The following is a 461,373-nucleotide window of genomic DNA, read 5'->3' as shown; positions in this document are numbered from 1 at the left end:
ATCCAATTGCCTTCGGGGTCGAGGCGATCATCGACGAGTTGCTATGCACCGAACCCTCACGGCCCGCCACGATCGCTTCCTACTGACCAAGCCGTTCCGCATCTCGCGCGGCGTGAAGACCGAGGCCGATGTGGTCACGGTCTCGCTCCGCACCGGGGATCTGGAAGGGAAGGGCGAGGGGGTTCCCTATGCCCGTTATGGCGAGAGCGTCGAAAGCGCGCTCGAAGCAATCGAGGGTGTGCGTTCCGCAATCGAAGCCGGTGTCGGGCGCGAGGAGTTGCTGTCGCTGCTCCCGCCGGGCGCTGCCCGCAACGCCATCGACTGTGCGCTCTGGGACCTGGAAGCACGCCAGGCCGGCAAGAGCGTGGCCGAACTGCTCGGCGCGCCCGAGCCGGGGCCGCTCGCCAGCGCGCTGACCATCGTGATCGACACGCCGATGATGATGGGCGCCGCCGCGCGCCATGTCGCGAACGCGCCTTTGCTCAAGGTGAAGGTCGATGGCCGCCTGCCCGATGCGCAGATCCGCGCCGTCCGCGCCGCCGCGCCGAATGCGAAGCTGATCGTCGATCCCAATGAGAGCTGGGACGCCCGGCTGGTCGAGGCGATGCAGCCTTTGCTCGCCGAACTGCGCGTCGACCTGCTCGAGCAGCCGGTCTCCGCCGAGATCGACGAATGCCTGGAGAGCTTCAAGCCGCTGGTGCCGATCGCCGCGGACGAGTCGATCCACACCACCGAGGAGCTGGACGTCGTCGCGCGCCGCTATCAGGTGGTGAACATCAAGCTCGACAAGGCGGGCGGCCTCACCGAGGCACTTCGCTTGGCACATGCCACGCGCGAGCGCGGGCTCGGGCTGATGACGGGCTGCATGGTCAGTTCGTCGTTGTCGATCGCCGCCGCGCTGCACATTGCCCGCATGTCCGACTTCGCCGACCTTGACGGTCCGATCTGGCTCGCCAAGGATCGCCTTGGCGGGGTCGAGGACAAGAACGGCACGCTCTATCCGCCCATCCGGGGATTTTGGGGAACACCATGAAAATCGCGCTGCTGCTCGGGATTTCCGCCCTCTCGCTGGGCGCCGCAACGCCCGCGGCCCCGCAGAAGGTGGATCTGCTGATCCGCGGCGGCACGATTTACACGGGGTCTGACGCGCCCTTCATCGGCGATGTCGCGATCCGCGGCGACCATATCGTCTCGGTGAGCAAGCACGCCAATGTCACCGCCACGCGGGTGATCGATGCCAAGGGCATGATCGTCGCGCCGGGCTTCATCGATCCGCACACGCATATGGGCGGCGCGCTCGCCTCGGCGGACCCGGCCAAGCGGCTGATCCCGGCCTTCCTGATGCAGGGCGTCACCACGGCGTTCATCGGCAATGACGGCGGCGGCGATCCGAACCTCGACAAGGTGCTCGGCAGCGCGGCGACCAAGCCGGTCGGCATCAACTATGCCGCCTATGTCGGCTTCGGCGCGGTGCGCGAGAAAGTGGTGGGCGAGGATAATCGCGCGCCCACCGCCGACGAGATGGTCAAGATGAAGGGCCTCGTCGCCGACGCGATGTGCCACGGCGCGATCGGCCTCTCCACCGGCCTGTTCTACGCGCCGCAGAGCTTTGCCAAGACCGAGGAAGTGATCGAGCTCGCCAAGGAAGCGGGCAAGCGCGGTGGCACTTATGACAGCCATATCCGCGACGAGAGCAGCTACACAGTCGGCCTGGCGGCGGCGATCGAGGAAGCGATCCGCATCGGCCGCGAGGGCGGGCTGCCGGCGCATATCAGCCATATCAAGGCGCTCGGCGTCGATGTGCAGGGCGATGCCCCCAAGATCATCGCAATGATCGAGGCGGCGCGCGCCCGCGGCGAGAAGGTGACCGCTAACCAATATCCCTGGTCGGCATCGGGCACGAGCCTGGTCGCGTCGCTGGTGCCGCTCTGGGCGCAGGATGGCGGCCGTCCGGCTTTGCTCAAGCGCTTCGACGATCCCTCGCTCACGCAGAAGATGCACGAGGGCATGGTCGAGAACCTCCGCAAGCGCGGCGGGGCGGACAAGCTGCTGATCGTCGAGGGCAAGTATAAGAACCGCTATCTCGATGCCGTCGCCAAGGAGATGAACCTGTCGGCCGTCGATGCAGCGATCGCCGTGATCCGCATCGGCGATCCGGGCACGGTATCGTTCAACCAGAGCGAGGCCGATATCGGCGCGTTCATGAAGCAGCCTTGGGTGATGACGGGATCGGACGCCTCGGGTGGCCATCCGCGCGTCTATGGCACCTTCGCGCGCAAATACGACAAATACGTCAAGACGGACCATGTCATCACGCTGCGCGAATTCATCGAGCGCAGCTCGGCGCTGACCGCGGACACGTTCGGGCTCACGGGCCGCGGCCATCTGCGCAGCGGCGCCTTCGCCGATATCGTGGTGTTCGATCCGAAGACCTACGCGTCGCGCGCCACCTATGAGGCGCCGACCGAATATGCCGCCGGCGTGCAGACCGTCGTGGTCAACGGCGTGGTCGCGGTCGACAAGGGCGCGATGACCGGCAAGGCCGCCGGGCGCGCGCTGCCGCACAAGCCGACCCCGGGCAGCTGCAAGTGAGCTGGTGGTTCGGCACGGCGCTGTGGAAGCGTGTGCTTGCCTTCCTCGTGCTCGGCGTGATCTTCGCGCTGGTGGCGCCGGGGCAGGCGCATTGGGTGCAGTTCATCGGCGACCTGTTCGTCCGCGCGATCCGCATGCTGGTCGCGCCGATCGTGCTCGTGACGATCGCATCGGGCATCACCACGCTCGCCGATCCCAAGCGGCTCGGCAGCCTGGGTGGCCGCACGATCGGCATGTTCGCGCTGACCACCTTCATCGCCGTCTCGATCGGCATGGTGGTCGCGGCGATCGTCCAGCCCGGTATCGGCGCGCCGCTCGGCACGGCGGAGGCGCATGCGCTGGGCACGCCGGTCACGCCCTATGAGCAGCTGATCAACATCATCCCGACCAACATCTTCGATGCGCTGGCCAAGGGCGACATGCTCGCGCTGATCTTCACCTCGATCCTGATCGGCTGCGGCACGGTAGTGGCGGGGGAGGCGGGCAAGCCGTTCGCGAACCTTCTCCAGTCGACCTCCGCGGTGCTGCTGCGCGTCGTCGGGCTGGTGATGGAAGTGACTCCGTTCGGCGTGTTCGCGCTGATCGCCAATGCCGTGGCGGCGAACGGTGCGGCGGTGTTCGTCCATGTCGGCTGGCTGGCGCTGGCGGTGGTGCTCGGCTCGCTGCTCCAGATGCTGGTGGTGCACAGCCTGTTGCTGCGCTTCGTCGCGCGCCTGCCGCTGCTGCCCTTCTTCCGCGGCATCATCGATGCGCTGGCGGTTGCCTTCTCGACGGCCTCGAGCGGCGCGACGCTGCCGGTGGCGATGCGCGTCTCCGAGCAGAATCTCGGCATCGGCCGTTCGGTCTTCTCGACGGTGCTGCCGCTTGGCGCGAGCATCGGCAAGGACGGCACGGCGATGTATGTCGGGCTGCTGAGCATGTTCGCGTTGCAGGCCTTCGGCGTGCATCTGACGCCGACGGTCTATGCGACGGTGCTGCTGACCGGTGCGCTGGCGGCGTTCGGCACGGCGCCGGTGCCCTCGGCGTCGCTGTTCATGCTGGCGGCGGTGCTGAGCGCGGTCGGCGTATCGCCCGAGCAGACGGCGTTGGTGGTGGGCTTCGTGCTGCCGTTCGACCGGCTGCTCGACATGACCCGCACGGTGCCGAGCGCTTCGGCAAACCTGACGGTGGCCACGCTGGTGGCGCGCTGGGAAGGCGAGCTGGACGAGGAAGTCTACCGCGCGGCGGATATGGCGTAGTTTCTTCCCCTCCCTGACAAGGGAGGGGCTAGGGGTGGGTTGCCATCAACAAAGGCTATCGTCTGTGGAGGCCCACCCACCCCCGACCCCTCCCTTCCAGGGAGGGGACCTAGTTGCCTAACGAAACTTCGCGCCCCGCAACCCAGACCCGCTTCACAGCATAGAGATCCCGGAACGTCACATCCGGCGTCCCGCCGGTCAGCACCAGGTCGGCGCGCATGCCCTTGCGGATGACGCCCTCGGTCTTCTTCCGCCCCATGATGTCCGCGCTCGTCTTCGTGCCCGCCTCGATCGCCTCTGCAGGCGTGAAGCCCAGCTCGGTCAGGATCCGCATCTCGCGCAGCGCGCCGAAGCCCGGATAGACGCCCTCGATCCCGGTATCGGTGCCCACGCCGACGCGGATCTTCGCCGCCTTCAGCAGCCGGATATTCTCGCGCATCAACTCCCAGCGCTTGCTGTCATAGGGTGCCACCGCCTCGCCCTTGGCCAGCCGCGCCGCCTCGCGGTCGCGCTGCTCGGGGGAGAGCAGGGCGAGTTCCTCGGGCGCCAGCACGCGCGTCTCGAGCGGCTCGAAGGTCGCCAGCGTGGCGACATAGGCCATGTGGTGCTTCTTCATCAGGCCGATCAGCTCGGCATCGACCAGCGCATCGCCCACGCCGTGCGCCAGCGCGTCCACCCCCGCACGCGCGGCGATCTTGGCGCCTTCCAGCGTCACCGTATGCGTCATCACCTTGATGCCGGCGTGGTGCGCGTCCTTCACGATCGCCGCGAGGGTCGGCTCGTCCATGCTCGGCCGGTCGGGCCGCGCAGGGTCGCCATAGCGCCAGCCATCGGCGAACACCTTGATCATGTCAGGCTTGAAGACGAGCGCCTTGGCCATCGCGGCGTGCGCTTCGTCGGGGTTGGTCACCTGATAGGTGATCGCCTGGGTGAACTTGCTTTCGGTCCCATGCCCGCCGGGCACGCCTAGCCGGATCGCCAGCGTGAGACGCGGCGTGTCGGCCTGGAAGGCGCGGATGCCCGCCATCATCTCGCCCGAGACCGAGAACTCGTTGATGCTGGTCACGCCCGCCCGCAGATAGGGCAGGTAGAAGCGGTGTAGCGCGCCAGCGTCGGCAAAGGCCTCACGCGAGGTGTGGATGTGCAAATCGTGCAGCCCGGGGATCAGCGTGAGCCCGGTCGCGTCGATCACGTCGGTACCCTCGGGCACGCGCAGCTTCTTGCCGACACGGGCGATCTTGCCGTCCTCGATCAGCACGTCGGTCAGCTTCGCCGCCTTGCCGGTGCCATCGAACACCCGCGCGCCATGGATCAGCGTCGCGCGCTCCTGCGCCTGGGCCGCGTTCGCGCCGGCCAGTGCGGCAATTCCCATCAACCACCTCATTTCAGATGCCCGTCGAAGAACGCGGTGGCGCGGCGATAGGCCGCAAGCCAGTCGGTGTAGCGGAAGAATTCGTGGCGCTCATTGGGGAATACCAGCTCCTCGAAGGGGATGCGCCGTGCCGAAAGCTCGCGGGCGAGCAGCAGCGACTGGCCGAAATCGACATTGCGGTCGTCATCGCCGTGGATCAGCAGCACCGGCGAGCGCCACTTGTCGATCGACCCCATTGGCGAGCTGTCCCACTGCTTCTGGCGCACTGCCAGCTGCAGTTCGGGCGCGATATTGTTGTCGACATTCTTGAGCATCGTGTGGACGCCGTGGAAGTCGGCGCCGGCCTTGAACAGGTCGCTGTTGCGGGCAAGCGCGAGCGCGGTGAGGTAGCCGCCCCAGCTGCCGCCCCAGATACCGATCTTCTCCGGAGCGACGTCCTTCTGCGCCGCCAGCCAGCGCCCGCCGGCCAGCACGTCACGATATTCGGAGGCGCCGTCACGCGCGATGTTCGGCGCCTCGCGGAACGCCTGCCCATAGCCGGTGCCGCTGCGGTAATTGACCGAGAGCACGCTATAGCCATGCGCCGCCAGCGCCTGGTTCATGATGTAGGCGTTGGAATAATATTGCGAAGGGTGGAAGCCGAGCAGCATCTGCCGGCGCGGCCCGCCATGGACGAAGATCAGCGCCGGGCGCGGCCCCTTGCCCTTGCCGCGGAACAGCTGGGCGTGGACAGTCACGCCGTCCTCGGCCTGATAGGTCACGGCCTCGGGCTCGATCGCGCCCTTGAGTTCGGCCGCATCACTGAGCGGAGACAGTCCCTTGGCGACCACCGGATGCCCGGGATGGCTGGCATCGGTCGCGATGCCCGCGAGCAGTCCGCCCGCAAACAGCGGCAGGCTCTCGCTGCCCTTGCCGTTGGTGATCCGCTTGGCCGCGCCGCCGCTTGCCGGCACCTGCCACAAATGGCGCCGGTCGGTCTCGTCGGCATTGGCGGCGAAGGTGAGGACATCGTCGGCGCCGAGCACGAAGGTCTCGACCTCGAACTTGCCCGGTGTCAGCTCCTTCGGCTCGCCGCCCTTGTCGGCGTCGATCGCGTAGACTTGGAGGAATCCGCTGCGCTCCCAGGGGAAGAGAAGCTTGCCCTGCTTGCTCCAGTAGAGATTGTGCTGGCGCGTGCCGGCATAGCGGCCGCCCATGCCCTGCGGCGCGGTCCACACCGTGTGCGCCTTGCCCGTAGCCGTATCGGCGACGCGGATCGACCAATAGGGCCCGCCGTCCGGCGCCGCGCCCGCGGGCGGGTCGCGATACTGGATATAGGCGATCTGGCTGGCGTCGGGCGATAGGGCGGGCTCGGCGGAGTAGCCGAGAGCCGGCTCCATGTACGTCAGCTTGGGCGCATCGACGTCGAGGAACGCGACAAAGGCATGATCGTCGCGATTGTCGACGAAGGTCAGCCGCTTGCCGTCGGGCGTCCATTTGAGGTCGGTGGCTTCGCCTGCGAACGAAGCGATCCGCGCCGGCTTACCGCTCTGCCACAGCCAGATCTCGCCGCGCCGGGTGAAGGCGATCCGGGTGCCGTCGGGCGAGAATACAGGCAGGTGTCCGTCGCCGATCGGCGTGGGATCTACGCCGTTATCACCGACGACGAACACCTGCTGGCCCGGCGGATACGCTGCCGAGGCCGTATTCGGGATCCGTCCGTCCGGGAACTCGTCGTCCCCGCCGCGGACAAAGGCCAGGCGCTTGCCGTCGGGGCTCAGCGCCAGGTCGTAGAGCATCATGCCGTCGTCCTCGGCATAATGCGTGAGCTGCCGGGCCTTCTGGCCCGCATCCGCCACCCACAGGTTGCGCGCGCCCGCCCGGTTCTCGACCCAGGCAAAGCGCTGCACATCCCGCGCGCCCGCCATCTGGCTCACCACCGGCAGCGCCAGAGCCGCCGCCAGATCATCGGTTTGCGCAAGCGCAGGCGTGGCCAAAGCCAGCGCCAGCGAACATCCCAGCTTCAAAGCAGTACGGACTATCATAGGACGAAACTGCAGGGGGGACGTGTCCGGAACAATGCTGACATGCGCGTCGGTTATGCCCCGGCGAGTCCTCAGAATGATCGCGGCTTTGCACCTTTGGCGGCGATGGTTAGGCTCGGGGCATGAAGCATATCGTCCTAGCGCTCGCCCTTACCGTCGCCATGCCGGCCCTGGCCCAGGCTCAGGCGCAGTCGCTCGACCAGCGCATCGCCGCCAAGCTGGCGGAGGCGCCCACCGGCACCCGCTTCGGGCTGGTGGTGACCGATCCGAACGGCAGGGAGATCGTCGCGATCAACCCGGACGGCCGCTTCATCCCGGCCTCGAACACCAAGATCTACACCACTGCCGCGGCGTTCGCGTACCTGCCCGACATCAACCAGCCCGACACCGCCGGCGGAGCCGCGGTGCGCATGGAAGGCGACGACGTCGTGCTGGTGGGGCGGGGCGATGCGCGCCTGTCGAGCGCGGACGATTGCACTGTCGATTGTCTCGCCACCCTGGCCGATGCGATCGCCGCGAAGACGAAGCGCGTTCGCAACGTGATCGGCGACGATATGATCTACCCCGATCAGCATTGGGGACCGGGGATGAGCTGGAACAACATTCCCAGCTCCTCGGGCACCGGCGCCTCGGCGCTGACCCTCGACGACAATGAGCTGAAGCTGGCGGTCTCGCCTGCGAAGGTGGGCGAGGCGGCCAAGATCGAGCTCTGGCCCTATTTCACGATCGACAACCAGGCGAAGACCGTGCCCGGCGACGGTACCGAACTCGGCTGGACGCGCGATCCCAACGGCAAGCTGCTCCACATCACCGGCACGATCGGCGCCGACGCCAAGCCGCGGACCTGGAAGCTCGGCATCGACGACCCGGCCGACTATTCCGCCTGGCGCCTGAAGGTATTGCTCGAAGCGCGCGGCGTGAAGGTGAAGGGTGCGGTCCAGGTCCGCCATCGCCCGCTTACGCCGCAGGACGACCCCGAATATCGCGTGAAGAACAACGTCGCAGTGACGCCAGCCGCGCCGAGCGGTCCGGTGCTTGCCCAACTGACCCCGCCGCCATTCGCCGAGGACCTCAAGCACATCAACAAGGTCAGCCAGAACCTGCATGCGGAGCTGACCCTGCGCCGCGTCGCGCTGTTCCAGGGCGGCAGCGGCTCGATCGCGGACGGCGTGGCGAAGGTCGAGAAGATGCTCACCGCCGCGGGCCTGCCGCGCACTGCCTGGGACTTCTCCGACGGTTCGGGCATGTCGAGCTACAACCGCGTCGCGCCGCGCGGCACGGTGGCGCTTCTGCGCTGGGTCGCGGTCCAGCCCTGGGGCGCGCAGTTCCGCGACACGCTGCCGATCGGCGGGGTCGACGGCACGCTGGCCCGCCGCTTCAAGGGCACGCCGCTCGAGGGCAAGGTCTTCGCCAAGACCGGGACGCTCAACCAGACCAACGCGGTGGCGGGCTATCTCACCGCTGCCAGCGGCAAGACGCTCACCTTTGCCTTCTACGCCAATGACGTGCCCGGCGATGTCAGCGCGACCAAGTATATGGACGATGTGCTGAACATGGTGGCGGCGGGGAACTGAGCCGAGATTTCCCTCTCCCGCGAAAGCGGGAGAGGGAATGAAGGTTATTTTGCCTTCGCGGCGTAGTCCTCGACCTGCTTGAGCACGCGCAGCACGTTGCCGCTCCAGATCTTCTCGATGTCGCCGTCCGAATAGCCTTCCTTGCGCAGCCGCGCGGTGACCTTGGGCAGCGCAGTGATGTCTTCCATCCCGCGCACGCCGCCGCCGCCGTCCCAGTCGGCGCCGATGCCGACATGGTCGACGCCCATCACGGCGATGCAGTGGAGCAGGCTCTTCATGAACAGCTCGAAATCGGCACCCTGATAGGGGTTGGTCGCATCGGCCTTGGCCTTGTCGGCGATGAGCTTCTTCTGCTCGGCATCCGAAAGCGCATGCCAATTGTCCTGGCGATCGGAGATCTTGTTGCGCTCGGCATTATGGTCGCCCTCGACCAGATAGACGCTGTTGACCTGCAGCACGCCGCCCGCCTTGGCGAGCTTGCGCATCCGCTCGTCGTCGAGGTTGCGCGGGTGGTTGAAGATCGCCTTGGGGCCCGAGTGCGAAGCGATGAACGGCGTCTTCGACAGCGCCAGCACCTGGTCGAACACGTCGTCCGACGAGTGGCTGACGTCGATGATCATGCCCAGCCGGTTCATCTCGGCCACCCATTGCTTGCCGAGCGGGGAGAGGCCGTTCCATTTGGGCTTGTCGGTGGCGCTGTCGCCGAACTGGTTGTTGCGGAAATGGATCGGCCCGGCGAGGCGCACGCCCTGGTCATAATACCATTTGAGCAGCGTCAGATCCTCGCCCAGCGGATAGCTGTTCTCGATCGACTGGAAGACGATGCGCTTGCCGGCCTTGTTGATCCGGTAGGCGTCCTCGGGCGTGGTCGCGAACTCCATCTTGTCGGGGTTCGCCGCCACGACGCGCTGGATCCACATCTCGCGGGTAAGTGCCCCGTCGCGCGCCTTGGCATAGCCTTCGGGGGTCAGTGGGCCCTGCGAGGTGTAGACGGCGAAGAAGCCGCCATCGAGCCCGCCCTGCTCCATGCGCGGCAGGTCGATCTGGCTCTTGTCGAAGTCGCGGTCGTGCCACTCGTCGAACTTCCAGCCGGGATGCTCGAACAGCTCGGGCGTGTCGATATGCGTGTCGAGCACCAGCATCTGCTGATGCGCCAGCCGGTCGGCGGGGGAGGGGGTGTCGCTATCGGGTCCCGCAAGGGCGATGGCGAGGGCAAGCAACGAGATCATTTAGGCCTCCCAGGCAGTGATGACGGCATCCCCCGTCGCGGGGCGCAGCACGAAGATGCCGCTGTCGAAATGGCGCGTCGGATGGACGCGGTTGGTGAGCAAAGTCCAGGCGAGGCCGCGCTCGAAATCAATCCACAGCCCGGTGCCGGTGAAGCCCGTGTGCCCGATCGTCTCGTCGGAGCAGGCCTGCCCGCCCGACCAGCCGGCGAACTTGCGCTCCCAGCCGCAGGTGCGGTGCGAATATTGCGGGGTGCGGATCGCCGCGAGCATGGCGTCGGAGAAGCTGCCGGTCAGCACCCCCTCGGCGAAGTCGAGCACGCCGGCGACGGTGCCGAACAGCCCGGCATGGCCCGTCTGCCCGCCCATCGCGCGGCAATTCTCGTCATGCACCTCGCCCTTGAGCACGCGGTTCTGCCACATGCAGCGCTCGGTCGCGACGGCCGGGCCGGGAGGCGGGCCGTAGCTCAGCCCTTCGCCCAGCGGCCATTCGCCCAGCGGCTTGCCCGTGATTCGCTCGATCGCGATGCCGAGCAGCAGGAAGTTGATGTCCGAATAGACCGGCTCGGGGATGTGTTTCCATTCGCGCTGGAGCACGAAGGCGCGCAGCCGATCGGGATCGTCGCCATAGGTGTAGATCGGTTCGACCGCGGGAAAGAGCGTGCGGTGCGCCAGGCAGTCACGGAAGGTGAGGGTACGCTCATAGGCGCCCGCCACGTCATACTGGCGCAGGTCCGGGATCGCCGTGGTCAGCGGCGCGTCGAGGTCGATCCGCCCCTCGTCGGCCAGCTTCAGGATCATTGTGGTCGTCGCCACCACCTTGGAAACCGAGGCGAGGTCGAACCAGTGGTCGAGCGTCAGCGGCTCGGGTTCGGGGACAAGTGCGGCCATGCCGATATGCGTTACCCAGCGCCGCCCGTCCGCTGCGACCACGCCGAGCGTGGCGCCCGGAATGCGCCCGGATGCCACGGCCTCGGCGGCAGGTGCGAAAGCTGCCTCGATCATGCGGTGGCCCCGGCCGGGGTATCATCGGGCTTGGGCCTGGCGCCGACGATGAAGGGCAGGAAGATCAGCGCGCCCAGGCTCATCGCCCCGGCCATGAGGAAGAAGCCGTCATAGCCGATCGCCTTCTGGAACACGCCCGACAGCCCGGCGAGAAGGCGGGGGATCAGGAAGGCGAGGCCCGAAAACAGCGCATATTGCGCGCTCGGGAAGCGCGGATTGACCAGCAACGAGAGGTAGACGACGAACACCGCGCCTTCAAAGCCATGCCCGAACTGGTCGAGCGCCATGGCGAGGTAGAGGTCGAAATCGCCCGCGGTCACCTGGAGCCCGAACAGCGAGAACCAAATTGGCCCACCCGGTGCCTGATGCGCCAGCCAGGCGAAGATCCAGTTCGACAGTGCGGACATGATCCCGCCGATCACCAGTGCCCAGCCCATCGGCGCCTTGGCTGCCAGGATGCCGCCCATCGTCACGCCCAGAATACCCGCGACCAGCGCGACATAGGCGTCGGCGGCGGCGATCGACTTTAGGCTGTAGCCGAGCGCGTTGAACAGCGGATGCGACAGCGTGTTCGCCATCACGTCGCCGGTGCGATAGACCGAGACGAACAGCAGGATCGGGATCACCACGATCCCATAACGCCACGCCACATCGACATAGGGGCCGACCGCTGCCGAGCGGCGTAGCGGGGCGTCCCAGGGCAGTTTCCTGAGCCAAGGCACGGCGACGCCGAGCAGGATGAAGGGCAGCAGGCAGACGCCGAACACCCAATAGCTCGCCACGCCGGGGTTGCTGATCCCGACCGAGCCGATGGCCGCGAGCAGCACCCAGCCGACCGCGCCGACCGCGACGATGCTCGCCACGATCGCGCCGAGGCTGGCGAGCGTGCCGGTGAGCAATGCGGCCATCCGTCCGCTGGCGTCCGCATGCCCGGGCCGGAGCGCGGCGAGGACGGGGAAGGGCAGGAAGGCCAGCACCGCGACTGCCAGATAGGCGATCGTCCAGTCGAACTTGTCGGCGAGGAAGATCGCTCCGCCGCTGGCGATCACCATCGAGGTGCGATAGCCCCATTGGTTCGCGGCGACGAGCGGGCCCTGCTCGTCGGCATGCGGCGCCAGCTCGACGCGCCAGCCATCGGCGGCGATCTCGAGCGTGCTGGTCCAGAAGGCGAGCAGCACCGCGAACAGCGCGGTCAGCGGCAGGCTGGTATCCTTCGCAGTGAAAGCCATGCCGAGCGCGGAGGCGAAGATCGCGAGCTGCGAGAGCATGATCCAGCCGGGGCGCTTGCCCCAGAAGCGGCCGAAGCCGGGGACGTCGTACTTCTCGAGCAGCGGCGCCCAGGCAAACTTGATCGTCGACATCAACGACACCCAGGCGAAGAAGCCGATGATGACGATGTCGACGCCATGCTTGGCCAGGCGGAGCGAGAGCGTGGCGCTGAACAGATAAAAGGGCAGGCCGGCGGCAAAGCCCAGGAGCAGGTACAGGCCCATCCGCCCCGCGCCCGGGCGAAGCGCCGCCGCAGCTGGAATCGGGGCGTCAGTCACGCGGCATCGGCCCGTCGGAATTCGGCATTTTGGCTCCCCTGATCCTGGTTTCCCTAGTGCTCGGCCGGGGCGCGGACGCAGTCAATGGCAGTGCTAGCGAGCTTGTGTTGCAGCTGTGTCACGCTTTCACGCACAATCGTCTCATTTGATGCCATCGGGTTATGGTTTGGGGAACAGAAACTATGGCGCGGCGCAACATTCTTGGTACCTAATGTCCTCTCACCGCGCGGGAAATGCGGTTTCAGGGGGTAATACAACATGATCGAAGCGAGGGCTTTCAGAAGGATTCTCGTCTCGGGTGTTGCGTTCGCAGCCATGGCAAGCGCCATGCCGGCTTGGGCGCAGACCACGGGCACGCAGGACACCACCCAGGAGGCTGCGACGCCGACGGGGGCAGTTCCGACCACCAGCGCGGATGAGACCGAGGGCAAGCAGAGCAAGGGTAACGAGATCGTCGTCACCGGCTCGCGCATCAAGCAGGATCCGAACAATTCGGCGCTGCCGCTCCAGATCATCACGCAGCAGGAAATCACGCGGAACGGCATCAGCAGCCCTGAGCAGCTGATGATGTTCCTGACCTCGAGCGGCTCGGGCGCGGACAACCTCGCTTCGAACTCGGACGTCGTGACCGGCGCCCAGCGCGGCACCAACGGCCTGTCCGCCGCCAATCTGCGCGGCCAGGGCGCGGGCGCCACGCTCGTGCTGCTCAACGGCCGCCGCGTCGCTGCGCACGGCCTTTCGGGCTCCGCGGTCGACGTCAACCAGATCCCGTTCGCGGCGATCGAGCGCGTCGAAGTCCTCAAGGACGGCGCCTCGGCGATCTACGGCACCGACGCGGTCGGCGGCGTGATCAACTTCATCACCAAGAAGGACTTCCAGGGGATCAGCCTCAACGGCTTCACCGACACTACCGAGCAGGGCGGTGGCAACATCTACCGCATCGGCGGCGTCGCGGGCTATGGCGACCTCGACGAGGACGGTTTCAACGTGATGGGCGCGGTCGCCTATAGCTGGAACCAGATCCTGCGCGGCTCGGACCGCGATTTCGTCAACGGCAACCAGCCCCGCCGCGGCCTTTCGGTCGATACGCGCGGCACGCCGATCGCGACTGCGTTCAACATCGGTGCGAACACCCAGCCGGGCAGCATCACTGCGGGCGGCACGCTGCTCACCGGCCTGACGCTCACGCTGCCGAACGGCGCCAATGGCGCTTCGGGCGGCATCAACATCCTCGACCTGCCGGGCGGCGCAGGCTGCGGCTCGATCGACGGCGGCATGGCCTATGACGAGCAGCTGTGGAACACGCCCAGCGCGCAATATGCTTGCTCGTGGGACACGGGCCGCGCCGCGGTGATCCAGCAGCCGATCCAGACGCTGACCTATTATACCAAGGCAACGTGGCGGATCGCCGGCGACCACCAGGTCGCGTTCGAAGTCACCGGTTCGGATGCGGATTCGGCGAAGAGCTTCTCGAACGCGCAGCTCACCGCGAACACCACCAACCTGCCGATCGCCTATCCGCTGAATGCGGCGACGACCGCGCAGTACAACACGGTGTTCAATTCGATCCGCTCGGCCTTCGACGTCGCGTCGAACCCGAACCGCACTGCGCAGATCGCGGCGCTCAATGCGCGCTACGGCCAGCCGATCTCCTATCGCTGGCGCTGCATTCCCTGCGGCCCGCGTGAGTATCGCACCAACACCAACACGTTCCGTGCGGCGCTGAGCGCCGAGGGTCCGCTGTGGACCGGGTGGGACTATCGCGCCGGCGCGTCCTATGCACGCAGCGAGAGCTCGTCGGTGCTCGGCAGCGGCTATTACTATCGCGGCACGCTCGCCAACGGTGCCTATGATCCGAACGCACCGGCGGTTGCCGGGGTCGGCCTGATCAATGGCCAGCAGGCCCGCGGCCTGGTCGGCGTGATGAACTCGGGCCTGATCAACCCGTTCAGCGAGGTCCAGACCGCAGCCGGCCTCGCCGCGCTCGATTCCGCCTCGGCTTACGGCGCGACGCTCTATGGCGGCCGCTATGAAGTGAAGCAGGCGGATGCCTCGATCTCGGGTCCGCTGTTCGGGATCTGGGGCGGCGACGTCCAGCTCGCGGCCGGCGTCGACTATCGTCGCGAAACCTATGAGTTCAACGGCTCGGCCGCCGCTGCGGCGGCTGCACCGGTGATCTTCCTGGCGGCGTTCGACAACGTCAACGCGCTCACCCCCAAGACCCGCGACGTGAAGGCGGCCTATGCCGAATTGCTCGTGCCGCTGTTCAAGGGCTTCGAGCTGACGCTGGCGGGCCGTATCGACGATTACACCGGCTTCGGCAGCACCAAGAACCCGAAGATCGCGTTCAAGTACCGTCCGATCAACGAGCTGATGTTCCGCGGCTCGTACAACACCAGCTTCCGCGTGCCGACGTTCAACCAGATCTATAACGGCATCACGGAATCGCCCTATGCCGGTTCGGACATCGCCGATCCGGTGGCTTGCCCGGGCGGCGTGCCGACCAGCAACTTCGGCAGCGGCCAGCCTTGCGCGCAGATCCGTCCGAACATCTGGACGGGTGGCACCGCAGGCCTGCGTCCGGAAACGGCGAAGCAGTTCAGCGCCGGTGTCGTGTTCCAGCCGATCACGGGCATGAGCCTGTCGGCCGACTGGTGGTCGATCGCGGTCGACAACACGATCCAGCTGCTCACGCTGCGTCAGCTCATCGACAATGCGTCGCTGTTCTCGGATCGCTTCCTGCGCGATCCGGTCACCAACACGGTGGGCGTGATCGACGATCGCTGGATCAATGCCGGTTCGCGCCGCACCCAGGGCATCGAGTTCTCGTATCGTGACAGCTTCGAGGCGCTCGGTGGGCGTTTCTCGAGCGGTCTCGACGGCACGCTGCTGCTCAAGAAGCGCGAGAAGCTCACCCCCACTTCGGCCTATGGCCCGAGCCTGATCGGCGTGTTCAGCTATGCCGGCGATCTCGGCATCAAGTGGAAGCACAACGCGTTCATCAGCTGGTCGAACGACGACTGGTCGTTCTCGTTCAGCCAGATCTTCCGCCAGGGCTTCAAGAACGGCGCCCTGCCGGGCATCGCGGCAGGCACCGTCACCCGGCCCGACTATAACAAGCGGACCGACGACTATATCGTCTACAACGCCTCGATCAGCTTCGTCGGCCTCGCGCCGGGCTACAAGCTGACCATGGGCGTGCGGAACATCTTCAACACCGATCCGCCCTTCACCATCACCTATGACGGCAACTCGGGTGCCGGCAGCTCGTGGGACCCGCGCGTCGCGGATCCGCGTGGCCGCTCGTTCACCGTCGCTGCCGAGGTCAAGTTCTGATCCCCGGATAACCGGTGATTTTGGGAAGGCCGGGGCCCATCGCCCCGGCCTTTTCTTTTTGTCCGAACCATCGAAGGTATTCCGATGCTCGCTTTCCTCCTCGCCGCCGCCGATCCCCAGCCGGCAATCGTCCAGCCGGTCGCGAGCGTCCGGGTCGCCTTTGATCGCGCAGGCGAGGTTTCGATCACCGCTAGCGGCCTGGCCGACATCGCCGCGAAGCGCGCGATCAGCCCGGACGATCCGGTGCGCATCGCCTCGATCTCCAAGCTGGTCGTCGCGATCGGCGTGCTGCGGCTGGTCGAGCAGGGGAAGCTCGATCTTGATGCCGATGTGTCGCGCTATCTCGGCTGGACGCTGCGCAACCCGGCCTTCCCGGACGCGAAGATCACGCTGCGCCTGCTGCTCTCGCACCGCTCGAGCCTCACCGACCGGGTCGATTATGTCCTGCCGCTCGATGCCGACATGCGCGCGGTGCTCCGGGATCCCAAGGCCTGGGACGCCCAGCACGCGCCCGGCAGCTGGTGGGCCTATACCAACTTCAACTTCCCGGTGATCGCCGCAGTGATGGAGCGCGCCACCGGCGAGCGCTTCGACAAGCTGATGGACCGGCTCGTGCTCAAGCCGATGAAGCTCGACGCCTGCTATAATTGGGCGAGCTGCAAACCGGGGACCGCCGCACGCGCCGTGGTCCAGTACCGCGAGAACAAGCCGACCAAGGACGACAACCACGGCGCACCACCAGCATGCCCGGTCAGCCCGGCCAGGGACGGCAGCTGCGATCTCTCGGTCTGGCGTGCCGGCGCCAATGGCGCGATCTTCGCGCCGCAGGGCGGGTTGCGCATCTCCGGGCGCGGCCTCGCGCGCGTCGGCCGGATGTTCCTGGGCAACGGCACGCTCGACGGCGTCCGCATCCTGCGCCCGACCTCGGTAAAGCTGATGGAGACGCCGCTCTGGACCTATGACGGCAAGAATGGCGATGTCGGCGGCGACATCTCGGTGCAGACGCCCACCGGCGGCATGACCTGCAGCTATGGCCTCGCGGTCGTTTTCCAGGCAACGCCGACCAAGGGCTGCCGCGACGATCCGTTCGGCGACGGCAAGCGCCGCTTCGGCCATTCGGGCGACGCCTATGGCCTCAAGGCCGGGCTGTGGATCGACAAGGCGAGCGGCACCGGCGTCGCCTATTTCGCCAGCGACGTCCCCGATGGACCCGGCGCGCGATCGGCCTATACGCCGACCGAAGAGAAACTCGCCCGCGGAGACTAGGCTTGCGCCACGACGCCAATCTGACGACCGATCGCCCGACCTTCGTCACCCATCTCGAATGCTCGATGACGGGCGAGCGTTATGAGGCGGACCAGCTCCACGGCCTCTCGCGCGTCGGCCGCCCGCTGCTCGTGCGCTATGATCTGGAGGGCGCCAGCGCCGCGCTCCCCCGCGACGCGCTCACCCGCCGCCCGGCGGACCTGTGGAAATATCGCGAGCTGCTGCCCGTCCGCCAGACGCAAAACATCGTCAGCCTGGGCGAGATCGCCACGCCGATCATCCCGCTCGATGCGCTCGCCCGCGAGGTCGGCGCGAAGCATCTCTGGGTGAAGGACGAGGGGCGCCTGCCCACCGGCTCGTTCAAGGCGCGCGGGCTGGTCATGGCGATCGCGATGGCCAAGGAGCTGGGCGTCACCACGATCGCGATGCCGACCAACGGCAATGCGGGCGCCGCCGCGGCCGCCTATGCCAGCCGGGTCGGTATCGAGTCGGTGATCTTCTGCCCGGCTGATACTCCCGAAGTGAATGTCCGCGAGATCGCCGCGCAGGGCGCGCGCGTCTACCGGGTCAACGGCCTGATCGACGATTGCGGCAAGCTGGTGGGGCAGGGGGCGAAGGAGCGTGGCTGGTTCGACCTCTCGACGCTCAAGGAGCCGTACCGGATCGAAGGCAAGAAGACGATGGGCCTCGAGCTTGCCGAGCAGCTCGACTGGGAGCTGCCCGATGCGATCTTCTACCCGACCGGCGGCGGCACCGGGCTGATCGGCATGTGGAAGGCGTTTGCCGAGATGGAAGCGCTCGGCTGGATCGGTTCGAAGCGCCCGAAGATGATCGCGGTACAGGCCGAGGGTTGCGCGCCGATGGTCCGCGCCTTCTGGGCGGGCGAGCGCCACGCGACCCGCTGGGAAGACGCCCACACGATCGCGATGGGCATCCGCGTGCCCCAGGCGGTCGGCGACTTCCTGATCCTCGATGCCGTGCGCGAAAGCGGCGGCGTGGCGATGGCGGTGAGCGACGAAGCCATTGCCCGGGCAGTCGACGATGCCGCGCGCAAGGACGGGCTGCTGCTCTGTCCCGAAGGCGGCGCGACGCTGGCCGCGTGGCGCAAGGCGCTGGCGGAAGGGCTGGTCGGCCCCGACGAAAAGGTCGTGCTGTTCAACTGCGCGACCGGGCTGAAATACCCGCTTGCCGATCAGTCGACGACGCTCGACAAGAACGAGCCGATCGATTTCGCCGCGCTGTAGGCCGTCAAACTCCGAAACGTAACCGACCAGCGGCTTGCATCCATCGGGGCGATGCTGTGCTCCCAGTCGTGCCGCGCCGCGCCGGACAGATGATAGGCCCCGCGCGGCGCCAGCGGCACCTCCGCCCGGTCGAACTTCCCGTCCGGCCTTCGCTTGCGCAGCCGTAGTGTCGCGGGGGCGCCCAGCGACACGCCGACGACATGCTCGAACACCGGCCGGTCGCGGTGCCAGCCGATCCCGGCGCCCGGATCGTAGCGGATCACCAGCGCCTGAACGAGCTGCGCCGCCGCCAGCCCGGCGAACGTCGCGGCCTGTTCACGCAGCGGCAGCAGCCAGTCTGGGATCGCTTCGGTCTCGGCAAAGCTTGAATCGGTGAAGTCGTAGCGCCAGCCGAAGCTGCGCGTCAGCCGCTTGCCCAACCATTGCTGAAAGCGAAACGGCGCCAGTCCCGCCGCGTCGATTGCCCGAATCAGATCGGCCTCTTGCGCTGGGGTGACGATATTCTCGACCTGTTCGATTCCGGACACTGGTACGCCGCTGAAAAGATCTGGAAACAACAAGGACATTAATCGGATATGGGGTTCAGAAATCTGCAATTCCAGACCAAAAATACCTGCAAATTCGGTGTAATTTCCTTAGTTTTTCCCGCGAGATAGCGGTTGCAAGTGCCGTTTGGGGGCCCTAGCTGTTCGCCCCGTGAAGAACGAAATGATTGCAGTAGTAGATCGCGCCTCGGCGTTCCTGAAGGCGCTATCGGGTCGAAGCCGTTTCCTGTTGCTGTGCCACCTTCTCGATGGCGAGAAGTCGGTAGGCGAGCTTGCGCGCCTTACGGGCGCACGGGATACCGCCGTGTCGCAGCAGCTTGCGCTGCTTCGCCGCGAAGGGATGGTCGCCGCGCGCCGCGATGGCCAGATGATCTTCTATTCGCTCGCCAGCGACGAGGCCCGCCAGATGCTCGTGGCGATGCACAGCCTGTTCTGCGCCACCGAAGTGGCTCAGGAAGAGCCCGTCCCGGCATAAAGCCGCTCGACATCCTCCTTGCGCGCCAGTTCGGTCGCGGGAGTCATCAACGTCGCCGCCCCTGCGGCGATGCCATAGCGCAGGGCATCCTCGATCCCCTTGCCCTCGGCTGAGGCAAGGGTGATCGCCGCCACCATCGAATCGCCGGCACCCACCGTGCCCTTGGCCTCGACCGGGATGGCGGCAACCCGCAATTCCTTGCCGTCGCCGACCAGCAGCGCCCCGCGCTCGGCGAGCGACACCACCACGATCTCGGCAAAGCCGCGCTGCTGCAGCGTCCCCGCCGCTGCCATCTCATCGTCTTCGCTTTTGATCTCGCGGCCGAGCAGGTCGGCCACTTCGCGCAGGCTCGGCTTGATCAGCCAGGCGCCCGCGCCTTCGCACGCCGCCAGCGCCGGGCCCGAGGTGTCGATCACCAGTTTCACGCCCTGCTCGGCGCAGCGCGCGCCGATCCGCTTGAAGATCGCCGGGTCGCAGCCCGGCGGCAGGCTGCCGCTCACCACGATATGGGTGACATCCGCCACGCCGAACAGCGCATCGAGCAGCGCGGCAATCTCGTCCTCGCTCAGCTCCGGTCCGGGCAGCACGAAGCGATACTGGTCGCCCGGCCGGCCCTCATCCACCGTGAAGCTCTCGCGCGTCGCGCCTGCGATCGGTACCGGCAGGATCACGATCTTCTGCTCCTCGAGCAGATCGACGATCATCGCACCCGCCGGCCCGCCGCTCGGAAATACCGCGGTCGCCTCGCCGCCCAGATGCGTCACCACGCGCGCAACATTGATCCCGCCGCCGCCCGGGTCGTAGCGCGGGGTGGAGCATCGAAGCTTGTGCTGAGGCCGCACCTTCTCGGTGCAGGTGGTCACGTCGAGCGCCGGATTGAGCGTCAGCGTGGCGATCGCCATCAGATCGCGCGATCCAGCGCGGCGCGCGCGGCGGCGACGATCAGTTCCTGCGGCCGATTGGCGCGCACGCGGTGCCAGTGGATCTCGCCCACCGAGCGCCGCGACTGCTCGCGCACCACGCTCTCGGTCGCGTCGGACGCGTCGTTCGCGCGCGCATTCACCCGCGCGATCCGGTCACGTTCGGGCGCTTCGAGCCAGATGCCGGTAAAGGCGGCGCGGTAGCGGTCGGCAATCGCCTCGGCCACGTCGCGCTCGCTGCGCGCCATGAACACCGCGTCGAGGATCACGCTGTTGCCGCAGGCAAGGTGATCGTCGGCGGATTCGAACAGGGCCTCATAGGTCTCGTCGTCATTGCGACGGGTATAATGCCTGGGCGGCAGCCGGGTTTCCGGCGTCACCCCGGCCAGCCGCTTGCGGAACACATCCGAGTGCAGCACCCGCGCACCGGGCAGCCGCCCGATCCGGCTGCCCAGCAGCCGCGACAGCGTCGATTTGCCGGTGCCTGAAAGTCCGCCGATCACCACCAGCCGCGGCCTGGACGGGGCGAGCAGGCTGTCCGCAAGCTCCGCCTCGCCATCGGCACGCAGCGACAAAAAGAGCGGCAGCAGCGCCCAGCCGGTCGCGCCCTGCGGCGCCACGTCGAGATAGCGGTTGGCGATCGTGTTGGCTTCGCCCGCCATGCCGGCGCGCATTACCTCGATCAGCGTGCGAGCGAGATCGTGGAGCACATCGACCGGCTCGCCCATCACCGCACGGATCCGCCCGGCGGCGATCCGGCGGGCGATCGAGTCAGTGTGATATGCCAGCTCGGCACGCTGCGCGTCGGTGGTGGCGCTCAGCGCCAGCGTCTTGCGGAATACCGTGCCATCGCCCTTGGGCGCAGCGGCGTGACCTGCGGCGATACGGTCGGCAAGGGCGTGCAGCTGGACGGTATCGAGATCGCCGGCAAGCAGCGCCTCGAAGTCCGGTTCCTGCGCTGCGGCCAGCGCCGCCATCGTTCCACCCCCGTTATCAGGTTCGTCGAATCAGCCCCTAGCACGAGTTTTCTGAACGATCTTGAACAAGATCGACCTATCGCACCGGCGCACCCGCAAAGGCATCCCGGATCACTCCATAGAGTGCCTTTGGCTGGTAGTCGTCATTATAGGGCGTGGCGCGCTGGTGGGTCTTGTCCTTGCGCGGCTTGTAGCCGTTGAGCCAGGTGAAGCGATCGCTCATCCCCCAAGCCAGCACGTCGCGGAGCTGCGGGTAGGAGAACATGATCTCCAGATAGGCCGCGGCATAGTTGGCGACGATGCCGTCGCGCAGCTTCGCATCGGTCGGCAGCAGATGGTCGTCGACGTCGAACTCGGTGACCGCCAGCTTGTAGCCCATCGCCACCGCGCTATCGAGGAAGCTCCGCCAGGGCTTCTCCTGCTTGCTCACCAGCGCGCCTACCGTGCCGCCATCGGTCAGCCCGATATGCGATTGCACGCCGAGCGTGTCGCAGGGGATGCCGCGCTTGCGGAACCCCTCGAGCAGCTTGAGGACGCCATAGCGATGCCCCTCATTGCCCGGCTCCCAGCTCATATAGTCGTTATAGGTCAGCTCGACGCCCGGGGCATGCTCGCGCGCGGTGTGATAGGCGAAGTCGAGCATCGCCTCGGTCCCGCCGAACGCCTTGGACAGCGACGAAGTGCGCAGCGCGCCCGTGCCTTCCTCCACTGTCTCGTTGACGACGTCGAAGCTGACGATCCGCTTGCCGTAGAGCTTGCACAAGGTGCGGATATGGGTGCCCAGGATGCGCTCGGCTTCCTTGGCCGGGCTGGCGCCGAAGTCATAGTCGTTCAGCCATTTCGGGAAGTACTGCGTCTTGTGCCACAGCAAGGTGTGACCGCGCATCGCCATGCCGCTCGCTTCGGCGAAATCGAGCATGTCGGAGAAATGGTCGAGGTTGAAGGTCTTGGCGTCGGGCCGGAGCGCCTGCCATTTGAACTCGTTCTCGGGCACCAGGATGCCGCAGTCGCGCTTGAGCAACTCGGCATATTTTGGATTGGCGAACGAACCGCGGTCTGCGCCCGGCGGGCTCCACGAGAAGCAGGAGCCGAAGCGCATGCCCTTGGACTTGGCGACGGCGTTGAGGCCCTCGGCAGCCTGCGCGATTGCGGGGAAGGGCAGGGCCAGCGCCGCGCCGGCACCCAGCAACCCACGGCGTGTCAGTTCAATCATCGAGCCTCTCCCGCTCACCAGTTGGACAGCGTTCCATCTTCAAGCCGTGCGACGGGGAGATAGGCGCGCTTATATTCGTATTTCGCGGCCCGTTCCTCGTCGATCTCCACGCCGAGCCCCGGGGCATCGCCCGGGTGCATCATCCCGTCCTTGAAGCTGTAGGCGTGGGGGAAGACCGCGTCGGTCTTCGCCGTGTGCGGCATCAGCTCCTGGATGCCGAAATTGGGCACCGACAGGCCGAAATGGAGCGCTGCGGCCATGCATACCGGCGACAGGTCGGTCGCGCCGTGGCAGCCGGTGCGCACCTGATAGAGGTCCGCAAACGCCGCGATCCGGCGCAGATGCGTGATCCCGCCCGCATGGACCACAGTGGCGCGGACATAGTCGATCAGCTGTTCCTCGATCAGCTGCTTGGTGTCCCAGATCGTGTTGAAGATCTCGCCCACCGCCAGCGGCGTGGTGGTCTTCTCGCGAATCAGGCGGAAACCGGCCTGGTTCTCGCTCGGCGTCGCGTCCTCCATCCAGAACAGCCGATAGGGCTCGAGCTCCTTGCCGAGCCGGGCGGCCTCGATCGGGGTCAGCCGGTGGTGGACATCGTGGAGCAGGTGCACGTCCCAGCCGAGCACCTCGCGCGCCTTCTCGAACAGCGGCGCCACCGAGCGGAGGTACTTCTCGGTCGACCACAGGCTCTCGGTCGGCAGCGCGCCGTCGGCCGGCTCGTAGCGCTGGCCCGGCTTGGCCACGCCATAGGTGGATTTCAGCCCCGGCACGCCCGCCTGGAGCCGCACGGCCTTGTAGCCCTCCTCCACATGGCGGACGGCTTCCTCGATCGTCTCCTCGATCGTCGCGCCATTGGCGTGGCCATAGACCATGCATCCGTCGCGGCTCGCCCCACCGAGCAGCTGATAGAGGGGCAGCCCGGCCAGCTTCGCCTTGATGTCCCACAGCGCCATGTCGACCGCGGCGATCGCGCACATCGTCACCGGGCCGCGCCGCCAGTACGCGCCCTTGTAGAGATACTGCCAGATGTCCTCGATCCGGTGCGCATCGCGCCCAATCAGGCAGGGGATGACATGATCCTCGAGATAGCTAGCCACCGCCAGCTCGCGTCCGTTCAGCGTCGCGTCGCCGATTCCGGTCACGCCGTCTGCCGTCTCGATCTTGAGCGTCACGAAATTGCGGTCGGGGCAGGTGACGATCACGCGCGCGGATATGATCTCGGCCATGTCGCCTGTGCTTCCCCTTCCTGAGCCGGCGCATCGCTTCCGCGCGCCTATGTGCTTGGTAGCGCTACCATTGTTGACCTGTTACAAGCTTGTCAACGGCGGCTTTTGACCGCTGAGCGATGGGAAGAGCGATGCTTCGGAAATTGCTGGCTATTTTGTCTGCGTTTTTGTGTTTCGGCCTTGCGAATCAAGGCCATGCCGAAGACGGATATGACCTCTGGTTGCGGTATCAGCCGCTCGAATCCGGCGCGAAGGCGCGATACCAGCCGCTGATCACCCATCTCGTGGCGCCCAATTCGCGCCCTACGATCCGCGCCGCGACCGACGAGCTGCAGCGCGGCTTCAAGGGCATGTTCGGCCATGCGCTCGTCCAGCGCGAGACGGTGATGGGCAATGGCTCGGTGCTCGTCACCCGCGCCGATTCCCCGAACCTCAAGGGCCTCGACCTCCCGTTCGCGAAGCTCGGCGAGGAAGGCTATCTGATCCGGAGTGCCACGATCGCGGGCCACCGCGTCACGATCATCGCAGGCAATAGCGACGTCGGCGCGCTTTATGGCGTGTTCCGCTTCCTCAAGCTGCTCCAGACCGGCCAGCCGATCGACAATCTCGACATCACCGACGCGCCCAAGCTCAAGATCCGCGTCCTCAACCATTGGGACAATCTCGATCGCTATGTCGAGCGTGGCTATGCCGGCCAGTCGCTGTGGGATTGGCAGAAGCTGCCGCTCTACAAGGACCCGCGCTACATCGATTATGCCCGCGCCAATGCCTCGCTCGGCATCAACGGCACGGTGCTGACCAACGTCAACGCCAAGGCCGACGTGCTCCAGCCCGAATACATCGCCAAGGTGAAGGCGCTGGCGGAAGTGTTCCGCCCCTATGGCATCAAGGTCTATCTGACCGCGCGCTTCTCCGCTCCGCTCGATATCGGCGGGCTCAAGACCGCCGATCCGCTCGATCCGGCGGTGCGCGCCTGGTGGAAGGCGCGGGTCGACGCGATCTATGCCGAGATCCCCGATTTCGGCGGGTTCCTGGTCAAGGCGAACTCCGAAGGCCAGCCCGGCCCGGCCGACTATCATCGCACCCATGCCGAGGGGGCCAACATGCTCGCCGACGCGCTCGCCCCGCATCACGGCGTCGTGATGTGGCGCGCCTTCGTCTATGCCGCGGAGAATGCCGAGGACCGGCACAAACAGGCCTATAGCGAGTTCCAGCCGCTCGACGGCAAGTTCCGCGACAATGTCCTCGTCCAGGTCAAGAACGGCGCGATCGACTTCCAGCCGCGCGAGCCCTTCCATCCGCTGTTCGGCGCGATGCCCAAGACGCCGCTGATGATGGAATTCCAGATCACCAAGGAATATCTCGGCTTCGCCACGCACCTCGCCTATCTCGGCACGATGTGGGAGGAGGCGCTGCAGAGCGACACCTTCCGTCCCGCCAGGGGCAGCACGGTCGCGAAGGGGATCGAGACCCCGGTCGAGCCGGGCGCTGCCACCGGCATGGCCGGCGTCGCCAATATCGGCAGCGACCGCAACTGGTCAGGCTCGCAGTTCGACCAGGCAAACTGGTACGCATTCGGCCGCTTCGCCTGGGATCCCGATGCCAGGGCCGCGGATATCGCGCGCGACTGGGCGCGGCTGACCTGGGGCAATGATCCCGCCACCGTCGATACCGTGGTCCGCATGATGATGGGCTCGCGCGAGGCGGTGGTCGATTACATGACCCCGCTCGGCCTCACCCACCAGATGGCGACCGGCCACCACTACGGCCCCGGCCCGTGGATTGCCGACCTCCAGCGCCCCGAATGGAACCCGGTCTATTACAACAAGGCCGCGCCCGACGGCATCGGCTTCGATCGCACCGCCAAGGGCAGCGACGCGCTCTCGCAATATGCCCCTCAGGTCGCAGAGAACTGGGGCAGTCTGGCGACCGTGCCCGACGCGCTGCTGCTGTGGTTCCACCACGTGCCTTGGGACTATCGGATGAAGTCCGGGCGGACTTTGTGGGATGAGCTCGTCATCCACTACGATGCTGGCGTCGATCACGTCCGCACCATGCAGGCCGATTGGGCAGGGCTGCGCGGCAAGGTCGACGCCGAGCGCTGGGCTCAGGTGCGCGATTTCCTGAGCATCCAGCTGGAGGAGGCGATCTGGTGGCGCGATGCCTCGATCGCGTACTTCCAGTCGATCTCGAAGCGTCCGCTGCCCGAGGGACACAAGCCGCCGGCGCACGACCTGGAGTATTACAAGGCGATCACCACCCCCTACGCGCCGGGGCAGGTGCACTGACCTTGGAACTCCCCTCCCTGGAAGGGAGGGGGCGGGGTGGGTAGGCTTCCGCAGCTTCTCAGCTCGAGGATGGCAACCCACCCCTAGCCCCTCCCTAGTCAGAGAGGGGAACTCGCAGGCTCAAGGCCGCGCCAGTCCCCGCGCGAGATACTGCTTGATATACTGCCGCAGCTGCGGCGTCGGCGCGCCCAGCACGCTGCGGTGCTCGGGCGGCATATGCGCCGCCGGGTCGCCGTGCCGCTGGAAGACGAAGGTGTCGAAATATTCCGCCCAGGCCTCGCGCCGTTCGGGCGGCAAATGGCTGATCGTCAGGATCGCGTGGACCATCGCGTCGAACCGCGCATCCTGGTCGGGCGAGTCCGTCCACCAGAAATTGACCAGCAGGTTGAACGGCGACAGCGCCTCGACGTGATGCCACCACAGCGCCGGGATATAGACCGCGTCGCCCGGCTCCAGCTCGACCACCAGCGCCGCGTCCAGCGCGTCGCGGAAGCGCGGGAAGCGCTCGAAATCGGGCGCGGCCATGTCGACCATGCTCAGCGGCTGGCCCGCCACCGTGTGATCGAGCGGGCCGATATAGAGGTTGGCGGTCTGCTCGGGCGGGAACAGCGTGAAGCGCCGCCGCCCGGCCGCCACGCAGGCGATATTGTCCGACGCGTCGAAATGCGTGCTGATGCTGGTCGCGTTGCCGATCCAGATCCGCGGCTCGGCGCCCATACCGAACAGGGCGGGCAGCTGGTTGGCCCCGGCGAACCCGGGCAGCGCCTGCGCCGTCTCCACGGCACCGGCATAGACCGCCGGCACTTCGTCCTTGTCCTTCAGCCCCAGCACATAGCGCAGCAGGTCGGCGAAGCGTCCCTTGCGCCGCTCGAAATTGAAACCGCGCATGTCGTCGGAATAGAAGAAGCGTCCGTTGATCGTCGGCGGGCCGATGAACGCCTCGGCCGTCGCGCCGCGATCGAAGCCGAGCAGATAATCGCACGCCGCCTCGTCCGACTGCGCCGCCGCCTGCACCAGCGGCCAGTCACCCGCCACGTCGCGCAGCACCGCCGGGGCATAGCCCTGGACGAGGTCACGCAGCCCCTCGGCAGCGAGCGGCCCTTCGATTTCACGGATCCCCGCCTGTGCCATGCTTCCTCAGCTTCCAGGAACTGCTAGGGTCATATCCGGAGGGTTGGTGTCCGGGGCATGTCTGTGTTGTCGCACGATTTTTCGCTGAATGCGCGCCCCGCCGCGCGGCTTTCGCGCCTCGGGCGGGAAGGGGAGCCGTTGTTCTGTCTCGACGGCCTGATGCAGCGCCCTCAGGCATTGGTCGACTATGCTGCCACCCAGGCCGAATTTGCGCCCGTCCATGGCCCGGCAGGCGGCTATCCCGGCGTCCGTGCTCCCGCGCCGCTCGACTATGTCGAGGCCGTGGTCCGCGCGCTTGATCCGGTGGTGCGCGACGCCTTCGCGCTCGGCGCGGTCCGACTGGGACGAGCGGAGTGCAATTTCTCGATGGTTACGCTGGCGCCGGGCGATCTCGTCCCGTCGCAGCGCGCACCCCATATCGATACCAGCGATCCGCTGCACTTCGCGTTCCTGCATTATCTGTGCGGCCCCGAGCAGGGCGGCACTGCCTTTTACCGCCATCGGGCTACCGGCTTCGAGGCGATCACGCCCGAGCGGGCTGCCGCCTACGAAGCCGCCCGCGCCGTCGAGCCCGATCCTGCGCCCGGCTATATCCATGGCGATACCCCCGAGTTCGAGCAGATCGGCGCCGCCGATGCCGCGTTCGACCGGCTGCTCGTCTATCGCAGCCGCCAGCTCCATTCCGGGCTGCCGACCGGCGCGCTCGCGCCCGACCCGCGCCGCGGCCGGCTCACCGCCAACATCTTCCTCAGCTACCGCCCCGCCTGAACAAAAAAATTGGCGCCGCCGACGGGGAGTCGGCAGCGCCAGGCAGGGTGTGTTGCAAATCAGAAGTTGAAGCGTGCGATCGCGGCGAAGCGGCGGTCATTCATGTACCAGCCGCGCGGCACTTCGATGTTGCCGCCTCCGATCTTCGAGATCACCGCAGTGGTGCGGGTAATCTCGTTGGTCAGGTTCGAGCCCTGGATGCCGAGCTTGATCTGCGGGGTCACCGCAAAGAAGATCGACGCATCGAGCTGGCCGGTCGCCTTGTTGATGATCGGATCGAACGGCGTGATCACGTCGCGGACGGTGAGCACGAAGTCCGAGCGCCACGAGTAGCTGGCGCGCAGCGAGATCGGGCCATAGTCGAAGAACGGCGTGATGTTCACCGTGTGCTTCGAAAGCCCCTGCAGCGGCAGCGTCGAGGTGTCGACGGTCGAGACACGGCCCGCAGCCACGTCCGGATCTGTCTCCGACAGCGTCGACTGCGGCACGCCCGAGCTGTCGACGAAGGTGTAGTTCGCCTGCAGGCCCAGGCCCTTCAGCGGCCCCGGCAGGAAGTCGAAGGTCTGCTGATAGGCAACTTCGAAGCCCTTGATCTTGCCCTTTTCGGTGGCGTTGATCGGGGTGGTGATGACGATCGGGTAGGTCTGGCCATTGTTGGTCAGATCCACGCGACGGGTGTCGTTGGTCACCACGCCGTCGAGCACCTTGTAGAAGGCCGAGACAGTGAACGAGCCGACCCGCGAGAAATACCATTCCGCCGTAAGGTCGAAGTTATCGGCCTTGGTCGGCATCAGGGTCGGGTTGCCCGCGGTGGTGACGCCCTGGAAGCGGAAGCTGTTCGGGATCAGCGTGCCGCTGGCATCCGTGTTCTGCACCACCGACAGGTTCGCCTGGGTGTAGTTGCGGATGAAGCCGGTCTGCGGCGGCGCCACGCCCTTGAAGTATGCGGCGCGGAACTGCAGGCCGCCGCCGACCTCGAGCTTGAAGTTCACGCTCGGGAGCCAATAGTCATAGTCGAGCTTGGTGCTCACCGGAGTCAGCGCGCCGTTGACGAAGGCACGTGCGTTGTTCCGGTCCGTGATGCTGAACGAGCAGAACGGCGACAGCGTCGCGGGCGGCACCACCGGCGTTGAGCAGGTGGCATCGGTCGGGAACGCAGTCGTGTTGGTAAACGAGTTATAGCCGTCCGACTGGCGCTTGGTCCGGGTATAGCGCACGCCGACATTGCCGGTGAGGTGCAGCCCGCCAAGATGCGTGTCGATCTTGGTCATCAGATAGGCGGCGTAGTTGCGCTCGCGGATCGGGTTGATCTCGTCGGGAAGGAACGGCGTGCCGGCAACCACGCCGCAGCGCTGGGCCAGCGGGTTCCAGCCCGCGTTGATCGTCCGGCTGCCGCAAGTGGTCGTGCCCTGCCACTCGCTCGCGATAGAGCTCGCATAGAGTGCCATCTGCGCATAATCGCCGACGGTGTCGCCGTTGTAGTAAAGGCGGCCCTGGCCACCCAGCGGGTTGGTTACCTGGCCCCGGAAGAAATTGTCGAAATAATAGGCCGAGTTGGAGTTGGTCACCGCGCCATCGGTACGGCTGGCATTGTTGCCGTTCACCGGCGTCGTCAGCCAGATCGGGCCGTTATTGCCCCACTGCTCCGAAAGCACGCCCCAATTGTAGCGCGAGAAGCGCGAGACCTGGTCGCGATCGGCATAGCGCACGCCGCCCTGGATCGACTTGAGGAAGCTGCCCTCGGGCAACGCATAGTCGAGGTCGAGGCGGAAGGCGTCGGAATTGCCGTCGCTCTGCTCGACGTGATCCATCGCTGCGCGCGGGAAGGTGTTGTACGGATCGGTGAAGCTGTTGTGGCCTGCGCCGTAATAGCTCGGGTTCATCGAGCCGCCCACGGCCTGCGCCGTGTTGCAGTCATAGGTGGTGCCCGGCGGGTTCTGCGAATTGGCCGAGGGGCCGTTGCAGACCTGCGGCGGCAGGAAGGCGACCGTCGGGAAGTCCGAACCGTTCAGCTTGATCGAAGCATTCTGGTAGGTCGAGTTCCACAGCGTGTTGTCGAGCAGGTGCGTCGTCGACTTCACATGCTGATAGTCGAAGGTCACGCCCAGCCGCTCGCTGGCATTCCACTTCAGGTTGAAGCCGTAATCGTCGGTGACGAGCCGCTGCTCCTGGTCGCGGCGGATGTTGTTCGACTGCAGGCCCAGCATCGGCGTGCGCGCGGCACCCGTATTCTGGTCGCCACGCCAGCCGGTCGGGCCGGTGATCGTGCCGCTGGCGAACATGCCGTCGCTGTCGAAGTTGAGCGTCGTGCCCGCGGCTGCACGGCTGTCGCCGTTGGACGAGACGTTGTCGGTCGCGATTTCGATCGTCCGCTCGGTCCAGGCCTGGCGCGCGTCGGAGCGCAAGAACTGGGCGACAGCCTCGACCGACCCGTCATTGCTGCGGAACTGCGCGGCGGCGGCATAGCCATAGCGCTCGCGGTTGAATTCTTGACGGCCCATCACGGCGCCGCGCGGGAAATAGACCTGCTTGCTGACGGTCGCGCCGGTGCCGTTGTCGACGACGTCGCCGTCCGAATAGAGGTTGCGGATGCGGAAGCTCGAGACCTGGAAACGGTCCGACTGGCTCTTGAGCTGCGAATAGGAGAAATTGCCGAGCAGGCCGAATTCGCCGATCCCGGTCTCCCAGCGATCGCTGATCATCAGCGAGCCGGTCGGCGTCCACTTCTTCTCGAAGTCGCCATAATTCGCCTCGAGCGAGCCCGCGACCACCAGGCCCTTCTTGTTGTCGAACGGCTTGCGCGTGCGCAGATTGACCACGCCGGCGATGCCGCCTTCGATCCGGTCGGCCGAGGGCGACTTGAACACGTCGACGCCGCCCATCATTTCCGAAGGCACGTCGGCGAAGCTCAGCGCGCGGCCGTTATTGGCGGTGAACGCCTCGCGGCCGTTGAACTCCGAGCGGACATAGGTGAGGCCGCGCACGACCACGCCCGAACCTTCTACCGAGAAGTGGTCGGGATCGACGCCGGCGGCGAAGCGGTTGATCGACACGCCCGGGATACGCTGCAGCGTCTCGGTGACCGAGCGGTCGGGAAGGGCGCCGATGTCCTCGGCGGTCACCGAGTCGACGATCACGTCCGAATTCTTCTTGAGCGTCTGGGCGCTCTGCAGCGACTGGCGATAGCCCTGGACGACGATCGTGTCTTCCGGAGTCTGCGCGTCAGCGGCGGGCGGTGTCTGGGTATCCTGCGCCCAGGCGGGCGCCGCGATCGAAAGGCAGGCAAGTGCCGCCGCGGACACACCGGCACGCAACGCTCCCGTACGGAACCTCGCATTCTTGCCGACATGCTGAATAGAATCGTGCTTGCGCATCGAGCTGTCCCCTCCCTTGTTAGCGCTACCATATTACGGCGCGTTTCTTATTTGTGTCATACCTAATGTAGGAGTTATCGAAAGATCAAGCCGTCTTGTTGCGCTTGCATGAAAAGCGCGGATTTGTGGCGTTTTCGCAACGGTTTCGCTGCATTGCGGCAGGATTTTTGCACCTGCGAAACGGCCATTTCGCCCTCGAATCACCCCCTGTTCCGATTGACGGTTTCACGACGGGAGCGCTAACATTCGGCTCGGAGAGGGGCATCGCAGACATGCTGGTAAAGCGCGTACTCGTGGTCGGCGGGGGCACGGCGGGGTGGATGGCCGCTGCGGCGCTGGCGCATAAGTTCGCCGGCACGAATCTGGCGATCACCCTGGTCGAATCGGCCGAGATCGGCACGGTCGGCGTCGGCGAGGCGACGATTCCGCACATCCGCCATTTCAACGCGACGCTCGGCATCGACGAGGCGGAGTTCCTCGCCGCGACCAAAGGCACCTACAAGCTCGGCATCGAGTTCGCCGATTGGGGCCGGATCGGCGATTCCTATGTCCATCCCTTTGCCGAGTTCGGCGCGCCGATCGACGGTGTGCCCTTCCACCAGCAATGGCTCGCGGCCCAAGGGGCGGGGGCGTTCGAGGACTATTCGCTCCCCATCCAGGCCGCCCGGCGCGGCCGTTTCCGCCGGCCCGAGGGCGATCCCTACAACTATGCCTATCAGTTCGATGCCGGCCTCTACGCCAAATTCCTGCGCAACTACGCCGAAGCGCGCGGCGTCGTCCGGCGCGAGGGCAGGATCCTCGATGTCGCGCTCGACAGCGAGAGCGGCTTCGTCCGCTCGGTCACGCTGGAAAGCGGCGAGAGCATCGAAGCCGAGCTGTTCCTCGATTGCTCGGGCTTTCGCGGCCTGATCATCGAGCAGGCGCTCAAGGCCGGCTATGAGGAGTGGACGCACTGGCTGCCCTGCGACCGCGCCATCGCCATCCCCTGCGCCAATACCGGCCCGCTCGCGCCTTACACTCGCACCGCCGCGCAGGAGGCGGGCTGGATCTGGCGCATCCCGCTCCAGCATCGCACCGGCAACGGCCATGTCTATTCGAGCGGTTTCCTCAGCGACGAGGCCGCGCTGGAAACCCTGCTCGCCCAGCTCCCCGGCGCGCCGCTCGCCGATCCCAACAAGCTCCGCTTCGTCACCGGCAAGCGCAAGCAGCAATGGGTGGGCAACACGATCGCGATCGGCCTCGCCTCGGGCTTTCTCGAGCCGCTTGAATCGACCAGCATCCATCTGATCCAGGTCGCGATCGGCCGGCTGCTCGATCTTTTCCCGACACAGGACTGGGATCCGCTCGACGCGCAGGAGTTCAACCGGCTGATGGCGCTCGATTATGAGCGCGTCCGCGACTTCCTGATCCTCCATTATCACTGCCAGGAGCGCGACGATTCGGACTTCTGGCGGCACTGCCGAGCGATGACCTTGCCCGACTCACTGGAAACCAAGCTGGCACTTTTCCGTGAGCGTGGGGTCGTGATGCAATATCGCGAAGGTACGTTCCTGGAACCAAGCTGGCTCGCTGTCTATCTCGGCCAGCACGTCATTCCACGCCATGCCGACCCGCGCGCAGGCGGAGAGGGCGTGGCGCAGGCGATGGCCGCGATGCGCGCCGAGATCGCTGCCCTTGCCGAGGCGATGCCCTCGCACGAAGCCGCACTCGGAGTGGCCGCATGATCCGCAGCATCGGCATTGTCGGCGGCGGTGTCGCCGGCTGGATGGCGGCGCTGGCGCTCGTCCGTGCGCTGCCACACGTCCGGATCGACCTGATCGAGACCGAAGGCCCCGATTGGAGCCTCGGCCCGTTCGGCCCGGCCGAGGCCAGCCTGCCCGATTTCCCGTTCTGGCTCGCCGATCACGGCGTCGACGAGAGCGCGCTCCTGCGCGCTGCCCGGGGCAGCTTCTCGCTCGGCACGGCCTTTTCAGGCTGGGCGGGGGCGGAGGCCGACTGGTTCCTGCCCTTCGGCACGATCGGTGCGCCGCTCGGCACCACCGCCTTCCACCAGCTCGCCGCCCGGATCCGCGCCGCCGGCCATGATCTGCGCCTGGCGGACTTCTCGCTCGCCGCAATCGTCGCCGCCTCGGGCCGCTTCGTCCGTCCGAGCGAGGACCCGCGCTCGATCCTGTCCAGCTTTGGCTATGGCCTCCACTTCGACCGCGCCGGCCTCGCCGACACGCTGCGGGCTGCCAGCGGCATCACCCCCATCGGCAGTTTCCGCGCCTTCGCCGACGACGCCGTTGCGCTGCAGGACGGCAGCCAGGTCACCGCCGATCTCTGGCTCGATTGTTCCGGCCCCGCTGCGCTGCTCGCCGGAACCACCGGTTGGGAAAGCTGGGTGCAGTGGCTCCCGTGCGACCGTGCCGTCGAAAACTGGAACCCCGCCGAGGGCGTCCCGCCGCCCTATAGCCATGCCGGCGCCTTCGAAGCCGGCTGGCAGCGCACCGTGCCGCTGGTCGGCGGGCAGGGTGGCACCTTGCTGTATGCCTCGCAGCATCTCCCCGAGCAGCCCGGCGCCATCCCGATCGCCCAGGGCCGCCGCACCCAGGCCTGGACCGGCAAGGTCATCGCGCTCGGTGCCACTGCCACGCTGATCGAGCCGCTCCACGGCTGGAACCTCGCGCTGCTCCAGAATGCGCTCGCCCGGCTGCTCACGCTGCTCCCCGCCACCCCGAATGGCCCCGAGCCCGCCGAATATAACCGCCTCACCGCCGAGGAAGCCGACCGTGTCCGCGACTTCGCCATCCTCCACTACAAGACCAACGGCCGCGCCGGCGAACCGCTCTGGGATTCCGCCCGCGCGATGCCCGTCCCCGAGACCCTCCGGCACAAGCTGGACCTGTACCAGAGCCGCGGCCGCATCCCGCTTTATGACGAGGAGCTGTTCGAGGCCGATGACTGGATCGCCGTACTCGATGGCCAGGGCATCCGCCCGCGCCGTCACGACGCGCTCGCCGACGCGATCCCCGAACCGGCGATCCTCCAGCACGCCGAGCGCATCCGTGCGCTGATCCTCGACGCCGTCCGCGCGATGCCGCATCACGGTGCCACGCTCCGCGCCGAAGGAATGATCGCATGACTGCCCCCGCGCCGATCCGCAGCATCGTCATTGTCGGTGGCGGCACCGCGGGCTGGATGGCCGCCGCCGCGCTCACCCGGCTGATCCCGACCGGCGTCTCGGTCACTTTGGTGGAATCGGAGGAGATCGGCACCGTCGGCGTCGGCGAGGCGACGATCCCGCCGATCCGCAACTTCAACGGCCTGCTCGGTCTCGACGAGAATGACTTCCTCGCGAAGACGCAGGGCACGATCAAGCTTGGCATCGAGTTTCTCGACTGGACGCAGGAAGGTCACCGCTACGTCCATCCGTTCGGCGAGTTCGGCTTCGATATCGAGGGGGTGAAGTTCCACCAGATCTGGCGGAAACTCCACGCCGAGGGCCGCGCCCGCGAGATCGAGGACTATAATGTCTGCGCGCTCGCGATGCGCGAAGGCCGCTACCAGCCCCCGGTCGCCGACCCCGGCTCGATCCTGTCGCGCATGGCCTATGCCTATCAATTCGACGCCTCGCTCTACGCCAAATATCTGCGCGCCTATGCCGAGCAGCGCGGCGTCGTCCGGGTTGAGGGCAAGGTCCAGCATGTCCCGCTGCGCGCCGCGGACGGTTTCATCGAAGCGGTGGTGCTCGAGGGCGACCGCCGCATCCCCGGCGAGCTGTTCCTCGACTGCACCGGCTTCCGCGCGCTGCTGATCGAGCAGGCGCTTCGCACCGGCTGGGAAAGCTGGGCGTACTGGCTGCAATGCGACCGCGCCGTCGCCGTGCCCACCGCCAGCCCGGGCCCGGAGATCACGCCCTTCACCCGCTCGACCGCGCACCGTGCCGGCTGGCAATGGCGCATCCCGCTCCAGCACCGCGTCGGCAACGGCCATGTCTATTGCAGTGCCGATATCTCCGACGACGAGGCCCGCGAGACGTTGCTGGCAAACCTCGACGGCGCGCCGCTCCGCGATCCTTTTATCCTCAAGTTCGAGGCCGGCAGGCGCAAGCGTGCCTGGGAGAAGAATTGCGTCGCGTTCGGCCTTTCCTCGGGCTTCGTCGAGCCGCTCGAATCGACCAGCATCCATCTCGTCCAGTCGGGCATCCACAAGCTGATGGCGCTGCTCCCCGACACCGGCTTCTCGGCGGTCGAGCGCGACGAATATAACCGCCTGGCCGACCTCCAGATGGAGCAGGTCCGCGACTTCATCATCCTCCACTACCACGCCAACCAGCGCCGCGACGGCGATCTGTGGCGCCGGATGCGCGAGATGGCGATCCCGGCCAGCCTCGAGCGCAAGCTCGCGCTGTTCCGGAACCGCGGCCGCTTCTTCCGCTATGAAGACGAGCTGTTCGCCGAATCGAGCTGGATCGCAGTGCTGCTGGGGCAGGGGATCATGCCCGCCGGCTGGGACCCGCTCGCCGACGGCCTCGACGAAGACAAGCTCGCGACCAGCCTCTCGCGCATCCACGAGATGTTCGCCCGCGCCGCCCAGGCGATGCCCCGCCACGAAGACTGGCTCGCCCGCAACGCGCCCGCAAGGAACGACACATGACCGACACCACTGACCGGCGCATCCGCTCCATCCTGATCGTCGGCGGCGGCACCGCCGGCTGGATGACCGCGGCCACGCTCGCCCGCATCCTCGGCCCCGACTACACGAAGATCACGCTGGTGGAGTCCGACGAGATTGGCATCATCGGCGTCGGCGAGGCGACCATCCCCCAGATGGCGACCTTCAACCGCATGCTCGGGCTCGACGAAGACCAGTTCATGCGCGAGACCAAGGGCAGCTTCAAGCTCGGCATCGAATTCCACAATTGGGGGCGGATCGGTCACCGCTATTTCCACCCGTTCGGCGGCTATGGCCTTGATATGAAAGGCGTGTCCTTTCACGCTTACTATCTCCGCCTGCGCCAGCTGGGCGAGGCGCCCGACATCGACGCATGGTCGCTCCAGGCGATGGCGGCGCGCGAGAACAAGTTCATGCGCTCGGTCGATGCCGGCAATTCACCGCTCAGTGACATCGCTTATGCCTTCCATTTCGACGCCGGCCTCTATGCCAAATTCCTGCGCGGCTATGCCGAGGCGCGCGGCGTCACCCGGCGCGAGGGCAAGATCACCGACGTCAAGCTGCGCGGCGAGGATGGCTTCGTCCAGTCGGTGACGATGCAGGACGGCAGCGAGATCGAGGCGGATCTGTTCATCGATTGCTCGGGCTTTCGCGGCCTGATCATCGAGCAGGCGCTCAAGTCGGGCTATACCGACTGGTCGCAATACCTGCCCTGCAACCGCGCCATCGCCGTGCCCTGCGCGAGCGTCGAGGAGTGGACGCCCTATACCCGCTCCACTGCCCACAGCGCCGGCTGGCAGTGGCGCATCCCGCTCCAGCATCGGATCGGCAACGGCCATGTCTTCTCCTCGGACTATATGTCCGATGACGAGGCCACTGCGATCCTGATGGCCAACCTCGACGGCGAACCGCTCGCCGACCCGCGCACCGTCCCGTTCAAGACCGGCCACCGCAACCGCATGTGGGTGAAGAACTGCGTCGCGATGGGCCTGTCGGGCGGCTTCCTCGAGCCGCTGGAGTCCACCTCGATCTGGCTGATCCAGTCGGGCCTGTCGCGCTTCCTGACGATGTTCCCCGACCGCGACTTCAACCAGGCCGACACCGATCGCTACAACCGGATCATGCAGACCGATTACGAGGAGATCCGCGACTTCCTCGTCCTCCATTACCACGCCACCGAACGCACCGATTCCCCCTTCTGGAATTATTGCCGCACGATGGAGATTCCCGAGCGGCTCGCCGAGAAGATGCGCGTGTTCAGGAGCCACGGCCGCGCCTTCCGCGAGAATGAGGAGCTGTTCAACGACACCAGCTGGTTCGCAGTGATGCTCGGCCAGCTTATGGAGCCGGCCTCGCACGATCCGGTCGCCGATGTGATGCCGCTCGACGAGACCCGCGACCGGCTCGCCCATATCCGCGAGGCGATCGCCAATTCGGCCGATTACATGCCCAAACACCGCGACTTCATCCGGGACCATTGCGCAGCATGAAAAGCCTCCTGACCGCCGCCGCGCTGCTCCTCGCCGCGCCCGCCGCCGCCCAGCCGGTCGCGACCTTCCCCTGGTTCAGCTACAGCGGCAAGGACGCCACCGACACCGTCCCCGCAAAGCCCGGCGACTATCGCAACCCGATCCTCAAGGGCTTCTACCCGGACCCCAGCGTCACCCGCGTCGGCAATGACTTCTACCTTGTGACCTCCACCTTCAGCTGGTTCCCCGGCATCCCGGTCTTCCACAGCCGCGATCTCGTCCACTGGACGCAGATCGGCAACGCGATCGACCGGCCCGGCATGCTTGACTTCAAGAAACTCGCGCTGTCGCGCGGCGTGTTCGCGCCCTCGATCCAGGCGAAGGACGGGGTCTTCTATATCCTCAACACCTGCGTCGACTGCGGCGACAATTTCCTGCTCACCGCGAAGAATCCCGCCGGCCCATGGAGCGACCCGGTCTGGCTGCCCGATCTCAAGGGCGGCATCGATCCGTCGATGTTCTTCGACGACGATGGCCGGACCTGGGTGGTCAATAACGGCCCGCCCGAGGGCAAGACGCTCTACCCGGGCCACCGCGCGATCTGGGTGCAGGAATTCGACCGCAAGACGCTCAGGACCTTCGGCCCGCGCAAGGTGCTGGTCGACGGCGGCATCGACCCCTCGACCAAGCCGATCTGGATCGAGGGGCCGCATATCTTCAAGAAGGACGGCTGGTATTATCTCAGTTGCGCCGAGGGCGGCACTGCGGAGGGCCATAGCCAGGTGATCCTGCGCTCCAGATCGGTCACCGGCCCCTATGTCGCCTGGGAGGGCAACCCGATCCTCACCCAGCGCGACTTGCCACGCGACCGGGCGAACCCGATCACTTCCGCCGGTCACGCCCAGCTCGTCACCACGCCGGACGGCAAATGGTGGGCGACCTTCCTCGCCGTGCGGCCGTACGAGGGCGACTTCTACACCACCGGCCGCGAGACCTTCCTGCTGTCGGTCAGCTGGAAGGACGGCTGGCCGAAAATTCTCCCCGCCGCCACGCCGATCCCCTGGACCCACGCGCGCCCGGCGCTGCCGCAGGGCAGGGCGCCGCTCCCCACCTCGGGCGCCTTCACGATCCGCGACGATTTCCGCGGCAAGCTGCCGTCCTATTGGATGATGCTCCGCAACCCGCGCGAGACCTGGTACCAGACCGGCGCCACCGGCCTCTCGCTCACTGCGCGGCCCGTCGGTCTGGGGGACAGCGCCAACCCCAGCTTCCTCGCCCGCCGCCAGCAGCACACCAATGCCGTTGCCGAAACCATCGTGAAGTTCGCCCCCGAAAAGCAGGGCGACCGCGCCGGCCTCGTCGTCCTCCAGAACGACTATTACTGGTTCTTGCTCGGCGTCCGGCGCGTCGGCGGCAAAAACCTCCTCGTCGTCGACCAACGCGAGGGCGCCGCCACCCCGGATCTCGGCAAGACTCTGTTCACCGCGCCCGCGCCTGCCGGCCCGGTCCGCCTGCGCATCGCGGTGCAGGGCCGCAGCTATGCCTTCAGCTACGCCGCACCGGGCGCGAAGCCGGTATGGAAGCATCTCGGCGCGGTACAGACCGACGGCCTCACCACCAAGGTCGCCGGCGGCTTTGTCGGCTCGGTCTTCGGCCTGTTCGCCGGGGCAGGGGAGTGAGCACCGCGCTGCTGGCGCTTACGCTCGCTGCCGCCGCGCCGGACGGGCCTTCGATCGACCTCAACCAGCTCGGCTTCCAGCCCGACGATCCCAAGACCGCGCTTGTCGAGGGCGATACGCCGGTGGTGTGGCAGCTTGTCGACGCGAAGGGCCGCATCCTCGCGACCGGGCCGACCAGCGCGCTCGGTGCCGACGCCGCGTCGGGCATGCACCTCCAGCGCATCGCGTTCGGCGGGTTCCGCACCCCGGGCAAGGGCTATCGCCTGGTCGCAGGGACGCGCACCAGCGCTCCCTTCGACATCCGCCCCAATCTCTACGTCCCGCTCGCCCGCGACGCGCTCGCCTTCTTCTACCACCAGCGCGCCGGAGTACCGATCGAGGCGCGCTTCGTTGGCGCCCGATGGGCACGTCCCGCCGGCCACGCGCACGAAGTCGCCAAATGCTTCACCGGCCTGGACGAGCGGCAAATCCCGTGGAGCGGCTGCCCCTATAGCCTCGACGTCACCGGCGGCTGGTATGACGCCGGCGACCACGGCAAGTACGTCGTCAATGGCGGCATCGCGCTGTGGACGCTGCTCAACGCCTATGAGCGCCGCCCCGCGGCGATCCCGCGCGGCGCGAACGGCGCCCCCGGCCTGCTCGACGAAGCGCGCACCGAGATGGAGTTCCTGCTCCGCATGCAGGTGCCCGAGGGCACGACGCTCTCGCTCCCCTCCGGCCCGTTCAAGTCGCTTGCCCAGAGCGCGGGCTGGCGCTCGGACCCGGCGGACTTCGCCTCCGTCGATGCCTCGGGCATGGCGCATCAGAAGGTCGCCGACCGCGCCTGGACCGCGCTGCCCACGCCGCCGCAGGGCGACACGCAGGAACGGCTGCTCTACCCGCCGACCACCGCCGCCACGCTCAACCTCGCTGCCACTGCCGCGCAGTGTGCTCGCATCTGGAAGGGGATCGACGACGCGTTCGCCGCGCGCTGCCTCGCCGCCGCCGAGCGCGCCTTCGCCGCCGCCCGGCGCAACCCGCAAATCTACGCCACCAACAGCTTCACCGGCTCGGGAGGCTATGGCGACGAGACGCTGTCGGATGAATTCTACTGGGCCGCGGCCGAGCTCTACGTCACCACCGGCAAGTCCGAATATCACCAGGCGGTGACAGCCTCGCCACACTTCCGCGTGCCCGCCGGCGAGCCCGGCTGGCCCCAGACCGCCACGCTCGGCACGATCACGCTGGCAACGCGCCCCTCTGGCCTGCCCGAAGCGGAGGTGAAACGCCTGCGCGCCCTGCTCACCGCCGCCGCCGATCGCTTCCTCGCCGACGAGGGCAGCAACGGCTACCGGGTCCCGCTGACCCAATACACTTGGGGCTCGAACGGCGCGCTGCTCAACCGCGCGATGGTGCTCGGCGTCGCCGGGGACCTCACGCGCGATCCCAAATACCGGGCAGGGGTGCTCGACGCGATCGACTATGTCCTCGGCCGCAACCCCAATCATGTCTCCTATGTCAGCGGCTATGGCGCGGTCTCGATGCGGAACCCGCATCACCGCTTCTGGGCACCGTCGCTCGATCCAAAGCTACCGGGACCGCCGCCGGGCGTGCTCTCGGGCGGCGCGAACTCGACGTCGATGGCCGATCCGGTCTCGCTGAAGATGGCCGGCAAATGCGCCCCCCAGCGCTGCTGGGCGGACGACGTCCACGCCTACGCACTCAACGAAGTCGCGATCAACTGGAACGCCCCGCTGGTGTGGGTGAGCGCGTGGTTGGCTGATTGAAAATCCTCCCTCGCGCAGCGGGGGAGGGGGACCACCGGCGCAGCCGGTGGTGGAGGGGGCGTGGCCGCAAGGACGTCACCCGCGGATAAACCCCCTCCGTCGCGCTGCGCGCGCCACCTCCCCCGCTGCGCGAGGGAGGATTTTCTGAACCTCACTCCACCGTCAGCGTAGCACTCTTCAGATCCACCGAGTTCGGCCCCGCCGAGATCGTGAACGTCCCCGGCTCGACGACGCGCTTCATCTCGACATTCCACAGCGACAGGTCCGCCGGGGTCAGCTCGAAGCTCACTGTCTTCTTCTCGCCCGGCTGCAGGGTCACCCGCTGGAAGCGCTTGAGCTCGATCACCGGCCGCGTCACGCTCGCCTCGTCGTCATGGACATAGAGCTGGACGACCTCGTCGCCGGCGCGCTTTCCGGTGTTGGTCACATCGACATTGACCTTCACCTTGCCCGCTACCCCGATCGTCGCCGAACCCAGCACCGGCTTGCCCACTTCGAACGACGTGTACGAAAGCCCAAAGCCGAACGGGTAGAGCGGGCTGGTATCGCCGAACAGGTATCCGCGGCGCGCCGAGGGCTTCTTGTTGTAGTAGATCGGCAGCTGGCCGACATTGCGCGCCACCGACACCGGCAGCTTGCCGCCCGGGTTGAACCGCCCGAACACGACATCGGCCAGCGCATTGCCGGTCTGCTCGCCCAGATACCAGCCCTCGATCAGCGCCGGCGCCTTGTCCGCCAGATAATTGACTGCATAGGGCCGCCCGTTGAGCAGGATCACCACCACCGGCTTGCCGAGCGCAAAGATCTCCTTCGCCAGCTGGTCCTGCGGCCCGGGCAGGTCGAGGCTCTCGCTGTCGCCCAGGTGATTGTCGGCCCAGGCCTCGCGGCTCAGCGCCTCGTTGCCGCCCAGCACCATCACGATGACATCGGCATCCTTCGCCGCCGCCACGGCGTCGGCACGGAGCCTGTCGTTGGTCGCCGGGTCGGCGAGCTTGACTTCGTCCTGCGCCCAGACGCGGCCTTCGGTCAGCCGCACGCCTTCCGAGAAATCGACCTGGAACTTGCCCTTGCCCTCGGCCTGCATCGCCTCGAGCACCGAGACGGCGTGGTTCGGCACGTCCGAATAGCCGCCGATCGGCGTGTCCTTGGCGTGGGTGCCGATCACCATCATCCGCTTGATGCCGGTCGCGTCGAGCGGGAGCAGCCCGTTCGAATTCTTGAGCAGCACCACGCTCTCGCGCGCCGCCTGGCGGGCCAGTGCGATTGCCTCAGGCGTGTTGGTCTTCTTCGCCGCGGTCTTCACATCGGCATAGGGGTTCTCGAACAGTCCGCCTTCGAACTTCATCTCGAGCACGCGGCGCACTGCATTGTCGATCTGGCCCTGGCTCACCTTGCCCTCGCGGACGAGCTCGATCAGGAAGTTGAAGCCTTCGCCGTCCGGCGTCTCGACATCCACGCCCGCGTCGATCGCGCGTGCGCCGGCCTCCTTGGCGGTCTTGAACATGTGGTGGCGGCTGACGAGCTCCTTGATCGCGAAATAGTCGCTGACCACTGCGCCCTTGAAGCCCCATTCGCCGCGCAGCACGTCGTGGAGCAGCCATTTATTGGCATGGCTCGGGATCCCGTCGATCTCGTTATAGCTTGCCATCACCGCGCGCACTGGCAGCTGGGTCACTGCCTTTTCAAACGGTGGGAAGAAATCCTCGCGCAGCGTCCGCTCGCCGAGCGAGGCGGGGCCGACATTGGTGCCGTTCTCCGGCTGGCCATGCCCGGTCATGTGCTTGAGCGTGACGAACACCTTGTCCTTGGCCAGCGGCAGCGTGGTGCCCTGGAAGCCGCGGATCGCCGCCAGGCCCATTTCGGAGACGAGATAGGGGTCTTCGCCATAGGTTTCCTCGATACGGCCCCAGCGCGGATCGCGCGCGACATCGACCACCGGCGCCAGCACCAGATTGGCACCGCGGGCGCGCGCCTCGGAAGCCGCGACCGAGAAGACCTTCTCGAGCAGGCCCGGATCCCAGCTGGAAGCCAGCGCGATCGACTGCGGGAAGCTCGTCGCCCCCGGCGCGACCAGCCCGTGCAGCGCTTCCTCGTGCATGATCATCGGGATCCCCAGCCGGGTTCCCTCCATCGCCCATTTCTGCGCGGCGTTGATATAGGTCGCGGTGTCGACGGCGTTGCGGTTGGCCGAAAGATCGGCGCCGGCATTGGCGGTGCCCGCGTCCACGCCCTTGCGGTCCGACGGGCGCGAGATCATGCCCAGGCCGTTGGGGAAGGCCTTGCTTGCCTTGGCGGGGTCGAAGTCACCGGCCGGTGTCTGGATGCTGCCCTTATTCAGCCAGATCGCGACGAGCTGGCTCACCTTCTCCTCAAGCGTCATCCGCCCGAGCAGATCCTCGACGCGCGCATCGACGCTCTGGCTCGCGTCCTTGTAGAGCGGCCCGTTCACCTTGGCGCCCGCCTTTGCGCTCTGCGCCTCGGCGGGAACGGCAAGAACCGGCGTCAGCGCCGTGGCGGCGATGGCAAGCGCGGCGATGCGGCGGAAGTTGCGCAAAGATCCTCTCCTTCGGATTCGCGGCGCGTCGGGCGCCGTCGTTTCTGTTAGCGCTATCACTATCAATGCGAAGCCGTTCCGGTCAACCGGCGGAAGCAAGCTGCCATGCCGATTGCATTTACCGTAATCGCAGCATATCCCCGAAACGATGAGCAGACCCAGCCGTAGAAGCCGTGGCACGGTCACCGTACAGGATGTCGCGCGCGCCGCTGGTGTGTCCGCGATGACGGTGTCTCGCGTGGTAAATGGCGGATCCAATGTTAGGGAAACAACCCGCCAGGCGGTCCTCGAGGCGATCGCCAAGCTCAATTACTCGCCCAACAGCGCGGCGCGCAGCCTGGCGGCTGGAGAGGCGACCCAGATCGGGCTGCTCTATTCGAACCCGTCCGCGGCCTATCTCTCGCAATTCCTGATCGGCGCACTCGCGGCGGCACGGCGTGCCGGCTGCCACCTTGTGCTGGAGGCCTGTGAAGGCGAGCGCGCGGACGAGCAGGCCGAGGCGACCCGCCAGTTCGCCGCGACCAGCGTCGAGGGCGTGATCCTGCCGCCGCCGCTCTCCGAAGCCGCGCCCGTCCGCGCCGAGCTCGAGACTGCGGGCATCCCCTGGGTGTCGGTCGCGATGGGCCTGCCGCCCGAGCGCAGCCTCAACGTCCGTATCGACGATGCTGCTGCGGCGGCGGCGATGACGCGGCACCTGATCGATCTCGGCCACCGCAATATCGGCTTCATCCGCGGCAACCCGAACCAGACCAGCTCCGCCGAGCGCCACCGCGGCTTTGTCGAGGCGATCGAGGCCGCCGGGCTCGACGTGAAGGCGATGCCGGTCGAGCAGGGCTATTTCACTTTCCGCTCGGGCATCGTCGCCGCCGAGCGGCTGCTCGACCGCGAGACCATGCCTACGGCGATCTTCGCCTCGAACGACGACATGGCCGCCGCTGCCGTCGGCGTGGCGCACCGCCGCGGGCTGCACGTGCCGCAGGACATCAGCATCGTCGGCTTCGACGATACCTCGCTCGCCACCACCATGTGGCCCGAGCTCACCACCGTCCGCCAGCCGATCGCCGCGATGGCCGAGAGCGCGCTCACCTTGCTGCTCGCCCGCCTGCGCGCCCACCGTGCGGGCACGTCGGACAAGCTCGAGGAGCAGGTGCTCGATCACGAGCTGATCCTGCGCGAATCCTCGGGCCCGCCGGGTGCTGCGGCACCTAAGGTCTCGGCCGGCAAGAAGAGCTGGCGCTAATTCCCGTTCCCGCCCGGAAGGGAGGGGAGCATGGTCGATATCCCTGGCACGGGCACTTGCTTTTCCCCGCGAACCGGGCAAGTTACCGCTAACAATGCCGCCCGAACCGGGGCGCTATGGAGGGGAACGAGATGAACGATACGGCGCAGAAGGCCAATTACGGCCTGATCGGCGCCATCGTCGCGGTGGCGACGATCGGCGGCCTGCTTTTCGGCTATGACAGTGGCGCGGTGAACGGCACGCAGGACGGCTTGAAGGCCGCCTTCGCGCTCGATGCCAACGGCCTGGGCTTCACCGTCGGCTCGCTGCTGATCGGCTGCGTCTTCGGCGCCTTCTTCGCCGGCACGCTCGCCGATTCGATGGGCCGCCGCAACGTGATGCGCCTCGCCGCGCTGCTCTTCCTCGGCGGCGCGCTCGTCCAGGGCATGGCGCACGACCACACCATCTTCGTCATCGCCCGCATCATCGGCGGCATGGCGGTCGGCGCGGCCTCGGTGCTGTCGCCCGCCTATATCTCCGAAGTCGCTCCCGCGAACATTCGCGGCCGGATGACGACGGTGCAGCAGATCATGATCATCACCGGCCTCACCGCCGCGTTCGTGGTCAATTACTATGTCGCCCGCGCCGCCGGCGCTTCGACCAACCTGCTCGGCGGGATAGAGGCGTGGCGCTGGATGTACCTGATGCAGGCGCTCCCGGCCGCGGTGTTCCTCGTCGCGCTGTTCTTCATCCCGGAGAGCCCGCGCTACCTCGTCGCCAAGAAGCGTAATCCCGAAGCGCTGAAGGTCCTCACCAGCCTGTTCGGCGCGACCGACGGCGCGCTCAAGCTCGCCGAGATCCAGGCGAGCTTCAGCACCGACCACCGTCCGCGCCTGTCGGACATCTTCGCGCCCGGCGGCTTTCTCGGCATCCGTGCGATCGTCTGGGCCGGCCTCCTGCTGGCGGTGTTCCAGCAGCTCGTCGGCATCAACGTGATCTTCTATTACGGTGCGACATTGTGGCAGCTCGCCGGCTTCACCGAGAATGACGCGCTGCTGATCAACATCGTCTCGGGCGCGGTCTCGATCGCGGCCTGCTTCATCACCATTGCGGTGATCGACAAGATCGGCCGCAAGCCGCTGCTGCTGATCGGCTCGGCGGGCATGGCGATCACGCTGTTCGCGATGGTCTATGCCTTCAGCCAGGGCGCGCTGGTCGACGGCAAGCTCACCTTGTCGCCGCAGCTCGGCATGATCGCCGTGGTCGCCGCGAACCTCTATGTGATCTTCTTCAACGTCAGCTGGGGCCCGGTGATGTGGGTGATGCTCGGCGAGATGTTCCCCAACCAGATCCGCGGCTCTGCACTGGCCGTCTGCGGCTTCGCGCAATGGGGTGCCAACTACATCATCGCCCAGACCTTCCCGGCGATGGCGGCGTGGAGCCTCACCGGCGCCTACACCTTCTACGGCGTCTGCGCGGTGATCAGCTTCTTCCTGGTCCAGAAGTTCATCCACGAGACCAAGGGCAAGGAACTGGAGGCGATGGAGGGCTGACCTCCCAATTCCTCCCCCAGCTCGCTGGGGGAGGGGGACCGCGCCCGTAGGGCGTGGTGGAGGGGACGCCGACAATGTCGGCGTCCCGCCGTCACCCCTCCACCATTCGCTTTGCGAATGGTCCCCCTCCCCGAGACGAGCTCGGGGAGGAATTTGTTTGGAGCTTGTTTCGAATGACCCGCACGCCCGTCCGTCCGTTCCGCTCGCGCGAATGGTTCGCCGCGCCCGGCCGCGCCGACATGGCCGCGCTCTATCTCGAGCGCTTCATGAACTACGGCATCACGCCCGACGAGCTGACCAGCGGCAAGCCGATCATCGGCATCGCGCAGTCGGGATCGGACATCGCGCCGTGCAACCGCATCCACCTCGAGACGGTCAAGCGCGCCCGCGCCGGCATCCTCGCGGCGGGCGGCATCCCGATGGAGTTTCCGCTCCACCCGATCTTCGAGAATTGCCGTCGCCCCACCGCGGCGCTCGACCGCAACCTCGCCTATCTCGGCCTGGTCGAGATCCTCAACGGCTATCCGATCGACGCCGTCATCCTCACCACCGGCTGCGACAAGACCACGCCAAGCTCGCTGATGGCCGCCTCCACCGTCGACATCCCGGCGATCGTCCTCTCGGGCGGCCCGATGCTCGACGGCTGGCACGAAGGCGAACTGGTCGGCAGCGGCACCGTCATTTGGCGCAGCCGCCGCAAGATGGCCGCCGGCGAGATCGACGAGGCCGAGTTCCTCAAGCGCGCGATGGAAAGCGCGCCCTCATCGGGCCATTGCAACACGATGGGCACCGCCTCGACGATGAACAGCATCGCCGAGGGCCTGGGCATGTCGCTCCCCGGCTGCGCGATGATCCCGGCGCCCTACCGCGAGCGCGGCCAGATGGCGTTCGAGACCGGCAAGCGCATCGTCGAGATGGCGTATGAAGATCTGCGCCCCTCGAACATCCTGACGCGCGAGAGTTTTCTCAACGCGATCAAGCTGCTGACCGCGATCGGCGGCTCGACCAACGCCCAGCCGCATCTCGACGCGATGGCCCGCCACGCCGGCATCGAGATCACCCCTGACGACTGGCGCACCGGCTACGACCTACCTTTGGTAGTCAACATGCAGCCCGCCGGCGAATTTCTCTCCGAGCGCTTCCACCGCGCCGGCGGCATCCCCGCGGTGCTCAGCGAAATGCTCGCCAACGGCGCGCTCGACGGCTCAGTGCTGACCTGCACCGGCAAGACCCTCGCCGAGAACATCGCCGACAGCCATGTGTCGGACCGCGCGGTGATCTTCACCTGGGACCAGCCGCTCAAGCAGAAGGCCGGCTTCCTCGTCCTGTCGGGCAACCTCTTCGATATGGCGATCATGAAGACCAGCGTGATCTCCGAGGATTTCCGCGCCCGCTATTTGTCACGCCCCGGTGACGAAGGCGTGTTCGAGGGCCGCGCGATCGTGTTCGACGGCTCGGACGACTATCACCACAACATCAACGATCCCGCACTCAACATCGACGCCAATTGCATCCTGGTGATCCGCGGCTCGGGCCCGATCGGCTGGCCCGGCTCGGCCGAGGTGGTCAACATGCAGCCGCCCGATCACCTGATCCAGCAGGGCATCATGTCGCTGCCGACGCTTGGCGACGGCCGCCAGTCGGGCACGTCGGACAGCCCCTCGATCCTCAACGCCTCGCCCGAGAGCGCGGCGGGCGGGGGCCTGGCGTGGCTGCGCACCGGCGACACGATCCGCATCGACCTGAACGCCGGCACCTGCAACGCACTGGTGGAAGCGGACGAGATCGCCCGCCGCAAGACCGAACCGGCCCCGCCGATTCCGGCGAGCAACACCCCCTGGGAAGAGCTCTACCGCGAGAAGGTCGGCCAGCTGGGCGAGGGCGGGGTGCTCGATTTCGCGCTGAAGTATCGCAAGACCAGCGAGAAGGTGCCCCGGCACAATCACTGAAATCCCTTCTCCCATTGGGAGAAGGGAGGGGCCCGCCCGCGAAGCGGGTGGGAAGGATGAGGGCAGGCGCGCCTCAGGCCGAAAGGCCCGTTGAGGCGCTGCCCTCACCCAACCCTCTCCCAAAGGGAGAGGGCTTCAGGCCGCCCGGCTCAACCCCAGAGCCGCCGTCTCCGTATCATACCAGTCATCGATCATCGCGCTGATCCGCTGCAGCGCCGACGGCACATAGTGATGCGCGTGGATCAGCTCGTCCGGCGCCAGCACCTCGGCCAGCTCGACCAGCGTGAACACGCCCGGGAACTTCGCCGCCACGCCGCGCCAATAATGGTTGAGCACCGGGTGCCACACCCGGCTGCGCTCGGGCACGCAGCCCTTGTGCAGCTCGTACATCTTCAGCCCCAGCCCCTCGGGCGGCAGGAACAGCAGCACCTTGTGGCCGCCGCGCACCGCCATGTCGACGAACATATCCGCGCATTCGAGGAACAGCGCATGGTCGATCTCGCGCGAGAATTTCTCCCAGCGCCAGTCGATATAATCGGTCGCCGCCGTGTAGACCAAGTGGCGCGGGAAGGCCTGCTCGCGGTACGCGCCGCACTTCATCTGCGGCAGGCTGAACAGCCGCGGCGCATTGTCGAAGTCTGTCACCGCCTGGTGACGGCTATAGTGGAAGAACGCGCCCGACTGGCAATCCGCCATGATGCGCAGGTCGACCTTGCTCCAGTCGCGCGGCGCTTCCTCGGCGAGCACGCGCGCGCGAACATCGGCGTCCGCATAGGACAATATCGTGATCGCCCGCGAGGATTGCGGCGGCAGCGGCTTGCGGAAGGCCGGGCTCGCATGCAGCGGATAGCCGCGCTCGGCGAGCTCGCGGATCATCGCATCTTCCACGCCCATGTGCATGATCCGGCACGAAAAGGCGAAATGCTCGAGCGTCTGGGTGCGGAAGGCGTACACCGCCACGCCGACCAGCCCGTAATAGCCATATTTGTCCCACACAAAGGCGCAGAGCACTTCATAATGGTCGATGTTCTGGATCTTGTCGCGGATCGTGCCCGGCTCGATCCGGCTCTGGGTATAGTTGAGCTGGTTGGAGCGGTTGACCAGCTCCTCGATCCGCTCGGCGAATTCGAGATTGTCCATCCGGTTGGTGAAGGTCGCGTGGATGCCGCTCTGCACCAGGAACGCCTCGTCGCTCAGCTGGTCGGCCGCGCGCTCCGCCACCTTGGTCTCGAGCAGGCGATAGTCCGCCACCCGGCTCTTCTCGACATGGGCATTCTCGGCAAGCAGCCGTTCGAGCAGCGCGTCGCATTCGCCCGAGGTCGCGTCGACCACGCTGATCCCCGGAACCGCATCGGCGACTTCGTGCAGATTGTGCGGATTGTCGTCGATGAACAGCACATTCTCGGGCCGAAGCTGCATGTCGGCGATCATCTGCCGGATCACTGCGCCCTTGGGCACAAAGGCGATGCGCGGGAAGACGAACGCGTCCCACAGTCCAAAGCCTTCCAGCGCCTCGCGCGCCTTGGCCAGTTCGTTCTTCGAGCAGATCGCCGAAACCACGCCGTGCCGGTTGAACGCGCGCACGAATGTCGCGCGCTTCTCGATCAGCACCGGCGCATCGCCATCGGCGAGCGTGCCGTGCCACAGCGTGTCGTCCAGGTCCCAGACGATCAGCTTGGGCTTAAACGCCCCCGTCTTGTCCGCCGCCGGCGCGAAATGCGCGGCGATCCGCGCTGCGGGCGGGCCGTAGAAGCCCTCCGCGCGGCCGGGCCGCGCCTGGTCGAGGAACACCGCCACCGCGTCGCGCTGCCCGCTCGCGCCCGCCAGGATCGCGATGCAGAAGGCCATGGCGTCGTCGAGTTCGGCCGGTGTCTCCAGCGCGCCCTCGGGCAGTGCCGTCACCAGCAGGTCGAGCGCCTGCTGCGCCAGCGCCGCCGGGCAACTGCTCAGCGCGTCCAGCACCTTGTCGGTCTCGCCTGCCTCCAGCGTATCGACCAGCACGCGCAGCATGCCGGCGAGCACCAGCTGTCCGCGCGTGCCCGGCCAGAAGTCCGCATGGCGCTCGGCGAACAGCAGGAGATGGGGCAGCAGCGTCGCGTCGTCGCGCAGCACCAGCTCTTCCGCCAGGTCGCCAAATTCCTGCTCGCTCAGATCGGTCCCGATCCACAGGCGCATATCTTGCTGCACGTCCATCCCCCGAAAACGTTCGGGGCACCATGGCAGCGGCAGGGTTAACGCCGCGTAAGCCATGCCAGGCGGGCTTTTCGCCGGGCGGGGCGGGGGCCATATGCCGGCAATGGCTCACCCGCTCGACAATCCCGCCTGGTCCGCGCTCACCACCAGCCAGGCGCATCTCGCGCGGGGAGGGGCGCTCGCGCTGCGCTATGACGGTGATCATGCGATCTTCGCCGCCTCGGCGAGCCACGATCCCGCGCCGCTGGCGGCACTGGGCGCGCTGGTCGCCGCGTCCGGGGCGGCGATCGTCGCGGAGAAGACGCCGCTGCCTATGGTGCCCCGAACCGTCATCCACAAACACCGCATGGCGGTGCAGATGGTCGCCGAAGCTCCAGCGCCGCCCGATCCCGATTTCACCTTTCTCGACCTCGGCGACGCCGATGCGGCCGAGATGCTCGCGCTCGCCACGCTTACCGAGCCCGGACCGTTCTTCCGGGGCACGCACCGGATGGGCCGCTTCATCGGCATCCGGCACGAGGGGCGGCTGATCGCAATGGCCGGTGAACGGATGCGTACACCTGGCTATGCCGAAGTGAGCGGCGTCTGCACGCACCCCGATTTCCGCGGGGCTGGCCTCGCCGGCAAGCTGATGCGGGTCGTCGCCGGGCGCATGGTCGCGCAGGGCGAGATGCCCTTCCTGCACGCTTATGCGGACAATGCCTCCGCAATCGCGCTCTATGAACGGCTCGGCTATCGCTGGCGGGCCGACATCAACATCACCGTACTGGCGCCGGCGGGTTGACCGTCCGGCGGCGCTGTCACTCTGCGGTGACTTGGGCCGCGTGCCCGATGTCGATCAGCGCGGCGAGCACTTCGCGGGCGTGCAGCACCTTCTCGTCGCCCATGCGTGCCGCCAGCTCGGCGTCGATAGCTGCACGCGCCGCCATCTGCGTGTCGGCGGCGGCGCGGCCGCGCTCGGTGAGAGTCACGGTCAGACGGCGCCGGTCTTCGGCATCGACTTGCCGGTCGAGATAGCCGCGCAGCACCAGCGCATCGACCAGCTGGCCTGCCGCCTGCTTGCTCACCCGTAGCTCGCGGATGATCTGGCTGAGCGGCGCTTCGCCGAGCGCCAGCGCGCCGATCACATACAGGCCGTTGCCGGGAATATCGTCATAGCCGCGCTCGGCCAGCGCCGCGCGCATGCCCGCGCCATAGGTGTGACGGGCGTGTCGCAGCAGCGCGGGCAGGGCGACCTGGAGCAGAGGAGAGTCTTGGTTCATGCGGATCCCTTTACTGTCCAAAAACAGGATAGTCAATCATATTGACTATATCGCGCTGTCCTACAAGCCCCGATTCTGCTAGGCAGGGAACGGCTCTTTGAACGGTCTGGAACTCGGATGCGGAGGCGCTTTGGTGTCTTCCGGACGAGGAGGCGCGCATTAATACCCCTGCGCAAACATCCACGGTCAAAGTGTCCACTCTTGCACCCATAAAGTGTCCGAACCGCTCTCCCAGTTGCGGAGCACAGGGGTTCAGCGCTATCGTGGGCCCCGGGCAAAACTCGCCAACTTCGGCGTTCAGTGCGTCCACTTGAGCAAGCAGAATATCACCACATGGTGACATTCTTGACGTCACCAGTGAGTGACATGCTGTTCTCCCTGTCACCGACCGGTGATAAAATGCCTGTTCCTCGCTTTTCCCTCAGGCTAGGGAAGGGGCATGGAAAGCGAAGCCAAGGGCCGCAATCGCGCACGCACCCAGGAGACGATCCTCGCCGCGGCACGCCAGCTGCTGGCCGAGCAGGGCTTTCCCGCCTGGGGCGTCAACGCGATCGCCCGCGCTGCGGGTTGCGACAAGCAATTGATTTACCGCTATTTTGGTGGCGTGGATGGCCTTGCCGCGGCGATCGGGGAGGAGATGACCGCCTGGCTCGATACCGCGCTGGCGCCGCGCCCCGATGCCCCGTCCTCGGCCAGCTATGCCGATCTGATGGCCCGGCTGGCCACCGAATATCTCGAGGCGCTTCGCGCCAATCGCCTCGCCCAGCGCATCCTCGCCTGGGAAGTCGCCGAGGATGCGCCCCTGCCCCAGAGCTTCGCCACCGCGCGGGACAAGGCGATCACCGCCTGGATCCACCGCGAGCGCGGCAATCTGATGCCGCGTGAGGGCGTCGACGGCACCGCCGCCAACGCGGTGCTGATCGCGGGGGTCCAGCATCTCGTTCTGGCCGGCGCCGCCAGCGGCCGCTTCTCCGGGCTCCGCCTCAACAGCGACCGCGCCTGGGAGCGCATCCGCACCGCGGTGGAGGCGATCGCGCTGGCCGCGTACCGCTAGCAGCCCTCGCGGATCAGCGTCCCCGCCACCCCGGGCACCGAGACGGTGAACCGGAACAGGTCGCCTGCGGTCGGGTTTTCCGCCTTTTCCTCGGGGGAGAGATGCTTGTTGGCGGTGGTGGCATAGACCGTCTTCAGGTCCGGCCCGCCAAAGGCGATCTTGGTGATCGCGTCGACAGGGAAGGGCACGGCCTCGAGCAGGTCACCGCCCGGTGAATAACGCCGCACCGCCGATCCCTTGTAGAGCCCCACCCACAAGCATCCCTCGGCATCCACCGTCGGCCCGTCGGGATAGCCCTCTTCGTTGGGGATGCGGGCGAACACGCGCCGGTTGGTCAGCGCGCCGTCCTCGCCCAGGTCGCAGGCGTAGATCAGGCCGCCTAGCGTATCGATATGGTAGAGCGTCGCGCCGTCGGGGCTCACTGCGGGACCATTGGTGATCGAGCAGGGCGGGCTCGAGGCGCGGCAGCTGCCGTCCCCGGCCAGCCGGTAGATCGCGCCGCTGTCATCGGCCTCGCTATCATCCATCGTGCCCAGCCACAGCCGGCCGGCGGGGTCTACGGTGCTGTCGTTGAGCCGGTTGCCGGGCAGATGCGGCTCGGGATCGACCAGCGGCGTGAAGCTGCCGTCCTCGGGGTCGAAGCGCGCCAGCCCGGTCTGCAGCCCCGCAATAAACCCGCCGCGCTCCGCCGGCAGCACGAAGCCGACCTGCGCCGGCGCGTCCCAGCTGCGCTTGTCGCCGCGCGCCGGATCATAGCGGAAGACCTTGTGGGTCTTGATGCAGACGAACCACAGGGCCGCGTCGCGCGCCACCCAGACGGGGCCCTCGAGCAAAGGCGCGGCGAGCGACCAGACGCTTTCCGGCGCCGAGGTCACCACGCCCATGGCTCAGCGCCAGCCTGCGTCGACGAAATACTCATGGCCGGTGATCAGCCGGGCATCGTCCGACGCGAGGAACAGCGCCATCGCCGCGATGTCGTCGGGCACCAGCCGGCCCTTCAGGCACTGGGCATTGACGATCTCGGCCTCGCCCTCGGGCGTGTACCATTTCATCTGGCGTGGGGTCTTCACATTGCCCGGCACGATGCAGACCGAGCGGATATTGTCCCCGCCCAGGTCGCGCGCCAGGCTGCGGGTCAGCCCCTCGATGCCGGCCTTGGCGGTCTGGTAGAGGATCAGCCCCTCCAGCGCGAGGTGCCACGAGATCGAGCCCATGTTGATGATCACCCCGGCGCCCTTGGCCTTCATCCCCGGGATCACCGCCTGAGCGCAGAAGAACAAATGCTTCAGGTTCACGCCGATGCGGTTTTCCCAATAGTCTTCCGTCACTTCCTCGATGGTGTGGCGGTCGTCATTGGCGGCGTTGTTGATCAGGATATCGAACGCGCCGAAATCCTCGATCAGCTTGGCAATCTTGGCCTTGGCGCTGCCGATGTCGGTCAGGTCGCAATGCTCATAGACCGGCGGCTGCGCCGCACCCGACAGGCTCTGGACCAGCGCCTGCGAATCCGCGTCGACAATGTCGAAAAACGTCACGTCGGCGCCCTGGCGGACAAAGCCCTCGACCAGCCCGGCGCCGATGCCCGAGCCACCGCCGGTGATCAGCACGCGCTTGCCCTTCAGGCTGGGATAGACCGCGCGCTGATCGCGAGTGAGCGGCACGTGCATGGGATCAGCTTCCGACATGAGAATGGAGTACCTTGGAATAGCGTTTAATTTGTCCGAGTAAATGACTCACAGCAGGCCGCGGCCCGCCAGGTTGCGCATCAGCTCGCGAATGCCGAAGGTCCAGGGCGCGGCGGCCTTGGAGGTGGTAACCCGGTTGACCAGCGCGCCGAGCTTCGGGCTCGAGATGCGCACCACGTCGCCATCCTTGTGGGTGAAGCCGCGGCCGGGGTGGTCGCGGTCCTGGATGGGGGCGAAGAGCGTGCCGAGGAACAGCGCGAAACCGTCCGGATATTGATGCTCGCTGAGCGTCTGGCGAACCAATTCGGTTGGATCGCGGCTGATCTGGCTCATCTTGTTCGCGCCTTCGAGCCGGTAGCCCTCGGGCCCCTCGATGACGAGGTCGATCTGCGCCGAGCGCACATCGTCCATCGTGAAGCCGGCGTCGAACAGGCGGATGAACGGTCCCAGCCCGGTCGAGGCGTTATTGTCCTTCGCCTTGCCGAGCAGCAGCGCGCTGCGGCCCTCGAAATCGCGCAGATTGACGTCGTTGCCCAGCGTAGCGCCGCGCGGCGTGCCGTTCTTGTCGACGATCAGCACCACCTCGGGCTCGGGATTGTTCCAGTCGCTGTCCGAGCGCACGCCGATGTCCGCGCCCCAGCCGACGGCCGAGAGCACCGGCGCCTTGGTGAACACCTCGGCATCGGGGCCGATCGCGACCTCGAGATATTGCGACCACATGCCCGCCTCGATCAGCGCCGCCTTGAGGTTCGCCGCCTCGGGCGTGCCGGGGACGACCGAGCGGATGCCCGAGCCGACCTTGGCCTCCAGGTCGCCGCGGATCTCCGACGCCTTGTCGGCATCGCCGCGCGCGCGCTCCTCGATCACCCGCTCGATCGCGGAGAGTGCGAAGGTCACGCCGCAGGCCTTGACGCATTGCAGGTCAATCGGGGCGAGCAGGGTGGGGCCGTTATCGCTACCAATATCGGTCACGGCGCCAATGTCCGTGCCCGCGGCGCTCGCCGGATCGGCAAGGTCGAGCAGGTCCGAGACCGTGGGCGCCGTTGCCGAAACGTCGTAGATCCGCCCACCGCGCATGATCACGGGGCTGGGCCCCGCATCCGTCAGGACCCGGCCAACCAGAACAGCTTCAGCAAAATCGACAGGCAGCATTTCTGCCGGAGACGCTTTCAAAATCCTCTCGCCCCAAATCTTGTGCTTTTGATAGCGCTACCATGCGGCGACGCAGGGGCGGCTGTCAAGCCAGTCGCGCCGCTTTGAGACTATTGGGTAACCGCTTCCAAATGCGCGATGATATCGCCGACGATCTCGGCGGGCGGGCGCATCGCGCCCTCGGCGCTGGCATGGACGATCTGCCACGGCCCGAGCAGGTTCGCCGCCACGATCGACTCGTAATTGCCGCGCACCCGCTGCTGCAGCGCCACGTCCGCTTCATATTCGTCGAAGCTCTTGGCGGTGTAGCTGCGCTCGGCCTTCTGCAGGATCAGCGCGCGGGCCAGCTCCCATGGCGTGTTCAGATAGATCGACAGGGCGGGTGCGGGCAATGCGAACTGCCCGGTCTCGAGCGCCAGGATCCATTCCATCAGCGCGCGGCTTTCCTCGGCCGGCACACGCGCGCCCTGATAGGCCATGTTCGATGCGACATAGCGGTCGAAGATCAGCACGTCATGAGCGTCCACCGCGGCGAGGATCTGGTCGCGCCATTCGAACCGGTCGAGCGCATAGAGCGTCGCGGCGGCGTGCGGGGTAACCGGCACCGGCATGTCGCCGGCCAGATAGCGGCCGATCGTCACCCCCGCCACGGTCTCGCCATAGCGCGGGAAGCCGATCACGGTGGCGGTCTTGCCCGCGGCCTGCAGCGTTTCGCAGAGCAGGCGCGATGTGGTGTTCTTGCCGACGCCGTCGGCGCCTTCGATCGCGACGATGATCCCCATGGTTCAGCGCCCTAGCAAGGTGGCGCGATCAGAGGAAGACGGCGGAGACGATCGCGGCCAGGCTCGCCGGATCGCAATCGTCGAGCGCCACTTCCATGTCGGGATTGACGCTGTAGCCGATCATCCGCCCGTCGCGGCTCGAGGCGACCGAGAGCAGCCGCCAGTCCTCGCCTTCGCGTAGCGCCGCAAGGCCGCCGGGCATCGGCAGCCGGTCCGGGTCGGCGACCACGGTCGACTGCGCAGGCAGGCCGCCGCCCAGTGTCGCACGGCTCACTTTCAGGCCAAAGGCGCGCGGCCCGGCGATATGCGGCGCCTCGACGGTCTCGCCGGTCGGCTGGTGGCCGATCAGCCCGTTGGGGCGCGGCGCGCCATAGACCGGAAGCAGGTGCAATGCGGCCACCGGGCCGCTCGCCGGCAGCGGGAGCACCGCGCGGGCGGATATTGGCTGGGCCGGCTCGGCTTCCAGCGCCGCGGCAAGCTCGGCGATCTTTTCGCGGGTGCGCGCATGGCGCGCTTCGGGATTGGCAATGCCGGCCAGGAAGCTCGTCAGTTGCCCGGCGGCATGGCGCTGCTCCACGTCGCGGCGCAGTGCGGCCTCGTCCGCCACGCCGAACAGCGCGAACAGTGAATCGCGGACCGCCGAATTCCAGCGGGAGAAAGGCTTTTGCGCATTCTCGACGCGCGACAGATTGACCGGGGGCAGGCCGAAGTCGCGCTCGATCGCGGCGATGGTAAGCGCGGGATCGAGCGTGCGGCGGGCGCGCAGCGCGGCACCGAGCAGCACCGCGAACCGCTCTTCGGTCAGGTCGATCTCGGCGCCGTCGCTGAACGGGAGGGCCCAGACAGCGATGTCAAAATCGGGCGCGTCGATATCGAGCAGCAGATCGGCAGGTGCGATCCCAAGCGCCGCCGCGATCCGGCGCAGCTCATCCGGCCGCGCGACGACTTCGCCGCGCTCGATCTTGGATAGACGAATATAAGGTATCTCGGGGATATTCGCAGAAAGGCGGAGCAGTTTGGCAAAACCATGCCGTTGCCGCTGGTCGCGGACATGGTTCGGAAACACTATTGCACGATAGAAATCGATCATGGGTTCGCCTGCAGTCCCGGACCGCATCTTACCCTTGCCGTTCGCGCTTGCCATCCCGGTCCCCTCGTCTTGACCGGGCATCTTGAAGCAATTCAAGGATAATACAAGGTAAACGACATTCCGTTAGTGGAATGTCCTACCCGATTTGGCGCCCGTCAGCAGACCGCAAGATGCGATCGGATCCAGGTCGAGGATCATTGCCAGCGTGCTTTCGCCCGTCGCGTGGCGCAACAGCCAGCCTGCGGCCGAAGGTGCCGGATGATCTGGCGCAAAGGCCACGCCGGTACCGTCGGTTACTACGCCCAGTGCCTCGGGCGGGCTGGGCCAGCGGCCCGCGAGATAATCGAGCAGCGCCGCAGCTGCTTCCTGCATCGCGCCTTCGTCACTGTCTGCGGGGCAGAAAGCCTCGGGCGTCGCCGAGATGGTCGCAATGCGCTTGAAGTCGCGCTGGCGCCACCAGAGCAGGTGGATCTGGCCGTCCGTCGTCGCTTCCAGGCCCAGGATCAGGTCACTTCCGGCCGGCAGCAACGGCTGCGCCAGGCGGGCGACATCCTGCGCCAGTGCGGTCAGGTGGCGATTGGGGCGCGGCAGCGAGCCATGCGGCTCCTTGGCGTCGCGCCAGTCGAAATTGCTCTGCATCGGTTCCTCCATCCCTCTATGGAGAATTATAGGATGTGTTGCGTGCTGCGGGGCAGCCCGATGCGATCAGTGGAGCGAAGCGCTCGACGGCGCCGGTGCGATGGCGAGCTGGATCGCCTCGACACGCTCGGTCGGCTGGGCGGGCACGCCGATGCTCGGGGTCAGCGTCGCCGGATCGACAGCGCGGACGCTGGCGAGGCGGTTGTGCGGCAGGCTGGCGTCCGGCAGCAGCGAAGTGCGTGCAGGGGCCGGCTGGCGGCGCTTGGGCGCGCCCGGCTGGCCATATTCGGCCATCACGGCAAAGCGCGGATCCTTGGCGGCGATCTCGGCGATCGCCTTGGCGGCGCGCTTGGTGATCTGGCGAACGCGCTCCTTGGTCACGCCGGTCTCGTTCGACAGGTCGTCGAGCGTGGCGGTCTGGAACACGCGGCGCTCGACGATCTCGCGGTCGCGGCTCAGCTTGGCCTCGAGCTTCTCCAGCTCGGCGGGATCGATGCCGTGCGTGGCGGTGCGCAGACGCGGACCATCGGCGCGGCGCAGCGCGGCTTCGGCGCGCTTGGGGCGGGGGCGGCGGCGCAGCGCCTCGACACCGACCTTGCGGAGCTGGTCGACATAGGCGTCGATGAGCTGCGAGACGGCGCCTTCGGCGAGATAGTCGGAAGCCGCGGCTTCGGTGCGGAGAACGGCGTCTTCGTCCTCGATCATCGCCTCGGGCGAGATCTCATCGCCGTCGGGCGAGGTGGCAAGGGCGGAGAGCGAAACGGTGGTGGCCTCGACCTTCTTCGCCGACGGGCGCTGATCGGTCATCAGGCGGAAGCGCAGGCTCTGCAGCTCGCCGCGGATCTGCCAGTTCACGAAAGTGGTGAACTGCGCCTTGGCGGGATCATAGGCTTCGATCGCGCGGTGCACGGCGATGGCGCAGCACTGCTCGGCATCTTCCCAATGGGCGACCAGGCCGTACTGGCGGACGAAGTGGCGGATGCGCGGGGCGATCAACTTGAGGATCTGGGCGAAGGCACGATCGACATAGACGCGCTGACGGTTGGTCTGCGGTGCGTCCTTGGGCGTATTCTCGATAACTGTAGCGACTGCGGCTTCGAGTGCGATCGTGATCTTCGACATGTTCTATCCCCTGTAGTCAGGCAGCCCTGGCCGCCGTTCACAGGTGCAACATGGTCTCTAATCCTTTAACAGATCCCTTAAAATCCTATATGTACTCCTACCAATGGTACATTTCCGCAACGAACGAGGTTCGTGCGTAAAATACGGAAAATATGCGTTTTTCTGAGGGTTTCGGCAGTGCAAAACCGTCACCGCCATCATTATAGGATAAAATAATTTAGCCGGCGAATTGTGCGGGACGGATTCGACGATCGATGAATCCGAGCAGCCACTGGCGGTGCGCCTGGGTCGCATTGCCCGCCGCGGCGATTCGCTGATCGGCCGCGCCGCTGCCGATTTGTGCCGCGAGCAGCATGCGCGCGCGGCCCGGCTCGATCCCGCCGGCCAGGAACTTCTTGGCATCGCCGACGCCGAGGTGATGCGAGAGATAGGCCGACTTGGCCAGCGTCTCGGCATCGGTATTCACGCGGATGCCCGATTGCTCGAGCCGCGTCAGGTTCATCTTGGCGAGATCGGCGACGCCCAGGATCGAAGCCTGGCCGTCATAGCGCAGCGCCAGCAGCTCGCTGCGTGCGCCCGCCTGCACCTTGCCGCGCCCATCCAGCCAGCCGCGCTGGGATGCGACCTGGTTGAGCCAGGTGCCCGACGTCTCGGCGAGCTGCTCCCAGGTGCCGCTCAGGAACTGGCCGAGGCCCGCAGCACTCGAGCGCGGATTGCGCGACATGGTATTCCAGCTGCCGTCATGCCCCTTGGCCGCCTCGGCATCGACGATCGCGGCAAGCGCGGTCGCCGGGATGCCGGTGCGGCTCTCGGCCATGGCGAGGGCAGGGGCGAAGCGGGTATTGGCGCCGAGCGCCAGCCCGGAGACGACCGTGCCCCGCGCGGCCGAGACCGTCGCCTGGGTGCCGATCGATGCGCCCATTGCGCGGCTGCGCTCCTCGGCGACATCGCCGATCGCACCCTTCAGATCCTCGATGCAGTCGAGCGAGAAGCTTGCCGGCGCGGCCGCCTTCTGGTGGCAGGAACAGGCACAGCCGCAATTGCAGCCCTGCACCGCGCCCGCGCCATTCTGGCCGCCGAGCAGCTGGAGCAGCGAGTCACTGGCCAGGCCGTTCTGGCCCAGGCCGTCGGTCTTCTTGTCGCTATTGTCGCCATCGCCGAGCGCGGCGCGCCACAAGCGGCTCTGCAGCTCGCTCTGCGCGGCGGAATAAATCACCTTGGCGCGGTTGGCGGGGCTCAGCTGGGCGAGGTCGGAGGCGCGCGGGATCATGCGTCACGCTCCCCGGCGCGGCGCGCACGGACCAGCTTGGCCGCGGCGATGTCATCGATCTGCGCCTGTTCGGCGGTGGCGGCGACACGTTCGGCTTCGTCCTTGAAACGGTCGGCGGCGCCTTCGATCGCGCGCATCGTGCCATAGGCCTCGACGGCCTTGCCGCGCAAATGGGTGAGCCGCATCTGGGCGAGCTGCGCCTGATGGTCGAGCCGGGCGCGCTCCGCCTTCATGCGCAGCGTCCAGGCATCGCTGGCGATCGGCACGGTGGCGGCAAGTGCGCGCTCTTCGCGCATGCGGAGGTCATGCGCCTCGGTCTGGTGGGAGATCGTGGTGATCGTGGTGATCGTCTCGCTGATCGACACCTTCACGGTATCGACCTCGCGGCGCTGGACACGCAGCGCGGTATCGAACGGCGTCATTCCGGCGCCTCCAGCCCGAGCGACACGAGCTCGGCCATTGCGGCGAACGCGGCCTCGGCATGGCCCTGGTCGTTCTTGCCCTGGTTGAGCATCTTCTCGATCTCGGGGGCGAGCGCTACGGCGCGGTCGACTTCGGGCGACGAGCCGGCCTTGTAGGCGCCCAGCCGGACCATCTCTTCCATGTCGGAATAAGTGGAGAGCAGCTTGCGCGCGGCGATGCGCGTCTCGTTCTGCGCATCGTCCATGCAATGCGGCAGCGTGCGCGAGACCGACTTGAGGATGTCGATCGCCGGATAGCGGCCGCGCTCGGCGATCGCGCGGCGCATCACGACGTGGCCGTCGAGGATGCCGCGGACGGCATCGGCGACCGGCTCGTTATGATCGTCGCCGTCCACCAGCACGGTGAACAGGCCGGTGATGTTGCCCTTGCCGGGCGCGCCGGGACCGGCACGCTCGAGCAGACGGGGCAGCTCGGCGAACACAGTGGGGGTATAGCCCTTGGTCGCCGGCGGCTCGCCCGAGGCGAGGCCGATCTCGCGCTGCGCCATGGCGAAGCGGGTGACCGAGTCCATCAGGCAGAGCACGTTGAGGCCCTGGTCGCGGAAATGCTCGGCGACGGCGAGGGTGGTCCAGGCCGCCTGGCGGCGCATCAGCGCGGGCTCGTCCGAGGTCGCGACGACGACGACCGAGCGGGCCATGCCCTCGGGTCCCAGATCGTCCTCGATGAATTCCTGCACTTCGCGGCCACGCTCGCCGATCAGGCCGATGACGGCGACGTCGCACTGGGTCCAGCGCGCGAGCATCGAGAGCAGCACCGACTTGCCGACGCCCGAGCCCGCGAACAGGCCGAGGCGCTGGCCGCGGCACAGCGGCACGAACATGTCGAGCGTGCGCACGCCGGTCTCGATCCGCTCGCCCACGCGCGAGCGGTTGGCGGCAGCCGGGGGCGGCGCCTTGATCGGCTGCGGGTCTGCGCCGTTGGGAAGGGGGCCAAGCCCGTCCACCGGACGGCCGAGCCCGTCGACCATGCGGCCGAGCCAGGCCTTGGAGGGGCGGACGCTGAACTGGCCGGCACCGAGATCGGCACGCGCGCCAAGGCCAACGCCCTGCGGATCGACAAAAGGCAGGCACAAGGCGACCTCACGGTCGAGCGCGGTCACTTCGGCCTGGACGATGCCATTGGGCGAAGTGATCTCGATGCGGCTGCCGATCTGCGCGGCGCCGGCGAGCCCTTCCACTTCGATCAGCGCGCCGCGCACGGCAACGACACGACCAAAGCGGCGATCGGGAGTCATCTCCCGGATCGCACGGGCTGCGCTGGCGAGCGTCTGCATCGTTGGAGCCTCAGGCCGCCTGCTGGGCGACGACGGCGTCCTCGAACGCGATCACTTCGCGTGCGCTGGCGAGTGCCTTGTAATATTCGCCCTGGGCGATCTCGCTGGCGAAGCGGATGCAGGCCGACTTGGCGTCCTGCGTGCCGAACGCGTCGACCAGCCCGCCGACCAGCCCGACCACGGTGTCGTGATGGCTGTCGCGGCTGGCCGGGTCGATATAGGCGAGCATGGCGGCGAAATAGAGCTGGCGAGCAGGCGTGGTCGCTTCCTCGGGGCGCATGATCTCGCGCCCGCGCAGGATGGACACCTTATTCTCTACGGCGATCTGGGTGCGGCCCACCGCGCGGATCACCGCGCCGTTGACGATTGCCTTCTCGCCATCGCGAAGCGTGATGCGGAGCATTGGGAAACAGCCTTTCGTTCGTTTGGCTGTATTATAGGAAGCATTTCGGGGGGCTGGCGCAGCACCCGGCAATTTTTGCCCAGCACATCTTATTTCGCCCTTTGTTGGGCGCTTTCGCCGCCTTCATCCTACAATTGAGGCGTGGGCCCGTGCGCGTTTCGCGGGCATCGAGGGAGTATACGTCTTGAGCCTCTATTCCGCTCTCTATGCCGGCGTGTCCGGTCTTAGCGCGCAGTCGGCCGCGATGGCGACGGTCGCCGATAACATCACCAACATCAACACGGTCGGCTACAAGGGCGTCGAAGCCCAGTTCCGCACGATGGTGACGGACGGCCGCGCGAAGAGCAATTATTCGGCAGGTGGCGTCAACGCCGCGCCGGTCACCATGATTTCGAAGCAGGGCCTGATCCAGGCCTCGGCCAGCACCACCGATCTCGCGATCGACGGCGGCGGCTTCTTCGTCACCCGCTCCACGTCCGATTCCTCGGGCGACGTTGCCTATACCCGCGCGGGCTCGTTCCGCCCGGATGAGGAAGGCTTCCTCAAGAATGCCGGCGGCCTGTATCTCTATGGCTGGCGCCTCGACGCCACCGGCAACTACACCAACACCGGCAACGTCAACGGCCTCGAGCCGGTTCGCGTCAGCGACCTGATCGGCACCGCCTCGCCGACGACGCGCATCCAGGCGCGTGCCAACCTCCAGTCGACCACGGCGGCCTATACCGGCACCTATAATGTCGGCGATCTCGCCACCGGCACCGTCGCCAACCAGTTCGAGCGTTCGTTCGACGTCTATGACTCGCAGGGCGGCGCGCACCGCGTCACCATGGCCTTCGTCAAGACCGGCCCGAACGAGTGGCAGGGCGAGACCTTCGCCACCCCGGCCAGCGACGTGACCGCCGCCAACGGCGTGCTCGCCAGCGGCACGGTCAAGTTCAACCCGGACGGCAGTCTCGATCGCGCGGGTTCGAGCCCGTCCTTCTTCAATCCGATCACCCCGGCCTGGACCAACAATGCCGCCTCGGTTCCGATCAACCTGTCGATCGGCAGCGACGACGGCATCGACGGCATCACCCAGTTCGGCACCGAGAGCTCGCTGATCTCGTCGAACGTCGATGGCGGCATGCTCGGCAACCTGTCGTCGATCGACATCAGCAAGACCGGCACGGTCAGCGCGATCTTCGACGATGGCACCACCCGCGCGGTGTTCCAGCTGCCGATCGCGACCTTCCAGAATCCGGATGGTCTCACCCGCGTTTCGGGCAACAGCTACATCTCCAGCAAGCAGTCGGGCGGCGTCACGCTGAACGTCCCGGGCTCGCTGGGCGCCGGCAACCTCACCTCGAGCGCGCTCGAGGCCTCGACGGTCGATCTGGCGGGTGAGTTCACCAACATGATCCGTTTCCAGCGCGCCTACAGCGCGTCGTCGAAGATCATCACGACCGTCGACGACATGTTGCGCGAAGTCAGCGACCTCAAGCGCTAACTCTAGCTGAAAACAGGAACCATGGGCCTCAGTGACATTCTCGGTACCGCGGTTTCCGGCCTGACAGCAGCTCAGGCCGGTCTCCGCGCCGTTTCCAACAACATCGCGAATGTCGGCGTTGCCGGCTACGCCCGTGAGAAGGTGAACCTTTCCACGAGCGTGGTCGGCGGCAAGGTCAGCGGCGTGACGGTCGGCGAGCCGACCCGCGTCGCGGATCGCTTCCTGGAGTCCACCGTCTACACCCGCTCGGGCGATTATGGCCGGTCGGAAGTGACGTCCAACTACATGGATCGCCTTCAGGCGCTGCTCGGGCAGCCGGGCGCCTCGTCGGGCCTGCCGGCGCGCCTCGATCAGGTCACGGCCTCTGCCGTGGCGATGACCGGGTCGCAGGCGTCCACCCAGACGGTGGCGCAGTTCACTGCCGATGTGCAGGACGCGATCGATTCGATGCAGCAGATGGACAATGACGTCGGTCAACTGCGCTCCGATGTGGAATCGGAGGTCGGCTATTCGGTCGACAAGATCAACACGCTGCTCCAGCGCATCAACGATCTGAACGGCACCGTCGCCCAGGCGACCGGCCTCGGCCGCAGCGCCGGCGGCGCCGCCGATCAGCGGATGAGCGCGATCGAGGAGCTGAGCGGGCTGATGCAGATCACCGTCCGCGATCAGCCGGACGGCCGCGTCTCGATCGAGAGCGCGAACGGCCAGGTGCTGCTCGACAAGCGCCTGCGCCAGCTTTCCTATCCCACCAGCGGCGCGGGCTCGCAGCCCACTTATCCCGCGATCGAGATCCGCTTCGCCCAGCCCGATGCGGCGACCGGCGACCAGATCGACTCCGCCTCGATCGGCGGCAAGCTCGGCGGCCTGCTCGATCTGCGCGATCGCGCGCTGCCGGCTTTCTCCGAGCAGCTCGGCACGCTGTTCACCGGCCTGTCCACGGCGCTGAACTCGGTGTCGAACGCCGGCAGCACGGTGCCGCCGCCCGCCACGCTCAGCGGCCACAATAGCGGTCTGGTCGGCAGCGACCGGCTGGGCTTCACCGGCGCGGCAACCTTCGCGGTCACCAAGGCCGACGGCACGCTCGTCGCCAGTACCAAGATCGATTTCGATGCGCTGGGCCCCAGCGCGACGATCGACGACATGGTCAATGCGATCAACGCCGGCCTGGGTGGCGCTGGCACTGCCAGCTTCACCAACGGCGCGCTCAGCATCACCGCCAGCGGCGCCGGCAACGGTATCGCGATCGGCCAGGACGCAACCAAGCCGAGCGCGCGCGCCGGGATGGGCGTCTCGCAATTCTTCGGTCTCAACGACCTCGTCCGCAGCGATAGCAGTTCGCTGGTCCCCTCGGGTTTCGCAACGAGCGACCCTCATGGCTTTGCTGCGGGCGAGACCGCGCAGATCGTGCTGCGCGACAGTTCGGGCCGGGCGCTGACCAGTTATACGCTGTCCCCGGCTCCGGGCGGGACGTTCGGCGACATCGTCAACGATCTCAACGGCAGCCCGCTCTCCAATTTCGGCACCTTCTCGATGGACGATGCCGGGCGACTGCGCTTCGCGCCGACCGCGAACGTCGCCGGCGCGACGCTGTCGATCCCGTCGGACTCGACGGATCGCCTGGGTACCGGCCGCGGCTTCACGCAGCTGATGAGCCTCACCGGCGCATCGAGCGGCCTCGGCGCCGCGCAGGTGCGGCCGGACGTGCTGGCGGACCCGTCCAAGCTCGGCCTCGCCCAGCTGCAGGACGTCGCGGTCGGCGCGAAGGCGCTCGGCGCGGGTGACACGCGCGGCGCGACTGCGTTCGTGAACAAGCTCGGCACTGCGATCGACCTCGGCAAGGACGGCAAGTCCACCGTCGAGGCGTTCGCCAGCAATCTGATGGGCAAGATCGGCCTCAGCGCCAACCAGGCCCAGGGTCAGCTCGCCGATGCCTCGGCGCGGCGTGACGATGCGATCAACCGCCGCGACAGCTTCGCGGGCGTCAACATCGACGAGGAACTCTCGCAGATGGTCGTGCTGCAGAACAGCTATTCGGCCGCCGCGCGCGTGATCAGTACGGCAAACGACATGTACGACACGCTCCTGAACATGATGCACTGATAGAAGAAGAGGGAAAGACCAATGACCCGCGTTGCCACCATTCCGCTTCAGCGCACCATGTCCGATGCGATCCAGCGTTCGCAGGAAAAGCTCGCGCTCACCCAGACCCAGCTGGCGACCGGCAAGAAGGCCAACACCTTCGCCGATCTCGGCACCGAGTCCGTGCGCAATCTCTCGGCGCATTCGCTGCTCGCCCGCCAGGAAGCGCAGTCGACCGTTTCGAAGCGCGTCGGCACCACGCTGACGCTGTACCAGGCGAACATGGAAGGCATCGAGGACGCGACCTCGGATCTGCGTACCAGCCTGATGAACGCGGTCGGCACGGGCGACACTGCGGGTCTGCAGGAAGCGATCCAGACTGCGTTCGACCAGTTCCGTACTTCGCTCAACGCTTCGGAAGGCGGCACGCCGCTGTTCGGCGGCAGCCAGACCGATCAGTCGCCCTTCTCGGTCGACACGCTCGCCCAGGCCGCCAGCACGCCCGGCACCGCCGCTTTCCATAACGACACGGTGCGCGCCAATGCGCGCGTGGCCGACGGCGTGGACGTGAGCTACGGCATCGGCGCGAGCGAGATCGGCGCGAGCCTCTACGAGGCATTCCGCACGCTCGGCGCCGGCGGCGACATCGGCGCCAAGGCGACCGACGCGCAGCTCGACGCGATCAAGAAGGCGGTGTCGCAGCTCGATACCGGCCTCGGCGACCTGCGTGCGGTCAACGCCGAGAACGGCCGCAAGCAGAACCAGGTCGAAACGCTCACCAGCCGCGGCGAAGATCGCGCGTTGGTGCTCAAGGGCGTGATCCAGGACAATGAGGATGCCGATCTCGGCCAGGTCGCGATCGACTTGTCGCAGCAGAAGAGCGTGCTCGAGGCGAGCTACTCGGTGTTCGCCCAGCTCTCGGGCCTGAACCTGACTAACTATCTGAAGTAAGAGGATTTTCCCGGTTCGCACCGGGGAAGCTCTTGCAATGTAGGACTTTGCATGTTTGGCTCGAGCGGTCGGGAGTTCGCCTCCCGGCCGCTCTTTCTTTGTGTTGGAAAAATAGGATCCCGCGCACGCAAGCATGTTGCGCGATCCGGCGCGTTTCCCCGAAACGCGTGGAATTACACGCCCGCGCGATGCGCTATTAGCGCGACCTTTGTGAACTTCCAGCGCCAGCGCCGAGTCGCGCTGTTGGACGGTGTCAGCCGCCCGCGTCGAGCAGGTCGCCGATTGCGCCCGCCGGGCTCGCCTCGGGGATCGCGGCGATCGCGGCGTCGAGCTTGGCCGGGTCGATCTTGTCGATGCTCGCGGTCAGCATGTCGAACGCGCTGGCGGTCGGCAGGCCCTTGAACGCACCGGCATAGCGGGCGTGGAGCCCGCGCAGCTTGTCCTCGCGGTTGATCATCGCCAGCGCCACGGCATAGCGCAGCACCGCGGCTTGTTGCGGCGCGCCGAGGCTCTTGGCCGGCGGCAGGCTGGCCTCGCTCTCGGTGACGAAGCTGCCCCAATCCTGGGTGCGCCAATGGATCTCCGCACGCACGGCGGTGCCGTCGGGAACGCCATCCAGCGCCGCCGCGGCGGCATCGTCTTTGCCCAACCGGTGGAGCGCTACGGCTTCCATCCGCTTGCGGTCCCAGCGCATCTGGTCGCTATAGCTTGGCTGTTCGGTGGTCTGCAGCGCGGTCAGCGCCAAATCCGGGCGGCCGGCGAGGATCTGGAGCATCGCCACGCGCACCGAAAGCGGGCCCTGCGCCACGTCCTGCGCGCGCTGGGTCAGCTGATAGCTGAGCAGTTCGGCGGCGCGGGCATATAGCCCCGCGGCCTGGAGCCGGTCGGCCAGGCGATTGGCGAGCACATCGCCGTCGCCGCCCGACGGGGCCAGTTCGCGATAATCCCAATAGAGCCCGGCGGCCTCGGCGAGCGGCACCTTGCTCTCCGGCGCCAGCACCGCGGTCAGCGATTGCTGCAACTCGGCGAGCATCGGCCCGGCCTGGGCGCCCAGCTTGAAATAGCGCAGCAGCGTGGCGCCGCTCTTCAGCTCGGCGCGCAGGTCCTGCTGGTCCTTGGCGAGGCCATATTCGATCGTCAGCGCGCGCTGCTCGATCGGGCCGCCGCGCCAGCCGAAGCGCAGGCCGTCGAGCTGCTTGATCGCGTCGACCGGGTTGGTCGAATGGCCGTCGATGCCGACCTGGATCAGGCCCAGCCGCGCCGCCGCCCTTGTTTCCGCGTCGCCGCCCAGCGTCGCGCGCTCGAAGCGCAGGCGTGCGCCGGCCATGTCCTTCTGGGCAAGCAGCGCGCGGCCGCGCAGCACATTGGCGTCGGGATTCTGGTCGCTGAACAGGCCGAGCCATTGCAGCGCCGGCTGGGGCTGGCCGACATCGATCGCAGCGCCGGCGGCGGCGATCATGAAGGGCACGCGGTCGCGCGGGGCGCGGGCGTTGATGGCGATACGGGCGCAGTTGATCTGGCCGACAGCCTCTGGCGCGGCACCCGAATGGGCGAGCGCGCGCATCCGCCAGGCACAGGCCTCGGGATTGCTGGCCAGCTCGGGCGCGGAGAGCGATTCCACTGCCTCGGCATCGCGGCCGAGCAGGGTCAGCGCCGCGCCGCGCGCCAGCTGATAGGGGGCGACCAGCGCCAAGTCCTTGTCGCCGAGCCGCATGACTTCGAGCACGCCCAGCGCCTCGGCGCCGCGCTCGGAGGCGATCAGGCCCTTGGCATAATTCCAGCGGACGAGCTGGCGCCTGTCGGGGGTGGCGGTGGCGAGCTGGTGCCACGCCTCGGTGCCGGTGATCCCGCTCCAGCCGGTGCCGTCGGTGATCGACGGCATCTGGGCGAGCTCGGCCGCAAAGCGGGGCAGGGCGGCGCTCGGGATGGTCGCCGCGGGAACCGCGGGCGCGGCCGGCTTGGCGGCGTCGTGCGGAGCGGGCGCAGGGGCGGTCGCGGTGGTCGCGCCGGCGGCGAGGATGAGGAACAGGCTGCGCATCAGCCGAGCCCGAACGGGCGGACAAAGGCGATCACCACGCCGCCGCCGATACAGGCGAGCAGGAACAGGATCGCCGCCATCATCGGCAGCGCGGGCTTGGCGGCGGCAGGCGCGGGCGCCGGCCGCTTGATCGCCGCCTGCGGATCGTTCTCGATAACGGACCGCACATTGCCCGCATCCGAGACCACACGCATTTTTCCGGGGCGCTGATCGTAGCTCAACTTCTCACCTGCTCGCTGATTCCATTCTATTATAGAGGGATGGGCGCGCACACGGCGTGTGCTGCACCGATATCGGAGAACGGATTTTGCGACGCGAAACGCTAGCTGCGCTGGGCCTTGCGGCATTGCCGCTGCCGGGTGGTGGTGCGCTTGCCTCGGGCGGCGGTGCCGGCGCGGGCGAGGGCCTGCATCTCGTCTCGATGGACGAAGTCACCGTGCCGATCATCGACAGTGACCGCGTGAACGGCGCGCTTACCTTCAAGCTGGTGATCGATGCCGGCTCGCAGGAGACCGCGACCAAGGTCACCGGCGAGATGCCGGTACTGCGCTCGGCGACGATCGCGGCAGGCCTCGAGTTCGCCCGTCTCAATGCCTCGGCGCTGCGGGCAGTCGACGCCCAGCGCCTCGATCACGACCTCACCGCCGCGCTCAAGGCCGCCGAGCCGGGCCTGGTGCGCGTGTTGATCGTCGAGGTCGAAGCGCGAACCGGCTGATCGTTCGCTGACAATCCGGACAAGAAAAAGCCCATCCCGGCGCGGTGCCGGGATGGGCTTTTCTTTGTCTCTAAGCGCTTAGCGCCGTGCGGCGCCTGCCGGTGCGGCCGGCGCGCGGCCTGCTGTCTGCGGCTGGGCCTGCGGCTTGGCACCGCGTCGCGCCATCGCCATGCTCAGCGTCGCGGCGCCCTTGGGGGTCATCGCGGCCATGATCATCGCGGTCGAGCGCTCGCGCATGCGCTGCGCCACCTTCATCTGCACTTCCATGTCGAGTTGCTCAAAGACCACCGCAGCGGCCTTGGGTTTCATCGCCTGGTAGATGCGGGCCAGTTCGTCGAACTGCGAGTCCGCCGAGCTAGGAGCGCCGGGAGCGCCGGCCGGGCCGCCCGCTACCTGCTGCTGCGCCTCATCCTGCTTCTTGCGCGCCTCGACATCGGCGGCGAGCCGCGCGGAGGCCGCCTTGGCCGCCTGTTCGCGCAGGTCGAGACCGCGCTTGCGGCGCGCGGCGGCGGCGTCGCGGTCGTTCATGTCCTGCGTGATCGCATTGCCCAGCCGCGTGGTGTTCGGGCTGTTGTCCTGCGCACCGGTCGCGATCGTCGCGGCATTGGCGACCGCCGCGAGCCCGGCGACGCCGGCGGTGAGGAGGAGAAGGGTGGGGCGGGCCATGTTACGCGGCTTCCGCCATTGCGGCGACGGCCTCGGCGATCGCTTCGGCTTCCGCCGTGTCCGCCGCTTCGACTTCTGCCGTGCCGCGCTGGGCATTGGCCATGCTCACCGCATTGACGATCCGCTCGGCGGCGGAATCGGCGATGCCGGTCATCAGGCTCAGCTCATCGCGCAGCTCGCGAGCGCGCTCGACCAGCTGGGCATGGCGGGCGCAATCGGTGCCGAGCGTGTGCTTCATGTCCGAAAGCACGGCGCGGGCCTGGACGGTGGCAATCTGCAGCGCCTCGACCACCTGGGTCAGCGCGCCGTCCTTGACGGTGCGCAGGCTCTTCATCATCCGAACGCTCTGCACGAGCACGGCCATGCACAGGATGATCGTCAGCACATTGGCGAGTAGCGCGATGCTCATTGCTTCACCTTCTTGTCGGAGGAAACGTCGTTGACCAGGCGCACGGCAACCTTGCCGCTGCGCTGGCCGATCTGGCCCTGGGCGAGCTTCACGCCGCCACAGGCAATATCGAGGGGGTCGTCGGGGCTCTTGTGGAGCGCGATCGTCTGGCCGACCTCGAGGCTCTGCAGCTCGGCGATCGACATCGGCTTCTCGCCGAGCAGCACGCTCATCGAGACGTTGGTCTTGCGCACCTCGGCGGCCATATGCGCCTCCCAGATGCTGTCGCGGCCGCTCTTCTCGCCCATGAAGCGCTGGAGCAGCTTGTCGCGCACCGGCTCGAGCGTGGCGTACGGGAACACCAAAGTGAACCGTCCGCCGCGCCCGTCCATGTCCACCCGGAAGGTGGCGGTGGCGCAGATGTTGGAGACGCCGGCGATCGCGGCGAAGCGCGGATTGGTCTCGATGCGCTCGAGGTTCATCGTCACCGGTTCGATTGGCTCGAAGGCTTCCGAAAAGTCGGAAAGCGCCAGGCTCAGCATGCGCGAGACCAGGCCGGTCTCGATCGTGGTGAAGGCGCGGCCGTCGATCACCATCGTCGAGCCGCCGCCACCGCGGCCGCCGAGCAGCGCGTCGACGACCGAGTAGATCAGGCTGGAATCGACGGTGACCAGGCCGTAGCTCTCCCACTCCTCGATCTTGAACACGCCGACCATCGCGGGAAGCGCGACGCGGTTCATGAACTCGCCGAAGCGGGTGGAGGTCACTTCCTCCAGACTGACGTCGACGCCGTCCGAAGTGAGATTGCGCATCGAGCTCGCGAACGAGCGGACGACGCGGTCGCACACCACTTCGAGCATCGGCAGACGCTCATGGCTGATGACCTTGGATTCGATGACGGCGCGCAGGCCCTTCTTGCCCACTGTGGGCCCGAAGTCGCCGAACAGCGCGTCAATGTCCGCCTGGTCGAAATTCGCCGCGCCGCCCAGATCGATGGCGGCCGGCGGATCCGGCAGGTCGAAATCTTCGAGATCGATCATTGCTGGACCAGGTCCTGAATCAGAATGTCCTTCACCTGGCCGTCGCCGAGCGTGGCCGTGGCGCGCACCATCATCTCTTCCTTGATCCGGAAGACGGCAGCCGAACCGGCCAGATCCTCGGGGCGCAGCTCACGCAGGAAGGGCTGGAAGCTGTCGAGCAGCAGCGGCAGCTTCTCCTTCATCGTGTCCGGGGCGATGCCGTCCGCGGGCACGATCATGAAGTGCAGCTTCAGGAAGCGCGCCTGGCCGTCGGGCGAGCGCAGGTTCACCATGAACGCGGGCACGTCGACATAGGCGTCCTTGCCGGCCGCGGCTTCGCCGCCGCTGTCGCCATGGCCGCCCTCGGCGGCCTTTTCTTCGGTCTTGGCATGGCCGCTATCTGCCGTCTCGGCCTTGGCGCTGCCGCCAGAGAGCATGAAGGCAGCACCGCCGCCGCCGCCGAGCAGGACAACGCCTGCGGCCGCGCCGATGATGATGAGCTTCTTCTTCGACTTGGGCTTGGCGGCCTTCGCAGCCTCCGCGCCCTCCTCGATGATTTCCGGAGACGACATTCCCTGGTGACCTTCCGAAATCCTGCACGCCGACACCGCGTCGGTGCATTTCATTCTATTATAGGATCAGCGCCCGGCAATTGTTGCCTAGTGCGAACTTTTTGAGGGACGTCCGGTGGACATTTCTTCCTATGTGCTGCTCAGCCAGGAAACGGCGCTCCGTCGTCGCATGGACGTGGCGGCGAATAACCTGGCCAACATGAACACGGTTGGCTTCAAGCGCGAGCAGCCGGTCTTCCGCGAATATGTGGAGAAGACCGATTCCGCGGTGAAGCCGGCGAACAAGACGTCGTTCGTGCTCGATTACGGCGCGGTGCATGATTTCAGCCAGGGGGCCTTCCAGCCCACCGGCAATGCGCTCGACGTGATGATCGAGGGCAACGGCTATCTGTCGGTGCAGGCGCCCGACGGCTCGACTGCCTATACGCGCTCGGGCCAGCTCAAGATGCTGCCTACCGGCGAGCTCGCCACCTCGAGCGGCAACAAGGTGCTGGGTGAGGGCGGCAAGCCGATCACGATCCCGCCCGAAGCCGCGAACCAGATCGAAATCGGCAAGGACGGCACGATCAACGGCCCGGGCGGCCCGTTCGGCCGCCTCACCGTCACCGAGTTCAACGAAGCCACCGTCGATCCGCGCGGCGACGGCCTGTTCAACGGCACCGGCGGCCGCGAACTGCCCGCGGGCGAGACGCATCTCCAGACCGGCGGCATCGAAGGCTCCAACGTCAATGCGATCCAGGAGACCACCGACATGGTGGAGATCCTGCGCGCCTATCAGACCAGCCAGAACCTCTCCCAGAGCATGAACGACATGCGCAAGTCGGCGATCGACCGGCTGAGCAAGGTCGGCTGAACCCACACGAGCACAAGGAACTAGTCCATGCGTACGCTTTCTATCGCCGCGACGGGCATGCTCGCGCAGCAGACCAACGTCGATGTCATCTCGAACAACATCGCCAACATGAACACCACGGGCTTCAAGCGCCAGCGCGCCGAGTTCCAGGACCTTCTCTACGAGCAGGTCGTGCGTCCCGGTTCGTCGACCAGCCAGCAGACGCAGAGCCCGACCGGCATCCAGATCGGCTCGGGCGTGAAGACCGGCGCGATCTACCGGATCAACGAGCAGGGCACCGCCCAGCAGACCGACAACCAGTATGACCTGGCGATCCAGGGCCATGGCTATTTCCAGATCACCATGCCCGACGGCACCACCGGCTATACCCGCGATGGTTCGTTCGGCGTCTCGGACCAGGGCGAACTGGTCAATGCAGACGGTTTCCCGGTCCAGCCGGGCATCACCGTGCCGCAGAACGCCGTGAGCGTCACTGTCTCGAAGACCGGCCAGGTCGATGTTGTCCTCTCGGGCAACCCGACCCCGCAGACGCTCGGCCAGCTCCAGCTCGCGACCTTCGTCAACGAAGGCGGTCTGGAGGCCAAGGGCGGCAATCTGTTCCTCGAGACCTCGGCCTCGGGCGCCCCGATCGTCGGCGCGCCGGGCGATCCCGGCGTCGGCACGCTGATGCAGGGCTTCGTCGAGGCCTCGAACGTCAATCCGGTCGCTGAGATCACCGCGCTGATCACCGCGCAGCGCGCCTATGAGATGAACAGCCGCGTCGTGAAGACCGCCGACGAGATGCTGGCCACCACCAGCCAGCTGCACTGATGATGAGCCTGCTCAGCTTCGCCCTGCTCGCTTTGGGTTCGCCCGAAGAGGTGCCGGTCGCCGTGCTCGGCCATGCCGTGCAGAAGGGCGATCGCATCGAGGCGGGCGACTTCGCGGTCGAGCAGCGTCCCGCTGCCGCCGCGCGGGGAGCACTTACCGTCGACCAGGCTTCCGGCATGGAAGCCGTGCGCAACCTGGCCGCCGGGACGGTGGTGCGCCAGAGCGATCTGATGCGCCCCCAGATGGTGCGCCGCGGGGAGCCGGTGACGATCCGTATCGTCAGCGGTTCGCTGATCATCACCGCTGCGGGCCGCGCGCTCGGCGGCGGATCGAAGGGCGAGGCCGTACGCGTCGTCGCCAATGCCACCAACCGCACGCTCGACGGGGTCGTCGAGGCCTCCGGCACCGTGCGTATCGTCACGCCTTGAAGCTTTGAGGGAAAGTAGCATGCGTAAGATCATTCTCGCGGTGGCCATCTGCGCCACGCTTTCGGGTTGCGGCGCGGCCGGCCGGCTGAAGGCCGTCGGCAAGGCGCCCAAGCTTTCGGAGATCCAGCCGATCGACGCGCCGGAGATCGAGCCGTCGCTCGCCATGCCGGCGGATCGCAGCGGCCGTGTCAGCACCGCCGCCACGGTTGCCCAGCAGCAGCAGAGCGGCAGCGCTTCGCTGTTCCGCACCGGCGCCGGCGCACTGTTCCGCGATCAGCGCGCGAACAAGACCGGCGACATTCTGACGATCAAGATCAAGATCGCCGACAAGGCCGATCTCGGCAACAATACCTCGCGCACCCGCGGCGGCACCGAGACCGGCGGCCTGGGCGGCCTGCTCGGCATCAGCCCGGTGAAGAAGCTGCTCGGCGCCGATGCCTCGGCCGCGCTCGAGACCAATTCGGGCTCGAAATACGCCGGCGGTGGCAGCACCGCGCGCTCGGAGACGATCAACATGACGATGGCCGCCATCGTCACCCAGGTGATGCCCAACGGCAATCTGATGATCCGCGGCCGCCAGGAAGTGCGCGTCAATTTCGAGATGCGCGAGCTGATCGTCACCGGCATCATCCGTCCCGAGGACATTGCCCGCGACAATTCGATCAGCCACTCGCAGATCGCCGAGGCGCGCGTGATCTATGGCGGCAAGGGCCAGCTCACCGACGCGCAGCAGGCGCGCTGGGGCCAGCAGATTTACGACGCGCTCTTCCCCTTCTGAGCCCGTCTCCAGACCAAAGAGGATCGCCTCGCAGCCCGTGCTGCGGGGCGATTTTCTTTTGGAGAAACCCGCAGGAGATCGCCCGCTAAGCGCTTGAAATCGCTGGGCCGATCTGGGGCTCTAAACCTCTTAACGCCTCGCTAACCAACTAAATTCGCGGGGTAATTTGGGTCATCCTATAAGTTTTCCCACAATGGATATGCGGGACATACCGATCATGTTCCCGTCGTGAACCGGCGTCTCCGGTTCGGGTCGCAGAAGCGACCTTTGATCCAAGAAGGATTTTTACAATGGCATTTTCGGTTAACACCAACGTCGGTGCGATGGCGGCTCTCCAGAGCCTCAACGACACGAACAAGGGCCTGTCGCAGGTTCAGAGCCGCATCAACACCGGCCTGAAGGTTGCGTCGACCAAGGACGATTCGGCTTCGTACACGATTGCTCAGGGCCTGCGTGGCGACATGGGCGGCCTCGCAGCCGTTTCTTCGTCGCTGAGCCGCGCCAAGAGCGTGACCGATGTGGCGGTGGCTGGTGCCGAGCAGATCTCGGACGTCGTGAACCAGATGAAGGCAAAGGCCTACCAGGCTGCTGACGCCGGCATCGACACGCCGACCCGTGACGCGCTCAACAGCGACTTCGTTGCGCTGCGCGACCAGATCACCACGATCGTGAACTCGTCTGACTTCAACGGCACCAACCTGCTGAAGGCTTCGGGCGGCGGCACCGTCACTGCTCTGCAGTCGCTCAAGGATTCGAACACCGGTTCGACGACTTGGGATCCGGACTCGCTGAGCGTTGCCAACCAGGGTCTCGACCTTGGCGGCACGACCGTGACGATCGCGGCTTCGGGCAACATTAGCAGCCAGGCCTCGGCTCAGGCGATGATCGACACGATCACCACCACCCAGGCGAACCTGAAGACCACGCTGAGCACGCTGGGCGCTGCCTCGCGCAAGATCGACGCACAGTCGACCTTCACGAGCAAGCTCTCGGACGTGATCGAAGGCGGCATCGGCAACCTCGTCGACGCCGACCTGGCGAAGGAATCTGCAAAGCTGCAGGCCCTTCAGGTCAAGCAGCAGCTGGGCGTGCAGGCTCTGTCGATCGCCAACCAGGCGCCGTCGACCATCACGTCGCTGTTCCGTTAAGGCCAGACTTTTCCCTGGAGTCTATGGCCCTGACGAAAGGGGGTCGGGACGCAAGTCCCGGCCCCTTTTTTTGTTCTCAATCCGTCGGTTTCGGCGGGTTCGCGCGTCTACCTTGGTTGACGCCTCTATAATGATCCTAAGAGGAGAATAGGTCTTGTTTCCCAGGATCAGAGAAATCACCGATGCGTTCGGCGGCCGCCTTCAGGTGAGCGTCGAGGAGCATCCGTCGGGCGCGCTGGTGGTGCTGGAGCGCCCCGACATGACGGACCGGCCCCGGATCATGCTCGACGGCTACGGCGTCGACGTGCTGTCGGGCTATATCATGTCGGCGCGCCTCGCGGTGCCGCATGACCTGCCGGACGAACATATCGACGGCGTCTTCGCCACGCGTTTCCGCCTGGGCCTCGATCCCTGCGCGGCGCTGGCGCTGCATCAGCCGGGCGCATCGACGCTCGATATCCCGGCGCCGTTCTGGGATCGGCTCTATGCGGAATTGTGCCTCGTCGCCGCCCATGCCCGCGAGCTGGGCCGGCGTGCGGAAGCGCGGGTCCATTGACTCCGCAAAACCACATACGGGCTTGCCCGTACTACGCCGAAGGCCGTGTTTGCGGCATCTAGGCTCAAATTCCACACGAACGGGTCAGGGGTGACAAATGGGCGTGAGTGAAATGGCGTTCGGTACAGGGGCTTCCAGTTACAGCGTATCGCTGACCTTGTCGGTCACCGATGCGCGCGCATTGTGGTCGGCAGCTGCCGATCGCGCGCTTGCAGCGCCGGGCATGACGCTCGCCGATGTGCTCGACACGATCGGCCCGCGCGAGGATCCCTCGATCGCCGATTGCATCGCGATGCTCACCGGTCCGGCCGCGATCGCCGGCTGCGCGATCGAGGCGTTCGACATTGTCGAGAATGACCTCGATCTGGTGCCGGGGCAGATCATCCAGCTGGCCAGCCATCCGGTCCTGCGCGCCGCGCACGCCTGATCTTCCAGTCAAGGTAACAAGAAACAGGGTCGTTCGCGGCCCTGTTTTTTTGTGCGCGCTGAAGGGGCGTACGCTGCCTGCGGCCTGCACCCGCTATCCTGTCTCAGAAAGCCTCCAGGCAGCTCCGGGGAGCCCTGGGCGCCACTTGCTTATGGGCGCCTGGCAATGACCGCCTGGCGCTCCCGGATGTCGCGCGCACAAAAAAAGGCGGCCCGGTGGAGGAGAACCGGGCCGCCCAATTTAAGCAGAAAGGAAAACAGGGCGCCTAGGCGCCAGCCGAGAGACGAGCGGGTCGCGAGGGGATTGATACGCCCGCCCGCCTCTCTTCTCTTAATATAGAAGGGAGGAGAGGGGGCCCCAAACCAGGTCCCCTCAGGAATTCCCCTAGTTCAGGCGCCGCTGCCGATGCGGGTGAGCTGGCCGGCGTCGAACTGGTTGCCGTTCACGGTCACCAGGATCTTGCCATTGTCGAGCTGCACGTCGCTCACCGTGCCGATGCTGCGCACGCTGCTGGTCAGCTCGGTGCCCGAGCTGTCGAGCGCCTGGATCGAGAGCGAATATTTGCCCGCGGCCATCTGGCGGCCGCTCGAGGTTTCGCCGTCCCAGCCGAGCGTGCCGGTCGAACCGGTCACGGCGACGGTACGCGTGTCGACGACCTTGCCCGAGGCATCCTTGATCGTCGCGACCACGGTGGTGGCATCGCGCGGGGTGGTCCAGTTCCACTGCGCCGGCACCGCGTCGGTCAGGCCGGCGATGTTCGAATCGGCTTCCACCGCATGGCCGATCAGCGACGATGCCTGGGTCAGGTTCTGCGTGCCGAGCGTCGACAGGATGTCCTTGAGCGTCGAGGTCTGCGACATCGACTGCTCGACCTGCGAATATTGCACCAGCTGCTGGGTGTACTGGGTCGTATCCATCGGGCTCAGCGGGTCCTGGTTCTGCATCTGCGTGGTCAGCAGCTTCAGGAACATCGTGAAATCGGCGTTGAGGCCGGTGCTGTTGGCGGTCGCCGTGCTGTTGGTGGCAGCCGTGTTGGTCGTGTTGTTGACGGTAGTCATCGTGGTTGCTCCTAGGCGAGGAGGTCGACCTGGCCGTCACCGCGGATCTCGCGATAGGCTTCGGTCACATCGGGTTCGTCATTGCCGGCGAAGTGATTGCCGGCGGAATTCTGGCTCTGCTGCTGCTGCCCCTGCGCGCCGCCGCCTTCGCTGCGGCTTTCGAAGCGGAAGCTCTGCGCGTCGGCGCGGATGCCTGCCTGGTCGAGCGCGCGGCCGAGATCGGGCGCATCCTGGCGCAGCATGTCGAGCGCGTGGGCGCTGTCCGCGCGCACCGTGGCACGCAGCGTGCCGGCGTCATCGAAGGAGAGGGTGACCTCCACCTTGCCGAGGTTATCCGGGCTCAGGCGTACGCGGAGGGTATCGTCGCCGGCCTCAACCTTGCGCGCGATCTCCACGCCCATCTGCTGGCCGAGATGGCCGGGCCGTGCCGCGATCACCGGCTCCGCTACGGCGATGGACGCGGTTGCCGGGGTACGGCTGGTCTCGGTCGTGGCGTGGGCCGGTGCGGCATGCGCATCCGGGCGCAGCGTGAAGGCCGGGGCCTGGCCGCGCTCGTCGGAGGCCGCGTTGTCGTTCTTGTCGCCCGCCTTGCCGGCAACCGCCGACACCGCCGCATGCGCCTTCTCGCCGCCGGCCGCGGGCTGAGTGCTGGCTGGCTCGGCGCGGCCGGCCTCGGCCTTGCGCGCGTTACTGCTCACTTCGCCGATCTGACGGGTGGGCGAGGGCTGGGGCTTGACCGCGAGTTCGGGCCGCACCGGCGCCTGCGCCACGGCAGCGGCGACAATCTCGGCCGGCACCGGCTGCGCGTTCGCGCTCACGGCGGGATCGGCGGGGAGTTCCTCGGCAACATCATCGGCAAGGCGCGGGCCGCGCTTCACCGGCGTCGGGGTCTTGGGCTCCTCGAAGGGCTGCTCCACCGGCGCTTCGGCTACCGGAGCCTCCGGCGCCGGATCGGCGAGCAGGTCGAGACCTGCATTGGGCTTGGCATCGGGCGCCGGCTTGGCGGGCTTGCCCTGGACGATCGGCTCGCCCTGCGCCTGCGGCACCATGGCGGGATCCTCGGGAAGCGTCGGCGCGGCGGCAGCGGGATCGGCGACAATCGGCTGCGCATCGGGCTCGGTCACGATCGGCGCGGCCACGGCCGGCGTCACGCCGGCAGGCGTCACGGCTGGGGTTGCCAGCGGCGCGGCTGTAGTGAGCAGCTGCGCCATCGACAGGTTCGGCGTCGCGGCGGGTACCGCGGGCGCGGAAGCATCATTGGCGGCCAGCGGCGGCGTCATGCCCGCGCCAGCCGGCGTGTTCGGCGCGCCGAGCAGCAGCCCGAAGGCCTGGCCCAGGCTGTCGCCGGTTGCGGCGGCGGCGGTGTTGGCGCTGCCTGCGCCGAGAAGACCCGCGAAGCCGAGGTTGTTTATCTGCATTCAGGCGCCTCATGGGCGGGCGTCGAGGCCCGCATTATTCCTTATAGGACGGTCGCGACCAGTCGGGTCAGGACGTCAGCCGATTGTGCCGAGCGCGCGGATGCGGGCGCGGGCGTGGATCTCGTTCTGCGAGAGGACCACCGTCGCCGGGCGCACGCGCTCGATGATCGAGCGGACGAACGGGCGGATCGCCGGGCTGGTCAGCATGCACGGGATCTCGCCGTCTTGCGCCAGCCGGTCATAGGTCTCGCGAACATGCGCGATGAACTTGTGCAGCGAGCTCGGCGCCATCGCGAGCTGGCGGTCGTCGCCCTGACCCAGGATGCTCTCGGCGAACTCCTGGTCCCATTCGGGCGACAGCGTGACCACCGGGATCGCCTCGCCGCGGACCTGCGACGCGCTGATCTGGCGGGCCAGGCGCGAGCGGACATGCTCGGTCATCTGGGTCAGGTTGCTGGTCAGCGGCGCCGCTTCGGCAATGCCCTCCAGGATCGTCGGCACGTCGCGGATCGAGATGCCTTCGCTCAGCAGGTTCTGCAGGATGCGCTGCACGCTCGAGATCGAGACCTTGCTCGGGACGATGTCGGCGACGAGCTTCTCGGAGTCCTTATGGACTTCGGTCAGCAGCTTCTGCGTCTCCGAATAGGAAAGCAGGTCGGCGATGTTTTCCTTTACCAGCTCGGTAAGGTGGGTGGTGATGATCGTGCCGCACTCGACAACGGTCAGGCCGCGGAAGCCCGCCTCGTCGCGCAGCTCGCGATCAATCCACAAAGCGGGGAGGCCGAACACCGGCTCCTTGGTCGGCTCGCCGGGCAGGCCGGCGGGGCCGCCGCCCGGATTGATCATGAGCAGCTTGTCGACCCGGATCTCGCCGCGCGCCGCCTCGGTCTCCTTGATCGTGATGACATATTCGCTGGGCTTGAGGCCCATATTATCGATGATCCGGACCGACGGGAGCACGAAGCCGAAATCGGTCGCCATCTGGCGGCGCAGCGCGCGGACCTGGTCGTCGAGGCGCGGTTCGCGCTGCTCGTCGTTGATCATCGGCAGCAGCGCATAGCCGATCTCGATGCGCACAGCGTCGATCGCCAGCGTCTGCGAGATCGGCTGCTCGACGATCGCCTCGGCAGCGGTCTGCTGTGCGGCGACTGCCTTTTCGAGCGCGGCCTTGGAAGCGGCGTTCTTGCTCATCTTCCAGGCGGCAAAGCCCGATGCGACCGAGAAGATCGCGAAGGGGATGAACGGCAGGCCCGGCATGAGCGCCAGCGCGCCCATCAGGAACGAGACCATGCCGAAGGCCTTGGGGTAGCGGCCTAGCTGGTCGCCCAGCGCGGTGCCGGTCTTGCCCTTCACGCCGCCCTTGGAGACGAGCAGGCCCGCCGCGATCGAGATGATCAGCGCCGGGATCTGGCTGACCAGGCCGTCGCCCGCGGTCAGCACGGTATAGGTGTGGAACGCCTCGCCGATCGGCACGCCGTGCGAGACGACGCCGATGGTCAGGCCGACGACGATGTTGACCGCGGTGATCAGCAGGCCGGCGACCGCGTCGCCCTTCACGAACTTCGAGGCACCGTCCATCGCACCGTAAAAGCCGCTCTCGGCTTCCACTTCGGCACGGCGCTCCTTGGCCTGGTCCTCGTTGATCATGCCGGCGGACAGGTCGGCGTCGATCGCCATCTGCTTGCCGGGCATCGAGTCGAGGCTGAAGCGCGCCGCGACTTCGGCGATGCGCCCGGCGCCCTTGGTGATGACGACGAAGTTGATGACTATCAGGATGATGAAGATGGTCAGGCCGATGATGACCTCGCCGCCCATCAGGAACTCGCCGAACGCGCCGATCACCCCACCGGCGGCGTTGTGCCCCTCATGCCCATGGGTGAGGATCAGGCGGGTGGAGGCAAGGTTCAGGCCGAGCCGCAGCATCGTCGCGACGAGCAGGATCGTCGGGAAGGCGCTCAGCTCGAGCGGCTTCTCGATGAACAGCGACGTCATCAGGATCATCACCGAGACGGTGATCGACAGCGCCAGGCCGAGATCGAGCAGCCAGCCTGGGATCGGCAGGATCAGCATCGCGATGATCGCGACCACGCCGCCCGCGAGCGCGATGTCGCGGTTGAGGCCGAACTTGTTCAGGAAGTTGAGGATCGCGGGAGGCATCAGGGGCGAGCTTTCCAAACGGCCTTGGCAGGTGCCGGGTCCGACTGACGGAGCGTGAAACGGTGGCAGAGCGCCGCGTGCGGCATGCTCTCAGGCAGCTCCGCCTCGCTCTGCGGCAGGCGCAGGCGCTGCAGCGCAAAGAGCGGACGCGGGCTCATGCGGCGGGCGGCACGGCGATGCCGCCCTCGATGAAGGTGCGCAGCTTGTTGCGCATCGTGCGCACCGAGATGCCCAGGATGCTCGAAGCCGAAGTGCGGTTGCCGTGGCAGCGCTCCAGCGTGCCGAGGATCAGCTCGCGCTCCACCTCTTCCACCGTGCGCCCGATCAGGCTGTTCACTTCGATCCGCCCGTCGGCCGTCGGCAGCTGCACCAGCGCCTCGAGCGGCGAACCGTCCGAACGGGTCAGGTCCTCGGCCTCGATCTTCGCGCCATGCGCTAGCAGCGTGGCGCGGTGGATGCATTCCTTCAGCTCGCGGATATTGCCCGGCCAGCCATAGGCGCGCAGCACTGCGATGGCGTCGTCGGCGAGCGGGCGGGCGGGAAGCCCATCCGCCTGGGCGAACTGCGCGATGAACAGATGCGCGAGCGCAGCGATGTCGTCGCCATGCTCGGCGAGCGGCGGCACCTCGATGCGCGCGAGGCTCAGGCGCACCAGCAGGTCCTCGCGGAAGCTGCCGGCTTCCACTGCCAGCTCCAGGTCCATGCTGGTCGACGCGATCAGCCGCGCCTCGAACGCCACGCTCTCGTCGCCACCGAGGCGCTTGAAGCGCTTCTCGATCAGCGCGGCGAGCAGCCGTGCCTGGGTCGCGGGGGCAAGCGCACCCACTTCGCGCAGGAAGATCGTGCCGCCACGGGCGCTTTCCAGCCGCCCGACGCGGCGCGCGGCAGCGCCCGGAAAGGCGCCGGCCTCGTGCCCGAACAGTTCCGATTCAAGGACGTCCGCGCCAACGCCGGCGCATTCGACCGAGACGATCGGATCCGGCCGGCCCGAGAGCCGGTGGATCTCACGCGCCATCATTTCCTTGCCGGTCCCCTTGCCGCCGGTGACGAGCACCGGGGCGCCGCTCGGCGCCACTGCGGCGGCCAGCGCCATGGCGCGGTCGAGCACAGGGTTGCCGCCGATGCGCACCTGCGACTGGCGCTCGACCACCGAAGCGATGGCCGCCGCGATCAGCTCGCGCTGCGGGGGCAGGGGCACATAGTCCCGCGCGCCGGCACGGATCGCCGCCACCGCGCGCTCGGCCGGGGCGGAAATGCCGCAGGCGAGCACGGGGACGACGAAACGCTCGCTGCGCAGGTCACCAAGGAAACCCGCCACGTCTTCGAGCACGTCGATCATCACCAGGTCGGCGCCGTGCGCGCGCAGTGTCTCCAGCGCGGCGCCCGGCGTATCGGCCATGGTGACCTCCGCGCCTGCGCTCTGCGCCAGCTCCGCCGCGCGGCGGAACTCGCTGCCCGGGGCGCCGATCAAGAGCATCCGGATGGGGCCCATGATCAATGCTCGGCCCGCACGATCTCGGTGAGCGTTACGCCCAGCGCATTGTCGATCAGGACGACTTCGCCACGGGCGATCAGCCGGTCGTTGACGAAGATGTCCACCGGCTCGCCGACGCGGCGGTCGAGCTCGACCACGGTGCCCGAGCCGAGCTGGAGCAGCTCGCCGATCGGCATGCGGGCACGGCCCAGCACTGCCTGGACCTTCACCGGCACGTCGTGCACAGCTTCCAGGCCTTCGGAGCCGCCATGCAGCGTGTCATGGCCGGTATGGAGGTCGAAATCCTCGAACACGGGCGCGGGCTGGTCGGCCGCGGTGTCGGTCGGGATGATGTCGTGCGGTTCGATGTCCATGGTCATGGTCCTATGCGTTCATCCACTGGCGGATCACCGAGGCCGCCTCGGGCGGGCTCGCGGAGATCGCATCCCCGATGCGCTTGAGCGCGGAGAGCTTGATGCGGCCGTCGACCTGGGCGAGCGCGATCTCCTGATCGAGCTGCGGCACGTCGGGCGTCATGTTTTCGAGCTGGGCCATCGCCTCCACGTCGCCGTCCGCGGCGCGCTCGGCGAGCGCGAGCATCTCGGGCGAATGGGCGGGGGCGAGCTGCGCCGGCGCCTCGGCCATCGCCTCGACGGGCGAGGGCTTGGGCTTGAGCATGCGGAGCGCCACCAGGCCGACCACGCCGATCACCACCAGCTGGAGCAGGCCCCAGATCCGGTCCATCGGCAGCGACGACAGGAAGGTCGTCGTGGCGTCGGCCGGCGCGTCACCGGTGTTGAACTTCATGCTCTCGACGACGACGCTGTCGCCGCGCTGGGTGTCGGCGCCGACGGCGTTCTCGACAAGGCGCTGGAGGCGGTCGATCTGCGGCTGGGCCAGGCCCTTGTCGCCGCCATCGACCATCACTGCGACGCTCAGGCGCGTCACCTTGCCCGGCGTGCGGATCGTGACGGTCTTGGTCGAGCTGTTGTCGTAGGTCGTGTCTTCCGACGTCTGGTTGCTGCCCGACTGGCGCGAAGTGCCCGGGGCGTTGTTCGCACCCATCTGGGCAGCGGGCAGCTGGTTGCCGACCGAGGCAGTCTGCGCACCGGGATCGGTCTCGCGGTTCTGCTCGCCGGTTTCCACGCTCACCTGGCGCGAAATCACCTGCTTGTCGGGATCGAAGACGTTCGATTCTTCGCGTGCCTGGTCGCGGTCGATCTGCGCCGAGACTTCGGCGCGGACCTTGCCCTGGCCGACGATCGGCTCGAGCAGCGATTCAATCTCGTCGCGCAGCTTGCCTTCGACTGCCTGCTGGCGCTCGTCGGCGTCGCCGGCGCTGGCCGTGCTGGGGTCGCCGGCCCGGGCGAGCAGCGCGCCGGTCTGGTCGACGACCGAGACCGAGTCAGGCGAAAGCTCCGGGACCGAGGAGGAGACGAGGTAGCGGATCGAGGCGACGGTCTCGCTCGGGATGCGGCCGCGCGTCTTCACGGTCACCGCGGCGGTGGCCTTGCGGCTCTCCTCGGCGAACATGGCGCGTTCCGGCATCACGATGTGGACGCGGGCGCCCGTGACGTTCTGGATGGTCTGGATCGACTTGGCGAGCTCGCCTTCGATGGCGCGCGTCTCGTTCATCTTGGCGCGGCTGGCGGAGACGCCGAAGGGCTGCTCCTCGTCGAGCACCTCATAACCGATCTTGCCGCCCAGCTTCTCGCCGGCCAGACTCATGCGGAGTTCCGCGAGCTTGTCCTGCGGCGCCATGACCGAGGTGCCGTCTGCCGAGAGCTGAAACTCGACATTCTGCGCCTTGAGCTTCTCGGTGATCGCCGCCGCGGCCGAAGGGTCGAGGTCGGTGTAGAGGAACCCCATGGTGGAGTTCGAGCCACGCGTGGCGACGAAGGCGAGAGCCGCGAGCAGCGCAAGCGCCACGCCTCCCATCAACATCAGCCGCTTGGGGCCGATCTGGCCCACCAGGTTTTTGATCGCTTCCAATGTCGCCCCGTTCGATGGAACTGGCGGGGCGAGGATGCCCCTTGCGATCATTATAGAGGGGTGGGGAGGGCGGCAGTTTTTGCCGGGGGAAATTTTTGCCTAGTGCGTTGCCGGAGCACGCTTTCCCCTGAATCGTCATCCCCGCGAAGGCGGGATCCAGAGCCAAGCAGCGTGTCGCTTGGTACCCTGGATCCCCGCCTTCGCGGGGATGACGGATATTCGGTTGGGAGCTCAGGCCGCCTTCAGCAGCGTCTCCAGCTCGTCGACCACGGCCTTGCGGCGCGCTTCGGCGTCGAGCGCCAGTCCGCCTTCTTCCCAGCCGATCCGCGCATCGCCGACGGCGATGGTATCGTCGGGGACGACGGTGAGGTTGAGCTTGCGGCGGTCACGCGACTGACGGTCGGCGAGGCGCGCCTCGATATCCTCGATCAGGTCTGGGTTCACCCGCACCTGCAGCTCGGTGCCGCGCGCGACCTGGCCGAGCACGCGCCCAATCGCCTCGTCGATCGCGACGCCCGGCGCCACTTCGAGCGCGCGGCCGGCGATCAGCTCGGCGGCGGCAAGCGCGACTTCGGTCGCCTCGCCGGTCACCCGCTCGGAAACCTGGCCGAACTGCGCGTCGATGCCTTCAATGCCCGCCTGCAGCGCGTCGACCGCGCTCAGCAGCGCGACTTCCCGCTCGGAGCGCGCCTGGGCAAGCCCGGTCTCATAGCCCTGCGCCCGGGCCAGCGCGAGCGCCGACTCCTGCTCGTTGCGCAGCAGCGCCAGCTCGGCGCGCAGTGCGGCGACTTCGAGCGAGGCATCCACGCCCATCGGCGCGCCGCGTGTCGGCGGCACCTGGAAGACGCGGTCGAAGCCGAAGCGCTCGACATGGGCGTGCATGCTCATTCGCCGTGCTCCTTAAATGATCATCGCGTCGTCGGACTTGGGGTCGACGAGCAGGATCTCGCCGCGGTCCGCCAGGTCCTTCGCCAAACGCACCAGCGCCGACTGTGCCTCTTCGCAATCGCGCGCACGCACCGGGCCCATGCCCGCCATGTCCTCGCGCAGCAGCTTGGCGGCGCGCTCGGTCATCGCCCCGAAGAACAGGCTCTTCAGGCTCTCCGGCGCACCCTTCAGCGCCAGCGCCATCTGGCGCTTGTCGGCGCTGCGGACGATCGCGGCGATCGCGGTCGGCAGCAGATTGCCCAGATCCTCGAAGGTGAACATCAGCGCGCGGATCCGCTCGGCGCTTTCCGGCGCCTTGTTGTCGAGCGCGTTGAGCATCGCTTCCTCGGTCGAGCGGTCGAGCGAGTTGAACAGCTCGGCCATCGCCTCGTGCGGATCGCGCTTCTGCGAGCGCGACAAATTGGTCATGAACTCGGCCTTGAGCGTCTGCTCGACCTGGTTGATCACGTCCTTCTGCACCGTCTCCATGCGCAGCATGCGCATCACCACGTCGACCGAGAAGTCGCGCGGCAGTTCGGCGATCACGCGCGCCGAATGGTCGGGGCGCAGCTTGGAGAGGATCACCGCCACGGTCTGCGGATATTCGTGCTTCAGCGCGCCGGCGAGCACGGTCTCGCTGACGTTGGACAGCTTGTCCCACATCGTACGGCCCGAAGGACCACGGATGTCCTCCATGATCTCCTTGACCTTGTCGCTCGGCAGGATGCCGGCGAGCAGGCGCTCGGTGGTCTCGTAGCTGCCGTGCATCGACGACATCGACGCGATTTCGCCGGTGAACTGGACGAGCAGATGCTCGACCACCTGCGCGGGCACGCGGCCCAGGCCGGCGATGGTCGAGGACAGTTCCTTCACTTCGTCGGTGGAAAGCTGTTCCCAGATCGGGCCGCCATGTTCCTTGCCCAGCGCAAGCATCAGGGCAGCAGCCCGCTGCGAGCCGTTGAAGCGCTTGAGTTCGGGCGGTTCGGCAATCGGCGCCATTAAGGTCATTTTTTTCGTTTCCCTCGCGAAAAAATTGCGCCCGCACACGAGGGTGGGGGCGGCTTTCCCTCTATTATAGGAACACGGAAAGCAGGTGCGGATCGCTATGACGAATTTATCGGGCAGTCTGATCGGGTTAAGTATTCTGACGGGGTCGAGTTCGACGATGACCTCGGCGGTCTCGGCGATCGCCTATGACAGCAAGGCCGTTCGCACCGCCAAGGCGGCGTTCACCACCGCGGCCACGGTCGCGCCGTGGAAGAGCGGCGACCCGCTGCCGGTCAATTCCAGCCAGGTCGCCTCGATCACCGCGCTGCGCACGATCATCGACAAGTCGGTCACCGATGCGAACGGCACTTATCTGCCCGCCGATATCCAGACGAGCTTCACCACCTACAAGGCGCTCGACAAGCTGCGCGTGCTCGCCGAGACGGCGGCAGACAAGACCACGTCGGATGCCCAGCGCGCCACACTCCAGAAGACCTTCCTCAAGGGCCTGAGCGATCTTCAGTCCTACATGTCCACGGCGCCGTCGGACCTCGTCCGCCTCGCTTATGGCAAGCCGTCCTCCTCGGCCACGTCGAGCAAGCTTGTCGCCACCGATGTCTACGAGACCGAGGGCAAGGGCCTGGTCAAGACGCGCGCTGATGCGATCCCCGGTCTCACCGGCACCGAGCAATTCTCGGTCACGCTGAGCAAGCCCGGCGTTTCCGCGCAGACGGTCTCGGTCGATCTGTCGCAGGGCACGCAGCCGCCCACGCTCGATTCCGTCGCCGCGCAGCTCAACGCCGCGATCGCCTCGATCCCCAATCTCAAGACCGATGGCACGCCGCAGCTCGATACCAACGGCAATGTCGTGCCGCGCTGGAAGTCGACCTTCAAGGTCGTCAACGAGGGCGGGAAATGGGGCTTCACCCTGTCGAACCCGACGGGCATCGAACAGGTCACGCTCGACCAGACCAACGCCAAGGATGCGCTGGTCGTCGCCACCGGCCAGACCGCGCTGGATTCACCCAGCTCGACCCAGCTCTTCCGCCTCGATGATCCCACCGGCGCCAACAACCGCGTCTCGATGGGGACGATCCAGGCGCTCGACCGGATCGCCACCGCACAGAACGTGCTGGCCGGCAAGACCACCACGGTCACCACCACTTCGACCGATCTCGACGGCAAGGTCACCACCAACAAGACCAGTACGAGCAACGTCTACGCCAACACCGACGCCGCCTCGGTCGTCACCGATGCGCAGGGCAACAGCTACGTCGTCGGCACGACCAAGGGCGACCTTGGCGTCAATTTGTCGGACGGGGACAACAACCTGTTCCTCACCAAGGTGGACGGCGCGGGCAATGTCGTGTGGCAGCGCAGCCTGGGCGCCACCGGTTCCTCTACCGGCGCGGCGGTCAGCCTTGCACCCGATGGCAGCATCGTCGTCGCGGGCACCGTCACCGGCAGCTTTGGCGGCGCCTCCACCGATGGCGACATGGTCGTCGCGAAATATGCGGCGAACGGCGACGAGAAATTCTCCACCGTCGTCCGTTCGATCAGCGTCACGCCCGATGTCGCCAAGTCGGTGGCAGTCGGCAATGACGGTTCGATCTATGTCGGCGGCCGGATCGGCGCCGGCAATGACGGCTTCATCGCCCGTATCGACGGCACCACCGGCAAGCTCGCCGAGCGCGCCACGGTAGCGGGCGCCGGCGTCGACAGCGTCAATGCGCTCGCGGTCGACAATGACGGCAACGTCCTCGCGCTGGTCTCGCATGACGGCAATGCTCAGCTGCAGAAGCTCCAGGGTAATTCGCTTGCCACGTCGCTCGGCAGCATCAGCCTCGGCACTGCGGACGCCCGCGTGATCGCCGTCGCCGATGACGGCACGATTGCAGTCGGCGGCGCCACCTCGGCGGCGATTTCGGGTGCTCAGGTCAATACGACCAGCGGCGCGCGCGACGGCTTCGTCACGCGCATCGATGCGAACCTGTCGAGTGCCAGCACCACCTATGTCGGCTCCGACAAGGACGACCAGATCGACAGCATCGCCTTCATGGGCGACGAGCTCTATGTCGGCGGCCGCACCACGGGCGACCTCGCGGCCCCGCGCCGCGGCTCGACCGACGGCTTCGTCTCGCGGCTCGATGCCGCCACCGGCGCGATCGAGAACACCACGCAGTTCGGCCAGTCGCTCCAGCGCACCGAGCCGGTCCGCATCTCGGCCGATACCGGCGGCGCCAGCGCGGTCTCCGCGCTCGGCTTCGGCCGCGGCACGATCAACGCCGTCGCCTCGAACAAGGTCACGACGCAGACCGCGCTGAAGGCGGGCGACTATTTCTCGTTCAAGGCCGATGACGGCAGCACGCGCAAGCTCACCATTCTTGCAGACGATACGCTTCAGTCGATCGCCACCCGGATGCAGGGCATGCTCGGCGCGTCCAAGGCCACTGTCACCGCCACGGCGGTCGACGGCGTCCAGCAGCTGCGCATCACGATGAAGTCGGGCCACAAGCTCGATCTCCTCGCCGGCACCGGCGAGAATGATGCGCTGGCCAAGCTCGGCATGGCGCCGCAGCGGATCTCCAGCCCCGCGCCGGTCTCGAGCAACGCGCCCAAGGTCCGCCCGGGCGGCAATTACGGCCTCGACCTGGGCGAGGGGCTCAGCCTGCTCACTGCGGACGGCGCCAAGGCTTCGCTCTCCAAGATCAAGGACGCGATCTCGATGTCGCAGACTGCCTATCGCTCGCTCTATTGGGACGATGGCAAGACCAACCTGATCAACGGCAGCAAGACCAACTCGGCGACCGGCACCGAAAGCACGACGATCGTCAACGCGCAGCTCGCCAACTACCAGGCGGCGCTCGATCGCCTCAACAGCTCCACCCCCAGCAGCTACGGGTTCTGACCATGGACATGCCCCCGATCCTTTCCGGCATCCGCCGCCAGATGGAGACGCTCTCCGATCGGCAGCGCGTCATCTCGCAGAACATCGCCAACAGCGAGACGCCCGGCTTCAAGGCGCGCACCGTTGAGGACGCCGATTTCTCGGATCTCGTCGGCAGCAGCGCCGGCATTTCGATCGCCCGGCCGCAGGTCCAGCTGACCGCCGGCATGAAGGGCCTGGGCGCGATCCAGCCGGCCGGCGCCGGCATCGTGCTCGACAAGGACATCAGCGAGACCAAGCCCGACGGCAACAACGTCACGCTCGAAGACCAGCTGCTCAAGCTCGGGCAGACCCAGGCCGATTTCACCGCGATGACCAACCTCTACCGCAAGCAGCTCAACATGCTGAAAACCGCTGTGGGGAAGGGTGGCTAAGCCTCTCGCTTCACGCTGGAAAACGAAAAGGCCCGCGAGCGATCGCGGGCCTTTTCGTGTCCTTCATTCCAGCTCTCTATTCCGTCATCCCGGCCTTGTGCCGGGATCCACTGCGCGGCACGTGCTGCGCTATCGCCTCGTGTCCGAAGCCAGCCTCCCGGTGGGGCCCGCACAAGGTCGGGGTGACGGTCGCGGAATGCGTCGCATGCTTGCAATGTAGGATTTCGTCTGATGTGGTCGAGCGGCCGGACTCATCGCCCGACCGCTCTTTGACCCGTAGGAAATGTAGGACGCGTGCCCGTCAGTGCCCGCGCAACAAAGCTGCAAAAGCGCTCACCCGGCGGAAGCCATAGGTGTCAGGACTTTTGTGACTTTCCGCGTCGCGGTCGGCCATGTGCTGTAGGACGACGTCCAAGCCGCACTTGGCGTGTACTTCGCGTACTTTGGCGCCGCTTACAGTCGCTGGTTCAGCGAGATCGGCGCCGGGGCGTCCATCCCCGCCAGGCCGCCGCATGCGGCATAGGTGGTGCTGCGGCTGCCGGTCAGGCGCTGCGCCTCGGCGGCGATCGCGCCCATCATGTCGGCCGAAAGCTCGATCTGACGCTTGAGGATGTCGGCATTGACCGTCGAGGCATCGCGCAGGCAGCGGCTGGCTTCGGCGAGCGCTTCGCGGGCCTCGGGATCGAGCTTTTCGGCCCAGTCGTCGGGCGCCTCGCGCTTCATCCGCGCCACTTCGGCCTCGATCCGGCCGGTGAGGCGCAGCTTGACTGCTGCCATTTCGGGAAGCTCGGGGAAGAACGGCACGCGGGCGAGCTTCTCGCTCTCCTCTTCCATGATCTGCGTGAGGGACACCATCGCGTCGATGAGCTGCGCGGTCATAGTTACTTGTTACCCTGCTGAAGCTTGATGATCTGGTCGAGCACCATCGGCGCCAGGCCGATGCCGCCGCGGTCGGCGATCGAATTGCCGAGCTTTTCCGCGAGGATCCCGCGGAACATGTCCTCGCCATTGCCCCCGTTGAAGTTCTCGCCCTGGTCGACGGTCGACATCATCATCGAGGTCATCTGGCCGAGGAACACTGCCTCGAAATTCTTCGCGGTCGCCTTGTTCTTGGCGTCCATCTTCGGATTGACGGCGGGCGCCTGGACCTGCGGCCCGGTGGGGGAAGTCACGTCGCGCATCACTGTACCTCAATGTCTGCCTGGAGGGCGCCGGCGCTCTTGATCGCCTGAAGGATGGTGATCAGGTCACGCGGCGAGACGCCCAGCGTGTTGAGCCCGCTCACCAGCGTCTGCAGGCTCGCGCCGTCGACCATCGCCAGGCTGGCGCCGTTGCCGTCATTGACCTGCACATTGGTGCGCGGCACCACCGTGGTCTGGCCGTTGGAGAGCGGCGCGGGCTGCGAGACCTGCGGGCTTTCGGTGACGGTGATGGTCAGGCCGCCCTGGGCGATCGCCACGGGCGTGACCCGCACATCGGCGTTCATCACCACGGTGCCCGAGGCTTCGTTGATCACGACGCGCGCCGGCTGGTCGACCTTGATCGAGAGCTCGCCGATGCGCGTGACCAGGTCGATCACGTTGCCGACGAAATTCTGCCCCGGGGTCAGCTGCACGGTCGCGGGATCGAGCACGGTGGCGCTGCCCGGGTATTTGGCGTTGATCGCCGCGGCGATGCGGTCGGCCGTGGCGAAGTCGGGGTTCTTGAGCGCGAGCTTCAGGCTCGTCGCCGAAAGCAGCGAATAGGGGACCTCGCGCTCGATGATCGCACCGCCGGCGATGCGCGCCGAAGTGGTCACACCGCGGCTCACGCTGGCGGCGGCACCCTGGCCCTTGAAGCCGGAGACGGCGACATTGCCCTGGGCGACCGCATAGATCTCGCCGTCCAGGCCACGCAGCGACGAGACGATCAGCGTCCCGCCCTGCAGGCTCGAAGCGTCGCCCAGCGCCGAGACCTGGACGTCGATCCGCGAGCCGTTGCGCGCGAACGGGCCCATCGTCGCGGTGATCGAGACGGCAGCAACGTTCTGCGTCTTCATCTCGGTACCGCGGATGTTGACGCCCATGCGTTCGAGCATGGCCTGCATCGATTCCTCGGTGAACGGTGTGTTGCGCAGGCGGTCGCCCGTGCCGGCGAGGCCGACGACGAGGCCATAGCCCACGAGCTGGTTGTCGCGCACGTTCTCGACGTTCACGACATCCTTGATGCGCGTCTGGGCCATAGCGGCCGGGGCGGCGACGCCCAGGCTCAGGAGCAGGGCGATCAGGGGAGCGGCAAAGCGCAGCATAAACCCTCTGGAAGTGGAAAATTTCCGATATTTCTCTTATAGGATAGAGGTAGGCAAAAAGTGCCTGAGGATAAGAATTCGTGCGGATCGAGAACCTGCAAGCGCCTCTGCTGCGTAGCCTGATGGCCGCGCTGCCCAAGGTCGCGTCCAGCTTCTCGGTGGCCGAGGGCGAAGCCCCGGCCGCACGTGCGCCGCATCCGGGTACCAATGCCGCGCAGCCGCTCAATCCCTCGGTCGCGATGCTCGTCACGCTCGCCGCCGCCGATCCCGCGATCGAGCGCCGCCGCAAGCAGTCGATCGACGCGCAGCGCGGCATCGACCAGCTCGACAGCCTGCACCGCGAGCTCGTCGCCGGCGTGGTCAGCCCCGCGCGGCTCGAGGCGATCGTCGAATGGTCGGAGAGCTTCGAGGCGTCGGACGACCCCACGCTCGCCGCCATCCTGGCCGATATCGACGTGCGTGTCCGAGTCGAGCTCGCCAAGCTGGATATGCAGGCCTGATCAGGGGCTTGGATTTCCGCTACGGCATCTGCGGCTTTTCAGTTTCAAAAACGAACGTAATTGCATACCGGTTCTTTGGAACCTAGGGAGGCGATACCGGTTTCGCGTTCGAAAGACGCGAGCATCGGCCCCGCCATGACCCGCCGGCAGAGCGCGGCATGGAGACCCCTCGAGGAGAGTATGCGTATGTTGGCTTTGCTGATGGCACTGGCTTTCGCCGCCCCGGCACCCCAATCTTCTGACACCGTGGTGGGCCGGTGGAAGACCCCTGTGAAGAACGGCATCGTCGAGATCGCGCGCTGCGGCACGTCGATCTGCGGCAAGGTGGTCACTTCGGACGGCCTGCGCGCCAATCCGAACCTCAACGATGCGAACAACAGCAACACGGCGTTGCGCAGCCGCAAGATTGCCGGCCTACAGATCCTGTCGGGCTTCAGCTGGCAGAGCGGTGGCTGGTATGGCGGCAAGATCTACAATGCCGAGGACGGCAAGACGTACAGCGCCGAGATCACCATGTCGGGCAACGACAAGCTCAACCTGCGCGGCTGCGTGTTCAAGCCGTTCTGCCGCACCCAGATCTGGACGCGCGTCCGCTAAGCCCACGCGCGCCTCTCAATACCCCCCGTTTCAGTACCGCGTACAAGGAAGTGTAAAATGTCCCCGTTCAAGTACACGCTTGCCGCTGGCAGTGCGCTGATCGCGCTCGTCGGCTTCACCCAGACCGCCAATGCCCAGGCCTTCTACCTCCAGGAACAGTCCGCCCGCGGCGCCGGCCGGGCCTTCTCCGGCGAAGCGGCCGACACCGGCTCGGCGTCGATCTGGTGGAACCCGGCCTCGATCGGCGGCCTCGACAGCGGCGATGCGACGATCGGCGTCTCGGCGATCCTGCCCAGCGGCGAAGTCGCCGACAACGGCACGCTGATCGTCCGTCCGGGCCAGGCTCCGGCACCGGTCGGCGGCAACGGCGTCACCCGCAACCCGATCAACAACGGCGTGCTCCCCTCGGGCGCCATCGCCGTGCCGCTCAACGATCGCATCGCACTCGGCCTGTCGATTACCTCGCCGTTCAGCTTCACCACCGACTATCCGGCGGACAGCTGGGCCCGCTACAGCGCCGACAAGACCAAGCTGCGCACGATCGACATCCAGCCGAGCATCGGTGTGGCGGTCACGGACTGGCTGCGCGTCGGCGCCGGCCTCAATGTCGAGTACACCGATGCCAGCTTCGGCAACGCGCTGCCCAACCTCGCAGCCGCGCTGCCGGACGGGCATCAGGAGCTGAAGGGCAATGGCTGGGACTTCGGCTGGACCGCGGGCGTGCAGCTGCACAGCAACCGCTTCACTCTGGGCCTCAGCTACAAGTCGGCGATCGAGCATACGCTGAAGGGTGACCTGGCGATCACCGGCCTGGTCGGTCCGCTCGCCACGTCGAACATGAACCTCTCGGGCATCGAGGCGAAGTTCTACACGCCGTCGCAGGCGATCGCCGGCGCCCGTTTCGCGGCGACCGACAAGCTGACCCTCAACGCCCAGGTCATTCGCTATGGCTGGGACAAGTTCGACGCGATCAGGCTCGGCGCGCCGCTCAACCAGGCGATCCCGGAGAATTATCGCACCAGCTGGAGCTATGCCGGCGGCGTCGACTATGCCGTGTCGCCCAAGGTGACGCTGCGTGCCGGCGTCCAGCGCGCGATCACGCCGACGCAGGACGGCGAGCGTGATGCCCGCGTGCCCGATTCCAACCGCTGGAACTTCGGCCTGGGCGGCAGCCTGAACGCGAGCAAGAAGCTCAGCTTCGACCTGGCCGCCAACTATGTCAGCTTCGCCGATGCGACGATCGACCGCGTGACCGCGGCCTATGTCGGCACCGCGGCGCAGACGCCGATCCTCACCGACGGCGAACTGCGCAATGCGCATGCCGTGGTGCTCTCGGCAGGTGCCCGTCTGAAGTTCTAGAAGTTTCTGAGGGATCGCGGGGAAGCGGCGCTCAGCGCTTCTTCCCTGCGATCTTCAGGACGTAGCTGATGACTTCGGCCACTGCTGCGTAATGCTCCACCGGGATCGGATGATCGATCTCGGCACTGGCATAGAGCGCACGGGCCAGCGGGCGGTTCTCGACCAGCGGGATGCCGTTCTCGCCCGCGATCTCCCTGATCTTGAGCGCGATCGCGTCGACCCCCTTCGCTACCACCACCGGCGCAGCCATCGCGCCATGATCATATTGCAGCGCGACCGCATAATGGGTCGGGTTGGTGATCACCACGCTGGCCTTGGGCACATTCTGCATCATGCGGCTGCGCGAGCGCTGCATCTGGAGCTGGCGGATCTTCGCCTTGATGTGCGGATCGCCTTCGCTGTTCTTGTGCTCGTCCTTGATCTCCTGGAGGCTCATCCGCATCCGCTTCAGGAACGAACGGCGCTGCCAGACAAAGTCGAACAAGGCGAGCGCGCCGACCAGCATCGCGATCGGGCGCAGCATCGAATAGACGATGCCGTGCGTCGCGGCGCCGACCTGTTGCAGGTCTGCGCCGACCATGGAATCGAGCGTGGCGGCATGGGGCCATGCCAGATATGCCGCCACGCTGCCGACCAGGCAGAGCTTGGTGAGCGTCTTGGCGAACTCGACCATCGCCTGCTTGCCGAACATGCGCTTGGCGCCGCTCACGGGATTGAGCTTCGACCATTTCGGCTTCACCCGGTTCCAACTGAGCATCGGGCGCCCCTGCAGGATGCCGCCGAGCAGCGCGATGCCGAACAACGTGCCCAGGATCGGCAGCATGGCGGTGGCAAAGGCGCTCATCACGCCGGTCGCGAAGCCCTCGGCGCCCTGCGGCTCCATCCGGAAATCGTCGGCGCTGCCCCATAGCCGCACGAACAGATTGCCCATCAGCTGCATCGTATAGGTGCCCAGGCCGCCCATCACGACGAGCATGCCGATGAACATCGCGGCCTGCTTCATCTCGGGTGCCATCGGCACGTCGCCCTTCTCGCGGGCGTCCTCCAGCTTCTTGTCTGTTGGGTCGTGTGTCTTGTCGTCCTGGTCCGTATCGCCCGACATCACCAGCCTCCCTGCATCGCATCGCCCATGGCGGTCGCGAAATAGGTGAGCATGGTGCCGAGCGTGGCGGCGGCCAGGCTGATGCCGAGCAACAGGTTGAGCGGCTGGGCGACGAAGAACACCTGGATCGCCGGCGCGACGCGGGCCGAAAGGCCGAGCGCGACGTTGAAGACGATCCCGTAGATGAGCAAAGGCGCGGACAGGCTGAGACCCAGCGTCATCGAGCGCGTGATCGCCTCGACAGCGAGCATCGCGAAGTCATGCGCGGGCGGCATGCCGCCGATCGGGAAGGTCTGGTAGCTGTGCACCACCGCGCCCAGCCACAAATGATGGACCTGCATCCCCATGCACACCAGGGCAGCAGCCATGGTGACGAATTTGGAGAGCAAAGGCGCGCTGCTGCTCTGGGCGGGATCGAAGATCACCGCGGAGGAGAGGCCGACCTGGGTCGAGATCACCGATCCGGCCATCGAAACCGCGAAGAACAGGATCTTGACGATCATGCCCATGGCGAGCCCGGTCATCAGTTCGGTGACGAGCACCATCGGCAGCATCGCGCCACCCTCGACCGCGGCGCGGGCAGGGGCGCCGACCAGCGCATAGATCGCCGCCGACATCGCGAAGCTGATCATCAGCCGGATGCGGCCGGGGATCGCGTCTTCACCGAACACGGGCAACAGCATGAGCACGGCGCCGACGCGGGCGAAGACGATGAAGAAGGCGGAGACCTGCAGCGTCAGATCGGCGGGCAGATCAATCATCCGCCGGTCACGATCAGGCTGCTGACCTTCATCATGAAGTCATTGAGCGCCGCGCCCATGGTGGGCAGCATCAACAGCAGCACCAGCCCCATTGCCAGCAGCTTGGGGACGAAGGTGAGCGTCGATTCCTGGATCTGGGTCAGCGCCTGGAGCAGACCGATGACGGTGCCCACGATCAGCGAGGTCAGCAACAGCGGACCCGCGACGGTGAGCACCAGCATCAGCGCGCTCTGCGCCAGCGCCATGACCTGCGACGGCAGCATCGCGGTTAGATCTGCATCCGCATGATGTCGGTATAGGCGTTGACCACCCGGTCACGCACGGCGACCATCGTGTCGAGCGCGGTCTCGGCCGCGCCGATCGCGGTGACGACGTCGATCAGGTCGCCCTTGCCGGCAACCTGCATCGCCGATGCCTTTTCGGCGGTGCGCATCTGGTCGGCGGTGCCGGTGACCATGTTCTCGACCATCGCGCCGAAGCCGCCGGCGCTGCCGCCGTCCTTGATCGGGTCGGTCTTGCTGTTGGCGCCGCCAATGCCTGCGACGCGGCCATAGGCCGACATCGCATCGAGTGCTCCGATGGACATTCCCTGTATCCTTGTTTTGGAGTTTTACTTGAGGAGATCGATGGTGCGCATCGTCAGGCTCTTGGCGGCCTCGATGGCATTGAGATTGGCTTCGTAGCTGCGCTGCGCCGCCTTCATGTCGGCCGTTTCAATCAGGCCGTTGACGTTGGGCTTGAGGACATAGCCGTCCTTGTCCGCGGCCGGGTGGCCGGGCTGATAGACCTTCAGGAAGTCGGACTTGTCGTTCTCGATCGCCTTGACCTTCACGCCGACGCCGCCGGTCTGGCGGTCCATCTCGGCGGAGAAGCTGGCCACGCGGCGGCGATAGGGATTGCCGCCCGGGGTGTCGGCAACCGAGTCCTGGTTCGCCAGATTCTCCGCGATCACGCGCATGCGCAGCGACTGCGCGCGCAGGCCCGAAGCGGAGATGCCGAGCGAAGTCTTGAGGTCCATTGTCGTTCTTCCCGAGAGGCCCGAGGGCCGTTTCCTCCATTGTAGGCAAAAATTGCCGGGGTCGGTGCCGGACGCGGAAAAAAGGTTCCTATAACTAATCCAGAAAGGAACACGCATGTCGGTGCTCGAAGGAATTATGGTCGATCTCTCGATCGTGCTGGGGTCGGCCAATGTGCCGATCCGGCAGGTCCTGCAGATGAGCCGTGGGGCGATGATCCCCCTCGAAAGCAGCCAGGACGATCCCTCGCTCGTCTATGTAAATGACGAGCTGGTCGCCAAGGGCGTGGTTCTGGTCGACGGCGAAGTGATGTCGCTGGAGATCACCGAACTCGTGAAGAAGCAGCGCCACTGATGGATATTCTGTCGATGCTGCGCACTTTGGGTGCGCTCGGGATCGTGCTCGGCATGCTGGCCGGCGCGCTGTGGTTCGTGAAGCGCTATGACGTGAAGCTGCCCGGCCGCGTGACCAGCTCGCGCCGCAAGCGGATCGAGATCGTCGAGCGGCTGTCGGTCGATGCCAAGCGCTCGGTCGCACTGATCCGCCGCGACGGCATGGAGCATCTCGTGATGTTCGGCCCCGAAGGCCAGTCGACGATCGAGACCGGCATCGCCGCGCCGATCGCGGCCGAGCCCGAGCCGGTCGCCGAGCCGGCGCCCGCTGCCAACCTCGCCGAGGACTTGGCTGCGCTGAAGGGCAATTTCGCCAAGCTGGTCGATCTCAAGAAGGTCGAGCTGCCCAAGCTCCCCGAACTCTCCAAGCTGATCGAGCTGCCCAAGTCGCTCGATCTGCCCAAGCGCCCGTCCACCAATCGCCGCGCCACCACGGTCGTCGCCGCCTGTGCCATCCCGGCGCAGCGCCCGGCCAAGCGCGTCCGCGAGCAGCGCAACACCACGCGGTGGAACCGCGCAGCGGTTCGGGCCGCGCTCGATGCGTAAGCTTCTTGCGGTGCTGGTCACCGCGTTGATCCTCTTGCCGGCTGAGGCCTATGCCCAGTCGAAGGGGACGACGATCAACATCGGTGGGGCGACCGGCCCGGATGGCGCGCTTTCGGGCAAGGCCATCCAACTGGTGCTGATGCTGACGGTGCTCAGCCTCGCGCCGGGCCTGCTGATGACCGTCACCAGCTTCACCCGCATGGTAGTGGCGCTCTCGCTGCTGCGCACCGGCATCGGCGCGCAGGGTGTGCCGCCCAACCCGGTGATCATCAGCCTGGCGCTGTTCCTCAGCTTCTTCGTCATGGCCCCCACCTTCAACAAGGCGTGGGAGCAGGGCGTCGATCCCTATACCAAGGGCAAGATCACCGAGCAGGTCGCCTTCGAGCGCACTGCCGAGCCCTTCAAGAAATTCATGCTCGGTCAGGTGCGCGACAGCGACCTCAAGCTGTTCGCCGATCTGGGCAACACCAGGATCCAGAGCCGAGCCGAGACGCCGCTCACCACGCTGGCGCCGGCCTTCATGATCTCGGAGCTGCGCCGCGCCTTCGAGATCGGCTTCCTGCTGCTGCTGCCGTTCCTGGTGATCGACCTGGCGGTGTCCGCGGTCTTGATGGCGATGGGCATGATGATGCTCCCGCCACCTACGATATCCCTGCCGATGAAGATCATCTTCTTCGTGCTGGTGGATGGCTGGGCGCTGGTCGCCGGGTCGCTGGTCAAGAGCTTCGCCACATAAGGCAAAGCGGCCAGGTGTTCAGGGAAGAGGGGCGGGTGCCGGGGGGCGCTCGCCCCTTTTGCTTGGGGGCCGGTTCCCGCGCGGCCTTAGCGTCCGTGGAGTGCTGCCAGTGCGATGCCGGCAAGGTTCTGCGTGCGCTTTAGATAGCGGATCCGCAATCGGCCCGCAGGCCGCGGTAACGAGCGAAAAACCTCCATGTGGCGGACGCAGGAAGGCGGGCAACGGACTTGGCCGTTCGCTTGGGCAATCACTGCTAGCGCGTCCCCGAGCAGCACCGCGTCGACCAGGCCGTGGCGATAGGCGTGGCGCATCGCCGCGATAAGCGCCAGCCACTCGGCATCCATCGCCGTGCCTGGCCCGAGGTCGCGCTGGATATAGCTCTGGCCGCGGACCACGAGCGCCAGTTCCATGCCGATCGGCGCCGGGCGGCAACCGCCGTCGAAGAACAGCTTCATGCGATGCGCCATTCGCCAATCGGCAGATCCGCAAGCGACCAGTCTCCGATGCTCCACCGCACGAGCCGCAGCGTCGGAAGGCCCACGGCCGCCGTCATGCGGCGAACCTGGCGGTTGCGCCCTTCGCGGATGGTCAGCTTCAACCAGCGATCGGGAATATTCGCGCGGTAGCGGATCGGCGGATCGCGCGGCCACAGGGCAGGGGCGTCGATCTGCTCGGCCAACGCCGGCAGGGTCGGGCCGTCCTTCAGCATGACGCCGGTCCGCAGCAGGCCCAGCGCGGCCTCATCGGGCTCGCCTTCGACCTGGACGAAATAGGTCTTTGGCAGCTTGAACTTCGGATCGGCGATCCGTGCCTGCAGCCTGCCGTCATCGGTGAGCAGCAACAGTCCCTCGCTATCGCGATCCAGCCTGCCGGCCGGATAGATGCCCGGCATCTCGATGAGGTCCGACAAGGTGGCGCGTGCCGTTTCCGTGCCGCGATCGGTGAACTGACTCAGCACGCCATAGGGCTTGTTGAGCAGGATGAGCCGCGCCATGCCGTGCTCCTTGGGAAGGCCTCGTCCTCACGACAAAGCGAAATCAGCAATGCGCGGCGTTCTGATCATTCAGCGCCCGATCTGCAAGGCACCAACAAAAAAGGCGCCCGTGCCGCAGCACGAGCGCCTTTTCGTGTCTCGTCGAACCGGTCAGCCGCGCGCGTGAGGGCTGTCCAGCCAGGTCGAGAGCTCGAGATAGGAGAAGGGGTCGTGGAACGCGACGCCGGTATATTCCTCATGGCTCCAGCGCGTGGTGCAGCGGCGCGGCGCCAGGCCGGGGATCATCAGGATCACTTCGGTGTCGGCGCGCAGCGTGCGCTGCAGGCGAAGGCAGGCGCCGCCCTGTGAGAGGTCGGCCAGCACCACGTCGATCGAGCGGCCATAGGAGCTGATCCGTGCCGGGATTTCGGCGACGAAGCGCGGCGAACGCGGGCGCGGTGCCGCGGTGGCAGCGACTGCCTGCGGCTTGCCGAGGATGGCCTCGACATCGATCGGCCCGTCGAAGCGCACGCCGGCGCGGCGGCCCTGGGTCCAGGCGATCGTACCGGTCAGCTGCGCGCCGCCGCGGGTCTCCACGGTGATATGCATCCCGGGTAGCAGCGATGCGACGGTGTCGATCTGCATGCCCATTTCGGAGATGTTGCGAACACGGCAGAGCTGGCCGGGATTGCCCTCATGGCTCAGCTTGGCGACGAGCAGCGTGGCGACCGCGCGCGGCGCACGCTCGACCCACTCTTCGCGGTCCTCGAAAGCACTTGCGGGGGTGAGTTCCACGATGTCCTCAGCGTAATTGCGTATCCTATGTATTTTATAGAACCGACGACGCTCTGAGCGGGTCCGGGATCTGCAAAATACGTATTTTACGCAGGGGTCGCCTGGGTGATCGCCACCTTGCGCACCACGCCGGGGCCGAACGCCTCGGGCGCCGCGCTCTCGACGACCTTGCGGAACTGGTCGAGGCCGGGGAGCATCCCGTCCGGGCCTGCCGCCATCGGCGTCTTGAAGGTGCGCATGTTGATCGCGTGGAGCAGCAGCGGCAGCCGCTTGGTCACTTCGCCCGACTTGTCCTCGGCCACTTCGAGATTGAACTGGAACTGGACATAGCCGGTCAGCCGCCCATCGGCGGTGACCAGCGGCGCGAGCAGCTTGTCGACGGGCACGAAGACCAGCGTCTTGTCCTCGGCTTCCGCCTTGGCTTCGGCGTGCGCGGGGCGGGGGCCGAGGATCACCAGCGTGGCGAGCGCGGCGCCGCCGCCCAGGCCGAGCCCGGCGAGCAATACGATGACCGAGAACAGGATCTTCTTCATGGCGCTATACTCAGAACTTGAAGCTGCTGTCGGTCGGCAGCGACGAGGCTTCCGCCTTCAATACGATGGTGATGCGGCGGTTCTCGGGGCGGTCGGGCTGGTCGGGATAGACCGGACGGGTGCCGCCCATGCCGATGATCTGCGCGAAACGGTCCGGCGTCATGCCCGAGGCGATCATCGCCTGGCGCGCGGCAAGCGCGCGCTGGCTCGACAATTGCCAGTTGGCATCGCTCTGGCCGCCGCCGCCCGAGGCGTCGGTATGGCCCTCGATCGCGATCTGCCCGCCCGACTGGGCAAGCTTGGCCGCGGCCTTGGCGAGCAGCGCCCTGGCGAAGGGATTGAGCTCGGCGGTGTTGGCGCGGAACATCGACTGTTTGTCGGTGTCCATCAGCGTGATCCGCATGCCCGAGGGATCGGGCTCGATCGCGATGTTCTTGCGTGCCTGGTCCTGCGGCACGGCGTCGAGCGCGATGCGCAGCTCGCTGGCCAGCACCCGCATCGACGTGTCGGGAACCTCGGCGGTGCCGCCGCGCGCCGCGCCGTTGGTTGCGGCCTGGGTCGTCGGCGTGCCGTTGGCGCGGCTGCTGTCGTTCGACGAGCGGCGCGCCTGGCCGCCGGCACCCTCAGACGTGCCCATTACGGGCGTCGAAGGGGCGGTGTCGGAAATGGTCGGCGAGAAATAGGCGGCAAGGCCCTTCAGCCGTTGCTTGTCGGGATTGGCGATCAGCCAGAGCAGCATGAAGAACGCCATCATCGCGGTCACGAAGTCGGCATATGCGACTTTCCACGCGCCGCCATGATGGCCGCCCGCGACCTTCTTGACGCGCTTGATGATGATCGGACGATCATTCGGAATCGAAGCCATGCCACTTACCCCCGATGGTTTCGTTCATCGACAGCGCGTCGCGCAGCCGTTCCTGCACCTCGGCGAGGCGGACGTGGTTGACGGCGCTCAGCGAGTCCTCACCACCGGCGATCCGCTCGAGCAGGTTTGCGCACTCGTCGGTGTGCTGGATCAGATAGTCGAACGACTGGAGCTGTTCGATATGGACCTGCGCGAACTGTTCGTCGGCGACGAGCACCTCCGCCAGTCGCTCGAGCATGTCGCGCATCTCGCGCAGCTCGCTGGCGATCACGCTGTGGAGCGCGCCCGCATAGGGGTCGTAGCCGGGCAACGGCTCGGCCAGATAAGGCTGGGCGGGCACGGGCATGCACGACATCAGAAAAGCTCCAGGTCTCCGCCGGCGGGCGGCAGGTTGACAGGGACGGGGGGGCGATCGGGGACGCGGTCCGCCACCTTGGTGCAGCGGCTCTTGCCCTCGTGGGGCAGGAACTCGACCTTGCGCGCCGAAGTGCCTCCGAGATCGGCGTGGGCGACCTCGATGCCTTCGTCGGCCATGAAGCGGCGCGCGAACGACGCATTGGCCGTCCCGATGCCGCCCAGGCCGGAAACAATGTTCCCGCCGCCGTACAGATGGGCCTTCAGCCGGGTGCGCATCGCGCCCCGCGCCATCAGCCCATTGATCAGAAGCTCCATGGCATGGACGCCATAGCGCTGCATGTCTCCGGCCGCTACGCGCTGGTCCGCGCCCGGTTCGCCAAGGAGGAAGTGGTTCATCCCACCCACCTTGGCGACGGGGTCGTAGAGACATGCGGCGACGCAGCTACCGAGCAGCGTCGAAACGACGACGCCCGGCTCGGCGACGATCGCATTCTCGCCCTGGACGATCGAGACGCGGCGCATCAGGTCAGCTCGCCGAAGACGCGCTCGATCTTTTCCTTCAGCGCCGCCGGTGCGAAGGGCTTCACGACATAGTTGTTCACGCCGAGGGCCGCGGCCTTCTGCACGATCTCCTTGTCCGACGAGCCGGTGAGCATGATGAACACCGTCTTGCCGATCACTGCGTCGGTGCGGACTGCTTCCAGGAATTGGAGGCCGTCCATCTCGGGCATGTTATAGTCGGAGATGATCAGGTGGACACGGTCGCTCTTGACCGCCGCGAGCGCCTCGGGCGCACTCGGCTTGTCGCGTACGTCCTTGAAACCCAGGTCCTGCAGTGCGCGACGGATCATCGCGCGCATGCTGGTCTGGTCGTCCACGACCATCACCTTGATTGCTGCAGCAGCAGGCATCAGACGCTCCCAACTTTCTCTCGGCATGCCTTGAGGATCTCTCCCGGCATGCCCGACAATCCAACTTCATGTTCCACCGCACCCAGCTCCTTTGCCGAGCGCGGCATTCCCCAGACCACGCAGGTTTCCCTGCTCTGGCCCAGCGTACGGGCACCGGCCTGGCGCATGGCCAGCAGGCCCTGCGCACCGTCCGAACCCATGCCGGTCATGATCACGCCCACCGCGGCGGCGCCAAGCGGCGCGACCGAGCGGAACAGCATGTCCACCGAGGGGCGGTGGCCGGAAACCGGGTCGCCCTCGCGCAGCTTGATCCGGCCGCGAACGCCACCCTGGAGCTCCATGTGCGTGGAGCCCCCAGGAGCAATATAGACGGTTCCCGGCAGCACCGGCGCGCCATCCGTAGCTTCCACAACCTGGACACGGCATTCGCCGTTCAGTCGCTCTGCGAAGCTGCGCGTGAATGCGGCAGGCATATGCTGCACGATGAGCACCGGCGGGCAGTTTTCCGGCAGCGCCGGCAGCAGCGAGAACAGCGCCTCGACGCCGCCCGTGGACGAACCGATCGCAATGATCCGCTCGCCGACCGCACCCGCCGCCAGGCTGGGCTGGGCCGGCAGGCGCTGCGGGCCGGCACGGGCCACCGAACGGGCGGCGGCCTTCACCTTCTCGCAGAGCAAGGCCGCGTCGCGCTCGATATCCTCGGGCGTGCCGCTGGGCTTGGTGACATAATCGACCGCGCCGAGGCGGAGCGCCTCGATCGTCACTTCCGCGCCGCGGGCGGTCAGCGTCGAGCACATCACCACCGGCATCGGCCGGAGGCGCATGATACGCTCGAGGAACGACAGTCCGTCCATCCCCGGCATCTCGACGTCGAGCGTCAGCACGTCGGGGTTGAGCGTCTTGATCATTTCCCGCGCCGCGAACGGCTCGGGTGCGGCGCCGACGACTTCGATCCCGGGATCGCCCGAAAGCATGCGCTTCAGGGTTGCCCGCATCGAGGCGCTGTCATCGACGATCAGCGTGCGTACCGGTGCCATCAGTGCACCTCCGGCTTCTGGTAAATGGTGTGGCCGCACGAGCGCATGTTGCGCGCCGCAGGGCCGATGAGCCGCTCGGAATGACCGATATACAAATGCGAACCCGGTGCGAGCTGATTGACGAAACCCGCCTCCAGCTCTTCCTTCGCGGGGTCCCCGAAATAGATCATCACGTTGCGGCAGAAGATCACGTCATACTGCGCCTTGAGCGGCCAGGGCTCGAACAGGTTGAGCACCTTGGCCGTCACCAGCGCCCGCGCCTCTTCCGCCACCTGGAAGCCGCCCTGCACGGGCTTCATCCAGGTCGAGCGATAAGGCTCGGGAACGCCTTGCGCGATATTGTCCGCGTAGAAGCCGCGCTTGACGGCTTCCACCACATGCGGCGCGATGTCGGTCGCGAGCAGGCGGACATCGGCATTGCGCAGCCAGGTCGCGGACGTGCGGTCCGGCCCCAGCAGGCACATGGCGATCGTATAGACCTCCTCGCCCGACGAGCATCCCGCCGACCAGATCCGGATCGGGCCCTGCTTGCGCTTGAGCACCGGGAGCACATGCTCGCGGAAATGGTCGAAATGATGCGGCTCGCGGAAGAAATGCGTGTGGTTCGTGGTCAGCGCCACCACCATCGCATGGCGTTCCACCGGGTCCTTCTGCACGAGCGCGACATATTCCGAGAAACGGCTCAGGCCGTGCTCGCGCAGCCGGCGCCCAAGGCGCGACTGGACAAGCGTGGTCTTCGCCTCGCTCAGCGCGATGCGCGCATCTTCGTGCATGATGGCGGCGATGGCGGCGAAGTCACGGGGCGTCAGCTCCGCGTTCGCAGCCGCCATGCCAACCCCGACGCCGGCAGGCGCCAGGGCGCCCCCGGCGGCGGTCACGCTGCGAGATCCAGGTGCTTGGTCAGGCTCAGCGCGTCGAGATCGAGCAGCAGCACCATCGTGCCGTTCTCGTCCTTGGTGCCGTCCTTGTGGCGCGTCGAGATGCGCACCAGGCCACCGATCACCGTCGGCTCGATCGTCTCGACCTCGGGGGCCGGCTGGATCTCGGTCTCGCCGATTGCGACGATGTCGTTGACTTCGTCGACCAGGAAGCCGGCCTGCTTGCCCGCGATGTTGACCACCAGCACGCACGAGCGGGCGTGGATCGCGCTCGGCTCCCAGCCCAGGCGCTCGGCCAGGCCGACCACCGGGATCACGTTGCCGCGCAGGTTGGTCACACCCTTGATGAATCCCGGAACATTGGGCAGCGGGGTGGGGTCTTCCCATTCGCGGATTTCGATCAGCGCGCGCATATCAATCCCGAAGGTTTGCTGAGCGAGCGAGAAGGTGACGATCTTGCGATCCGCCACGGTGTCATTGGTGGTCGTCATGCTGCCAGTCCTTTCGGGTTATAGCGGGTGGTCGAGGCGACGAGCGCTTCGATATCGAGGATGAGTGCGATCGAGCCGTCACCAAGGATGGTGGCGCCGCCCAGGCCGCGGATCGGGTGCAGGTTCTGGTCGAGGCTCTTGATCACCACTTCGCGGCGGTCATCGATGGTATCGACAACCAGGCCGACCTTGCCCGAGCCTTCGCTCTCGACGATCACCACCAGCGAGTCCTCGACAGCGCGGTCATCGTTCAGCCCGAAGATCTCGGTTGCGCGCTTCACCGGCACATATTCGCCGCGCATGTCGATGACTTCGCAGTCCGGCGCCGTGCGCTTCACCTGGCCCGGCTCGGGCTGCACGGTCTCGAGCACATGCGCGAGCGGCAGGACGAAGCGCTGGCCGGCGAGGCGGACGATCATGCCGTCCAGGATCGCCAGCGTGAGCGGCAGGATCATCGTGAAGCTGGTGCCTTCGCCCGGCACCGAGTGGATCTCCACGCGGCCGCCGAGTGCCTCGACGTTCGAGCGGACCACGTCCATGCCCACGCCGCGGCCCGAGATGTTCGAGATCACGTCAGCGGTCGAGAAGCCCGGCGCGCAGATCAGCTGGTCGATCTCTTCGTTCGACAGCTGCGCGTCGGCGCTGATGATGCCCTTTTCGATCGCCTTGCCGCGAACCTTCTCGCGGTTGATGCCGCGGCCATTGTCCTGCACGCGCACGAAGATGCGGGCGCCGCGCTGCTCGGCCGAAAGCTTGATCGTGCCCTCGGGGCTCTTGCCGGCGGCAATGCGCTCCTCGGTGCTCTCCAGGCCATGGTCGGCGGCGTTGCGGATCATGTGGGTCAGCGGATCGCCGATCTTCTCGATCACGCCCTTGTCGACTTCGGTGGTCTCACCGATCGTCTCGAGGTTGATGATCTTGCCGGTCTCGACCGAGAGGTCGCGCAGCATGCGCGGCACGCGGCTGAAGGCCTGCTTGATCGGCTGCGCGCGCAGCGACATCACATTGTCCTGGATCTGGCGCGTCAGGCGAGCGAGCTCGGGAAGCTCAACGCGCTGGCGGTCGGCCGGCGAGAGCCGGTCGGCCAGGATCGAGTTGCGGATCACCAGCTCGCCGACCAGGTTGAGCAGCAGGTCGAGCTTGCCCAGGTCCACGCGGATCGTCTGCTGCGCATCGCCATTGCCCGACTTCGGGGCGATGGCGGGCGTCTCGACGCTGCCGATCGGCGGCGAAGCGGCGGCGATCTGCTCTACCACGCGCTGCATCTCGGCGGCGAAATCCTCGACGCCGGCAGTCACCGGCACGAAGCCGAAATCATCGGCCGCGGGCGCGGCAGCAGCGGCGGGCGCTTCCACCAAGATCTCGGCAAACGGCGCGGCGGCAGGCGCAGGAACCGAGGTCACGTCGCGGCGGACTTCGACGAGCGAATCCGGTGCGACGAAATCGAAGCAATCGGTGATGTCGATCTCGGCCAGTTCGCCCGGCAGGCGCAGCGTCCAGGTGAAATAGGCGTCCTCGGGATCGAGGTCACGCAGCGACGGCACCGTCGAGGTATCGACGTTGACGATCTCGGCGCCCAGGCCTTCCAGCTCGCGGATGATCAGCAGCGGCTCGCCGGCATTGGCCAGCGCGGCGCGCGACGGCTTGAACACGACGGTCCACATCGCGTCCTCGGCAGCCGGGGCTGCGGGCGCGTCGAAATCGTCGAGCGAGACGGCCATCGGCACAAAGCCGAACTCGTCCGCGTCATCGACTGCGGGCGCCGGGGTCTCCGCCGCCGCCGGAGGGACGGCAGCGGCAGAGTTGCCTGCGGGCGCGGCATCATCCGCGCCCTTGTTGGCGAGCACCTTCTCCAGTGCGTCGAGTGCGGCCTGGTCGGCCGGGCGCGGGGCCAGGCCCTTGGCGGCTTCGACGTGATCCGAGAGCACGTCGAACGCGCTCAGCATCACCTTGACCACGCCGGGGCTGGGCGGGATCTTGCCCCCGCGGATCTCGTCGAGGACATTCTCGAACTTGTGCGCGAAAGCCGTCAGGTCGGCATGGCCGAACGCGCCGGCGCCACCCTTGATCGAGTGAACCGCGCGGAACACGCCGGCGATCACATCGGCCGAGATGTCGCCCGCCTGCATGGCCGAAAGGCCTTGCTCGGCAGTCGTCAGACCTTCGGTGCACTCTTCGAAGAAGATTGCCTGGATATCGTCGAATTCGTCGCTCACGGGCACACGCGGCGGATCGCCGCCCCCAGCTTCGTGGCTTCGAAGGGCTTGGTGATCCAGCCGGTTGCACCGGCCGAGCGGGCACGGGCCTTCTTCTCGTCCGAGAATTCGGTCGAGAGCACCAGGATCGGCGTGCCGCGGAACTCGCCCAGCGCACGCACTGCCTCGATCAGCTCGAAGCCGTCCATCTTGGGCATGTTGATGTCGGTGATCAGCAGATCGGGCTTCACCTCATGCATGCGCTCGAGGCCGTGCTCGCCGTCATTGGCGCTTTCGATGCGAAAGCCCTGCGCGGTCAGCGACGTCTTGAGCAGCATACGCATGCTGGCCGAGTCATCGACGGTAAGGATCAACTTGCTCACAGAACGTCTCCGGTCTCGAGGCCGATCGCGGCGGCCAGCTGGCAGCGGTTCACGCGATCGACGAATGCAGGGCTAGGGTTGGCGATGCGGAATTCCTGGCCGCCGCTCGCAGCTTCGGCGCGCGCGGCGACGAGGAGCTGGAGCACGGCCTGGCCGACGCTTTCGACGGATGACGCATCGATCTCGATCGCGTCATCATGATCCGCGGCGAGCACGAGGCGCACACGCAGATCTTCGGCCGTGACGGTGGTGCCATGGGCGGGGAGACGCAGTGCGCGCTCCTCGGCATCAGGCAGCTGCTGGGACTGGTCCATTCTTGGCCTCGTCAAGTGCGGTTTCAAGTTGCTGGAAGGTCGGCGAATAGGCCGACGGCGTCATGCGGCGGGCGATCTCGATCGCGACCTGAACCGGCTGGTTCTGGGCGTAGGCGACGATCGCCGTCTTCACGATCTGGAACGGCTTGTGGTCGGCATCGATGGTCTCGAGCAGCTTCGAGGCGAGCGGGCCCACCACGCAGTAGCTCAGGAGAACGCCCATGAAGGTGCCGACGAGCGCGCCACCGATCATCGCGCCGAGGATCTCGGTCGGCTGGTCGATCGAGCCCATCGTCTTGATGACGCCGAGAACCGCGGCGACGATGCCGATTGCAGGCAGGCCGTCGGCCATGATCTGGAGGGCGTGCTGCGGGCCGGCCTCTTCGTGGTGATGCTTCTCGATGTCCGCGTCCATCGCGGCCTCGATCTGATGCGGGTCCTCGAAGTTGACCGTCATCATGCGCAGATAGTCGCAGATGAACTCGATCAGGTGGTGGTCCTTGAGCAGGCGCGGATAGGGCGTGAAGAGGCTGCTGTCTTCCGGCTTGTCCAGATGCGGCTCGAGCGCGGTGGCACCACCCTTTTTGAAGGTGGAGAGCACCGTGAACATCAGCGTGAGCAGGTCCTTATAGTCCTGCGCCTTCCACTTGCCGCCCTTGAACGAGCGCATGATGCCCTTGCCGGCCGCCTTCACGGTCGCCATCGAGTTCGACACGATGAACGCGCCGATCGAGGCTCCGCCGATGGCCATCAGCTCGTGCGGCAGCGCATGGGCAATGATCTCGAACTTGCCGCCCGAGATCATGAAGCTGCCGAACACGCAGACCAGAATGATAATGAATCCGATGCCGTTCAGCATGGTGCTTCGCCCGATGTCTCAGTTGTTTCCAGAATTATAGGAAGGATTTGGCGGCGCGGGGTTGCCAGGCCGCCAAATCGCTCAAGCTGCCGCACGGTCCTGCCAGTCGATGACGGCAAGATAGTTCTGGAGGCGGTTGGCCTCGAGCGCGGCGAGCAGCTTGTTGTTATGCCAGGGCACGATCATCTCGGCCAAGGCAGGCGCCCAAGGCGCCGAGCTGTCGAACAGCACGCCAAGCCCGAACACTGCCGGGACATGCGCCCAGGCGAGCGGACGCGCTTCGGTGCCGGCTTCCGCGCGGAAGTCCTCGATCGCGGTCAGCACGCCGTTGCGCGGGCCGCCTTCGTGCAGCGCCCAGGCGAAATGCCCGCCGCCGCGGAAGCCGCGATTTTCGCGCCAGCCCGGATCGCCCGGCACCACGCCGGCGTCATAGCTGTACGCGTGACGATGCTCGGCCGGAATGCGCTCGGGCGCATAGTAGAAATCGCGGCGAGCGCAGGGCCAGGATACGTCGTGCATGATCGCGAGGAAGTGCTTGCCGTCGCGCTGGCAGAGCGCGTCGGCGATGCGCAGCTCGTTGTGCACGGTGTAGTAATTATGGTCGCCGTCGATCACCCAGGCGTCGACGTCGTTCAGCCCCGGCATCGCGTCGAGGCTCGGCTCCGCGATGTGGCGCACTTCGGGCGTCTGGCCGGCCCAGGCCACGAACTCGGGCTTGGGGCAGGGGTCGATGCTGGTCAGGCTGCCGTCCATCGCGCGGGCATAGGCGGCGAGCTGCTGGGACATGCCGCCGAACTCGGCGCCGACCTCGGCGATGTTGCGCGCGCCGGCGATGTGCAGGCTCTGGAGGATCAGGTCGGAGAATTCCGACATCGAATGGATCAGCAGGGTCATGCGACGGCTCCGGCGAAGATGGCTTTGGCGGCGGGTGCGGGCGCGACGGCCTCGCGCGGCGCGATCGGGCGGAAGACGAGCGCGAGCATCATCGGCCGGTCCCCCTGGCGCGGCGGCGGCGGGACCATCATGAAGGCGAACTCGTTCTCGCAGCGGAAGAGGTGCGGGGCGACCTGGTCCATGCCTTCGAGCGAGGGCAGCGCCTCGACTTCGCCGGTGCCCGGGCGGATCTTGTCGCTCAGGAAGGTGTCGACGGGCATGAACACCGCGCTTTCCACCTGCACCCAGTCATAGAGCTGGCCGAACTGCACGCCCACCGAGAAGCGGCTGTCGCCGATCGGGATCGGCGCCAGATAATAGCCGTCATGCGTCGGCGTGGCGGTGACGTTGCCGGTCGAAACCTGGTTGCCGTCGGCCACGATCAGCGGCAGCGAAATCGAGTTGTCGACGAAGTCCTGGTACTTGAGCGGCAGCGCGAAGCGGCGATGCGCGAGCAGGCTGAGCTTGAGCGACAGGCCCTCGCCATGCAGCTCGGCGGGCAGATACATCCGCTCCGAGCCCTTCATGTAGAACAGGCCGCGCTGGCGCAGGCCCTTCTTGGCGATGCCGGCGTCGAACAGCGAGACGGTGTTGTCCACGCCCAGGTTGATGTCATGTTCGAACTCGGCGAGCACGTTGAGCTCGGCTTCGAGCGGCACGTACATCAGCCGGCCGAGCACGCCCGCGGCGCCGCGGCGCCACATCACGCTCTGGTGCGGCGGTTCGGCCGCGCGGATCGTCACGGTGCCTTCGTCGCGCACGAAGCGCAGGCAGCCGGCCTGCACCCGGTCGCGCACATCGGACTGGCGCGACTTGATCGAGTTGCCGCGGCGGATCGAGGTGCCGTCCTTTTCGTAATCGACCACCGAGCCCTGCGCGGCGGTGCAGAGCTGCTCGAGCACGGCGACGTTGGCGCAGAGCGCTTCGAGCGCGGCGCAGTCATAATCGTCGTGGCCGATAAAGCCCTTCTTATCGAAGCCGCTGCGCGACTGTTCGCGCAGCAGCAGATAGCGGCCGGCGACCTTCACGCCGAGCTTGCTGGCGAGCAGGCCGTCGACATCGTTCTGGACCGAGCCGTTATAGCCCAGGTCGACCAGCATCAGCGTGTCGCCCGGTGCCGGGTTCACGGTCTTGCGGACATGCGCGATCAGCCGCTCGGCGAATGCGCGCGAGGCCTGGTTTATGCGGCGCATGCGCTGCGGCTCCTGCACCGCCTTCAGGAAGGCGACCGGACGGCCAAGATCCTTGACGAACTTGGCGGCCTCGGGCGCCGGCAGCAGGAGCTGCTTGGCCACGGCGTTCAGGTCGCTCAGGATCTCGCGCTGGAGATAGCGGTTCACCGCCTCGGGATCGCGGAGCGACGCGGCGGTGCCGGTGAAACGGCTGATTTCCACGGCATGGCCGCTGCCGCCGCGTGCCTCATGCACGCGCTGGGGCAGATAGCCGTCGCGCATCAGGAACACGGCATGGACCGTACCGCCATTCGCGGCCTGCAGTGCCTTGGCCTCCTCGACCAGCCAGCGGTCGAAGCCGGCGAACAGCGGGCCGAGCGTGGTGTAGCCCAGCATTTCGGCGCTACCCTCGACCTGCGGCTCGAACGCGGCGATCGTCGCGCGGTGCGGCTGGTGGGTGAGGGCGGTGCCCGCCTCGGTACCGTGGAAGATCGAACTGATCGCGCTCTCCAGGCGGATGCGCTGCTGGCTGGCTTCGGTGAACTGCACCAGGTGTAGCGTGTTGACGCCGAAGGGGGCGACGCCGTCGACGTCCGCCTTCTTGTTGTCGCCGATGTGCAGGATCTTGTCGGGCGAAAGCTTCAGCGCCTTGAGCACCGGCTCGTACAGCCCCTCGCTCTTCGCCTTGCCATAGTGCGACGAGCAGAAGATGCGGCCGATCAGCCCGGCGACTTCCTCGCCGGCGGCGGCAGCGATAAGGCCGCGCAGCTGCTTCTCGTCCAGATAGGTGTCGGAAACGATGATCGTCTCGATGCCCTTGGCCTTGGCGGCGCGCATCAGCTCGACGGTGGGCTTGAAGGCGAAGCAGTGGCGCGCTTCGGCGTCGAGCTCGTCCTGCACCGCGGCGGCACGCTCGGCGGCGCTCGCATTGGGCATCAGCTCGGCATAAATCTCGTCGATATGGACTTCGTCGCGGCGGTGGCGAACCGCGGCGCTGCTGCGCGCGGTCTGCTCGGCCCAGGCACGCTGCAGGAGGTTGGCCTCGCCCAGCGCGTTGAACAGGTCGACGGGCGCGTGGACGTCGCGCCACAGCAAAGTGTCGAAACAGTCGAGCGAAAGCAGGGTCACGCCCGGATAGGCGTCGAGCGCCGAGGGCAGCGCGTGCGGAAGGATCGCGTTGGTCAATGATTTTCCCCGGATGCGCGCCCGCATTTCAGGTGGACGCAGTAATCTTATAGGATGTTCGTGCCCGGAGCGGTCGCAATCGTCCTAGAATGAAGGGTCAAGCATATGGAGCCAGCATGACCCTTACTGCCTATCAGGCGGCCCGTGCCCGGGCCGAAACGCCGCGCTCGGCGGAGCTCAGACTCTTGAGCGAGATCACCGGCGAGATGATGGAAGCGGAAGAGCGCGGACTGAAGGGCGCGCTGCTGATGCCGTCGCTGCACCGCAATCGCCAGATGTGGCACGCCTTCCACCAGGACTGCAACGATCCCAATAACGGCCTGCCGCGGGATCTTCGCGCGCAGATCGTCTCGCTCGCGCTGTGGATCGATCGCTTCACCAGCGACGTGATCGCCGGCCGCGAGCGTATCCGCGAGCTGATCGACGTGAACCGCTCGATCATGGAAGGCCTGCGCGCACCGCAGCAGCGCGTCGCAGCCTGACCCTTCTCAGAGCCGACAGAAAAGGGCGCCCGGCGAAAGCCGCGGCGCCCTTTTTCTTGACCTCTGCATGGCCTGGCTGGTGCAGGCGATCGCACGCCTAACCAAAAAAAAGGGCGCCCCAGCCGAAGCCGGAGCGCCCATAAGCTCGAGCGGTGCCTCGCTCAGAAACTTAGAAGGAAGCCCAATCCTCGCCCCCGGCGCCGGCAGCTGCCAACGGCAGTGCCTTTACCGGCGAGACATAGGCGACTGCCTTCTCGACGGCTTTGGCCACCCGCGCCGCCGGACGCAATGCCGGTCGCACCGAATTGGTGCCAACCGTGAAACGGCCCGCCTGTTCCGAAAGCGCGCTGACTTCGGTGTTTAGGTTGCGCGCGGCCGCCGAGGTCTCTTCGACCATCGCAGCATTCTGCTGGGTCGACTGGTCCATCGTGCCGATCGCAGTGCTGATCTGCGTGATCGCAGTCGACTGGGCCGCATTGTCGGTCGCCATCTCGGCGAGCAGCGTGTGCACTTCGCCCACGTCGCTCGAGATGTTGGCGAGCGCGCCATCGACCTTCTCGACCATCTCCACTGCCGCGACGATGTCGGTCTGGGTGGCGGTCAGCTGGTCGCGCGCGCGGCCGGCCTCTTCCTCGGCGCGCATCGCGAGCGCCGAGACGAGATCGGCGACCACGGCAAAGCCGCGGCCCGCTTCACCGGCACGGCCGGCTTCGACGGCTGCGTTCATTGCGAGCACGCGGGTCTGGAATGCGATCTTGTCGAGGCCCTCGATGACCGAGTCGATGCCCTTGGCGCTGTCCGCGACGCGGGTCATTGCCTGCACGGCCTCATCGGCGATCGCGCGGCCGCCCGAGACGGTGCTGATCGCGCCGTCCGCACGCTCCACGGTGCGGCCTGCCGAGCTGGCCATTGCGCGCAGGCGCTGATCCATCTGGGCAACCGCCGCCGACGTCTCCTCCAGGCTCGCCGCATTCGCTTCGGTGCGACGGGCGAGGTCTTCCGATGCCTGGGCGATCTCGCTCGAGCCGGTGTGGATCGTCGAGGTCGATTCCATCACTGATCCGATCAGCGTGCGCAGGCTGGTCAGCGCTTCGTTATAATTGCTCTTGAGCGCTGCATAATCGGCCGGGAATTCGCGGTCGATCGATGCGGTCAGGTCGCCCTTGGCGACTTCGCCCAGATTCTCGCCAAGCGTATCGACGACCATCTTCTGCTCGGCATCGGCAATCGCCTTGGCTGCCGCGGCGACTTCCTGCGCCTGGGCGGTGTCGCGGAACACGAGCACGGTCTTGGCCATCGAGCCCAGCTCGTCGCCGCGATCGGTGCCGGGCACCTCGACGCGGTTGTTGCCGTCGGCGAGCGTGCGCATCGTGTCCTGCAGGCGTGCGAGCGGCAGCGTGATGCCCGAGCGCGAGACGAAGTAGCTGATCGCCATTGCCGCCAGGATCGAGAGCACGCTGACAGTCAGCATCGTATAGGTGGTGGTGTCGCTGCTCTTGCCGAGCTCGTCCGACTGGGTACGGCCATCGGCGACAATCTGGTCGTTGAACTTGACCATCACGGTCGCAAGGTCGCTGACCTGCGGATCCATCTGGGCGAGCAGCGCCTTGGCGCCGGCATCGTCATTGTTCTGGCCGAGCGCGATCGCGCGCGCAGCAAGCGCATGGATCTTGGCAAACCGGGCGCGGAAGTCGTCGAGCTGGGGCTTGAGTGAGGGCTGGAGCCTCTCGGCATTATCGAGCAGCTTCTGGCCCGCCTTGTAGTTGTCGAGCTCGACGTCGTCGGCATCCTGCGCGATCTTCGAAGCGCCGTCATAGGCAAGCGCGCGATAGCCGGCATAGGCCATGTCCGATGCGCGGCGATTGGCACGGGCCAGCTCGGTCGCCACCGGCATGTGGTTCTCGACCAGATCCGAATAGTTTGAATCGATGCGCTGGAGCTCCTTCGAGCCGAACAGCGACATGGAAAGCCCCACCGCCGCGACAATGGCGACGAGCGCCAGGATCTTGGTCGGAATCTTGAACTTGGCAAGCATCTGCAAATATCCCTGTTGCAGTAGCGGGCCCTCCGAAGGAGAGCCCGCTGCGTTCATTGCTTCGATGGCAGAAGCCGCATCAGAACGACGTCCAATCGTCGTCGCTGCTGGCGGTCGCTACCGGCTTGGTGAGGGGGAGGGCTTTTACCGGCGACACGTAATTGCCGCTGGGTTTCTTGGCCGCGGGCCGGACCGGCCGCGACGGAGTCGGCGTCGGGGCCTGGCGCATTGCGGGGCGAGCCACCGCATTGCCCACGGTGAAGCGGCCGGCCTGATCGGACAGCGAGCTTACTTCGGTGCTCAGGTTGCGCGCGGCAGCCGAGGTTTCCTCGACCATCGCGGCATTCTGCTGGGTCGACTGGTCCATCGTGCCGATCGCGCTGCTGATCTGGGTGATCGCAGTCGACTGGGCGGCATTGTCGGTCGCCATCTCGGCGAGCAGGGTGTGAACCTCGCTCACGTCGCTCGAGATGTTGGCCAGCGCGCCGTCGACCTTCTCGACCATCTCCACCGCCGCGACGATGTCGGTCTGGGTGGCGGTCAGCTGGTCGCGCGCACGGCCGGCTTCCTCTTCTGCCCGCATCGCGAGGGCGCTGACCAGGTCGGCGACGACCGCGAAGCCACGGCCCGCTTCGCCGGCACGGCCGGCTTCGACGGCGGCGTTCATCGCGAGAACGCGGGTCTGGAACGCGATCTTGTCGAGGCCTTCGATGACGCTGTCGATGCCCTTGGCGCTGTCCGCAACGCGGGTCATCGCCTGCACGGCTTCGTCGGCGATCGAGCGGCCGCCGGAAACCGTCGAGATCGCGCCATCGGCACGCTCTACGGTGCGGCCTGCCGAAGCGGCCATCGCGCGCAGGCGCTCGTCCATTTGCGCCACGGCGGCGGAGGTTTCCTCCAGGCTTGCGGCATTGGCTTCGGTGCGGCGCGCCAGGTCTTCCGAAGCGGAAGCGATCTCGTTTGAGCCGGTGTGGATCGCCGCGGTCGATTCCATCACCGAGCTGATCAGCGTGCGCAGGCTGGTCACGGCCTCGTTGAAGTTGGTCTTCAGCTCGGCATAGGCAGCCGGATAGGCGGCGGTGATCTCGGCGGTCAAGTCGCCATGGCTCAGCGCCTGCAGCGTCTCGCGCAGCGTCGCCATCACTTCGCGCAGCTCGGCGGCGGAGCGGGCATCGGCTTCGGCGCGCGACTTGGCGCCCAGGCGGAACTGCTCGACGGCATTGGCGATCTTGCCCAGCTCGTCCTCGCGGTCGCGGCTCGGCACTTCGGCCTCGCCGCCCTTGGCGAGCACGGTGGTCGCTTCGGTCAGCTTGGCCATCGGCTGTGCGACGGTGCGGTTGATGATCAGCCAGATCGCGCCCAGGCCGGCAAAGGCGATGGCCGAGAGCAGCAGCGTCATCACGAACGCGAAGGTCGACTGGCTCTGGCCATATTCATTGTCCTTGGCCGAGCGGTCGCGCGTCTTGGTGAGCAGGTCGTCGGCGGCTTCGATCGCGTCGTGCGACTTTTCCTTGCCGACACCCTTGATCGCGGCGAGTGCGCCGGCCTGGTCGGCCTTGTCGTGCAGGTCGAAGATCGTCTTGTTGGCGTCGATCAGCGACGTCGCCTTGGCACGCAGGTCGTCCACGCTGCTGCTGAAATCGGTGCCCGCCACCTTGCTGTACGCATCGATGTCGGCAAGCAGCTTGGCTTCGCCCTTGGCGCGGCGCTCGACCAGGCTGGCCGTGTCCTTCTCGCTGGCGGCGTTATAATAGCTGTAGACGATGATGCGCAGCTCGCGGATGTCCGCCAGGATGTCGGTAAGGCCCGAAAGGCCGGTGATGCCGTTCTCGACGTGACGCTTGGCAACGCCGCTCAGGGTCTGGTTCGAAGCATAGCCATTGACGCCCAGGCCAAGCACCAGCGCACCCAGCAGGGCGAAGGCGACGAGGAGCTTCTTGGCAAGCGGCCAGCTGTTGACGATCCTGAGCATATTGCAGTTCCACTAGAAGGGCGCCCCACCGGGCACGGACATATCCCCATTATAGGACTGGCCGGTCTGCAAGCTGCGGAACTACGTAGTTCGCCGAGGTCTATGGAGAGGACGGAAGGCCCTGAAGACAGGGCAAAACTCCGCAATCTGCAGATCGTCCTATAATTCCGGAGTAACCAATTTCCGGAGTGTTCCGTGGCTTCTGCTCGCATCCGTCTCGCCTGTTCGGCGATCCTGCCTTTCGTCGTCGCCAGCCCGGCCTTTGCCCAGGACAAGGTCAAGCTGAGCATCAATGGCAGCGTGCGTGCCCGTGCCGAGACGATCACCGGCCAGTTCCGCCCGAACACGCCCGAGAGCGACAGCTTCCTGTCGTTCCGCACCGACGTGGCGGCCAAGCTCGACATCGGCGCCGTCACCTTCGGCGGCGAAGTGATCGACGCGCGCGGCTATGGCGAGAGCGACAAGAGCTCGGTGCGCACCAGCGAGATCAACGACATCGAGCCCGCCCAGCTCTATGTGGCGGTTCGCCCGGTGAAGGGCGTGCAGCTCACCGCGGGCAAGTTCTCGATGGACATCGGCGCCAGCCGCCTCGTCGGCCGCACCGACTTCCCCAACGGCGTGCCGACCTATCTCGGCGCCAAGCTCGAGGCGTTGGCGAAGAACAAGAACGCGCTGATCCTGTTCTGGACGCGCCCCTTCACCGCGCTGCCCGATACGCCCGCGGACATCTACGACAACAAGGTCCAATTGGATCGCGCCACAGAGAATATCGAATTCTTCGGCGGCAACGCCACACTCGCCAGGCTGTTCGGCAAGACCTCGCTCGAGACCTATGGCTATCGCCTGATCGAGCATGACCGCACCACGCACCCGACGCGCAATCGCCGCCTGGTCACTTTCGGCGCGCGCCTGCGCCGGGCGCCTGCCAAGGGCGCGGTCGACTATGAAGTCGAAGCAGCGCTCCAGCGCGGCCTTGCGCGGGCCACGACATCGGTCAGCGACGTGCGCGACCTCAAGGTCCGCGCCGGTTTCGTCCATGCCGAGGCAGGGCGCACCTTCACCAGCAAATGGGCGCCGCGCGTCTCGGCCATGTTCGATTATGCGAGCGGCGAGACGAAGAACCCCAACACCTATACCCGCTTCGACACGCTCTATGGCGCCCGCCGCGCCGATTTCGGCCCGCTTTCGCTCTACGGCCCGCTCGGCCGCGCGAATATCGTGTCGCCGGGGGTGCGCTTCGAAGCCAAGCCCTCGAAGCGCCTCGACCTGATGGCCTCGGTGCGCGGTGCCTGGCTCGCCTCGGCGATCGACAGCTTCGCCTCGACCAGCGTGACCGACAAGACCGGCAAGTCGGGCAGCTATGGCGGCACCCAGTTCGAGCTGCGCGCACGCCGCTGGCTGGTGCCGCAGAAGCTCAAGCTCGAGCTCGGCGCCGCCTATCTCGCCAAAGGCGGCTTCCTCAAGGATGCACCCAATTCGCCGCATACCGCCGACACCAAGTTCGGCCACGCCGACCTGTCGTTCGCCTTCTGATTTCCGCCTGCGGGCGGTGCCTTAGGTAGAAGACACGGATGGGACACATTCTGGAAACCGCATAAATTACGACATCCGAGAGCAGAAAGTTCCGGGGTCGCAAATTCAGGAGGGCTCATGAGCCCGACGGTTCCAATGCTGGTCCTCGTGGCGCGGGAAGCGGGTCTCCGCAGCGCGCTCGTCGCGCGCCTGTCGATGGCGGGCGGCGATATCGTCACGGTCGACAATCTCGACGATCCACGGGTCGATCGCTGGCTCGCCCATGCGCCGGTACTGATCATCGATGAAGGGGCGCTGGCGGCCCGGGCCGGTGGCGAGGCTGCGCTGCGAGCGGATCCGCGCTGGCGGGCGATCGCCGTGATCGGCGGCTATGCGGAAGAGGGCGGGGTGCCACGGATCGCCTCCGCGGATGCGGCGGCGATCCTCGAGGCGATGTTGCCCGAATGGGGCTATCCCGAACGCTGAGCAGCCTCAGTTCTTCGGGAACATCCCCGCGGCAAAGGCGATGCGCAACGCTTCGGACAGGCTGCGCACTTCCAGTTTCTCCATCAGGTTCGCGCGGTAGATTTCCACCGTGCGCGGGCTGATATCCAGTTCATAGGCGATGATCTTGTTCGAGCGGCCCTCGATCAGACCCTTGAGCACGTCGCGTTCGCGCGGCGAGAGCTTGCCGATTTTGGTCTCGGCAACGTTGACCCGGCTCGCCGCCTCATTGCCCTCCTCGAGCCGCGAGAAGGCGAGGTCGATCGCCGTCATCAGGAACTCGGCTTCATAGGGCTTTTCGATGAAGTCGAGCGCGCCCGCCTTCATCGCCTGCACCGCCAGGCCGACATTGCCCTGGCCGGTAAGGATGATCGACACGAACCGCGGATCGTTCGACACCGAGTTCAGCACGTCCAGGCCGGTCGATCCCGGCATGTGGAAATCGAGCAGTAGCACGCCCGGATCGAGATCCGGCAGCGATTCGAGGAACATATCTCCCGAGCGGAATGCCCGGATCACTAGATCGGAACGTAGGGACAGCAGGCTGTGCAGCGATGCGCGGACGGCGTCGTCGTCGTCCACGATATAGATTGTTTTCGTCATCTACTCTCCACCCTGTTCGCTGGTGGGTAGCGTGAACCGGAACACCGCGCCACCCTCTGGCCGGTTTTCCGCGCTTAGGGTCCCACCATGCGCATCGATGATACGCTTGCTGATGGAAAGTCCAATACCCATTCCACCCCCTTGGCTCTTCGTTGTGGTGAAGCGAGAAAAGAGTTGGTCGAGCATTGGTTCCGGAATCCCGGGTCCGCTATCTGCGATTTCTATTGCGACCATGTCGTCGCTCGACTTGCATGAACTTACGGTGATCCGCCGATCGTCGCCGCCCTGCTGACGAAGAACATCTATAGAGTTGCGCAAAAGATTGACCACAACTTGCTGCACCTGCACACGGTCTGCGAATACGCAGGGTATTTCAGGGTCGAGATCGTAGGTCAGCCTTATATTGAACTGACTGGTTCCTATAAGCACCAGATCGGCGGCATCCCGAATAGTCGGTCCAAGCGGCGTCACGCGCATGTCTACATCGCCGCGCATGGTGAAACTGCGCAAACGGCGGATGATTTCGCCCGCGCGCAGCGTCTGTTCATTGGCCATGCGCAGCATCTCGGCCACGCGCTCGAAGTCCTCGCCCTTGTCGAGCAGCATCCGCGCGGCGGCGAGGAAATTCGAGGTCGCCGCGAGGGGCTGGTTGAGCTCGTGCGCCATGTCCGCGGCCAGTTCGCTCATCGCCGACTGGCGCCCGACATGGGCGATCTCGGCATTGAGCTCGCTCAGCCGCTCCTCGGCCTCGAACTGTTCGGTCAGATCGCGCGCGAAAAGCGTGAACAGCAGATGCCCGTCGACTTGGGCCACGCCCGCGCGCACTTCCATTGGGAAGCGGGCGCCGGCGCGGGTCAGTCCGGTGGCGGCGATGCTCTCGCCGCGCTCGAGCGGCTGCCCGGTCTTGAGGAAGCTGGAAAGCCGGGTCTCGGCGTCCTCGTCCGCCGGATAAGGCGTCAGCATCGAGACGTGATGGCCGAGCACTTCGTGCGCGCGGTAGTCCCACAGTGCTTCGGCTGCGGCGCTGAACACGCGGATCGTGCCTTCCTCGTCGACCGCCAGCATCGCCTCGGGCACCGTCTCGATGATCGAGCGGAGCTGGGCCTCGCGGCGGCGCAGCGCGGCTTCGCGTTCCTCGCGCTCGGTGATGTCCAGCATCGCGCCGACCGCGCGGATCAGATTGCCTTCATTGTCGTAGATCGCGCGCGACGAGCCTTCCACCGCGCGCACCGAGCCGTTGGGTTCGATGAAATGGTAGCGGAAGCTGAAGCGCGGCGCGCGGTCGGCCACGGCCTGCTCGATCGCGTCGATCACGGAATCGACGTCCTCGGGCTGGATCTGGCCGCGCCAGCTGTCGAAATCGGTGATCGTCCCCGGGATCAGGCCCAGCCGCTCCTCGGCGCCCGGCGCCCATTCGATCCGGCCCGACGCCACGTCCCATTCGAACACGCCCACTTCGTGCGTCGCAGTGGCAATGGCGAAGCGCTCCTGGCTCTCGCGCAGCGCGGTCACGGCGCGAGCCCGGTCGGAGACATCGGTCATCTTGTGGATGATCACCGGATCGCGCCCCGCGATCTCCACGCGGTGGATGCGCTCGAGGATCGCGATCTCGCGCCCGTCGCGCGCCGTTTCGATCATCTCCTGCGTCTCGCCCTGAGGGCGGCGGGGAAGGATGGTCTCGGCGCTTTCGCAGCGCGAGCGCAGCAACGCATATTTGTTCTGCCCGCGCGCCTCGGCGGCACTCCAGCCGAACAATTTCGCCGCGCCGTCGGACCAATGGACGATCCGCCCGTCCGGTGCAGTCAGCGCCATCGTTGTGACGTCGATCGCCTCGCTCAGCTCGATCTGCGCCGATTGCTCGCGCGCGACGCGGCTGACCGCCCAATAGGCGATCGTGCCGACCACCAGCACATTGCCGAGCACCGTTAGTAGCTGCACCGGTACGGCGGAGAAGAGCAGCCTGCGCGCCAGCACCAGCTCGAGTAGCGCGGGCAGCACCGGCAGGATCAGCGCGGCGGGGATCAGGATGCGGAGCACGCGGCGGTTGCCGGGGTCGCGCAGCAGCTCGCGCATCCAGCTGAACCCGCTGTTCCAGGCGATCGCCGAGAGCGCGAGCGAGATCGAGATCAGCGCGCCGGGAATCGAAGTAGTGAGCAGCGGCACCGCGGGATCGTTGCCGGGGCGCGAGAACAGGATCACGATCACCGCCGCACCGGCCAGACCAAGTGCCACCGTCGCGGCCAGGCTCCGCATCTCCTTGGCGAGCAGGTCGTGCATGCTCTGGCTGAGCGCGGCCAGCCCCAGCACCAGGAACGCCGCCGCAGGATTCACCCCCGTGCGCCCCGGTGTCGGGAAGGCATAGCTGGTAAGCTCGCTCGGAAAGAGCAGGGTATCGAGGTCGAGATCGGTGCCGGACCATCGCTCGAACAGCGAGACTGCGGCGATCGCGAAAGGTACCGCAAGCGCGGCGATCGCCAGTTGGCGCCGCCCGGCGAACGACGCGAGAAAGCCGAGCGAAAGGCCGATATAGCCGAGCGTCGTCCAGGGCCAGATCGGATATTGAGAGAAGCCAAAGCCCCGCAACGCGGGTAGCCCGAGCAGCCAGCCCAGGAACGCCGCAACGCTGCAAGCGAGCCCAAAGGCGGCGAGCGCAACGGCGACTCGTCGATTCACCGGCGCCGCAACTGCGGACGGCCTGGCAGGGTCAATCGCGACGCGCAACGATGCACCTTCCCCTTCCGGCGACTGTCAATAACACCAATCAACCTCAAGAGAAAATGGGGATAGTCCAGAGTGGTTCAGTCTTTTTTCGAAGTTCACCATCTTACCGGGCCTTGCCAAGTTACCGGCACCTGCGCGATCAGGATTGTTACGCAGTGGGAGTGACTCATTTGATCCGGACGTTGATGATGCTGGGGGCCCTTGCGGGGCTCGCTGCCTGTGACACGAGCGGCAGCCGTGCGCAGAGCGCCTCTTCCGATCCGGCGCCCGCCGCGAGCGGTCCGGGCAAGGGCAAGGGCTATAGCCACGATCCCTATCCCTCCACCTATCATGCCTATCCCGGCGCCCCGACGCTGCTGACCAATGTCACCGTGTTCGATGGCGAGGGCGGGCGGGTTGATAATGGCCAGGTGCTGTTCCGTGACGGCAAGATTGTCGCCGTCGGCCAGAATCTCGACGCAGGCGACGCCACGGTGATCGACGGCAAGGGCAAGTACGTCACCCCCGGCGTGATCGACATCCACAGCCATCTCGGCGACTATCCTTCGCCCGGCGTGCAGGCCAATTCGGACGGCAACGAGATGACCGGTCCGGTCACCGCCGATGTCTGGGCCGAGCACAGTGTCTGGCCGCAGGACCCCGGCTTCGGCCGAGCGCTCGCCAATGGCGGCGTCACCACGCTTCAGATCCTTCCCGGCTCGGCGAACCTGATGGGTGGCCGCTCGGTGGTGGTGAAGAACGTCTATGCCCGCACGATGCAGGCGATGAAGTTCCCCGGCGCGCCCTATGGCCTCAAAATGGCGTGCGGCGAGAACCCCAAGCGCGTCTATGGTTCGAAGGGCCGAATGCCCTCGACCCGCATGGGCAATATCGCGGTCGATCGCGCCACCTGGGCGCGCGCCGTCGAATATAAGCGCCGTTGGGATCGCTATGAGGAAAAGGGCGGCGAGCCCCCCTCGCGCGACCTGGCGATGGACACGCTGCGCGGTGTGCTCGAGGGCGAGATCCTCGTCCAGAACCACTGCTATCGCGCTGACGAGATGGCCATCGTCATGGATATGGCCAAGGAGTTCGGCTACCACGTCTCGGCCTTCCACCACGCGGTGGAAGCCTACAAGATCGCCGACCTGCTCAAGGCGAACAACACCTGCGCCGCGGTCTGGGCCGATTGGTACGGCTTCAAGATGGAAGCCTATGACGCAGTGCCCGAGAACCTCGCCATCCTCGACAAGGAAGGCGCCTGCGCGATGATCCACTCGGACGACGCCAACGGCATCCAGCGCCTCAACCAGGAAGTCGCCAAGGCACGCGCTTCGGGCATCAAGGCCGGCATGAACATCAGCGAGGAACATGCCTGGACCTGGCTGGCGATCAACCCGGCCAAGGCGCTGGGAATCGCCGACAAGACCGGCAGCCTCAAGGCCGGCAAGATGGCCGATGTCGTGCTGTGGAACGGCAACCCGTTCAGCGTCTACACCCGCCCCGAGATGGTCTGGGTCGATGGCGCGCTGATGTACGATGCCAAGGATCCCAAGCGCCGCCCGGTTTCCGATTTCGAGCTCGGCCAGCCGGGCGAGGGGGATGTGAAGTGATGACGAAGAAGCTCCTCCTCGGCGCCACCGCCGCACTCGCTTTCGCTTTCCCCGCCGCCGCGCAGACCGTGGCGATCACCAATGCCAAGCTCGTCGTCGGTGACGGCGGCCAGCCGGTCGAGGGAGGCACCGTCGTGATCCGTGACGGCAAGGTCGTCGCCGCCGGTCCGGGCGTTGCCGTCCCGGCGGGCGTTCGCGTCATCGATGCGGGTGGCAAATGGGTCTCGCCCGGCATCTTCGCCGGCTTCACCCGCATGGGCATTGTCGAAGTCGACGGCGTTGATGAGACCAATGACAGCGGCGCCAGCAGCGCGCCTTTCCACGCCGCGATTGATGTCGCTCCGGCGGTGAACCCCAAGTCGAGCCCTATCGCGATCAACCGCGCCGAGGGCATCACCCGCGCCGTCGTCGCGCCGGACAATCGCGGCTCGATCTTCGCCGGCCAGGGCGCGATCATCGATCTGGGCGCGGACATGGACGCGGTCAGCAAGCCGCGCGCCTTCCAGTATATGGAATGGGGCGAGAATGGCGCGCGTGCCGCGGGCGGCAGCCGCGCGGCGGCCTATGCCACGCTGAAGAACACGCTGTTCGAAGTCCGCGACTATATCCGTGCGCCGGGCAGCTATACCGATCGCGGCAAGGATGCCTTCCTCACCCGCGCCGATGCCGAGGCATTGGTGCCGGTGGTGCAGGGCCACATGCCGCTGCTCGTCCATGTCGAGCGTGCGTCGGACATCCTGGTGCTCCTGCAGCTCAAGAAGGAGATGCCAGGCCTCAAGATGGTGTTCGTCGGCGCGACCGAGGGCTGGACCGTCGCCCCGCAGATCGCCGCGGCCGGCGTGCCAGTGATCGCCACTGCGCTTGCCGACTTGCCCGAGAGCTTCGAGCAGCTCGCCGCCAGCCAGTCCAATGTCGGCCGGATGACGGCGGCGGGCGTCCTTGTCGCGGTCGGCACGCTCAACCAGGACGAGGCGCGCCAGGCTCGCTGGGAGAAGCAGTACGCCGGCAACCTCGTGGCGCTCACCAGGGTGCCCGGTGCGACCGGCCTCGATTGGGGCGCGGCTTTTGCGGCGATCAGTTCGAAGCCGGCCGAGGCGCTTGGCCTGGGCGCCGAGTTCGGCTCGCTTAAGCCCGGCCGCCGCGGCGACGTGGTGATCTGGGACGGCGATCCGCTCGAGATCGGTACCTCGGTGGTCAGTGTGTTTATCGACGGGGTCGAGCAGCCGCTCGACAGCCGCTGGACCCGTCTCAAGCAGCGTTATCTCGATCCGAAGGAAGGCGCATTGCCCAAGGCGTATCAGCGCTAGGAACTCTTGGTTACGGTCCCGCATTGATTGCGGGATCAAAAAAGGGGACGCGACATGTTGAGGAACATCATCGTGCCGGCACTTGCCGCGCTGGCGCTTGCCGGCTGCGGCGGGAGCGAAGGCAATATCACCGCCAACGACGCGGTGCAGGCCGAGCCGCTCAACGCCGCGGACATGGACAATGCGGCGGACCAGACCAACTACAGCGCCGCGGTACTGGCCCAGAACGACGCGCAACGCGGCGCGACCTTCATCCGCGCGCTGCAGGACGCGCCGCTCCCCTGCGACCATGTCGATAAGTCGGTCCGCATCGCCGATCAGGACGGCGTGCCGACCTGGCGCGTCACCTGCAAGGGCGGCACCAACTATATGATCGGCATCCCGCCCAACGGTGTGGCGAAGATCCTTAGCCGCACCGATCGCTAAGGCGGTTCAGGCACCGTTTCCAATCGACTGTAGCCCGCCGTATCCCTAGGGTGCGGCGGCACAGTCTGGATACGAGCGTTGATCACCCAATCTCCCGGGTCCGAAGCCGTCCGCCTCCTGCTGGTGGAGGATGACGAGCCGCTCCGCACCCTGCTCACCGATCAGCTCGAAACGCGCGAATATGAAGTGCGCTCGGTCGCCGATGGCCGGGCCGCGATCGGTGCGGTCGGCACCACGCCGTTCGACGTGATCGTCCTCGATCGGATGCTGCCATTCGTCGACGGCGTCGATGTGCTGCGCTGGCTGCGCGATCAGGAGGTGAAGACGCCGGTGATCCTGCTCACGGCGCTTGGCCGCTTGCCTGAGCGGGTCGAGGGGCTCGAGGCGGGGGCCGACGATTATGTCGTGAAACCCTTCGAGATCGACGAGCTTCATGCCCGCATCCGCGCGGTGCTTCGCCGACGCGATGCCGCCAGCACTGACAGCGCCACGGTCACCGCCGGCGATGTCACGGTCAGCGTCGCGCGCCACCGCGTCACCCGCGCCGGCCAGCCGATCGAGATGCACAAGACCGAGATCAAGCTGCTCGCCGAGCTGGTCCGCGACGCCGGCACCGTGCTCACCCGGCCGCTGCTGCTCGAGCGCGTCTGGGGCTATGATTTCGTGCCGACCACCAACATCGTCGATGCGCACATCCGCCGCCTGCGCCAGCGGCTCGAAATGCCCGGGCTCCCCGATCCGATCGTGACGGTGCGAGGCGTCGGCTACATGTTCCGCGGCTGAGGCGCGTGGCGCCGTTCCGCTCGCTCCGGGCGCTCGCCTTTGCCTTCATCGCCGCGATCTCGCTGGCGACCCTGCTCACCTTCGGCGCGGTCTATTTCGCACTGCTCGGTGCGATCGACCGGCAGGTGGACAAGCGCCTCGCCGGTGAATCCGCCGAACTGCTCCAGGACAATCCGGACGTCGTCCTGCTCGCGCTGCGGATCACGGCTGAGAGCCATCGGCGCGATAGCGGCGATATCGGCTTCCTGCTCGTCGATGCACGCGGGCGGCGGCTGGCGGGCAATATCGCGCCGAGCGCGCCGATCCCGCTCGGCATCTCGACGCTCGATCGCGGCGCCGGCATCCTCGGCCTGACTCGCGGCCGCGCATTGGTGGAACGCCTGCCCGATGGCTCGATCTTCACCCTCGCGGCGGAAAGCGAGCCGATCGATCATCACGATACGCAGCGCGTTCTGATCCTCGCGCTCGGCTTTGGCGCGATTCTGCTGCTGGTCGTGCTCGGCATCCTCGCGCTCAGCCTGTCGATCCGCCGCAATATCGAGGCAGTGCGCGCCGCCGCCGAGGCGATCGTCGAGGGCGACCTGCGCGCCCGCGTACCGGTCGCCGCGCCGGGCACTGCCTTTGGCCGCCAGGCCGGCGCATTCAACCGGATGCTCGACCGGATCGAGGCGCTGATGGCCAGCCTCGCCCAAGTCTCGAACGATGTTGCGCACGATCTGCGCACGCCGCTCGCCCGTCTCCACGGCCGGCTGGCCCTGCTCGCTGAGCAGCCCGGCGCTGCGCCCGCGCTGCACGATGCCGCGGCGGAGAGCGAGGACCTCCTCGCCATGTTCGCCGCGATACTGCGCATCGCCGAGATCGAGGGCGGCGACCGCCGCGCGATGTTCGTCCCGCTCGATCTCGGCGCGCTCGTCACCGATGTCACGGAATCGCTGGAAGTGATGGTCGAGGATAGCGGCCGGACGCTCCGTCTCGGCACCCTCGCGCCCGCGCCGGTCGACGGCGATGCAAGGCTGCTCACCCAGCTGCTGGTCAATCTGATCGAGAATGCGGTCAACCACACGCCGCCGGGTGCGATGATCACCGTCGCGGTCGCAGCGCAGGCCGGCAGGGCAATGCTCACCGTCACCGACAACGGCCCCGGCATCCCCGAGCCCGACCGCGCCCGCGCGCTACGCCGCTTCGGTCGCCTCGATGCCAGCCGCGGCAGTCCGGGCCACGGACTGGGCTTGCCGCTCGTCCAGGCGATCGCCTGGCTCCACCACGGCACCCTCGAGCTTGCCGACGCTGCTCCGGGACTTGCCGCGCGGATCAGCCTGCCGTTGGCGCCCTAAAAACGGAAACGGCCCGGATGGGATACCATCCGGGCCGTTCCGCAATTGGGTGTCAGGGTCAGAACTTGACGCTGACCTCGCCACCGATCGTGCGCGGCGGGTTGAAGTTGGCATAGTCGCCGAGGATGCCGCCATAGTTGGACGACACCAGCGCGCCGTTGGCGCCATAGTTGAGCACCGGCGACGAGTTCGCGTTCGAGCGGCGGTAGATATAGGTGTGGTCGAGCAGGTTGCGCGACCAGACCGAGAGCGTCACCGAGCTGCCGTTGCTCATCGCGATGTCGGCGAGCGCGATGCGGCCGTTCACGACGAAGCTCGGGTCGGTCTTGGTCGGCTCGAGCTGGAAGCTATACTGGCTGCTCGCATAGTTGGCGTCGAGGTGGACGCGCACATTGGCGCCGCCCGCGACGGGGACCGGCAGCACATAGTCGATCGCGCCCGATGCCGCGTTGTTCGGCGTGTACACGATGTAGAGCTGCTGCGGCAGGCCGCCGGTCAGCGGATTCACTGCCGAAGGCGCCTTCCAATAAGTATAGGCATAAGAGGCCGAGAGCGTCAGCTCGCGGGTCGGCTTCAGCGTCAGGTCGGCTTCGACGCCGCGGATCTTGGTGTCCCCGGCATTCTGCGTCTGCTCGATATGGCTGCCGTTGGTCGGGCTGGTCGCCGCCGTATCGAACAGGTCGAAGTCGAACTGCGTGTTGCTGCGGTTCATGATGTAGCCGGCCAGGTTCAGGCGGGCGCGGTGGTCGAGGAAATCCATCTTCGCACCGATTTCATACGACTTCACCGATTCCGGCGCGAATGCGTTGAATGCCTGCGAACGGTCGTTGGCCCCGCCGGCGCGGAAGCCGGTCGAGTATTTGGCGTAGAAGTGGATGTCCTGCGACGCGTCATAGGCGACGTTGAACATCGGATCGAAGCGGCTGATGCTGTTCTCGAACGTGAACGGCTGCACGACGTTGTTGACGACGTAGAGGCTGCCATGGCGCTTGTCGTTGGTGAAGCGGCCACCGGCGGTGAAGTGCAGCCCGGTGCCTTCGGGCGAGAAGGTCAGGTTGCCGAACGCCGAATAGTTATGGTCCCAGGCCTTGCTGGCGCGGGTGATGAACTGGCAGCTGTTCGCGAACTGCGGGACGGTGCCGGCCAGCGTGTTCACGCACGACGAATTATAGGGCTGGTAGCCCGAGTTCGCGCTGGTCACCGTGCCCGAGACGATCGGGCTGCGGATGCTGTAGGCGGTGCCGTCCGCGTTCCACAAATTGCTGAGCGGGGTCGCGGCATATTCGGTGGCGTGCTCGGTGAAGTAATAGGCGCCGACGACGAAATCGAACTGGTCGAAGCTGCCGACAGCCTGGAGCTCCTGGCTGAACTGGTGCTGGTCGAGGAACGACAGGCTGTAGCGGCTGAAGTTGGTGTTCGGCGCGAAGGTGCTGCGCTCCGGACCGCCCGAATTGTCCCACTGGTCGGTGCTGACGCCGCGCCATGCGGTGATCGAGCGCAGCTCGATGCCCGGTGCGACCTTGTACTTCAGGTTCGCGCTCGCGCCGTGCGTGATGTCGACGCTCGACTGCTGCGGCACGCCGACATCGGCGACATCCTGGCGGTCGGAATGGACGCCGACCAGCGGTGCGCGCGGCGCGACGCAGGGGAGGCGGCCGGCTGCTGCCTGCGCCACGGTAATCGTGCCGCCGCATGCCGTGGCGGTGCCCGGCAGGTACAGCGTGGTGCCGACCGTGCCGCCTGCCGGCGTGTAGCTGCCGACGACATAGTTGTTCGGGTTGAAGTTGATCAGCTGGCTATACTGGGGCGTATTGTCATCCTTGGCATAGTCATAGGAGAAGTCGGCGGTCAGGCCGTCGACCGGGGTCCAGCGCGCGGCGACGCGGCCGCCCTTGCGGTCGTAATAGTTCCAGCCGGTCGATCCCGCGAGCGGGTCCTTCACGGTCGGATCCTGGTGCTGGTAGACGCCGTCGAACTTCAGCGCGATGTTGGCGAAGGCGGGCAGGTCGATATGCGCTTCGGCATTGCGGCTGCCGAAATTGCCGGCGCCGGCAGTGACGCGGCCGTCGAACACGCCGGTCGGTGCCTTGGTCACCAGGCTCAGCGCGCCGCCTTCGGTGTTGCGGCCGAACAGCGTGCCCTGCGGACCCTTGAGCACTTCGATGCGCTCGATGTCGAACAGCGCGGCGTTGAGGCCCTGCGTCTTACCGAGCGCGACGCCGTCGATATAGACGCCGACGCCGCCGTCGCGGGCGGTCTGGTTCTGGTCATAGGGCACGATGCCGCGGATGCCGATGGTCAGCGCCGACTGGCGTGCCTCGAAGGTCGCGACGCGCAGCGAGGGGACTGCGCCGTCGGCCAGGTTGAACAGGCTCTGGACATGGCGGTCCTCAAGCGACCCGCTGCTCAGCACCGAGATCGAGATCGGCGTTTCCTGCAGATTGGTCTCGCGGCGCTGCGCGGTGACCACGATGTCGGCGATGCCGTCGGTATCGGCCGACTGATCGGCGGCCTGCGCCGTGGTCGGTGCGTCGGCAGCGGCGACCTGGTCCTGGGCGAGCGCCGGCGTGGCCGCCAGCGCGAGCAGCGTCGTGCCCGCCAGCAGCGACAAACGGAAGCGCGAAAGATTTGGCATAAGGTGTAACCCCCAAGTCAGGTCCATTCCTGATCGAAGGCGCCCTACGCAGAGTCGGCGGCAGTAATATTACACTAATAGTAACACTATACTAGTTGTCGTTTCATTTTCGTTTCATAAATGGGATTATTCGCGAAAAATCCAAGACCATATTTATAATTATAGTAGCGTTGACGTCGAGGTAATCAAAAAATTCGCACTAGGGCGAAGGCTCAATTTTATTACTTGCAGGGAAAATTCGGAAAATTCCCTTTTGTCGTTTCAATATTTATTATTCCACCCAAACAAAAAGGGAGGCCCCACCGGGAGCCTCCCTCTCAGTTCAGCTGATTGCAACGATCAGAGGCCGACCAGGCCGCCGTCATTCTTGGTGATCACCACCACCGCCGAGCGCGGGCGGATCGTGGCGCCGGCGGTGCCGGTGGCCTGGCTGTCCGGCCAGTGGCTCGAAGGCGCCGCCGGGGTGCCGTTCTCGCCCGGGTGCTGGATGCCGACGAACAGCGTGCGGCCGTCCGGCGTCGAGTCCACACCGGTGATCTCGCACTCGAGCGGGCCGACCAGGAAGCGCTTGAGCGTCGCCGCGGTCGGAGCCGCACCCACACGGGTTGCCTGGGTCGACGTGACCGCGGCAGCGCTGCTGTTAGTGATCGTGCGCGCGCCGCCGTCGCCGACGGTACCCGGCATCGCCGCCAGCATCATGCAGTTGGTCACGTCGGTGAAGGCGCTGTCGTCGGTCTGGAACCACAGCAGCGGCTTCACCTGGCCGGCCGCGTTGCTTGCGCGACTGAAGTACAGGCCGTCCGGGCTCGAAAAGTCCTGGTCGGCGGTCAGGCCCGAGACGTTGATGTTGGTCGCGTCCAGGTCCGAACCCGAACCGAACAGGTAGATGTCCCAGGTGAAGGCCGTGGCGTCGGTCGTGCCACCCGTCTCCTTGAGGCGGATGATGTGGCCGTTGCGGTTGCCGCGATCGGGCTTGGGCGGATCGACATAGACGCGCGGGTTGGCGGCATCGGTGCGGCGCTGGCTGGCGGTCGGCGTGTCGGTGCTGACGACGCGGTTCGCGTTGTTGGTGAGCGTCAGATAGACGTCGCCGGTCACCGGGTTCACCGCAGTCCATTCCGGACGGTCCATCGGGGTCGCCCCGGCGGCGTCGGCGGCAAGGCGCGGATTGACCAGCACGTCGACCTGGTTGGCGAAGGCATAGGGCGCATAGCTTGCGTCGATGCCGTTGCTGCCGAAGGTCAGCGCCTTCCAGGCGCCCGTGCCGTCGGCGTTGAACACCGCGACGTAGAGCGTGCCGGCGTCCAAATACTTGTCGCCGATCGACAGGCGATCGGTGGCGTCCGCATCGGCGGCGACCCAGGCGGTGTTCGAGACGAACTTGTAGAGATACTCGTTCACCGCGTCGTCGCCCATGTACCAGGCCGGCTTCTTGCCGACGACGAACGCGCCCGGCCAGCAGCCCTCATGGCCCATGCGGCCCAGCGCGGTGCGCTTACGCGGCGCCTTGGTCTTGTCGTACGGGTCGATCTCGACAACCCAGCCGAACAGGTTCGGCTCGTTGCGGAAATCGTCGGTCGCGGTGGCACCCGTGACGCGCGCGTCCCAGCGGCGGAACAGCGTGTTGCTGGCATCGGCAGGAACGACGGTCGACCAGCCGTAATTGCCGTTGCCGGTCACGCCGTAGCGGGTCAGCGCGGTCAGCTCCTTGGCGGTCCGGCCGGCGACATCGGTAGTGGCGCGGCGGAAATAGCCGGCCCAATTCTCTTCGCAGGTCAGCGCCGTGCCCCAGGGCGTGGTGCCGTTGGCGCAGTTGTTGATCGTGCCGCGGGCCGTGGTGCCGTCGGTCGAGAAGGCGGTCTTCAGGAAGTCCGAGCCCTTCACCGGCCCGTTGAACACCATCGGCGTGCTCGGGGTCAGGCGGCGGTTGAAGGCCGAAGTGGCATTCACGGCCCAGGCGCGGCCGGCACCTTCGCTGACTTCGGTCACCGAGACGCCGTGGCACTCGATTTCCTTGATCGCTTCGCTCTCGGGGCGAACGCCCGCGGTCGCGCCGGCGACGTGGAGATACTGCTGGTTGATGTTCTCGTGGTTCTGCACGATCAGGCCGCGGGTCGAGCTGGTCGCGTCACGCGCGCCGGCGGCATTCAGGCCATACCAATAGAGCGCGTCGCCATGGTCGCCGATGCGGCCGGCGAAGTTGGTGTCGGTGCCGTCATTCTTGTAGGCGGCGACGCCCGGCAGGATCGGATCACCGGTGCGGTTGATCACCGTCACGGTGTAGCCGGCGGGCACGCTCACGACGTCGAGCTTGTTCTTGGCGATCGCGGTGAAGCCGAGCACGGCGGGGCTCACCACGATGTCGACCTTCGAGATCGACGACGGGCCCGAGCTGTTGGCGGCCGCGAGCTGGAAGCTCAGCGTGGTGGCGGCGCTCACCGAAGGCGCGATGAAGCTGGCGGTCAGCGTGTCGGCGCCGGTCAGCGTGACGGTCGGGCCGGCGACCTGGGTCCAGGCATAGGCCGAGGCACTGCCGGTGCCGGTGAGCGTGACCGGCTTGCCCGAGGTGGTGGCGCCGTTGGTGCCGGCGCTGACCGTCGGGCCGGTGCCGTTGTCGTCGAAATTGCTGTCGCAGGCCGCAAGGACCGAGCTGCCCATGGTCGCGGCAACGATCGCCGCGCCGCCGCGCTGCAGCGTGTCGCGGCGCGAGTAGCGCTGCTCGATCAGCGAGCCGAGCGTCGGGCCGCTATTGTGGATGTTCGTGTCGACGTCGCCATCGGTATAGCCGATGCCGGTCTCGGTCAGGTTGGTCATGGAAAATCCCCAAGCAGCCGAGTCACTGGCGACCCGGTTGGCTGGTCATTTGGAAGGCCCAGATGACGTGGACATGCGATTGTCGTTTCGCGCGCGTGACTTTTCTGTTGCCACTTGATGACGCTTGGCTTGAGGGTGTCGCTGCGCTTAAGCATGCGCCCGATGGATGCCGGCAAACCCGACCCCAAGGCCTCGCCGCCTGACAGCCTGTCCCACCGGCTCTCGGCCAAGCTGGACGGCCTGCGCCTGCCCGTAGGAAGCTGGGGCACCGCTGCTGCCTTGGGCGCGCTGATCGCTGCCGGGCCGCTGCTCACCCTGGTCGGTGCCAACCTGCTCGCGAAACATGAAAAGCGCGCGACCCTTCAGTTACAGAACCAGATCGCCCCGCGCCTCGAAGCCGAAGAGACTGCGCGCGCTGCCCGCACCGCGCTTGCCAATGCGGCCGGCCGCGCCTCCCCAGGCGAAGTGCTCGAGCTGCTCGCCGGGGTGCTGCCCGCAGAGGCTTCGCTTACCCGGATCGAGCGCACCACCGACGGCGGGCTCGAACTCGACGTCGCCGGAGGGGATCCCGATGGCCTGCGTGCCGCAATCCGCCGCGCGCCCGAATTCGCCGGCATGCGCAACACCAGCCAGCGCCGCACCGATGCGGCGATGATCGTCTCCATGCGCGAGGATGCGCGATGAAGCTGCCGCCGCTCGTAGTCGGTGGGATCGCCGGGCTTGTCCTTGCGGTGCTGCTTGCGCCCTTCACCGGCGCTGCATGGGGCGACCTCACCCGCTTCCGCGCCGAACATGCCGTTCTTGCGGCCGAGGCAGCGCGACCGGCAGCGCCGCCGCCCTTGCTCGCACCCGGCCTTGCGCTTGGCGTGGCGGATCCGGCGGCCGGGCGGGCGGCGATCATGCTGCGCACCCGCGCGCTGGCCCAGGCCGGCGGCGTGCTGGTCGAGGAGATGAGCGCAGCCCCGTCGCCCGCCGGCGTCGTCGCACTCCGCATTCGCGTCTCCGGTGCGGAGAAAGCCGTTGTCGCGTTTGCCGACGCGCTGGAGCGCGGCAGGCCGCTGATGCGCATGCGCAGCTGGCGGATCGAGCCGATCCCAGGCGGGGGCGTGCGGCTGATCGGCGAGGTAGTTGCGGCATGGCAGTGAAGCTTCGCCCCGAATGGACCGCGCTCGCGGTGGTCGGCGCGCTCGCCGTCGCGATGCCGCTCGTCCTGCTGCTCCCGGGCAAGGCCGGCAAGGCCCCGCCACCCGCGCCGCTGCCCGCGCCGATCGGGGCAGGGACGATGCCCGTACTCGCCCGCGCTTATGAACGCCCGATGTTCGGCACCGCCGAACCCGCCGAGGCACCCTCCGACGCTCCCCAGCTGGTCGGCATCGTCGGCCGCCTCAATGTCGATGCGGTGGCCCTGGTAAAGGGCAGCGACGGCACCACGCGCACGCTCAGGGTAGGCGAGAGCGCGGATGGTTGGAGCCTCGCCAGCCTGGCGATCGACGCAGCCTTCTTCACGCGCGGCGGGGAGCGGGTCCGCGTGCCGCTGCCGATCGAGCCGAGCGGAGCCGAGACGCCCCCGGCTCAATAAATCCCGTCAATCTCCACTGTCAGCCGCGGCGTTGGCGGGGCGAGCAGCAGGCTGCCGCGCTTGATGTTCTGGATCTCGTCCGCGCGCAGCCGATTGTAGCGGTCCTTCGATGCCGCCGCCGCATCGGCGCCGTCGCGCAGGATCGTCGGCTTGAGGAAGATGAACAAAGTCCGCTTCTGGTGCTGCTCGCGCCGGCTCTTGAACAGCTCGCCGACGATCGGGATGTCGCCCAGGATCGGCACCTGCTGGCGCGTGTCGGTATAGTCGTCCGCGGTCAGCCCGCCGAGCACGATCGTCTGGCCATTGTCGGCGAGCACCGTGGTGGTGATCGCGCGGCGATTGGTGACGAGGTCCGAAGCGGCCTGGGTCTGCGCGGTGGCGATCGACGAGGCTTCCTGGTTGACCTGCAGCCGGATCGTATCGCCGGCATTGACGCGCGGCAAGACGCGCAGCGTAATGCCAACGTCCTTGCGCTCGATCGTCGTATAGGGGTTCACCGTCGTCGAGTTGGTCAGGATCGAGCCCGTCAGGAACGGCACATTCTGGCCTGAGACGAACTCGCCCGCGACATTGTCGAGCACGGTGATCTGCGGGGTGGAGAGCAGGTTCGCGCGGGTCGAAGTGCCCAGCGCCTGCACCAGGATCGAGAAATCGTCACCGATCGCGATATTGGCGTTGAGCCCGTTGCCGAGCACCGAGCCCACCGGCACGCCCAGCGCCTTGAGGATCGTGCCCAGCGACGCGCCCGACTGGTCGAACGAGGTCGCCGCGCCCTTCACCTGGTTGAGCACCGCGCCGCTGGTGCCGATCTGCACGCCCAGCTGCTCGGCATCGTCGCCGGTGATCTCGGCGATCGCAGCCTCGATCAGCACCTGCGGGCGGCGCACGTCGAGATCGGTGATCAGCGGTTCGATCGAGGCGATCGCGGCAGAGGTGCCGCGGACCACCACGGCGTTCAGCTCCGGCGCCGGCTGCACGGTCAGCTCGGGGGTCGAGAAGCCCTTGGGCGTCGGCGTCTGCACATTCTGCATCACCGTGCCGCTGGTATTGGCGCTCTGCATCGCGCTGCCCACACCGCCGCTGGTCGAGGCCGCGCTGTTCGACAGTGCTGACAGGTTGTTGCCGCTGCCCGAGCTCAATCGCGCGAAGGGATTGGAGGCGCTGTTGCTCAGGCTGTTCGCCACCGCATTGTCGCTGCTGTCGCCCTGGCCGAGCACGCCGCGCAGCACGTCGGTCACCGTCTCGGCATCGGCATAGTTCAGGCGGAACATCCGCGTGATCGGCGTCGCGCCGCCCGGCTGGTCGAGCGAGATCAGCATCTTGCGCGCCTCGGCGACCGAAGCCGGCGTGCCGCGCACGATCACTGTGTTGCTGCGCGCATCGGCCGCCACGCGGGTGCCTTCGCCGAGCACCGCCTGGAGCGACTGCGCCACGTCGGTTGCGTTGCCGTTTTTCAGCGCGAGGGTGAAGAAGGTCGCGCCGCTACCACCGTCGAGCTGGCGGGCGATCGCCTCTACCCGGCGGACATTGTCGGCATAGTCGGTGATCACCACCGCATTGGGCGTGCTCAGCGGCTCGACGCTGCCGAAGGTCGCGACCAGCGGGCGCACCACGCGCGCGACGTCCGCCGCCGGCACGTTCTGGAGGCGGACCATCCGCGTCACCAGCTCCTGGCCCGAAGCGCCGCGGCTCGGAATGCCGCCGTCGCGCACTGCGTTGGCCGCCGGCACGATCCGCCAGGCCCGGCCCGAACGCACCGCCGAGAAGCCGTTCGCGCGCAGCACCGACTGGAACAGCTCCCACACGCCCGAAGGCGACAGCGGCGTCGACGAGGTGACCGTCACCACGCCCTTCACCGCGGGATCGAGGATCAGCGTGCGCCCGGTGATCCGCGAGATCTGGTCGGCAACGTCGGAAATCTCGACGCCACGCATGTTGACCACCACGTCGCCGGTGCCGGCGTCCTGCGGGGCAGGGGCGGCAGGCGCCGTCTGAGCGATGGCGACCGTATCCAGGGCGATCCCGGCGAGCGCGAGGGCAGCGATGGCGGAGCGAATCTTCACAGGGGGCACTTTCTAGCGAAGCGGCACGGTAAGCGTCATTCGCTTCCCGTCGCGCAGGATCTGGATCTGGGCGGAGCCGCTCGCCTGGGCAGCCGCGAAGGCGCCCTGGGCTGCGGCGGGATCGGCTAGCGACGTGCCGTTGAGCGACTGGATCACGTCGCCCGCCACCATGCCGGGCGGGCCATTTTCGCCGATCCGGTAGCCGACGCCGTTGATGCGGCTGGCATCGAAGCGCTGGAGGATACCGGCTACCGCGGCCTGGGGCGGCGCTGACGGTGCGGTGCTGGCCGGCGGCGGACCGCCGGCGGGTGCGGCCCCCGGCACCAGCGGTGCGGGCCCGGCGGCAGGCTGGCCCGAAGCGGCGGCCTGGCGCTGCTCGGGCGTCATCGTCGGATCGGGGAAGGCGAGGAATTCGTTGCGCCCGCCATTGGCCAGGATCACCCGGTCGCGCAGGATCGACTGGACGGTCGCGCCGTTGATGTTGTCGCCGATCTTATATGCCTTGGCCGGCTGGCCGCTGATCGAGATGAAGGCAGTCGAAAGCTCGGCAGGGCTCGCAGCGATAACGCCCTTCAGCTCGAAGGGCAGGCTGGTCGCCTGGCCGGCTTCGGATACCGAAGGCTTGCCGAACGGAGCCAGCGCCACCGCTGCCCCGATGTCGGGCGCCAACGCCGGGCCGGTGCTGCCCGAAGGCACGGTGATCGCGCCGGTGCCGGCATGGCCGGCGATCCGCCAGGTGAGGCCGGCAAGCGCGATCGCCACCGAGACGACGACGGCGCCGGTGAACAGGTCGAGCCCGATGCGCGCCTGGCGCGGCGTGAGAGTGAGGGCAGCCATTACAGCTTCCGTCCGTCCACGAAGCCGTCGAGCGATGCAAGCGCGCTCTTCTCCTGCCCGGCGAACACCTCGACGCGGACGCGCTGGATCTCGGGGTCGTCGGTTCCCCGCCGATCGACCGCGACCCGCCATTGCCGGCCCATCATCTCCACCTGATCACTCCCCGGCGCACCCGCTTCCAGCTCTGCGAGCCGGTTCTCCGCGACCCACATGGCCGTAGTGCGGCGCTCCATCGCCCGGGTCGAATCGATATGCGCCTCGACCGCGCGCATCAGCCCGACGGTGGCGATAGCGAGCACGGCAAGCGCGACGAGTGCTTCGATAAGGGAGAAGCCGGCGTCGGCTGCACCGTCATCCGGCGAAGTGGCTGCTCCCCGGCGAAAGCCGGGGATCAGCTCTGCGGGAAGGGCGGGGCGCAGGCTCACAGCTTCAGCACCACCGCCGGAAACGCCCGCACGGTCATCCCGTCATACACCACGGTCCAGCGCTTCTGCCCGCTCTCGATCACTGCCTGCATCGGCCGCCCGGCGCCGTCGACGCCCAGCACGACCGGCGGCTTCACGCTCAGCGTCATCACCATGCCGCCGGGCAGCTGGTGGAAGCCGAACGCGTCGTCGGTCCTGGGCACGGTCTTGCCGTCGCGGCTCATCATCGCGAAGCCATAGCCGTCCTTGCGCACGGTGAAGGCGATCGTCCGGTCGCCGAGCATCGCGTCATCGGCGGCGGCCTGCAGCCGGGTCGCCAGCCGGCGCGCCTCGGTTTCCACGCTGGGGGCACGCGTCACCGATCCCATGCCGAGCGCCACCGCGCCCGCCATCACCGCGATGATGACCAGCACGATCATCATCTCGATCAGCGTCATGCCCTCTTCGGAGGGGCGACGTGCAATGGTGCCGGTCCCCCCCAAGCGAATCATCCCTTGCCGTCGATATCGGCGTCCACGCCTTCGCCGCCGACCTTGCCGTCCTTGCCGAGCGAGCGAATCGTGTAGCTGCCGCCCTGGTTGGTATATTCATACGGCTTGCCCCAGCCATCCTCGGCGGGCGACGACAGATAGCCGCCCTGCGGGAAGGTCTGCGGCAGCGGCGGCGTCGTGGTCTTCTCGTTCAGCGCCTTCAGGCCCTGCTCGGTGCTCGGATAATCGCCATTGTCGATGCGGTACATCGTCAGCGCGGTCTTGATCGTCGCGATGTTGCTCTTGGTGGCGACGGCCTTGGCCTCGTCAGGCCGGCCCATCACGTTCGCGGCGACAAGCCCCGCCACGATCGCGATGATCACCAGCACGATCATCATCTCGATCAGCGTAAGACCGGCCTCGCCATCGGGAACGGCGTGCTTGCGATTGGGCACCTGAGGTGCAATGTCATGGAACTGTTTCAAAACTATGCGCATCCCCGCCCCATGCGTCCTGCCCATGAAGCAAATGTGACAATGAGCCCTAACACCATGGGTGCGTCCGACCCCACCGAGCCGCCCGCCGCAGGCGTGTGGACGCTGGCGAACGATCGCCTGATCATAACCGTGCGGGACTGGCCCGCAACCATTCTCGTCCCCACCGGACAGGTGCGGCTGCTCGCAGTCGATCTGCCGTTGCCCAGCCACGCCAAAAGGCTGGCGGCTCTGCCCTTCGCGATCGAGGATCGCATCGCCGAGTCGGTCGATTCGGTGCACCTCGCACTTGGCGAGGCGATCGCGCCGGGCCGCTATCTGGTCGGCATCGTCCGCCACGAGGTGATGGCGCGCTGGATCGCGCAGGCCGAGGAGGCCGGCATCGGCCAGGCCGCGATGGTCCCCGATGTGCTGACCCTCCCGCGCCCGGCCGAGGGCTGGGCAGTGTCGCAAATGAGCGGCCGCGCCGCGGTGCGCGATGCCGAGGGCATGGGCTTCGAAGTCCCCGCGCCGCTGCTTCGTCCGGCCTGGGAAGCCGCAGGCAAGCCGCCGGTCACCAGCTATGGCGAGACGCTGCCCGACGACATGCAGCGCCAGGCCGGCGCGCTAGATCCCGTCGCCTTCGGTCCCGCCGCCAGTGCCGCGGTCGCGGCGCTCAACCTGCGCCAGGGTGCCTATGCGGTGCGCAAGGTCGGCGGCTCACCCTTGTGGCGCAAATTCGCCTGGGTCGCCGCGCTGGGCGTCGCAGCGCACATCGTCATCTCGGTCGGCGACACGGTGATGCTGCGCAGCATCGCCGATCGTCGCGAGGCAGAAACGCGCGCCGCCGCCGCGCTCGCTGCACCCGGCGTCGCGCTGGGTGACGACATGGCGAGCACAGTCACCGGCTTGCTGCCGAGCGGTGGTGGCGCGCAGGTGCCGCAGCTTTTCCTGCCGCTCGTCACCCGCGTGTCGGGTGCGCTCGGCCCGCTTTCGGGCGCATTAGTCGTCCGCGCGATGACTTTTGAGGGCCGGATGCTCACGCTCGATCTCGATCCCAACACCGACGCAACGCTCACCTCGCGCATCGAAGCCGCGCTCAAGGGCGCCGGGGTAGGGGCCCAGGTCGTCCGCTCGCCCGAGGGCGCGATCCGTATTACGGCGAACGCAGCATGAGACTGATACTCGCCAGGATGCCGGCGCTCGACGCCGCTTTGATCCGCTTCGATGCGTGGTGGTCGGGGCTCAGCCGCCGCGAGCGCTTCATGGTCGGCGGCCTTGCGCTGTTCCTCGCCGCGCTGGTGCTGGTCTACGGCGTGGTGAAGCCGCTCCAGTCCGCCCGCGCATCGGCGCTGCAGGACATCCGTACCTATGAGACGCTCACTGCGCGCATCCGCGCTGCAGGCACGCTCAGCGCCAATCAGCCCCAGCGCCGCCAGGGTTCGCCGGCGGACGTGATCACCGGATCGGCGCCGTCATTCGGCCTCACCACCACGGTCGCGCCGCTCCCCGGCGGTGCCCGCGCCACGGTCGCCGATGGCAGCTATGATTCGGTACTCGCCTGGCTCGCCGATCTCTCGGCGACCAGCAGCCTCCGCATCCAGCGCGTCGACATCCAGCGCACTGCAACGCCCGGCCGCGTCAGCGCAGTCGTGGATTTCGGCGCATGAACGAGATGCTGATCCTCACCGAAGAGAGCCCCGCGTCGCTCCCCTACAGCTTCGCCCGCCGCAACGGCGTGCTGCTGCGCGTCACCGACGCCGGGCTCGAGTGCGTCCACAAGGCCGGCGCCGCGCTCGACGGCCTGCTCGAGGTCCAACGCCTTGCCCCTGCCGCGCGCTTCGTCACCGTGCCCGATGAAGCGTTCGAGGCCGCGCTCAGTGCTGCCTATTCGGGCGCCGGTGCCGCCGCCGATATCGACCTTGGCGACATGGATCTCGCCGCGCTCGCCGACAGCGCCGCGAGCGTCGACGACCTGCTCGACACCCGCGACGATGCCCCCGTCATCCGCCTGATCAACGCGCTCCTCCTCGAAGCCGTGCGCGAAGGCGCGTCGGACGTGCATATCGAGACGCAGGAAAAGCGCCTCGTCGTCCGTTTCCGCATCGACGGCGTGCTGCGCGACATGATCGAGCCGCCGCGCGCGCTCGCGCCTTTGCTCGTCAGCCGCATCAAGGTGATGGCCAAGCTCGACATCGCCGAGCGCCGCATCCCGCAGGATGGCCGCGTCACCCTCCGTATCGGCGGGCATGACGTCGACGCCCGCGTCTCGACCATCCCCACCCAGCATGGCGAGCGCGTCGTGATGCGCCTGCTCGAAAAGGGTTCGCTCCGCCTCGACATGGAAGTGCTCGGCATGAGCGAGCGCGATCGCGGCGTGTTCACCCGCCTGCTTGAGCGCCCGCACGGCATGCTGCTCGTCACCGGCCCGACCGGCTCGGGCAAGACCACCACGCTCTACGCCGCGCTCCACAAGCTCAACGACCGCAAGCGCAACATCATGACGGTGGAAGATCCCATCGAATATGAGCTGGCGGGCATCGGCCAGACCCAGGTCAATGCGCGCACCGACATGACCTTCGCCCGCGGCCTCCGCGCGATCCTGCGCCAGGACCCCGACGTGATCATGGTCGGCGAGATTCGCGACCAGGAGACCGCACAGGTCGCCGTTCGCTCGTCGATGACCGGCCATTTCGTGCTCTCGACGCTGCACACCAACAGCGCGGTCGGCTCGGTTACCCGCCTGATCGACATGGGCGTCGAGCGCTACCTCCTCGCCCCGATGGTCGTCGGCCTCTGCGCCCAGCGCCTCGTCCGCAAGCTTTGCCAGAATTGTGCGCAGCAGGATGAGGCGACCGAAGCCGATTCGCTCCTCCTCGGCGGCGCGCTCAAGCCCGGCAAGAAGATCTGGCGCGCAGTCGGCTGCGACGAGTGTCACGGCGAGGGCTATCGGGGGAGGGCAGGCCTCTACGAGGTCGTTGCGGTCGACGAGAAGTTCCAGAAGCTGATCCATGACGGCGCTTCCGAAGCCGATCTCGAAGCGCATGCCCGCAAGGAAAATCCCAGCCTGCTCGACGACGGCCTCGCCAAGGTGAAGGCCGGCGTGACGACCGTGGAAGAAGTCGCCCGCGTGGTGAGGGACGAGGGCTGATGCCCGCTTACGCGTACCGCGCCGCCGACAAGGCCGGTGCATCGAAGAAGGGCATTATCGAAGCCTCCAGCCCGTCCGCCGCCCGCGCGTTGCTGCGCGAGCAGGCGCTGCTGCCGCTGTCGGTCGAAATCGCCGCCGAGAAGGGCGCCAGCTTCGGCAGCATCCAGCTCCCGCGTTTCCGCCGCGCCGGCCTGTCGTCTAAGGCGCTCGCCACCGTCACCCGCCAGATCGCCACGCTCGTCGGCTCGGACATCGCGATCGAGGAAGCGCTCCGCCTCGTCGCCACCCAGTCCGAGCACGCCCCGACCAGTTCGCTCCTGCTCGACGTCCGCGCCGCGATCCTCGACGGTCGCAGCTTCGCCGCAGCATTGGCGCAGCATCCGCGCGCCTTTCCCGAATTCTACCGCGCCTCGGTCGCCGCCGGCGAAGCCTCGGGCCGGCTGCCCGACGTGCTCAACCACCTCGCCGAGTTTGTCGAGAACCGCCAGGCCAATGGCCAGAAGCTGCAACTGGCGCTGATGTACCCGGCGCTGCTCGCGCTCGTCTCGTTCGGCATGATGGCGCTGCTGCTCGTCTATATCGTGCCCGACATCGTGAAGGTGTTCGTCTCGCGCGGCGCCGATCTGCCGCTCCTCACCCGCCTGCTGATCGCGCTGAGCTGGTTCCTCCAGAATTTCGGGCTCTATCTGCTGCTCGGCATCGCCGTAGCGGCGCTGGTCCTGGGCCGCTGGGCGCGTGTCCCCGCCAACCGCCTGCGCATCGACCGCTTCTTCTCGGAAAAGCGCCCGTTCCGGCGTTTCAGTCGACAATTGAGCGCCGCCCGCTTCGCCGGCAGCCTCGCCACGTTGGTCGGCAGCGCCGTCCCGCTCGTCGACGCGCTCCACGCCGCGGCTGCTGTCACGCCCAATCTCTGGGTCCGCGAAAAGGCGCTCGGCGTCGCCACCCGGGTCCGCGAGGGCATCAGCCTGCGCGCCGCGATGAGCGAGGCGGGGGTCTTCCCCTCGATGCTCGTCGCGATCGTCGCTTCGGGCGAAAGCTCGGGCCGCCTCGCCCCGGCACTCGACCGCGCCTCGCATGAGCTTCAGCGCGAGCTTGACGCGATCGTCGGCACGCTTGTCGCCCTGGTCGAGCCGATGGTGCTGCTGGTGATGGGCGGGCTGGTGCTGATGATGGTGCTGGCGATCCTGCTGCCGATCATCAACCTCAACAATCTCGTCGGGCTCTAAGCCTCACATCTGTCCCTGGATCCGTGCCCCCGCCGGCAACCCGACGAATGGCAGCACCGCCGCCCCGTCCGGCGTCATCGAGATGTCGAGCGATCCGTCCTCGCCCAGCACCGCGGTCAGCAGCGTCTTCATCCGCTGCGCCGAGGGCGCCACCCGGATCGTCGTGCGGTCGCCGACATGCTCGGCGGTGATCAGCAGGGCAGGGACCGCCACCGGCCCGCCGCTGTTCTTCGCGCGACAGCTGCCGGGATCGGTGGTGACCTTGCCGTCCGCCATCCGCGCGCCGCCGCCGGTCGCGACGCGCTGCATCTCGACCTGCAACGCCAGATTGCAGGTAAAGGGCAGGCTCGGCTGAAGCGCGCGCAGCAGGCTCGCATCCGCCGACCCGCTGACATGGTCGAGCACCGTCCGCCCGCCGATATGACGCAGCATCTGCCCGCCCAGATCGGTGTTCGGCCCCGTCGCCTTCCAGTCCCCGGCAAAGGCCAGGCTCGTCAGCGAGCGCAAGGGCGCCATCTTCCAGGAGAACGAAGCCCCGCCGGCGACACCGACTTCGCCGTTCCACACCGTCCCCGCCACGCCGGTGCGCCAAGTGCCGTTGGGAAAGATCACGCTCGCCGGCATCGTTACCAGCAAGGCGAGCAGATACGCCCCTATGCCGAGCAGGACGAAGAGGATAATAGAGCGCCGTGCCCCGCTTCCCTCACCAAGAGTCGGCAATGGATCGACGGACCCTGCTGAAGTCACTGCAATCAGGCCTGGTCGCGTCAGCGGCATCGGTCGTGCTTCCCTCTGTCGTGTTCGCAGCGGACAAGAAGAAGGACAAGCGCCCGATCGCCCTGCTGCTGCCGCTCACGGGCCCGCGAGCGCGGCTGGGGCTTAGCATGCGGCAGGCCGCGTTGCTCGCGGAAAACAGCGCCCTCGTCCAGAGTTTCGACACGACCGGCACCGCCACCGGTGCGGCCGCTGCCGCTGCCCAGGCTCTCAAGATCAAGCCCGCGCTGATCCTGGGCCCGCTCGGCTACGAGGAAGTCCCCGCCGTCTCGAGCAGCGTCGCCGGCCGCGTGCCCGTCATCGCGTTCAGCAACGACAGCGTGCTGCGTGCGCCGAACACCTGGATCTTCGGGATCACCGCCGGCCAGGTCACCACCGCGATCCTCCGCTATGCCCGCACCCGCGGCGTCAAATCGGTCGCGATGATCGACGATGGCTCGCCGTGGAGCGCCGCCGCCGCGCTCGCCGCCGGCAAGAGCGAGGCCGAACTCGGCATCGCGCTCAACATCCTCCAGGTGAAGCCCGGCCAGCCGCTGCCCAATCCAGGCGAGGCGCCCGACGCGGTACTGCTCCCCGGCTCGGGCGAGACCGCCCTCGCCGCCGCCCGCGCGCTCAAGGACACCGGCGTCCAGCTGCTCGGCACTTTCCAGGGGCTCGACAACCGCCCGGCCGCGCTCGCCGCGCTCGAGGGCGCCTGGCTCGCCAGCCCGGACCCGAACGCCTTCGGTACCTTCGCCAGCGCCTTCCAGGCTCGCAACGGCGGCGAGCCCGGCACGATCGCCGCTTTGGCCTATGACGCTGCCGGCATCGCCAATGCGCTGCGCGCCGACAACCGCCTGAATGTCGAGGGGCTGATGGACGCCAAGGGCTTCCACGGCGTCACCGGCCCGGTTCGCTTCCGCACCGACGGCTCGGTCGCCCGCGACTTCGCGATCGTCGTCGCCGGCCAGACCGGCTACACGCCCGTGGCGGTGAGCTCGGGGTCGTGACTTCGCGCCCCGAAGCCGGCGAAAGCGGCTTCACCCTGATCGAGCTGATGATCTCGCTCGGCCTGTTCGCGCTGATCGCAGTCGCCGGCCTCACCCTGGTCGACGGCATCATCAAGGTGCAGGGCCGCACCGAGAAGCGGCTCGATCGCCTCGCCGATCTCCAGCGCGCGATGTTCGTCGTCTCGAGCGACGTCGACCAGATCTCGCGCGGCCGCGTCTCGGGCGGGGGCGAGAAGCTCAATTTCACGCGCGCTGCGCCCGGTTTCGGCGGACCCGCGGTGCCGCTCCAATATTCGGTCGCCAACGGCAATCTCGTGCGCGGATCGGGGCCGATGGTGCAGACCGTGATCGGCGGCGTCGCCAATGTCCGCTGGCGCTTTTTCGACGGTGCCGCCTGGGCCGATCGCTGGCCGATGAAGGAAGCCGACGCCGATCGCTGGCCGCGCGCTATTGCGATAGAGTTGCAGGCCGCCGGCCCCGGCGGCAACCCCGGCGCGCTGCGCCGCGTGGTGCCGCTGCCCGACCAGGCGGAGTATCCGAAGGAATGAAACGGGTCCGCGAAACCGAGGCGGGGATGATCCTCGTCAACGTGCTGATGTTCGTCGCGATCGCGTCCGGACTCGTGCTATTGCTAATCAATCGCGAAGAATTGGCGCTCGATCGCGCGCTGCGAACGCGCGAGGCGGCGCGTGCCCTGGCGGTCGTCCGCGGCGGCGAGCTCTCCGCCGTCGTCGCGCTCCGCCGCGACATGGTCACCGCGCCCAACGAGGACAATCGCACCGAGCCCTGGGCCAAGGTGGCGGAGAACGCCACCCCGATCCAGGGCGGCAGCTTCGACCTTGCGATCGCCGATGCCGAGGGCCGCTTCAACCTCAATTCGCTGCGCGCGGGCGATGCCGGCGCGGTCGTGCTGTTCCAGACGATCGCCAAGGATGTCGGCCTCGAGCCCGAGGATGTGGTCAAGGCCGTCACCTATATCCGCCTCTACGGCCCGCTCACCGATGTCCGCCCGATCCGCCTCGCCGGCTTCGATCCCGAAGCGGCTGCCCGGATGGAACGGCTGGTGACTGCGCTGCCCGGCACCACGTCAATCAACTTGAACGCCGCCGACCCCGAGATGCTGCGCGTCCTGTTCCGCGACCCGCTCGCCGCCAGCCGCCTCGCCGAGATCCGCCAACGCAACGGCAAGCTCACGCTCAAGGACCTCTCGGACCTCAACCTGTCTATGCCCTGGGGCACCAGCTTCCGCTCGGGCACCTTCTGGGTCCGCACCCGGGCGACGATCGGCACCACCAGCCAGCAGGCCGCGGTGCTGATCCAGCGCGTGCTGCGCCCGGACGGCAAGGTCGCGGTGGGAGTTGTGGAGAGGTGGCGGGGGGCGAGCGTGCCGCCCGAGGCGCCGGGGTTCGTGTCTGGGCGGTAGGATTTGCCGCATTGCGCCGTAAAGTTGGACGTTTCGCGCGAACCTGGATGGAACCAGCTGCAGCCGTTCATTCGGCTGGCGCCAATTATTAAGTAGAGGCTGTTGTGGACTCTAACCGTGAGAATGATCACCAAGGATGACGCAACTGCGGTCCGTAGACCCCAGGGCTCGGCGGGAGGGGGAATATGCAGGTTTATCTGCTTGGTGCTGGCGCTTCAAAAGCGTTCGACGAAAGCCCGACAGCGCAGCGAATGCCAATCGCTCGCGATTTCTTCGACACTTTCGATAAGCTGACGCTTTCCGCAAACCCCTGGGTTTTGATTGAAGGGCTGGTTGGATACATTGAAAAGAAACATGGTCGCGGCAACGCCTATGCGTATTTGCGCTCGGGCATAGACATCGAAGATCTACACTCCGAAATTGAGGAAGCACGCGATCGCGGATTGGCGAGCGGCGATCCAGCGGAATGGTATCTGCCATATCGCGCCTACAATGAACTGGTTTTTCTGTTTTCGGCCGTGTTGAACGATATTCAAAACGGGCCAGTCTCGAAGGCGCATTTTAATTTGATCACGGAACTCGCGCCCGGCGACGTCATAATCACATTCAATTGGGACACGCTCTTGGACCGTGCTTTGGCCAGCGCGACGCCGTGGCGTCCTGACTGGGGATACGGCGTTGCTCCTCATTCTGTATTCGATGATGGTTGGCGGGCGGTCCAGCCTGACAACGACGCGAGAGGAAATCGCCTTATAAAGCTGCACGGCTCTACGAACTGGATCACCGGCTATTCCGTCACCGATGGACAGGGCGTCTTGGTACCGAGTCAAGATCTTGATCCTGGAGCGTTTGCAGTGTTTGAGCAGGCAACAAAGCCTTATCCGTGCTTTGCCGGCCGCTACATGCCGGGCTACGAGCCCTATTCATTCGGATATTACCCGCCGAATCTCGATGTGCCCGGTCGTGGCGCACCTGAGGGGCATGTAATTGTGGCGATGAGGCCGAAAGTGCCTTGGCGGTTGGAGGGCACTGCTCCGGACGGAGGTCTGCCTTCCATGCCCCTCATCATTCCTCCGGTCCGGAACAAGGCTTATACGTTTTTCGGCGAACTGTTCGGCACGCTGTGGAAACAAGCCGAAGATGCGCTGGCCGAAGCGGACAAAATCACGATTATAGGCTATTCTTTCCCTCGCACAGATGTCCAAAGCGACCAGCTATTCAGACGCGCATTTGCCCGTCGCACGTCGATGCCCCGTATTGACATTGTCGATCCTGCCCCAGCTTCGGTGTCGAACAAGATGACAGCTGATCTCGGCATGCGCGACGATCATCTACATGTTGTGGAAGGGTATTTCTCTGCTGACTTCGATTTTTCGGTATTGGCCTGATCGCACGCTTATAAAACGAAATATCACCATCTCGCCGCGGTAAATCAGGGCTATCTTAGTATTCGACGGCTGCTGTGCATCGCAGATATAGTGATCGTTCGGCAAACAGCCCAATATCGCGCCTCGCGAACGTCCTTACAGCAAAATCCGAAACAGCGCCCCGCCGCCGGGCGCATCGCTGATCGCGATGCTCCCGCCATGCGCCACCACGATCTGCCGCGCCAGGTTCAGCCCCACGCCGGTGCCCGTCGCGCGGGTGGTGAAAAAGGGCAGGAACACATCCTGCCGCAGCCCCTCGGGCACGCCCGGGCCATTGTCCTCGACTTCGATCACCAGCGTCTCGCGCTCGGCGAACAGCCTGAGCGCCAGCGTCGGTGCGCGCTCCTGGCCGGTCATCGCCTGGGCGGCGTTCTGCAGCAGGTTGATCAGCACCTGGGCGAGCAGGTCCGGGTCGGCGTCGATCGAGAGCCGGGCAGGGCGCACGTCGATCGCCAGCGGCAGATCGGGCTGGCGTGCGGCGAAGATGCGGCCAAGCTCCTCGGCCCAGGGTCCCGCGGCAAAGGCCTGGCGCTGGATGTCGGGGGTGTGCGCCACTGCGCGATAGGCCTCGATGAAATGCCCAAGCCCATGCGCGCGGCGGGCCAGCGTGGTCACTGCCGCGCGGGCATCGCCGATGCGGGGGTTGGCGGTGAGCTCGGGATCGTCGAGCAGGTCCGCCGCGGTTGCCGCGAGCGAAGTGACCGGCGTCAGCGAATTGAGGATCTCATGCGTCAGCACGCGCACCAGGTCGGTCTGGGCCGCCATCTCCACGGCGTCGAGCGTGCCCTGGATCGGCTGCACCGTCACGGCACGGATGCTGCGGCCGAGCCGCTCGAGCGTGCCCGAGCGGACCAGCACGCGCTGCGTCCGCCCCTCGATCGCCAGCAGCAATATCTCCTCGGCCGCGTCGCCTCCCGCCAGTCTTTTGGCCAAGGTGGCGCCATAGACGGCATAGTCCTCGGCCCTTGTGCCGCGCGCGTCGCGGAACAGCCGGCGCGCGGCCTTGTTGGCCGGGGCCACCGCACCCGCGCCATCGACGGTGAGCAACGCCACCGGCATGTCATCGACCAGCGCCTCGAGGAAGCGCATCTCGGCGGCGGTGGCGGCCTGGCGTACGCGCAGCCGGTCCATCGCGCCGTCCAGCGCGCCGCCCAGTTCCTCGAACCCGCCGCCGGTCGCGCCGCCGAACCGCGCCGAGGTGTCGTCGAAGCGCAGCGCCTCGATGAAGCGGGCGACGGCGACATTGGTGCGCGAGACGTGCCACCACAGGCCCCAGATCGCGCCGGCGACGAGCAGCATCGCGACGATCCGTGCCGCGCCCAGCCCGGGCGTCACAAAGGCGAGCGCGACGGCGCCCAGCGCGACGGCCACTGCGGCGATCCAGGCGATCAGCCCCAGCGTGAAGCGCCGGTCAAAGCCCATGCTTCTCCATCCGGCGATAGAGCGCCGCGCGCGACAACCCAAGTTCGTTGGCGGCGAGCGAGATATTATAGCCGTGCTTCTTCAGCGCTTCCTCGACCAGCCGGCGCTCGACCCGCTCGAGGTTGAGGTCGTCGAGCACCGCCGGGGCGGGCGAGGGGGGCACCACCGCGGCGGGGGCGATGCGCGGCATCGCGCGGACCAGCGAGAAGTCCTCGGGCTCCAGCGCATCCTCGCGCGCCAGGATCACCGCGCGCTCGAGCGCATGGCGCAGCGCGCGGACATTGCCCGGCCAGTCATGCTCGAGCAGCAGCATCCGCGCCGCCGGGCTCAGCGCCGGCACCGGGCGGCCATAGCGCTTGGCATAGTGCTGGAGATAATGCTCGATCAGTTGCGGCACGTCTTCGCGGCGTTCGCGCAGCGGGGGCAGGTCGATCTCGACCGTGTTGAGGCGGAACAGCAGATCCTGGCGGAAATGCCCCTCGTCGCGCAGTTTCTCGGGGGGCAGATTGGTCGCGGCGATCACGCGGATGTTGACCGGCACCGGCTTGTTCGCCCCCACCGGCGTCACTTGGCGCTGCTCGAGCACGGTGAGCAATTTGGGCTGGAGCCGCAGGGGAAGATTGCCGATTTCGTCGAGGAACAGCGTGCCCCCGTCCGCCGCCTGGATCCGGCCCACCCGGTCGGTCCGCGCATCGGTGAACGCGCCCTTCACATGGCCGAACAGCTCTGAATCGATCAGGTCCTCGCTGATCGCGCCCAGGTCGACGGTCAGCATCACCTGGTCCGCGCGCAGCGATTGCCGGTGGAGCTCGCGCGCGACCAGCTCCTTGCCCGTGCCATTCTCGCCGAGGACCAGGACGTTGGCGTCGGTCGGTGCCGCGCGGGCAATCAGCGAGTGCACGCGTGCCATCGCCGGCGAGCCCCCGAGCAAGGGCGACGCGCTCCCCTGCGGTGCCGAAACCGGCGCCACGCCCTTGCCGCCCACCGCCTTGCGCGAGCGCCGCAGCGACGCCGCGGTCCGCACCGTCGCCAGCAATTTCTCGTTCGACCAGGGCTTGGAGACGAAGTCCGTCGCCCCGCGCTTCATCGCCGACACCGCGACCTGCACCCCGCCATGCGCAGTGATCATCACCACCACCATCTCGGGATCGAGCGCGAGCAGCTTGTCGAGCCAGGCTAGTCCCTCGGAGGCATCGGTCGCCCCCCGCGCGAAGTTCGCATCGAGCAGCACCACGTCGGGCGTCCGCGCCTGGATCAGCGGCAGCGCCTCCTCGGGGCCGCGCACCGCCTCGACGTCGCGGAACAGCCGCCGCAGCAGCAGCCGCGACGCCATCAATATGTCTTCGTCGTCGTCGATCACGACGCAGAATTCGAATTCCGGATCGCTCATGCTGCCCACTCCCGTACATCCACTGTGCGGAAGCGAACAATCAATTTGCGTGCCAAGCCGGCCCTTGCCCGTCGATTTCATCTGGCACGCGTCGTGCTGGTCTTCGTGCAGCGGCGATGGTGCCGGCGGAGGACGAAGGTGCAGCGGCAATCGCGCAAGACCGGCAAGGGAAAGCTTCTCGCGGCACTCGCCGCGGCTGTGATTCTCCTCGCAATCCTGCCGCACGGCCGCTTCGCCCTCGACCTCCGCATGGGCGCGAACGGCGCGCGCGCCGCGTTCGAGCTCGGCCTGATTTCGTTTCGGATAGCGTTCGATTCCGGACGCTCCTGTCCGGAATCGAACAGTTGCCGGAGCACGATCCTGTGAGCCGCCGCTGGGAAACCCGGCTGGCACGGCTGTTGCTCTGCTTAGGGGCAAAGGAATTTGGGGCATGACGATCTTGCGGATGCAGAAGGATAGCGGGCCGGTCTCGGGCGGCGGCATGGACCAGGTCGTCGAGACGCGCCGGCTGTCGACCCGGGTGAAGATCGCGCTCGGCGTCGCCGCGGCATTGGTCGCCGCGCTCGCCATCTGGTGGTTCGCTCCCAGCGGCGCCAGCCAGACCGTCGGCATGGACCGGCTGACCATCTCGAGCGTCACGCGCGGCACCTTCGACGATTTCATGCCGCTGCGTGCTCGCGTTACCCCGTTGCTCACCGTCTATATTGACGCAGTCGAGGGCGGCCGGGTCGAGAAGATGCTGGTCGAGGACGGCGCCACCGTCGCCGCCGGCCAGCCGATCGCCTTGCTCTCCAACGCCGAGCTCCAGCTCTCCACGCTTGCCCGCCAGACCGAGGTCGAGCAGCAGATCAACAACATGCGCAGCCAGGAGCTGTCGCTCGCCCAGACCCAGCTCGCCAACGAACGCGCCGTGCTCGCCGCCGAGACCGCGTTCGAAAAGACCCGCCGCCAGTACGACCGCGAAAAGCCGCTCGCCGACAAGGGCTTCGTCTCGGGCAAGCAGTTCGCCGATACCCAGGCCGATTACGAGCTCAGCCAGCGCAACCTGGCGGCCCTCAAGCGCAGCCAGAGCACCGACGCGCGCCTCCAGGGCAGCCAGCTCACCCAGCAGCAACAGGCGGCCAGGTCGATGCAGTCGGGCCTCGCCATCGCCCGCGCCAATCTCGATGCGCTCCAGCTCCGCGCGCCCGTCGCCGGCCAGCTTTCGGGCTTCTCGGTCCAGGTCGGCCAGTCGCTCGGCCGCGGCGAGCGCGTCGGCCAGATCGACAGCCCCGGCCGCAACAAGCTGATTGCCGGCGTCGACGAATTCTATCTCGGCCGTGTGCAGATCGGCCAGAAGGCCTCGCTCGACTGGTCGGGCAAGCGCTATGGCGCCAAGGTCACCAAGATCTACCCGCAGGTGCAGAACGGCCAGTTCCAGGTCGATCTCCAGTTCACCGATGGCGAGCCGCCCCAGCTCCAGCGCGGCCAGACGATGCAGGCGCGCCTGACGCTCGGCGATCCGGCGCCCGCTTTGCTGATCCCCAACGGCGCCTTCTACAACGATACCGGCGGCGCCTGGGTATTCGTGGTCAGCGCCTCGGGCGGCGTCGCCGAGAAGCGCAATGTCCGCCTCGGCCGCCGCAACACCGATTTCATCGAAGTGCTCGAGGGCCTCGAGCCCGGCGAGCGGGTGATCACCTCGCCATATACCGGCCTTACCGACAAGACGCGCCTGGACCTCACCAAGTGATAGAAAAGAAAGGGAATCCGATGCTGCAGATGCGCGAACTCTCCAAGGTCTACCGCACCGACACGGTGCAGACGACGGCGCTCGACGCGATCGATCTCGACATCGCCGAGGGCGAGTTCGTGGCGATCATGGGCCCCTCGGGCTGCGGCAAGTCGACCCTGCTCAACATGATCGGGATGCTCGATAGCCCGTCCTCGGGCAGCTACATGTTCAACGGCAAGGAAGTCGCCGGTCTCTCGGAGAGCAAGCTTGCCGAGGTCCGCAAGGAAAGCATCGGCTTCATCTTCCAGAGCTTCAACCTGGTCGACGAGCTCACCGTGCGCGACAATGTCGAGCTGGCGCTGCTCTACCACAATGTCCCCGCCGCCGAGCGCAAGCGCCGCGTCGACGAAGTGATGGATCGCACCGGCATCGCCCACCGCGCCAAGCACCGGCCCAGCCAGCTCTCGGGCGGCCAGCAGCAGCGCGTCGCCGTCGCCCGCGCGCTCGTCGCCAGCCCCAAGCTGATCCTCGCCGACGAGCCGACCGGCAATCTCGACACCCAGCACGGCGAGGAAGTGATGCACATGCTGCAGACGCTCAACGCCGAGGGCTCGACGATCGTCATGGTCACCCACTCGCCCGCGCACGCGGATTACGCCGGCCGCATCGTCAACATGCTCGACGGCCGCGTCCTCCACGAGCGCCGCCGCGCGGCCTGAAGGCAGGGAAGGGGAGAAAGCCCATGTGGCGCAATTACGTGACCGTAGGCCTCAGGGCCCTGGCGAAGAACAAGGTCTACGCCTTCATCAACATCTTCGGGCTGGCGATCGGCCTCGCGGCCTGCCTGCTGATCCTGCTCTACGTCCAGTATGAGCGCAGCTACGACAATTGGCTGCCCGAGGGTACGCGCACCTATCAGTTCCAGGTCACCTACAAGAGCAAGTCCACCGGCGAGGGCTATCAGAACCAGGGTTCGCCCTATGTCGCCAAGGCGGCGCTGCTCAAGGATTTCCCGCAGATCGAAAGCGCCGTCTATATGGGTGGGCCGCCGTTGACCCTGCTCAAGGATGGCAATGCGACCCTGATCGACGACGGCCGGCTGGTCGACGGCGCCTTTCTCGACACGATAGCGCTGCCGATGGCCCGCGGCGGCAAGAACGCGCTCTCGCGCCCCGGCACCGTGGTGATGAGCGAGCAGCAGGCGGTGAAGACCTTCGGCACCACCGACGTCGTCGGCCGCACCCTCAGCCTGCTCACCCTCGGCAAGAAGGCCGATTACACCGTCACCGGTGTGTTCAGGGATATTCCGAAGAACTCGCATCTCACCGGGCAGATGTTCGCCCGTGCCGACTTCCCGTCGATGTTCCCCGAGGACAATGGCTATCTCACCAGCTGGGGTTGGACCTCGGGCTGGGTCTATGTGAAGCTGCGCCCCGGCACCGATGTCGCGGTGCTCAATTCCCAGATGGAAGCGTGGAAGAAGCGCAACATCGCGGACGAGACCTTCAACGGCAAGGCCGTCAATGTCGGCGACGAACGTACCTTCGAGCTGAAGGCGGCGCCCGAGATACATCTCGGCAAGGCGACCGGCTCCAGCATGTCCGACAGCAACGACACCCAGACGATCCTCACCTTCGCGGTGATCGCGCTGCTGATCCTCGCAATGGCCTGCATCAACTTCACCAATCTGGCGACGGCGCGTGCCAGCCAGCGCGCCCGCGAAGTGGCGCTGCGCAAGGTGCTCGGCGCCACGCGCCGCCAGCTGATGATCCAGTTCATCGGCGAATCAGTCCTGCTCGCCACCATTGCGATGTTGCTGGCGCTGGCGGTGGTCGAGATCGTGCTGCCCTGGTTCTCCAGCTTCCTCCAGGCCGATATCAAGCTGCACTATTTCGGCAGCGACGGCCTGTTCCTGCCGATGATCGGCCTTGTGCTGCTCGTTGGCGCGGCGGGCGGCCTCTATCCGGCCGTCTACCTCTCGCGCTTCCAGCCGGCGCGCGTGCTCAAGGCGAACAAGTCCGCCGCCGATTCCGAAGGTTCGGGCCGGCTGCGCAGCGCGCTCGTCGTGATCCAGTTCGCGGTTTCGATCGGCCTGATCATCTGCACCGCAGTGATCTATGCGCAGAATGTCTACGCGCGCTCGCTCGACCCGGGCTACAAGCGCGCCGGGCTGATCCAGCTCGCCGGTATCGGCTCCCGGGCGCTCGAGCCCCAGGCCGATGCGCTCACTCGCGCGATTGCCACGGTGCCGGGCGTCGAATCCGCCGGCCGTACCCAGATCGGCGTCGTCACCGGCCAGACCTCGTCCACTTCGGTGGTCGTCCCCGGCCGTCCGGAACCGGTGGATATCGGGGTCTACGGCGTCGATGCCGGCTTCTTCCCCACCATGGGCATCCGCACGGTCGCCGGCCGCGTGTTCGACGAACGTCCGGCCGATGACATGACCACGCCGTTCCCCGAGGTCCCGGAGGCCGAGCGGGCTTTGGTCGCTCGGGGCGGCCATGTCGTGATCAACGAAGCGGGAGCGAAGCGCATGGGCTTCAAGACCGCGCAGGAAGCGGTCGGCAAGACCATCCGCTACGGCGTGAAGGACGAATATGGGGGGATGATGGACCTCACCATCATCGGCGTCGTCGCCGATACGCGCTTCCGCACGGTGAAGACCCCGATCGAGCCGACCACCTTCCTGCTCGACAAGCATAATGTCGGCTGGCTGGTCGCCCGCTTCCACGGCGATCCGCGTGCCGTCCGCGCCGGGATCGAGCAGGTCTGGCACCGCTTCGCTCCCGACGTGCCCTTCGATGCGACCTTTGCCGACGACGTCATCGCCAAGGCCTATGAGCGGCTCGATGCGCGCGGGCAGATGTTCGGCATGTTCGCCCTCCTCGCGGTGATCATCGGCTGTCTCGGCCTGTTCGGCCTCGCCGCCTTCACGGCGGAACGGCGGACCAAGGAGATCGGCATCCGCAAGGTGCTTGGCGCGCGGACCACCGACATCACCCGGCTGCTCGTCTGGCAATTCACCCGGCCGGTGGTGATCGCCAACATCATCGCCTGGCCGATCGCCTGGTGGCTGATGCGCGAGTTCCTCAACACCTTCGACGCGCGCATCGCGCTCACCCCGGTGCCGTTCATCGGCGCGGGCCTGCTCGCGCTGGCCATCGCGGTGCTCACCATCGGCGCCCACGCCTTCCGCGTCGCGCGCACCAATCCGGTTCATGCCCTGCGCTACGAGTAGGCGCGTCAGTTCAGGGTTATGGCGGCGGGCGAGGGGGCAACTCCTCGCCCGCTTTGCTTTGGACAATTCCTCCCCCAGCTTGCTGGGGGAGGGGGACCGCCCGCGCAGCGGGTGGTGGAGGGGCCGCCGCAACACGGCGATGACTCGCCGAGCCCCTCCACCCCGCGACTGCGTCGCGCGGTCCCCCTCCCCGAGACAAGCTCGGGGAGGAACTTTCCATCCCTTCGTCACCCCGGCGAAAGCCGGGGCCCAGGGTTACGCATCCTCACCGCTTGTGACTCTGGATCCCCGCCTGCGCGGGGATGACGGAATGCGGTGAATGAAGGGGGATGGACGGAAATCAGCGGTCCGCTATCCTCCCCGCAAATCCAAAATCGGAGGGGACATGATTCGTATCGCAAAGATCGCCCTGCTGGCAGCAGTAGCGATGACACCGGTGGCATATGCGGCGGTCGAAGTGATCGGCCAGATGAGCCCCGCCGAACCAATCACCAAGGCACGGATCGGGGCGCTGCCCGTCGGGCAGCAGCGCGCCTGGAATGTCTATCTCGATCGCTCGACCGCGCTGATGGCCGCCGACAAGGCCGCGCTCGCCGCCGAGCGCCAGGGCCTGGCCGAGATCCCCGCGCCGCCGCCGTCGGGCAAGTCGGGCGGCAGCGGCATGGCCGCCAATCTCGCCGCCGCCTTCTACGCCACGCCTGAGGCGCGCAAGGTCGCCGACAATATCGTCAGCTTCCAGACGCCCGCCGGCGGCTGGGGCAAGAATGTCGATCGCGACGGGCCGGCGCGCGTGAAGGGCCAGCACTACGTCCCCGTCGAGCATCTCCCCGCCAATGCGCGGACCGGCGATGACGAGGAATGGGCCTATGTCGGCACGATCGACAACAATGCGACCACCTCCGAGCTGCGCTTCCTCGCCCGCGTCCAGTCGATGGCGCCGGGGGCGGAGGGCGACGTCTATCGCGCCGCCTTCCTCAAGGGCGTGCGCTACCTTTTGAATGCGCAGTTTCCGAATGGCGGCTGGCCGCAAATCTATCCGCTCCAGGGCGGCTATCACGACGCGCTCACCTTCAACGACGACGCGCTCTCCTCGGTGGTGAGCGTGCTCGCCGACGTCGCGCGCCGGCAGAACGACTATGGCTTCGTACCCGAACCGCTCGCAGCGGAAGCGAAAGCTGCCTGCAACCGCGCGATCCAGCTGATTTTGAAGACCCAGGTCGTCGTCGACGGCAAGCGCACGGTGTGGGGCCAGCAGCACGACGCCCTGACGCTGGCGCCGGCGGGGGCTCGAAACTTCGAACCGGCCGCTCTGTCCTCGGATGAGAGCGCCGACCTGTTGATCTTCCTGATGAAGCAGGCGGGGCGCTCGCCGTCGGTCGAAGCGGCGATCGGCGATGGCGCCGCCTGGCTCAAGGCGCATGCGGTCTACGGCGTCGCTTTCGAGAAGGGCACCGACGGCCGCAAGCTCGTCCCCAAGCCCGGCGCCGGCCCGATCTGGTCGCGCTACTATGACATCAAGACCGGCAAGCCGATCTTCGGCGACCGCGACCGCAGCATCCACACCGATGTCAACGAGCTGAGCCAGGAGCGCCGCAACGGCTATAGCTGGTACAATAACGGTCCGGCCAAGGCGCTGGCGACTTATGACAAATGGGTGGCGCAGAAATAGGCTGCGCAAACATCCGCGGCCAAAGTGTCCGCAAGTGCTCGCTTCCGCTCTCGCGGCGGCGTTCCACTTGCGGCGCCGCGAACCGGGCTACCCCGTCAACTTGGCAAACTTAGGTGTCCAAACTAGTTCGCTGACTCCAGCGTCTCGCTGGCCCTGAGCCAGGTCGCCTCGGCCTTCTCCAGCTGCGCCTCGACCTCGCCGCGGCGCTTCATCAGCTCGCTCATCGAAAGGGCCTTTAGGGCAGGCGAGGCGACCCCACCCAGCGCCCCATCGACCTCGGCCAAGACCTTCTGAACCTTGGCGATTTCCGCCTCGGCGTCCTTCACTGCCTTGCGCAGCCCGGCCGAAGCCTCGCGCGCCTGGGCAGCGGCGCGGCGCTCTTCCTTCTTGTCCACCGGCGCGGCCGGGGCAGCGCCCGCGGGCTCCTTCCCCGAGATGACGAAGGCGGCATATTCCTCGATCGTCCCGTCGAACTCGCGGGCGGTACCGCCATCGACCAGGAACAGCCGGTCGGCGACCAGCTCGAGCATATGCCGGTCATGGCTGACCAGCACCACCGCCCCCTTGAACTCGGCCAGCGCCTGGACCAGCGCCTCTCGGGTATCGACGTCCAAGTGGTTGGTCGGCTCGTCGAGGATGAGGAGGTGTGGGGCGTTATGGGTGACCAGCGCCAGCGCCAGCCGCGCCCGCTCGCCGCCCGACAATTTCCCGACCTTTGTCAGTGCCTTGTCGCCCGAAAAGCCGAAGCGCCCGAGCTGCGAACGCACCTGCACCGGCGTCGCGCCGCTCTTCATCACCCGGCCCATCGTCTCGATCGGCGTGGCGTCGGGGTCGAGCTCCTCGACCTGATACTGGGTGAAATAGCCGACCGTCAGCTTGGTGGCGGTGGTCATCTCGCCGTCCATGATCGGCAGCTCGCCGGCCATCATCCGGGCCAGCGTGGTCTTGCCGTTGCCGTTGCGGCCGAGCAGCGCGATGCGGTCGTCCGGGTCGAGCCGCAGCCCGAGCCGCGACAGGATCGGCTTGCCCGGCTCATAGCCCACCGAGGCATGATCGAGCGTCAGCAGCGGCGGGCGCAGGCCCACCGGGCTGGGGAAGTCGAAGCGCATGCTGGGGTCCTCGGACACCGCCGCGATCGGCTGCATCCGCTCCAGCGCCTTGACGCGGCTCTGCGCCTGCTTGGCCTTGCTCGCCTTGGCCCGCCAGCGATCGACGAACGCCTGCAGTTTCTCGCGCTCGGCCACCTGCTTCTCGCGCGCCGCCGCCTGCTGGGCGAGCCGCTCGGCCCGCTGCCGCTCGAACGCGTCATAGCCGCCGACATAGAGTGTGGTCTGGCCGCGATCGAGGTGGAGGATATGGTCGGCGACATTGTTGAGCAGGTCGCGCTCGTGGCTGATCAGCAGGATCGTGCCCCGATAGGCGCGCAGGAACCCCTCGAGCCACATCACCGCCTCGAGATCGAGGTGGTTCGAAGGCTCGTCGAGCAACAGGATGTCGGGGTTGAGGAACAGCAGCGAGGCGAGCGCCACGCGCATCCGCCAGCCCCCCGAGAAGCTGTCCATCGGCCGCGCCTGCATCGCCTCGTCAAAGCCCAGGCCCTTCAGAATGCGCCCGGCGCGGGCAGGGGCCTCATAGGCGTCGATCTGGTCGAGCCGCTCATAGATGTGGCCCAGACGATCGGGGTCGTCCTGCGTCTCGGCCTCGAGCAGCAGCGCGGCGCGCTCGGTATCGGCCTCGAGCACGGTGTCGAAGGCGCTGACCGGGCCGCCGGGAGCGTCCTGCCGCAGATAGCCGAAGCGGGCCTGGCGCGGGATGTCGACCGAACCATTGTCGGTCTCGATCATCCCGGCGATTGCCTTCATCAGCGTCGACTTGCCGGCGCCGTTGCGGCCGATGAAGCCGACTCGGGCACGCGGTGGGATCGCGGCGCTGGCGTTCTCGATGATCGCGCGGCCGCCAAGCCGGATGGTGATGTCACGGAAGGAAAGCATGCGCGGGCGCCTAGCAGCAGCGGCGGCAACGCGAAAGCGGCGCGATCCCGATTGCCGCTCACAATGTGGAATTCAATCCCTCTGCCTATGCGGCAGCCGACCGCGACAGTCTCCGATTGCGGACAGGCGGCCATGCAAGCGACAGCTTTTCCACACTTTTCGCTTTCACCAAAAGGTGAAGTACAATTTGCACTTGCCACCGCAGGGGCTCGCCGCTAGGCGGCCTCCTCTGCAATGTGTCGGCGGGAAGTGGCGCAGTCTGGTAGCGCACTGGTCTCGGGGTCCAGGGGTCGCAGGTTCGAATCCTGTCTTCCCGACCATTGCAGCATTTTAGGTAGCAATCGTACTAGCTTGCCGCCCATCTGCATCGATGCGGCATGGCAACGCGAACTTCTAATCTGAATCCGCGCACCCGCTGAATCAGCTTTTCCGCGCGCCCAACATCGCATCGACCGAAACGAACTTCTCGCGGGGTGCGCCGATGCGCGCCGCAGCGATCTCCGCGGCGTCGATCTTCTGCCAGTCGCGGAAGGTCACCACGTCGACCCCGCGCCCTTCGAGCAGCGCATCGAGCCCCGGGCGGCCGGGTTTGCCCGAGCCTTCGCCCAGATCCTCAGCGATCTTCTCGGCAATGGCGAATCCGTCGGGCCGGTTTGTCCCGATCGTCCCCGTCGGCCCGCGCCGCGCCCAGCCCACCGCATAGAGACCCGGCAGCACCCGCCCGTCGAGATTGGCGAATCGCCCGGCCTTGTCGTCATAGGGCACGCCCTCGATCGGCGGGGTGCGATAGCCGATGCAGCTCACCACCAGGCTGGCGGGAATCGCATAGGTCTCGCCGGTGCCGTGCGAACTGCCGTCAAAGCCCAGCGCCGTGCGCTCGACGATCACGCGCTCCACCTTGCCTTCGCCCTCGATTCGCACCGGCATCGCGAAGAAATCGAAGACCACGCGGATCGGCTTTTCGGGCATCCCCTGCGCAAAGCGGCGCAGATGCCCGACCGACTTGCGCTGGCCGGGATCGAGTATGCTGTCGTCCTCCACCGGCGGAAAGTCAGACGGATCGACCACCGGCATCGCGCGGCTGAGCTCCCCCAGTTCGCCCAGCTCCTTGGGCGTCATCGCGATCTGGTGCGGCCCGCGCCGGCCGAGCAGCGTGATCGTGTGGACATGCGAGCCGTGCAGCGCGTCGAGCGCGTGGTTGACGAGGTCCGATCCCTCGAACTCCTCCTCCGCCTTGGCGAGCACCCGGGCGACGTCGAGCGCGACATTGCCATTGCCGATCACCACCGCGGGACCGTCGAGCGGGGGGTGGAGGTCGGCATAGTCGGGATGGCCATTATACCAGCCGACGAACGCCGCCGATCCGACCACGCCGGGCAGGCCGCCGCCGGGAATGTCGAGCTTGCGGTCATGTGGCGCGCCGGTCGCGAGCACCACAGCGTCATAGAGGGTGCGCAACTCGTCGATCGAGACGTCCTTGCCCAAAGTGACATTGCCGACGAAGCGGACATTGTCGGTCAGTGCCACCGCCTCGTAGCGCCGCGAGACCCCCTTGATCGACTGGTGATCGGGCGCCACGCCCGTGCGGATCAGCCCGAAGGGCACGGGCAGCCGATCGATGATATCGACCCGCACGCCGTCACCGAACACCTTCTGGCAGGCCTCGGCAGTATAATAGCCGGCCGGACCTGAACCGATCACCGCGACATGACGCATGGGCCTCTCCTCCCGTGATCCAAGCGGCCAGCGTAGCGGCACGGGCGGGGAGGGCAACCCTCTCGACGGGCGCTGCCGATTGTTGCTAGGCGGTAACGGTGAGCCCAATCGAAGCGACCGCCAGCCTGCTTGGCCTGATCAACGTTTTCCTGGTCGTTCGCCGCAGCATCTGGAACTACCCGTTCGCGCTGGCGATGGTCTCGCTCTACGCGTGGATATTCTTCCACGAGAAGCTCTACAGCGACGCGCTGCTCCAGCTCTTCTTCTTCGTGGTCAATCTCTATGGCTGGTGGAATTGGACGCGATCCCGGGCAGCTAGCGGCGAAGTCGTGGTGGAGACGCTCGGCCCGCGCGAGCGCGCCATTTGGGCTGCCATCGCCGTCTGTGTGATCGCACTATGGGGCTACACGATGCACCGGCTCACCGATGCGGCCTATCCCTGGTGGGACGGCAGCATCGCGGTGCTCAGCATTGCCGCGCAGATCCTTCAGTCGCGTCGCAACTGGGAGAGCTGGGTGCTGTGGATCGCCGTCGATCTGCTCGCCATTCCTTTGTTCGCCGTAAAGGAATTATGGCTTACGGCGGGTCTGTACGGCGTGTTCCTGGTCCTGTCGGCATGGGGCCTGCGCGATTGGTTGAAGGCACGGAAATGAAGCTGCGCTCCATCTGTCTCCACGGCCCCGAGAGCACGGGCAAGTCCACCCTGGCACCGCGAATCGCCGAATATCTCGGCGGTGAGGTCGTCGACGAATATGGCCGCGAATATGCCGAGGCGCGCGGCATCGATTTCACGATGCAGGACCTGCTCGAGATCGCCAAGACGCACGATGCCGGCATGCGCACGATGATCGCGGCGGGATTCAAGCCGCTCGTGCTCGACACCGATCCACTGATGACCGCCGTCTGGGCCGACATGCTGTTCGGCTACCGCGATCCCTGGTTCGACCAGTGGCAGGGCACGGCCGACTTCTATCTGCTGTTCGACATCAACATGCCCTGGCGCGCCGATGGCACGCGCATGTTCGGCACCCCCGAGCTGCGCCAGAAATTCTTCGATCTCTCCCGCGCGGAGTTGAAGCGGCGCGGGGTGCGCTGGGCCCTGGTTTCGGGCGACGGCGAGGAGCGCTATGCCAACGCCATCGCGGCGATCGAGGCCGTCCAGGCGGATTGACGCGCGACTTGTCCACAGCTTGATGCTGCAGGTGCGAAAAATTCCGCAATCCTGTCACAAGCTGTACACAATCAGACCCTAACGGCGCCTCCGAAGGGGGCTGCAAAAGCCTTCGAAAACAAGAATGCCCGGTGTGAGAGCGGCGCGATTCCGAAGGTGGAGTCGCGGCTGTTTGCGCGCGCCGGGCACGCAGCAGGGAAGACCAAGATGAAGATTCAGAAGACGGCCCTCTTCCTGGGCGCCGCGTTCAGCGCGCTCATGATCGGCGGCACTGCGCAAGCGCAGGACACCTCGACCAACACCACTACCGCGAACGACGGTCCCGAGACCGAGATCGTCGTTACCGCAGAGCGTCGCCCCGAAACGCTGCAGAACACCCCGGTCTCGGTCGGCGTGATCGGCGGCCAGGACGCGCGTGACTTCACTGCCGCCGGCGACGACACGCTGCTCGCGCTGTCGGGCAAGGTCCCGAGCTTCTATGCCGAGACGACCACCGGCCGCATCTTCCCGCGCTTCTACATCCGCGGCCTGGGCAATATCGACTTCTACCTGGGCGCCTCGCAGCCCGTGTCGATCATTCAGGACGACGTTGTCCTCGAGCATGTCGTGCTCAAGTCGAACCCGGTCTATGACCTCGATCACGTCGAAGTGCTGCGCGGCCCGCAGGGCTCGCTGTTCGGCCGCAACACCACCGCCGGCATCGTCAAGTTCGACACCGTCCGCCCGTCGCTCGACGGCTTCGATGCGCGCGGCCAGCTGAGCTATGGCAGCTACAACAGCATCAACCTCGACGCCGGCATCGGCGGTCCGATCGCCGACAATGTCGCGATCCGTGTCTCGGGCCTGTTCCAGCACCGCGACGACTATGTCGACAACACCTATTCCGGCGCCAGCGCCGACGGCACCAAGACCCCGCGCAAGAACGCGATGGGCGGTTTCGACGAGCGCGACGCGCGCATCCAGCTGCTGGTCAAGCCGACCGAGGACTGGACCTCGCTCTTCTCGGCGCATGTCCGCAACTATAACGGCACCTCGACCCTGTTCCTCCGCCAGGCGCTGAAGAAGGGCTCGAACGACGTCAGCAACGTCTCGCGCACTACGGTCCGCTTCGACGAGGCGATGGACAATCCGCAGGACTATGACACCTACGGCATGTCGTGGAACAACGCGTTCGACTTCGGCCCGGTCACGTTGACCTCGATCACCGCCTACGAGACCTCGTCGGGCTATAGCCGCGGCGACACCGACGGCGGCGCGGCAGCGGACTTCCCGGTCGGCGGCGTGGCCAACGGCTTCGGCCAGTCGATGGGCCGTCTGGCCGATCTCGACCAGTGGACTCAGGAACTCCGCCTCTCGAGCAACGGTGACGGTGCCTTCAAGTGGCAGGTCGGCGGCATGTACTTCGACAGCCGCGACATCACCGAGTTCTACCAGCGCGCGTGGTTCCTGAACGGCACTGCCCGCAACCCCAACAACTGGGTGCGGCTGCACGACGTCAACACCAGCTGGGCGCTGTTCGGCCAGGCCAGCTACCAGGTGACCCCGAAGTTCCGCCTCACCGCCGGCGTGCGCGTGACCGAGGACACCAAGACCACCGATCTGCTGAAGACCGCTGACACTGCGCTCGGCGCGGTAACCTATCCGGGCCGCCGCCACGTTCGCCTGTCGGACACGCAGCCGAGCTGGGACGTGAGCGCACTCTATGAAGTGAGCAACGACCTGAGCCTCTACGCCCGTGTCGCCCGCGGCTTCCGCGGCCCGACCATCCAGGGCCGCTCGGCGGTATTCAACTCGGACTTCACCACGGCGAATTCGGAGACGATCCTGTCGTATGAGGCCGGCCTCAAGTCGAGCCTGTTCGACAACAAGGTCCGCTTCAACCTGACCGGCTTCTATTACAATGTCGACGACATCCAGCTGAACGGCAACGACGCGAACGGCAACGGCGTGCTGTTCAACGCCGACAAGGCCCAGGCCTATGGTGTCGAAGCCGAACTGAACATTCACCCGGTGCGCAACCTGGCGCTCTCGTTCGGTGCCAGCTGGCTCCACACCGAGATCAAGGACAAGCGCGTCTATGCCCAGGCATGTGCGCTGAACGGCGTGCTCGTCTGCACGGTCAACGATCCGATGGTGACCCGCACCGTGTTCGGCGCCCCGGCCTATTTCGCGCAGATCGACGGCAACCCGCTGCCGAACGCGCCGGAATATAACCTCAACGCCACGGCGCGGTACGACGTGCCCGTCAGCGACAGCGGCAAGGTGTTCATCGCCACCGACTGGAACCTGCAGGGCTACACCAACTACGTGCTCTACAAGACCGACGAGTTCTACTCGAACGGCAACTTCGAAGGCGGTCTGAAGATCGGCTACACCGGCGGCAACGGCCGTTGGGAAGTCGCGGCCTTCGCCCGCAACATCACGAACGAGAAGAACCTCAAGGGCGTGATCGAAAACTATATGGCCGCCGTGCTCAACGAGCCGCGTGTCATCGGCGTGTCGTTGACCGGCCGGACCCGCTAAGCAACCCTCGCTTACCGGCCAGTCAGCCGGGCCCGGTGGATTGCAACCCCACCGGGCCCGTCCCCTTCTGAAAGGCAAGCGCGTCGGCCGTGGCCGCGCCGCTTGCCGTATTGTCGAAGATTATCCAGCTCTCTTCGGCTTCTGTCGCGCGAATGCGTGACAACCAGCGCGCCCGCGCTTCCTCGTCATAGCTTGACCAATAGATGCGCGGGCTACCGTGCAGCCGGAAATAGGCGAGGGCCGGCCATCCGCCGGGTCGTGCCGCCTCCGGCACCGGCGCAGGGTCGGCAGCGACGCGGGTAACGTGGTGTTCGATCAGCAAGGCTTCGACTTCGGACGTGAACCAGCTCGGATGGCGCGGCTCCAGCGCGACGGCGCCCCCGACGATTGCGTTCAGCTCCGCGAAGAAGCGATCCGCCAGCGCGGCATCGAAGGCGAATTTGGGCGGCAACTGTACCAGTACCGGCCCGCGCTTCTTGCCCAGCCCGCCGATCTCCTCGGCAAAGCGCGTGAGCAGCGGCTCGCAATCGACAAACCGCGCCTCATGCGTGATCGCCTTGGGCAGCTTGACGGCGAAGCGGAAACCCTCGGGCACGCTTGCGGCCCAGCGTTCATAGGTCGCGCGGCGATGGGGACGGTAGAAGCTTGAATTGATCTCGGTGGCGTTCAGGCAGCCGGCGTAGCGCGCGAGATTGCTCGCACCCGGCGGGAAGCGATCGCGCACGTCGCGCGGCAGGGCCCAGGCTGCGGTGCCGATGCGGAAGATCATGGCGGTGCAATCCGCCGGGGCGCCTGGGGTTCCTGAAGGGAAGGGGCGGGCGCACGCGGCGCCCGCCCCGGGTTCGCTTAGTTCGAAGGGGCCAGCTTGGTGTTCAGCACCCAGCCGACATTGTCGTTCTCGTCGGCAACTTCCCACCATAGGCCGTTCTTGTTGCCTGTCGGATAGACGATGCCGCCCACCGGGATGGTGCGGATGATCTTGCCGGTGGCGGCCGGCGCGCTGCGCATCGCGACAGGGGCCTGTGCGGTGAAGGTCTTCATCGGCGCCGCCTGCGCGGTGCCGGCATCGCCCGGGCGGACCAGGCCCAGCTCGTCGACCATCTTGGAATAGGCCTGGATGAAGGACAGCGTCACGATCTTGCCGATGTCGGTATTCTCATAGCCGCCACCGACTGCGCCCGCGGCGCCGCCGAAGAAGCCCAGGCCGCCAGCGGCGCCGAATGAGATGTCGTTCTTCGCCGCATAGCCGTCCTGCACCGAGATCGTCTCGGTGGTGCGGACATTGGTGAGCGAGAGCACCGTGTTCGCCTCGAGCTTGCGTGACTTGATACCGCCGCCGATCGCCGCGCCGGTACGGCCGCCGAGCAGACCGCCAATCGCGCCGCCGACATTGCTGCCGCTCGAATTGCTGTTCGCGCCCGCCACTTCGGCGACGAGGACATAGTCGGCTGCCTTGATCTGGCCCTGGCCGACATTGGAGCCGCGCTGCATACCCAGGCCGCCGCCAATGTCACGCTCGCGGGCCGCTGCCTGAAGACCGGTACCGCGATCGACGATGTTGAAGCAGCCCGAGCGCTGGACGAGCACGCGCAGCAGCTTGGCTGGCGGGGCGAGCTGATACTGGGTCCAGCCGCGGGGATCGTCGCCATCGACGATCGAGAGCGTGCCGAGTTTGCGCGTGCAGTGCGGCACGTCATTGGCAGCGGCATCCTGCAGCTTCTGGCCCGAGCTCGGCTTAGCCTGCCTCTGGGCATAGGCCTGGCCGGAACCGAGCAGCGCGGCCGAAGCCATCAGAGTCTTTACGAGCAACGCGGTCTTCGAGGTCATGTTCCCCCTCTCTTTTTGGAACCGCGGCCCGGATAGCGGCAAAAGCGCTCCACGGGAATTGCGCAGGGCGCAACTGGGGATGTTTCGAGCGCTTTGGCTTTCGCGTGCAAGCTGCTAACGGGCGCGGATTATGGCGACCGAACTTTCCAAGATCCGCAATTTCTCGATCATCGCGCACATCGACCACGGCAAGTCGACCCTGGCCGACCGGCTGATCCAGCGCACCGGCGGGCTCACCGATCGCGAGATGTCCGCGCAGGTGCTCGACAATATGGACATCGAGAAGGAGCGTGGCATCACCATCAAGGCGCAGACCGTGCGCCTCGAGTGGAAGGGCCATGTCCTCAACCTGATGGACACGCCGGGGCATGTCGACTTCGCCTATGAGGTGAGCCGCAGCCTCGCCGCCTGCGAAGGCGCGCTGCTCGTCGTCGATGCGGCGCAGGGCGTCGAAGCGCAGACGCTCGCCAATGTCTACCAGTCGATCGAGCATGACCATGAGATCATCCCGGTCATCAACAAGATCGATCTCCCCTCGGCCGAACCCGAAAAGGTGCGCCACGAGATCGAGGAGATCATCGGCATCGACGCCTCCAACGCCGTGCTTGCCTCGGCCAAGTCGGGCATCGGCATCGACGAGATCCTCGACGCCGTCGTCGAGCGCATCCCGGCGCCCAAGGGCGATGCCGACGCGCCGCTGAAGGCGATGCTGGTCGACAGCTGGTACGACCCCTATCTCGGCGTCGTCATCCTGGTCCGCGTCATCGACGGGACGATCAGGAAGGGCCAGCAGATCAAGTTCATGGCCGCGGGCACCACCCACCTGATCGACCGCGTCGGCGCGTTCACGCCCAAGATCGAGCAGCTGCCCGACCTGGGCCCGGGCGAGATCGGCTTCATCACCGCGCAGATCAAGGAAGTCGCGCAGGCCCGCGTCGGCGACACGCTGACCGACGCGAAGCGGCCCGCGCTCGAGGCGCTGCCGGGCTTCAAGGAAGTCCAGTCGGTGGTGTTCTGCGGCCTGTTCCCGGTCGATGCCAACGACTTCGAGAAGCTGCGCGAGAGCATCTCGAAGCTGCGCCTCAACGACGCCAGCTTCTCGTTCGAGATGGAAACGTCGGCGGCGCTGGGCTTCGGCTTCCGCTGCGGCTTCCTCGGCCTGTTGCACCTGGAGATCATCCAGGAGCGGCTGATGCGCGAATATGATCTCGATCTCATCACCACCGCGCCGTCGGTGGTCTATCAGATCGAGCTGACGCATGGCGGCGGGCATATCGAGCTGCACAACCCGGCCGACATGCCCGATCCGAACAAGATCGAGAGCATCGCCGAACCCTGGATCCAGGCCGTGATCTATGTGCCGGACGAGTATCTCGGCTCGGTCTTGAAGCTGTGCCAGGACCGGCGCGGCATCCAGAAGAACCTGACCTATGTCGGCGGCCGGGCGCAGGCGACCTATGAACTGCCGCTCAATGAGGTCGTCTTCGATTTCTACGACCGGCTGAAGTCGCTGTCCAAGGGCTATGCCAGCTTCGACTATGAGCAGATCGGCTATCGCGACGGCGATCTGGTCAAGATGGGCATCCTCGTCAACGAGGAGCCGGTCGATGCGCTCAGCATGATCGTCCACCGCTCGACCGCCGAGGTGCGCGGCCGCGGCATGGTCGAGCGGCTGAAGGAACTCATCCCGCGCCACCTGTTCAAGATCCCGATCCAGGCGGCGATCGGCGGCAAGGTGATTGCCCGCGAGACGATCAGCGCGATGCGCAAGGACGTGACTGCCAAATGCTATGGCGGCGACGCCACCCGCAAGCGCAAGCTGCTGGACAAGCAGAAGAAGGGCAAGGCGAAGATGCGCGAGTACGGCTCGGTGTCGATCCCGCAGGAGGCGTTTATCGCTGCGCTCAGGATGGGCGAGGAATAGGGCGGGTTAGCGCTTCAGCTTAGGTGGTTCAGGCGACGTGGATGATACGTCGTTTGTGGACTTGTCTTGGGATAGGCCGTAGACTCGAATGCTGTTAGCCAAAGACAACTGAGCTTCTACGTAGTAGAAGAATGTAGCATTGAAAGCGAAACAATGTCAAAGTCGCTTTCCACCGCGTCACGGTCAATGAGCCCCTAAGTGAGATAACGACAGCGTCGCGCGAATAACGGCATCTGACCAATTGATAATGACTGTCGAGAAGATCTCTCGATGGCGTAGTTTCATAGCAATGCACTTGGCCTAGGATAGGCTAACTTAGAATCGCACAAGTTTCGGGGGATGCGTGTGGCGCAAAACACTGAAAAGCCCAGCTATGTTCGAACGCAAGTCATAGAAAAAACCATCCGAACTGACAGTCAGCTAGGTGCCGCAGTCACCAACAATGTCGGCTTGGTACTCTCTAGCGCAGCATGGCCCATTGCCATGGTTGTAATAGCGCATCTTTTCCGGTTGGAATTGACGGCTATGCTCGCACGCGTGCGAAGCTTCAAAGCGCTAGGCGTCGAAGCGTCACTGGACGCTTTCATACAGGAGAACTTATCGCCGGTACCGGTAGAAGATGTTGCAGAACCGGCTGATGAGGCAGTAGCACCGCTCCAAGCACTTTCGCCGCTAGAGGCGATTATTACGTCTTGGCTGGAGGTCGAGAAGGCGCTTGATGTGGTCGTGGGACGCCTCTCTTCGTCTGGCGCCAAGTCGTCCATTCGGTCACGCTTGGACTCTCTTACTCGCCACCCCAACGCACCGACGGCACTCCAAGATCGCATCGCGGAACTTTGGAATATCCGAAATCGGCTAATCAATAATCCGTCGGTAATGATTTCCGAAGATTCAACTCGTTTATATCAAGAGAACGCAAATCGGGCCGTTAAGGAATTAGCCAACCTAGTCTCTATTTAGCCCCCCGACGGTGCCCCACAGCGGGTCATTAGATGCCCTAAGTTCGTTGAGGATTTCGTGCATGCGGCCGGCCTGTGATCGGACGGGTGTATATACCGTGCCTTCATCGCCCTTGAATGTGCCCAATATGTCCTCTCGAACCAGAAGATTTAGAATCTTGCTTGCCATTTTGCTTGATGCGCCACTTCCAAATCCGCGAAGCAATGCATCTTCCTTTCTGCCCGTACCTTTCTGGAAGAATATTTTCTTAATGATCGCCACCAAGATTTCGTGAGCCATGTCTAGGCCAGCAACGCGTATCTTGGACACCGTTTGAACAGAATCAAACTCATCAACGGAGTCAAGTTTCGCCCAAGAGGGTAATCCCTCAAAAGAAGAAACGCCCGCTACACTCCCTGCAGATGACGATAAAATTGAAACTGATGTCGGCGCATGACTCGGTAAAACTAGTTGCTCGATCACGCTTTCACTAATGGTAAGCTTACTAGCTTCGGATAGTTCAAAATTTATATTTCCGAATACGGCGCCCTTGATATGCACCCCGCCAAAGTCGATCTTGGGTGATCCCGTATGGAGAAATGAGGAAGCCAAGTCCGCCGCCAGTACGGCGTTTAGCGCCGTTGATGCGCGGGTCATGAGCGACATGAAGGCATCAGCGCGTCGTGCAACGTGTAGCGCGAGCACTCGCTGGCCTAAGACCCCCAGCGGATTGATCCATTGCTCATCGAGGGCCCGTGAGCGCACCGCCTCCGAAACCTGAGGAAGGCGCGCGATATCGCGCGCCCGCAGTCCGTCGAGAATATACATATCAACGAATTGCCGGTCGGTTGACTCTGCTCCAATCCGCCCGAGGCTCGGAAGTCGTTGGAGCATCACGGAGGCATCTTCGGTCGGCGGCTGGCCCACGGCAGTCTCGAATGCCATCTGCAAATCGCGAAGACTAAACGGACCTACGGTCATCTGCTTGTTACGGCTCTGGCGAGCCAACTCGATGTAAACGGCGAGGATGATATCTGGATCAAAAGAGTCGTTAATACGAGAATCTCTTTTACAAACAACTTTGATAAAATATTCCCAGAATTCTGCCTCGTGGCTTTGCTCGCTGAACATTCGCCCAATATCATCGGATTCCAGCTGTGCGATCGTTTGGCAAATTAGGGGGCGCCGAGGTAGCCAATTTGGCAAAGCAACATGAATTTGCGCCGCTTCGAAGTAATCTTCCATTTGTTCAACAGTAAATTCTTCATCCACGTGAAGAAGTAATAGATTTGTTTGATTAAGCCCCAGTGCCGCTACCATCTCTTCAAACGAAGAGAAATAGTGCTCCCGTCCGGCTATCAGGCAACCGCGCCCGCTATTGGCGACGATATCGCGAACCCCCTGTAGGGCGACCGCTCGGAGGGCTCTGAGCTTATCCTCGTCAGCACTCCAAGCTTGCGATCCCATTTCATCGAAGCCGTCGAGCAGGAATGTGCCAGAGTGACGTCTAAATACCCTGACTGCCTGACTTTCGATTTCGTCAAGAGAAAGCCTCGTTATATGCCGCCTGAGAATCTCTTCGCCAGTCTGCATGCCCCAACATTCCCTAAGATTAACTGCGAACGGAAATGCTAGAGTGTCGCCCCAACGTCTAGCTAATTCTGAGTATACTTCTGCGATGCAACGACTTTTTCCACTTCCGTATTCTCCGAGGAGGACAACAATTTTTCCAGAGAGAATTTGATCTGCAATTTCAGAAGCCTTATAGGATTTTCCAAAATCTCTATTTTTGTACTGGACTGGAACATATGCAATTCTATCAATTTCACCGGTTTGCGGATCGACGGCGCTCCCAAACGGCGCAGCCTGTCGAGCTCGAAAATACTTATCATATTCAATAAGCATTGCCGCAAAGCTGCTTACTGAAAGAACAAGCACGCCACCAGTTTCAGCGATGGCCACTAATTGTGATGAGGCATTGCCACGCACCACGACGAGCGCTTTGAAGTAGCGTCCTGATGCCAAAATCTCCTTTCGAAGCGCTACCATCTTGCTGATGATTGGCTCCAAGGTAGTCTTATTGGCGTCTTTGGCGCATGCGGCGCCTATAACGTAATCTGGTCCCTGCTCAGCATACGCGTCGAGGTCGATGTGCTTAAAAGACTTCGGTTCCATACTCACGCCAAAGACGCGAGATCCGATGTCACGGACCTGATCTGCGAAGCTGTCCCAAACTAGCGTCATATTGCCCCCTAACGATCGCAGCGTAGGTGGCCCAGACCGTCAACGCAAGGAAGTCAGGAGCGCATACGATGTGCGCTTGTCGAGAGCTTGGCGCCTTTCCAGCTCCGCTGCTTGAGCAATAACGTCTGAAAGTGGCCTCAAGCAAACCAACCGGACGAGCCCCAATATTGATGCTGGCTACGTTTTCCTTGCGCCAGGAGCGCATTGCCGCTGCATCCGCCGCCATTGTGTGCCTAAGGCTAGCCTTTCCCCGCCGCAGCCTCACTACGAAAACACTTAATCTCAGCACTTATATTATACTAGCCGACGGCATCACCCGCGCCCCTCCTTCCACGCCTTCCATCCCTCCTCGGTAGCCGCCGCCTCCCACTCCGCCTGCACCTCGGCGATCCGGCGCTCGCAGTCGCGTTTCGCCTTGCCGCGTTCCAACAGTGTGGGTCCGCCCTCTGACCAGTCGGCAGGCGCGGTGTCGCCCAGCGGCACGGCCGGGCGTAGCGGTTCGCCGGTCCGCTCCCAGATTGCGCGGCGGGTGTCGTCGAGCCAGCGGCTGGTACTGCTTGCCCAGCGCTCGGGCTTGTCGCGGGCGCGGACGACATTGGTCCAGGCCTCGATCAGCTGCATGCCGCGACCACCGCAATCGAGGATCAGCTCGATATGGGTGAGCTGGCGCAGCGTATAGTCGGCGGCGACGACCTCGCCGGCGAGGCGGTGCTGGCGCTCGGCCTGGACCTTGAAGATGTAGCGCTTGAGGACCTCGTCGAGCCAGGCCTGGTCCTCCTTGCTCTCGCCCGGCGGGGCGGCGGCGTCCGCCGCCTCGGCCTCGGCGCGCTCGCGGCAGACGGGGCAGTTCTCGGCGGCCTCGCGCGCGACGGTGTCTGGGTGGCGGGTGCCGCGCGGGAGCGGCGTCGGGTCGTAGCGGGCGGGGAGATGGTGCTTGAGCAGGAACATCAGCAGCCGGTCATTATACCAGCGCTTCTCGCCGCATTGCTCGCCCTTGTAGTAGATCGGGATGGGCACGCCGTCGAACGCACGTTCGAGCGCGACATCGACCAGCGCCTGGACGCCGTGATCGAGCGCGGCGGTCCAGGCGGCGCGGAACTCCTCGGCGCCGGGCTGGCGGCGCAGATAATAGGCGCCCTCGGGGCTCATGTTGATACGCCTGGCCGCGTGCTTGACCGAGCCGGTGTCGGCAAGCGCGTCGATAAAGGCGCGCTGGCGCTCGGCGGTCCAGCCGTCGACGCGGTATTTGCGGGGGACCGGCGTAAACTCCGGCACGATCGGTTTGCTCGGGACTCGGTTTTGCATACAGTCAGGAATGAACCAAATAGGTTCGTGTAGGAAAGCGGTATCTGCACCGCTTTGCAGGTTTGCGAACCCGGATGGGCCTGGCCGGGAGGTGGTTTTGTCGCGGGACTGTCATCGCGCCGTCGCACTGCGTTTATAGACGGCCGGCTCCGGCGAAGAAGGGGATCCCATGTTGCTTGCCACGCTGATGCTGCTCCAGACCGTGCCTGCCGCGCAGGACGTGCCGACCGCGCAGGTGCAGGCGATGGGCGAGACGGTGGCGGTGGCGAGCCTCGAGGATGCGGCGGACGATCCCGCGATCTGGCGCAACCCGCGCGATCCTGCGGCCAGCCTGATCGTCGCGACCGACAAGAAGGCCGGGCTCAACGTCTATGACCTGTCGGGCAAGCTGCGCTCGTCGCTGGCGGCGGGGCGGGTGAACAATGTCGACCTGCGCGCCTGGGGCGGGCAGGTGATCGTCGCGGCGAGCGACCGCAACGACAAGGCGAATGCGAAGCTGGCGCTCTATGCGCTCGATACCCGGGCGGCGGCGCTCCGCGAGATCGGGCGCTTCGATGCGGGGGCGGGCGAGGCGTACGGCCTGTGCATGTATGCGCCGCGCGGCGGCCGGCTCCATGCGTTCGTCGTCAAGAAGGACGGCACGATTGTGCAGATGGAGATCCTGCGCGAGGGCGGGGCGATCAAGGCGGACCGGGTGCGGACGATGAAGCTCGCCAGCCAGTCGGAAGGCTGTGTGGCGGACGACCGGACGGGCGCGCTGTTCGTCGGCGAGGAGGATGTCGGCGTGTGGCGCTTCGGGGCGAACCCGCGCGATGCCGTCGCCGGTGAGAAGGTGATCGCGGCGGACGGGCAGCGTCTCGTGGCGGATGTCGAAGGCGTGGCGATTGCGGCGGAGGGCGCGCGCGGCGGCTATCTGGTCGTGTCGAGCCAGGGCGACAGCGCCTATGGGCTGTGGCGGCTGCGCGACATGGCCTATGCCGGGCGCTTCCGGATCACCGCGGGTACGTTCGGCGCGACGAACGAGACCGACGGCATCGAAGTCTCCACCGCGGGCTTCGGGCCTAGGCTGCAGGGCGGGCTGATGCTGGCGCAGGACGGCGACAACGCGCCGGCCGCGCAGAATTTCAAGCTGGTCCGCTGGGCCGATGTCCGCAAGGCGCTTGGTCTGAAGTGAGGGCCTTGCCTCGCTGGCTGGCGGGTGTCAGGCAGGGGGCATGACAGACAGGCGGATCGACCGGCGCGCGGTGCTGGCGGGGATGGGCGTCGCGGTACTGGCCCCGCGGCTGGCGCTTGCGGCGGCGCGGGCGCCCCTGGTGCTGGCGGCGGCGAGCCTGCAGGAATCGATGACGGCGGCGGCGAGCGCCTGGGCGGGCAAGGGGCATGCCCGGCCGGTCTGCTCGTTCGCGGCGAGCTCGGCGCTGGCGCGGCAGATCGCGGCGGGCGCGGCGGCGGATCTGTTCGTCTCGGCCGACGAACCGTGGATGGATGATATCGCGAAGCGCGGGCTGATCGTGCCGGGCACGCGGGCCTCGTTCCTGGGCAACCGGCTGGTGGTGGTGCGGCCCAGGGGCGCGCGGGGCGATGCCGGGCCGCGGGTGCCGCTCGCCCGGCTGCTCGGCGGGGGAGCGCTGGCGCTGGCCGATCCGGATGCGGTGCCGGCGGGGAAATATGCCCGGGCCTCGCTGCAGAAGCTGGGAGCATGGGACGCGGTGTCCCCACGGGTGGTGCGCGGCGAGAGCGTGCGCGCGGCGCTGGCGTTTGTCGAGCGCGGGGCGGCGCCGTTCGGGATCGTCTATGCCACCGATGCGCGCGCCTCGGCGCTGGTCGAAGTGGTGCGGGTGCTGCCGGACGACAGCCATCCGCCGATCCGTTATCCGCTTGCGCGCCTCAAAACCGCGAGCAGCCCCGACGCCGAGCCCTTCCGCCGCTTCCTGCTGAGCGGCGAGGGCAGGGCGATCTTCAGGCGCTTCGGCTTCCTGCCGCTGTGACGCCCGAGCTCTGGGGCATCATCTGGCTGTCGCTCAAGGTGGGCGGGGTGGCGGTGCTGGCGTGCCTGCCGGTGGCGTTTGCGCTGGCCTGGCTGCTGGCGCGAGGGCGGTTTCCGGGGAAATTGCTGCTCGACGGGATCGTGCATTTGCCCCTCGTCGTGCCGCCGGTGGTGACCGGGTGGCTGCTGCTGCTCGCCTTTGCACCGGGCGGGCCGATCGGGAGCTGGCTGGAGAGCTGGTTCGGCGTATCGGTGCTGTTCCGCTGGACGGGCGCGGCGATTGCGAGCGCGGTGATGGCGTTGCCGCTGATGGTGCGCGCGATGCGGCTGTCGATCGAGGCGGTCGACCAGCGGCTCGAGCAGGCGGCGGCGACGCTGGGGGCGGGGCGCTGGCGGGTGTTCGCGAGCGTGACGCTGCCGCTCAGCCTGCCGGGGATCCTCGCCGGGCTGGTGCTCGGCTTCGCGCGGGCGCTGGGCGAGTTCGGGGCGACGATCACCTTTGTCTCCAACGTGCCCGGCGAGACGCAGACGCTGCCGCTCGCCATCTATGCCGCGTTGCAGACGCCGGGCGGCGAGGGGCAGGTGCTGCGGCTGGCGGGCATTTCGGTGCTGTTGTCGCTCGGCGCGCTGCTCGCCTCTGAACTGATCGCCCGGCGCGCGGGCAGGGGGCTGCATGTCCTTTGACCTCGACCTGAGCAAACGGCTGGGGGAGGCTGAGATCGCCTGCCGGATCGAGGCGGGCGCAGGACTCACCGTGCTGTTCGGACCCTCGGGGGCGGGCAAGACGACGATCCTCAACATGGTCGCCGGGCTGGTCGAGCCCAACGCCGGGCATGCCCGGGTGCGCGGCGAGACGTTGTTCGAGGCGGCGGCGGGGATCGACCTGCCCGTGGCCGAGCGGCGCGCGGGCTATGTCTTCCAGGAGCCGCGATTGTTTCCCCACCTCAGGGTACGCGCCAACCTGCTTTATGGCTGGCGTGAAGGCGGGCTCGACGTCGACGAGACGATCGCGCTGCTCGGTATCGCGCATCTGCTTGATCGCTGGCCGCGCACGCTGTCGGGCGGCGAAGCGCGGCGGGTGGCGATCGGGCGGGCCTTGCTCTCAAACCCGCGCTTCCTGCTGCTCGACGAGCCGCTGTCCTCGCTCGACCGGGCGAGGCGCGAGGAAATCATGGCGTTGATCGAGCGGCTGCGCGACACGATGCAGCTGCCGATCCTGATGGTGACGCACGACCGCGAGGAAGCGGCGCGGCTCGGCACGCGGATCGTGGAGATCTAGGCTTCGAGCTGCGGTTCGTAGAGGCGGAAGGCCACGCCTTCGCTGCGCTTGGCGGCATACAGCGCCAGATCGGCGCGGCGAGTAAGCTCGGTGGGCGCCAGCTTCTCGGCGCGCGACAGGGCGATGCCGATGCCGGTGCCGACATGGAGCGTGCGCCCGTCGACGAAGACCGGCCGGGCGATGCTGCTCGCGAGCCGGCCGGCGATCGCCTTCGCGATCTCCGGATCGGCCAGGCCCGGCGCGATCACCGCGAATTCGTCGCCGCCCAGCCGCGCGGCGGTGTCGCCCTCGCGCACCGCGCCGGCGATACGATCGGCGATCACTCGCAGCAGCGCATCGCCGGTGGCGTGGCCATGCGTGTCGTTGATCGCCTTGAAGCCGTTGAGATCGAGCATCAGCACTGCGTGGAGACCGCTCGGCGCCAGGTCGCCCAGCGCCTCGTCGAATGCGCGGCGATTGGGCATGCCGGTGAGTGGGTCGTGAAAGCCGAGGTCGCGGGCGTCGCGTTCGGCGCGCAGGCGCTTGGTGCGTTCGCGCAGCCGGCCGCGATGCTGGTTCAGCCCGAAGCCGAACAGCATCAGGATCAGTGTGGAGCCATAGAGCAGGAACTCGTCGAGCTCGATCCGCATCCGGCGCCCAGCGATCGTGCCGCCTTCGTCCTGGAACAGGTCGAGCGCGAAGATGCCGTACAGGCCGGCAAGCGCGGCGAGCACGACAAGGGCCAGCCCCCGATTGAACAGCAGCGCGCGAATCCCGGCATCCATAAGCGGGATTTTGCGGTGACCCAGGTTAATTCCGAGTGGAAGCGGCGCTCAGTAGAGATGCAAGGGCGCGGTTCATCGGCGCGTCGATCCCATGCTTCGCGCCGAGGCGAACGATCACCATGTTGCGGGCATCGACTTCGGTCAGCCGGCCGGCGGCGAAGTCGGCGTGGAGCGAGTTGACCGATTGCGGGTGCGCCCGCTTCGTCCATTCGACGACCTTGTCGGCAAGGCCATCCTTCAGGTCGGCGCCCTCGGCCCGGCCCACTGCGATGCATTCGCGCACCAGCGCGCGCATCACCTCGGCGACAGGCGCGTCATTGGCGACTTCGGCCGGGCGCATCGTGAGCGCGCTGACGATGCCCGAGCAGTTGATCGCAAGCTTGCGCCAGGCGGCGGTGACGAAATCGGGGGTGGTCTGCGCATCGATCGAGCTATCGGCGAACAGCGCGACGAATGCCTCGCCGGCATCGCCCTCGGGCACATGGATGGTGCCGTTGCGGCGCTGGACGATGCGTCCGGGCGCGTTGCGTTCGACGGGCAGGTCGATGATCACCGGCACGGTCCGCTGCGCGGGCACCTGCGGGAAGCGATCGCGCTGCTCGACGCCGTTCTGGATCACCGCGAGCCGGGTGGAGGGGCCCATCAGCCCGGGCAGCCAGGCGGCCGCGCCAGCGCAGTCATAGGTCTTGGTGGTGCAGAGCACCCAATCGACTTCGCTGGCCGCGGCAGGATCGGTGAGGATAAGCGGGGTGGCGCGAATCAGCCCCTCGGGCGTTTCGACTTCGAGGTCATCGAGGGGCGAGCGCGCGCAGACGGTGACGTTGTGGCTCTGGGCGAGCCAGGCGGCGAGGGTGCCGCCGATGGCACCCGCACCGATCACCGCGATCCGGACCATCAGATGCCGCCCAGATAGTCCATCTTGCCGACCGGCGCGCCCTTGTGGCGCAGGATCGCGTAGGCGGCGGTGATGTGGAAATAGAAGTTCGGCAGCGCGAAGGTGGTGACGTAGGGCAGGCCCTTGAAGTGGAAGCTGCGATTGGGCGTCTTCACTTCGATATCGGCGTCTTCGCGGCCGTCGACCGCTTCACGCGGGACCGAGTTGAGGAACGCGACGGTCGCGGCGATGCGCGCCTGCAACTCGTCGAAGCTGGTTTCGGTATCCGCCATCGCCGGGGCTTCGATCTGGCCGAGCCGCGCCATCGCGAACTTGGCGCCATCGCTGACGCGCTGGATCTGCCCGACGAGCGGGGCCATGTCCTCGGCCAGCCGCGCGCTAAGCAGTTCTTCGTGCGCAATGCCCTGTTCGTCAGCCCAGGCGCGTGCCTTGTCGAGGAACGCGGACAGCGCCTTGAAGCCGCGCAGGAAGACGGGGACCGTGAGGTCGTAGAGTTCTGTTGCCATGCGCGCGGAGATAGTGGGGGCGGGACGGCTGCGCAACGGTACAAAGCTCCTCCCTCTCTCCTCCGGGGAGAGGGCCGGGGAGAGGGGCCTATCGATGGTGGGCCGCACAGCCCCTCTCCCGGCTTCCCCCGGCTTTCGCCGGGGTCGCCACCCTCTCCCCGGAGGGGAGAGGGAGACAGGCTGGATCAGAACGCGGCGCGCAGGGTGAACTGGACGAGCGGGCCGGAATGCTCGCGCTCGATTTCATATTCGTCGAGGTCGCCGGCGGCGCGGTTCTCAAGGATCTCCTCGAGCGAGTCGCCGTCATATTTGCGGAAGTCCTCATACTTCACGCGGTCGAGCAGGTTCTGGGCCGAGACGCGCAGCACGATGTGCTTGCCGATGCGCTTCTCGATAAAGGCTTCGAGGTCCGGATCGTAGCGCAGCTCCACCGTCTCGTCATAGTTCGACTCAAGCGACTTGGAGCGGCCCGAGATCGTCGCGCCGAAGCTGACGTCCGCCGCCTTCACCGTCTGGATGAAGCCGACATTGTAGACATGGTGCGGCTGGGCATTGAAGCGGCGCTTCTCGCCGGTGAACGGGTCGGTCGTCCGGCTGTCGAGATAGGTATAGTTGGCGAAAATGCCGGTGTCGGGAAGCCCCAAGAAGGTCAGCGGCGCCGACAGGTCGAACTCGACGCCCCAGGCCTGGCCGTCACCGATATTCTGCGGACGGAAATCCTGGCCCGGGCCGTTGTCGCGGATCGCGACGAGTTCGATCAGGTCGCTGATGTCGCGGTAGAAGAAGTTCACCCCGGCGATGCCGCTGCGGCCGAGGCGGCGCTCATAGCCGACATCGACGCCCCAGGCGCTCTGGTTCCGGAGGTCCGGATTGCCGGTGGTGGTGTCGTCGTCGCCCGGCGTCTCGTCATATTCGATCGGCGACAGCAGATCATAGTCCGGGCGGCGGATCGTACGGGCGACCGAGGCGCGGAACTGGTCGGCGCCGCTGGGTGCCCAGCGCACGCTCAGCGAGGGGTTGAGGATGCCGTTGTTGAACCCGCCCGAAGCGGTGGTCGCAGTCACCTTGCGGTCGACGATCTCGTAGCGGGCGCCGCCGTCGATCGTGAGCGACGAGCCCAGATCATAGGTGAGGCGGACATAGGGCGAATAGCGGTTCTCGCGGATACGGAAGATGTCGGTGAGGATGCCGTCGTTCAGGCCGTCGCGGGTCTTGAACAGGAAGTCCGAGCCGATCTTCAGCTTGAACGCGCCGCCGTCATAGCTGCCCGAGAGCGTGCCGCTGAACTCGCTGTCCTTGATGTGGAGCTCTTCCTCCTCGTCGAGGTCGAGATCGCTATAGTCGTTCTCATTGTCGCCCTCGAACGTGGTGGTCCTGGTGTTCTCGCGATACTGGTTCCAGCCGCCGGCAAGTCCCAGCTCGACGCTGTCGCTCAGCGGCAGCTTCGCATCGGCGGTGACCGCATAGGTCTGCTGCTTGATGCGCTCCTGCTGCACTTCGACGCCGTCGAAATCCAGGTCCGCGTCTTCGAGCGTGACCGACTGCTCGTCTTCGTCACGATGCGTGTCGACGAAGAAGCCGTTGAGGCGCAGGCGGCCGCCATCGCCGAACCGCGTGGTGATTTCGGCGCTGCCCGACAGGTCGCTGCCGTCGCGCGTGTCGCTCTGGGCCTCGAAGTCACTGAACTCGGGATCGGTGACGTATTTGCTGGTGTTCGGATCGCCGGGGAAGCGCTTGTCGCTGGTCACCGGCTCGTCGCCGAAGCGGTACGAGACCTTCGCCTTGGGGTTACGGCGCTTCTGATAGTTGAGCGCGACCCAGTAGTCGGTGCTCTCGCTGAGCTTGCCGGCAAAGGCGGCGGCGGCCGAGGGGCGGATCACGCCGTCGCGGGTGTTGAGCAGCGCGCCGACCTTGCCGAAGCCGCCCTTGAAGCTGGTCGCTTCCTTGGTGACGACGTTGAGCGTGCCGGCGACGCCGTCGCTCGGCTGGTCGGGGCGGGGCGCGCGGACGATCTCGATGCGCTCGACCAGCTCGGCCGGGATACGATCGACGAAGAAGCTGCCATCGGCCTCGCCGCCGGGCGCGCGGCGGCCGTTGATCAGCACGTTGGTGAAGCCGCCGGGCAGGCCGCGGAACTGGACCTGGTCATATTCGAGCACGTCCGACGTGAAGGTCGCGCCGGGGACGCGCTTCAGCATCTCGCCGACCGAGATCGGCTCGAACTTCTGGAAATATTCGAGGTCGTAGGACAGCACCGGGTTCGGATCGGCGGTGCGGTTGCGGAAGAAGATCTGGCCGGTGACCAGGATCTCGTTCGCGCGCTGCTCCTCGGCGGGGGCATCGGCCTCGGTCGTGGGCCGGGCGGTATCCTGGGCCTGGGCGGTGCCGGCCGCCAGCGTGGACGCGAGCACAGCCAAAGCGGCGCCGCCAAGTAAGCGCGAAATGTTCATGTCGATCTTCCCCTTTACCAAGGGGCGACCCGCCCCCGCTCTCAGCAGGGGCTCAACAGGACCAACATGAACGGTACACGGCGGTACGGCGTCACCGTCGTTACACTAATGTTTCTTTTGTGAGACTGCAGCATCCGCGCAACATTTTGTTGCGCGGATGTGTCCGATCAGTGGACCGTGCTGGCTTCGAGTGCCCGACGGGCCGGGGCAGGGGCGCGGCCGTTCGGCGCCGCGATGGTGAAGCTGGCGGCGCTGTTGGCGAGCGTCTCGACTTCCTGGGTGAGGTTGCGCGCGGCGGCGGAGGTTTCCTCGACCATGGCGGCATTCTGCTGGGTGCCACGGTCCATGTCGCCGATCGCCTCGCTGACCTGGCTGATCGCGTGGCTCTGCGCGTTGTTGTCCTCGGCCATGGTGCCGATCAGGGCATGGACCTGGCCGACATCGCCGGAGATATCGGCGAGCGCGCCGTCGACCTTCATCACGGCCTCGACCGCGGTGACAACTTCGGCCTGGGTCTGGGTGAGCTGGTCGCGGGCGCGGCCGGCTTCTTCCTCGGCGCGCATCGCGAGCGCCGAGACGAGGTCGGCGACGACCGCGAAGCCGCGGCCCGCTTCGCCGGCACGGCCGGCTTCGACCGCGGCGTTCATCGCCAGAACGCGGGTCTGGAAGGCGATCTTGTCGAGGCCCTCGATGACGCTGTCGATGCCCTTGGCGGACTCGCTGACGCGGCCCATCGCCTGGACCGCCTCATCGGCAACCGCGCGGCCATTGCCGACGACTGCGATCGCGCCGTCGGCGCGCGACAGCGTCTCGCTGGCGGAAAGCGCGATCGACTTGAGGCGGTGATCGATGGCGTTCACCGCGGCGTTGGTCTCTTCAAGCGTCGCGGCGTTGCGCTCGGTGCGCTGGGCGAGGTCCTCGGAGGCCGAGGCGATCTCGTTGGCGCCGGTGCGGATATTCTCGGTGCCGGTGACGACATTGCCGATCAGCGCGCGCAGGCCCTGCGCGGCGTCGTTGAAGCTGCGCTTGAGCGCGGCGAAGGGGCCGGTCAGTTCGGCAGTGACTTCGATGCTGAGGTCGCCGCGCGCCATCGCGTCGAGGCTGGTGCCGATCGTGTCGACGATCAGGCGGGTCTGGGTTTCCTTGGCGGCCTCGGCGGCCTTGAGCTTGTCGCGGAACGCGTCGATTGCCTGCGCCATGCCGCCAAGCTCGTCCTCGCGGGCGGTGTGCGGCACGGAAACCGAGAGGTCGCCGCCGTCGAGCGCGCGCATCGTGCCGGCGAGATCGAGCAGCGGCTGGACCAGGAGGCGCTTGGCGGTGCGGGCGAGCAGCAGCGCCGCGCCCATGCCGGCGAGCAGCGTGATCGTCAGGATGATCATCGCGATCATGCCCATCGTCGCGGCGCTCGAGGCGACCTGCTTGGCATGCGCCTCGATCGCTTCCGACGCTGCTTCCATCGACGTTTCGAGCGCGTGGAACTGCTGCATGAAGGCGGGAAGCTGCGCGTGCGCGGCGTTCGCATCGGCGCCGGCGGCGTCGACGATCTGCTGCGCGGCGGCGGCATAGGCGTCGACCGGCGCCTTGAGCTTGCTGGTGGCGGCGACGATGCTGGCATCGCCCTGGAAGGCCGCGTCGGTCTCGATGTTCTTCGAAAGCGTGGCGAGGTGCGACTTGAGGTCGTCAAGCACTTCCTGGCGATTGCCGCCGACCAGGCCGTTGAGCACGTCGGCGCGAACCGCGTCGTGCATCATGTCGGCTTCCATGTGATTCTGGAGAAGGCCGGCCGCCGCGGTCTGCTCGGCGATCGCGCTGTTCTGCTTCATCGCGACGAACAGGCCGGTGCCGCCCGAAACGGCGGTAATTCCGATCAGGATCGCGGCCGCCTGCGTGGTGGCCTTGTTGAGCGAGGTGATCTTCACAAGCATCTCCGAACGGAATGCCCGCGGCATCCTTCTTCAGCCCAATTATAGGTCGTCCGAACCGAAGCTGGTCCGGACCCTCTATTATTGTTGCTCGGGGATGAAGGTTTTGGGGCTGACGAAATGCGTTCGATATTATGCGGGGGCCTGCCGGCTCTGGGACTGTTCTTTTGCGCGGCTTCGGCGCAGGCGCAGGAGGCACAGGAGCCCGCGCTCGATCTCGCCGCGACCTATCGTGTCGACCTGTCGGGCGTGGCCGCGGACGGCCGCCGGATGCGCAGCTTCGGGCTCGACGACCTGAACGTCGAGGCGAATGGCGACCTCGACCAGCTGGTCGGCTGGAAGGGCGCGAGCTTCCATATCGACGTGCTCAACAATCTGGGCGACCGACCCAACGACGTGGCTGCCACGCTGCAGGGCATCGACAATATCGAAGTCGCCGCACCCAAGCTGCGCCTCTTCGAGATCTGGGTGGAGCAGAAGCTGGGCAAGGGCACCACGCTGCGCGCCGGCCTCTACGACCTCAACAGCGAATTCTATTCGAGCGACGCCTCGGGCCTGCTGATCGCCCCGGCGTTCGGCGTGGGCTCCGAGATCGCCGCGACCGGACCCAACGGCCCCTCGATCTTCCCGACCACCGCGCTGGCGGTACGGCTCGACCAGCGCTTCGGCGGCGTCGGCTTTGCGCGGGTCGCGGTGCTCAACGCCACCGCGGGTGCGCTCGGCGATGAGCATGGATCGGCACTCGACTTCCATCACGGCGTATTGCTGATCGGCGAGGCGGGCGTGGAGAAGGACGGCGACAAGTTCGCGCTCGGTGCCTGGGGCTATTCCCAGCGCCAGGACGACCTCACGCAGGTGGATGGCGCCGGCGACCCGGTCCGCCGCGACGCGCGCGGCGCCTATGTGATCGCGCAAAAGGCGCTGGGCGACCCGGACCGTCCCTTCGCGACCAGCCTGTTCGTCCGCGCCGGCATCTCCGAAGGCAAGACCACGCCGTACAAGGGCGGCTGGCAGGGCGGCCTGTTGCTGACGCACCTCGTCCCCGGACGCGACGACAGCCAGTTCTCGTTCGGCGTGAACCAGGCCTATCTCTCGGAAGGCTATCGCGATCTGCTGCGCGGCGACGGCGTACACACCGCCGCGACCGAGAATGCGATCGAGCTGACCTATTCGGACAAGCTCACCAAGTTCCTGACCTTGCAGCCGGATCTGCAGATGATCTGGAACCGTGGCGGCGATGCGGATGCGCAGCGCGTCACCGTGGCGACCTTGCGTGCGACGCTGGAGTTCTGACGGTCGGGAGCGCTTCGATTACTGTAAATCGAAGCGCAAACCGCTGATACGGAACGGTAAAGTTCGATTGAACCGTTCAGGATATATATTGTCCTGACGTGGCATAACACTTGGCTATGCCTGACCTTCATCTTCGTTGCATTTGGCGCATATTGCAAATTGACCTTGGTGTATTGCGTCAATAGATCACCGCCCTTCGGTTTTTGAGGGATAGGAAGATGCCCGTTACGTTCGCGCCGGAAGCAATTTCGGCAATGGTGCCGCGCAAGCTGCGCGAGATGCACAATCATCATTTCGATTCGACCGTGTGGAACGACCTGGTCTTCCGCGACGACGATGTGGTGGTCGCTACCTATGGCAAGTCGGGCACGACCTGGACGCAGCAGATTGTCGGCCAGCTGATCTTCGGCGGCGATCCCGATATATCGATCGCCGAAGTCTCGCCCTGGGTCGATCTGCGCGTGCCGCCGGCGCTGATGAAGCTCGCCGCGCTCGAGGCGCAGACGCATCGCCGCGTGATGAAGACGCACCTACCGGTCGACGCGCTGCGTTTCAGCCCCGAGGCCAAGTATCTCTATGTCGCGCGCGACGGCCGCGACGTGGCGTGGAGCCTGCACAACCATCATTTCAACGCGACCGATGCCTGGTTCGCGGCGCTCAACGATACGCCGGGCCGCGTTGGCCCGCCGATCGGGCCCGCCAACCCCGACATTGCCGAATATTTCCGCGAATGGCTCGAGGCCGATGGCGCGCCGTTCTGGCCGTTCTGGGAGAATGTCCGCACCTGGTGGGCGATCCGCGACCTGCCCAATGTCCACCTCGTCCATTTTGAGGCGCTGAAGCGCGACATGCCCGGCGAGATCCGCAAGATCGCCGACTTCCTCGACATCGACGTGGCGCCCGAAGCCTGGCCGCAGATCCTGGAGCATTGCAGCTTCGACTGGATGAAGGCCAATGCCGCCAAGGCCGCGCCGCTGGGCGGCGTGTTCTGGGATGGCGGCGCCGAGACCTTCATCAACAAGGGCACCAATGGCCGCTGGCGCGATGTGCTCAGCCGCGCCGACGTGGTGGTCTATGAGGCGATGGCCGAGGCCGAACTCGGCCCCGAATGCGCCGCATGGCTTGCAAGCGGCGTGGCGGCGTAACGGCCACCCGCTTGCAGATCGAGGTCCATGCGCCGAAGTAGGGCGCATGGACCTCGATGCTTTGCTCGCCCATTATTTCGACACCGACGAGCCGGAAGCGCTCGATGCCGCCACGCGTGAGCGCGGTGAGGAGCGGCTGCGCATCGATTTCGGCGTGGAGCAGGAGCCCTCGCGCAAATTCGCGCTCTGGGTGGTGATGGAAGGGCTCGGCATCGCGCCCTTGCCCGCCGAGGCCTTCGAGAAGGAGCCGGCGCTCAAGGCAGCCGCCGAGCATTATCTCGACGCGGCCTGGAAGCTCGAGCGGGACTAGCCCGCCTTACCGCGCGCTCGGCGCGCCGGGCTGCGCGAACAGCGCCTGCGCGGCGCGCTTCTCGGGCGTTTCGTCGGCACCATAGAGCAACGGATAGACGACCTGGCGCGCGAGATCGGCATGGTTCTGCCGGACGAGCTCCTGCGCCATGTACAGCCGCGGCGCCGGGGCCGCAGGCACCGCGCGGATCGCGAGCGCCAGCCCGCGCATGGCGCTGTCGGGCACGCGTTCGCCGGCGCGGGTGAAGCTCTGGAAATAGGCGATCAGCGGCTGTGGTGCCTCGCCATCGAGCTGGATCGCACGCTCCAGCACCTTGCGCGCGGCGGCGAGCGTGGCGGCGCGATCGGGGGCGGGGCCGGCGACTGCCTGGCCGGTGAGCGCCACGCCCTTCCAGGTAAGCGCGCGGACATCGTCGGGCGTCTTTTCGAGCAGGCGTTCGGCAAGCGCCAGGCAGGTATCGGAATGGCCGCCGCGGCACTCGGCCTCGGTCTGCACCAGCATCGCCTCGGGCTCATAGGGCAGCGCCGCCAGCCTGGTGCGGAGCTGGTCGAGCCAGGTTTCGGCGGGACTGGCGCCGTCGGCGGGGAAGGGCGCCAGACGCGCGCCGAGCTGAAGCCGCGCCTCGATCATCGCCGCGCCGGTTACCGACAGGCGCGAGATCAGCGGCGCTTCCTCGCGCGCCGGCGGCTTGGCGGTGCGCGCGAAATACATGGCGCTGGTGCGATAGGCGGTCAGGTCCGACTTGAGCTTGCGCAGGTCACCGAAGGCCTGCGCCGCCTCCGGCATCGGCGTGCCGCGCCCGATCGCGATCAGATAGGTGCGGAACTGCTTGCTGCGCTCGGCCTTCAGGTTCGAGAACAGGAAATAATGGGCGACCAGCCAGGCCTGGTAGGGGTTCCACTCGGGCTTCGAGGCGTCGAGATAATTGCCGGTTACCACGTCCGCCACGTCGATCGGGCGATAGGAGCGGAAGAACTCGCGATAGCCCAAGGGAGGGCGGGCATAATCGACCGCACCATCGTCACGCACCACCAGCGTCGAGAAGATCGCGCCGACCCCGTCGACATACCAGCGCGGGAAGACCTCGGTCGTGTGGGTGCGCAGGAAATGCTGCGCGAACGCCGAGTAGACTACCGCCTCCCACGAGCGGACGAGCGGCTGGTGGAAGACCGAGACATCGGTGCATTGCTGCGCGCCTTCGGCCAGCGCTTCCGCGCAATCGATGTCGTCGGCGCGCTTGGTGTTCAGGTCGAGAAGCTGCGACTTGCGGGCGATCGCGATCACATCGCCATCCTCGCGCGGATCATAATAACGCTGCTCGGCGAAGCTGCCGGTATAGGGGCCTTCGAGCCCGCGCAGATTCTGCAGGCCGAGCCGGGTCGAGAAGCCGCGGTCGCCGAACAACGTCACCTGGAGCTTCACCGTCGGGTCGCTTCGCGCATTGCCGCGATAGATGCGCGACATCAGGCTGTGGAGCTTTTCGAGATTGGTGGTGACCCGGCGGAGGTCGGCTTCGCTGCCGTCGCTATAGACGATCAGATGCGCGGTTTCGGCGCGCTTCCAATCGCTCTTCTGCTCGTCGGCCTTGCCCTTCACGACGATATTGTCGGACGGGGGCTGGACCTGCGCCCGGGCGAATGCGGGGGCGAGCAGGCAGAGCAACACAGCACAGTAGCGGCCGATCGGCATGACACTGTTCCTGGAGTTCGAGCGCGGAACTTAGGCTTGTCGCACTTTCGGTCGAAAATCGCGACGGATCAACAGTATCTGCGTTCGCACGGGCAGATGACGATCGCGTGAAATCTAGGCGCCGCAGCCTTCCGCCCGGCCGAGCAGGAAGCGCCGCTCGGCTTCGTTGCGGGTGAGCGAGGCGGCGCGCTCGAACTCGGCCTTCGCCTCTGGCAGCCGGCCGGCGCGGTAGAGGAAATCGCCGCGGGCGGCGGGGAGCGGCGCATAGTTGCGCAGCATTACGGCTTCGCCGAGTGCGTCGGCGATGGCGAGGCCGGCTTCGGGCCCGAACGCCATGCAATAGGCGACTGCGCGGTTGAGATCGATGACGGGGGAGGGGAGGATCTCGCGCAGCCGGTCATAAAGGCCGGCGATGCGGGGCCAGTCGGTATCCTCGGCGGTCAATGCGCGGGCATGGCAGGCGGCGAGTGCGGCCTGGAGCGCATAGGGGCCGTCGGCGCCGCCGAGCGCCTCGGCGCGGTGCAGCGCCGCGAGGCCGCGGGTGATCATGCCCCGGTCCCAGCGCGCGCGGTTCTGCTCGGTCAGCGGCACGAACGAACCATCGGGCGCGGTGCGGGCGGCGAGGCGCGAGGACTGGATCTCCATCAGCGCGAGCAGGCCGTGGACTTCGCTTTCCTGCGGCGCGAGCCCGGCGAGGATGCGTCCGAGCCGCCGCGCCTCGTCGCACAGCGCCGGGCGGACCAGGTCCTCGCCCGCCGTGGCGGCATAGCCTTCGTTGAAGATCAGATAGACCACCTCGAGCACCGAGGCGAGGCGTGCCGCGCGCTCGGGGCCGCGGGGGACTTCAAAGGCGAGGCCGGCAGCGCCGATCGCCTTTTTGCCGCGGACGATGCGCTGGGCGATCGTCGGCTCGCTGGTCAGGAAGGCGCGGGCGATCTCGTCGGTGGTCAGCCCGCCGATCAGCCGCAGTGTCAGCGCCGCGCGCGCATCGGGCGAGAGGATGGGGTGGCAGGCAGTGAAGATCAGGGCGAGCAGCTCGTCGCCGACATCGTCGTCCATTGCGGCCTCCAGCTCTTCGACGCTGGTATCGCGCACGCTTTCGAGGTCGCGGCCGATCTCCTGATGCTTGCGTGCGGCCATCTTGTCGCGGCGCAGACCATCGATTGCGCGGCGCTTGGCGGCGGCCATCAGCCAGGCGCCGGGATTGTCGGGCACGCCGCTGCCCGGCCACTGCGCGAGCGCGATCACCAGCGCGTCCTGCGCCAGCTCCTCGGCGCGCCCGACATCGCGCAGCATTCGGGAGAGCCCGGCGATCAGCCGGGGCTGCTCGATCCGGAACACCGTCTCGATCGTGCGCTGGGTTTCGCTCGCCGCCACGCCGCCTGTGTTACCCGCTATGCGCGGTTCGACAAGCGGCGGGCGGCGACCGATGCGGGCTCAGCGGCCTTCGGTCTCGGCGCGCAGCCGGGCCTCGCGCTCGGCGATCTCCGGGGTGAGGATCTCGGCGAAATCGGCCATCTCGAAATGCGGGCGGATCTCGATCTCGCTGGGCCCGAACATCGGGTTGGGGCAGCGCTTCACCCACTCGACCGCCTCGTCCATGTCCTTGACGTTCCAGATCCAATAGCCGGCGACGAGCTCGCGGGTCTCGGCGAACGGGCCGTCGATCACGGTGCGGCTGGGGCCGTCGAACGCGACGCGCTTGCCGGCGGAGCTGGGCTTGAGCCCGTCACCGGCTTCCATGATGCCGGCCTTCACCAGCTCCTCGTTGAACTTCATCATCGCGCCGAGCAGCTCGGTGGTGGGCATCACGCCCTTCTCGCTGTCCTCGGTCGCCTTCACGAATACCATCACGCGCATCGTTCTTCTCCTCGAGTCACTCGAAGCCTTCTTGCCTCGCATCCTGACGACGAACGGGGATCAGGGGAATCGACAGGGCACGAAAATTATTTTGCGGCGGGCGCCTCAATCCTTGCACACCTGCACCAATGCCATCCGCATCGGTTCGCCGCCGAAGCCGGGAAAGACCTGGTTCTCGACCACGATATTGCGGCAGGGCTGGCCCCGCCGGTTGAGGATTGCCTTCTTGCCGGTGCGCGGCGGGGCCTTGGCCGTCTGTGCCGCGCCGCGGGTCGCGGGGCAGGCGCCCTGGGCGACGAGCTGCTTGTAGACTGCGCCCTCCTGCGCTTTGGCCCAGGCGTCTGCACTCGCCTTGCCCTGGGTCTTGTGGCGCGAGACATAGCCATCGATCAGCCGGCGCTTCTGTGGCTCGGGCAAGGAGTCGATCGAGCATTGCCCGGTCTTTTGCACAGGCTGCGCGGGCGTGGCCTCGACGGGCGGAACGGGCCCGAGGATAAGCAGGGCAGTCGGCAGGTGTCGCAGCACATTTCTCTCCAGCAATGCCGCCGCCCCGCGCGCATTCTCGCCAGAGCGATGTGACAGAGGCAATCGCCGTGGCCCCGGATGGCCGCGCAAACCGCCCGGCTCACCTCGCCCAAAAGAAAACCGCCGCCCGGTTGCCCGGACGGCGGTGTTTCTGGTCAGCGCTGGAAGCGTCTGACGACGCGGATCACTCCGCTTCGTTCAGATACTCGCCGGCGTCCGCATCGGTGCCGTGGCCGCTCGGGACGACCGAAGCGAGCGGGTCGCTGCCGGTGCCTTCGGCGTCGCGGGTCGAGCGGGCATGCTCGGCCTCACGCTCTTCGGCGGCCGAGTTCGGCGCCACCAGTGCGTTCTGCAGCGCACGCTGCTGAACGCGCAGGGCGGCGTCGCGGCTCGTCGCGGCGACACGCAGGCGGTTCATGCCCGCGCCGGTACCGGCGGGGATGAGACGGCCGACGATCACGTTCTCCTTGAGGCCGATCAGCGTGTCCTGCTTGCCCTGGACAGCCGCCTCGGTGAGGACGCGGGTGGTCTCCTGGAACGACGCCGCCGAGATGAAGCTGCGGGTCTGCAGCGACGCCTTGGTGATGCCGAGCAGGATCGGCTTGCCGGCTGCGGGCAGCTGGCCCTTTTCGAGCTTCTCGTTGACTTCGTCCATCTCCGAGCGATCGAGCTGCTCGCCCACCAGCAGGGTAGTGTCGCCGCTCTCGATGATCTCGACCTTCTGCAGCATCTGGCGAACGATCACCTCGATGTGCTTGTCGTTGATCTTCACGCCCTGAAGTCGATAGACTTCCTGGATTTCCGAAACGAGATATTCCGCGAGCGGCTCGATGCCGAGCACTTCGAGGATGTCGTGCGGATCGGGGCTGCCGCCGATCAGGTTGTCGCCACGCTTGACGTAGTCGCCTTCCTGAACGTCGATCACCTTCGACTTCGGCACCAGATACTCCACGACCTCGCCGCCGTCCTCGGGCATGATCCCGATCTTGCGCTTGGCCTTGTAGTCCTTGCCGAACACGACGCGGCCCGAGACCTTCGCGATGATCGCGTTTTCCTTGGGCTTGCGCGCTTCGAACAGCTCGGCGACGCGCGGCAGACCGCCGGTGATGTCGCGGGTCTTGGCAGACTCGCGGGCAACACGGGCAAGCACGTCACCGGCCTGCACCGTTGCACCGTCCTCGACCGAGAGCACTGCGCCGGCGGCCAGCATGTAGCGGGCAGCCTCGCCAGCGGCATCGCCGGTCAGGGTCAGGCGGGGACGCAGATCCTCCTTCGACTTGCTGGCGACGCGGTACTCGGTGACGACGCGCTGGGCGATGCCCGTCGCTTCGTCGGTCTGCTCGGTGAGCGTCTTGCCCTCGATCAGGTCCTGGTACTTCACGACACCGCCGGTTTCCGTGATCACCGGCATGGTGAACGGATCCCACTCGGCCATGCGGTCACCCTTGGTGACGATATGGCCATCGTCGAACAGCACGTACGCGCCGTACGGGATCTTGTGCACGGCGAGCTCGCGCCCATCCATGTCCACGATCGCGATTTCGCTCGAACGGCTGAGCACCACGCGACGACCGCGCTGGTCCTCGATGATGCGCAGATCGCGGAACTCGATCGTGCCGTCGACCGGCGCTTCGAGGTTCGACTGCTCGTTGAGCTGCGCCGCGCCGCCGATGTGGAAGGTACGCATCGTCAGCTGCGTGCCCGGCTCACCGATCGACTGCGCCGCGATGACGCCGACGGCTTCGCCGATGTTCACCGGGGTACCGCGGGCGAGGTCACGCCCGTAACACTTGCCGCAGACACCGATCTTGGCTTCGCAGACCAGCGGCGAACGGATCTTCATGCCCGGGATGTTGAGCGCTTCGATCTTCGCAACCGCCGCCTCGTCGAGCAGCGTGCCCGTCGGGATGACGACCTCGCCGGTCTTGACGTCGACCACGTCTTCCGCGGTCGTACGACCGAGAATACGCTCGCCGAGCGACGCGATGGTCGAGCCGCCCTGCACGATCGCGCGCATTTCCAGCGCCCGCTCGGTGCCGCAGTCCAGCTCCATGATCACGCAATCCTGCGACACGTCGACCAGACGGCGGGTCAGGTAACCCGAGTTCGCCGTCTTGAGCGCCGTATCCGCGAGGCCCTTACGGGCGCCGTGGGTGGAGTTGAAGTATTCAAGGACGGTCAGGCCTTCCTTGAAGTTCGAGATGATCGGCGTCTCGATGATCTCGCCCGACGGCTTGGCCATCAGGCCGCGCATGCCGGCAAGCTGCTTGATCTGCGCCTGCGAACCACGCGCACCCGAGTGGGCCATCATGTAGATCGAGTTGATCGGCTTCTCGCGACCCTTGTTCGGGCCGTCCTCGTAGCGCTTCACAGCCTTGATCTCGTCCATCATGGCGCCCGCCACCTGGTCGCCGCAACGGCTCCAGGCGTCGATCACCTTGTTGTACTTCTCCTGCTGCGTGATCAGACCGTCCTGATACTGCTGCTCGTAGTCCTTCACGAGCGCACGGGTCTCGTCGACCAGGCCAACCTTGGCGTCCGGGATGATCATGTCGTCCTTGCCGAACGAGATGCCCGCCTTGAACGCGTGCCGGAAGCCGAGCGCCATGATCGCGTCGGCGAACAGCACGGTCTCCTTCTGGCCGGTGTGACGATAGACCTCGTCGATCACGTCGCCCACGTCCTTCTTGGTGAGGAGGCGGTTGACGGTCTCGAACGGCACGCGGTGCGACTTGGGCAGCGTTTCGCCCAGCAGCATGCGGCCCGGGGTCGTCTCGTAGCGCTTGAGGTAAGGATTGCCCTCCTCATCGGTCTGCGGGACGCGGCTGATCACCTTGGTGTGCAGGGTGACGGCGCCGGCCTCGAGAGCCTGGTGCACTTCGGCCATGTCGCCGAGCAGCATGCCCTCGCCGGGCTCGCCTTCCTTGAGCATCGACAGATAGTAGAGACCCAGCACCATGTCCTGCGACGGAACGATGATCGGCTTGCCGTTCGCGGGGCTCAGGATGTTGTTGGTCGACATCATCAGGACGCGCGCTTCCAGCTGGGCCTCGAGGCTCAGCGGAACGTGGACGGCCATCTGGTCACCGTCGAAGTCGGCGTTGAAGGCCGAGCAGACCAGCGGGTGCAGCTGGATAGCCTTGCCCTCGATCAGCACGGGCTCGAACGCCTGGATGCCGAGACGGTGAAGCGTCGGCGCGCGGTTCAGCAGAACCGGGTGCTCGCGGATCACTTCGTCCAGGATGTCCCAGACTTCCTTGCGCTCCTTCTCGACCCACTTCTTTGCCTGCTTGAGGGTCATCGAGAGACCCTTGGCATCGAGACGGGCGTAGATGAACGGCTTGAACAGCTCGAGCGCCATCTTCTTCGGCAGGCCGCACTGGTGCAGCTTGAGCTCCGGACCGGTCACGATGACCGAGCGGCCCGAATAGTCGACGCGCTTGCCGAGCAGGTTCTGACGGAAGCGGCCCTGCTTGCCCTTGAGCATGTCGGACAGCGACTTCAGCGGACGCTTGTTGGCGCCCGTGATCGTGCGGCCGCGGCGGCCGTTGTCGAACAGCGCGTCAACGGCTTCCTGCAGCATGCGCTTTTCGTTGCGGACGATGATGTCCGGCGCACGCAGCTCCATCAGGCGCTTGAGGCGGTTGTTACGGTTGATCACGCGGCGATACAGATCGTTGAGATCCGAGGTCGCGAAGCGGCCGCCGTCCAGCGGCACCAGCGGGCGCAGCTCGGGCGGGATGACCGGAACGACGTCGAGGATCATCCACTCGGGGCGGTTGCCCGAATCGATGAAGCTCTCGACGACCTTCAGGCGCTTGATGATCTTCTTGGGCTTCAGCTCGGACTTGGTGACTGCCAGTTCTTCCAGCAGTTCCTTCCGCTCGCCTTCCAGGTCGAGATCCATGAGCATGATCTTGACCGCTTCGGCGCCGATGCCGGCCGAGAACGCGTCCTCTCCATATTCATCCTGCGCGTCGAGCAGTTCGTCCTCGGTGAGGAGCTGGAACTTCTCGAGCGGGGTGAGGCCCGGCTCGGTGACGATGTAGGACTCGAAGTACAGCACGCGCTCGAGCTGCTTGAGCTGCATGTCGAGCAGCAGGCCGATGCGCGACGGCAGGCTCTTCAGGAACCAGATGTGCGCGACCGGGGCGGCCAGCTCGATATGGCCCATGCGCTCGCGGCGGACCTTCGAGACGGTAACCTCGACGCCGCACTTCTCGCAGACGATGCCCTTGTACTTCATGCGCTTGTACTTGCCGCACAGGCACTCGTAATCCTTGATCGGACCGAAGATGCGCGCGCAGAACAGGCCGTCACGCTCAGGCTTGAACGTGCGGTAGTTGATCGTCTCGGGCTTCTTGATCTCGCCGAAGGACCAGCTGCGGATACGGTCCGGCGACGCGATCCCGATCTGGATCTGGTCGAAGGTTTCCGGCTTGGCGAGCGGGTTCGCGAAGTTGGTAAGTTCGTTCATATTCTTTCGTCCCTCAGGAGGGTCAAATCTTCTGGGCGGGGAGGGGAGGACGCTGCCCGGAGACAGCGCCCGATCCCGTTATTCCGCCGCCTCGGCCAGCTTGTTGCCGTCCTCGTCCACTTCATCGATGGACTTGAGTTCGACGTTGAGGCCCAGCGAGCGCATTTCCTTGACGAGCACGTTGAAGCTCTCGGGGATGCCGGCCTCGAAGGTGTCGTCGCCCTTGACGATCGCTTCGTAGACCTTGGTGCGGCCGACCACGTCGTCCGACTTCACCGTCAGCATCTCCTGCAGCGTGTAGGCAGCGCCGTACGCCTGCAGTGCCCAGACCTCCATTTCGCCGAAGCGCTGGCCGCCGAACTGCGCCTTACCGCCCAGCGGCTGCTGGGTGACGAGGCTGTACGGTCCGATCGAACGCGCGTGGATCTTGTCGTCCACAAGGTGGTGGAGCTTCAGCATGTAGATGATGCCCACGGTGACCTTGCGGTCGAACGTGTCGCCCGTGCGGCCGTCGAACAGGGTCGACTGGCCCGACGTGTCGAGGCCTGCCAGCGAGAGCATGTCCGAAACATCGGCCTCGCGCGCACCGTCGAACACCGGAGTGCCCATCGGAATGCCCGTGCGGACGTTGTGGATCAGCTCCTGCACCTGCTCGGGGCTGCGTGCCTCGATCTCGGCGGCATAGTGATCGCCATAGACTTCCTTGAGCCGGTCCTTGACGGCGCTCGGCATGTCGCCGGCAACCGCGTCCGGATTGGCCTCGCGCCAGTCCTGCAACGCCGTCGCGACCTGCATGCCCAGGTTACGGGCAGCCCAGCCAAGATGCGTCTCGAAGATCTGACCGACGTTCATGCGCGAAGGCACGCCGAGCGGGTTCAGCACCAGGTCGACAGGCGTACCGTCCTCGAGGAACGGCATGTCTTCCTGCGGCAGGATCCGCGAGATGACGCCCTTGTTGCCGTGACGGCCGGCCATCTTGTCGCCCGGCTGCAGCTTGCGCTTCACCGCGACGAAGACCTTGACCATCTTGAGCACGCCCGGCGGCAGCTCGTCGCCACGCTCGAGCTTCTCGCGGCGGTCCTCGAACTTCTCCTTGATGCGCTTCACGGCCTCGTCATACTGGCCCTTCACCGCTTCGAGGTCGCCCTGGACCTTGTCGTCCTGAACGGCGAACTTCCACCATTCGTGACGATCCACGCTGTCCAGCGTGTCCGCGTCGATCGCAGCGCCCTTCTTCAGGCCCTTCGGCGTCGCGGTCGCGACCTGGCCGAGCAGCATTTCCTTCAGGCGCGACCAGGTCGCGCGGTTCAGGATGTTGCGCTCGTCGTCGCTGTCCTTCTTCAGGCGCTCGATTTCCTCGCGCTCGATGGCCAGCGCGCGCTCGTCCTTGTCGATGCCGTGACGATTGAAGACGCGCACGTCGACGATCGTGCCCGACACGCCCGGGGGCAGACGGAGCGAGGTGTCGCGGACGTCCGAAGCCTTCTCGCCGAAGATGGCGCGGAGGAGCTTCTCTTCCGGCGTCATCGGGCTTTCGCCCTTCGGGGTGATCTTGCCGACCAGGATGTCGCCCGGCTCGACCTCGGCGCCGATGTACACGATGCCGGCCTCGTCGAGGTTGCGCAGCGCTTCTTCACCGACGTTCGGGATGTCGCGGGTGATGTCCTCCGGCCCGAGCTTGGTGTCGCGGGCCATCACTTCGAACTCGTCGATGTGGATCGACGTGAACACGTCGTCCTTCACGATGCGCTCGGAGATCAGGATCGAGTCCTCGTAGTTGTAGCCGTTCCAGGGCATGAACGCGACGAGCGCGTTACGGCCGAGGGCGAGCTCACCGAAGTCGGTCGAAGGACCGTCGGCGATGATGTCGCCGGCGTTCACGATCTCGCCCACCTTCACCAGCGGACGCTGGTTGATGCAGGTCGACTGGTTCGAGCGCTCGAACTTCATCAGCGTGTAGATGTCCACGCCGCTCTCTTCCGCCGAGACCTCACCGGTCGCGCGGATGACGATGCGGGTGGCATCGACCTGGTCGACGATGCCGGCGCGCTTGGCGCCGATCGCCGCACCCGAATCGCGGGCGACGGTCTCTTCCATGCCGGTGCCGACGAAGGGCGCTTCCGCCTTCACCAGCGGCACGGCCTGGCGCTGCATGTTCGAGCCCATCAGTGCGCGGTTCGCGTCATCGTTTTCCAGGAACGGAATGAGCGATGCTGCGACCGACACGAGCTGCTTCGGCGAGACGTCCATCAGCGTGATGGTCTCGGGGAGCGCCATCAGGAATTCGCCGGCCTGGCGGGCCGAGACGAGCTCCTCGGTGAAGCGATGCTCGCCATCGACTTCGGCCGAAGCCTGGGCGATCGTGTGCTTCGCTTCTTCCATTGCCGACAGATAGACGACCTCGTTGGTCACCTGGCCGTTGTTCACCTTGCGGTACGGCGTCTCGATGAAGCCGTACTTGTTGACGCGCGAGAAGCTCGCCAGCGAGTTGATCAGACCGATGTTCGGGCCTTCCGGCGTCTCGATCGGGCAGATACGGCCATAGTGGGTCGGGTGAACGTCGCGGACTTCGAAGCCTGCACGCTCACGCGTGAGGCCGCCCGGTCCGAGCGCCGAGACGCGACGCTTGTGCGTCACTTCGGAGAGCGGATTGGTCTGATCCATGAACTGCGAGAGCTGCGACGAGCCGAAGAACTCGCGAACCGCGGCAACCGCCGGCTTCGCGTTGATCAGGTCGTTCGGCATGACGGTCGACACGTCGACCGAGCTCATGCGCTCCTTCACGGCGCGCTCCATGCGGAGCAGGCCGACGCGGTACTGGTTCTCGAGCAGCTCGCCCACCGAACGGACGCGGCGGTTACCGAGATTGTCGATGTCGTCGACTTCGCCCTTGCCGTCCTTCAGGTCGACCAGGGTCTTGACCACGGCGAGGATGTCCTCGGTGCGCAGCGTCGTGACGGTGTCCTCGGCGTCGAGGTCGAGGCGCATGTTGAGCTTCACGCGGCCGACGGCCGAGAGGTCATAGCGCTCCGGATCGAAGAACAGGCCGGCGAACAGCGACTCTGCCGTCTCGAGCGTCGGCGGTTCGCCGGGGCGCATGACGCGGTAGATGTCGGCCAGCGCCTGCTGACGCTCCTCGGCCTTGTCGGCGGCGAGGGTGTTGCGGATCCACGGGCCCGTCGAGATGTGGTCGATGTCGAGCAGCTCGAGGCGGTCGATGCCCGCCTTGTCGAGCAGTTCGAGATTCTCGGCCGAAACTTCGTCGCCGGCTTCGATATAGATCTGGCCGGTGGCTTCGTTGATCAGGTCGAACGCGCTGTAGCGGCCGAAGACTTCCTCGGTCGGGATCAGCAGGGTTTCGAGACCGTCCTTCTGCGCCTTGTTGGCGGCGCGCGGGCTGATCTTCTGGCCCGCCGGGAAGATCACTTCACCCGACTTGGAATCGACGATGTCGAACGCCGGCTTGGCGCCGCGCCAGTTGGTCGGGTCGAACGGAATCTGCCAGCCGTTCGGGCCGCGGACGAAGGTCACGCGGTTGTAGAAATAGTTGAGGATGTCCTCGCTGTTCAGGCCGAGGGCATAAAGCAGCGTCGTCACCGGGAGCTTGCGCTTGCGGTCGATACGAACGTTGACGATGTCCTTGGCGTCGAACTCGAAGTCCAGCCACGAGCCGCGATACGGGATCACGCGCGCGGCGAAGAGATACTTGCCCGAAGCATGCGTCTTGCCGCGGTCATGGTCGAACAGCACGCCCGGCGAACGGTGCATCTGCGACACGATCACGCGCTCGGTGCCGTTGATGAAGAAGGTGCCGTTGCCCGTCATCAGGGGCATGTCGCCCATGTAGACGTCCTGCTCCTTGATATCGAGGACCGAACGGGCTTCGGTATCGGGATCCACCTCGAACACGATGAGGCGCAGCGTAACGCGCATCGGGGCCGCATAGGTGATGCCGCGCTGCCGGCACTCTTCCACGTCGAACTTCGGATTCTCGAGCTCGTAGTTCACGAAGTCGAGTTCGGCGGTGCCGGCGAAATCGCGGATCGGGAAGACCGAGCGCAGGGTCTTCTCGAGGCCCGAGATATAGCCGATCGAGGGATCGCTCCGCAGGAACTGTTCGTAGGATTCGCGCTGAACCTCGATCAGGTTCGGCATCTGCACCACTTCGTGGATGTCGCCGAACACCTTGCGGATGCGGCGCTTGAACGTGCCGCCTTCGATCGCTTTGGTTGCCATGGTTTGTTTTTTGCCTCGTCAGCCGTGATTTCGGTGCCCCTGATCCGGGGCCGGGACGTGCGTAAGACGCGGAAAAAGCCGCGAGAATCCCTATTCGGGTTCCTGCAGCTCCTAGCGTCTTATGAGACCGCAACTCCAATTCGATCGATGCGCTGCGCGACGACGCATCATTTCCCGGAGCCGTGGTGGAGGGCGGGATATAGGTAGCGTGTTGGATTCTGTCAAACCGGTGCAAGCTTGCATTGGTGCGCGGCCGCCGCCGCGCTAGCCTGCGGGCGAAACAGCGCGAGGGAAGCGATGCCCAATAGCTACAAGACGCCGGGTGTCTATGTCGAGGAGATCCCCGCGCGCGTACCCGGCATCGCCGGCGTGCCCACGGCGCTGCCTGCATTCATCGGCTACACCGAGTTTGCGGCGGAGGGTGCCTATCGCCAGCCCGTGCCGATCGCCTCGCCCGCGGAATATGCGGCACAATTCGGGGGCGCGGCACCCGAGGGTTCGGCCTTCAACCTCGCCGTCCAGATCGGGCTCTTCTATGCCAATGGCGGCGGGGCGTGCCTGGTCTTCTCCGCCGGAAGCTACTGGGAGGGGCAGGCGCCCGATGCGCCCGCCCAGCCCGCCACCGACTGGCAGCTTGCCACGCCCGATGCCGGTCCGCTGATCGCCGCGCTGGCGATGGCCGGGGAGACGTCCGGGGTCACGATGCTGGTGATGCCCGAGGCGTGCCTGCTCGCATCACCCGAATATGCGCGCGTCATCCAGGCGTTGCTGCAACAGGCGGGCACGCTGCAGGACCGGGTTGCGATCCTCGATCTACCGGGCTGCACAACCGCGACGGACTTTGCGGGGCTCCAGAAGGGCAGGGCCGATCTCGTCGCCGCCGTCATGCCGTTAGCGCAGTTCGCCAGCTATGGCGCGGCCTATGCACCGGCACTCAAGCTGCTCGATGCGAATACGCCGCCCGGCGAATTCCTCACCCCGCCCAGCGGCGCGATCGCGGGGATATGGGCGCGGAGCGATGCCACGCAGGGCGTGTGGCAGGCGCCTGCCAATATCGCCGTCACGGGCGTGGCCGACCTGGCCTATCTGATGCACGATGATGAGCAGGGCGTGTTCAACGTGCCGGCGGACGGCGTAGCGGTCGATATCATCCGCGCCTTTGTCGGCCGCGGCCTGCTGGTCTGGGGTGCCCGCACGCTCGACGGCAACAGCGAGGACTTTCGCTACGTCCCCGTCCGTCGCACGGTCACCTATGTGGAGCAGTCAGTGAAGGCGGGGTTGCAGGCGGTCGTCTTCGAGCCCAACGCGCCCGCCACCTGGGGCTGGGCGAAGGCGATGGTCGAGGATTTCCTGACCGGCCTGTGGCGCCAGGGCGGGTTGCAGGGAGCGGTGCCGGGCGATGCCTTTTCCGTATCATGCGGGATGGGCAGCACGATGACCTCCCAGGATGTGATCAACGGCCTGTTGCGCGTCCAGATCAGGATGGCGCTGGTGCGGCCGGCCGAGTTCATGATCCTAATAATCGAGCAAACAATGATGCAGCCGAGCAGCCAGGAAGCACCGCTCATCGCCTGAACGCCGAATTAACAACGTTAACTCGTCGTTTCCGTCCAACCGTTCACCGCAGTTTCGAGCCTCCTCCGCGACGAATCCCGGGTTCCATTCATTGAACCTGCGACATGAAGGAGAGACCCGTAATGCGTACCACCCGTGCCGCGCTGTTTATCGGCGCCGCGATATTGTCCACGCCTGCCTTTGCGCAGGACGCCCCCCAGCAGGTTACCCCGCCGCCGATCATGACGACGCCGGCACCCGCGCCTGCGCCGGCTGCCCAGCCGCAGGTCGTGATCCAGCCTTCGGCCCCGGTGGTCCAGTCGGTGCCGTCGGTCGAGGAGCAACAGCGCGGCACCGCCGCGGCTGACGCGCCGGCTCCGGCCGCCCGCCGCGCACCCGCCGCCCGCGCTACGACGACGCGGACTACCACGACGACCACCCGCGCCGCGCCTGCGCCCGCGCGCCAGGCTGCCCCGGCGCCGGCACCCGTTGCCGACACCCCCACGGCGCCGCCGTCCTCGCCCGTGCCGGTGCAGGACGCCGCGCCCGCGCCGGTAGCTGCCCCGGTCGACACCACGCCGGCACCCGAGCCCGCGCCCGTCGCGGTCGACAGCTCGACCACGACGACCAGCAGCAGCCCGGTCCTCTGGCCGTGGTTGCTCGGTGGCCTTGCGCTGGTGATTGCCGGCCTCGCGGTGTTCCTGCTCTCGCGCCGTCGCCGCAATGACGAAGCCGTCACCACCGAGCCGGCCTATGCCGAGCCGGTCTATGTCGCGCCGGTCGCCGCTGCGCCGGTCGTCGAGCCAGTCGTTGCTCCGGTCAGCGAGCGTATCGATCCGCGCGCAGTTCCGCCCGCGATCACGCCGGAAGTGGTTCCGGTCGCCGAGCAGGTCGAGGAGGCCGAGATCGCCGAAGCGCGCAAGGATGACCTTGCCGGTGTTGCCGACGCGGTCGCCCCGGTCTCGCATCGCCCGTGGATCGAGCTTGGCCTGCGCCCGGTGAGCGCCGGCACCAGCGAGGAAGAGGCGATGGTCGATTTCGAGCTGACCGTCGGCAATTCGGGTGACACCGAGGCGCGCAACGTCCGCATCTCGAGCTTCATGCTCGCCGATGAGGCCGAGGGCACCGAGATGGATCGCCTGCTGACCGAGCATCGCAGCGACACGATCGTGCCGCCGGTGTCGATCGAGCCGGGTGACGGCACCCGCGTCGACGCGCACCTCGCGGTGCCGAAGGGCGAGCTTGGCCGTACCTTCAATCCGGTCGTTGTCGCAGAGGCTCGCTACACGCTGCCGGACGGCAGCGAGGCGCGCACCTCGGCGGCGTTCCGGATCGGCCGCCCGGCCTATGAAGGTGGCATCGGCGCGATCGGTTCGTCGCGCCCGCACGTGGTCGATGATCTCGCCGCCGAACTCTATGGCCAGCCCGAGCACGCCTAAACTCTGACATATCGGGGACACAGGAGCCCGCTCTTTCCGGAAGGGAGGGGCGGGCTCTTTTCTTGCGCATGGTTTTGGGCCTACGACACGCCATTCCTCAGGGAGACAAGATCAAATGAACAAGAAGTCGCTGCTCGCACTCGCCGCCGGGACGGCCATCCTCGCCACTGCCGCTGCGCAGGCCCAGGAAAGTCCCAACACCACCCAGGCGCCGGCCGCGTTCAACGACATTCCGCCCAACTTCGACCCGCCCGCGCTGCCCGCGGACTATATCAAGCGCGAAGTGATGATCCCGATGCGTGACGGGGTGAAGCTCTACACCGTCTTCATCATCCCCAAGGGCGCCAAGAACGCGCCGATCCTGTTCACCCGCACGCCCTATAACGCCGCCGGCCGCGTCGTCCGCACCGAGAGCGGCAAGATGATCAACACGCTGCCCGAGGGCGATGAGGTGTTCGTCAAGGCGGGCTATATCCGCGCGTTCCAGGACATTCGCGGCAAGTACAAGTCGGAGGGTGACTACGTCATCACCCGCCCGCCGGTCGGTCCGCTCAACCCGACCAAGGTCGATCACACCACCGACGCCTATGACTCGATCGAGTGGATGACGAAGAACATGCCAGAGTCGAACGGCAAGGTCGGCATGCTGGGCTCGAGCTATGAAGGCTTCACCGTCGTCATGGCGCTGCTCAATCCGCACCCGGCGCTCAAGGTCGCCGCGCCGGAGAGCCCGATGATCGACGGCTGGATGGGCGACGACTGGTTCCACAACGGCGCGTTCCGCCTGGCGAACATCGGCTGGATCGGCGCGCAGACCGGCTACAAGGGCAATGGCAAGGCGCCGCCGCGCCCCGACTGGGACGATTATGACACGTTCCGCAAGGTCGGTTCGGCCGGCGATTGGGCGAAGAAGTTTGGCTATGACCAGCTGCCTGCCTGGAACAAGATGAGCCAGCATGTCGCCTATGACGAGTTCTGGCAGCTCCAGGCGCTCGACAAGCTGATCGCCAAGAACCCGTCGAACGTGCCGACGCTCTGGGAGCAGGGCATCTGGGATCACGAGGACATGTACGGCGCGATCCACAGCTGGGAGGCGATGCAGAAGACGTCTTCTGCCGACAAGAACTTCCTGCTGATGGGGCCGTGGCGCCATTCGGGCTTCAACTATAACGGCTCGACGCTGGGCGTGCTCAACTTCGAGGGCGACACCGCGCTCCAGGCACGCCGCGACATCCTGCTGCCGTTCTTCAACGCCTATCTGAAGGACGGTGCGCCGCCCTTCACCCCCGCCAAGGCGAGCTTCTACAACACCGGCGAGAACCGCTGGGACTATCTGAGCAAGTGGCCGCTCGCCTGCGACGATGGCTGCGGCACCAAGATGACGCCGATCTACCTCAAGCCGACCGAGGGGCTCAGCTTCGACAAGCCCGGCGCAGGCTCGGATTCCTATGTCTCGGATCCCGCCAAGCCCGTGCCGCATCTGCCGCGCCCGGTGAACTTCCAGGACGGCCGCTGGTCGACCTATCTTGTCACCGACCAGCGCTTCGTCGACGGCCGACCCGACGTGATGACCTATATGACCGATCCGCTCACCGCGCCGGTCCGCGTCTCGGGCGCGCCGATGGCGGACATCTTCGCCAAGACGACGGGCACTGACGGCGACTTCGTGGTCAAGGTGATCGACGTCTATCCGGACGACTATGTCACCAAGAAGGAGATGGGCGGGTTCCAGCTGCCGATCAGCCTCGACATCTTCCGCGGCCGTTATCGCAACAGCTTCTCGAACCCGACGGCGATCCCGGCGAACAAGGTCCAGGAATACAAGTTCCGCCTGCCGAGCGTGAACCACGTTTTCCAGCCGGGGCACCGGATCATGGTGCAGGTCCAGTCGAGCCTGTTCCCGGTCTATGACCGCAACCCGCAGAAGTTCGTGCCGAACATCTTCTTCGCCAAGCCCGAGGATTACCAGAAGGCGACGGTGACGCTGATGTATGGTGGTGCGAATTCGAGCAGCGTGCTGCTGCCGGTGGTGCCGCTCGATCAGTCGGCGGCCCAGGAGAAGTAATTGCACGATTCCGGGGCGTTATGCGCTTGCGTAACGCCCCGGACACATCCGATTGAAACAAGCTATGCGGCGACGGCCTGACTGGCCGCACCGCGAAGGGGGATCGGATGATGTTGAAGCGTGTGCTGTTTGTCCTGGCCGGGGCCGGCCTGGTTGCGCCGGCCTTCGCGATCGGTCCGGGGGACAAGCCGGTCGAGACGATCAAGCGCAGCGAGAAATGGGTCGTCGATTATGATCGCGACGGCTGTCACCTCTTCTCGGTCTTTGGCGATGGCAAGGCCAAGGTGATCGCGCGCTTCAGCCGCTACGAGCCGACCGACCGCTTCGAATTTTCGCTCTATGGCGACCGCTACAAATCTTCCTTCGCCAATGTGAGCGGTAAGCTCGATTTCGGGCTGGGCAAGGCGGGCCATGTCGACGGCTTCCACGGCAATGCCGGCACGCTGGAGGCGATGTTCCTCTCGGGTACCCGGCTCGATGGCTGGGAAAGCAAGTCGCGCGACGAAAAGGCTCCGGACGTTACGCCGGAGCAGGAAGCCAGGGTGACCGGCGTCACGGTCGATCTGGAGGGCTGGCGCCCGCTCCATCTGGAATTCGGTTCGCTGGCCAAGCCGATGACGTTGCTGCGGCACTGCACGGAGACGCTGGTCAAGAGCTGGGGGTTTGATCCGGAGCAGCAGGCAGCCGCGCAGCGGCGCGCGAAGCCGGCCAACGCGCCGCAGAACTGGCTGAACCCCAATGACTATCCGGGCGGCGCGTTGGCCGGCGGGCACAATGGCGTGGTGCAGTTCCGGCTCGACGTCGATGAGGAAGGCAAGATCACCGGCTGCTACGTGCTGGCGCGCACCAGCCCCGATGACTTTGCTGACCTGACCTGCCGCATGGTCTCGCGCCGTGGCCGGTTCGATCCTGCGCTGGACGCCACCGGCAAACCGATGCGCTCCTATTTCGTCCAGAAGGTGAGCTGGAAGATCCGCTGAGCAGCCCCTTGCGCAGGGCTGGCTTTAGCGTGTTAATCTCTCAATACAGTTCCCGAGTCCCAGGGGGTCCAGAACGATGAAGAAATTGAGCCTCGCGCTTGCCCTGGCGGCGACCGCGCTTCCAGCACTCGCGCACGCCCAGGCCGGTGCGCCCGCCGCGGCGAGCAAGCTGAACGTCGACACGCAATATTTCACGCTCGCCAACGGCCTGCGCGTCGTCCTCGCCAGGGACACGATCGCGCCGACGGTGACGATCGGCGTTTATTACGGCATCGGCTTCCGCGTAGAGCCCAAGGACCGTACCGGCTTCGCCCATCTGTTCGAGCATCTGATGTTTCAGGGATCGAAGCACGCGCCCAAGGGCGTGTTCGACACGACGATCACCAATTCGGGCGGCGTCAACAACGGCTCGACCCGCTTCGACTTCACCAACTATTATGAGATCCTGCCCTCGGGCGCGCTCGAGCGGATGCTGTGGCTCGAGGCCGATCGCATGGCCAATCCGGTGATCGACGATGTCGTGCTGAAGAATCAGCAGGGCGTGGTCGGCAACGAGATCAAGGTCAACGTCCTCAACCAGCCCTACAGCACCTGGCCGTGGATCGACCTGCCGATGCTGGCCAACACCAACTGGTACAACAGCCACAATTTCTACGGCGAGCTGACCGAGGTCGAGGCGGCGACGGTGCCCGACGCCAAGAGCTTTTCCGAGGCGTTCTATCGCCCGTCCAACGCGGTGCTCGTGATCGCCGGCGACCTGGATTACGCCGCTACCCGCGCGATGGTGGAGAAGTATTTCGCGCCGCTCGCCAAGAAGCCCGCAGTGGCACAGCCGGACATCTCCGAGGCGCGCCAGGAGGCCGAGAAGTTCAAGAGCCGCGTCGATGCGCTTGCCCCCAAGCCGGGCTATGCCGCCGGTTACCACGTCCCCGATCGGGGCACACCCGAATGGTACGCGATGGGGCTGATCGACCAGATCCTGCTCCAGGGCGACGACAGCCGGCTGTTCAAGAAGCTGGTTTCCGACACCGGCATCGCCGGCGAGCTGTCGGGTGGGATCAACGGCGATCTCGGCAACATGTTCAACTATCGCGGGCCGATGCTGTGGAGCTTCAGCTTCACGCACGACACCACGCACTCGACCGCCCAGATCACCAAGGCGGTCGACGAGGTGATCGAGGAGCTGCGGACGACGCCGGTCAGCGCGGCCGAGCTGCAACGCGCCCGCACCAAGATGCGCTCGGACCTCTACGGCACTATCGATGGGGGAGGGCGGGTCGGCCTGATCGACCTGCTCGCCGTCTACGCGCTGTTTGACAATGATCCCGGCACAGTGAACCGGATCGAGGAGGGCTTCGCCAAGGTGACGCCCGCGCTGATCCAGAAGACCGCCCAAGAATATCTCCGCAAGACCAATCGCTCGGTCTACGTCGTCGAGCCGGGCGCCCAGCCCAAGGGAGGCAAGTGATGAAGCGCGCGCTCTTCGCATTCGCGGCGATGCTCGCCGCCACGCCGGCGCTGGCCCAGGACAATTTCCCGCCCGCGCCGCCGATCAGCGATCCCAAGCCGTTCAAGCTGCCGGCGACCGAGACCTATACGCTGCCCAACGGGCTGCAGGTTACGCTGATCCCCTATGGCGTCGCCCCCAAGACGGTAGTGTCGCTTCGCGTCCGTGCCGGCGCGGTCAATGAAGGCGATGCGGTGTGGCTTTCCGAAGTCACCGGCGCGCTGATGAAGGAAGGCGCGGCGGGCAAGACCGCCGCCGATCTCGCCGCCGCCGCGGCGGGGATGGGCGGGCAGCTCAATGTCAGCGCAGGGATGCAGACCACCCAGGTCAGCACCAATGTGCTCTCCGAATATGCCCCCGCCGCGATCCAGCTGATCAGCGACGTGGCGATCCGGCCGACGCTGCCGGCCAGCGAGCTGGCCCGGGTAAAGGCCAATCTCGGCCGCCAGCTCTCGGTCTCGCTGTCGGAACCCGGCACGCTGGCCGATGTCGCGCTGGGCCGCGCTATTTATGGCGCGAACCATCCCTATGGCCGGCTCATCCCGAGCGCCGCGCAGCTCCAGGGCTATACGATCGACCAGGTGAAGGCATTCCATTCCGGCCAGTTCGGCGCGAAACGCGCGCATCTCTACATCGCGGGGCGTTTCGATGCGGCTGCGGTGAAGGCGGCGATCGACAAGGCCTTTGCCGGCTGGTCGGCGGGTCCCGATCCTATCACGCTGCAAAGCCCGCACCAGGCTGGTCCGCGGATCCTCCTGATCGACCGTCCCGGCGCGCCGCAGACCACGCTGCGCCTGAGCTTCGACGCCAATCGCGCCGGCAGCGACGCGGACATCCCGCAGCGTGTCACCAACGCGCTGCTCGGCGGCGCCTTCAGCTCGCGCATCACGCGCAACATCCGCGAAGACAAGGGCTATACCTATTCGCCCTATTCCGACGTCGATTTCACCCCCGAACAGGCGCTGTGGACTTTCCAGGCGGATGTGACCACCGAGCATACCGGTGACTCGCTGCACGAGGTGTTCAACGAGATTCGCCGCATGCAGACCGAGGCGGTGTCCGCCGACGAGAACAAGGGCATCCGCACTTATCTGGCCGGGCTGTTCGCGATCCAGAACTCCACCTCGAACGCAGTGGTCGGTACGCTGGCGACGCGCGACCTGCTCGGCCTGCCGGGCGACTGGACCGAGCGCTATGTGCCTGCGGTGCTGGCGGTGACGCCCGAGCAGATGATGGCCTCGGCCAATGCCGGTTATCCGATCGGCAAGCTCACTTTGGTGGTAGTCGGCGATCTCAAGACGGTCGTCCCGCAGCTCAAGGCACAGCCCGAGCTGGCGAATATCCCGGCGACGACGGTGACGGTGCCGTGATCGCCCGCTGAACAACGGAAACTGGAAAGGCCGGGCGCGACCCCGGCCTTTTCTTTATGGCCGCGCGCCCAGGATCGTCCGCTTCAGGTCCGCATAGATCCGGTCATTGCCGAGCCCGCTCGGATGATCGCCGTCGAGGAACAGCGGCTGGCCGCCGGGCAGCGCCTCGCAGGTCTGGCCGGGGCAGAGGATCGGCAGCGGGTCCCACAGGATCATCGCCTTCTGGCTCGCGACCAGCCCGCTCATCGCACGCATCACATGGCGGCGGCGCTCGAGCATCTTCTCGCGCGGGATCGTCAGCCCCTGGCAGATCGGGTTGGTGCGATTGAACCAGTCGGCGCAGCGGAAGGTGGGACTGGGGAAGATGGGCTTGGGCGCCTCCAGCACCAGCCGCGCGCCCTTCGCCGCGAGCCGGCCGGCGATCCGCTGCGCCTCGGTGAAGCTCTCCTGGCTGACGGCGTCGTCATGCGGGCCGATCAGGTCACGGTCATTGTCGAACTGGTTGGCGAGACGCGTGACGCGCAGCCCGGGCAGGAACACGACGTCGCCGGGCTTCGAACGGGCGGCGACGTCCTGCTCGATACCCGAATACCAGTCGGCGCAGCGCGGGCGCGATGCGTGGGTCTCGATCAGCTTGAAATAGGGGCAGCTGGCGCGGAAATAGAGGCGGACGGTCGCCCCGGTCTCCGCCGCCAACCGCTGGAGTGCGGGGGTATAGGCGAGGCCGTGCGAGTCCGCCGGTACGAACAGGGTAAAGCTGTCGGGTTTGGTGCAGCGCGGGGTCCACACGGTGACCTTGCCGTGCGCCAGCCGCTCTTCGGCGGAAGTCGGCGCGCAGCCGGTCAGCTCGATCGGCAGCGGGCGATCCGGTTCGGCATACCAGGCGAAGCGATCGCGGGTGACGCTCAGCGTGATCCGGTCATGCGCGGCGATCAGGCCCTGGCCGGCGAGCGCCGCCACCAGCACCCCGGCAATCGCCGCCGTCACCACTCGCCCGCGCGGCCAGCCCTTGAGGCCCGAACGCAGCGGCCTCTCCACGAGGAAATAGGAGAAGATCGCCAGCGTAACTGCGATCGCCAGCGCGGCAAGTTGGAGCTTCAGCGTGTGGAGTCCGGTCGTCCAGCGGAACAGCACGAACACCGGCCAGTGCCAGAGGTACAGCGAATAGGAGAGCAGGCCGACCGCCACGATCGGGCGGCTGCCCAGCATACGCGGCGCAGTGCCGCCGAGGATCGCCATGATGACGAGCGCAGTGCCCGCCACCGGGAGCAGTGCGCCGGGGAAGGGGAAGAACGGGCCCTCGGGCAGGGCGAAGCCGGCGGCGATCAGCAGCGCGCCCAGTGGGGCGAGCCAGCTTTTGCCCGCTGCCCAGGGCTGCCAGCGCTCGCGGGTGAGGCAGAGCAGCATGCCCGCGCCCAGTTCCCAGAAGCGGGGGAAGATCAGGTAGAAGGCGAATTTCTGGGCGACGAAGCCGAGCACCGCGCAGAGCAGCAGCGAAAGGCCCGAGAGGATCGCCACCAGCCGGACCGCCTTGGCGCCCGACTGCAGGCGGTGGTGCCACCACAGGATGAACGGGAAGAAGAGGTAGAACTGCTCTTCGACGCCCAGCGACCATGTGTGGGTGAATGGGTTGTATGCCGCCTGCGGGCCGAAATAGCTGTCGGTGTCGGTAGCCAGCACGACGTTGCTCAGGCCGAAAAAGGCGAAGCGGCCGACCTGGGCGAGGCTGTTGCTCAGCCAGGCATCGGGGATGAAGAGCTGCGCGGCGAGCAGCGTCGCCAGCAGCATCGTGATCAGCGCCGGCATGATCCGCATCAGCCGGCGGGCGTAGAAATAGCTGGCGAGCTGCCTGAGGCTGGTGAATTCGCGGCCGACCAGCGATCCGGTCACCACATAGCCCGAGATGACGAAGAAGATGTCCACTCCGGTGAAGCCGCCGGGGAGGCTCCACGGCCAGAGGTGGAAGAGGATCACCGATATGACGGCGATCGCGCGCAGCCCGTCGATCGCCGGAATATAGCCGGAGCGCTGCCCCGTTGGTTCGCTTGTCACATCGCCTCCCCAGATTGCCTGCGTCTAGGGGACGGCGCGAGCGGGGACAATCCGCCCTCGACATGCGGCGAACGGCGCGCAATGTGCAGCCGCCGTTCATCTTCACAAGGCCAGGAATCAGGTGTGAACGCAGGGAGGCTCAGGACTGTTTGGCTAGGTGGCATCGCCGCAGCGACGCTCGTCGCGCCGACCGCGCATGCCCAGGACGTGCCGGCCCCGAGCCCGACGCCTGCGCCGATCATCGTGCCGCGCGCACCCGCCCAGCAGCAGCTTCCCGGCGTGATTCCCGAACGGTTCAGCATCGCGCCGACGCCGAGCCCGACCCCTGCGCCGGTGCCCTCTCCGACCCCCACGGCCAGCGCCGCTGTACCCGTGCCGCAGCGCCAAGTGCCCGCCGCGCGCCCGGCTCCCGTGCCCCGCGAAGCCACACCCGTCAGCGCCACACCCACGCCGGCACAGACACCGGCCCCATCGCCCGCCGCCGTACTGCTCGCCACACCCACGCCGCTGGCGAGCGCTTCGCCGCAACCGGTCGCGACCGTGGCACCGGTGTCGCAGCCGGAAGCCGCCACGCCGCCCTGGCTCTGGGCCGCGGCTGGGGCGGGCGGTACGGCGCTGCTCGGGCTTGGCGGCTGGCTTTTGTTCAATCGCCGCCGTCGTGAAGAGGACGCGGAAGAAGAAGTCTTCGAAGCCGAACCGGTCGCCGCATCGCCGCCGCCTCCGGTTCGGGTCCAGCCTCCGCCGGGCCTCTCACCAGTGGCGCCCGCCGCGCCGGTGCCCGCTCCGGTTCCAATTAACGGCGACCCCTTCGAACTGGTGCTCAATCCACACCGGGTGATCTACGCCGAGAAGGAAGTGCTGCTCGAGTTCGAGCTGCTGGTCGGCAACGCCACCGGCGCCCCGGCGGAGAATATCCGTATCGCCTTCGCTGCGATGAGCGCGCATGCGCAGCAGGATGCAGTGATCGCCGGCTTCCATGGCGGCCCGCCCGGCGAGCCTGGCGGCGCGCCGTTCGACCTGGCCCCGGGTGCGGGCGGGCGGATGCCCGTGCGGCTCGCCATCCCGCATTCGGGCATCCAGGTGGTGCAGGTTGGCGGGCGGCCGATGTTCGTGCCGATCGTGCTGATCGACCTGCGCTGGCGCGGTGGCCTCAGCGTGCGGCGCTTCGGCATGGACTTCATGCTGGGCACGGTGGGGCAGGGCGACAAGCTCGGCCCGCTCTGGCTCGACCGCCCGGCGCCGACGGGACCGCTGGCGGCGCACCGCTATTTCGCCAGGCAGGTGGCGGCGGCCTGACGCCGTCCAACACCGCGCGCCGCGGCGACTCGCCAAAGTACACGAAGTACAGGCTGAGAGTGGTTTTTGCCGGCGCCTGGCTTGACTCTCTTCGGGGAAGCGCCGCGCGTCTCGCAAGATTCTTGCGCGGACGGGATCCTATTTTTCCAACAAAATGAAAGAGCGGCGGGCGTTAGGCCCACACCGCAAGCCAAGCAGGCGAAATCCTACATTGCAAGCACGGCCGGTTCGTTCGCCGTCAGCCCAAAAGAAAAGGGCGGCCCGTTGCCGGACCGCCCTGATCTTTTAGCTGAGAAGCTAAGAAGCTTACTTGACCTCGACGGTCGCGCCAGCTTCTTCGAGCTGCTTCTTGATCTTCTCGGCCTCGTCCTTGTTCACGCCTTCCTTGACGGCCTTCGGAGCCGACTCAACCAGGGTCTTGGCTTCGGTCAGGCCCAGGCCGGTGATGGCGCGGACTTCCTTGATGACGTTGATCTTCTTGCCACCGTCGCCGGTGAGGATCACGTCGAACTCGGTCTGCTCTTCAGCAGCCGGGGCAGCGGCGCCACCGCCAGCAGCCGGAGCGGCAGCAACGGCAGCGGCGGCCGAGACGCCCCACTTCTCTTCGAGCAGCTTCGAGAGCTCAGCGGCCTCGAGGACGGTCAGTTCGCTCAGCTGGTCAACCAGCGCGTTCAGGTCAGCCATGATATACTCCAATAAAATCAGATGGTTCAGGAAAAATAGGTGCCGAAAACCGCCTTAGGCGGCTTCCTTCTCCGCATATGCCGAAAGCACGCGTGCGAGCTGGGCCGCCGGTGCCTGCGTGATCGTCGCGATCTTGGTTGCCGGAGCAACCAGCAGACCCACGAGCTTTGCACGCAGTTCGTCGAGCGACGGCAGCGAGGCGAGTGCCTTGATGCCTTCCGCGTCGAGAAGCTGCTTGCCCATTGCGCCGCCGACGATTTCGAGCTTGTCGTTCGTCTTGGCGAAATCGATCGCAACCTTGGCCGCAGCCACGGGGTCGATCGAAGTGGCGAGCGCCGTCGGACCCGTGAGCAGGTCCGCGATCACCGAATAATCGGTGTCCTTAGCGGCGATCTTGGCAAGCTTGTTCTTCGAGACGCGATAGCTCGCGCCGGCTTCACGCATCTTGTTGCGGAGGTCCGTCGACTGCTTGACGGTCATCCCGAGATTGCGGGTGATAACCACCACGCCAACCTCGCCAAAGGTGCGGTTCAGCTCGGCAACGGCGTCGGCCTTCTGGGAACGATCCATGCCGGTCTCCTCGTTATGAGCGTCTCCCTTGCGGGAAATGCCCGGTTACAAAATGTCCGAGGGGATGGATCGTCGCGCCCAGATCCCTGGGCATGACCCGAGCGCTCCGCTGAGCAGAGCCGCCGGTAAAAATCTGTCCCCGTCTAGGCGAGAAATCAAGCAGGGCATATTCCCTGCACTCGCTGTCTCGGACGGTCTCCTCCCGAAGGAGGAAGGCGCGCCAATAGCGATTCTTGTGGATAAGTCAATCGCGCGGCGAGGCTCGCCCTGTGTGTCGCAATCCCGTCACGGATGTTTCCCGAACGTGTCGCGGAAGTGGAACAGGACTGCCGCATCCCCCGCCTAGGCGCCGTTGCTGCGGCGCAACGAAGCCGCGATTCCCAGGGGGGTATAATGACCGTTCGCCACGCGCTTCGCGCCACCGTTTGTGCTGCAGCTCTTTCCTTCGCCGCGATGGCCGCGCCGGCCCATGCGCAGGACCAGGCAGCGCCCGCCGAGGACGCGAGCGCACCCGCCGCCGACGACACGATCCTCGTCACTGCGAAGCAGACCCGCTCGGCCACTGCGATCCCGGCGAGCGAGATCCAGAAGATCCTGCCGGGCGTTTCGCCGCTCAAGGCGATCCAGACGCTGCCGGGCGTGCTCTACATCACTGCCGATCCCTGGGGTAACAACGAGCAGAACGCCCAGATCTTCATCCACGGCTTCGCCGGCAACCAGCTCGGCTACACGATGGACGGCATCCCGCTGGGCGACCAGAGCTACGGCAATTACAACGGCCTTTCGCCGCAGCGCGCGGTGATCTCGGAGAATGTCGGCCGTGTCGTCGTGGCGACGGGCGCCGGCGATCTCGCCACCGCGTCGAACAGCAATCTGGGCGGCACGGTCGAGACCTATTCGTCCGACCCCAGCCAGGTGTTCGGCCTCACCACCAACCAGACGCTGGGCAGCTACAACACCTCGCGCACCTTCCTGCGCCTCGACACCGGCAATTTCGGCGGCGGCACCAATGCCGGCTATGTCTCGGTGGCGCGCCAGAAGGCGAAGGCCTGGGACTTCAACGGCTGGCAGAGCGGCTGGCAGGCAAACGGCAAGTTCGTCCATGACGACAGCGTCGGCAAGCTGACCCTGTTCCTCGACTATAACGACATGAAGCAGCCGAACGAGGACGCCACCACCTTCTTCAAGCCCTCGGCCGGCGGCACCGCCACTGCCGTTCAGCTCTATACGCCCTATACCAAGCCGTTCTTCTACAACGACTTCACCGGCTACCGCAGCTATATCAACGCGCTGGGCAACTCGCCTGCGGCCGCCGGCGGCAATTATCGCAACTATTATTCGGACGCGCAGCGCACCGACTGGCTCACCTATGCGCGCTACGACGCGCATATCGCCGACAACATCACGCTGTCGAACACCGTCTATTTCCACCATAACGACGGTGTCGGCGTCGTCGCCGGCCCGCTGGGCCAGTCGATCACGACTGCGCAGCCCTATCTCGATCCGAACTATGCGACGCTGCCGACCAACTGCCGCTTCGCCACCAACGGCAACGGCGTGCGCCCCGCCGCCTGCACCGCGCTGACCGACGCCCAGGCGGCGTCGCGCGGCGCTGCGCTGGTCGCGGCTACGGGCGGATCGGGCATGATCACCCGCACCACCGAATATCGCATCGACCGCAGCGGCGCGATAACCGCGCTGAACCTCGACCTGGGCAACCACAAGATCGAACTCGGCGGCTGGTTCGAGCACAACAGCACGACCCAGTGGCGCCGCTGGTATGCGGTTCCCGCCAGCGATCCTTCGCTGAGCACGCCGTATATCCGCCCGCTCGACGTGATGCAGCCGCTGTTCACCCAGTATCAGGGCGAAGCGCGGATCAACGAGCTGCAGCTGCACGTGCAGGACACCTGGCAGGTGTTCGAGCCGCTGCTCGTCCAGTTCGGCTTCAAGACCAGCGCGCAATGGGCCGATGGCCGCTTCCCGGTACAGCCCAGGCTGGGCTCGCTCTCGGGCCTGACCGGTGGCCTGCCCGAGGGCAAGATCAACACGCTCAAGTGGTTCCTGCCGGCCGTCGGCGCGACCTATGACTTCAACGGCCATGAGAACGTCTATTTCAACGTCCAGAAGAACCTGCGCCAGTATCAGGCATATCTGGCCGGTGGTGGCGGCCCGTGGTTCACGGGCAGCCAGGCAGCGTTCAACGCCTTTGCCACCGACGGCAAGCCGGAGAGCAGCTGGACCTATGAAGCCGGCCTGCGCAGCCACCGCAATTTCGGCGGCAATGTCGGGTTCGATGCGCAGATAAACTATTATCATGTCGACTTCAGCGATCGTCTGCTGGCGATCTCGACCAACCCGGGCGGCATCGCGGGCGGCCAGATCGCCGGCGGCACCTCGATCCTGGTGAACGTGGGTGACGTGAAGACCAACGGCGTCGATGCTGCCTTCACGCTGCGCTTCGGCCGCACCTTCTCCTTCTACAATGCCACCTCGTACAATCTCTCCAAGTACCAGAGCGATTATACCTCGGCGGCAACCGGCATCGGCGGCGCCACCAACACCTGCATCGGCGGCTATCTGGTCGTCGGCGGTGTCGTCCCGACCTGCGGCAAGCAGCTGCCGGGCACGCCGAAGTGGATGAACAAGACGGTCGCGACCTTCAATGTCGGCCCGGTCGAGGCGCAGCTGGTCGGCGACTATGTCGGCAAGCGCTATTCGACCTTCACCAACGATGCGAGCGTCGGCTCCTATTTCCTCGCCGCGCTGAGCGTCGGCGTGGACCTGCCGGCGGAAGCGATCGGCATGAAGAAGGCCAAGCTCAGCCTGAACGTCACCAATCTGGGCGACATCAAGGGCGTGTCGACGCTCTCGGTCGGCTCGGCGACGAACAGCTACTCGGCCTATCCGATCCCGCCGCGCCAGTGGTTCGTCACCTATTCGGCGCAGTTCTGATCGTCGACTGAAACAGGAAAGGGTCGGGAGGTTCTGCCTCCCGGCCCTTTCTATTTGGGCAGCGAGGCCAGCACCATTCGCGCCTCGGCTGCTTCGGGCGTTTCATAGGCGCCGTTCGCCACGGGGATGAGCGCCTGGCGCGCCGCCTCGCCGCTGCCGCGCTTCGCCAGCGCCTCGCCCAGCATCAGCCGGGGAGCGGGGGAGGCGGGTACGAGGTCGCGTGCCTTCATCAGCCCCTCGATCGCGACGTCCGGGGGCGTCTCGCCGGCATCGGAGAAGCTGCGATAATAGGCGATCAGCGGCAGCGGGCTTTCGCTGTTGGCGCGATTGGCGCGGGCGATCGTCACCCGCGCGGCCTTGAGCTTCGCGGCGCGCTGGCCGACGGGGGCGGCGATGGCAGTCTCGGTCTGCGCGGTGCCTTGCCAGGCGAGCGCGTCGCTGTTGCCGGGGGCGAGGGCGAGCGCCCGGTCCGCCGCGCCCGCGCACGCGCTGCCATTGCCGCTGCGGCATTCGGCTTCGGCGAGCAGCAGCTGCGCGTCGAGGTTCGCCGGATAGCGCGCGGCGTCGCGGCGCAGGTCCTTCAGCCAGTCGTCGCGCCGTGCGATCGCGGCCTGGCGCAGCTTTTCGAGCTTCGCGTCGTCGCTGGCCGGCGGCACCGCGACGCGCGCGCCCAGTTCCAGCCGGCCCTTGACGAACGCCGCCTCGCCTTCGCTCAGCCGGCGCACGATCGGTTCGGCCGCGCGGTCGGCGGGGTAGGACATCTGCTCATAGGGCATCTTGGCGCGGTCATAGGCGATCAACTCGCTCTGGAGCTTGGCGAGGTCGCCGAACGCCGCCGCGGCCTGCTCCATCGATCCGCCCGCCGCGATCGTGGCGAGATAGGCATGGAGCTGGCCTTTGCGCTCGTTGGAGAAGAACAGCATGTGGGTGAGCGCCCAGGCATGGAAGGGCGTCCAGCGCGCGCTGGTCTTGCGGTCGTTCAGGTACCGGCCGGTGAGGATGTCCGCGACCGGCATGCGCGCATATTTGTCGAGGACCTTGCGATAGCCATCGGGCGCGCGGCCATATTCGATCCGGGCATCGCCCTCGACCGCGAGCGTTGCGAACATCTCGCCAAAGCCGTCGACATACCAGCGCGGATAGGCGTGGGGGAAATTGGTGAGCAGGAAGTGGCGGGCATAGCCGGCATAGATCCGGCCCTCCGCCGACAGCGGCACCGCGACTTCGTTGACCGAAAGCGCCATCGGGTCGTCACGGCCGAACCGCGCGACCGATCCGGCATAGCTGGCGGAGAGCGTGGCGGCGAGGCCGGGGTTCTCCGGCGAAGCGCCGGGCGTGTCGGGCGTGGCCGGCGCGGTTGCGCGGACCAGATCGGGCAGGATGTTGGCCAGCGACTGGCCCCGTTCGAGCGTCACCTTCTGATCGAAGCGACTCGCGGCGAACACCGCGCCGTCCTCGCGCGGGTCGTAATAGGCCGGGGCGGGGAAGGCGCTGACATAGGGGCCGGGAGAATAGCGCAGGTTCCGGAGGTCCATCGCGTCGAACTCGGCACCCTCGCCGACAAGCGTGACGCGCAGCTTCACCGTCTGATCGGGCTGGTCGACCCGGTTGAGCAGCACCGAGAGCAGGAAATGCAGCCGCTCGAGATTGTGCGCGATCCGCGTCAGGTCCTTTTCGCCGCCGTCGCTGATCACCATGACATGATCGGTCTCGGCCTGGCGCCAGTTGCTGGGCTTGTCGCGCTGGCCCTGGACGACGATCGCGGCGTCCTGGTCGGGGTTCGCCACTTGCGCATCGGCGAGCGCCGGGAAGGCGATCAGGGCAAGTGTCAAAATCACGCGCTGGGCCCGCATAATCGCCTCTCCCGCTTATCTCTCAATGCGCTACTATGCGCGTGAAAACGGGGGGAAGGAAGCGGGGGGCATGCTGGTTCGGCGATGTCCGGAATCGCGCTCGACGCGGCAAGGAAGGGCAGTGCCGCCTCGGATGCGCGCGTGCCCGTCGCTGATCGATTTTTCTCATCGCAAACCGGAGGCAAAAGCGCGGGTAAATCACACCGACTCGGTTGGATTCGCGCGGTTGTTGTCTAAAAGCATTCCTCGATGGTGACCGGGACAATCGAGCAGCTGACGGCGCGCGAGCGCGACTGCCTGCGCCTTGTGGGGCGTGGCATGTCGTCGAAGGAGATTGCGCTCGCCCTCGGCCTGTCCCCGCTCACCGTCGATGGGTACCTCAAGGAAGCCGTGCGTACGCTGGGCGCGTCGGGCCGACGCGAGGCTGCACGCGTCCTCGCGTCGCACGAGGAGCTCTCTCCCGCGGAGCAAATCGCCGCCCCCCAAAATTTGGGGGCCGAGCCGCCAGACCTTGCCGAAACGGTGCTTTCGGGAGTTCCATTGCCACCGAAACGGTCCCAAGCCGAACCGCGTTTTCGGGTCCCGTTTCTGAGGCAAGGAAAGCAAATCAATGATCTGGACCCGCTCAACCGCCTGATATGGATCATTGGCCTCGCGCTGCTCATGCTGATCGCGGTGGCCAACTTCCTGAACGGCCTGGGCGCGCTCTGGCGCATTACCAGCTAACCTCGGTCTCTTTCGAAAACCAACCCGAACCCCGTCGCAGCCTTCGCTGCGCGAAGGAGGACCCATGCCTTCTGCCAAGAAGATCGCTTCCGTGCGCATTGCCCGTTCGCTCCAGCCCGCGGAGCTCGCGGTCAACCAGGCCGCGCTCAAGGTGCTGGCGATGGGCACCGCCGTGCTCACCGCGCGCGCTGACGGCACCTTCCATCCGCTCGAGGCGCAGGACGCCATCGACTATGTCGGCGCCGCCACAGCCAAGATGTTCGGCGCGCTTTCGGACATCAAGAAGGCGCATGGCGAGCTGCGCAGTGCCGGCATCCGCCACCAGGTGATCGGCGAAGGCGATGTCTACGACACGCCCGGCCACGGCGTCGATTCTCCGGCGACCGGCCTGAAGATTGCAGTCGCAGCATGAGGAGGGCGTTGACTTGGAGCAGCTTCACTGGTGCGATCATGTCGCATGAACAAGCTCATCTATCTGGCCCTGTTGGTGGGCTGCTGCCTCTACGCTCTGGCGCGGGGGGGCACGCCGGAACGCGCAGCCGTGGGGATATTGGTCTCCGCCGTCGCTGCGAGCATCCTCATGCCGTCCACCGGCGCGCATCGCTTCTACCAGCTGGAAGTAGGGCTGCTCACGATCGATACCTGCCTGTTCCTGGCGATGACCACGCTGGCACTGAAGGCGCAGCGCTATTGGCCGATGTGGCTGGCCGCGGTGAAGTTCAACACCGTGGTCACGCATCTGCTGATCCTGTCGCCAACCTTGCCACCCTGGTCCTACGCCATCGCCAACGCGGCCTGGAGCTATCCCAGCCCGTTGCTGATCGCGATCGGCGCCATACGGCACCGGCAGCGGCTGCGGCGGTACGGAGCGGATCCGGCCTGGTCCTGATCCTGAACGGGGAGACGGATCATGGCTGAGGCAGACAACTCGCTATACCGTCTCCGCGAACGTCCGGTCATCCCGGGCCGGGCCGCGACGGGCGGCTCGGGCTTCACCGGCACGGCCACCGACCTGGTGGAGAGCTTCTACCGCGCCCGCAGGCTTCGCGACGATGCCTTTGGCGGTATCGCGAACCAGTTCCGCGAGCCGACCTGGGACATTCTGCTCGATCTCTATCTGGCGGCCGCGAAGGGACGCCCGGTATCGGTGAGCAGTGCCTGTATCGGCAGCGGCGCGCCGCAGACCACGGCGATCCGCCACCTGGCGCTGCTCGAGAATGCCGGGCTGGTGGTTCGCACGCCAAACCCGATGGACAATCGTGCTGGCATCGTGACGCTCACCGAAGACGCGATCCGCCGGGTCGATGACTGGGCGCGGCGGGTGCGCAGCGTGTGGAAGGCGGATACCGCGCTTCCGGGCGACCCGGTGCTCTGAGCGGCTTGATAAGAGGGGGAAGGGGCCGGGGGCGATGCTCCCGGCCTTTTTCGCGTCAGGCTTCCGCCCGGGCCTCCGAAGGCGTCATGCCGAAGCGGTGGCGGAAGCAGCGGTTGAAGTAGGAGATGTCGCCGAAGCCGCCCTCGAAGGCGATCGTGGCGATCGCGCGGTCGCGCCATGCGGGGTCGGTCAGGCGCGCGCGTGCCTGATCGAGCCGCACCCCCAGCACGAAATCGGCGAAGCTGCCGCCCTCTGCTGCGAACAGCTTGCGCAGATAGACCGGTGAGATGCCTTGCCGCGCCGCCGCCCAGCCGATCGAGAGCTCTGGCCGCCAGGCGTTGCGGCGGATATCGGCCCTGACCAGCGCCAGCCGCGCCGCACCCGCCGATGCACGCCTGCCGGGATCGGGCAGGGCACCCAGCGTCAGCGCCGCCAGATCGCAGATATGGTCGGCAATCGCCGCGCCGAGTCCGCCACCCGGCGGCAGCTGCTCGACCAGCCGGGTATAGCGGGTCAGCAGCGCCAGTGCGGGCGTGGCGGCGGGCAGGGCGCGGGCCAGCCGGTCGTGCACATCGGGCAGGCGTTCGGCCAGTTCGGCACCGGGCAGGCGGATGTTGAGGAAGTCCACGCCCTCGGGGTGGATGCTGCGGCCCAGCTCGGCGCTGTGCAGCAGCGCGGCATCGCCCGGCGCGAGCTCCGCCAGGCGCCCGCATTGCTCGACCGCGCCGTGCCGGCCGCCATGGACGATCAGCAACAGCGTATCGCCGCCGGCAAGGTCGCTGGTCTTGGCGAACACCGCGCCGGTGGTGCTGCCGCGGACGAATGCCACCCGTTCGAGCGCGTGCGCGCGGAAGCTGCACGCGAACGGCGCGTCGCCGACGGGATCGAGCGCAACGTTCAATATCTCGCGTCCGTACAGCGCGCGCCACGCCTCGGTGCGCACCGGGGCTGGCAAAGCGTCGGTCGTGAATTGCAGCGGCGGAGTCATGTAGCCATGGTTATCGCAAAGTATCGCTGAGTCCAACTGTCCGGAAGCGGACAGTCCAAGACGAGCATATCGACAGCGGTTATAGTTCCATTCGATGTTGTCATTGCCAATGCGGGTAATCCAGTTTCGGTAGATACTTTATATCTGCGCGGAACGTTTTCGCCACTGGAACTTGTCCTGATCGCCATCTTTCGACTTGTTCGATGGGGTGCGAAGTTATTTCGGCAACATTAGAGGGGTTGTTGTCGTGAAACACTACATCATCGAAAGACAAATTCCGGGGATCGGCGCGTTCTCCAAAGAACAGCTGCGTGAAGCTGCAGTTATTTCCAATGCCGCGCTGGACAAATTGTCCGGCCGTGCGCGCTGGCTGCAGTCGTTCGTCTGCTCCGACCGGACCTTTTGCAGCTATCTCGCCGAAAGCACCGATGCGATCCGCGACCATGCCCGGCTCTCCGGCTTTCCGGCCACGCAGATCTTCGAAGTCGCGGCCGTGATCGGGCCCGAGACGGCGAGCGGCTGAGGCGATGAACGATCTTAGTAACGCGCCCGAGGGGCGCCGCGTACTCGACGTGACCATTGTGATGCTGGACGACGGCCTGTCGTCCACCGCTGTAATGCCTACCGAGATTTTCCATTCCGCCGGCAGCCTGTGGAACGCGCTGCACGACGAACCCGCCTATCCGGCGTTCCGTGTGTGCACGGTCTCGCTGCAGGGTGCGACGGTGCGAACCCCCTATGGTTTCGGGATGATCCCGGCGGCGTCGGTCGAGAGTATCGAGCGCAGCGACATCGTGATCGTGCCCACATCGGGCCTCGATCTCGATCTCAAGCTGGTCGAGAACAGCGCATTGCTGCCCTGGCTGCGCCGCCAGCATGCTTCGGGCGCCTATATCGTCGGCGTGTGCATGGGCGCGGCCTATCTCGCGGCGGCCGGGCTGCTCGACGGGCGGCTGGCGACCACGCACTGGGCGGCATGCGGCGAGATGGCGACGCGCTTTCCCAAGGTGCATTGGCATCCCGAGCTGTTCATGACCGAGGACCAGCGCATCCTGTGCAGCGGCGGGGTAGGGGCGTCGATCGATATCAGCCTCTATCTGGTCGAGAAATTCTGCGGGCACGACATCGCGGTGCAGACCGCCAAGGCGCTGCTGCTGCCGATGCCGCGGCTGATGCAGTCGGGCTATGCGGTGCTGCCGGTGTCGCGTGCGCATGACGATCCCCAGATCCGTGCGATCGAGGCGTGGCTGCAGGAGAATTTTCGCAAGGACGTGTCGATCCAGCAGCTCGCCGAGCGCGTGCACATGGGCGCACGCACCTTCGTCCGGCGCTTCAAGTCGGCGACTGGGCGACTGCCCGCGGCTTATGTCCAGGCGCTGCGGATCGAGGCGGCCAAGACGATGCTCGAGCATGAGGATGCCTCGGTCACGGTGATCGCCGAGGCGGTGGGCTATCTCGATCTCGGTTTCTTCCGGGCGCTGTTCAAGCGGATCACCGGCATGACGCCGGGCCAGTATCGCGCCGAATTCTCGCCGATCAGCGTGCGCGGCCATGCGCCGCCAGAGCTGCACCTCATTGCGGGCGAGGCGCTCGTCGGCCGCTGCTGAGGCCGGATTCTCGCACCAACCAGATCAAGGGCGGGTCGCGCCCCCGCGCGCCGATATGCGCGCTCTAGCTACGGAGTATCATCATGTATCGTTTTGCGTTGTTCGTGCCGCTGGCGATTGGCCTCGCGTCACCCGCCGCCGGTCAGTCCTATGACGATGTGCCGGCGGTCAGCCATATCGTCTCGTTCCGCGATCTCGACCTCACCACCACGTCGGGGACGCAGGAGCTCGACCGGCGCGTCCAGGCCGCTGCGCGCTTCGTCTGTCGCACGCCGACGACGAGCCCGCTGATCCCCTTCATGTACGCGCGACGCTGCGTCGACGGTGCGCTGCGCGATGCCCAGCCGCGCGTCGCCAATGCAGTCGATCTCGCGCGGCGTAATCTGTTGCGCGCCAGCGCCATCGAGGTTGCCGCGCAGTAGCGGCGACAGGCGATCCCTCGCCAAACAAAAGGGGCCGGGAGGATTGCAACCCTCCCGGCCCCGAATTGTGTTCAGCGATGACGCTGGATCAGACGGTCGCGACTTCCGCGACGTCGACCTTCACGCCCGGGCCCATCGACGAGCTGAGGGCGACCTTCTTGAGGTACTTGCCCTTGGCGCCCGACGGCTTGGCCTTGACCACTGCGTCGACCAGCGCGTCGAAGTTCGCGCGCAGGTCTTCCGCCGGGAACGACGCCTTGCCGATGCCCGAATGGATGATGCCGGCCTTCTCGACGCGGTACTCGACCTGACCGCCCTTGGCAGCCTTGACGGCCTCGGCGACGTTCATGGTCACGGTGCCCAGCTTCGGGTTTGGCATCAGGCCCTTCGGACCCAGCACCTTACCGAGGCGACCGACGAGGCCCATCATGTCCGGGGTCGCGATGCAGCGATCGAAGTCGATCTTGCCGCCCTGGACGATCTCGAGCAGGTCCTCGGCGCCAACGACGTCCGCACCGGCTTCGCGCGCCTCATCGGCCTTCGCGCCCTTGGCGAACACGCCGACGCGCACGGTCTTGCCGGTGCCCTTCGGGAGCGTGACGACGCCGCGGACCATCTGGTCAGCGTGACGCGGATCGACGCCCAGGTTCAGCGCGACTTCGACGGTCTCGTCGAACTTCGAGGTGGCGTTGGCCTTCACCAGCGCGATTGCCTCGTCGACGCCGTGCAGCTTCTCGCTGTCGATCGACCAGGTCTTCTGCTTCTTGGTCAGCTTTGCCATGTCCTTAGCCCTCCACAACCTGGAGGCCCATCGCGCGGGCCGAGCCCTCGATGATGCGGGTGGCCGCCTCGATATCGTTAGCGTTGAGATCCTTCATCTTGATCTGCGCGATTTCGCTCAGCTTCGAGCGCGCGATCTTTCCGGCGGAAACCTTGCCCGGCTCCTTCGAGCCCGACTTCAGGTTTGCGGCCTTCTTGATGAGGTAGGTCGCCGGCGGCGTCTTGGTCTCGAACGAGAACGAACGGTCCGCATAGACGGTGATGACGGTGGGGAGGGGCGTGCCCTTCTCAACGTCGCCGGTCGAGGCGTTGAACGCCTTGCAGAATTCCATGATGTTCACGCCGCGCTGACCCAGAGCCGGGCCGATCGGCGGCGACGGGTTTGCAGAGCCGGCCGGCACCTGCAGCTTGATATAGCCGGTAATCTTCTTTGCCATGTCACTCTCTTTCGTGGGACCTTCGCGCGAGGCTGGGGTCCCGGATCAAGTCGAGCGGTAAAGCGGCCGTGCGAACACGACCTCCCGCGGATTTCCGTAGCTGTTGCTTTGGAAGGGCGCGCGCTTAGCGCAAACTGCGTTGCAGTGCAAATGCTTCCGCGGGAACCCTGGGAAAACCGTGTCCAGGACGTTTCATTAACTTTTGTTAATGACGCCTAACTGTCATTTCAACACCGCAACGGGCGGCCTCCATCCCAGGGGGGACCACCGATATGCGCACCGCCAAGATCCGCTTCCTCGCACGTCCGGCGCTTGCCGCGCTGGCGCTGGGCATCGCCGTTCCCGCCTTTGCGCAGGACCAGACCGCGCCTGCCGCGGAAGACGCGCCGCAGGATATCGTCGTCACCGGCCAGCGCGCCGCCCAGCGTGCCGCCGCCGCCGAGAAGCGCGACGCCGACAATACGATCGAGACGCTGCACGCCAACGACGTGGGCAAGCTGCCCGACCAGAATGTCGCTGAGGCGATCAAGCGCCTGCCGGGCCTGTCGGTCGCGAACGACCAAGGCGAGGGCCGCTATGTCATCATCCGCGGCGTCGATCCCAACCTGATCAACGTGGTGCTGAACGGCCAGACGCTGCCAGCGCCTGAGCCTTCGGGCCGCCAGGTCAAGCTCGACGATCTTCCCTCGGGCATGATCCAGTCGGTCACCGTCAGCAAGTCGCTGCTCGCCAGCCAGGATGCCAATGCCGTCGGTGGCGAGGTCAACATCAAGACCAAGACCGGCTTCGACAGCAAGGAGCCCTTCTTCCTCGACGCGCGCGGCGCGATCGGTCGCTACGACATGAACCACAAGTCGCCCTGGGAAGCCGATGCCACGATCGGCGGGCATTCGGGCGATTTCGGCGGGGTCGTCTCGGTCAACTATTCGCGCCGCCCGATCGAGTCCGAGAACTATCAGGGCTCGGCGGCCTATAACGCCGTCGGCACGCCCGACGGCAACGGCCTGCGCGACTATAACCTGATCCGCACCCGCCTGGGCGTGGTCGGCAATTTCGACTGGCATGCGAGCGACGGCGTCAAGCTGTACCTGCGCACCAGCTATTCGAAGTTCCAGGACCACGAGACGCGCGACCAGAACCGCCTGGCGATCACCACTTTCACGCCCGGCGCGCTCAAGGCGACCGGCACGATCCTGGTTCGTCACCGCGAGGAAGACGACAATACCAAGTCGGTCACGCTGGGCGGCGAGTTCGACATCGGCGCCGGCAAGCTCGAAGCCTCGGGCGGCTGGACCAAGGCGGTCAAGATCGATCCGATCCGCAGCGAATTCACCTTCGGCACCGCCAAGGGCGCGCTGTTCGCCACCTTCGACAACAGCACCTATCCCTATACGCTGTCGCCGAGCGGCACCTCGGCCGGGGCGTTCGATGATCCCAGCCAGTTCAAGCTGACCAAGTTCAACTACGAGACCCGCCAGGCCGCCGAGAATCTGTGGCAGGGCCGCGCCGACTACACGCTGCCGATCGCGCTGGGCGACGACAGTTCGATCAAGGTCGGCTTCAAATATCTCGACCGCCAGAAGACCAACAACCAGGACAAGCGCGACTACAAGAACGGCGCGACCGCCTGGGCGATGACCAACGTCGCCTATGCCGCTGACCCGAACTTCTATGACGGCCTGTTCCACTTCGGCCAGCGGATCGATTATTCGGCGGCGCTCGCCTATTTCAACGCGAACCCGACGGTCACCGCGATCGACAATGCCGGCACGCTCGCCGACACGCTGTCGAGCGACTACAAGGTCAGCGAGACCATCGTCTCGGGCTATGCGATGGCGACACTGCGGTTCGGCGGGCTGACCGTGATCCCGGGCGTCCGCGTCGAGCACACCCGCGATCGCACCGCGGCCAAGGTCGTCCATACCGGTTCGACGCTGGCCGACGGCTACAACAGCTTCGGCGAGAATAGCTACACCGACTTCTTCCCGGGGCTGAACGCCAAGTTCGAGGCGGCGCACAACCTGTTCCTGCGCGGCGCGGTGACCACTTCGATCGGTCGCCCCAATTATCCGGATCTCGCGCCCTATGTCGTGGTCGATGACGGCGCCGCGCCGCCGGCGATCTCGCTCGGCAACCCGGACCTGAAGCCCTATCGCGCCGTGAATTACGATGCGTCGCTGGAATATTATCCGACGCCGGACAGCCTGTTCGTCGCCGGCTTCTTCCACAAGAACATCGACAATCCGATCTACAAGACGGGCAACATCGTGACCGGCGCCACCTATGCCGGCGTGACCTATGCCGGCGCCAACGTGACCAAGCCGATCAACGTCGACAGCGAGGAACTGACCGGCGTCGAGTTCAACCTCCAGACGCAGTTCACCTTCCTGCCGGGCGCACTGAGCGGCTTCGGCGTGTCGGCGAACTACACCCATGTCTGGGGCCACGCGGTCGGCCTGCCGGGCCGCGTGGGCAATCTGCCGCTCGGCTTCCAGTCGAACGACATCGGCAACGTCCAGCTCTTCTACGAGAAGTACGGCCTCGCTGCGCGCCTCGCGTTCAACTACCGTTCGGCCTATCTCGATACGCTGGCGAGCGGTGCCGCGACCGACCAATATACCGATGCCAATGGCCAGCTCGACCTGCACATCAGCTACCAGATCATGCCCGAGGTCACGGTGTTCGGCGATGCGGTCAACATGACCAACGCGCCGTGGCGCCGCTATATCGGGACCAAGCCGTTCCTGGTCGAGCGTGAGCAGTACGGCGCGCTGCTGCGCGGTGGTGTGCAGCTGCACTTCTAGAGCTGAAGAGGACAGGGCGATGCGCATGGGCAACCGGTTCCGCAATTTGCTGGGCGGCGTCGCCCTTGCGCTCGCTTTGTCCGCCAACGGGCCGGCACCCGCCGGCGACGCGCCGCCGCCGGGGCTGAGCGTCGACCGCGTCGTGCTGCTGATGCGGCACGGCGTGCGCCCGCCGACCAAGGCGGTACCGATGCCCGCCGGCACTGCTGTCGATCCCTGGCCGAGCTGGCCGGTCCCGCCGGGCTGGCTCACCCCGCACGGCGCCGAGGCGATCGGCCGGCTGGGGAGCTGGGATGGCGCGCGCCTGCGTCGCCTGGGGGTGTTGCCCGCCACTGGTTGCCCCGAGGCGGGCGCGGTGACCGTGATCGCCGACAGCGACCAGCGGACCATCGCCACTGCCGATGCCTGGCTCGCCGCGCTCGCGCCGGGCTGCGCGATCTCCAATCGCCACCGGCCGCAGGACGAACCCGATCCGATCTTCTCGGCGATCGAGCAGGGGCAGGGCGGCTATGATCCCCGCAAGGCCGATGCGGCAGTCGCCGCGGCTGTCGGCCCGGGCGGTATCGCCGCGGTCGAGACGCGGCACCGCGCGCTGCTGACTCTGCTCGACAAGATTCTGTGTGGCGCCGCCAAGTCGGGCTGCGGCGTCTCAGCCGAACCTTCGAGCATTGGCCCGGCTACCGCCGGCAAGCGCCCCAAGCTCGGCGGCGCGCTCGATCGCGCCTCGACTGCATCGCAGATTCTGCTGCTCGAATATGCCGAAGGCAAGCCGATGGCCGAGGTTGGCTGGGGCCGCGCGACGCCGCATGACATCGCCGCGCTCTCCGCCTTTCATGCGCTCGAATTCCGCCTGCTCGCCCGGCCGCCGCATGTTGCCGCCGCCAATCTCGCCGGCATCGCGCCGATCCTGCGCGAGGGGCTGACCGGCAAGGCGGTTGTCACGCTCGTCTCGGGCCACGACACCAATGTCGCCAATCTCGGCGGACTGCTCGACGTGCATTGGCAGGTGCCGGGCATCGCCACCGACGATCCCGCCCCCGGCGGTGCGATCGTGCTCGAGCGGCTGCGCGACGCCAAGGGCGGGCTCTATGTTCGTGCGCTCTACCGTGCCCAGACGCTCGACCAGATCCGCAGCGCCGCGCCGCTCGGGCCCGAGGCGCCCTATCGCGCGGTGCTGGCGATCCCGGGCTGCAACGCGCGCGGGGTTGTCGGCCTGTGCACGCTCGCCCAGTTCGAGGCGAAGCTGACGCCCGCGCTGCACTGAACCCTTTCCGAGCAATCGGGTCTTGCCAATAGGCCCGGCGCGGCACAGTCTGCCCTCACCGGCGGCACGAGCATCAGCTCCCATGAGACTGCCGGGGCAATCCAGGAGGCGCCTGGAGAAGATGCCATGTTCAAGCATAACCGTACCGTCGCACTCGCTGCGACCGGCCTGATCCTCGCCACTGCCGGCGTTGCCTGGGCCTATACCACCGATACCGACTCCCACGGCACGATCACCAACATCAGCGGCGGCAAGCGCTTCGTCATTCAGCAGCGCACCGACAGCGTGCCCGGCCGTGCCGAGCTGCGCGGCACGTCCAGCACCACCGGCGCCTCGGCGAGCGGGCGGTTCAAGCTGGTGAGCGGCGGCAAATATGTGAGCGTGATGCAGGTGCTCAATGTCGTTGCTGCGGGCTCGACCTCGGGCCCTTCCGAGCCGATTACCCAGCTCGCGGTGCGGCCCAAATCGGGCGGCAATTACGAGTTTTACGTCGTGCAGGGTAGCCAGGTCTGCAGCGGCGCGCCGACGGTGGTGGTGGGCAGTTCCTATGACGTCAGCGTATCGGTGAGCACCGGCCAGAGCCCGGAATACCGGATCAACGGCACGATCTGCAAAAAGTCGAACCCGGACGGGGACAAGGCCGGCACGGTGTTCGACGGCAGCCTCAAGAGCGGGCGTTATTTCTACCCGAAGATGGGCGCCTACAATACGAGCAGCAACCAGTCGAACAGCGGCGGCGGGTCGACAATCGAGTGGACAGAGATTTCGATCTGAGAAAGGGGGGCGGGTTAGTGCCCGCCCCCCATATCCGTCGGCATCGGCATCATGTTGGTGTTAAGATGGTACATCACCCAGATCGACCCGCCGATCGTGAGCACCACGATCACGGTGGTGAACAGGAAGGCGAGCAGCGTCCATCCGCCCTCGGACCGCGTGTCGAGGTGCAGGAAGAACAGCACATGGACAATGATCTGGACGATCGCGAAGGCGAAGATGATCGCCGCGGTCCAGCCAGGCGAGAGCGTGGGACCGCTCATCACCAGCCAGAACGGGATTACCGTCAGGATGATCGCCAGGACGGAGCCGATGCGGTGGCCATTGCCGTGCGCATGGGCGGTGGGTGTGTCGCGCGGGGTGCTCAACGGATCACTCCAAACAGATAGACGAAGGTGAAGACGCCGATCCAGATGATGTCCAGGAAGTGCCAGAACATCGACAGGCAGATCAGCCGCCGTTTGGTCGCGGGGATCAGGCCGTGCTGGCCGATCTGGACCAGCATGACGACCAGCCAGATCAGGCCGACGGTCACATGGGCGCCGTGGGTACCGACCAGCGTGAAGAAGGCTGACAGGAAGGCGCTGCGGTCCGGCCCGGCATTCTCGGCGATCAGGTGCGCGAACTCGTAGAGCTCGATCCCGATGAAGCCGGCGCCGAGCAGCCCGGTGATCGCCAGCCAGAAGCGGACCGCGCCGACCCGGCCCGCCTCCATGTGCGGCATCGCTTCGCCGAAGGTGATTGAGGAAGCGAGCAGCAGCCCGGTGTTGAGCGCGACGAGCTTCAGGTCGAATATCTCGCGCGGCACTGGGCCACCGGCAAAGGCCATGCTCACCACGCCGAACATGGCGAAGAGCGAGGCGAAGATGAGCGCGTCGCTCATCAGGTAGATCCAGAAGCCCAGGATCGTCGGGCCGCTGGCACCATGATCGTGATGCTCCTCCTCTTCGGCGAGATACCAGGTCGGGCTGGCCTGCGGGTCTAGTGCGTGGTCGGTCATGTCAGGCCCCCTGTGCAAGCAGCTGCGTGCGCTTGTCCTCGGTTTGGGCGACTTCCGCGGCGGGAATGTAGGTGTCGCGCTTGAAGTTGAAGCTGTGGGCGATCGCCACCACGAACAGGCCGATGAAGCTGACCGCGGCGAGCCACCAGATGTACCAGACCATGGCGAAGCCCATCACCAGCGCCAGTGCCGACAGGATCACGCCCGCGCCGGTGTTCTTCGGCATGTGGATCGGGCGGAAGCCGGTGGTCGGGCGCTCATAGCCGCGTGCCTTCATGTCGTACCAGGCATCGAGGTCGTGGATGACGGGCGTGAAGGCGTAGTTGTACGCAGGCGGCGGCGACGAGGTCGACCATTCGAGTGTGCGACCCTCCCAGGGATCGCCAGTCGTGTCCTTGAGCTGGTCGCGCTTCAGCCAGCCGACCAGGATGCTCATCACGAAGCCGAGGATGCCGACCAGGATGATCACCGCGCCGATCGCCGCGATCACGAAGTAAGGCTGGATCGAGGGATCGTCGAAATGGTTCACGCGGCGCGTGGTGCCCATCAGGCCGACGATGTAGATCGGCGTCCAGGCGATCCAGTAGCCGGCAACCCAGCCCCAGAAGGCGACCTTGCCCCAGAATTCGTCGAGCTTGAAGCCGAACGCCTTGGGGAACCAGTAGACCATCGCCGCGAACAGGCCGAACACCACGCCGCCGATGATCGTGTTGTGGAAGTGCGCCACCAGGAACAGCGAGTTGTGCAGCACGAAGTCGGCCGGCGGGATGGCGAGCAGCACGCCGGTCATGCCACCCACGGTGAAGGTGATCATGAAGGCGAGCACCCACATCATCGGCAGCTCGAAGCGGATGTTGCCGCGGTACATCGTGAACAGCCAGTTGAAGATCTTCGCGCCCGTGGGGATCGAGATCACCATCGTGGCGATGCCGAAGAAGCTGTTGACCGTCGGCCCCGCGCCCATCGTGAAGAAGTGGTGCAGCCAGACGAGGTAGCTGAGGATGGTGATGACGACCGTCGCGTAGACCATCGACGAATAGCCGAACAGGCGCTTGCCGGTGAAGGTCTGGGTGATCTCGGAATAGATGCCGAAGGCCGGGAGGACGAGGACATAGACCTCGGGATGGCCCCAGATCCACACCATGTTCCAATACATCATCGGCGCGCCGCCGAGCTCGTTGGTGAAGAAGTGCGTGCCGGCATAGCGATCGAGCAGCAGCAGGAAGAACGCTGCGGTCAGCGCCGGGAAGATGGCGATGGCGAGGATGTTCGAGCAGAGCGCGGTCCAGCAGAACACCGGCATCTTCATCATCGTCATGCCCGGCGCACGCATCTTGATGATCGTGGCGACCATGTTGATCGCCGATAATGTCGTGCCGACGCCGGCTATCTGCAGCGACCATAGATAATAGTCGACGCCTGTGTCGGGGCTGTAGGCCAGCCCCGCCAGCGGCGCGTAGGACAGCCAGCCGGTCCGCGCGAACTCGCCGACGAACAGCGAGATCATCGTCAGCACTGCGCCCGCCACCGTCAGCCAGAAGCTGAGATTGTTGAGGAACGGGAAGGCCACGTCGCGCGCGCCGATCTGGAGCGGCATCACGAAGTTGATGATGCCGACGACGAGCGGGATCGCGACGAAGAAGATCATGATCGTCCCGTGCGCGGTGAAGATCTGGTCATAATGGTGCGCCGGCAGGTATCCGGGGTTGCTCCCGAACGCGATCGCCTGCTGCGCGCGCATCATCAGCGCATCGGAGAAGCCGCGCAGCAGCATCACGATGCCCAGGATGATGTACATGATGCCGATCTTCTTGTGATCGACGCTGGTGAACCACTCGGTCCAGAGATAGCCCCACAGCTTGTACTTGGTCACCACGCCGACCAGGCCGAGGCCGAGCAGCGAGACGACGATGAAGGTGCCGAGCAGGATCGGCTCGTGGAACGGGAAGGACTCCCAGCTCAGGCGTCCGAACACCGTCTTGATCAATGTGTCACTCATGGCGGTTCCGTTGCGCTCAGGCCCGGGCGGCGCGCGGGGCGCCGGGGAGGGGAAGGGGGTTCAGGGCGGACATGTCCCGGTTGGCCGGGTCACCGGGCTTGTGCGGCCCGGGTGGATGTCCGTCCTTCGGCCGGGTCACGTTCGGACCGCTTCCCTTGTCGTTCGGTGCCTTTTCGAGCGCGGGAGTGGGTGTGCCGCCCATCGGCATCGGCGCGGGCAGGTGCTGGGCGGGCTTGCCGGCGGCGCGGAGCATGTCGCCCCGCATCACGTCGACCATGCAGGGCTGGCCGGGCTCGACGCACTGGTTGACGATCTTGTCGAACAGGCCCGGCTGGACCGCAGAGAAGCGCATCACCGGCACTTTCTCACTCGGCTTGGCAAGCGCGACATAAGCGTTGGTGTCGAGCTTGCCGCCGGCCTTTGCGACCGCGACCCATTTGTCGAAGTCTGTCTTGCTCACGCCGCGCAGCTTGAAGCGGTTATCCGAATGGCCGCGTCCGGTATAGTTTCCGGAGAAGCCCCAGCTGTCGCCAGGCTGGTTGAGCACGGCGTTCAGCTCCGACTTCATCGTCGGCATCGCGTAGATCATGCCGGCCAGCGTGGGGGCGTAGAAGGTGTTGAACTGGTCAGTCGAGGTGATCGAGAAATGCACCGGCATATCGACCGGCAGCGCCAGTTCATTGACCGTGGCGATGCCCAGATCCGGGTAGATGAACAGCCACTTCCAATCCATGCCCACGGCCTGCACTTCGAGTGGCCTCGTCCCCGCCGGCACCGGCTTGCCCGGCGCGATGCGCTCGAGCGGGCGGAAGGGATCGAGCAGATGGGTGCTCGTCCAGGTCACCGCGCTCAGCGCAATGATAATCAATAGCGGGCAGGTCCAGATGATCAGCTCGAGCGTGGTCGAGTGATCGAAGGTCGGATCATAGACCTTGTTCGGGTTGCTGCGCCGGTATTTCCAGGCGAACCACACGGTCAGCGCCAGCACCGGCACGATGATCAGCAGCATCACCCCGGTTGAGAACAGGATGAGGTCGCGCTGCTGCACCGCGATGTCGCCGGTGGGGTTCATCACCACCATATCGCAGCCGCCCAGCAAAGTGGGCAGGGTGAGGGGGATCAGGCATGAAGCCCGGCGAAGTCGCTTGGATCCTGGTATCCGCATGCGCGCCAGCTATCGCTCCTTTGCTCGGCTGCCTTTGACCGGAATCAAAGGACAGCCAGTGGCTTCAGGCTAGTGAACTAAAGGATGAGCTGCACCGTTACGAAGGCGTATATATGATGCGCAAACCCGAGCGTATAGTTGTGAGCGATGGAGAGGGAGACCGCGCATGGTTACCACGCTGAGCACTACGACCTCCACGCAGCTCGAGCGCGACGCACGCCTGATCAACGCGCGCGGCCACGAAGTTCGCCCCTCCGATATCGCCGTCGGCGTCATCATCGGGCGCGCCTCGGAGTTCTTCGATTTCTTCGTCTATGCGATCGCCTCGGTCCTTGTCTTCCCGGCGGTGATATTTCCCTATGTAGATGCGCTGACCGGCACGCTCTATTCCTTCGCGATCTTCGCGCTGGCGTTCGTCTCGCGACCGATCGGCGCGCTGCTCTTCATCTGGTTCGATCGCAATTACGGGCGCGGGGTGAAGCTGACGATCGCGATGTTCCTGCTCGGCGGATCGACCGCGGCGATGGCGTTCCTGCCCGGCTATACCCAGATCGGCGGCGTCGCCGTGGCGCTGCTTGCGCTGTTCCGTCTTGGTCAGGGCTTCGCGCAGGGCGGCACCTGGGACGGGCTGCCGTCGCTGCTCTCGCTCAACGCGCCGACGTCGAAGCGCGGCTTCTATGCGATGATCCCCCAGCTCGGCGCCCCGATCGGCCTGTTCGTGGCGAGTGCGGTGTTCGCCTTCCTCCTCTCCACGCTCAGCCCCGCCGATTTTCTCGACTGGGGCTGGCGCTATCCGTTCTTCGTCGCCTTTGTGATCAACGTCGTCGCGCTGTTCGCCCGGCTGCGGCTGATCTCGACCCCCGAGTTTGAGCGGCTCTATGAAACGCAGGAGCTTCAGCCGACGCCGCTTCCCGAGCTGCTGCGCGAGGAGGGGCGCACCGTCGTCCTCGGCGCCTTCGCCCCGCTCGCCAGCTTTGCGCTGTTCCACCTCGTCACCGTGTTTCCGCTGTCCTGGGTGGTGCTGAAGGGCGAGCCGGCAGCGCATTTCCTGATGATCGAACTGGTCGGTGCGGTCGTGGGCCTGCTCGCGGTGATCTGCTCGGGCTATATCGCCGACCGGATCGGCCGCCGCACCCTGCTTGGCGTGTCCGCCGCGTTCATCGGGGCCTATAGCGGCTTTGCCCCCCAGCTGCTCGGCACCGGATCGACCGGCGAATGGGTGTACATGATCCTCGGCTTCATCCTGCTCGGCCTTTCATTCGGCCAGAGCTCGGGCGCGGTGAACAGCAGCTTCTCGGCCAAGCGGCGCTACACCGGCGCGGGCACCACCGCGACCGCATCGTGGTTCATCGGCGCCGGCTTTGCTCCGCTCGCGGCGCTGTTCCTGGCGAGCCAGTTTGGGCTGCTCGCGGTGGGCGCGTACCTGCTCTCGGGCGCGGTCTGCACATTGGCGGCGCTGGGGATCAACCGCGAGCTGGGCCGCAAGGAAAGCTGATCAGGAAGCGCGGCCTATCGCCGCGCGAACCAGATCACGTGCTTCGCGCCCTTGCCATTGCTGCGCGCCCGCACGGTGACTTCGTCCACCGCGAACCCGGCTTCGTCGAGCCGCCGGGCAAAGGCCTTGTCGGGCGCGGCGGACCACACCGCCAGCACGCCGCCCGGCGCCAGCGCGGCGCGGGCCGCCTGCAGGCCGCGCGTCGAATAGAGCCTGTCGTTGCCGAGGCGGGTCAGTCCGTCCGGGCCATTGTCGACGTCGAGCAGGATCGCGTCATAGCCAGTGCGGGTGCGGTTGATCTCCGCGCCGACGTCACCGATCATCACGTCTACGCGCGGATCGTCGAGGCAGCCGGCGGCGAGCTCGGCCATCGGGCCGCGCGCCCAGTCGATGATCTGCGGCACGAGTTCGGCGACCACCACCTGCGCATCGGCCGGCAGCACGGCCAGCGCGGCGCGCAACGTGAAGCCCATGCCATAGCCGCCGATCAGTATCTGCGGCGCCTTCTTATCGGCGATGCGCTCGATGCTCATCGTCGCCAGTGCTTCCTCGGAACCGCTCATCCGGCTGTTCATCAGCTCGTTGCGGTCGAGTACGATCATGAAGTCCGCACCGCGGCGGAACAGCCGCAGCTCGTCGCCGCCGGGCACCTGGGCGATGTCGATCAGTTCGCGCGGCACCATGGCCGGTCTCCCGAAAAGCAAAGGGCCGAAGCTTGCGCCCCGGCCCCTGGCATAGTTGCTGCCGTCGCCGGCCTTACTTGATGCGCTCGACGTCCTCGAAGCCCAGCTCCAGCGGAGTCGCGCGGCCGAAGATCGAGATCGAGACCTTGACGCGGCTCTTGTCGTAATCGAGCTCCTCGACCACGCCCGAGAAGGTCGCGAAGTTGCCGCTGGTGACCTTGACGGTGTCGCCGATGTCGTAATCGACCTTGACCTTCGTCTTGGGCGCGGCGGTGGCGGCCTCGTCCTTGGTGTTCAGGATGCGCGCGGCCTCGGCTTCGCTGATCGGCTGCGGCTTGCCCGACGAACCGAGGAAGCCCGTCACCTTCGGCGTGTTCTTCACCAGGTGGTAGACGTCGTCGTTCATCTCGAGCTTGGCGAGGACATAGCCCGGGAAGAACTTCCGCTCGGACTGGATCTTCTTGCCGCGGCGAACCTCGGTAACGGTCTCGGTCGGCACCTCGACGGCTTCGACCAGGCGGTCGAGGCCCATGCGGGTGGCGTCGGCCAGAATCTGGTCGCGGACCTTGCCCTCGAAGCCCGAATAGGCGTGGATGATGTACCAGCGCGCCATGCGTTCGTTCTTTCCCTTTGGTTCTTGCGTTCGGCTTACTGCGCCAGGCGCAGCAGCGAGTTCACGATGAAGTCGAAAACGGCGTCGATGCCGAGGAAGAACACGCCGAGCAGCGAGGTCATGATCATCACCATAACGCCGGTCATGATCGTCTCGCGGCGCGACGGCCACACGATCTTGCGCGCTTCGGTCTGCACCTGCTTCACGAATTCGGTCGGACTGGTCTTTGCCACTGGGGCCATCCTCGCTTCAAAGTTCGCCGGCTTCGGGGCATGGGTCCGCTGCCCGGTCCTTCTGAAAGGAACCGGTGCTTTCCCACCCACGCTGTCGGATTGGGTGCTGTATCTAGCGACTTGCTTTGCAGGGCGCAAGCGCGTGTGCAGGGGAAAAGAAACCGCCGCTCAGAAGAGGGCGACGGCGACGAAACCGAGCACGATCAGGCCGAGAAACGCCCAAGCGAACAGGTCGAGCCGCTTCTCGATGAACTCCTGCACCGGCGCGCCGTAGCGCTTGAGCAGCGCGGCGACGATGAAGAAGCGCGCGCCGCGGGTGATGCAGCACAGCAGCACGAACAGCGGGAAGTTGAAGCTGGCGGCGCCGCTGGCGATGGTCACCAGCTTGAACGGGATCGGCGTCAGCCCCTTCAGCAGGATGATCCAGGTGCCGTATTCGCTCTGATAGGCGTGGATCGCATCGGCGAGCTTGGCTTCCAGATGATAGGTGTGGACGATCCACTCGCCCACCGTCTGCATCAGCCCATAGCCGATATAATAGCCGAGCATCGCGCCCAGCACCGAGGCGATCGTGCAGACCAGGGCAATGCGGAAGGCCTGTTCGCGCCGCGCAATCACCATCGGGATCAGCATTGCATCGGGCGGGATCGGGAAGAAGCTGCTCTCCGCGAAGGAAACCAGGCCGAGCAGCCAGATCGCGTGGCGGTGATGCGCCATGCGCAGCACCCAATCGTACAAGGGACGGAACATCGGGGCCGGGCAACTTTCGATGCGGGGAAGGTGCCCGTTCTTTATGGCTGGGCCCGGGACTTGTCCATCTGGCGTTGCGGTCGGCTTCAGGCGACCTGGACCAACGGCGTCCGCTTCGGTGTAGCCAAAGTGCGCGCGATCATCACCGCGGGGGAGCGGGCATCACGAAGCGTCTCCTCGGCCGAACGGCCCAGCAGCCTGGCCGCCTCCGCCAGGCCCAGGACGACCGCCACGATCTCGCGCGCGATCCGGTGCGGATCGCTCCCGTCCTCCCGCAACCGCCGCGCGTAGAGATAGGTGGCGAACCGGTCATACAGCGGATCGACGAGCATATGGTCGAAGGCGGCCCGCAGCACGGGACGGTCAGTATCGTGGCGCACCAGCGCGAGCTGCACTTCGGCGAAGCGAGGACTGGTGAACAGGCTCAGAAGATCGCGCACATAGCGGTCCAGCGCGAGGTCGAGCGGGCGCTCGGCGGGGATCGCGGGCGGCAGCTGTGCGCTGAGCTCCTCCAATGCCCATTTGATCGAGCCGGCGAACAGGTCGTCGACATTCGCAAAATGGTTGTAGATCGTCCGGCGGGTCAGTCCGGTTTCGCCAGCAATGTCCTCGAAGGTGACGCCGGCTACCCCGTGGCGCGAGAACAGCACCAGGCCGGCGCGCAGGATCGCCGTCCGATTGTCCCTGCGGCTCCGCTGGGCGGGCGCCTGCGGATGACTATTCCCGACAACGTACATTGCTGCCCCCTCCTCAACGCTGGAAGGTGCCCTTTGCGCGCCGAACGCCACAATGCTGCGCGGCTGCGACAAAAGCCGCCCGCGCCGCGATCGGACCGGATTGCACGCCATTGTGAAGGAACGGCGCGTGCAATGCGGGGCGGCATCTTCTCTAAGCGGCGGCCGGAGGATGCGATGCGACTGCTGGCGGCTTGGGAGCTTGGCCTCGGCTATGGGCATGTCGCCACGCTTGCGCCGGTCTGCCGCGCGCTGCGCGGGCATGGGCACCGGCTGACCCTAGCGGCGCGAACGCCCGCCACTGCCAGGCTCCTGGAGCACGACTCCTTCGATGCGATCGTCCGGAGCCCGCGCTATACCGGCCGGGTCCCGGCCGGCGAGACGCTCACCTACGGCCAAGTCATCGCGGCGGGTGGGCTGGTCGACACCGCGCAGACGATTGCGCTCATCGGGCAATGGTTGCGCCTGTTCGAGCGGATCGGGCCGGACGCGCTGATCGCCGAACATGCGCCGATGTCCTTGCTCGCGGCGCATGTCGCCGGGCTGCCGGCAGTCAGGCTGGGCTCCGGCTTCGTCGCGCCGAGCGCACGCAGCGCGGGCGCCAGCCTGCTGCCCTGGGCCGCGCATTCCGAAGCGGCGCTCGCGGCGGCGCAGCGTCCCGCCGATCGGATCGTTCGCGAGGTCTGTCGCCACTATGGCGTGCCGCTGCTGGGCGGCCTGTCCGAATTGCTCATGCAGGCGCCACTGCATTCGCTCGCCTGGGCCGAGCTCGACCATTATGGGCCCGGCGCGAGCGGCTTTTATTACGGGCCGCTGGTCGGAATCGCAGCCGACGCCCGGCCTGAATGGCCGAAAGGCGACGGGCCGCGTGCGCTTGTCTACCTGCCGTTCGATCGGCCGGGGAGCCTGGTGGTGGCACGCGCGCTGGCCGCGCTGCGCTGGCCGGTGCTGTGGCACTCCGCGAGCGCGCCCGCGATCGAGCTGCCCGCCACGATCCGCTACAGCCCTGAACCGATCGATCTCGGCACGACAGGTCGCGAAGCAGCGATCTATGTCGGCCGTGGCGGCTATGGCGGGTCGGCCGCCATGCTCGGCACCGGCGTGCCGCAGCTATTGCTGCCCGACACGCTGGAATCGCTTCTGCTCACCTATCGCCTGTCGCTGGCCGGGGTTGCGCATTCCCAGGCCGCATCGGCCGGTGTGCAGGCGGTTGGCGAGGCGCTCTGCCGCGTGGCCCGAAGCGACGCGATCCGCGAGCGCGCTGCGGCGGTCGCCGGGCGCTACGCCGACTATTCCGTCGCCGCGATGACCGATCTGGTCACCCAGGACATGACGATCGCGATGCGTGGCTGAGAAACTGCACACCGCCGTGCAATTGCATTGCGGTGTGAAACTAAACGGTTGGAGCTGCCGCGCGAAAATCGACATCTGCCCGGGCTGTTCATGCTGGCGCGCACCCGTGCTGGCCCCCTTCGACATTCGGAGCAGCATCATGTCGCGTACCGCTTTCCCCACCCGCATTCCCGTACTTCCCGGCGCCCGGCGCCGCAGCGCGCTGTTCGTCAGCGCGGCGACGCTTGCCATCGCGCTCTCCTCGACGGCGGCGCGGGCGCAGTGCGCGGGCGACACGCAGGTGCTTTGCGCAGGCCAGTCCGATCCCTTCGTGATGACCGTGCCGAACGGCACCGTCACCGTTCAGCCGGGCGCGACCGTCGGCAGCCAGACGACGGCGGATGCGGCGCTTCGCTTCGATGTGAGCGGTAAGCTGATCGTCAACGGCAGCGCGCTCTCGCAGGGGGCGGCGGTGCAGCTGGCCGATACGGCCTCCCTCGACGTCCGGATCGGCCGCGCGGGCACGCTCTCGGGTGCCAACGCGCTGCGCCAGAGCGACGACCAGGGCAATTATATCCGCCTGGAGAATAGCGGTCTGGTGCGCGGCACCGATGGCGCGGCGGTGCGCGCACGCTCCGCCTCGCTGGAGCTTTCCAATCGCGCAGGCGGCCGGATCGAAGGCGGGGTGGACGTCTATGATGTTTACGGCACCAACAACGGCACGATCGAAGCGGGCGACGCCTCGGCGATCCGTGCCATTAATGTCGACCTCGATAACCGCGGTACGGTCGCAAACAATTCGGCAACCGAAGCGACGATCAGCACCGAATCCGGCGAGATCGAGAATAGCGGCGTGATCGAGGCTCGGGGCACCGCGCCCGCGATCGCGGCGGATTATCTTGCCCTCAAGAACAATGCCGGCGGCGTGATCCGCAGTGCGGGCGACGTCGCCATCCAGGTGGCGGGAACCGCGCGCATCGAGAATGCCGGCCAGATCGTCGGCGACGTCCGGTCCGACGAATATTTCGACAGCTTCTACCAGCGTGCGGGCGGCAGCGTCACCGGCACCGTCTCGCTTGGCGGCGGCGACGACCAGTTCTGGCGCGAAGGCGGTGCGACCGGCTTCGCGGCCCTGCCCACCGGCGGGGTCGATGGGGGTGAAGGCGTCGACACCTATGGCGTGCGCATGACGGGTTCGGGGGCGATTGCCTTCGATCCGCTGCCGAGCGGCTTCGAGCGCTACGGGATCGATCTGTGCGGCTGCGACCTGAACGTAACGATTTCCGCGGGAAGCCTCACCGGGGGCCTCGACGTCACCGGGCCGGGCATTGTCACGAACCTCGCCGACTTCACGTACAGCGGATACCAGCCGGGGCTCAGCCTCGATTCCTACAGCGAGTATAGCGACCGCTCGGGGCCGCTGACCTTCGTCAATCGCGGCACGCTGAACTTCACCGGCGTCACCGATCCGGAAGCCGGATCTCCGCTCGCGATGATCGAGGCGGACGACTTCTTAACCCGCTTCACCAACGATACGGACGGCACGATCAATTTCTCCGGGGACGCCTATAGCGGCATCAACACGCGCGGCATCGGCTTTGCCGAGGGCGAATATGGCTTCGCCAATCGCGGCGCGATCCACGCCGAAGGCAATGTCTCCTTCGCCGTCTATGCGCAGGGTTCGGCCTACAACAGCGGCACGATCCGGAACGACAGCGCCGGCGGATATGCGGTGAGCCTGGAAGGGCCCTATGCGAGCTTCGTCAACGACACGGGCGGCGAGCTTCGCGGCGAAAGCGCGGTCGACATGGCCTATGGCGCAAGCCTGACCAACCGCGGCTCGATCGTCGGCACCGGCGAGAACGCAGCGATCACCGGCTACAGCAACCAGTATACGGGCAATCTCAAGCTCATCAACGAAGGCGAGATCCGCGGTGAGCAGGGCGTTGCCGTCGATCTATACACGGTCGCGCCTTCCGGCGCCCTGGTGGCGAACAAGGGCAGTATCGTCGGCGACGTTCTTCTCCGCGGCACCGGCAACGACACGGTGTGGCTGGCCGAGGGGAGCGCGATCCAGGGCAATCTGTCCACCGGCGATGGCGACGACAAGCTGGTCGTCGATCTTGGCCGCCTGAAGCAGGACGGTACGGTCGATACCAGCGGCCTCGTCTCGGGCACGCTCGACATGGGGGCGGGCAACAATGTGCTCCAGGCACGCGCCGGCAGCAGCCAGACCTTCTCGGTGCTCCAGGACCCGGTGACCGGCTTCTCGGGCGGCACGGTCTATGAGGCGGCGGGCGCAGATACGGTGCTGACGCTCCAGGGGCCGCTCGACGCGGACGGGGAGGGTCATCAGAGCTATGACGGCCTGATCCGCCTTACCGGCGATGGCCGGATCGTGCTCGACATGCCGTTCAACAATGCCGGCTATGCGCGGCCGTCAATCCTCGTCGAGCGGAGCTCGACCGCGGACCTCTTCGGCGACAACAGCCAGGGCCTCGACCTGGTGATCGGCGCCACCGTGAGCGGCGGCACCACCGGGATCGCGGTCGATGCCACCTATGCCCGCCGCCTCGAACTGATGGCGCAGAAGGGCGGCATCGGCTTCACCGGCGGCGTCGGCCTGAAGACCGGCTACGGCACCGAAGTGGTGCTCTCGAACAGCACCGAGATCCGCAAGAGCGGCTCGGCGAAGGGCACGCTGCTGGTCGCAAACGGCAGCACGATCTTCAACCGCACCGGCCTGCGCGAGGACTCGAAGACCGCGACCGCAGACAATGTCTCCACCGCCGTCGACATGACCGACAGCACGCTCAATAACGAGCGCGGCAACCTCGGCACCGGGCGCATCACCGTGCTCGGCACCGGCGTCCGCATGGACAATTCGGTCGTCAACAATACCGGCGACATCATCAGCGCTTATGGCAATGCGATCGAGACGACCGGCTATGGCGTCAACCGCATCATCAACAACAAGAACGGCCTGATCCAGGGCCACCGCGACGGTAGCGTCGTCGGTACCGCCGGCGCCGCAATCGTCGGCGGCGACAGCAATGACATCGTCGAGAATGCCGGCACGATCACCGGTCACGTCCTGCTCGGCGGTGGCAACGACCTCTATGTCGCCAATGGCGGCAAAGTCACCGGCAACCTCGACATGGGCGATGGCGACGACACCGTGCTCACTCGCAACGGCTCCACGATCGACGTGAGCGGCACGGTGACCGGCGGCGACGGCGCCGATGCGATCGGTCGCTCATTCACTGCCAGCGGCACCTTCGATCTCGCCACCAACACGCTCGGCAACAGCTTCGAGATGCATGGCGTCGAGGCGAGCGGGGCGACCACCGAAGTCACCGTCACTTCGGCCACGACCCAGACTGCCGCGCTGCGCATCCTCGGTGACGGCAAGGTCACCAACAACGCCAGCTTCGATATCGCCGACAAGGACGACGGCGTCTCGGCTGCAATCGACGCGAGTGATCCGCGCGGCGAGGCGAACCTCCAGCTGGTGAACAACGGCACGATCAACAGCGCGCTGTACGGCGTGACCTCGTCGAACGGACTGGCGAGCTTCATCAACACCGCCGCGATCAATGCGCGCAACACCGGCGTGTACATCGATCGCTACGGCATCGGCGCCTTCACGATGACCAACAGCGGCGCAATCACCTCGACCGAGGGTCGCGGTCTCTTCGTCGCCGCCGAGAGCTTCGGCGACGATTCGAGCCTGGCGGCGCCGGGCAACAGCATCGAGGTTTCGAATAGCGGCTCGATCAGCTCGGGCGTTGCCGGCGACGACGCCGTCAGCCTCTACAGCGAATATGGCGGCGTGAAGTTCGGCAACAGCGGGACGATCTCGGCGGCATCCAACTATGCCTCCGGCGCGCGCGTGGCCGGCAACACCTTCGACGTGACCAACAGCGGTACGATCCGGTCGGATGGCAAGGGCGGCACCGGCCTGCTGCTCACTGCGTTCGGCGGCCTGGGCGAAGAGGATTGTGTCGATCCGACCCCCGTGCTGGTCGGCACGCTGGCCAACACCGGCAAGATCACCGCGAACGGCGGCGGCAGCAATGCCGGTTCCGCTCCCGACGTCGCCACCGGCGTGTTCGCGGCGCTGCGCGGCGACTATGGCATCGTTCGCATGAACAACGCCGCGGGCGGCTCGATCGAGGCGACCGGCGGCCTGTCCACCGCGCTGATGGTCGCGGGCCTCGATGATGAGGGCTATGGGAGCACCAGCGTCGATGCGGCGCTGCGCTTCTTCGAGCTCGACAATCTCGGCACGATCCGCGGTGGAGCGGACACCGTGATGCAGGGCGATAGCAACTTCGACGCGAGTGGCGTCGATCTCAACGCGCCGGAAACCGCCGAGGGGGCGGATAGCTATGCCGTTGCGGGTGGCATCCAGACGATCAACACCACCGACAAGATCCGCAATCTCGCCGGCGGCACGATCATCGGCAATGTCGACCTGGCCGACGGCAATGACGTGTTCGAGAATTACGGAACGCTCCAGGGTGACCTGCGCCTCGGAGAGGGCGATGACACCTTCGTCTACGCCGCATCGGGGACGTTCACCGGCACTGCCTATGGCGGCACCGGGAATGACACGCTGCTCGTCGATGTGAACGGCGGCGGCACAGTCGACTTCGACCAGTTCCGCCAGTTCGAGACGCTGAGCCAGCGCGGCACGGGCTCGATCACGATCCGCGGCACCACCGATCTCGACACGCTCAGCATGGCGGGCTCGAACGTCACCGTCGCCGCGGGCACGCGTTTCCAGACCCAGGGCGCGACCGCGCTGACTGGCTCGGACGCGGCGGAAGCGGTCAACGTCTCGGGCACGATCGGCGGCGGCCTGGCGATGGGCGGCGGCAACGACACCGTGACGCTCAATGCAGGCGGCGTGGTCGAGGGCAGCATCGATCTGGGCGCGGGCAATGATCGCCTCGTCCTTGCCGGCGGTACTGCCACCGGGCTGGTCGACGGCGGCGACGGCATCGACACCGTGGCCTTCGAGATCACCCAGGACACCAGCAACCTGCCCAACGTCACCAATTTCGAGTCGCTCGACGTCTCGGGCAATGCCCGGCTGACGATCGGGATGAACCAGGACTTCGATACGGTGACGCTGCGCAACGGCGCCGACCTGACGCTCAACGAAGGCACGGGCAACCACCATATCGGCAACATCATCGGCGACGACAGCGCGCAGTCGGTGATCCTCAACACCGCGCTCACCGGCGGCGTGTCGCTGGGCGGCGGCGATGACTCGCTGACGATGAGCCTTGTCGGCACGCTTTCGGGCGCGCTCGACGGCGGTGCGGGCAACGATGTGCTCAACCTCAACCTGACGGGTGACTCGAAGATCGCCGGCGGCATCGCCAGCTTCGAGACGATCAACGTCGCCGGGGGCTCGACGCTGACGCTGGGTAGCACGATCGCCGCCGACCAGACGCTCAACTTCGACGAGCATGACAACAAGCTGATCGTCGAAGGCGGCTCGATCCTGGGGACGGTCAATGGCGGTGCCGGGCACGATGTGCTCGAATTCACCACGCTCGCCGAGCAGACCGCGACCCTGGCGACTGCCAAGATCCTCAACTTCGAGGACATCCTGGCGAACGGTGCGGGCACGCTTGCGATCAGCGGCAACGGGACCTTCCAGACTATCTCGGTTGAGCAGGGCAACCTCACGGTTGCGGCGGGGAGCACGGTGACGGCGACCGAGACCAATTTCGGTGCGGCGAACAACGTGCTCACGCTGGCCAGCGGCGCAACGCTGAGCGGCGCGATCGATGGCGGCGACGGCACCGATCGCCTGGTGCTCAACCAGGCGGCCGACACGGTCCGCAAGCTGAGCAGCGTCAACGCCACAGGCTTCGAGCAGCTCGAATCGGGCGATGCCGGCGAGTTGCTCGTCGACCGTGATGCGAGCTTCGACGTGGTCGATCTGTTCGGCGCCAAGCTGACGGTCGCGGCGGGCTCGACGCTCACCGTCCCGACGCTTGCGGGCAATGACGGTGCCAACACTCTCAACGTGCAGGGCACGCTGGCGGGCAATGTGGCGCTCGGCGCGGGCGATGACCGCCTGACGCTCGGCCATAGCGGCGCGATCACCGGCACCGCGAGCGGCGGGACCGGCTATGACACGCTCGAGTTCAACACCCAGGGCACCTATGCCGCGCCGACCGCGTGGAACGGGCAGGGCTATAGCGAGTTCGAGGCGTTCAACGTCGCCGGCGGCGTCATCTCGCTCACCGGCAATGTCAGCTACGACACGATCTCGGTCACCGGTGGCCGCCTGATCGGCCAGGCGGGCACGACGATCACCTCGGCCAAGACGCTGGTCGTCAGCCATGGCGCGACCTTCGGCACCGCGGGCACGGTCAACGCCAATATCGAAGTGCGCGGCACGCTGTCGCCGGGCGCCTCGCCGGGTACGATGACGGTCAACGGCAATGTGCTCTTCACCAACGGGTCCAACCTGTTGCTGGAAATGGCGCCGACGGGCAGCGACCGCCTGAACATCTCCGGCGCGATGACCATCCAGAACGGCGCGACGCTGGACATCACCGGCATGCTCCAGTCGACCCCGGGCGGCGCGCTCGATCTGGTCGTGGCGCAGGGCGGCATCACCGGTGGCTTCACCACGATCAACAAGTCGAACACGGTGTTCGGCTTCGTGGCGACCCGCGGCAACAAGATCCAGCTGGTCGGTGAATTCCAGAACGACTCGGGCTTCGGCACTAACGTCCAGGATTCGATCCGCTACGCCAATGTCGTGCTGGGCGGTGGCCAGATGGTGCAGGCCTTCACCGGTGCGCTGCCGGCGCTGGTCGACACCAACGGCGCCTCGCGCGCTGCCGGCTTCGCCCAGCTCAGCCCTGAGGCCTTCGCGGCCGCGGAGCAGGCGAGCATCGATACCGGCCTGGCCGTGGTCGATGCGGTGCGCACCCTCGAGCGGAGCAACAAGGGCCAGGTCGGGTTCTATGGCTTTGCCCAGGGCCTGTACCAGGAGGGTGCGCTGAATGGGAATGTTGGCACCGGTGCGCATGACCTGCGTAGCGACAGCCGCGGCCTGCTCGGCGGCTTTGGCTATGGTATGTCGGAAAATGCCCGGGTGACTGCCTTTGTCGGCAACCTCTCGACCAACCAGACCGTGGAAGGGCTGGGCGCCAGCACCAAGCTGGATGGCATGCAGGTCGGCGTCACTGCCAGCGGTGAATCCGGCGCCTTCGCGATCCGCGGCATGCTCGCCTATGATCTGTCGCGGGCCAAGACGCGGCGTGCGCTGCCGGGCGGCACTGCCACCTCGCGCTACGACCTGGGCGGCCTGCTTGCCGATGTCTCGGCCGACTATCAGGTCTCGCTGGGCGCACTGCGCATCGCACCGCGCGTTGGTCTCACCTTCGTCCAGGGCCGCCGCGAGCAGGCGGCCGAGAAGGGCTCGGACTTCGCGCTGGCTACGCTGGCGCACAAGAGCGATGCCCTGTTCGGTGATGCGTCGCTGGCAGTGAGCTATGATCTGGGCGGGGTCACCCCTTGGGTCGAGGCCGGCGTTCGCCACCAGATCGGCGGCGACAATGGCCTGGCCTATGCCTATTTCGCCGGCGTGGCGGACAAGGGCACGGTGATCGCCCAGGGTGCCGAGCGCGGCGACACGATGGCGCACCTTGCGCTGGGCGTGACGGCGCCGCTCTCCAAGAGCGTCCGCCTGAACGTCAGCTACTCGGGCGAATATGGCGCGGGCGTCGGCAACAAGTTCGGCGACACTACCCGCCACAGCGTGAATGCTGGCCTTTCGGTAGCGTTCTGATCCTTCCTGACAGGGGGAGGGCGGGCCGGTCCGGGGTATCATGCCCCGGGGCCGGCCCGTCTGTTTTCGTCGCGGCGAAGTCGGGATTCGTCGAAAGCTGCGTGCATCCTACCGCTCCAGCGGCCTTCGCTGCGAACCGTGGTGCCTGGCCCGTTCCTGCCGTGTGATGCGCCGTTCTAGATGATCGTCACCCAGGCAAACTCTGTTATGTTCGCAAACATGCACGACATTCTTCCGCCTGGCATGAAACCCCGCGATCTGTGGATCGCGGCGGGGCTGACGATGTTCCTGTGGCTGGTCGCGCTGGTGCTGTGGTCGGCACAGGACATAGCGTCGGGGGAACCCTTCCCGGCAGCCTATCGGATCCTGCTGACCCAGACGCTGGTCGGCGGGCTGCTGCTGTCGACGGTTCTGGTCGGCATCATCTGGCTGTGCCGGCGGGCGCCGCGGCGGTGGCGCGTGCCGTTGCTCGTGGTCGCGGCGCTGGCGATCGCGCTGCTCCATGGCGGGATCGATGCCTATCAGGTCCGCGATTATGCGATGGCGGTGGCGCACAAGTCTCCGCCGCTGTCGGAGATCTTCTATCGCGGCCTGATGCCCTTCGTGTTCATCTATGGCTTCTACGCGACGGCCTGGGGCCTGACGCTGAGCGACATGGCGATGCGCGAGACGCAGCGCCGGCTGGCCGAGGCGAACGAGGCGGCACACCAGGCGCAGCTCGCGGCGCTGCGCTTCCAGCTCAACCCGCATTTCCTGTTCAACACGCTCAACGCGATCTCGTCGCTCATCGTCACGCGGCGCAACGCCGAGGCCGAGCATGTGACGATGAAGCTTGCCGACTTCCTGCGCCTGTCCCTCGAGACCGATCCGCAGGAAGAGATCACGCTCGATGAGGAACTGGCCAACGCCCAATCCTATCTCGACATCGAGTCCGCCCGTTTCGGCGAGCGGCTCCATGTCGAGTTCGACTGTCCGGCAGCGCTTCTTGACGCGATGGTGCCCAGCTTCCTGCTTCAGCCGCTGGTCGAAAATGCCGTCAAATATGCTGTCGCGCCGGCGCGCGAGCGCGTGACGCTGGCACTGCGTGCGCGGGCGATCGGCAGCTTGCTGGAGCTGGTGGTGCAGGACGATGGGCGCCACGCGCTGGGCTCGAAGCCGGCGGGGCTCGGCGTCGGCCTGGTGAATGTCCGGAAGCGTTTGGCCGCCTTTTACGGCGAGCTTGGAGATATTGATGCGCGTGCGACCGAGAGGGGTTTTCTGGTGCGACTGACATTGCCGTTGCGTATGGTGCCGGTGCGGCGGGCGGCGGAATGATGCGTATCCTGCTGGTGGACGACGAGCCGCTCGCGCTCGAACGGCTCGGCTTTGCGCTGAAGGCCATCCCCGATGTCGAGATCGTCGGCACGGCGAGCGACGGGCTTCAGGCGCGCGAGTTGATCGCTACGCTGAAGCCGGATCTCGCAATCCTGGATATCCAGATGCCGGGGCTTTCCGGCATCGACCTGGCGCAGTCGCTGGCCGACAGCCCGAAGGCGCCCGAGATCATGTTCGTCACGGCCTTCAACCGCTTCGCGCTTGATGCCTTCAGCGTCGAGGCCGTCGATTATCTGCTCAAGCCGGTAAGCTTCGACCGGCTGCGGATCGGCATCGAGCGGGTTCGCCGGCGGATGCGGATGCTCGACGCGGAGGGTCGGGCGGCGGAGCTGGCCACGATCGTGACCGAGCTGCGGGCCGATGGCGCGGCAGAGGCGCAGCCCGCACGCGGCGCCTATGACAGCGGCATCTGGGTTCCCGGGCGTCAGGGCTCCGTACGCGTGCCGATCGATACGATCGACCGGATCGAGGCGGCGCGCGACTATGTCCTGCTCAACACGCCCTTCAAATGCTACATCATGCGCGCCAAGATGAGCGAGATTGAGCAGCGGATCGATCCCGCCCTGCTTATCCGCGTGCACCGCTCCCACATGGTGCGCATCGCCGCCGTTTCCGGGGTCGAGCGGCCGGGCAAGGGCATGTTGCGGCTGTTGCTCAACGACGGCACCCGGCTTCAGGTCGGTCCCAATTATCAGGACCAGGTCGTCGAGCGCCTGGGCCTGTAGGTCCGTCGCAGCGGAAACCTTTCCGGTCGCAGGAGACTTAGCCCGTCCTTCGGGCGAGCGCAGCATTGGCCATGCTTAGACATCACGCCATCTTCGCCGCAGCAACGTTCGCGCTGCTCTTCCCCTCCAGCTTTGCCCATGCGCAATCGGGCGCCGATCCGTTTGCCAGCCTGGTCGCTGCCGAACGCGACTTTGCCGCGGATGCGCAGCGCATCGGCATCACGGGTGCGTTTCGCGCGCACGCCGCTAGCGACAGCGTGCTGCTTACGCCCGAGCCCGTGGCGGCCCCGGAGCGGCTTGCGAAGCAGCGCGACACACCGGGCCTGACGCTCGAATGGCATCCCAGCGTCGCCGGCATCGCGCGGTCGCACGACCTTGGATTTACCACCGGACCTTATCGGATGGTGGATGGTGGCCGGGTGCTCGCCGGACAGTTTCTCACCATCTGGTCGCGCGGTGCGGATGGGCGCTGGCGCTGGTTCCTCGACCACGGGCTGCCCCCGCAGGCCGCCGAAGGCGCGGCATCCCTTCCGACGCAGGTCATCCGCCTAGCCGATGCCGCGCAGGCGAAGCCGGAGGGGGAAGTGGGACAAAGCCTGGAGCTGGCGGAGCAGGCGCTCAACGCAGGTTATCTCGAGAAGGGCGTGGCGGCGCTGCTGCCGGTCCTCGCCGAGGACGGCTATCTCCTGCGCACCCATGTCGGCTCGATCGCAAAGCCCGACGCAGCACGTCTCGCGCCCGATACGCGGCGCTTCGCCAGAGCGGAACAGCTGGGGACGCGTATTTCGGGCGCGGGCGATCTGGCTGCCAGCTACGGCCGGCTGGTCCCAGCTACCGGGGCGCCGGCTTATTATGTGCGCGTCTGGCGTCGCGACGGCGTGACCTGGCAGTTGCTGATCGACGAACTCGTCTGATTGGCGGGTTTGTCTCGTGGGCGGCGGGCTTCGTCGTCCCCGTCGAACCAGGATCGTGCTTCGTCGCTATCGGCGCGCCGGGAATGCGCTGTGGCGGCAAGAGGGCGTTGCAACACGGTTCACTTCCGGCTTGATCCCTCGACTCGGAAGTGACGGACGGTCTCGTTCGACGCGAGACCGTCCGCTCCCCTTCCGGCGCACGCGCCGACCTCGAAAAGCGACAGGCGTCCGGCGTCCCTTCATTGGCGCCTGGCGTATGCCCTTGCGCCCCAAGGGTGTCGCGCGTGGCACGGCAGCCTCTTACCCGGCGGCCGTGCCACAAATTCCTGCGGGCTCTAATATTCCACAATGCTTGCGCCCTCGGTCGCGCCCTTGCTCGATCGAGGGGCGGCCTTTGTCGCGCATCGGTCCGTTCCGATCGAATCCGCGTGGAAGAGGTCGGATGCGCGACCCATTCCGAGGACGTTTCCGGCGGCGCGTCCGCCTTTCTCGGAAGGAATTTCAATGCCCCGAATTGCCCGCGTCGCCGGTGCGATGCTTCTTGCCGCGATGCCTGCTCCGCTCCAGGCGCAGGAGGCGCCCGCCGATGCCATGGCGGCTGCCCAGGCGCAGGTGAGCGCCGCCCGCGAGGCAGATGCCCCGGCACCCGAAGCGGCGCCCGCCTGCAAGCCCAAGAAGAAAGGCTTCGGTCTGGGCAGCATCCTCAAGGCGGCGAGCAGGACCGGCCTGACAAACATGGTCGGCGGCGGGCTGGTTGGCGGTTATGGCGGCGCGATCGCCGGCACGGCGATCAACACCGGCGTAAGCGTCGCTGAATCGAGCAAGGCAACGTCCAAGCCGGCAGCGGACGGCTGCTGATGCGCGCCGGCCCGATCCGCGCGCTCCTCTTTGCGCTGGTGGCGCTCCTCTTCGTCACCCCATCGCGCGCTGCGCCGGATCGGGTCGATGCGATCGTGCGCCGGCAGATGGCGTTGAACGCCATCCCCGGCGCCGCAGTTGCAGTCGTCGAGCATGGCCGGATCGTGAAGATCGCCACCTATGGCATGGCCAATCTCGAATGGGCCGCGCCGGTCGGCCGGGATACCCGCTTCCAGCTGGCCTCTGTGACCAAGATGTTCACTGGCGTGCTGCTGATGCGGCTGGTGGAGCAGGGGGAGGTTGGTCTCGACGATCCGCTGACACGCTGGTTTCCCGACGCGCCGCAAAGCTGGGCGGGCATCACCGTGCGCCAGCTCGCCAACCATAGCTCCGGCCTCGCCGAGCAATGGGGTGCGGCCCGAGACGTGACGGTGGACGGGATCGTCGCAAAGGCAATGGCCACGCCGCTTGCCTATGCGCCGGGCAGCGAGGCACGCTATGGCTTCACCGATTTCACCGTGCTGCGGGCGATCCTCGAAAAGGCGGGCGGCAGGCCGCTGCCGCAGCTTCTGCGAGAGGAGCTCCTCGCGCCGCTCGGCATGACGTCGACCGGTTTCGCGATGGCCACCGATGACGGTTCGGTGCGCGTTGGCGAGGTGCTTCCGCATCGCGCCTCAGTATATGGCCTGCGCGACGGCCGGCTCGCCACCAGCGACTTCTTCTTCGCCCCCCAGGGCTATGGCGCGGGCGGTCTCTATGCCTCGATCGAGGATCTCGCCCGCTTCTTCGTGGCGATGGACACGGGACGGGTGCTCCGTCCGGAGAGCATTCGCGCGCTCGAGACGCCCGGCGCGCTGGCGGGCGGGAAACAGTCGTCATTCGGCTTGGGCTGGATCGTGGGTTCGTACCGCGGCGCCACCACCGCAGGCCATAGCGGCGGGCCGGCTCTTGCCGATATCGTCAGGGTCGAGGCGCGGCAGCTCACCGTGATCGTGCTTACCAATCAGCAGCTGCTGCACCCGCTGCTCGCCGAGGCGATCCTCGACACCTATCTTCCCGCGCCGCCGCGCATGCCCGGGATCGCGGACGACCGCCCGATGATCGCTTCGAATATCCGTACCGCGATGACGAGCGCAGTCGCCGATCACGATCCTGTCGCGGTCTTCGCCCCTGCGGGCAAGGATGCCGCCGCGAGCCTGTTCTCGCCCTTCACCCGCGCGATGCTGCGCGGAGTCGGTCCGTTGGGCGCGGTCGAGCTGATCGACGTCCTTGCCAATGGCCAGCGGCGCTACCGCCTCGATTTCGCGTACAAGACGATGATCTGGATCTGCGCGGCGGATACCGATGCCAGGCTGACGGCCTTGCGCCCGGACTAGCCCGCTACAGCGGCAATCTTCGTCGCACCGCCCTCCATTTTGGTCGCGAAACGCAGGCGTATTGGCGGCGCGACACACAGTTTTCGCTCGCACCCGTTCCGAAGACGGGCGCGGCGCGGCGAGCGCCACGGGTATCGCCTTCGGTCGCCGCTCCTCCGGGAGCGACCGAATCCCAGCGATGGGCATGCCTCACGAACGCTCGCCGCGCGCAACGCGGAATGACCAGCCGACCGGGACACAGGGAGCCCGAAAGATCGGCGATCCGCCAACCAAAGGGCAGATAATGACGACACGAAACACGCTATTCACCCGCCTGTTGCGCGGCTCCACGGCGCTTTGCGGTGCGGTGCCGGCCGGGCTGATCCTCCTCGCGGCACCCGCCCATGCACAGGATGCTGCCGGGCAGGCAGTGCCGGAGGCTGCAACGCCTGCGCCCGACGTGCAGGCAGAGGAAACGGGCGACTCGATCGTCGTCACCGGCTCGCTGTTCCGCCGGGCCAATTCGGAAACGCCTTCGCCGGTCACCGTGCTTTCGGCCGACACGCTCGAGCAGCGCGGCATGAACACCGTCGCCGAAGCGCTGCAGCGCATCTCGGCCGGCAACGCCGGCACGATCACCCAGGGCTGGAACAGCGGCAACAATTTCGCGGCAGGCGCGAACGCCGTCGCGCTGCGCGGCCTTACCGTGCAGGCGACGCTGACGATGTTCGACGGCCTGCGCATGGCGCCGTATCCGCTCGCGGACGACGGCCAACGCAACTTCGTCGATCTGAACACGATTCCGAACGCGATCATCGACCGTATCGACGTACTGCGCGACGGCGCTTCGTCGACCTATGGCGCCGACGCGGTCGCCGGCGTGATCAACGTGATCACCAAGAAGGAGATCAAGGGCCTGCACGCCAATTTCTCCGCCGGCATCTCGCAGCAAGGCGACGCCGGCGAGCAGCGCGCGGACCTGACCTGGGGCTTTGGCGACCTGAGCGAGCAAGGTTTCAACTTCTACATCAGCGGCGAATATCTGAAGCAGGACGCACTGTGGGCGCGCGATCGCGGCTATCCGTTCAACACGACCGACTGGAGCCGGATCTGCAACGCCAGCGGCGCCTGCCTGCCCAATCTCAACTCGAACGGCGTCAGCCCGGATGGCTCGGCCAATGCCTTTTTCGGCGTCCCCGGTGTCACCGCAGTGCGTCCGGTCAATACGGCCGGCGCAGCGATCGGTGACGGCCGTTTCTCGTATCTGAACTCGGCGCTCGGCTGCGGCCGCTGGAGCCGCACGCAGCTGACCGCTGCACAGCTCGATCCCGCACAGGGCGGCTCGGGCGCTGCGCCCGCCGATGGCAGCGTCTGCGAGGCGAACCTTACCGGCGCCTATGGAATGCTCCAGCCCGACGTCGAGCGTTTCGGCATTTCGACGCGCTTCACCGCCAATATCGGTGAATCGCATCAGTTCTACGCGCAGGGCAATTTCTACCAGACCGACACCTTCGCCTCCGGAGCACCGCGCGTCTTCTACGAGCGGCCTTCCGCGCCGCGCAGCGGGGCGGTCGTCTACAACGTCATCGCGCCGGTCTATGTCTGTCCGACGGGCGTCGGCACGCTGAACGGCCTCAACACCGGCTGCACCGCGGCCAATGGCACGCTCAATCCCTACAACCCCTATGCCGCGTCGGGCCGCACGGCGCAGTTGCAGTTCGGGCCGGATCGGCCGACCACGGACGAGACTTCGGCACGCGCGATGCGCGGCGTGATCGGCCTCAGCGGGCAGGTCTTCGGTGACTGGGACTATTCGGCAAGCTTCGCCGCGTCGCGTGTCGAGCTGAAGCGCGCGCAGAACGGCTATCCGATCCCGCAGCGGATCATGGACCTCGTGGCCCGCGGTACGTTCAACTTTGCCAATCCGGCCGCCAATTCCCAGGCGACCTGGGATTATCTCATGCCGACCGCCAATACGCTGTCGGTCTCGAACCTGTGGCAGGCCACGGGCAACGTGTCGCATGCGCTGTTCGAGCTGCCGGGCGGTCCGCTCAACGTCGCAGCCGGCCTCGCCTATCGCCACGAGTCGATCGACGCGCCCAGCGCCAATCCGCAGAACGATGCCCATCCCTATGACCGCTACTACAGCGTCAACGCCGTGGGCACGTCGGGCGCGCGCAACGTCTTCTCGGCGTTCGGCGAGATCGATGCGCCGATCGTCAAGCAGCTCGAGCTGAACCTGTCCGGCCGCTACGACTCCTACTCGACCGGCCAGAAGAACTTCTCGCCCAAGGTGGGCGCCAAGTTCACGCCGATCCCGCAGGTTGCCTTCCGCGGCACCTGGTCGAAGGGTTTCCGCATCCCGAGCTTCAACGAAGCCTTCGGCCTGCCGACCACCGGCTTTGTCTCGAACGGCGGCGGCACCTTCTGCACGACCTACGCGACGTTCTGCGCGGCGCACGGCAACAACGCCTATGCCTCGCAGCCCTTCTCGGTCGGCCTCACCAATGTCGGCAATCCGGAGCTCAAGCCGGAGCGCTCGGAGAACATCACGCTCGGCCTGATCTTCGAGCCGATCCGAAATGTCAGCTTCACCGTGGACCTGTGGCGGATCCGCGTGCGCGACCAGATCGTCGGCGTGACCAACACCGGGCCGGTGATCGACGCCTATTATCGCAACAACGGCGTGGTCAACATTCCCGGCTTCACCGTCACGCAGGGCACGCCCGACCAGGCGAACCCAAACGCGCTGCCGCATCTCGGCACGATCCAGGCGTCCTATGCCAATGCCAATGAGCAGCTGGTCCAGGGCATCGATTTCGGTGTCAGTGCGAAGATCAAGGTGGCCGGCGGACTCCGCCTGATCAGCTCGTTCGACGCGTCGTATCTCGACCAGAACCACCTGACCAACATCGATCCGATCACCGGTGAGGCCGCGGAGCCGCTGCGCTACGAGGGTACGCTCAGCCCGTGCAACATCACCTCCTGTTCGGGTTCGCCGCGCTGGCGCGCCAGCTGGCAGAACACGCTCGAGTTCGGCGGCACCACCGTCACTGCCACGGCCTATTACACCAGCGGCTACAAGGTTGCGGAGCTGGACATCAATGCCGCCACGCCGGACGATTGCAGCCATGCATTCGCCTATGACGACGGCACCGCCTATCAGTGTCGTTCCAAGGCGGTCTGGAACCTGGACCTCACCGCATCGCACAAGATCAACGACCAGTTCTCGGTCTATGTGAACGCGCTGAACGTCCTGAACATCAAGCCGCCATTCGATCCGGATGCGGCCTATGGTCTCTACGGCTTCAACCCGGCATGGGCCGGTCCGAACATCACGGGCCGCTATTTCCGCGTCGGCGCGAAGATCGACTTCTAGCCTTTTTGAGGTGAGACGAACGGGAGCGGCCGTACGCCGCTCCCGTTTTTCATGCGCCGCCTGCGCAGTGGAAATCGATGGTCGCCAGAGCCTGGTCGCGCCGCTAAGCCGGTCGTGAAATCGCAGGCGAGAAATCGATTCCATGACTGTATCCGATGCCCCTTCGCAGCGCGTGCGCTCGGTCGTCATCCTGGGCGGCGGAACTGCCGGGTGGATGACCGCGACGGCGCTGGCCCGCCAGTTCGGGCGAACGCTGAACATCACGCTGCTCGAGTCCGAGGAGATTGGCATCGTCGGCGTCGGCGAGGCGACGATCCCGACAATCCACTGGTTCAACCAGCTGATCGGGCTCGACGAGGGTGCGTTCCTTCGCGAAACCAAGGCGAGCTTCAAGCTGGGCATCGAATTCGTCGACTGGGTGCGCCCCGGCCACCGCTATTTCCACCCGTTCGGCGATTATGGCGTGCGCTTCCAGGGCGTCGCCTTCCACCACCGCTGGGCCAAGGCGCGGGCGGAAGGGCTCGACCTGCCGCTGTCCGCTTTCTCGCTGGCCGCGGAGCTGGCAGGGCAGGGGCGCTTCGCCATGCCGACGGGCGATGCGCGCTCGATTCTGTCGACGCTGGGCTACGCCTATCATTTCGACGCAAGCCTCTATGCACGACATCTGCGCGGTATCGCCGAGGCGGCCGGGGTCACCCGCGTCGAGGGCAAGCTCCAGGACGTTGAGCGAGATTCCGAGACTGGGCTGGTCACCGCGCTCACCACCCAGCGCGGCGATCGGCTTGAAGGTGAGCTGTTCATCGATTGCTCGGGCTTCCGCGCGCTGCTGATCGATGGAGTGATGCAGAGTCCGTTCGAGGACTGGTCGCACTGGCTGCCCTGTGACCGTGCGGTGGCGGTGCCGTGCGAGCGGCTCGACGAAACGACGCCCTTCACCCGCTCCACCGCGCGCCCGGCAGGCTGGCAATGGCGCATCCCGCTCCAGCACCGGATCGGCAATGGCCATGTCTTCGACAGCCGCTTCATGAGCGAGGACGAAGCGACCGGTATCCTGATGTCCAATCTCGACGGCGAGGCGTTGGCCGAGCCGCGGATGCTGCGCTTCAAGGCGGGCACGCGGCGCAAGGCGTGGGTGGGCAATGTCGTGGCGCTCGGCCTGTCCTCGGGCTTCCTCGAGCCGCTGGAATCGACCTCGATCCATCTGATCCAGAGCGGCATCGCCAAGCTGCTGACGCTGTTTCCCGATCGCGACATGGATCCGATGCTGGCCGAGCGGTACAACGCGTTGCTGGGTGCCGACATGGACAATATCAAGGACTTCCTGATCCTCCATTACCACGCCAATCCCGGCCGTACCGAGCCCTTCTGGGTCGAGCGCCGCGAGATGGCGCTGCCCGAGAGCCTCGTGGCGCGCGAGGAACAATATCGCCGCTCGGGCCGGCTGATGCTGGGCAGCGAGGAGCTGTTCCGCGACGCGAGCTGGCTGGCGGTACTCAACGGCCAGGACATCGTGGCGCAGGACTATAACCCGCTCGCCGATGTGCTCGACAGTGCGGCGAACACCGCGCAGGTCCGCCAGGTCGCCGAAGTCATCCAGCGCGCCGCGCCGACGCTGCCGCTGCACGACGCGGCGCTGGCGGCGGCGATGGCCGGGTGACCAAGCCCGACATCGTCGCGCGGCGGATCGGCACCGAAGGGCAGCCGATCGCGATCGTCGATGGCTTCCATCCCGATCCGGATGCGCTGCGTGCGGCGGCGCTGGCGGCGGCGTTCGAGCCGGGGCGGCATCACTATCCGGGTATCCGCGCGCCGCTGCCGGCGGACTATTTCGCCAAGGTGCGGCCGGCGCTGGTGCCGGTGTTGCGCGAGGTGCTTGGGGTGGCGGGTGTCCAGCTGCTCGACGCGAGCTTCTCTATCGTGACCACGCTGCCGGGCGAGCTGGGCGTCGAGCAACGCCTGCCGCATATCGATGCCGTGCAGCCGGGGCGGATCGCGCTGGTCCACTACCTCTCGGAAGGGGACGGAACCGCGTTCTTCCGGCACCGCGCCACCGGCTTCGAGACGATCGATGCAGCGCGCTCGGCGGAGTATCTCGCCACGCTCAATGCCGAGCTACGCGCCGAACCGCCGGACGCGGCTTATCCGTTTGGCGATAGCCCGCTGTTCGAGCGGATCGCGCATGTCGAGGCGCGGTATAATCGCGCGGTGATTTACCGCAGCGCGCTGCTCCACAGCGGAGCAATTCCGCCGGGAGCGGTGCTGGATAGCGATCCGGCGACGGGGCGACTGACGGTCACCGCCTTCCTGTCTGCCACCTAAAAATTGCCCGCCATCCCGGGGAGGATGACGGGCAGGTGGGGTGTTTGATCGAGGCTCAGCGCTTCTTCGCGGGAGCCTTGGGCGGCTGGACGGCGAGATAGACGGTGCTCCACAGCTGGGCGGCGTTGGACTCGTCGACGTCCGCCTTGCCGGCGCCGAAGGCGACGACCTTGTAGCGGCCATTCTCATAGGCCCAGGACCAGAGCTCCGAGCTCTGCGTCGCCCGGGTGGCCTGGATCGCTCGCCAGAGCTTGCTCTGGGCATCCTTCAGCACTGCGCGGGTGGCGGGGGGCAGGTCGGTGCGGGCGAGCTGGCGCTCGAGGCCGGCGGCGAACAGCGCCTGCTGCCACGACCACACCACGGCACCGTGATAGGCGCCCGGGGTGAAGCGGTCCTGCACCTCAGTGCTGGCCAGCGCCGGGTTGGCGACGAGCAGGCCGATATCGGTCATCAGGCCTGCCGGGAAGGGCCGGGCGAGCGCGCCGACATAGGTCTGGAGGTCGGCCGGATCGGGATGGCCGAACAGGAGGGAAAAGCCCTCGTCCGAGTTGAGGATCGGCACCGGCTTGCCGTGATCGTCGAGCGCGATCGCGTGGTAGCGCAGTGCCTGACCCTTGAGTGCGGCCAGCGCAGGCCCGGCGGGGACGCTGACACGGGCGGCATAGTCGCGGACCTGGGCGGCGGCCTCGGGGCCGGGGGTCTCGACCGCGAACAGGCCGGGGGCCTGGCTGCGCCAAATGGCGGCCATGGCATGGGCGCGGGCAAGGGCAGTGCGGTCCTTCGGAGTCAGATAGGCGTCGAGCAGCCCGGCGCGCATCAGCTTGTCGGCGGCTTCCAGCGCGGCGGGGACCAAAACTGCATTCACATCATAGGGATAGCGGCCGCGGCCGAGCCCTTCCTCGCTGTCGCGCCACTGGCCGGTCAGGCGGCCCTTGTGGATCGCGACGAGGTTGCTCCAGCGCGGGTCCTCGGCGAATGGACGCACTTGATCGATAACGTAGCGAAGGTTGCGCACCAGGAGGGTTCCGGCCGGCTCGGTACCACCCGGATTCGCTTCGCTGTGAACCCTTTTGGCCAGGAAAGTTTGCGCCGCCGCCCGCGTCGCCGGGCCGAGCAGATAGTCGGCGGAGACGGGACCGAGCATGTAATCGTCATCGATCATACCGTAATCGAGCGTCGCGGCGGCACCGCCGGACTGCTTGTGCTGGGCATGGTCGATCAGCGCGAATTCGGAGAGCCCCTCCTCGTGCGCGACTTCGCCGCCGGGGTTGAGCCGGGCAAGCACCGCGCCGAGCCCGGCCTCGACCGCCGCGCCCTTGAGCGCGGGCATCAGCAGGCGGACCGACATCAGCGTGTCACGGCCGAAATAGGTATCGAAGCGCCACGAGCCGGCCAGGAATTTCTCCCGGTAGCTGAGGAAAGCGAGCGCGTTACGCGCGGCAGGATCGGTGGCTGCTTTGGTATTGAGCAGCTCCGCCTTGCTGAGGCCGGTCAGTGGCGTATCGCCGGTCGCCGCAACGATCCGCAGCCGGATGCGTCCATTCGCGCCCGCGACGATCTCGCCATTCTCGATCCGGCCGCCCAGCACCTGGATCTCCAGGCGGTAGCCCGGCGCGCCGTCGACGCGGTCGCGGGCATAGAGGATGCGGTTGCCCTCGATGCGGACGGGCGCCGTCACTTCGGCCGGGAAGCGGCCGACCGACTGGTAGTCGCGCAGGAAGCGGACATTGGAGAGCACGGCCTGCTTGGGCGCGAGCCGGGCGGCGTCGATCGTCGCGATGCTCTCGATGCCATGAAGCGGACGGCCCTTGCCATCGGCCAGCGTGACCGGACGCGGGGCCTGATCGAGCCGCCACGTCGCAGCGCGGGCGAGCGGCTGGAACCACAGGCCGACGCCGCTGTTGCCGGCCGGGAAAGCGACGAGGATGCGCGGATCGCTGCCGTTGCGCAGCAGCAGATGCGCCGCGACCTTGCCGTCGCGCACGAAGGCGTTGAGATTCTGTCCCTCGGTCAGGCTGTAGGCCAGCTCGGGCGCCTTCGCCGCGCGCTTCTGCGCCAGCGCCGCCGTGCTCGTGCCCGCGAGCAGCAGCCCGCCCGCCAGCAGCAACCGCATCGAACCTCGCATCCGTCTCTCCTCTTGTCTTCCGGATATGGAAAGGCGCGGCGAACCTTTCAGTTGCCGCGCCCCCATCTTGCAACCCTTGCGGGCTATCAGAACTTGAACGTGACCGAACCACCATAGGTCGCGCCGACGATGCCGCGGGCGTAGAAATAGCCGTCGGTGATCGCCTGCGTCTGGCCTTGGCGGGGGTTACCCTCGGTGAGGCCGATGACGTTGAAGATATTGTCCGCGTTCACGCTCACCTGCAGCTGCTTGCTGAGGTTGAACGAGGCGCCCACGCTGGTCACGCCGTAGCTCGGCAGGGCCACGCCGTTGCCGGCGTCGGCGTAGATCTTGCCGATATACTTGTAGCGGCCATAGATCTCACCGAGACCGTTCGGCAGCTTGTAGCTCGGCGTGATCGTGAACAGGCGCGCCGGGGTACGTTCCGGACGATTGCCTTCGAAGCCATTCTGGTTGGCGCCGTTGATCGCCAGATTGACCAGCTTCGGATCCTGGAACACGCCCTGGAAGTCGATCGAGAAGGCGTTGATCGGACGGAAGTTCAGGTCGAGCTCGACACCGTTGGTGCGCAGATCGGCATTGATGTTGCTCTGCACCGACGGGTTCACCGGATCGGCGAAATTGTAGTTCTGGTTCTTGAAGTTGGTGCGGAACACCGTCGCCGAGCCCGAGAACATGCGGCCCATCTGCGCGCGGACGCCGGCTTCGTACAGCTCGATGCCGGTGATGGCATCGACGTTGTTCATCTGGAAGCCGTTGGCATAGCGGGCATAGACCGAGAAGTTCGGCGTGATCAGGTAGTTCGCGCCGACGGTGTAGGCCACCGCCTTCTTCTTCGCCTTGCGCACGGTGTAGGTGCCGTCCCAGGTCGAGCCGACCGTGGTCAGCACGCCCGCGGTGCCAGGCTGGACCGCCTGGTTCACCGCTGCCTGGTTGCCGTCCCATGCCGTGGCATTGTCCTGCTCCCAGCGCACGCCGCCGTCGATGTGCAGATCGCCGATCGAGAACTCGTCGTTCACATAGAGCGACAGGCTGTCATCCTGGCGGCTGCGGATGCCCGCGCCCCAGTCACCATAGGAGACCAGGCCGTTGTCCGACAGCGTGCCGATGACGCCGTTGGTCGCGTTGAGCGCCACGATGTCATAGACGTCGCTGTTGGTGCGGACGTCGTTGACCACGCTGGCGGTCGCCGACTGGTCCTGGTCGCGCTTGGTCTTGTAGTACATCACGCCGGCGGTCAGCGAGTTCTTGAAGTTGCCGCTCTCGAAGTTCCAGCGGCCGCCAACGTTGAAGCCCAGGTCATAGGCGTCGATGGCGTCGTGGTTGAGCGTGGTGCGCTGCAGGAAGCTATTGCCGTTCAGCGCATTGAGCAGCGCGGTCTGGTTCGATCCGATGATCTGGCCGGTGCGCAGGTTCTTGATGCCGAAGCGCACGGTGGTGGGGAAGGCGGCCTGGCCGGCGGTCAGCAGATCGTTGATCGGCGAGGTCGCACCCGGGGTGAGATAATTGACCGCGCTCGTCAGACCTGCATTGCCGGTGCCCGAACCCGGGAACAGGCCGTTGAAGTCGTACGAATAGTCGAGATAGCGGCCATGGCCGAACAGCGTGACCGAGTCCGAGATGGGCTTCTCGAAGTCGAGACGCGCCTGCCAGGTCTTCGAGACGATGCCGTCGTCATAGTTGAATTCGCGAGTGCCGCTCGAATGCGCGAAGGTCGAGACCGGCACGGCGATGTTCGAGAAGGCGCGGCCGCCGACATTGCCGAACTGGGTGTCGAGGCTGGGAACGCTGCCCGGCTTGCCGTCGGTGAACTTGTACGGCTGGTCGGCATAATAGGCGTTCTTCATGTCGCCGCCCTTGCCCGACAGGCGGATATAGCCGCCATCGTCGAACTTGTACTCGAGCGTGCCCTTGAGGCGCCAGCCGGCATAGTCGTTGGTGTTCTTGCGAACGCCCGGGCTCGACTGGATATAGCCGCCGACGCTGAAGGCCAGCTTGTCGGTGATCGGCTGCGAGTAATAGCCGTCGGCGCGCTTCAGGCCGTAGTTGTAGCCGGTGAAGCGGACCGCACCCTCGGGACGCTCATGGTTCACGGCCTTCGAGATGAAGTTGATCGTCGCGCCCGCGCCGTTGACGGTGAGCACGCCCGACGAACCGCCCTTGACCGCTTCGAGGCGATCGATGGTCAGGTCCTGGTCGAAGAAGAAGTCGGCGCCGCCGCCGCCGTAGAGGATCGGCATGCCGTCCTCTTCGAGCTGGACGAAGCGCTGGCCGCCGCCCTGAAGGCCCCGGACCGAATAGTTGTTGGAAACCGCGCCGGCGGTCGCCTCGACGAAGATGCCCGGGACCATCTCGAGCAGGTCGGCGGTCGAGCGCGGGGCCTTCTGGTCGATCAGTTCGCGGTTGGCGAGCGTGATGTCGGCCGAGGCAGTGATCAGCGGACGATTGGGCGTGGTCTGGCCGGTGACGATGATCTGGCCTTCGTCGGCGGCATCATCCTGCGCGGCGGGGGTGGCCGCGTCGGTGGTGGCCGTCTGGGCCTGGGCGGCGAGCGGCAGCATGGCGGCACTGGCCAACAGCGCGGCGCGAACGCCCGCGCGAACGGAAAGCAACATATATCCTCCCCAACCGAGTTATCGCCGGACTGTCCGGCGGGTTGATCCCGCTCGATTAGTCACGACGCCCACATAATGAAATCGTTTTCTGCAACTGTCACGAACAATTTGCCAGCCAGTGGTGCGCTGGTGCAACAGGTCCGGATTCCAACGGCTTTCGGCGGCCTTCGTTGCAAGGGTTCGTCACGCGGGAGAGAGGTTTTGACACAGAAAAGCGCGCGCGGCGGGGCCGGGATGCGAATCGGCCGGCGCGCCTTGCTGGCCGGATCGGCGCAGGCCGCGCTGCTCGGCTTGCTGCCCGTGGCGGCGCGGGCGTCGTCGGCGCGGATCGACGGGCTGATCGCCCGGATGACGATCGCCGAGAAGGCAGGCCAGCTCAGCTGCTTCAACGACGAGATCCGCCCGGTCGGCGCGGTGTTCAACCCCGTGGTCGATCCGCGCGGGGCCGATGCGATGCTCGCCGATATTCGTGCGGGCCGGGTGGGGATGTTGTTCAACGGATATGGCGTGGCGGGCGCGCGGCGGGCACAGGCGGCGGCGCTCAAGAGCCGGCTCGGCATCCCGCTCGTCTTCGCGGCCGATGTGATCCATGGCTGCCGGACGATCTTCCCGATCCCGCTCGCCGAGGCGGCGGCGTTCGATCCCGAACTCTCCGAGCGCGCGGCGCGGGCGGTGGCGGAGGAAGCGAGCGCGGGCGGGCTGCACTGGACCTTCGCGCCGGTGGTCGATGTCGCGCGCGACCAGCGCTGGGGGCGGGTGGCCGAGGGGGCGGGCGAGGATGTGCTGCTCAACCGCCAGCTTGCCGCGGCGCGCGTGCGGGGTTTCCAGGGGGCGGATCTGCGCAGGGCGGACAGCCTGCTCGCCACGCCCAAGCATTTCGCCGGCTATTCGGCGGTGCGCGGCGGGATGGAATATGCCGCGGTCGACATGAGCGTGGCCGAGTTGCGCGAGACCTATCTGCCGCCGTTCGCGGCCGGGTTCGGCGCGGGGGCAGGGGCGACGATCGCCTCGTTCACCGACTTCAACGGCGTGCCGGCGACCGCCAATCGCTGGTTGCTTACCGACGTGCTGCGCGGCGAACTGGGCTTCGCCGGCGTCTGCGTCTCGGACTATGACGCCGATCGCGAGCTGATCGCGCACGGCGTGGCGAGCGACGAGGCGGATGCGGCGCGGCTGGCGATGCTGGCGGGCGTCGATGTCTCGATGCAGAGCGGCTTCTACAACAAATACCTCCCGGGGCTGGTCGAGAGCGGCAAGGTGCCGATGGCGCGGGTCGATGAGGCGGTGCGGCGGGTGCTGGCGCTGAAGGAAGCGCTGGGGCTGTTCGACGATCCGTTCCGCTCGCTCGATGCGGGTGCGGAGAAGAGGCGGACGGCGACGCCGGCGATCAGGGCGGTGGCGCGCGAGGTGGCGACGCGGTCGATCGTGTTGCTGCGCAACGAGGGCGACCTGTTGCCGCTGCCGCGCAAGGGCAAGCGGATCGCGCTGATCGGGCCGTTCGGGGCGGACAAGGCGAACCTAAATGGGCCGTGGTCGTTCGCCGGCGATGCGAAGGACGGCATCGATCTGGCTACCGGTATCCGGGCATTGCTTGATGCGCCGCTGGTGGTCGAGGCGGGGAGCGGGGTGCACGAGCCGCTGGCCGGCGGGATCACGCGGGCGGTGGCGGCGGCCAAGGGCGCCGATGTCGTGCTGCTGGCGATCGGTGAGGCGGGCGACATGTCGGGGGAGGGCAATAGCCGCGCTGAGATCACAGTGCCGGCGGCGCAGCAGGCGTTGGCCGAGGCGGTGGCGGCGACGGGCACGCCGGTGGTGGTGCTGCTCAAGAGCGGACGGGCGCTCGCGCTGGAAGGCGCGGTGCGCGAGGCGCCGGCTCTGCTGTGCACCTGGTTCCTCGGCGAGCAGACCGGGGCGGCGGTGGCGGATGTGCTGTTCGGGGTGCGCGAACCGACCGGGCGCCTGCCGGTCAGCTTCCCGCTCGCCACTGGGCAGCAGCCCTGGTCCTATGACCGGCGGAGCACCGGGCGGCCTGCGCCGAACAGCGACCCGATGGAGCCCGGCCGCAGCCATTGGCGCGATGCGCCGGACCGGGCGCTGTTCCCGTTCGGCAGCGGGCAGGGGTATACGCGCTTCGCGCTCGCCGAGCTGCACGTGCCGGCGCGCGTGACGCAGGGCCAGGCGGTGGAGGTCCGGGTGGTGGTGACCAATGCCGGGGCGCGGCGGGGCGAGGCGTTTGTCCGCGCCGATATCCATGACCGCGTCGCCAGCCGGACGCGGCCGGTGCGGCAGATGAAGGCCTATGCGCGTGTCCCCCTCGATCCAGGTGAGCGGAGGGTGGTGACGCTCGCCATTCCCTATGCCGAGCTGGCACTGGTCGCCGCCGATGGGCAGTGGCGGGTTGAACCGGGGGCGTTCGACCTTTGGGTGGGTGCGGGAGACGAGGAACTCCACAGCCAATTCGAGGCGGCCTGACGCGGGCGTTGAAATGCATTGCATGATCTGCTTGGCTCGTGCGCGACAGAGACGGAGAGGATCGACATGAAGCGCGCAGCCTGGGCGGTACCCGCCCTGATCACCAGCTACGCCCTGCTCGGGCTGCTGATGAACAGCGTCGGCACGGTGATCCTCCAGTCGATCGCGCATTATGGCGTGACCAAGCCGCAGGCGGCGACGCTCGAGGCGTGCAAGGACCTGTCGGTCGTGGTCGCTTCCTTCCTGTTCGCGACCAATTTGCCGCGCTTCGGCTTCCGGCGGGCCCAGATCGGGGTGATGCTCGCGGTCGCGGCGGGGGCGGTGGCGATCAGCTTCGCGAACAGCTTCTGGGCGATGCAGATCTTCTTCGTGCTGGTCGGCCTGTGCTTCGGCATCGCCAAGGTGGCGACCTATAGCTCGATCGGGCTCGTGCGGCCCGATCCGGCGCGGCACGCCAGCCTGACCTCGCTGATCGAAGGCGTGTTCATGGTCGGCATCCTCGCCGGGATCTGGCTGTTCGGCTGGTTCATCGGGCAGGACGCGACGGGGCAGGGCTGGCTCGGCGTCTACCGGGTGATCGCCGTGCTGGCGGTGCTCGCAGCGGTGCTGTGGTGGTTCGCTGATCTCGACGAGGGCGCCGCAAAGCCGGTGGAGGGGCCGAGCGGCTATCGCGACGCGCTGGCGCTGCTCGTGCTGCCTTCGACCATCGCCTTCCTCACCGCGATCTTCCTCTATGTGCTGATCGAGCAGGGCGTCGGCACCTGGCTGCCGACCTTCAACAACCAGGTGCTGCATCTGCCCGGCGCGATGAGCGTGCAGGCGTCGAGCATCTTCGTCGCCGCGCTGGCGGTGGGGCGGCTGAGCGCGAGCGGACTGGTCGCGCGGCTCGGCTGGCTCAAGCTGCTGCTCGGCTGCCTGGCGCTGATCGCGGCGCTGGTGCTGCTGACGCTGCCGACGACGCAGGGCCTGAAGCCGCGCGCCGACATGGGCTGGTTCGACGCGCCGATCGCCGCATACATCTTCCCGCTGATCGGCGTGTTCATGGCGCCGATTTACCCGATCGTCTCGTCGGTAGTGCTGAGCGCGCTGCCGCGCGAGCGCCACGCCGCGATGGTCGGGCTGATGGTGATCTTCTCGGCACTGGGCGGCACGATCGGATCGTTCATCACCGGCTTCACCTTCGACCGCTTCTCCGGCCAGACCGCCTTCTACCTGGTGCTGGTGCCGCTGGCGCTGATCGCGCTGGCGCTGGTTCGGCTGGAGAAGTTGACGCGCACGGCCTGAGAAGATGGTTCCCCGGAGAAGGCCGGGCCTGGCAAGCGGCCCGATACTGGGCCTTCGCCGGGGAACTAAGGTCCGTCATCCCGGGATGTAGGGGGAAGGATGACGGGAGGGAGCGGTCAGGCCGAGTAATCGGCAAGCTCGAAATCGGCGATTGCCGGGATGATCCAGTCGGCATCGGGCAGCGCGGCACGGGTGCCGACGCCCAGCGCCTTCATGCCCGCCGCATGGATCGCCTCGACCCCGGCCGGGGCATCCTCGACACCCAGCATCTCGTGCGGAGCCGCGCCGAGGGCGTCGGCAGCGGCGAGGAAGATGTCGGGCGCGGGCTTGCCGGCGGCGAGACTGGCGGGATCGATGATCGTGTCGAACAGATCAGCCACCTGCATCCGCGCGATCAAAAGCGGCGCGTTGCGGCTGGCGGAGGCAAGCGCGATGCCGAGACCGGCGGCGCGGCACTGGTCGAGCGCCTCGCTGGCGCCGGGGAACAGGTCCTCGGGGCCGAAATGGGCGATTTCCTCGAGATACCAGGCGTTCTTCTGCGTTGCGAGGCGGATACGCTCGGCCTCATCAAAGCCGCGCCGGTCGCCGAGGATCAGTGCGAGGCTGCCCATGCGGTCGACGCCCTTGAGCGCCTCATTGGCATGTTCGTCGAACGCGATGCCCAGCGTGTCGGCGAGCTTCTTCCAGGCGCGGTAATGTGCGCGCGCCGTGTCGGTCAGCACGCCGTCGAGATCGAAGGCGACGCCCTTCAGCATCCCGCCAATGCCCCGGTCCAGCTCTCGCCGGTAGCGAGGGCGATCTCGCTGTCGTGATGGCCGATCACGATGTCGGGGCCCGAGACGACGCGGTAGGTGACCTGCTCGCCCACCACTTCGACGCGCACCAATGTGCCGCGCCAGCTGAGGCCGAAGCTGTAGCCGGCCCAGGATGCCGGGCAGGTCGGGCGGAAGCGGAGCGCGGGGCCATAGGGACGGAAACCCGCGAAGCCCCAGACCAGTGCCAGCCAGGAGCCGGCGAGCGCCGCCATATGGACGCCATGGCCGGTATTGCCGTGGCGATCGTCCACATCGACCAGGCTGGTCTCGGCGAAGAAGTCCAGCGCCTGCGCTTGATGCCCGACCTCGTTCGCGAGGATCGCGAAGGTCGAGGCGGACAAAGTGGAATCATGCGTGGTGATCGGCTCGTAATGGTCGAACACGCGGCGCTTGCGCTCGAGCGAGATCTCCTCGCCGCCCAGCACCATGGCGAGCACCAGATCGGCCTGTTTCGAGACCTGATGCCGGTACAGCGTCATCGGGTGATAGTGGAGCAGCAGCGGGAATTCGGCGGCGGGGGTGCCGGCCACGTCCCAGCGCGGCTTGCTCAGGAAGCTGGCGTCCTGCGCATCGATGTCGCGCGCGGCGTCATAGGGCAGGTGCATCGCATCGGCGGCGCGGGCGAAGTCGGCGAGCTCGCCTTCCTCCAGCGTCATCTCGGCGGCGAGCCAGCCCCAGGCTTCGGCATCGATCTCGGCGACGCGCGCGGCGGCCGATACCGCGAGGCGCAAATGCTTCTGCGCCATCCGGTTGGTGTACCAATTATCGTCGATCAGCGCGGTATATTCGTCAGGGCCGGTGACGCCGCGCAAGTGGAAGCTGCCGTCCGCCCAGTCGCCGAGCGCGAGCCAGATCCGCGCGGTCTCGACCAGCATGCGTGCGCCGTGCTCGACCAGGAAAGCCTCATCGCCGGTCGCATCGACATAGGCACCGATCGCAAAGGCGATGGCCGCGTTGATATGGTACTGCGCCGATCCGCTGGGATAATGCGCCGAGCATTCGCGGCCCTCGATCGTGCGCCAGGCGTAGAGCGCGCCCTTTTTGTGATCGAGCGCGCGGGCATTGGCGAAGGCGGCCTCAAGCGTGTTCGCGCGGTAGACGAGCATCGAGCGGGCGATCTCGGGCGCGAGCACCGAAAGCACCGGCAGCATGAACACCTCGGTGTCCCAGAAATAATGGCCCTCATAGCCTTCGCCGGTCAGGCCCTTGGCGGCGGCGCTCGACTGGCCGTCGCGCCCGGCCGAAGCGAAGAGGTGGAATAGGTTGGCGCGCAGCGTCGCGGCGAGGCGCGGCTCGCCGGCGATGCCGAGGTCGGCGGCGGCCCAGAAGCGCGCCAACAGCGCGGCCTGCGCCTGGGCGGCAGCGTCGAAGCCCTGCGACAGCGCCGTGTCGGCAAGCGCCGTGGCCTGGCCGGTCAGCGTATCCGCGCTGTTGCGGCCGGCGGCGAAGCCGGTGGTGACGAGCAGCCAGCCATCTTCCTCGCGGCTGCGCTGCACGGCGGCGACACCGATGCCGCTGCCGGGCAGGCGCTCGACGACGATGTCGTCCTCCGCCTGCTCGGTCTCGAAGCCGCGCGAGGCGAGGTTCACGCCGATGCGGGGATCGTCGGACTGGGTGGCGCCGCTCGGGGCGGGGGCGAGGCGGGGGTGGAGCGTGACGCTGCCTTCGCCGTCGATCTCGGCACGCAGGCGGCGGATCAGCAAGGTGCTGCCGTCGAGCGGCACGATCCGCTCGGTGCGGATGCGGAGCAGCCGGCCGTCGGGGAACGACCAGCGCGTCTCGCGGCGGAGCATGCCGGCGCGCAGGTCGAGCGTGCGGCGCGTCGCCGGGCGGAGCTTCGTGAAATCGATTGCTTCGCCGTCGAGCCGCACCTCCAGGCCCAGCGCCTCAGCCACCGGCACGCGGGAATCGCTGCGGGTCGCGAAGCCCTTCAGCTTCTCGTGATAATGGATCGGGGCCTGCTCATAGGCATGGGCGAGGAACGTCGAGGCCTCGGCACGCTCCTCCAGCGCGCCGCGCACCCCGATCGCGCCGTTGGAGAGTGCGAGAATCGTCGCGGCCCAGCCTTCGCGTGCCGAGTCGTCGCCGATCACATCCAGCGACCAACCGTCCTCCGCGAAGAGCACACCATCTTCCGCGCCGTTCAATACTCGAGCCAACACCCGCTCCCCAACACTTATGGGAATCGCGATACAGGCTCTTTGATATCGTTTTCAAGGATAAAGGATCACGCGCCGATTACCGGACATCAGTGCTGGCGACTGCCTTTGGGAGGACACGCCTTTCTCAATCCCCGTCACCCCGGCCCTGTGCCGGGGTCCACCGGGAGGCAAACCAAGGTCAAGAAACTCGAATTCAGTCGTCGCGGCGTGGTGGACCCCGGCACAAGGCCGGGGTGACGATTGAGGATCAGGGATCAGGTATCCCGAACAACGATCTCGGTGGGCAAGGTAGTCGAGCGCGCGCGGCCGCCATCGACCTGCTGCATCAACTTCTCGACGAGCAGTGCGCCGGCGACATCGGTCTTCTGGTTGATCGTAGTGATCGCCGGGCTGAAATGGGCGGCGGGCGGGATGTTATTGTACCCGACCAGCGCATAGTCGCGCGGGGCGGTGAGGCCGCGTTCCTTGAACGATCCGATCACCGCCATGGCGGCGGTATCGGAAAAGGCGAACACTGCATCGGGCTGGCGGCCGGCGGCGAGATAGGCGGCGACCGTGTCGGCAGTGGCGTGGAATGCCATCGAGGCGATCGGCAGGAAGTCGACCGTCACATCGTCATGGTCCTTGGCGACGGCGCAGAGCCCCTCGTAGCGCAGGCGCAGCTCCTCGTGGCGAATGTCGCCGACGAACAGCCAGTGCTTGCGCTTGCGGGCGAGAAAGTGGCGGCCGGCGAGCTCGCCACCGAGGAAATTGTCGCTGCCGATCGAGCAATAGCCGGCATCGGGCGCGACGGCACCCCAGACGACCAGGGGCACATCGCTGCGGCCGAGTTCGCGCAGCATCGTGTCGCGGGTGCCCTGGCCGAGCACGATGAACCCGTCGGCACCGCGCGCCTGGTAGAAATCGCGGAACGCGCGGACATCCTCGAGCCCCGGCGGGGAGAGCAGCAGGTCCTGGTTGCGGATCGACAGTGCCTCGGACACGCCGGCAAGCAGCTCGAAGACGAAGGGATCGCCGATCGCGCCGTGCCGGTGCGACCCGAAATCGAGCATCACTGCCACGGTGTTGGTGCGGGTATGGCGGAGCTTGGCGGCGTTGCGGTTGACCGCATAGCCATGCGCCTGGGCGACGGCCATCACCCGCTCGCGCGTCTCTTCCGTCACCAGCGGGCTGCCGTTGAGCACGCGCGAGACGGTCGGCGTCGAAACCTGCGCCAGCCGGGCGATGTCCTGCATCGTCAGCCGGCCTCCGCTCTTGCGCCCCTGTTCGCCCTTGGCTGCCACTTTCTTGGTCATCGCCGCCACTATGGCGCGGAAGCGGTGGGGATCAACTGCCGAAGGGGAAAAGCGCGGGCAGGAACGGGGTTACGGCCTGAAAAACCTGCCGTGGCGCGGATCTAGGAGGCGGCGCGCGGCTTCAGCCACAGCGACATCAGCGCCACCGGCAGCGTCGCCGCGCCGGTCATGCCGATCACCTCGGCCACGCTGAAACCCTTGCCGAGCAGCACCGTCGCGATCAGCACCACCGGCACCATCACCACCGAGTTCATGATGTTGTTGGCCGCGATCACCCGGGAGCGGGCAGCTGGCGGGCTCTTGGCGAGCAGGATCGCGTAGAGCGGTACCACGAACATGCCGCCGGCCATTGCGAGGCCGGCCAGGTCGACCAGGATGCGCCAGCTGCCGGGAGAGGCCATGAATTCGGCGATGCCGGCATGGCGGTGCAGCACGACGAAGCCGCTGCTCGCCAGCCACAGGTCGATCAGGAAGCCGCCCATCGCCAGCGCCGATATCGGCACGAAACGCGCCGAGGCGTGGCCGCCGAGCAGCCGGTTGACCAGCATCGATCCGGCCGCGATCGCGACGGAGAAGATGATCAGGAAGAATGTCACCACGCGCTCGCTGCCACCCAGCGTCCCCGAGACGAGCGGGAGCAGCTCGGACGAGACCACTGCGCCGGCCGCGAAGAACCAGCTGATCCCGAGGATCGCGATCCAGCCCTCGCGCGTGTCGTGCGCGGTGCGCAGCACCTGCCAGGTGCTGACAAACGGGTTGCGCGTGACCGGCACGCGGGCGACCGGTGGGGCAGGCGGCACCGCGAGGCTGGCGAGCAGGCCGAGCACCGCGAGCAGCGTGCAGGCGAGCCCCGCCTGCCACGGCGTGACCAGTCCGGCGAGCAGCTGCCCGCCCAGGATCGCGAGGAAGGTGCCGCCCTCGATCAGTCCGGTGCCGCCGAGCAGTTCGTCCGGCGCGAGATGCTGCGGCATGATCGAATATTTGACCGGCCCGAAGATCGTCGAATGGCAGCCCATGCAGAACAGCGCGCCGAGCAGCAGCGGGATCGACTGGAGCCAAAGTCCGGCGAGGCCGAGCAGCATGAAGCCGATCTCGGCGAGCTTCACCCAGCGGATCAGCCGCGCCTTGTCGATCCCGTCGGCGAGCTCGCCGCCGAGCGCCGAGAACAGGAAATAGGGGAGGATGAAGATGCCGGTGGCGATCGTCGCGAGCATCGCCGCCCTGGCCGGTGCGTCGGCGTAGAGCGTGTAGCTGGCGAGGAACAGCATCGCATATTTGAGCGCGGTGTCGTTGAACGCGCCGAGGAACTGCACGACGAAAAGCGGGCCGAAGCGGCGCTTGCCGAGCAGCGACAGATCAGGTGCGGACATCGAGATCCCGATTCAATGCTGCGCTCCCATCTGGAGCAAGCGTATACGCGAAGTTCGAAGTCTCCCACAGGCTATTGCAGGAAAGGCGAAAAATCGCGCTGGGCGCCGGGAAGGTCGCTTGCGGTGTTGATGTTCCGGAGCGCCAGATGCGCGTCCTCGACGAAGGCGGCGTCGGCGGCATGCAGCCAGCTTCGGATCGACCGCGCGCCGCTTGCGAGATGACGATCGAGCGCCGGGGCGAGCGCGGTCGGCCAGAGCCCGATCGTCCATTGCGTCCGCAACACGGCGCAGCGCGCGCCGGCCAGCAGCGGCAGCGCCTTGGATAGCGGATGCACGTCGAGCGGCGCGCAGAGCACCGCGTCGAAGCCGGATTTTCGGGCAAGGTGGAGCGCGGCGTTCAGCCCGGTAAGCGGGCCGCCCCCGCCCAGGGGACGGTCCGGGATCCAGTCGAGTTCGCGCCAGGGACGCCCGCAACTGACGACGCTGCCGGCGTGCGCGGCCAGCGCCGAGACGGCGTGATCGATCAGCCCGATACCGTCGATCGTCGCAAGTGCCTTGTCGCTGCCGAAGCGCGTCGACTGCCCCCCCGCGAGGACCGCGCCGAGGATCCGCATCAGAAGCGCAGCAGCTCGACCGGGGTACCCGCCGGCATCGCCGAAGCGTGCGCGGGAATGCGCACGAGCGCGTCGGCGCGCGCGAGCATCGACTGGTCGGACGCCGCCTGGCGGGCGAGCAACCGCACGCCGTCGTCGAGCCATTCGGCGCAGAGGAACGCTTCGCGGTCGCCCGCTGCCGGAATGTCCTCGCTGAGCGCGGCGCGTTGCCAGGGCAGCGCGGCACCCACGCCGCGCCCGCCGAGCGCAGTCAGCAACGGCGCGAGGAACAGCCGCGCGACGGTCATCGCCGCGGTGGGGTTGCCGGGCAGGCCGAGCACCAGCTTCGTCCCGATGCTGCCGAACCAGACCGGCTTGCCCGGCTTGATCGCGACATCGGCAAAGCCGGGAGCGAGGCCGAGCGGGGCCAGCGCCGCCTTGGCGAAGTCGCGGTCGCCCCGGGAGGCGCCGCCGCACAGGACGAGGACATCCGCGGTCTCGAGCGCGTCTTCGGCGGCGGTGGTGAGAAGCGCGGGATCGTCGCGCACCAGCGCCGCGCCCATCGGGGCCGCTCCCCATTGGCGCGCCATCAGGAGGACCGCCTCGGACAGGCTGTCGGGCACACCACCGGCCGCGCGCGCCGAGCCCGGGGCTACCAGCTCGTCGCCGGTCGCGATCACGCGCACGCGGGGCCGTCGCCAGACGGTCAAGCGATCGGCATCGGCCGCCGCGGCGACGACCAATGCGCGCGGATCGAGCAGCTTGCCGGCGGGAAGCAGCGCGCTGCCCGCCATCGTATCGGAACCGCGTGTGCGGACATGCGGCTTGGCGGGGAGGGGGCCGTCGAGCAGGATCGCGTCGTCGTGCGTGGTCACCAGCTCGCGCATCAGCACGCGGTCGGCGCCGGCGGGCATCGGCGCGCCGGTCATGATGCGCACGGCCTGGCCTTTGCCGAGCGTGCCGGCCCAGGACGCACCGGGATAGGCGGCGGCGATCACGGCGAAGCTGCGCAGCCCCTCGGCGAGGTCGGCCTCGCGCACGGCAAAGCCGTCCATCGCCGCCAGATCGCGCGCGGGAATGTCGATCGCTGCATGGACCGGCTCGGCCAGCACGCGCCGCCCGGCCTTGGCGAGCCGGACGCTCTCGGTGCCGAGCGGCCTGGCGATCGCCGCGAGGATCGCGAGCGCCGCATCGAAGTCCAGCGTCGCGGCGCAGGGCGCGGGGACATGCTTCACCGGCAACGCTCCGCCAGCGCAGCGACGGTTTGGCGGGAACCGCTCGCCACTGCGTCGCCGACCAGGATGAGTGTCGGCTTTCCCTCGGCGAGCGCGTTTGCGGCGATCGGCAGCAGGTCGAGCCTTGTGTGGAGCAGTTGCTCGCCCGGCAGGCTAATATCGGCAGCGACCAGCACCGGGGTCGCGCCGTTCAGCCCGGCGGCGATCAGCTGGCGGCTGATCTCGCCCGCGGCGCTGCGGCCCATATAGAAGGCGGTGGTGCAGCCGGGATCGGCGAGCGCCGCCCAGTCGAGCGTGAGCGGCTCGCCGGCGCGCAGATGCGCAGTGACAAACTGGACGCGGCGAGCCAGTCCGCGCAGCGACAGCGAGATGCCGGCGGAAGCGGCGGCGGCGCTGGCGGCAGTGATGCCGGGGCAGATATGCGTGCGGATGCCGGCCGCGCCGAGCGCGGCGATCTCCTCCGTCGAACGCCCGAACATCGACGGATCGCCGCCCTTGAGCCGCACCACGCGCTCACCGTCCAGCGCGGCTTCGACAAGCAGCGCGTTGATCGCGTTCTGGTCCTTCGAATGCCGGCCGGAACGCTTGCCCACAGGCACGCGGCGCGCGCTCTCGGGGATCAGCGCCAGCACACCGGGGCCGACCAGCGCGTCATGGAACACCACGCTCGCGGCCTGCAGCAGCCGCTCGGCCTTGCGCGTGAGCAGGTCCGGATCGCCGGGACCGGCACCGATCAGCCAGACCTCGCCGGGGCGTATGACCTCATCCATTGGCGGCACTCCTGTTTTCCTCGAGGATCCGGCGGATCGACGGGCGGCACGATCCGCAGTTCGTCCCCGCCGACAGCGCTGCGCCGACCGCCTCGACGCTGGTGAGGCGCTGGCTGCCGATCGCGGCGACGATGGTCTTCAGCCCGACATCGAAGCACAGGCAGATGATCGGCCCGCGATCCTCGCGCGCGCCCGGCGGCGCGCCGGCGAGCAATGCGGCATTGGCGGCCTGGCCAAGCTGTTCGATCAACCAGTCGCGTTTCGGCAGCATGCCGCGCTCGGTGCGGAACAGCGCGGCGACCAGCCGGCCTTCGCGCATCACCGCCACCCGGTGCGAGCCGCGCGCGCGGTCGAAGCTCTCGACCCGGTCGCCGCGCGGCAGGCTGGACTCGATCGCGCGCGCGTCGCCGTCGCCGGCCAATTCGTAAAGTGTGCCGCCGGGCACCGAGACGCGCGTCGCCCACAGGCAATCGGGGCGTTCCATCGCCTCGGTGGTGATCAGGAAGCCGCGCCACGCGGGCGCAACCGCCTCGATCTTCGCAGGCGTCGATTTGAAACCCGGCTGGCCCGAATGCGGATCGACCAGCGGCCGGGGGAGCAGGCCTGTGCGGCCGCCGGTCGACTGGCGGTCGGTCCAGTGGATCGGCGTGAAGATCTCGCCGCGACGCTGGCCGGTGCTGTGAGTGACGCGGAACAGGCTCGCGCCCTGCGGCGTGGAAACGCGGGCGAGGCCGCCATCCTCGAGCCCATAAGCCGCGGCGTCCTCGGGATGGACCTCGACCAAAGGCTCCTCGCGGTGGCGCGAGAGCTTGGGGCTGAGCCCGGTGCGGGTCATCGTGTGCCACTGGTCGCGATAGCGGCCGGTGTTGAGCGTCAGAGGCCAATTGGCGAGCGGGGCGGGCAGCGGCATCTGCACCACCGGCACCAGCCGCGCGCGGCCATCGGGGGTCGGGAAGCGGCCATCGGCAAAGGCGTCGCCGCCCCAGCGGAAGGGCGGCATCGCATCGTAATCGGCATTGCCGATCGCGACCTTGTCGCCGAGGTCGAACAGGCGGGCACCGTCATTCTGATAGGCGGAGAGGCGGGCGTGTTCACGGAAGATGTCGGCGGGGCGGACATAAGCGAAATCGCCGGGCCAGCCCATGCGGCGCCCGGCTTCCTTGACGATCCACCAGTCGGGCCGCGCCTCGCCCGGCGCCTCGAAGATCGGGCGCTGACGGCTGACCCGCCGCTCCGAATTGGTGACGGTGCCGTCCTTCTCACCCCAGCCGGTGGCGGGCAGGCGGACATGGGCGAAGGGCGTGCAGTCGGTCTCGGCGATCACGTCGGAGATCACGACGAAAGGACAGCGCGCCAATGCTTCGCGCACCGCGCCGGCATCGGGCATCGAGACGGCAGGGTTGGTGGCCATGATCCACAGCGCCTTGATCCGGCCTTCGCCCATCGCGCGGAACAGGTCGACTGCCTTGAGCCCCGGCTTCTGCGCGATCGCGGGCGAGGCCCAGAAGCGCTGGACGCGGGCGCGGTTCTCGGGCGCGAAATCCATGTGCGACGCGAGGCTGGAGGCGAGCCCGCCGACTTCGCGCCCGCCCATGGCATTGGGCTGGCCGGTGATCGAGAAGGGCGCCGCGCCGGGCTTGCCGATCCGGCCGGTTGCGAGGTGGACATTGGTGATCGCGTTGACCTGGTCGGTGCCGCGGATCGACTGGTTGATGCCCTGGCTGAACAGCGTGACGGTGCGCGGGTTCTGCGCAAACAGATCGTAGAAGCGCCTGAGGTCGGCAGCCGGCACTTCGCATGTCCGCGCTACCGACCACAGGTCGCTTCCCTCTCCAACCTGGTCCCAGAAATTGTCGGGCACATTCACGCTCGCGGCGAGATAGGCCTCGTCGACCAGCCCGGCCTCGCGGCAATGCGCGAGCAGCCCATTCATCAGCGCGACGTCGCTGCCCGGGCGGATGGCGAGGTGGAGGTCGGCGCCTTCGCAGGTCTCGGTGCGGCGCGGATCGATGACGACCAGCTTCGCCCCGGCATCGCAGCGCGCGCGGATGCGCTGATAGACGATCGGATGGCACCAGGCAGTGTTCGATCCGACCAGGATGATCAGGTCTGCGGCGTCGAGATCGTCATAGCTCGCCGGCACCACGTCCTCGCCGAACGCGCGGACATGGCCGGCCACTGCGCTCGACATGCAGAGCCGCGAATTGGTGTCGATATTGCCCGAGCCGATGAACCCCTTCATCAGCTTGTTGGCGACGTAATAATCCTCGGTCAGCAACTGGCCCGAGACGTAGAAGGCGACGCTGTCCGGCCCATGCTCGGCGATCGCCTGTTTGAAGCGCTTCGCCACCAGGTCGAGCGCCTTGTCCCAGCTCGCCCGGCGCTTGCCGATCATCGGATGGAGCAGCCGCCCTTCGAGTCCCACCGTCTCGCCTAGATGCGTGCCCTTCGAGCAGAGCCGCCCGCGATTGGCGGGGTGTTCGGCATCGCCCTTGATCTCGACCGAACGCGCGCCGGTGCGCGTCGCGACGATCCCGCAGCCGACGCCGCAATAGGCGCAGGTGGTGCGGGTCGCGGTCATCTCAGGCAGCCGCCGCGAGCGCGCCGGCGCGGCAGATCAGCACGCGGCCGCCGCTGATTTTCACCGGGATCACCGGGGTGCAGCCCTTGTCGCCGCCCTGTGCTTCGCCCGTCGCCAGCGCGATGTTCCAATTGTGCAGCGGGCAGGCGACGCTGTGACCATGGACGATGCCCTGGCTGAGCGGACCGCCCTTGTGCGGGCAGCGATTGACCAGCGCGAACACCTTGTCGTCACCGGTGCGGAACACCGCGATCTCCTCGCCGCCGTCGACGGGGATGGTGCGGCTGCCGCGCACCGGGATTTCCTGCAGCCAGCCGATATCGAGCCACTCGCCGATCATGCGATTTCCTCCTCGCGGATGGGATTGAAGGCAGCCATGTGGGCATGCTGCTCGCGGGCCTGGCCGGCGGCGCGCTCGGCCCAGGGATCGTCCTGGCTGAAGCTCTGCGAATGCCAGAAGCGCGCGGCGAGCGTGTCGCGGTTCTCCGCATCCTCGACGATGCGGTCCTTCAGATATTGCAGCCCGATCCGCTCGATCCACGGCGCGGTGCGCTCGAGATAGCGCGCTTCCTCGCGGTAGAGCTGGACGAAGGCGGCGGCGTAGTGGATCGCCTCTTCCTCGGTCGTCACCTTCACCAGCAGGTCGGTCGCGCGGACATGGATGCCGCCATTGCCGCCGACATGGAGTTCGTACCCAGAGTCGACGCAGACCACGCCGAAATCCTTGATCGTTGCCTCGGCGCAGTTCCGCGGGCAGCCGGACACCGCCATCTTGAACTTGTGCGGCATCCACGAACCCCAGAAGCCGCGCTCCAGCTTCACGCCGAGGCCGGTGGAGTCCTGCGTGCCGAAGCGGCACCATTCGGAGCCGACACAGGTCTTCACCGTGCGCAGCGCCTTGCCGTATGCGTGGCCCGATACCATCCCGGCGGCATTGAGATCGGCCCAGACCGCGGGCAGATCCTCCTTTTTGATCCCGAAGATGTCGAGCCGCTGCCCGCCGGTGACCTTGACCATCGGCGCGTCGTATTTCTCGACGACATCGGCGATCGCGCGCAGTTCCTGCGGGCTGGTGATCCCGCCCCACATTCGCGGGACAACCGAATAAGTGCCGTCCTTCTGGATGTTGGCGTGCATCCGCTCGTTGACGAAGCGGCTCTGCTGGTCGTCCTGATACTCGCCGGGCAGCGCGCAGAGCAGGTAGTAATTGAGCGCGGGACGGCAGGAGGAGCAGCCATCGGGCGTGGCCCAGTGCAGCTTCTGCATCACCTCGGGGATCGAGCGCATGGCCTGCGCGACGATCTCGCGGCGGACATCGTCATGGCCGAAGCTGGTGCATTTGCACATCGTCTTCGGGCCCGCCTGGACCGCATCGCCGAGCGTGACTGCGAGCAGGGTCTCGACCAGCCCGGTGCACGAGCCGCAACTCGCCGAAGCCTTGCAGCCGGCGCGCACCGCGTCGAGGCTCGCCGCCCCCTTGGCGATGCAGGCGACGACCTGGCCCTTGGACACGCCGTTGCAGCCGCAGATCTCGGCATCGTCCGAGAGCGCCGCAACGGCCGCCTTAGGGTCCGCTTGCCCCCCTCCCTGGGCATAGGCCTGGCCGAAGATCAGCAGGTCGCGAAGGCTGGAAATGTCCTCCTGCTTCTTGAGCAGGTCGAAATACCAGCTGCCATCGGCGGTATCGCCATAGAGTACCGCGCCGACCAGCCGGTCGTCCTTGATCACCACGCGCTTGTAGACCCCGCGGCTGGCGTCGCGCAGCACGATGTCCTCGGCGCCGTCGCCGCCCGAGAAGTCCCCGGCCGAGAACAGGTCGATCCCCGAGACCTTGAGCTTGGTCGAGGTGACCGAGCCGCGATAGCCGGTGGGCGCCTCGACCAGCCCGTCGGCGAGTGCGCGGCACATCTCCCAGAGCGGCGCGACCAGGCCATAGACATTGCCGTCATGCTCGACGCATTCGCCGACCGCGAGCACGTCCGGATCGCTGGTCACCATATGGTCGTCGACCTGGATGCCGCGGCCGACCGCGAGCCCGGCTTCGCGTGCCAGCGCGGTCGACGGGCGGATGCCGACCGCCATCACCACCAGGCTGGCCGGGATCACCCGCCCGTCCTTGAGCTTCACGCCCTCGACATGATCGGTGCCGACGATCTCGGCGGTGTCGGCGCCGGTGAGGATCGTCTGGCCGCGCGATTCGAGTTCGGACTTGAGCAGCCAGCCCGCGGCCTCGTCGAGCTGGCGCTCCATCAGCGTCTGCATCAGGTGGATCACGGTGACCTTCATGCCGCGCAGCGTGAGCCCGTGCGCCGCCTCGAGCCCGAGCAGGCCGCCGCCGATCACCACTGCGTCGCCGCCGCTTGCGGCAGCTGCCAGCATCGCATCGACATCCTTCATGTCGCGGAAGCTGATCACCCCAGGCAGGTCCTTGCCCGGCACCGGGATGATGAAGGGATCGGAGCCCGTGGCGATCAGCAGCTTGTCATAGGAGACCGTCCGGCCGCTGCGCGCAGTGACGGTGCGGGCTTCGCGATCCACGGCCGCGACCGCATCGCCGGCGACGAGCTCGATGCCATTGCCGTCATACCAGTCGCGCGGGTTGATCACGATCTCGTCGAAGCTCTTCTCGCCGGCGAGCACGGGGGAGAGCATGATCCGGTTGTAGTTCACATGCGGCTCGGCGCCGAAGATCGTTACCCGGTAGCGGTTTGGATCGCGGGCGAGCAGCTCCTCGATGGCGCGGCAGCCGGCCATGCCGTTGCCGATCACCACCAGATGCGGGCGGTCGATATGGTGGGTCATGCGGGGATACTCACAGGCTGAAATCGAGCTGGAGCCACAGCTTGCGCGTGTCGGTCGCGAAGCTGGCGGCGCGGTAGTCGGCATATTTGATCGTGGCAGCGAGCTGCCTGGCCGGCTTGAAGCCAAGCTGCAGGTCCCATTCGCTGCCGTAGCGGCGGGTGTTCCGGTCGCTGTCGAAGCGGTGCCAGGTCGCCTGCAGAGTCAACGGCGGCGCCTTGCCCAGCGCCAGCGCATAGCTGCCGCCTGCGTACAGATCGCGAATGCCGTCCGCGGGGGTGGTCAGGAACTTGTCCGCCCAGCCCTGGAACTTGTGCAGCGTGGCGAGCGGGGTCTGGAAGCTGGTGCCGCTATCCGAGCCCAGCACTTCATAGCCGCCGTTCAACCCAAAGGCCTTGAGCTGGAGCTGGCCCTCGGCGAGCCAGTAATCGGCGGCATAGTTGCTCGGATTGTCGCGCCAGTTCGACTGGCGGGCATAGCTGGCGGTGAGCGAGAGCTTGGCCGGGCCGACCGGCAGCGCAGTGGCGGTGCGCAGGCCATAGGTCTGGCTGGAGAATTGCCGGCGGCCGGGGGCGTCCTGATCGACCAGATAGGCAAAGCCCTTGGCCGAAACCGGGCCCAGCTTCACCACGGCACCGGCGAAGACATTGTCGCCGCCGATCCGGGCGATCGGGCTTTCGACGCCATAGATGGTACGCGCCGCCCAGGCGTAGGTCAGGTCGATCGCCACCGGCCCAAGCGCCTTGCTCTCCACGCGCACCGCATCGAATGTCTGCTCGTTCTGCCGCCAGCCGACATTGCCGACGAAGCGCTGGTCGTCGAGCAGGATGCGCTGGCGCCCGGCGGTGAACAGCGTGTTCTTCAGCCCGCGATACTGGAGCTGGAGCCGGTTGATCTCGACATTCTCGGGATCGGCGACGGTAGGATAGCCGGTGCGCCCATTGACCGAACTATTGTAGCGCTCGACCAGCGCGAGCGTGCCCTCGCTCTCGGCGAGCAGCGCGAAATCGCCTTGCTTGAGCTCGAACCCGGCGCGCAGGCGCAGCGTGAGCGCGTCGGCGTCGTTCGCGAAGCCGCGCTGATCGACGCCTTCATAGCGCAGCCGCGCGTCGATGATCGGCTTCATCTCCTGCGCCATCGCCGGGGTGGCGGCGATGGCGAGGGGGAAGAGGAGCGCGGCGCGCATCAGATCCGGACGCCGGCAGCGGCGGCGGTCCAGCGCGCGCGCCACTTGCCCTTGACCAGGCTGAGCGCGGTAAGCGCGGCCAGCGCGAGCAGTGCGAAGATCAGGAAGCCCGGGCCGAAGCTGCCGGTCATCTGCCGTGCAAGGCCGAGCGACGAGGCGAGGTAGAAGCCGCCGACGCCGCCGGCCATGCCGACCAGCCCGGTCAGGATGCCGATTTCCTTGCCGAAGCGTTGCGGGACGAGCTGGAACACCGCGCCATTGCCGGTGCCGAGCGCAAGCATCGCGATGACGAACAGGGTGAGGGCGAGGGGGAGGCTGGCGGGGGAGGTGCTGACGCCGAGCAGCGCGAGCGCCGCGACGACATAGACCGCGGTCAGTGCCGTGACGCCGCCGACCCGGTCCGCCAGCGCGCCGCCGAGCGGGCGGACCAGCGACCCGGCGAACACGCAGGCCGCGGTGCAATAGCCGGCGGTGATCGTGCTCAGCGCGAACTGGTCGGTGAAATAGATGGTGAGCGAGGAGGCGAGGCCAGAAAAGCCGCCAAAGGTGACGCCGTAGAACAGCATCAGCCACCAGGCGTCGGCGGTGCGCAGCGGCGTGAGATAGGCGGCGATCGGCTTCGGCGCGGGCTGGTTGGGCGCGTCCTTGGCGAGGATCGTATAGACCACGAGCACGATCGCGAGCGGGATGCAGGCGAGGCCGAGCACGGCGTTCCAGCCGAACGCCTTGGCCAGCGCAGGAGCGAACAGTGCCGCCAGCACGGTGCCCGAATTGCCCATGCCGGCAATGCCCATCGCCTTGCCCTGATGCTCGGGCGGATACCAGCGGCTCGCGAGCGGCAGCGCCACGGCGAAGCTCGCCCCGGCAAAGCCGAGCACGCCGCCGAGCGCGAGCGTGCCGGCAAAGCTGTGCACGCCCAGCCACCAGGCGGTGAGCAGCCCGCCGATTACCACGAGTTGTCCGATCACACCGGTGCGCTTCGGGCCGATCCGGTCGGCGAGCAGCCCGACGAACAGCCGCAGCACCGCGCCGGCCAGCGTTGGCGTCGCGACCATCAGGCCCTTTTGCGCGGGGCTGAGTCCGATGTCCCTGGCGATCTCGGGCGCGAGCGGGCCGAGCAGCACCCAGACCATGAAGGCGAGGTCGAAATAGAGGAAGGCAGCGACCAGCGTCGGCGTGTGGCCGCTGCTCCAGAATGCCGACTTCGCCTTGCGCGCCGGGAGGGAGTCGACGTCGGAGCCCCCGCCAATCGCCTCGAAGCCCTCGCGCATCAGTTCCGCGACCTTCATTGCCACTGCCTTCCCCGTGCCGAAGGCACGAAAAAAGCCGCTGCCGATCTCCCGCGAGGCGGGGATCGGACAGCGGCTTTGCTGAATTCCGGTGGATGCCCGCGCCTACGTCGCCGCGAACCTCCGATATGCGTCACCCGGCCATTCGGGCGACTCGTCAAAGCTGACGCGAGTTGCGTCTCTTCGCAAGTGCAAAAATTTCAGATCGATTGCAGCGCGTGCAGATAGCCGGAAATATCCTGCGGATCGAAAGACTTGCCATCGAAGAACCGATCGGGCGCTAGCGTCAGATTGCCCTGGTGTGACGCAGCTGCGAGCGGATTGGCCAGCGCACCCTCCACTTTCATGCTCGCGCCGGGCATCGCCACGCCGTGCCCGGCAAGCGCCGCGCGGTAGAGATCGGAGCGGAACACCCCTGCCGCCGCGCGCTCTGCCTCGGCACTCGGATCGACCATCCCCCAGCGCACGAACTGCGAGTAGATCCACAGCGCCTGGCTGCGCCACGGGAAGTTCGCCGCACCGCGGTGGAAGACCGTGAAATCTGGCAGATCGACGACATCGCCACCCCGCGTCAGCGGCATCCGCCCCGCAAGCGCCTGAAGGATCAGCTCGGCAGGCTGGCCGACATGGTCGGGCCGGGCGAGCAGTGCCGCTAGCTCGGCATGATTGGCCGGATCGTCGCACCAGGCGGCTGCGCGATCGAGCGCGCGCAGCAGCCGGCCGAGCTGCTCGCCATTGGCCTCGGCCCAATCGGCGCGCGTTGCGAGCACCTTCTCCACGCCGCGCTGCCAGATGTTCACGCCCGCCGCCGCGATCTCGCCGATCCCCTCGGCCACCGCAACGCTGCTCCACGGCTCGCCGGCGATGAAGCCGTCGATCTCGCCAAGCCGGAGTGCCTGGACCATCAGCGAGGGCGGCAGCACCCTGAGCGTCACGTCGCGGTCCGGGTTCACGCCCGCATAAGCGAGCCAGTAGCGCAGCATCAGCGCATGGCTCGAGAAGCGGTGGACGATGCCGATCACCGGCTTGCGGCGATGCAGCCCGATCGCATTGGCGAAGTCATGCGCGGTCGCCACCGGATCCTCGACGCGCCTGCGCGGATCGGGATCGAGCGCGGCGGCGAGTTCGGACGATAATGTCAGCGCGTTGCCATTGTCGTTGAGCTTGAAAGGCGCGGCGATCGGGCAGGGGGCCTGGCTCAACCCGAGCGTCACCGCCACCGCGAGCGGCGCCAGCATATGTGCGCACTGGACCTGGCCATAGACCAGCCGGTCGCGCACCGTCGCCCAGCTCGTGTCGCGCACCAAAGTGAGCGCGATGTCCTCGGCCTCGGCAAAGCCGCGTTCCCTGGCGACGATCAGCGGGGCGCTGTCGGTGAGCGGGAGGAAGGCGATCGAAAGCGGCGTCATCGCCCGTCTCCAAACAGGTCGGCGGCAGTTATCAGGGCCTCGGCGACTTCGACGATCCGCCGTCCCTGCTTCATCGCGGTGGTGCGCAGCAGCGCATAGGCTTCGGGCTCGGCAAGGCCGCGGCTTTGCATCAGGATCGCCTTGGCGCGGTCGAGCGTCTTGCGCTCGGCAAGCTCGGTGCGCGCGGCGTCGAGCTCGGTTTGCAGCTTGGAGAATGCGTTGAACCGGCGGATCGCGAGCTCGAGCACCGGCTTTACGCGTTCCTTGCGCAACCCGTCGACGACATAGGCCGAGACGCCCGCATCGATCGCCGCGCCGATCATGCCTTCATCCGACTGATCGACGAACATCGCGATCGGCCGCGCCAGCGCCCGGCTGACCGTGAGCATCTCTTCCAGCGAATCGCGATTGGCATTGCCCAGGTTCATCAGCACCACATCGGGCGCCATCCGCTCGAGCCGCGCGACAAAAGCGCCGTGCGGGGGCACGACTTCGATCTCCTCGAAGCCCGCTTCGCGCAATCCTTCCTCGAGGATCGTCGCGCGCAAGCCGCTGTCGTCGATAATGGCAATGCGCAACGCCGGTCCCCAGGTCTACGCGCACGAGGCTATCGGTCCTGCCTCACAGGTCAACGCCTGACGAGCTTTCTCACGGCGAGGTTGAAATTTCTCCGACAAGTAAATGCGATTAAAGGAAATACCTCCCGGAGCCGGGTATTCCTGGCCGCCAAGGCATTGGTGCTCGTGCAGTTTCGCGGAGGAACGGACGCGATCCAGTTGGGGCGGTTGATTGAACAAGATGCGGGCAGAAAAGAAATCATAGTTGTGCGGCGCGGGAGGGCGCAGCTAGCTGGGGACGATCCGAATGGGGCGGGGGTTGATGGATTGGCCGATTATCCTCGTGCGTGAGCAAAGGCGGTACACCCGGTTGCTGGCATTGCTTGCGGTCGGACTGTCGCTGGTGCTGGCTGCGACCCTGGCCCACGCGCAGGTCGCGCCGGCCGGCTTTGGCGGGTTCAAGCATGTCCGCTGGGGCCCTGACGAGGGCGCGCCGGACGGCATTTACAAGATCGCGCAGAGTGGGGACGGCTATCTCTGGCTGGCAGGCGATGCGCTGTACCGGTTCGACGGAGTCAGCTTCGAGAAGATCGACTGGCCGGCCGGCACGCACAAGCAGCATGCCGAACCCACCGGGCTGATGACCGCCCGCAACGGTGAACTCTGGGTCGGGCTTGGCGACAAGGCCGGGATCGCGGTCTATCGCGGCGGCCGCCTGGTCGATCTGCACATGCCCGATCCCCTTATTTCGACCGGCTTGATGGCCCAGGCGCCGGACGGAGCGGTATGGATCGCATCGGCTCGGTTCGACCGGCAGTTGCGGCGCTTCAAGGACGGGCGCTGGCAGTCGGTGGGCGATGCCGTGCAGTTGCCCGACGGCGCCGTTATGGGGCTGGAATTCACTCGGGATGGCACGCTGTGGGTCGCGTTGTCTTATCAGGGCGGAAACACCGGCGCCCTTGCGTTCCTCGCGCCGCATGCCCGCCATTTCCAGCTCCTGCCGGACCGGCTGTCTGCACGGCCGCGGATCACGCTCGATGCGAGCGGCGCATTATGGGTTTCGGACAAGGCGGGCACCTACAGGGTTGTGGACGGGCGGGGCAGGGCGTCCGCCTCCGGGGTACGCCTGCCCGCTGTCGCGGATGCCCGCACGATCGTGCCTCTGTTCGACGGGCGCGGAGGGCTGTGGAATGCGACTGCCGCGGTCGGGATTTCCTATATTCCGGGTGCATTGGGTGCGGTCAGCGGATCGATGACGCCCGCTTATGCTTTCCGGGCCACGGACGGACTCACGTCCGACTTCGCCTATTCGTCGTTCGTCGATCGCGAAGGCAGTATCTGGATCGCCACCGAAGCTGGCCTCGACCAGTTCCGCCGGGCAAGCGCGGTGCAGGCACAGGCCATCCCCGCGGACCCGACCCATGGCCTTGCGATCGCGCGGGCGAACGACGGAAGCGTCTATATCGAATCGCAGCAGACGCTGTTCCGGGTCACTCCGGGTGCGGCGCCCCGGCCGATCCTTAAACTGGATGCTGAGGGGCAATCGATCTGCACCGCCCGTAGCGGCGGCGTCTGGATCGTCGAGGCTTCGCGGACGCTCCGCGTGATTGGCGACCGGGCGGAATCCTCGCCCGGTTTCGCCAGCGATGCGTCGCCGACCAGTTGCGCCGAGGATCGCCTCGGGCGGCTATGGGTAGTGCTTTTCGGCCGCCCGCTGACCTGGCGCGACGCCAGCGGATGGCACACCAGCTCCGGCAAGCTGGGCGAGCAGCCGGTCTGGGACATGATCGCCACGCCGTCGGGCGATATCGCGTTCACCGCGCGCCCGAACCTGGCGATGATCGAAGGCAGCCGGCTGACCGTGGTCACCAATCTCGGCATGGCGACGATGCTCGCGGCCGGCACGCAGGATCTCTTCCTGAGCGATGGCCAGGGGCTGGTGCGGGTGCGCCAGGGCCGGGTGGCGCGGCTGGGCGAAGCGCGCTTCCCCTGGCTGGCCTGGCTTCGCGCACTGGTGCAGACGTCGCGCGGCGAGACCTGGCTCATCGGACGGACGGGGATCTCCCGGGTCGCCACCGCCGATCTTGACCGCGCCTTTGCCGATCCGCGCGCGCCGCTGGAGCGCACTCTGTTCAACGCGCAGGACGGGCTGGTCAGCGCCGCCCAGCATGCCGGCTTCTCCGGCACCCAGAGCGTGGTCGGCGGTGATGGCAGGATCTGGTTCCTCAACCGCCAGGGCGCCGCTTATTTCGACCCCGCTACGCTCGAGCGGAACCCGCTCGCGCCGCCGGTCGCGATCCGCGCGCTCACCAGTGGCGGCCAGACCTGGCGCGATCCCCGCGCGCTGGTGCTCGCGGCGGGCACCCGCGCACTCGACATCGCCTATGCCGGACTCAGCTTGGCGGTGCCGCAGCGTGTGCGATTTCGCTATCGGCTGGACGGGGTGGATGAAAACTGGGTCGACGCCGGTGCGCGGCGCGTGGCGTCCTATGCCAATCTCGGGCCCGGCCATTATCGCTTCCAGGTGATCGCGGCGAACAATGACGGGCGCTGGAATCGCACCGGTGCGGCGCTCGACTTCGAGATCCGTCCCACTTTCGTGCAGAGCTGGCCGTTCAAGCTGCTCTGCGCGGCCGCGTTGCTGGCGCTCGTCTGGCTGGCCTATTCGATGCGGATGCGCGCGGTCGCTGGCCGTATCCGGCTGCGCATGGCCGAGCGGATCGAGGAACGCGAGCGCATCGCGCGCGAGCTGCACGACACTTTGTTGCAGGCCGTGCAGGCGCTCACTTTGCGCTTCCAGCTGGCAGTGGAGGACCTCTCGCCAAAGCTGCCAGGCCGGCATTCGCTCATCCAGGCGATCGACACTGCCGACCAGGTGATCGCCGAAGGGCGCGACCGTGTGCAGGATTTGCGCACGCAGCAGGAAGGCGATGTCGAACTGGTCATCCGCGACCTGATCGCGCGGCAGGGCTTCGATCCCGGCGTCCAGCTTTCGCTCACCACCACCGGCGCGCCGCGCGCCATGGACCCGTCGACGCTCGACGAAGTCGCGCGCATTGCCGGCGAGGCGCTGTTCAACGCCTGGCGCCACGCCTGCGCCCGCCGCGTCACCGTCGAGATCCGGCACGGCATGAACTTCTCCCTGCGCATCGCCGATGACGGGATCGGTATTGAGCCGGAGCTCGCGGAAAAGGGGCGGCGCGGCCATTTCGGCCTTTCCGGCATGAGCGAGCGCGCGCGCAAATTGAACGGGCGGCTTGTCATCGGGCCGCTCCCGGATCAGGGTACCGAAATGGTGCTAAGCGTACCGGGCACGATTGCGTACAAGGCTGGAACGCGCGGCCTGCTGGCGCGCCTGTGGAGCTTCCGATGACCCTTGCATCGAACAGCGCTTCTCCGATCCGTGTCCTGATCGTCGACGATCACCCGATGGTGCGCGACGGCATTGCCGGGCTGCTGGCGCGGCAGGACGATATGGAAGCGGTGGGAGAGGCGTGCGACGGTGCCGAGGCGATCGAGAAGTTCCGCGAGCTTGAGCCCGACGTCACGCTGATGGACGTGCAGATGGAAAGCATGGGCGGGATCGAGGCGATCCAGGCGATACGCGGCTTTTCCGGCGACGCCAGGATCCTGGTGCTCACCACCTATGCCGGCGACGCCAACGCGATCCGCGCGATCCGCGCCGGTGCATCGGGCTATCTGCTGAAGAACTGCATCCGGGGCGAGCTGCTGGGCGCCATCCGTTCGGTCCATGCGGGGCGCCGCGCCGTCTGTTCGGATACAGCGCACGCATTGGCGGAACATGCATATGATCCGCCCCTGACCGAGCGGGAGATCGCCATTCTCGCGCTCGTGGCGGAGGGCCATCCCAACAAGCAGATCGCCTGGCGGCTCACGCTCTCGGTCGACACGATCAAGGCGCAGCTCAAGACGATATTCGAGAAGCTGGGGGTGCATGACCGCACCCATGCCGTGACCGTGGCGACCCGCCGCGGCTATATCGAGCGCTGAGCTCGGGGCCGCAGGTCGGGTCGCTCGGGTTGAGAAATGCGCGTCAGGGCTTGGCGGTGTAGCGCGTGTCGGTCGGGCCCCAGCCGCTGATATAGACGATCGCCGGCTGCTCGCGGGTGAGCGCGAAATGCGGATCGTCGGCGGGCTCGGTATAGAAGCTGCCCGGCGGCAGCGCTTTCACCCGGGCCTCCTCCGCGGTCTTGCCATAGCCGAAATACCAGGTGCCGCTGACCACGACCGCCGTGCGGCTGTCACGGTGCGCATGCGCCTCGATGCGGGTATGCGCCGGTACGCGGATTTCGATCGTGTAGGGGCCTGCAGCGGTCGGGTCGCCGAGCAGCACCGTGGTGCGGATCCCGGCGACGCCGGAGGTGCCGGCCCCAGCGCCGCCCTTGGCCATCGCCTCTATTTCGGTCGGGGTCAGCCGCTCCTGCTGCGCCTGGGCATGGGCCGGCAGCGCCATCCCGATCGCGAAGGACAGGGTTGCTGCGGCGAGTACGCGCGGGCTCATTGGCCCGCGCCGAGGAAGTTCTTGACGAGTGCGATCGTCGCGGTGGGATTCTCTTCCATTGCCCAATGTCCGGAATCGGGGACGACGCCTTCGGTCACATTGGTGGCGGCGGCGCGCATCACGACCGCCATCATCGGGCCGAAGCTCTTTTCGCCGCCCAGCGCCAGGACCGGCATGTTCAGCTTCTTGCCGGTGGCCAGCCAGGCGCGATTGTCGACAGCATCCTGGTCGAAGGCGGCGAACTGCGCGAAGCCGGAATGCATGCCGCCGGGCCGGGCGTAGAGCGCGGCATAATGCTGGCGTGAAAGCTCGTCGAACCGATCGGGATGCGCCGAAAACTCGTTCCAGAAGCGGTCGAGATAGATCCGCTCGCGCCCGGCGACGAGGCGCTCCATGTCCGGCCCGCCGAAGCGGAAGTGCCAGAGCAGCGGGTTCTTGAGAACTTCTTCCCAGGGGCCGACACCCGGCACCGGCGCGTCAATCAGCACGAAGCGGCCGACCCGGTCGGGCTGCTGGGTGGCCAGCGCGAACCCGACCATGTTGCCGATGTCATGCGTGACGAGATCGAATTTCTGCACGCCCAGCGCCGCAAGCACCGCCTGCATGTCGCGCCCCTGGGTCATTTTGTCGAAGCCCCCGGCGGGGTGCGAGGACAGTCCCATGCCGCGCAGATCGGGCACGATGACGGTGTGATCGGTCGCGAGCGCCGCGGCCAGTGGCGACCACATGTCGCCCGTCTCGCCATAGCCGTGGAGCAGCAGCACCGCCGGACCATGCCCGCCCACGCGCACATGGATGGTCGTGCCGTTGGCCGCGATGTCCTGGGTCTTGAAGCTAGTCGGGAAGGGCGCAACTTGCGCGACGGCGGGCGCGGCGAGGCAGAGTGCCGTCGCCAATAGGAGAGACTTGAACATGGGCGTTCCCTCTAGAATCCGATGATTTCCGGACGCCAATGTCCGTCCGAAATGGATCGGTCTCAATGCCAGGGTGGGCGCGAGGGGATACCCGGTAGGGTAAAGGCCCGACCGTTTCGTCAGGACTTCGCAGTTGGCTAGATCCTCACCCGATAGAGCGCATGATGGCTCAGGATGAACAGCGTCCGCCCGTCCTTGCCGCCCAGGATCAGCTGCAGCGGCCGCTCGGGCACGTCGATGCGGCGGAGCGGCTTGCCGGTGGCGTCATAGACGAAGACCTGGCCGTTCGCGACGTAGAGCGTGCCGTCGGCAGCGCGCGCCGCGCTTTCGCCGCCGCGATCCGCGACGATCCTGAGGTCGGTGACCGCACCGCCCGCGCCGACCAGACCGCTATAAGTGCGGTTCTCCGAGCCATTGGTGAGGAACACCCGCTCGCCGGGCTTCGCGGTGACCAGCGCATGGGCATCGAGCGTGTCCGACCAGCGCCAGCCCTGATGATCATCGGGCCCCTGGTTCCAGACCCGGAAGGCGGGAAGCACCAGCGAACCGTCGGGCGAGACATATTCGCGCGGTTTGGGCTCGCCCATCGCGCGGGTGAAGAAGTCGGCGATCGGCGGGAACTGGTAGGTCTTCGGATCGATGCGGTCGGCGAACTCGCCATTCGCCCACATGTTGCCGGGAAGCGCAGTCAGCGCGCCGGCGCGGTCCTTCACCGGCGTCGGCGCGATCAGCTTCACGTCTGCCGGATCGGCAGGGTCGATGCTGTAGACGCTCGCATCATGCCCCGCCGAGGACAGCACCATCAGCCGGCCCGAGCGATCGATCGCCAGGCTGACCGGGTCGAGCGGCGTGTCGGCGAGGACCGACAGCCCCTCGGCTTCCGACCAGCCATGGATGCGCTGGAACTGGCGGTCGACGAACCAGAGCTTGCCCCTGGCGTCCACTGCGGCGCCGGCGATCGAATAGAAGCCGTCGGCCAGCTTCTCGACACCCGGCGAGACCGGGACCGGCGTCTTCGCCAAGGCGACGGCGCCGACGTCGAGTCGGGCGAACTCGCGCTCGCGCACTTCCTGCCCGCCGGTCATGTCCTTTATCGCATTCTCGAACGGATATTTGCTCGCACGCACATAGGTGCCGCAGCCCTTGTCGTCACAGCTGGCAAAGGCGCTCTCCGCGTTCACATGGACATTGCGGAAGCGGATGTCGCTCGAGTTGTAGAGCCGTACCGCGACGTCCATCGGCTTGGCCGAGCGGGTGACGCGGTAGCCATGATAATTAGCGAACAGGATGTTGCGCGAATTGCGGAACTCGGTCGAGACCGCGTTGACGCCGTCGCGCACTTCCTGCTCGGTCTGCGGTGCGTGGAATTCCCAGTTCTCGACATGGTCGAGCACGATCTCGACGCGGTAGTGATGCTCGGCCGAGAGCTCGTAGACATAGCCGGGCGTCTTCGTGTCCGAGACGTAGAAGCCCGCCGAGGCCAGGGTGTTGGGCGACCAGATCGCCGCGAAGGTGCCGCCGCCGCCATCGGTGACCCAGATGCTCGGATGCTGGCCGTCGAAGCGGGTCCGCGGATCGCCGAAGCCGATCGGGCTGCCCTTGGTCAGCAGCGTCCCGCCACCGCCCTGGATCTTGACGTCGTTCACCATCGAGGCTTCGCCCGCCCGCCACAGCAAGGCGGTTGCGCGCGGATTGACTCCGCCGGTCCACAGCCCGAGCCCGGATACGATTGCATCTCCGCCCTTGGCGCTGCGGATCAGTGCTTTGGCACTGCCGACACCGGCATAGGTCGGGGTTTCGTCGGGCAAATAGACATGGGTCAGGCTTGGGTGGAGCGCGATCAGCACCGTATCCGGGCGCAGCGTCAGCGTGTCGGTCACGCGGTAGCGGCCCATCGGCAAATAGAGCACCCGGTGCGTATCGATCGCGCGCTGCAGCGCTGCGGTGTCGTCGGTCTCGTCGTCGCCCTTAACGCCGAGGTCGCGGACATTGGCCCATTCGGTCACTGGCGGGAGCGCCGCGATTGCCGGTCGGCGCCGCGCCGGCATCTTCGGCAGTGGCGTGATCGCGGCATCGGTCGCGAACGCGCCCATCGCACCAATCCCCGGCAGCTTGAGCCCATGGGAGAAGTCGCGCACCCGGTACTGGCGGCCCTGGCCCGCCACCGTCTTGCCGCTGTCGCGGAAGCGCGCAAAGACCGGCGTGTTCTGCGCCAGCGCGTTCTGGAAGCCGATCTGGGTGAACACGCTGTCCTCGTTCGAGATCAGCACGCCTGCGTTCGAGACATTCTCGAAGCGGACGTCCTTACCCCACAGCGAATCCGAATAGCCGCGGTCGATCTCGATCCCCACGGGCACGTCGCGGATCGCGACGTTGATCAGCGTCAGATCGACCTCATGCTCGCGGATCGCGGCATCGCGCTGGCCGGCAAACTCTGAATCGATCAGCGTGAACTGCCAGGCGGGCGAAGTCTTCTCGGTGAGGATGCCGTAGCGCCCGCCATAGAAGCGCAAATCCTCACATTCGTTGCCGGCCTGGTAGATCCCCGCCAGCCCCGATCCGAGATGAAAGTCGATATGCCGCAGGAAGCCATGTTGCGCGACGCGGAAGCGCACCGCGACCGCGCCGGCATTGCCCTTGCCGATCTCGAAATCGACATTGGAAAGCGCCGAATAGAAGGTGCTCGAGGTTGCATCATAGATGTTGGGATTGGCCGGCACGCTGGTGGGCGGCGGCACCGGCACCTTGCCTACCCGGTACTGGTCCTCGCCGGTAAATGAGACCATCGCGGCCACGCCCGCGCCGTAGCCCGGCGTGTCGTCGCCGAGCAGAATCACCGGCCGCGTCGCGCCGATGCCGAAGACGCGCACCGCGGTGCGCACGAAGATCGTCCGGCTGATCCGGTAGCGACCCGAGGGCAGGAAGACGATCCCGCCCTGGCCGCCCTTCGCTGCCTGGTCGATCGCCTGCTGGAGCGCCGCGCTGTCATCGGCCCGCCCGTCGCCGACGCCCTTGACGGTGATCGCGCGCGGATCGTTCGGCTGGGTGCGATAGACCGAGAGCGACCCGGCAAAGGCGGGGAGGGGGCACAGCAGCAATGCCGCGCAAAGCAGGCGAAAGGCCTTCATCATACCGCTCCCGGTTGGACAGGTCTGGAGAAAGGAGGCGCGGACGGGCCGCGCCGGGGAAGTCAGGAAAGCGGGAAAGCCAGGCGTTGCGCGGCGATCGCCACCTGGGTGCGGTTGCGCACGTTGAGCTTGCGCATCAGTGCGGTCATGTGCGCCTTCACCGTGGCTTCGGCGATACCGAGCTCATAGGCGATCTGCTTGTTGAGTTGCCCCGAATACACGCCCTGCATCACCTTGAGCTGGGTGGGCGTGAGATGCACGGACTTGCCCGTCGCGTCGATCGCATGGGGCATGGCGGCCGAAACCGCTGCTTTCCGACTCGCTTCCTGAACGGTCACCTTCATCGATCCTCTCCTCGAGGCGCATGGTCTTCATGCTCGGATCGACGTTGCCGCACGATCCTGATCCACGCTCCGGTTGGCCGGAATCAGTTGGACAGGTTTTAATATGTTCCGCATTTGGTAGCGGTAGCAAGCCTTTTCTGTTGCCGAATTGCAGAAACCTGTCCTACAACTCATGCGGTTCGACGGGCTGCGAAGAAAAAGCCGAGGACTTCCGGGGAGGACAACGATGTCAGCATTGCCGCATGACTGCGCACCGCACGGGGCCGCCGCGTGACCGGCGGCGACATCCGGCTCGTCCTCGCCGCCATTGCCGGCATTGCGCTGGCGATCGTGCTGATCGTGCGGGGCCGGCTCCATCCCTTTATCGGCCTGCTGTGCGGCGCCTTTGCTGTTGGACTGCTTGCGGGCCTGCCGCTCGGCGATACTGCCAAGGCCGTGCAGAAGGGTGTCGGCGACATTGTCGGCGGTACCGGCCTTGTCGTCGCGCTTGGCCTGTCGCTCGGCGCGATGCTGCATCTCTCGGGCGCGGCGGCGTCGCTGGCCAATGGTGCGCTGCGTCTGACCGGGCCCAAGGCGGCGCCCTGGGCGACGCTCGGCATCGCGATCGTCATCGGCCTGCCGCTGTTCTTCGAGACCGGCCTTGTGCTGCTGCTGCCGATCGTCGTCGCCGCGGCCAAGGCAATGCCCGATGAGGGCGACCCGGACGGCACCAAGCTGCGGCTGATCATGCCCGCACTCGCCGGCCTCGGCGTCGTCCACGCGCTGGTGCCGCCGCATCCGGGGCCGCTGCTTGCGGTCGAGGCGCTCCATGCCAGTCTCGGCCTGACGATGCTCTACGGCATCATCATCGCCATCCCCGTCGCGATCCTTGCCGGGCCGGTGCTCGCCCGGATCGTCACGCCCGGCGTCAAGCTGACCGAGCCGGTGCTGAGCGATCCCGTCGTCGACATGCTGCCGCCGCGCCGCGCCGTCTCGCTGTTCGTCGTGCTACTGCCGATCGTACTGATCGCCTCGGGTGAGCTCGGCAAGCTGGTGCCGGCGCTCGCGGAGTCGCCCTGGCTTGCCGCGGCCGCCAATCCGGTGCTGGCGCTGCTCGTGACCAACATGCTCGCGTTGCCCCTGCTGTTCGGCCGGCGGCTGAGCGAGGCGAGCATCCAGGATGCGATCTGGTTCGAGACGATGGGCGCGGCGGGGGCGATCCTGCTCGCGATCGGCGCGGGCGGCGCGCTCAAGCAGGTGCTGGTCACCGCCGGCCTGTCGGACCTGCTCGCGCGGCTGGTGATGATGTACGCGATCTCGCCCCTGCTGCTCGGCTGGCTCGTCGCGGTCGGCATAAGGCTGGCGGCGGGATCGGCGACAGTGGCGACGATCACCGCGGTCGGCATCATGCCCGGCGTGGTTGCGGCCTCGGGTGCCTCGCCTGAGCTCGTCGTCCTCGCGATCGGCGCGGGCTCGGTGTTCTTCAGCCATGTCAACGATCCCGGCTTCTGGCTGGTCAAGGGCTATATGGGCACCAGCACGGCGGACACCTTCCGCACCTGGTCGATGCTCGAGACGGTGATCTCCGTCGCCGGACTCGCCATGGTATTGGCGCTCAGCTACTTTGTCTGAGACGCGCATCGGAGAGAAGAAGAGGAGCGCCGTGCAGGAGGGCAGGCTCGCCGATCGCGCCTACACCGCGATCGTCGAAATCATCAACGAGGACGATCTGGCGGCCGGCGATCGCCTGCCGTCCGAAGCGCGGCTGGCGGAGTTGTTCGGCATGTCGCGCACGATCGTCCGCGAGGCGCTGGTGCGCTTGGCTGCCGACGGGATCACCGAAGCGCGGCGCGGCGCCGGTTCCTACGTCAAGCGCCGCCCCTCCGCCCGGCTCGGCTCGCACGTGCCGATGGACGGGCTGGCGGGCACGCTCGGCACCTATGAAGTCCGCTTCGTGCTCGAGGCCGAGGCCGCGCGGCTGGCGGCACAGCGCCGCTCGCATGAGCAGATGGATGCGATCGACGCGGCGCTGGAGGCGCTGCGCACCGCCTTGCTTTCCAGCGCTCCGGCGCATGACGAGGATTGGCGGCTTCACCGCGCGATTGCCGAGGCGACGGGCAACAGCGCCTTCACGTCGACCTTCGATCATCTGCAGCACGATGTGATGGGCATATTGCGCGCCGGCGTCGACATCTCGCGCTCGCGCCCGCCCGAAGTGATCGGCTCGATGATGGACGAGCATGACGCGATCGTCGACGCGATCCGCGCCCAGGACGGCGACGGCGCGGCGCTGGCGATGCGCTGGCATCTCTCGCAGGGCCGCAAGCGGCTGATGCCCTAGGGTAGACTGGTCCGTGCCCAGTGCAGCACGTCGCCGCGAAGCTCTTCGATCGGGCGGTAGCAATGCAGCGCCAGCGCGCGCTCGTCGGCCGTGGGGCGCTCCAGCGTGGCGAACTGGCTGTCGAGCAAACTGGGGGCCATGTAATGGCCGGCCCGCGCCGCCAGCCTTGGTGCGATCTCCTCGCGCTCGCCGTCGAGCAGCACGAAGGCGAGCGGCACGCCCGCAGCCTGTTCGAGCCGCTCGCGATAGCTGCGCTTGAGCGCCGAGCAGGCCGCGACCGCAACGCCGTCTGTCCGCACCGCCGCGCCGATCGCCGCGCCCAGCCGGTCGAGCCAGGGCCAGCGATCGGTGTCGTCGAGCGGCTCGCCCGCGCGCATCTTGGCGACGCTGCTCGCCGAATGGAAATCATCGCCCTCGAAAGCGGGGGCGCCGAGATGCGCGGCGAGATGCGCGACCAGTGTCGACTTGCCGCAGCCGCTCACGCCCATCGCGACGATCGCGCAGGGCGGCAACCCGATCATTTTTCGCTGCGCTTCCACGGTGTTCCTCACTTGGGATAGCACGCTAATGTTCGCAGGCGGGGGCTTTGACCATTGCGACCTTTGTCGCGGTCGCCGGGGCACTCGCGCGCGCGTATCGGCATGCTATTCAGGGCAGGACCAGGGTGGGACAGGGATGACCGGCACGATGCGCAGCGGGATCGCAGCATGGATGATCGCCGCGGCGATGCAGGTCTCGGGCGCGCAGGCGCAGCCGGCCCGCTCGGTCTATCTTACCGCACCCGCCGACCCCGCAGCCGTCACGGTCAAGGCGAAGGGCGACGGCATCGCGGACGACAGCGATGCGATCCAGGCCGCGATCGACGCGGCGGCCGCCAAGCCCGGCGGTGGACTGGTCTTCCTGCCCTCGGGCCGGCACCGCATCACCCGCACGATCTACATGTGGCCCGGCGTGCGGCTGTTCGGCGTCGGCAGGACGCGCCCGGTCTTCTATCTCGCGCCCGACACATCGGGCTTCCAGCACGGCATCGGCAGCATGGTCTTCTTCACCGGCAACCAGCCGAGCGGCGGGGCGCCGGGGCCGGGGGGCGTGCCTCTCCGCGGCAAGGTTGCGGTGCCGCCGCCGACCAGCGTGCCGTTCGACCCCGACATCGCCGACGCCAATTCGGGAACCTTCTATTCGGCGATGGCGAATGTCGATTTCGAGATCGCTGCGGGCAATCCGGCGGCGACCGGCGTGCGTTTCCACACCGCACAGCACGCCTATCTCGCGCATATCGACTTCCGCCTGGGCACTGCGCTTGCCGGCATCTACCAGGTTGGTAATCTCGGCATGGACCTGCGCTTCTTCGGGGGGCGCTACGGCATCCTGGCGGAGAAGACCTCACCCGCCTGGCAATATACCCTGCTCGATTCCACCTTCGAGGGGCAGCGTGACGCGGCTATCCGCGAGCATGAGGCGGGGCTGACCCTGGTCAACACGCTGTTTCGCAATGTCCCCGTCGGGATCGAGATCGACAAGGGCTATGGCGACTGGCTGTGGGGCAAGGACGTCCGCTTCGAGAATGTCGCCAAGGCGGGCGTGATCATCAGCAACGAAGGCAATGCCTATACCCAGATCGGCTTCGACAATGTCGTTGCCACCGGCACGCCGGTGTTCGCGCGCTTCCGCGAGAGTGGCCGCGCCGTCGCCGGCCCGGCGCCGCGCTACCGGGTCAAGGAGTTCACCTATGGCCTGACGCTCGCCGGGCTCGGTCAGCCGGGTGCGTTTGCCACCCGCATGGATGCCGCGCCGCTCGCGCGCCTGCCGGATCGCCGCGCCGCCGCGATCCGCGCCTTTCCTGACGTATCGGCCTGGACCAATGTCCGCGACCTTGGCGCCAAGGGTGATGACGCAACCGACGATACCGCCGCGATCCAGAAGGCGATCGACAGCCACCGCGTGGTCTATTTCCCCACCGGCTTCTACCGCGTCAGCGACACGCTCCGGCTGCGTCCGGACAGCGTCTTGATCGGCCTCCATCCGAGCCTGACCCAGATCATCCTTGCCGAGGATGTGCCGGCCTATCGCGGCATCGGCCCGGCCAAGGCGCTGGTCGAGAGCGCCAGGGGCGGCGATGCGATCGTCTCTGGGCTCGGCCTGTTCACCGGCGGCGTCAATCCGCGGGCGACAGCACTATTGTGGCGTGCCGGCGAAAAGTCGCTGGTCGACGACGTCAAGTTCCAGGGCGGCCACGGCACCAACCTTGCCGACGGCAGCCGCTTCGACCCGTACAACGCCACGCATACTGCCGACGCGGATCCGAAGAAGCGCTGGGACGGCCAATATGCCAGCCTGTGGGTCACCGATGGGGGCGGGGGGACCTTCAATGGACTGTGGACGCCCAATACCTATGCCCAGGCCGGGCTTCATGTCTCGGACACGAGCACACCGGGCGTGGTCTACCAGATGTCGGCCGAGCACCATGTCCGCGCCGAGATCGTCCTCGACCGGGTGCGGAACTGGCAGTTCCTCGCCCCGCAGACCGAGGAGGAGGCTGGCGAGAGCCGCAACACCGTCGCGCTCGAAGTGCGTAATTCGAGTGACATCCTGTTCGCCAATTTCCACGGCTACCGCGTCACTCGCTCGCTCCAGCCGGCGCCCACTGCAGTGAAGCTCTACGGATCGAAGGACATCCGCTTCCGCAACGTCCATGTGAATGCCGAAAGCGGCTTCTCGACCTGCGACGCCAATGGCTGCGGCACCTATCTGCGCGCGAGCAAATATCCCTACGCCAACGCGATCCAGGACGTGACGCGCGGGCTGGAAGTGCGCGAGCGCGAGTTCGCCGTGCTCGACGTGACCGACACGCCGGTACCCGCCGCCGCGCCTTCGCTGGTGCCGGTCACGCAGCTCGCCCAGGGCTTCTACGCGCTGGGTGGCGGCGCGGTGGACGCGTCGGGCAAGCTCTACTTCGTAGATCGCCAGTTCCACCGGATCCATGGCTGGTCGGAGAAGGAAGGCCTGTCGGTGGTCGCCGATGCGCCGCTCGATCCGGTCAACCTCGCGGTCGATTCCTCGGGCAGTCTGCTGGTGCTGTCGTCCGATGGCCCCGAGGCGACGGTCTACAGCCTCAAGCCCGGTGAGCAGGACGTGAAGCTGGTCGCGCCGACGCCGGCCGTCGATCACGCCCGTGCCCGCGTCGCGTTGCCCGGCAGCTTCTGGAACAATGGCGAGTTCCGCGACCAGTATGACGCGGCGACGGACCATTTCACCACGCTCGCTGAGATGTTCGCCCGCGACATGGCTGTGCCCAAGGCTCGCGAATATGTCTCGCCCGACGGCAGCCTGGTGCTGCCCGCCTTCCGCGTCTGGCAACAGGGTCCCGCCAACCATCTCGGCTGGCGCTTCTCCGACACGCTCGACACCTATGGCTGGGTCACCGGCAAGGTCGGCGAGCGCGTCTACGTCGCCAACGGATCGGAGGACCGCACCTATAGCGGGCTTCTCGGCGCCGGTGGCGCGGTGACGGAACTCAAGGTCTTCGCGGCACGTGGCGGCGAGAGCGTCGCCACGGGGCCGGACGGGCGCGTCTATGTCGCGAACGGGCAGGTCTTCGTCTACGATTCCGATGGCCGCGAAGCCGGGCGGATCGACGTGCCCGAACGCCCGCTGCAGCTGCTGTTCGGCGGTCCCGACGGGCGCACCTTGTTCATCCTCACCCACCACGCGCTCTACGCCGCGCACCCCTGACAACGCAGTCTGCGACCATGGTCGTAGATGTTGGGCGTGCCCCGATCGGCTAATGACCGGGGGCAATGGCGGACTGCCCCTCGAAGGGCAGCGCCGAAAAACAGGGGATGGATGATGATCGGATTTGCAACGGATCGCCGTGACCTGACGGCATTTTTTGGTACCGCTACCAGCCTTGCCGCGCTTGCCGCGGTTCTGGCAGCCGCGCCCGCCGCCGCGCAGACTGCGCCGGCTCCGGTGGCCCAGGAGGTCCCGGCCGACCAGAGCGACGCCGATGCCGACAAGCAGGACGGCCAGATCATCGTCACCGGCACCCGCATCCTGTCGAGCGGCTTCACCGCGCCGACCCCGACAACGGTGATCGGCGAGGAGCAGATCGCCAACAACGCCCAGCCGAACATCTTCAACACGATCGCCCAGCTGCCGTCGTTGCAGGGCTCGACCGGTGCCGCCACCGGCACGTTCAGCACCTCGAGCGGCCAGCAGGGCCTCAGCTCGTTCTCGCTGCGCGGCCTGCAGCCGATCCGCACGCTGACCCTGCTCGACGGCCAGCGCGTCGTCGGCGCCAATGTGACCGGCGTGCCCGACATCAGCATGTTCCCGCAGCTGCTGGTCAAGCGCGTCGACGTGGTCAATGGCGGTGCCTCCGCATCCTATGGCTCGGACGCGGTCGGCGGCGTGGTCAACTTCATCACCGACACCCGGTTCAAGGGCTTCAAGGCCAATGTCCAGGGCGGCATCACGCGCTATGGCGACGACAAGCAGGCGCTGGTCCAGGCGGCCTGGGGCGGAGCGCTGCTCGACGATCGCCTGCACCTGATCGCCAGCGGCGAATATGATCATGAGGACGGCGTTGGCCCCGGCGATTTCGGCACCGATCTCGCGGGCAGCCGCGACTGGTATCGCGCATCCACGCTGGTCAACACCGGCCAGGCCAATAACGGCACGCCGCAGTTCCGCTACCGCGACTATGCGCAGCCCTATCAATATGCCCGTTACGGCCTGATCAACAACGGACCGCTGCAGGGCATCGCGTTCGACGCCGCCGGCCAGCCCTATAATTTCGTCTATGGCTCGGCCGGCGTCCCGAACGGGACCGGCGGCGTTACGGGCTGCTTCTCCGGCAACGCTTTTTGCGTCGGCGGCGACCTGTCGGGTGCGCCCGGCGACGGCGCCTCGCTCAAATCGGCGCTGGAGCGGATCAACGGCTTCGGCCGGATCGGCTTCGACTTCGCCGAGAACAGCGAAATCTATCTGACCGTCAATGTGGCGAAGGTAACGACCAGCAACCAGCCAAGCCCGGGCTACAACCGCCCGAGCCTGACGGTGCAATGCGCCAACCCCTATGTGCCGCAGTTGGTGAAGGACCGCTGCGTCACCGCCGGCATCACCTCGTTCAGCTTCGGATCGAGCAACGCGAACTTCCCCGATCCCAAGGTCTCGACCGATCGGCGGCAATATCGCTTCGTCGGCGGCATCAAGGGCCAGATCGGCGGGTCCAGCTGGCATTATGACGCCTATTACGAGCACGGCACGACCATCTCGGACATCGATGTCGACACCATCGTGCTGCAGAACCGCTATGTCGCCGCGACCAATGCGATCTCGCTGAACGGCGCGATCGTCTGTGCCGACGCCACGGCGCGGGCGGCGGGGTGCCAGCCAATCAACATCTTCGGCAATGTCGCGCCCACCGCCTCGGCGCTTGCCTATGTCACGCCCGCCGCGGGGCCGTTCCAGCACACCAAGCTGACCCAGGACGTCGCCAGCATCAACTTCTCGGGCGAGCCCTTCGATCTGTGGGCAGGACCGCTCTCGGTCGCGTTCGGTGGCGAGTATCGCAAGGAATATTACCGGGTAAACGCCGATCCTTACGGCGCCGGCGTGTCAGCGATCAGCCCGAACAGTGCCGACTATCCGGCGGATCCGCTGCTCAACGCCACGCAGGGCAGCAACTGGGCAGCCGGCAACTACAAGAATGGCGGTGGCAAGTACGACGTGTACGAGGGCTTCCTCGAGCTCAACCTGCCGCTGTTCAAGAGCGACGGGATCGGCAGCGCCAACCTCAACGGCGCCGGCCGCGTCACGCACTACAGCACTTCGGGCACGGTCTGGGCGTGGAAGATCGGCGGCACCTGGGAGACGCCGCTCGACGGCGTCCGCCTGCGCGCCGTGACCTCGCGCGACGTGCGCGCGCCGAACCTGTCGGAGCTGTTCGCCGCACCGACGGTGACGACGCTGCCGAGCTTCAACAACCCGTTCCCGCCCGCCGGCGCGGTGCAGGCGTTCCAGAACACGATCGGCAATCCCGACCTGAAGCCGGAAATCGCGCGCAACACCGAGGTCGGCATCGTCCTGTCGCGGCCGAAATGGCTGCCGGGGCTGAGCCTGTCGGTCGACTATTATACGATCAAGCTGAACGGGGTGATCTCCAGCCTGTCGGCGCAGCAGATCGTGCAGTTCTGCTTCGACGGCAACCAGGCGTTCTGCGGCGGCTTCGTGCTGAACAGCCCGGTGCAGGGCGGCAATTTCATCAATGTCCAGCCGTTCAACCTGGCATCGTGGAAGACCAGCGGCTTCGATATCGAGGCGAGCTACCAGTGGCAGCGGCCGCTCGGCTTGCCGGGCAGCTTCACCCTGCGCGCGCTCGGCACGCATGTTCGTGAGTTCCTGGTGCGGGCAGGCATCGCCGGCGTCGATACGGTCGACCAGGCCGGCGCCAATACCGGCAATACGCCGGACTGGAAGTGGCTGGCGGTGCAGACCTATACCAACGACGCTTTCAGCATCACGCTCCAGCAGCGCTGGTTCAGCGACGGCGTGTTCGGCAACCAATATGTGGTGTGCACCACCGCCTGCCCGGCATCGACCGGCAACCATCCGACGATCGACTACAACAAGATGAAGGGCGCCTTCTATTTCGACGTGGGCGGCACGCTGAACCTGACGAAGAACATCAGCTCGTTCTTCAAGGTCGACAATCTCTTCGATCACGATCCGACGCCGGCGCCGCAGACCAATACCGGTCTCGACGTCAATCCGGCGCTCTACGACACGCTGGGCCGGACCTATCGCCTGGGCGTGCGCCTGAACTTCTGATCGCGATCAACCGACGTCCCCTCGGGTTGGCGAGACAGCCTCCATCACCGCGTGACGGTGGACGGCCCTGCCTCGCCAACTCCTTTTGCCGTGCAGGTGGCGAGCGCACCGGCGGGATCGGGTTTTGCTGCTCGGCCGCAGCGCGTTAGCGCCCGGTTTTACCTGATAGCCGGGAAGGCCGGCATCCCACGCTATTGTGGCCAGTTCGCATAGGCGTTCAGGATCTTGTTGCCGGGGCCGAAGCCGACATCGCCGCAGGACAGGTTCTGATACGCTGTCGGCAGCGGCGGAAACCCCTGGAACGCGCTGCCGAACTTGTTGCCCGAGAAATCCCAGGCAAAGGCCATCAGCCCGACCCGGTGGCTGCCGAGATAGGCGAGGAACTGGCCCGCCGCCTGGCCGGTATTCGGGCCGCAATAGAAGTTGGTGCTGGTCGTCCATTCGGTGACGATCACCGGGTGGCTGGCGGCGAAATTGCCGAACTTGGTGTCCCAGTCCGCCGAAGTCTCGCCGGCGGCGTCGTGCGCATAGGGGTGCGAGGCATAGGCGACCTGGCCGAGCGGATCGGTCAGGGCAGGGGCGCCGGAGAGGCGCTCGCCGAACAACAGGCCGTCGGCGACGACCACGTTGATCGCGCCGGCGTCGCGGATCGTCTGAATCGCGGCGTTGTACGAGGTGCGCCAGTCTTCCCAATTGGCGGCGGTGGCGCTGGGCTGCGGCTCGTTGAGGATTTCGAAGAAGACGCCGCGATCGTCGCCGAACTCGGCTGCGATCGTCGCCCATACCCGGCGGGTTGCGGCGTTGGGCAGTGGCGTGGGGGTCGTCTCGCCGCTCTGTTCCTCGTCCTGGATGCTGATCAGCACCGACAGGCCATGCGCCCGCGCCGCGCGCACCGCGCCGTAGAATTTGTCGCGGAACGCGGTATCGAACAGGCTGCTCTGCGGATCCATTCCCGGCTGCGAGACCTGCATCCGTACCGAATCGATGCCGAGGTCGTGCATCGCGTCATAATCGGTCGGCGTGTAGTTCTGATAGGCGGCGAGGAAGACGCCGTCCTGCGCTGCGGGCGGCGCGACGAACGCGATCTGCACCACGCCGCGCGGGATCCACGGATTGCCGCCACGCGTCAGCTGGCCGTCGATGATCTTGACCGCGGCCGCCTTGACCGTCGCCTGCGCAACGGGCGCTGCCACCGAGGAACTTGAAGCACCGATGCTTGCCGGCCGGGCATCGGGAGCGAGTTTCACCTCTCCGTTGCCGGCCGGGGATACGAGGCCGCCGAACTGCGCCCATGCACCCGCCGCGGCGATCACCGAGATGATTGCCGCACCTGCCCAATGCTTCATGATCCTTCTCCCTTATTGTTGTGGTTTTTGCGCTCCCAGCGTCGCCGACCAGGCCAGCAGGCGCTTGAGCAGCTTGTCGCGCACCGACGGCGTGCGCGCCGCGAGGTCCTTGGTCTCGCCGGGGTCGGCCTCGAGGTCGTAGAGCTGCACGGTCTTGCCGTCGGGCGTTGCGAGCAGCTTCCACTTGCCGTCGCGCACCGCGAGCGGCGGCGCGACATCGTGCGGGGCGAACGGGCCGCGCGGCTGCTTTTCGGCACCGGGCATCCCGAAGGACCAGAACAGTGCTGGGCGATTCACGAGCGCATCGCCCTCGAACAACGGCGACAGGTCGATCCCCGGCGTGCCCTCCCCTGGAGTTGCGCCGGCAAGATGGGCCAGCGTCGGCATCAGGTCGACGGCCTGGGCGACGCTGGTCTCGTCGCGCACGCCGGGCTTGATATGCCCCGGCCAGCGCAGGATCAGCGGCTGGCGCATCCCGCCTTCGTAAAGGCTGCCCTTGCGCCCGCGCAGTGCCAGCACGCTGCCCGGCGGCGTCGCGCCGTCCTTGTAATAGCGCTGCAGCGCGGAGGGGCCGTTGTCCGAAGTGACGATGATCAGCGTGTTCTCGGCCTCGCCCATGTCCTGGAGGCGATCGAACAGGTTGCCGAGCGTGCGGTCCATCTTCCGGATCGTCGCCAGATAGCGCTCGTCATCGGCATTGGCGCCCTTGCCCGCGACTTCATGCAGCGAATTGTCGTCGGGCGCCCAGGGGTCGTGGACGTCGTTCAGCCAGAGCTGGGCGAACCAGGGACCGTCACGATGCTTGGAGACGAATTCGAGCGTCTTCTCGGCATAAAGCTGGGTGAGGTTCGATTTGCGCTCGTAGAAGAAGGGACCCTGGCCGAGCCTGGCGGACTGGTCGGCGAGGCCACGCTCCTCGTCAGATACCAGCACGCGCGGGCCGAGCCCCTCGAAGGTGGTGAAGCTTTCGTCGAAGCCATAAGCGGTGGGCCAAGGGGCGTCGCCGACATCGCGCCCGCCGCCCATGTGCCACTTGCCGAAATGGCCGGTGGCATAGCCGGAAGCGTGCAGCATGCTGGCAAGATTGGTCACGCGTGGATCGAGCCAGTTCGCCTGGCCCATCGCCTTGTTCGCGGCGCGATCGTTGATGAAGGTGACGAAGCCGACTTCGGCCGGGAAGCGCCCGGTGAAGAGTCCCGCGCGCGACGGCGAGCAGATCGGCGCCGCGTCGTAGAAGCGCGTGAGCAGCAGGCCCTGGTTCGCGAGCCGATCGAGATTGGGGGTCTCGATCTTGCGATTGCCCATGATCGAGAGGTCGGCAAAGCCCATGTCGTCGATCAGCACGAACAGGATGTTCGGGCGGGTGTCCGCGCTTGGTGCCGGCGCCGGTGCTGCGGGCGGTGCCTGCTGCGCCGAAGCCGGGGAAAGCGAGCTGGTGGCCAGTGCGCAGGCCGCGAGCAACGCCGCACGCCCCAGGATCGACCGGTTTCGTCTCGCTTTCATACCCGAACTCCTTGTTCGCTGAATCTTCAGAAGCTGGTCCGCAATCCGAGCGTGACCAGGCGGCCCTGATACACGCTGAGCTGGGTCAGGCCATTGTTTGCCGAATTGCGATAGTCGGGCACCCAGCGCCGCATCCGCGCCTTGGTGAGATTGGTGACCGACCCGATCAGCCGGACGCCGCCGGCAAGGTTCACGCCGCCGCTCAGGTCGAGCTGCCCGTCGGGCTGCTCCTGATAGCTGTTGAAGAAGGCGCGCAGATACGGATCGAAGTGGCGATAGGCGAGGCGGATATCGAAGGTCTTGTCGCTGTAGTAGAGCTGGCCGTTGATCACGAACTTGGTGAACTGATCGGGCGTCACGGGCGCCGTGGTGCCGACCGCGGTGTTCGCCGCGCCGCTGTTGTTGATGATCGACACCGCAGTCTGGTCGATATCGGTGCCGTTGTAGTTCAGGTTCATCTGCACGCCGAAATTGCGCAGGAAGCCGGGCAAGAAGCTCAGGTCCTGCCGTACCGTGAACTCGACGCCGCGGATCATCTGCATCTTCGGGTCGTTCATCGTCGTCTGGATGATCGCGGGCACCACGCTGCCATCGGTCAGCGTGACGTTCGTCGATTCCGAGAACGGGACGAGGAAGTTCTTGAGATATTTGACGTAGCCAGCGACCGCGATGTTGGTCGAGCGGCTCGGCGCCCACTCCATGCTGACGTCGACACCGTTCGAGGTGAAGGGCGCCAGGTTCGGATTGCCGCGATTGATCGTCAGCACCCCGCTGGGCACCGTGGTCAGGTCGACCGCCGAGCTGACCGCGAGATCGTTGAACTGCTGGCGCGACATCGTCTTCGAGAAGGCGAAGCGGGCGAGCAGCGTGCGCGAGATGTCGTAGCGGACGTTCAGCGACGGCAGCAGATAGCGATAGGTGTTCTTGAAGCTGAGCTGCTGGACGTTCGCCGGCGTGGTGCCCGATTGTCCCTTCACCCCCAGATCGGTGGAGATCCAGCGCAGGCCTGCATTGCCGCTCAGCGGGCCGGTGTGGAAATTGGCCTGGGCGTAGAGCGCGATCGTGTCTTCCTTGATCCGGAAGTCGCCGGCGATGTCGTTGGCGAACTGGTTGGAGAAGGTGACGCCCGGTGCCGTCTTGAGATTGAGCAGCTTGCCGAGATCGAAATAGGGGAAGTTCGTTGCGCCGCCGCCGCCGAACAGGCTGGCGATGTTCGCAAACGGGTTGGTCGGCAGCTGGAGATAGTTCCCGTCCAGGTCGGGCCGGGTCGGCAGCGTCGCCCAGCTCCACTGGGACGCGTCGACGGCGTTGGTGTGATTGCGCTCCTCGAAACGCGCACCGAACTGGATCGACTGGAGGAAGCCTTCGGAGTCCGGCTTGTAGGCGAAGTCGCCTCGGGCCGTCTTGATGCTATCGTTGACGCGCGTGTAATTGTCCTGGAGCTGCGACAGCGCATAATCATCGGCGGTCAGCGGATTGAAGGTGATCGCGATCGCGTCGGGGTCGCTGATGTCATAGCTGATCGGCTGCCGCTGGTTGGCCGCGGCCGCGCCATCGGTTTCCACTGTCGCCTGGGGCGAATGGAGGCGGCGGGTAGCTTTGAAATAGCTCAGGTCGAGCGCCGCAGTGAGCGGGCCGGTTTCATAGGCGAGGTTGAGGCCGCCGCCGAAGGTATGATCGACCTGGCGCGATTCATTGTAGATGCCGCGATAGAGCGCGGTCTGGCCGCTAAAGGCCTGTGCGGTGTTGGTGCTGTCCACGCTTGCGCTGGTCGCCGCACCCAGGCCGGTACCGTTGAAGATGTTGTTCGCGAAGAAGCGGGTCGGGCCGTTGTAGAGCCGGTCGACGATGAAGATGCCGTCCAGCGTCGCCTTGAGGCCGTTGCCGCCATCCCACTGCACCGCGCCGATCGCCGAGTGGCGCACATCGTCGTTGAAGTTCGAAGTGACGCCGACATTGGTGGGCAGCGCGTCCGCCTTGCCGTCGGCGTTCAGATCGGCGCGCGGGCCGGTGCCCAGGCGCCAATTGTCGACCTGCACGCCCGCGAACCCCGAATATTGGTGCAGGAACGAATAGGTCGCGGAGACTGCCAGCGTATCGGTGAGATGGCCGACATAAGTCGCCTCGGCGCGGGCGCCGACATCGCCGTAGCGGCGGGCATCGCTCAGCGAGCGGGCATTGTCCTGGAACAGCGTGCGCCCGACCAGCGTGAAGCCGTTGCGCTTGCTGGTGAGCGGGCGGATCGTGCGCATGTCGAGCACGCCCGCCACGCCGCCTTCCATCGTGGCGGCATCGGGCGTCTTCTGGACATAGGCGCCGGCAATGCCCTCGGTCGGCAGCTGCGCCAGCTCGAGCCGGCGGTCACCGCCGCTGCCGCTCGGAAGCACGCGCCCGTTGACCGTGATCAGCGTGAGATCGGGGCCGAGGCCACGGATCGACACGGCGTTGGGGCCGCGCGGATTATCGTTGGAGCTGACGCCGGTGATACGAACCAGCGAGTCCGCGATCGAAGCGTCGGGCAGCGCGCTGATGTCATCGGCGCTGATACCATCGACGATCACCGCTGAATCGCGCTTCACGCGCTCGGCATTCTCGAGCGCCGCGCGCGTGCCGGTCACGACGATGCTGTCCTGAACGCCGGTCTCGGGCGGGCCGGCCTGGTCGACGCCGGAAGCGTCGGTCACGGGCTCCGGCGCGGTCTGCTGCGCCTGGGCGGGTAGCTGCGCCATCGCCAGCAAAGAGACGGTCGTCAGCGCAAAATAGCGGCCCTTCATATCATCCTCCCCACGACGCCATCTGCGGCGTTCATGGGCTTCACCTACCGCGCCGAAAGCGGCTCGACAACAATTATATGATCAAACTTATAGGTAGGATGTCCAAATATCGCTACTTCACTGCCCATATTGATCAAATTGGCTGGTTGAGGGTTTGCCGAGGCGCTGTTCCGATGCGTTTCCGCATTGGCCGACGCTAGATGCGGGACGTGGTGGGAGTGACCGCGGACTCGGTCGCCCGCTCGAACCGGGCCGATTCGCAGTCGAACAGCTTGCGCATCGCGCGATGCGCATCGTCCGGCGCGCCCGAGGCGATCGCGACGAGAACGGCGACATGATCTGCAACGTCGGTCTGCAAGGGGCGGCTGGTCCGGCAAACCGGGATCCGCAGCGCCGGCGCGATCACTTCGCTATACCGGGTGAAGAAGGGGTTGTTGGCGCCCCGAAGCACGGCGAGATGAAAGGCAATCCGGGCCTCGGTCGCGTCCGCGCCGTGATTCTCGTGCGCGAGGATTGGCTTGAGCGCGGCCTGGATTGCGGAGATTTGTGCTGGCTGCGCACCTTGCGCGGCGAGCGCCGCTGCCTGCGGCTCGAGTGCGGCGCGAAGTTCGTGGAGCTTGCGCAGCAGCGCGGTGGGCTGGCTGCTGTCGGCGAGCCAGCGCAGCACGTCGGGATCGAACAGGTTCCAGCTTTCGAACGGCAGGACGAAATTGCCGAGGCGCGGCCGCGAAGCGATCAGGCCCTTGGCGCTGAGCATCTTCACTGCCTCGCGCGTCACCGAGCGGCTGACGCCATATTGCTTCGTCAGCTCGTGATCGGTCGGAAAGGGCTTGTTCCGATAGGCGCCGTCGATCAGTGCGCGGCCGACCGTATCGAGCAGCGCGAAGGCCAGCGTCTCCCCCGGCTGGCCGCGCAGCAACGGAGCGCCGCGGCTGTCGCCAAGCGGGGCGGGGATCAGGACCGACATGCCGAGCAGATCGGGCCCGGCATGTCGCCGGTGTGATGGAGTGCCGCTCCGACGGACAGCACAGCCGCGAGCACGACCACGCCCGCCAGGAACAGCGTTGCTCGGAGCGTCGCGCGGGACATCAGCCGGTCGCCGTCAGTTGTTCGAGGCTGCCGCGTCCGCTGTCGAACATCGGCACGCGGCTGACCACCAGCGCCAGCAGCAGCATCGGGAAGGCGAGCAGGGTGATATATGCCTGGAAGCCGATCCCGGCGAGCGCGATCGGGACCAGGAAGATGTTCGCCGAAATCGCCAGCCGGCAACACGCGTTGCACACGCCCTGCGAGCGTCCGCGCAGATGCGTCGGGAACAGCTCGCTCGCCCATACCCAGCCGAGCACGGCCGTGCCCATCCAGTTGACGAAGCTGATCGCGAAATAGCCGCCGACCAGGACGGTCGTGTTGTGGCCGGCGAACAGCCCCATGACGAGGGCAATCGCGGCATAGGGGAGCGCCGAGAGATAGCAGAGCGTGCGCCGCCCGATGCGATCGATCAGCGTGGCGCCGACCAGCGTGCCGAGCAGGCTGGTGAACCATACCGAGGCGCTGAACAGCAAAGTCGCCTGGGTCGACAAGGCGCCGACGCTCTTGAGCACCAGCGGCGTCGCGATCGAGGAGATCGAGCCCGAGAAGCAGTTGAGCATGAACACCAGCGACACCAGCAGCACGCGCTTGAGGTGCGGGCGGGCGAACAGTTCGCCATAGGAGCCGCGGTTGCGCGGCGCGGTCGACAGCATCTCGGGCGTCGCCTCAATGCCGAACGCGGCGAATGCCTGGCGCGCTTCGTCCACCCGTCCGCGGGCGAGCAGCCAGCGCGGGCTTTCGGGCAGGCCCTTGCGCCCGAGCAGGATCAGCAGGGCAGGCAGAGCGGCAAGGCCGAGCATCCAGCGCCAGGCCTGATCGCCGAACCAGGCGATGAGGGGCAGCGCGATCAGCGTCGACGACATCGCGCCGAGAATCCACATGATGTTGAGCAGCGATCCCTGGATCCGTCCGCGCTGCCGGCGTGGCGCGATCTCGGCGAGATAGGCGGTGCTGGTCGGGATATCCATGCCGACGCCGACGCCGACCAGGAAGCGCATGATGAAGAGCTGGGTCGTGTCGGTGACGAAGGCCGAGCCGAGCGCGAAGGCGACGAAGAAGAACAGATTGGCGATGAAGATCGCGCGGCGGCCGATCCGGTCGGACATGTCGCCGAAGACGAGCAGGCTGACCATCGCGCCGAGGAAGGTCGAGGCGCCGAGCAGGCCGACTTCGCTGGCGGACAAATGGAAGTGCGGCTGGATGAAGATCAGCGCGGCGCCCATCACGAGCAGGTCATAGCCGTCGATGAACTCGCCAAAGGCAACGAGCAGCGCGGCCTTGCGCTGCTGCGGCGAAAGCGGCTTCTCGTCGAGCGCGGCGAGCGGATCGCCGGCGCCTCCCCGCGTCAGCTGATCCATGTCCCCTCCTGAAGCTCTTTGGTGCCGGTGCGGGTGGCTTGCCACTGCCGGACGCCGTAGCGTTCGGCCACCGCCGCCTGCAGCGTCACCCCCAGGCCGGTGCCGCCCGGTGCCGCGATCGTGCCGCCGCGCACCTGCTGCAGATCGGCGTCGACCAGCTCCGCGAACAGCGGCGTCTCGTCGAACTGGACCTCGAGGCTATGGAGTTCGGGTACCGCCGCGCACAGGTGCAGGCTCGCGGCGTGGCAGATCGGTCCGCTCGGATTGTGCGGGGAGAAGCCGATGCCGGCGCCGCGCAGGGTTTCCGCCAGCCGCAACACCTCGGCCAGCCCGCCGACATATTTGATGTCGGGCATCATCACGTCATAAGCGCCGGCGCGCAGATAGGGTGCGAAACCCTCGACGCCGATCCCGGTCTCAAGCCCCGCGAGCAGGATGTCATGCCGGTTCGCGGTGCGACGCAGCCTCGCGATCGCCTCGGCGGTGGCTGGCGTCTCGACCAGCGGGCACTCGATCCAGTCGACGCCGAGTTCCGCAGCAGCGGCGATGACGCGCTCGGCTGTGCCGGGGTCGAAGCGCCAGTGGCAATCGATCATCAGGCGGATGGTGGGACCGGTGGCCTCGCGAACGGCGGCAAGGCGCGCGAGACCGGGGACCAGCGTCTTCGCATCCGATCCCGGAAGGACCTCGTCAAAAGGAGCGAGCTTGATTGCCTTGTGCCCCGCGGCGATCGCGGCGCGGGCGCTTTGCGCGAACGCCTCGGGGCGGCGCTCGCGGGTCCGGCGATTGATATTGGCGTAGACGGGCACCTCCGCCCGCTGCGTGCCGCCGAGCGCCTCGGCCAGCGCGACACCCTGGCGCCGCGCCGATATGTCCCACAGTGCCTGGTCGAGGGCGGAAAGCGCCGCGGCTTCGGGCAGGCTGGCGGGAAGGCGCCGCGGCAAGCCGCCGGGGTTGAGGTCGGGCAGGGCGAATGCGATTGGCGCAAGCCGTGCCGCCGCTTCGGCAATCTCGGCTTCGTGTCCGGCAAGGCTCGCCTCGCCGACACCGCGCAGGCCCGCCTCGGTTTCCACCTCGAGGAACGTCCAGCGCGTCTTGGGAGTAACTTCTACCGTGCTGAGAGAAAGGATCCGCAGCCGGTCAGGTCGCATCGATTGGACTCGTTCCCGTCGCGCGCAACACTTCCAGGCGGTTGAGCAGATCGAACTTCGCCTTGATCACATGCGCGCCCATCAGCGTCCCGGCCGCATCGACGTCGTTGCGCCTGAAGGCATGGAGCAGGTGGCGGTGATCGCTCACCACATTGGTGTAGCGCTCCGGCGCATACCCCACGCGCTGCCAGAGCGCGCCGATCAGCCACCAGTGGCGATTGATGATGCCAACCGCTTCCGGATTGCTCGCAATATCGTTGATCGCACCATGGAGCAGGCGGTTCTGGGTCAGCGCGCCGGTATAGTCCTCGGCATCGAGGCTGGCCTCCATCTCGTCTTCGATGGTCTCGAGCTGCCGCAACTGGGCGGGGGTGATCAGCTGGGCAGCCTGGCGGACCAGCATCGTCTCCAGTGCAGCGCGCGTCGAGAAGAGCTCCTCGATGAACTTGGCATTGAACTGGCGGACGCGCGCGCTGCGGCCCGGGCCGGTTTCCAGCACCCCGGCGCCCTGCAGCCCGCGAACCGCTTCGCGAATCGGCATGTGGCTGGCGTCGTAGCGCGCCGCGAGATCGTCGAGCGTCAGGCGCGCGCCGAACGGCAGCGTGCCCGATGCGATGTCGGCGAGAATGCGTTCCTTGATATCGCTATGCTGAGCCACAGCCACTCCACTTCTGATCAATCTGTTGACGAAAACGGCGACATAAGTCAATCAATGCGGGCAATTTGATCAAATGAGGTGCGAATTGGCCGCTCCGATGTATCTTGATGGCTTCGACCTTGGTGGCAGGCAAGCGCTTGTCACCGGGGGGAGCATCGGCATCGGCCGCGCCATCGCGCTCGCCCTGGCGCAGGCCGGCGCCAATGTCGCGATTCAGTTCGATCCGAAATCCGATTCGGCAGTCGCGCGCGAAGGCGCCGCGGACGAAACCCTGTCCGCCATTCAGGCGCGCGGGCGGACCGCGTTGGCGATCCCGGCCGATTTCGAGACGCCGGACGCTGCCCGCGATTGCTTCGATCAGGCGCGCGCGTCGCTGGGCGCGATCGACATACTGGTACTCTGCGCCTCGGTGCAGACGCGGCTGGCGTTCGACGAGATCACGCCCGCGCTGATCGACCAGCACGTCGCGGTCAATTTTGCAGCGAGCATCGCGCTGCTCCAGGCCGCGCTGCCCGGCATGGCGGCAGCGGGCTGGGGGCGGGTGCTCTCGATCGGCAGCGTCAACGCGGTGCGGCCCGACCCGGAACTAGCCGTCTATGCCGCGCTCAAGGCGGCGCAGCACAATCTCATCGTCAATCTCGCGCAGGTGCATGCGCCGTCCGGGGTCACGCTCAACACGCTCTCGCCCGGGCTGATCGCCACCGACCGCAATCGCCACCGGCGCGAGGATGCGGCGGCGTGGCAGGCTATCGTCGGCGCGGCCAATCCGATGGCGCGCGCGGGGACGCCCGAGGATGTGGCGGGCGCGGCGCTGCTGCTCTGCTCGCCCGCAGGCGGCTTCATCACCGGCATCGACTTCCCCGTTGCCGGGGGCGCGCAACTATGACCGGGCGGGTCGCCACAGCCGTCGCCAGCAGCGACACGCTGGGCGAGTGCGCCACCTGGAGCGTGCGCGAACAGGCGCTCTATTGGGTCGATATTCGCGGACCGCTGCTGCACCGCTTCGATCCGGCAAGCGGCGCGTATCACAGCTGGCCCTTGCCCGAGCTGTGCGGCGGCATCGTGCCGATGGCGGACGGCGTGATGCTCGCGTTGCGGCGGGATCTGGCGAGCTTCGATCCACGATCGGGCGCGCTGACGAAATGGTGCGAAGTCGAACCCGAAGCGCTCGGCAACCGGCTGAATGAAATGCGCTGCGACCGGCAGGGCCGAGTCTGGGTCGGCAGCATGCGCGACTATGCGATGGCGACGACCGGATCGCTGTACCGCGTCTCGGCCAGCGGGCAGGTGGAGGCGGCTCTTGCCGACATCACCATACCGAACAGCCTGGGCTGGAGCCCGGACGGGCGGACGATGTACTTCGCCGACACTGCCCAGGGTTCGGTGCATGCCTATGCCTATGATCCCGAGCATGGCGTCCTCGGCGCAATGCGTGTCCTGATCGAGGAGGGCGCGCTGCCCGGGCGGCCGGATGGCTGCGCGATCGATGCCGAGGGCCATGTCTGGAGCACCCGCGTCGGCGCCGGGCTGGTGGTGCGGGTCGCGCCCGATGGCCGCATCTCCGACCAGATCGAACTGCCGGCGAGCCAGCCGACCTCATGCGCGCTCGGCGGAAGCGATCTGCGCACCCTGTACATCACCACTGCCCGGCAAAAACTGGAGGAAGCGGCGCTGCGCGCGCAGCCCGAGGCCGGGAATCTGTTCGCCGCGACAGTGGCGGTTCCGGGACTGGCGGAGCCCGCGTTCGCGCCGGAGCGGGCCGCCGCGCGCATTGCCTGAGCCGAAAAGTTTCTGACGAGAAGGATGTAAGATGTCGTCTGCGTACAAGGGTCGCGAAACCACGGCGTTCGGGCGGATGAGCCGGCGTAGGCTGCTGGGCGGCGCGATGGCGGCGGGGGTGATGGCGCTTGCTGCCGGTGCCCCGGTTGCCGCGGCCGGCGCGCCCGCGCGACCCAATGTCGTCGTCATCCTCGTTGACGATATGGGCTTCTCCGACATCGGCCCGTACGGCAGCGAGATACCGACGCCGAACCTCGACAAGCTTGCCGCCGGCGGACTGAAGTTCAGCCAGTTCTACAATACCGCGCGGTGCAGCTGCTCGCGCGCCGCACTGCTGACCGGCACCTATCCGCATCAGGCGGGGATGGGGCATCTCGAGGCGATCGCGGTGCCGGAATCGCAGGGCATCCACGGCAAGCTCGAAGACCGGGTGGTGACGATGGCCGAGGTGCTGAACAGCGCCGGCTATTTCACCGGCATGGCGGGCAAATGGCATCTCGGCATGTCGCGCGGCGTCGGACCGTGGCAGCGGGGATTCGACCGCTCGATCGCCTCGCCTGAGGGCGGGATCTATTATCCCGACCAGGTCAATGGCCAGGGCAAGCGTCCGAACCTGTTCATCGACGGCACCAAATATGAGGCCGCTGCGCCGGAGGTGGGCGAAGGCGAATGGTATTCGCCCGATCTGTTCGTCGACTGGGACAGCAAGTTCATGGCCGAGGCCAAGGCGCATGGGAAACCCTTCTTCCTCTATCTGCCCTTTGTCAGCGCACACTTCCCGCTGATGGCGCCGCCCGAGGACATCGCCCGCTTCAAGGGCAAGTACATGGCCGGGTGGGACGCGATCCGGAAGCAGCGGCTTGAGCGCCAGAAGAAGCTGGGCGTCGTCACGCCCGACACGAGGCTGCCCGAGCGGCTCGCCAACACCTATGACTGGGAGAAGCTGCCCGCCGAGGCGCGCGAGCGGTTCGACACGATCATGGCGATCTATGCCGCGATCATCACGCGGATGGACCAGGCGGTTGGCACGATGGTGCGGCGACTGCGCGACGCCGGCGAGCTCGACAATACGCTGATCCTCTTCCTGTCGGACAATGGCGGCAATGCCGAGAGCGGACCGGATGGACGCACCCAGGGTCCGGGGGCGCCGGGCACGCCGACATCGACCGTGTTCGCGGGCATGGAATGGGCGACGCTGCAGAACACGCCCTTCCAGTATTTCAAACATTATACCGAGGAAGGCGGCATCTCGACGCCGCTGATCGCGCATTGGCCGAAAGGCATCGCGCCGCAGCTGCGCGGCAGCTGGAACCGCACGCCGGCGCATCTGGTCGACATCATGCCGACCGTACTGGAAGCGACGGGCGGGCAGTATCCGCAGAGCTTCAACGGCAAGGCGATCGTGCCGATGCAGGGCGTCAGCCTGGCGCCGGCGTTCGCGGGCAACGCGGTGTCGCGGGGCAAGCCGATCTTCTGGGAGCATGAGGGCAATCGCGCTGTGCGCGACGGCAAATGGAAGCTCGTCGCGCGGTTCGAGAAGCCCTGGCAGCTGTTCGACATCGATGCCGACCGCACCGAGCTCAAGGACCTGGCAAAGGCCCAGCCCGCCCGCGTGGCGGCGATGGCCGCGGCCTGGGATGCCTGGGCCAGGGCGAGCTACGTCGATCCGTGGAAGGACGAATACGACGTCTATCTGAAGAAGGGGCCGCGCCGGAACTGGGGCGGCGGCGAGGTTCCGCAGCATCCCGAATGGATGGACCGCACCGACTGAGGTGCGGCCGCGATCCGGCATTTCTTTCGTGAAGAAAAAGGCGCGCCACCAAGGACGCGCCGAGATTAGGGGAGAGAGACGTGAAACTGGAGGCAAGACTCGGCATTTCCGCGATCGCATTGATCGCATCCATTCAGGCCGCGGCGGCCCAGGAGCAGACCGCCCCGGCCGACACCGCGGCGCAGGCGGAAGCGCCGGCGCCGGCGGAAGACGGACAGATCACCGTCACCGGCATCCGCGGATCGCTGGAGAAGGCCGCGGCGATCAAGAAGGACGCCATCCAGGTCGTCGATTCGATCGTCGCGCAGGATATCGGCAAGTTCCCCGACCCAACGACCGCCGCCGCGCTCCAGCGCGTGCCGGGCGTGCAGGTGCAATATGATCGCGGCAACGAACTGGGCAGCGTGCGCATCCGCGGCCTGCCGGACACGCTGACCACCGTGAACGGGCGCGAGGTGTTCACTGCCACCGGGCGCAATTTCAACCTGCAGGACCTGCCCGCCGAAGCGCTCGCGCGGGTCGACGTGGTCAAGTCGCAGACCGCGGACCTGATCGAGGGCGGGCTGGCCGGCAATATCGACCTGCAGCTCAACCGGCCTTTCAATTTCCGCAAGCCCACGGTCGTCATCAACGCGCGCGGCAATTATGGCGCGCGGGTCAATGAGATCAATCCGCAGTTCGGCGCGCTGGTCACCGACCGCTGGAACACCGGCATCGGCGAGATGGGGCTGCTGGTGAACGGCACCTGGAGCAAGACCTACAGCTACCAGCCCGAATCGACGATGGCCGATCCGCGCACCACGGCGACGGCACCGCTCAACACGGGCGCCGCGACCAACTACATCCTGCCGAGCATTTTCCAGAACATCAGCCAGTCGGGCCTGATCTGGCACAGCCAGGTGAACGCGTCCTACCAGTGGCAGGTCTCGCCGGCGGTGCAGTTCTACATGGACGGGCTCTACGCCTCGACCGTCAACAAGATCAGCTATTCGGGGGGCGGCAACCTTCAGCCCTATACGACGAACAGCAAGATCAGCGACATCGTGGCGTCGCCCGACGATTGCTACACCGCGCGCTTCAATGCCGCAGGCCAGAATGCACCGGTGGTGACCGGCACCGACGGCCAGCCCTACATCATCGCAAAGCCGGTCAACGCGACCGATCCGCTGCCTTACACCGTCCAGAACCTGTGCTTCGTGCGCAAGGCGACGATCTCGAATGCGGTGATCAACCAGACGACCCACGCCGACAATTTCAACACGCGCAACAAGATGGTCGCCGGCGGGCTCAACTATGAAGTCGAGCGCGCCCGGGCGAGCATCGATGTCGCCTATCAGACCTCGAATAATTACGACGAGTCCGTCACTGCCGATGTCGGCCAGCGGCTGCCCACCGTCTATATCGACACCGATGTCGACGGCGAGCCGCGGCTGACCATTCCGGGCGATTACCTCTCGCGGCGTGACACGCTCTACCTGCGCAACAGCATCTCGCAGAATTACCAGAAGAGCGACGGCAGCCTGTTCGCAGCGTCGGCCAAGGGTTCGTACGAGCTCGACTCGATCCTGAAGAAGCTTGAGTTCGGCATCCGCTATGCCGACCGTTCGGCGCGCTATCAGCAGTATCGCGCCGTCACCGCGCTCCCGGCGGGCTTCGGCAATCTCGGCACCGCGAGCGAGGCGACGGCGAAGCGTGTGATCGACCTGCCGCTGCCCGCGGATTTCCTCGAATTCGGCCCCGCGGCGCCGGCGATCAATGGCGGCGAGAGCTTCCTGGTGCCGAGCGCCGACTTCCTGCGCAGCGAGCGTGGGCGCGATATCCTGCGCGGCATCTTCAAGCTACCGCTCGGCAAGCCGGCCTATGATCCCACTCGCCAGTTCGACGCGAGCGAGAAGGTGCTCGCGAGCTATGCGCAGGCCAATTACTCGATCCCGTTCGGTGGGGACGTGAAGCTCGACGGCGTGCTCGGCCTGCGCGTCGCGCGGACCGACCGCGACGTCACCACCTTCCGCGCGGTGACCACCGGCGGTGTGACCAGCTATGTGCCGGTGGCGAACAGCGAGACCGATATCGACATCCTGCCCAATGCGAGCGCCCGGCTTGCGCTGGGCGGCGGCATCCAGCTGCGCGCGACCTATGCCAAGACGGTGCGGCGGCCGGATTTCACGCTGCTCAACCCGTCGCTGCAGCTGACGATCTCGCCCAACCCTTTCCTGGTCAACACCGGCAGCGCGGGCAATCCCGATCTCCAGCCGCAAAAGTCGGACAGCTTCGACGTCAGCGCCGAATATTACATCAAGAACGGCTACATCGCGGTGACCGGCTATTACCGCAAGCTGCGCAACCGCGTGATTAACTCGCCGTCGAGCGAAGTGATCGGCGGCGTCACCTACAGCGTCACGCGTCCCCGCAACGTCGGCGAGGCTGCGTTGAAGGGCGTCGAAGTCAGCGGCCAGGTCTTCTTCGATTTCCTGCCGGGGGCCTTGTCCGGCCTCGGCGCATTCGGCGCTTTCACTTATGCCGATACCGAGATCCAGGGCAACGACGTGCTCGTCGGCAACCCGCTGCAGGGCGTCTCCAAATATAATTACACGGCCGGGATGCTCTACGAGAAATACGGGCTGAGCGGGCGCGTGGTCTATACCTATCGCTCGGAAGCCTGGCAGGAGGATCAGACCGGCAGCCTGGCGCTGCGCCCGATCGATCCGGCGCGGGCCAATGTCGCCTATGTCCCGGTGATGTTCCGCTGGATGCGCCCCAACGGCCGGCTCGACTTCAGCCTGGGCTATGATCTCAACGACAATGTCCGCATCGATGTCGGCGGGACCAACATCACGCGGCAGAAGAACCAGACCTATTGGGGCGTGCCGTTCGCCAACTCGCAGACCTTCGCGATCGAGACGACCTACACCGTCGGCGTGCGCGTGAAGCTCTGAACGGGACGGGGAGGGGCCTGGCCTCTCCCCGCCAACAAAGGGGGACGGGAATGATCCGCACGACAGTTTCGGTGCTGGCGCTGATGCTTGCCATGGCCGTGCCGGCAGCGGCGCAGGCACCTGCGGCGAGCGCAACACTCTCGGCGGAGAAGCCGGGGCCGGTGATCTCGCGCTACATCTTCAGCCAGTTCGCCGAGCATATCGGCAGCGGCATCTATGGCGGACTGTGGGTGGGCGCGGACTCGCCGATCCCCAACACGCGCGGCATGCGCAACGATGTGCTGGCGGCGTTGCGCCGCCTCCATGTGCCGCTGGTCCGCTGGCCGGGCGGCTGCTTTGCCGACATCTATCACTGGCGCGATGGGATCGGCCCGCAGGACAAGCGGCCCGCCCGGGTCAATTCGCATTGGGGCGGGATCCTCGAGCCCAATCATTTCGGCACGCATGAGTTCATGGACTTTGTCGAGGCGATCGGTGCCGAGGCGTACGTCAACGGCAATGTCGGCACCTCGACGCCGCAGGAAACGGTGGAGTGGGTCGAGTATATGACCGCGCCGGCCGGCACGCTGGCCGAGGAACGCGCGCGCAACGGCCATCCGGCACCATGGAAGATCGCCTATTGGGGTGTCGGCAACGAGCTATGGGGCTGTGGCGGGCGGATGCCGGTGGACTATGCCGCGGCGCTGACACGGCAGTACAGCCAGTTCATCAAGACCCCGGGCGGCCCGGTCTCGATCCTCAACTTCCAGCGGCCGGTGCTCGTCGCGAGCGGCGCCGATGCCGAAGACTATGCCTGGACCGAAGGCATGATGCGCACGGCCGGCGAGCGCTTCGACGCGCTTGCGCTGCACTATTACACGATCCCCGATCGCAAGGGCGCGTTCGGATCGGGCACCGCATTCGACGAGACCAGCTATGCGCGCACGCTCTCGCGGACGCTGTTCATGGAAGAGCTGGTGTCGAAGCACGCGGCGATCATGGACAGATATGATCCCGGCAAGCGCATCGGGCTGGCGGTCGACGAATGGGGCGTGCTGACCGACGTCGTTCCCGGCCACGGCCCGCGCTCGCTGTTCATGCAGAATTCGCTGCGCGACGCGCTGCTCGCGGCGCTCAACTTCAACATCTTCATCCGCCACGCCGATCGGGTGCGGATGACTTCGATTGCGCAGATGATCAACGTCGCCCAGTCGATGATCCTGACGCGGGACGGCGAGATGGTGCTCACGCCGACCTACCATGCCTTCGAGATGTACGTGCCCTTCCAGGATGCGACCGCGCTGCCGCTCGACATCCGGACGCCGGATTATGCCAAGGGCGAGTGGCACATGGCAGCGGTCAGCGGAGTCGCGGCGCGCGATCGGGCAGGCGCGGTGCATGTCGCGCTCACCAATGTCGATCCCAACCACGCGGTGCGCACGACGGTCACCCTGGCCGGCGTCTCCGCGAAACGGGTTTCCGGACGGGTGCTGACCGCCGTGCAGGGCGTCACCGCCCATAATGATTTCGGCACGCCGGACGTGGTCGCGCCACGGCCGTTCAACGATGCGCATCTGCGTGACGGCACGCTCACCGTGGATCTGCCGCCGCACAGCCTGGTGGTGCTGGAGCTCGGGCGGTGAAGCAGATCGCTGCGGCGCTGGCCCTCGGCGTCATGGTCGCGGCCGGAGCGCCGGCCCCTCGCGATCGACCCGCAGCGTCGCCTGCCGGGACGCAGCAGCGCCCGAACATCCTCTTCATCCTGATCGACGATATGGGGTTCGCCGATCCTTCGGTGACCGGAAACCGGCGCGTCGCGACGCCCAATATCGATCGGCTCGCTGCCGAAGGCCTGCTGATGACGCAGTTCTATGATGCCGCGCCGATCTGCTCGCCCAGCCGGGCGGGATTCTTCACCGGCCGGTTCCCGGCGCGCAGCCGCTTCGTCACCTATGTCGGATCACGCGCGCAGAATGCCGCGGTAGGGCAGGCCGACTGGTTGAGCCCAGGCGTGCCCACGCTCGCGCAAACGCTGCACGGCGCCGGCTATGCGACCGGCCATTTCGGCAAATGGCATATGGGCGGTGGCCGCGATGTCGGCGATGCGCCGCTGATCACCGACTATGGCTTCGATGAGAGCTACACCCAGTTCGAAGGGCTGGGGCCGCGCGTTCTGCCGAGCAATGTCGAAGGCGAGATGCAGCGACTGGCCGAGCAGAGCGCCGCGCATGGCCGCGGCAAGGTCGACTATCTGCGCCGCGGCGAAGTCTCTGCCCGCTATATCGACAAGACGATCGATTTCATTGCGCGGCATCGGGACCGGCCCTGGTTCGTCCAGCTCTGGCCCGACGACGTCCATGCGCCGTGGATTCCGGACGGCGACCAGCTCGCCCCGGTCAAAGGCAAGGGACGCGATGCCAATGAGGATGCGTTCTTCGCGGTGCTGACTGCGATGGACCGGCAGATCGGCCGGCTGGTCGCGGCGCTCCGGGCATCGGGCGAACTCGACCGCACGTTGATCGTGCTCACTTCCGACAACGGCCCGAACTCGGTGGCGCGTTTCTATGCGAATGGCGGCTCGCCGCCCGGATCGGCGGGCATTTATCGGGGGCGCAAGGACAGCCTGTACGAGGGCGGAATCCGCCAGCCGCTGATCGTGCGATGGCCGGGGCAGGTGCCCGCCCGGCGGCGCGACACGGCAACGATCGCGCAGGGCGTGGACCTGTTTCCCACGCTCGCGGCTGTTGCCGGAGCGGGGGTGCCGCGCGGGCTCGACGGAGTCAGCCTGCTGCCCGCCTGGCGCGGCAAGCCGATCGCCAAACGCCCCGACCTATTCTGGACCTATGGCGCTTTCGGTCCCGACGCTGCCTGGCCCCGGCCGACACTGCCGGTGGACAACAGCCCGGGCTTTGCCATCCGTTCCGGTCCGTGGAAGCTGCTCGTCGACGGCGATGGCAGGCGCGCCGAGCTCTACGACATCGACCATGATCCCCGCGAGACCCGCAACCTGGCGGCGGCGAGACCCGCGCTCACCCGTTCGCTCGGCGCACGCCTCCGCGCATGGCGTCGCGCGTTGCCATCCTATCCGGCCTTCACGCGCCAGGCCGGGAAACCAGCGGCCGAATAGACGCTATTCGGCCGGCTTTCCGGGCAATTCCCAAGACGGGATCGGCGGCAGGTGCGTCGAATTCATCCGCGCGCGTGGCACCTTGCGCAGCGCGACATAGGCCGCCACGCGCTTGCGCAGGTCGGCGACCACGTCCGGGTGCTGGGCGGCGACATCCTGCTTTTCATAGGGATCGGCATCGAGATCGTAGAGCTCGTCGCCGATCAGCTTCCACTTGCCCGAGATCGCCGCGGCGGCACGGCCGCGCAGCGATTCCGGATCGGTCGGCCCGCGCTCGCCTTCGGCGGCGGGGACGCGATAATCCTCGCCCAGGAACAGCGCGCGGTCGCCGAGCGGCTTGCCCGAAAGCAGCGCGTCCGAGACGTCACGGCCGTCGAGCGTCCGGCCCGACTTGACGCCGGCCAGACGGGCGACGGTCGGCAGAATATCGACATAGGAGACATCGCCGATGCCGGCCTCGGCGCGCGGCTTCAGTCCGGCGGGCCAGGACAGCGCCGCGGCGACGCGCACGCCGCCGTCATAATGGAGGAACTTCCAGCCACGCAGCGGGCCGTTGCTCGCCTGGCCGCCGCCGGGGCCGCCATTGTCGCTGGTGAACAGGATCAGCGTATTGTCGAGCTGGCCGCTCTTCTCGAGCGCATCGAGCACGCGCCCGATCCCGCGATCCAGCCCGTGGACCATCGCCTGCTCGGTCTGGCGGCGCGTATTGCCATGCCCCTTGGTGCCGTAGCTAGCGCCCTCACGGGGATTGCCACGGCCCTCGCCGAAGCGCGGCTTGGCCGGATCGAAGCCGACCGCGGCAAGGTCCTGCTCGGTCGCCTGCAGCGGCCCGTGCGGTGCGTTATAGGCGAGCCACATCATCCAGGGCGCGCCGCCCTTGGTCGGCGTGTCGATGATGCGCACCGCCTCATCGGTCAGCAGGTCGGTCGAATAGCCCTGGTCGGCGGACGGCGCATGGTCGCGGTGCCAGTCGACCTGGCCTTCGCGGGCATGGGTGAAATAGTCGATCGCGCCGTTGTAATGGCCGTAGAAGCTGGTGAAGCCGAAACTCATCGGATGGAACGCCGGCGAGCGATGGCCGAGATGCCATTTCCCGAGGAACGAGCGGCGCGCATAGCCGGCCTGGGCCAGCAGCTGCGCGATCGTCTGCTCGCCCGGATCGAGGCCGAAGTCGCTGCCCGGTGTGATCGTGTCGCCCATGATGCCGTAGCGGTGCGGATAGCGTCCGGTGAGCAGCCCCGCGCGTGAGGGCGAGCAGAGCGCCGAGGCATAGAAATGGTCGAGCACCACGCCGCTGCGCGCGATGCGATCGATGTTCGGGGTGGGGATGCTCGCGCCGTTGAACCCGACATCCTGCCAGCCGAGATCGTCGGCGACGATGATCAGGATGTTGGGATGGCGTGCATGCGGTGCCTCGGCCTTGCCGTTTGCCGGCGCGGTCTGCGCCAGCGCGGCGGTGGCGAGCATCGGCGAGGTGCATGCCAGCAGCGAGGCGGCGGCGAGAAGCGCAGTCTTCATTTCACATCTCCCGATGCCTGTTTCATCGCCTGGGGCCGTTCGGGGATTTCCGATCCGCCCCAATTCTGCCGCGGCCGTCCGCCGAGATAGGGATCGTAGCTGTCGAGCCAGGGGTCGACATAGCTGCGCGCGGCCCAATCGTCCCATTGCTTCGCCATCTTGCGGACCAGTGCCGGCTGGCGGGCGGCGAGGTCATGCTCCTCCACCCGGTCGGTCGTCATGTCGAACAGCTGCCAGGGCTCGCCGAAGCGGGCGACAAGCTTCCACTTGCCGTCGCGCACCGCGCGGTTGCCTTCATGCTCCCAGAAGATCGGCACGGCGCGGTGCAGCGCCTGGCCGTGGAAGGCGGGCAGCATCGAGCGGCCTTGCATCGGGATGATGTCATGGCCCTGGAACGTCTTGGGATAGGTCGCCCCGGCGATATCGACGAGCGTCGGCATCACGTCGATCAGATGTCCGGGCGCGCGCACGAAGCTGCCGCGCAGCTTGGGGTCGATGCCCTTGGGCCAATAGGCGATCAGCGGCGTCGCGATGCCGCCTTCCTCGGTATAGTGTTTGAAATATTGGAAGGGCGTGTTCTGCAGCGTCGCCCAGTTCATGCCGGCGAAGATCCGCGACTGGGCCGTTCCCGGCTCGCCGCCGAGCAGCCGCCCGTCCGGGCCGCTCTCGCCGTTGCCGCCATTGTCCTGCATGAACAGGATCAGCGTGTTGTCGAGCTCCCCCGAAGCCCTGAGCCGCTCGACCAGCGTGCCGATCGCCTGGTCGACGCGCGCGATGGTCGCTGCGTACACCGCCATGATCGTGTCGAAGCGATCCTTGTCGGCGGCGGAGAGCTTGTCCCAGTCATAGCTGTTGGCCAGCTGCTCGGGCAGGTGCGCGTTCGCAGGGATGATGCCCAGCTTCTTCTGGCGCGCGAAGCGCTCGCGGCGCAGCACGTCCCAGCCGCGCAGATATTTGCCTTTGAACTTCGCGACGTCCTCGGGCGGCGCCATCAGCGGGAAGTGCGCCGCGACGAACGGCATGTAGAGGAAGAAGGGCTTATGCTCTGCTTCGGCCTGTTTGACGAACTTGCTCTGCCATTCGACGAACAGGTCCGACGAATACCAATAGCCCGAGCCGACCTCGGGCGAATTGGCGGGCACTTCGCGGCCGTCGATGAACAGCTTCTTGGCGTTCTGCTGCGGCTGGTCGGGATAATAGAGTTCGCCGAGCGGGGAGGCGAGCGAATGGTCGAAACCGCGCTGCCAGGGGCCGACGCCGCGCTCCAGCCCGACATGCCATTTGCCGGCCATGGCGGTGTAATAGCCGGCCGACTTCATCACTTCGGCCAGCGTCACCACCCGGTCCGACAGCTTGCCGTGCAGCCCCTTGGAATTGGGCACCGCGATCGCCTCGAGATGGCCGACGCCCGCTTGGTGCGGATAGGTGCCGGTGAGCAGCGCGGCGCGCGACGGGCTGCACCGCGCCGAATTGTAGAATTGGGTGAAACGCAGCCCGCCCGCGGCAAGCTTGTCGAGATTGGGGGTAGGAATCTCGCCGCCATAGCTGGCGAGATCCGAGAAGCCGACATCGTCGAGCAGGATCACCACGACATTGGGCCGCGTCGCCTGCGGTCGCACGGGCACTGCGCCCGGCGCCACGGGGCCGGCCTGACCCACGCCCGCCGGCAGCACGCCCGCCAGAAGCGCCGCCGCGGCGATTCCCGTGCGGTTCAGCAGGCGCGCGATTCTGCCCGATTTGCTCAACGTCTCTCTCCCCTTGCTTCGCTTATTCGCCTTTGCCCGTACCCTGGGCATAGGGATAATGGCCCGGCGTCGCTTCGCTGGGCAGCGGCACATGCGCGGGGTCCTCGCCCTGCGCGACCATCCATTTTTCGAGCTTCCCCCGCAAACCGGCCAGCGTCGCCTTGTACGCCGGGTCCTCCGCGAGATTGTGGAGCTCGTACGGATCCTTGCGGATGTCGTAGAGCTCGACGGGCACGCGGTGATGGAAATGCTCGACCACCGCCTTGGCGCGCGGATCGGTCTGCGCGAGTTGCACCCAGGATTGCCAGAAACTCTTCTCGCGCCCGCCCCCCGTCGAGATGGCATTCTCGTAGCGGATGTCGGTGCGGAAGTTGACGATCAGCTTGTACTGGCTGGTGCGGATCGCGCGCATCGGCGCGATATTGGCCTTGGGACCGGTATCGAGCACGCCGGAATGCGCGGCATAGATCTCCGCATGGCCCTGGTCGGTCTTGCCGAGCAGCGCGGGGAGGAAGCTCTCGCCATCGATCCCCTTGGCGGGCGTGCCGCCCGCGGCGTCCTGCATCGTCGGCAGCAGATCGACCAGCGACACCATTGCCGGCGTCGCCCGGTTGGCCGGCACATGGCCGGGCCAGACGGCGACGAGCGGCGTGGCGATGCCCGCGTCGTACAGGTTCCACTTGGCGAAGGGGAATTGCGCACCCTGGTCCGCGGTGAACAGGAGCAGCGTGTTCTTCGCCGATCCGTATTTCGCGATCGACGCGCGCACCGCACCAAGCTCGCTATCGGCCTGCGCCACCTTGGTCAGGTACATGGTGCGCGCCTGCCGGGTTTCCGGCGTATCGAGCATATAGGGCGGAACGGTCAGCCGGCCGGCATCGAAGCCCTGATTGTCAGGCCAGGGCACGTGCGGCGCGAAGGTCGCCACGATCAGTGCGATCGGCTTCCTCTTGTCGCGGGTGGCGAGCAGCTTGTCGACGGCACCGGTATCGAGTTGGCTCCACAGCACGCCCTTGCCGGCGGGCGGGCGGATCACCGAGGCGGGGAGATACTCGAACGGGAAGTTCGCGCGCTCGCCGAAATCGGTCTTGCCGGCGATGACGACGCGGTAGCCGAGCTTCTGGAGATAGGCGGGCATCGTCATGATGCCGTCGCGCACCGCGCTGTGATTGGCATGCGCACCGTGCCTGGCGGGATAGTCGCCGGTCAGGATCGAGGAACGTGACGGCGAACAGGTGGGGGAGGCGGCAAAGGCGTTGGAGAAGCGGGTGCCCTCGCGCGCGAGCTGATCGATATTCGGCGTGCGCGCATCCGGGCTGCCATAGATGCCCACATCCTCGCGGCTCAGATCATCGGCGATGAACAGCACGATGTCCGGCCGCTGGTTCTGCGCCTGGGCGGGGGCCGCGATCCCGACGACACTGCCCGCGATCAGCAGCGGTGCCGCGGACAAGCGAAGGCGCTTCAGGAGGCGCGTGGATCCAGCCATTTCATCCCTCTCGAACGATGCATTTTGATGCGCGGTTCTTTTGACCAAAGGTGTCGCAAAAGTATGTCGGAGACAATGGCCGGGTGCAGTTTTTTGATCAAATACATGGCGTATTCGGCTTTCTCTGCGGCCTCAGTGCTAGAAAACAGAGTGATCTTGATCAATGATGCTGGCTGGCGGGCCTTTTCGGGCACGCGATTCTGAAAGGCGAAGATAAGTGAATCACGGCCAAATCGGCTTCGCGCTTGCGATGGTGCTGGCGGGTATGGCGGCGCCGGCAAGCGCGCAACCGGCGGGCACCTTCGTCAATCCGATCTTCCCGGGCGGCGGACAGGATCCGTCGATCCTGCGCTGGGCCGGCGCCTATTATCTCGTCCAGTCGCGCGGCGGCGCAATCCGCGTGTTCCGCTCGCCGACGCTGACCGGCTTCGGCGAGACCGAGGGGGTGCGGATATGGTGGGACCGCAAGGACGGTTCGCGCCTCAATCAGCTCTGGGCACCTGAACTCGTCGCGCTCGACGGCAAATTCTATATCTACTTCGCCGCCGCGACTGACGGGCATCGCAGCCGGCGTATGTATGCCCTCGAAGCCGACAGCCCGACCGGTCCCTACCGGTTCAAGGGCAAGGTGGCGGACCGGAGCGATCGATGGGCGATCGACGGATCGGTGCTCGAGCAGCGCGGCAAGCGCTATTTCGTCTGGTCGGGCTGGGCAGGCAGCGAGCCGGACCAGGGGCAGAATCTCTACATCGCGGCGATGCGCAATCCGTGGACGATCGCTGGTGAGCGCCGGCTGCTTTCCCAGCCCGACCAGGCGTGGGAGAAGATCGGGCGCGAGCCGATCAACGAGGGGCCGGAAGCGCTGCATCATGATGGCCGGCTGTTCCTCGTCTACTCGGCGAGCCACAGCATGACCGACGATTATTGCCTCGGAATGCTGACCTACCAGGGCAAGGGTGACCCGCTCGATGCGCGCGCCTGGACCAAGTCGAGCGGTTGCGTCTTTTCCAAGAACCTCGCGGGCGGCGTGTTCGGGCCGGGGCACAATACGCTGGTCCTGTCGCCCGACGGCCGCGAGACCTGGAACGTCTATCACGCCGATGCCGTGTCCGGCTGTGGCTGGCGCTGCCGGACGATCCGGATGCAGAAGGTGACCTGGCGAAAGGACGGCACGCCCGATTTCGGCGTGCCGGTCCCGATCGGGACGCCCGTGCCCGTGCCCTCGCAGGTGCCGTGACCGGGCTCGATCCCTTCTATCGCTTGGTCGACCACTTCTTCCACACGTCGGGCGTGTCGAGCATCTTGATGAAGACGCCACCGACCACCGAGCGCGCCTGGAAGCCCGACTGGGTGCCGTTCGTCGTCTCGTACCAGTCGCTCAGCGGAACGCGGGTAGGGGACTCGGTCATGAAGCGGTGCAGCGGATCGGTGAGCGCCACGAAGTCCTTCTGGCTGTCCGCCAGCGTCGCGCTCCAGGTAATCCAGTCAAGCTTGGTGTAGGTCTTGCGGCTGTCGAGCGGCATGCCGAACGCGTTCTGCCTGGTGAGGTAATAGGCGATCTCGCTCTTGAACAGCGCCTTGGGGAAGACGTTCAGGCCGAGCAGCTTGTCCCACACCAGATTGTATTTCTGGCTCCAGGTGCCCACCTTGTCGAAGGTGAGCTTGGTGTGGTCGCCGTCCTTGGCCATTTCCTGCCACTTGGCCGCCATCTGCAGCGCAAGGGCGCGATATTGCTTCGCCTCGCTGCGCTTGCCGAGCATCCGGGCGAGCTCGGCATAGCTGTCGAGCGCCAGGATCGCCTTGATCGAGAGGTTGGCGTTGTGCGCCAGGTGGCCGGCGAAATCGTCGGTGCTCAGCTGGTTCTCGGGATCGAGGCCCTTGTCGCGCAAATAGCCGGCCCAGGCGCTCAGCTGCTTCCAATATTTGCCGGCGAAGTCGGCATTTCCCTGCGCCTTGGCGAGCGCATAGATCATGATCAGCATGTTGCCGCTCTCTTCGACCGGCATCTGATTGTCTTCGGTCAGCTCGCCGCCGCCATAGACCTGGCCGTTCGCCAGCGGATAGGTGCCGATATCATGCGGCGCGAAGGGGAAGCGCCAGCGCGGCATCGCCGAATAGTCCATGATCGGGCGCAGCTGCGCCTCGAGCAGCGCGGGATTGAACAGCAGGAAGAAGGGCGAAGACGGGTAGGTGACGTCCACCGTGTCGATGCAGCCGTTGCTGAAATTCTCCTTCGAGAAATAGAGCGGCGTGCCGTCGATGTCCGCGACTAGCTTGTGCGCGGCGAGCGTCTGGCGATAGGCGAGGATCGCAACCTCGGCATAGTTGCGCCCGCCGGCGCGCTCGAGATCGGCGGTGAGCTCGCGGTCGAACGCCTCGCCGCGGGCGCGCAGCGACGCCTCTTCCTTCTCGGCGCGGACCAGCAGCTCGGCCATGGTCATGCCGTTGCGGCGCCAATAGGCGGGCAGGCGGCGCTTGAAGTATTCGATCGACTCGATGTCGTCATAGGCGAGCATCGCGCGGCGGGTATCTTCCTTCGCGCCGACCGTGCCGAAGTCGAAGCGGACCGCCATCAGCGGACGGTTCTGGCGCTGGACGACGCGCGGCATCGCGATGTCGTCGGACTCGGCGAAGGTGCCGCTCTCGATAAAGGCATCGCGCGCGCGGTGGCCGATCGTCGCGGTCGACATGCCGGGCTGCTGCGGCACCGCCAGCTCGGCCCAGCCCCAGTCGATCCTTACATTGTCTCCCGACTTCTGGAGCACCTGCTGGCTGTTGGTGCCCATGTGCATCACGGTCATGTCGCCGACGCGGCTGGTGCCCCACACCACGCTTTGCTGCTCGCCGTCGACCGCAAGCTGGGCGTTGGCGTCGAAATAGAGCTGCACCGCATGATCGCGGCCATCGGTCGAGCGCACCGTCCAGCTCAGATAGGTGACCGGGCGTGACATCACGTCGAGGTCGTGCGGGAGCGCGGGCGTGAAGAAAGTGGCGGTCAGGTGGACGCCGTTGCTCTCGAACTCATAGCTGGTCCGCGTCGGCGTGATCGCGCGCGACTGCTGCGCCATCACGTCGCCCTTGCCGCCGCCCATAAAGCGCAGCGCCTTGCCGTCGATCCGGAGCCAGCCGCTCAGCTGCTGCTCGGTGCCGGTCCAGTGCTTGGTCGGCCGGGCGAGTTGATCGTCGAACGACCAGATGCTGAAATAGGGATCGTGCGCGACCAGCGGCGTTGCTGGGGTGCGGGCCGTCACGCCCTCCTGCGCATTCGCCATATTGGGGGCGGCAAGGATCGCGCATCCGATCAGGAGCGAGCAGAGGCCGGTACGGCCGTTGAAATACGCCTTCATCGGTATCCTCACTTTTATCGTTGGCATGGATTAGACGCGATACTTCCACGAACAAATTATCAGATCAATCTGCTTCGTGCTAATAGCGGCATTTCGTGGCGCGGAAGATCGCCGGGCGTCGGAAAGTCCGCGCCCGCGCATCTATCCGGAATAAGCGCAACAGCGCGGGAGAGGGCGATGGGCCAATGCCGTGACGAGATAGTCGCCTGGGTCGGGAGCAATATCGTCCCGCATGAAGCGGCGTTGCGTGCCTGGCTCGGCCGACTGTCGGCCAGTCAGGACGAGATCAACGATATCGTGCAGGATGCCTATCTCTCGATCGCGCGCCTGAGCAGCGTCGCGCATATCCGCAACCCCCGGAACTATCTGTTCCAGGCCGCGAAGACGGCGGTGCTCGTGCGGCTGCGGCGCGAGCGGATCGTGCGGATCGACCGGATCAGCGAGATGGAGTTGCTCAGCATCGCCGATGGCGATCCGGGGCCCGAGCGGCGGACCAGCGCGCGGCTGGAACTGGAGCGGGTCCGCCGGCTGATCGCCGCGCTGCCCGATCGCTGCCGCGAGATATTCGAGCTGCGCCGCATCCAGGGCCTGCCCCAGAAGGAAATCGCCCAGCGCATGAACCTGCCCGAACATATCGTCGAGGCGCAGGCGGTGCGCGGACTCAAGCTGATCCTGAAAGCGATCGCCAACGAGGATGCCGCGATCGACGCCTCGCCCCGCAGCCAAGGAGAGGGTGGACGTGATGCAAATCGAAACGGATGAAGACGGCGCCGCGCGCTGGGCCATCCGGCTCGATGCGGATGCGCTCGACGCTTCGGAGCAGGCGGCGCTCGACAGCTGGCTGTCGGTGTCGGCCGGAAGGGCCGGTGCGCTTCTTCGCGCGCAGGCGACGCTCAGCTATCTCGACCGCGGCAGGGCGTTGGCGGGGATGGCCGCGGACGAAATCGAGCCGGACGTTGCCAGGGGCTGGCGGCCGCATCGCCGTGCGCTTCTTGCCGGAGCCGGAGGCCTTGCCGCCGCGCTGGTCGCGCTGGGCTGGTTTCGCAGTGGCGACCAACTCGTGGATACCGGCATTGGCGAACTCCGGCGGGTGCCGCTTGCGGACGGATCGCTGGCCACGCTCAACACGCGCACGCGGATGCAGGTCGACATGATCGCGAACCAGCGCACGATCCGCCTGGAAGACGGCGAGGCATGGTTCCGCGTCGCGCATGACAAGGCGCGCCCCTTCGTCGTCGAGGTCGGCGACATTCGCGTGCGCGCGATTGGCACTGCCTTTTCCGTCCGGCGCCGCGAAAAGGGTGCCGAGGTTCTGGTGACCGAGGGCACGATCGAAACCTGGGTGGTCGGGCAGGAAGCGCGGGCGCATCGCATCTCCGCTGGCTCGCGCGGGTTCGTGCCGTCGATCCGCGCCGAGATCGAAGTCGCCACCGCGCCGCAGGAAATCGATCGCGCGCTGGCCTGGCGCTCGGGCGAGCTCGCGCTGGACGGCGAGACGCTCGCTTATGCCGCGGAGGAGCTCAACCGCTACAATGTCCGCCAGCTGGTGATCAGCGATCCGAAGCTGCGCGAAGAGCCGCTGGTCGGCTATTTCCGGACGACCGAGCCGGAGAATTTCGCCCGGGCGGTCGCAACCATGGTCGATGCGCGCGTCGTCACCGAGGGCGACACTATCCGGATCGAAAAAATGTATTTATAATATTTTTATTAGCACGGCGTCGGATTCACGGCGCCCACGCATCTACCCAATGATGCCGCACACAAGAATGGCGGCTCCAGGGAGAGAAATGCCATGAACGGTTGCACTTATTCTCGTGCGCATCGGCTGCTCGCATCGGCCGCCATCGTCTGCGTCGCCGCCGCCGCGCCAGCCCAGGCCGCGGTACGAAGCTTCGACCTGCCGACCGTGGAAGCGACACAGGGCATCCCGGCCTTCGCCCGGCAGGCCGGCATCCAGCTCCTCGCCAGCGCGCGCGACCTGCGCGGCAAGCGCACCAACGCGGTGCGCGGCAACTTCACCGTCGCGGACGCGCTGCGCCGGCTGCTCGATGGCACCGGGCTCGAGGCACGCGAGACCAATACCGGCATCACGACGATCCAGCGTGCCGAAGCCCGACCGGCGCCCACGCCGGCGGCACTCACGGCGCCGCGCCCCGAGCGCCAGGAGGCGCAGCCCGTCGAAACCCCGCCGCAGGATGAGCCCGCGCCCGAGATCGTCGTGAACGGCATCCGCTCGTCGCTGAACCGCGCCGCCGAAGTGAAGCGCGACGCCGTCCAGGTCGTCGACTCGATCGTCGCCACCGATATCGGCAAGCTGCCCGATCCGACCACCGCCGCCGCCCTGCAGCGCGTGCCGGGCATCCAGGTGCAGACCGACCGCAACAACGAGCTCTCCGGCGTCAGCATCCGCGGCCTCACCGACATCAACACCACGCTCAACGGCCGCGAAGTGTTCACCACCACGGGCCGCGGCTTCGACCTGAAGGACGTACCGGCCGAGGCGCTCGGGCGTGTCGACGTCTTCAAGTCGCAGACCGCCGACCTGATCGAAGGCGGCGTTGCCGGCGCGATCGACCTCAAGCTCAACCGGCCGTTCGATTTCAACAAGCCGATCCTGGCGGTCAATCTGCGCCAGAACTATGCGGCGCGCCTGCACAAGAGCAGCCCGCAGATCGGCGTGCTAGCGTCGGCGAGGGCGGATACCGGGATCGGCGAGATCGGTGTGCTGGTCAACGGCAGCTGGTCGCGTGCCGACAGCCAGCGCGGGCAGCTCAACATGAGCGATCGCCGCGCCTCCAACGTCGCGCCGCTGAACGGGCCGGCCGGCTTCCTGATCCCCCAGGTGATCAACAACATGCCGAACGTCGGCACGGTGACGCGCGGCGAGATGAACGCGGCGATCCAGTGGCAGGCGACGCCGTCGGTCCAGGTCTATGCCGATGGTCTGTACACCTATTTCCAGACGACCGCGGGCTTTGCCGGGTTCAATCCGCAGCCGTTCAACAACGGCACGACGATCACCGATATCGTCAGCAGCAACGAGTGTTTCCAGGCGCGCGTCAACGCCAACGGCACCAATCCGCAGCTCATCAACAATGCGGACGGCACCAAGTCGCTGCAGCCGTTCACCGTCCAGAACATGTGCAACATCAAGAGCGCGACGCTGCACAATGTCATCGTCAACCAGAACTCGTCGTCGGACCGGCTGACCCAGAAGAACAAGATGATCGCCGGCGGCGTGAAGTTCGATCGCGGCGGCACCAAAGCAACGCTCGACCTCGGCTACCAGACCTCGTGGAGCTATGACGAGAACGTCAATGCGGAAGTCGGCCAGCGGGTCGGCACCATTTACCTGAACACCGATGTCGACGATGGCGCCTCGATCACGCTCGATCCGTCGATCCCGATGAGCAGCACCAATCTCTCGATCCGCAACGCGTTCAACCAGAACTACACGCTGTCGACCGGATCGCTGTTCCAGGCCAAGCTGGACGGCGAGCAGGAGATTGGCGGGTTCCTCCGCAAGATCCAGGCGGGCATTCGCTATGCGAACCGCGAGGCGGTCAACCGCAACGTCCAGCAGACCAATCCGACCAGCGGCATCGGTTGCAACAATGTCGAGACGGGCAGGCCATCCTGTCTGGTGTCGAGCCTTCCGGTCTCATCGGACTTCATCGGCACGATCGGCTATTCGCTCGGCATCAACGACGGCGCATCCTTTGTCGGCGTGAACCCGGACTATCTACTGTCCGAGCGCGGGCGCAACGAGCTGCGGACGCTCTTCCACCTGCCGCTGCGCGCGCCGGACTACGACCCGACGCACCAGTTCGACGCATCGGAGCGCACGCTGGCCGGCTATGTCCAGGCGAGCTATCAGCTCGATATCAGCAGCGGCGTCACGCTGGACGGCGTCGTCGGCGTGCGCGGGATCAAGACCGATCGCACGATCAGCACCTATGCAAAGAACGGCACGGGGGCGATTGCACCGGTCAGCGCCACCACCAGCGACTTCGACCTGCTGCCCAGCGCCACTGCGCGGCTGAAGCTGCCCGACGGCTTCCAACTCCGCTTCAACTATTCGCGCTCGATGCGCCGGCCCGGCTTCGAAGCGCTCAACCCGACCCAGTCGCTGACCTTTGTCGGCAACATCTTCCTGCTCAACACGGCCTCGGCGGGCAATCCCAACCTCAAGTCGCAAAAGTCCGACAGCTTCGACGCGACCGCCGAATATTATTTCAAGGGCGGCCTGTTCTCGGTCAACGGCTATTACCGCACGATCCGCAACCGCGTGGTCAATTCGTCGACGCAGGTAGTAATCGACGGCAGCAACTTCCTGCTGACCACGCCGCGCAACGTCGGTGAGGCGACGCTGAAGGGCGTCGAGACCAGCGCGCAATATTTCTTCGATTTCCTGCCCGGTCCGCTGTCTGGCATCGGCGTGCAGGGCGCATTCACCTATGCGGACTCGAAGATCGGCGGCAACGATCCGCTGGCCGGCTATGAGCTGCAGGGCGTGTCCAAGTATAATTACACGCTCGGCGCGCTCTACGACAAATACGGGCTGAGCGGCCGGCTGATCTACACCTTCCGCTCCAAATATTATACGGGCGACAATAGCGGCGCGGTCTCGCTGCGCCCGATCGACGCGGCACGGATCAACGACGTCTACATCCCGACCCAGCTGATCTATGTCCGCCCCGCCGGGCGGCTCGATTTCAGCATCGGCTATGACGTGAACTCGGCCTTCCATCTCGATGTGGGCGGCACGAACATCACGCGCACCAAGACCAAGCAATATCTCGGACAAACCTATCTCAACCAGCTCGTCTATGGCGACGAGACGACCTACTCGGTTGGCGTCCGCGTGCGCTTCTGAAGTTGGTCAAGACCCTGAACTTGAAAGGCAGATGATATGAAGCGGCGCCAGTTTCTGAAGGGCGCGTCGGGCGCGGTGCTCTCCACGGCAATGGCCGGGGGTGCCGCGACGGCACAGGCACAATGGGCCGCGGCGCCGTCGGCCGCGCCCCGCCCGGCGGGGGCGGCGAGTCCGTCGAATCCCAACATCATCCTGCTGATCAGCGACCAGACCCGCGCGGGGCTCACCAAAAAGTCCGGCTTCCCGCTCGATACCATGCCGACCGCCGACGCGCTGGCCGCGCGCGGCGTGGACTTTGCCCGGGCCTATTGCACCATCCCTGCCTGCGTGCCGAGCCGCATCTCGATGCTCACCGGCCGCTGGCCGCAAGCGCACCGCGTCCGCATGAACCTCGTCGCCGAGGACGCCTTCTTCGACAAGGACATCTACCAGGTCGCGCGCGCCCAGGGCTATCGCACCGGCCTGTGCGGCAAGAACCACACCTATCTGAAGGCCAAGGACGTCGACGTCTTCCGCGACTATTCGCATGAGGGCGGCCCGAAGGCGGGCATGACGTCGCAACAGGCCGAATTCGAAAAGTGGCTGAAGGGGCTCGACTTCAACGTCGCGCTCGAGCCGGCGCCGTTCCCGGTCGAGACCCAGCTTCCCTATCGCATCGTCTCCGACGCGCTCGACTTCATGCGCGGCGGCAATGGCAGCCCGTTCTTCCTGCAGGTCTCCTTTCCCGAGCCGCACGATCCCGAGCAGGTGCCGGCGCCCTATTGGGACATGTTCCCGCCTGACAAGCTGCCGCCTCGCGCGGCTGGCCCGGAGGTAATCCCGCAGCTCGGATACCGCGCGCAGTGGCTCGATCGGCTGGCGAAGGACGGTTTCCCCGATACCGAGAAACAATGGCGCCGCTACGTGTCCAACTATCTCGGCGCGCTGCGAATGGTCGACGACCAGATCAAGCGGATGCTCGATTTCATGCAGGGGGCGGGGCTCCTCGAGAACACGATCATCGTCCGTGTCGCCGATCATGGCGATTACCTGATGGACTATGGTCTGGCGCGAAAGGGCGTCGGCCTGCCCGAGGACCTGACGCACATCCCGATGACCTGGACCGGGCCGGGCATCAAGCCGAAGCCCGGGCTCGAGAAGACCGCCTTCGTCTCGATGGCCGATGTCATGCCGACGCTGTGCGAGGCAATGGGCGCCGAGATCCCCCCGGGCGTGCAGGGCCGCAGCCTGTTGCCGCTCCTGCGCGGCGAGGATTTCCCGGCCGAGGAGTTTCGCAGCATCGTCTCGCAGGTCGGGCTCGGCGGCCTCTATTACGAGGCGTCGGACAATGTGCCGGTGTCCACTGCCCGCGGTGGCGGCGGCCATTGGGACGAGCTCGATGGCGTGACGCAGAGCGGCAATGCGCAAATGGTCCGGATGGGCGAGTGGAAGCTCATCTACGACATGATGGGCTATGGCCAACTCTACGACCTGAGCCGCGATCCGCATGAGCTGAAGAACCTGTTCAACGCGCCCAAGGCCGCCGCTGCCCAGGCAAGGCTGATGGCAGAACTGGCGATGTGGACGATCCGCAACCAGGACAGCCTGCCGACCGGCCCGCAGAACCAGAAATACCACACCAAATGGGCGCGCCCGCACAACTGGTACACGCCGTTCCGCCACGGCACCGCACCGGCTGCGTTCATTCCCTGATCGCCCTTTCGGGCAGGATGGCCGGGTATGCCGGGGCGCACATGCGCCCGGCTGCCTGGCCGTTTTTTTGACGAGCGGGCGCGGATCCGCGGCGGCGAGGGTCAGTCTCGCCGGTTTGTTCTCTAAGTTCTTGAAAAATATCGCAATGGCAGGGGCGCTCGGATTCGAACCGAGGGCCTTCGGTTTTGGAGACCGACGCTCTAACCAGCTGAGCTACGCCCCTGTGCGGTGGGTGGCTCTAGCGGGGACTGGCGGCCGGGGCAAGCCAGTTCCGCCAGCCTTTTTCACGCAGCCGCGCTCTCTCCGCCGCGCGGGCGGACGGCGAGTGCGCGCGCTTCCTGCACGGGGAGGGGGCGGCCGAAATAATAGCCCTGCACCTTGGTGCAGCCGAGCTGCTGGACCATGATGTGCTCTTCTTCGGTCTCCACGCCTTCAGCGGTCGTCGCCATGCCCAGGCTGTCGGCGAGCGCCACCACTGCGCGAATGATCGCGATCGCTTCCTTGGTGCCCTTCGACGCGCCCTGCACGAAGCTGCGGTCGATCTTGATCGTGCTGAACCGCGTGTGCGCCAGATAGCCGAGCGAGGAATAGCCGGTGCCGAAATCGTCGAGGCTCAGCTTCACGCCGAGCTCGAGCACCTTTTCGAGCACCTGGATCGCCTGGGTGCCTTCGCGCATGAACACGCTCTCGGTCACTTCCAGCTCGAGCCGCTCGGCGGGCAGGCCCGACTGGGCGAGCGCCTGTGCGACGATCGTGACGAAAGCTGGGGAGTGGAGCTGCTCGGGGCTGACGTTCACTGCGACGCGGATCTGCGAATCCCACTTCGCCGCTTCCTCGCAGGCGACGCGCAGCACCCATTCACCGATCGCCGGGATCAGCCGGGCATCCTCGGCCAGCGGTACGAACTTGGCGGGGGAGACCACGCCGAACTCCGGATGCGTCCAGCGCAGCAGCGCCTCGAAGCCCGCCAGCGTGCCCGTGTCGGCCTGCACCACCGGCTGGTAGTTGAGGTGCATCTCGCCGTTCTCGATCGCGCTGCGCAGTGCGATTTCGAGCACGCGGCGCTCCTCGGCGGCCATGTGCAGCTGCGGCTCATAGCTGTGATAGGCGCCGCCGCCGGCATCCTTGGAGCGATAGAGTGCGAGATCGGCCGAGCGGATCAGCATCTCGGCAGTGCGCCCGTCGCGCGGACCGATGGCGAGGCCGACCGAGGCGCCGATGAACAGCGTGTTCTGGTCGATCTCATAGGGGCGCGAGACCGTGTCGATGATCGACTGGGCCAGCCGTTCGATGCCCGCGGTATCGGTCGCGTCGCGCACCACCACGGCGAATTCGTCGCCGCCGAGGCGCCCGATCATCTCATTGTCGCTCATCAGATGCTTGAGGCGCTCGGAGACGCGCATCAGCAGCCGGTCGCCCACCGGGTGGCCCAGCGTGTCGTTCACTGCCTTGAAGCGATCGAGATCGATCATCATGAAGGCGCAGCGCGAGCCCCATTTGTCCGCTTCGCTCATCGCGCGCGCCAGCGTCTCGTTGAGCAGCAGGCGGTTGGGAAGGCCGGTCAGCGTGTCGAACCGCGCCATCTTGCTGATCTGGTCGGCCGATTTGCGCGCCTCGGTCACGTCCGAGCCGACGCCGCGGAAGCCGATGAACGCGCCGCCATCGTCATAGCGCGGGCCGGCGGACATCTCCCACCAGCGCTCCTCGCCATTGACGAGCACGGGCAGCAGCAGGTCGTGGAAGGCGTCGCGCGTCTTCAGCTTCTCGGCCAGCTCGCGCAGCCCGGGGGCGAAATTGCCATCTTCCCAGGTCGGCCCGGCCAGCACCTGGAGGAAAGGGGTGCCGTTGATCGTCTTGGGATCGACACCGAGCGACTTGGAGAAGCGCGGATTGGCGCGGGCGACGCGGCGCTGCGCATCGATTTCCCACAACCAGTCGGCCTCGCCCTCGCGCTCGGTCTCGCGCAGGAGCAGGCTCAGCGTCTCGTCGCGGTCGGCAATCGCGATCTCGCCGGCCCGGATCACCACCAGCGCCTTGCCGCGGGCGAAGGTCGCCATCGCGAGCAGCACGGTGAAGAGCCCGGCGGCAGCTGCGAGCATCGGCGAGGCGATCAGTGAAAGCGTCGCCACCAGCGCGGTGCCGACGATCATGACGAAGGAGATGGTGGCGAGCGGCAGCGCGGCCATGGCGACGGCGCTGGCGGTCATCAGCAGCGACAGCACGATCCACAGGCCGAGCGCGGCATTGGCGTCGACGAGATGGCCAAAGGCGAGCGGCGGGATCGACCAGACCGCGCCCAGCGCGATCCCGTCGAGCAGCGTGTCGCGCACATCGCCCAGCGTCGCGGTCACTGCTTCGCGGTGGCGGCGGGCGAGGCGGCGGAATGCAACGGTGGCGCCCACCGCGGCGACGATCGCGCTCCAGCTCGCCAGTTGCCACAGCGGCACCAGCGGCGCGAGGATCATGGTGACGAGCGAGGCGCCAATCACGTTCGCGGCGAGCATGAACAGTGCCAGCTGGCTGCCGGCATGAAGCTGGGCCGCGCGGATCGGCCCCCAGTCGGTGGTGTCCGCGGGGTCGTACAGGCCCAGAAGTGCTCGCGCATCGATGCGCGGCCGGGCGAATTGCGAGGTCGTCTGGCTGTTCACCCAAAGGGTGTAGCGCGAGGGTGGTTGACGAGAGGTTAGGCGGCGATCCGGAAAACGCTGATTTTTGTGTGCGAAACGCGGGCCGGGCTTGGCTTATGCGCATATGAAACATATACGATCCGTATATGAATCATATGGGGAGTGCCCGATGGGCATCGTGAACATCGAAGAAGAGCTGCACGATCAGCTCCGCCGGGCGAGCAAGGTGTCGTGCCGCTCGATCAATGCGCAGGCCGCTTTCTGGATCAAGATCGGCATGCTGTGCGAAACCAATCCGACGCTCAGCTTCAGTGAGGTCATCGAGCGCGAGATGAATGCCGCGGGGTTCAAGGCGCCGCCGCTTGCCCTGGTGGCGCATGACGAAGCAGCCTGAGGAAGTCGCGCTGCTGGCCGAATCGGGCCGGCTGCTCGCCTCGGTGTTCGGCCTGATCGACACGACTCCGCTCGCGGGCAAGTCGACGCTCGAGATCGATACGATGGTCGAGCGGTTCATCACCGACGACCTTCAGGCGCGTCCTGCGAGCAAGGGCCAGTATGGCTTTGCTTTCGTGCTGAATTCTTCGGTGAACCAGGTGGTCTGCCACGGCGTGCCGTCGCCCTCGGACGTGCTGCGCGACGGCGACATCGTCAATTTCGACATCACGCTCGAGAAGAACGGCTTCATCGCCGATTCGAGCAAGACCTACCTTGTCGGCGCGGTCGAGCCGGCCGCGCGGCGGCTGGTCCAGGGCACCTATGAGGCGATGTGGCTCGGCATCGCGGCGGTCCGCCCGGGGGCGCGGACGGGCGATATCGGCTGGGCGATCGAGCGCCATGCCAAGCGGCTCGGCTATTCGGTGGTCCGCGAATATTGCGGCCATGGCATCGGCCGCGAGATGCACGAGGACCCGCAGATCCTCCATTTCGGCAAGCCGGGCACCGGCGTGGTGCTGCGCGAGGGCATGGTCTTCACGATCGAGCCGATGCTCAACCGCGGCCGCCGCGGCGTGCGCACCGAGGACGATGGCTGGACCGTGGTGACGCAGGACGGCTCGCTCTCCGCGCAGTTCGAGCACACGGTGGCGGTGACCGCGTCCGGCGTGCGCGTGCTGACGCTGCGCCCGGACGAGCAGGACATGCTCAGGCGGATGAAGCTGGCGGCGTGAGCCTGGCCCGTTGAAATAACAGGAAGGCGAGCCGCCAGGTGCTTGCAATGTAGGATTTCGCCTGCTTGCCTATTGCGGCCGGGCCTGGCTCCCAGCCGCTCTTTGATTTGTAGGAAAGATAGGATCCCGCCCGCGTAAGGATGTTGCGAGATGCGCGCCGTTTCCCCGAACTGTGTCAACGCAAGCGCCGTGAAACCCTGCTTTGGGCGGGTACTTCATGTCCTTTGGCGAGTCGGCCAAAAGCGCGATGTTGGAAGTGCCTGCTCCCCGGCGAAGGCCGGGGCCCAGTATCGGCGAACTATCGAGATTGGAAGCCCCTCTCGAGCGACATGGCAACTGGACCCCGGCCTTCGCCGGGGAGCAGTGCTTCGATGTCAGGTCTGAAAGCCCTTACGCGGCCAGCGCGTAGGGCTTGATCTCGCCGTTCAGGTACAGGTTGCGCGCCTTGGCACGCGAGAGCTTGCCCGAGCTGGTGCGCGGCAGCGTGCGCGGGGGCACGAGCTCGATCACGCAGTTCATGCCGGTCACCGAACGGACCCGCTCGCGGATCTCGTCGCGCAGGCGCAGGCGCTCGCCTTCGTCCGAGGTGCGGCACTGGACCAGCACCGCCGGCGTCTCTTCGCCGCCCGGGGTGGTGATCGCGAAGGCGGCAACGTCGCCCTGCTTGAACGCCGGCAGCTGCTCCACGGCCCATTCGATATCCTGGGGCCAGTGGTTCTTGCCGTTGATGATGATCATGTCCTTGGCGCGGCCGACGATGTAGATGTAGCCGTCGCTCATGTAGCCCATGTCGCCGGTGTCGAGCCAACCGTCCTTCAGGCAGGCGTCGGTCGCCTCCTGATCGCGGAAATAGCCGACCATCACGCTCGGGCCCTTGCACCAGACCTTGCCGATCGCCTTTTCGGGAAGCGGCGTGCCGTCTTCCTCCCGGATCTCGATCGTCATGTCGCGGGCAGGCACGCCGCAATTGACGATCGCGCGGAAGCGCTGCGGGCGGTCGCCACGGGCGACTTCACCGCCGGAAAGCTGGGTCTCCTCGACCAGCTCGACCATGATGCCTTCGCCCGGCGGCATGATCGAAACGGCGAGGGTGGCTTCGGCCAGGCCGTAGCTCGGCAGGAAGGCAGTCGCCTTGAAGCCCGCATCGGCGAAGGCGTCGACGAACGACTGCATCACGTCCGGGCGGATCATGTCGGCGCCGTTGCCGGCGACACGCCAGCGGCTCAGGTCGAAGCGCTCGCTGGCCTTGGTCTGGCTCGACATGCGGCGGGCGCAGATGTCGTAGCCGAAGGTCGGCGAATAGCTGAGCGTCGTGCCCGGGTTGCGGCTGATGAGGTCGAGCCAGGCGAGCGGGCGCCGGGCGAAATCCTCGGTCTTCAGGTAATCGGTCGAGACCTGGTTGGCGACGACCGAGAGCAGGCAGCCGACCAGGCCCATGTCATGGTACCAGGGCAGCCAGGAGACGCAGCGGTCGCCGTCGGTCACCTTCATGCCGTGGCTGTGCGCCGCCAGATTGTTGAGCAGCGCATGATGGGTGATCGCCACGCCATGCGGGAAGCGCGTCGAGCCGCTCGAATATTGGAGATAGGCGATGTCGTCGGTCTTCGCCTTGGGCAGCTCGGTCTGCACCGCCTCGCGCTGGCCGAACTCGGACCAGTCGATCCCCGGCACGTCATTGGCGCGTGCGGCCTCGGCACACATCGCGCCGATTTCGGGCGGGTAGATCAGCATCGAGGGATCGCAGCTCTGCAGCTGGACGCTGAGCTGGTCGATATAAGACTGGGCGCCGCCGAAGCTGGTCGGCAGCGGCAGCGGCACCGGCCAGGCGCCGGCATAGATGCAGCCGAAGAACAGGCTTGCGAACTCGATGCCCGTCTCCGCGATCAGTGCGATGCGGTCGTTGGGCTGCACGCCGGCCGCGATCAGGCGCTGGGCCTGCTTCAGCGAATCCTCGCGCAGTTCCGCAAACGGATAGGGGCGCACGAGATTCCCGCGCGCATCGTGGAAGTTGAGCCCGCGCTTGCCCTGGGAGGCATAGTCGAGCGCTTCGCCCAGCGTTTCGAAATCCGCAAGGCGACGCGGCAGGCTGTCGTCAGTAGGCGTAGGCGCGAGCATTCCCGCTTCCTTCTCTGCCTCGTGCGATCCCTTAACGTCCAATACCATTCTTTATTCCGTGCCCCTGCGTGGTAGCCAACGTCGTGCCCCCACGACGAAATTTGAGGCTAGCCTCTGCTACGCACTGTCGTTCAAAATCGGTTGCCAGTGTGGCACAATCATGGCGCATGACCGCCCCGAGACGCCCCTTGCCACCGCTGAACAGCGCCGATCTGGAGCGTTATGCGCTCCGCTATGTCGAACGTTACGCTACGACAAGGGTCAAACTGGCGACCTATCTGTCCCGAAAACTCCGCGAGCGTGGGTGGGGCGGAGAAAAATCGCCGGATGTTGAGGGGCTTGCGCAGCGCATGGTCGACCTCGGCTATGTCAACGACCGGCTCTATGCCGAATCCAAGGCCGGCGCGATGGCGCGTCGCGGGCTGGGGGCGCGGCGGGTGCGCCAGGCGCTTCGGTTCGATGGCGTGGAGGAGAGCGATGCCGAGCCGGCGATCGCCGAGGACGGCACGGCCAGTGCGATCGCCTTTGCCCGGCGCAAGCGGATCGGCCCCTATGCCCGCGAGGCGGCGGACCGGGTGCTGCAGGAGAAGTGGATGGGGGCGATGATCCGCGCCGGCCACGCACCCGGCCTGGCCCGCGCTATCGTGCGCATGGCGCCGGGAGATGACCCGGAAGACACACTTGGCGCCGCTTGATACCGATCAGCAACAAAGGCAATTCCATTTATGGAAAATACTATGTTAAGCTCGCCCTTCGGGGGACTGGAAAATGCGTGCTGACCAACAGGTTGCGCAGAACGAATATATAGACGCGCCGAACTTGGAAGAGGGGATTGGCGCGGACCAGGGGGACGACAACCAGGTCTTTGCCGGTGTCGTAAAATGGTTCGACGTCACACGGGGGTTCGGCTTTCTTGTCGCCGATGACGCTGCCGTGGGCGACATTCTCATCCATTTCACGGTGTTGCAGGATCATGGCCGCCGCTCGCTGCCCGAGGGCGCGCGGGTGGAGTGCACTGCGGTCAAGCGCCAGCGCGGCCTGCAGGCGCGCGAGATCATCTCGATCGATCTCAGCCAAGCGATCGAGGCGCCCAAGCGCCCCGCCGAGCGCGCGGACCGGGTGAAGCTGATCGAGACGGCGGGGCCGCCCGAGGCAGTCACCGTCAAATGGTTCAATCGCCTCAAGGGTTATGGATTCCTGGTGCGCGATGCCGACTCGGCGGATATATTCGTCCATATGGAGACGTTGCGCCGCGCGGAGATCGAGGAAGTCGAGCCCGGCCAGCCGCTCGTCGCGCGCATCGTCGATGGCGAAAAAGGGCCGCTAGCCGTGGCGGTCGAAAGGACCAGCTAAGCAGATGAAGTTCGTGCGTGGGTTGGGGGCGGCGCTCGCCGCTTCGGTGTTGTTCGCCTCGGGCGTATCGCTTGGCGAGCCGTTGCGCGGCCCGGTCACCTCGCAGGCGGCGGCGAAGATCGATGTGACGATCGACAGCGCCGGCGGTCCCCGCGTCTTTCACACAGAACTGGCCCGCACCGCCGCCGAGCAGGAGCGCGGGCTAATGTTCCGCACCAATATCCCGCAGGACGGCGGCATGTTGTTCACGCCCTATCCGGCCGATGGTCCGCCCCGCGAGGCGCGCTTCTGGATGAAGAACACGCCGACCGCGCTCGACATCCTGTTCATCCGCGGCGACGGCACGATCGCGAAGATCGCCGAGAACGCGGTGCCTTACTCCGAGGATACGCTGGTATCCGGCGAACCGGTGTCGGCGGTGCTCGAGCTGAATGCCGGCGTGTCGGCGAAGCTCGGCATCAAGGCGGGCGACAAGGTGCGCTGGGGCAAGCAGTAAGGATTGCCTCGCTCGGCACTCCCCGCTAATCCGCGCCCATGGGTCTCAATCTTAATCCCTTCACCTGGTGGAACGGCGCCACCTTCGGCACCTGGCTCGCTCTGTTCAGCAAGACGCAGGTGGGCGAGGACGCGCTCGGCAACGTCTATTATGAGGGCGGCAAAGACCCCAACGGCATCACGCGCCGCTGGGTGATCTACAACGGTTCGAACGACGCGAGCCGCGTGCCGCCCGAATGGTTCAGCTGGCTGCACCACCAGATCGATTCGGTGCCCGATCAGGCGCTGCCCGCACCCAAGACCTGGGAAATTCCGGCCGAGCCGAACCTCACCGGCTCGCAGCTCGCCTATCGCCCCAGCGGCGCGCTGGAAAAGGGCGGCCACCGCGCTGCCGCAACGGGCGACTACGAGGCCTGGACCCCCGGCGCATGATCTCGCGCCACGCCGGAGCCGCCGCGGCCGGGCTGCTGCTCGCCCTCGGCGCGTGCTCGGGCGGTGGCGGCGTGACCAACAACAGCGTCAGTGACGAAGTCGTCACCACCGGCGGCGACTCGAACAAGACGGCCGACGTGATCACCGTCGGGCGCGACGGCAAGGCGGTGGACGACGCCGCGGCGACGCCGATGAAGGACCGCGTCGCGGTGCTTGGCCTGCTCAACAAGCGCAACGGCGAAGCGCGCGAGTTCAAGTTGAAGCCGGGCCAAGCGGTGCGGATCGGCGACGTGATCGTGCGCCTGCGCGCCTGCGACAAGACCGCGCCCTGGGAGACGGACCAGCTTACCGGCGCCTTTGTCCAGGTCGATGTGCTTGAGCTCGACAAGCAATGGCACCGCGTCCATTCGGGCTGGCTCTTCGCCGAGCGTCCGGCACTCAATGTCGTCCAGCACCCGATCTACGATGTGTGGCCCAAGAGCTGCGCGATGACCTTCCGTGACAGCGGGCCTGATACGGTGCCGGCGCCTGCTGCAGGTGGCAGCGGATCGGGCAATGCGTCGAGCGCGAAAAAGTCGCCGTCGACCGAGGGTGCACCGAGCGAGAGGCCGGCTGCCGACTCGCCCAGCGCTCCGGCCAGCAACGCGACATAATCGTCCCGCGGCACTTCGATCGCGCCCAGCGTGGTCAGGTGATCGGTGATGAACTGGCAATCGAGCAATGTGAACCCGCCGGCCTGCAGCCGCGCGACGAGGTGCGCGAAGGCGACCTTGGAGGCGTTGGGCACGCGGGTGACCATCGATTCGCCGAAGAACGCCCGGCCCAGCGCCAGGCCATAGAGCCCGCCGGCGAGCCGGTCGCCGTCCCAGCACTCGATCGAATGCGCGAAGCCGCGGCGATGCAGCTCGAGGAAGACCCGCTCGATCGGGCCGTTGATCCAGGTGTCCGGCCGGTCCTCGGCGCTTTCGGCGCACAGCCGGATGATCGGACCGAAGGCGGCATCGACGGTCAGGCGGAAGCGCTCGGAACGGATGACCTTGCGAAGCGAGTGCGAGAGGTGGAAGCCGTCGAGCGGCAGCACGCCGCGCAGCTTGGGCTCGACCCAATAGACGCTGGCGGCGTCGCGGTGGTCGGCCATCGGGAACACGCCCATGGCATAGGCGCGCAGCACCAGGTCGGGGTCTAGCTCCTGTTGCGGAGGCTGGGCGCGGGTCAATGCTTCTTGCCTGCCAGCCGGCGCTCGATCGCCTGCCAGAGCTCGGCAAAGGCCTGGGCGCCGGGGCTGCGCGGTGCGAAGCTGCCGACCGCGGCGCGGCGCACGCTCATCGACTCGACGATGCTCGCCATCGGGATCACCGGCCAGTCGGGATGCGCCGCCACCGCCTCTCCGTGGAGCTTGCGCCGGCGGTCGACCATCGAATGGACCGGCATCAGCGGCACCTTGCCGCCCTTGCGGGCCAGATGCGCGGAGACTTCCTCGAAGGCACGGGTGGAGAGCGGGGAGGGGATCACCGGCACGACGATCAGGTCGGCGGCGCGCATCACCTGCTCGCTCGTCTCGGTGAGGCCGGGCGGGCAATCGAGCAGCACCCGGTCATAAGCCTTGTCGAGCTCGCCGAGCAGCTTGGCCAGCCGCTTCTTCTTGTCGAGCTCGTGGAAAGTGAGGTCGAGGCCGCGCAGCGAGGTGTCGGCGCCGATCAGGTCGAGCCGTTCGACGTTGGTGTGCTGGACCAGCCTGGCCGGCGCGACGTCCTTGGTGAAGATCGCCTGGGCCTGGTCGCGGGTCTTGCCCTGCGGCTCGACCAGGAAGGTGGAGGCGGCCTGGGGATCGAGATCCCAGAGCAGGGTGCGGCGCGAAGAGAGCGTGGCCGAAGCCCAGGCCAGATTGACCGCCAGCGTCGTCTTACCGACCCCGCCCTTCAGGCTGTAGACCGCGATCGTCGCCAAAACGCTCTCCTTTCCCGGCTAGCCTCGCATGAAAAAGGGCCGGCGGGAATGCCCGCCGACCCTTGATGAAACACAGATTGCCGCGATCAGCCGTGGCAGACGCGCGCGCCCTTGCCGGGGATCTCGATCGTGGCGTTCTTGGCGGTGCCGGTGACCTTGTAGCCACCTTCGCCGACATAGGCCTCGCCCGCGTTCGGCGCCTTGAGCATGTGGCCCGGGCCGTCCTTGGTCTCCTTGACCAGGACCTGCTTGGCGCCCTTGTAGAAGTCCGCGAACACGATGCTGTTGTCCTTGCAGCGCATCGACACCGACCACTCGATCGCCGGCGGCAGCTCGACCTTGGGCGCGTTCTTCAGCGCTTCGGCCTGGGGATCCTGGCTGACCGAGGTCACTTCCTCGGGCTTGTCCTGGTTACAGGCTGCGAGCGAGAGGAGCACGGCAGCGGCGGCAAAAATGGGGGCTTTGTTCATAGCGGGCGGGAGCTTTCGTTTACCAAGCAAGAATCGTCAAGCGATTCGTGTTATAGAGTTACATAACGATGGTGCGCTGCAATAACGCATCCGTAATGTTGCGGATCAATGACATCCACCGGTGTCATTCATGAAATTCGCTCATTTCCGGGATTCGTCCGAAGGCGATTTTTGTGCCGACGCGATCGATTCTGCCGCCGTGCAGCGGCCCTACCGACACTGCGTTTCGCCCGAATTTCTCGTTTATCCGGTCCATCGCGCGGCTGAGCGAGAGCGTACGCGTCTCCCGGGCGAGCGGATCGTCGGGATCGAGCGCGGCGAAAAGCGAGCCCTGTTCGCCCTCCACGCCCTCGATTTCGCACAAAGTGACGCCGACCATGCGCAGGCGGAAGCCGCCCTTGCGGCCGCGCCCGGCCTCGGCCAGCCGCGGGAAGAGCTGGTCGAGCGCGTTAAGCACGACGAAGCTGTCCTGCGTCGCGGGTAGCCGGATCGAGGCACGCCAGCCCGATTTGTCGTCCTCGAACTTGCCGTGAAGCACCAGCAGCCGCGCGCGATAGCCCTTGCGGCGAAGGCGGCTGGCGGCCTTCAGCGCGAGGCGGCGCGCCGTCAGGCGGGTCGGCTCGAGCCCGCGCTTCGACGGCGAGAGAACGTGGCTGTGCCCGATCGTGCGGCTTTGCGTCGGTTTCTGGGGCAGCTCGACGCCGTGAAGCAGATACCAGAGCCGATCGCCATTGACCCCGCCCCAGGCATTGCCGGCGTCGCGCGGGCGGCGCTCGCAATATTGGCGGATGTCGAGGATGCCGTCCTGCGCCAGCCTCTTCTCCATCTTGGCGCCGATCCCCGAGATGTCGCGCAGGCGCAGCGGATAAAGGCATTGGGGAAGCTTGTTCGCGGTGAGCACCACCAGGCCGTCGGGCTTCTGCATGTCCGAGGCGAGCTTGGCGAGCAGGCGATTGGGCGCGATGCCGACCGAGCTGGTCAGGCAGGCGCCGATATGGGCGCGGATGCCCGCCTTGATCCGGTGGGCGAGGGCGATCGCGGCCTGCTCGCCATTCTCATTGTCGAGCAGCCGGCAGGCGACCTCGTCGATCGAGCAGACATGGGTGACGGGGATGTGCTTCCACACCTCGGCGACGATCGCCTCATGGAATTCGACATATTTCTCGTGCCGGGCGGGGGTGATCAGCAGGTCGCGGCACAGGCGCTTGGCTTCCCACACCGGCGTGCCGGTGGAGATGCCGTATTTCTTGGCTTCGACCGAGGCGGCGATGGCGACGGTCGTGTCGCTGTCGACGGGGGCGACGATCACCGGCTTGCCGCGGAGCGCCGGGTTCAACTGCTGTTCGACGCTGGCGAAATAGGAATTGAGGTCGAGGTATAGCCAGCGCAGCGGCCGGGGCGGAAAGGCGAGCAGCGGGGCCGGAAAGTCACGAAAGTCACGACACTCACGCGCGGGCGCGCGAGGGCTGTCTTCGGAGCATGGCGGTGCGGCCGCCGGCGCAGGGGATGGGAGAGGACCAGGACGAGTCGGATCGGACATGGCTGGAACAATACAGGAACACTACCCTGTAGGACAGCCGTTCTGGGTCAGCAAATGTTTCCGCGGCTTGACTGGCGCGGCGTGGACGGCGCAGCTACGCGGCAGGAGGATGGTTAATGCGCGCACTCGCGATGGCCTCGTTGATGCTGCTTTCCGCTTGTGGTTCCAAGGAAAAGGCGAAGGAGCCGGCCGCGGCCAGTCCGAGCCCGGCAGGACCCCATCTGGGCGACGTGTCGCTCGACCAGGCGCTGCGGGCGACCGACAATGCGCTGACCTGGTCATTGGAAGTCGCGCCCGGATCGATCACGCTCACTCGCTTTGCCGGGCATGACGCAGAGGGGAGCGTGACCCAATTCTATCCGGTCTCGCCCAAGGTCGATGACGACAAGGCGGTGTGGACCACCAAGGATCCGCTCGGCACGCCGGTGACGATCACCTTCACCAACACGCACTGCACCGAGGGCGGCGATCCCGCGATCGACCGGCCGCTGACGGCGGACGTACGGATTGGCGACAAGCAGTTCCACGGCTGCGCGGGCGCGCGGCCGGCGGACGGGCTCAACACGCAGCCGCTTACCGAGCCGATGAATCTGGCGGGGAATGCTGCGGATGATGGGGCGGTGAACGGGCACTGAGCCATTTCCAGCTTTTCCCCGGCCTTCGCCGGGGAAAGAAGAAGACTTGTTCGCTGGCGGGGTGCCGCGGCCCGGTCTCCGGGGGGATCAGACCGAGCCGCGGCGGCCGGCGGCGCCCTGGATCGCCGCCGGGATCTTCGAGCCTAGAGCGGGCGGTCCTGCCGGGGCACCGATGCGGTGCGCGTCTGCCCGGCGGCGAGATCGACCAGATGGAGGAACTCGCTGCGCCAGCGCGCCTGCTGGCTGAAGCCCCATTGCGAGCCCGCGAGGCGCTTCACATCGGCAAAGCCCCAGTCGCCGAGCAGATCGTCGCCGCGCAGCTTCTGCGCGAAGCCGGCCACCGCCACCGCAAAGGCGAGGTCGCCACTCGGCAGCGGGGCGCTGCGCAACTGGCTCGCCTCTACCGGGCGGGTGATCAGGCGCGAGGGGCCGCCATTCGGCAGTTTGTAGCGCAGCCGCACCTGCGCGAGTTCACCTCCGCCGGTGCCTTCGCCTGCGCCAACGGGCTGGCGATTGGCGGCGAAGTGGCGATCGGGCAGCCAGCCTTTCGATCCGGCGGGGACGATCTCGTAGATCGCAGTCACCTGATGCCCCGCGCCGATATCGCCGGCATCGACCTTGTCGTTCTTGAAGTCTTCCTCGCGCAGCGCGCGGTTTTCATAGCCGATCAGGCGATACTGGCTGACTTCGGCGGGGTTGAACTCGACCTGGACCTTCACGTCCTTGGCGATCGTGAACAGCGTGGAACTGAGCTCGGTATCGAGCACCTTCCGCGCCTCGTCGATCCCATCGACATAGGCATAATTGCCGTTCCCCTTGTCGGCGATCGACTCCATCATCGAGTCATTGAGGTTGCCCTGGCCGAAGCCGAGCACGGTCAGGGTGATGCCGTCGTCGCGGTTCTTCTCGATTAGTTGCTCGAGCTGCGACTGGTCGGTGACGCCGACGTTGAAGTCGCCGTCGCTGGCGAGGATCACGCGGTTGACCCCGTCCTCGCGGAAATTCTCGCGGGCCAGTGCATAAGCGAGCTCGATGCCTTCGCCGCCCGCCGTCGAGCCGCCGGCGCTCAGGTTGCCCAGCGCATTGCGCACCTCGGCGGCGCTTGAGGTCGGCTCGAGCACGACGCCGGCGGCGCCGGCATAGACGACGATCGAGACGTGATCATCGGCCTTCATATTCTCCGCGACCAGCCCGAGCGCCTGCTTGACCAAAGGCAGCTTGTCGGCCTCGTCCATCGACCCCGAAACATCGACCAAGAAGACGAGATTGGCCGGCGGGCGCTGGTTGCGGGCGAGGTCATAGCCGCGCAGGCCGACTCGCAGCAGCCGGGTCTCGGGGTTCCACGGCGTCTGGGCGACATCGGTAGTGACCGAGAAGGGCGCGCCGCGATCGCCGGGGGCGGGATAGTCGTAGCGGAAATAGTTGATCAGCTCCTCGGCGCGGACGGCGTCCCTGGGGACGGCCTGGCCCTGGGTCAGGAAGCGACGGACATTGGCATAGGCGGCGGTATCGACATCGACCGCGAAGGTGGAGACCGGCTCCTGCGCGACTGCGCGGACCGAGGCGACGGCGTTCTTCGCATAGCGTTCGGGGTTTTCGGGGGCGCCGGCATAGTCCGCTGCCTCCGCCATCTCCTGGGGCCCCGATTGATAGCTGGTCGAGCTGCCACCCTGGCTGCAACTCGCGAGAAGAAGTGCCGGAATAGCGACGGAAATCAGGAGTTTGACGCGCATGTGTTCGCCCTCTTGCCTAGATGTTGCCTTAATCTCGCCGCAAATGTGGCACGATTGGGGCAAAAGCGGCAAGCGGAAAATTCACAGGCTTTTGATGGGATTAAGCGAGCAGGGTGCGCAGCACCTCCCAGGCCGGCAGCTTGTTTTCGAAGCCGATCGTGTGCAGCGGACTCGAGGAAGGCAGGCCAATTATGGCGTAGCGATCCGCTGCCGCGCCGAGCTGGCGTGTGCCGGTCCTGAAGGCAGTGGCGCCGTTGAAGGCGATCGCGCGCAGGTCGGGCAGTGTGGCGGCAAGCGCGGCGATGTCATGCCCCTCGACATCGCGCAGTGCCGCGTCGGTGCTACCGGTGCGCCGGGCGCTGGCGACGACGTCCCACAGCCCGATATGTGCGGTGCGGAGCGTGGCGAGGCGGTCGGGATAGTCGAGCGCTGCCAGGTCGCGGCCGGCGGCGGGGGAAATGAGGCGCCAGAACTGGTTCTGCGGGTGCGCATAATAACGCTGCTCGGCCAGCGAGCGCTCGCCCGGCAGTGAGCCGAGGACGAGCAGGCGCGTGGCGGCGTCGGTGACGGGCGGGAAGCTGTGCTTGCGCGGATCCATCTAGCGGGATTAGCGTGGCGTCATGGCAGGCACCATCACCAGCTACCGCGACTTCTGGCCCTTCTACCTGCGCGAGCATGCGAAGCCGTGGACGCGCGGCATGCATTATGTCGGGACGGTGCTCACGCTCTGGTTCCTGCTGCTCGCGCTGGGCGGGGCCGGATGGTGGTGGTGGCTGGCGATCCCGGTTGCGGGATACGGCTTTGCCTGGGCGGCGCATTTCGGCGTGGAGCATAACCGGCCGGCGACCTTCACCTATCCGCTGTGGTCGCTGATGTCGGACTATCGGATGTTCTTCCTGTGGTTCGCCGGCAAGCTCGATCCGCACCTCCAGCGCGCCGGCGTGCCGGCCTAGCTATCGGCAAGTACCCGGCCGCCCAGCCGGGCCAGCGCCGCGCCGAGCGGGCTGGCGGGGTAGGGCATCGGCTCGGACAGCAGGATCAGGTCGGCGGCGCCGTCATGCTCGGCGGCAAGCGCGGCGATCGGCTCGGCGATCTCGAAGGTCAGGCTGGTGGAGGGATGGGCGGCAAGCTCGGCCTGCCAGCGGGCGTGGCGGATGCCGGCGGTCCATAGCGATACGCCGCGGCCCTCGATCGCGACGAAGCCGAGTTCGCGGGCCCTGGCAGCGGCGCGGAGCAGGCGGCCGCCATCGGCGCAGTCGAGGTCGAGCAGGCGCACGGCGCGGTGGCCGTGGTTGCGGAACTCGGCAAGCGCCCTCGCGATGCGGGCGTCGCAGGGGCCATTCCGCGATCCGCCGGGTTCGGCGGCGCGGCGGAGCAGGGTGCCGAGCGAGAAATGAGTGGCGAGCATATCGGGTCCTTCACGGCGTTGAGGACTGCGAGATAGGGGGCGGGGGCGTTAAGCTTCGAGAGGGATTTCGGGCGCGGGCATAAGCGTTTCGTAAAGGCGGAAAGCCCGGCTTGGCGCGTCCCTGTCAGCGCTTGCTTGCGGCGGGCGGCAAAGCGCTCCATCTAGCGGCCATGCATGCAACATCCGATACGCTGGCACTGATCGGCAACACGCCCTTGGTGCGCTTGAAGGGGCCGAGCGAGGCCACGGGCTGCGAGATTTACGGCAAGTGCGAGTTCGCCAATCCCGGTGCTTCGGTGAAGGACCGCGCGGCGCTCTACATCGTCAACGATGCCGAGGAGCGCGGGGCGATCCAGCCGGGCGGGACGATCGTCGAGGGCACGGCGGGCAACACCGGCATCGGGCTGGCGCTGGTCGCCAATGCCAAGGGCTACAAGACGATCATCGTCATGCCCGAGACGCAGAGCCGCGAGAAGATGGATACGCTGCGCGCGCTCGGCGCCGAGCTGGTGCTGGTGCCGGCGGCGCCCTATTCGAACCCCGGCCATTTCGTCCACACCTCGCGGCGGATCGCCGAGGAGACGGCGAATGCGATCTGGGCCAACCAGTTCGACAATACCGCGAACAGGAAGGCGCATATCCACGGCACCGCCGAGGAGATCTGGGCGCAGATGGACGGGCGGATCGACGGCTTCACCTGCTCGGCGGGCACTGGCGGCACGATCGCCGGCGTCGGGCTGGGGCTCAAGGCCAAGGACGAGAAGGTCTGCATCGCGCTGAGCGATCCGTATGGCGCGGCGCTCTACAGCTATTACGCCTGCGGCGAACTCAAGTCCGAGGGCAGTTCGGTGGCCGAGGGCATCGGCCAGGGGCGGATCACCGCCAATCTTGAGGGCGCGCCGATCGACACCCAGTTCCGCATCTCCGACGAGGAAGGCATGGCGTGGGTCGAGCGGCTGCTCAAGGAGGAGGGGCTGTGCCTCGGCCTGTCCTCGGGCATCAACGTCGCGGGCGCGGTTCGGCTGGCGAAGGAGCTGGGCCCGGGCAAGCGGATCGCGACGATCCTGTGCGACACGGGATTCCGTTATCTTTCAACGCTGTACAATGCGGAATGGTTAACCGCCAAGGGTTTGCCGGTTCCGGAATGGCTCGCACGCGGGTGAACGACACGTCTCGACAGCGGGGCGGTTCGGCGTTACATTTATGCAACAGATATGAGTGTGGGATCGCCTGATACCGCCCAGACGATGCAACGGATCTACGTTGGTCTGACCGGGCTTGCCGTCGTGACGGTGCTGATCGTGCTGGCAAGCGCGGTCGTCGCCTGGCGTTCGAACGACGTCGCGGTCTCGGCGATCGGCGGGGCCAATACGAGCGTCGTCGCCAACATCACCGGCGTGGGCAACACGCTGGGCGAGAAGACCAAGGACGAGCCGCTTGCCGAACTGGGCGCGGCGCCGAGCACCACCTCGACCGAGAAGGTCGACGCCGCGGAGATCGCGCGGCAGCAGCAGCAACAGGCCCAGCAGCGCACGCAATAGCCCAGCCGTCGGCGGGGAAGGGTGCGCGAATTCATCCACAATTACTCGAAATCCCGGCCTGAAAAGGCTTGAGATCCTAACGAAACTGGTTAACGCGCGCCGATTTTCGCGGCGACTCGCCGGATTTCTGCGGTTTTTCGCAGGTGTGCGGCTGGGCTGCACGCGCCGGCTCTGCTACGTCACTTCCAGGAAAAGCGGGGAAATAGCGCCACTTGGCCGTTTTCCCGTGATCCTGGGGATTTGTCCCCACTTTCAGGAATTGTCCGTAGCGATTGCGGGTTTCCCGTAGCCGAGCTGGAGAACAAACGCGAACAAAAGCCGATTCAAGCAAGAATATCGTTCAAAAACGAGGCTGAGTGGGGCAAATTCCCGCTCTATCCCCAATTCTCCCGTTGTATCCCCGAGCACTTGTTGGTAAAACGAGATGCTTAAGAGGGGGCACACCCTTTCCATCGTCATTTTAAGCGCCGGAGCGGCCGTGGGGGCTGATTCCGGAGACGGGAAAGCTGTGCCCATTGGGGTTTTGGCGTGGCAGACAGGGAGCTCTTCGAGGGATTTGCGCTCCAGGCGGTGGACCAGAAGGGCCGCGTCGCCATCCCCGCTGACCTGCGCGCTGCCGCCGAGCGCAATTCCGACATTCGCCAGATCGTTGTGGGTCTTCACCCCTTCGACCCGTGCCTCTCCGCGCACGACCTGAGCTGGTCCAAGGAAAAATACGACCGCATCGACCGCCGCGAGCAGCTCGACGCCGACCGCGGCACCGAGGTGGACTATCGCGCCAAGCGCCGTGCCTTCGGCCAGGTCGAAAAGGCCCCCTATGACGATAGCGGCCGCTTCGTGATCCCGCCCTTCTTCCGCATGAAGGCCGGCATCGAGAAGTGGGCGCTGTTCTATGGCAGTGGCGAGACCTTCGACATCTGGTCGCCCGAGCGGCTGATGCGCGATCCGCAGGCAGACCCCACGCTGCGCGAGATCTGCGAATATCTGTGCAAGGCGAAGGGAGTCACGCTGTGAGCTCCCCCACCGAGCCCCACATCCCCGTGCTGATGACCGAAGTGGTCGACGGCCTCGCCCCTGTGCCCGGCGAGCGTCATGTCGACTGCACCTTCGGCGCAGGCGGCTACACCAACGCCATCCTCGAGCGGGGTGCCGAGGTGGCCGCCTTCGATCGCGACCCCCGTGCGATCGAAGGCGGCCAAACTCTCGTCGCGTCCGCCGGTGGCCGGTTGATCCTGATCGAAGCGCCGTTCAGCCAGCTCGAGGGCGAGCTCGAAGCGCGCGGCCTCGTGCCGGTCGACGGCGTGACGATGGATATCGGTGTTTCGTCGATGCAGCTCGACCAGGCCGAGCGCGGCTTCTCCTTCCAGCAGGAAGGGCCGCTCGACATGCGCATGGCCGGCGAGGGGATGACCGCCGCCGAATGGCTGAACAGCGCCGACGAAGAGGACATCGCCGATGTGCTCTATCAGTTCGGCGAGGAGCCGCGCTCGCGCCGCGTTGCCGGTGCGATCGTGCGTGCGCGTCCGCTCGAGACCACGACCGACCTGGCCAATATCGTCCGCAAGGCGCTGGGCCACAAGCCGCACGACAAGAAGGACCCGGCGACGCGGACCTTCCAGGCGGTGCGCATCTTCATCAACCGCGAGCTCGACGAGCTGGCGGAAGGACTGGCCGCGGCCGAGCGCGTGCTCAAGCCCGGCGGCCGGCTGGCAGTGGTGACCTTCCACAGCCTGGAAGACCGCGTCGTGAAGCGTTTCCTGCGCGAGCGCAGCGGCAGCGAGCCCGCCGGCTCGCGCCATCGCCCGGCAACCGGCCCGCGTGCCGAACCCAGTTTCGAACCTCCCGCCAAGGCCGTGAAGCCGGGCGACGAAGAGGTTGCCCGTAATCCGCGTGCCCGCTCGGCCACGCTGCGCGTCGCGCGGCGGACTGCAGCGGCGCCGTGGTCCAGTGAAGGAGTTGCGTGAGATGTCGGTTCAGAGCTTCAAGGGACTTGGGTGGTTCCTCTGCGGCGTTATCGTGGCGCCGGCATGCTATATGGTGAACTCGCACGGCGCGGCCGAACAGGCCAGGCTGAACGGGATGAAGGGCGCGATCTATCAGGCGCAGAAGGACATTCGCAGCCTGGAGACCGAGTTCCAGACCCGCGCGAACCTGGCGCAGATCGAGCGCTGGAACGGCGACGTGCTGGCGCTTGCCGCGCCGGCTCCCGGCCAGTATCTGAGCGGCGAGACTGCGCTGGCCAGCCTCGACCAGCCCGCGCAGATCCAGAACGCTTCGCTGATCGTTCCAACCGGCGCGCCGTCGGCTCAGCCCGTCGCAGCGGTGGCGACGGCATCGGCCCAGCCGGTGCAGGCGGCTCCCGCGGTGCAGACGGTCTCGGGCAAGAGCGTTGCGCAGCAGGACAGGGAACTTCACGACCTCATGCAGAAGGCTGACAAGCGGGTGGCAATGGTGGACAAGGGCGTGCTCAGCACCTCGACCATCGATGACCTGAAGAAGCTTGCCCAGCGCGAGAAGCTGGCACTCCGTTGATCGTCGTCGTCGCCCCGCCGGCCCGCAAGGGCCGTACGGGCGACGCCCGTCAGGCGCTTGTCGCCACCGCCCAGATCCGCCTGATGATCCTGTCGATCCTGTTCGGGTTCGGCATGTTGCTCGTCGTCGGCAAGCTGGCCTTCCTGGCGATCTGGGCCGAGCCGGCGACGGCGCGCGACATCGCGACGACCCTGGTGCCGCCGCGCGGCGACATCACCGATCGCCGCGGCGCCCCGCTGGCCCGCTCGATCGACGCCTGGACGATCGCGATCCATCCCAACCAGGTGATCGGCGACAAGGCCGAATTGGCAAAGAAGCTGGCCGAGCTGATCCCCGATCAAAGCGCCGAGCGCTATTACGCGATCCTGAAGTCCGGCAGCGGCTTCGCCTTCCTCAAGCGCAATGCGATGCCCGAGCTGGTGAGCCAGGTGAATGCACTGGGCCAGCCGGCGATCGAGTTCCAGCGCGAGAATGACCGGCTCTATCCGCAGTCGACGCTCGCCGCGCATGTGCTCGGCTATATCGATAGCACCGGCCATGGCCGCTACGGCATGGAGCAGGTGCTCGACGGGCAGCTGATGGACCCGAACCGGCGCGGCGAGCCGGTGGCGCTCTCGCTCGACCTGCGCGTGCAGGCGGCGCTGGAGAATGAGCTGGGCACGGCGATGACGCAATTGCAGGCGCGCGGCGCCGCGGGCGTGATCCTCGACGTGCAGACCGGCGAAGTGATCGCGATGACTTCGCTGCCGAGCTTCAATCCCAATGCGATTGGCGGCCCGCCGCCGCGCAACAACGTGACGCAGAGCGTCTATGAGCTGGGGTCGACCTTCAAGCCGATCGCAGTGGCGGCGGCGATCGATACCGGCACGATCACCTCGATGTCGCGCCGCTTCGATGCGACGGTGCCGCTGCAGGTCGGCCGCTTCAAGATCCATGACGATCCGGGCGACGAGCAGTTCCGCTGGCTCAATATCCCCGAAACGCTGATCTATTCCTCGAACATCGCCACCGCGCGCATCGCCGATGAGCTGGGCGCGGAGAAGATGCAGGAGATGTTCCGCCGGCTGGGCTTCGACAAGAAGCCCGAGATCGAACTGGGCGCGGCCCGGCCGCTCTGGCCCGCGAGCTGGGGCCGGCTGACGGTGATGACCACCGCCTACGGCCACGGCATCGCAGTGACGCCGCTGCATCTGGCCACCGCCTATGCCGCGCTGGTGAATGGCGGAATCCTGCATGCCGCAACGCTGCGCAAGGTCGATCCCGCGCACCCGCCCGAGGGCCGGCGCGTGCTCAAGCCCGAGACCAGCGCCCGGATGCGCCAGCTGCTGCGCCTGATCGTGCTCAAGGGCACCGGCCGCAAGGGCGAGGCGATCGGCTACCGCGTGGCGGGCAAGACCGGCACCGCGGAGGCTGCTGCCGGGGGTGGTTACGACAAGAGTCGCAACGTTTCGACGTTTGCGGCGGCTTTCCCCATCGACGCGCCGCGCTATGTCATGATCGCAATGCTCGATTCGCCCAAATCCAACCCGTCGATCGGCGTCTACCGCACGACTGCCGCCTGGACGGTGGCGCCGGTGGTGGCGCGCGTGGTGAGCCGCACCGGCTCGCTGCTCGGCGTGGTGCCCGACGCCAATCGCGATATTGACGAGCGCGAGCTGCTGCCGCTGATCTGGGCGGGCCCTGACGCCGACAAGAAGGATCCCGAATGAAACTCGGCGCGCTGACGGGTGGCGGGGAGAGCGCCGTCGTCACCGGATTTGCCATCGACCACCGCAAGGTGGCTCCCGGCACGATTTTCGGCGCATTCGAAGGCGCGCGGTTCAACGGCGAGGACTTCATTGCCGACGCCGTGAAATCGGGCGCCGTCGCGATCGTCGCGCGGCCCGAAGCGAAGGTCGAGGGCGCGCTTCACATCGCCGATGATAATCCGCGCGAGAAGTTCGCCCGGCTGGCAGCGAAGTTCTTCGCGCCCTTCCCGCAGACCGCGGTGGCGGTGACGGGGACCAACGGCAAGACCTCCACTGTCGAGATGACGCGCCAGCTGTGGCGGATGCGCGGCTTCCATGCCGCCTCGATCGGCACGCTGGGGGTCACCACCGGCAACGACACGGTGAGCACCGGGCTGACCACGCCCGACATCGTCACCTTCCTCTCCAACGTCGCCGGGCTGGCGCGCGAGGGCGTGAGCCATGTCGCGTTCGAGGCGAGCTCGCACGGGCTGTCGCAATATCGCACCGAGGGGCTGCCGGTGCGCGCGGCGGCGTTCACCAATCTGAGCCGTGACCACCTCGATTATCACGGCGACATGGAAACCTATTTCCACGCCAAGATGCGGCTGTTCGCCGACGTGCTCGACCTGCATGGCGGCACGGCGGTGGTGTGGGCCGACGATCCCAATGCGCTGCGGATCGAGGATCTGGCGCGGCAGCGGGGCAACAAGCTTGTAACCGTGGGCGAGCATGGCTCGACGCTGCGGCTGGTTGATCGCGAGCCGACATTGCTGGGGCAGGGGCTGGTGATCGAGGCCGAGGGCACGATTTTCAAGGTGAATTTGCCGCTGATCGGCGCGTACCAGGCCGCCAACGCGCTGGTCGCGGCGGGACTGGTGATCGCGACGGGCGGCGATGTTTCGCAGACGTTGAGCGACCTGAGCCGGTTGCAGCCGGTGCGCGGGCGGCTCGAGCGCGCGGTGATCACCAAGGTCGGCGCGCCGGTCTATGTCGATTACGCGCATACGCCCGACGCGCTCGAGGCAGCGATCTCGGCATTGAAGCCGCACACCAAGGGCAGGCTGATCATCGTCTTCGGCGCCGGCGGCGACCGCGACACCGGCAAGCGTGCGCCGATGGGGCAGGCGGCGACGGCGGGCGCGGATGTGGTGATCGTCACCGACGACAATCCGCGCTCGGAAGATGCGGCAGCGATCCGCGCGCAGGTGCTCGAAGGGGCGCCGGGGGCGATCGAGATCGGCGGGCGCCGCGAGGCGATCAAGGCGGCGATCGACATGGCCGAGAGCGAGGACATCGTGCTGATCGCCGGCAAGGGACATGAGCAGGGCCAGATCGTCGGCGACATGGTGCTGCCCTTCGATGATGTGACGGTGGCGCGGGAGTGCGCGGCGTGAGGTTGTGGACGGCGAACGAGATCGCCGAGGCGACCGGCGGCACGGCTTCGGCGGACTTCGAAGCCTCGGGCGTCGCCTTTGACTCGCGCGAAGTGGGGGCAGGGGACCTGTTCCTCGCGCTGAAGGGCGAGACCACCGACGGGCATCGCTTCCTCGACCAGACCTTTGCGCAGGGCGCGGCGGGGGCGGTGGTCTCCGAGGCGACCGCGCACCCGCATGTGCTGGTCGCCGACACGACCGCGGCGCTCGATGCGCTCGGCAGGGCTTCGCGGGCGCGGATGCAGGGCAAGGTGATCGGCGTCACCGGCTCGGTCGGCAAGACCGGCACCAAGGAGGCGCTTTTCGCCGCGCTTGAGCGCAATGCGCCGGGCGAGGCGCATCGCTCGGTCAAGAGCTACAACAACCATACCGGCGTGCCGCTCAGCCTGGCGCGGATGCCGCGGGGCGCCCGTTACGGCGTGTTCGAGATGGGGATGAACCATAGCGGCGAGCTGGCGGCGCTGACCAGGCTCGTGCGCCCGCATGTCGCGATCGTTACCACGATTGCGCCGGCGCATATGGGCTTCTTCGCCGATGAGGAGGCGATCGCCGACGCCAAAAGCGAGATTTTCCAGGGGCTGGAGCCGGGCGGCACTGCAGTCATTCCGCATGACAGCCGCCACCGGGATCGGTTGATCGAAGCGGCCAGGCCCTATGCGGCGAAGATCGTGACCTTTGGCCTGAGCGAGGGTGCCGATTATCGCGCGGTCGAGCAGATGCGCACGCGTACCGGTGGCACCTTTGTCACGGCGCGCTTCGGGCAGCGCGAGTTGAGCTTCACGCTGTCGCAGCCGGGCGCGCATTGGGTTTCCAATGCGATGGCGATCCTCGCCGCGGTCGATGCTGTGGGCGGCGACCTGGAACTGGCGGGACTCGCGCTTGCCGAGCTGGGCGGACTGGCCGGGCGCGGCGCGCGGTTGCTCGTGCCGGCCGGAAGCGGCGAGGCGCTGGTGATCGATGAGAGCTACAACGCCAACCCCGCCTCGATGCGCGCGACGCTCGAGGTGCTGGCGCAGGAGAAGGGCCGCAAGCTGGCGGTGCTTGGCGAGATGCGCGAGCTGGGCGCGCATTCGGATGCCTTCCACGCCGAATTGTCGGGCCCGATCGAGGCCGCCGGGGTGGATTATGCCATTCTCGTCGGCGAAGCGATGCAGCCGCTCGCAGAGGCGCTTGAGGGCGCGGTCGATTTCGTCCATGTGCCCGACGCGGCGACCGCGCTGGGCAGGCTCGAAGACATGCTCCAGGCGGGGGACGCGGTTCTCATAAAAGGGTCGAACGGCGTGCGGCTTGGGTCGGTGGTCGCGGCGTTGGCGGAAAGGGCACCTGCCTGATGTTGTACTGGATCGCGGAAACTCTGGGCTTTCCCGGGCTCCTCAATCTCTTCCGCTACCTCTCGTTCCGCACCGGCGGGTCGGTGGCGACGGCGCTGCTGATCGGGCTGGTGATCGGCCCGAAGTTCATCGGCTGGCTGCGTGTCCGCCAGGGCAAAGGTCAGCCGATCCGCGACGACGGCCCGCAGAGCCACCTCGCCAAGCGCGGTACGCCGACGATGGGTGGGCTGATGATCCTGACCAGCCTGATGTTCTCGCTGCTGCTGTGGATGGACCTGCGCAACCCCTATGTCTGGGCCTGCATGTTCGTCACCTTCGGCTTCGGCATGATCGGCTTCCTCGACGATTACGACAAGGTGCGGAAGCAGAAGACCGCGGGCGTATCGGGCAAGGTGCGGCTGATCGGCGAGTTCGCCATCGCCGGCATCGCCGCGGCGATCATCTGCTCGCAGAACGGCACTGAGCTGTACGTACCATTCTTCAGCAACTTCCACCCGAATATCGGCTGGTTCTACATCGCCTTCGCCGCCTTCGTGATCGTGGCGTTCGGCAACGCAGTGAACCTCACCGACGGGCTCGACGGCCTGGCGACGATGCCGGTGGTGATCGCCAGCATGGCGTTCATGCTGATCGCCTACCTGGCCGGCAACAAGGTGTTCGCCACCTATCTGGGCATTCCGCACGTACCGGGCGCGGGCGATCTCGCGATCTTCTGCGGCGCGATGGTCGGCGCGGGCCTCGCCTTCCTGTGGTTCAACGCGCCCCCGGCGGCGGTATTCATGGGCGATACCGGCAGCCTGGCGCTTGGCGGCGCGCTCGGCACGATCGCCGTCACGACGCACCACGAGCTGGTGCTCGGCATCATCGGCGGCCTGTTCGTGATGGAGGCGCTGAGCGTCATCATCCAGGTGTTCTTCTTCAAGCGCACCGGCAAGCGTGTCTTCAAGATGGCGCCGATCCACCACCATTTCGAGCAGCTCGGCTGGTCGGAGCCGACCGTCGTGATCCGCTTCTGGATTATTGCCTTCGTGCTGGCACTGGCCGGCCTGGCGACGCTCAAGCTTCGGTGATCACGAGCAGCATCTGGCGCGGCAAACGCTATGCGGTGCTCGGGCTTGCGCGCTCGGGTCTGGCGACGGTCGACGCACTGGTGGCTTCGGGCGCCGAGGTTGTCGCATGGGACTCGAATGAGGCAGCACGCGCCAAGGTGCAGGGCGCCGAGCTGGCCGATCCGGTCGAGATCGACCTGACCGGGTTCGCGGGTGTCGCTGTTTCGCCGGGCGTGCCGCTGAATACGCACCCGATCGCCGCCAAGGCAGAAGCTGCCGGCGTGCCCGTGATCGGCGACATCGAGCTGTTCGCCGAGGCGCGCGCGGAGATGCCCGCGCACAAGGTGGTCGGCATCACCGGCACCAACGGCAAGTCGACCACCACCGCGCTGATCCACCATATCCTCGACACCGCCGGCATCCCCGCGCGGCTCGGCGGCAATATCGGGCTGCCGATCCTGGGGCAGGACCCGCTGCCCGCAGGCGGCGTCTATGTGCTCGAGTTGTCGAGCTACCAGATCGACCTGACCCACAGCCTCGACTGTGACGTCGCGGTGCTGCTCAACATCACGCCCGACCATCTCGACCGCTATGCCGGGTTCGAGGCCTATGCGGCATCGAAGGCGCGGCTGTTCGCGATGCAGACCCCCGGCCACGCGGCCGTGATCGGCATTGGCGACGCATCCTCGGCCGCAATCGCGCGCCAGGTCGCGGTGGCGGGCCGCAGCGAGGACCTAACCAAGATCGCGCCCGGCGTCTGCATGGACCAGTCGCGCTGGCCGGCGCTGCAGGGGCCGCACAACGCGCAGAATGCGCTCGCCGCGATCGCTGCCTGCGAGGCGCTCGGGGTTTCCCAGCAAGCGATCGACAAGGGGCTGGAAAGCTTTCCGGGCCTGCCGCACCGCATGGAGCGGGTGGCGACGAAGAATGGCGTGCTGTTCGTCAACGACAGCAAGGCGACTAACGCGGACTCCACCGCACCGGCGCTCTCTGCCTATCCGAAGATCCACTGGATCCTCGGCGGCAAGGCCAAGACCAACGATCTCGACGCCTGCCGCCCCGGCTTCGGCCATGTCGTGAAGGCCTATACGATTGGCGAGGCGGGCGAGATGTTCGCAGGCCTGCTCGAAGGCGAGATGCCGGTCGAGCGCTCGGGCACGCTCGAGGCCGCGGTGCAGAGCGCCGCCGCCCAGGCCAAGCCGGGCGAGACGGTGCTGCTGTCGCCGGCCTGCGCATCATTCGACCAATTCAAGGATTATGAAGCACGCGGCCAGGCCTTCCGCGATGCCGTGGAGGCATTGGGATGAGCGAGACCGTGCCGCAGGAAGCGGTGCCCGAGGCCCGCCGCCGCGGCCAGCCTCAATTGGGCCGCGCGAGCAAGACCCGCGCGGGCATGTGGTTCTGGGAAGTCGATCGCGTGCTGCTCACGCTGGCGATGCTGCTGATCGCGATCGGTCTGGTCGCGGTCGCGGCCGCGTCGCCCGCCACTGCGCGCCGCTATTCGGACGCCACGCATATCATGCCGGCGATGCATTATTTCTGGCGCCAGCTGGTGTGGGTCTGCGTCAGCGTGCCGGTGCTGATCACCGTGTCGATGCTGCCGGTAACCCTCGCGCGGCGCCTTGCGCTGATCGGGGCAGGGGTGTTCCTCGTCTGCCTCGCGCTCGTCCCGATCATCGGCCATGAAGTGAATGGCGCCAAACGCTGGATCGGGCCCGAATTCGCGGCCTTCCAGCCTTCCGAGTTTTTGAAGCCGCTCTTCATCGTCTCCACCGCATGGATGCTCAGCTTCCGCGCCAAGGATCCGCAGCTGCCAGTGCTGTTCATCACCGGCGGGCTCACCGCGCTGGTCGGCGTGCTGCTGATGCTCCAGCCAGACTTCGGCCAGACGATCGTGTTCGGCAGCGTGTGGCTGATCCTGCTGATGATCTCGGGCATCTCGCCCGCCGCGATCGCCGGGCTCGGCGGCACTGCCGTTGCCGGCGTGGTCGCGGCCTATATCTTCTACGGCACCGCGCGCACCCGCATCGACAATTTCCTGTTTCCCACCAAGGATGCCGCGCTTGCCGAGCGCTACCAGGTCGAGATGGCGCATGACACGCTGACTTCGGGCGGACTGCTCGGCCGGGGTCCCGGCAACGGCATCATGAAGTTCAAGCTGCCCGAGGGGCATACCGACTATATCTTCTCGGTGATTGGCGAGGAGTTCGGGCTGATCGCCTGCGCGGTGATCGTCACGCTCTATCTGGCCATCGTGATCCGCGTGCTGATGAAGCTGCTCGACGAGGATGATGCCTTTCGTCTGCTCGCCGCGGCGGGGCTGGCGGCGCAGTTCGGCGTGCAGTCGCTGATCAACATGGCGGTCAACACCGGCATTGCCCCGTCGAAGGGCATGACACTCCCCTTCATTTCCTATGGCGGATCGTCGATGATCGCGCTGGCGATCGGCTATGGGTTGCTGCTCGCCTTCACGCGGCGAAACCCGTATCTGAAGCGCTCGCCCTATACCGGCCGCTGGAGCACCAACGCATGACTCAGTCCCGAAGCTATGTCCTCGCAGCCGGCGGTACCGGCGGGCACATGGTGCCTGCTGCCGCGCTGGCGGCGGAGCTGGCCGAGCGGGGCCATCATGTCGCGCTGGTAAGTGACGATCGCGGCGTGCGCTTCCCGGGCCTGTTCGACGGCGTCGAGACGCATGTGCTGCCCGCCGGGCGCCTCGGCGGCGGCCCGCTCGGCTATATCCGCGCGGCGGGCAAGATCATGGCGGGGCGTTCGATGGCGCTCAGGCTCTACAAGGAATTACGGCCCTCGGCAGTGATCGGCTTTGGCGGTTATCCGGCGCTGCCGGCGCTGCTCGCGGCGTTCCGCGCCGGCGTGCCGACGGTGATCCATGAGCAGAACGCGGTACTGGGCCGGGTAAATCGCTTCGTCGCGGGCAAGGTCGATGCGATCGCGACCTCCTATGACCAGGTCGACCGGCTCAAGCCGGGCTGGCAGGCCAAGACGCATCTCGTCGGCAATCCGGTGCGCGAGGCCGTGCTCGCGCTGCGCAGCCGGCCCTATCCGCTGCTCGAGGAGGAGGGTATCTTCCGCGTGCTCGTCACCGGCGGCAGCCAGGGCGCGACCGTGCTGAGCCAGGTGGTGCCCGACGGCCTGGCGCTGCTCCCCGTCCATTTCCGCCGGCGCCTACAGGTGACGCATCAGGCGCGCCTCGAAGATATCGAGACGGTGCGCGCCAAGTATCAGAACCACGGTATCCCGGCGGACGTGTCGACCTACATCACCGACATGGCCGATGTGCTCGCCTGGTCGCATATCGTCATCGCGCGCGCCGGCGCCTCGACCATCGCCGAGCTGACCGCAGCAGGCCGCCCCGCGATCCTCGTGCCGCTGCCGAGCGCGACCGACGATCACCAGACCGCCAATGCCCGCGAGATGACCGCCGCCGGCGGCGCGCGGACGATCTCGCAAAAGGCGTTCACCGCCGCCGAACTCGCCAAGCAGATCCAGAAGCTCGGGCTCGACACCCAGGGACTTGAAAATGCCGCGGCGCGGGCGCGCAGCGTGGGCCGTCCCGACGCCACGCGCGACCTCGCCGATCTCGTCGAATCAATCCATGCGCCGGAGGCCCCGATCGGCATCCGTCGCGCCGCAATGCAAGGAAGGCCAGCGTTCGCATGAAGGGTGTCGCAAAGGACATCGGTACCATCCATTTCGTCGGTATCGGCGGCATCGGCATGTCGGGCATTGCCGAGGTGATGCACAATCTCGGCTATACGGTGCAGGGCTCCGACGTGGCCGAGGGCTATGTCGTGCAGGGCCTCCGCAGCCGGGGCATCGCAGTGACGATCGGCCACGACGCCGAGAATCTGGGCGAGGCGGCGGTGGTAGTGGTATCCACCGCGATCACGCGTACCAATCCCGAGGTCGAGGCTGCGTACCAGCGCCGCATCCCCGTGGTGCGCCGCGCCGAGATGCTCGCTGAGCTGATGCGCCTCAAGTCGACCATCGCGGTGGCCGGCACGCACGGCAAGACGACGACCACCTCGATGGTCGCGGCGTTGCTCGACGCGGGCGGCGTTGATCCGACCGTGATCAACGGCGGCATCATCAACCAATATGGCTCGAATGCGCGCCTCGGCGACAGCGAGTGGATGGTGGTCGAGGCCGATGAGAGCGACGGCAGCTTCCTGCGGCTCGACGGCACCTATGCCATCGTCACCAATATCGATCCCGAGCATCTCGACCATTACGGCTCGTTCGACCGGGCGAAGGACGCCTATGTCGAGTTCGTCGAGAATGTGCCCTTCTACGGCGCGGCGCTGCTGTGCCTCGATCACCCCGAAGTCCAGGCGATCATCCCGCGCGTCCGTGACCGCCGGATCGTCACCTATGGCTTTGCGGCCAGCGCCGATGTGCGCGGCGTCAATGTGACCCCGCATCATGGCGGCAACCGCTTCGAGACGATCATCCGCAACCGCGACGGCACCACCCGCTCGATTGAGGGCATCGAGCTGCCGATGCCGGGCCGCCACAATGTCCAGAACGCGCTGGCCGCGATCGGCGTGGCGCTGGAGCTGGGCATCCCCGATGCGACGATCCAGCAGGGCTTCGCCAAATTCGGGGGCGTCAAGCGGCGCTTCACCAAGGTCGGCGAAGTGGACGGTGTCACGATCATCGACGATTACGGCCACCACCCGGTCGAGATCCGCGCAGTGCTCGCCGCCGCGCGCGAGAGCGCCGAGGGCAAGGTGATCGCCGTCGTCCAGCCGCATCGCTTCACGCGCCTCGGCAATCTGATGGACGAGTTCGCCCAGGCCTTCAATGATGCCGACATGGTCTATGTCACGCCGGTTTATGCCGCGGGCGAGCTGCCGATCGACGGGGTGAATTCCGATGCGCTGGTCGAGAATGTCCAGCGGCGCGGGCACCGTGCGGTGGCTTCTATCGAGAGCGAGGATGCGCTGGCGCGGACGCTCGCGGGCGTGATCCAACCCAGGGACATGGTGATCTGCCTCGGCGCGGGCGACATCACCAAATGGGCGGCGAACCTGGCGGGGGCTATCGAAGAGGCGCGCGCGGGGACGGCGGCGTGAGCCCAGTCTGCACCGCGCTTCCTCCTTTGCGCGGCACGGTCGAGCATCACGGCAGCCTTGCCGACTTCATCTGGTTCCGCACCGGCGGGCCGGCCGAATGGCTGGTGCGTCCCGACGATGTGCAGTCGCTTGCCGCTTTCATGGCCGGGCTTGATCCCGATGTTCCGGTGCTGCCGGTGGGGGTGGGCTCGAACCTGATTGTGCGCGACGGCGGCGTGCCGGGCGTGGTGGTACGCTTGCCCAAGGCGATGGCCAAGGTGGTGATCGAGCCGGGCAATCGCGTGCGTGCCGGTGGCGCGGCGATGGGGATCACCGTGGCGAGTGCTGCACGCGATGCGGGCATAGCCGGCCTCGAATTCCTGCGCGGCATTCCGGGCACCGTCGGCGGCGCGGTGCGGATGAATGCGGGCGCCTATGGCCGCGACACCAGCGATATTCTGGTCGAACTGACGCTCGTGACTCGAAACGGGACGATCGAGACCTGGCCGGCGGCGAAACTGGGCTACACCTATCGCCATTCCGAGCTGCCCGCGGGCGCCGTGGTGGTCGAGGCGCTGTTCGAAGGCACCCCCGGCGACAAGGCGGTGATCGGCGCCGAGATGGACCGTATCGCAGCGGAACGCGAGGCTTCCCAGCCACTTAGGTCTCGCACCGGCGGCTCGACCTTCAAGAATCCGGAAGGGCATAGCGCCTGGAAGCTGGTCGATGATGCCGGCTGCCGCGGGCTTCGTCGCGGCGATGCGCAGGTCAGCGAAAAACACTGCAATTTCCTGCTCAATCTTGGCAATGCTAGCTCGGCCGACATCGAAGCGCTGGGCGAGGAAGTCCGCGCCAAGGTGAAGGCGCAGTCCGGCATCGAGCTGGAATGGGAAATCCAGCGCGTGGGGAGGGCGGGGTGATCTTCGACAAGTTCCGCCGTCTCACGGACTATGAGCGTAAGATCATTGCGAATGTGCGCGATTATGGCTGTCACATTACCTCCGTTGCCTCTGCGATCGACGAGGAATGGGAACCACCCTTCAGCTATTCGACCGGCTTCATCGCGACGGTGGGCCAGCCCGAGGTGATCGTGTTCGGCCTCGACGGCAAACTGTGCGCATCGATGATCAACATGCTACTCGACATGTGTCGGGACGGCTTGATGCTTGCCGATGGCATCGAGATCGAAGATCTGCTCGACGGGCACCGCGTGGTTGCCCGCGAAGTGACTTCGGACCGTATCATCCGCGAGCATTTCAACTCGGCTATCTGGTACGAGAAGCGCCGCACTGGCCGCATGCTCGATCGCGCCCTCCAACTCGTCTGGCCCGGCGCGATGGAAGGCCTCTTTCCCTGGGATGAAGGTTGTAGCGACGAAGTTCGCGATTTTCAGCCGGCACTTTACGAACGGAGCATGATTTCGTGACCACCCTCCATATCGCCGTTCTGATGGGTGGCTGGTCGGCCGAACGCGAGGTCTCGCTGATGTCCGGTGCGGGCATCGCGGACGCGCTGGAGAGCCTGGGCCATAAGGTGACGCGCATCGACATGGACCGCAGCGTCGCGACCCGGATCGCCGCGATCCAGCCCGACGTGGTGTTCAACGCGCTGCACGGCACCCCCGGCGAAGACGGCACGGTGCAGGGCATGCTTGACCTGATGGAGGTGAAATACACCCACTCCGGCCTCGTCACCTCGGTGATCGCGATCGACAAGCAGCTGACCAAGCAGGCGCTGGTGCCGCACGGCATCCCGATGCCCGGCGGTCGCATGGTCCGTACCGAGGAACTGCATCAGGCCGATCCGCTGCCGCGCCCCTATGTCCTCAAGCCGGTGAACGAAGGTTCGTCGGTCGGCGTCGCGATCGTCACCCGCGAAGGCAATTATGGCGACCCGATCTCGCCCGAGGCCAAGGGGCCATGGCAGGAATTCGACGAGCTGCTCGCCGAGCCCTTCATCCGCGGCCGCGAACTGACCACTGCGGTGCTCGGCGGCGAGGCGCTGGGCGTGACCGAATTGAAGCCCAAGAGCGGCTTCTATGACTATGATGCCAAGTACACCGACGGGCTGACCGAGCACGTCTGTCCGGCCGAGATTCCCGACGACATCGCCGATGCCTGCAAGCGCATCGCGCTCGAGGCGCACAAGCTGCTCGGCTGCAAGGGCACGTCGCGCTCGGACTTCCGCTGGGACGACAGCCAGGGCGCCGAGGGGCTGTTCCTGCTCGAAGTGAACACCCAGCCGGGCATGACGCCGCTCAGCCTTGTGCCCGAGCAGGCGCGCCATCTCGGCATCTCCTATCCCGAACTGTGCCAGCGCATCGTCGATGAGGCGATGAACGGATGAGCCGCCCTCCCGCCAAGCGGACGGCCACCCGTCGCGGGGCGAAGCCGGCGCAGAAGCGCAAGCAGGTCGCGCGCAAGAAGCAGCCCGGGCTGATGGACCAGGCGCTCGCCGCGCTACCGTTCAGCCAGGCGACGCTTACCCGCATCGCGACCTGGGGCATCGTCGGCATGTTTGGTATCGGGCTGGTGACCGTCGCCACCTGGTTCGGCGTGCCGCAGCTGATCGGCGTCGGCGCCGCCCAGGCAGTGGGCGAGGCCGGGCTGCGCGTCGATACGATCCAGATCAACGGGCTCAAGCGAATGGACCGCATGACCGTGTACCAGCAAGTGCTCGATCAGAATGCCCGCGCGATGCCGCTGGTCGACCTTGCCGAGGTCCGCACCAAGCTGCTTGCCTATCCGTGGATCAAGGATGCGCGCGTCTCGCGCCGGCTGCCCGACAAGCTGCTGATCGACATCGTCGAGCGCGAGCCCGGGGCGATCTGGCAGAACCATGGCCAGCTGATGCTGATCGATCCGAGCGGCGTGCCGCTGGAGCCGGTCTCGCGCGAGGCGATGCCCGATCTGCCGCTGCTGGTGGGCGACGGCGCCAATTCGATGGAGCCGATGCGCCGCGACCTGATGGACTCCGCGCCCGCACTCAAGCCGCTGGTCCGCGCGGCGACCTGGGTGGGCAATCGCCGCTGGGACATCATCTTCGACACCGGCGAGAAGCTCCAGTTGCCCGAGGGTGACAAGGAGGCGAAGGACGCGCTCAAGACCTTTGCCGAGAAGGACGGGGCCTATCGGCTGCTCGGCCGCGGCAATCTGGGGTTCGATATGCGCGACCCCGATAATCTCGTGATCCGGCGCCCCGCGGCGATCGGCGCGCCCGCCGCAACCGGCTTATGATGAAAACCGGAGTTGCGCTCGGAGCAAAAGACTGATTCATAAGGTGAATCGTCGGTTAAGCGTTTTTGGGGTATGAGGGGCACATGGCGAAGGCTGCACCGGAAGGTCTGATCACGGCATTGGACGTGGGATCGTCCAAGGTCTCGGCGCTGATCGCGCAGAAGGCGGACGACGGTTCGCTGGTGGTGCTCGGCACTGGCCAGCGCGAGAGCCGCGGCGTCAAGCGCGGCTATGTCGCCGACATGCACGCGACCGAACTGGCGATCCGCGAAGCGGTCGAGCAGGCGGAGCGCATCGCCGGACAGAATATCGAAGACGTCTGGGTGAGTTTCTCCGCCGGCGGCCTGATCTCCGACATCGTGCGCCTTGAATCCGATCTGGGTGGCCACCGCATCGAGCAGAACGACATCGACGAACTGCTCAAGGCCGGCCGCGACGCGATCGATCCGCAGGGCAAGATGGTCCTCCACGCCCAGCCGACCCGCTATACCGTTGACGGCCTCGCCGGCGTGCGCCGTCCGCTCGGCCTCCATGCCGAACGCCTCGGCGTCGACATCCATGTCGTCGCGACCGACGGCGCGCCGGTGCGCAACCTCGATCACTGCGTCCGCTCGGCGCATCTCGAAGTCCGCTCGATCATCGCCGCGCCGGTGGCGACGGGCCTGGCCTGCCTGACCGACGAGGAGCGCGAGCTCGGCGTCGCGCTGGTCGAGATCGGCGCGGGCGTCACCAATGTCAGCGTGTTCGCGCAGGGCGTGCTCTCGGGCCTCGCTTCGATCCCGATGGGCTCGGCCGACATCACCGACGACATCGCCTCGGCCTTCGGCACTGCGCGCGCCTGGGCGGAGCGCACCAAGTGCTTCCATGGCTCGGCGAACCTGAGCCCGCGTGACAATCACGAGATGATCGATGTCGTCCCGGCGATCCCCGATGACGGCAGCGAAGGCCCGCGCATTACCAAGGCGCAGCTCAACGCGATCATCCGCAAGCGGCTTGAGCGGCTGATGGGCGAGATCCAGAAGGAGCTGAAGAAGCTCTCCTTCGAGGATCCGGCCGGCCGTCAGATCGTCCTCACCGGCGGCGGCGCCGAGCTGAAGGGCGTCGCGGACTATGCCCAGCAGTTCCTCGGCAGCGCGGTGCGCGTCGGCCGGCCCAAGGGGCTGGTGGCGCTTCCCGAGGCGCATGCCGGCCCGGCTTTCGCGACTTTGGCCGGCCTGGCGCGCTTCGCCGCATCCGATCCGATCGACCTGCGCGCACTCGAGCCGAATCATCAGTTGGTGACCAAGGCGAGCCCGGGAGCCCTGATCCAGCGGCTAATCGCGGCGTTCCGGGCTAATTATTAGAAGAAATGCGTTGGTAACTTCGCGTTCCCTCTAGAGTCGCCCCCGGCGTTCGTGCAGAACGGGACCAAATTACGCGCCTGTGACAGCCACCCAGGCGCAGGGAGAACAAGGCGATGAGTATCGATTTCCTTCCGCCCGACGTGGACGAGCTGACCCCGAAGATCACCGTAGTCGGTGTGGGCGGCGCGGGCGGCAATGCGATCGCGAACATGATCCGCGCAGACGTGCAGGGCGTCGACTTCATCGTCGCCAATACCGACGCGCAGGCGCTCAAGCAGTCGAGCGCCGGCCACCGGATCCAGCTCGGCGCCAAGATCACCCAGGGCCTGGGTGCCGGCAGCCGGCCCGAGATCGGCCGCGCCGCAGCCGAGGAAACCATCGACAGCGTCCAGAAGGCGCTCGAGGGCGCCCATATGGTGTTCATCGCCGCCGGCATGGGCGGCGGCACGGGCACCGGCGCAGCGCCGGTCATCGCCAAGGCGGCCCGCGACATGGGCATCCTGACCGTCGGCGTCGTCACCAAGCCGTTCGCCTTTGAAGGCAAGCGCCGTGCGACTTCGGCCGAAGCGGGCATCGACGAGCTTCAGAAATATGTCGACACGCTCATCGTCATCCCGAACCAGAACCTCTTCCTGATCGCCAATGCGAACACGACCTTCAAGGAAGCGTTCGAGATGGCCGACGAGGTGCTGCAGCAGGGCGTGCGCGGCATCACCGATCTGATGGTCATGCCGGGCCTCATCAACCTCGACTTCGCCGACGTCCGTTCGGTGATGCAGGAGATGGGCAAGGCGATGATGGGCACCGGCGAGGCTGAGGGCGACGACCGCGCGCTCATCGCCGCGCAGAAGGCCATTGCCAACCCGCTGCTGGACGGTGTCTCGATGAACGGCGCCAAGGGCGTGATCGTCTCGATCACCGGCGGCGAAGACATGCGCCTGCTCGAAGTCGACGAAGCCGCGAACCATATCCGCGAGCTGGTCGATCCCGACGCGAACATCATCTGGGGTTCGGCATTCAATCCCGAGCTTGAGGGCAAGATCCGCGTCTCGGTCGTCGCGACGGGCATCGATGCCGATGCGCAGCCGATGGCCGCGCCGCGCGCTACCGAGCAGCCGCGCGTCTTCTCCTTCTCCACTCCGCGCCGCACCACGGCCGGCGAGCCGGCTTCCGCCGCAGTGGCAGAGCCTGCTCCCGAGCCCGTCGCCGAAGCGCCGCTCGCGCCGCCGGTGCCCGAGGCTTATGAGCCCGAAGCTTCCGAGGACCTCGCGCCGCTGACGCCGCCGATCCCCGAGGCCTATGAGCCCGAGCCGCAGCCCCAGGCCGAGCCGGCCCAGGCGAGCTGGGTCGATGACGGTGCCGATGGCGACGAGGACGAGCTGGTGCTCGGTGCCGACAGCCTGGTTCCCGAAGCGCCCAGTGCTCCGATCGACGAGCCGGCTCCGGCGCCGGCCTCGCGCCGTCGCTGGCTGACCGGCGGCGACGACGAGGAAGCCGCACCTTCGATTCCGGCCGAGAAGCCGGCGAAGAAGAGCGGCGGCACGCTGTTCGAGCGCATGGCGATGGCCTCGCGCGGCGCGGCCAAGGCGGAAGAGGAAGAGGACAAGGATCCGCTCGACATTCCGCGCTTCCTGCGCAGCCAGAACAACCAGTAAGCCATTTGTCGCCGGCCCGGCTCGTTTCGGCGAGCCGGGCCGGTTTCGTCATTGGCGGTTCAGCGTAACAAGGCGCAGGCTGGCGGGGACATGAACCGAATTCGCTTTCTCAGCACCGCTGCCCTTGTGTTGATCGCCGTGCAGGCCGCGCCTGCGCTTGCCCAACAGAATGAAGTCGTTGCGCAGGCCAATCCCGATGCAGATCGGCTGGCCAACGACATTCGCATGCTCGCCAGCGATCCACGCGACGTGCGCACGCTGCTCGACGCGGGGATGACCAGCGCACGGCTGGGCGACACCTCTGCCGCGCTCGCCTTTTTCCAGCGTGCCGAAGCGCTCGAGCCGGGCAATCCGCGCATCGCCGCAGGGCGCGGCATGGCGCTGGTACGGCTGGAGCGCCCCGGCGAGGCGCTGCGCCTGTTCCAGGAGGCCGAGGCCAAGGGCGTCAATCCGCGCGAATATGCCGCGGACCGCGCTTTCGCCTATGATCTGCTCGGCCAGCCGGCGCTCGCCCAGCGCGACTATAAGCTCGCGCTGTCGCAGGATCGCGACGACGATACGCTGCGCCATTACGCGCTGTCGCAGGGCATAACCGGCGACCGCGAAGAGGCGATGCGCACGCTCGAGCCGCTGCTCCGCCGCAGCGACCGTGCCGCCTGGCGCGCGCGTGCCTTCATCCTGGCGATGAGCGGCGATACCGCGGGCGCAGAGAAGATCGCTTCGAGCATGATGCCGGGCACGATGGGGCAGGCGCTGTCGCCCTTCTTCCGCCGCCTGGCGAATCTGGGTCCGGCCGACCGTGCCTTTGCCGTGCATTTCGGCGAGCTTTCGCCCACCCAGGCGCGGCTCGCCGACGCGCGGATGGCGCCCGAACTGCCGCGTTATATGCCGGCGCCCAAGCCGGTGCAGCTTGCCGCCGCGCCGCCGGCGCCCGCGCCGGTGCCCGCCGGGAAGGACCGCCGCTCGAAAAAGGATCGTGAGCGCGACGCGAAGCTTGCCGCCATTGCCGCGGCGCGCCAGCCGGTGGCGCCCGCGCCGCAGCCCGCGCCCGACGCCGATCTCCCGCCGCCGCCGCGCTTCGTCCAGCCGGCCCAGGCGATCGTCCAGCCGATCCCGGCGCCGAAGCGCGAGGAGGAGCCGGTGGAAGTTGCCGAGCGCAAGCCCGCACCAGCGCCCGCGCCGGTGCGTGTCGCCGCCGCGCCGCCTCCTGCACCAGTGCATGTCACGCCGACGCCCGCGCCCGCGCCGACGCCCGCACCCGCCGTCACGCTCGCGCGTGCCGAGCCGGTGGTGGTGCGTCCGGCACCGCGCCCCGAGCCCGCGCCGCCGGGCCCGGTAAAGGTCGGCCAGGAGGATTCGGTGCTCGCCTCGATCGTCGGCAACATCACGATCCCGGCGGAAGAGCTCGCCACCGTGACCGCGCCGCCACCGGAAACGCCTTTCGTCGCACCGGCGCCCGAACCGGTGCGCGTGGCCGATGCCAGGCCCGCACCCGTGGTCAAAGCGAAGCCCGAGCCGGTCGCGGCCAAGCCCGATCCCAAGAAGCCCGACCCCAAGGCCAAGACGCCGGCCGAGGATCCGAAGAAGACCGCCAAGGTCGATCCCAAGGCGAAGACCGATCCCAAGGCCAAGCTCGATGCCAAGGGCAAGAAGATCGACCCGAAAAAGCCCGATCCGGCCAAGACCGATCCGGCACGCATCTGGGTGCAGGTCGCGGGCGGCGCCAACCAGGATTCGCTCGCCAAGGCCTGGAAGGGCGTGGTCACCAAGGCACCCGCCGCGATGAAGGGCAAGAGCGCGTGGACGACGCCGCTGCGTGCCACCAACCGCGTGCTCGCCGGCCCGTTCAAGACCAGCGGCGAGGCCCAGGCCTTTGTCAACACGCTGGGCAAGGCGGGGGTCTCGGGCTTCGTCTTCACCAGCGAGGCCGGGCAGAAGGTGACCAAGCTCGGGCTTTGATCGCAGTGGATGACGTGTGGCGACGAGGCTGTTAGGGCAGCCTGGTGAAAGCAATTTCCTCCTGGGCCTCCACGCCTGAAGCCAGCCGCGGCCGTCTCCATCCCGAGCCCGGCGGCACCGTCCGCGGACCCCGCGACGCCTTCCAGCGCGACCGCGACCGGATCATCCACTCGATCAGCTTCCGCCGCCTGCGCCACAAGACCCAGGTGTTCATGGCGCCCGACGGCGACCATTTCCGCGTGCGGCTGACGCACAGTCTCGAAGTCGCCCAGATCGGCCGCGCCATCGCGCGGACGCTGGGCCTCAACGAGGACCTGACCGAGGCGCTGTGTCTCGCCCACGATATCGGCCATCCGCCCTTCGGCCATGCCGGCGAGAAGGCGCTGAACGAAGCGCTGGCCGGGCAGGGCGGGTTCGATCACAACGGCAATACGCTGCGCACCCTCACGGCGATCGAGCGGCCCTATCCCGCCTGGGACGGGCTCAACCTCACCTGGGATACGCTCGAGGGGCTCGCCAAGCATAATGGCCCGATCGCGAATCCCGAATGGGCGCTGGCCGAGGCTGACGCAGCCTTTCCGCTCGAGCTGAACAGCTGGGCCTCGCTCGAGGCGCAGGTCGCGGCGATCGCCGACGACATCGCCTATGACAATCACGACATCGACGATGGCCTGCGCGCGGGGCTGCTCCAGCTCGATCAGCTGTTCGAAGTGCCGATGGTCGCCGAGGGCTGGCGACAGGTCGAAGCGAAATTCCCCGGTTGCGAGCGCCGCCGCCTGATCAGCGAACTGGTCCGTGCCCAGATCGGCATCATGGTCAACGACCTGATCGGCGCCACCCAGGTCCGCATCGCCGAAAGCGGCGTCGAGACGGTGGCGGACGTCCGCGCGGCGGGCCGGGTGCTCGCGCATTTCTCGGACGGGATGCGCGAGGCCGAACGCGGGCTCAAGCGCTTCATGTACGCCAATCTCTACCACCATCCGAGCCAGCTTGCCGCGGCGGATGCGGCGAGCATCGTGGTGGCGGGCCTGTTCGCGCTCTACCGCGCCGATCCCGCGCAGATGCCCGCCGAGTGGGCCGAGGCGCTGCCGGCGGAGGAGCCGGCACGCAGCCGTCACATCGCCGATTTCATCGCGGGCATGACCGATCGCTACGCCATTGCGCGCTACCGCGAACTGGTCGGCAAGATCGACCTGCCCGAAGGCTTTTGACGCGAAAAGGCCGGAGCGTCGCCGCCCCGGCCTCTTCTACCCCTTGCGGGAAATGCTCAGCGCGCAGCGAGCTGCGTCGGCGCCTTCTGCGAGGGCGCGCGGAACGAGACGCGCGAGTCGTTGACGTAGCCATCGACCCAGCCATTCTTCACCGAGAGACGGAAATCGCCGCCTTCGCTGGTCTTGCCCTCGAGAACCTGGGCGTTGTCCTTGGTGGTCACCGAATAGGTGTAGGTCACGCCTTCATGGGTGAAGGTGCGGTCGCCGGCGAACGCGGCGGGGGCAGTGAAGGTCAGGACAGCGGCAGCAGCCGCGAACAGGAATTTCGTCACGATCTTTCTCCTTGTTGGTAAAGAGCCAGATCGGCATCCAATTTTGTTTTGTTCTTGCGCCAACTTATGTTGCGACGCAGCAAATCCGGCAACCGCAAAGGGCGGCCCCGGCGATTGCAGGAAATGCAATCGACCAAGCGAGGCGGGATGGCGGCGAACCGAAACTGTGGCAAACTTCTGCGACACTTTGTGCGTAGACCGGAAATATAAGATCACAGGGGAGTCGCATGACGGACGCCAGTATCGCCCTAAATCGCTTCGGACTCGGCGCCAGGCCGGGTGAGGACGCCGGGACCGATCCCCGCAAATGGCTGGCCGCACAGATCGCTGCCTTCGATCCCAGGCCCCAGGCGATCGCCTCGCAGGTACCGAGCACGCAGGTGGCTCGCGCGCTGGGCGACTTCTACGAGCGCCAGCGCCAGCTCCGCATCGAGAACCCCAAGCCAAAGGGGCCGGTCGACACGCCTTCCAAGCCCGCCGGCGCCAAGCCGCCGATGGCCGAAGGCGCGACGATGCAGGACATGCAGGGTGCCCCGGCGATGCAGGACGCGATGAGCGCCCAGCCGGCCGGCGCGCGGATGCAGGACATGCAGGGCAAGCCCGGCGCGAAGAAGCTCTACGAGGGCGAGAATGCCGAGATGATCGCCCGGCGCGAGGCGCGGCGCGAGCAGCAGCAATATTATGTCGGCATGGTCTCGGCCCGCGCGCTGACCGCGATCACGTCGCCCACGCCCTTTGCCGAGCGGCTCGTCCATTTCTGGGCGAACCATTTCGCCGTCTCCGCCGACAAGCTTGAGCTGGTCGGGCTGTCTGGCACGCTCGAGTTCGAGGCGATTCGCCCGCATGTGATGGGCAAGTTCGCCGACATGGTGAACGCAGTCGAGCGCCATCCGGCGATGCTGCTCTTCCTCGATCAGGCAGTGTCGGTAGGTCCCAACAGCCAGATCGCGCAGGCTGCGGCGCGCCGGAAGGGCAAGAACCGCGCCGGCCTAAACGAGAATCTCGCGCGCGAGATCATGGAGCTTCACACGCTCGGCGTGCGCAGCGTCTACACGCAGGCGGACGTCACCGAGTTCGCCCGCGCGATGACCGGATTCACTGTCGCCGGCATCGGCCGCGGCGCCGGCGCGCGCTATGCGGGCGTAGCGGATGGCGAGCCCGGCACCTTCATGTTCGCCGAGCGCGTGCACGAGCCCGGCACCCGCACGATCCTGGGCAAGCAATGGGCGCAGGAAGGCGAGGCGCAGGCGGCCGCGGTGCTCAACTATCTCGCCACCCACCCGGCGACGGCGCACCATATCGCCACCAAGCTCGCCCGCCATTTCGCCAATGACGATCCGCCCGCGCCTCTGGTCGCGCGGCTGGAGAAGGCGTTCCTGTCGTCGGGCGGCGACTTGCCGACCGTCTACCGTGCGCTGATCGCCTCGCCCGAATGCTGGGCGCCGACGCCGGCCAAGTTCAAGTCGCCCTGGGAATGGTCGATCTCGGCGATGCGCGCGCTCGGTACGCAGCAGGTGCAGGCCAATGCAGTCAACGGCCTGATGGGCCAGCTCGGCCAGCCGACCTGGAAGCCGGGTTCGCCCGCGGGCTGGGACGATGTCGCCGGTGCCTGGGCCGGGCCCGATGCCATCATGCGCCGCGTCGAAGCGGCCGAGCGCATGGCGCAGCGGACCAAGAACCTGATCGACGCCCGCCAGCGCGCCGCCGAGATCTTCCCCGGTGCGCTCAGCCCTGCCACCACCCAGTCGATCGCGCGCGCCGAGAGCCCGGGCCAGGGCCTCGCCCTGATGCTCGTCTCGCCCGAATTCATGCGGAGGTAAGCCCGATGAACGCACTTTCCCGTCGTAATTTCGTTGGGCTCGGCGCCTCCGCCATGCTCGCCACTGCCTTCGGCTCGCGCATCGCCTTTGCCCGCGCGGCGACCGAGCGGCGCTTCGTCTTCATCATCCAGCGCGGCGCGGCCGATGGCCTGCACACCGTCGCGCCGGTCGGCGACCCCGCTTATGCCGGCCAGCGCGGCCAGCTTGCCGAGGATTTCGCCACGGCGCCCAAGCTCAACGACCTGTTCGCGCTGCATCCGTCGATGAAGAACATCTACGGGCTCTATGGCGCCAAGCAGGCGCTGTTCCTCCACGCCGTCGCCTCGCCCTATCGCGATCGCTCGCATTTCGACGGGCAGAATGTGCTCGAGACCGGCGGCACTTCGGCCTATCAGCTCAAGGACGGCTGGCTCAACCGGCTGCTCTCGATGCTTCCCGCCGACGACAAGGCGATCGCGCTCGCCGCGACGGTGCCGATGGCGCTGCGCGGCCCGGTCGAAGTGGCGAGCTATGCCCCTTCGTCGCTGCCCGACGCATCGGACGACCTGCTGATGCGGGTGAGCCAGATGTACCAGGCCGATCAGCAGCTCCACGGCATCTGGGAACAGGCGACTGCCACCAAGGTGCTGACCAGCGACCTCGCTTCGGACAATGGCAAGAACGCCGCCGACACCGGCGCGCTCACCGCCAAGATGCTTTCGGCACCCGGCGGCTCGCGCATCGCGATGATCGAGACCGGCGGCTGGGATACGCATGCCGGGCAGAAGGGGCGTCTCGCCGGCCAGCTCAACGGCCTCGATAAGATGGTCGGCGAGCTGCAAAAGGGCCTCGGGCCGCTCTGGGCCAACACCGTGGTGCTGGTCGCCACCGAGTTCGGCCGCACGGTGAAGATCAACGGCACCCAGGGCACCGATCACGGCACCGCCTCGTGCGCGATGCTGATGGGTGGCGCGGTCAACGGGGGCAGGGTGCTCGCCGACTGGCCGGGCCTGGCGGATGGCTCGCTCTACGAGAACCGCGACCTCAAGCCCACGCTCGGGCTCGACACGGTGATCGGCTCCACGCTCTCCGCGCATTTCGATCTGGTGCCGCAGACGGCGACGAAGAAGCTGTTCCCGGAAGTGCAGATGGCCAAGCCGCTGCAGGACCTGCTGCGCGCCTGACGGGAACCCGCCCTTAACCTGCCGCAGACTATGACCGCCGGCTCGCAGGTTGAGGGTCGCGCTTGTCCAGGCTGCCAGGTTCTGAATCGCCGCTACGCACTGCGCTTGCCGCGTTCGGCAAGTGCATGCTGGCGCTCGCGATCTTCTCGGGCATCTTCGGCACCTATATGTGGATGCGCGCGCGCGAGCCGCTGCCGGGCGCCTCGTCGACCGAAGGGGCCTGCGTGCTGTGGTTCGTCGGCAGCTCGTCGATGAGCCGCTGGGCGTCGCTGCAGCAGGATCTCTATCCCTGGTATGCCCAGAACCGCGGCATCGCCGGCGCGACCATGCCCGAACTCAACCTCCATTTCGCGCATGACGAGGCGAAGCACGCGCCCCAGGCGATCGTCTATTATGCCGGCGACAACGACCTCGCCTTTGGCCGCAAGGTGGAAGACACCGTCGCCGACCTGAAGGAATTCCTGGCGATCAAGTCGCGCCTGTTCGGCAAGACGCCGGTCTTCCTGATCTCGCTGAAGCCAAGCCCGACCCGCTGGGAGCAGCGCGCGGACCAGGAACACTATAATGCGGCGGCCAAGGCAATCGCCCTGACCCGCACCGATGTCGCCTATGTCGATATCGTGCCGATGCTCCTCGAAAACGGCCGGCCGGGGCCCTTCTTCAAGGAGGACGGCCTGCACTTGAACGACGAAGGCTATCGGCGCTGGAAGATCGCGCTGCGCCGGACGCTCGATGAAAGATTCAAGCCTGAGGTGCTGGCGCGCTGCAATCCCACCAGGTCGTGAAAAAACGCAGGTAGCGCCATTTCGGTGCGGAACCGGAACAACTGCTTAAGTAGTTTAACCTAGATCAAGGCTCACCGAACTGCACCTGCGCAGCATTGGGGGGCGATCTTGCAAGGCGAGCGTATAGCCGGGCTGGATAACTGGCGGGCATTGTTGATGCTCGCCGGGATCTTTCTGCATGCCACGATGGTGCAGGAGGTCCATCTGACGCTGTTCGATCTGATCGCTAGGATTTCCTCCAATTTCCGCATGGGTGCGTTCTTCGCGGTGGCCGGGCTGCTCAGCCTCTATGCGATCCGCAAGCACAGTGCCGATACCTGGCTGACGCGGCGGGTGTTCCAGATCGGCTTCCCGACGATCTTCGGCCTGTTCGTTCTCGCCCCGATCATGAGCATCTGCCTGAGCTGGCACTGGTATGGCAGCGCGGTGCCCTCGCTGCCCGCGCTCGGCTGGTGGCATTTCTGGTTCCTGCTCGATCTGCTTCTCTACGCGCCGATCACCTGGTGGCTGTACCGCACCGACAGGAGGGGTGGGCTGTTCGCCTCGATCGACGCCTGGGTCGAAGCGAAGCGCCCCTCGGTGACGCTGACGATCCTGGGCGTGGGGGTGGTGACGACGATCCTCGTGCAGCTGATCGTCGCGCTGGCGATGCTGGCGGGGCCGTATCAGAACGCCGTCTGGACACTTCACCAGATTGTGAGCTTCGCGCCGCTCTATCTGTTCGGGCTGGTGCTGGCCGGTTCGCCGGCGCTGTTCCGCCGGGTGACGGCGCGCACGGGGCCTGCGCTCACTGTGCTGGCGCTGGTCTTCACACTCTGCCTTGCCTCGCGCCTGCTACCCGGCGGCAGCGACGGGCTGTTCGCCACGCCGATGAGCCCGCTCAACGTAATCACCGCTTCGCTGTGCCCGCCCGCGGTCACCGTGCTGATCCTGCGCTCGGCGCTGACGATCCGCGAGACGCCGCCGCTGTTCCGGCGGATCGCCGATGCGTCCTTCACCATCTACATGCTGCATTTTCCAATCATCCTGCTGCTCGACATGCTGCTCGATCCGCTGCGGCTCGATCCTTATGCCGCCTATGCGCTCACCGTCGGGCTTGCGGGTTGGCTCTCCTATCTGGCGCATCGGCTGATCGTCCGGCGCTCGGCGATTGCCGCGCTGCTGCTCAACGGCGTGAACCCCGGCAAGCCACGCACCGTTGCTGCGGAATGATTGCTTGTGAGCGAATAACATACATACTTGATCGCATGTGATTGTTAGCATAGCCTTCGATTACCGGCAGTGACCGGCGATCGGGGAGGATAACAGGCATCGCGTGCCCGACGGGCCCGATGCGCCATCATGAAAACCAGCTGAGTTTCCCGCTCGCTTATCCCTGCGCGGCCGAACCGCTCGGCCCGGCGTCGTCCGCCCGATGCGGTTCCAAGGAGAATGACAAACGCAAGGAGAGGCAGATGAAGAGACTATCTCGAGTGATGCTCGCCACCCTGGCTTCCACCACTGCACTGGCCATCGCCGTGCCGGCAACGGCGCAGACCATACCCAACGCCCCGACCGGGCCGGTCGAGACCCAATATTATGCCAATGGCCCGCTCGCGACCGCCACGATGCGCTCTACCGCCGCCTGCGATGCCAAGGGCAACCAGTGCGATGTCTTCTATCCATCCAACATCACATCCTCGACCACGCGCCTGCCGCTGGTGGTATGGGCCAACGGCACCGGTTCGACGCCGGACAATTACCTCAACTGGCTGAAGCATCTCGCGAGCTGGGGTTTCGTCGTCGTCGCCACGCGCGACCAGCAGACCGGCTATGGCGACACCGTGCTGGCTTCGCTGGCCTGGATGCAGGCCCAGGAGGCGAACCCCGCCAGCCCCTTCTATCACCGCATCGATTTCGCGCATGTCGGCGCGGCGGGCCATTCGCAGGGGGCGTCCGGCGCCGCCAATGCGATGTTCCACTCGGGCGGCGTGATCACCACGACGGTGACGTTCGAGCTGCCCAACCAGAATTGGTGCAATCCGGCGGACAATTGCCTGCTGACGCCGACGCTGACCGGCGGTTCGGGATCGATCTTCTATGTGAGCGGCACGGCGGACAGCCTGATCGCGCCCGATACGCAGAGCGGCGGCACCCAGCTCAATTCGCAGACCGCTTATTACAACGCCACACCGGTCGGGATGCGCAAGGCCAAGGGCCTGCTGAAGAATGCCAATCATAATGACATCACCGGCACCCCGGGCTGCGGGCTGCTCGGCTTCCTCAAGGCCTGCAACAATGGCGTGTACGGCTATATGGGCTTCCCGACCGCCTGGCTCGCCTGGCAGCTGAAGGGCGACACGACTGCCGGCGCCGCGTTCAAGAACGGCACCGGCGAGTTCTTCACGGCGACTGCCTGGCAGGGCCGGGTTTCCAACGTTCCCTGAGCATTTGGCCGCGTGTCGCTGTTCGGGCGGCGCGCGGCCGATCCCATGATTTTGGAAGGGCAGGGCATGGTTCGGGCCTATTTCATCGTCGCGATTCTGGTCGCAGTGACGGCGATCACAGCTATTTTCGCCTGGCCGCGAAGCGCGCCCGAAGCGCCCGATGCCGGTGCCGTCGTGGTTCGTCCGGCCGAACCGCGCGAAGTTTTACCAACGCCAACGCCAGCACCGGAGCCGTTGGCATCGACCCCGCCACGCCCCGTGGTGGAAACCGCGATCCTCGCCTCGATGGCCGATCCGCACGCCGAGCTACGCGCCGTCGTCGTCCGCCGCGACGCGCCGCAGATCGCCTGTGGCGAAAAGCGGACCGCGCGCGATCCGGTATTCCGGCGCTTCGTCTGGCTGGGCCATTTGAAGATGCTCGCGACCGATGACGGGTCTGACAGCTTCGCCAATATCGCCGCGGTCTGCAGCGAAGGCGCGCCCGTTCCCTGATCCCGGCGACTGCCGTCAACAAGCGCTGTCCTACAGCCCCCTTGTCTGTCATAACCGCAAGGAACAGATAAGGAACCCCAACGCCCGTTTTTATACCCGATACGCGCGAACTTCATGAAGTTTGGCCGGGGGCTGTGCAGTTTCGGCCGCATCCGCTAAGGCGCGCGCTTCCTTCATTGCTGGAACCCCGAATGACGCTCTACGCACGTTTCGCCGCGCACCTGAACCTCGCTCTGGATGCGCTTGTCCTCGCCGGCGACCTGCCCGCGGGGCTGGAGCGACGTGCGATCACGGTGGAGCCTCCGCGTGACGCCTCGCATGGCGATCTGGCGACCAACGCCGCGATGGTGCTCGCCAAGCCGGCCGGCACCAATCCGCGCGCGCTCGCTGAGAAGATCGGTGCGGAGCTCGAGAAACTCGACGAAGTGTCCGCGGTCTCGATCGCGGGCCCGGGCTTCATCAACCTGACGCTGACCGACCAGACCTGGCGCGGCGAGCTGATGGCGATCATCGAGGCAGGCGACGATTATGGCCGCTCGACGGTCGGCGCGGGCACGACGGTCAACGTCGAGTACGTGTCGGCCAACCCGACCGGCCCGATGCACATGGGCCATTGCCGCGGCGCGGTGGTGGGCGATGCGCTGGCCAGCCTGCTCGAGTTCGCGGGACACAAGGTGATCCGCGAATACTATGTCAACGACGCCGGCGGCCAGGTCGATGTGCTCGCCCGCTCGGCGCACCTTCGGTATCGGGAAGCGCTGGGCGAGACGGTCGAGATCCCCGAGGGGCTCTATCCGGGCGAATATCTGAAGCCCGTCGGCGAGAAGCTCGCTGCCGAGTTCGGCGACAAATACGTCGCCGCGCCCGAGGGCGAGTGGCTGGTCCTGTTCCGCAAGACCGCCGTCGCCTCGATGATGGACATGATCCGCGCCGACCTGGCGCTGCTTGGCATCCATCACGACCTGTTCTCGTCGGAAGCCGAACTCCAGGCCGCCGGCAAGCCCGAACAGGCCGAGGCGTGGCTGCGCGAGCGCGGCTATGTCTATGACGGCGTGCTCGAAGCGCCCAAGGGCGAGACGCCCGAGGATTGGGAGCCGGTCGAGCTGCCGCTGTTCCGCTCGACGCAGTTCGGCGATGACCAGGACCGCCCGATCAAGAAGTCGAACGGCGCCTGGACCTATTTCGGCGCCGATCTCGCCTATCACTTCCAGAAGGCGCAGTCGGCCGACGCGCTGATCGATATCTGGGGCGCGGATCACGCGGGCACGGTCAAGCGCATCGTCGCCGCGGTGCAGGCGCTGACCGGCGGCGAGACCAAGTTCGACGTCAAGCTGGTCCAGATGGTCCGGTTGTTGCGCGACGGCGAGCCGGTGAAGATGTCGAAGCGCTCGGGCAATTTCGTGACGCTCGCCGATGTCGTCAACGAAGTCGGCAAGGACGTGGTCCGCTTCACGATGCTGACCCGCAAGGCCGATGCCCAGATGGACTTCGATTTCGCCAAGGTGGTCGAGGCGTCGAAGGACAATCCGGTGTTCTATGTGCAGTATGCGCATGCCCGCGTCGCTTCGCTCGGCCGGCGTACCGACGAGGCCGGGATCGCATGTACCAATGTGGACCTGTCTCTGCTTGATACACAGGAGCTTCGGCTGGTTCAGGCGGCCGCGCAGTTCCCGCGCATCGTCGAGGCAGCCGCTTCGGCGCGCGAGCCGCACCGAATTGCGTTCTATTTGTACGACTTGGCGGCCGAACTCCATTCGCTGTGGAATCTCGGCAAGGACGATGCGACCCGTCGATTCCTGATTGTCGATCAACCGGAGTTGACGTGCGCACGGCTTTATCTCGCGCGTTCGATCGGGCAGATTATCCGTAATGGCCTCCGCATCATGGGCGTCGAGGCCGTCCAGGAGATGTAAGGAATGAATATGCGTGGGGGGGAGGCCGGATTCGGAGACGATGACCGCCTTCCCTGGCTCGAGACGGTGGAAGAGGATTATCGTGAAGGTCCGTCCTTCGGCCGTATCCTGCTGCTCATCCTCCTGCTCCTCGCCGTCATCGGCGCCGGAGCGTTCGGTTATTATTGGTATCAGAAGCAACGCAGCCTGGTCGGCAATGGCGAACTGATCGCTGCGCCCGCCGGGGAGTATAAGGTCAAGCCCGACGAGCCGGGCGGCATGAAGGTCGAAGGCGAGGGCGATACCGTCTTCGCCACCAGCCAGGGCAATGCCGGCAATTCGAGCATCGACACCAACGCGCTTCCCGAAGCGCCGGTCGACGGCAAGAAGGTGGCCGACAAGGCGCCGTCGCTGAACGGCGAAAAGGCGGCTAAGGTCGCTATCCCGTCCGGTGCTGCGCCGGCGACCCAGCCCAAGCAGATCCCTGCACTCGCCCCGGCCACCGCGCCGTCGGCCGGTTCGGGCGCGCTGATCCAGCTCGGCGCATTCCCGGACGAAGGCGGCGCCAATGCCGCCTGGGCACGCCTGTCGAAGCGTTTTTCCTATCTCGCGCCGCTCGGCAAGTCGGTCGAGCGCGGCGAGAAGGACGGCAAGGCCGTGTTCCGCCTGCGGGTGAACACGGGCTCGAACAGCCAGGCCAGGGAGCTGTGCGGCAAGCTCAAGGTGGCGGGCGAGAACTGCTACGTGGCGAATTGAGGGGCTGGCCATGCCGCGCAGGCATGGCCAACCGCCTCGCAGGGGCTTATCCGCCGCCTCCGGCTTCGCTAAGAGACGCGCATGAAGCCAGTAATCTTCGGTGTCTCCGGCCTGTCGCTCACGGCCGAGGAGCGCGCTTTCTTCCGGGATGCCGATCCGCTCGGCTACATCTTCTTCAAGCGCAATTGCGAGAGCCGTGAGCAGATGCGCGCGCTTACCGAGGAGTTGCGTGAACTGTCGGGCCGCGCCGACCTGCCGATCCTGATCGACCAGGAAGGCGGCCGCGTCAGCCGCATGGTACCGCCGGTCTGGCCAGCCTTTCCGGCGGGCGAGGTGTTCGGCAAGCTCTATGACATCGCGCCGATCTCGGCGATCGAGGCGGCGCGGGCGAATTACCACGCGCTCGGCATGATGCTCGCCGATGTCGGCGTAACTGTCGATTGCGCGCCCTTGCTCGACGTCGTCACACCCGAAGTTACCCAGGCGATCGGCGACCGCGCATTCGGCGGTGAGCCGATGCGCGTCGCGGCGCTCGGCCAGGCCTGTGTCGAAGGCCTGCGCCGCGGCGGCGTCGTCGGCGTAGTCAAGCACATGCCCGGGCACGGTCGCGCGCTGGTCGACAGCCATCTCGAGCTGCCGCGCGTCAAGGTGGATGCCTCTGCGCTGGAGCAGGACATCGCGCCGTTCCATGCGCTCAAGGGCGCCCCGATGGGCATGACCTGCCATGTCGTGTTCGAGGCCTGGGACGCCGAGCGCCCCGCCACGCTCTCGCCGACCGTGATCCAGGAGGTCATCCGCGGCCGCATCGGTTTCGACGGGCTGCTGATGACCGACGACATCGACATGAAGGCATTGTCCGGCACGCCTGGCGAGAAGGCGACTCAGGCGCTGGCCGCCGGCTGCGACGTGGTGCTCGATTGCTGGGCGCGGATGGACGAGATGATCGAGATCATCGGCTTGCTTCCGGATGCCACGCCCGCGTGCATCGAGCGGCTCGACCGGGCGATGGCGACGGTGGGCGCAGACGAACCTGATAGTGATTTCTCCGAATTGATCGCGAAAAGGGACGAATTGCTCGCGCTGCTTTAAATCGGATTATTGCGCCGCGCGTGCGAACTGGCATGTTCACTCTCCGGGTAGGGAGGCAAGCAAGCCTTCCGAGGGGGAGGAAGCAGCGACATGCTTCGAGTATATGCGTGGCGCCGCGCCCCTGAGGGCGAGGCAGGGAATTTGCTTGCCGCCGTAAACGATCAGATCCGGCCTTCGCCCCTGGATGCGAGGACCGTGCAGGTCTGGACGACTCCGCTGCCCTTCTATGCCGAAACCGATCTGCTGAAGATCGTCGATCAGACCCGCGGCGTGCCTAACAGCCGGTACGCGCTGATCGCCGACGGACAGGCGGTGCTGTTCGATCACAGCAATGTGCCGATCTATGCGCACAATGCCCGGGTCGGCGTGGAGGTCGATCCCGACAATGCGGCGGCCTATGCGACCTTTTTCTTCGATCATGTCGGCGGGAAGCACGGGCGGTTCCGCATCGTCGAATCGGGCAAGGACCTTGCCTGGAACCCCGATGCCGATCCGGCGGAGATCGCCGCGGCGGCGCTCGAAGTCCGGCGCGTGCTGTTCCGCGGGGTCGAGAAGGGCGTGATCCTGCTCACCGCCACGGTGGTGTTCAAGACCAGCCTGTTCCGCTCGGATATCTGCGTGTGGGCCGATGGCCGGGTGGAGATGCGCGACACCGAGTTGCTGGTCGAGCGGCTGCCGGTTCGCCCCGATTGCACGCCGGGCACCGATCCCTTCCATCTCGCCTCCGAAGGCCAACTCTATTGAGCAGACCGGCGCGGGCTGCTTAACTCCGGCGATGGACGGTGAAACACCCGAAATTCTGAAGATAGACATCGACGGCTGGGAAGGGCCGCTCGATCTGCTGCTGTCGCTGGCGCGCACGCAGAAGGTCGATTTGCGCCAGATTTCGATCCTCCAGCTCGTCGAGCAATATCTCGGCTTCGTGAACGAGGCGCGCGAGCTCAAGCTCGAACTCGCCGCCGATTATCTCGTGATGGCCGCCTGGCTGGCCTATCTGAAGTCCGCGCTGCTCTTGCCCCGCAACCCGGAGGAGACGCCGAGCCCCGAGGAGCTCGCACTGCGCCTGCAGCTGCGGCTCGAGCGGCTCAATGCGATGCGCGAAGCTGGTGCGAGGCTGGTGGCGCGCGACCGCACCGGGCGCGACGTGTTCCTGCGCGCCGCGCCCGAGGGGCTGCGCGTGCTGCGCAAGGCGCGCTGGGAAGCCGAGATATACGACCTGATCGCCGCCTATGGCCGGATCAGCGCGCGCACCCGCCCGGTGATGCACGTCGTCGCCCACCGTGACGTGATGACGCTGGAAGCCGCGATCGCCCGCGTCTCGTCGCTGATCGGCACGCGGATCGACTGGAGCGCGCTCCAGTCCTTCCTGCCCGAGGGCGCGAGCGGCCCCTATGCCAAGTCGGCGCTCGCCTCGTCCTTCGTCGCCGCGCTCGAGCTGGCGAAGCAGGGCAGGGTGGAGCTCAAGCAGAAATCGGCCTTTGCGCCCCTCTATCTCAAGGCCGCTGGATGACCCCCGAAGACGCAGCCTCGCGCGCGGTGGAGGCCGTGCTGTTCGCCGCCGAGCATCCGCTCAGCGTGGACGAGATCCGCGCGCATGTCGGCCTCGAACTGGATGTGCGTGCCGCGCTGGCGGACTTGGAGGCGCTTTATGCCGGGCGTGGGATCGAGCTGGTCCGCCGCGGCGAGCGCTGGCATTTCCAGACCGCGGCCGACCTTGCCCATCTGCTGCGGCGTGACCGCGAGGAGAGCCGCAAGCTTTCGCGCGCCGGCATCGAGACGCTGGCGATCATCGCCTATCACGAGCCGGTCACGCGCGCCGAGATCGAGGCGATCCGCGGCGTGCAGATCTCCAAGGGCACCATCGATGTGCTGATGGAGGCGGGCTGGGTGCGTCCCGCCGGCCGCCGCGAAGTGCCGGGGCGGCCGCTGATGTATGCCACCACCGCCGGCTTCCTCACCCATTTCGGCCTCACCAGCCGGCGCGACCTGCCCGGGATCGACGATCTCAAGGCCGCCGGGCTGCTCGATCCGGTCGATCTCGCCATGGAGGCGCTGGGCGAGAGCGGCGGCGATGAGCCGGAGGCGTCCGAAATCGAAAGTGTAACAGACGACGAATAGGGGCCTTTCGGCATTGCCGCTGGTGCGCGCGAGGCTTAGATAGAGCCGGAATCAAGGAGAGTTACTATGGGTATGGGCAGCATCTGGCACTGGCTTCTGCTGGGCCTGGTCGCGATCCTGCTGCTCGGCGGCGGCCGCTTCTCGAACATGATGGGCGACGTGGCCAAGGGCATCAAGCAGTTCAAGAAGGGTATGTCGGAGGACGACGACGACAAGCCGGCGACCCGCATCGAAGGCAAGGCGGCTCCCGAGCCGACCGTGCAGCGCGAAGCCGAACCGGCGCGCGAAGAGAAGCTCTGACACTTCGCTCCCGGCTCAGGGCGCCGGGGGCCGCTTCTGGCGAATAATCGATGCTAGATTTCAACGCGCCCGAATTCGTGGTGGTCGCCATTGTGGCGCTGCTCGTGATCGGGCCCAAGGATCTGCCCAAGGCGATGCGCTTTGTGGGCAAATGGTTCGGCAAGGCGCGCGCGGTTGCGCGCCAGTTCCGCTCGGGCTTCGACACCATGATCCGCGAGGCCGAACTGGCCGAGCTGGAGCAGCAATGGGCGGCGGAGAATGCGCGGATCATGTCCGAGCATCCCCCCGCCGCGCTTCCGGCGCCGGAGGCGGCCCCCCTTGAGGCCGACGTGCACCTCGTTACCGAGGATGCGGCGCCCGTGATGGTCGAACAGCCGGCGATCACCGGCGATACGCCGGGCGTTTCCGCGCCCAAGCCCAAGCGCGCCCGCAAGGCGCCTGCGGCGGCCGAAGTTGCGGTCGAGCCGGCTGCCAAGCCCGCGGCCAAGCCGCGTGCCCGCAAGGTTGCGGCTGCACCGGTCGAAGCCGCGCCCAAGCCTGCCGCCAAGGCGCGCGCCCGCAAGCCCAAGGCAGAGGCTGCCGAATGAGGGATATCGACGACACCCAGCAGCCGCTGCTCGAGCATCTGATCGAGCTGCGCCGCCGCCTGCTCTACTGCGTGGCCGCGCTGCTGCTGACCTTCTTCATCTCGATGTACTTCTCGAAGGACATCTACGGCGTGCTCGTCCACCCGCTCGCGGTGGCAGGACAGGATCAGGTGATTTTCACCCAGATCTTCGGCGCCTTCTTCGTCCAGCTGAAGGTCGCCTTCTTCTCGGCGATGATGCTGTCCTTCCCGGTGATCGCGACGCAGCTCTGGCGGTTCATCGCGCCGGGACTGTATCGGCAGGAGAAGCGGGCATTGCTCCCATTCCTGCTCGCCACGCCGTTGCTGTTCATTGCCGGCGCGTCGCTCGCCTATTTTGTCGCGATCCCGACGGCGCTGCACTTCCTGCTCGGCTATCAGGGTGACCTCGGCAACAGCGGCGTGAAGCAGATCGCCATGCCCGATGCCGAGAAATATCTCGATTTCGTCATGCAGTTCCTGTTCGCCTTCGGCATCACCTTCCTGCTGCCGGTTCTGCTGATGCTGCTCGAGCGCTCGGGGATCGTCTCCTATGAGCAGCTCAAGGGCGCCTGGCGCTATGCCGTGGTCGCGGCCTTCGCGATCGCCGCGGTGCTGACCCCGCCCGATATCGGCTCGCAGCTGCTGCTCGCCTTCCCGCTGGTCGGGCTCTATTTCCTGTCGCTGGTGGCGATCTGGTTCACCCGGCGGCGGCGCCAGGCCACGGAAGACGCGGAAACCACTGAAATCGCCGAGGCCTGATACGAAAAACCCCTCCCCGGGCAGGGGAGGGGTCTTCGTGCTTAAGCTGGCTGGCTTACTTGGCGTCGTCGGCCGTCTTGGCGACGGTGCTGCCCGCCGACGAAACATCCTTGCCTACGCCTTCGACCGTGTTGCAGGCCGAAACCAGCACCGCGCCCGCAAGGGCGAAGCAGGTGATGATCTTACGCATAACTCTCTCCAGATACCGGACCGCTAAAGGGGTCAGGTAAGTAATGCGCGGGCGCGCGCAAACGTTCCGTCTGCGAAGCAAGTGGCTGGCGATGTTGGGGAAACCGGGAAGGCCCAGAATAAGTGTAGGCCCGGAAGCGTCACCGGGGGGGGGAGGGTTGACGCTTCCGGGCCCATGTCTTGGATAGCGAGAGCGGGGGGGCAAAAGGTCACTATCCGAAGTAGAGAACGGACCACGCCGTCTGGGGTTCCGCGCCCTTCGAATTTTTTTTCGAACTTTTTTATCTGGGTTATTGCTCAGGGGCGTCCGGTGATCGCGATCGCTGCTTCATAGGCGCCGGTCAGCGGATCATGGTGCAGCTTGGTGCGCAGCTGGCGAGCCAGGCCGCCGATCACGCGGCCGTAACGGCTCTCCACGAGTTGCTCGAGCGCGGGGCTTTCGACCAGCGCGGGCGAGGTGACGCGCAGCAACGCCCTGGTGTCGTCATCCTCGATCAGCTTGATCGAGATGCGGATCTGCGCGGCGGGATTGCAGCTCATCGCCAGCTCGACGATCTCGGTGAGCAGGAAGGCGATGGCGATCGCCACGTCCTGGTTGACCAGCACCGGAGTCAGTTCCAGCGTCACGCTCAATCCCTGCGCACGCTCGGGCGCGGTGGCGCGGATGTTCGCGGCCAGCTCGCCGATCACCGAGCGCAGGTCGAGCCCGCGATTTTCCTCGAGCTCGGCATAATGGTGACGATGGACCACCGCGAGCGCGTCTACCCGGCGCTGGATCGAGGCATAGGCCTCGCTCGCTTCCTCGCTCTTGGCGCTGCGAGCGTGGAAATTGATAAGGCTGGCAATGACCTGGAGGTTGTTCTTCACCCGGTGATGGACCTCTCGGGTGAGCTTGGTCTGGCGCATCAGACCCTCGGCCAGTTCCTTCTCGTGCTCCTGCACCGTGCTGGCGATCTGGCGGAATGTATCGCCCAGTTCGCGGATCTCGGCCGCAGGCATGTCGCCCAGCCGCTTGATGTCGAGCATCTCGCCGGGCTGATAGGCGCCCACGCTGCTGCGCAGGCGGCGCAGCGGGCGGATCAGCAATATGTCGACGACCAGCCAGCTGATACCCGCAGCGGCGAGCCACATCAGCACCAGCACGACGGTGTTGATGATCATCGGCGATGTGATCGGGGTGCCGAGCATCGACATCTCGAACTGGACGCCGTCGAGGCCCAAATCGTTGGGGATCGTCTCGCGCCGGTCGAGCGGGCCGATGCCCTCAAGCTTGCGGAGCACCAGCCGATCGCCGTGCCTGACGAGCGCGGCGCCATATTCGGGCACAAAGCCGCTCGGCTGGACGATCGTGGCCAGCGCGGCGGCGGGGTAGAAGGCCGTGGCGGTGCCGCCGGCCTTGCCGCCGATGCGCAGCGTCATCCCTTCATCGGTGAGCGCGGTGCGGACCTGGCGGGGCTGGAGCGCAGCCTTTCCGGCGATCGTGAAATTCTGCCCGCAGATCACCTGGCCATTATTGTCCGCGATGGCGAAGCGCGCCCCCGTGGCGGTGGCGAAGGTGCCGGCAAGGCGGGTGCAGGCCGGTGCGTTATGCGGATCGACTTCAAGCGCCTCGAGCGCGCTCGAAAGCTGGCTGACATGGTTGACCAGCAGATCGCGCAGCACGCCGGTGCTCTCGCCCGCCGCCGCGCTGAGGCGCGCGCGCGCCTCCGTATCGGCGTTGCGCGTACTCTGCAGCGTGGTGAAAAGCGCGATCAGCGCCAGCGGCAGCAGACTGAGGATCAGATAGATGAAGACCTTAGCGCCAGTCGGCATCGCCCCCAGCGCCGCGGCCGGGCGTATTCCGGCGCGGGTTTCGTCGTCCGTGATTCCCATCACCTCCGGACTAATCGAGCTTCTTGAGCAGGTCGAGCAGGTCGTCGGGCACGGCTTCGCCTAAGGCCTCGTCATAGGCCTGGCGCAGCGCCTGGCCGACATTGCGACCGGGGCGACCGGTTTCCTTCCCGCCATCAGACTTGGGCGGCTTTCTCATTTTGTCATCCGCGGAACGCACCAATTCCCCCCTGTGCCACGGCAGCAGCCGCGGCCCGGACTAAAAGCGACCTCTTCCGGATGCAATGTCCGGAAAGGAACGAAAGACACCGGTTGCCAGGCAACGGTGTCTGAGCAGCAACACTACGCAGCATCCGCGATGAAACCAAATAGCCCGTCGTTTGTTCCACAGGCGATGCATATTCCGGGGAGGGGCTCCTTTGGGTTGCACAAATTGACGTTTGCATGATCGGAACGGGAATGAAACAACCCCTTCCGACCTCGTAGGAGAATAGTTCGACCATGTCGCTTGGACAGCAACTCGCGCCGCACCTTCCGCTGCTTCGCCGTTATGCGCGCGCGCTCACCGGCAGCCAGTCCGACGGCGACCGCTATGTGCGCGCTGCGCTCGAGGCGATCGTCGCGGCGCCGGACCAGTTTCCCCGGGACGTCGATCCGCGGCTCGGCCTGTATCGCACCTTCCAGGCGATCTGGCAGTCGACCCACCTCGAGGAAGAGGATGTGATCGAGGATACCACCAACGAGAATGAAGCGATCGCCCGCGCGCGTCTCGCCCGTCTCACCCCGCTGTCGCGCCAGGCGCTGCTGCTCACCACCGTGGAGGGCTTCAGCATCGAGGACGCCGGCTATCTGATCGAAGAGGATGCAGGACAGGTGCAGAAGCTGGTGGGCGAGGCCGTGGCCGAGATCGAGCGTCAGACGCGTACCCGGGTGATGATCATCGAGGACGAGCCGCTGATCGCGATGGACCTGGAGCAGATCGTCCGCGATCTGGGCCATGAAGTGACCGGCGTCGCGGTCACGCGCGATGAAGCCGTCGCGCTGGCGATGGAAGACCGGCCGGGCCTGGTGCTCGCCGACATCCAGCTCGCCGATGACAGCTCGGGCATCGATGCAGTGAAGGACATCCTCGCCGAATTCTCGGTGCCGGTGATCTTCATCACTGCCTTCCCCGAGCGCCTGCTCACCGGCGAGCGTCCGGAGCCGACCTTCCTGATCACCAAGCCGTTCCAGCGGGAAACCGTGAAGACGACGATCAGCCAGGCGCTGTTCTTCGACCAGGCGACCGTCCCGGCCTGATCTTTTCCACGAAAAAACCGGCGCGGGTTCCATATGGTACGGACCCAAAACGGATTTCGTTGGTTTGGATGGCATGGCTGAGAATGAAAAATCCGTCCATCTAGACACGGAAGACGCCCGCGCCGGCACCACGCCGCACATGACGCGCTACGTGCTGGGCATCGGCCTGGTACTGGTTATCGTCGCGTTCGCGATCATTCTTCTTTTCTGATCAGAACGAGAGCGAGGGCATGCTATGCTGGCAATCGCGGTCGCCACACCTATTTCTGGAAAGGGTCGGTTCCATCCGGCCCACGCAAGCAAGCGGGATCGAATGAGTCAGTCCGAAGAGCCTGAGGACACGGGGACCGAGGCACCGTACGAGCATGTCTCGCTGTCGGATCCCGAGTTCAAGACGCAGCTGGCAACGGTTATTCCGCATCTGCGCGCCTTCGGGCGTTCGCTGTCGGGAAGCCGCGACCTTGCCGATGATCTGGTGCAGGAAACGCTGCTCAAGGCCTGGGCTGCGCGCAAGCGCTTCCAGGCCGGCACGAACATGCGCGCCTGGACCTTTATCATCCTGCGCAACCTGTATCTGAGCCAGATGCGCCGCGCCCGCTTCAAGGGCGAGTGGGACGATCTGGTCGCCGACCGGCTGCTCGCCGCGCCGGCAAGCCAGGATCGCCATGTCGAGCTTTCCGACATGCAGCGCGCTCTGCTGCATCTTCCCCAGCCGCAGCGCGAGGCGCTGATCCTGGTCGGTGCGGGCGGCTTTGCCTATGAGGAAGCCGCCGAGATCTGCCAGGTCGCGGTCGGCACGATCAAGAGCCGCGTCGCGCGTGGCCGCGTCGCGCTCGAGCATCTCCTGACCGAAGGCCAGCTGCCGTCGCGCCGCATCGAGCCCGGCACCGCCGAGGGCAAGAGCGCGCTCGATACGATCATGGGCGAGGTCGAGGATCTCAGCCGCGAGCGGGGCGGCGACTTTACGGCGAAATAAGCCGGGCCTCTGCGCCGGAAATCAAAAGGCCGCGCTTCCTTGGGGGAGCGCGGCCTTTTCTCTGTCCTGATCGAAAGCTCAGTTGGAGAACAAATCGTCGCGATTGAGCTGGCGCAGCATCGCTGCCATGTCGTCGGGCAGCCCCAGATCGCGCGCAAAGGCGTCGCGTAGCGCAAGCCCGACCGCGTCGCTGGCGCGCGGTGCTTCGACCCGATATGCGGGCTGGCGGGCTTCGCTGGCCGATGCTGAGGTCGTGTGGTTCATGTTGCTAGAACTGTTCAGTTCTCTTTTTGTTGCTTGACATATTGCAACGCATTGTTTCGCAGGTGGCTGATTCCGTGACCGAAACTCGATTTCCTTCGGATATTGCGAACGCGATCGACCGCGCGCAATTACATGCCCCGTTCCTGGCTTTCCTGCGCAATCGCGAAGATGTGCTGATAGAAAATATTGAGGCTGCACTCGCAGATCCTCTCCGTGCGGCGGCCGATCTGGCTGGAGAAATGCCCGAAGCCGCGCGGTTGCGGCTTGAGCGGCGGCGGCTCGCGCTGATCGTCGCGCTGGGCGATCTTTCAGGCCGGTTCGACCTGACGCGCGTCACGCATTTGCTCACCGACTTCGCCGACAATGCGCTCGACCGTGCCATTCGCACGGCGATTCTCGAGCGCACCCCCGATGCCGAACCCCGCGGATTCGCCGCGATCGCGCTCGGCAAGCAGGGCAGCCGCGAGCTCAACTATTCGTCGGACATCGACCCGATCCTGCTCTTCGACCCCGAGACCCTGCCGCACCGCCCGCGCGAGGATGTGCAGGAAGCCGCGGTGCGCATCGGTCGCCGCGTAGTCGAGCTGCTCCAGACCCGCGACGAGAATGGCTATGTGCTGCGCGTCGATCTGCGGCTGCGCCCTTCGCCCGAAGTCACGCCGATCGTGCTGCCGGTCGAGGCGGCGATTTCCTATTATGAGAGCCAGGCTTTGCCCTGGGAGCGCGCCGCCTTCATCCGCGCGCGCGCCTGCGCCGGCGATCTCGATCTCGGCGGCTATTTCCTCGACGCGATCCGTCCCTTCGTCTGGCGGCGCGCGCTCGACTACGGCACGATCCGCGAGATCCGCGACATCAGCCGCCGCATCCGCGATCACTATTCGCAGGCCCAGGCGTTCGGCCCCGGCTATGATCTGAAGCGGGGCCGGGGCGGCATCCGCGAAGTCGAGTTCTTTGCGCAGATCCACCAGCTCATCCATGGCGGCCGCGAGCCGGCGCTACGCGCGCCCGCCACCCGCGATGCGCTGGCGGCATTGGCCGAGGCGGGGCGGATCGGCGAGGATGAGGCGCGCGATCTGACCGACGCCTATGTCACGCTGCGCACGATCGAGCACCGCCTCCAGATGGTCGATGATCGCCAGACGCATGAGCTGCCCGGAAATACAGAGTCGCTCGACAATGTCGCGCAACTCGCCGGGTTCGCCGACGGCGCCGCGCTCACCGATCTGCTGCGCCCGCATGTCGTGCGCGTGGGGACGATCTATGACGGGCTCGCCGGCGAGGAAGAGCCGCGCCTGCCGAGCGATACCGAATCGCTGGAGGCTGAGCTGGGCAGGGCCGGCTTCGAGCATCAGGTCGCCGCCGCACGGATCGTCCAGGGCTGGCGCGGCGGCAATTACGCGGCGCTGCGTACGCCTGCCGCCCGCGAAGCGCTCGAGGCGGTGCTGCCGGGGTTGATCCAGGCCTTTGCCCGCGCGCCCGATACCGTCCACGCGATTACCCGCTTCGACGCGATGCTCTCGCGCCTGCCGAGCGCAATCAACTTCTTTCGCCTGCTCGAAGCCCAGCCGGGGCTGGCGCAGCTGCTCGGCCAGATCCTCGCGCTGGCTCCGACGCTTGCCGAACAGCTTGGCCGCCGCGCCGAACTGCTCGATGGGCTGATCGACGCGACCGCGCTCGAGCCGGTGCCCGATGTCGAGGCGCTCGCCGCCGGGATGCGCGCCTGGGAGCCCGACGCGGACTATCAGTACCAGCTCGAATTCGTCCGCCGCTTCGTCAACGAGAAGCGCTTCGCGCTCGGCGCGCAGATCGTCGCCGGAGCCAGCGATCCGCTCGAAGTCTCGGTCGGATATGCCCGCGTCGCCGAGGCGGCGATCGAGACGCTGGCCGCCGCGACGGTCGCGGAATTCTCGCGCAACCATGGCATCGTGCCCGAGAGCGAGCTGGTGATCCTCGCGCTCGGCCGGATGGGCGGGCAAGCACTCACCCACGCCTCGGACCTCGACCTCGTCTACCTGTTCACCGGCGACTATGCGGCGGAGAGCGACGGCGCCAAGCCGCTCGGCGCGGTGATGTACTATAACCGGCTCGGCCAGCGCGTCACCGCCGCGCTCTCGGTCCCCACGCCTGCCGGGCCGCTCTACGAAGTCGACACCCGCCTGCGCCCCTCGGGCGCGCAGGGGCCGCTGGTCGTCTCGCTCGAGGGCTTCGAAAAATATCAGCGCGGCGACGCCTGGACCTGGGAGCATATGGCGCTCACCCGCGCCCGTCCGGTCTATGGCTCGCCTGTCGCCCGCGCCAAGGTCCAGTCGATCATCGACGAGGTGCTGGGCGGCGCGCGGCCGGAGCGCGACATCCCCGCCGAGGCGGCGAAGATGCGGGCCGACATGGCCGCGCACAAGCCACCCCAAGGCCCGCTCGATGCCAAGCTGCTGCCCGGCGGGCTCGTCGATCTCGAATTCGCAGTGCACGTCACCCAGCTCGTCTACCGCACCGGCTTCGAGCCGCGATTGGGCCCGGCGATCGACGAACTGGCGCGCGAGGGCCTGCTCCCGCCGACGATGCGCCCCGCGCATGACTTCCTCACCCGCCTGTTGGTGACGATGCGCCTCGTCGCGCCCGACGCACAGCCGCCGGGCCCCGCCACCCAGGCGCTGATCGCCCGCGCGCTCAAGCTCGAGCGCTGGGACGAGGTGGTTGCGCAGCTGGAGCAGACCCGGCAGGAGGTCCGCCATTGCTGGGCCGCGGTCAGTGGTTCGGCCTGAGGAGGTACAGATGGCAATCGAGGAAGGCGACAAGATCCCCGCAGTCACGCTCGACGGGACCGAGGGCGAGCCGATCGCGCTCGCGGACAAGCTGGGCAAGCCCTTCGTCCTCTATTTCTATCCCAAGGACGATACGTCGGGCTGCACGCGCGAGGCGCAGGACTTTTCGGCGCTGCTGCCCGAGTTCACGGCGATCGGCGCCGATGTGGTCGGGGTCTCCAAGGACCCGCCGATCAAGCACCAGAAGTTCATCAACAAATATGACCTGACCGTCCCGCTTGCCACCGATACCTCGGGCGCGGCGATGGAGGCGTTCGGCGTGTGGGTGGAGAAACAGCTCTACGGCAAGCGCTACATGGGCATCGATCGTTCGACCTTCCTGTTCGACGAGGAGGGCAAGCTGTTCCGCGCCTGGCGCCGTGTGCGCGTGCCCGGCCATGCGGTCGATGTGCTCGAATCGATCAAGGAAATGCAGGCCCGCTGATGCTGCGCTGGTTGCTCTCGGCCGCCGCCGCTTTGCTGTTCGCGCCGATTGCGCAGGCGCAGGCGTTGCCGCCGGTCCCGGCCGCGCTCGCGGACACCGCGGCGATGGTCTGCGCGAAGATCGATGTCGAGGGCAGGGTGGACGCCTTTGTCCTCGATTCGACCGGCGACAAGGCGCGTGACGACGCAGTGGTTACCTGGGTCCGCCAGCTCCACTGGCCCAAGGCAAAGCGCGGCGATGGCGGGCGGGGCAACTGGTTCCCGATGCCGCTGCAGTTCGGCAACGCCGTGCCGCCGGCGATGCCCGCAAGCTGCGCGCCACCGGCGAAGCCCTAGGCCATGCCCGAGCGCAGCGTCGCCCAGGCCTGCCGCGCGGTGCTCACCGCCGCGGCACCGGCCGACAAGGTCAAGGCCGCGCGTGCCGCCGCACGTGACTGGCGGCTGGGGCGGTTGGCCTTCGAGTTCGATGTGGCGATGCCCGACAAGCCCGCGCGCCCGGACAAGCCCGAGTTGCTCGCCCCCAGCCATATGCCCCGGCGCGGCAAGGGCGGTTCCGAGCGCGGCCGGATCGCGCTGATCCACGCGATCACTCATATCGAATTCTCCGCGATCGACCTCGCCTTCGATGTCGCCGGCCGCTTCGGTGCGCAGTTTCCGCGCGGGTTCACCGATGACTGGATGCGCGTCGGCGGCGACGAGGCGATGCACTTCGCGCTGCTCGATCGGCGGCTGAAACGCTTCGGCAGCTTCTACGGCGCGATGCCTGCGCATGACGGGCTGTGGGACGCCGCGGCCGAGACTTCGCACGATGCGCTCGCCCGGCTGGCGGTGGTGCCGATGGTGCTGGAAGCGCGCGGGCTCGATGTCACACCGGCGATGGTTGAGCGGTTTTCATCGGCAAATGATGGAGTTACAGCCCGCATCCTCACGCGCATTCTGAACGACGAGATACGGCACGTTAGCGCCGGAACGGTGTGGTTCGAATCGGCTTGTCGCGAAAAGGGGCTTGTCCCCGAAACGACCTGGCAGGCACTCGTGACGCGCTATTACCGGGGCCTCATTAAGCCACCGTTCAACGACTCGGCGCGCAGTTCAGCCGGTTTGTCCCGGGATTATTATCAAGCTCTTGCCGTGGAGTGATTGCTCGGGTCACAAGCCACCGTCCGGAGGCGGAGGGGCTGTTTCTGAGACAACGGAATAATTGAAGTACGGCAACCGGGTCGCTGTTCGGTGCTTGCTTCCATGAACTGGCCGGGGACTCATGGCTAAGGCGTCGAACACCAAAACGGCTACGCTGGCAAAGCGGTTCCGTGCTTTTTTCACCACCCGGGATTTCATTTTCCATGACGGTCGCGATCTGAAGCGCTTCAGCGTTGCGGGCCGCACCCAGGCGCTGCTCGCCGGCGTCGCGGGCGTCACCGTCGTGTTCTCGGCCTATGGCGTGGCCCAGGCCGCTGTCGGCGCAATCGCGATCAGCGGCGTGACCGGCACGCCCTCGTCGCCCGAGGCACAGGTCGCCCAGATGCGCGATCAGGTCGAGAAGATGCAGGCCGATGTCACCGCCGCTAAGGAGGCCGCCCGCCTTCAGGCCGCGCGGGTCGAGCAGCATCAGGCGCTGATCAGCGCGACGCTCACCGGCAAGGGTGACCGCGCGACGATCGAGCAGTCGCTTCCCAACGCTGCCGGCCGCACCAGCGCCGTCGCCACCGAAGTCCTCGCGCCGCTGAAGCAGGTCGAGGCCCGCCAGGTCGCGATGGCCGGCAAGGCCCGCGCCGCCGGCGAAGCCCGTTACAACCAGACCGCCGGCGAGCTCCGCCGCTTGGGTCTCTCGCCCGAGCGCTATGTGCAGGTGCCGGCGATGGGGGGCCCCTACGAGCCGATCGACAACGACAATGCCAGCGGCAGCAGCGATGCTTCGGCCGAAGCCGCCGACGCCCAGTTCCGCGCATTGTTCGTTACCTGGAAGAAGCTCGACATGCTCGAGCAGACGGTGATCTCGGTCCCGTCGATGCAGCCGGTCGATCGCGTGACCTTCACTTCGCAGTTCGGTGTCCGCTCGGATCCGTTCCGCGGCACCGCAGCGATGCACGCAGGCGTCGACATCCCCGGCGCGCTCGGCACCCCGATCTACGCGACTGCCGATGGCGTCATCAGCCATGCCGGCAAGCAGGGCGGCTACGGCAACCTCGTCCAGATCAACCATGGCCGCGGCATCGAGACGCGCTATGGCCACCTCTCGAAGATCCTCGTCGAGGACAATACCCGCGTGAAGCGCGGCCAGTTGATCGGCCTGATGGGCTCGACCGGCCGCTCGACCGGCAGCCACCTCCATTATGAAGTGCGCGTCGACGGCAAGGCGGTGAACCCGATCCCGTTCCTGCAGACCGGCGAGTATCTCGTCGCCGTGCAGGACCGCGTTCAGGGCGGCGTCGGCGGCCCGGCGACGAACAAGTAATTCACGCATTCAGAGCGTAGGAGAGGAAGAGGGGTCGCCCGCGAAGGCGGCCCCCTTTTCATTTGTGCCGCCCTCGCTCTACTATGACGCCACGTGCAGCCGCCCTTGGCCGTACGCACCAGGAGAACGCCTTTGCTCACCGTCCGCTTCCGACCGCTGCCGCGGCCGAGCGTTGACGTGCGCGAAGCGCGCGCGATCCCGATCGGCTGAAGCAGGCCTGGTGCCCCCGTTTGGGCGCACGCTTCCTTCGAAAGACACCAATGATCGTAGAAACGAACGGCGCGGACTATGCCGCGCTGCTGCTCGGCCACGCGCCGAGGCACTTCACTCTGGCTGACACGGCGATCGCGCCGGCCGAAATCCTCCGGATGCTGGCCGATCTCGCCGCGCGCATCTCCGCGGACTTCACCCCGGCTTCCTGGCTGATTGTCGAGGCGGACGAAGTGGTGGGGCTTTGCTCCGTCACCCGTCCGCCAGTCGAGGGCGTGATCGACATCGGCTATGGCGTCGCGCCAAGCCGGCAGGGCCGCGGCTTTGCCGGCCGGGCGGTGCGCGACATCGTCGCCTGGGCGCGCGAGGATCCGCGCGTGCAGGCGATCACCGCCGATACCAGCCCGGACAACCTCCCGTCCCGGCGGGTGCTGGCCGCGGCGGGGTTCGTGCAGGTGGGCGAGCGCATCGATGCGGAGGACGGGCTCGTCCTCTGCTGGCGATGCGCCACGGCCTAGGCCATGCAGCCGGAGCGGGCCGCAACCCGCTCCGGCTAAGGCTGGGAGGTGCGAACCATTTCCCCCGCGCCGCGCGACCCTATATGACCCGCTGAAACCATATCGGGCGGGCCCTGCATGATCCTCTTCCTGCTTTCCTATCTCGGCGGCGCGCTGACCATCCTCAGCCCCTGCATCCTGCCCGTGCTCCCCTTCGTCTTCGCCCGCGCGGACCGCCCCTTCCTGTCGAACGGCCTGCCGATCCTTATCGGCATGTCGGTGATGTTCATGGCCATCGCCACGCTGGCGGCGGTCGGCGGCGGCTGGGCGGTGGCGGCGAACCAATATGGCCGCGCCATTGCGCTGATCCTGCTCGCCTTGTTCGGCCTGACGCTGCTGTTCCCCGCGATCGGCGACCGGGCGATGCAGCCCTTGGTCCGGCTCGGCTCGCGCCTGTCGCAATCGGCGGACAAGAATACCGGCTTCGGCGCCTCGCTCCTGCTCGGCGTCGCGACCGGGCTGCTCTGGGCACCGTGCGCCGGCCCGATCCTCGGCCTGATCCTCACCGGCGCGGCGCTGCAGGGCGCGAGCGTCGGCACCAGCATCCTGCTGCTCGCTTATGCGCTGGGCGCCGCGACTTCGCTCGCGCTGGCGCTGCTCGTCGGCGGCCGGCTGTTCAAGGCGATGAAGAAGTCCTTGGGTGCCGGCGAATGGGTACGCCGCGGCATCGGCGCGCTGGTGCTGGTCGCGGTCGCCGCGATCGCGCTCGGCCTCGACACCGGCTTCCTCACCAAGGCCTCGCTCGCCGGTACGAACAGCCTCGAGCAGCGCCTGCTCGACCGGTTCAACATGGCCGGCCCGCCCAAGTCGCAAAGCGGCCTGCGCGACGAGGGGCCGGCGCCCTCGCTCGACGGCGCAGTGACCTGGATCAACTCGAAGCCGCTCACCAACGAACAGCTCAAGGGCAAGGTCGTCCTCGTCGATTTCTGGACGTACAGCTGCATCAACTGCCTGCGCTCGCTTCCCTATGTGAAGGCCTGGTCCGAGCGCTACGCCAAGGACGGGCTGGTCGTGATCGGCGTCCACGCCCCCGAATTCGCCTTCGAGAAGGATGTCGCCAATGTTCGCAAGGCGGTGACCGATCTCGGCATCACCTATCCGGTCGCGGTCGATAACGACTTCAAGATCTGGCGCGCGTTCAAGAACAGCTACTGGCCGGCGCACTACTTCATCGACGCCAAGGGCCGCATGCGCTTTCACCATTATGGCGAGGGCGAATATGCCCAGTCGGAGGAAGTGATCCGCCGCCTGCTCGCCGAAGCCAATCCGGGGATGGACCTGGGCGGCAAGCTCGACCTGAAGGGCGGCACCGGCATCCAGGCGCCGGGCCAGAAGGACAAGAGCTCGCCCGAAACCTATATCGGCTATTTCCGCACCGAGCGGTCGGTCTCGCAGCCCGCGCTCGTGAAGAACCAGCCGACCGCCTACACCGCCGCACCCAAGGCACTCAACGACTGGGGCCTGACCGGCAGCTGGACGGTAAGCCGCGAGAACGCGATGCTCGCCAAGCCCGGTGGGCGCATCGCCTATCGCTTCCACGCGCGCGACCTGCACCTCGTCCTCAGCCCGGGCGCCGACGGCAAGCCGGTGCGCTACCGCGTGACGATCGACGGCAAGGCGCCCGGCGCCAGCCATGGCGTCGACAGCGATGCGGCGGGCAACGGCATCGTCACCGAGCAGCGGCTCTATCAGTTGGTCCGGCTGGCCGACGGCCCGGGCGATCATTTGTTCGAGATCGAGTTCCTCGATCCCGGTGTGCAGGCGTTCAGCTTCACCTTCGGCTAGGCCGTCAGCACCACCCGCTCGCCCTCCAGCGCCCAGGCCTGCTCGACCTCCGCGAGTGGCATCGCCCGGGCGGGGAGGGCGAAGCCGTCCTGCGCCGCCGCCTGGAGCACGCCGCCGATCGCCGCGACCAGCCGTTCCAGCGCGATGCTCCCGATCCCGCTGCCCATCAGCTCGATCGCCGAGGCGCGCAGCACCGCGGAGGGTAGGGTGATTTCGCCGCCGCTGACCGACCCGACCTGGACGAAGCGGATCGGCACGCCATCGGCGCCCGCCTTCGCCCCGGCGATCAGCAGCCGCTCGGCGCTCATGCCCCAGAGATAGTCGATCACCACGTCAACGCCGCCGGCGAATGCTTCCTTGAAGCGCCGCTCCAGCGCATCGGGGTCGCTGCCCAGCACGATCGTCTCGTCCGCACCCAGCGCGGCCAGCGCCGCCTCGTTACGGCCCGTGGCAATCACGCGCGATGCGCCCAGGTGCCGGGCAACATGCACCGCAAGCTGCCCTGCAGAGCCGGTCGCGCCATTGATCAGCACTGTCTCGTCACGCTTGAGCTTCGCCCGCTCGGTCAGCGCCGCCCAGGAGGACATGCCCGGATTGATCAGCGCCGCCGCAGTCACGTCGCCGAGGCCATCGGGCAGGGGAACGATATGTGCCAGCGGCACCGCGACACGCTCGGCCATGGTCCCAAACGGCGCGCGGGGCAGGGCGAAGGCGACGCGGCGACCATCCTCGAGCCGCCCGACACCGTCCACGCCCGCCACAAAGGGAAACGCGCCGCCGCTGCTATAGTGCGTCCCCGCCGCGCGGCCGCGCACCAAAGGGCTGATCGCCGCCGCCGCGACATGGACGATAGCCTCGCCCGCACCCGTCACGGGCTCCTCGAAATCGCCATAGACCGGCGCCTTCTGCCCGGCCTGCGCTACGATCGCTGCCTTCATCGCCTGTTCCCTTCGACTCGAATATGTGTATGATGCACATATATTGAGTGAGGGGTCGCATGCCGTCAAGCAACAATGTGCATAATACACATATATCGTCGCAACTCGCGGCACTGCATAGCGCGGTGCTCGATATCGTCGCGGTGATGAACCGCCCGCAGCGTGACGAGCTGCTGATTCAGGCGGCGGGCATCAGGCTCGATCGCGCGCTGTTTCCGCTGCTCGTCGGCATCGAGCGGTTCGGCCCGATCGGCGTGGTAGAGGCTGCGGACCGGCTCGGGCGCGATTACACCACGGTCAGCCGCCAGGTCGCCAGGCTGGAAAGTCTCGGCCTGGTCGAACGCCGCGCCGGGGCCGCCGACAAGCGCGTGCGCGAAGCGGTGGCGACGGCGGAAGGAAAGGCGATGACCGACAGGATCGACGTGGCGCGCGAGCGGATACTGGGCGGGGTGTTCGCCGACTGGAGCGCGGAGGAGCTCGACAGCTTCACCCGCCTCACGCGCCGCTTCGCCGATGCGATCCGCGATCCGTCCGCCGACGCCTGACGCATTGCCTCCCGGCCCCCACGCCACTATCTCCACCCCCATGGCAACGCTTACCCAGCCCGAGATCGGCTTCACGCCCGCCGCCGCCGCACGCGTCGCGGCGATTGCGGCAAAGCAGGGCAAGCCGGCGATCCTGCGCCTCTCGGTCGAGGGCGGCGGCTGCTCGGGCTTCCAGTACAAGTTCGGCTTCGCCGATGCGGTGGAGGGCGACGACACGGTCGCCGAAGTCGATGGCGTGCGCCTGGTGGTCGATTCGATCAGCCTCGATCTCGTCCGCGGCGCCAGCGTCGATTATGTCGATAATCTCGGCGGCGCGCATTTCGCGGTGACCAACCCGCAGGCGGCCTCGGGCTGCGGCTGCGGCACCAGCTTCTCCGTCTAAGAGCGAGCCGTCCTTGCCCAAGATCGTCACCTACAATGTCAACGGCATCAAGGCGCGCATGGAGCGCCTGCTCGAGTATCTCGCCGAGGAGCAGCCCGACATTGTGTGCCTCCAGGAGCTGAAGGGCGCCGACGAGACGCTGCCGGTCAAGGATATCGAGGCCGCGGGCTATGGCGCGGTGTGGCATGGGCAGAAGGGCTTCAACGGCGTCGCGGTACTCGCCAAGGGCCAGCAGCCGGTCGAGCGCCAGCGCGGCCTGGCAGGCGACCCTGAGGATGCGCACAGCCGCTATCTCGAGGCCGAGATCGGCGACCTGATCGTCGCCTCGATCTATCTGCCCAACGGCAATCCGCAGCCCGGCCCCAAGTTCGACTACAAGCTCAAATGGATGGAGCGCCTTGCCGGTCGCGCGCAGGCGCTGCTTGCCGAGGAGCGGCCGGTGGTGCTGGCGGGCGACTATAATGTCATCCCCAATGACGACGACACTTTCTCCGTCCGGGCGATGGCCAGCGACGCGCTGATGCAGCCCGAGAGCCGCGAGCGCTACCGCGCGCTGCTGGCGCAGGGCTGGACGGATTCGCTGCGCACCCGCTTCCCCTCGGGCGGCATCTGGACCTTCTGGGATTACCAGGCCGGCGCCTGGCAGCGCGATGCGGGTTTCCGCATCGATCACCTGCTGCTCAGCCCTATCGCCGCCGACCGCTTCCTCGGTGCCGGCGTCGACAAGCCCCATCGCGGCCGCGAAAAGGCCAGCGACCACGCCCCGACCTGGGTCTCGCTCCGCTAAAACTGGCCGTTTCCGGACAGGCGCACTGTCCGCTTCCGGACGCCCATTTGGCGTAAATCCCAAAATCTGGCGTGTATTGCTGTGTTATGGCACGTCACCACAATGTCATAATCAGCTAAGTCATTGAATTCCCGTAACTACCGAAACTGGCACGACGATTGCGAAGCAGGGTGTGCAGGCAGGAAGGAGCGCCTGTCAGATCTCAGTGAGGAGTACAGGATATGAACAGCAAGCCCATCCAGTCCGCGTTCCTGGCCGCCATGGCCGCCACCACCCTGGTCGCCGGCGCTGTCTCGCCCGCCATGGCCCGCAACAATGATCCGGCCAAGGAAGCCAAGGCCAAGCAGGACGACCAGTCCGACGCCGCGATGCAGAAGAAATACTGCGTCCAGGGTCCGTCGACGGGCACGATGTTTCCGAAGCGCGAGTGCCACACCCGCGCCGAGTGGATCGCGGCCACCGGCCAGGATCCGGCCAAGATCAAGAAGAACTAAGCGGCTGACCGCCCCCTGCGCGGCGAACGGCGCCGGTGCTGCCCCCTAAAGCGCCGACCGTTCGCCCGCTCATGCCCCCCAAGCGACAAGGATTTCCATCATGACCCGCAAGATCATCGTTTCCGCCACTGCCGCCCTGCTGGCAGGCATCACGCTCACCGCCGGCGCGGTCTCCCCCGCCGCTGCGGCCGGGAATGACCCTGCCAAGACCAAGCAGGAGCAGCAGTCGCAGAAGGCCGACAGCCGCAAATACTGCATCGACAGCCTGATGACGGGATCGCGTATCGCGAAGCGTCAGTGCCGCACGCGCGCCGAATGGCTCGCGAACGGCGTTGACCCCGTCGAAGTGGCCAAGCAGGCGCGCTGAAAGCCCAGGGAGGGCTCCCGCGGCGGCCTGTAGCGTTCGCTGCCGCGGGATGCGCTCCACCGGTACCCTAGGCCGGCGCCGGCCTGCTCCGATTGCAACCCGGAGCAGGCCGGTCGTGGCCGTGCCGAAGCCTCAGAGCGGCTTCTGGTAGATGATATATTCGCGATTGATCTTGGATTCGATCGCATCGGCGATGGCGTTCATGCCCTGGTTGTCGTCGAGCACCCAGCCGATCTCGCCGCGGGTCGCGCCATAATCGGCGACTGCCGCGCGGCGGATATATTCGATCATCATGAAGGCCAGCTGGCTCGCCAGGCGCGAGGCCTGCAGGCGCTTCACCACGCCCATCAGCGGCACGCGCATCGTCCGCGCCCTGGGCTTGTGCAGCCACCACAGCAGCTTGGCCCAGCCGAAGGGGAGGAGCGAGCCCTTGAGCGGCTTCACTGCCTCGTTGAGGTCGGGCAGGGTGACCATGAACGCCACCGGCTCGCCATCGAGCTCGGCGATCATGATCAAATCCTCGAACACCAGCGGCTTCAGCTTCTTGCCGACATCGTCGATCTCGGGCTGGGTCAGCGGCACGAAGCCCCAATTGTCCGCCCAGGCGTCGTTGAGGATCGCCAGGATGATCGCGGCTTCCTCGGCGAACTTCGACTTGTTGACCTTGCGGATATGGATGCGCGAATTCTTCTCGCCCGCGGCGACGATGCGGTTGATCAGCGGCGGGAAGCCGGTGTCGACGCGCAGGTCATAGGTGATCAGCTTCTTGGCTTCCTTGTAGCCCGCCGCCTCGATCCACGCCTGATAATGCGCCGGGTGGTGGCCCATCAGCACGGTGGGGGAGTGGTCATGCCCCTTCACCAGCAGGCCGGGCTCTTCCCAGATCGACAGGCTGACCGGGCCGAGCGCCTTGGTCATGCCCTTGCCGCGCAGCCAGTCCTCGGCGGCGTTGATCAGCGCCTTTGCCGTGTTCTCGTCCTGCGCGTCGAACAGGCCCCAGAAGCCGGTGCCCGGGCCGAAGCCGCGATCGGCCGGCATCTCGAGCGCCAGGAAGTCGATATGCGCCGAGATGCGGCCCACCGGCTTGCCGTCGCGCTCGGCGAGGAAATATTGCGCCTCGGCATGGCTGAACCAGCCGTTCTTCTTCGGGCTGATCGTCGACGCCACTTCGTCGCGCAGCGGAGGTACCCAGTGCGGGTCGCCCGAATTGAGCGTGTAGGCGATCTCGATGAACTGCTTGGTGTCGCGCTTGGTGGTGACGGGACGGATGCTGAGCGGGCCGCTGGGCAAGGGGAAAGCCCTTTCTTGGGTTTGATTCAGCGCAATGCAGTCCTTCGCCGGAAGGCCAGTGTCAAGCGCGGCGATTCAGCCCGGGCGGGTGCCCCCTCCTGACCCCTGGAATGCCACCATAAAGCCACTATCTCTCGCCAAATGGCAGACATCATGACGAAATCGCTTGCCCTGAATATCCACGATGCCGAGCCCGAAACGGTCCCGGCATCGGCGCGTATCAAGCTTTCCGGCGTTCCCGACGACCGCGCGATGCTGCGGGCCGCGGCCGAGCTGACGCGCGACCTGCACACCCCGAACAAGCGCATCTACTGGACGGACATGCTGCTCTCGGCCGGCATCGGCTATGGCGCGCTGGCCGCGACGATCTTTGCGCCGACCCTGCCGCTCGCGCTGTTCGCCGGCGTGGTGGCGGTGCTCGCGCTCTATCGCGCCAGCCTGTTCATTCACGAGATCACCCATCTCAAGCATTCGCTGCTGCCCAATTTCCGGCTGGTCTGGAACCTGCTGGTCGGCATCCCGCTGCTTCTGCCCTCCTTCATGTATGAAGGCGTGCACACCATGCACCATGCCCGCACCCGTTATGGCACGGACGAGGATCCCGAATATCTGCCGCTCGCGCTGATGAAGCCGTGGACGCTGCCGGTGTTCATGCTCGTCTCGCTGCTGCTGCCGGTGGCGATGCTGATCCGCTTCGGCGTGCTCACACCGCTGTCGCTGGTGATCCCGAAGCTGCGCCGCCTCGTCGTCGGCAAATATTCGGGCCTGCAGATCAACCCCAAGTTCGAGCGCCGCGCGCCCGAGGGCGAGTTTCGCACGCAATGGTATATGCAGGAAGCCGGCGCGAGCATCTTCTCGATCGCGCTGATCACAGCGGTGGCCACGGGTCTGATCCCGCTACGCGCCTTCGGCATCTATCTCGCCGTCGTCGCTGGCGCCGCCGTGATCAACCAGGTCCGCACGCTGGTGGCGCATCTCTGGGAGAATGACGGCGAGCCGCTCACCGTCACCGCGCAGTATCTCGACAGCGTCAACGTGCCGACGCCGGGCTTCCTCGCCTATCTCTGGGCGCCGATCGGCCTGCGCTACCACGCGCTCCACCATCTTCTGCCGAGCCTGCCCTATCACGCACTCGACGAGGCGCACCGCCGCATCGCCGGCGCGCTGGAAGAGGCGTCGTCCTACCACAAGGCGAACTACCCCTCGCTGCGCGGGCTGATGCACCGCCTCGCCCGCAGCACGATGGGCGCCCGCTGATCCGTTCGGCGAAGCACTGAAACAGAAAAGGCCGGGGAGCGATCCCCGGCCTTTTCTTGGCTGCGAGCTAGGGGACGTAGATCGATCTGACCTCGAACATGCCGCTGTCCTCTCGATAACGGGCCTGCAGCGCCAGGTCGCTCACCGCTTCGTCCACCATGCTCAGGTCGACAAGGAAGTCCCAATACCCGTCCATCCAATGATATACGGATCGTTGCCAGGTCGCGGCGTCCAGCGGTGCGAGCGCGCTGCCATAGTCGCGGACATTGGCCGCCATCCAGTCGGCGGTTTCCGCATCCACCGGCTGCACGCCGGGGATCCCAGGGGAGTCGAGCTGCCAGTCGCCCGCCAGGAAGGCATCGACGATCTGGCGGAAGATCGGGTGGATCTCGGGCGGGATCGGATGTTCGTCGTCATCCCGCGCCAGAATCGCCGCCGTCCCAGCCAAGCGCGCTACTCTTCCGTCCTCAGCAACACCGCCTCGCCGATCATCAGGAACAGCAGGAAAGGCGCCCAGGCGGCGAGGAAGGGCGGATAGGCCCCGAGATTGCCCATCGCGAGCGCGAAATTGTCGGCGACGAAGTACAGGAACCCCAGCGCCATGCCGATCACCGCGCGCAGGAACAGCTTGCCCGAGCGTGCTAGGCCGAAGCCGGCGACGGCGCCCAGCAGCGGCATCAGGATCGCCGAGAGCGGGCCCGAGAGCTTGTGCCACAGCGAGCCTTCCAGCGCATCGGTCTGGCGGCCGGCCACCTTCAGGTCCCCGATCGCATCGTAGAGCCCCAGGAAATCCATCGAATCGGCGTCGACATGGGCGAGGGTGAACTGGTCCGGCCGGATATTGTGGCCGATCACGACATTGCCCACCTTGGCCTTCTGGTCGGTGCCGACGGTGAAGCGCTCGGCGTTGTCCACGCGCCAGCCATTGCCGTCGCGTACGCCGTGCGGCGCGGTCAGGATGCTCACCAGCGATCGGTTCTGTCGCTCATAGACCGTGACACCGTAGAGCTGTGCCGCATCGCCGCGCCCGCGGACCTGCTGCACCTGGATCAAATTATTGTCGCCCTTCACCCACACATTGCTGCGGTCGCCGCGGTCGATCGGCAGCGGGGCGTAGGAGATCTTCTTCCACTGCTCGAGCGTAGCGGTTGCCCGGGTGACGATCCGGTCGTTGAACGCGAACGAGATCGCCGCGACGACCACGCCGGTGAGCAGCAGCGGCGCCAGGATCTGGTGCGCGGAAAGGCCCGACGCCTTCATCGCGGTCACTTCGCTGTTCTGGTTGAGCTGGAACAGCGTCAGGATCGAGCCGAGCAGCACCGAATAGGGCAGGAAGGTCGCCGCGATCTGCGGCACGCGCAGGCCGACATAGCGCCAGATCTCGGCATCGCCGTTTCCGGCATGCGCGAGGATCGCACCGCTCTCGGTGAGCAGGTCGAGCGACTGGAGGATGAGCACCAGCGCGCCAAGAATGGCGAAGGTGCGCACCAGGAACATCTTCGCCATGTAGGCGGACATGGTCCGCGACGGGAAAAAGTTGCTCAGCCCCATCACGCGGCGGCCTCGTCGGCGTGGCGCAGCTTGCGGCGGCGACCCGGCAAGAAGCGCCCGATCGCCTTGGTGAGCTTCTCGAAGGCCTTTTCGAGCGCGCCGATCGGCTGGGCGCCGGGCACATAGGCGATTTGATAGTACATCCAGAGCACCAGCGCCGCGAATATCGTGAAGGGCCCCCACAGCGCGACGATCGGATCGACGCTGCCGCCGCTGCCGAAGGACTGCCCGAATTCGTTGATCTTGTGATAGGTCACGATCATCACGATCGACAGGAAGATGCCCAGACCCGAGGTCGATCGCTTGGGCGGCACGCCCAGCGCGACTGCGAGCAACGGCAGCAGGAACATCGACGCGACTTCGGCCAGGCGGAAGTGGAACGCGGCGCGGCTGGTCTCGCGATCCTCTTCGCTCGCCTTGGGATTGCGGCCGATCACGGCCAGCTCGGGCAGCGTCCGCTCGATATTCTTGCCGCCGCGGGTGCGGAACTGCTCGTATTTGGGCAGCGGGATCGGCAGATTATGCGTGGTGAAGGTCAGCACGCGCGGTATCGGCGAGCCCTTGTCCTGATGGACCAAAGTGCCGTTCTGCAGGCGGAAGATGATCACATCGGGATCGTCGGAACGCAGGAACTGGCCGCTCTCGGCGGTCACCGCCACCGGCGTGCCGTCCTTGGTCATCATCTGCACGAAGATGCCCGAAAGCTTGCGGCCCTCGTCCTTGCTCTCCTCGATGCGCAAAGTCATTTTCTGGCCGAAGCTGGTGAACTCGCCGACCTTGATCGAGGCACCGAGCGCACCCGAGCGCAGCTCGAAGCGCAGCTGCTCGTAATTGTAGCGCGAGGTCGGCTGGATATAGCCGACGATGGCAAGGTTCAGGATCGCCAGCGCGAAGGCGTACATGAAGGGTACCTTGAGCAGGCGCGTATAGCTCATGCCCACGCCGCGCAGCACGTCGAGCTCCGACGAGGTCGCCAGCCGGCGGAAGGCGAGCAGGCAGCCGAGCATCAGGCCGATCGGAATGCCGAGGCCCAGATACTCGGGCAGCAGATTGGCCAGCATCCGCCAGACGACGCTCACCGGACCGCCTTCGGTCGCGACGAACTCGAACAGCCGGAGCATGCGGTCGAGCACCAGCAGCATCGCCGAGATCAGCAATGTCGAAATCAGGGGCACCGCGATCAGCCGCGCCATGTAGCGATCGATCGAGTTCATCTGCGCGCGACGGTTGCCTTGTTCTCTCGCCGGCGCGGGCGTGGCGCCGTTCAGGTGAACCGCAAGCCTATACTCGTGGTTCCGCGCGGCGCCAGCAAGAAAGTTGCTGTGGGGTGGCGCTAATGCGCTCAGGCGACTAAGTGCGCCTCATGCATTTCCTCGATCAGGCCAAGATTTTCGTCCGCTCCGGCTCGGGCGGCCCCGGTGCGGTGAGCTTCCGTCGTGAAAAGTTCATCGAATATGGCGGCCCCGATGGCGGCAATGGCGGCAAGGGCGGCGACATCATCTTCGAAGCGGTCGCTGGCCTGAACACGCTGATCGACTTCCGCTACACCCAGCATTTCCGGGCGCAGCGCGGCCATGGCGGCTCGGGCTCGAACCGCACCGGCGCCGGCGGCGAGGATCTGGTGATCAAGGTGCCGATCGGCACCCAGGTCCTTACCGATGACGACGATCGCACGCTGCTGCTCGACCTCACCAAGGAAGGCCAGCAGGTTGTCTTCCTGCGCGGCGGCGACGGCGGCCGCGGCAATGCCAGCTACAAGACCTCGACGAACCGCGCCCCGCGCCAGCACGGCACCGGCTGGCCGAACGAGGAAGCCTGGGTGTGGCTGCGCCTCAAGCTGCTCGCCGACGCAGGCCTGGTCGGGCTGCCCAATGCCGGCAAATCGACCTTCATCAACCAGGTGACCAATGCCCAGGCCAAGGTCGGCGCCTATGCCTTCACCACCACCCGGCCGCAGCTCGGCGTGGTGCGCCACAAGATGCAGGAATTCGTCGTCGCCGACATTCCCGGCCTGATCGAAGGCGCGGCGGACGGTGCCGGCATCGGCGACCGCTTCCTCGGCCATATCGAGCGCTGCCGCGTGCTGCTCCACCTCGTCGACGCCAATGACGAGGACGTGGCCGAGAGCTACCGCGTTGTCCGCGCCGAGCTCGACAATTACGGCGCCGGCCTCACCGACAAGCCGGTGATCGTCGCGCTCAACAAGATCGACACGCTCGACGACGAACTGATCGCCGCGCTCTCCGCCGAGCTCGAAGAGGCCAGCGGCCACCCGGTGATCCCGATCTCGGGCGCCAGCGGCGTCGGCGTCGACTGGGTGCTTGACCAGCTGCTCGAGGCGATCGGTGTCGATCACGAGCAGGTCGGCGAAGACGACAAGGGCGAGGACGCGATCGAATGGTCGCCGGTTTGATCCTGCGGATCGCGCCTAGCGCTGCTTGTTGAACAGCTCGAGGAACTTGCGATCCGGCGCCTTTCGGCATGCCGCGATTGCAGCTTCCCAGCGCCGGTCGAAATCGGCGATCGCCTGGCGAATTGCCTCCTGACCGCGGCTGACCGAGCCGGCGATCGCGAAACCCGTGAACATCTTCCGGAAATCGTCGTCCTCGCCCGGCCAGTGCGCGACCCACCAATCGGTGTCGCGGACCATCTGCCCGCATCGATAGCCGGGCGCGCCGCTGTCCAGCGCGCTGTCGAACTTGAACGGGATGCGCCCCGGATAGACCAGCGGATTGCCCTGCGCGTCACGCGTCGGCTCGAATTCCGCCGCCGCAGCCGCTGCCAGTGCCGCGGCATCGAGCTCGTCGGACTTGCTGCTGGTAGTCACGCGCAATTCGGTCAGGCGTCCGTCCGTTCCCATCACGCCGGTAAGCGTGACCTTGCCATGCGCGCCCTGCGCCTTGGCCGATTCCGGCACGCTGTCATCTACCGTTCCCTTTTGCACCGGCCGGGTCTTGGCGAGCGGCAGGTTCGCCTTTGCTGCGGTCATCAGCGGCGTGTCCGGCTCCGCCGCTACCTTGTCCGCAGGAGCCGATTGCGATTTTTCCGCCGGCACGTTCTGCAACAGGAGCGCGCCGGAAAGCAGCAGCAAATTCAACAAGAGCCTATTCCTCTGGCCAGTTCCGGCCACCTGATAGCGGCGTCGGTGACAGGGAGCGCGAAAAATCCTCCCGCGAAGAGGGAGTATTGAAGCTTGCCATCCGCATCGGTTCCGCACAACTGACGCCCATGTCGCTCTTCCCGCCCGCATCCTGCCCGCGCATCGTCGTGAAGATCGGTTCGGCGCTGCTCGTCGATCAGGACGGCAGCGTGCGCCGCGCCTGGCTGGAGGGCATCGCCGCCGACATCGCCGCGCGCGTTCAGGCCGGGCAGCAGGTCGCCGTCGTTTCCTCGGGCGCGATCGCGCTCGGTGCGCGCCGCCTCAAGCTCGCCAAAGGCGGCCGCGCCAGCCTCGAAGACGCGCAGGCCGCCGCCGCCACCGGCCAGATCGAGCTGAGCCGCGTCTGGGCGGATGTGCTCGGCGCCAACGGTCTCACCGCCGCGCAGATGCTGGTCACGCTCGGCGACCTCGAAGACCGCCGCCGCTATCTCAACGCCGCCGCGACGCTCGACCGGCTCCTCGGCCTCGGCGTCGTCCCCGTGCTCAACGAGAATGACAGTGTCGCCACCGAGGAGATCCGCTTCGGCGACAATGACCGCCTTGCCGCGCGCGTCGCCCAGGCGGCGGGGGCAGGGGGCGTCGTCCTGCTCTCCGACGTCGACGGACTTTACGACCGCAACCCCGCGCTGCCCGGCGCGGTCCATATCCCCCGCGTCGAGCGGATCGATAGCGGCATCGAGAACATGGCCGACAAGGGCAGCGCCTCGGGCATGGGATCGGGCGGAATGGTCTCGAAGATCGCCGCGGCGCGCATCGCCAACGCCGCCGGCGCGCATCTCGCCATCGCCTCGGGCCGGATCGAGCACCCGCTCGGCGCGCAGGCGAGGCACACGCTCTTCGTCGCCGAGAAGTCCGCCCCCGCCCGCAAGGCATGGCTTGCCGGCGGCATCACCGCGCACGGCACCATCCATGTCGACGAAGGCGCGGCGAGGGCGTTGGGGCAGGGGCGCAGCCTGCTCGCCGCCGGCGCCACGCGCGTCGAGGGCGAGTTCGCCCGGGGCGATCTGGTCGTGATCGCCGGACCCGACGGCAGGCCGCTCGCCCGCGGCCTCGCCGAATATCCGGCCGAAGACGCCACCCGCATCCTCGGCCGCCGCAACGAGGAACAGGCCGATCTGCTCGGCTATGCCCCGCGCTCGACACTCGTCCACCGCAGCCATATGGCGCTGCTGTGAGCATCATTGCCCTTACCGGCGGCACCGGCTTTGTCGGTACCCGCCTGATCGCCCTCGCCGTTGAAGCCGGCCACCAGGTTCGCGCCCTGACGCGCCGCCCCCAGGCCGAACGCAAGGGCATCATCTGGGTGCAGGGCGACCTGGGCAACACCGAAGCGCTCGCCCAGCTCTGCGAAGGCGCCGACGCGGTCATTCATGTCGCCGGCGTGGTCAACGCGCCCGATCGCGCGGGCTTCGCGGCGGGCAATATCGACGGCACCCGCAACATGCTCGCCGCCGCCAAGGCGCAGGGCGTCCAGCGTTTCGTCCACGTCTCCTCGCTCGCCGCGCGCGAGCCCGAACTCTCCGCCTATGGCTGGTCCAAGGCCGAGGGCGACAAGCTTGTCATGGCTTCGGGCCTCGACTGGACGATCGTCCGCCCGCCCGCAATCTACGGCCCCGGCGACCTCGAGATGCTCGAACTGTTCAAGCTGGCGAAGAAAGGCCTCGCGCTGATGCCGCGCGGCGGGCGCATCTCGCTGATCGAGGTTGGCGACCTTGGCCGCCTGCTGCTCGCGCTCGCCACCACCGATGGCTGCAACCAGATCCTCGATGCCGATGACGGGGTCGAGACCGGCTGGAGCCACAAGCAGTTCGCCACCGCGATCGGCGCGGCGCTCGGCAAGCGCGTCGCCAGTTTCGCGCTCCCGCGCATGCTGCTGATGGCCGGCGCGCACATGGACCGGCTGGTCCGCGGCAAGAACGCCAAGCTCACGCCCGATCGCGTCGCCTATTTCTGCCACGAGGATTGGGTGATCGACGCCGGGCGCCGCCCGCCCGCCAACCTCTGGAAACCCCAGGTCGAGGCCAGTACCGGCCTCGCCGCCACCGCCGCCTGGTATCGCGAGCAGGGGCTGCTCTAGCCAAAAGCATCCTAAAATGGAGGATGCTCAAGCTCATCATCTGGGACCTCGACGACACGCTCTGGGCCGGCACGCTCGCGGACGGCGAGGCGGTGGCGCTGCACGAACACCGCGCCGAGCTGGTCCGCGCCTTCAACGCGCGCGGCGTGGTCTCGTCGATCTGCTCGAAGAACGACTTCCCTACCGCGCAGGCCAAGCTCACCGAGCTCGGCCTGTGGGACGAGTTCGTCTTCCCCCATATCGCCTTCACCCCCAAGCCCGAGGCGATCCGCGCGACCCTTGCCGACATGCAGCTGCGCGCGCCCGACGTGCTCTTCGTCGATGACAACCCGATAAACCTGCGCGAAGTCGCCCATGCGATCCCCGACATCCAGCTGCTCGACATCACCGATCCGCACGCCGACGACCATCTCGCCGGCCTGCTCGCGCTGACGCCGCCGGGCAAGAGCCGCGTCGAACGCTACCGCATGCTGGAAGCCCGCAAGGCCGATCGCGCCGCGCTGCCGGCGCTCTCCAACCACGACTTCCTCCGCACCTGCGGCCTCCGCTCCACTGCGCCCTATCTCATGGACAATCTCGATTTTGCCGAGCGCATTGCGGACCTGATCAACCGTTCGAACCAGCTCAACTACACCGGCTCACGCGTGGAGCAGGCCGCGCTCGAAGCCCGGATCATCGACGTGAAGGCCTATGACAGCTGGTCGATCTTCGCCTGGGACGCCTATGGCCGCCACGGCCTGGTCGGCTTCATCATGGTCGATCGCGTGGCGGAGAAGCTCGTCCATTTCACTTTCTCGTGCCGTATCATGCACATGGGCCTCGAAGCTTATGCGCTGTCCAAGGTCCGCGTGAAATGGCCGGAGATCGACACGCAAGGCTGGGTCTTTGACCGCACCGATCCCGACTGGATCGCCGATGCCGACTTCAACGATCCCGAAGTCCGCGGCGCGATCCTGGCCGAACAAGCCCCGCAGCTGATGCCCGAGCCCGCGATCCGCATCATGTTCGATTGCCAGTCGGGCGGCATCGCGCATTACAGCCGCTTCCGCCCCGCGATCGAGTTCGACCACTATCCGCGCCTGTTCGCGATGGCGATGATGGACGATGACAGCTGGCACGACCAGGTCTTCCCGCCCTTCCTCGTCTATGGCGCGACCGTCGACTATCTCGACAATCGCTGGGGGACACGCTGGCCGCTGGTCGATCTCGGCCTCTACCAGACCTGCGTCGTCCGCACCTGCATCATGCTGATCGAGCAGCAGCGCCGCATGCTCGTCGTCCTCCCGCCCGAGGACGCGCCGGCCGACAAATACCGCGCCGGCCTCAACCACACCCCCGAGCGGTGCCGGCGCCTCAACGCGATCTGGCGCCAGGCCGCGCGCGAGAATCCCGACCATGTCTGGGTGCTCGACCTCGCCGATCTCGCCGGCCCCGACGAAATGGCCGACGTCACCCATTTCCACGCCGGCCTGCTCCGGAAGATCGCCGGCCAGGTCGATTGCTGGATCGAGGCGGTGGCGCTGGGTGAAGGCGCGCGAGAAGCTGCCTAGGGGATGATCACGCTGCTATCCGCCTTCACCCGGTCGAGCGCGATCAGCGAGCGATAGCTGGCGATGAAGTCGTTCTCGGCGAACAGCCGCCGGGTCAGCGCCGAATAGGCGCGCATGTCGGTGGTGACGATCACCAGCATGAAGCTCACCCCGCCGGTGACGTAATAGCATTGCTGCACATCGGGCGTGTCGAGGAACAGCCGCCGCGCCGGCTCCACCGTCGCCGCGCGCTCGTCGACCAGTTGCACTTCGACGATCGAAGTGATGGTGAGCGGCAGCGCGTCGGGATCGACGATTGCCACATTGCGCGCGATCACGCCCGAGGCCTCCATCGCCGCGATCCGCCGCTGCACCGCCGCCGCCGACAGGTTCACGGCCTCGCCGATCTTCCGCTGCGGCATCTTGTTGTCTGCCTGCACGAGTCGAAGGATCGCCCGGTCGAAGCCGTCGAGCGTGCGCGGGGATTTGTCCTGTTCGCTGGCCATGTGCTGAGTTTTTGTTGCATTCGGCGCATCAATCAAGAGCGCTCAGCCCGTTCGCGCGATGATATGTCCCGCTTCGAAGGGAAGATTGATGCCGAACAAACGCGGGTCGATTGCGCTGGGGGTGTTCTGCGGCGCCGCTGCGGGCGCGCTATGGGGCCTGGTTTTCCTCGCCCCCGAGCTTGCCCGCGCCTTCGGCCCGCTCGAGCTGACCATCGGCCGCTATCTCGCTTATGGCCTGCTTTCCGCCGCGCTGCTCGCGCCGCGCTGGCGCAGCGTCGTCGCGCACCTTGCGGCCAGCGAATGGCGCGCGCTCATCTGGCTCAGCCTTGCCGGGAACACAGTCTATTATCTCCTCCTCGCCAGCGCGGTGCAGCTCGGCGGTGCGGCGATGACCGCGCTGGTGATCGGCTTCCTCCCCGTGGTGGTAACGATCGCCGGCAGCCGCGCGCAGGGCGCCGTCCCGCTCATCCGCCTCGCGCCGTCGCTGCTGCTCTGCGCGGGTGGCGCGCTGTGCATCGGCGGGCAGGCGCTGTTCCTGCCCTCGACCCGCCCGGTAGCCATCCAGCTCGCCGGCCTGCTCTGCGCGCTTGGCGCATTGGCGTCATGGGGCAGCTTCGCGATCGGCAACAACCATATGCTCGGCCGGGTGAGGGGCGTGTCGGCGCACGACTGGAGCCTGCTCCTCGGCATCGTCACCGGCGCGCAGAGCCTGGCACTGGTCCCGCTCGCGCTGCTGCTCGGTGTCGGCCATCACGGGGCAGGGGATTGGGCCTTGTTCGCCGCGGTATCGATCGGCGTTGCGCTGTTCGCCTCGGTCATCGGCAATGCGCTGTGGAACCGGATGAGCCGGTTGCTGCCGCTCACGCTGGCGGGGCAGATGATCACCTTCGAGACGCTGTTCGCGCTGCTCTATGCCTTTGCGTGGGAAGGGCGCGGCCCAACCGCACTCGAGGCGCTGGCGTTCGTACTGGTGGTGGCGAGCGTGGTCACCTGCCTCGCCGCGCATCGGCGGCCCGTTACTCGCCCACCAAGCTCCGTGCCACAGCCTCGGCCGTCTTGATCCCGTCGATCGCGGCAGAGAGAATCCCCCCCGCATAGCCCGCGCCTTCGCCCGCGGGGAACAGCCGCGCCACATTCAGGCTCTGGTGATCCTTGCCCCGCGTGATCCGCACCGGCGAGGAGGTCCGCGTCTCGACCCCCGTCATGATCGCATCGGGATGGTCGTAATTGGCGATCTGCCGCCCGAACACCGGCAGCGCCTCGCGAAACGCCTCGATCACGAAGCCCGGCAGGCATTCCGAGAGATCGGTCAGCTTCACCCCCGGCTTGTACGAGGGGATGACTTCGCCGAGTTCGGTCGAGGCGCGCCCCGCGAGCAGGTCGCCCACTTTCTGCCCCGGCGCATGATAGTTGGAGCCGCCGGCGATATACGCCATGTCTTCCCAGTGCCGCTGCAGCTCGATCCCCGCCAGCGGCCCGCCCGGATAGTCTTTCGCCGGATCGATCGCGACGACGAGCCCGGAGTTGGCATTGAACTCGGCGCGCGAATATTGGCTCATCCCGTTGGTGACGACGCGGCCTTCCTCGGAAGTCGCCGCGACCACGCGCCCGCCAGGGCACATGCAGAAACTGTACACGCTGCGCCCGTTCGAGGCGTGATGCACCAGGCTGTACGCCGCCGCGCCCAGGTCCGGATGCCCGGCGCATTGGCCGAAGCGCGCGCGGTCGATCCAGCTCTGCGGATGCTCGATCCGCACGCCGATCGCGAAGGGCTTGGCCTCCAGATGCACGCCGCGCCGATGCAGCATCTCGAAGGTCGGCCGCGCGCTATGCCCCACCGCGAGCACGACATGGTCGGTCTCGAGGAAGCTGTCGCCGCCGCCGGCAAGATCATGGACGTGCAGCCCGCGCACCTGCTGGTTGCCGTCGGGCGTGCGCTCCAGCTGGATATCGTCGACCCGCGTCTCCCAGCGATATTCGCCGCCGAGTTCCTCGATCGTCCGGCGCATGCTCTCGACCATCGTGACCAGCCGGAAGGTGCCGATATGCGGATGCGCTTCCCACAGGATGTCGTCCGGCGCGCCGGCCTTGACGAACTCCTCGAGTACCTTGCGCCCGAGGAAGCGCGGGTCCTTCACGCGGCAATAGAGCTTGCCGTCGGAGAATGTGCCCGCGCCGCCCTCGCCGAACTGGACGTTGCTGTCCGGATTGAGCTCGCCCTGGCGCCACAGCCCCCAGGTGTCCTTGGTCCGCTGGCGCACGACCTTGCCGCGGTCGAGGATGATCGGCCGGAAGCCCATCTGCGCCAGGATCAGCCCGGCGAACAGCCCGCACGGCCCCGCGCCGATCACCACCGGGCGCTTGCCGCTCCAGCCGCCCGGCGCCATCACCGGGAAAGTATAGGTCATGTCCGGGGTAGGGCGCAGGTCCTTGTCGTCGGGGAAGCGCGCGAGCACCGCCGCCTCGTCGGTCAGCGCGACATCGACGGTATAGACCAGCTGGATCGCATTGCGCCGCCGCGCGTCATTGCCGCGGCGATAGACTTTGTGGCTCTTCAGCTCGGCGGGTTCGATGCCCAGCCGTTTCGCGATCGCCTCGGGCAGGGCCTCGGGCGTGTGGTCGAGCGGCAGATTGAGTCCGGACAATCGAAGCATCGCGAGCCTCTAGCGGGGATTGCGCCCCGCCTCAAATCCCGCCTTGCAATGTAGGATTTCGTCTGCTGGTGTCGCAGCGTCGGCGGCCTGGGCCGGGGCGCGAAAATGTTGACTCTTTGCCCCTCAGGCGAGTCAATGTTTCTTGTAAATCCTTTACAAGCCCGGCGCCCGCAAGGCCGCCGGAACGGCATGGGGGCAGCTTGCCCCCGCGGCGGCGCGTTTCCGCCGCAATCGCTTGGCACTGCGAAACGATACCAGTAGAGGGACCCCATGACCGACCGCGCTTCCGTCTTCGAGACCGTCACCGCCCAGATCGAGCCTTTCAACAAGAAGGGCGTCGCACTCACCGACAGCACCACCTTTGCCGGTGACCTCGAGTGGGACAGCCTCACGGTGATGGATTTCGTCGCCGCGATCGAAGACGAGTTCGACATCATCATCACGATGAACATGCAGGCCGAGATCGAGAATATCGGCCAGCTGGTCGACGCGGTGCAGAAGCTCAAGGGCTAAGCACGTGACCGACAGCCTGAACACCGCCGACGCACTCCCCGCCAACCCGGCCGAGGTCGCCCCCGCCAACGACTCTGGGCGCGACCTGATGTCGAAGTTCGACGGCCTGATCGCCGAGCGCCAGGCGCTGCTCGACAGCGGCGTCACCGATCCCTTCGCCATCGTGATGGAAGAAGTGAAGTCGCCCACCGAGGCGGTGATCAAGGGCAAGGACACGATCCTGCTCGGCACCTATAATTATATGGGCATGACCTTCGACCCGGACGTGATCCAGGCCGGCAAGGACGCGCTCGACAAGTTCGGCTCGGGCACCAATGGCAGCCGCATGCTCAACGGCACCTTCCACGACCATATGGAAGTCGAGCAGGCGCTGCGCGATTTCTACGGCGTCTCCGGCGCGATCGTCTTCTCGACCGGCTATATGGCCAATCTCGGCATGATCTCCACGCTCGTCGGCAAGGGCGAGTATGTGATCCTCGACGCCGACAGCCATGCGTCGATCTATGACGGCTGCAAGCAGGGCAATGCCGAGATCGTCCGCTTCCGCCACAATGACGTCGAGGATCTCGACAAGCGCCTCGGCCGCCTGCCCAAGGAGGCCGGCAAGCTGGTGGTGCTCGAGGGCGTCTATTCGATGCTCGGCGACATCGCACCGCTCAAGGAAATGGTCGCCGTCGCCAAGAAGCACGGTTGCATGGTCCTGTCGGACGAAGCGCATTCGATGGGCTTTTTCGGCCCCAATGGCCGCGGCGTCTATGAGGATCAGGGGCTCGAGGGCCAGGTCGATTTCGTCGTTGGCACCTTCTCCAAGTCGGTCGGCACCGTCGGCGGCTTCTGCGTTTCGGATCACCCGAAGTTCGAGGCGATCCGCCTGGCGTGCCGCCCCTATATCTTCACTGCCTCGCTGCCCCCTTCGGTGGTGGCGACCGCGGCGATGTCGATCCGCAAGCTGATGCATGCGCATAACAAGCGCGCGCATCTGTGGGAAAATGCCCGCACGCTGCACGGCGGCCTCAAGGAAATGGGCTTCAAGCTCGGCACCGAGAACCCCGATTCGGCGATCATCGCAGTGATCCTCGAGGATCAGGAGCAGGCGGTGATGATGTGGCAGGCGCTGCTCGAGGGCGGCCTCTACGTCAACATGGCCCGCCCCCCGGCGACTCCGGCGGGTACGTTCCTGCTGCGCTGCTCGCTCTGCGCCGAGCACAGCGTCGAGCAGATCCAGCGCGTGCTGGGCATGTTCAAGGCCGCGGGCCAGGCCGTGGGCGTCATCGCCTGAGAATGCTTTCCTACTCGGCGCCGCTGGACTAGAATCGGCGGCGTAATGAGTGAGAGTAACCCCGCTCTGGAGCGCGCCATCCGGGCGACGAACTGGCGGTTCGCGCTTCTGGGGGCGCTCGCGCTGCTCGGGATCGTCGTGCTCGCCGCGGTCGCGGTGCTCCAGTCGCGCACCGATGCCGAGCGTGACCGGGCGATCGCCCGCCAGCAGCACACGTTCGACGTGATCATGCGGGCGAGCCAGCTTTCCGGCGCAATTGCCGGGGCGGAGGCGGCGCTGGGCCGCTATGTGGTCAGTGCCGACAAGAATCTCGGCCGGCAATATAGCGACCAATGGGACCGCGCTGCCGACCAGCTCGACCGGCTGCGGCAGGCCACCAAGGACAATCGCGACCAGCAGGCCCGCATTGCCCGGCTGAAAAAGGCGTTCGATGCCCGCGGCAAGGAGTTGGCGACCACCGCGCTCTACTCGGCCTACAAACGGCATACCGATGCCTGGGGCAGCTACTACCAGGTCCGCCAGAGCCCGGCGCGCGGCCAGCTGGAGGCATTGCTCAACGAAGTCGTCGATTCCGAGCGGGGCCAGCTCACCGAGCGGACCAGGGCGGCTGCCGATCTGCTCGCCAATTCGGGCATGGCGTCACGGGTGCTCACCGGCTTCGGCATATTGATCGTGCTCGGCGCGGTGCTGCTCGGCTGGATGGCGATCGAGGCGCAGGGCGAGCGCGCGGTTGCCGACGCGAACGCCGATGCCGAGCGCGAGCGTTCGGTTGAATTGCAGCATGCGGTGGCCGAGGCGACCGCCCAGCTGCGCACCGAGGCGAGCGAGCGCGAGGCGGCGCAGCAGCAGCTCCGCCAGGCGCAGAAGATGGAAGCCGTTGGTCAGCTCACCGGCGGTATCGCGCATGATTTCAATAATATGCTGGCCGTCGTTCTGGGTGGGTTGGAACTCGCCAAGCGCCATCTCCACCGCGGCGGCGCCGATGCGCAGAAGCATATCGAGAATGCGATGGAGGGCGCCAACCGCGCCGCAGCGCTCACTCGCCGCCTGCTCGCCTTTTCCCGCGCCGAACCGCTGCTGCCCGAAGCCGTGGAGGCGGGGACGCTGATCGAGGGCATGACCGAGTTGCTCGATCGCACGCTGGGTGATGGCATCGCCGTCGAGACGCGCGACGCAGGCAGGCATTGGCGGATCTGGGTCGACCGCCACCAGCTCGAAAATGCGCTGCTCAACCTGGCGGTGAATGCGCGCGATGCGATGGACGGGCAGGGGACGCTCAGCATCGTCACCGGCGGCGCGACGCTGGCCGAGAACCAGATCGGCGAGTGCGCGGCAGGCGACTATGTCTCGATCGAAGTCGGCGACACCGGCATGGGCATGACACCCGAAGTGCTCGAGCGCGTGTTTGAGCCCTTCTTCACCACCAAGCCGGTCGGCAAGGGCACCGGGCTCGGGCTCAGCCAGATCTTCGGCTTCGTCCGCCAGTCGGGGGGCGAGATCGGCATCGATACTGCGCCCGGCAAGGGGACGCGCGTGACGCTCTACATGCCGCGCCATCTCGGCGAGGCGCTGCCCGAGGCGTCGCCCGCTACCGAGGAAGCCGCCGCCACGCCCGCCCGCGCGCTCGATGTGCTGGTGGTCGAGGACGATCCGCGCGTTCTCGCCGCGACGCTCGGAGCGATGGAGGAACTCGGCCATCACGCCATCGGCTGCGACGATCCGCTTGCCGCGCCGGCTGCGATTGCGGCGATGCCGTCGCTCGATCTGATCATCTCGGACGTGCTGATGCCCGGCCAGACCGGCCCGGAGATGATCGCGGGCCTGGGCGACCAGATCGACGGCGTTGCGGTGCTGTTCGTCACCGGCTTTGCGGGCGAAGTGGACGCCGCGATCTTCCAGGGCCGCACCGTGCTGCGCAAACCCTTCACCATCGCCGGGCTGGCGGCGGCGGTCGACGAGGCGGTGGCGCTATATGCCCGGCGCAGCGGCAGGGCGGCGGCGGAATAGTATCAGTTCGTCTTGGGCGGCGTCGCGAGCGGCGGCGTGGGCTTGTAGCTCACCACGCACCAGTCGGGCTCGCAATTGGCGGCCGCCTCGATGATGGCGGCATAGCGCTCCACTACTGCGCAATCGGGCTCGGCGGCATAGAGGATGATCGGACGGTGCGGCGTGTCTCGGCCGGCGCCGCTGGCGAAGTCCTCAAGCGAGGTGTCGCTGGCGCGGATGAATCCCCACAAAGCCTCGCCGCCGCCGTCGCGCACTTCATAGGCGTTGGCGGTCTTCTTCGGCACCTTGGTGCCCCACTGCGCGGAGAGAGTGCAGCTCTTGTCCGGCGCGGGAAGCGTGAGCAGCGCGAGCGAGAACAGGATCATGGATGCGGCTCTCCGTCAGCATGATGCTCGCCCATCGTGCGCGAAAGCTGGGCGGCGGCGATATCGCGGGCCTTGTCGCGCGGCAGGCCGAGCGCACGGGCCATCGGCGCGCCGAGCAGTGCGTCGCCCAGTGCCATCAGCACCAGCTGCAGCGTTTCCTCGTGGAGCGAATGCGTCTTGTCGTCATGCCCCTCGGCCAGCTGGTCCATCAGGCCGTGGATCGCCTCGAGGATAGGGTCGAGCGCGTCCTGGTTGCCGGTCAGGATCATCCAGCTCGCCAGCGCCCCCGCGCCGCCCTTGTCGAAGGCATCGAAGGTCATGTCGACCACTTCGCGGTCGTCATGGTCAGTGCCTTGGCGCGCGCGCATCACCGCTGCGCCGATCTTGGCGGTCACGCCGCAGGCAATATTCGCGGCGAGTGCCTTTTGCAGACCGGCGGCCGAGCCGAAATGGTGGAGCAGATTGGCGTGGGTGCGCCCGATCTTCGCGGCGACCGCCTTGAGCGTCACTGCCTGCGGGCCGGCTTCCAGCAGCAATTCGCGTGCAGCCTCCAGCGCGGCGTCGCGGGATTCTTCGGGAGAAAGGCGTTTGCGTGGTGCGGCGGTCATCTTGTGCGGTGTTGCCCCTGTAAACCCACGGCTTAGGCCATGATTTACAAAGGCGAAAGCACTCAGATCATGCGATCCTCCCCAAGGCGACCCCTGGGGAGGATCGATCATGCCGCCATTCGGTCGTCCTGGTCGGTGCCGCCACAATCGCCCTCCGAAAGGTCGATCTCGTAGCGTGCGGTCGCCGCCTCGCAGCCCCGGCCGCGCGAATAGATGGCGACGAGCTGGCCGGTCGGCCGGAAGCCGAGCTTGCGCAGCACCTTGCCCGAGGCAGGATTGTCGATGAAATGGCCCGCGGTCACCCGGCGGATACCGCGCGCGCGCGCTGCCTGTAGCACACCGCGCGCAGCCTCGGTCGCGAAGCCGCGGCCCCAGCTGTCGGGGGTGAACCAATAGCCGAGCTCGTTGGGCTCATCCTTCCATTCGCTCAGCCCGACGCCGCCGATCAGGCGCAGCGCGCCGCCCTGGTGCTCGAACACCAGGAACTTCGGATCGATCGGATCGCCGAAGCTCGACAGGAAGGTTTCGGCCGCTTCCATATGATAGGGCCATGGCGCGCGCGACAGGTTGCGCACCACGCTTTCATGGCCGATCGCCTGGGCCAGGGCAGGGGCGTCCTCGGGCCAGCCGGGCCGCAATGTCAGTCTCTGCGTTCGCACGAACATGACCATCTCCTCGGTCCTGCGACGCCCCACGCCACGTTAGTGTGACGTGCTTGTTGCGTCGCGGTGTCAGGGAGGAAATAAAAAAGGGAGCCGGGGTGACCCGTCTCCCTTTTCAGCTGGTTCGTTCGCCGAACCCGGGTCACCCTGGTGGGCAACCCGGCCGGTTACCCGATGTTATTCGGCAGCTTCCGCAATCATGTCTACCGAGCAGAACTTGCGGCCGAGCTTGCCTTCCTTGAACGACACGCGGCCGTCCACGAGTGCGAAGAGGGTATGGTCCTTGCCCATGCCCACGTTCACGCCCGGATAAATCTTGGTGCCGCGCTGGCGCACGATGATGTTGCCGGCGACGACTGCTTCGCTGCCGAACTTCTTCACGCCAAGACGGCGGCCCGCGGAGTCGCGGCCGTTGCGGGAGGAACCGCCTGCCTTCTTATGTGCCATGGTCTATACTCCTCGTATCTCTGCTTACGCTTCAGCGGCCGGGGCTTCAGCCTCGGCGGGAGCGGCGGCCTTCTTCGCCTTCGGCGCGGCCTTCTTCTTCTCTTCCTGCGCACCGATCGCGGTGATCTTCAGGATGGTGTGGTTCTGGCGATGGCCGTTCTTCCGGCGATAGTTATGCCGGCGGCGCTTCTTGAAGACGATGACCTTCTCGCCCTTCGCCTGCGCAATGATCTCGGCCGAGACGGTGATGCCGTCCGTCGACTGCAGATCACCACCTTCGCCTGCGAGAAGGACGTCGCCCAGCGTGACCGTCGAACCGGCCTCACCGTCGAGCTTCTCGACTACGATCTTGTCTCCCGCGGCAACGCGATACTGCTTGCCGCCCGTGCGCACGATAGCGAACATCGGGTCTCTTCTCTGGTTCAAATGCTTGTGCCCGCCAAGGTTGGACCCCGGCAGGAGGAAGGGCGCAGCTAAGGTAGAGCGCCGTGGAAGTCAACCGGCTATGTGCCCGAAAAGGGCAGTTTAGTGACGGTGATTGCGCTTCAGCGTGTAGCGCCCGGCATTATAGCCGTCGAACAGCCCGTCGATCGCCGGATGGTCGATCGGCTCGTCGCTGTCGTCGGTCACCAGATTCTGCTGGCTGACATAGGCGACATAGCTCGATTCGTCGTTCTCGGCGAGCAGATGGTAGAAGGGCTGGTCCTTGCGCGGGCGGACGTCCTCGGGAATCGCCTCATACCATTCGTCGCTATTGGCGAAGACTGGGTCGACGTCGAAGATCACGCCGCGGAACTCGAACTGCCGGTGGCGCACCACATCGCCGATGGCGAAGCGTGCGGTCGCAACCGGGGGCATCGGAACTCCGGGTTCTAAGGGAGGAAGCGAGGCGCCGGGCGTCTGAGTCATGCCCTTAATCTAATATCTCTGCGTTTAGGTACAAGGACGTGCTTGCAGTATCCAAAACGCTGCGCTAGTGGCCCCCGCTCACAGCGACCGACGCGGATCTGTTCCGCGCAAGAATCGCCTCGCGGAGAGGTGGCAGAGTGGTCGAATGCGCCGCACTCGAAATGCGGTTTACGGGTAACCGTAACGTGGGTTCGAATCCCACCCTCTCCGCCATTTATTTTATTGATATCGTTGGATATTCACTAGCGTCAGGCGCTCGCGCCGTGGCGCGGCTCAGTGCGACAGGTTCTTCCGCGCGATTCCGGCCAGGATGATGAGGAACGCCGCCAGCCGGATGAGGTAGATCCAGCTGCGCTCCTCTATCGGAATGCCGGCCAGCGTGAGCAGGCCATGGGCCATGCCGAACAGGAAGAACGCCGCCGCGAACGATGCGAACAGCGGTTCGGCGGTGTTGCGCCAGAATCGCAGGAAGAACAGCGCGGCCACGAAGAACCCCATGGTGCTCGCGCCCGAGATGAAATCGAGCAGCGTCACTCGCCGGCCTCCCGGTTCCAGATGAAGCCGTAGAGCAGCACCGACACCGCGCTCAGCGAGAGCAGGCCACGCACCAGCCGGAAATCGATGTCCGGGAACACGAGCAGGTCGAAGATCAGGAACAGGTTGTTTCCCGACAGCAGCGTGAAGCAGGCGGCGCTCCAGAAGAGCAGGGGCGTGCGCGTCCGGTACCAGGTCCGGCCGAGCAGCCACGCACAGGCGCTGCTCGTCACGAAGCACAATATGTACACGATCGCCGGAGCGAGATTGCCCATGTCTCAGTCTCTTCGCACGCGGAAAGCGTCCGCGAACGCACTCAACCCGCCATCCCCCGTGACGATCAGGCGTCGTACCTTGTCAGGACTGCTGGCATATTGTGCTTCGGCCTCGCGCGCCAGAGCGTCGAGCGCCGCGCTCGCCGGCTGATATTTCGCCTGGTCCTCGGTGAGCATCACCACCAGCCCCGCGGCGGTCAGCGCGGCAAGGCTCTGTTCGATCACCAGGTCGCTGGCGCGCAGTGCCGCCACCAGTTCGGCGCGGTCCCAGCTGCGCTCGGGCGCCTTGCGCAAGAAACACAGCAGTTCGAGCGCCCAGACCGAGCGGAAGGTAGAACGGATAAAGCCGGATACGTCGCGCCGAGCGGGCATGGCCCGGGAAATCTCCCTGGTATCGGTCCCCACCGGCAGCCGGGTTCCTAACGGTTGATCTGGATTAGGCAACCCCTGTCTCGGCTCTGTCGGCGCTGTCCCGGGGCGGAGCGTTCGGTTGCGATTTTTCGTGCGCCGAACCGAATAGCTCTGCTATGTCAGGAAGTAACGGCCGGGGGGTCGTCGAATTTGTTAAGCGGGGTGGGAGATGCCTGGAGCCTTGGGTGCACGAACAATCCCACGATACGCTGGACCGCCGTCGCCTCGTATCTGCGCTCCGTAGCCTAAGGCGCGGGGACTTTTCGGTCCGGCTGCCGGAGGATCTTCCCGGTGCCGATGGCGAGATCGCGATGCTGTTCAACGAGGTGGTGAGCCTCGAAGAGCAGATGACCAATGAGTTCGAGCGGCTCTCGCGAGTCGTCGGCAAGGAAGGCAAGATCACCCAGCGCGGCCATGTCCGCGGCGCCACCGGCGGCTGGGAAGCGAAGCTGCGCGCGCTCAACGAGCTGATCGAGGACATGGTCCAGCCGACCGCCGAGGTCGCGCGCGTGATCGGTGCGGTGGCCAAGGGCGATCTGTCCCAATCGATGACCGTCGAGATCGACGGGCGCCCGCTGCGCGGCGAGTTCCTGCGCATGGGCAAGGTGGTGAACACCATGGTGGAGCAGCTCGGCTCCTTCGCCGCCGAAGTGACGCGCGTGGCGCGCGAAGTCGGCACCGAGGGCAAGCTGGGCGGCCAGGCGCGCGTGAAGGGCGTCGCCGGCACCTGGAAGGATCTGACCGACAACGTCAACGCGATGGCGACCAACCTGACCGGCCAGGTGCGCAACATCGCCGAGGTGACCACGGCGGTGGCGTCGGGCGACCTTTCCAAGAAGATCACCGTGGAGGTGAAGGGCGAGATCCTCGAGCTGAAGAACACGATCAACGTCATGGTCGATCAGCTCAATTCGTTCGCATCGGAAGTGACGCGCGTGGCGCGCGAAGTCGGCACCGAAGGCAAGCTGGGCGGCCAGGCGCAGGTGCCCGGCGTCGGCGGCACGTGGAAGGATTTGACCGACAACGTCAACCTGATGGCGGCGAACCTGACGGGCCAGGTGCGCAACATCGCCGAGGTGACCACCGCCGTGGCATCGGGCGACTTGTCCAAGAAGATCACCGTCGAGGTGAAGGGCGAAATCCTCGAGCTGAAGAACACCATCAACGTCATGGTCGACCAGCTCAATTCCTTCGCATCGGAAGTGACGCGCGTGGCGCGCGAGGTCGGCACCGAAGGCAAGCTGGGCGGCCAGGCGCAGGTGCCCGGCGTCGGCGGCACGTGGAAGGATCTCACCGACAACGTCAACCTGATGGCGGCGAACCTCACCGGCCAGGTCCGCAACATCGCCGAGGTGACGACCGCCGTTGCGAAAGGCGACCTTTCCAAGAAGATCACCGTCGATGTGCGCGGCGAAATCCTCGCGCTGAAGGACACCATCAACACGATGGTGGACCAGCTCAACGGCTTCGCCTCGGAAGTGACGCGCGTGGCGCGTGAAGTGGGCTCCGAAGGCAAGCTCGGCGGCCAGGCGCAGGTCGAGGGCGTCGGCGGCACCTGGAAGGATCTCACCGACAACGTCAACCTGATGGCCGGCAATCTGACCGGCCAGGTCCGTAACATCGCCGAAGTGACGACCGCGGTGGCGAAGGGCGACTTGTCCAAGAAGATCACCGTCGACGTGCGCGGCGAGATTCTCGAGCTGAAGGACACCATCAACACGATGGTCGACCAGCTCAACGGTTTCGCCTCCGAAGTGACGCGCGTGGCGCGCGAAGTGGGGTCGGAAGGCAAGCTGGGTGGCCAGGCGCAGGTCGAGGGCGTCGGCGGCACCTGGAAGGACCTCACCGACAATGTGAACGCGATGGCGACCAACCTTACGGGGCAGGTCCGCAACATCGCCGAGGTGACCACCGCCGTGGCGTCGGGCGACCTTTCCAAGAAGATCACCGTCGATGTGAAGGGCGAAATCCTCGAGCTGAAGAACACGATCAACACGATGGTCGATCAGCTCAACGGCTTCGCTTCGGAAGTGACGCGCGTGGCGCGCGAAGTAGGTTCGGAAGGCAAGCTGGGCGGCCAGGCACAGGTGCCGGGCGTGGGCGGCACCTGGAAGGATCTGACCGACAATGTGAACGCCATGGCCGCCAACCTCACTGGCCAGGTCCGCAACATCGCCGAGGTGACCACCGCCGTGGCGCTGGGCGACTTGTCGAAGAAGATCACCGTCGATGTGAAGGGCGAGATTCTCGAGCTCAAGAACACGATCAACACGATGGTCGATCAGCTCAACTCCTTCGCTTCGGAAGTGACGCGCGTGGCGCGCGAAGTGGGCACCGAGGGCAAGCTCGGCGGCCAGGCGCAGGTGCGCGGCGTCGCGGGTACCTGGGCCGATCTTACCGACAATGTGAACCTGATGGCGGCGAACCTCACCGGCCAGGTCCGCAACATCGCCGAGGTGACCACCGCCGTGGCGCGCGGCGACTTGTCTAAGAAGATCACGGTGGACGTGAAGGGCGAGATCCTCGAGCTCAAGAACACGATCAACGTCATGGTCGACCAGCTCAACGGCTTCGCCGGCGAAGTGACGCGCGTGGCGCGCGAGGTCGGTACCGAGGGCAAGCTGGGCGGTCAGGCACAGGTGCCGGGCGTGGGCGGCACGTGGAAGGATCTGACCGACAACGTCAACCTGATGGCGACCAACCTGACCAACCAGGTGCGCGGCATCGCCGACGTCGTCACCGCGGTGGCGCAGGGCAACCTCAAGCGCAAGCTGACGCTTGACGCCAAGGGCGAGATTGCCGCGCTCGCCGAGACGATCAACCTGATGATCGAGACGCTCGCCACCTTCGCCGATCAGGTGACCAACATGGCGCGCGAAGTGGGTATCGAGGGCAAGCTGGGCGGCCAGGCGCGCGTGCCGGGCGCCGCCGGCCTGTGGCGCGATCTCACCGATAACGTTAATCAGCTTGCGGCAAATCTAACCAACCAGGTGCGCTCGATCGCCGATGTGGCGACCGCGGTGACCAAGGGCGATCTTACCCGCTCGATCGCCGTCGAGGCGTCGGGCGAGATGGCGGCGCTCAAGGACAACATCAACGAGATGATCCGCAACCTGAAGGATCAGACGCTCAAGAACGCCGAGCAGGACTGGCTCAAGACCAACCTCGCGCGCTTCTCGCGCATGCTTCAGGGCGAGCGCGATCTCTCGACCGTCTCCAACCTGATCATGTCCGAGCTCGCGCCGCTGGTGAACGCGCAATATGGCGTGTTCTACGTCACCAACCGCGACGGCGACGACACGATGCTCGAGCTGGCGGCCAGCTATGGCGCGGAGCGGCGCGAGGCGCTGAAGCCGGCCTTCCAGCTGCGCGAAGGCCTGATCGGCCAGGCCGCTGCCGACAAGCGGCCGATCCTGCTCGAGGACGTGCCCGCGGACTTCCTGCGCATCGGCTCGGGCCTCGGCGAAGCGCGCCCCGCCAACGTCACCATCCTGCCGGCGCTGTTCGAGGATGAAGTGAAGGCCGTGATCGAGCTGGCCTCGTTCAGCGAGTTCAATGAGACGCACCAGAGCTTCCTCGACCAGCTGATGGAATCGGTCGGCATCGTGCTCAACACGATCGCCGCGACGATGCGCACCGAGGGCCTGCTCAAACAGTCGCAGCTGCTCACCCAGGAGTTGCAGGCGCGCCAGACCGAGCTGACCACCAAGCAGGAAGAGCTGCACAACACCAATGAGGAGCTGGAGGAAAAGGCCCAGCTGCTCGAGAACGAGAAGCGTCAGGTCGAGGCGAAGAACCTCGAGATCGAAATGGCCCGCCGCGCGCTGGAGGAGAAGGCCGAGCAGCTCGCGCTCACCTCCAAGTACAAGTCCGAGTTCCTCGCGAACATGAGCCACGAGCTGCGCACGCCGCTCAACTCGCTGTTGATCCTCTCCAAGTTGCTGGCAGACAACCCGCAGGGCAATCTCAACGAGAAGCAGGTCGATTTCTCGCGCACGATCAACTCGGCGGGCTCGGACCTGCTCAACCTGATCAACGACATTCTCGACTTGTCCAAGATCGAGTCCGGCACCGTGTCGATCGAGATTGGCGAGATGCCGCTCCAGGGCCTTAAGCAGCATATGGAGCGCACCTTCCGCCAGCTTGCCGCCGACAAGAGCCTCGACTTCAATGTCGAGTTCGATGCGACGCTGCCGACCGCGATCCGCACCGACGAGAAGCGCCTGCAGCAGATCGTGCTCAACCTGCTCTCCAACGCCTTCAAATTCACCTCGCAAGGTTCGGTCACGCTGGCGGTTCGCGCCGCCGCGGGCGGGTGGAGCACCAGCCACCCAGTGCTGCGCGGGCTCGATCGCGCGATCGAGATCTCAGTCACCGATACCGGCATCGGCATCCCGCAGGACAAGCAGAAGCTGATCTTCGAGGCATTCCAGCAGGCCGACGGCACCACCAGCCGCAAGTACGGCGGCACCGGCCTTGGCCTCTCGATCAGCCGCGAAATCGCGCGGCTGCTCGGCGGCGAGCTGCAGGTGCGCTCGACCCCTGGCAAGGGATCGACCTTCACGCTGTTCGTCCCGCCCCAGGCCGTCGCGCCGGCGACGCTGCCGGGCGAAGGCAGCCAGCCGCGCTACGACAATAGCGGCGCACTCGCCCCCGCGGCGCTGCCCGCCGCCTTCGAGCTCAGCGACGACCGTGACGGACTGGAAGGCGCGCCGTTCGTGCTGATCGTCGAGGACGATCCCACCTTTGCCTCGATCCTGCTCGACATCGCGCATGGCGCGGCGCTGAAGGGCGTGATCTCGGCGGCCGGCGCCGGCACGCTGGCGCTGGCGCGCAAGCTCCAGCCCGATGCGATCACGCTCGACCTCGGCCTGTCCGACATTGACGGTTTCGTGCTGCTCGATCTGCTCAAGCATGATCCACAGACGCGGCACATGCCGATCCAGGTGATCTCGGGCGCCGACAAGCTCGCCCGCGCGATCGACCTGGGCGCGACCGGCGTCACCGAGAAGCCCGCGGATGGCGAGGAACTGGCGACGGTGTTCGCCGCGCTTGCCGAGACGATCGAGGGCCGCAAGAAGACCGTGATCGAGCTGGTGCCCGAGGCCGAGGCGGCGCTGCGCGCGGTGCCCGAGCTGGCCGGCGCGCGGATCCTCATCGTCGATGACGACATCCGCAACATCTACTCGCTGACCAGCGTGCTCGAGAGCTACGGCGTCGAAGTGCTCCATGCCGAGCGCGGCGCGGACGGCATCGTCATCCTCGAGCAGACGCCGGGCATCGATATCGCGCTGATCGACATCATGATGCCGGAGATGGACGGCTATGAGACGATGCGCCAGATTCGCCAGCGGCCCCAGCTGGCGATGCTGCCGCTGATCTCAGTCACGGCCAAGGCGATGAAGGGCGACCGGCAGAAATGCCTCGACGCCGGCGCCTCCGATTATATCGCCAAGCCGGTCGACATCGACCTGCTGCTCGCGCTGCTGCGGGTGTGGATCGCGCGCTCGCGGGAAGACAAGCAGGCAGCGGACCTCATCGTCGTGGAGCATGGCTGATATGGCACGCCGCGTCGTTCCGATCTCCCCGTCGATCGTGATGGGGCCGATGACCGAAACCCCGGTCTTCGAGCCGCTGCCGGTCGATCCGGTGCGGGTGCTGCTGGTCGATGACGACGAGCGCAACCTGATCGCCATCTCCAACGTGCTGGAGGATGTGGCCGAGATCGTCGTCGCCAAATCGGGCGAGGAAGCACTGCGCCATTTGCTGCGCACTGAGTTCGCGGTGATCCTGCTCGACGTCTATATGCCCGGGCTCGACGGCTATGAGACCGCCGCGCTGATCCGCGAGCGTGAGCAGACGCGGCGCGTGCCGATCGTCTTCCTCTCCGCAGTCAACAAGGAGATGGAGCATCTGCTGCGCGGCTATGCCTCGGGCGCAGTCGACTATGTGTTCAAGCCGGTCGAGCCGACGGTGCTGCGTTCCAAGGTCGCGGTGTTCGTCGACCTCTATGCGATGCGCAAGGAAGTGCAGCGCAATGCCGAGCAGCAAAAGCGCCTGCTCGACGAGAATCTGCGGGCCAATGCCGAGCGGCTCCACGCCGAGCAGCAATTGCGGCTGGCCGAGCAGCGCCAGGCGGCCATCATCGCCTCGCTGCCGATCATCCTCTATCTCGAGGATGTCGGCGCCGAGCCGCGCGTCCCCAAATATGCCAGCGGCAATTTCGAGACGCTGACCGGCTACACGCTCGATGCGGTACGCGGCACGCCCGGGCTCTGGGCCGAGCGGCTGCACCCCGAGGATCGCGAGCGCGTACAGGCGGCGCTGGCGACGCGCGCGCAGGGCGGGGCGCATTCGGTCGAATATCGCTGGCGCTGCGCCGACGACGAATATCGCCACTTTCTCGACCAGGCAGTGCTGGTGCGCGACAGCGCCGGCGATCCGATCGAATATGCCGGCACCTTGCTCGACATCTCGGACCGGCGCGAGCTGGAGAGCCAGCTCAACCATATCCGCAAGATGGACGCGATCGGCCAGCTGACCGGCGGCATCGCGCACGACTTCAACAATCTGCTCGCCGCGGTGCTCGGCGGGATCGGCATGATCGAGCGGCGCATCCCGCTCGATCCCGAGCAGAAGCGGCTGGTCGAGATGACCCGGCACGCCGCGGAACAGGGCAGCGAGCTGGTGCGGCATCTGCTCGCCTTTTCGCGGCGGCAGAAGCTGGAGCCCGCGGCGATCGACGTGGCGGACCTGGCCAAGGCGGTCGGCAGCCTGCTCGCGCACACGCTGGGTGGGCTCGTCGAACTGCACTGGCAGCGCGAGGACGGCCTGCCGCATGTCTTCGCCGATGGCGCGCAGCTCGAACTGGCGATTATGAACCTGGTGATCAACGCGCGCGACGCGATGCCCGAGGGCGGCACCGTCACGATCGACGCGGCGACGCGCGAAGTGCGGACACGCGAGGATGTCGAGGGCATTTCGCTCGAGGCGGGCCGCTATGTCGTGCTCACCGTCTCCGACACCGGTTGCGGCATCGCGCCCGACCAGATCGACCAGGTGATGGAGCCGTTCTTCACTACCAAGGCGGTGGGGAAGGGGACCGGCCTCGGCCTCTCCATGGTCTATGGCTTTGCCAAACAGTCCGGCGGCGCGATCCGCCTGACTAGCGAACTCGGCAAGGGAACGCGCGTGGAGATATGGCTCCCCGCGGCATCCGGCGCAGCGCAGCCGGCCATGGGCGCCGTCGAGCCCGTGCGCGGCGGCCGCTCCCGCCGGCTCAATATCCTGCTCGTCGATGATCATGACGGCGTCCGCGCGACCACGGCGGCGATGCTGGAGGATCTGGGCCACAAGGTATCCGATGTCGGCGAGGGCGCCGCCGCGCTCGACCTGGTCCGCAAGCGGCCCGACGCATTCGATCTGGTGCTGAGCGACTATGCGATGCCGCGCCTGTCGGGCACCGACCTGGTCCAGCGCTTGCGCGAAATCCGCCCGGCGCTGCCCGCAGTGATCATCACCGGCTATGCCGAGCCCAATCTTCGGCCGGGCGGCGATGTCATCCCCGTGCTGATCAAGCCGTTCACGCCGGGGCAGCTCGAGGCGATGCTGGAAGAAGCGGGGCGGGCATCTGGCGCGCACTGACTTCGACGAGCCGGCGCGCGGCAAAATCCTTCAAATGAGAATGATAATATAAATCATTGCAGGCCTTCACGTCGATGCTATGTTCGCGTCCATCGAGGACCGCAGCGCGGAGCATAGCCGCGCGGGTCATGGGGGAGGCTGCGATGAAGAGCATGGCCCTGAAGGTCAGCACCGGATGCGCGGCGAAAGCAGTGGCGCCCGGGAAGAATTAGAAGCAGATGCGGCACGATCGAGAGGCTTTGGCGGCGTGGGTGGGACGTGAAATCCTGCCCCATGAGCACGACCTTCGGATTTGGCTGAGCCGGCGTTTCGTCGCGGCCATCGAGGTGGAGGACATTGTGCAGGAATGCTATTGCCGCCTCGCCCAGCTTCGCGACGTCGATCAGATCGATGAACCTCGTGCCTATCTGTTCACCATTGCCCGCCGGCTCGCCGTGCAGCAGCGTCGCCGCGCCTCGGTGGTGCGGCTTGAGACGCTCGATCACGAGATCGAGATGCGCGCCTGGGACGATACGCCAGGCCCCGATCGCATCGCAGCGGCGCGGCAGGAACTGGGCCGCGTGAAAGCGGCGATGGCGACGCTGTCCGATCGCGCGCGGCGCATCTTCATCATGCGCAAGGTCGAGGGGCTGAGCCAGAAGGAAATCGCGGCGAGGCTGGGCGTGAGCGAGGCGATCGTCGAGAACGACGCCAGCCGCAGCCTGCGCGCAGTGCTCAAGCTGCTGACCATACCCAATGATGAGCCGGTGCTGGCGCTTCGCGAGGAGGGACGCCGTGCCCGATCGCATTGAAAGCGAAGCTGCCGCCTGGGCGCTGCGGCACCCGGTCGCCGGCGCGGAACAGGCCGAGCTCGACGCCTGGCTGCGGCGCAATCCGCGCCACGCGGGTGCCCTGTTGCGAAGCATGGCCGGGCTCAGCGTCATCGAGAACGCACTCGCGCCTGCCGAGGAAGGCGATGCCCTGCCACGGCGGCACGGCAAGGGCGTGTCGCGCCGCTGGATGCTCGCGGGTACGGGCGGTGCGATCGCCGCTTCGGTGGCCGGCGCGTTCGGCTGGTCGCGCCTGGCCGGCCAATATGTCGCCACCGAGCGCGGCGAAATCCGCCGCCTGCCACTGGCCGACGGGTCGGTCGCGACGATCAACACTGCGAGCGCGCTGCGCATCAATATGGCGAGCGACAGCCGCCGCATCGCGCTGGAAGGCGGCCAGGCCTGGTTCCAGGTCGCGAAGGACCGCAGCCGGCCCTTCATCGTCGATGCCGGTATCGCCCAGGCGCGCGCGGTCGGCACTGCCTTCTCCGTGAGCCGCGGGCCCGAAGGCGTGCAGGTCGCGGTGACCGAGGGTGTCGTCGCGGTATGGCCGAGCGATTCCTCGGGTGCGATGACGATCCTCAAGGCCGGCGATTGCGCCACCTTCCGCCCGAATGCGCAGGCTCCCACGGTCATATCCGAGCCCGCCCGGATCGAGCGCGCGCTCGCCTGGCGCAATGGCGACATCGCGCTGGAGAACGAGACGCTCGGCGACGCGATCACGCAGTTCAATCGATACAACCGCCAGCAGCTTGTGCTCGCCGATCCCGGGCTGGCGAACGAGCGGCTGGTCGGACTGTTCAAGCTCGACAAGCCCGAGAATTTCGCGGCGATGCTCACCGCCTCGCTCGACGTCGAAATGACCCTGCGCGGAGACGAAATCCGCCTTTCGCGAAAAAGATTGCCTGCGCGCTGACGGAAAGCCGGCGCCTCCCGCTCGTGTATGAATAGAGCGCCGTAACCGGCGCCGAAAACGACCGGGGAGGGAATATAATCATGACGCGTGCACACACGTATCTGTTAGCCAGTGCCGCCATTGTCTGCGGCGCGGTGCCATCGGCACACGCCATGGCGCAGGTACGGCGGTTCGACGTGGCGGCGCAGCCCGCCAGCTCGGGTATCCCGATGTTCGCGCGCCAGGCCGGGATCGAGATCCTCGCGCCCGCCTCGATCGTCGACGGCATCTCGACCAACCGCGTGCAGGGCACGATGGACGTCACCGCGGCGCTCCGCGTGCTGCTCGCCGGCACCGATCTCGTGCCGGTGGTGAACGGCACCAGCGTCATCCTCAAGCGCCGCGTGGCCGATCGCAACATCGCCTATAGCCAGACCGCACCCGCGCAGAGCGTGCCCGCCACGCCCGATAGCGGCGCGCAGACCGATGCGGCCGACCCCACGCAGGAGATCGTGGTCAGCGGCATCCGCCGCAGCCTCGAGACCGCGCAGGCGGTGAAGCAGGAAGCCGACCAGATCGTCGATTCCGTGGTGGCCGAGGATGTCGGCAAGCTGCCCGACGTGACCGCGGCGGAATCGCTCGCCCGCATCACCGGCGTGCAGGTCACCCGGGCCGAAGGCGAGGCTTCGGGCACGCGCGTGCGCGGCCTGCCCGACGTCACCACCACCTATAATGGCCGCGACATCTTCACCGGTCAGGGCCGCTCGGTCGCGCTCCAGGATTTCCCGGCGAGCAGCATCGGCCGGATCGACGTCTACAAATCGGGCAGCGCCAATCTCCAGGAGGCCGGGATCGCCGGCCTGGTCGATGTGAAGTCGCGCAAGCCGTTCGACTTCAAGGGCACGCGCATCGTCGCCGGCGTCGGCGGGGTGCACTGGCGCCAGTCGCAGAAGCTGGCGGCGGACTTCAACCTGCTGGTCAGCTCGCGCTGGCAGACCGGGATCGGCGAGATGGGGCTGCTGGTCGAGGGATCGCTGACCAACAACAACTTCCTCGATTCCGCGCGCAACGTCAGCCAGTCGATCCTCAACCGCACCGGCGTGGCGGGCACGACCGGGGCGATCCGCTATCCGTCCTTCATCAACATCGTCTACACCACCGGCAATCGCTGGCGCCCGTCCGCCTCGGCGGCATTCCAGTGGCGCCCGGCCTCGAACCTCGAAATCTATGCCGACGGGCTGTTCCAGGGCTATCGCGCCGAGAACGAGAACCGCAACCTGACGATCAACAGCGGCCCCGCCGCGGTGCTGTCGAACGTCACTTATTTCCCCGGCACCAACATGGTCCAAAGCATGACTGCGACCGGCGGGGCGTTCCCGAACGGGGCTCAGAATGCGATCGATGGCCGCACCGACACCTATCAGGTCGGCGGCGGCTTCATCTGGAAGCCGGGCCGGCTGAAGGTCACCGGCGATCTCGCGCTGACGGACTCGACCTACACGCAGCGCGTTTTCGCGTTCAACTACGCGCTGCAGTCAGCACCCAGCCGCAACTTCAACTTCGACACGCCGGCCGGTGCGGGCGGCGGTACCGTCACGCTCAACAATTTCGACCTGTTCGCGCCGACCTCGTTCCGCATGACCGGGATCAGCGAGACCGGCCAGCGCAACCATGGCCGCGACGTGCAGGCCAAGCTCGATGTCGAGGCGCCGGTCAATTTGCTCGGGCTCGACCGGATCCAGGCGGGCGTCCGCTACAACAACCGCGATCTCGACGCGCGCAACGTCTCGCGCTCGGGCACCGCGATTGCGGCGCAGCTCTTCACGGTCCTGCCGCTCGAATATGATGCGGCGCCCGCAGGCTTTGCCGGCGACAATGTTGACACGATCCACAGCTGGCTGACCCCGACGCGCGACTCCATCCTGGCGCAGGCCGATACGCTGCGCACGCTGTCCAATGTGGCAAAGGGCGCGCCCGCGTTCGGTGACCCGGTCTATGTCGGCAATGAGAAGGGCTATGCTGCCTATCTCCAGGGGCATTATTCCTTCAACATCGGCGTTCCCGTCGACGGCCTGATCGGCCTGCGCGCGGTGCGCACCGAGGACATGATCAGCGGCGTCCAGCGCGTGACCACGGGCGGCGTGACCACCATCGCCCCGATCACCAAGAACAACAGCTACGAAGACTATCTGCCCAACGTCAGCGCCCGCGTGAAGTTCGCGCGCAACCTGCAACTGCGCCTCGCTTATACCAAGACGCGCACTCGCCCGAGCTTCGACAACCTCAACCCGTCGATCACGATCGGCGCGACCACCACCTGCAGTGCCGACGCGACGCTGCAATGCTCGCCCGCATCGAGCGGCAATCCGAACCTGCAGCCGGTGCGCTCGAGCAATTACGACGCCTCGCTCGAATATTATTTCACGCGCAGCGGCGCGATCACCGTGGGCGCGTTCCACCGCGATCTCACCGGGTTCATCAACACCACCAGCAGCGTGGTCAACGACCCGCAATATGGCCGCCTCGAGATCAGCCGACCCGAAAATGGCGGCAAGGGCCGGATCTCCGGCGTCGAGGCCGGCTTCCGCACCTTCCTGCGCGCGCCGTGGCTGCCGAGCTTCCTCAGCAATTTCGGCGTGCTCGCGAACTACACCTATATCGATCACAAGTCCGAGCTGTCGCCGACGCTCGCCAAGACGCTGCCGGGGATGCAGCCGCTCTCGGGCGTGTCGAACCACCTCGTCAACGGCTCGGTGTTCTACGAGAACAAGGTCTTCTCGGCCCGCGTCTCGTACAATTACCGCTCGGACTTCATCGTCAGTTACGATCAGGTCGCCGATCCGGGCCTTCCGGGCAGCGCGCTCAGCCCGACCTTGCCGACCACCGAAAAGGGCCGCGGCTCGCTCGATCTGTCGAGCACGCTCAGCCCCACCGAGGCGGTCACTCTGTCGTTCAACGTGACCAATCTTCTGGGCCAGGCCGCGAGCAACAGCCGCGTCTTCAATGCCCAGGGCCAGGCCTATCCCTGGCAGACGCGCTTCCTCGAGACGGTCTACCGCCTCGGCGTGCGCGTCCGCTTCTAAAAGTCAGCCTCCGCCGGCGTTCCCTTTGCGCTTGGGTTCGCTGGTTCTTGCAGCGCCGCACGGGCTCCCCCCTGCGCGGCGCTGCATTTTTCGTTTCAGCGCGCGGCCTGTTGCGTCCGCTCGGTAGCAGCGACGCAGGTCTTGCGCGCAGGCATCGCGGTCTTGCCTGCCTGATGGTGCGTCTGCGTGGTCTGGCAGGCCGGGCGATCGCGCATCCGCCAATGGGCGACCGGGGTCTTGCCCGACGGCGCCCAGACGAGCTGGTGGGTTTCGTGCAGCGACTGGGCCTGCGCTACGGGGGCGAGGGCGAGGATCGAAGCCGCGACGGCGGCGAGAGCGATTTTCATGGGATCTCCTTTGGTATCTCGCGGGAGATAGCGGTCGCGCCTGAGCGGCGTTTTGCCCGCCTGTAAGGAAGCTTTGCCCGGGCGTGGCGAAGCGCTGCTGGTTCGTGACAAAGCATTGCCGCCTCGCAGGAGCGGCCTTGAGGGTGCCCGGCGAGAGGCCTAAGTGGCTGCCATGAGTTTTTACGAGATCCAGGCATGAGCGCCCCCGCCATCGTACTGGTTGAAGACGATCCGGCGCTCCGCACCCTCACCGCGCGCGCGCTTCAGGAAAACGGCTATTCGGTCCGCCAGGCGGCGACCGCGCCCGAGATGTGGCTGGCGTTCGACAATGGGCCGGTCGATCTCGTCCTGCTCGACATCATGCTCCCCGGCACCAGCGGCATCGACCTGTGCCGCGAAGTGCGCCGCAAGAGCGACGTCCCGATCATCTTCGTCAGCGCCAAGGGCAGCGAGCAGGATCGCGTGCTCGGGCTCGAGCTCGGCGCCGACGACTACCTCGCCAAGCCGTTCAGCACGCGCGAGCTGATCGCCCGCATTCGCGCGGTGCTTCGCCGCGGCGGGCTCGAGCGGATGGCGGGCGGCGACCGCGAGACCCAGGCGCATTTCGACGGCTGGACGGTCAACTTCCCGCGCCGCGAAGTGAAGTCGCCCAGCGGCGCCGTGGTCGAGCTGACCGGCGCCGAGTTCGACTTGCTCGCCGCCTTCCTCAGCCAGCCCCAGCGGGTGATCGCGCGCGAGCGGCTGGTCGAGCTCTCCCGGGTCCGCCTGGGCGACAGTTCGGATCGCAGCGTCGACGTGCTGGTCAGCCGCCTCCGTCGCAAGATTTCCGCCGCCGGCCATGAGCCGCCGATCGGCACCGTGCGCGGCATCGGCTATATCTTCCGGACTGAGGTAACCCGCTCCTGAGCCTGCTCCCGCGCCATCCGCTGGGGCTGCTCGGCAGGATCCTGCTCATCCTGTTGCTCACCGTCGCGGTCGAGTTCGGGGCGAGCACCTTCCTCTACGAGCGCGCCTCGCGCTACTCGATCGAGGAAAGCGACGCGCACCGGCTCGCCGAGCATCTGGTGATCGCCGAGAAGCTTCTCAGCGAGCGTCCGCCGGCCGCGCGTGCGGCCGCCGCGCAGGAACTCACCACCGATCGCTATATCGTCCGCTGGTCGCCCACGCCGCCGGTGCGCCCCGCCTTTCCGCCGCGCCAGAAGCGGATGGAGGCGCAGGTGACCAATTGGGAGCGGGACCTCGCCGCTTCGGGCCTCCAGCTCCGCCTGGCGCCGGGCGCGCATGGCCAAGTCGTCGCCGGCGAGATGCGCATGGCCGATGGCAGCTGGATCGTCTTCAAGACGCGCGAGTCCGTCCAGGTCTGGCAGTTCGCGATCGAGCGTACCTTCGTCGCCCTGATCCCCGCGCTGCTGCTGCTCACGCTCGGCGCATTGCTGATCCGCGGCACGCTGCTTCCCTTGCGCAAGCTGGTCCGCGCGATCGGCCATGTCGGTTCGGGCCAGCGCGTCACGGTGGAGGAGGAAGGGACCGCCGAGATCCGCGGGCTGATCCACGCCTTCAATGGCATGCAGCGCCGCATCCACGAGCTGATCGAGAACCGCACCCAGGCGCTTGCCGCGGTGGGCCATGACCTGCGCACGCCGCTCGCCCGGCTGCAGCTGCGGCTCGAGGAAGTCGGCGACGCCGAAAGCCGTCGCGCGATGCAGGACGATGTCAGCGAGATGGACGACATGATCGCCTCGCTGCTCACCTTCCTCAAGGGCCAGGACAATCCCGAGCCCGCCGTTGCGGTCGATGTCGCGGTGATGGCGGCGACGCTGGTCGAGGATGCCGGCGATCGCGGCCACGACGCGCGCTACCTGGGGCCGCCGCATCTCGAATGGAGCGTGCGTCCCTCGATGCTGCGTCGTGCGCTCAGCAATCTGATCGAGAATGCGCTGCACTACGGCAAGGCCGTGCGGGTCAATGTTGTGCAGGATGGAAGCGCGCTGGTCTTCCGCGTCGAGGATGACGGCCCCGGCATCCCGCCCGTTCAGATCGAGGATGCGCTGCGCCCCTTCGTCCGCCTCGATGTCGAACGCGGCCGCAATACCAAGGGGATGGGGCTTGGTCTTGCCATCGTCCAGCAGGCGGTGGCGCTCGAGAAGGGCAGGCTGACGCTGGTCAACGCGCCGCAAGGGGGCCTTGTCGCGGAAATCCGCCTGCCGGGCTGACGGCAACAATTCCTCACAGTTCCGCTGCGCTGCGGCAAGAATGACCGCTTAGATTCTGCTCCGTTGTACAAGGAGTAGAAAACCGTGAACGAGTTGATTGGCCGGGTCTTCAGCTTCGAGAAGACCGTCTTCCCGAACCAGAGCGATCTCTACGGCAAGCTCGCTACCCAGGGGCAGAGCCCCAAGGCGCTGATGATCTCCTGCGCCGACTCGCGCGTCGTGCCCGAGCACATCATGCAGGCCGCGCCCGGCGACCTGTTCGTCTGCCGCAACGCCGGCAACATCGTCCCGCCCTTCGCCCAGAAGATCGGCGGCGTCTCGGCCACCGTCGAATATGCCGTGATGGCGCTCGGTGTGCGTGACATCATCGTCTGCGGCCATTCGGACTGCGGCGCGATGAAGGCCGTCGCCCATCCCGAAATGGTCGCCCAGATGCCCAATGTGGCAGTGTGGCTGAACCACTCGGATGCCGCGCAGAAGGTCGTGGCGGACGCCTATCCCGGCCTCACCGACGGCGAGCGCGTCCGCGCGATCAGCCTCGAGAATGTCGTCGCCCAGATCGCGCATCTGCGCACGCACCCTTCGGTCGCATCGGGGATCGCGCGCGGCGAGATCGCGCTGCACGGCTGGTTCGTCGACATCCATGCCGGCCAGATCCTCGCGCTCGACGGCGACACCAACCGCTTCCAGATCGTCCGCGACGATCAGCCGCTTCCGGTCGCGGTGAAGTCGGGCCAGCGCCGCGCTGCCGATTTCGATCTGGTGGAAGCTGCAGAATGATCTCCGCCGCGCTCCCCAAGGGCTGGGTCGTCCGTGACTTCACGGCGTCGATTGTGGTCTTCCTCGTCGCGATGCCGCTCTGCATGGGCATCGCCGTCGCCTCGGGCATGCCGCCCGAAAAGGGCCTGCTCACCGGCATCATCGGCGGCCTCGTCGTCGGCCTGATCGCCGGCTCGCCGCTTCAGGTCAGCGGCCCCGCTGCCGGCCTGGCCGTCATCGTCTTCGAGCTGATCCGCGAGCATGGCCTCGCCGCACTCGGCGCGATCCTCGTGCTCGCTGGCGCGCTTCAGGTGCTGGCCGGCGTGGTAAAGGTCGGTGGCTGGTTCCGCGCGATCTCGCCCGCCGTGGTGCACGGCATGCTCGCCGGTATCGGCGCGCTGATCGTCGTCGGCCAGTTTCATACGCTGTTCGACGCCAAGCCGCTTTCCAGCGGGCTCGAGAACCTCGCCGCGCTCCCCGGCCGGTTGTTCGGCCTCGATCCGACCAACATCGCCGGCACCGAGCTGGCGCTCGGCCTCGGCGTGCTGACGATCGGGCTGATGCTCGGCTGGGACAAGTTGAAGCCCCAGGCGCTACGCCTGATCCCGGGCGCGCTGGTCGGCGTGGTCGGCGCTACGCTGGTTGCGTTCGGCTTCGGGCTCGAGGTCGTCCGCGTCGCGGTGCCGGATTCGCTCGCCTCCGCGGTTACCCTACCGGGCAGCGACTTCCTCGGCTGGTTTCTCAGCCCGACGATCCTGATCGCCGCTTTCGCCGTCGCCTTCATCGCCAGCGCCGAGACTCTGCTCTCGGCCGCCGCGGTCGATCGCATGCATGACGGCGTGCGCACCGACTATAACAAGGAGCTGCGCGCACAGGGTGTCGGCAACCTGCTCTGCGGCCTCGCCGGCGCGCTGCCGATGACCGGCGTGATCGTGCGCAGCTCGGCCAACGTCCAGGCGGGTGCGATCACCCGCATGTCGGCGGTGCTCCACGGCGCCTGGCTGCTCGGCTTCGCCGCGTTGCTGCCCTGGCTGCTGCGCGAGATCCCGATGGCTGCGCTCGGCGGCGTGCTCGTCGTCACCGGCTGGAAGCTGGTCAGCGTCAGCCATGTCCGGCACCTGTTCAAGCATTACGGCGCATTGCCCGCCGCGATCTGGGCAGTGACCTTCGTGCTGGTGATCGCGACCGACCTGCTGACCGGCGTGCTCGTCGGCCTGGCGCTCTCGGTGCTCGAGCTGCTCCCGCACTTCCGCCGCCTGCGCCTCAAGGTTGATGCCGAGCATGGCGACGACAAGCACCGCATCAATCTCGACGGTGCGGCGACCTTCGTCACCTTGCCCAAGCTCAACAGCGCGCTCGACGCGGTGCCGGGCGACCAGCCGGTCCATCTCGCCTTCGACAAGGTGCCGGCGATCGACCACACCAGCGCCGAGACGTTGCGCGACTGGGTGCAGCGCCGCCGTGCCCGCGGGCTCAAGGTCGAGCTGAGCGGGCATCCCGATCAGCTCCGCAAGCTCCAGCCGGCCTGAGGCGCAGCAACACTTTATTACGAAGGAGCAACCCGTCGGCGCGACTAGCCCGGCATCAAGACGGTCGGAAAGCAGCGGCTCCCGTCCTACCTCCCTTCCGGGATGAGAGGGCCGCACTTTCCGACCGCAGGCGGGAACATTCTCGATTGAAAGGGGAATGCCCGCATGAAGAAGCATCTCATCGCGGCCGTGCTGTGCTGCACGGCCGCACCGGCTTTCGCGCAGGAAGAAGCGCCGGGGCCCGTCACCGTCTCCGGCAACATCGCTTTGGTCTCCGACTATCGCTTCCGTGGCGTGTCGCAGACCGACAAGGGCATGGCCGTGCAGGGCGGCATCACCGTCAGCCATGAAAGCGGGCTTTACGCCGGCACCTGGGCCTCGAACCTCTCGGGCTGGGGCACGTTCGGCGGCGCCAATATGGAGCTCGACCTCGTCGCCGGCTACAAGGCGCAGCTTGGCGACGGCCTTGCGGTCGATGTCGGCGTGACCTGGTACATGTACCCGTCGGGCGCCGACAAGACCGACTTCGCCGAACCCTATGTGAAGCTCAGCAGCTCGATCGGCCCGGTCTCGATGCTCGCGGGTGTCGCTTATGCGCCGTCGCAGGAAGCGCTCGGCAACTGGAGCAACACGCCCCAGAGCGCGATCGGCGACAAGGAGGATAATCTCTATCTCTGGGCCGATATCAGCAGCGGCGTTCCCGGCACGCCGGTAACGCTGAAGGCGCATCTCGGCGGGTCGAAGGGCAATCCGGGTCTCGGGCCGAACGGCACCAGCGTGGCGCCCACCGGCTCCTATCTCGACTGGATGCTTGGCGCCGATGTCGCGGTCGGGCCGCTCACGCTGGGGGTGGCCTATGTCGACACCGACATCAGCAAGGCAGACTCGGCCTATCTCCAGCCCAATTTCTCGCGGGTGAAGGATGGTTCGTCGATCGCGGATTCGAGGATTGTCTTCTCGGTGAGCGCGGCCTTCTGAGCCAGAAGGGAGCCGGTGCGCGGGGGCACCGGCTCCCCCTTATGGCTTAGGGGAAGGCCATATAGTCCCACACCGGCTCGTATTTCGGCGTGCCGTCGGTATTGCGCGGCATCTTGTCGTCATCCGCCATCGACAGATGGATGTTGGTGCCGCCGACCGAGGCGAGCGAGGTCTTGAGCTTGTGCGAGCTGCCATAGGGCGCAGTGGCGCCGTCGGTCATCGTCAGCGTGCCCAGGCTCGCCAGCCCGATCGCGTTCCAGCTCGCCTCCGCCGTGGCGATAGTCACCGTCGCATCGGACGTATGCGAGAAGCCGTATTGGTTGCCGACGGGCGTGATGTTGGTGGTCGACAGCCACGGTGCCACCGCGCCGGTCGAGGTCTTGTCGGCAACACCCGAGATCATCGTCGCGCGGTACAGCGAATGGAGCTTGGCGAGATACGCCACGTGCCCCGCGCCCTGCGAATGCCCGACGGCGCTGATCATCGACCAGTTGATCGACGTACCCGAAAGATACACGCCCCAGCCCTCCGCCGGGTAGGTCGCATTCAGATAAGTCAGCAGCTTCTGCAGCCGCGTCTCCACCGAGTCCTTCACCGCGACGGTCACCTTGGTGCTGACATTCGCGCCGGTCAGCATCTCCTTGCGCACATTTCCCGTGCAGGCGGTGTCGGTCGAGCCGGCGCACAGCACCGCCACTGCGTCGGCGTTGGGATAGGCGAGGGCGATCGCGTGGTAGCCGCGCTTGGCGCCGGCATAGACGATCTCCTGCTCCTTGGTCTCGCTGCTGTTGGTGCCCATGATGAACAGCGCGAGCCGCCCGACCCGGGCCGAGGGGCTTGTCGGCACCAGCGTCAGGTTCTTGTTGGGCACGCCGGTCTGCGAATTGTTCTTCTGCGTAGCGGTGGAGTCGACCGTCGTCGCTGCGATGTCATGCCGGATCGCGTCTACCGTCGTCGCCAGCGAAGCGGTGCTCGCGGACGCTGTCGGCTCGAGCGAAACGGCAGCCGCCAGCGTGGTCTGGACCTGTTCGGTCGCCGGGGTGACGACCGGTCCGACGACATTGTCCGCTTGCCATGTCGTTGCCCCGGCCGCCGCGATCGTCGCAAGCAGCGCGAGCCCGAATATGCTTTGTTTTTTCATTATAACCCTCTCCTTTATTTTGGTTTTTTACGCACTCTCCAGCTTGGATTTGATGGATGGCCAGCAGCGAGGCGCCGGCGTCTTGCGGGCGATCCTATGGCGCGTGCTGACAGTTGTCGAACCGTATTCACAATATTGTCGTACAATATCGATCAGCGCCTGATCCGTAACAAACTAATTGATTCATGAATGAAGATTGACAGCCCGCACCCCGGCATGCTGTGTTTCCCTTCAGCGGCACAAAGACCGCGCAGGAGAGAAGACCGTGCCATTCGTTCAAAGCAGCGGTGCAAAGATCCATTGGGAAGCCGAAGGGCAGGGCACGCCGGTCCTGCTGATCATGGGCCATCTCTACAGTTCGCGGATGTGGTATCCGCTGCTGCCCGCCCTCACCAAAAACCACCGCGCGATCTGGTTCGACAATCGCGGCACCGGCGAGAGCGACACCACGTCAGGCGTCACCGTCGAGCAGATGGCCGCCGATGCGCTGGCCGTGCTCGAAGCGGCGGGCGAGACCAGGGCGCATGTCTACGGCGTCTCGATGGGCGGCGGCATCGCGGGCGAATTCGCGATGGCCTATCCCGAGCACACGCTCTCCGCGACGCTGGGCTGCACGATGCTCAAGACCGAGAAGACCGAGATCAAGGGCGCCCAGAAGCTGATGTACAATCTGCCGCGCTGGATCGTCCGCGCGCTGTTCAAGCGCGCCAAGCCGGAGAATTACGGCTCTGCCGCCCCACGCGACGCCGCGCTCCACGACATCGGCGTGCTCGCGCAGGACCAGTTCACCATGGCAGGCGTCCGCGCCCAGGCCTATGCCATCGCCAATTACGCCAGCACGCCCGAGCGCGCCCGCGAGAAAATGACCATGCCGGTCCTCGTCCTCCACGGCGACGAGGACAAGGCCGTGCCCGTCGAGCAAGGGCGCAAGCTCCACGAGATCCTGCCGCACAGCCGCTACGTCGAGTATAAGGGTGCCGGCCACAATTACCTCGTCGCCAACAACGAGGCGTCCACCCGCGACTTCCTCGGCTTCATCGACGCAGTCGACGCCAAGGGCACCAACTGATGCCCCGCACCCGCATCGCCGGCGTCGGCATGATCCCCTTCACCAAGCCCGGCCAGAGCGAGGACTGGGACGTGATGGCCGAGAAGGCGATCCGCGCCGCGCTCGCCGATGCGGGGATCGACTACAGCCAGGTCCAGCAGGCCTATGCCGGCTATGTCTATGCCGATTCCACCGCCGGCCAGTCGGCACTCTACCGGGTCGGCTGCACGGGCATCCCGATCGTCAACGTCAACAACAACTGCTCGACGGGATCGACTGCGCTGTTCCTCGCGCGCCAGGCGATCGAGAGCGGCATGGCCGACTGCGTGCTCGCCTTCGGCTTCGAGCAGATGCTGCCCGGCGCGCTTGGCGCGGTGTTCAACGACCGCAAGCGTTCGCTCGATCATCATCTGACCCGCCAGGAGCAATTGCTCGGCCAGGACGACACCTCGCCGCTTGTCGCGCAGCAGTTCGGCGGGGCAGGGCTCGACTATCAGAGCCGCTACGGCGCCCCCGACGAGGTGTTCGGCATGATCGCGGTCAAGGCCCGCGCCCATGCCGCGAACAACCCGCTCGCGCTGTTCCGCGACCCGCTGACGCTCGACGAGGTCATGGCCTCGAAGCATCTCTACGGACCGCTCACCCGCTTCCAGGCCTGCCCGCCCACCTGCGGCGCCGCGGCCGCCTTGCTGGTATCGCCCGCCTTCGCCGCGAAGCACGGGCTCGACGCGAGCGTAGAGATTCTCGGCCAGGCGATGACCACCGACTATGCCGAGACCTTCGCCGGCGGTTCGATGATGAGCGTCGTCGGCTATGAGATGACCCGCGAAGCCGCGCGCATGGTCTATGATCAGGCCGGCATCGGCCCCGACGACATCCAGGCGATCGAGCTCCACGACTGTTTCACTGCCAATGAGCTGATCAGCTACGAGGCGCTCGGCCTGTGCGCCGAGGGTGGGGCGGAAGCCTATATCCGCTCGGGCGGCAACACGTACGGCGGCAAGCACGTCACCAATCCCTCGGGCGGCCTGCTCTCAAAGGGCCACCCGCTCGGCGCCACCGGCCTCGCCCAATGCTATGAGCTCACCCAGCAGCTGCGCGGCGCCGCCGACCGGCGCCAGGTCGCGGACATGCGCTTCGGCCTGCAGCACAATCTCGGGCTGGGCGGCGCCTGCGTCGTGACGCTATACGGGCGCGCCTGACTGGACTGAGAGAGCATGACCGGAACGCGCCACCTCGTTGATCCGGAGCTGTTCGACCTGCTCGATCTCTGGCCGGCGGTCACGCTCGAGGAGAGCCTGTTGCCGCTGGTCCGCGCACCCGGCCGGATCCCGTTCGGCGAAGTCGAGAACCCCGAGCGCGTCGACAAGCAGGAACTGGCCGCGCCCGGCCACGACGGCGCACCCGACGTGCCGATGCTGCTTTATCGCCCGGCGGGCAGCACGGGCGAGATCCTGCCCTGCCTCTATCACATCCATGGCGGTGGCTATGTCGGCGGCGCGGCGGCGACAATGGAGCCCGTCCACCGGCTGATGGTCGAGGCTTTGGGCTGCGTGCTGGTCAGCGTCGACTATCGCCTCGCGCCCGAAACGCCGTTCCCGGGCCCGCTCGATGATTGCTATGCCGGCCTCGCCTGGCTCCACGAACACGCCGCCGATCTCGGCATCGATCCCGAGCGGATCGGCATCCGCGGCGAAAGCGCCGGCGGTGGCCTCGCCGCCGCGCTGGCGCTGCTCGTGCGCGACCGCGGCGAATTCGCCATCGCCTTCCAGCAGCTCATCTATCCGATGGTCGATGACCGCACCTGCACCGCCGAACCCAATCCCAGTGCTGGCGAGTTCATCTGGAACCTGGGCAGCAACCGCTTCGGCTGGCGCTGCTATCTCGCCGCCGAGCCGGGCGGGGAGGGCATCTCGCCTTATGCTGCCGCCGCGCGCGCCGAGGACCTGACCGGCCTGCCGCCGGCCTTTATCTCCACCGGCGCGCTCGATCTCTTCATCGACGAGGACCTCGCCTATGCCGCCCGCCTGATCCGCGCCGGCGTGCCGACCGAGCTCCACGTCTATCCGGGCGGCTTCCACGGCTTCAACGTCCACAAGACCGCCGGCGTGTCGCGCCAGTCCAACCGCGATGCCGAGGACTGGTTGCGGCGGCACCTTTAGGTCACCGCTTGACTCAATTCGATAATTAGCTAATTATCGAATCATGAGCCAGATCTTCAAGGCCTTGTCCGATCCCACGCGCCGCCGCGTGCTCCAGCTCCTGCGCAAGGGGCCGATGAGCGCGGGGGATCTCAGCGACCAGTTCGACGTCTCCAAGCCGACCATGTCGGCACACTTCGCCGTGCTCAAGGAGGCCGACCTGGTCCATGCCGAAAAGTCCGGCAAATCCATCATCTATCACCTGAAGCTCTCGGTGCTCGAGGAAGCGCTGCTGGGCTTTGCCCATTCGTTCGGGCTCGGCACCGAAGCGCCGAAACCCAAGGAGGAGACTGCAAAATGAAAAAGGAACTGGTCTGGAGCCTCGCCTGGGGTGGGGGCATCATCGTCCTGGCGCTTGGTGTGAGCATGGCGCGCAAGCTCGGCTATATCGAGTCCGAAACCGCGTTGCGGCTGATCATCGGCAGTATTGGGCTGATGACCGCCGCGTTCGGCAATCGCATCCCCAAGACCGTCGTCCCGGGCATTTCCCCTCACCGTACGCAGCGCGTGGCGGGCTGGTCGCTGGCGTTGAGCGGACTGGCCTATGCCGGCCTCTGGGCATTCGCGCCGATACCGGTGGCGACCTTTGGCGGGATGGCGGCGATCCTCGCCGGCCTCGTGGTGACCTTCGGCTATTGCCTGACGCTGCGGGGCAGCGCGAAGACCGCCTGAATCGGTCGCCGGCCGGACCCCTGGTGGATCCGGCCGGCACACCCGTCATGCCGTGGCGGGGATCGTCTTCGTATTCGGGTCGAGCGCCACCTCCTGCGGCGCGTTGCGCATCGCGATCCAGAAGCCGGCGAGCGACATCGCGCCGGTCACCACGCCCATCACCGCAACGGCGTTGCCCAGGCCCCATTGGCCCGTGCTGAAGGTCGACAGCCACACGACCAGCGGCGGTGCGATGCCCGCGCCGACCATCGTGCCGGCGATCTTCATCCCCGCCAGCGTCACGGCGCGATCCTCGTTCGGGATCAGCACCGCGACCGCAGCCGTCGATATCAGGTTGACGATCGTCCCGCCGACCAGCAGCGCGAACAGCACCCAGGCGAAACCGGTCGCCGTCGGCATGATCGAGAAGGCACCGGCCGGAATGGTCAGCGCCGTGGCGATCGTCGCGGGCAGCAGGATCGCGCCGCGCATCTTGAGCTTGCCTGCGGCGTCCGCCGCGAAGCCGCCGATCGCCGATCCGAGGATGCCCGAACCCAGGATCACCGCACCGACCCAGCCGCCGAACGAGCCCGGCGCCAGATGATATTGGCGGACGAGCAGCGAGCCCATCCAGATCGCCGCGGCGCCCTCGGCCATGCCGCCGGTCAACTGGCCGATCAGCAGCGGGCCCAGGAATTTCCGCCGGCGCCAGAACGCCTGCATCGCCAGCTTCAGCGAGACACTGGTCTGCTCTACTTCATAGCGCGGCGGCTCCTTGATCAGGAACAGCGGCAGCACCGCCAGCGCCGAGCCGACGCCGACGAGCAGATGGACTTCGCGCCACGCCGTCATGCCGAGCAGGCCGGCTCCCGGGTGGCTGGTCAGATAGCCGAACAGCGATCCGCCGATCGCAAACGCCGCCGCCACGCCGCTCCATGCGCCGATTGACACCAGCAGCATCGAGCGCCCGCGGCGATCGGGCATGCAGACATCGGCGAGCAGCGAGATCAGCACCGGAAAGGCAGTGCCGGCGCCGATCCCGGCGATCAGCCGCGCCGCGAACAGTCCCGTGAAATTCGAGGCAAAGGCCGTCCCGATCGTCCCGGCGGCCCAGAAGGAGGCGAGGATGATCAGCAGCCGCGTGCGCGTGCTGTGATCGACCAGCCAGGCGATCGGCAGCGACAGGAAGGCGATCGGGATCGCCGTCGCGCCACCGGCGAGCAGGCCGATGTCGAGATCGCTGAGGTGCAGCTCCGCCTTCACCGCTTCCTGCAACGGGCTGAGCAGCCCGCCTACGGTCAGCGCCGAGAAGATGGTCAGCGTGAGCAGCCAGATGACGCTCCATTTGGTCGGCCGGATCGCGGCCGATGGCGGCTGGGTTTGGGGCGCTTCGGCCGCCTCGGAGACTTGGAGCACGATCGTTCCTTTGGTCAGGCGATCTGCCGGGCGACGCGTGCCGCCCGGCAGCGCATCGGTTCTAGAGGTTGAAGAAATGGTCCCAGATATACGGGGCGACGTCGATCGGCGCCTTGTCGGGATTGCTGCCGAGCTCGTTATAGCCGTTGTAGAGCACGTGCTCGCCGTTCGCGATTGTCACCAGCCCGGTGCGCACGCCGCCGTTGCAGCTGCGATATTCCTCGAAGCGTGACCCGGCATAATGCGAACCGTCGGGCAGCTGCTCGCGGTAGAGTTCATCGCTGCAGCCCAGGATGGACTTCCACGCCGCCAGGCTGGCGCGCGCGCCCTGCACGCCGAGCGGCACGCCCGCGAGATCGTTGGGCAGGATCGGCAGCGGCGGCGTGCTGCCGTCATAGGCGATCGTGGTGTCGGCGGTGCCGGCGATTTCCCACATGCTGATTGGCTTTGCCGGCGTGCAGCTCGGCCGGTTGAGCGGATAGGAGACCGAGACCGATGCGCGGACCAGGTCCGCCGCCTCGCACGCCATGCGCTGCGCCATGCCGCCGCCGTTCGAGATGCCCGTGACGAACACGCGGTCGGCATCGATATTGGCATAGCCCTTCATCGCGGTGATCACCGCGCGGTTGAAGCTCACGTCATCGACGTTGAGCGCATCGCCCAGGAAGCAGCAGCCATAGGCGTTCCACGACAGCGCGACGCCGTTCGGCCACACCACGATGAAGCCGCGCTTGTCCGATTCGGCGAGCTGCCCCGAATATTGGCGCTCGTTGTTCGCGTCCTTGCTGAAGCCGTGGAAGTCGAGCAGCAGCGGCACTGCGCTGCGTCCGGTATAGCTGGCGGGGACGTGCACCAGATAGTTGCGCAGCAGGCCCTTGTGCAGCGTCGTGATCGAATAGTCGCCGGGCGTGAAGCAAATGCCCGTGCAGGGCGCCGCCGCGGCGGGATTGGCGAAGAATGCCGTGGCGAACGCCAGCAGCAGCGCGGCCATGTGAAGCCGGAAACGCGAAAGAAATGCCTTCATTGCGGTTTCTCCTCTCCTGTTCGTCTTCTCGTTCTTCCTTGTGACGACCGGCTCAGCGGGGCGGGGGCGGCGGCAACGGCTTGAGGTCGCCATCGTCCTTGAGCTCGGCGGGAAGCGGGGGGTCGGTGAAGTCCTTGCGGACCTGCATCGGCGCGGACGGCGTCGGCGCAGGCGCGGAGGCCGGCGCTGCACTGGGCAGCCGCTCGATATGATCGGTTGTCGTGGTCGCGTGGGGAGCGGAAGGGCTGGGGGAGGGCGTCGCGGCGCTCGGTGTCGGCACCACGACGGCGCCCGCTTTCGGGTCGCTCCGGTCGCAGCCGGCAAGCGCCAGCATTGCCAGCAGGGGCACGGTGATCCGGCGCGCAGACAGGCGCGGTCGTCCAGCCTTCATCACACTCTCCTGTCGGCACCGTGTTTCCGGCGTCCGTTCGGCTTGCATATCAGCGATGCAAGAAGTTCACTAGAAAATAAATGAAGATTGACAGGCCGCCGGGGCCGATGCCATCCAACGAGGAAGAAAAAGACACAGGTTTTGGAGAGCGTTGGCATGCACGAGGGGCAGCTGCGGACGAGCGGTGCGCAGGAATTGGGCGGCTTGCAGCCCTATGAGCTGACGCTCGACAAGTTCATCGCGCACGCCGCGAAATGGCATCCGCAGGGCCAAGTGGTCACCGGCGGCGGGGCAGGCGGCCCGGTCGCGCGTGTCGACTATCCGGCGCTCCAGGAACGTGCCAATCTCCTCTCCGGCGCCTTCGCGGCGCTGGGTCTCGGCCAGGGCGACCGCATCGCCACGCTCGCCTGGAACAGCACCGCGCATATGGAGGCCTGGTACGCCGCGTTCGGCATGGGCGTGAGCTGCCACACGCTCAACCCGCGCCTCGGCGTCGCTCAGCTCGCCGACATGATCCGCCAGGCCGATGACCGCCTGCTCGCGATCAGCCCCGACCAGGCCGAAGTCGCCGAGCAGCTCGCCCGCGAGTGCCCGAGCCTCGCGCACATCCTCATCCTCGACGAACCCGGCGCCGACTTTCCGCTCCCCCTCGCTACCGTGCCCGTCTGGACGCTGCAGCAGCTCCTCGCCGAGCATGGCGCCGCGTTCGAATGGGGCGGCTTCTCCGAGCGCGAGGAAGCCGGGCTCTGCTTCACTTCGGGCACCACCGGCGCGCCCAAGGGCGTGCCCTACACCCACCGCTGCAACTACCTCGTGACGATGTCGCTGCTCCAGAGCGATGTCATGGGCATCAACGCCCGCGACTCGATCCTTGCCGCCGTGCCGATGTTCCACGCCAATGGCTGGGGCCTGCCCTTCGCCGCCCCCGCCGCCGGCGCGAAGCTCGTCTTCTCCGGCTGCCACAATGACGGCGCCAGCCTCGCCGAGCTGATCCGTGGCGAAGGCGTCACCCTTGCGGTCGGCGTCCCCACCGTCTGGCTCGGCCTGATCGAGCATCTCGAGGCGACCGGCGAGACGCTCCCCAGCCTCCAGCGCGTCCTCCTCGGCGGCTCGGGCGTGCCGCAGGCGCTGATCGACCGCATCGAGTCGCGCCTCGGCGTCCGCTGCCAGACCAGCTGGGGCATGACCGAGCTCGCCCCGCTCGGCACCGTCACGCCCGCCGACAATCCCGGCCGCGCCGCCATCGCCGGGCGTCCCCCGGTCGGCGTCGATCTCCGCCTCGTCGATGCCGAGGGCCAGGAACTACACGCGCAGCGCGGCGTCGAGGGCCATCTCCAGGTCCGCGGCGCCAGCACCGTCCATTGCTATTTCGGCCAGCACATCCCCGCCACCGACGGCCAGGGCTGGTTCGACACCGGCGACCTCGCGACGATCGACGCCGAGGGCAATCTCGCAATCACCGGCCGCGCCAAGGACCTGATCAAGTCGGGCGGCGAGTGGATCAACCCCGGCGAGATCGAGGCGATCGTCGGCAATCTGCCCGGCGTCTCGCTGGTCGCCGTGATCGGCCGCGCGCACGTCAAATGGACCGAGCGCCCGGTGCTGGTGATCGAGGGCGAGGGCGCCTCCGATGCCGAGATCCGCGCCGCGCTCGACGGCGCGATCCCGCGCTGGTGGATGCCCGACGCGATCGAGCGCGTCGACGCGATGCCGCTCGCGATGACCGGCAAGATCGACAAGCAGGCGCTGCGTCGCCGTTTCGGGACCGACGCCCGCTAATTAATCTTGATTTATGAATCAATGAATGTTGAAGTTGATTCGTGAATCAGTAAGTTGAGTCGCAAGCGCCACCTCAAAGAGGGGCGAACCCTGGGAGGATGATATGAAGGCCTTTTGCTGGCTGACGGTTTCCGCCGTCGCTCTGATGACTGCCGGCGCCGCGCAGGCGCAGACCACTGACACCACCACCGATCCGACGACCGCCGCCAAGGCCGACGACAGCGCGAGCGATCCGTCGAGCCAGATCGTCGTCACTGCCGAGCGCCGCTCGACCAGCCTCCAGCGCACCGGCGTCGCCGCCACCGTCCTCACTGGCCAGGACCTGGTCAAGAAGAGCATCAACGGCGTCGAGCAGCTCCAGTTCGCCACGCCCTCGCTCACCGTCAACACCACCGGCCAGGGCAACGCCTTCAACATCCGCGGCATCGGCAAGACCGAGCAGACCAGCGCGATCGGCGTCGGCGTCGTCACGTACCGCGACGGCGTCGCCACGCTCCCCGGCTATTTCCAGGCCGAGCCCTATTATGACATTGCCAGCGTCGAAGTACTGCGCGGACCGCAGGGCACCTTCGCCGGCGGCAACGCGACCGGCGGCGCGGTGTTCATCACCGAGAAGAACCCCGACACCCAGAGCGTCAACGGCTACGGCCTCGCCCAATACGGCAATTACAACGACATCAAGCTGCAGGGCGCAGTCAACGTGCCGGTCAGCGACACGCTCGCCTTCCGCTTCGCCGGCAACATGGAACGCCGCGACACCTTCTACAACATGAGCGGCAGCTGGACCGGCAACCCGGGCGACCGCCGCGACTATAGCGGCCGCGCCTCGATGCTGTGGCAGCCCAGCTCGAACTTCCGCCTGCTGCTCAAGGGCGATTACAACAACATCGAATATGGCGGCCTGCCTGCCAGCCCGGCGACCGCGACCGGCGATCCGCTCAACGTCGCCAGCAATGCCTATCTGGCCGGCCGCGACGAGTTCGGCCGCATCGTGCTCAACATGGCCTACACCACCGATAGCGGACTCACTTTCCGCTCGATCAGCGGCTTCCAGCGCGGCACCACCCAGATCAATTACGATGCGGACGGCACCGGCGCTGCCGGCACTGCCGCCGCGCCGTCGCTCACCTTCCGCGACAAGATCACCGAGGAGATCTGGTCGCAGGAATTCAACATCGTCTCGCCGGACACCGGCCCCTTCACCTGGGTGCTCGGCGGCTATTACCAGAGCGACAAGATCTTCATTCCGGCCAATGGCGGCTATTATTCGGACGCCACGCCGAACACGCCCGCCGCGCTCGACATCGAGATCGTCGGCACCAATCCCAAGACCGCGCTCGCCGCGTTCGGCCAGGTTGGCTATGAGCTGACCGACGGGCTGCAGATCACCGTCGGCGGCCGCTGGTCGCGCACTTCCTCGGCGAACGACGCCGTGGCCCGCGCCTATTTCACCGGCCTTCCGGGCCCGCTCGCGTCGCTTCCCCAGAAGGACAAGACGGTCAACAAGAAGCTCAACGGCAAGGTCGCGATCAACTGGACGCTCGATCCGCGCAACTTCGTCTATGCCTTTGTCGCCACCGGCTCCAAGGCGGGCGGCCTCAACGGGCCGAACCTCGCCGGCGTCGCGCCGCTCGCCTTCGATGCCGAGGACGTGACCGACTTCGAGCTGGGCTGGAAGGGCACCTTCATGGATGGCCATCTGCGCACCCAGCTCGGCGGCTATTACAATCTCTACAAGAACTTCCAGATCAACATCGTCGATCCGCGCTCGCCGGGCATCTCGTCGCTGTTCAACGTGCCGGGTGATACCAAGCTCTACGGCCTCGAAGCCTCGGCGCAGGGCAATTTCGACGCATTCTCGTTCGATTTCTCGGCCTCGGTCTCGAATTCGAAGCTGAGCAAATTCTACGCCGCCGATCCGCGTCTCGGCGCCGTCCCGGCGCTCTGCAACCCGTCGACCGGTCCGGCCAGCGCGCGCTGCATCAACCTCGAAGGGCGCGAGCAGAATTACGCGCCGAAGTTCACGCTCAGCGCCGGCGCGCAATATGCCATTTCGCTGGGCGGTGACGCCACGCTCACTCCGCGCGTCGACTATGCGCATATCGGCCAAGTCTGGGGCACGTTGTTCCAGAACGTCGCGCGCGGCGACCGGATCGAGGCGCGTGACATCGTCAACGCGCAGCTCACTTTGGCGACCGGCAACTGGTCGATCGCGGCCTATTCGATGAACCTGACCGACGAACATTATGTCGCTGCGATCAACGGCACCCGCCGTCTCGCCGGGGCGCCGCGCCAGTACGGCGTGCGCGTCAGCCGCAGCTTCTGATCACCCGCTCCGCGGGCCGGCTCGCGCCGGTCCGCGGAGCGCTATTTGCATCCGGGACGAAGATAGACAAAAGCCATGGATCACGCGGGCCTCTCCACACCGGCAGTTGCTGACGGCAGAGCCGCGTCGATCGATGGAGCGACAATGACCGAAGCCAAGCCCAAGCGCCGGACCAAGGCGCAGCAGCGCGCCGAGACGCTGGAACAGATCCTCGATGCGGCGGAATATCTCTTCTCGCAGCGCGGCCTCTACGGCGTGACGCTGAAGGACGTGGCGCAGCAGGCCGACGTCCACACCTCGCTCCTCCATTATTATTTCGAAGACAAGCGCGCGATGTTCGACGCGGTCTTCGCGCGCCGCGCCTCGGTCACCGCCGATCTGCGTATGGCCGCGCTCGATCGCTATGCCGGCGAATGCCGCGGCAAGCCGACGGTGGAGGGCGCGCTGCGCGCCTTTCTCGACACCGATCTCGATCTCTACATCCAGGGCGGGGAGGGCTGGCGAAATTTCGCCGGGCTCGGCGCCCAGGTCGCGATGGCGCCCAAATGGGGTGCCCAGATGTTCGACAAGCATTTCGATCCGGTCGTGCTCCGCCTGATCGGCCTGCTCAAACAGGCGATGCCCGGCTGCCCCGAAGAGGATATCTTCTGGGGCTATCACTTCGGCACCGGCGCGCTGATCATGACCCTCGCGCGCACCGGGCGCATCGACCAGCTTTCAGGCGGTCTGTGCAAGTCCGAGGATTTTCCCGCCATCAAGGCCCGCATGGCCCGCTTCCTGGCATTCGGTTTCGAGGGCATCTGCCGCGACCGGGCCGAGGCGCGGGCCGCCGCCGCGGCCAGCTAGACTTCACCGAAGGACTCCATGTTCAAACCCGCCACCGCCGAGCAGCGCTTCGTCCTCGATCATATCGTCCGCCTGGACGAGATCTCCCCCGAAGCGTCCGAACTGTCCGAAGCGGTGCTGGAAGGCGCGGGCCAGTTTGCCGTCGGCGAATGGGCGCCGCTGGAGCGGCTTGGCGACACCGATGGCCCCAAATGGACTCCCGATGGCGTGAAGATGCCCGCCGGGTTCGCGGATGCCTACAAGGCCTATGTCGAGGGCGGCTGGGGCACGATCGGCTCGCCGGCGGAGCATGGCGGGCAAGGGCTCCCGGTCAGCCTGTCGATTGCGGTGCTGGAGACGCTCGGCACCGCCAATATGGGCTTCGCGCTCGCCCCGATCCTCA

At 66.7% G+C, this 461,373-nt stretch carries 393 protein-coding genes, 3 tRNA genes and 2 pseudogenes (1 of these 398 only partly in view); 215 read left to right on the top strand and 183 right to left on the bottom strand.

The genetic code is table 11. The features are described from left to right. The 4 genes in view from dgcN to HZY97_RS15530 are tightly spaced (each overlapping or abutting the next) and all read left to right on the top strand, a layout consistent with a single transcriptional unit that may run on beyond the window. Positions 1 to 86: the 3' end of an N-acetyltransferase DgcN gene (gene dgcN, locus HZY97_RS15545; RefSeq protein WP_180145620.1), read on the top strand. The gene continues 949 nt to the left of window position 1, outside the view; only the last 86 of its 1,035 coding nucleotides appear in the window; its start codon lies off the left edge, out of view; it ends in the stop codon at positions 84 to 86. Next, positions 44 to 1,033 (top strand): N-acetyl-D-Glu racemase DgcA, encoded by a 990-nt coding sequence (dgcA, locus tag HZY97_RS15540; RefSeq protein ID WP_180145617.1) that lies wholly within the window; start codon positions 44 to 46, stop codon positions 1,031 to 1,033. The genes dgcN and dgcA overlap by 43 nt, the downstream gene beginning before the upstream one ends. Continuing rightward, the gene (locus HZY97_RS15535; RefSeq protein WP_180145614.1) at positions 1,030 to 2,592 is read left to right on the top strand and encodes an amidohydrolase family protein; all 1,563 of its coding nucleotides are present in this window, start codon (positions 1,030 to 1,032) and stop codon (positions 2,590 to 2,592) included. The genes dgcA and HZY97_RS15535 overlap by 4 nt, the downstream gene beginning before the upstream one ends. After that, positions 2,589 to 3,830, top strand: coding sequence for a dicarboxylate/amino acid:cation symporter (locus HZY97_RS15530; protein ID WP_373684393.1), 1,242 nt, complete (start codon positions 2,589 to 2,591; stop codon positions 3,828 to 3,830). Before HZY97_RS15535 ends, HZY97_RS15530 begins: the two co-directional genes overlap by 4 nt. Before the next feature lie 109 nt (positions 3,831 to 3,939). Here HZY97_RS15530 and HZY97_RS15525 read toward each other — a convergent pair whose 3' ends face one another. Continuing rightward, complete coding sequence (locus HZY97_RS15525) at positions 3,940 to 5,202, bottom strand: amidohydrolase family protein (RefSeq protein ID WP_180145611.1); 1,263 nt, start codon at positions 5,200 to 5,202, stop codon at positions 3,940 to 3,942. 8 nt (positions 5,203 to 5,210) lie between these two features. Next, the gene (locus HZY97_RS15520; protein ID WP_180145608.1) at positions 5,211 to 7,226 is read right to left on the bottom strand and encodes an alpha/beta fold hydrolase; all 2,016 of its coding nucleotides are present in this window, start codon (positions 7,224 to 7,226) and stop codon (positions 5,211 to 5,213) included. Positions 7,227 to 7,348: 122 nt separating this feature from the next. On the opposite strand from HZY97_RS15520, the gene dacB reads away from it, so the two are divergent. Then, positions 7,349 to 8,800: a D-alanyl-D-alanine carboxypeptidase/D-alanyl-D-alanine-endopeptidase gene (gene dacB, locus HZY97_RS15515; protein ID WP_257215098.1), complete on the top strand. Its 1,452-nt coding sequence runs from the start codon at positions 7,349 to 7,351 to the stop codon at positions 8,798 to 8,800. 44 nt (positions 8,801 to 8,844) lie between these two features. Here the strand turns inward: dacB and HZY97_RS15510 are convergent, their stop codons facing one another. From HZY97_RS15510 to HZY97_RS15500, 3 genes are read right to left on the bottom strand one after another with little or no spacing between them, the layout of a single operon-like run. After that, positions 8,845 to 10,029: a dipeptidase gene (locus HZY97_RS15510; protein WP_180145605.1), complete on the bottom strand. Its 1,185-nt coding sequence runs from the start codon at positions 10,027 to 10,029 to the stop codon at positions 8,845 to 8,847. Continuing rightward, complete coding sequence (locus tag HZY97_RS15505; RefSeq protein ID WP_180145602.1) at positions 10,030 to 11,031, bottom strand: serine hydrolase; 1,002 nt, start codon at positions 11,029 to 11,031, stop codon at positions 10,030 to 10,032. Continuing rightward, positions 11,028 to 12,578, bottom strand: a complete 1,551-nt coding sequence (locus tag HZY97_RS15500; RefSeq protein WP_373684392.1) for a permease — start codon at positions 12,576 to 12,578, stop codon at positions 11,028 to 11,030. Before HZY97_RS15500 ends, HZY97_RS15505 begins: the two co-directional genes overlap by 4 nt. 315 nt (positions 12,579 to 12,893) lie before the next feature. Between HZY97_RS15500 and HZY97_RS15495 the strand changes: the two genes are divergently transcribed. From HZY97_RS15495 to HZY97_RS15485, 3 genes are all read left to right on the top strand, one after another. Next, a complete protein-coding gene (locus HZY97_RS15495; protein ID WP_180145599.1) occupies positions 12,894 to 15,914 on the top strand; it encodes a TonB-dependent receptor domain-containing protein in 3,021 nt (1,006 codons plus the stop codon). 84 nt (positions 15,915 to 15,998) lie between these two features. Further along, complete coding sequence (locus HZY97_RS15490) at positions 15,999 to 17,180, top strand: serine hydrolase (protein WP_180145596.1); 1,182 nt, start codon at positions 15,999 to 16,001, stop codon at positions 17,178 to 17,180. A 2-nt stretch (positions 17,181 to 17,182) separates the two neighbouring features. After that, positions 17,183 to 18,424, top strand: a complete 1,242-nt coding sequence (locus HZY97_RS15485; RefSeq protein WP_180145594.1) for a threonine synthase — start codon at positions 17,183 to 17,185, stop codon at positions 18,422 to 18,424. Here the strand turns inward: HZY97_RS15485 and HZY97_RS15480 are convergent. Beyond that, on the bottom strand, positions 18,373 to 18,990 hold the full coding sequence (locus HZY97_RS15480; protein WP_180145592.1) for an alpha-ketoglutarate-dependent dioxygenase AlkB: 618 nt from the start codon (positions 18,988 to 18,990) through the stop codon (positions 18,373 to 18,375). The genes HZY97_RS15485 and HZY97_RS15480 overlap by 52 nt on opposite strands. A 130-nt stretch (positions 18,991 to 19,120) precedes the next feature. On the opposite strand from HZY97_RS15480, the gene HZY97_RS15475 reads away from it, so the two are divergent. Then, a complete protein-coding gene (locus HZY97_RS15475) occupies positions 19,121 to 19,444 on the top strand; it encodes an ArsR/SmtB family transcription factor (protein WP_373684391.1) in 324 nt (107 codons plus the stop codon). Here the strand turns inward: HZY97_RS15475 and HZY97_RS15470 are convergent. The 4 genes from HZY97_RS15470 to manD form a co-directional block, all read right to left on the bottom strand. Beyond that, the gene (locus tag HZY97_RS15470) at positions 19,420 to 20,346 is read right to left on the bottom strand and encodes a 1-phosphofructokinase family hexose kinase (protein WP_180145590.1); all 927 of its coding nucleotides are present in this window, start codon (positions 20,344 to 20,346) and stop codon (positions 19,420 to 19,422) included. The genes HZY97_RS15475 and HZY97_RS15470 overlap by 25 nt on opposite strands. Next, positions 20,346 to 21,341 (bottom strand): bifunctional aminoglycoside phosphotransferase/ATP-binding protein, encoded by a 996-nt coding sequence (locus HZY97_RS15465; protein ID WP_180145588.1) that lies wholly within the window; start codon positions 21,339 to 21,341, stop codon positions 20,346 to 20,348. Before HZY97_RS15465 ends, HZY97_RS15470 begins: the two co-directional genes overlap by 1 nt. 76 nt (positions 21,342 to 21,417) lie before the next feature. After that, positions 21,418 to 22,554, bottom strand: a complete 1,137-nt coding sequence (locus HZY97_RS15460) for an endo-1,4-beta-xylanase (RefSeq protein ID WP_180145587.1) — start codon at positions 22,552 to 22,554, stop codon at positions 21,418 to 21,420. 14 nt (positions 22,555 to 22,568) lie between these two features. Then, positions 22,569 to 23,780: a D-mannonate dehydratase ManD gene (gene manD, locus HZY97_RS15455; protein ID WP_180145585.1), complete on the bottom strand. Its 1,212-nt coding sequence runs from the start codon at positions 23,778 to 23,780 to the stop codon at positions 22,569 to 22,571. Positions 23,781 to 23,911: 131 nt separating this feature from the next. Here manD and HZY97_RS15450 point away from each other — a divergent pair, with 131 nt between their 5' ends. After that, positions 23,912 to 26,068 carry an alpha-glucuronidase family glycosyl hydrolase gene (locus HZY97_RS15450; protein WP_218943085.1) on the top strand — a complete coding sequence of 719 codons (2,157 nt, stop codon included), beginning with the start codon at positions 23,912 to 23,914 and terminating at the stop codon, positions 26,066 to 26,068. 120 nt (positions 26,069 to 26,188) lie between these two features. On the opposite strand, the gene HZY97_RS15445 is transcribed toward HZY97_RS15450, so the two are convergent. Next, positions 26,189 to 27,199: a cupin-like domain-containing protein gene (locus HZY97_RS15445; RefSeq protein ID WP_180145580.1), complete on the bottom strand. Its 1,011-nt coding sequence runs from the start codon at positions 27,197 to 27,199 to the stop codon at positions 26,189 to 26,191. 57 nt (positions 27,200 to 27,256) lie between these two features. Between HZY97_RS15445 and HZY97_RS15440 the strand changes: the two genes are divergently transcribed. Beyond that, complete coding sequence (locus HZY97_RS15440) at positions 27,257 to 27,967, top strand: DUF6445 family protein (RefSeq protein ID WP_180145578.1); 711 nt, start codon at positions 27,257 to 27,259, stop codon at positions 27,965 to 27,967. Between the two features lie 59 nt (positions 27,968 to 28,026). Here HZY97_RS15440 and HZY97_RS15435 read toward each other — a convergent pair whose 3' ends face one another. Continuing rightward, a complete protein-coding gene (locus tag HZY97_RS15435; RefSeq protein WP_180145575.1) occupies positions 28,027 to 31,341 on the bottom strand; it encodes a TonB-dependent receptor in 3,315 nt (1,104 codons plus the stop codon). Positions 31,342 to 31,613: 272 nt separating this feature from the next. On the opposite strand from HZY97_RS15435, the gene HZY97_RS15430 reads away from it, so the two are divergent. Genes HZY97_RS15430 through HZY97_RS15405 form a run of 6 tightly spaced genes read left to right on the top strand, consistent with a single transcriptional unit; the run spans position 31,614 to position 40,911 of the window. Continuing rightward, positions 31,614 to 33,065 (top strand): tryptophan halogenase family protein, encoded by a 1,452-nt coding sequence (locus HZY97_RS15430; protein ID WP_180145572.1) that lies wholly within the window; start codon positions 31,614 to 31,616, stop codon positions 33,063 to 33,065. Then, complete coding sequence (locus HZY97_RS15425; RefSeq protein WP_180145569.1) at positions 33,062 to 34,465, top strand: tryptophan halogenase family protein; 1,404 nt, start codon at positions 33,062 to 33,064, stop codon at positions 34,463 to 34,465. Before HZY97_RS15430 ends, HZY97_RS15425 begins: the two co-directional genes overlap by 4 nt. Next, positions 34,462 to 35,979, top strand: coding sequence for a tryptophan halogenase family protein (locus HZY97_RS15420; protein ID WP_180145566.1), 1,518 nt, complete (start codon positions 34,462 to 34,464; stop codon positions 35,977 to 35,979). The genes HZY97_RS15425 and HZY97_RS15420 overlap by 4 nt, the downstream gene beginning before the upstream one ends. Further along, a complete protein-coding gene (locus tag HZY97_RS15415; RefSeq protein ID WP_180145564.1) occupies positions 35,976 to 37,487 on the top strand; it encodes a tryptophan halogenase family protein in 1,512 nt (503 codons plus the stop codon). The genes HZY97_RS15420 and HZY97_RS15415 overlap by 4 nt, the downstream gene beginning before the upstream one ends. Further along, positions 37,484 to 39,145 carry a glycoside hydrolase family 43 protein gene (locus HZY97_RS15410; RefSeq protein ID WP_180145562.1) on the top strand — a complete coding sequence of 554 codons (1,662 nt, stop codon included), beginning with the start codon at positions 37,484 to 37,486 and terminating at the stop codon, positions 39,143 to 39,145. The genes HZY97_RS15415 and HZY97_RS15410 overlap by 4 nt, the downstream gene beginning before the upstream one ends. Continuing rightward, entirely contained in the window at positions 39,142 to 40,911 is a 1,770-nt protein-coding gene (locus tag HZY97_RS15405; RefSeq protein ID WP_373684390.1) for a glycoside hydrolase family 9 protein, read from the top strand. Before HZY97_RS15410 ends, HZY97_RS15405 begins: the two co-directional genes overlap by 4 nt. Before the next feature lie 151 nt (positions 40,912 to 41,062). Here HZY97_RS15405 and HZY97_RS15400 read toward each other — a convergent pair whose 3' ends face one another. After that, a complete protein-coding gene (locus HZY97_RS15400) occupies positions 41,063 to 43,465 on the bottom strand; it encodes a glycoside hydrolase family 3 N-terminal domain-containing protein (protein WP_180145558.1) in 2,403 nt (800 codons plus the stop codon). Between the two features lie 148 nt (positions 43,466 to 43,613). Here HZY97_RS15400 and HZY97_RS15395 point away from each other — a divergent pair, with 148 nt between their 5' ends. From HZY97_RS15395 to HZY97_RS15385, 3 genes are all read left to right on the top strand, one after another. Further along, positions 43,614 to 44,705, top strand: coding sequence for a LacI family DNA-binding transcriptional regulator (locus tag HZY97_RS15395; RefSeq protein ID WP_180145555.1), 1,092 nt, complete (start codon positions 43,614 to 43,616; stop codon positions 44,703 to 44,705). Positions 44,706 to 44,836: 131 nt separating this feature from the next. Next, positions 44,837 to 46,237, top strand: coding sequence for a sugar porter family MFS transporter (locus tag HZY97_RS15390; protein ID WP_180145552.1), 1,401 nt, complete (start codon positions 44,837 to 44,839; stop codon positions 46,235 to 46,237). A 173-nt stretch (positions 46,238 to 46,410) separates the two neighbouring features. Next, positions 46,411 to 48,186: an IlvD/Edd family dehydratase gene (locus HZY97_RS15385; protein ID WP_180145549.1), complete on the top strand. Its 1,776-nt coding sequence runs from the start codon at positions 46,411 to 46,413 to the stop codon at positions 48,184 to 48,186. A gap of 135 nt (positions 48,187 to 48,321) precedes the next feature. Here HZY97_RS15385 and HZY97_RS15380 read toward each other — a convergent pair whose 3' ends face one another. Continuing rightward, a complete protein-coding gene (locus HZY97_RS15380) occupies positions 48,322 to 50,379 on the bottom strand; it encodes a hypothetical protein (protein ID WP_180145548.1) in 2,058 nt (685 codons plus the stop codon). 103 nt (positions 50,380 to 50,482) lie between these two features. On the opposite strand from HZY97_RS15380, the gene HZY97_RS15375 reads away from it, so the two are divergent. Further along, entirely contained in the window at positions 50,483 to 51,163 is a 681-nt protein-coding gene (locus HZY97_RS15375; RefSeq protein WP_180145546.1) for a GNAT family N-acetyltransferase, read from the top strand. Positions 51,164 to 51,179: 16 nt separating this feature from the next. Here HZY97_RS15375 and HZY97_RS15370 read toward each other — a convergent pair whose 3' ends face one another. Further along, on the bottom strand, positions 51,180 to 51,641 hold the full coding sequence (locus tag HZY97_RS15370; protein ID WP_180145545.1) for a MarR family winged helix-turn-helix transcriptional regulator: 462 nt from the start codon (positions 51,639 to 51,641) through the stop codon (positions 51,180 to 51,182). 439 nt (positions 51,642 to 52,080) lie between these two features. On the opposite strand from HZY97_RS15370, the gene HZY97_RS15365 reads away from it, so the two are divergent. Next, on the top strand, positions 52,081 to 52,695 hold the full coding sequence (locus HZY97_RS15365; protein WP_180145543.1) for a TetR/AcrR family transcriptional regulator: 615 nt from the start codon (positions 52,081 to 52,083) through the stop codon (positions 52,693 to 52,695). On the opposite strand, the gene HZY97_RS15360 is transcribed toward HZY97_RS15365, so the two are convergent. From HZY97_RS15360 to HZY97_RS15310, 11 genes are all read right to left on the bottom strand, one after another. Beyond that, on the bottom strand, positions 52,692 to 53,579 hold the full coding sequence (locus tag HZY97_RS15360; RefSeq protein ID WP_180145541.1) for an SMP-30/gluconolactonase/LRE family protein: 888 nt from the start codon (positions 53,577 to 53,579) through the stop codon (positions 52,692 to 52,694). The genes HZY97_RS15365 and HZY97_RS15360 overlap by 4 nt on opposite strands. Before the next feature lie 3 nt (positions 53,580 to 53,582). Then, on the bottom strand, positions 53,583 to 54,362 hold the full coding sequence (locus tag HZY97_RS15355) for an SDR family NAD(P)-dependent oxidoreductase (protein ID WP_180145540.1): 780 nt from the start codon (positions 54,360 to 54,362) through the stop codon (positions 53,583 to 53,585). 66 nt (positions 54,363 to 54,428) lie between these two features. Beyond that, positions 54,429 to 55,532, bottom strand: a complete 1,104-nt coding sequence (locus tag HZY97_RS15350; RefSeq protein WP_180145539.1) for a fumarylacetoacetate hydrolase family protein — start codon at positions 55,530 to 55,532, stop codon at positions 54,429 to 54,431. A gap of 110 nt (positions 55,533 to 55,642) precedes the next feature. After that, complete coding sequence (locus tag HZY97_RS15345) at positions 55,643 to 56,314, bottom strand: dTMP kinase (protein ID WP_180145538.1); 672 nt, start codon at positions 56,312 to 56,314, stop codon at positions 55,643 to 55,645. A gap of 28 nt (positions 56,315 to 56,342) precedes the next feature. Next, positions 56,343 to 57,404 carry a helix-turn-helix domain-containing protein gene (locus HZY97_RS15340; RefSeq protein ID WP_257215097.1) on the bottom strand — a complete coding sequence of 354 codons (1,062 nt, stop codon included), beginning with the start codon at positions 57,402 to 57,404 and terminating at the stop codon, positions 56,343 to 56,345. Positions 57,405 to 57,527: 123 nt separating this feature from the next. Next, positions 57,528 to 58,043, bottom strand: coding sequence for a hypothetical protein (locus tag HZY97_RS15335; RefSeq protein ID WP_180145536.1), 516 nt, complete (start codon positions 58,041 to 58,043; stop codon positions 57,528 to 57,530). 66 nt (positions 58,044 to 58,109) lie between these two features. After that, positions 58,110 to 59,165, bottom strand: a complete 1,056-nt coding sequence (locus HZY97_RS15330; protein ID WP_180145535.1) for a sigma factor-like helix-turn-helix DNA-binding protein — start codon at positions 59,163 to 59,165, stop codon at positions 58,110 to 58,112. 217 nt (positions 59,166 to 59,382) lie between these two features. Next, on the bottom strand, positions 59,383 to 60,435 hold the full coding sequence (locus HZY97_RS15325) for a peptidoglycan-binding protein (RefSeq protein WP_180145533.1): 1,053 nt from the start codon (positions 60,433 to 60,435) through the stop codon (positions 59,383 to 59,385). Further along, a complete protein-coding gene (locus tag HZY97_RS15320) occupies positions 60,432 to 60,857 on the bottom strand; it encodes a hypothetical protein (protein ID WP_180145530.1) in 426 nt (141 codons plus the stop codon). Before HZY97_RS15320 ends, HZY97_RS15325 begins: the two co-directional genes overlap by 4 nt. Then, positions 60,854 to 62,191 (bottom strand): flagellar protein export ATPase FliI, encoded by a 1,338-nt coding sequence (gene fliI, locus HZY97_RS15315; RefSeq protein ID WP_180145528.1) that lies wholly within the window; start codon positions 62,189 to 62,191, stop codon positions 60,854 to 60,856. Before fliI ends, HZY97_RS15320 begins: the two co-directional genes overlap by 4 nt. Before the next feature lie 10 nt (positions 62,192 to 62,201). After that, positions 62,202 to 62,594, bottom strand: coding sequence for a flagellar biosynthesis repressor FlbT (locus HZY97_RS15310; RefSeq protein ID WP_180145526.1), 393 nt, complete (start codon positions 62,592 to 62,594; stop codon positions 62,202 to 62,204). Between the two features lie 184 nt (positions 62,595 to 62,778). On the opposite strand from HZY97_RS15310, the gene HZY97_RS15305 reads away from it, so the two are divergent. The 3 genes from HZY97_RS15305 to HZY97_RS15295 are packed head-to-tail and all read left to right on the top strand — an operon-like array spanning position 62,779 to position 67,113. Then, positions 62,779 to 64,080 carry a flagellar hook protein FlgE gene (locus tag HZY97_RS15305; RefSeq protein WP_180145524.1) on the top strand — a complete coding sequence of 434 codons (1,302 nt, stop codon included), beginning with the start codon at positions 62,779 to 62,781 and terminating at the stop codon, positions 64,078 to 64,080. Positions 64,081 to 64,101: 21 nt separating this feature from the next. Next, entirely contained in the window at positions 64,102 to 66,183 is a 2,082-nt protein-coding gene (gene flgK, locus HZY97_RS15300) for a flagellar hook-associated protein FlgK (protein WP_180145521.1), read from the top strand. 21 nt (positions 66,184 to 66,204) lie between these two features. Next, positions 66,205 to 67,113, top strand: a complete 909-nt coding sequence (locus tag HZY97_RS15295; RefSeq protein WP_180145518.1) for a flagellin — start codon at positions 66,205 to 66,207, stop codon at positions 67,111 to 67,113. 253 nt (positions 67,114 to 67,366) lie between these two features. On the opposite strand, the gene HZY97_RS15290 is transcribed toward HZY97_RS15295, so the two are convergent. Both HZY97_RS15290 and HZY97_RS15285 read right to left on the bottom strand, forming a co-directional pair. Further along, positions 67,367 to 69,151, bottom strand: coding sequence for a hypothetical protein (locus tag HZY97_RS15290; protein WP_180145515.1), 1,785 nt, complete (start codon positions 69,149 to 69,151; stop codon positions 67,367 to 67,369). Beyond that, the gene (locus tag HZY97_RS15285) at positions 69,151 to 69,345 is read right to left on the bottom strand and encodes a hypothetical protein (RefSeq protein ID WP_180145513.1); all 195 of its coding nucleotides are present in this window, start codon (positions 69,343 to 69,345) and stop codon (positions 69,151 to 69,153) included. The genes HZY97_RS15290 and HZY97_RS15285 overlap by 1 nt, the downstream gene beginning before the upstream one ends. Before the next feature lie 113 nt (positions 69,346 to 69,458). On the opposite strand from HZY97_RS15285, the gene HZY97_RS15280 reads away from it, so the two are divergent. Further along, positions 69,459 to 69,866, top strand: coding sequence for a hypothetical protein (locus tag HZY97_RS15280; protein ID WP_257215096.1), 408 nt, complete (start codon positions 69,459 to 69,461; stop codon positions 69,864 to 69,866). A 78-nt stretch (positions 69,867 to 69,944) separates the two neighbouring features. On the opposite strand, the gene HZY97_RS15275 is transcribed toward HZY97_RS15280, so the two are convergent. Genes HZY97_RS15275 through HZY97_RS15260 form a run of 4 tightly spaced genes read right to left on the bottom strand, consistent with a single transcriptional unit; the run spans position 69,945 to position 72,511 of the window. Next, positions 69,945 to 70,532 carry a MotE family protein gene (locus HZY97_RS15275; RefSeq protein ID WP_180145510.1) on the bottom strand — a complete coding sequence of 196 codons (588 nt, stop codon included), beginning with the start codon at positions 70,530 to 70,532 and terminating at the stop codon, positions 69,945 to 69,947. Position 70,533: 1 nt separating this feature from the next. Then, positions 70,534 to 70,941: a DUF6468 domain-containing protein gene (locus HZY97_RS15270; protein WP_180145507.1), complete on the bottom strand. Its 408-nt coding sequence runs from the start codon at positions 70,939 to 70,941 to the stop codon at positions 70,534 to 70,536. Then, on the bottom strand, positions 70,938 to 71,960 hold the full coding sequence (fliM, locus tag HZY97_RS15265) for a flagellar motor switch protein FliM (protein WP_180145504.1): 1,023 nt from the start codon (positions 71,958 to 71,960) through the stop codon (positions 70,938 to 70,940). Before fliM ends, HZY97_RS15270 begins: the two co-directional genes overlap by 4 nt. Further along, positions 71,957 to 72,511 (bottom strand): flagellar basal body-associated FliL family protein, encoded by a 555-nt coding sequence (locus HZY97_RS15260; RefSeq protein ID WP_180145501.1) that lies wholly within the window; start codon positions 72,509 to 72,511, stop codon positions 71,957 to 71,959. The genes fliM and HZY97_RS15260 overlap by 4 nt, the downstream gene beginning before the upstream one ends. Before the next feature lie 115 nt (positions 72,512 to 72,626). On the opposite strand from HZY97_RS15260, the gene flgF reads away from it, so the two are divergent. The 7 genes from flgF (at position 72,627) to HZY97_RS15225 (ending at position 77,511) form a co-directional block, all read left to right on the top strand. Next, positions 72,627 to 73,364, top strand: coding sequence for a flagellar basal-body rod protein FlgF (gene flgF / locus HZY97_RS15255; RefSeq protein ID WP_180145498.1), 738 nt, complete (start codon positions 72,627 to 72,629; stop codon positions 73,362 to 73,364). A 27-nt stretch (positions 73,365 to 73,391) separates the two neighbouring features. Beyond that, on the top strand, positions 73,392 to 74,174 hold the full coding sequence (gene flgG / locus HZY97_RS15250; RefSeq protein WP_180145495.1) for a flagellar basal-body rod protein FlgG: 783 nt from the start codon (positions 73,392 to 73,394) through the stop codon (positions 74,172 to 74,174). Next, positions 74,174 to 74,602, top strand: coding sequence for a flagellar basal body P-ring formation chaperone FlgA (gene flgA / locus HZY97_RS15245; protein WP_180145492.1), 429 nt, complete (start codon positions 74,174 to 74,176; stop codon positions 74,600 to 74,602). Before flgG ends, flgA begins: the two co-directional genes overlap by 1 nt. Before the next feature lie 19 nt (positions 74,603 to 74,621). Next, positions 74,622 to 75,380 (top strand): flagellar basal body L-ring protein FlgH, encoded by a 759-nt coding sequence (gene flgH / locus HZY97_RS15240; protein ID WP_180145490.1) that lies wholly within the window; start codon positions 74,622 to 74,624, stop codon positions 75,378 to 75,380. 290 nt (positions 75,381 to 75,670) lie between these two features. After that, a complete protein-coding gene (locus tag HZY97_RS15235) occupies positions 75,671 to 76,528 on the top strand; it encodes a flagellin (protein WP_180145488.1) in 858 nt (285 codons plus the stop codon). 154 nt (positions 76,529 to 76,682) lie between these two features. Beyond that, positions 76,683 to 77,084: a hypothetical protein gene (locus HZY97_RS15230; protein WP_180145486.1), complete on the top strand. Its 402-nt coding sequence runs from the start codon at positions 76,683 to 76,685 to the stop codon at positions 77,082 to 77,084. 97 nt (positions 77,085 to 77,181) lie between these two features. Next, positions 77,182 to 77,511 (top strand): hypothetical protein, encoded by a 330-nt coding sequence (locus tag HZY97_RS15225; RefSeq protein WP_180145483.1) that lies wholly within the window; start codon positions 77,182 to 77,184, stop codon positions 77,509 to 77,511. Between the two features lie 389 nt (positions 77,512 to 77,900). Here the strand turns inward: HZY97_RS15225 and HZY97_RS15220 are convergent, their stop codons facing one another. The 9 genes from HZY97_RS15220 to HZY97_RS15180 form a co-directional block, all read right to left on the bottom strand. After that, positions 77,901 to 78,569, bottom strand: coding sequence for a flagellar hook assembly protein FlgD (locus HZY97_RS15220; RefSeq protein ID WP_180145480.1), 669 nt, complete (start codon positions 78,567 to 78,569; stop codon positions 77,901 to 77,903). Between the two features lie 11 nt (positions 78,570 to 78,580). Beyond that, positions 78,581 to 79,987 (bottom strand): flagellar hook-length control protein FliK, encoded by a 1,407-nt coding sequence (locus tag HZY97_RS15215; protein WP_180145477.1) that lies wholly within the window; start codon positions 79,985 to 79,987, stop codon positions 78,581 to 78,583. A gap of 75 nt (positions 79,988 to 80,062) precedes the next feature. Beyond that, positions 80,063 to 82,144, bottom strand: a complete 2,082-nt coding sequence (gene flhA / locus HZY97_RS15210; protein ID WP_180145474.1) for a flagellar biosynthesis protein FlhA — start codon at positions 82,142 to 82,144, stop codon at positions 80,063 to 80,065. Beyond that, positions 82,144 to 82,302, bottom strand: coding sequence for a hypothetical protein (locus HZY97_RS15205; RefSeq protein WP_180145471.1), 159 nt, complete (start codon positions 82,300 to 82,302; stop codon positions 82,144 to 82,146). The genes flhA and HZY97_RS15205 overlap by 1 nt, the downstream gene beginning before the upstream one ends. Beyond that, positions 82,299 to 83,621, bottom strand: coding sequence for a sigma-54 dependent transcriptional regulator (locus HZY97_RS15200; protein WP_180145468.1), 1,323 nt, complete (start codon positions 83,619 to 83,621; stop codon positions 82,299 to 82,301). The genes HZY97_RS15205 and HZY97_RS15200 overlap by 4 nt, the downstream gene beginning before the upstream one ends. A 17-nt stretch (positions 83,622 to 83,638) precedes the next feature. Next, on the bottom strand, positions 83,639 to 83,992 hold the full coding sequence (gene fliN / locus HZY97_RS15195; protein WP_180145465.1) for a flagellar motor switch protein FliN: 354 nt from the start codon (positions 83,990 to 83,992) through the stop codon (positions 83,639 to 83,641). 10 nt (positions 83,993 to 84,002) lie between these two features. After that, positions 84,003 to 85,610 (bottom strand): flagellar basal-body MS-ring/collar protein FliF, encoded by a 1,608-nt coding sequence (fliF, locus tag HZY97_RS15190; RefSeq protein WP_180145462.1) that lies wholly within the window; start codon positions 85,608 to 85,610, stop codon positions 84,003 to 84,005. A 231-nt stretch (positions 85,611 to 85,841) separates the two neighbouring features. Next, a complete protein-coding gene (locus HZY97_RS15185) occupies positions 85,842 to 86,498 on the bottom strand; it encodes a FliH/SctL family protein (protein WP_257215095.1) in 657 nt (218 codons plus the stop codon). A gap of 12 nt (positions 86,499 to 86,510) precedes the next feature. Further along, positions 86,511 to 87,545 (bottom strand): flagellar motor switch protein FliG, encoded by a 1,035-nt coding sequence (locus HZY97_RS15180; protein ID WP_180145459.1) that lies wholly within the window; start codon positions 87,543 to 87,545, stop codon positions 86,511 to 86,513. A gap of 157 nt (positions 87,546 to 87,702) precedes the next feature. On the opposite strand from HZY97_RS15180, the gene HZY97_RS15175 reads away from it, so the two are divergent. Together HZY97_RS15175 and HZY97_RS15170 are read left to right on the top strand one after the other, a co-directional pair. Next, positions 87,703 to 90,432 carry a hypothetical protein gene (locus tag HZY97_RS15175; RefSeq protein ID WP_257215094.1) on the top strand — a complete coding sequence of 910 codons (2,730 nt, stop codon included), beginning with the start codon at positions 87,703 to 87,705 and terminating at the stop codon, positions 90,430 to 90,432. A gap of 2 nt (positions 90,433 to 90,434) precedes the next feature. Next, positions 90,435 to 90,845 carry a flagellar basal body protein gene (locus tag HZY97_RS15170; protein WP_180145454.1) on the top strand — a complete coding sequence of 137 codons (411 nt, stop codon included), beginning with the start codon at positions 90,435 to 90,437 and terminating at the stop codon, positions 90,843 to 90,845. 453 nt (positions 90,846 to 91,298) lie between these two features. On the opposite strand, the gene HZY97_RS15165 is transcribed toward HZY97_RS15170, so the two are convergent. The 3 genes from HZY97_RS15165 to HZY97_RS15155 are packed head-to-tail and all read right to left on the bottom strand — an operon-like array spanning position 91,299 to position 93,132. Continuing rightward, positions 91,299 to 91,724, bottom strand: coding sequence for a flagellar protein FlgN (locus HZY97_RS15165; protein WP_180145451.1), 426 nt, complete (start codon positions 91,722 to 91,724; stop codon positions 91,299 to 91,301). Between the two features lie 2 nt (positions 91,725 to 91,726). After that, the gene (locus tag HZY97_RS15160) at positions 91,727 to 92,026 is read right to left on the bottom strand and encodes a rod-binding protein (protein WP_180145448.1); all 300 of its coding nucleotides are present in this window, start codon (positions 92,024 to 92,026) and stop codon (positions 91,727 to 91,729) included. Beyond that, positions 92,026 to 93,132 (bottom strand): flagellar basal body P-ring protein FlgI, encoded by a 1,107-nt coding sequence (locus HZY97_RS15155; protein ID WP_180145445.1) that lies wholly within the window; start codon positions 93,130 to 93,132, stop codon positions 92,026 to 92,028. Before HZY97_RS15155 ends, HZY97_RS15160 begins: the two co-directional genes overlap by 1 nt. An 80-nt stretch (positions 93,133 to 93,212) precedes the next feature. Here HZY97_RS15155 and HZY97_RS15150 point away from each other — a divergent pair, with 80 nt between their 5' ends. The 3 genes from HZY97_RS15150 to HZY97_RS15140 all read left to right on the top strand — a co-directional run bounded on the left by HZY97_RS15150 (position 93,213) and on the right by HZY97_RS15140 (position 95,588). Next, a complete protein-coding gene (locus tag HZY97_RS15150) occupies positions 93,213 to 93,632 on the top strand; it encodes a flagellar assembly protein FliX (protein ID WP_180145442.1) in 420 nt (139 codons plus the stop codon). A 186-nt stretch (positions 93,633 to 93,818) separates the two neighbouring features. Continuing rightward, positions 93,819 to 94,229 (top strand): DUF2147 domain-containing protein, encoded by a 411-nt coding sequence (locus HZY97_RS15145; RefSeq protein ID WP_180145960.1) that lies wholly within the window; start codon positions 93,819 to 93,821, stop codon positions 94,227 to 94,229. A 57-nt stretch (positions 94,230 to 94,286) separates the two neighbouring features. Then, positions 94,287 to 95,588, top strand: a complete 1,302-nt coding sequence (locus HZY97_RS15140) for an OmpP1/FadL family transporter (protein WP_180145440.1) — start codon at positions 94,287 to 94,289, stop codon at positions 95,586 to 95,588. A gap of 31 nt (positions 95,589 to 95,619) precedes the next feature. Here the strand turns inward: HZY97_RS15140 and flhB are convergent, their stop codons facing one another. The 5 genes from flhB to flgC are packed head-to-tail and all read right to left on the bottom strand — an operon-like array spanning position 95,620 to position 98,469. Then, positions 95,620 to 96,690, bottom strand: coding sequence for a flagellar biosynthesis protein FlhB (gene flhB / locus HZY97_RS15135; protein WP_180145438.1), 1,071 nt, complete (start codon positions 96,688 to 96,690; stop codon positions 95,620 to 95,622). Next, entirely contained in the window at positions 96,690 to 97,451 is a 762-nt protein-coding gene (gene fliR, locus HZY97_RS15130; RefSeq protein WP_180145435.1) for a flagellar biosynthetic protein FliR, read from the bottom strand. The genes flhB and fliR overlap by 1 nt, the downstream gene beginning before the upstream one ends. After that, positions 97,448 to 97,714, bottom strand: a complete 267-nt coding sequence (locus HZY97_RS15125) for a flagellar biosynthetic protein FliQ (protein ID WP_180145433.1) — start codon at positions 97,712 to 97,714, stop codon at positions 97,448 to 97,450. Before HZY97_RS15125 ends, fliR begins: the two co-directional genes overlap by 4 nt. Before the next feature lie 5 nt (positions 97,715 to 97,719). Then, entirely contained in the window at positions 97,720 to 98,037 is a 318-nt protein-coding gene (locus HZY97_RS15120) for a flagellar hook-basal body complex protein FliE (RefSeq protein WP_180145430.1), read from the bottom strand. A gap of 24 nt (positions 98,038 to 98,061) precedes the next feature. Next, positions 98,062 to 98,469 carry a flagellar basal body rod protein FlgC gene (gene flgC, locus HZY97_RS15115; RefSeq protein WP_180145427.1) on the bottom strand — a complete coding sequence of 136 codons (408 nt, stop codon included), beginning with the start codon at positions 98,467 to 98,469 and terminating at the stop codon, positions 98,062 to 98,064. Between the two features lie 115 nt (positions 98,470 to 98,584). Between flgC and HZY97_RS15110 the strand changes: the two genes are divergently transcribed. Genes HZY97_RS15110 through fliP form a run of 3 tightly spaced genes read left to right on the top strand, consistent with a single transcriptional unit; the run spans position 98,585 to position 100,141 of the window. After that, a complete protein-coding gene (locus HZY97_RS15110; RefSeq protein ID WP_116841995.1) occupies positions 98,585 to 98,821 on the top strand; it encodes a FliM/FliN family flagellar motor switch protein in 237 nt (78 codons plus the stop codon). After that, positions 98,821 to 99,405 (top strand): flagellar biosynthetic protein FliO, encoded by a 585-nt coding sequence (locus HZY97_RS15105; protein ID WP_180145424.1) that lies wholly within the window; start codon positions 98,821 to 98,823, stop codon positions 99,403 to 99,405. Before HZY97_RS15110 ends, HZY97_RS15105 begins: the two co-directional genes overlap by 1 nt. Then, positions 99,398 to 100,141, top strand: coding sequence for a flagellar type III secretion system pore protein FliP (fliP, locus tag HZY97_RS15100; protein ID WP_180145421.1), 744 nt, complete (start codon positions 99,398 to 99,400; stop codon positions 100,139 to 100,141). The genes HZY97_RS15105 and fliP overlap by 8 nt, the downstream gene beginning before the upstream one ends. An 86-nt stretch (positions 100,142 to 100,227) precedes the next feature. On the opposite strand, the gene HZY97_RS15095 is transcribed toward fliP, so the two are convergent. The 17 genes from HZY97_RS15095 to HZY97_RS15015 all read right to left on the bottom strand — a co-directional run bounded on the left by HZY97_RS15095 (position 100,228) and on the right by HZY97_RS15015 (position 114,022). Next, positions 100,228 to 100,596, bottom strand: coding sequence for a reverse transcriptase-like protein (locus HZY97_RS15095; RefSeq protein ID WP_257215093.1), 369 nt, complete (start codon positions 100,594 to 100,596; stop codon positions 100,228 to 100,230). Next, a complete protein-coding gene (locus HZY97_RS15090) occupies positions 100,593 to 101,135 on the bottom strand; it encodes a pseudouridine synthase (RefSeq protein ID WP_180145414.1) in 543 nt (180 codons plus the stop codon). The genes HZY97_RS15095 and HZY97_RS15090 overlap by 4 nt, the downstream gene beginning before the upstream one ends. Before the next feature lie 150 nt (positions 101,136 to 101,285). Next, positions 101,286 to 101,909: a PilZ domain-containing protein gene (locus tag HZY97_RS15085; RefSeq protein WP_180145412.1), complete on the bottom strand. Its 624-nt coding sequence runs from the start codon at positions 101,907 to 101,909 to the stop codon at positions 101,286 to 101,288. 86 nt (positions 101,910 to 101,995) lie between these two features. Continuing rightward, positions 101,996 to 102,442 carry a hypothetical protein gene (locus tag HZY97_RS15080; protein WP_180145409.1) on the bottom strand — a complete coding sequence of 149 codons (447 nt, stop codon included), beginning with the start codon at positions 102,440 to 102,442 and terminating at the stop codon, positions 101,996 to 101,998. Between the two features lie 10 nt (positions 102,443 to 102,452). Next, a complete protein-coding gene (locus HZY97_RS15075) occupies positions 102,453 to 103,307 on the bottom strand; it encodes a flagellar motor protein MotB (protein WP_180145406.1) in 855 nt (284 codons plus the stop codon). Then, entirely contained in the window at positions 103,288 to 103,662 is a 375-nt protein-coding gene (locus HZY97_RS15070) for a hypothetical protein (RefSeq protein WP_180145403.1), read from the bottom strand. The genes HZY97_RS15075 and HZY97_RS15070 overlap by 20 nt, the downstream gene beginning before the upstream one ends. Beyond that, positions 103,662 to 104,186, bottom strand: a complete 525-nt coding sequence (locus HZY97_RS15065) for a chemotaxis protein CheD (RefSeq protein ID WP_180145400.1) — start codon at positions 104,184 to 104,186, stop codon at positions 103,662 to 103,664. The genes HZY97_RS15070 and HZY97_RS15065 overlap by 1 nt, the downstream gene beginning before the upstream one ends. Further along, on the bottom strand, positions 104,186 to 104,575 hold the full coding sequence (locus HZY97_RS15060) for a response regulator (RefSeq protein ID WP_180145397.1): 390 nt from the start codon (positions 104,573 to 104,575) through the stop codon (positions 104,186 to 104,188). The genes HZY97_RS15065 and HZY97_RS15060 overlap by 1 nt, the downstream gene beginning before the upstream one ends. Further along, positions 104,575 to 105,612 carry a chemotaxis response regulator protein-glutamate methylesterase gene (locus HZY97_RS15055; RefSeq protein ID WP_180145393.1) on the bottom strand — a complete coding sequence of 346 codons (1,038 nt, stop codon included), beginning with the start codon at positions 105,610 to 105,612 and terminating at the stop codon, positions 104,575 to 104,577. Before HZY97_RS15055 ends, HZY97_RS15060 begins: the two co-directional genes overlap by 1 nt. Beyond that, a complete protein-coding gene (locus HZY97_RS15050) occupies positions 105,612 to 106,442 on the bottom strand; it encodes a protein-glutamate O-methyltransferase CheR (protein ID WP_180145390.1) in 831 nt (276 codons plus the stop codon). The genes HZY97_RS15055 and HZY97_RS15050 overlap by 1 nt, the downstream gene beginning before the upstream one ends. A 44-nt stretch (positions 106,443 to 106,486) precedes the next feature. Beyond that, a complete protein-coding gene (locus HZY97_RS15045; protein ID WP_180145387.1) occupies positions 106,487 to 106,981 on the bottom strand; it encodes a chemotaxis protein CheW in 495 nt (164 codons plus the stop codon). Next, entirely contained in the window at positions 106,978 to 109,197 is a 2,220-nt protein-coding gene (locus HZY97_RS15040) for a chemotaxis protein CheA (protein WP_180145384.1), read from the bottom strand. Before HZY97_RS15040 ends, HZY97_RS15045 begins: the two co-directional genes overlap by 4 nt. After that, positions 109,194 to 109,559: a response regulator gene (locus HZY97_RS15035; RefSeq protein ID WP_180145381.1), complete on the bottom strand. Its 366-nt coding sequence runs from the start codon at positions 109,557 to 109,559 to the stop codon at positions 109,194 to 109,196. Before HZY97_RS15035 ends, HZY97_RS15040 begins: the two co-directional genes overlap by 4 nt. Beyond that, positions 109,556 to 109,873 carry an STAS domain-containing protein gene (locus HZY97_RS15030; RefSeq protein ID WP_180145379.1) on the bottom strand — a complete coding sequence of 106 codons (318 nt, stop codon included), beginning with the start codon at positions 109,871 to 109,873 and terminating at the stop codon, positions 109,556 to 109,558. The genes HZY97_RS15035 and HZY97_RS15030 overlap by 4 nt, the downstream gene beginning before the upstream one ends. Then, entirely contained in the window at positions 109,848 to 110,732 is an 885-nt protein-coding gene (motA, locus tag HZY97_RS15025) for a flagellar motor stator protein MotA (RefSeq protein ID WP_180145377.1), read from the bottom strand. Before motA ends, HZY97_RS15030 begins: the two co-directional genes overlap by 26 nt. Before the next feature lie 81 nt (positions 110,733 to 110,813). Beyond that, positions 110,814 to 111,626, bottom strand: coding sequence for a class I SAM-dependent methyltransferase (locus tag HZY97_RS15020; protein ID WP_180145374.1), 813 nt, complete (start codon positions 111,624 to 111,626; stop codon positions 110,814 to 110,816). Beyond that, complete coding sequence (locus HZY97_RS15015; RefSeq protein WP_180145371.1) at positions 111,623 to 114,022, bottom strand: HAD family hydrolase; 2,400 nt, start codon at positions 114,020 to 114,022, stop codon at positions 111,623 to 111,625. The genes HZY97_RS15020 and HZY97_RS15015 overlap by 4 nt, the downstream gene beginning before the upstream one ends. A 116-nt stretch (positions 114,023 to 114,138) precedes the next feature. On the opposite strand from HZY97_RS15015, the gene flaF reads away from it, so the two are divergent. Next, complete coding sequence (gene flaF, locus HZY97_RS15010) at positions 114,139 to 114,504, top strand: flagellar biosynthesis regulator FlaF (RefSeq protein ID WP_180145368.1); 366 nt, start codon at positions 114,139 to 114,141, stop codon at positions 114,502 to 114,504. A 169-nt stretch (positions 114,505 to 114,673) separates the two neighbouring features. Here flaF and HZY97_RS15005 read toward each other — a convergent pair whose 3' ends face one another. Together HZY97_RS15005 and HZY97_RS15000 are read right to left on the bottom strand one after the other, a co-directional pair. Continuing rightward, positions 114,674 to 116,539 (bottom strand): methyl-accepting chemotaxis protein, encoded by a 1,866-nt coding sequence (locus HZY97_RS15005; protein WP_180145364.1) that lies wholly within the window; start codon positions 116,537 to 116,539, stop codon positions 114,674 to 114,676. Between the two features lie 79 nt (positions 116,540 to 116,618). Beyond that, positions 116,619 to 118,511, bottom strand: a complete 1,893-nt coding sequence (locus HZY97_RS15000) for a methyl-accepting chemotaxis protein (protein WP_180145360.1) — start codon at positions 118,509 to 118,511, stop codon at positions 116,619 to 116,621. 195 nt (positions 118,512 to 118,706) lie between these two features. On the opposite strand from HZY97_RS15000, the gene HZY97_RS14995 reads away from it, so the two are divergent. Both HZY97_RS14995 and HZY97_RS14990 read left to right on the top strand, forming a co-directional pair. Further along, the gene (locus HZY97_RS14995) at positions 118,707 to 120,044 is read left to right on the top strand and encodes an alginate export family protein (protein WP_180145357.1); all 1,338 of its coding nucleotides are present in this window, start codon (positions 118,707 to 118,709) and stop codon (positions 120,042 to 120,044) included. Positions 120,045 to 120,161: 117 nt separating this feature from the next. Continuing rightward, entirely contained in the window at positions 120,162 to 120,509 is a 348-nt protein-coding gene (locus tag HZY97_RS14990; protein ID WP_180145354.1) for a hypothetical protein, read from the top strand. 6 nt (positions 120,510 to 120,515) lie between these two features. On the opposite strand, the gene HZY97_RS14985 is transcribed toward HZY97_RS14990, so the two are convergent. Then, complete coding sequence (locus HZY97_RS14985; protein ID WP_180145352.1) at positions 120,516 to 121,130, bottom strand: response regulator transcription factor; 615 nt, start codon at positions 121,128 to 121,130, stop codon at positions 120,516 to 120,518. Then, positions 121,131 to 123,803, bottom strand: a complete 2,673-nt coding sequence (locus tag HZY97_RS14980; protein WP_180145350.1) for a PAS domain S-box protein — start codon at positions 123,801 to 123,803, stop codon at positions 121,131 to 121,133. Positions 123,804 to 124,039: 236 nt separating this feature from the next. Between HZY97_RS14980 and HZY97_RS14975 the strand changes: the two genes are divergently transcribed. The 5 genes from HZY97_RS14975 (at position 124,040) to HZY97_RS14955 (ending at position 129,293) form a co-directional block, all read left to right on the top strand. After that, positions 124,040 to 125,443 (top strand): amidohydrolase, encoded by a 1,404-nt coding sequence (locus tag HZY97_RS14975; protein WP_180145348.1) that lies wholly within the window; start codon positions 124,040 to 124,042, stop codon positions 125,441 to 125,443. Next, positions 125,443 to 126,750 (top strand): amidohydrolase family protein, encoded by a 1,308-nt coding sequence (locus HZY97_RS14970; protein ID WP_180145346.1) that lies wholly within the window; start codon positions 125,443 to 125,445, stop codon positions 126,748 to 126,750. Before HZY97_RS14975 ends, HZY97_RS14970 begins: the two co-directional genes overlap by 1 nt. Before the next feature lie 54 nt (positions 126,751 to 126,804). After that, positions 126,805 to 127,176 carry a hypothetical protein gene (locus HZY97_RS14965; RefSeq protein WP_180145343.1) on the top strand — a complete coding sequence of 124 codons (372 nt, stop codon included), beginning with the start codon at positions 126,805 to 126,807 and terminating at the stop codon, positions 127,174 to 127,176. Positions 127,177 to 127,254: 78 nt separating this feature from the next. Beyond that, positions 127,255 to 127,959, top strand: coding sequence for a response regulator transcription factor (locus HZY97_RS14960; RefSeq protein WP_180145340.1), 705 nt, complete (start codon positions 127,255 to 127,257; stop codon positions 127,957 to 127,959). Positions 127,960 to 127,964: 5 nt separating this feature from the next. Then, positions 127,965 to 129,293 (top strand): ATP-binding protein, encoded by a 1,329-nt coding sequence (locus HZY97_RS14955; RefSeq protein ID WP_373684385.1) that lies wholly within the window; start codon positions 127,965 to 127,967, stop codon positions 129,291 to 129,293. A 58-nt stretch (positions 129,294 to 129,351) separates the two neighbouring features. Here HZY97_RS14955 and HZY97_RS14950 read toward each other — a convergent pair whose 3' ends face one another. Together HZY97_RS14950 and HZY97_RS14945 are read right to left on the bottom strand one after the other, a co-directional pair. After that, a complete protein-coding gene (locus HZY97_RS14950) occupies positions 129,352 to 131,928 on the bottom strand; it encodes a TonB-dependent receptor (RefSeq protein WP_180145337.1) in 2,577 nt (858 codons plus the stop codon). A gap of 339 nt (positions 131,929 to 132,267) precedes the next feature. Further along, positions 132,268 to 134,742, bottom strand: a complete 2,475-nt coding sequence (locus HZY97_RS14945) for a PhoX family phosphatase (protein WP_180145334.1) — start codon at positions 134,740 to 134,742, stop codon at positions 132,268 to 132,270. Between the two features lie 153 nt (positions 134,743 to 134,895). Here HZY97_RS14945 and HZY97_RS14940 point away from each other — a divergent pair, with 153 nt between their 5' ends. The 3 genes from HZY97_RS14940 to HZY97_RS14930 are packed head-to-tail and all read left to right on the top strand — an operon-like array spanning position 134,896 to position 136,321. Continuing rightward, complete coding sequence (locus HZY97_RS14940) at positions 134,896 to 135,426, top strand: hypothetical protein (protein WP_180145331.1); 531 nt, start codon at positions 134,896 to 134,898, stop codon at positions 135,424 to 135,426. Beyond that, a complete protein-coding gene (locus HZY97_RS14935; RefSeq protein ID WP_180145328.1) occupies positions 135,423 to 135,887 on the top strand; it encodes a hypothetical protein in 465 nt (154 codons plus the stop codon). The genes HZY97_RS14940 and HZY97_RS14935 overlap by 4 nt, the downstream gene beginning before the upstream one ends. Further along, positions 135,878 to 136,321 (top strand): hypothetical protein, encoded by a 444-nt coding sequence (locus HZY97_RS14930; protein ID WP_218943083.1) that lies wholly within the window; start codon positions 135,878 to 135,880, stop codon positions 136,319 to 136,321. Before HZY97_RS14935 ends, HZY97_RS14930 begins: the two co-directional genes overlap by 10 nt. Here the strand turns inward: HZY97_RS14930 and gspD are convergent. From gspD to gspG, 5 genes are read right to left on the bottom strand one after another with little or no spacing between them, the layout of a single operon-like run. Then, positions 136,315 to 138,384 (bottom strand): type II secretion system secretin GspD, encoded by a 2,070-nt coding sequence (gene gspD / locus HZY97_RS14925; protein WP_373684384.1) that lies wholly within the window; start codon positions 138,382 to 138,384, stop codon positions 136,315 to 136,317. The two genes, HZY97_RS14930 and gspD, sit on opposite strands and share 7 nt — an antisense overlap. Before the next feature lie 12 nt (positions 138,385 to 138,396). Beyond that, entirely contained in the window at positions 138,397 to 139,221 is an 825-nt protein-coding gene (locus HZY97_RS14920; protein WP_180145325.1) for a type II secretion system protein N, read from the bottom strand. Next, the gene (gene gspI / locus HZY97_RS14915) at positions 139,221 to 139,646 is read right to left on the bottom strand and encodes a type II secretion system minor pseudopilin GspI (protein WP_373684383.1); all 426 of its coding nucleotides are present in this window, start codon (positions 139,644 to 139,646) and stop codon (positions 139,221 to 139,223) included. Before gspI ends, HZY97_RS14920 begins: the two co-directional genes overlap by 1 nt. Beyond that, positions 139,643 to 140,137 carry a prepilin-type N-terminal cleavage/methylation domain-containing protein gene (locus HZY97_RS14910; RefSeq protein WP_257215092.1) on the bottom strand — a complete coding sequence of 165 codons (495 nt, stop codon included), beginning with the start codon at positions 140,135 to 140,137 and terminating at the stop codon, positions 139,643 to 139,645. The genes gspI and HZY97_RS14910 overlap by 4 nt, the downstream gene beginning before the upstream one ends. Further along, positions 140,134 to 140,571: a type II secretion system major pseudopilin GspG gene (gene gspG / locus HZY97_RS14905; protein WP_373684382.1), complete on the bottom strand. Its 438-nt coding sequence runs from the start codon at positions 140,569 to 140,571 to the stop codon at positions 140,134 to 140,136. The genes HZY97_RS14910 and gspG overlap by 4 nt, the downstream gene beginning before the upstream one ends. Before the next feature lie 81 nt (positions 140,572 to 140,652). Here gspG and gspL point away from each other — a divergent pair, with 81 nt between their 5' ends. From gspL to HZY97_RS14885, 4 genes are read left to right on the top strand one after another with little or no spacing between them, the layout of a single operon-like run. Then, the gene (gspL, locus tag HZY97_RS14900; RefSeq protein WP_257215091.1) at positions 140,653 to 141,765 is read left to right on the top strand and encodes a type II secretion system protein GspL; all 1,113 of its coding nucleotides are present in this window, start codon (positions 140,653 to 140,655) and stop codon (positions 141,763 to 141,765) included. Then, positions 141,762 to 142,259 carry a type II secretion system protein GspM gene (gene gspM / locus HZY97_RS14895; protein WP_180145315.1) on the top strand — a complete coding sequence of 166 codons (498 nt, stop codon included), beginning with the start codon at positions 141,762 to 141,764 and terminating at the stop codon, positions 142,257 to 142,259. Before gspL ends, gspM begins: the two co-directional genes overlap by 4 nt. Further along, a complete protein-coding gene (gene gspE, locus HZY97_RS14890) occupies positions 142,256 to 143,740 on the top strand; it encodes a type II secretion system ATPase GspE (RefSeq protein ID WP_180145312.1) in 1,485 nt (494 codons plus the stop codon). The genes gspM and gspE overlap by 4 nt, the downstream gene beginning before the upstream one ends. Next, positions 143,740 to 144,966: a type II secretion system F family protein gene (locus HZY97_RS14885; RefSeq protein ID WP_180145309.1), complete on the top strand. Its 1,227-nt coding sequence runs from the start codon at positions 143,740 to 143,742 to the stop codon at positions 144,964 to 144,966. The genes gspE and HZY97_RS14885 overlap by 1 nt, the downstream gene beginning before the upstream one ends. 3 nt (positions 144,967 to 144,969) lie before the next feature. On the opposite strand, the gene gspN is transcribed toward HZY97_RS14885, so the two are convergent. Further along, positions 144,970 to 145,578 (bottom strand): type II secretion system protein N, encoded by a 609-nt coding sequence (gene gspN, locus HZY97_RS14880; RefSeq protein WP_373684381.1) that lies wholly within the window; start codon positions 145,576 to 145,578, stop codon positions 144,970 to 144,972. A gap of 107 nt (positions 145,579 to 145,685) precedes the next feature. Here gspN and HZY97_RS14875 point away from each other — a divergent pair, with 107 nt between their 5' ends. The 4 genes from HZY97_RS14875 to HZY97_RS14860 all read left to right on the top strand — a co-directional run bounded on the left by HZY97_RS14875 (position 145,686) and on the right by HZY97_RS14860 (position 149,540). Beyond that, positions 145,686 to 146,729 carry a penicillin-binding protein activator gene (locus HZY97_RS14875; RefSeq protein WP_180145303.1) on the top strand — a complete coding sequence of 348 codons (1,044 nt, stop codon included), beginning with the start codon at positions 145,686 to 145,688 and terminating at the stop codon, positions 146,727 to 146,729. After that, positions 146,726 to 147,277 (top strand): type II secretion system protein GspJ, encoded by a 552-nt coding sequence (locus HZY97_RS14870; protein WP_180145300.1) that lies wholly within the window; start codon positions 146,726 to 146,728, stop codon positions 147,275 to 147,277. Before HZY97_RS14875 ends, HZY97_RS14870 begins: the two co-directional genes overlap by 4 nt. After that, entirely contained in the window at positions 147,274 to 148,152 is an 879-nt protein-coding gene (locus HZY97_RS14865; RefSeq protein WP_180145298.1) for a general secretion pathway protein GspK, read from the top strand. The genes HZY97_RS14870 and HZY97_RS14865 overlap by 4 nt, the downstream gene beginning before the upstream one ends. A gap of 185 nt (positions 148,153 to 148,337) precedes the next feature. Continuing rightward, complete coding sequence (locus tag HZY97_RS14860) at positions 148,338 to 149,540, top strand: hypothetical protein (RefSeq protein ID WP_180145295.1); 1,203 nt, start codon at positions 148,338 to 148,340, stop codon at positions 149,538 to 149,540. Positions 149,541 to 149,675: 135 nt separating this feature from the next. Here the strand turns inward: HZY97_RS14860 and HZY97_RS14855 are convergent, their stop codons facing one another. Both HZY97_RS14855 and HZY97_RS14850 read right to left on the bottom strand, forming a co-directional pair. Next, positions 149,676 to 151,001: a PAS domain-containing sensor histidine kinase gene (locus tag HZY97_RS14855; RefSeq protein WP_180145292.1), complete on the bottom strand. Its 1,326-nt coding sequence runs from the start codon at positions 150,999 to 151,001 to the stop codon at positions 149,676 to 149,678. Further along, the gene (locus HZY97_RS14850) at positions 150,991 to 152,391 is read right to left on the bottom strand and encodes a sigma-54 dependent transcriptional regulator (RefSeq protein ID WP_180145289.1); all 1,401 of its coding nucleotides are present in this window, start codon (positions 152,389 to 152,391) and stop codon (positions 150,991 to 150,993) included. The genes HZY97_RS14855 and HZY97_RS14850 overlap by 11 nt, the downstream gene beginning before the upstream one ends. A 45-nt stretch (positions 152,392 to 152,436) precedes the next feature. Here HZY97_RS14850 and HZY97_RS14845 point away from each other — a divergent pair, with 45 nt between their 5' ends. The 5 genes from HZY97_RS14845 (at position 152,437) to pelA (ending at position 159,012) form a co-directional block, all read left to right on the top strand. Continuing rightward, entirely contained in the window at positions 152,437 to 152,757 is a 321-nt protein-coding gene (locus tag HZY97_RS14845; RefSeq protein WP_180145286.1) for a hypothetical protein, read from the top strand. A gap of 64 nt (positions 152,758 to 152,821) precedes the next feature. Further along, complete coding sequence (locus HZY97_RS14840; RefSeq protein ID WP_257215090.1) at positions 152,822 to 154,123, top strand: efflux RND transporter periplasmic adaptor subunit; 1,302 nt, start codon at positions 152,822 to 152,824, stop codon at positions 154,121 to 154,123. A gap of 20 nt (positions 154,124 to 154,143) precedes the next feature. Next, positions 154,144 to 154,824, top strand: coding sequence for an ABC transporter ATP-binding protein (locus tag HZY97_RS14835; RefSeq protein ID WP_180145284.1), 681 nt, complete (start codon positions 154,144 to 154,146; stop codon positions 154,822 to 154,824). Positions 154,825 to 154,847: 23 nt separating this feature from the next. Beyond that, positions 154,848 to 157,343, top strand: coding sequence for an FtsX-like permease family protein (locus HZY97_RS14830; protein WP_180145281.1), 2,496 nt, complete (start codon positions 154,848 to 154,850; stop codon positions 157,341 to 157,343). Between the two features lie 385 nt (positions 157,344 to 157,728). Next, positions 157,729 to 159,012 (top strand): pectate lyase, encoded by a 1,284-nt coding sequence (pelA, locus tag HZY97_RS14825; RefSeq protein WP_180145278.1) that lies wholly within the window; start codon positions 157,729 to 157,731, stop codon positions 159,010 to 159,012. Positions 159,013 to 159,134: 122 nt separating this feature from the next. Here the strand turns inward: pelA and HZY97_RS14820 are convergent, their stop codons facing one another. Further along, the gene (locus HZY97_RS14820) at positions 159,135 to 161,003 is read right to left on the bottom strand and encodes an ABC-F family ATP-binding cassette domain-containing protein (protein ID WP_180145275.1); all 1,869 of its coding nucleotides are present in this window, start codon (positions 161,001 to 161,003) and stop codon (positions 159,135 to 159,137) included. Between the two features lie 243 nt (positions 161,004 to 161,246). On the opposite strand from HZY97_RS14820, the gene HZY97_RS14815 reads away from it, so the two are divergent. Continuing rightward, positions 161,247 to 161,323 (top strand) — tRNA-Pro (locus HZY97_RS14815). Positions 161,324 to 161,423: 100 nt separating this feature from the next. On the opposite strand, the gene HZY97_RS14810 is transcribed toward HZY97_RS14815, so the two are convergent. Then, positions 161,424 to 162,719, bottom strand: coding sequence for an FAD-dependent oxidoreductase (locus HZY97_RS14810; protein ID WP_180145272.1), 1,296 nt, complete (start codon positions 162,717 to 162,719; stop codon positions 161,424 to 161,426). Positions 162,720 to 162,817: 98 nt separating this feature from the next. Between HZY97_RS14810 and pnuC the strand changes: the two genes are divergently transcribed. The 3 genes from pnuC to HZY97_RS14795 all read left to right on the top strand — a co-directional run bounded on the left by pnuC (position 162,818) and on the right by HZY97_RS14795 (position 166,413). Beyond that, positions 162,818 to 163,372: a nicotinamide riboside transporter PnuC gene (pnuC, locus tag HZY97_RS14805; protein ID WP_180145269.1), complete on the top strand. Its 555-nt coding sequence runs from the start codon at positions 162,818 to 162,820 to the stop codon at positions 163,370 to 163,372. Beyond that, the gene (locus HZY97_RS14800) at positions 163,369 to 163,890 is read left to right on the top strand and encodes an AAA family ATPase (protein WP_180145264.1); all 522 of its coding nucleotides are present in this window, start codon (positions 163,369 to 163,371) and stop codon (positions 163,888 to 163,890) included. Before pnuC ends, HZY97_RS14800 begins: the two co-directional genes overlap by 4 nt. Positions 163,891 to 164,097: 207 nt before the next feature. After that, the gene (locus tag HZY97_RS14795) at positions 164,098 to 166,413 is read left to right on the top strand and encodes a TonB-dependent receptor (protein ID WP_180145261.1); all 2,316 of its coding nucleotides are present in this window, start codon (positions 164,098 to 164,100) and stop codon (positions 166,411 to 166,413) included. 22 nt (positions 166,414 to 166,435) lie between these two features. Here the strand turns inward: HZY97_RS14795 and HZY97_RS14790 are convergent, their stop codons facing one another. Then, positions 166,436 to 167,182: a DUF72 domain-containing protein gene (locus HZY97_RS14790; RefSeq protein WP_180145258.1), complete on the bottom strand. Its 747-nt coding sequence runs from the start codon at positions 167,180 to 167,182 to the stop codon at positions 166,436 to 166,438. 77 nt (positions 167,183 to 167,259) lie between these two features. After that, complete coding sequence (locus HZY97_RS14785; protein WP_180145255.1) at positions 167,260 to 168,240, bottom strand: CsgG/HfaB family protein; 981 nt, start codon at positions 168,238 to 168,240, stop codon at positions 167,260 to 167,262. 130 nt (positions 168,241 to 168,370) lie between these two features. Between HZY97_RS14785 and lepA the strand changes: the two genes are divergently transcribed. Both lepA and HZY97_RS14775 read left to right on the top strand, forming a co-directional pair. Continuing rightward, positions 168,371 to 170,164 carry a translation elongation factor 4 gene (gene lepA / locus HZY97_RS14780; protein WP_180145252.1) on the top strand — a complete coding sequence of 598 codons (1,794 nt, stop codon included), beginning with the start codon at positions 168,371 to 168,373 and terminating at the stop codon, positions 170,162 to 170,164. A 339-nt stretch (positions 170,165 to 170,503) separates the two neighbouring features. After that, positions 170,504 to 171,124, top strand: coding sequence for a hypothetical protein (locus HZY97_RS14775; protein ID WP_180145250.1), 621 nt, complete (start codon positions 170,504 to 170,506; stop codon positions 171,122 to 171,124). On the opposite strand, the gene HZY97_RS14770 is transcribed toward HZY97_RS14775, so the two are convergent. Both HZY97_RS14770 and HZY97_RS14765 read right to left on the bottom strand, forming a co-directional pair. Next, positions 171,110 to 173,347 carry an NACHT domain-containing protein gene (locus HZY97_RS14770; RefSeq protein WP_180145247.1) on the bottom strand — a complete coding sequence of 746 codons (2,238 nt, stop codon included), beginning with the start codon at positions 173,345 to 173,347 and terminating at the stop codon, positions 171,110 to 171,112. The two genes, HZY97_RS14775 and HZY97_RS14770, sit on opposite strands and share 15 nt — an antisense overlap. A 312-nt stretch (positions 173,348 to 173,659) precedes the next feature. Beyond that, on the bottom strand, positions 173,660 to 174,652 hold the full coding sequence (locus HZY97_RS14765; RefSeq protein ID WP_180145244.1) for a hypothetical protein: 993 nt from the start codon (positions 174,650 to 174,652) through the stop codon (positions 173,660 to 173,662). Positions 174,653 to 174,821: 169 nt separating this feature from the next. Here HZY97_RS14765 and HZY97_RS14760 point away from each other — a divergent pair, with 169 nt between their 5' ends. From HZY97_RS14760 to HZY97_RS14750, 4 genes are read left to right on the top strand one after another with little or no spacing between them, the layout of a single operon-like run. After that, positions 174,822 to 175,826 carry a phytase gene (locus tag HZY97_RS14760; protein ID WP_180145241.1) on the top strand — a complete coding sequence of 335 codons (1,005 nt, stop codon included), beginning with the start codon at positions 174,822 to 174,824 and terminating at the stop codon, positions 175,824 to 175,826. Between the two features lie 40 nt (positions 175,827 to 175,866). Next, on the top strand, positions 175,867 to 176,640 hold the full coding sequence (gene modA, locus HZY97_RS21005; RefSeq protein ID WP_257215089.1) for a molybdate ABC transporter substrate-binding protein: 774 nt from the start codon (positions 175,867 to 175,869) through the stop codon (positions 176,638 to 176,640). Next, a complete protein-coding gene (gene modB / locus HZY97_RS14755) occupies positions 176,637 to 177,323 on the top strand; it encodes a molybdate ABC transporter permease subunit (protein ID WP_373684379.1) in 687 nt (228 codons plus the stop codon). Before modA ends, modB begins: the two co-directional genes overlap by 4 nt. Continuing rightward, the gene (locus HZY97_RS14750) at positions 177,313 to 177,918 is read left to right on the top strand and encodes an ATP-binding cassette domain-containing protein (RefSeq protein ID WP_180145235.1); all 606 of its coding nucleotides are present in this window, start codon (positions 177,313 to 177,315) and stop codon (positions 177,916 to 177,918) included. The genes modB and HZY97_RS14750 overlap by 11 nt, the downstream gene beginning before the upstream one ends. On the opposite strand, the gene HZY97_RS14745 is transcribed toward HZY97_RS14750, so the two are convergent. The 5 genes from HZY97_RS14745 to HZY97_RS14725 all read right to left on the bottom strand — a co-directional run bounded on the left by HZY97_RS14745 (position 177,915) and on the right by HZY97_RS14725 (position 184,458). Further along, positions 177,915 to 178,682, bottom strand: a complete 768-nt coding sequence (locus HZY97_RS14745; protein ID WP_180145232.1) for a GGDEF domain-containing protein — start codon at positions 178,680 to 178,682, stop codon at positions 177,915 to 177,917. The two genes, HZY97_RS14750 and HZY97_RS14745, sit on opposite strands and share 4 nt — an antisense overlap. Positions 178,683 to 178,707: 25 nt before the next feature. Further along, positions 178,708 to 179,577 carry a 2-dehydropantoate 2-reductase gene (locus HZY97_RS14740; protein ID WP_180145229.1) on the bottom strand — a complete coding sequence of 290 codons (870 nt, stop codon included), beginning with the start codon at positions 179,575 to 179,577 and terminating at the stop codon, positions 178,708 to 178,710. Continuing rightward, positions 179,577 to 180,083, bottom strand: a complete 507-nt coding sequence (locus HZY97_RS14735) for a DUF1993 family protein (RefSeq protein WP_180145226.1) — start codon at positions 180,081 to 180,083, stop codon at positions 179,577 to 179,579. Before HZY97_RS14735 ends, HZY97_RS14740 begins: the two co-directional genes overlap by 1 nt. Before the next feature lie 185 nt (positions 180,084 to 180,268). Beyond that, positions 180,269 to 182,533 carry a TonB-dependent siderophore receptor gene (locus HZY97_RS14730; RefSeq protein ID WP_180145224.1) on the bottom strand — a complete coding sequence of 755 codons (2,265 nt, stop codon included), beginning with the start codon at positions 182,531 to 182,533 and terminating at the stop codon, positions 180,269 to 180,271. A 167-nt stretch (positions 182,534 to 182,700) separates the two neighbouring features. Further along, complete coding sequence (locus HZY97_RS14725) at positions 182,701 to 184,458, bottom strand: methyl-accepting chemotaxis protein (protein WP_373684377.1); 1,758 nt, start codon at positions 184,456 to 184,458, stop codon at positions 182,701 to 182,703. Positions 184,459 to 184,575: 117 nt separating this feature from the next. On the opposite strand from HZY97_RS14725, the gene HZY97_RS14720 reads away from it, so the two are divergent. The 3 genes from HZY97_RS14720 (at position 184,576) to HZY97_RS14710 (ending at position 187,203) form a co-directional block, all read left to right on the top strand. Next, positions 184,576 to 185,748 carry a carbohydrate porin gene (locus tag HZY97_RS14720; RefSeq protein WP_257215088.1) on the top strand — a complete coding sequence of 391 codons (1,173 nt, stop codon included), beginning with the start codon at positions 184,576 to 184,578 and terminating at the stop codon, positions 185,746 to 185,748. Between the two features lie 218 nt (positions 185,749 to 185,966). Then, positions 185,967 to 186,893 carry a sulfotransferase domain-containing protein gene (locus HZY97_RS14715; RefSeq protein ID WP_218943082.1) on the top strand — a complete coding sequence of 309 codons (927 nt, stop codon included), beginning with the start codon at positions 185,967 to 185,969 and terminating at the stop codon, positions 186,891 to 186,893. Between the two features lie 46 nt (positions 186,894 to 186,939). Beyond that, positions 186,940 to 187,203: a hypothetical protein gene (locus HZY97_RS14710; RefSeq protein WP_180145222.1), complete on the top strand. Its 264-nt coding sequence runs from the start codon at positions 186,940 to 186,942 to the stop codon at positions 187,201 to 187,203. Between the two features lie 6 nt (positions 187,204 to 187,209). Here the strand turns inward: HZY97_RS14710 and HZY97_RS14705 are convergent, their stop codons facing one another. The 6 genes from HZY97_RS14705 to rpoB form a co-directional block, all read right to left on the bottom strand. After that, on the bottom strand, positions 187,210 to 188,892 hold the full coding sequence (locus HZY97_RS14705; RefSeq protein WP_180145218.1) for a hypothetical protein: 1,683 nt from the start codon (positions 188,890 to 188,892) through the stop codon (positions 187,210 to 187,212). Between the two features lie 114 nt (positions 188,893 to 189,006). After that, positions 189,007 to 190,269, bottom strand: coding sequence for an RNA polymerase sigma factor (locus tag HZY97_RS14700; RefSeq protein WP_180145215.1), 1,263 nt, complete (start codon positions 190,267 to 190,269; stop codon positions 189,007 to 189,009). 60 nt (positions 190,270 to 190,329) lie between these two features. Next, the gene (locus HZY97_RS14695; protein ID WP_180145212.1) at positions 190,330 to 190,752 is read right to left on the bottom strand and encodes a YciI family protein; all 423 of its coding nucleotides are present in this window, start codon (positions 190,750 to 190,752) and stop codon (positions 190,330 to 190,332) included. 105 nt (positions 190,753 to 190,857) lie between these two features. Then, positions 190,858 to 191,277, bottom strand: coding sequence for a hypothetical protein (locus HZY97_RS14690; RefSeq protein ID WP_180145209.1), 420 nt, complete (start codon positions 191,275 to 191,277; stop codon positions 190,858 to 190,860). A gap of 184 nt (positions 191,278 to 191,461) precedes the next feature. Next, positions 191,462 to 195,754 (bottom strand): DNA-directed RNA polymerase subunit beta', encoded by a 4,293-nt coding sequence (gene rpoC / locus HZY97_RS14685; protein ID WP_180145206.1) that lies wholly within the window; start codon positions 195,752 to 195,754, stop codon positions 191,462 to 191,464. Between the two features lie 78 nt (positions 195,755 to 195,832). Further along, complete coding sequence (gene rpoB, locus HZY97_RS14680) at positions 195,833 to 199,990, bottom strand: DNA-directed RNA polymerase subunit beta (RefSeq protein WP_180145203.1); 4,158 nt, start codon at positions 199,988 to 199,990, stop codon at positions 195,833 to 195,835. Between the two features lie 297 nt (positions 199,991 to 200,287). Here rpoB and HZY97_RS14675 point away from each other — a divergent pair, with 297 nt between their 5' ends. The 6 genes from HZY97_RS14675 (at position 200,288) to HZY97_RS14650 (ending at position 208,905) form a co-directional block, all read left to right on the top strand. Continuing rightward, on the top strand, positions 200,288 to 201,565 hold the full coding sequence (locus HZY97_RS14675) for a phage tail sheath subtilisin-like domain-containing protein (protein ID WP_180145200.1): 1,278 nt from the start codon (positions 200,288 to 200,290) through the stop codon (positions 201,563 to 201,565). Positions 201,566 to 201,687: 122 nt separating this feature from the next. Continuing rightward, the gene (locus HZY97_RS14670; protein WP_180145197.1) at positions 201,688 to 202,983 is read left to right on the top strand and encodes a hypothetical protein; all 1,296 of its coding nucleotides are present in this window, start codon (positions 201,688 to 201,690) and stop codon (positions 202,981 to 202,983) included. Between the two features lie 115 nt (positions 202,984 to 203,098). Next, complete coding sequence (locus tag HZY97_RS14665; RefSeq protein ID WP_180145194.1) at positions 203,099 to 205,048, top strand: CocE/NonD family hydrolase; 1,950 nt, start codon at positions 203,099 to 203,101, stop codon at positions 205,046 to 205,048. A 107-nt stretch (positions 205,049 to 205,155) separates the two neighbouring features. Beyond that, positions 205,156 to 206,028 carry an energy transducer TonB gene (locus HZY97_RS14660; protein WP_180145192.1) on the top strand — a complete coding sequence of 291 codons (873 nt, stop codon included), beginning with the start codon at positions 205,156 to 205,158 and terminating at the stop codon, positions 206,026 to 206,028. A gap of 76 nt (positions 206,029 to 206,104) precedes the next feature. Beyond that, positions 206,105 to 207,496, top strand: a complete 1,392-nt coding sequence (locus HZY97_RS14655; protein WP_180145189.1) for a pitrilysin family protein — start codon at positions 206,105 to 206,107, stop codon at positions 207,494 to 207,496. Beyond that, a complete protein-coding gene (locus HZY97_RS14650; protein ID WP_180145187.1) occupies positions 207,496 to 208,905 on the top strand; it encodes a pitrilysin family protein in 1,410 nt (469 codons plus the stop codon). The genes HZY97_RS14655 and HZY97_RS14650 overlap by 1 nt, the downstream gene beginning before the upstream one ends. Before the next feature lie 54 nt (positions 208,906 to 208,959). Here HZY97_RS14650 and HZY97_RS21135 read toward each other — a convergent pair whose 3' ends face one another. Next, positions 208,960 to 210,957: an acyltransferase family protein gene (locus tag HZY97_RS21135; protein WP_180145184.1), complete on the bottom strand. Its 1,998-nt coding sequence runs from the start codon at positions 210,955 to 210,957 to the stop codon at positions 208,960 to 208,962. Between the two features lie 123 nt (positions 210,958 to 211,080). On the opposite strand from HZY97_RS21135, the gene HZY97_RS14640 reads away from it, so the two are divergent. Then, positions 211,081 to 212,253 carry a hypothetical protein gene (locus tag HZY97_RS14640; RefSeq protein ID WP_180145181.1) on the top strand — a complete coding sequence of 391 codons (1,173 nt, stop codon included), beginning with the start codon at positions 211,081 to 211,083 and terminating at the stop codon, positions 212,251 to 212,253. 306 nt (positions 212,254 to 212,559) lie between these two features. Here the strand turns inward: HZY97_RS14640 and rplL are convergent, their stop codons facing one another. Both rplL and rplJ read right to left on the bottom strand, forming a co-directional pair. Then, on the bottom strand, positions 212,560 to 212,937 hold the full coding sequence (rplL, locus tag HZY97_RS14635; RefSeq protein ID WP_135987337.1) for a 50S ribosomal protein L7/L12: 378 nt from the start codon (positions 212,935 to 212,937) through the stop codon (positions 212,560 to 212,562). Between the two features lie 54 nt (positions 212,938 to 212,991). Further along, entirely contained in the window at positions 212,992 to 213,507 is a 516-nt protein-coding gene (gene rplJ / locus HZY97_RS14630) for a 50S ribosomal protein L10 (RefSeq protein WP_180145178.1), read from the bottom strand. Between the two features lie 393 nt (positions 213,508 to 213,900). Between rplJ and HZY97_RS14625 the strand changes: the two genes are divergently transcribed. Then, a complete protein-coding gene (locus HZY97_RS14625) occupies positions 213,901 to 216,462 on the top strand; it encodes a TonB-dependent receptor (protein ID WP_180145175.1) in 2,562 nt (853 codons plus the stop codon). A 50-nt stretch (positions 216,463 to 216,512) separates the two neighbouring features. Here HZY97_RS14625 and HZY97_RS14620 read toward each other — a convergent pair whose 3' ends face one another. Next, on the bottom strand, positions 216,513 to 218,315 hold the full coding sequence (locus HZY97_RS14620; protein WP_180145172.1) for a hypothetical protein: 1,803 nt from the start codon (positions 218,313 to 218,315) through the stop codon (positions 216,513 to 216,515). Positions 218,316 to 218,564: 249 nt separating this feature from the next. Here HZY97_RS14620 and HZY97_RS14615 point away from each other — a divergent pair, with 249 nt between their 5' ends. The 4 genes from HZY97_RS14615 (at position 218,565) to HZY97_RS14600 (ending at position 220,416) form a co-directional block, all read left to right on the top strand. After that, entirely contained in the window at positions 218,565 to 219,041 is a 477-nt protein-coding gene (locus HZY97_RS14615) for a helix-turn-helix transcriptional regulator (RefSeq protein WP_180145170.1), read from the top strand. 64 nt (positions 219,042 to 219,105) lie between these two features. Continuing rightward, positions 219,106 to 219,453 carry a hypothetical protein gene (locus HZY97_RS14610; protein ID WP_180145168.1) on the top strand — a complete coding sequence of 116 codons (348 nt, stop codon included), beginning with the start codon at positions 219,106 to 219,108 and terminating at the stop codon, positions 219,451 to 219,453. 45 nt (positions 219,454 to 219,498) lie between these two features. Further along, positions 219,499 to 219,930, top strand: coding sequence for a hypothetical protein (locus HZY97_RS14605; RefSeq protein WP_180145166.1), 432 nt, complete (start codon positions 219,499 to 219,501; stop codon positions 219,928 to 219,930). A gap of 21 nt (positions 219,931 to 219,951) precedes the next feature. Then, entirely contained in the window at positions 219,952 to 220,416 is a 465-nt protein-coding gene (locus tag HZY97_RS14600) for a winged helix DNA-binding protein (RefSeq protein WP_180145164.1), read from the top strand. Between the two features lie 55 nt (positions 220,417 to 220,471). Here the strand turns inward: HZY97_RS14600 and HZY97_RS14595 are convergent, their stop codons facing one another. After that, positions 220,472 to 221,404, bottom strand: coding sequence for a helix-turn-helix domain-containing protein (locus HZY97_RS14595; protein ID WP_180145162.1), 933 nt, complete (start codon positions 221,402 to 221,404; stop codon positions 220,472 to 220,474). Between the two features lie 196 nt (positions 221,405 to 221,600). Here HZY97_RS14595 and HZY97_RS14590 point away from each other — a divergent pair, with 196 nt between their 5' ends. The 3 genes from HZY97_RS14590 to HZY97_RS14580 all read left to right on the top strand — a co-directional run bounded on the left by HZY97_RS14590 (position 221,601) and on the right by HZY97_RS14580 (position 223,433). Further along, on the top strand, positions 221,601 to 221,927 hold the full coding sequence (locus tag HZY97_RS14590; protein WP_218943081.1) for a DUF4242 domain-containing protein: 327 nt from the start codon (positions 221,601 to 221,603) through the stop codon (positions 221,925 to 221,927). A 4-nt stretch (positions 221,928 to 221,931) separates the two neighbouring features. Further along, complete coding sequence (locus HZY97_RS14585; protein WP_180145159.1) at positions 221,932 to 223,011, top strand: GlxA family transcriptional regulator; 1,080 nt, start codon at positions 221,932 to 221,934, stop codon at positions 223,009 to 223,011. Positions 223,012 to 223,094: 83 nt separating this feature from the next. Continuing rightward, positions 223,095 to 223,433 (top strand): UrcA family protein, encoded by a 339-nt coding sequence (locus tag HZY97_RS14580; RefSeq protein WP_180145157.1) that lies wholly within the window; start codon positions 223,095 to 223,097, stop codon positions 223,431 to 223,433. An 88-nt stretch (positions 223,434 to 223,521) separates the two neighbouring features. On the opposite strand, the gene rplA is transcribed toward HZY97_RS14580, so the two are convergent. Both rplA and rplK read right to left on the bottom strand, forming a co-directional pair. Beyond that, positions 223,522 to 224,214: a 50S ribosomal protein L1 gene (rplA, locus tag HZY97_RS14575; RefSeq protein ID WP_180145155.1), complete on the bottom strand. Its 693-nt coding sequence runs from the start codon at positions 224,212 to 224,214 to the stop codon at positions 223,522 to 223,524. Between the two features lie 4 nt (positions 224,215 to 224,218). Continuing rightward, positions 224,219 to 224,650: a 50S ribosomal protein L11 gene (rplK, locus tag HZY97_RS14570; protein WP_180145153.1), complete on the bottom strand. Its 432-nt coding sequence runs from the start codon at positions 224,648 to 224,650 to the stop codon at positions 224,219 to 224,221. A gap of 272 nt (positions 224,651 to 224,922) precedes the next feature. Here rplK and HZY97_RS14565 point away from each other — a divergent pair, with 272 nt between their 5' ends. From HZY97_RS14565 to HZY97_RS14555, 3 genes are all read left to right on the top strand, one after another. Next, entirely contained in the window at positions 224,923 to 227,454 is a 2,532-nt protein-coding gene (locus tag HZY97_RS14565) for a TonB-dependent receptor (RefSeq protein WP_180145151.1), read from the top strand. Positions 227,455 to 227,479: 25 nt separating this feature from the next. Then, the gene (locus HZY97_RS14560) at positions 227,480 to 228,718 is read left to right on the top strand and encodes a histidine-type phosphatase (protein WP_180145149.1); all 1,239 of its coding nucleotides are present in this window, start codon (positions 227,480 to 227,482) and stop codon (positions 228,716 to 228,718) included. Between the two features lie 126 nt (positions 228,719 to 228,844). Continuing rightward, positions 228,845 to 229,492, top strand: a complete 648-nt coding sequence (locus tag HZY97_RS14555; RefSeq protein ID WP_180145146.1) for a hypothetical protein — start codon at positions 228,845 to 228,847, stop codon at positions 229,490 to 229,492. A 14-nt stretch (positions 229,493 to 229,506) separates the two neighbouring features. Here HZY97_RS14555 and cyoD read toward each other — a convergent pair whose 3' ends face one another. The 4 genes from cyoD to cyoA are packed head-to-tail and all read right to left on the bottom strand — an operon-like array spanning position 229,507 to position 233,656. Next, on the bottom strand, positions 229,507 to 229,860 hold the full coding sequence (gene cyoD / locus HZY97_RS14550) for a cytochrome o ubiquinol oxidase subunit IV (protein ID WP_218943080.1): 354 nt from the start codon (positions 229,858 to 229,860) through the stop codon (positions 229,507 to 229,509). After that, a complete protein-coding gene (gene cyoC, locus HZY97_RS14545) occupies positions 229,857 to 230,492 on the bottom strand; it encodes a cytochrome o ubiquinol oxidase subunit III (protein ID WP_180145143.1) in 636 nt (211 codons plus the stop codon). The genes cyoD and cyoC overlap by 4 nt, the downstream gene beginning before the upstream one ends. 1 nt (position 230,493) lies before the next feature. Next, positions 230,494 to 232,491: a cytochrome o ubiquinol oxidase subunit I gene (cyoB, locus tag HZY97_RS14540; RefSeq protein WP_180145140.1), complete on the bottom strand. Its 1,998-nt coding sequence runs from the start codon at positions 232,489 to 232,491 to the stop codon at positions 230,494 to 230,496. A 16-nt stretch (positions 232,492 to 232,507) separates the two neighbouring features. Next, a complete protein-coding gene (gene cyoA / locus HZY97_RS14535; RefSeq protein ID WP_180145138.1) occupies positions 232,508 to 233,656 on the bottom strand; it encodes a ubiquinol oxidase subunit II in 1,149 nt (382 codons plus the stop codon). Positions 233,657 to 233,822: 166 nt separating this feature from the next. Between cyoA and HZY97_RS14530 the strand changes: the two genes are divergently transcribed. Next, positions 233,823 to 235,151 carry an MFS transporter gene (locus tag HZY97_RS14530; RefSeq protein WP_180145135.1) on the top strand — a complete coding sequence of 443 codons (1,329 nt, stop codon included), beginning with the start codon at positions 233,823 to 233,825 and terminating at the stop codon, positions 235,149 to 235,151. A 14-nt stretch (positions 235,152 to 235,165) separates the two neighbouring features. Here the strand turns inward: HZY97_RS14530 and HZY97_RS14525 are convergent, their stop codons facing one another. The 5 genes from HZY97_RS14525 to HZY97_RS14505 all read right to left on the bottom strand — a co-directional run bounded on the left by HZY97_RS14525 (position 235,166) and on the right by HZY97_RS14505 (position 238,167). Further along, positions 235,166 to 235,834, bottom strand: coding sequence for a spermidine synthase (locus HZY97_RS14525; protein ID WP_180145132.1), 669 nt, complete (start codon positions 235,832 to 235,834; stop codon positions 235,166 to 235,168). Between the two features lie 73 nt (positions 235,835 to 235,907). Continuing rightward, positions 235,908 to 236,447, bottom strand: coding sequence for a transcription termination/antitermination protein NusG (gene nusG, locus HZY97_RS14520; protein WP_180145129.1), 540 nt, complete (start codon positions 236,445 to 236,447; stop codon positions 235,908 to 235,910). Positions 236,448 to 236,482: 35 nt separating this feature from the next. Then, a complete protein-coding gene (gene secE / locus HZY97_RS14515; protein ID WP_180145126.1) occupies positions 236,483 to 236,680 on the bottom strand; it encodes a preprotein translocase subunit SecE in 198 nt (65 codons plus the stop codon). A gap of 168 nt (positions 236,681 to 236,848) precedes the next feature. Next, positions 236,849 to 237,430: a YqaA family protein gene (locus HZY97_RS14510; RefSeq protein WP_180145123.1), complete on the bottom strand. Its 582-nt coding sequence runs from the start codon at positions 237,428 to 237,430 to the stop codon at positions 236,849 to 236,851. 86 nt (positions 237,431 to 237,516) lie between these two features. Beyond that, the gene (locus HZY97_RS14505) at positions 237,517 to 238,167 is read right to left on the bottom strand and encodes a TetR/AcrR family transcriptional regulator (RefSeq protein ID WP_180145120.1); all 651 of its coding nucleotides are present in this window, start codon (positions 238,165 to 238,167) and stop codon (positions 237,517 to 237,519) included. Positions 238,168 to 238,341: 174 nt separating this feature from the next. On the opposite strand from HZY97_RS14505, the gene HZY97_RS14500 reads away from it, so the two are divergent. The 10 genes from HZY97_RS14500 to HZY97_RS14455 all read left to right on the top strand — a co-directional run bounded on the left by HZY97_RS14500 (position 238,342) and on the right by HZY97_RS14455 (position 258,245). Further along, a complete protein-coding gene (locus HZY97_RS14500) occupies positions 238,342 to 239,517 on the top strand; it encodes a hypothetical protein (RefSeq protein ID WP_180145118.1) in 1,176 nt (391 codons plus the stop codon). A 139-nt stretch (positions 239,518 to 239,656) separates the two neighbouring features. Continuing rightward, entirely contained in the window at positions 239,657 to 247,321 is a 7,665-nt protein-coding gene (locus HZY97_RS14495) for an autotransporter outer membrane beta-barrel domain-containing protein (protein ID WP_180145115.1), read from the top strand. A gap of 243 nt (positions 247,322 to 247,564) precedes the next feature. Beyond that, positions 247,565 to 248,635 (top strand): sensor histidine kinase, encoded by a 1,071-nt coding sequence (locus HZY97_RS14490; RefSeq protein ID WP_180145112.1) that lies wholly within the window; start codon positions 247,565 to 247,567, stop codon positions 248,633 to 248,635. Further along, the gene (locus HZY97_RS14485; RefSeq protein WP_180145109.1) at positions 248,635 to 249,420 is read left to right on the top strand and encodes a LytTR family DNA-binding domain-containing protein; all 786 of its coding nucleotides are present in this window, start codon (positions 248,635 to 248,637) and stop codon (positions 249,418 to 249,420) included. Before HZY97_RS14490 ends, HZY97_RS14485 begins: the two co-directional genes overlap by 1 nt. Before the next feature lie 65 nt (positions 249,421 to 249,485). Then, positions 249,486 to 250,334 carry a nuclear transport factor 2 family protein gene (locus tag HZY97_RS14480; protein WP_180145106.1) on the top strand — a complete coding sequence of 283 codons (849 nt, stop codon included), beginning with the start codon at positions 249,486 to 249,488 and terminating at the stop codon, positions 250,332 to 250,334. 504 nt (positions 250,335 to 250,838) lie between these two features. Next, positions 250,839 to 251,192, top strand: a complete 354-nt coding sequence (locus HZY97_RS14475; RefSeq protein ID WP_180145103.1) for a hypothetical protein — start codon at positions 250,839 to 250,841, stop codon at positions 251,190 to 251,192. Then, positions 251,192 to 252,568 carry a serine hydrolase gene (locus HZY97_RS14470; RefSeq protein ID WP_180145100.1) on the top strand — a complete coding sequence of 459 codons (1,377 nt, stop codon included), beginning with the start codon at positions 251,192 to 251,194 and terminating at the stop codon, positions 252,566 to 252,568. Before HZY97_RS14475 ends, HZY97_RS14470 begins: the two co-directional genes overlap by 1 nt. Before the next feature lie 283 nt (positions 252,569 to 252,851). Next, complete coding sequence (locus HZY97_RS14465; RefSeq protein WP_180145096.1) at positions 252,852 to 255,926, top strand: TonB-dependent siderophore receptor; 3,075 nt, start codon at positions 252,852 to 252,854, stop codon at positions 255,924 to 255,926. 142 nt (positions 255,927 to 256,068) lie between these two features. Then, positions 256,069 to 257,583: a tryptophan halogenase family protein gene (locus tag HZY97_RS14460; protein WP_180145092.1), complete on the top strand. Its 1,515-nt coding sequence runs from the start codon at positions 256,069 to 256,071 to the stop codon at positions 257,581 to 257,583. Continuing rightward, positions 257,580 to 258,245 carry a DUF6445 family protein gene (locus HZY97_RS14455; protein WP_180145088.1) on the top strand — a complete coding sequence of 222 codons (666 nt, stop codon included), beginning with the start codon at positions 257,580 to 257,582 and terminating at the stop codon, positions 258,243 to 258,245. The genes HZY97_RS14460 and HZY97_RS14455 overlap by 4 nt, the downstream gene beginning before the upstream one ends. 55 nt (positions 258,246 to 258,300) lie before the next feature. On the opposite strand, the gene HZY97_RS14450 is transcribed toward HZY97_RS14455, so the two are convergent. Both HZY97_RS14450 and HZY97_RS14445 read right to left on the bottom strand, forming a co-directional pair. After that, positions 258,301 to 260,370: a hypothetical protein gene (locus HZY97_RS14450; protein ID WP_180145085.1), complete on the bottom strand. Its 2,070-nt coding sequence runs from the start codon at positions 260,368 to 260,370 to the stop codon at positions 258,301 to 258,303. A gap of 86 nt (positions 260,371 to 260,456) precedes the next feature. After that, on the bottom strand, positions 260,457 to 262,985 hold the full coding sequence (locus HZY97_RS14445) for a TonB-dependent siderophore receptor (protein WP_180145082.1): 2,529 nt from the start codon (positions 262,983 to 262,985) through the stop codon (positions 260,457 to 260,459). 234 nt (positions 262,986 to 263,219) lie between these two features. Between HZY97_RS14445 and HZY97_RS14440 the strand changes: the two genes are divergently transcribed. Together HZY97_RS14440 and HZY97_RS14435 are read left to right on the top strand one after the other, a co-directional pair. Beyond that, entirely contained in the window at positions 263,220 to 265,457 is a 2,238-nt protein-coding gene (locus HZY97_RS14440; protein WP_180145079.1) for a glycoside hydrolase family 3 N-terminal domain-containing protein, read from the top strand. Between the two features lie 66 nt (positions 265,458 to 265,523). Continuing rightward, the gene (locus tag HZY97_RS14435) at positions 265,524 to 266,741 is read left to right on the top strand and encodes a sugar MFS transporter (protein WP_180145075.1); all 1,218 of its coding nucleotides are present in this window, start codon (positions 265,524 to 265,526) and stop codon (positions 266,739 to 266,741) included. 116 nt (positions 266,742 to 266,857) lie between these two features. On the opposite strand, the gene pgmB is transcribed toward HZY97_RS14435, so the two are convergent. From pgmB to HZY97_RS14365, 14 genes are all read right to left on the bottom strand, one after another. Further along, positions 266,858 to 267,496, bottom strand: a complete 639-nt coding sequence (pgmB, locus tag HZY97_RS14430; RefSeq protein WP_180145073.1) for a beta-phosphoglucomutase — start codon at positions 267,494 to 267,496, stop codon at positions 266,858 to 266,860. Further along, positions 267,490 to 269,715, bottom strand: a complete 2,226-nt coding sequence (locus HZY97_RS14425; RefSeq protein WP_180145071.1) for a glycoside hydrolase family 65 protein — start codon at positions 269,713 to 269,715, stop codon at positions 267,490 to 267,492. The genes pgmB and HZY97_RS14425 overlap by 7 nt, the downstream gene beginning before the upstream one ends. Positions 269,716 to 269,972: 257 nt before the next feature. After that, positions 269,973 to 271,013, bottom strand: coding sequence for a LacI family DNA-binding transcriptional regulator (locus HZY97_RS14420; RefSeq protein ID WP_180145068.1), 1,041 nt, complete (start codon positions 271,011 to 271,013; stop codon positions 269,973 to 269,975). A 101-nt stretch (positions 271,014 to 271,114) separates the two neighbouring features. Further along, a complete protein-coding gene (locus HZY97_RS14415; protein WP_257215087.1) occupies positions 271,115 to 272,383 on the bottom strand; it encodes an MFS transporter in 1,269 nt (422 codons plus the stop codon). A gap of 71 nt (positions 272,384 to 272,454) precedes the next feature. Continuing rightward, entirely contained in the window at positions 272,455 to 272,997 is a 543-nt protein-coding gene (locus tag HZY97_RS14410) for a molybdenum cofactor guanylyltransferase (protein ID WP_180145065.1), read from the bottom strand. Continuing rightward, positions 272,997 to 274,211, bottom strand: coding sequence for a molybdopterin molybdotransferase MoeA (locus tag HZY97_RS14405; protein ID WP_180145061.1), 1,215 nt, complete (start codon positions 274,209 to 274,211; stop codon positions 272,997 to 272,999). The genes HZY97_RS14410 and HZY97_RS14405 overlap by 1 nt, the downstream gene beginning before the upstream one ends. Beyond that, positions 274,208 to 274,981, bottom strand: coding sequence for a uroporphyrinogen-III C-methyltransferase (cobA, locus tag HZY97_RS14400; protein ID WP_218943077.1), 774 nt, complete (start codon positions 274,979 to 274,981; stop codon positions 274,208 to 274,210). The genes HZY97_RS14405 and cobA overlap by 4 nt, the downstream gene beginning before the upstream one ends. Further along, positions 274,974 to 277,562, bottom strand: a complete 2,589-nt coding sequence (locus HZY97_RS14395) for a nitrate reductase (protein ID WP_180145054.1) — start codon at positions 277,560 to 277,562, stop codon at positions 274,974 to 274,976. Before HZY97_RS14395 ends, cobA begins: the two co-directional genes overlap by 8 nt. 1 nt (position 277,563) lies before the next feature. Further along, entirely contained in the window at positions 277,564 to 277,902 is a 339-nt protein-coding gene (gene nirD, locus HZY97_RS14390) for a nitrite reductase small subunit NirD (protein ID WP_180145052.1), read from the bottom strand. Continuing rightward, complete coding sequence (gene nirB, locus HZY97_RS14385) at positions 277,899 to 280,364, bottom strand: nitrite reductase large subunit NirB (protein ID WP_180145049.1); 2,466 nt, start codon at positions 280,362 to 280,364, stop codon at positions 277,899 to 277,901. The genes nirD and nirB overlap by 4 nt, the downstream gene beginning before the upstream one ends. A gap of 10 nt (positions 280,365 to 280,374) precedes the next feature. After that, a complete protein-coding gene (locus tag HZY97_RS14380) occupies positions 280,375 to 281,547 on the bottom strand; it encodes an alginate export family protein (protein WP_180145046.1) in 1,173 nt (390 codons plus the stop codon). Further along, entirely contained in the window at positions 281,547 to 282,818 is a 1,272-nt protein-coding gene (locus tag HZY97_RS14375; protein WP_180145924.1) for a nitrate/nitrite transporter, read from the bottom strand. The genes HZY97_RS14380 and HZY97_RS14375 overlap by 1 nt, the downstream gene beginning before the upstream one ends. A 218-nt stretch (positions 282,819 to 283,036) precedes the next feature. Further along, the gene (locus HZY97_RS14370) at positions 283,037 to 284,245 is read right to left on the bottom strand and encodes a CmpA/NrtA family ABC transporter substrate-binding protein (RefSeq protein WP_180145043.1); all 1,209 of its coding nucleotides are present in this window, start codon (positions 284,243 to 284,245) and stop codon (positions 283,037 to 283,039) included. Continuing rightward, positions 284,242 to 284,823 carry an ANTAR domain-containing response regulator gene (locus HZY97_RS14365; protein WP_180145040.1) on the bottom strand — a complete coding sequence of 194 codons (582 nt, stop codon included), beginning with the start codon at positions 284,821 to 284,823 and terminating at the stop codon, positions 284,242 to 284,244. The genes HZY97_RS14370 and HZY97_RS14365 overlap by 4 nt, the downstream gene beginning before the upstream one ends. Positions 284,824 to 285,124: 301 nt before the next feature. Here HZY97_RS14365 and HZY97_RS14360 point away from each other — a divergent pair, with 301 nt between their 5' ends. Beyond that, positions 285,125 to 288,175, top strand: coding sequence for a sensor histidine kinase (locus tag HZY97_RS14360; RefSeq protein ID WP_180145037.1), 3,051 nt, complete (start codon positions 285,125 to 285,127; stop codon positions 288,173 to 288,175). Further along, positions 288,172 to 288,813, top strand: coding sequence for a response regulator transcription factor (locus HZY97_RS14355; protein WP_180145035.1), 642 nt, complete (start codon positions 288,172 to 288,174; stop codon positions 288,811 to 288,813). The genes HZY97_RS14360 and HZY97_RS14355 overlap by 4 nt, the downstream gene beginning before the upstream one ends. 43 nt (positions 288,814 to 288,856) lie before the next feature. On the opposite strand, the gene HZY97_RS14350 is transcribed toward HZY97_RS14355, so the two are convergent. The 4 genes from HZY97_RS14350 to HZY97_RS14335 form a co-directional block, all read right to left on the bottom strand. After that, entirely contained in the window at positions 288,857 to 289,324 is a 468-nt protein-coding gene (locus HZY97_RS14350) for a cupin domain-containing protein (protein ID WP_218943076.1), read from the bottom strand. After that, the gene (locus HZY97_RS14345) at positions 289,321 to 290,238 is read right to left on the bottom strand and encodes an alpha/beta fold hydrolase (RefSeq protein ID WP_180145032.1); all 918 of its coding nucleotides are present in this window, start codon (positions 290,236 to 290,238) and stop codon (positions 289,321 to 289,323) included. Before HZY97_RS14345 ends, HZY97_RS14350 begins: the two co-directional genes overlap by 4 nt. Before the next feature lie 137 nt (positions 290,239 to 290,375). Further along, positions 290,376 to 293,366 (bottom strand): glycosyl hydrolase family 28-related protein, encoded by a 2,991-nt coding sequence (locus tag HZY97_RS14340; protein ID WP_180145029.1) that lies wholly within the window; start codon positions 293,364 to 293,366, stop codon positions 290,376 to 290,378. Positions 293,367 to 293,428: 62 nt separating this feature from the next. After that, on the bottom strand, positions 293,429 to 293,659 hold the full coding sequence (locus HZY97_RS14335; protein ID WP_180145917.1) for a response regulator transcription factor: 231 nt from the start codon (positions 293,657 to 293,659) through the stop codon (positions 293,429 to 293,431). Positions 293,660 to 293,980: 321 nt separating this feature from the next. Between HZY97_RS14335 and HZY97_RS14330 the strand changes: the two genes are divergently transcribed. Continuing rightward, a complete protein-coding gene (locus HZY97_RS14330; protein WP_180145028.1) occupies positions 293,981 to 295,321 on the top strand; it encodes a gluconate:H+ symporter in 1,341 nt (446 codons plus the stop codon). A gap of 31 nt (positions 295,322 to 295,352) precedes the next feature. Further along, positions 295,353 to 296,030, top strand: coding sequence for an FCD domain-containing protein (locus HZY97_RS14325; protein ID WP_180145025.1), 678 nt, complete (start codon positions 295,353 to 295,355; stop codon positions 296,028 to 296,030). Here HZY97_RS14325 and HZY97_RS14320 read toward each other — a convergent pair. Beyond that, positions 296,027 to 296,551 (bottom strand): gluconokinase, encoded by a 525-nt coding sequence (locus HZY97_RS14320; RefSeq protein WP_257215085.1) that lies wholly within the window; start codon positions 296,549 to 296,551, stop codon positions 296,027 to 296,029. The two genes, HZY97_RS14325 and HZY97_RS14320, sit on opposite strands and share 4 nt — an antisense overlap. Before the next feature lie 154 nt (positions 296,552 to 296,705). On the opposite strand from HZY97_RS14320, the gene HZY97_RS14315 reads away from it, so the two are divergent. Together HZY97_RS14315 and HZY97_RS14310 are read left to right on the top strand one after the other, a co-directional pair. Further along, the gene (locus HZY97_RS14315; RefSeq protein ID WP_257215084.1) at positions 296,706 to 299,762 is read left to right on the top strand and encodes a glycosyl hydrolase family 28-related protein; all 3,057 of its coding nucleotides are present in this window, start codon (positions 296,706 to 296,708) and stop codon (positions 299,760 to 299,762) included. Positions 299,763 to 299,876: 114 nt separating this feature from the next. Next, a complete protein-coding gene (locus HZY97_RS14310) occupies positions 299,877 to 302,861 on the top strand; it encodes a TonB-dependent siderophore receptor (protein ID WP_180145024.1) in 2,985 nt (994 codons plus the stop codon). 191 nt (positions 302,862 to 303,052) lie between these two features. Here the strand turns inward: HZY97_RS14310 and HZY97_RS14305 are convergent, their stop codons facing one another. The 7 genes from HZY97_RS14305 to HZY97_RS14275 all read right to left on the bottom strand — a co-directional run bounded on the left by HZY97_RS14305 (position 303,053) and on the right by HZY97_RS14275 (position 312,740). Continuing rightward, the gene (locus HZY97_RS14305; RefSeq protein WP_180145021.1) at positions 303,053 to 304,207 is read right to left on the bottom strand and encodes a glycoside hydrolase family 5 protein; all 1,155 of its coding nucleotides are present in this window, start codon (positions 304,205 to 304,207) and stop codon (positions 303,053 to 303,055) included. Positions 304,208 to 304,219: 12 nt separating this feature from the next. After that, positions 304,220 to 305,710: a sulfatase-like hydrolase/transferase gene (locus HZY97_RS14300; protein ID WP_180145018.1), complete on the bottom strand. Its 1,491-nt coding sequence runs from the start codon at positions 305,708 to 305,710 to the stop codon at positions 304,220 to 304,222. Positions 305,711 to 305,736: 26 nt separating this feature from the next. Beyond that, entirely contained in the window at positions 305,737 to 308,484 is a 2,748-nt protein-coding gene (locus HZY97_RS14295) for a TonB-dependent receptor (RefSeq protein WP_180145015.1), read from the bottom strand. Positions 308,485 to 308,680: 196 nt separating this feature from the next. Beyond that, complete coding sequence (locus HZY97_RS14290; protein WP_180145012.1) at positions 308,681 to 309,451, bottom strand: FadR/GntR family transcriptional regulator; 771 nt, start codon at positions 309,449 to 309,451, stop codon at positions 308,681 to 308,683. Positions 309,452 to 309,572: 121 nt separating this feature from the next. Next, entirely contained in the window at positions 309,573 to 310,931 is a 1,359-nt protein-coding gene (locus tag HZY97_RS14285) for an MFS transporter (protein WP_180145010.1), read from the bottom strand. After that, complete coding sequence (locus HZY97_RS14280) at positions 310,919 to 312,082, bottom strand: mandelate racemase/muconate lactonizing enzyme family protein (RefSeq protein WP_180145007.1); 1,164 nt, start codon at positions 312,080 to 312,082, stop codon at positions 310,919 to 310,921. Before HZY97_RS14280 ends, HZY97_RS14285 begins: the two co-directional genes overlap by 13 nt. Then, positions 312,072 to 312,740, bottom strand: coding sequence for a GntR family transcriptional regulator (locus HZY97_RS14275; protein ID WP_180145004.1), 669 nt, complete (start codon positions 312,738 to 312,740; stop codon positions 312,072 to 312,074). The genes HZY97_RS14280 and HZY97_RS14275 overlap by 11 nt, the downstream gene beginning before the upstream one ends. A gap of 97 nt (positions 312,741 to 312,837) precedes the next feature. Here HZY97_RS14275 and HZY97_RS14270 point away from each other — a divergent pair, with 97 nt between their 5' ends. From HZY97_RS14270 to HZY97_RS14245, 6 genes are all read left to right on the top strand, one after another. Next, on the top strand, positions 312,838 to 313,626 hold the full coding sequence (locus tag HZY97_RS14270) for an SDR family NAD(P)-dependent oxidoreductase (protein ID WP_218943074.1): 789 nt from the start codon (positions 312,838 to 312,840) through the stop codon (positions 313,624 to 313,626). Then, positions 313,623 to 314,519, top strand: a complete 897-nt coding sequence (locus HZY97_RS14265; RefSeq protein ID WP_180144998.1) for an SMP-30/gluconolactonase/LRE family protein — start codon at positions 313,623 to 313,625, stop codon at positions 314,517 to 314,519. The genes HZY97_RS14270 and HZY97_RS14265 overlap by 4 nt, the downstream gene beginning before the upstream one ends. A 76-nt stretch (positions 314,520 to 314,595) precedes the next feature. Continuing rightward, on the top strand, positions 314,596 to 316,290 hold the full coding sequence (locus HZY97_RS14260; RefSeq protein ID WP_180144995.1) for an arylsulfatase: 1,695 nt from the start codon (positions 314,596 to 314,598) through the stop codon (positions 316,288 to 316,290). A gap of 80 nt (positions 316,291 to 316,370) precedes the next feature. After that, complete coding sequence (locus HZY97_RS14255; RefSeq protein ID WP_180144991.1) at positions 316,371 to 319,226, top strand: TonB-dependent receptor; 2,856 nt, start codon at positions 316,371 to 316,373, stop codon at positions 319,224 to 319,226. Between the two features lie 50 nt (positions 319,227 to 319,276). Then, complete coding sequence (locus HZY97_RS14250) at positions 319,277 to 320,848, top strand: alpha-N-arabinofuranosidase (RefSeq protein WP_180144988.1); 1,572 nt, start codon at positions 319,277 to 319,279, stop codon at positions 320,846 to 320,848. Beyond that, a complete protein-coding gene (locus HZY97_RS14245) occupies positions 320,845 to 322,332 on the top strand; it encodes a sulfatase (protein WP_373684375.1) in 1,488 nt (495 codons plus the stop codon). The genes HZY97_RS14250 and HZY97_RS14245 overlap by 4 nt, the downstream gene beginning before the upstream one ends. Before the next feature lie 3 nt (positions 322,333 to 322,335). Here the strand turns inward: HZY97_RS14245 and HZY97_RS14240 are convergent, their stop codons facing one another. The 4 genes from HZY97_RS14240 to HZY97_RS14225 are packed head-to-tail and all read right to left on the bottom strand — an operon-like array spanning position 322,336 to position 327,248. Then, positions 322,336 to 323,850 (bottom strand): sulfatase-like hydrolase/transferase, encoded by a 1,515-nt coding sequence (locus tag HZY97_RS14240; RefSeq protein WP_180144985.1) that lies wholly within the window; start codon positions 323,848 to 323,850, stop codon positions 322,336 to 322,338. Next, positions 323,847 to 325,595 (bottom strand): arylsulfatase, encoded by a 1,749-nt coding sequence (locus HZY97_RS14235; RefSeq protein WP_180144982.1) that lies wholly within the window; start codon positions 325,593 to 325,595, stop codon positions 323,847 to 323,849. The genes HZY97_RS14240 and HZY97_RS14235 overlap by 4 nt, the downstream gene beginning before the upstream one ends. Before the next feature lie 22 nt (positions 325,596 to 325,617). Then, positions 325,618 to 327,048: a sulfatase gene (locus HZY97_RS14230; RefSeq protein WP_180144978.1), complete on the bottom strand. Its 1,431-nt coding sequence runs from the start codon at positions 327,046 to 327,048 to the stop codon at positions 325,618 to 325,620. A gap of 11 nt (positions 327,049 to 327,059) precedes the next feature. After that, a complete protein-coding gene (locus HZY97_RS14225; protein WP_180144975.1) occupies positions 327,060 to 327,248 on the bottom strand; it encodes a hypothetical protein in 189 nt (62 codons plus the stop codon). A 53-nt stretch (positions 327,249 to 327,301) separates the two neighbouring features. Between HZY97_RS14225 and HZY97_RS14220 the strand changes: the two genes are divergently transcribed. After that, a complete protein-coding gene (locus HZY97_RS14220; RefSeq protein WP_180144972.1) occupies positions 327,302 to 328,321 on the top strand; it encodes a glycoside hydrolase family 43 protein in 1,020 nt (339 codons plus the stop codon). 16 nt (positions 328,322 to 328,337) lie between these two features. Here the strand turns inward: HZY97_RS14220 and HZY97_RS14215 are convergent, their stop codons facing one another. Next, a complete protein-coding gene (locus HZY97_RS14215) occupies positions 328,338 to 330,431 on the bottom strand; it encodes a glutaminase family protein (RefSeq protein ID WP_180144969.1) in 2,094 nt (697 codons plus the stop codon). A 177-nt stretch (positions 330,432 to 330,608) separates the two neighbouring features. Between HZY97_RS14215 and HZY97_RS14210 the strand changes: the two genes are divergently transcribed. The 4 genes from HZY97_RS14210 (at position 330,609) to HZY97_RS14195 (ending at position 336,999) form a co-directional block, all read left to right on the top strand. Next, positions 330,609 to 331,193 (top strand): RNA polymerase sigma factor, encoded by a 585-nt coding sequence (locus HZY97_RS14210; RefSeq protein WP_180144966.1) that lies wholly within the window; start codon positions 330,609 to 330,611, stop codon positions 331,191 to 331,193. Then, on the top strand, positions 331,174 to 332,130 hold the full coding sequence (locus tag HZY97_RS14205; protein WP_180144963.1) for a FecR domain-containing protein: 957 nt from the start codon (positions 331,174 to 331,176) through the stop codon (positions 332,128 to 332,130). Before HZY97_RS14210 ends, HZY97_RS14205 begins: the two co-directional genes overlap by 20 nt. A 93-nt stretch (positions 332,131 to 332,223) precedes the next feature. Further along, entirely contained in the window at positions 332,224 to 335,307 is a 3,084-nt protein-coding gene (locus tag HZY97_RS14200) for a TonB-dependent receptor (protein WP_180144960.1), read from the top strand. Between the two features lie 36 nt (positions 335,308 to 335,343). Next, entirely contained in the window at positions 335,344 to 336,999 is a 1,656-nt protein-coding gene (locus tag HZY97_RS14195; RefSeq protein WP_180144957.1) for a sulfatase-like hydrolase/transferase, read from the top strand. Positions 337,000 to 337,145: 146 nt separating this feature from the next. On the opposite strand, the gene HZY97_RS14190 is transcribed toward HZY97_RS14195, so the two are convergent. Next, a tRNA-Trp gene (locus HZY97_RS14190) sits at positions 337,146 to 337,222 on the bottom strand. A 61-nt stretch (positions 337,223 to 337,283) separates the two neighbouring features. Next, positions 337,284 to 339,647: a GGDEF and EAL domain-containing protein gene (locus HZY97_RS14185; protein WP_180144953.1), complete on the bottom strand. Its 2,364-nt coding sequence runs from the start codon at positions 339,645 to 339,647 to the stop codon at positions 337,284 to 337,286. Positions 339,648 to 339,795: 148 nt separating this feature from the next. On the opposite strand from HZY97_RS14185, the gene HZY97_RS14180 reads away from it, so the two are divergent. Together HZY97_RS14180 and map are read left to right on the top strand one after the other, a co-directional pair. Further along, positions 339,796 to 340,020 (top strand): ParD-like family protein, encoded by a 225-nt coding sequence (locus HZY97_RS14180; protein ID WP_180144950.1) that lies wholly within the window; start codon positions 339,796 to 339,798, stop codon positions 340,018 to 340,020. Next, the gene (map, locus tag HZY97_RS14175; protein ID WP_180144947.1) at positions 340,004 to 340,792 is read left to right on the top strand and encodes a type I methionyl aminopeptidase; all 789 of its coding nucleotides are present in this window, start codon (positions 340,004 to 340,006) and stop codon (positions 340,790 to 340,792) included. Before HZY97_RS14180 ends, map begins: the two co-directional genes overlap by 17 nt. Before the next feature lie 390 nt (positions 340,793 to 341,182). Here map and HZY97_RS14170 read toward each other — a convergent pair whose 3' ends face one another. After that, a complete protein-coding gene (locus HZY97_RS14170) occupies positions 341,183 to 342,907 on the bottom strand; it encodes a fatty acyl-AMP ligase (RefSeq protein ID WP_257215082.1) in 1,725 nt (574 codons plus the stop codon). A gap of 350 nt (positions 342,908 to 343,257) precedes the next feature. Between HZY97_RS14170 and HZY97_RS14165 the strand changes: the two genes are divergently transcribed. The 5 genes and pseudogenes from HZY97_RS14165 to HZY97_RS21090 form a co-directional block, all read left to right on the top strand. Next, positions 343,258 to 343,602 carry a regulatory protein RecX gene (locus HZY97_RS14165; protein WP_373684374.1) on the top strand — a complete coding sequence of 115 codons (345 nt, stop codon included), beginning with the start codon at positions 343,258 to 343,260 and terminating at the stop codon, positions 343,600 to 343,602. Between the two features lie 73 nt (positions 343,603 to 343,675). Beyond that, the gene (locus HZY97_RS14160) at positions 343,676 to 344,260 is read left to right on the top strand and encodes a cold-shock protein (protein WP_180144941.1); all 585 of its coding nucleotides are present in this window, start codon (positions 343,676 to 343,678) and stop codon (positions 344,258 to 344,260) included. Between the two features lie 4 nt (positions 344,261 to 344,264). Next, positions 344,265 to 344,756 (top strand): DUF192 domain-containing protein, encoded by a 492-nt coding sequence (locus HZY97_RS14155; RefSeq protein WP_180144938.1) that lies wholly within the window; start codon positions 344,265 to 344,267, stop codon positions 344,754 to 344,756. Between the two features lie 38 nt (positions 344,757 to 344,794). Next, positions 344,795 to 345,187, top strand: a complete 393-nt coding sequence (locus HZY97_RS14150; protein WP_180144935.1) for an NADH:ubiquinone oxidoreductase subunit NDUFA12 — start codon at positions 344,795 to 344,797, stop codon at positions 345,185 to 345,187. Further along, positions 345,184 to 345,612: pseudogene (locus tag HZY97_RS21090) on the top strand (DUF2155 domain-containing protein); the annotation flags it as partial. The gene HZY97_RS14150 and the pseudogene HZY97_RS21090, both read left to right, overlap by 4 nt. A 35-nt stretch (positions 345,613 to 345,647) precedes the next feature. Here the strand turns inward: HZY97_RS21090 and aat are convergent. The 4 genes from aat to HZY97_RS14125 form a co-directional block, all read right to left on the bottom strand. Then, positions 345,648 to 346,403 (bottom strand): leucyl/phenylalanyl-tRNA--protein transferase, encoded by a 756-nt coding sequence (gene aat, locus HZY97_RS14140; RefSeq protein ID WP_180144932.1) that lies wholly within the window; start codon positions 346,401 to 346,403, stop codon positions 345,648 to 345,650. Beyond that, a complete protein-coding gene (locus HZY97_RS14135; RefSeq protein WP_180144929.1) occupies positions 346,400 to 347,134 on the bottom strand; it encodes a ParA family protein in 735 nt (244 codons plus the stop codon). Before HZY97_RS14135 ends, aat begins: the two co-directional genes overlap by 4 nt. A gap of 86 nt (positions 347,135 to 347,220) precedes the next feature. Beyond that, positions 347,221 to 347,604: a hypothetical protein gene (locus HZY97_RS14130; RefSeq protein ID WP_180144927.1), complete on the bottom strand. Its 384-nt coding sequence runs from the start codon at positions 347,602 to 347,604 to the stop codon at positions 347,221 to 347,223. Between the two features lie 124 nt (positions 347,605 to 347,728). Further along, positions 347,729 to 349,144 (bottom strand): type VI secretion protein ImpB, encoded by a 1,416-nt coding sequence (locus HZY97_RS14125; protein ID WP_180144924.1) that lies wholly within the window; start codon positions 349,142 to 349,144, stop codon positions 347,729 to 347,731. A gap of 116 nt (positions 349,145 to 349,260) precedes the next feature. Here HZY97_RS14125 and HZY97_RS14120 point away from each other — a divergent pair, with 116 nt between their 5' ends. Continuing rightward, positions 349,261 to 349,779 carry a hypothetical protein gene (locus HZY97_RS14120; protein WP_180144921.1) on the top strand — a complete coding sequence of 173 codons (519 nt, stop codon included), beginning with the start codon at positions 349,261 to 349,263 and terminating at the stop codon, positions 349,777 to 349,779. Positions 349,780 to 349,922: 143 nt separating this feature from the next. On the opposite strand, the gene HZY97_RS14115 is transcribed toward HZY97_RS14120, so the two are convergent. Continuing rightward, the gene (locus tag HZY97_RS14115; protein ID WP_180144917.1) at positions 349,923 to 351,512 is read right to left on the bottom strand and encodes a VWA domain-containing protein; all 1,590 of its coding nucleotides are present in this window, start codon (positions 351,510 to 351,512) and stop codon (positions 349,923 to 349,925) included. Between the two features lie 100 nt (positions 351,513 to 351,612). Continuing rightward, the gene (locus HZY97_RS14110) at positions 351,613 to 352,110 is read right to left on the bottom strand and encodes a DNA-deoxyinosine glycosylase (RefSeq protein ID WP_180144914.1); all 498 of its coding nucleotides are present in this window, start codon (positions 352,108 to 352,110) and stop codon (positions 351,613 to 351,615) included. A 22-nt stretch (positions 352,111 to 352,132) separates the two neighbouring features. Here HZY97_RS14110 and HZY97_RS14105 point away from each other — a divergent pair, with 22 nt between their 5' ends. After that, positions 352,133 to 352,465 (top strand): DUF962 domain-containing protein, encoded by a 333-nt coding sequence (locus HZY97_RS14105; protein WP_180144910.1) that lies wholly within the window; start codon positions 352,133 to 352,135, stop codon positions 352,463 to 352,465. Here the strand turns inward: HZY97_RS14105 and HZY97_RS14100 are convergent. After that, the gene (locus HZY97_RS14100; RefSeq protein ID WP_180144907.1) at positions 352,462 to 352,920 is read right to left on the bottom strand and encodes an SAM-dependent methyltransferase; all 459 of its coding nucleotides are present in this window, start codon (positions 352,918 to 352,920) and stop codon (positions 352,462 to 352,464) included. The genes HZY97_RS14105 and HZY97_RS14100 overlap by 4 nt on opposite strands. Before the next feature lie 170 nt (positions 352,921 to 353,090). Between HZY97_RS14100 and HZY97_RS14095 the strand changes: the two genes are divergently transcribed. From HZY97_RS14095 to HZY97_RS13995, 21 genes are all read left to right on the top strand, one after another. Further along, positions 353,091 to 354,083: a cysteine synthase A gene (locus HZY97_RS14095; RefSeq protein ID WP_180144904.1), complete on the top strand. Its 993-nt coding sequence runs from the start codon at positions 353,091 to 353,093 to the stop codon at positions 354,081 to 354,083. An 84-nt stretch (positions 354,084 to 354,167) separates the two neighbouring features. After that, complete coding sequence (locus tag HZY97_RS14090; RefSeq protein ID WP_180144901.1) at positions 354,168 to 354,461, top strand: hypothetical protein; 294 nt, start codon at positions 354,168 to 354,170, stop codon at positions 354,459 to 354,461. 528 nt (positions 354,462 to 354,989) lie between these two features. Continuing rightward, positions 354,990 to 355,475, top strand: a complete 486-nt coding sequence (locus HZY97_RS14085) for a division/cell wall cluster transcriptional repressor MraZ (protein ID WP_180144898.1) — start codon at positions 354,990 to 354,992, stop codon at positions 355,473 to 355,475. Beyond that, positions 355,472 to 356,425 carry a 16S rRNA (cytosine(1402)-N(4))-methyltransferase RsmH gene (gene rsmH / locus HZY97_RS14080; RefSeq protein ID WP_180144895.1) on the top strand — a complete coding sequence of 318 codons (954 nt, stop codon included), beginning with the start codon at positions 355,472 to 355,474 and terminating at the stop codon, positions 356,423 to 356,425. The genes HZY97_RS14085 and rsmH overlap by 4 nt, the downstream gene beginning before the upstream one ends. A 1-nt stretch (position 356,426) precedes the next feature. Beyond that, positions 356,427 to 356,993 carry a hypothetical protein gene (locus HZY97_RS14075; RefSeq protein WP_180144892.1) on the top strand — a complete coding sequence of 189 codons (567 nt, stop codon included), beginning with the start codon at positions 356,427 to 356,429 and terminating at the stop codon, positions 356,991 to 356,993. Further along, positions 356,990 to 358,702, top strand: coding sequence for a penicillin-binding protein 2 (locus HZY97_RS14070; protein WP_180144890.1), 1,713 nt, complete (start codon positions 356,990 to 356,992; stop codon positions 358,700 to 358,702). Before HZY97_RS14075 ends, HZY97_RS14070 begins: the two co-directional genes overlap by 4 nt. After that, positions 358,699 to 360,117: a UDP-N-acetylmuramoyl-L-alanyl-D-glutamate--2,6-diaminopimelate ligase gene (locus HZY97_RS14065; RefSeq protein ID WP_180144887.1), complete on the top strand. Its 1,419-nt coding sequence runs from the start codon at positions 358,699 to 358,701 to the stop codon at positions 360,115 to 360,117. Before HZY97_RS14070 ends, HZY97_RS14065 begins: the two co-directional genes overlap by 4 nt. Beyond that, the gene (gene murF / locus HZY97_RS14060) at positions 360,114 to 361,487 is read left to right on the top strand and encodes a UDP-N-acetylmuramoyl-tripeptide--D-alanyl-D-alanine ligase (RefSeq protein WP_180144885.1); all 1,374 of its coding nucleotides are present in this window, start codon (positions 360,114 to 360,116) and stop codon (positions 361,485 to 361,487) included. Before HZY97_RS14065 ends, murF begins: the two co-directional genes overlap by 4 nt. Then, entirely contained in the window at positions 361,487 to 362,557 is a 1,071-nt protein-coding gene (gene mraY / locus HZY97_RS14055) for a phospho-N-acetylmuramoyl-pentapeptide-transferase (RefSeq protein ID WP_180144882.1), read from the top strand. The genes murF and mraY overlap by 1 nt, the downstream gene beginning before the upstream one ends. Then, positions 362,554 to 363,843, top strand: a complete 1,290-nt coding sequence (murD, locus tag HZY97_RS14050; protein ID WP_180144879.1) for a UDP-N-acetylmuramoyl-L-alanine--D-glutamate ligase — start codon at positions 362,554 to 362,556, stop codon at positions 363,841 to 363,843. The genes mraY and murD overlap by 4 nt, the downstream gene beginning before the upstream one ends. Continuing rightward, positions 363,840 to 365,069 carry an FtsW/RodA/SpoVE family cell cycle protein gene (locus tag HZY97_RS14045; RefSeq protein ID WP_180144876.1) on the top strand — a complete coding sequence of 410 codons (1,230 nt, stop codon included), beginning with the start codon at positions 363,840 to 363,842 and terminating at the stop codon, positions 365,067 to 365,069. Before murD ends, HZY97_RS14045 begins: the two co-directional genes overlap by 4 nt. Then, positions 365,066 to 366,217 (top strand): undecaprenyldiphospho-muramoylpentapeptide beta-N-acetylglucosaminyltransferase, encoded by a 1,152-nt coding sequence (murG, locus tag HZY97_RS14040; RefSeq protein WP_180144872.1) that lies wholly within the window; start codon positions 365,066 to 365,068, stop codon positions 366,215 to 366,217. The genes HZY97_RS14045 and murG overlap by 4 nt, the downstream gene beginning before the upstream one ends. Then, positions 366,214 to 367,632: a UDP-N-acetylmuramate--L-alanine ligase gene (murC, locus tag HZY97_RS14035; protein ID WP_180144869.1), complete on the top strand. Its 1,419-nt coding sequence runs from the start codon at positions 366,214 to 366,216 to the stop codon at positions 367,630 to 367,632. The genes murG and murC overlap by 4 nt, the downstream gene beginning before the upstream one ends. Further along, on the top strand, positions 367,629 to 368,531 hold the full coding sequence (gene murB / locus HZY97_RS14030; RefSeq protein ID WP_373684372.1) for a UDP-N-acetylmuramate dehydrogenase: 903 nt from the start codon (positions 367,629 to 367,631) through the stop codon (positions 368,529 to 368,531). The genes murC and murB overlap by 4 nt, the downstream gene beginning before the upstream one ends. Continuing rightward, a complete protein-coding gene (locus HZY97_RS14025; RefSeq protein WP_373684371.1) occupies positions 368,528 to 369,037 on the top strand; it encodes a DUF4262 domain-containing protein in 510 nt (169 codons plus the stop codon). Before murB ends, HZY97_RS14025 begins: the two co-directional genes overlap by 4 nt. After that, a complete protein-coding gene (locus HZY97_RS14020; protein ID WP_373684370.1) occupies positions 369,034 to 369,957 on the top strand; it encodes a D-alanine--D-alanine ligase in 924 nt (307 codons plus the stop codon). Before HZY97_RS14025 ends, HZY97_RS14020 begins: the two co-directional genes overlap by 4 nt. Next, complete coding sequence (locus HZY97_RS14015; RefSeq protein ID WP_180144861.1) at positions 369,954 to 370,847, top strand: cell division protein FtsQ/DivIB; 894 nt, start codon at positions 369,954 to 369,956, stop codon at positions 370,845 to 370,847. The genes HZY97_RS14020 and HZY97_RS14015 overlap by 4 nt, the downstream gene beginning before the upstream one ends. An 83-nt stretch (positions 370,848 to 370,930) precedes the next feature. Beyond that, a complete protein-coding gene (gene ftsA / locus HZY97_RS14010; protein ID WP_180144858.1) occupies positions 370,931 to 372,190 on the top strand; it encodes a cell division protein FtsA in 1,260 nt (419 codons plus the stop codon). Positions 372,191 to 372,303: 113 nt separating this feature from the next. Next, complete coding sequence (gene ftsZ / locus HZY97_RS14005; RefSeq protein WP_180144855.1) at positions 372,304 to 373,845, top strand: cell division protein FtsZ; 1,542 nt, start codon at positions 372,304 to 372,306, stop codon at positions 373,843 to 373,845. 90 nt (positions 373,846 to 373,935) lie between these two features. Further along, complete coding sequence (locus HZY97_RS14000; protein WP_180144852.1) at positions 373,936 to 375,804, top strand: SPOR domain-containing protein; 1,869 nt, start codon at positions 373,936 to 373,938, stop codon at positions 375,802 to 375,804. A 44-nt stretch (positions 375,805 to 375,848) separates the two neighbouring features. Continuing rightward, positions 375,849 to 377,015 (top strand): deoxyguanosinetriphosphate triphosphohydrolase, encoded by a 1,167-nt coding sequence (locus HZY97_RS13995; RefSeq protein ID WP_180144849.1) that lies wholly within the window; start codon positions 375,849 to 375,851, stop codon positions 377,013 to 377,015. A gap of 56 nt (positions 377,016 to 377,071) precedes the next feature. Here HZY97_RS13995 and HZY97_RS13990 read toward each other — a convergent pair whose 3' ends face one another. After that, positions 377,072 to 377,347, bottom strand: coding sequence for a hypothetical protein (locus HZY97_RS13990; protein WP_180144846.1), 276 nt, complete (start codon positions 377,345 to 377,347; stop codon positions 377,072 to 377,074). A 227-nt stretch (positions 377,348 to 377,574) separates the two neighbouring features. Here HZY97_RS13990 and HZY97_RS13985 point away from each other — a divergent pair, with 227 nt between their 5' ends. From HZY97_RS13985 to tatC, 15 genes are all read left to right on the top strand, one after another. Continuing rightward, entirely contained in the window at positions 377,575 to 379,167 is a 1,593-nt protein-coding gene (locus HZY97_RS13985; protein ID WP_180144844.1) for a DUF1800 family protein, read from the top strand. 5 nt (positions 379,168 to 379,172) lie between these two features. After that, on the top strand, positions 379,173 to 380,330 hold the full coding sequence (locus HZY97_RS13980) for a DUF1501 domain-containing protein (RefSeq protein WP_180144842.1): 1,158 nt from the start codon (positions 379,173 to 379,175) through the stop codon (positions 380,328 to 380,330). 62 nt (positions 380,331 to 380,392) lie between these two features. Then, on the top strand, positions 380,393 to 381,115 hold the full coding sequence (locus tag HZY97_RS13975) for a GDSL-type esterase/lipase family protein (RefSeq protein WP_180144840.1): 723 nt from the start codon (positions 380,393 to 380,395) through the stop codon (positions 381,113 to 381,115). 108 nt (positions 381,116 to 381,223) lie between these two features. Continuing rightward, positions 381,224 to 382,327, top strand: coding sequence for an acyltransferase family protein (locus HZY97_RS13970; RefSeq protein WP_257215081.1), 1,104 nt, complete (start codon positions 381,224 to 381,226; stop codon positions 382,325 to 382,327). A 242-nt stretch (positions 382,328 to 382,569) separates the two neighbouring features. Continuing rightward, entirely contained in the window at positions 382,570 to 383,541 is a 972-nt protein-coding gene (locus tag HZY97_RS13965; protein ID WP_180144835.1) for a hypothetical protein, read from the top strand. A 12-nt stretch (positions 383,542 to 383,553) separates the two neighbouring features. Continuing rightward, positions 383,554 to 384,033 carry a hypothetical protein gene (locus HZY97_RS13960; protein WP_180144832.1) on the top strand — a complete coding sequence of 160 codons (480 nt, stop codon included), beginning with the start codon at positions 383,554 to 383,556 and terminating at the stop codon, positions 384,031 to 384,033. Positions 384,034 to 384,224: 191 nt separating this feature from the next. Further along, complete coding sequence (gene argS / locus HZY97_RS13955; protein ID WP_180144830.1) at positions 384,225 to 385,946, top strand: arginine--tRNA ligase; 1,722 nt, start codon at positions 384,225 to 384,227, stop codon at positions 385,944 to 385,946. A 9-nt stretch (positions 385,947 to 385,955) separates the two neighbouring features. Next, entirely contained in the window at positions 385,956 to 386,681 is a 726-nt protein-coding gene (locus HZY97_RS13950) for an SPOR domain-containing protein (protein WP_180144827.1), read from the top strand. A gap of 81 nt (positions 386,682 to 386,762) precedes the next feature. Then, entirely contained in the window at positions 386,763 to 387,770 is a 1,008-nt protein-coding gene (nagZ, locus tag HZY97_RS13945) for a beta-N-acetylhexosaminidase (protein ID WP_180144825.1), read from the top strand. 90 nt (positions 387,771 to 387,860) lie between these two features. Then, on the top strand, positions 387,861 to 388,514 hold the full coding sequence (locus HZY97_RS13940; protein ID WP_180144822.1) for a hypothetical protein: 654 nt from the start codon (positions 387,861 to 387,863) through the stop codon (positions 388,512 to 388,514). 31 nt (positions 388,515 to 388,545) lie between these two features. Continuing rightward, a complete protein-coding gene (locus tag HZY97_RS13935) occupies positions 388,546 to 389,280 on the top strand; it encodes a ScpA family protein (RefSeq protein ID WP_180144819.1) in 735 nt (244 codons plus the stop codon). Further along, positions 389,277 to 389,888, top strand: a complete 612-nt coding sequence (scpB, locus tag HZY97_RS13930; RefSeq protein WP_180144816.1) for an SMC-Scp complex subunit ScpB — start codon at positions 389,277 to 389,279, stop codon at positions 389,886 to 389,888. The genes HZY97_RS13935 and scpB overlap by 4 nt, the downstream gene beginning before the upstream one ends. Positions 389,889 to 389,954: 66 nt before the next feature. Next, positions 389,955 to 390,188: a twin-arginine translocase TatA/TatE family subunit gene (locus HZY97_RS13925; protein ID WP_180144813.1), complete on the top strand. Its 234-nt coding sequence runs from the start codon at positions 389,955 to 389,957 to the stop codon at positions 390,186 to 390,188. Between the two features lie 50 nt (positions 390,189 to 390,238). Further along, complete coding sequence (tatB, locus tag HZY97_RS20820; protein ID WP_218943073.1) at positions 390,239 to 390,775, top strand: Sec-independent protein translocase protein TatB; 537 nt, start codon at positions 390,239 to 390,241, stop codon at positions 390,773 to 390,775. Continuing rightward, complete coding sequence (gene tatC / locus HZY97_RS13915) at positions 390,772 to 391,554, top strand: twin-arginine translocase subunit TatC (RefSeq protein ID WP_180144810.1); 783 nt, start codon at positions 390,772 to 390,774, stop codon at positions 391,552 to 391,554. The genes tatB and tatC overlap by 4 nt, the downstream gene beginning before the upstream one ends. A gap of 55 nt (positions 391,555 to 391,609) precedes the next feature. On the opposite strand, the gene HZY97_RS13910 is transcribed toward tatC, so the two are convergent. The 3 genes from HZY97_RS13910 to HZY97_RS13900 form a co-directional block, all read right to left on the bottom strand. After that, positions 391,610 to 391,744 (bottom strand): entericidin A/B family lipoprotein, encoded by a 135-nt coding sequence (locus HZY97_RS13910; RefSeq protein ID WP_180144807.1) that lies wholly within the window; start codon positions 391,742 to 391,744, stop codon positions 391,610 to 391,612. 296 nt (positions 391,745 to 392,040) lie between these two features. Further along, a complete protein-coding gene (locus HZY97_RS13905) occupies positions 392,041 to 393,615 on the bottom strand; it encodes a sensor histidine kinase (protein WP_257215080.1) in 1,575 nt (524 codons plus the stop codon). A gap of 10 nt (positions 393,616 to 393,625) precedes the next feature. Beyond that, positions 393,626 to 393,772, bottom strand: coding sequence for a NepR family anti-sigma factor (locus HZY97_RS13900; RefSeq protein ID WP_180144805.1), 147 nt, complete (start codon positions 393,770 to 393,772; stop codon positions 393,626 to 393,628). Between the two features lie 302 nt (positions 393,773 to 394,074). Between HZY97_RS13900 and HZY97_RS13895 the strand changes: the two genes are divergently transcribed. The 3 genes from HZY97_RS13895 (at position 394,075) to HZY97_RS13885 (ending at position 395,848) form a co-directional block, all read left to right on the top strand. After that, positions 394,075 to 394,872 carry a response regulator gene (locus tag HZY97_RS13895; RefSeq protein ID WP_180144801.1) on the top strand — a complete coding sequence of 266 codons (798 nt, stop codon included), beginning with the start codon at positions 394,075 to 394,077 and terminating at the stop codon, positions 394,870 to 394,872. 73 nt (positions 394,873 to 394,945) lie between these two features. After that, positions 394,946 to 395,083 (top strand): hypothetical protein, encoded by a 138-nt coding sequence (locus HZY97_RS13890; RefSeq protein WP_180144799.1) that lies wholly within the window; start codon positions 394,946 to 394,948, stop codon positions 395,081 to 395,083. Positions 395,084 to 395,185: 102 nt separating this feature from the next. Then, on the top strand, positions 395,186 to 395,848 hold the full coding sequence (locus HZY97_RS13885; protein WP_180144796.1) for a sigma-70 family RNA polymerase sigma factor: 663 nt from the start codon (positions 395,186 to 395,188) through the stop codon (positions 395,846 to 395,848). 78 nt (positions 395,849 to 395,926) lie between these two features. On the opposite strand, the gene HZY97_RS13880 is transcribed toward HZY97_RS13885, so the two are convergent. Further along, on the bottom strand, positions 395,927 to 396,112 hold the full coding sequence (locus HZY97_RS13880; protein ID WP_180144793.1) for a hypothetical protein: 186 nt from the start codon (positions 396,110 to 396,112) through the stop codon (positions 395,927 to 395,929). Positions 396,113 to 396,351: 239 nt separating this feature from the next. On the opposite strand from HZY97_RS13880, the gene HZY97_RS13875 reads away from it, so the two are divergent. The 7 genes from HZY97_RS13875 (at position 396,352) to HZY97_RS13845 (ending at position 404,364) form a co-directional block, all read left to right on the top strand. Continuing rightward, positions 396,352 to 398,874 carry a bifunctional [glutamine synthetase] adenylyltransferase/[glutamine synthetase]-adenylyl-L-tyrosine phosphorylase gene (locus tag HZY97_RS13875; RefSeq protein WP_373684369.1) on the top strand — a complete coding sequence of 841 codons (2,523 nt, stop codon included), beginning with the start codon at positions 396,352 to 396,354 and terminating at the stop codon, positions 398,872 to 398,874. A 10-nt stretch (positions 398,875 to 398,884) separates the two neighbouring features. Continuing rightward, complete coding sequence (locus tag HZY97_RS13870) at positions 398,885 to 399,358, top strand: peroxiredoxin (RefSeq protein ID WP_180144791.1); 474 nt, start codon at positions 398,885 to 398,887, stop codon at positions 399,356 to 399,358. Then, a complete protein-coding gene (locus HZY97_RS13865; protein ID WP_180144788.1) occupies positions 399,358 to 399,693 on the top strand; it encodes a hypothetical protein in 336 nt (111 codons plus the stop codon). The genes HZY97_RS13870 and HZY97_RS13865 overlap by 1 nt, the downstream gene beginning before the upstream one ends. 3 nt (positions 399,694 to 399,696) lie before the next feature. Then, entirely contained in the window at positions 399,697 to 400,497 is an 801-nt protein-coding gene (locus HZY97_RS13860) for a ferritin-like domain-containing protein (RefSeq protein WP_180144785.1), read from the top strand. A gap of 121 nt (positions 400,498 to 400,618) precedes the next feature. Further along, the gene (locus HZY97_RS13855) at positions 400,619 to 401,812 is read left to right on the top strand and encodes a M23 family metallopeptidase (protein WP_180144782.1); all 1,194 of its coding nucleotides are present in this window, start codon (positions 400,619 to 400,621) and stop codon (positions 401,810 to 401,812) included. Between the two features lie 260 nt (positions 401,813 to 402,072). Further along, a complete protein-coding gene (locus HZY97_RS13850; protein ID WP_180144779.1) occupies positions 402,073 to 402,540 on the top strand; it encodes a GNAT family N-acetyltransferase in 468 nt (155 codons plus the stop codon). 117 nt (positions 402,541 to 402,657) lie between these two features. Then, on the top strand, positions 402,658 to 404,364 hold the full coding sequence (locus HZY97_RS13845) for a cytochrome c biogenesis protein DipZ (RefSeq protein WP_180144776.1): 1,707 nt from the start codon (positions 402,658 to 402,660) through the stop codon (positions 404,362 to 404,364). On the opposite strand, the gene HZY97_RS13840 is transcribed toward HZY97_RS13845, so the two are convergent. Next, complete coding sequence (locus HZY97_RS13840) at positions 404,361 to 405,302, bottom strand: zinc-binding alcohol dehydrogenase family protein (RefSeq protein WP_180144773.1); 942 nt, start codon at positions 405,300 to 405,302, stop codon at positions 404,361 to 404,363. The two genes, HZY97_RS13845 and HZY97_RS13840, sit on opposite strands and share 4 nt — an antisense overlap. A 77-nt stretch (positions 405,303 to 405,379) precedes the next feature. Between HZY97_RS13840 and HZY97_RS13835 the strand changes: the two genes are divergently transcribed. The 5 genes from HZY97_RS13835 to HZY97_RS13815 all read left to right on the top strand — a co-directional run bounded on the left by HZY97_RS13835 (position 405,380) and on the right by HZY97_RS13815 (position 407,877). Further along, positions 405,380 to 405,847: a MarR family winged helix-turn-helix transcriptional regulator gene (locus HZY97_RS13835; protein ID WP_373684368.1), complete on the top strand. Its 468-nt coding sequence runs from the start codon at positions 405,380 to 405,382 to the stop codon at positions 405,845 to 405,847. A gap of 40 nt (positions 405,848 to 405,887) precedes the next feature. Further along, complete coding sequence (gene erpA / locus HZY97_RS13830; RefSeq protein ID WP_180144768.1) at positions 405,888 to 406,229, top strand: iron-sulfur cluster insertion protein ErpA; 342 nt, start codon at positions 405,888 to 405,890, stop codon at positions 406,227 to 406,229. A gap of 13 nt (positions 406,230 to 406,242) precedes the next feature. Then, complete coding sequence (gene xth / locus HZY97_RS13825) at positions 406,243 to 407,016, top strand: exodeoxyribonuclease III (RefSeq protein ID WP_257215079.1); 774 nt, start codon at positions 406,243 to 406,245, stop codon at positions 407,014 to 407,016. A 221-nt stretch (positions 407,017 to 407,237) separates the two neighbouring features. Further along, positions 407,238 to 407,510: a hypothetical protein gene (locus tag HZY97_RS13820; protein ID WP_180144766.1), complete on the top strand. Its 273-nt coding sequence runs from the start codon at positions 407,238 to 407,240 to the stop codon at positions 407,508 to 407,510. Positions 407,511 to 407,610: 100 nt separating this feature from the next. Next, the gene (locus HZY97_RS13815) at positions 407,611 to 407,877 is read left to right on the top strand and encodes a hypothetical protein (RefSeq protein ID WP_180144764.1); all 267 of its coding nucleotides are present in this window, start codon (positions 407,611 to 407,613) and stop codon (positions 407,875 to 407,877) included. Between the two features lie 132 nt (positions 407,878 to 408,009). Here the strand turns inward: HZY97_RS13815 and HZY97_RS13810 are convergent, their stop codons facing one another. After that, positions 408,010 to 409,167 carry a GNAT family N-acetyltransferase gene (locus HZY97_RS13810; protein WP_180144762.1) on the bottom strand — a complete coding sequence of 386 codons (1,158 nt, stop codon included), beginning with the start codon at positions 409,165 to 409,167 and terminating at the stop codon, positions 408,010 to 408,012. A gap of 153 nt (positions 409,168 to 409,320) precedes the next feature. Between HZY97_RS13810 and HZY97_RS13805 the strand changes: the two genes are divergently transcribed. After that, on the top strand, positions 409,321 to 410,424 hold the full coding sequence (locus tag HZY97_RS13805) for a fatty acid desaturase (RefSeq protein WP_180145893.1): 1,104 nt from the start codon (positions 409,321 to 409,323) through the stop codon (positions 410,422 to 410,424). Positions 410,425 to 410,491: 67 nt separating this feature from the next. Here the strand turns inward: HZY97_RS13805 and HZY97_RS13800 are convergent, their stop codons facing one another. Genes HZY97_RS13800 through lptF form a run of 3 tightly spaced genes read right to left on the bottom strand, consistent with a single transcriptional unit; the run spans position 410,492 to position 413,189 of the window. After that, positions 410,492 to 410,872 carry a hypothetical protein gene (locus HZY97_RS13800; protein WP_180144760.1) on the bottom strand — a complete coding sequence of 127 codons (381 nt, stop codon included), beginning with the start codon at positions 410,870 to 410,872 and terminating at the stop codon, positions 410,492 to 410,494. A 5-nt stretch (positions 410,873 to 410,877) separates the two neighbouring features. After that, positions 410,878 to 411,975 carry an LPS export ABC transporter permease LptG gene (lptG, locus tag HZY97_RS13795; protein WP_180144757.1) on the bottom strand — a complete coding sequence of 366 codons (1,098 nt, stop codon included), beginning with the start codon at positions 411,973 to 411,975 and terminating at the stop codon, positions 410,878 to 410,880. Continuing rightward, the gene (gene lptF / locus HZY97_RS13790; protein ID WP_180144754.1) at positions 411,975 to 413,189 is read right to left on the bottom strand and encodes an LPS export ABC transporter permease LptF; all 1,215 of its coding nucleotides are present in this window, start codon (positions 413,187 to 413,189) and stop codon (positions 411,975 to 411,977) included. Before lptF ends, lptG begins: the two co-directional genes overlap by 1 nt. Positions 413,190 to 413,338: 149 nt before the next feature. On the opposite strand from lptF, the gene obgE reads away from it, so the two are divergent. Further along, on the top strand, positions 413,339 to 414,388 hold the full coding sequence (gene obgE / locus HZY97_RS13785) for a GTPase ObgE (RefSeq protein WP_180145890.1): 1,050 nt from the start codon (positions 413,339 to 413,341) through the stop codon (positions 414,386 to 414,388). 15 nt (positions 414,389 to 414,403) lie between these two features. Here the strand turns inward: obgE and HZY97_RS13780 are convergent, their stop codons facing one another. Beyond that, positions 414,404 to 415,075 (bottom strand): TonB family protein, encoded by a 672-nt coding sequence (locus tag HZY97_RS13780; RefSeq protein WP_180144751.1) that lies wholly within the window; start codon positions 415,073 to 415,075, stop codon positions 414,404 to 414,406. A 128-nt stretch (positions 415,076 to 415,203) separates the two neighbouring features. On the opposite strand from HZY97_RS13780, the gene proB reads away from it, so the two are divergent. From proB to HZY97_RS13770, 3 genes are read left to right on the top strand one after another with little or no spacing between them, the layout of a single operon-like run. Continuing rightward, positions 415,204 to 416,310 (top strand): glutamate 5-kinase, encoded by a 1,107-nt coding sequence (gene proB / locus HZY97_RS20985; protein ID WP_257215078.1) that lies wholly within the window; start codon positions 415,204 to 415,206, stop codon positions 416,308 to 416,310. After that, positions 416,307 to 417,212, top strand: a complete 906-nt coding sequence (locus HZY97_RS13775) for an NAD-dependent epimerase/dehydratase family protein (protein WP_373684367.1) — start codon at positions 416,307 to 416,309, stop codon at positions 417,210 to 417,212. Before proB ends, HZY97_RS13775 begins: the two co-directional genes overlap by 4 nt. Before the next feature lie 23 nt (positions 417,213 to 417,235). Continuing rightward, positions 417,236 to 418,762, top strand: coding sequence for a hypothetical protein (locus HZY97_RS13770; RefSeq protein ID WP_180144746.1), 1,527 nt, complete (start codon positions 417,236 to 417,238; stop codon positions 418,760 to 418,762). On the opposite strand, the gene HZY97_RS13765 is transcribed toward HZY97_RS13770, so the two are convergent. Next, positions 418,759 to 419,247 (bottom strand): Lrp/AsnC family transcriptional regulator, encoded by a 489-nt coding sequence (locus HZY97_RS13765; RefSeq protein WP_180144744.1) that lies wholly within the window; start codon positions 419,245 to 419,247, stop codon positions 418,759 to 418,761. The two genes, HZY97_RS13770 and HZY97_RS13765, sit on opposite strands and share 4 nt — an antisense overlap. An 88-nt stretch (positions 419,248 to 419,335) precedes the next feature. Here HZY97_RS13765 and HZY97_RS13760 point away from each other — a divergent pair, with 88 nt between their 5' ends. Continuing rightward, a complete protein-coding gene (locus tag HZY97_RS13760; protein ID WP_180144741.1) occupies positions 419,336 to 420,307 on the top strand; it encodes a DMT family transporter in 972 nt (323 codons plus the stop codon). Here HZY97_RS13760 and HZY97_RS13755 read toward each other — a convergent pair. After that, the gene (locus HZY97_RS13755) at positions 420,264 to 421,901 is read right to left on the bottom strand and encodes an NAD(P)/FAD-dependent oxidoreductase (RefSeq protein ID WP_180144739.1); all 1,638 of its coding nucleotides are present in this window, start codon (positions 421,899 to 421,901) and stop codon (positions 420,264 to 420,266) included. The two genes, HZY97_RS13760 and HZY97_RS13755, sit on opposite strands and share 44 nt — an antisense overlap. 270 nt (positions 421,902 to 422,171) lie before the next feature. On the opposite strand from HZY97_RS13755, the gene HZY97_RS13750 reads away from it, so the two are divergent. The 3 genes from HZY97_RS13750 to HZY97_RS13740 all read left to right on the top strand — a co-directional run bounded on the left by HZY97_RS13750 (position 422,172) and on the right by HZY97_RS13740 (position 425,700). Continuing rightward, positions 422,172 to 422,414 carry an acyl carrier protein gene (locus HZY97_RS13750; protein WP_116842527.1) on the top strand — a complete coding sequence of 81 codons (243 nt, stop codon included), beginning with the start codon at positions 422,172 to 422,174 and terminating at the stop codon, positions 422,412 to 422,414. Between the two features lie 88 nt (positions 422,415 to 422,502). After that, positions 422,503 to 423,693 (top strand): aminotransferase class I/II-fold pyridoxal phosphate-dependent enzyme, encoded by a 1,191-nt coding sequence (locus HZY97_RS13745; RefSeq protein ID WP_257215107.1) that lies wholly within the window; start codon positions 422,503 to 422,505, stop codon positions 423,691 to 423,693. 45 nt (positions 423,694 to 423,738) lie between these two features. Then, the gene (locus HZY97_RS13740; protein ID WP_180144733.1) at positions 423,739 to 425,700 is read left to right on the top strand and encodes an ATP-binding protein; all 1,962 of its coding nucleotides are present in this window, start codon (positions 423,739 to 423,741) and stop codon (positions 425,698 to 425,700) included. A gap of 2 nt (positions 425,701 to 425,702) precedes the next feature. On the opposite strand, the gene HZY97_RS13735 is transcribed toward HZY97_RS13740, so the two are convergent. From HZY97_RS13735 to hspQ, 6 genes are all read right to left on the bottom strand, one after another. After that, complete coding sequence (locus HZY97_RS13735; protein WP_180144731.1) at positions 425,703 to 426,065, bottom strand: hypothetical protein; 363 nt, start codon at positions 426,063 to 426,065, stop codon at positions 425,703 to 425,705. After that, a complete protein-coding gene (locus HZY97_RS13730) occupies positions 426,062 to 426,673 on the bottom strand; it encodes a TetR/AcrR family transcriptional regulator (RefSeq protein WP_180144728.1) in 612 nt (203 codons plus the stop codon). Before HZY97_RS13730 ends, HZY97_RS13735 begins: the two co-directional genes overlap by 4 nt. A 107-nt stretch (positions 426,674 to 426,780) precedes the next feature. Further along, positions 426,781 to 427,338 carry a GNAT family N-acetyltransferase gene (locus tag HZY97_RS13725; RefSeq protein WP_180144725.1) on the bottom strand — a complete coding sequence of 186 codons (558 nt, stop codon included), beginning with the start codon at positions 427,336 to 427,338 and terminating at the stop codon, positions 426,781 to 426,783. A gap of 174 nt (positions 427,339 to 427,512) precedes the next feature. Next, entirely contained in the window at positions 427,513 to 427,782 is a 270-nt protein-coding gene (gene rpmA, locus HZY97_RS13720; protein WP_180144722.1) for a 50S ribosomal protein L27, read from the bottom strand. Positions 427,783 to 427,806: 24 nt separating this feature from the next. Then, a complete protein-coding gene (rplU, locus tag HZY97_RS13715; RefSeq protein ID WP_180144719.1) occupies positions 427,807 to 428,187 on the bottom strand; it encodes a 50S ribosomal protein L21 in 381 nt (126 codons plus the stop codon). A 120-nt stretch (positions 428,188 to 428,307) separates the two neighbouring features. Beyond that, positions 428,308 to 428,691 carry a heat shock protein HspQ gene (gene hspQ, locus HZY97_RS13710; protein ID WP_180144716.1) on the bottom strand — a complete coding sequence of 128 codons (384 nt, stop codon included), beginning with the start codon at positions 428,689 to 428,691 and terminating at the stop codon, positions 428,308 to 428,310. A 123-nt stretch (positions 428,692 to 428,814) separates the two neighbouring features. Here hspQ and HZY97_RS13705 point away from each other — a divergent pair. Beyond that, positions 428,815 to 428,904, top strand: a tRNA-Ser gene (locus HZY97_RS13705). Positions 428,905 to 428,964: 60 nt separating this feature from the next. Here the strand turns inward: HZY97_RS13705 and HZY97_RS13700 are convergent. The 3 genes from HZY97_RS13700 to HZY97_RS13690 are packed head-to-tail and all read right to left on the bottom strand — an operon-like array spanning position 428,965 to position 429,872. Then, on the bottom strand, positions 428,965 to 429,225 hold the full coding sequence (locus tag HZY97_RS13700) for a DUF5985 family protein (protein WP_373684366.1): 261 nt from the start codon (positions 429,223 to 429,225) through the stop codon (positions 428,965 to 428,967). Next, positions 429,222 to 429,500, bottom strand: a complete 279-nt coding sequence (locus tag HZY97_RS13695; protein WP_180144713.1) for a DUF5985 family protein — start codon at positions 429,498 to 429,500, stop codon at positions 429,222 to 429,224. The genes HZY97_RS13700 and HZY97_RS13695 overlap by 4 nt, the downstream gene beginning before the upstream one ends. Before the next feature lie 3 nt (positions 429,501 to 429,503). Next, on the bottom strand, positions 429,504 to 429,872 hold the full coding sequence (locus HZY97_RS13690) for a hypothetical protein (protein WP_180144711.1): 369 nt from the start codon (positions 429,870 to 429,872) through the stop codon (positions 429,504 to 429,506). Between the two features lie 350 nt (positions 429,873 to 430,222). Between HZY97_RS13690 and HZY97_RS13685 the strand changes: the two genes are divergently transcribed. From HZY97_RS13685 to HZY97_RS13665, 5 genes are all read left to right on the top strand, one after another. After that, entirely contained in the window at positions 430,223 to 435,469 is a 5,247-nt protein-coding gene (locus tag HZY97_RS13685; protein WP_257215076.1) for a HAMP domain-containing protein, read from the top strand. Further along, complete coding sequence (locus HZY97_RS13680; protein WP_180144707.1) at positions 435,462 to 437,555, top strand: response regulator; 2,094 nt, start codon at positions 435,462 to 435,464, stop codon at positions 437,553 to 437,555. The genes HZY97_RS13685 and HZY97_RS13680 overlap by 8 nt, the downstream gene beginning before the upstream one ends. Positions 437,556 to 437,806: 251 nt before the next feature. After that, positions 437,807 to 438,346 (top strand): RNA polymerase sigma factor, encoded by a 540-nt coding sequence (locus HZY97_RS13675; protein ID WP_180144705.1) that lies wholly within the window; start codon positions 437,807 to 437,809, stop codon positions 438,344 to 438,346. Continuing rightward, positions 438,330 to 439,280 (top strand): FecR domain-containing protein, encoded by a 951-nt coding sequence (locus HZY97_RS13670; protein WP_180144703.1) that lies wholly within the window; start codon positions 438,330 to 438,332, stop codon positions 439,278 to 439,280. The genes HZY97_RS13675 and HZY97_RS13670 overlap by 17 nt, the downstream gene beginning before the upstream one ends. 80 nt (positions 439,281 to 439,360) lie before the next feature. Further along, positions 439,361 to 442,342 (top strand): TonB-dependent receptor, encoded by a 2,982-nt coding sequence (locus HZY97_RS13665; RefSeq protein ID WP_180144700.1) that lies wholly within the window; start codon positions 439,361 to 439,363, stop codon positions 442,340 to 442,342. Between the two features lie 95 nt (positions 442,343 to 442,437). Here HZY97_RS13665 and HZY97_RS13660 read toward each other — a convergent pair whose 3' ends face one another. After that, a complete protein-coding gene (locus HZY97_RS13660) occupies positions 442,438 to 442,689 on the bottom strand; it encodes a hypothetical protein (protein ID WP_180144697.1) in 252 nt (83 codons plus the stop codon). A 195-nt stretch (positions 442,690 to 442,884) separates the two neighbouring features. Between HZY97_RS13660 and HZY97_RS13655 the strand changes: the two genes are divergently transcribed. From HZY97_RS13655 to HZY97_RS13635, 5 genes are all read left to right on the top strand, one after another. Continuing rightward, positions 442,885 to 443,595: a response regulator transcription factor gene (locus HZY97_RS13655; protein WP_180144694.1), complete on the top strand. Its 711-nt coding sequence runs from the start codon at positions 442,885 to 442,887 to the stop codon at positions 443,593 to 443,595. A 53-nt stretch (positions 443,596 to 443,648) separates the two neighbouring features. Beyond that, the gene (locus HZY97_RS13650) at positions 443,649 to 444,902 is read left to right on the top strand and encodes an ATP-binding protein (protein ID WP_257215075.1); all 1,254 of its coding nucleotides are present in this window, start codon (positions 443,649 to 443,651) and stop codon (positions 444,900 to 444,902) included. Between the two features lie 84 nt (positions 444,903 to 444,986). Continuing rightward, positions 444,987 to 445,682 (top strand): carbonic anhydrase, encoded by a 696-nt coding sequence (locus tag HZY97_RS13645; RefSeq protein ID WP_180144691.1) that lies wholly within the window; start codon positions 444,987 to 444,989, stop codon positions 445,680 to 445,682. Continuing rightward, positions 445,679 to 447,190, top strand: coding sequence for a SulP family inorganic anion transporter (locus HZY97_RS13640; RefSeq protein ID WP_180144688.1), 1,512 nt, complete (start codon positions 445,679 to 445,681; stop codon positions 447,188 to 447,190). Before HZY97_RS13645 ends, HZY97_RS13640 begins: the two co-directional genes overlap by 4 nt. A gap of 165 nt (positions 447,191 to 447,355) precedes the next feature. Continuing rightward, positions 447,356 to 448,168 carry a TorF family putative porin gene (locus tag HZY97_RS13635; protein ID WP_180144685.1) on the top strand — a complete coding sequence of 271 codons (813 nt, stop codon included), beginning with the start codon at positions 447,356 to 447,358 and terminating at the stop codon, positions 448,166 to 448,168. 46 nt (positions 448,169 to 448,214) lie between these two features. Here the strand turns inward: HZY97_RS13635 and HZY97_RS13630 are convergent, their stop codons facing one another. After that, positions 448,215 to 449,309, bottom strand: a complete 1,095-nt coding sequence (locus tag HZY97_RS13630) for a hypothetical protein (protein WP_180144682.1) — start codon at positions 449,307 to 449,309, stop codon at positions 448,215 to 448,217. A 265-nt stretch (positions 449,310 to 449,574) separates the two neighbouring features. Between HZY97_RS13630 and HZY97_RS13625 the strand changes: the two genes are divergently transcribed. The 5 genes from HZY97_RS13625 to HZY97_RS13605 are packed head-to-tail and all read left to right on the top strand — an operon-like array spanning position 449,575 to position 453,230. After that, positions 449,575 to 450,378 carry an alpha/beta fold hydrolase gene (locus tag HZY97_RS13625; protein ID WP_180144679.1) on the top strand — a complete coding sequence of 268 codons (804 nt, stop codon included), beginning with the start codon at positions 449,575 to 449,577 and terminating at the stop codon, positions 450,376 to 450,378. After that, positions 450,378 to 451,559: a lipid-transfer protein gene (locus tag HZY97_RS13620; RefSeq protein ID WP_180144676.1), complete on the top strand. Its 1,182-nt coding sequence runs from the start codon at positions 450,378 to 450,380 to the stop codon at positions 451,557 to 451,559. Before HZY97_RS13625 ends, HZY97_RS13620 begins: the two co-directional genes overlap by 1 nt. A 15-nt stretch (positions 451,560 to 451,574) precedes the next feature. Then, complete coding sequence (locus HZY97_RS13615) at positions 451,575 to 452,519, top strand: alpha/beta hydrolase (protein WP_180144673.1); 945 nt, start codon at positions 451,575 to 451,577, stop codon at positions 452,517 to 452,519. Between the two features lie 43 nt (positions 452,520 to 452,562). Continuing rightward, positions 452,563 to 452,859 carry an autorepressor SdpR family transcription factor gene (locus tag HZY97_RS13610; protein ID WP_180144670.1) on the top strand — a complete coding sequence of 99 codons (297 nt, stop codon included), beginning with the start codon at positions 452,563 to 452,565 and terminating at the stop codon, positions 452,857 to 452,859. Beyond that, positions 452,856 to 453,230, top strand: coding sequence for an ammonium transporter (locus HZY97_RS13605; protein ID WP_180144667.1), 375 nt, complete (start codon positions 452,856 to 452,858; stop codon positions 453,228 to 453,230). The genes HZY97_RS13610 and HZY97_RS13605 overlap by 4 nt, the downstream gene beginning before the upstream one ends. A gap of 45 nt (positions 453,231 to 453,275) precedes the next feature. On the opposite strand, the gene HZY97_RS13600 is transcribed toward HZY97_RS13605, so the two are convergent. The 3 genes from HZY97_RS13600 to HZY97_RS13590 form a co-directional block, all read right to left on the bottom strand. Continuing rightward, positions 453,276 to 454,625, bottom strand: a complete 1,350-nt coding sequence (locus HZY97_RS13600) for an MFS transporter (protein ID WP_180144664.1) — start codon at positions 454,623 to 454,625, stop codon at positions 453,276 to 453,278. Positions 454,626 to 454,686: 61 nt separating this feature from the next. Further along, positions 454,687 to 455,649, bottom strand: coding sequence for a PHB depolymerase family esterase (locus HZY97_RS13595; protein ID WP_180144662.1), 963 nt, complete (start codon positions 455,647 to 455,649; stop codon positions 454,687 to 454,689). 52 nt (positions 455,650 to 455,701) lie between these two features. Next, complete coding sequence (locus HZY97_RS13590) at positions 455,702 to 456,040, bottom strand: hypothetical protein (RefSeq protein ID WP_180144659.1); 339 nt, start codon at positions 456,038 to 456,040, stop codon at positions 455,702 to 455,704. Positions 456,041 to 456,196: 156 nt separating this feature from the next. Here HZY97_RS13590 and HZY97_RS13585 point away from each other — a divergent pair, with 156 nt between their 5' ends. From HZY97_RS13585 to HZY97_RS13570, 4 genes and pseudogenes are all read left to right on the top strand, one after another. Then, on the top strand, positions 456,197 to 457,819 hold the full coding sequence (locus HZY97_RS13585; protein ID WP_180144656.1) for an AMP-binding protein: 1,623 nt from the start codon (positions 456,197 to 456,199) through the stop codon (positions 457,817 to 457,819). Positions 457,820 to 457,922: 103 nt separating this feature from the next. After that, a complete protein-coding gene (locus HZY97_RS13580) occupies positions 457,923 to 460,145 on the top strand; it encodes a TonB-dependent receptor (protein WP_180144652.1) in 2,223 nt (740 codons plus the stop codon). Between the two features lie 144 nt (positions 460,146 to 460,289). Further along, the gene (locus HZY97_RS13575) at positions 460,290 to 460,991 is read left to right on the top strand and encodes a TetR/AcrR family transcriptional regulator (protein ID WP_180144649.1); all 702 of its coding nucleotides are present in this window, start codon (positions 460,290 to 460,292) and stop codon (positions 460,989 to 460,991) included. Between the two features lie 18 nt (positions 460,992 to 461,009). Continuing rightward, positions 461,010 to 461,373: pseudogene (locus HZY97_RS13570) on the top strand (acyl-CoA dehydrogenase); the annotation flags it as partial.

The organism is Sphingomonas sp. R-74633, assembly GCF_013416555.1.
Classification (GTDB): domain Bacteria; phylum Pseudomonadota; class Alphaproteobacteria; order Sphingomonadales; family Sphingomonadaceae; genus Sphingomonas.
The sequence above is the reverse complement of the archived record's forward strand: the minus strand, read 5'-3'. Positions and strand labels throughout refer to the sequence as shown.

Bases quoted from the DNA above. Each gene is read 5' to 3' on its own strand.
- dgcA (WP_180145617.1), top strand. From the start codon at position 44: ATGCACCGAACCCTCACGGCCCGCCACGATCGCTTCCTACTGACCAAG.
- HZY97_RS15535 (WP_180145614.1), top strand. From the start codon at position 1,030: ATGAAAATCGCGCTGCTGCTCGGGATTTCCGCCCTCTCGCTGGGCGCC.
- HZY97_RS15525 (WP_180145611.1), bottom strand. From the start codon at position 5,202: ATGGGAATTGCCGCACTGGCCGGCGCGAACGCGGCCCAGGCGCAGGAG.
- HZY97_RS15520 (WP_180145608.1), bottom strand. From the start codon at position 7,226: ATGATAGTCCGTACTGCTTTGAAGCTGGGATGTTCGCTGGCGCTGGCT.
- dacB (WP_257215098.1), top strand. From the start codon at position 7,349: ATGAAGCATATCGTCCTAGCGCTCGCCCTTACCGTCGCCATGCCGGCC.
- HZY97_RS15510 (WP_180145605.1), bottom strand. From the start codon at position 10,029: ATGATCTCGTTGCTTGCCCTCGCCATCGCCCTTGCGGGACCCGATAGC.
- HZY97_RS15505 (WP_180145602.1), bottom strand. From the start codon at position 11,031: ATGATCGAGGCAGCTTTCGCACCTGCCGCCGAGGCCGTGGCATCCGGG.
- HZY97_RS15495 (WP_180145599.1), top strand. From the start codon at position 12,894: ATGGCAAGCGCCATGCCGGCTTGGGCGCAGACCACGGGCACGCAGGAC.
- HZY97_RS15490 (WP_180145596.1), top strand. From the start codon at position 15,999: ATGCTCGCTTTCCTCCTCGCCGCCGCCGATCCCCAGCCGGCAATCGTC.
- HZY97_RS15480 (WP_180145592.1), bottom strand. From the start codon at position 18,990: ATGTCCTTGTTGTTTCCAGATCTTTTCAGCGGCGTACCAGTGTCCGGA.
- HZY97_RS15470 (WP_180145590.1), bottom strand. From the start codon at position 20,346: ATGGCGATCGCCACGCTGACGCTCAATCCGGCGCTCGACGTGACCACC.
- HZY97_RS15465 (WP_180145588.1), bottom strand. From the start codon at position 21,341: ATGGCGGCGCTGGCCGCAGCGCAGGAACCGGACTTCGAGGCGCTGCTT.
- HZY97_RS15460 (WP_180145587.1), bottom strand. From the start codon at position 22,554: ATGATTGAACTGACACGCCGTGGGTTGCTGGGTGCCGGCGCGGCGCTG.
- manD (WP_180145585.1), bottom strand. From the start codon at position 23,780: ATGGCCGAGATCATATCCGCGCGCGTGATCGTCACCTGCCCCGACCGC.
- HZY97_RS15450 (WP_218943085.1), top strand. From the start codon at position 23,912: ATGCTTCGGAAATTGCTGGCTATTTTGTCTGCGTTTTTGTGTTTCGGC.
- HZY97_RS15445 (WP_180145580.1), bottom strand. From the start codon at position 27,199: ATGGCACAGGCGGGGATCCGTGAAATCGAAGGGCCGCTCGCTGCCGAG.
- HZY97_RS15440 (WP_180145578.1), top strand. From the start codon at position 27,257: ATGTCTGTGTTGTCGCACGATTTTTCGCTGAATGCGCGCCCCGCCGCG.
- HZY97_RS15435 (WP_180145575.1), bottom strand. From the start codon at position 31,341: ATGCGCAAGCACGATTCTATTCAGCATGTCGGCAAGAATGCGAGGTTC.
- HZY97_RS15430 (WP_180145572.1), top strand. From the start codon at position 31,614: ATGCTGGTAAAGCGCGTACTCGTGGTCGGCGGGGGCACGGCGGGGTGG.
- HZY97_RS15425 (WP_180145569.1), top strand. From the start codon at position 33,062: ATGATCCGCAGCATCGGCATTGTCGGCGGCGGTGTCGCCGGCTGGATG.
- HZY97_RS15420 (WP_180145566.1), top strand. From the start codon at position 34,462: ATGACTGCCCCCGCGCCGATCCGCAGCATCGTCATTGTCGGTGGCGGC.
- HZY97_RS15415 (WP_180145564.1), top strand. From the start codon at position 35,976: ATGACCGACACCACTGACCGGCGCATCCGCTCCATCCTGATCGTCGGC.
- HZY97_RS15410 (WP_180145562.1), top strand. From the start codon at position 37,484: ATGAAAAGCCTCCTGACCGCCGCCGCGCTGCTCCTCGCCGCGCCCGCC.
- HZY97_RS15395 (WP_180145555.1), top strand. From the start codon at position 43,614: ATGAGCAGACCCAGCCGTAGAAGCCGTGGCACGGTCACCGTACAGGAT.
- HZY97_RS15390 (WP_180145552.1), top strand. From the start codon at position 44,837: ATGAACGATACGGCGCAGAAGGCCAATTACGGCCTGATCGGCGCCATC.
- HZY97_RS15385 (WP_180145549.1), top strand. From the start codon at position 46,411: ATGACCCGCACGCCCGTCCGTCCGTTCCGCTCGCGCGAATGGTTCGCC.
- HZY97_RS15380 (WP_180145548.1), bottom strand. From the start codon at position 50,379: ATGGACGTGCAGCAAGATATGCGCCTGTGGATCGGGACCGATCTGAGC.
- HZY97_RS15375 (WP_180145546.1), top strand. From the start codon at position 50,483: ATGGCTCACCCGCTCGACAATCCCGCCTGGTCCGCGCTCACCACCAGC.
- HZY97_RS15370 (WP_180145545.1), bottom strand. From the start codon at position 51,641: ATGAACCAAGACTCTCCTCTGCTCCAGGTCGCCCTGCCCGCGCTGCTG.
- HZY97_RS15365 (WP_180145543.1), top strand. From the start codon at position 52,081: ATGGAAAGCGAAGCCAAGGGCCGCAATCGCGCACGCACCCAGGAGACG.
- HZY97_RS15360 (WP_180145541.1), bottom strand. From the start codon at position 53,579: ATGGGCGTGGTGACCTCGGCGCCGGAAAGCGTCTGGTCGCTCGCCGCG.
- HZY97_RS15355 (WP_180145540.1), bottom strand. From the start codon at position 54,362: ATGCACGTGCCGCTCACTCGCGATCAGCGCGCGGTCTATCCCAGCCTG.
- HZY97_RS15350 (WP_180145539.1), bottom strand. From the start codon at position 55,532: ATGCTGCCTGTCGATTTTGCTGAAGCTGTTCTGGTTGGCCGGGTCCTG.
- HZY97_RS15345 (WP_180145538.1), bottom strand. From the start codon at position 56,314: ATGGGGATCATCGTCGCGATCGAAGGCGCCGACGGCGTCGGCAAGAAC.
- HZY97_RS15340 (WP_257215097.1), bottom strand. From the start codon at position 57,404: ATGATCGATTTCTATCGTGCAATAGTGTTTCCGAACCATGTCCGCGAC.
- HZY97_RS15335 (WP_180145536.1), bottom strand. From the start codon at position 58,043: ATGCAGAGCAATTTCGACTGGCGCGACGCCAAGGAGCCGCATGGCTCG.
- HZY97_RS15330 (WP_180145535.1), bottom strand. From the start codon at position 59,165: ATGTCGAAGATCACGATCGCACTCGAAGCCGCAGTCGCTACAGTTATC.
- HZY97_RS15325 (WP_180145533.1), bottom strand. From the start codon at position 60,435: ATGATCCCGCGCGCCTCCGACCTCGCCCAGCTGAGCCCCGCCAACCGC.
- HZY97_RS15320 (WP_180145530.1), bottom strand. From the start codon at position 60,857: ATGACGCCGTTCGATACCGCGCTGCGTGTCCAGCGCCGCGAGGTCGAT.
- fliI (WP_180145528.1), bottom strand. From the start codon at position 62,191: ATGCAGACGCTCGCCAGCGCAGCCCGTGCGATCCGGGAGATGACTCCC.
- HZY97_RS15310 (WP_180145526.1), bottom strand. From the start codon at position 62,594: ATGCTCCGCATCACGCTTCGCGATGGCGAGAAGGCAATCGTCAACGGC.
- flgK (WP_180145521.1), top strand. From the start codon at position 64,102: ATGGGCCTCAGTGACATTCTCGGTACCGCGGTTTCCGGCCTGACAGCA.
- HZY97_RS15295 (WP_180145518.1), top strand. From the start codon at position 66,205: ATGACCCGCGTTGCCACCATTCCGCTTCAGCGCACCATGTCCGATGCG.
- HZY97_RS15290 (WP_180145515.1), bottom strand. From the start codon at position 69,151: ATGCGCAGCCTGTTCCTCATCCTCGCCGCCGGCGCGACCACCGCGACC.
- HZY97_RS15285 (WP_180145513.1), bottom strand. From the start codon at position 69,345: ATGCGTGTGGTCTCGGATGCGGGCAATGTGCGGTCCGTTATCGAGAAC.
- HZY97_RS15275 (WP_180145510.1), bottom strand. From the start codon at position 70,532: ATGGCCCGCCCCACCCTTCTCCTCCTCACCGCCGGCGTCGCCGGGCTC.
- HZY97_RS15270 (WP_180145507.1), bottom strand. From the start codon at position 70,941: ATGAGCATCGCGCTACTCGCCAATGTGCTGACGATCATCCTGTGCATG.
- fliM (WP_180145504.1), bottom strand. From the start codon at position 71,960: ATGATCGATCTCGAAGATTTCGACCTGCCGGATCCGCCGGCCGCCATC.
- HZY97_RS15260 (WP_180145501.1), bottom strand. From the start codon at position 72,511: ATGTCGTCTCCGGAAATCATCGAGGAGGGCGCGGAGGCTGCGAAGGCC.
- flgG (WP_180145495.1), top strand. From the start codon at position 73,392: ATGCGTACGCTTTCTATCGCCGCGACGGGCATGCTCGCGCAGCAGACC.
- flgA (WP_180145492.1), top strand. From the start codon at position 74,174: ATGATGAGCCTGCTCAGCTTCGCCCTGCTCGCTTTGGGTTCGCCCGAA.
- flgH (WP_180145490.1), top strand. From the start codon at position 74,622: ATGCGTAAGATCATTCTCGCGGTGGCCATCTGCGCCACGCTTTCGGGT.
- HZY97_RS15235 (WP_180145488.1), top strand. From the start codon at position 75,671: ATGGCATTTTCGGTTAACACCAACGTCGGTGCGATGGCGGCTCTCCAG.
- HZY97_RS15225 (WP_180145483.1), top strand. From the start codon at position 77,182: ATGGGCGTGAGTGAAATGGCGTTCGGTACAGGGGCTTCCAGTTACAGC.
- HZY97_RS15220 (WP_180145480.1), bottom strand. From the start codon at position 78,569: ATGACTACCGTCAACAACACGACCAACACGGCTGCCACCAACAGCACG.
- HZY97_RS15215 (WP_180145477.1), bottom strand. From the start codon at position 79,987: ATGCAGATAAACAACCTCGGCTTCGCGGGTCTTCTCGGCGCAGGCAGC.
- flhA (WP_180145474.1), bottom strand. From the start codon at position 82,144: ATGCCTCCCGCGATCCTCAACTTCCTGAACAAGTTCGGCCTCAACCGC.
- HZY97_RS15205 (WP_180145471.1), bottom strand. From the start codon at position 82,302: ATGAGCCCGCGTCCGCTCTTTGCGCTGCAGCGCCTGCGCCTGCCGCAG.
- HZY97_RS15200 (WP_180145468.1), bottom strand. From the start codon at position 83,621: ATGCTCTTGATCGGCGCCCCGGGCAGCGAGTTCCGCCGCGCGGCGGAG.
- fliN (WP_180145465.1), bottom strand. From the start codon at position 83,992: ATGGACATCGAACCGCACGACATCATCCCGACCGACACCGCGGCCGAC.
- HZY97_RS15185 (WP_257215095.1), bottom strand. From the start codon at position 86,498: ATGAGCATGCACGCCCATGTCGAGCGCTTCGGCTTCGACCGCGTCTTC.
- HZY97_RS15180 (WP_180145459.1), bottom strand. From the start codon at position 87,545: ATGACCTTAATGGCGCCGATTGCCGAACCGCCCGAACTCAAGCGCTTC.
- HZY97_RS15175 (WP_257215094.1), top strand. From the start codon at position 87,703: ATGACCTCGGCGGTCTCGGCGATCGCCTATGACAGCAAGGCCGTTCGC.
- HZY97_RS15170 (WP_180145454.1), top strand. From the start codon at position 90,435: ATGGACATGCCCCCGATCCTTTCCGGCATCCGCCGCCAGATGGAGACG.
- HZY97_RS15165 (WP_180145451.1), bottom strand. From the start codon at position 91,724: ATGACCGCGCAGCTCATCGACGCGATGGTGTCCCTCACGCAGATCATG.
- HZY97_RS15160 (WP_180145448.1), bottom strand. From the start codon at position 92,026: ATGCGCGACGTGACTTCCCCCACCGGGCCGCAGGTCCAGGCGCCCGCC.
- HZY97_RS15155 (WP_180145445.1), bottom strand. From the start codon at position 93,132: ATGCTGCGCTTTGCCGCTCCCCTGATCGCCCTGCTCCTGAGCCTGGGC.
- HZY97_RS15145 (WP_180145960.1), top strand. From the start codon at position 93,819: ATGTTGGCTTTGCTGATGGCACTGGCTTTCGCCGCCCCGGCACCCCAA.
- HZY97_RS15140 (WP_180145440.1), top strand. From the start codon at position 94,287: ATGTCCCCGTTCAAGTACACGCTTGCCGCTGGCAGTGCGCTGATCGCG.
- flhB (WP_180145438.1), bottom strand. From the start codon at position 96,690: ATGTCGGGCGATACGGACCAGGACGACAAGACACACGACCCAACAGAC.
- fliR (WP_180145435.1), bottom strand. From the start codon at position 97,451: ATGATTGATCTGCCCGCCGATCTGACGCTGCAGGTCTCCGCCTTCTTC.
- HZY97_RS15125 (WP_180145433.1), bottom strand. From the start codon at position 97,714: ATGCTGCCGTCGCAGGTCATGGCGCTGGCGCAGAGCGCGCTGATGCTG.
- HZY97_RS15120 (WP_180145430.1), bottom strand. From the start codon at position 98,037: ATGTCCATCGGAGCACTCGATGCGATGTCGGCCTATGGCCGCGTCGCA.
- flgC (WP_180145427.1), bottom strand. From the start codon at position 98,469: ATGGACCTCAAGACTTCGCTCGGCATCTCCGCTTCGGGCCTGCGCGCG.
- HZY97_RS15110 (WP_116841995.1), top strand. From the start codon at position 98,585: ATGTCGGTGCTCGAAGGAATTATGGTCGATCTCTCGATCGTGCTGGGG.
- HZY97_RS15105 (WP_180145424.1), top strand. From the start codon at position 98,821: ATGGATATTCTGTCGATGCTGCGCACTTTGGGTGCGCTCGGGATCGTG.
- fliP (WP_180145421.1), top strand. From the start codon at position 99,398: ATGCGTAAGCTTCTTGCGGTGCTGGTCACCGCGTTGATCCTCTTGCCG.
- HZY97_RS15095 (WP_257215093.1), bottom strand. From the start codon at position 100,596: ATGAAGCTGTTCTTCGACGGCGGTTGCCGCCCGGCGCCGATCGGCATG.
- HZY97_RS15090 (WP_180145414.1), bottom strand. From the start codon at position 101,135: ATGGCGCGGCTCATCCTGCTCAACAAGCCCTATGGCGTGCTGAGTCAG.
- HZY97_RS15080 (WP_180145409.1), bottom strand. From the start codon at position 102,442: ATGAAGAAGATCCTGTTCTCGGTCATCGTATTGCTCGCCGGGCTCGGC.
- HZY97_RS15075 (WP_180145406.1), bottom strand. From the start codon at position 103,307: ATGGCTTCGATTCCGAATGATCGTCCGATCATCATCAAGCGCGTCAAG.
- HZY97_RS15070 (WP_180145403.1), bottom strand. From the start codon at position 103,662: ATGTCGTGCATGCCCGTGCCCGCCCAGCCTTATCTGGCCGAGCCGTTG.
- HZY97_RS15065 (WP_180145400.1), bottom strand. From the start codon at position 104,186: ATGCGCCGCGTCTCGATCGTCCAGGGCGAGAATGCGATCGTCGCCGAG.
- HZY97_RS15060 (WP_180145397.1), bottom strand. From the start codon at position 104,575: ATGCCTGCTGCTGCAGCAATCAAGGTGATGGTCGTGGACGACCAGACC.
- HZY97_RS15055 (WP_180145393.1), bottom strand. From the start codon at position 105,612: ATGGCACCGGTACGCACGCTGATCGTCGATGACAGCGCCTCGATGCGG.
- HZY97_RS15050 (WP_180145390.1), bottom strand. From the start codon at position 106,442: ATGGCGGCTGCGAACGCGGAGCTGACGCCCCGTGACTTCGCCGCCATC.
- HZY97_RS15045 (WP_180145387.1), bottom strand. From the start codon at position 106,981: ATGACGACCACCAATGACACCGTGGCGGATCGCAAGATCGTCACCTTC.
- HZY97_RS15030 (WP_180145379.1), bottom strand. From the start codon at position 109,873: ATGGACCAGTCCCAGCAGCTGCCTGATGCCGAGGAGCGCGCACTGCGT.
- motA (WP_180145377.1), bottom strand. From the start codon at position 110,732: ATGCTGAACGGCATCGGATTCATTATCATTCTGGTCTGCGTGTTCGGC.
- HZY97_RS15020 (WP_180145374.1), bottom strand. From the start codon at position 111,626: ATGACCCTGCTGATCCATTCGATGTCGGAATTCTCCGACCTGATCCTC.
- flaF (WP_180145368.1), top strand. From the start codon at position 114,139: ATGACCCTTACTGCCTATCAGGCGGCCCGTGCCCGGGCCGAAACGCCG.
- HZY97_RS15005 (WP_180145364.1), bottom strand. From the start codon at position 116,539: ATGCTTGCCAAGTTCAAGATTCCGACCAAGATCCTGGCGCTCGTCGCC.
- HZY97_RS15000 (WP_180145360.1), bottom strand. From the start codon at position 118,511: ATGCTCAGGATCGTCAACAGCTGGCCGCTTGCCAAGAAGCTCCTCGTC.
- HZY97_RS14990 (WP_180145354.1), top strand. From the start codon at position 120,162: ATGAGCCCGACGGTTCCAATGCTGGTCCTCGTGGCGCGGGAAGCGGGT.
- HZY97_RS14985 (WP_180145352.1), bottom strand. From the start codon at position 121,130: ATGACGAAAACAATCTATATCGTGGACGACGACGACGCCGTCCGCGCA.
- HZY97_RS14975 (WP_180145348.1), top strand. From the start codon at position 124,040: ATGCTGGGGGCCCTTGCGGGGCTCGCTGCCTGTGACACGAGCGGCAGC.
- HZY97_RS14970 (WP_180145346.1), top strand. From the start codon at position 125,443: ATGACGAAGAAGCTCCTCCTCGGCGCCACCGCCGCACTCGCTTTCGCT.
- HZY97_RS14965 (WP_180145343.1), top strand. From the start codon at position 126,805: ATGTTGAGGAACATCATCGTGCCGGCACTTGCCGCGCTGGCGCTTGCC.
- HZY97_RS14950 (WP_180145337.1), bottom strand. From the start codon at position 131,928: ATGCCAAATCTTTCGCGCTTCCGTTTGTCGCTGCTGGCGGGCACGACG.
- HZY97_RS14945 (WP_180145334.1), bottom strand. From the start codon at position 134,742: ATGACCAACCTGACCGAGACCGGCATCGGCTATACCGATGGCGACGTC.
- HZY97_RS14940 (WP_180145331.1), top strand. From the start codon at position 134,896: ATGCGCCCGATGGATGCCGGCAAACCCGACCCCAAGGCCTCGCCGCCT.
- HZY97_RS14935 (WP_180145328.1), top strand. From the start codon at position 135,423: ATGAAGCTGCCGCCGCTCGTAGTCGGTGGGATCGCCGGGCTTGTCCTT.
- HZY97_RS14930 (WP_218943083.1), top strand. From the start codon at position 135,878: ATGGCAGTGAAGCTTCGCCCCGAATGGACCGCGCTCGCGGTGGTCGGC.
- HZY97_RS14920 (WP_180145325.1), bottom strand. From the start codon at position 139,221: ATGGCTGCCCTCACTCTCACGCCGCGCCAGGCGCGCATCGGGCTCGAC.
- HZY97_RS14910 (WP_257215092.1), bottom strand. From the start codon at position 140,137: ATGATTCGCTTGGGGGGGACCGGCACCATTGCACGTCGCCCCTCCGAA.
- gspL (WP_257215091.1), top strand. From the start codon at position 140,653: ATGAGCCCTAACACCATGGGTGCGTCCGACCCCACCGAGCCGCCCGCC.
- gspM (WP_180145315.1), top strand. From the start codon at position 141,762: ATGAGACTGATACTCGCCAGGATGCCGGCGCTCGACGCCGCTTTGATC.
- gspE (WP_180145312.1), top strand. From the start codon at position 142,256: ATGAACGAGATGCTGATCCTCACCGAAGAGAGCCCCGCGTCGCTCCCC.
- HZY97_RS14885 (WP_180145309.1), top strand. From the start codon at position 143,740: ATGCCCGCTTACGCGTACCGCGCCGCCGACAAGGCCGGTGCATCGAAG.
- HZY97_RS14875 (WP_180145303.1), top strand. From the start codon at position 145,686: ATGGATCGACGGACCCTGCTGAAGTCACTGCAATCAGGCCTGGTCGCG.
- HZY97_RS14865 (WP_180145298.1), top strand. From the start codon at position 147,274: ATGAAACGGGTCCGCGAAACCGAGGCGGGGATGATCCTCGTCAACGTG.
- HZY97_RS14860 (WP_180145295.1), top strand. From the start codon at position 148,338: ATGCAGGTTTATCTGCTTGGTGCTGGCGCTTCAAAAGCGTTCGACGAA.
- HZY97_RS14855 (WP_180145292.1), bottom strand. From the start codon at position 151,001: ATGGGCTTTGACCGGCGCTTCACGCTGGGGCTGATCGCCTGGATCGCC.
- HZY97_RS14850 (WP_180145289.1), bottom strand. From the start codon at position 152,391: ATGAGCGATCCGGAATTCGAATTCTGCGTCGTGATCGACGACGACGAA.
- HZY97_RS14840 (WP_257215090.1), top strand. From the start codon at position 152,822: ATGACGATCTTGCGGATGCAGAAGGATAGCGGGCCGGTCTCGGGCGGC.
- HZY97_RS14835 (WP_180145284.1), top strand. From the start codon at position 154,144: ATGCTGCAGATGCGCGAACTCTCCAAGGTCTACCGCACCGACACGGTG.
- HZY97_RS14830 (WP_180145281.1), top strand. From the start codon at position 154,848: ATGTGGCGCAATTACGTGACCGTAGGCCTCAGGGCCCTGGCGAAGAAC.
- pelA (WP_180145278.1), top strand. From the start codon at position 157,729: ATGATTCGTATCGCAAAGATCGCCCTGCTGGCAGCAGTAGCGATGACA.
- HZY97_RS14820 (WP_180145275.1), bottom strand. From the start codon at position 161,003: ATGCTTTCCTTCCGTGACATCACCATCCGGCTTGGCGGCCGCGCGATC.
- HZY97_RS14810 (WP_180145272.1), bottom strand. From the start codon at position 162,719: ATGCGTCATGTCGCGGTGATCGGTTCAGGTCCGGCCGGCTATTATACT.
- HZY97_RS14800 (WP_180145264.1), top strand. From the start codon at position 163,369: ATGAAGCTGCGCTCCATCTGTCTCCACGGCCCCGAGAGCACGGGCAAG.
- HZY97_RS14795 (WP_180145261.1), top strand. From the start codon at position 164,098: ATGAAGATTCAGAAGACGGCCCTCTTCCTGGGCGCCGCGTTCAGCGCG.
- HZY97_RS14790 (WP_180145258.1), bottom strand. From the start codon at position 167,182: ATGATCTTCCGCATCGGCACCGCAGCCTGGGCCCTGCCGCGCGACGTG.
- HZY97_RS14785 (WP_180145255.1), bottom strand. From the start codon at position 168,240: ATGACCTCGAAGACCGCGTTGCTCGTAAAGACTCTGATGGCTTCGGCC.
- lepA (WP_180145252.1), top strand. From the start codon at position 168,371: ATGGCGACCGAACTTTCCAAGATCCGCAATTTCTCGATCATCGCGCAC.
- HZY97_RS14775 (WP_180145250.1), top strand. From the start codon at position 170,504: ATGCGTGTGGCGCAAAACACTGAAAAGCCCAGCTATGTTCGAACGCAA.
- HZY97_RS14770 (WP_180145247.1), bottom strand. From the start codon at position 173,347: ATGACGCTAGTTTGGGACAGCTTCGCAGATCAGGTCCGTGACATCGGA.
- HZY97_RS14765 (WP_180145244.1), bottom strand. From the start codon at position 174,652: ATGCAAAACCGAGTCCCGAGCAAACCGATCGTGCCGGAGTTTACGCCG.
- HZY97_RS14760 (WP_180145241.1), top strand. From the start codon at position 174,822: ATGTTGCTTGCCACGCTGATGCTGCTCCAGACCGTGCCTGCCGCGCAG.
- modA (WP_257215089.1), top strand. From the start codon at position 175,867: ATGACAGACAGGCGGATCGACCGGCGCGCGGTGCTGGCGGGGATGGGC.
- HZY97_RS14750 (WP_180145235.1), top strand. From the start codon at position 177,313: ATGTCCTTTGACCTCGACCTGAGCAAACGGCTGGGGGAGGCTGAGATC.
- HZY97_RS14745 (WP_180145232.1), bottom strand. From the start codon at position 178,682: ATGGATGCCGGGATTCGCGCGCTGCTGTTCAATCGGGGGCTGGCCCTT.
- HZY97_RS14740 (WP_180145229.1), bottom strand. From the start codon at position 179,577: ATGGTCCGGATCGCGGTGATCGGTGCGGGTGCCATCGGCGGCACCCTC.
- HZY97_RS14735 (WP_180145226.1), bottom strand. From the start codon at position 180,083: ATGGCAACAGAACTCTACGACCTCACGGTCCCCGTCTTCCTGCGCGGC.
- HZY97_RS14730 (WP_180145224.1), bottom strand. From the start codon at position 182,533: ATGAACATTTCGCGCTTACTTGGCGGCGCCGCTTTGGCTGTGCTCGCG.
- HZY97_RS14725 (WP_373684377.1), bottom strand. From the start codon at position 184,458: ATGCTTGTGAAGATCACCTCGCTCAACAAGGCCACCACGCAGGCGGCC.
- HZY97_RS14720 (WP_257215088.1), top strand. From the start codon at position 184,576: ATGCGTTCGATATTATGCGGGGGCCTGCCGGCTCTGGGACTGTTCTTT.
- HZY97_RS14715 (WP_218943082.1), top strand. From the start codon at position 185,967: ATGCCCGTTACGTTCGCGCCGGAAGCAATTTCGGCAATGGTGCCGCGC.
- HZY97_RS14710 (WP_180145222.1), top strand. From the start codon at position 186,940: ATGGACCTCGATGCTTTGCTCGCCCATTATTTCGACACCGACGAGCCG.
- HZY97_RS14705 (WP_180145218.1), bottom strand. From the start codon at position 188,892: ATGCCGATCGGCCGCTACTGTGCTGTGTTGCTCTGCCTGCTCGCCCCC.
- HZY97_RS14695 (WP_180145212.1), bottom strand. From the start codon at position 190,752: ATGCGCGTGATGGTATTCGTGAAGGCGACCGAGGACAGCGAGAAGGGC.
- rpoC (WP_180145206.1), bottom strand. From the start codon at position 195,754: ATGAACGAACTTACCAACTTCGCGAACCCGCTCGCCAAGCCGGAAACC.
- rpoB (WP_180145203.1), bottom strand. From the start codon at position 199,990: ATGGCAACCAAAGCGATCGAAGGCGGCACGTTCAAGCGCCGCATCCGC.
- HZY97_RS14675 (WP_180145200.1), top strand. From the start codon at position 200,288: ATGCCCAATAGCTACAAGACGCCGGGTGTCTATGTCGAGGAGATCCCC.
- HZY97_RS14670 (WP_180145197.1), top strand. From the start codon at position 201,688: ATGCGTACCACCCGTGCCGCGCTGTTTATCGGCGCCGCGATATTGTCC.
- HZY97_RS14665 (WP_180145194.1), top strand. From the start codon at position 203,099: ATGAACAAGAAGTCGCTGCTCGCACTCGCCGCCGGGACGGCCATCCTC.
- HZY97_RS14660 (WP_180145192.1), top strand. From the start codon at position 205,156: ATGATGTTGAAGCGTGTGCTGTTTGTCCTGGCCGGGGCCGGCCTGGTT.
- HZY97_RS14655 (WP_180145189.1), top strand. From the start codon at position 206,105: ATGAAGAAATTGAGCCTCGCGCTTGCCCTGGCGGCGACCGCGCTTCCA.
- HZY97_RS14650 (WP_180145187.1), top strand. From the start codon at position 207,496: ATGAAGCGCGCGCTCTTCGCATTCGCGGCGATGCTCGCCGCCACGCCG.
- rplL (WP_135987337.1), bottom strand. From the start codon at position 212,937: ATGGCTGACCTGAACGCGCTGGTTGACCAGCTGAGCGAACTGACCGTC.
- rplJ (WP_180145178.1), bottom strand. From the start codon at position 213,507: ATGGATCGTTCCCAGAAGGCCGACGCCGTTGCCGAGCTGAACCGCACC.
- HZY97_RS14625 (WP_180145175.1), top strand. From the start codon at position 213,901: ATGACCGTTCGCCACGCGCTTCGCGCCACCGTTTGTGCTGCAGCTCTT.
- HZY97_RS14620 (WP_180145172.1), bottom strand. From the start codon at position 218,315: ATGCGGGCCCAGCGCGTGATTTTGACACTTGCCCTGATCGCCTTCCCG.
- HZY97_RS14615 (WP_180145170.1), top strand. From the start codon at position 218,565: ATGGTGACCGGGACAATCGAGCAGCTGACGGCGCGCGAGCGCGACTGC.
- HZY97_RS14610 (WP_180145168.1), top strand. From the start codon at position 219,106: ATGCCTTCTGCCAAGAAGATCGCTTCCGTGCGCATTGCCCGTTCGCTC.
- HZY97_RS14605 (WP_180145166.1), top strand. From the start codon at position 219,499: ATGAACAAGCTCATCTATCTGGCCCTGTTGGTGGGCTGCTGCCTCTAC.
- HZY97_RS14600 (WP_180145164.1), top strand. From the start codon at position 219,952: ATGGCTGAGGCAGACAACTCGCTATACCGTCTCCGCGAACGTCCGGTC.
- HZY97_RS14595 (WP_180145162.1), bottom strand. From the start codon at position 221,404: ATGACTCCGCCGCTGCAATTCACGACCGACGCTTTGCCAGCCCCGGTG.
- HZY97_RS14585 (WP_180145159.1), top strand. From the start codon at position 221,932: ATGAACGATCTTAGTAACGCGCCCGAGGGGCGCCGCGTACTCGACGTG.
- HZY97_RS14580 (WP_180145157.1), top strand. From the start codon at position 223,095: ATGTATCGTTTTGCGTTGTTCGTGCCGCTGGCGATTGGCCTCGCGTCA.
- rplA (WP_180145155.1), bottom strand. From the start codon at position 224,214: ATGGCAAAGCTGACCAAGAAGCAGAAGACCTGGTCGATCGACAGCGAG.
- rplK (WP_180145153.1), bottom strand. From the start codon at position 224,650: ATGGCAAAGAAGATTACCGGCTATATCAAGCTGCAGGTGCCGGCCGGC.
- HZY97_RS14565 (WP_180145151.1), top strand. From the start codon at position 224,923: ATGCGCACCGCCAAGATCCGCTTCCTCGCACGTCCGGCGCTTGCCGCG.
- HZY97_RS14560 (WP_180145149.1), top strand. From the start codon at position 227,480: ATGGGCAACCGGTTCCGCAATTTGCTGGGCGGCGTCGCCCTTGCGCTC.
- HZY97_RS14555 (WP_180145146.1), top strand. From the start codon at position 228,845: ATGTTCAAGCATAACCGTACCGTCGCACTCGCTGCGACCGGCCTGATC.
- cyoC (WP_180145143.1), bottom strand. From the start codon at position 230,492: ATGACCGACCACGCACTAGACCCGCAGGCCAGCCCGACCTGGTATCTC.
- cyoB (WP_180145140.1), bottom strand. From the start codon at position 232,491: ATGAGTGACACATTGATCAAGACGGTGTTCGGACGCCTGAGCTGGGAG.
- cyoA (WP_180145138.1), bottom strand. From the start codon at position 233,656: ATGCGGATACCAGGATCCAAGCGACTTCGCCGGGCTTCATGCCTGATC.
- HZY97_RS14530 (WP_180145135.1), top strand. From the start codon at position 233,823: ATGGTTACCACGCTGAGCACTACGACCTCCACGCAGCTCGAGCGCGAC.
- HZY97_RS14525 (WP_180145132.1), bottom strand. From the start codon at position 235,834: ATGGTGCCGCGCGAACTGATCGACATCGCCCAGGTGCCCGGCGGCGAC.
- nusG (WP_180145129.1), bottom strand. From the start codon at position 236,447: ATGGCGCGCTGGTACATCATCCACGCCTATTCGGGCTTCGAGGGCAAG.
- HZY97_RS14510 (WP_180145123.1), bottom strand. From the start codon at position 237,430: ATGTTCCGTCCCTTGTACGATTGGGTGCTGCGCATGGCGCATCACCGC.
- HZY97_RS14505 (WP_180145120.1), bottom strand. From the start codon at position 238,167: ATGTACGTTGTCGGGAATAGTCATCCGCAGGCGCCCGCCCAGCGGAGC.
- HZY97_RS14500 (WP_180145118.1), top strand. From the start codon at position 238,342: ATGCGACTGCTGGCGGCTTGGGAGCTTGGCCTCGGCTATGGGCATGTC.
- HZY97_RS14495 (WP_180145115.1), top strand. From the start codon at position 239,657: ATGTCGCGTACCGCTTTCCCCACCCGCATTCCCGTACTTCCCGGCGCC.
- HZY97_RS14490 (WP_180145112.1), top strand. From the start codon at position 247,565: ATGAAACCCCGCGATCTGTGGATCGCGGCGGGGCTGACGATGTTCCTG.
- HZY97_RS14485 (WP_180145109.1), top strand. From the start codon at position 248,635: ATGCGTATCCTGCTGGTGGACGACGAGCCGCTCGCGCTCGAACGGCTC.
- HZY97_RS14475 (WP_180145103.1), top strand. From the start codon at position 250,839: ATGCCCCGAATTGCCCGCGTCGCCGGTGCGATGCTTCTTGCCGCGATG.
- HZY97_RS14470 (WP_180145100.1), top strand. From the start codon at position 251,192: ATGCGCGCCGGCCCGATCCGCGCGCTCCTCTTTGCGCTGGTGGCGCTC.
- HZY97_RS14465 (WP_180145096.1), top strand. From the start codon at position 252,852: ATGACGACACGAAACACGCTATTCACCCGCCTGTTGCGCGGCTCCACG.
- HZY97_RS14460 (WP_180145092.1), top strand. From the start codon at position 256,069: ATGACTGTATCCGATGCCCCTTCGCAGCGCGTGCGCTCGGTCGTCATC.
- HZY97_RS14450 (WP_180145085.1), bottom strand. From the start codon at position 260,370: ATGCGAGGTTCGATGCGGTTGCTGCTGGCGGGCGGGCTGCTGCTCGCG.
- HZY97_RS14445 (WP_180145082.1), bottom strand. From the start codon at position 262,985: ATGTTGCTTTCCGTTCGCGCGGGCGTTCGCGCCGCGCTGTTGGCCAGT.
- HZY97_RS14440 (WP_180145079.1), top strand. From the start codon at position 263,220: ATGCGAATCGGCCGGCGCGCCTTGCTGGCCGGATCGGCGCAGGCCGCG.
- HZY97_RS14435 (WP_180145075.1), top strand. From the start codon at position 265,524: ATGAAGCGCGCAGCCTGGGCGGTACCCGCCCTGATCACCAGCTACGCC.
- pgmB (WP_180145073.1), bottom strand. From the start codon at position 267,496: ATGCTGAAGGGCGTCGCCTTCGATCTCGACGGCGTGCTGACCGACACG.
- HZY97_RS14420 (WP_180145068.1), bottom strand. From the start codon at position 271,013: ATGACCAAGAAAGTGGCAGCCAAGGGCGAACAGGGGCGCAAGAGCGGA.
- HZY97_RS14415 (WP_257215087.1), bottom strand. From the start codon at position 272,383: ATGTCCGCACCTGATCTGTCGCTGCTCGGCAAGCGCCGCTTCGGCCCG.
- HZY97_RS14410 (WP_180145065.1), bottom strand. From the start codon at position 272,997: ATGCGGATCCTCGGCGCGGTCCTCGCGGGGGGGCAGTCGACGCGCTTC.
- cobA (WP_218943077.1), bottom strand. From the start codon at position 274,981: ATGGATGAGGTCATACGCCCCGGCGAGGTCTGGCTGATCGGTGCCGGT.
- HZY97_RS14395 (WP_180145054.1), bottom strand. From the start codon at position 277,562: ATGACCGCGACCCGCACCACCTGCGCCTATTGCGGCGTCGGCTGCGGG.
- nirD (WP_180145052.1), bottom strand. From the start codon at position 277,902: ATGATCGGCGAGTGGCTCGATATCGGCTGGCTGCAGGAAATCCCGGTG.
- nirB (WP_180145049.1), bottom strand. From the start codon at position 280,364: ATGACCCACCATATCGACCGCCCGCATCTGGTGGTGATCGGCAACGGC.
- HZY97_RS14380 (WP_180145046.1), bottom strand. From the start codon at position 281,547: ATGCGCGCCGCGCTCCTCTTCCCCCTCGCCATCGCCGCCACCCCGGCG.
- HZY97_RS14375 (WP_180145924.1), bottom strand. From the start codon at position 282,818: ATGCGCGAGGGCTTCGAGGCGATTGGCGGGGGCTCCGACGTCGACTCC.
- HZY97_RS14370 (WP_180145043.1), bottom strand. From the start codon at position 284,245: ATGACGCCGCTTTCGATCGCCTTCCTCCCGCTCACCGACAGCGCCCCG.
- HZY97_RS14360 (WP_180145037.1), top strand. From the start codon at position 285,125: ATGGATTGGCCGATTATCCTCGTGCGTGAGCAAAGGCGGTACACCCGG.
- HZY97_RS14355 (WP_180145035.1), top strand. From the start codon at position 288,172: ATGACCCTTGCATCGAACAGCGCTTCTCCGATCCGTGTCCTGATCGTC.
- HZY97_RS14350 (WP_218943076.1), bottom strand. From the start codon at position 289,324: ATGAGCCCGCGCGTACTCGCCGCAGCAACCCTGTCCTTCGCGATCGGG.
- HZY97_RS14345 (WP_180145032.1), bottom strand. From the start codon at position 290,238: ATGTTCAAGTCTCTCCTATTGGCGACGGCACTCTGCCTCGCCGCGCCC.
- HZY97_RS14340 (WP_180145029.1), bottom strand. From the start codon at position 293,366: ATGAAGGCCTTTCGCCTGCTTTGCGCGGCATTGCTGCTGTGCCCCCTC.
- HZY97_RS14335 (WP_180145917.1), bottom strand. From the start codon at position 293,659: ATGCCCCATGCGATCGACGCGACGGGCAAGTCCGTGCATCTCACGCCC.
- HZY97_RS14320 (WP_257215085.1), bottom strand. From the start codon at position 296,551: ATGATCGGGTTGCCGCCCTGCGCGATCGTCGCGATGGGCGTGAGCGGC.
- HZY97_RS14315 (WP_257215084.1), top strand. From the start codon at position 296,706: ATGACCGGCACGATGCGCAGCGGGATCGCAGCATGGATGATCGCCGCG.
- HZY97_RS14310 (WP_180145024.1), top strand. From the start codon at position 299,877: ATGATCGGATTTGCAACGGATCGCCGTGACCTGACGGCATTTTTTGGT.
- HZY97_RS14305 (WP_180145021.1), bottom strand. From the start codon at position 304,207: ATGAAGCATTGGGCAGGTGCGGCAATCATCTCGGTGATCGCCGCGGCG.
- HZY97_RS14300 (WP_180145018.1), bottom strand. From the start codon at position 305,710: ATGAAAGCGAGACGAAACCGGTCGATCCTGGGGCGTGCGGCGTTGCTC.
- HZY97_RS14295 (WP_180145015.1), bottom strand. From the start codon at position 308,484: ATGAAGGGCCGCTATTTTGCGCTGACGACCGTCTCTTTGCTGGCGATG.
- HZY97_RS14290 (WP_180145012.1), bottom strand. From the start codon at position 309,451: ATGTCGGTCCTGATCCCCGCCCCGCTTGGCGACAGCCGCGGCGCTCCG.
- HZY97_RS14285 (WP_180145010.1), bottom strand. From the start codon at position 310,931: ATGGATCAGCTGACGCGGGGAGGCGCCGGCGATCCGCTCGCCGCGCTC.
- HZY97_RS14280 (WP_180145007.1), bottom strand. From the start codon at position 312,082: ATGCGACCTGACCGGCTGCGGATCCTTTCTCTCAGCACGGTAGAAGTT.
- HZY97_RS14270 (WP_218943074.1), top strand. From the start codon at position 312,838: ATGTATCTTGATGGCTTCGACCTTGGTGGCAGGCAAGCGCTTGTCACC.
- HZY97_RS14265 (WP_180144998.1), top strand. From the start codon at position 313,623: ATGACCGGGCGGGTCGCCACAGCCGTCGCCAGCAGCGACACGCTGGGC.
- HZY97_RS14260 (WP_180144995.1), top strand. From the start codon at position 314,596: ATGAGCCGGCGTAGGCTGCTGGGCGGCGCGATGGCGGCGGGGGTGATG.
- HZY97_RS14250 (WP_180144988.1), top strand. From the start codon at position 319,277: ATGATCCGCACGACAGTTTCGGTGCTGGCGCTGATGCTTGCCATGGCC.
- HZY97_RS14240 (WP_180144985.1), bottom strand. From the start codon at position 323,850: ATGAAGACTGCGCTTCTCGCCGCCGCCTCGCTGCTGGCATGCACCTCG.
- HZY97_RS14215 (WP_180144969.1), bottom strand. From the start codon at position 330,431: ATGAAGGCGTATTTCAACGGCCGTACCGGCCTCTGCTCGCTCCTGATC.
- HZY97_RS14210 (WP_180144966.1), top strand. From the start codon at position 330,609: ATGGGCCAATGCCGTGACGAGATAGTCGCCTGGGTCGGGAGCAATATC.
- HZY97_RS14205 (WP_180144963.1), top strand. From the start codon at position 331,174: ATGCAAATCGAAACGGATGAAGACGGCGCCGCGCGCTGGGCCATCCGG.
- HZY97_RS14200 (WP_180144960.1), top strand. From the start codon at position 332,224: ATGAACGGTTGCACTTATTCTCGTGCGCATCGGCTGCTCGCATCGGCC.
- HZY97_RS14195 (WP_180144957.1), top strand. From the start codon at position 335,344: ATGAAGCGGCGCCAGTTTCTGAAGGGCGCGTCGGGCGCGGTGCTCTCC.
- HZY97_RS14180 (WP_180144950.1), top strand. From the start codon at position 339,796: ATGGGCATCGTGAACATCGAAGAAGAGCTGCACGATCAGCTCCGCCGG.
- map (WP_180144947.1), top strand. From the start codon at position 340,004: ATGACGAAGCAGCCTGAGGAAGTCGCGCTGCTGGCCGAATCGGGCCGG.
- HZY97_RS14170 (WP_257215082.1), bottom strand. From the start codon at position 342,907: ATGCTCGCGCCTACGCCTACTGACGACAGCCTGCCGCGTCGCCTTGCG.
- HZY97_RS14165 (WP_373684374.1), top strand. From the start codon at position 343,258: ATGGTCGACCTCGGCTATGTCAACGACCGGCTCTATGCCGAATCCAAG.
- HZY97_RS14160 (WP_180144941.1), top strand. From the start codon at position 343,676: ATGCGTGCTGACCAACAGGTTGCGCAGAACGAATATATAGACGCGCCG.
- HZY97_RS14155 (WP_180144938.1), top strand. From the start codon at position 344,265: ATGAAGTTCGTGCGTGGGTTGGGGGCGGCGCTCGCCGCTTCGGTGTTG.
- HZY97_RS14150 (WP_180144935.1), top strand. From the start codon at position 344,795: ATGGGTCTCAATCTTAATCCCTTCACCTGGTGGAACGGCGCCACCTTC.
- HZY97_RS14130 (WP_180144927.1), bottom strand. From the start codon at position 347,604: ATGAACAAAGCCCCCATTTTTGCCGCCGCTGCCGTGCTCCTCTCGCTC.
- HZY97_RS14125 (WP_180144924.1), bottom strand. From the start codon at position 349,144: ATGTCCGATCCGACTCGTCCTGGTCCTCTCCCATCCCCTGCGCCGGCG.
- HZY97_RS14120 (WP_180144921.1), top strand. From the start codon at position 349,261: ATGCGCGCACTCGCGATGGCCTCGTTGATGCTGCTTTCCGCTTGTGGT.
- HZY97_RS14115 (WP_180144917.1), bottom strand. From the start codon at position 351,512: ATGCGCGTCAAACTCCTGATTTCCGTCGCTATTCCGGCACTTCTTCTC.
- HZY97_RS14110 (WP_180144914.1), bottom strand. From the start codon at position 352,110: ATGGATCCGCGCAAGCACAGCTTCCCGCCCGTCACCGACGCCGCCACG.
- HZY97_RS14105 (WP_180144910.1), top strand. From the start codon at position 352,133: ATGGCAGGCACCATCACCAGCTACCGCGACTTCTGGCCCTTCTACCTG.
- HZY97_RS14100 (WP_180144907.1), bottom strand. From the start codon at position 352,920: ATGCTCGCCACTCATTTCTCGCTCGGCACCCTGCTCCGCCGCGCCGCC.
- HZY97_RS14095 (WP_180144904.1), top strand. From the start codon at position 353,091: ATGCATGCAACATCCGATACGCTGGCACTGATCGGCAACACGCCCTTG.
- HZY97_RS14090 (WP_180144901.1), top strand. From the start codon at position 354,168: ATGCAACGGATCTACGTTGGTCTGACCGGGCTTGCCGTCGTGACGGTG.
- HZY97_RS14075 (WP_180144892.1), top strand. From the start codon at position 356,427: ATGTCGGTTCAGAGCTTCAAGGGACTTGGGTGGTTCCTCTGCGGCGTT.
- HZY97_RS14065 (WP_180144887.1), top strand. From the start codon at position 358,699: ATGAAACTCGGCGCGCTGACGGGTGGCGGGGAGAGCGCCGTCGTCACC.
- mraY (WP_180144882.1), top strand. From the start codon at position 361,487: ATGTTGTACTGGATCGCGGAAACTCTGGGCTTTCCCGGGCTCCTCAAT.
- HZY97_RS14045 (WP_180144876.1), top strand. From the start codon at position 363,840: ATGAGCGAGACCGTGCCGCAGGAAGCGGTGCCCGAGGCCCGCCGCCGC.
- murG (WP_180144872.1), top strand. From the start codon at position 365,066: ATGACTCAGTCCCGAAGCTATGTCCTCGCAGCCGGCGGTACCGGCGGG.
- murC (WP_180144869.1), top strand. From the start codon at position 366,214: ATGAAGGGTGTCGCAAAGGACATCGGTACCATCCATTTCGTCGGTATC.
- HZY97_RS14015 (WP_180144861.1), top strand. From the start codon at position 369,954: ATGAGCCGCCCTCCCGCCAAGCGGACGGCCACCCGTCGCGGGGCGAAG.
- ftsA (WP_180144858.1), top strand. From the start codon at position 370,931: ATGGCGAAGGCTGCACCGGAAGGTCTGATCACGGCATTGGACGTGGGA.
- ftsZ (WP_180144855.1), top strand. From the start codon at position 372,304: ATGAGTATCGATTTCCTTCCGCCCGACGTGGACGAGCTGACCCCGAAG.
- HZY97_RS14000 (WP_180144852.1), top strand. From the start codon at position 373,936: ATGAACCGAATTCGCTTTCTCAGCACCGCTGCCCTTGTGTTGATCGCC.
- HZY97_RS13985 (WP_180144844.1), top strand. From the start codon at position 377,575: ATGACGGACGCCAGTATCGCCCTAAATCGCTTCGGACTCGGCGCCAGG.
- HZY97_RS13980 (WP_180144842.1), top strand. From the start codon at position 379,173: ATGAACGCACTTTCCCGTCGTAATTTCGTTGGGCTCGGCGCCTCCGCC.
- HZY97_RS13965 (WP_180144835.1), top strand. From the start codon at position 382,570: ATGAAGAGACTATCTCGAGTGATGCTCGCCACCCTGGCTTCCACCACT.
- argS (WP_180144830.1), top strand. From the start codon at position 384,225: ATGACGCTCTACGCACGTTTCGCCGCGCACCTGAACCTCGCTCTGGAT.
- HZY97_RS13950 (WP_180144827.1), top strand. From the start codon at position 385,956: ATGCGTGGGGGGGAGGCCGGATTCGGAGACGATGACCGCCTTCCCTGG.
- nagZ (WP_180144825.1), top strand. From the start codon at position 386,763: ATGAAGCCAGTAATCTTCGGTGTCTCCGGCCTGTCGCTCACGGCCGAG.
- HZY97_RS13940 (WP_180144822.1), top strand. From the start codon at position 387,861: ATGCTTCGAGTATATGCGTGGCGCCGCGCCCCTGAGGGCGAGGCAGGG.
- HZY97_RS13935 (WP_180144819.1), top strand. From the start codon at position 388,546: ATGGACGGTGAAACACCCGAAATTCTGAAGATAGACATCGACGGCTGG.
- scpB (WP_180144816.1), top strand. From the start codon at position 389,277: ATGACCCCCGAAGACGCAGCCTCGCGCGCGGTGGAGGCCGTGCTGTTC.
- HZY97_RS13925 (WP_180144813.1), top strand. From the start codon at position 389,955: ATGGGTATGGGCAGCATCTGGCACTGGCTTCTGCTGGGCCTGGTCGCG.
- tatB (WP_218943073.1), top strand. From the start codon at position 390,239: ATGCTAGATTTCAACGCGCCCGAATTCGTGGTGGTCGCCATTGTGGCG.
- tatC (WP_180144810.1), top strand. From the start codon at position 390,772: ATGAGGGATATCGACGACACCCAGCAGCCGCTGCTCGAGCATCTGATC.
- HZY97_RS13910 (WP_180144807.1), bottom strand. From the start codon at position 391,744: ATGCGTAAGATCATCACCTGCTTCGCCCTTGCGGGCGCGGTGCTGGTT.
- HZY97_RS13905 (WP_257215080.1), bottom strand. From the start codon at position 393,615: ATGGGAATCACGGACGACGAAACCCGCGCCGGAATACGCCCGGCCGCG.
- HZY97_RS13900 (WP_180144805.1), bottom strand. From the start codon at position 393,772: ATGAGAAAGCCGCCCAAGTCTGATGGCGGGAAGGAAACCGGTCGCCCC.
- HZY97_RS13895 (WP_180144801.1), top strand. From the start codon at position 394,075: ATGTCGCTTGGACAGCAACTCGCGCCGCACCTTCCGCTGCTTCGCCGT.
- HZY97_RS13890 (WP_180144799.1), top strand. From the start codon at position 394,946: ATGGCTGAGAATGAAAAATCCGTCCATCTAGACACGGAAGACGCCCGC.
- HZY97_RS13885 (WP_180144796.1), top strand. From the start codon at position 395,186: ATGAGTCAGTCCGAAGAGCCTGAGGACACGGGGACCGAGGCACCGTAC.
- HZY97_RS13880 (WP_180144793.1), bottom strand. From the start codon at position 396,112: ATGAACCACACGACCTCAGCATCGGCCAGCGAAGCCCGCCAGCCCGCA.
- HZY97_RS13875 (WP_373684369.1), top strand. From the start codon at position 396,352: ATGCCCGAAGCCGCGCGGTTGCGGCTTGAGCGGCGGCGGCTCGCGCTG.
- HZY97_RS13870 (WP_180144791.1), top strand. From the start codon at position 398,885: ATGGCAATCGAGGAAGGCGACAAGATCCCCGCAGTCACGCTCGACGGG.
- HZY97_RS13865 (WP_180144788.1), top strand. From the start codon at position 399,358: ATGCTGCGCTGGTTGCTCTCGGCCGCCGCCGCTTTGCTGTTCGCGCCG.
- HZY97_RS13860 (WP_180144785.1), top strand. From the start codon at position 399,697: ATGCCCGAGCGCAGCGTCGCCCAGGCCTGCCGCGCGGTGCTCACCGCC.
- HZY97_RS13855 (WP_180144782.1), top strand. From the start codon at position 400,619: ATGGCTAAGGCGTCGAACACCAAAACGGCTACGCTGGCAAAGCGGTTC.
- HZY97_RS13850 (WP_180144779.1), top strand. From the start codon at position 402,073: ATGATCGTAGAAACGAACGGCGCGGACTATGCCGCGCTGCTGCTCGGC.
- HZY97_RS13845 (WP_180144776.1), top strand. From the start codon at position 402,658: ATGATCCTCTTCCTGCTTTCCTATCTCGGCGGCGCGCTGACCATCCTC.
- HZY97_RS13840 (WP_180144773.1), bottom strand. From the start codon at position 405,302: ATGAAGGCAGCGATCGTAGCGCAGGCCGGGCAGAAGGCGCCGGTCTAT.
- erpA (WP_180144768.1), top strand. From the start codon at position 405,888: ATGGCAACGCTTACCCAGCCCGAGATCGGCTTCACGCCCGCCGCCGCC.
- HZY97_RS13820 (WP_180144766.1), top strand. From the start codon at position 407,238: ATGAACAGCAAGCCCATCCAGTCCGCGTTCCTGGCCGCCATGGCCGCC.
- HZY97_RS13815 (WP_180144764.1), top strand. From the start codon at position 407,611: ATGACCCGCAAGATCATCGTTTCCGCCACTGCCGCCCTGCTGGCAGGC.
- HZY97_RS13805 (WP_180145893.1), top strand. From the start codon at position 409,321: ATGACGAAATCGCTTGCCCTGAATATCCACGATGCCGAGCCCGAAACG.
- lptG (WP_180144757.1), bottom strand. From the start codon at position 411,975: ATGGGGCTGAGCAACTTTTTCCCGTCGCGGACCATGTCCGCCTACATG.
- lptF (WP_180144754.1), bottom strand. From the start codon at position 413,189: ATGAACTCGATCGATCGCTACATGGCGCGGCTGATCGCGGTGCCCCTG.
- obgE (WP_180145890.1), top strand. From the start codon at position 413,339: ATGCATTTCCTCGATCAGGCCAAGATTTTCGTCCGCTCCGGCTCGGGC.
- proB (WP_257215078.1), top strand. From the start codon at position 415,204: ATGTCGCTCTTCCCGCCCGCATCCTGCCCGCGCATCGTCGTGAAGATC.
- HZY97_RS13770 (WP_180144746.1), top strand. From the start codon at position 417,236: ATGCTCAAGCTCATCATCTGGGACCTCGACGACACGCTCTGGGCCGGC.
- HZY97_RS13765 (WP_180144744.1), bottom strand. From the start codon at position 419,247: ATGGCCAGCGAACAGGACAAATCCCCGCGCACGCTCGACGGCTTCGAC.
- HZY97_RS13760 (WP_180144741.1), top strand. From the start codon at position 419,336: ATGCCGAACAAACGCGGGTCGATTGCGCTGGGGGTGTTCTGCGGCGCC.
- HZY97_RS13755 (WP_180144739.1), bottom strand. From the start codon at position 421,901: ATGCTTCGATTGTCCGGACTCAATCTGCCGCTCGACCACACGCCCGAG.
- HZY97_RS13750 (WP_116842527.1), top strand. From the start codon at position 422,172: ATGACCGACCGCGCTTCCGTCTTCGAGACCGTCACCGCCCAGATCGAG.
- HZY97_RS13745 (WP_257215107.1), top strand. From the start codon at position 422,503: ATGTCGAAGTTCGACGGCCTGATCGCCGAGCGCCAGGCGCTGCTCGAC.
- HZY97_RS13740 (WP_180144733.1), top strand. From the start codon at position 423,739: ATGAGTGAGAGTAACCCCGCTCTGGAGCGCGCCATCCGGGCGACGAAC.
- HZY97_RS13735 (WP_180144731.1), bottom strand. From the start codon at position 426,065: ATGATCCTGTTCTCGCTCGCGCTGCTCACGCTTCCCGCGCCGGACAAG.
- HZY97_RS13730 (WP_180144728.1), bottom strand. From the start codon at position 426,673: ATGACCGCCGCACCACGCAAACGCCTTTCTCCCGAAGAATCCCGCGAC.
- HZY97_RS13725 (WP_180144725.1), bottom strand. From the start codon at position 427,338: ATGTTCGTGCGAACGCAGAGACTGACATTGCGGCCCGGCTGGCCCGAG.
- rpmA (WP_180144722.1), bottom strand. From the start codon at position 427,782: ATGGCACATAAGAAGGCAGGCGGTTCCTCCCGCAACGGCCGCGACTCC.
- rplU (WP_180144719.1), bottom strand. From the start codon at position 428,187: ATGTTCGCTATCGTGCGCACGGGCGGCAAGCAGTATCGCGTTGCCGCG.
- hspQ (WP_180144716.1), bottom strand. From the start codon at position 428,691: ATGACTCAGACGCCCGGCGCCTCGCTTCCTCCCTTAGAACCCGGAGTT.
- HZY97_RS13695 (WP_180144713.1), bottom strand. From the start codon at position 429,500: ATGGGCAATCTCGCTCCGGCGATCGTGTACATATTGTGCTTCGTGACG.
- HZY97_RS13690 (WP_180144711.1), bottom strand. From the start codon at position 429,872: ATGCCCGCTCGGCGCGACGTATCCGGCTTTATCCGTTCTACCTTCCGC.
- HZY97_RS13685 (WP_257215076.1), top strand. From the start codon at position 430,223: ATGCTGTTCAACGAGGTGGTGAGCCTCGAAGAGCAGATGACCAATGAG.
- HZY97_RS13680 (WP_180144707.1), top strand. From the start codon at position 435,462: ATGGCTGATATGGCACGCCGCGTCGTTCCGATCTCCCCGTCGATCGTG.
- HZY97_RS13665 (WP_180144700.1), top strand. From the start codon at position 439,361: ATGACGCGTGCACACACGTATCTGTTAGCCAGTGCCGCCATTGTCTGC.
- HZY97_RS13660 (WP_180144697.1), bottom strand. From the start codon at position 442,689: ATGAAAATCGCTCTCGCCGCCGTCGCGGCTTCGATCCTCGCCCTCGCC.
- HZY97_RS13655 (WP_180144694.1), top strand. From the start codon at position 442,885: ATGAGCGCCCCCGCCATCGTACTGGTTGAAGACGATCCGGCGCTCCGC.
- HZY97_RS13640 (WP_180144688.1), top strand. From the start codon at position 445,679: ATGATCTCCGCCGCGCTCCCCAAGGGCTGGGTCGTCCGTGACTTCACG.
- HZY97_RS13635 (WP_180144685.1), top strand. From the start codon at position 447,356: ATGAAGAAGCATCTCATCGCGGCCGTGCTGTGCTGCACGGCCGCACCG.
- HZY97_RS13630 (WP_180144682.1), bottom strand. From the start codon at position 449,309: ATGAAAAAACAAAGCATATTCGGGCTCGCGCTGCTTGCGACGATCGCG.
- HZY97_RS13620 (WP_180144676.1), top strand. From the start codon at position 450,378: ATGCCCCGCACCCGCATCGCCGGCGTCGGCATGATCCCCTTCACCAAG.
- HZY97_RS13615 (WP_180144673.1), top strand. From the start codon at position 451,575: ATGACCGGAACGCGCCACCTCGTTGATCCGGAGCTGTTCGACCTGCTC.
- HZY97_RS13610 (WP_180144670.1), top strand. From the start codon at position 452,563: ATGAGCCAGATCTTCAAGGCCTTGTCCGATCCCACGCGCCGCCGCGTG.
- HZY97_RS13605 (WP_180144667.1), top strand. From the start codon at position 452,856: ATGAAAAAGGAACTGGTCTGGAGCCTCGCCTGGGGTGGGGGCATCATC.
- HZY97_RS13595 (WP_180144662.1), bottom strand. From the start codon at position 455,649: ATGAAGGCATTTCTTTCGCGTTTCCGGCTTCACATGGCCGCGCTGCTG.
- HZY97_RS13590 (WP_180144659.1), bottom strand. From the start codon at position 456,040: ATGAAGGCTGGACGACCGCGCCTGTCTGCGCGCCGGATCACCGTGCCC.
- HZY97_RS13585 (WP_180144656.1), top strand. From the start codon at position 456,197: ATGCACGAGGGGCAGCTGCGGACGAGCGGTGCGCAGGAATTGGGCGGC.
- HZY97_RS13580 (WP_180144652.1), top strand. From the start codon at position 457,923: ATGAAGGCCTTTTGCTGGCTGACGGTTTCCGCCGTCGCTCTGATGACT.
- HZY97_RS13575 (WP_180144649.1), top strand. From the start codon at position 460,290: ATGACCGAAGCCAAGCCCAAGCGCCGGACCAAGGCGCAGCAGCGCGCC.